The sequence below is a fragment of the Streptomyces sp. NPDC040432 genome, assembly GCF_055595445.1.
The window spans coordinates 169702-567412 of sequence record NZ_JBVIVP010000004.1 but is presented as its reverse complement, the minus strand read 5'-3'; the positions used below and the strand labels follow the sequence as shown (position 1 = coordinate 567412).

The 397711-nt window shown below is 72.4% G+C and carries 365 protein-coding genes, 1 tRNA gene, 3 pseudogenes and 3 riboswitches (1 of these 372 cut by a window edge); of the genes and pseudogenes, 142 read left to right on the top strand and 227 right to left on the bottom strand.

Annotated elements, in window-relative coordinates:
* Positions 1 to 596: 596 nt before the first annotated feature.
* Positions 597 to 1238, bottom strand: coding sequence for a DNA-3-methyladenine glycosylase (locus ACZ58N_RS12870; RefSeq protein WP_471158273.1), 642 nt, complete (start codon positions 1236 to 1238; stop codon positions 597 to 599).
* 119 nt (positions 1239 to 1357) lie between these two features.
* Here ACZ58N_RS12870 and ACZ58N_RS12865 point away from each other — a divergent pair, with 119 nt between their 5' ends.
* From ACZ58N_RS12865 to ACZ58N_RS12855, 3 genes are all read left to right on the top strand, one after another.
* On the top strand, positions 1358 to 2140 hold the full coding sequence (locus ACZ58N_RS12865; protein WP_389702954.1) for a sporulation protein: 783 nt from the start codon (positions 1358 to 1360) through the stop codon (positions 2138 to 2140).
* A 54-nt stretch (positions 2141 to 2194) separates the two neighbouring features.
* Positions 2195 to 2728: a YbhB/YbcL family Raf kinase inhibitor-like protein gene (locus tag ACZ58N_RS12860; RefSeq protein WP_471158270.1), complete on the top strand. Its 534-nt coding sequence runs from the start codon at positions 2195 to 2197 to the stop codon at positions 2726 to 2728.
* 149 nt (positions 2729 to 2877) lie between these two features.
* A complete protein-coding gene (locus tag ACZ58N_RS12855; RefSeq protein ID WP_471158268.1) occupies positions 2878 to 3381 on the top strand; it encodes an HNH endonuclease in 504 nt (167 codons plus the stop codon).
* A 60-nt stretch (positions 3382 to 3441) separates the two neighbouring features.
* Here the strand turns inward: ACZ58N_RS12855 and ACZ58N_RS12850 are convergent, their stop codons facing one another.
* The 4 genes from ACZ58N_RS12850 to ACZ58N_RS12835 all read right to left on the bottom strand — a co-directional run bounded on the left by ACZ58N_RS12850 (position 3442) and on the right by ACZ58N_RS12835 (position 6655).
* A complete protein-coding gene (locus ACZ58N_RS12850; protein WP_471158344.1) occupies positions 3442 to 4212 on the bottom strand; it encodes a sulfite exporter TauE/SafE family protein in 771 nt (256 codons plus the stop codon).
* Positions 4213 to 4308: 96 nt separating this feature from the next.
* Positions 4309 to 5283, bottom strand: coding sequence for an SPFH domain-containing protein (locus ACZ58N_RS12845; RefSeq protein ID WP_471158266.1), 975 nt, complete (start codon positions 5281 to 5283; stop codon positions 4309 to 4311).
* 85 nt (positions 5284 to 5368) lie between these two features.
* Positions 5369 to 5797 carry an NfeD family protein gene (locus tag ACZ58N_RS12840; protein WP_471158264.1) on the bottom strand — a complete coding sequence of 143 codons (429 nt, stop codon included), beginning with the start codon at positions 5795 to 5797 and terminating at the stop codon, positions 5369 to 5371.
* Positions 5798 to 5854: 57 nt separating this feature from the next.
* Positions 5855 to 6655, bottom strand: a complete 801-nt coding sequence (locus ACZ58N_RS12835; RefSeq protein ID WP_471158262.1) for an ABC transporter ATP-binding protein — start codon at positions 6653 to 6655, stop codon at positions 5855 to 5857.
* 134 nt (positions 6656 to 6789) lie between these two features.
* Between ACZ58N_RS12835 and ACZ58N_RS12830 the strand changes: the two genes are divergently transcribed.
* On the top strand, positions 6790 to 7572 hold the full coding sequence (locus ACZ58N_RS12830; RefSeq protein WP_471158260.1) for a hypothetical protein: 783 nt from the start codon (positions 6790 to 6792) through the stop codon (positions 7570 to 7572).
* Between the two features lie 88 nt (positions 7573 to 7660).
* On the opposite strand, the gene ACZ58N_RS12825 is transcribed toward ACZ58N_RS12830, so the two are convergent.
* The 3 genes from ACZ58N_RS12825 to ACZ58N_RS12815 form a co-directional block, all read right to left on the bottom strand.
* A complete protein-coding gene (locus ACZ58N_RS12825) occupies positions 7661 to 7906 on the bottom strand; it encodes a chaplin (protein ID WP_471158342.1) in 246 nt (81 codons plus the stop codon).
* Positions 7907 to 8056: 150 nt separating this feature from the next.
* Positions 8057 to 8707 carry a response regulator gene (locus ACZ58N_RS12820; RefSeq protein ID WP_471158258.1) on the bottom strand — a complete coding sequence of 217 codons (651 nt, stop codon included), beginning with the start codon at positions 8705 to 8707 and terminating at the stop codon, positions 8057 to 8059.
* Entirely contained in the window at positions 8700 to 9878 is a 1179-nt protein-coding gene (locus tag ACZ58N_RS12815) for a GAF domain-containing sensor histidine kinase (RefSeq protein ID WP_471158256.1), read from the bottom strand. The genes ACZ58N_RS12820 and ACZ58N_RS12815 overlap by 8 nt, the downstream gene beginning before the upstream one ends.
* Positions 9879 to 10385: 507 nt before the next feature.
* On the opposite strand from ACZ58N_RS12815, the gene ACZ58N_RS12810 reads away from it, so the two are divergent.
* Positions 10386 to 11033, top strand: a complete 648-nt coding sequence (locus ACZ58N_RS12810; RefSeq protein WP_471158254.1) for a transglycosylase SLT domain-containing protein — start codon at positions 10386 to 10388, stop codon at positions 11031 to 11033.
* A 116-nt stretch (positions 11034 to 11149) separates the two neighbouring features.
* Here the strand turns inward: ACZ58N_RS12810 and ACZ58N_RS12805 are convergent, their stop codons facing one another.
* The gene (locus ACZ58N_RS12805; protein ID WP_471158252.1) at positions 11150 to 13660 is read right to left on the bottom strand and encodes an ABC transporter ATP-binding protein/permease; all 2511 of its coding nucleotides are present in this window, start codon (positions 13658 to 13660) and stop codon (positions 11150 to 11152) included.
* Between the two features lie 316 nt (positions 13661 to 13976).
* Between ACZ58N_RS12805 and serB the strand changes: the two genes are divergently transcribed.
* The 5 genes from serB to ACZ58N_RS12780 all read left to right on the top strand — a co-directional run bounded on the left by serB (position 13977) and on the right by ACZ58N_RS12780 (position 19326).
* A complete protein-coding gene (gene serB, locus ACZ58N_RS12800) occupies positions 13977 to 15176 on the top strand; it encodes a phosphoserine phosphatase SerB (RefSeq protein WP_471158250.1) in 1200 nt (399 codons plus the stop codon).
* A 302-nt stretch (positions 15177 to 15478) separates the two neighbouring features.
* Positions 15479 to 16291, top strand: coding sequence for an SDR family NAD(P)-dependent oxidoreductase (locus ACZ58N_RS12795; RefSeq protein ID WP_471158248.1), 813 nt, complete (start codon positions 15479 to 15481; stop codon positions 16289 to 16291).
* Positions 16288 to 17586 carry an aminotransferase class I/II-fold pyridoxal phosphate-dependent enzyme gene (locus ACZ58N_RS12790; protein ID WP_471158246.1) on the top strand — a complete coding sequence of 433 codons (1299 nt, stop codon included), beginning with the start codon at positions 16288 to 16290 and terminating at the stop codon, positions 17584 to 17586. The genes ACZ58N_RS12795 and ACZ58N_RS12790 overlap by 4 nt, the downstream gene beginning before the upstream one ends.
* Positions 17583 to 18530 (top strand): diiron oxygenase, encoded by a 948-nt coding sequence (locus ACZ58N_RS12785; RefSeq protein ID WP_471158244.1) that lies wholly within the window; start codon positions 17583 to 17585, stop codon positions 18528 to 18530. The genes ACZ58N_RS12790 and ACZ58N_RS12785 overlap by 4 nt, the downstream gene beginning before the upstream one ends.
* Positions 18523 to 19326 carry a tryptophan 2,3-dioxygenase family protein gene (locus ACZ58N_RS12780; protein ID WP_471158242.1) on the top strand — a complete coding sequence of 268 codons (804 nt, stop codon included), beginning with the start codon at positions 18523 to 18525 and terminating at the stop codon, positions 19324 to 19326. The genes ACZ58N_RS12785 and ACZ58N_RS12780 overlap by 8 nt, the downstream gene beginning before the upstream one ends.
* 117 nt (positions 19327 to 19443) lie before the next feature.
* On the opposite strand, the gene ACZ58N_RS12775 is transcribed toward ACZ58N_RS12780, so the two are convergent.
* From ACZ58N_RS12775 to ACZ58N_RS12760, 4 genes are all read right to left on the bottom strand, one after another.
* Positions 19444 to 19965 (bottom strand): SixA phosphatase family protein, encoded by a 522-nt coding sequence (locus ACZ58N_RS12775; RefSeq protein WP_471158240.1) that lies wholly within the window; start codon positions 19963 to 19965, stop codon positions 19444 to 19446.
* Positions 19966 to 20053: 88 nt separating this feature from the next.
* Positions 20054 to 20284 carry a hypothetical protein gene (locus ACZ58N_RS12770; protein WP_471158238.1) on the bottom strand — a complete coding sequence of 77 codons (231 nt, stop codon included), beginning with the start codon at positions 20282 to 20284 and terminating at the stop codon, positions 20054 to 20056.
* 157 nt (positions 20285 to 20441) lie between these two features.
* Entirely contained in the window at positions 20442 to 20561 is a 120-nt protein-coding gene (locus ACZ58N_RS12765) for an SGM_5486 family transporter-associated protein (RefSeq protein ID WP_281208317.1), read from the bottom strand.
* Positions 20562 to 20566: 5 nt separating this feature from the next.
* Positions 20567 to 21850 (bottom strand): CynX/NimT family MFS transporter, encoded by a 1284-nt coding sequence (locus tag ACZ58N_RS12760; RefSeq protein WP_471158236.1) that lies wholly within the window; start codon positions 21848 to 21850, stop codon positions 20567 to 20569.
* 102 nt (positions 21851 to 21952) lie between these two features.
* Here ACZ58N_RS12760 and ACZ58N_RS12755 point away from each other — a divergent pair, with 102 nt between their 5' ends.
* Complete coding sequence (locus tag ACZ58N_RS12755) at positions 21953 to 22621, top strand: FadR/GntR family transcriptional regulator (protein WP_471158234.1); 669 nt, start codon at positions 21953 to 21955, stop codon at positions 22619 to 22621.
* A gap of 72 nt (positions 22622 to 22693) precedes the next feature.
* On the opposite strand, the gene ACZ58N_RS12750 is transcribed toward ACZ58N_RS12755, so the two are convergent.
* From ACZ58N_RS12750 to fabG, 3 genes are all read right to left on the bottom strand, one after another.
* Complete coding sequence (locus ACZ58N_RS12750) at positions 22694 to 23143, bottom strand: hypothetical protein (RefSeq protein ID WP_471158232.1); 450 nt, start codon at positions 23141 to 23143, stop codon at positions 22694 to 22696.
* 439 nt (positions 23144 to 23582) lie between these two features.
* Positions 23583 to 24353: an enoyl-ACP reductase FabI gene (gene fabI, locus ACZ58N_RS12745; RefSeq protein ID WP_471158230.1), complete on the bottom strand. Its 771-nt coding sequence runs from the start codon at positions 24351 to 24353 to the stop codon at positions 23583 to 23585.
* 4 nt (positions 24354 to 24357) lie between these two features.
* The gene (gene fabG / locus ACZ58N_RS12740; RefSeq protein ID WP_281208322.1) at positions 24358 to 25077 is read right to left on the bottom strand and encodes a 3-oxoacyl-[acyl-carrier-protein] reductase; all 720 of its coding nucleotides are present in this window, start codon (positions 25075 to 25077) and stop codon (positions 24358 to 24360) included.
* Between the two features lie 185 nt (positions 25078 to 25262).
* Here fabG and ACZ58N_RS12735 point away from each other — a divergent pair, with 185 nt between their 5' ends.
* From ACZ58N_RS12735 to tyrS, 3 genes are read left to right on the top strand one after another with little or no spacing between them, the layout of a single operon-like run.
* A complete protein-coding gene (locus tag ACZ58N_RS12735; RefSeq protein WP_471158228.1) occupies positions 25263 to 26786 on the top strand; it encodes a TldD/PmbA family protein in 1524 nt (507 codons plus the stop codon).
* Positions 26786 to 28177, top strand: coding sequence for a metallopeptidase TldD-related protein (locus ACZ58N_RS12730; protein WP_471158226.1), 1392 nt, complete (start codon positions 26786 to 26788; stop codon positions 28175 to 28177). The genes ACZ58N_RS12735 and ACZ58N_RS12730 overlap by 1 nt, the downstream gene beginning before the upstream one ends.
* A gap of 51 nt (positions 28178 to 28228) precedes the next feature.
* Positions 28229 to 29494 (top strand): tyrosine--tRNA ligase, encoded by a 1266-nt coding sequence (gene tyrS / locus ACZ58N_RS12725; protein WP_471158224.1) that lies wholly within the window; start codon positions 28229 to 28231, stop codon positions 29492 to 29494.
* 86 nt (positions 29495 to 29580) lie between these two features.
* Here tyrS and ACZ58N_RS12720 read toward each other — a convergent pair whose 3' ends face one another.
* A complete protein-coding gene (locus ACZ58N_RS12720; protein WP_471158222.1) occupies positions 29581 to 29856 on the bottom strand; it encodes a GlsB/YeaQ/YmgE family stress response membrane protein in 276 nt (91 codons plus the stop codon).
* A gap of 178 nt (positions 29857 to 30034) precedes the next feature.
* Here ACZ58N_RS12720 and ACZ58N_RS12715 point away from each other — a divergent pair, with 178 nt between their 5' ends.
* Together ACZ58N_RS12715 and ACZ58N_RS12710 are read left to right on the top strand one after the other, a co-directional pair.
* Entirely contained in the window at positions 30035 to 30367 is a 333-nt protein-coding gene (locus tag ACZ58N_RS12715) for a DUF3099 domain-containing protein (protein WP_471158220.1), read from the top strand.
* 157 nt (positions 30368 to 30524) lie between these two features.
* Positions 30525 to 30773 (top strand): hypothetical protein, encoded by a 249-nt coding sequence (locus ACZ58N_RS12710; RefSeq protein WP_471158218.1) that lies wholly within the window; start codon positions 30525 to 30527, stop codon positions 30771 to 30773.
* A gap of 63 nt (positions 30774 to 30836) precedes the next feature.
* Here the strand turns inward: ACZ58N_RS12710 and moaA are convergent, their stop codons facing one another.
* The 3 genes from moaA to ACZ58N_RS12695 all read right to left on the bottom strand — a co-directional run bounded on the left by moaA (position 30837) and on the right by ACZ58N_RS12695 (position 33991).
* The gene (moaA, locus tag ACZ58N_RS12705; protein WP_471158216.1) at positions 30837 to 31826 is read right to left on the bottom strand and encodes a GTP 3',8-cyclase MoaA; all 990 of its coding nucleotides are present in this window, start codon (positions 31824 to 31826) and stop codon (positions 30837 to 30839) included.
* Positions 31827 to 32003: 177 nt separating this feature from the next.
* Complete coding sequence (locus tag ACZ58N_RS12700; protein WP_389702999.1) at positions 32004 to 33629, bottom strand: solute symporter family protein; 1626 nt, start codon at positions 33627 to 33629, stop codon at positions 32004 to 32006.
* On the bottom strand, positions 33626 to 33991 hold the full coding sequence (locus ACZ58N_RS12695; protein WP_471158214.1) for a DUF485 domain-containing protein: 366 nt from the start codon (positions 33989 to 33991) through the stop codon (positions 33626 to 33628). Before ACZ58N_RS12695 ends, ACZ58N_RS12700 begins: the two co-directional genes overlap by 4 nt.
* A gap of 258 nt (positions 33992 to 34249) precedes the next feature.
* On the opposite strand from ACZ58N_RS12695, the gene ACZ58N_RS12690 reads away from it, so the two are divergent.
* Positions 34250 to 35803: a S8 family peptidase gene (locus ACZ58N_RS12690; protein WP_471158212.1), complete on the top strand. Its 1554-nt coding sequence runs from the start codon at positions 34250 to 34252 to the stop codon at positions 35801 to 35803.
* Positions 35804 to 35867: 64 nt separating this feature from the next.
* Here ACZ58N_RS12690 and ACZ58N_RS12685 read toward each other — a convergent pair whose 3' ends face one another.
* The 7 genes from ACZ58N_RS12685 to ACZ58N_RS12655 form a co-directional block, all read right to left on the bottom strand.
* Positions 35868 to 36911 (bottom strand): zinc-dependent alcohol dehydrogenase family protein, encoded by a 1044-nt coding sequence (locus ACZ58N_RS12685; protein WP_471158210.1) that lies wholly within the window; start codon positions 36909 to 36911, stop codon positions 35868 to 35870.
* A gap of 40 nt (positions 36912 to 36951) precedes the next feature.
* Entirely contained in the window at positions 36952 to 37653 is a 702-nt protein-coding gene (locus tag ACZ58N_RS12680; RefSeq protein WP_471158208.1) for a lysoplasmalogenase, read from the bottom strand.
* Complete coding sequence (locus ACZ58N_RS12675; protein ID WP_471158206.1) at positions 37650 to 38606, bottom strand: sterol desaturase family protein; 957 nt, start codon at positions 38604 to 38606, stop codon at positions 37650 to 37652. Before ACZ58N_RS12675 ends, ACZ58N_RS12680 begins: the two co-directional genes overlap by 4 nt.
* A gap of 160 nt (positions 38607 to 38766) precedes the next feature.
* Positions 38767 to 39987, bottom strand: a complete 1221-nt coding sequence (locus ACZ58N_RS12670) for an amidohydrolase family protein (protein WP_471158204.1) — start codon at positions 39985 to 39987, stop codon at positions 38767 to 38769.
* Positions 39984 to 41312, bottom strand: a complete 1329-nt coding sequence (locus ACZ58N_RS12665) for an amidohydrolase family protein (protein ID WP_471158202.1) — start codon at positions 41310 to 41312, stop codon at positions 39984 to 39986. Before ACZ58N_RS12665 ends, ACZ58N_RS12670 begins: the two co-directional genes overlap by 4 nt.
* Before the next feature lie 10 nt (positions 41313 to 41322).
* Positions 41323 to 42207, bottom strand: a complete 885-nt coding sequence (locus tag ACZ58N_RS12660; protein WP_471158200.1) for an SDR family NAD(P)-dependent oxidoreductase — start codon at positions 42205 to 42207, stop codon at positions 41323 to 41325.
* 1 nt (position 42208) lies between these two features.
* On the bottom strand, positions 42209 to 43006 hold the full coding sequence (locus ACZ58N_RS12655) for an acetoacetate decarboxylase family protein (RefSeq protein WP_471158198.1): 798 nt from the start codon (positions 43004 to 43006) through the stop codon (positions 42209 to 42211).
* A 114-nt stretch (positions 43007 to 43120) separates the two neighbouring features.
* On the opposite strand from ACZ58N_RS12655, the gene ACZ58N_RS12650 reads away from it, so the two are divergent.
* The 6 genes from ACZ58N_RS12650 to ACZ58N_RS12625 all read left to right on the top strand — a co-directional run bounded on the left by ACZ58N_RS12650 (position 43121) and on the right by ACZ58N_RS12625 (position 49724).
* Positions 43121 to 43741, top strand: a complete 621-nt coding sequence (locus ACZ58N_RS12650) for a TetR/AcrR family transcriptional regulator (protein ID WP_471158196.1) — start codon at positions 43121 to 43123, stop codon at positions 43739 to 43741.
* Positions 43742 to 44035: 294 nt separating this feature from the next.
* The gene (locus ACZ58N_RS12645; RefSeq protein ID WP_471158194.1) at positions 44036 to 46648 is read left to right on the top strand and encodes an MXAN_6230/SCO0854 family RING domain-containing protein; all 2613 of its coding nucleotides are present in this window, start codon (positions 44036 to 44038) and stop codon (positions 46646 to 46648) included.
* A gap of 48 nt (positions 46649 to 46696) precedes the next feature.
* The gene (locus ACZ58N_RS12640; RefSeq protein ID WP_471158192.1) at positions 46697 to 47665 is read left to right on the top strand and encodes a DEDDh family exonuclease; all 969 of its coding nucleotides are present in this window, start codon (positions 46697 to 46699) and stop codon (positions 47663 to 47665) included.
* A gap of 119 nt (positions 47666 to 47784) precedes the next feature.
* The gene (locus ACZ58N_RS12635; protein ID WP_281210320.1) at positions 47785 to 48045 is read left to right on the top strand and encodes a hypothetical protein; all 261 of its coding nucleotides are present in this window, start codon (positions 47785 to 47787) and stop codon (positions 48043 to 48045) included.
* 115 nt (positions 48046 to 48160) lie between these two features.
* Entirely contained in the window at positions 48161 to 48958 is a 798-nt protein-coding gene (locus ACZ58N_RS12630; protein WP_471158189.1) for an SURF1 family cytochrome oxidase biogenesis protein, read from the top strand.
* Positions 48959 to 48968: 10 nt separating this feature from the next.
* Positions 48969 to 49724: an SDR family oxidoreductase gene (locus ACZ58N_RS12625; RefSeq protein ID WP_471158187.1), complete on the top strand. Its 756-nt coding sequence runs from the start codon at positions 48969 to 48971 to the stop codon at positions 49722 to 49724.
* A gap of 84 nt (positions 49725 to 49808) precedes the next feature.
* Here ACZ58N_RS12625 and amaP read toward each other — a convergent pair whose 3' ends face one another.
* From amaP to ACZ58N_RS12585, 8 genes are all read right to left on the bottom strand, one after another.
* Complete coding sequence (gene amaP / locus ACZ58N_RS12620; protein ID WP_471158185.1) at positions 49809 to 50366, bottom strand: alkaline shock response membrane anchor protein AmaP; 558 nt, start codon at positions 50364 to 50366, stop codon at positions 49809 to 49811.
* A 5-nt stretch (positions 50367 to 50371) separates the two neighbouring features.
* On the bottom strand, positions 50372 to 50971 hold the full coding sequence (locus ACZ58N_RS12615) for a DUF6286 domain-containing protein (protein ID WP_471158184.1): 600 nt from the start codon (positions 50969 to 50971) through the stop codon (positions 50372 to 50374).
* Positions 50968 to 51312, bottom strand: a complete 345-nt coding sequence (locus ACZ58N_RS12610; RefSeq protein WP_471158182.1) for an Asp23/Gls24 family envelope stress response protein — start codon at positions 51310 to 51312, stop codon at positions 50968 to 50970. Before ACZ58N_RS12610 ends, ACZ58N_RS12615 begins: the two co-directional genes overlap by 4 nt.
* Positions 51313 to 51418: 106 nt before the next feature.
* Positions 51419 to 51622, bottom strand: coding sequence for a hypothetical protein (locus tag ACZ58N_RS12605; RefSeq protein WP_471158180.1), 204 nt, complete (start codon positions 51620 to 51622; stop codon positions 51419 to 51421).
* An 18-nt stretch (positions 51623 to 51640) separates the two neighbouring features.
* Positions 51641 to 52072: an Asp23/Gls24 family envelope stress response protein gene (locus tag ACZ58N_RS12600; RefSeq protein WP_471158178.1), complete on the bottom strand. Its 432-nt coding sequence runs from the start codon at positions 52070 to 52072 to the stop codon at positions 51641 to 51643.
* 234 nt (positions 52073 to 52306) lie between these two features.
* Entirely contained in the window at positions 52307 to 53086 is a 780-nt protein-coding gene (locus ACZ58N_RS12595; protein ID WP_471158176.1) for an enoyl-CoA hydratase/isomerase family protein, read from the bottom strand.
* A gap of 184 nt (positions 53087 to 53270) precedes the next feature.
* Positions 53271 to 53492, bottom strand: a complete 222-nt coding sequence (locus ACZ58N_RS12590) for a helix-turn-helix domain-containing protein (RefSeq protein ID WP_007263382.1) — start codon at positions 53490 to 53492, stop codon at positions 53271 to 53273.
* 352 nt (positions 53493 to 53844) lie between these two features.
* Complete coding sequence (locus ACZ58N_RS12585; RefSeq protein ID WP_471158174.1) at positions 53845 to 55443, bottom strand: ABC-F family ATP-binding cassette domain-containing protein; 1599 nt, start codon at positions 55441 to 55443, stop codon at positions 53845 to 53847.
* Positions 55444 to 55734: 291 nt separating this feature from the next.
* Here ACZ58N_RS12585 and ypfJ point away from each other — a divergent pair, with 291 nt between their 5' ends.
* On the top strand, positions 55735 to 56625 hold the full coding sequence (gene ypfJ / locus ACZ58N_RS12580) for a KPN_02809 family neutral zinc metallopeptidase (protein WP_471158172.1): 891 nt from the start codon (positions 55735 to 55737) through the stop codon (positions 56623 to 56625).
* Positions 56626 to 56701: 76 nt separating this feature from the next.
* Entirely contained in the window at positions 56702 to 57097 is a 396-nt protein-coding gene (locus tag ACZ58N_RS12575) for a VOC family protein (protein WP_471158170.1), read from the top strand.
* A 36-nt stretch (positions 57098 to 57133) separates the two neighbouring features.
* Here the strand turns inward: ACZ58N_RS12575 and ACZ58N_RS12570 are convergent, their stop codons facing one another.
* Together ACZ58N_RS12570 and ACZ58N_RS12565 are read right to left on the bottom strand one after the other, a co-directional pair.
* On the bottom strand, positions 57134 to 58564 hold the full coding sequence (locus tag ACZ58N_RS12570) for a hypothetical protein (protein WP_471158168.1): 1431 nt from the start codon (positions 58562 to 58564) through the stop codon (positions 57134 to 57136).
* Between the two features lie 152 nt (positions 58565 to 58716).
* A complete protein-coding gene (locus ACZ58N_RS12565; RefSeq protein WP_471158166.1) occupies positions 58717 to 59847 on the bottom strand; it encodes an alpha/beta hydrolase family protein in 1131 nt (376 codons plus the stop codon).
* A gap of 376 nt (positions 59848 to 60223) precedes the next feature.
* Between ACZ58N_RS12565 and ACZ58N_RS12560 the strand changes: the two genes are divergently transcribed.
* The 7 genes from ACZ58N_RS12560 to ACZ58N_RS12530 all read left to right on the top strand — a co-directional run bounded on the left by ACZ58N_RS12560 (position 60224) and on the right by ACZ58N_RS12530 (position 68869).
* Entirely contained in the window at positions 60224 to 61495 is a 1272-nt protein-coding gene (locus tag ACZ58N_RS12560; RefSeq protein ID WP_389703038.1) for an inorganic phosphate transporter, read from the top strand.
* Between the two features lie 28 nt (positions 61496 to 61523).
* Positions 61524 to 61745 carry a hypothetical protein gene (locus ACZ58N_RS12555; protein WP_471158164.1) on the top strand — a complete coding sequence of 74 codons (222 nt, stop codon included), beginning with the start codon at positions 61524 to 61526 and terminating at the stop codon, positions 61743 to 61745.
* 127 nt (positions 61746 to 61872) lie between these two features.
* Positions 61873 to 62028: riboswitch (cobalamin riboswitch) on the top strand.
* Between the two features lie 36 nt (positions 62029 to 62064).
* The gene (locus tag ACZ58N_RS12550; protein WP_471158160.1) at positions 62065 to 63024 is read left to right on the top strand and encodes a cobalamin biosynthesis protein; all 960 of its coding nucleotides are present in this window, start codon (positions 62065 to 62067) and stop codon (positions 63022 to 63024) included.
* Positions 63021 to 64583 carry a cobyric acid synthase gene (locus ACZ58N_RS12545; protein ID WP_471158158.1) on the top strand — a complete coding sequence of 521 codons (1563 nt, stop codon included), beginning with the start codon at positions 63021 to 63023 and terminating at the stop codon, positions 64581 to 64583. Before ACZ58N_RS12550 ends, ACZ58N_RS12545 begins: the two co-directional genes overlap by 4 nt.
* A gap of 154 nt (positions 64584 to 64737) precedes the next feature.
* The gene (locus ACZ58N_RS12540; protein WP_471158156.1) at positions 64738 to 66885 is read left to right on the top strand and encodes a putative cobaltochelatase; all 2148 of its coding nucleotides are present in this window, start codon (positions 64738 to 64740) and stop codon (positions 66883 to 66885) included.
* The gene (cobO, locus tag ACZ58N_RS12535) at positions 66885 to 67484 is read left to right on the top strand and encodes a cob(I)yrinic acid a,c-diamide adenosyltransferase (RefSeq protein WP_471158154.1); all 600 of its coding nucleotides are present in this window, start codon (positions 66885 to 66887) and stop codon (positions 67482 to 67484) included. Before ACZ58N_RS12540 ends, cobO begins: the two co-directional genes overlap by 1 nt.
* Positions 67484 to 68869, top strand: a complete 1386-nt coding sequence (locus tag ACZ58N_RS12530; protein WP_471158340.1) for a cobyrinate a,c-diamide synthase — start codon at positions 67484 to 67486, stop codon at positions 68867 to 68869. Before cobO ends, ACZ58N_RS12530 begins: the two co-directional genes overlap by 1 nt.
* 13 nt (positions 68870 to 68882) lie before the next feature.
* Here the strand turns inward: ACZ58N_RS12530 and ACZ58N_RS12525 are convergent, their stop codons facing one another.
* Positions 68883 to 69608, bottom strand: coding sequence for a ZIP family metal transporter (locus ACZ58N_RS12525; protein WP_471158152.1), 726 nt, complete (start codon positions 69606 to 69608; stop codon positions 68883 to 68885).
* Positions 69609 to 69780: 172 nt separating this feature from the next.
* On the opposite strand from ACZ58N_RS12525, the gene cobC reads away from it, so the two are divergent.
* Both cobC and ACZ58N_RS12515 read left to right on the top strand, forming a co-directional pair.
* Positions 69781 to 71190 carry an Rv2231c family pyridoxal phosphate-dependent protein CobC gene (cobC, locus tag ACZ58N_RS12520; RefSeq protein ID WP_471158338.1) on the top strand — a complete coding sequence of 470 codons (1410 nt, stop codon included), beginning with the start codon at positions 69781 to 69783 and terminating at the stop codon, positions 71188 to 71190.
* A gap of 91 nt (positions 71191 to 71281) precedes the next feature.
* Positions 71282 to 72505, top strand: coding sequence for a CapA family protein (locus ACZ58N_RS12515; RefSeq protein ID WP_471158150.1), 1224 nt, complete (start codon positions 71282 to 71284; stop codon positions 72503 to 72505).
* A 105-nt stretch (positions 72506 to 72610) separates the two neighbouring features.
* Here ACZ58N_RS12515 and ACZ58N_RS12510 read toward each other — a convergent pair whose 3' ends face one another.
* Complete coding sequence (locus ACZ58N_RS12510) at positions 72611 to 73555, bottom strand: SCO1860 family LAETG-anchored protein (RefSeq protein ID WP_471158148.1); 945 nt, start codon at positions 73553 to 73555, stop codon at positions 72611 to 72613.
* Positions 73556 to 73879: 324 nt separating this feature from the next.
* Positions 73880 to 74971 (bottom strand): amidohydrolase family protein, encoded by a 1092-nt coding sequence (locus ACZ58N_RS12505; protein ID WP_471158336.1) that lies wholly within the window; start codon positions 74969 to 74971, stop codon positions 73880 to 73882.
* Positions 74972 to 75053: 82 nt separating this feature from the next.
* Between ACZ58N_RS12505 and ACZ58N_RS12500 the strand changes: the two genes are divergently transcribed.
* Positions 75054 to 76124, top strand: a complete 1071-nt coding sequence (locus tag ACZ58N_RS12500; RefSeq protein ID WP_471158146.1) for an aminotransferase class V-fold PLP-dependent enzyme — start codon at positions 75054 to 75056, stop codon at positions 76122 to 76124.
* A 124-nt stretch (positions 76125 to 76248) separates the two neighbouring features.
* Here the strand turns inward: ACZ58N_RS12500 and ACZ58N_RS12495 are convergent, their stop codons facing one another.
* From ACZ58N_RS12495 to ACZ58N_RS12455, 9 genes are all read right to left on the bottom strand, one after another.
* On the bottom strand, positions 76249 to 77307 hold the full coding sequence (locus ACZ58N_RS12495) for an aminotransferase class V-fold PLP-dependent enzyme (protein WP_471158144.1): 1059 nt from the start codon (positions 77305 to 77307) through the stop codon (positions 76249 to 76251).
* 117 nt (positions 77308 to 77424) lie between these two features.
* Entirely contained in the window at positions 77425 to 78129 is a 705-nt protein-coding gene (locus ACZ58N_RS12490; RefSeq protein ID WP_471158142.1) for a DsbA family oxidoreductase, read from the bottom strand.
* Positions 78130 to 78234: 105 nt separating this feature from the next.
* On the bottom strand, positions 78235 to 78726 hold the full coding sequence (locus ACZ58N_RS12485; RefSeq protein WP_471158140.1) for a GNAT family N-acetyltransferase: 492 nt from the start codon (positions 78724 to 78726) through the stop codon (positions 78235 to 78237).
* 90 nt (positions 78727 to 78816) lie between these two features.
* Positions 78817 to 80265: a peptidoglycan D,D-transpeptidase FtsI family protein gene (locus ACZ58N_RS12480; RefSeq protein WP_471158138.1), complete on the bottom strand. Its 1449-nt coding sequence runs from the start codon at positions 80263 to 80265 to the stop codon at positions 78817 to 78819.
* Positions 80266 to 80327: 62 nt separating this feature from the next.
* On the bottom strand, positions 80328 to 80993 hold the full coding sequence (locus tag ACZ58N_RS12475) for a response regulator (RefSeq protein WP_471158136.1): 666 nt from the start codon (positions 80991 to 80993) through the stop codon (positions 80328 to 80330).
* Positions 80990 to 82285, bottom strand: a complete 1296-nt coding sequence (locus tag ACZ58N_RS12470) for a sensor histidine kinase (protein ID WP_471158334.1) — start codon at positions 82283 to 82285, stop codon at positions 80990 to 80992. The genes ACZ58N_RS12475 and ACZ58N_RS12470 overlap by 4 nt, the downstream gene beginning before the upstream one ends.
* Before the next feature lie 112 nt (positions 82286 to 82397).
* Positions 82398 to 82634, bottom strand: a complete 237-nt coding sequence (locus ACZ58N_RS12465) for a hypothetical protein (RefSeq protein WP_471158134.1) — start codon at positions 82632 to 82634, stop codon at positions 82398 to 82400.
* Positions 82634 to 83380, bottom strand: coding sequence for a hypothetical protein (locus tag ACZ58N_RS12460; protein WP_471158132.1), 747 nt, complete (start codon positions 83378 to 83380; stop codon positions 82634 to 82636). The genes ACZ58N_RS12465 and ACZ58N_RS12460 overlap by 1 nt, the downstream gene beginning before the upstream one ends.
* Before the next feature lie 214 nt (positions 83381 to 83594).
* On the bottom strand, positions 83595 to 84482 hold the full coding sequence (locus ACZ58N_RS12455; protein ID WP_471158131.1) for an IclR family transcriptional regulator: 888 nt from the start codon (positions 84480 to 84482) through the stop codon (positions 83595 to 83597).
* Positions 84483 to 84625: 143 nt separating this feature from the next.
* On the opposite strand from ACZ58N_RS12455, the gene ACZ58N_RS12450 reads away from it, so the two are divergent.
* The 4 genes from ACZ58N_RS12450 (at position 84626) to ACZ58N_RS12435 (ending at position 88190) form a co-directional block, all read left to right on the top strand.
* Positions 84626 to 86149 carry an aldehyde dehydrogenase (NADP(+)) gene (locus ACZ58N_RS12450; protein WP_471158129.1) on the top strand — a complete coding sequence of 508 codons (1524 nt, stop codon included), beginning with the start codon at positions 84626 to 84628 and terminating at the stop codon, positions 86147 to 86149.
* 225 nt (positions 86150 to 86374) lie between these two features.
* Complete coding sequence (locus ACZ58N_RS12445) at positions 86375 to 86596, top strand: hypothetical protein (RefSeq protein WP_471158127.1); 222 nt, start codon at positions 86375 to 86377, stop codon at positions 86594 to 86596.
* 62 nt (positions 86597 to 86658) lie between these two features.
* Positions 86659 to 87915, top strand: a complete 1257-nt coding sequence (locus ACZ58N_RS12440) for a TerD family protein (RefSeq protein WP_471158125.1) — start codon at positions 86659 to 86661, stop codon at positions 87913 to 87915.
* A gap of 101 nt (positions 87916 to 88016) precedes the next feature.
* Complete coding sequence (locus ACZ58N_RS12435) at positions 88017 to 88190, top strand: hypothetical protein (RefSeq protein WP_471158123.1); 174 nt, start codon at positions 88017 to 88019, stop codon at positions 88188 to 88190.
* A gap of 40 nt (positions 88191 to 88230) precedes the next feature.
* Here the strand turns inward: ACZ58N_RS12435 and ACZ58N_RS12430 are convergent, their stop codons facing one another.
* Together ACZ58N_RS12430 and ACZ58N_RS12425 are read right to left on the bottom strand one after the other, a co-directional pair.
* Complete coding sequence (locus ACZ58N_RS12430) at positions 88231 to 89670, bottom strand: alkaline phosphatase PhoX (RefSeq protein ID WP_471158121.1); 1440 nt, start codon at positions 89668 to 89670, stop codon at positions 88231 to 88233.
* 223 nt (positions 89671 to 89893) lie between these two features.
* Positions 89894 to 91414, bottom strand: coding sequence for a hypothetical protein (locus ACZ58N_RS12425; RefSeq protein WP_471158119.1), 1521 nt, complete (start codon positions 91412 to 91414; stop codon positions 89894 to 89896).
* Between the two features lie 399 nt (positions 91415 to 91813).
* On the opposite strand from ACZ58N_RS12425, the gene ACZ58N_RS12420 reads away from it, so the two are divergent.
* Positions 91814 to 93655, top strand: coding sequence for an endonuclease/exonuclease/phosphatase family protein (locus ACZ58N_RS12420; RefSeq protein WP_471158117.1), 1842 nt, complete (start codon positions 91814 to 91816; stop codon positions 93653 to 93655).
* A gap of 251 nt (positions 93656 to 93906) precedes the next feature.
* Positions 93907 to 94161, top strand: coding sequence for a hypothetical protein (locus ACZ58N_RS12415; RefSeq protein ID WP_471158115.1), 255 nt, complete (start codon positions 93907 to 93909; stop codon positions 94159 to 94161).
* A gap of 105 nt (positions 94162 to 94266) precedes the next feature.
* On the opposite strand, the gene dapD is transcribed toward ACZ58N_RS12415, so the two are convergent.
* Together dapD and ACZ58N_RS12405 are read right to left on the bottom strand one after the other, a co-directional pair.
* Positions 94267 to 95247, bottom strand: coding sequence for a 2,3,4,5-tetrahydropyridine-2,6-dicarboxylate N-succinyltransferase (gene dapD / locus ACZ58N_RS12410; protein WP_471158113.1), 981 nt, complete (start codon positions 95245 to 95247; stop codon positions 94267 to 94269).
* A 9-nt stretch (positions 95248 to 95256) separates the two neighbouring features.
* Complete coding sequence (locus tag ACZ58N_RS12405; protein WP_471158332.1) at positions 95257 to 96486, bottom strand: MFS transporter; 1230 nt, start codon at positions 96484 to 96486, stop codon at positions 95257 to 95259.
* A gap of 91 nt (positions 96487 to 96577) precedes the next feature.
* On the opposite strand from ACZ58N_RS12405, the gene ACZ58N_RS12400 reads away from it, so the two are divergent.
* The gene (locus ACZ58N_RS12400; protein ID WP_471158111.1) at positions 96578 to 97453 is read left to right on the top strand and encodes a winged helix-turn-helix transcriptional regulator; all 876 of its coding nucleotides are present in this window, start codon (positions 96578 to 96580) and stop codon (positions 97451 to 97453) included.
* A 37-nt stretch (positions 97454 to 97490) separates the two neighbouring features.
* Here the strand turns inward: ACZ58N_RS12400 and ACZ58N_RS12395 are convergent, their stop codons facing one another.
* The 12 genes from ACZ58N_RS12395 to ACZ58N_RS12340 all read right to left on the bottom strand — a co-directional run bounded on the left by ACZ58N_RS12395 (position 97491) and on the right by ACZ58N_RS12340 (position 107495).
* Positions 97491 to 98024 (bottom strand): TetR/AcrR family transcriptional regulator, encoded by a 534-nt coding sequence (locus ACZ58N_RS12395; RefSeq protein ID WP_471158109.1) that lies wholly within the window; start codon positions 98022 to 98024, stop codon positions 97491 to 97493.
* On the bottom strand, positions 98024 to 98347 hold the full coding sequence (locus ACZ58N_RS12390) for a DMT family transporter (RefSeq protein WP_471158107.1): 324 nt from the start codon (positions 98345 to 98347) through the stop codon (positions 98024 to 98026). The genes ACZ58N_RS12395 and ACZ58N_RS12390 overlap by 1 nt, the downstream gene beginning before the upstream one ends.
* 65 nt (positions 98348 to 98412) lie before the next feature.
* A complete protein-coding gene (locus tag ACZ58N_RS12385; RefSeq protein ID WP_471158105.1) occupies positions 98413 to 99828 on the bottom strand; it encodes a DUF3616 domain-containing protein in 1416 nt (471 codons plus the stop codon).
* A gap of 170 nt (positions 99829 to 99998) precedes the next feature.
* The gene (locus ACZ58N_RS12380) at positions 99999 to 100343 is read right to left on the bottom strand and encodes a metal-sulfur cluster assembly factor (protein WP_053681645.1); all 345 of its coding nucleotides are present in this window, start codon (positions 100341 to 100343) and stop codon (positions 99999 to 100001) included.
* A complete protein-coding gene (sufU, locus tag ACZ58N_RS12375; protein ID WP_471158103.1) occupies positions 100340 to 100801 on the bottom strand; it encodes a Fe-S cluster assembly sulfur transfer protein SufU in 462 nt (153 codons plus the stop codon). The genes ACZ58N_RS12380 and sufU overlap by 4 nt, the downstream gene beginning before the upstream one ends.
* A gap of 36 nt (positions 100802 to 100837) precedes the next feature.
* Complete coding sequence (locus tag ACZ58N_RS12370; RefSeq protein WP_471158101.1) at positions 100838 to 102094, bottom strand: cysteine desulfurase; 1257 nt, start codon at positions 102092 to 102094, stop codon at positions 100838 to 100840.
* The gene (gene sufC, locus ACZ58N_RS12365; RefSeq protein WP_471158099.1) at positions 102091 to 102855 is read right to left on the bottom strand and encodes a Fe-S cluster assembly ATPase SufC; all 765 of its coding nucleotides are present in this window, start codon (positions 102853 to 102855) and stop codon (positions 102091 to 102093) included. Before sufC ends, ACZ58N_RS12370 begins: the two co-directional genes overlap by 4 nt.
* Before the next feature lie 7 nt (positions 102856 to 102862).
* Entirely contained in the window at positions 102863 to 103192 is a 330-nt protein-coding gene (locus ACZ58N_RS12360) for a bifunctional 3-phenylpropionate/cinnamic acid dioxygenase ferredoxin subunit (protein ID WP_281206616.1), read from the bottom strand.
* Positions 103192 to 104370, bottom strand: a complete 1179-nt coding sequence (gene sufD / locus ACZ58N_RS12355) for a Fe-S cluster assembly protein SufD (RefSeq protein ID WP_471158097.1) — start codon at positions 104368 to 104370, stop codon at positions 103192 to 103194. Before sufD ends, ACZ58N_RS12360 begins: the two co-directional genes overlap by 1 nt.
* Before the next feature lie 61 nt (positions 104371 to 104431).
* Complete coding sequence (gene sufB / locus ACZ58N_RS12350) at positions 104432 to 105847, bottom strand: Fe-S cluster assembly protein SufB (RefSeq protein WP_471158095.1); 1416 nt, start codon at positions 105845 to 105847, stop codon at positions 104432 to 104434.
* A complete protein-coding gene (locus ACZ58N_RS12345) occupies positions 105844 to 106581 on the bottom strand; it encodes a helix-turn-helix transcriptional regulator (protein WP_471158093.1) in 738 nt (245 codons plus the stop codon). Before ACZ58N_RS12345 ends, sufB begins: the two co-directional genes overlap by 4 nt.
* 119 nt (positions 106582 to 106700) lie before the next feature.
* Positions 106701 to 107495: a formate/nitrite transporter family protein gene (locus ACZ58N_RS12340; protein WP_471158091.1), complete on the bottom strand. Its 795-nt coding sequence runs from the start codon at positions 107493 to 107495 to the stop codon at positions 106701 to 106703.
* Positions 107496 to 107614: 119 nt separating this feature from the next.
* On the opposite strand from ACZ58N_RS12340, the gene ACZ58N_RS12335 reads away from it, so the two are divergent.
* From ACZ58N_RS12335 to ACZ58N_RS12320, 4 genes and pseudogenes are all read left to right on the top strand, one after another.
* Positions 107615 to 108541 (top strand): ABC transporter ATP-binding protein, encoded by a 927-nt coding sequence (locus ACZ58N_RS12335; protein ID WP_471158089.1) that lies wholly within the window; start codon positions 107615 to 107617, stop codon positions 108539 to 108541.
* Positions 108538 to 109305 carry an ABC transporter permease gene (locus ACZ58N_RS12330; protein WP_471158087.1) on the top strand — a complete coding sequence of 256 codons (768 nt, stop codon included), beginning with the start codon at positions 108538 to 108540 and terminating at the stop codon, positions 109303 to 109305. The genes ACZ58N_RS12335 and ACZ58N_RS12330 overlap by 4 nt, the downstream gene beginning before the upstream one ends.
* Positions 109306 to 109390: 85 nt before the next feature.
* Complete coding sequence (locus ACZ58N_RS12325) at positions 109391 to 110527, top strand: hypothetical protein (RefSeq protein ID WP_471158085.1); 1137 nt, start codon at positions 109391 to 109393, stop codon at positions 110525 to 110527.
* A gap of 25 nt (positions 110528 to 110552) precedes the next feature.
* A pseudogene (locus tag ACZ58N_RS12320) lies at positions 110553 to 111520 on the top strand (COX15/CtaA family protein).
* Positions 111521 to 111547: 27 nt separating this feature from the next.
* On the opposite strand, the gene ACZ58N_RS12315 reads toward ACZ58N_RS12320, so the two are convergent.
* The 3 genes from ACZ58N_RS12315 to ACZ58N_RS12305 form a co-directional block, all read right to left on the bottom strand.
* The gene (locus ACZ58N_RS12315; protein WP_471158083.1) at positions 111548 to 112633 is read right to left on the bottom strand and encodes an amidohydrolase family protein; all 1086 of its coding nucleotides are present in this window, start codon (positions 112631 to 112633) and stop codon (positions 111548 to 111550) included.
* Positions 112634 to 112742: 109 nt separating this feature from the next.
* Positions 112743 to 113093, bottom strand: a complete 351-nt coding sequence (locus ACZ58N_RS12310) for a hypothetical protein (RefSeq protein ID WP_471158081.1) — start codon at positions 113091 to 113093, stop codon at positions 112743 to 112745.
* 39 nt (positions 113094 to 113132) lie between these two features.
* Complete coding sequence (locus ACZ58N_RS12305; RefSeq protein ID WP_471158079.1) at positions 113133 to 114074, bottom strand: heme o synthase; 942 nt, start codon at positions 114072 to 114074, stop codon at positions 113133 to 113135.
* A gap of 308 nt (positions 114075 to 114382) precedes the next feature.
* On the opposite strand from ACZ58N_RS12305, the gene tkt reads away from it, so the two are divergent.
* From tkt to pgl, 5 genes are all read left to right on the top strand, one after another.
* Complete coding sequence (gene tkt, locus ACZ58N_RS12300) at positions 114383 to 116473, top strand: transketolase (RefSeq protein WP_471158077.1); 2091 nt, start codon at positions 114383 to 114385, stop codon at positions 116471 to 116473.
* Positions 116474 to 116508: 35 nt separating this feature from the next.
* Positions 116509 to 117627 (top strand): transaldolase, encoded by a 1119-nt coding sequence (gene tal / locus ACZ58N_RS12295; RefSeq protein ID WP_471158075.1) that lies wholly within the window; start codon positions 116509 to 116511, stop codon positions 117625 to 117627.
* A 5-nt stretch (positions 117628 to 117632) separates the two neighbouring features.
* The gene (zwf, locus tag ACZ58N_RS12290) at positions 117633 to 119159 is read left to right on the top strand and encodes a glucose-6-phosphate dehydrogenase (protein WP_281209421.1); all 1527 of its coding nucleotides are present in this window, start codon (positions 117633 to 117635) and stop codon (positions 119157 to 119159) included.
* The gene (gene opcA / locus ACZ58N_RS12285; protein WP_471158073.1) at positions 119156 to 120220 is read left to right on the top strand and encodes a glucose-6-phosphate dehydrogenase assembly protein OpcA; all 1065 of its coding nucleotides are present in this window, start codon (positions 119156 to 119158) and stop codon (positions 120218 to 120220) included. The genes zwf and opcA overlap by 4 nt, the downstream gene beginning before the upstream one ends.
* Before the next feature lie 101 nt (positions 120221 to 120321).
* Complete coding sequence (gene pgl / locus ACZ58N_RS12280) at positions 120322 to 121104, top strand: 6-phosphogluconolactonase (RefSeq protein ID WP_389703106.1); 783 nt, start codon at positions 120322 to 120324, stop codon at positions 121102 to 121104.
* 73 nt (positions 121105 to 121177) lie between these two features.
* On the opposite strand, the gene pgi is transcribed toward pgl, so the two are convergent.
* From pgi to ACZ58N_RS12215, 13 genes are all read right to left on the bottom strand, one after another.
* The gene (gene pgi, locus ACZ58N_RS12275) at positions 121178 to 122833 is read right to left on the bottom strand and encodes a glucose-6-phosphate isomerase (RefSeq protein ID WP_471158330.1); all 1656 of its coding nucleotides are present in this window, start codon (positions 122831 to 122833) and stop codon (positions 121178 to 121180) included.
* Positions 122834 to 123000: 167 nt separating this feature from the next.
* Positions 123001 to 123336, bottom strand: coding sequence for an RNA polymerase-binding protein RbpA (locus ACZ58N_RS12270; RefSeq protein WP_007263454.1), 336 nt, complete (start codon positions 123334 to 123336; stop codon positions 123001 to 123003).
* A 160-nt stretch (positions 123337 to 123496) separates the two neighbouring features.
* Complete coding sequence (gene secG / locus ACZ58N_RS12265) at positions 123497 to 123727, bottom strand: preprotein translocase subunit SecG (protein WP_281209427.1); 231 nt, start codon at positions 123725 to 123727, stop codon at positions 123497 to 123499.
* Positions 123728 to 123862: 135 nt separating this feature from the next.
* Positions 123863 to 124651 carry a triose-phosphate isomerase gene (tpiA, locus tag ACZ58N_RS12260; RefSeq protein WP_471158071.1) on the bottom strand — a complete coding sequence of 263 codons (789 nt, stop codon included), beginning with the start codon at positions 124649 to 124651 and terminating at the stop codon, positions 123863 to 123865.
* Positions 124652 to 124657: 6 nt separating this feature from the next.
* Positions 124658 to 125878, bottom strand: coding sequence for a phosphoglycerate kinase (locus ACZ58N_RS12255; protein ID WP_471158069.1), 1221 nt, complete (start codon positions 125876 to 125878; stop codon positions 124658 to 124660).
* 132 nt (positions 125879 to 126010) lie between these two features.
* On the bottom strand, positions 126011 to 127018 hold the full coding sequence (gene gap, locus ACZ58N_RS12250; protein WP_281209416.1) for a type I glyceraldehyde-3-phosphate dehydrogenase: 1008 nt from the start codon (positions 127016 to 127018) through the stop codon (positions 126011 to 126013).
* 207 nt (positions 127019 to 127225) lie between these two features.
* Positions 127226 to 130186: a M14 family metallopeptidase gene (locus tag ACZ58N_RS12245; protein ID WP_471158066.1), complete on the bottom strand. Its 2961-nt coding sequence runs from the start codon at positions 130184 to 130186 to the stop codon at positions 127226 to 127228.
* Positions 130187 to 130329: 143 nt separating this feature from the next.
* Positions 130330 to 131325 (bottom strand): DNA-binding protein WhiA, encoded by a 996-nt coding sequence (gene whiA, locus ACZ58N_RS12240; RefSeq protein ID WP_388899497.1) that lies wholly within the window; start codon positions 131323 to 131325, stop codon positions 130330 to 130332.
* Positions 131316 to 132380, bottom strand: a complete 1065-nt coding sequence (locus ACZ58N_RS12235) for a gluconeogenesis factor YvcK family protein (protein WP_389703114.1) — start codon at positions 132378 to 132380, stop codon at positions 131316 to 131318. Before ACZ58N_RS12235 ends, whiA begins: the two co-directional genes overlap by 10 nt.
* Positions 132377 to 133333, bottom strand: coding sequence for an RNase adapter RapZ (rapZ, locus tag ACZ58N_RS12230; RefSeq protein WP_389703116.1), 957 nt, complete (start codon positions 133331 to 133333; stop codon positions 132377 to 132379). The genes ACZ58N_RS12235 and rapZ overlap by 4 nt, the downstream gene beginning before the upstream one ends.
* Positions 133330 to 135363 (bottom strand): excinuclease ABC subunit UvrC, encoded by a 2034-nt coding sequence (gene uvrC / locus ACZ58N_RS12225; protein ID WP_471158064.1) that lies wholly within the window; start codon positions 135361 to 135363, stop codon positions 133330 to 133332. Before uvrC ends, rapZ begins: the two co-directional genes overlap by 4 nt.
* Before the next feature lie 253 nt (positions 135364 to 135616).
* Positions 135617 to 136486, bottom strand: coding sequence for a hypothetical protein (locus ACZ58N_RS12220; RefSeq protein ID WP_471158327.1), 870 nt, complete (start codon positions 136484 to 136486; stop codon positions 135617 to 135619).
* A 5-nt stretch (positions 136487 to 136491) separates the two neighbouring features.
* Positions 136492 to 137106 (bottom strand): papain-like cysteine protease family protein, encoded by a 615-nt coding sequence (locus ACZ58N_RS12215; RefSeq protein WP_471158062.1) that lies wholly within the window; start codon positions 137104 to 137106, stop codon positions 136492 to 136494.
* 235 nt (positions 137107 to 137341) lie between these two features.
* On the opposite strand from ACZ58N_RS12215, the gene ACZ58N_RS12210 reads away from it, so the two are divergent.
* Positions 137342 to 138346, top strand: a complete 1005-nt coding sequence (locus ACZ58N_RS12210; RefSeq protein WP_471158060.1) for a hypothetical protein — start codon at positions 137342 to 137344, stop codon at positions 138344 to 138346.
* Between the two features lie 44 nt (positions 138347 to 138390).
* Here the strand turns inward: ACZ58N_RS12210 and ACZ58N_RS12205 are convergent, their stop codons facing one another.
* On the bottom strand, positions 138391 to 138822 hold the full coding sequence (locus ACZ58N_RS12205) for a Rieske (2Fe-2S) protein (protein WP_471158058.1): 432 nt from the start codon (positions 138820 to 138822) through the stop codon (positions 138391 to 138393).
* A gap of 144 nt (positions 138823 to 138966) precedes the next feature.
* Here ACZ58N_RS12205 and ACZ58N_RS12200 point away from each other — a divergent pair, with 144 nt between their 5' ends.
* Positions 138967 to 139851 (top strand): carbohydrate kinase family protein, encoded by an 885-nt coding sequence (locus ACZ58N_RS12200; protein ID WP_471158056.1) that lies wholly within the window; start codon positions 138967 to 138969, stop codon positions 139849 to 139851.
* Positions 139852 to 140007: 156 nt separating this feature from the next.
* Here ACZ58N_RS12200 and uvrA read toward each other — a convergent pair whose 3' ends face one another.
* Positions 140008 to 143073, bottom strand: coding sequence for an excinuclease ABC subunit UvrA (uvrA, locus tag ACZ58N_RS12195; protein WP_471158054.1), 3066 nt, complete (start codon positions 143071 to 143073; stop codon positions 140008 to 140010).
* 186 nt (positions 143074 to 143259) lie between these two features.
* Between uvrA and ACZ58N_RS12190 the strand changes: the two genes are divergently transcribed.
* From ACZ58N_RS12190 to ACZ58N_RS12180, 3 genes are all read left to right on the top strand, one after another.
* Positions 143260 to 143961, top strand: coding sequence for a maleylpyruvate isomerase family mycothiol-dependent enzyme (locus ACZ58N_RS12190; protein ID WP_471158052.1), 702 nt, complete (start codon positions 143260 to 143262; stop codon positions 143959 to 143961).
* A 24-nt stretch (positions 143962 to 143985) separates the two neighbouring features.
* Entirely contained in the window at positions 143986 to 144642 is a 657-nt protein-coding gene (locus ACZ58N_RS12185; RefSeq protein WP_471158050.1) for an MBL fold metallo-hydrolase, read from the top strand.
* A 227-nt stretch (positions 144643 to 144869) separates the two neighbouring features.
* Positions 144870 to 146192: an MFS transporter gene (locus ACZ58N_RS12180; protein ID WP_471158326.1), complete on the top strand. Its 1323-nt coding sequence runs from the start codon at positions 144870 to 144872 to the stop codon at positions 146190 to 146192.
* Positions 146193 to 146210: 18 nt separating this feature from the next.
* On the opposite strand, the gene ACZ58N_RS12175 is transcribed toward ACZ58N_RS12180, so the two are convergent.
* From ACZ58N_RS12175 to uvrB, 4 genes are all read right to left on the bottom strand, one after another.
* Entirely contained in the window at positions 146211 to 147200 is a 990-nt protein-coding gene (locus ACZ58N_RS12175; RefSeq protein WP_471158324.1) for a TerC family protein, read from the bottom strand.
* Positions 147201 to 147447: 247 nt separating this feature from the next.
* Positions 147448 to 149475, bottom strand: a complete 2028-nt coding sequence (locus tag ACZ58N_RS12170; RefSeq protein ID WP_471158048.1) for a TerD family protein — start codon at positions 149473 to 149475, stop codon at positions 147448 to 147450.
* A gap of 41 nt (positions 149476 to 149516) precedes the next feature.
* A complete protein-coding gene (locus ACZ58N_RS12165; RefSeq protein WP_281208937.1) occupies positions 149517 to 150095 on the bottom strand; it encodes a TerD family protein in 579 nt (192 codons plus the stop codon).
* A gap of 88 nt (positions 150096 to 150183) precedes the next feature.
* A complete protein-coding gene (uvrB, locus tag ACZ58N_RS12160; protein WP_471158046.1) occupies positions 150184 to 152328 on the bottom strand; it encodes an excinuclease ABC subunit UvrB in 2145 nt (714 codons plus the stop codon).
* 190 nt (positions 152329 to 152518) lie between these two features.
* On the opposite strand from uvrB, the gene ACZ58N_RS12155 reads away from it, so the two are divergent.
* From ACZ58N_RS12155 to ACZ58N_RS12145, 3 genes are all read left to right on the top strand, one after another.
* Positions 152519 to 153442 (top strand): glycerophosphodiester phosphodiesterase, encoded by a 924-nt coding sequence (locus ACZ58N_RS12155; protein ID WP_471158045.1) that lies wholly within the window; start codon positions 152519 to 152521, stop codon positions 153440 to 153442.
* A gap of 108 nt (positions 153443 to 153550) precedes the next feature.
* Positions 153551 to 154114: a methylated-DNA--[protein]-cysteine S-methyltransferase gene (locus ACZ58N_RS12150; protein WP_471158044.1), complete on the top strand. Its 564-nt coding sequence runs from the start codon at positions 153551 to 153553 to the stop codon at positions 154112 to 154114.
* A 288-nt stretch (positions 154115 to 154402) separates the two neighbouring features.
* Positions 154403 to 155617: an MFS transporter gene (locus ACZ58N_RS12145; RefSeq protein WP_471158322.1), complete on the top strand. Its 1215-nt coding sequence runs from the start codon at positions 154403 to 154405 to the stop codon at positions 155615 to 155617.
* A 46-nt stretch (positions 155618 to 155663) separates the two neighbouring features.
* Here ACZ58N_RS12145 and ACZ58N_RS12140 read toward each other — a convergent pair whose 3' ends face one another.
* Positions 155664 to 156044, bottom strand: a complete 381-nt coding sequence (locus ACZ58N_RS12140) for a cupin domain-containing protein (RefSeq protein ID WP_471158043.1) — start codon at positions 156042 to 156044, stop codon at positions 155664 to 155666.
* Between the two features lie 349 nt (positions 156045 to 156393).
* Here ACZ58N_RS12140 and ACZ58N_RS12135 point away from each other — a divergent pair, with 349 nt between their 5' ends.
* Together ACZ58N_RS12135 and ACZ58N_RS12130 are read left to right on the top strand one after the other, a co-directional pair.
* Positions 156394 to 157326 (top strand): pseudouridine-5'-phosphate glycosidase, encoded by a 933-nt coding sequence (locus ACZ58N_RS12135; RefSeq protein ID WP_471158042.1) that lies wholly within the window; start codon positions 156394 to 156396, stop codon positions 157324 to 157326.
* Positions 157323 to 158228: a carbohydrate kinase family protein gene (locus ACZ58N_RS12130; protein ID WP_471158041.1), complete on the top strand. Its 906-nt coding sequence runs from the start codon at positions 157323 to 157325 to the stop codon at positions 158226 to 158228. Before ACZ58N_RS12135 ends, ACZ58N_RS12130 begins: the two co-directional genes overlap by 4 nt.
* A gap of 99 nt (positions 158229 to 158327) precedes the next feature.
* On the opposite strand, the gene ACZ58N_RS12125 is transcribed toward ACZ58N_RS12130, so the two are convergent.
* On the bottom strand, positions 158328 to 158996 hold the full coding sequence (locus ACZ58N_RS12125; RefSeq protein ID WP_471158040.1) for a nucleoside/nucleotide kinase family protein: 669 nt from the start codon (positions 158994 to 158996) through the stop codon (positions 158328 to 158330).
* Positions 158997 to 159088: 92 nt separating this feature from the next.
* On the opposite strand from ACZ58N_RS12125, the gene ACZ58N_RS12120 reads away from it, so the two are divergent.
* The gene (locus tag ACZ58N_RS12120; protein ID WP_471158039.1) at positions 159089 to 160534 is read left to right on the top strand and encodes a WGR domain-containing protein; all 1446 of its coding nucleotides are present in this window, start codon (positions 159089 to 159091) and stop codon (positions 160532 to 160534) included.
* Positions 160535 to 160673: 139 nt separating this feature from the next.
* Here the strand turns inward: ACZ58N_RS12120 and ACZ58N_RS12115 are convergent, their stop codons facing one another.
* A complete protein-coding gene (locus ACZ58N_RS12115) occupies positions 160674 to 161042 on the bottom strand; it encodes a cupin domain-containing protein (RefSeq protein ID WP_471158038.1) in 369 nt (122 codons plus the stop codon).
* 144 nt (positions 161043 to 161186) lie between these two features.
* On the opposite strand from ACZ58N_RS12115, the gene ACZ58N_RS12110 reads away from it, so the two are divergent.
* Positions 161187 to 161834, top strand: a complete 648-nt coding sequence (locus ACZ58N_RS12110) for a DUF2293 domain-containing protein (protein ID WP_471158037.1) — start codon at positions 161187 to 161189, stop codon at positions 161832 to 161834.
* Between the two features lie 215 nt (positions 161835 to 162049).
* Here ACZ58N_RS12110 and ACZ58N_RS12105 read toward each other — a convergent pair whose 3' ends face one another.
* Entirely contained in the window at positions 162050 to 162766 is a 717-nt protein-coding gene (locus tag ACZ58N_RS12105) for a chaplin (protein ID WP_471158036.1), read from the bottom strand.
* Positions 162767 to 162893: 127 nt separating this feature from the next.
* On the opposite strand from ACZ58N_RS12105, the gene ACZ58N_RS12100 reads away from it, so the two are divergent.
* Positions 162894 to 163442 carry a hypothetical protein gene (locus ACZ58N_RS12100; RefSeq protein ID WP_471158035.1) on the top strand — a complete coding sequence of 183 codons (549 nt, stop codon included), beginning with the start codon at positions 162894 to 162896 and terminating at the stop codon, positions 163440 to 163442.
* On the opposite strand, the gene ACZ58N_RS12095 is transcribed toward ACZ58N_RS12100, so the two are convergent.
* From ACZ58N_RS12095 to ACZ58N_RS12085, 3 genes are all read right to left on the bottom strand, one after another.
* A complete protein-coding gene (locus ACZ58N_RS12095) occupies positions 163423 to 164628 on the bottom strand; it encodes an SWIM zinc finger family protein (RefSeq protein WP_471158034.1) in 1206 nt (401 codons plus the stop codon). The genes ACZ58N_RS12100 and ACZ58N_RS12095 overlap by 20 nt on opposite strands.
* Entirely contained in the window at positions 164625 to 167492 is a 2868-nt protein-coding gene (locus ACZ58N_RS12090; RefSeq protein WP_471158033.1) for a DEAD/DEAH box helicase, read from the bottom strand. Before ACZ58N_RS12090 ends, ACZ58N_RS12095 begins: the two co-directional genes overlap by 4 nt.
* Before the next feature lie 140 nt (positions 167493 to 167632).
* Entirely contained in the window at positions 167633 to 169315 is a 1683-nt protein-coding gene (locus ACZ58N_RS12085; protein WP_471158032.1) for a helix-turn-helix domain-containing protein, read from the bottom strand.
* Positions 169316 to 169444: 129 nt separating this feature from the next.
* Between ACZ58N_RS12085 and ACZ58N_RS12080 the strand changes: the two genes are divergently transcribed.
* Together ACZ58N_RS12080 and ACZ58N_RS12075 are read left to right on the top strand one after the other, a co-directional pair.
* On the top strand, positions 169445 to 170104 hold the full coding sequence (locus ACZ58N_RS12080) for a hypothetical protein (RefSeq protein WP_471158031.1): 660 nt from the start codon (positions 169445 to 169447) through the stop codon (positions 170102 to 170104).
* 149 nt (positions 170105 to 170253) lie between these two features.
* Positions 170254 to 170514, top strand: coding sequence for a DUF6343 family protein (locus ACZ58N_RS12075; protein ID WP_471158030.1), 261 nt, complete (start codon positions 170254 to 170256; stop codon positions 170512 to 170514).
* A 67-nt stretch (positions 170515 to 170581) separates the two neighbouring features.
* Here the strand turns inward: ACZ58N_RS12075 and ACZ58N_RS12070 are convergent, their stop codons facing one another.
* The 4 genes from ACZ58N_RS12070 to rpsA all read right to left on the bottom strand — a co-directional run bounded on the left by ACZ58N_RS12070 (position 170582) and on the right by rpsA (position 174601).
* Positions 170582 to 170920 (bottom strand): tetratricopeptide repeat protein, encoded by a 339-nt coding sequence (locus tag ACZ58N_RS12070; protein ID WP_471158320.1) that lies wholly within the window; start codon positions 170918 to 170920, stop codon positions 170582 to 170584.
* A 228-nt stretch (positions 170921 to 171148) separates the two neighbouring features.
* Positions 171149 to 171760: a dephospho-CoA kinase gene (gene coaE / locus ACZ58N_RS12065; RefSeq protein ID WP_471158029.1), complete on the bottom strand. Its 612-nt coding sequence runs from the start codon at positions 171758 to 171760 to the stop codon at positions 171149 to 171151.
* A gap of 143 nt (positions 171761 to 171903) precedes the next feature.
* Positions 171904 to 172842: a PAC2 family protein gene (locus ACZ58N_RS12060; RefSeq protein ID WP_281206709.1), complete on the bottom strand. Its 939-nt coding sequence runs from the start codon at positions 172840 to 172842 to the stop codon at positions 171904 to 171906.
* Between the two features lie 241 nt (positions 172843 to 173083).
* Positions 173084 to 174601: a 30S ribosomal protein S1 gene (gene rpsA / locus ACZ58N_RS12055; RefSeq protein WP_281206708.1), complete on the bottom strand. Its 1518-nt coding sequence runs from the start codon at positions 174599 to 174601 to the stop codon at positions 173084 to 173086.
* Positions 174602 to 174950: 349 nt separating this feature from the next.
* Between rpsA and ACZ58N_RS12050 the strand changes: the two genes are divergently transcribed.
* Both ACZ58N_RS12050 and hrpB read left to right on the top strand, forming a co-directional pair.
* Entirely contained in the window at positions 174951 to 175820 is an 870-nt protein-coding gene (locus ACZ58N_RS12050) for a class I SAM-dependent methyltransferase (protein ID WP_471158028.1), read from the top strand.
* Positions 175821 to 175824: 4 nt separating this feature from the next.
* On the top strand, positions 175825 to 178344 hold the full coding sequence (gene hrpB / locus ACZ58N_RS12045) for an ATP-dependent helicase HrpB (protein WP_471158027.1): 2520 nt from the start codon (positions 175825 to 175827) through the stop codon (positions 178342 to 178344).
* Here the strand turns inward: hrpB and pgfA are convergent.
* The 4 genes from pgfA to ACZ58N_RS12025 all read right to left on the bottom strand — a co-directional run bounded on the left by pgfA (position 178334) and on the right by ACZ58N_RS12025 (position 181727).
* Positions 178334 to 179326 carry a cell envelope lipid trafficking protein PgfA gene (pgfA, locus tag ACZ58N_RS12040; protein WP_471158026.1) on the bottom strand — a complete coding sequence of 331 codons (993 nt, stop codon included), beginning with the start codon at positions 179324 to 179326 and terminating at the stop codon, positions 178334 to 178336. The genes hrpB and pgfA overlap by 11 nt on opposite strands.
* A gap of 13 nt (positions 179327 to 179339) precedes the next feature.
* Positions 179340 to 179480, bottom strand: coding sequence for an SPW_0924 family protein (locus ACZ58N_RS12035; protein ID WP_471158025.1), 141 nt, complete (start codon positions 179478 to 179480; stop codon positions 179340 to 179342).
* A 156-nt stretch (positions 179481 to 179636) separates the two neighbouring features.
* Complete coding sequence (locus ACZ58N_RS12030; protein WP_471158024.1) at positions 179637 to 180116, bottom strand: DUF6193 family natural product biosynthesis protein; 480 nt, start codon at positions 180114 to 180116, stop codon at positions 179637 to 179639.
* A gap of 291 nt (positions 180117 to 180407) precedes the next feature.
* Entirely contained in the window at positions 180408 to 181727 is a 1320-nt protein-coding gene (locus tag ACZ58N_RS12025; protein WP_471158023.1) for a lytic transglycosylase domain-containing protein, read from the bottom strand.
* A gap of 146 nt (positions 181728 to 181873) precedes the next feature.
* Between ACZ58N_RS12025 and ACZ58N_RS12020 the strand changes: the two genes are divergently transcribed.
* Positions 181874 to 182728: a DUF4184 family protein gene (locus tag ACZ58N_RS12020; protein ID WP_471158022.1), complete on the top strand. Its 855-nt coding sequence runs from the start codon at positions 181874 to 181876 to the stop codon at positions 182726 to 182728.
* Positions 182729 to 182816: 88 nt separating this feature from the next.
* Here the strand turns inward: ACZ58N_RS12020 and polA are convergent, their stop codons facing one another.
* On the bottom strand, positions 182817 to 185540 hold the full coding sequence (polA, locus tag ACZ58N_RS12015) for a DNA polymerase I (RefSeq protein WP_471158021.1): 2724 nt from the start codon (positions 185538 to 185540) through the stop codon (positions 182817 to 182819).
* A gap of 256 nt (positions 185541 to 185796) precedes the next feature.
* Here polA and ACZ58N_RS12010 point away from each other — a divergent pair, with 256 nt between their 5' ends.
* The 8 genes from ACZ58N_RS12010 (at position 185797) to ACZ58N_RS11975 (ending at position 195667) form a co-directional block, all read left to right on the top strand.
* Entirely contained in the window at positions 185797 to 188067 is a 2271-nt protein-coding gene (locus ACZ58N_RS12010) for an FdhF/YdeP family oxidoreductase (RefSeq protein ID WP_471158020.1), read from the top strand.
* A gap of 53 nt (positions 188068 to 188120) precedes the next feature.
* Positions 188121 to 188594: a PaaI family thioesterase gene (locus ACZ58N_RS12005; protein WP_471158019.1), complete on the top strand. Its 474-nt coding sequence runs from the start codon at positions 188121 to 188123 to the stop codon at positions 188592 to 188594.
* 319 nt (positions 188595 to 188913) lie between these two features.
* Complete coding sequence (locus tag ACZ58N_RS12000; RefSeq protein ID WP_471158018.1) at positions 188914 to 189333, top strand: hypothetical protein; 420 nt, start codon at positions 188914 to 188916, stop codon at positions 189331 to 189333.
* Between the two features lie 543 nt (positions 189334 to 189876).
* A complete protein-coding gene (locus ACZ58N_RS11995) occupies positions 189877 to 191112 on the top strand; it encodes a branched-chain amino acid ABC transporter substrate-binding protein (RefSeq protein ID WP_385584516.1) in 1236 nt (411 codons plus the stop codon).
* Positions 191113 to 191226: 114 nt separating this feature from the next.
* Positions 191227 to 192159 (top strand): branched-chain amino acid ABC transporter permease, encoded by a 933-nt coding sequence (locus tag ACZ58N_RS11990; protein WP_362878767.1) that lies wholly within the window; start codon positions 191227 to 191229, stop codon positions 192157 to 192159.
* A 5-nt stretch (positions 192160 to 192164) separates the two neighbouring features.
* Positions 192165 to 193883: a branched-chain amino acid ABC transporter permease gene (locus tag ACZ58N_RS11985; protein ID WP_471158318.1), complete on the top strand. Its 1719-nt coding sequence runs from the start codon at positions 192165 to 192167 to the stop codon at positions 193881 to 193883.
* Positions 193884 to 193886: 3 nt separating this feature from the next.
* Positions 193887 to 194954, top strand: a complete 1068-nt coding sequence (locus ACZ58N_RS11980; RefSeq protein ID WP_471158017.1) for an ABC transporter ATP-binding protein — start codon at positions 193887 to 193889, stop codon at positions 194952 to 194954.
* Positions 194951 to 195667: an ABC transporter ATP-binding protein gene (locus ACZ58N_RS11975; protein WP_281206693.1), complete on the top strand. Its 717-nt coding sequence runs from the start codon at positions 194951 to 194953 to the stop codon at positions 195665 to 195667. The genes ACZ58N_RS11980 and ACZ58N_RS11975 overlap by 4 nt, the downstream gene beginning before the upstream one ends.
* A gap of 78 nt (positions 195668 to 195745) precedes the next feature.
* On the opposite strand, the gene ACZ58N_RS11970 is transcribed toward ACZ58N_RS11975, so the two are convergent.
* Complete coding sequence (locus ACZ58N_RS11970) at positions 195746 to 196405, bottom strand: ANTAR domain-containing response regulator (RefSeq protein ID WP_389703198.1); 660 nt, start codon at positions 196403 to 196405, stop codon at positions 195746 to 195748.
* Positions 196406 to 196497: 92 nt separating this feature from the next.
* On the opposite strand from ACZ58N_RS11970, the gene ACZ58N_RS11965 reads away from it, so the two are divergent.
* From ACZ58N_RS11965 to ACZ58N_RS11955, 3 genes are all read left to right on the top strand, one after another.
* A tRNA-Leu gene (locus ACZ58N_RS11965) sits at positions 196498 to 196580 on the top strand.
* 86 nt (positions 196581 to 196666) lie between these two features.
* Complete coding sequence (locus tag ACZ58N_RS11960) at positions 196667 to 197455, top strand: helix-turn-helix domain-containing protein (RefSeq protein ID WP_471158016.1); 789 nt, start codon at positions 196667 to 196669, stop codon at positions 197453 to 197455.
* Between the two features lie 73 nt (positions 197456 to 197528).
* Positions 197529 to 197780: an EF-hand domain-containing protein gene (locus tag ACZ58N_RS11955; RefSeq protein ID WP_389703200.1), complete on the top strand. Its 252-nt coding sequence runs from the start codon at positions 197529 to 197531 to the stop codon at positions 197778 to 197780.
* Between the two features lie 28 nt (positions 197781 to 197808).
* Here the strand turns inward: ACZ58N_RS11955 and ACZ58N_RS11950 are convergent, their stop codons facing one another.
* The 3 genes from ACZ58N_RS11950 to ACZ58N_RS11940 form a co-directional block, all read right to left on the bottom strand.
* Positions 197809 to 198312, bottom strand: a complete 504-nt coding sequence (locus tag ACZ58N_RS11950) for a GNAT family N-acetyltransferase (protein ID WP_471158015.1) — start codon at positions 198310 to 198312, stop codon at positions 197809 to 197811.
* Positions 198313 to 198429: 117 nt separating this feature from the next.
* On the bottom strand, positions 198430 to 199857 hold the full coding sequence (gene pyk, locus ACZ58N_RS11945; protein WP_471158014.1) for a pyruvate kinase: 1428 nt from the start codon (positions 199855 to 199857) through the stop codon (positions 198430 to 198432).
* Between the two features lie 167 nt (positions 199858 to 200024).
* Complete coding sequence (locus ACZ58N_RS11940; RefSeq protein ID WP_471158013.1) at positions 200025 to 200729, bottom strand: SIMPL domain-containing protein; 705 nt, start codon at positions 200727 to 200729, stop codon at positions 200025 to 200027.
* 130 nt (positions 200730 to 200859) lie between these two features.
* On the opposite strand from ACZ58N_RS11940, the gene ACZ58N_RS11935 reads away from it, so the two are divergent.
* Complete coding sequence (locus ACZ58N_RS11935) at positions 200860 to 202668, top strand: bifunctional metallophosphatase/5'-nucleotidase (RefSeq protein ID WP_471158012.1); 1809 nt, start codon at positions 200860 to 200862, stop codon at positions 202666 to 202668.
* A gap of 23 nt (positions 202669 to 202691) precedes the next feature.
* Here ACZ58N_RS11935 and ACZ58N_RS11930 read toward each other — a convergent pair whose 3' ends face one another.
* From ACZ58N_RS11930 to ACZ58N_RS11900, 7 genes are all read right to left on the bottom strand, one after another.
* Positions 202692 to 204101 carry a lysine N(6)-hydroxylase/L-ornithine N(5)-oxygenase family protein gene (locus tag ACZ58N_RS11930; RefSeq protein ID WP_471158011.1) on the bottom strand — a complete coding sequence of 470 codons (1410 nt, stop codon included), beginning with the start codon at positions 204099 to 204101 and terminating at the stop codon, positions 202692 to 202694.
* Complete coding sequence (locus ACZ58N_RS11925; protein WP_471158010.1) at positions 204098 to 205495, bottom strand: pyridoxal phosphate-dependent decarboxylase family protein; 1398 nt, start codon at positions 205493 to 205495, stop codon at positions 204098 to 204100. The genes ACZ58N_RS11930 and ACZ58N_RS11925 overlap by 4 nt, the downstream gene beginning before the upstream one ends.
* A gap of 703 nt (positions 205496 to 206198) precedes the next feature.
* The gene (gene pepN, locus ACZ58N_RS11920; protein WP_471158009.1) at positions 206199 to 208703 is read right to left on the bottom strand and encodes an aminopeptidase N; all 2505 of its coding nucleotides are present in this window, start codon (positions 208701 to 208703) and stop codon (positions 206199 to 206201) included.
* 112 nt (positions 208704 to 208815) lie between these two features.
* A complete protein-coding gene (locus tag ACZ58N_RS11915; protein ID WP_281206681.1) occupies positions 208816 to 209127 on the bottom strand; it encodes a chorismate mutase in 312 nt (103 codons plus the stop codon).
* 110 nt (positions 209128 to 209237) lie between these two features.
* Positions 209238 to 210497: a sensor histidine kinase gene (locus ACZ58N_RS11910; RefSeq protein ID WP_471158008.1), complete on the bottom strand. Its 1260-nt coding sequence runs from the start codon at positions 210495 to 210497 to the stop codon at positions 209238 to 209240.
* Between the two features lie 88 nt (positions 210498 to 210585).
* Entirely contained in the window at positions 210586 to 211242 is a 657-nt protein-coding gene (locus ACZ58N_RS11905; protein ID WP_471158007.1) for a response regulator, read from the bottom strand.
* Positions 211243 to 211549: 307 nt separating this feature from the next.
* Positions 211550 to 212323, bottom strand: a complete 774-nt coding sequence (locus ACZ58N_RS11900) for a serine protease (RefSeq protein WP_471158006.1) — start codon at positions 212321 to 212323, stop codon at positions 211550 to 211552.
* Positions 212324 to 212406: 83 nt separating this feature from the next.
* Here ACZ58N_RS11900 and ACZ58N_RS11895 point away from each other — a divergent pair, with 83 nt between their 5' ends.
* Together ACZ58N_RS11895 and ACZ58N_RS11890 are read left to right on the top strand one after the other, a co-directional pair.
* Positions 212407 to 213393 (top strand): hypothetical protein, encoded by a 987-nt coding sequence (locus ACZ58N_RS11895; RefSeq protein WP_471158005.1) that lies wholly within the window; start codon positions 212407 to 212409, stop codon positions 213391 to 213393.
* Positions 213394 to 213507: 114 nt separating this feature from the next.
* Complete coding sequence (locus tag ACZ58N_RS11890; protein ID WP_471158004.1) at positions 213508 to 214218, top strand: HAD family acid phosphatase; 711 nt, start codon at positions 213508 to 213510, stop codon at positions 214216 to 214218.
* Positions 214219 to 214245: 27 nt separating this feature from the next.
* Here the strand turns inward: ACZ58N_RS11890 and ACZ58N_RS11885 are convergent, their stop codons facing one another.
* From ACZ58N_RS11885 to hsaA, 6 genes are all read right to left on the bottom strand, one after another.
* Complete coding sequence (locus tag ACZ58N_RS11885; RefSeq protein ID WP_471158003.1) at positions 214246 to 214587, bottom strand: hypothetical protein; 342 nt, start codon at positions 214585 to 214587, stop codon at positions 214246 to 214248.
* 68 nt (positions 214588 to 214655) lie between these two features.
* A complete protein-coding gene (locus ACZ58N_RS11880; protein ID WP_471158002.1) occupies positions 214656 to 216338 on the bottom strand; it encodes an FAD-dependent oxidoreductase in 1683 nt (560 codons plus the stop codon).
* Positions 216335 to 216841 (bottom strand): flavin reductase family protein, encoded by a 507-nt coding sequence (locus ACZ58N_RS11875; RefSeq protein ID WP_471158001.1) that lies wholly within the window; start codon positions 216839 to 216841, stop codon positions 216335 to 216337. Before ACZ58N_RS11875 ends, ACZ58N_RS11880 begins: the two co-directional genes overlap by 4 nt.
* Before the next feature lie 29 nt (positions 216842 to 216870).
* Positions 216871 to 217764 carry a VOC family protein gene (locus tag ACZ58N_RS11870; RefSeq protein WP_471158000.1) on the bottom strand — a complete coding sequence of 298 codons (894 nt, stop codon included), beginning with the start codon at positions 217762 to 217764 and terminating at the stop codon, positions 216871 to 216873.
* A gap of 15 nt (positions 217765 to 217779) precedes the next feature.
* Entirely contained in the window at positions 217780 to 218631 is an 852-nt protein-coding gene (hsaD, locus tag ACZ58N_RS11865; RefSeq protein WP_471157999.1) for a 4,5:9,10-diseco-3-hydroxy-5,9,17-trioxoandrosta-1(10),2-diene-4-oate hydrolase, read from the bottom strand.
* A complete protein-coding gene (hsaA, locus tag ACZ58N_RS11860; protein ID WP_471157998.1) occupies positions 218628 to 219797 on the bottom strand; it encodes a 3-hydroxy-9,10-secoandrosta-1,3,5(10)-triene-9,17-dione monooxygenase oxygenase subunit in 1170 nt (389 codons plus the stop codon). The genes hsaD and hsaA overlap by 4 nt, the downstream gene beginning before the upstream one ends.
* A gap of 254 nt (positions 219798 to 220051) precedes the next feature.
* On the opposite strand from hsaA, the gene ACZ58N_RS11855 reads away from it, so the two are divergent.
* The gene (locus ACZ58N_RS11855; RefSeq protein WP_471157997.1) at positions 220052 to 220924 is read left to right on the top strand and encodes an IclR family transcriptional regulator; all 873 of its coding nucleotides are present in this window, start codon (positions 220052 to 220054) and stop codon (positions 220922 to 220924) included.
* A gap of 69 nt (positions 220925 to 220993) precedes the next feature.
* Here the strand turns inward: ACZ58N_RS11855 and ACZ58N_RS11850 are convergent, their stop codons facing one another.
* The 10 genes from ACZ58N_RS11850 to ACZ58N_RS11805 all read right to left on the bottom strand — a co-directional run bounded on the left by ACZ58N_RS11850 (position 220994) and on the right by ACZ58N_RS11805 (position 230036).
* Positions 220994 to 222064 (bottom strand): 2Fe-2S iron-sulfur cluster-binding protein, encoded by a 1071-nt coding sequence (locus ACZ58N_RS11850; protein WP_471157996.1) that lies wholly within the window; start codon positions 222062 to 222064, stop codon positions 220994 to 220996.
* Positions 222057 to 222287: a hypothetical protein gene (locus tag ACZ58N_RS11845; RefSeq protein ID WP_471157995.1), complete on the bottom strand. Its 231-nt coding sequence runs from the start codon at positions 222285 to 222287 to the stop codon at positions 222057 to 222059. Before ACZ58N_RS11845 ends, ACZ58N_RS11850 begins: the two co-directional genes overlap by 8 nt.
* Positions 222287 to 223432: a Rieske 2Fe-2S domain-containing protein gene (locus tag ACZ58N_RS11840; RefSeq protein ID WP_471157994.1), complete on the bottom strand. Its 1146-nt coding sequence runs from the start codon at positions 223430 to 223432 to the stop codon at positions 222287 to 222289. The genes ACZ58N_RS11845 and ACZ58N_RS11840 overlap by 1 nt, the downstream gene beginning before the upstream one ends.
* 72 nt (positions 223433 to 223504) lie before the next feature.
* Positions 223505 to 224572, bottom strand: coding sequence for a 4-hydroxy-2-oxovalerate aldolase (gene dmpG / locus ACZ58N_RS11835; RefSeq protein WP_471158316.1), 1068 nt, complete (start codon positions 224570 to 224572; stop codon positions 223505 to 223507).
* A 5-nt stretch (positions 224573 to 224577) separates the two neighbouring features.
* The gene (locus ACZ58N_RS11830) at positions 224578 to 225471 is read right to left on the bottom strand and encodes an acetaldehyde dehydrogenase (acetylating) (protein WP_471157993.1); all 894 of its coding nucleotides are present in this window, start codon (positions 225469 to 225471) and stop codon (positions 224578 to 224580) included.
* 20 nt (positions 225472 to 225491) lie between these two features.
* Positions 225492 to 226277 (bottom strand): 2-keto-4-pentenoate hydratase, encoded by a 786-nt coding sequence (locus ACZ58N_RS11825; protein WP_471157992.1) that lies wholly within the window; start codon positions 226275 to 226277, stop codon positions 225492 to 225494.
* Positions 226278 to 226637: 360 nt separating this feature from the next.
* Complete coding sequence (locus tag ACZ58N_RS11820) at positions 226638 to 227306, bottom strand: DUF4360 domain-containing protein (RefSeq protein WP_471158314.1); 669 nt, start codon at positions 227304 to 227306, stop codon at positions 226638 to 226640.
* Positions 227307 to 227355: 49 nt separating this feature from the next.
* Positions 227356 to 228021, bottom strand: coding sequence for a DUF4360 domain-containing protein (locus tag ACZ58N_RS11815; protein WP_471157991.1), 666 nt, complete (start codon positions 228019 to 228021; stop codon positions 227356 to 227358).
* Positions 228022 to 228361: 340 nt separating this feature from the next.
* Positions 228362 to 229270: an SDR family oxidoreductase gene (locus ACZ58N_RS11810; protein WP_471157990.1), complete on the bottom strand. Its 909-nt coding sequence runs from the start codon at positions 229268 to 229270 to the stop codon at positions 228362 to 228364.
* A 1-nt stretch (position 229271) separates the two neighbouring features.
* The gene (locus ACZ58N_RS11805; protein WP_471157989.1) at positions 229272 to 230036 is read right to left on the bottom strand and encodes an SDR family oxidoreductase; all 765 of its coding nucleotides are present in this window, start codon (positions 230034 to 230036) and stop codon (positions 229272 to 229274) included.
* A gap of 56 nt (positions 230037 to 230092) precedes the next feature.
* Here ACZ58N_RS11805 and ACZ58N_RS11800 point away from each other — a divergent pair, with 56 nt between their 5' ends.
* The 5 genes from ACZ58N_RS11800 to ACZ58N_RS11780 are packed head-to-tail and all read left to right on the top strand — an operon-like array spanning position 230093 to position 234526.
* Complete coding sequence (locus tag ACZ58N_RS11800) at positions 230093 to 230842, top strand: enoyl-CoA hydratase family protein (protein ID WP_471157988.1); 750 nt, start codon at positions 230093 to 230095, stop codon at positions 230840 to 230842.
* Entirely contained in the window at positions 230839 to 231690 is an 852-nt protein-coding gene (locus tag ACZ58N_RS11795) for a CoA transferase subunit A (RefSeq protein ID WP_471157987.1), read from the top strand. Before ACZ58N_RS11800 ends, ACZ58N_RS11795 begins: the two co-directional genes overlap by 4 nt.
* Entirely contained in the window at positions 231687 to 232466 is a 780-nt protein-coding gene (locus ACZ58N_RS11790) for a CoA-transferase subunit beta (RefSeq protein ID WP_471157986.1), read from the top strand. The genes ACZ58N_RS11795 and ACZ58N_RS11790 overlap by 4 nt, the downstream gene beginning before the upstream one ends.
* Positions 232467 to 232468: 2 nt before the next feature.
* A complete protein-coding gene (locus ACZ58N_RS11785) occupies positions 232469 to 233554 on the top strand; it encodes an NAD(P)H-dependent flavin oxidoreductase (RefSeq protein ID WP_471157985.1) in 1086 nt (361 codons plus the stop codon).
* A gap of 30 nt (positions 233555 to 233584) precedes the next feature.
* The gene (locus ACZ58N_RS11780; protein ID WP_471157984.1) at positions 233585 to 234526 is read left to right on the top strand and encodes a tyrosine-protein phosphatase; all 942 of its coding nucleotides are present in this window, start codon (positions 233585 to 233587) and stop codon (positions 234524 to 234526) included.
* 95 nt (positions 234527 to 234621) lie between these two features.
* Here the strand turns inward: ACZ58N_RS11780 and ACZ58N_RS11775 are convergent, their stop codons facing one another.
* The 6 genes from ACZ58N_RS11775 to ACZ58N_RS11750 all read right to left on the bottom strand — a co-directional run bounded on the left by ACZ58N_RS11775 (position 234622) and on the right by ACZ58N_RS11750 (position 240643).
* The gene (locus ACZ58N_RS11775) at positions 234622 to 236304 is read right to left on the bottom strand and encodes a DEAD/DEAH box helicase (RefSeq protein WP_471157983.1); all 1683 of its coding nucleotides are present in this window, start codon (positions 236302 to 236304) and stop codon (positions 234622 to 234624) included.
* A 123-nt stretch (positions 236305 to 236427) separates the two neighbouring features.
* Positions 236428 to 236631: a cold-shock protein gene (locus tag ACZ58N_RS11770; protein ID WP_030010141.1), complete on the bottom strand. Its 204-nt coding sequence runs from the start codon at positions 236629 to 236631 to the stop codon at positions 236428 to 236430.
* A gap of 253 nt (positions 236632 to 236884) precedes the next feature.
* Positions 236885 to 238042 carry an acetyl-CoA C-acetyltransferase gene (locus ACZ58N_RS11765; RefSeq protein WP_471157982.1) on the bottom strand — a complete coding sequence of 386 codons (1158 nt, stop codon included), beginning with the start codon at positions 238040 to 238042 and terminating at the stop codon, positions 236885 to 236887.
* 19 nt (positions 238043 to 238061) lie between these two features.
* Positions 238062 to 238700: a TetR/AcrR family transcriptional regulator gene (locus tag ACZ58N_RS11760; protein ID WP_471157981.1), complete on the bottom strand. Its 639-nt coding sequence runs from the start codon at positions 238698 to 238700 to the stop codon at positions 238062 to 238064.
* Positions 238701 to 238715: 15 nt separating this feature from the next.
* Positions 238716 to 239498, bottom strand: a complete 783-nt coding sequence (locus ACZ58N_RS11755) for an SDR family oxidoreductase (RefSeq protein ID WP_471157980.1) — start codon at positions 239496 to 239498, stop codon at positions 238716 to 238718.
* Positions 239495 to 240643: an acyl-CoA dehydrogenase family protein gene (locus tag ACZ58N_RS11750; RefSeq protein ID WP_471157979.1), complete on the bottom strand. Its 1149-nt coding sequence runs from the start codon at positions 240641 to 240643 to the stop codon at positions 239495 to 239497. Before ACZ58N_RS11750 ends, ACZ58N_RS11755 begins: the two co-directional genes overlap by 4 nt.
* A 46-nt stretch (positions 240644 to 240689) precedes the next feature.
* Between ACZ58N_RS11750 and ACZ58N_RS11745 the strand changes: the two genes are divergently transcribed.
* The 3 genes from ACZ58N_RS11745 to ACZ58N_RS11735 are packed head-to-tail and all read left to right on the top strand — an operon-like array spanning position 240690 to position 243681.
* Positions 240690 to 241541, top strand: coding sequence for an enoyl-CoA hydratase (locus ACZ58N_RS11745; protein WP_471157978.1), 852 nt, complete (start codon positions 240690 to 240692; stop codon positions 241539 to 241541).
* Complete coding sequence (locus ACZ58N_RS11740; RefSeq protein WP_471157977.1) at positions 241541 to 242686, top strand: acyl-CoA dehydrogenase family protein; 1146 nt, start codon at positions 241541 to 241543, stop codon at positions 242684 to 242686. The genes ACZ58N_RS11745 and ACZ58N_RS11740 overlap by 1 nt, the downstream gene beginning before the upstream one ends.
* Complete coding sequence (locus tag ACZ58N_RS11735) at positions 242686 to 243681, top strand: acyl-CoA dehydrogenase family protein (protein ID WP_471157975.1); 996 nt, start codon at positions 242686 to 242688, stop codon at positions 243679 to 243681. Before ACZ58N_RS11740 ends, ACZ58N_RS11735 begins: the two co-directional genes overlap by 1 nt.
* Positions 243682 to 243774: 93 nt before the next feature.
* Here ACZ58N_RS11735 and ACZ58N_RS11730 read toward each other — a convergent pair whose 3' ends face one another.
* The 6 genes from ACZ58N_RS11730 to ACZ58N_RS11705 form a co-directional block, all read right to left on the bottom strand.
* A complete protein-coding gene (locus ACZ58N_RS11730; RefSeq protein WP_471157973.1) occupies positions 243775 to 244509 on the bottom strand; it encodes a class I SAM-dependent methyltransferase in 735 nt (244 codons plus the stop codon).
* A 109-nt stretch (positions 244510 to 244618) separates the two neighbouring features.
* The gene (locus ACZ58N_RS11725) at positions 244619 to 244975 is read right to left on the bottom strand and encodes a hypothetical protein (protein WP_471157971.1); all 357 of its coding nucleotides are present in this window, start codon (positions 244973 to 244975) and stop codon (positions 244619 to 244621) included.
* Positions 244976 to 245020: 45 nt separating this feature from the next.
* Positions 245021 to 245350, bottom strand: a complete 330-nt coding sequence (locus ACZ58N_RS11720; protein ID WP_471157970.1) for a hypothetical protein — start codon at positions 245348 to 245350, stop codon at positions 245021 to 245023.
* 167 nt (positions 245351 to 245517) lie between these two features.
* Entirely contained in the window at positions 245518 to 246396 is an 879-nt protein-coding gene (locus ACZ58N_RS11715; RefSeq protein WP_471157969.1) for an alpha/beta hydrolase, read from the bottom strand.
* Entirely contained in the window at positions 246393 to 247121 is a 729-nt protein-coding gene (locus ACZ58N_RS11710; RefSeq protein WP_471157967.1) for a glucose 1-dehydrogenase, read from the bottom strand. Before ACZ58N_RS11710 ends, ACZ58N_RS11715 begins: the two co-directional genes overlap by 4 nt.
* A gap of 3 nt (positions 247122 to 247124) precedes the next feature.
* On the bottom strand, positions 247125 to 248261 hold the full coding sequence (locus ACZ58N_RS11705; protein ID WP_471157966.1) for an LLM class flavin-dependent oxidoreductase: 1137 nt from the start codon (positions 248259 to 248261) through the stop codon (positions 247125 to 247127).
* A 61-nt stretch (positions 248262 to 248322) separates the two neighbouring features.
* Between ACZ58N_RS11705 and ACZ58N_RS11700 the strand changes: the two genes are divergently transcribed.
* Complete coding sequence (locus tag ACZ58N_RS11700; protein WP_471157964.1) at positions 248323 to 248961, top strand: PadR family transcriptional regulator; 639 nt, start codon at positions 248323 to 248325, stop codon at positions 248959 to 248961.
* On the opposite strand, the gene ACZ58N_RS11695 is transcribed toward ACZ58N_RS11700, so the two are convergent.
* Entirely contained in the window at positions 248880 to 249476 is a 597-nt protein-coding gene (locus ACZ58N_RS11695) for a flavin reductase family protein (RefSeq protein WP_471157962.1), read from the bottom strand. The genes ACZ58N_RS11700 and ACZ58N_RS11695 overlap by 82 nt on opposite strands.
* A 148-nt stretch (positions 249477 to 249624) precedes the next feature.
* Between ACZ58N_RS11695 and ACZ58N_RS11690 the strand changes: the two genes are divergently transcribed.
* Genes ACZ58N_RS11690 through ACZ58N_RS11675 form a run of 4 tightly spaced genes read left to right on the top strand, consistent with a single transcriptional unit; the run spans position 249625 to position 253616 of the window.
* The gene (locus ACZ58N_RS11690; protein WP_471158312.1) at positions 249625 to 251208 is read left to right on the top strand and encodes a FadD3 family acyl-CoA ligase; all 1584 of its coding nucleotides are present in this window, start codon (positions 249625 to 249627) and stop codon (positions 251206 to 251208) included.
* Complete coding sequence (locus tag ACZ58N_RS11685) at positions 251205 to 252308, top strand: acyl-CoA dehydrogenase family protein (protein WP_471157961.1); 1104 nt, start codon at positions 251205 to 251207, stop codon at positions 252306 to 252308. The genes ACZ58N_RS11690 and ACZ58N_RS11685 overlap by 4 nt, the downstream gene beginning before the upstream one ends.
* 15 nt (positions 252309 to 252323) lie before the next feature.
* A complete protein-coding gene (locus ACZ58N_RS11680) occupies positions 252324 to 253052 on the top strand; it encodes a vWA domain-containing protein (RefSeq protein ID WP_471157960.1) in 729 nt (242 codons plus the stop codon).
* Between the two features lie 36 nt (positions 253053 to 253088).
* Positions 253089 to 253616, top strand: a complete 528-nt coding sequence (locus ACZ58N_RS11675; protein ID WP_471157958.1) for a pyridoxamine 5'-phosphate oxidase family protein — start codon at positions 253089 to 253091, stop codon at positions 253614 to 253616.
* On the opposite strand, the gene ACZ58N_RS11670 is transcribed toward ACZ58N_RS11675, so the two are convergent.
* On the bottom strand, positions 253609 to 254940 hold the full coding sequence (locus ACZ58N_RS11670; protein WP_471157956.1) for a DUF1906 domain-containing protein: 1332 nt from the start codon (positions 254938 to 254940) through the stop codon (positions 253609 to 253611). The genes ACZ58N_RS11675 and ACZ58N_RS11670 overlap by 8 nt on opposite strands.
* Positions 254941 to 255263: 323 nt before the next feature.
* On the bottom strand, positions 255264 to 256040 hold the full coding sequence (locus ACZ58N_RS11665; protein ID WP_471157955.1) for a hypothetical protein: 777 nt from the start codon (positions 256038 to 256040) through the stop codon (positions 255264 to 255266).
* Between the two features lie 131 nt (positions 256041 to 256171).
* Between ACZ58N_RS11665 and ACZ58N_RS11660 the strand changes: the two genes are divergently transcribed.
* Positions 256172 to 259045, top strand: coding sequence for an ATP-binding protein (locus ACZ58N_RS11660; RefSeq protein ID WP_471157953.1), 2874 nt, complete (start codon positions 256172 to 256174; stop codon positions 259043 to 259045).
* A 100-nt stretch (positions 259046 to 259145) separates the two neighbouring features.
* A complete protein-coding gene (locus ACZ58N_RS11655) occupies positions 259146 to 259577 on the top strand; it encodes a hypothetical protein (protein ID WP_471157951.1) in 432 nt (143 codons plus the stop codon).
* 75 nt (positions 259578 to 259652) lie between these two features.
* Here the strand turns inward: ACZ58N_RS11655 and ACZ58N_RS11650 are convergent, their stop codons facing one another.
* Positions 259653 to 260036, bottom strand: a complete 384-nt coding sequence (locus ACZ58N_RS11650) for an ATP-binding protein (RefSeq protein WP_471157950.1) — start codon at positions 260034 to 260036, stop codon at positions 259653 to 259655.
* Between the two features lie 147 nt (positions 260037 to 260183).
* Between ACZ58N_RS11650 and ACZ58N_RS11645 the strand changes: the two genes are divergently transcribed.
* Together ACZ58N_RS11645 and ACZ58N_RS11640 are read left to right on the top strand one after the other, a co-directional pair.
* Complete coding sequence (locus ACZ58N_RS11645) at positions 260184 to 260726, top strand: GntR family transcriptional regulator (RefSeq protein ID WP_471157948.1); 543 nt, start codon at positions 260184 to 260186, stop codon at positions 260724 to 260726.
* A 3-nt stretch (positions 260727 to 260729) separates the two neighbouring features.
* Entirely contained in the window at positions 260730 to 261503 is a 774-nt protein-coding gene (locus tag ACZ58N_RS11640) for a GntR family transcriptional regulator (RefSeq protein WP_471157946.1), read from the top strand.
* Between the two features lie 133 nt (positions 261504 to 261636).
* Here ACZ58N_RS11640 and ACZ58N_RS11635 read toward each other — a convergent pair whose 3' ends face one another.
* From ACZ58N_RS11635 to ACZ58N_RS11625, 3 genes are all read right to left on the bottom strand, one after another.
* Entirely contained in the window at positions 261637 to 263097 is a 1461-nt protein-coding gene (locus tag ACZ58N_RS11635; RefSeq protein ID WP_471157945.1) for a glutamate synthase subunit beta, read from the bottom strand.
* The gene (gene gltB / locus ACZ58N_RS11630; protein ID WP_471158310.1) at positions 263090 to 267643 is read right to left on the bottom strand and encodes a glutamate synthase large subunit; all 4554 of its coding nucleotides are present in this window, start codon (positions 267641 to 267643) and stop codon (positions 263090 to 263092) included. The genes ACZ58N_RS11635 and gltB overlap by 8 nt, the downstream gene beginning before the upstream one ends.
* A 398-nt stretch (positions 267644 to 268041) precedes the next feature.
* Positions 268042 to 268773, bottom strand: a complete 732-nt coding sequence (locus ACZ58N_RS11625) for a VIT1/CCC1 transporter family protein (RefSeq protein WP_471157943.1) — start codon at positions 268771 to 268773, stop codon at positions 268042 to 268044.
* 268 nt (positions 268774 to 269041) lie between these two features.
* On the opposite strand from ACZ58N_RS11625, the gene ACZ58N_RS11620 reads away from it, so the two are divergent.
* The 7 genes from ACZ58N_RS11620 (at position 269042) to ACZ58N_RS11590 (ending at position 277686) form a co-directional block, all read left to right on the top strand.
* Positions 269042 to 270028, top strand: a complete 987-nt coding sequence (locus ACZ58N_RS11620; protein ID WP_471157942.1) for an ADP-ribosylglycohydrolase family protein — start codon at positions 269042 to 269044, stop codon at positions 270026 to 270028.
* Positions 270029 to 270609: 581 nt separating this feature from the next.
* Positions 270610 to 271821: an ADP-ribosylglycohydrolase family protein gene (locus ACZ58N_RS11615; RefSeq protein ID WP_471158308.1), complete on the top strand. Its 1212-nt coding sequence runs from the start codon at positions 270610 to 270612 to the stop codon at positions 271819 to 271821.
* Positions 271822 to 271828: 7 nt separating this feature from the next.
* Positions 271829 to 272983, top strand: a complete 1155-nt coding sequence (locus tag ACZ58N_RS11610; protein ID WP_471157941.1) for an ADP-ribosylglycohydrolase family protein — start codon at positions 271829 to 271831, stop codon at positions 272981 to 272983.
* Entirely contained in the window at positions 272980 to 274725 is a 1746-nt protein-coding gene (locus ACZ58N_RS11605) for an ADP-ribosylglycohydrolase family protein (RefSeq protein WP_471157939.1), read from the top strand. The genes ACZ58N_RS11610 and ACZ58N_RS11605 overlap by 4 nt, the downstream gene beginning before the upstream one ends.
* Positions 274722 to 275630, top strand: a complete 909-nt coding sequence (rbsK, locus tag ACZ58N_RS11600) for a ribokinase (protein WP_471157937.1) — start codon at positions 274722 to 274724, stop codon at positions 275628 to 275630. The genes ACZ58N_RS11605 and rbsK overlap by 4 nt, the downstream gene beginning before the upstream one ends.
* Complete coding sequence (locus ACZ58N_RS11595) at positions 275627 to 276880, top strand: CaiB/BaiF CoA transferase family protein (protein ID WP_471157935.1); 1254 nt, start codon at positions 275627 to 275629, stop codon at positions 276878 to 276880. The genes rbsK and ACZ58N_RS11595 overlap by 4 nt, the downstream gene beginning before the upstream one ends.
* The gene (locus ACZ58N_RS11590) at positions 276877 to 277686 is read left to right on the top strand and encodes an HpcH/HpaI aldolase/citrate lyase family protein (RefSeq protein WP_471157934.1); all 810 of its coding nucleotides are present in this window, start codon (positions 276877 to 276879) and stop codon (positions 277684 to 277686) included. Before ACZ58N_RS11595 ends, ACZ58N_RS11590 begins: the two co-directional genes overlap by 4 nt.
* A gap of 102 nt (positions 277687 to 277788) precedes the next feature.
* On the opposite strand, the gene lgt is transcribed toward ACZ58N_RS11590, so the two are convergent.
* From lgt to hisI, 11 genes and pseudogenes are all read right to left on the bottom strand, one after another.
* Positions 277789 to 278865, bottom strand: a complete 1077-nt coding sequence (lgt, locus tag ACZ58N_RS11585; RefSeq protein WP_471157933.1) for a prolipoprotein diacylglyceryl transferase — start codon at positions 278863 to 278865, stop codon at positions 277789 to 277791.
* A 260-nt stretch (positions 278866 to 279125) separates the two neighbouring features.
* A pseudogene (locus ACZ58N_RS11580) lies at positions 279126 to 279920 on the bottom strand (DsbA family protein); the annotation flags it as partial.
* Between the two features lie 95 nt (positions 279921 to 280015).
* Positions 280016 to 280831 carry a tryptophan synthase subunit alpha gene (gene trpA, locus ACZ58N_RS11575; protein ID WP_471157931.1) on the bottom strand — a complete coding sequence of 272 codons (816 nt, stop codon included), beginning with the start codon at positions 280829 to 280831 and terminating at the stop codon, positions 280016 to 280018.
* Positions 280828 to 282081 carry a tryptophan synthase subunit beta gene (gene trpB, locus ACZ58N_RS11570; RefSeq protein ID WP_471157929.1) on the bottom strand — a complete coding sequence of 418 codons (1254 nt, stop codon included), beginning with the start codon at positions 282079 to 282081 and terminating at the stop codon, positions 280828 to 280830. Before trpB ends, trpA begins: the two co-directional genes overlap by 4 nt.
* 211 nt (positions 282082 to 282292) lie before the next feature.
* A complete protein-coding gene (gene trpM / locus ACZ58N_RS11565) occupies positions 282293 to 282502 on the bottom strand; it encodes a tryptophan biosynthesis modulator TrpM (RefSeq protein WP_471157927.1) in 210 nt (69 codons plus the stop codon).
* A gap of 8 nt (positions 282503 to 282510) precedes the next feature.
* Positions 282511 to 283320, bottom strand: a complete 810-nt coding sequence (trpC, locus tag ACZ58N_RS11560) for an indole-3-glycerol phosphate synthase TrpC (protein WP_388899855.1) — start codon at positions 283318 to 283320, stop codon at positions 282511 to 282513.
* A 169-nt stretch (positions 283321 to 283489) separates the two neighbouring features.
* Entirely contained in the window at positions 283490 to 284011 is a 522-nt protein-coding gene (locus ACZ58N_RS11555) for a DUF2752 domain-containing protein (RefSeq protein ID WP_471157925.1), read from the bottom strand.
* Positions 284012 to 284098: 87 nt separating this feature from the next.
* Positions 284099 to 284350: an HGxxPAAW family protein gene (locus tag ACZ58N_RS11550; protein ID WP_471157923.1), complete on the bottom strand. Its 252-nt coding sequence runs from the start codon at positions 284348 to 284350 to the stop codon at positions 284099 to 284101.
* 79 nt (positions 284351 to 284429) lie between these two features.
* Entirely contained in the window at positions 284430 to 285068 is a 639-nt protein-coding gene (locus tag ACZ58N_RS11545; RefSeq protein WP_471157921.1) for a TIGR02234 family membrane protein, read from the bottom strand.
* Positions 285069 to 285082: 14 nt separating this feature from the next.
* Positions 285083 to 286573 (bottom strand): anthranilate synthase component I, encoded by a 1491-nt coding sequence (locus ACZ58N_RS11540; protein WP_471157919.1) that lies wholly within the window; start codon positions 286571 to 286573, stop codon positions 285083 to 285085.
* Between the two features lie 15 nt (positions 286574 to 286588).
* Positions 286589 to 286954, bottom strand: coding sequence for a phosphoribosyl-AMP cyclohydrolase (gene hisI, locus ACZ58N_RS11535; protein ID WP_471157917.1), 366 nt, complete (start codon positions 286952 to 286954; stop codon positions 286589 to 286591).
* Positions 286955 to 287038: 84 nt separating this feature from the next.
* Between hisI and ACZ58N_RS11530 the strand changes: the two genes are divergently transcribed.
* A complete protein-coding gene (locus tag ACZ58N_RS11530) occupies positions 287039 to 287671 on the top strand; it encodes a TIGR03085 family metal-binding protein (RefSeq protein WP_471157915.1) in 633 nt (210 codons plus the stop codon).
* Positions 287672 to 288229: 558 nt separating this feature from the next.
* On the opposite strand, the gene ACZ58N_RS11525 is transcribed toward ACZ58N_RS11530, so the two are convergent.
* The 9 genes from ACZ58N_RS11525 to hisD all read right to left on the bottom strand — a co-directional run bounded on the left by ACZ58N_RS11525 (position 288230) and on the right by hisD (position 295254).
* Positions 288230 to 289459 carry an MFS transporter gene (locus tag ACZ58N_RS11525; RefSeq protein WP_471157913.1) on the bottom strand — a complete coding sequence of 410 codons (1230 nt, stop codon included), beginning with the start codon at positions 289457 to 289459 and terminating at the stop codon, positions 288230 to 288232.
* Positions 289460 to 289549: 90 nt separating this feature from the next.
* Positions 289550 to 290305: an imidazole glycerol phosphate synthase subunit HisF gene (gene hisF, locus ACZ58N_RS11520; RefSeq protein WP_389708806.1), complete on the bottom strand. Its 756-nt coding sequence runs from the start codon at positions 290303 to 290305 to the stop codon at positions 289550 to 289552.
* On the bottom strand, positions 290302 to 290682 hold the full coding sequence (locus ACZ58N_RS11515; RefSeq protein WP_471157910.1) for a RidA family protein: 381 nt from the start codon (positions 290680 to 290682) through the stop codon (positions 290302 to 290304). The genes hisF and ACZ58N_RS11515 overlap by 4 nt, the downstream gene beginning before the upstream one ends.
* Entirely contained in the window at positions 290679 to 291419 is a 741-nt protein-coding gene (gene priA / locus ACZ58N_RS11510) for a bifunctional 1-(5-phosphoribosyl)-5-((5-phosphoribosylamino)methylideneamino)imidazole-4-carboxamide isomerase/phosphoribosylanthranilate isomerase PriA (RefSeq protein ID WP_471157908.1), read from the bottom strand. The genes ACZ58N_RS11515 and priA overlap by 4 nt, the downstream gene beginning before the upstream one ends.
* A complete protein-coding gene (gene hisH, locus ACZ58N_RS11505) occupies positions 291419 to 292060 on the bottom strand; it encodes an imidazole glycerol phosphate synthase subunit HisH (protein ID WP_471157906.1) in 642 nt (213 codons plus the stop codon). Before hisH ends, priA begins: the two co-directional genes overlap by 1 nt.
* A 5-nt stretch (positions 292061 to 292065) precedes the next feature.
* The gene (locus tag ACZ58N_RS11500; protein ID WP_471157904.1) at positions 292066 to 292233 is read right to left on the bottom strand and encodes a hypothetical protein; all 168 of its coding nucleotides are present in this window, start codon (positions 292231 to 292233) and stop codon (positions 292066 to 292068) included.
* A 2-nt stretch (positions 292234 to 292235) separates the two neighbouring features.
* Entirely contained in the window at positions 292236 to 292829 is a 594-nt protein-coding gene (gene hisB / locus ACZ58N_RS11495) for an imidazoleglycerol-phosphate dehydratase HisB (RefSeq protein ID WP_031148346.1), read from the bottom strand.
* Positions 292826 to 293935, bottom strand: a complete 1110-nt coding sequence (locus ACZ58N_RS11490) for a histidinol-phosphate transaminase (protein ID WP_471157902.1) — start codon at positions 293933 to 293935, stop codon at positions 292826 to 292828. The genes hisB and ACZ58N_RS11490 overlap by 4 nt, the downstream gene beginning before the upstream one ends.
* Positions 293932 to 295254 carry a histidinol dehydrogenase gene (hisD, locus tag ACZ58N_RS11485; protein WP_471157900.1) on the bottom strand — a complete coding sequence of 441 codons (1323 nt, stop codon included), beginning with the start codon at positions 295252 to 295254 and terminating at the stop codon, positions 293932 to 293934. Before hisD ends, ACZ58N_RS11490 begins: the two co-directional genes overlap by 4 nt.
* A 134-nt stretch (positions 295255 to 295388) precedes the next feature.
* On the opposite strand from hisD, the gene ACZ58N_RS11480 reads away from it, so the two are divergent.
* From ACZ58N_RS11480 to ybaK, 3 genes are read left to right on the top strand one after another with little or no spacing between them, the layout of a single operon-like run.
* Positions 295389 to 296966, top strand: coding sequence for an oxidoreductase (locus tag ACZ58N_RS11480; RefSeq protein WP_471158306.1), 1578 nt, complete (start codon positions 295389 to 295391; stop codon positions 296964 to 296966).
* 34 nt (positions 296967 to 297000) lie between these two features.
* Entirely contained in the window at positions 297001 to 297741 is a 741-nt protein-coding gene (locus ACZ58N_RS11475; RefSeq protein WP_471157898.1) for an LON peptidase substrate-binding domain-containing protein, read from the top strand.
* 16 nt (positions 297742 to 297757) lie between these two features.
* The gene (ybaK, locus tag ACZ58N_RS11470) at positions 297758 to 298255 is read left to right on the top strand and encodes a Cys-tRNA(Pro) deacylase (RefSeq protein ID WP_471157895.1); all 498 of its coding nucleotides are present in this window, start codon (positions 297758 to 297760) and stop codon (positions 298253 to 298255) included.
* 68 nt (positions 298256 to 298323) lie between these two features.
* On the opposite strand, the gene ACZ58N_RS11465 is transcribed toward ybaK, so the two are convergent.
* Genes ACZ58N_RS11465 through ACZ58N_RS11450 form a run of 4 tightly spaced genes read right to left on the bottom strand, consistent with a single transcriptional unit; the run spans position 298324 to position 302233 of the window.
* Complete coding sequence (locus tag ACZ58N_RS11465; RefSeq protein WP_471157893.1) at positions 298324 to 299061, bottom strand: hypothetical protein; 738 nt, start codon at positions 299059 to 299061, stop codon at positions 298324 to 298326.
* 34 nt (positions 299062 to 299095) lie between these two features.
* On the bottom strand, positions 299096 to 299869 hold the full coding sequence (locus tag ACZ58N_RS11460; RefSeq protein WP_471157891.1) for an ABC transporter permease: 774 nt from the start codon (positions 299867 to 299869) through the stop codon (positions 299096 to 299098).
* Positions 299866 to 300903, bottom strand: coding sequence for an ABC transporter ATP-binding protein (locus tag ACZ58N_RS11455; protein WP_471157889.1), 1038 nt, complete (start codon positions 300901 to 300903; stop codon positions 299866 to 299868). The genes ACZ58N_RS11460 and ACZ58N_RS11455 overlap by 4 nt, the downstream gene beginning before the upstream one ends.
* Positions 300904 to 300925: 22 nt before the next feature.
* Positions 300926 to 302233, bottom strand: coding sequence for an NYN domain-containing protein (locus ACZ58N_RS11450; protein WP_471157887.1), 1308 nt, complete (start codon positions 302231 to 302233; stop codon positions 300926 to 300928).
* A gap of 213 nt (positions 302234 to 302446) precedes the next feature.
* Between ACZ58N_RS11450 and ACZ58N_RS11445 the strand changes: the two genes are divergently transcribed.
* The gene (locus ACZ58N_RS11445; protein WP_389708829.1) at positions 302447 to 302614 is read left to right on the top strand and encodes a hypothetical protein; all 168 of its coding nucleotides are present in this window, start codon (positions 302447 to 302449) and stop codon (positions 302612 to 302614) included.
* 69 nt (positions 302615 to 302683) lie between these two features.
* Here ACZ58N_RS11445 and dnaE read toward each other — a convergent pair whose 3' ends face one another.
* Positions 302684 to 306226 carry a DNA polymerase III subunit alpha gene (gene dnaE, locus ACZ58N_RS11440; RefSeq protein ID WP_471157885.1) on the bottom strand — a complete coding sequence of 1181 codons (3543 nt, stop codon included), beginning with the start codon at positions 306224 to 306226 and terminating at the stop codon, positions 302684 to 302686.
* 167 nt (positions 306227 to 306393) lie between these two features.
* Here dnaE and ACZ58N_RS11435 point away from each other — a divergent pair, with 167 nt between their 5' ends.
* The 5 genes from ACZ58N_RS11435 to ACZ58N_RS11415 all read left to right on the top strand — a co-directional run bounded on the left by ACZ58N_RS11435 (position 306394) and on the right by ACZ58N_RS11415 (position 312276).
* Positions 306394 to 307728, top strand: a complete 1335-nt coding sequence (locus tag ACZ58N_RS11435; protein ID WP_471157883.1) for a DUF2252 domain-containing protein — start codon at positions 306394 to 306396, stop codon at positions 307726 to 307728.
* Positions 307729 to 307790: 62 nt separating this feature from the next.
* Positions 307791 to 308480 (top strand): hypothetical protein, encoded by a 690-nt coding sequence (locus tag ACZ58N_RS11430; protein WP_471157881.1) that lies wholly within the window; start codon positions 307791 to 307793, stop codon positions 308478 to 308480.
* 49 nt (positions 308481 to 308529) lie between these two features.
* Entirely contained in the window at positions 308530 to 309324 is a 795-nt protein-coding gene (locus ACZ58N_RS11425; protein ID WP_471157879.1) for a DsbA family protein, read from the top strand.
* Positions 309325 to 309432: 108 nt separating this feature from the next.
* On the top strand, positions 309433 to 311106 hold the full coding sequence (locus tag ACZ58N_RS11420) for an alkaline phosphatase D family protein (RefSeq protein WP_471157877.1): 1674 nt from the start codon (positions 309433 to 309435) through the stop codon (positions 311104 to 311106).
* A 222-nt stretch (positions 311107 to 311328) separates the two neighbouring features.
* Positions 311329 to 312276, top strand: coding sequence for a zinc metalloprotease (locus ACZ58N_RS11415; RefSeq protein WP_471158304.1), 948 nt, complete (start codon positions 311329 to 311331; stop codon positions 312274 to 312276).
* Positions 312277 to 312392: 116 nt separating this feature from the next.
* Here ACZ58N_RS11415 and ACZ58N_RS11410 read toward each other — a convergent pair whose 3' ends face one another.
* On the bottom strand, positions 312393 to 312971 hold the full coding sequence (locus ACZ58N_RS11410; protein ID WP_281205990.1) for a dienelactone hydrolase family protein: 579 nt from the start codon (positions 312969 to 312971) through the stop codon (positions 312393 to 312395).
* 48 nt (positions 312972 to 313019) lie between these two features.
* Between ACZ58N_RS11410 and ACZ58N_RS11405 the strand changes: the two genes are divergently transcribed.
* A complete protein-coding gene (locus ACZ58N_RS11405) occupies positions 313020 to 314057 on the top strand; it encodes a mechanosensitive ion channel family protein (protein ID WP_471158302.1) in 1038 nt (345 codons plus the stop codon).
* A 22-nt stretch (positions 314058 to 314079) separates the two neighbouring features.
* Here the strand turns inward: ACZ58N_RS11405 and ACZ58N_RS11400 are convergent, their stop codons facing one another.
* The 5 genes from ACZ58N_RS11400 to ACZ58N_RS11380 all read right to left on the bottom strand — a co-directional run bounded on the left by ACZ58N_RS11400 (position 314080) and on the right by ACZ58N_RS11380 (position 319041).
* A complete protein-coding gene (locus ACZ58N_RS11400) occupies positions 314080 to 315672 on the bottom strand; it encodes a Na+/H+ antiporter (RefSeq protein ID WP_471157874.1) in 1593 nt (530 codons plus the stop codon).
* Between the two features lie 306 nt (positions 315673 to 315978).
* The gene (locus ACZ58N_RS11395; RefSeq protein ID WP_471157872.1) at positions 315979 to 316455 is read right to left on the bottom strand and encodes a GNAT family N-acetyltransferase; all 477 of its coding nucleotides are present in this window, start codon (positions 316453 to 316455) and stop codon (positions 315979 to 315981) included.
* Positions 316452 to 317393 (bottom strand): RluA family pseudouridine synthase, encoded by a 942-nt coding sequence (locus ACZ58N_RS11390; protein ID WP_281205993.1) that lies wholly within the window; start codon positions 317391 to 317393, stop codon positions 316452 to 316454. Before ACZ58N_RS11390 ends, ACZ58N_RS11395 begins: the two co-directional genes overlap by 4 nt.
* A gap of 52 nt (positions 317394 to 317445) precedes the next feature.
* Complete coding sequence (gene lspA / locus ACZ58N_RS11385; protein WP_389708843.1) at positions 317446 to 318012, bottom strand: signal peptidase II; 567 nt, start codon at positions 318010 to 318012, stop codon at positions 317446 to 317448.
* A gap of 243 nt (positions 318013 to 318255) precedes the next feature.
* Positions 318256 to 319041 carry a TraR/DksA family transcriptional regulator gene (locus ACZ58N_RS11380; protein ID WP_471157870.1) on the bottom strand — a complete coding sequence of 262 codons (786 nt, stop codon included), beginning with the start codon at positions 319039 to 319041 and terminating at the stop codon, positions 318256 to 318258.
* A gap of 541 nt (positions 319042 to 319582) precedes the next feature.
* Between ACZ58N_RS11380 and ileS the strand changes: the two genes are divergently transcribed.
* Complete coding sequence (ileS, locus tag ACZ58N_RS11375) at positions 319583 to 322729, top strand: isoleucine--tRNA ligase (protein ID WP_471157869.1); 3147 nt, start codon at positions 319583 to 319585, stop codon at positions 322727 to 322729.
* Positions 322730 to 323107: 378 nt separating this feature from the next.
* On the opposite strand, the gene ACZ58N_RS11370 is transcribed toward ileS, so the two are convergent.
* The 16 genes from ACZ58N_RS11370 to rsmH form a co-directional block, all read right to left on the bottom strand.
* Positions 323108 to 324331 carry a DivIVA domain-containing protein gene (locus ACZ58N_RS11370; protein WP_471157868.1) on the bottom strand — a complete coding sequence of 408 codons (1224 nt, stop codon included), beginning with the start codon at positions 324329 to 324331 and terminating at the stop codon, positions 323108 to 323110.
* Between the two features lie 76 nt (positions 324332 to 324407).
* Positions 324408 to 324704 carry a YggT family protein gene (locus tag ACZ58N_RS11365; protein ID WP_030155988.1) on the bottom strand — a complete coding sequence of 99 codons (297 nt, stop codon included), beginning with the start codon at positions 324702 to 324704 and terminating at the stop codon, positions 324408 to 324410.
* 60 nt (positions 324705 to 324764) lie between these two features.
* Complete coding sequence (locus ACZ58N_RS11360) at positions 324765 to 325382, bottom strand: cell division protein SepF (protein ID WP_471157866.1); 618 nt, start codon at positions 325380 to 325382, stop codon at positions 324765 to 324767.
* Between the two features lie 170 nt (positions 325383 to 325552).
* On the bottom strand, positions 325553 to 326272 hold the full coding sequence (locus ACZ58N_RS11355; RefSeq protein WP_471157864.1) for a YggS family pyridoxal phosphate-dependent enzyme: 720 nt from the start codon (positions 326270 to 326272) through the stop codon (positions 325553 to 325555).
* A complete protein-coding gene (gene pgeF, locus ACZ58N_RS11350) occupies positions 326259 to 327008 on the bottom strand; it encodes a peptidoglycan editing factor PgeF (protein WP_471157863.1) in 750 nt (249 codons plus the stop codon). Before pgeF ends, ACZ58N_RS11355 begins: the two co-directional genes overlap by 14 nt.
* Positions 327005 to 328207: a cell division protein FtsZ gene (gene ftsZ / locus ACZ58N_RS11345; RefSeq protein ID WP_281206003.1), complete on the bottom strand. Its 1203-nt coding sequence runs from the start codon at positions 328205 to 328207 to the stop codon at positions 327005 to 327007. The genes pgeF and ftsZ overlap by 4 nt, the downstream gene beginning before the upstream one ends.
* A gap of 279 nt (positions 328208 to 328486) precedes the next feature.
* Positions 328487 to 329314, bottom strand: coding sequence for a cell division protein FtsQ/DivIB (locus ACZ58N_RS11340; RefSeq protein WP_471157861.1), 828 nt, complete (start codon positions 329312 to 329314; stop codon positions 328487 to 328489).
* Positions 329315 to 329345: 31 nt separating this feature from the next.
* A complete protein-coding gene (gene murG, locus ACZ58N_RS11335; protein ID WP_281206005.1) occupies positions 329346 to 330440 on the bottom strand; it encodes an undecaprenyldiphospho-muramoylpentapeptide beta-N-acetylglucosaminyltransferase in 1095 nt (364 codons plus the stop codon).
* Between the two features lie 6 nt (positions 330441 to 330446).
* Positions 330447 to 331808, bottom strand: coding sequence for a putative lipid II flippase FtsW (gene ftsW, locus ACZ58N_RS11330; protein WP_471157859.1), 1362 nt, complete (start codon positions 331806 to 331808; stop codon positions 330447 to 330449).
* A 69-nt stretch (positions 331809 to 331877) separates the two neighbouring features.
* Positions 331878 to 333305, bottom strand: a complete 1428-nt coding sequence (murD, locus tag ACZ58N_RS11325) for a UDP-N-acetylmuramoyl-L-alanine--D-glutamate ligase (RefSeq protein ID WP_471157857.1) — start codon at positions 333303 to 333305, stop codon at positions 331878 to 331880.
* Positions 333287 to 334357, bottom strand: a complete 1071-nt coding sequence (gene mraY, locus ACZ58N_RS11320; RefSeq protein ID WP_471157856.1) for a phospho-N-acetylmuramoyl-pentapeptide-transferase — start codon at positions 334355 to 334357, stop codon at positions 333287 to 333289. Before mraY ends, murD begins: the two co-directional genes overlap by 19 nt.
* Positions 334354 to 335778 (bottom strand): UDP-N-acetylmuramoyl-tripeptide--D-alanyl-D-alanine ligase, encoded by a 1425-nt coding sequence (locus ACZ58N_RS11315; protein WP_389708864.1) that lies wholly within the window; start codon positions 335776 to 335778, stop codon positions 334354 to 334356. The genes mraY and ACZ58N_RS11315 overlap by 4 nt, the downstream gene beginning before the upstream one ends.
* Positions 335775 to 337469 carry a UDP-N-acetylmuramoyl-L-alanyl-D-glutamate--2,6-diaminopimelate ligase gene (locus ACZ58N_RS11310; RefSeq protein ID WP_471157854.1) on the bottom strand — a complete coding sequence of 565 codons (1695 nt, stop codon included), beginning with the start codon at positions 337467 to 337469 and terminating at the stop codon, positions 335775 to 335777. Before ACZ58N_RS11310 ends, ACZ58N_RS11315 begins: the two co-directional genes overlap by 4 nt.
* Before the next feature lie 37 nt (positions 337470 to 337506).
* Complete coding sequence (locus ACZ58N_RS11305) at positions 337507 to 339528, bottom strand: peptidoglycan D,D-transpeptidase FtsI family protein (protein ID WP_471157852.1); 2022 nt, start codon at positions 339526 to 339528, stop codon at positions 337507 to 337509.
* A 144-nt stretch (positions 339529 to 339672) separates the two neighbouring features.
* Positions 339673 to 340350, bottom strand: coding sequence for a cell division protein FtsL (gene ftsL, locus ACZ58N_RS11300; RefSeq protein ID WP_471157851.1), 678 nt, complete (start codon positions 340348 to 340350; stop codon positions 339673 to 339675).
* Positions 340347 to 341306: a 16S rRNA (cytosine(1402)-N(4))-methyltransferase RsmH gene (rsmH, locus tag ACZ58N_RS11295; protein WP_281204660.1), complete on the bottom strand. Its 960-nt coding sequence runs from the start codon at positions 341304 to 341306 to the stop codon at positions 340347 to 340349. Before rsmH ends, ftsL begins: the two co-directional genes overlap by 4 nt.
* A gap of 275 nt (positions 341307 to 341581) precedes the next feature.
* On the opposite strand from rsmH, the gene ACZ58N_RS11290 reads away from it, so the two are divergent.
* From ACZ58N_RS11290 to ACZ58N_RS11275, 4 genes are all read left to right on the top strand, one after another.
* Positions 341582 to 342169, top strand: coding sequence for a beta-class carbonic anhydrase (locus ACZ58N_RS11290; protein ID WP_471157849.1), 588 nt, complete (start codon positions 341582 to 341584; stop codon positions 342167 to 342169).
* A 137-nt stretch (positions 342170 to 342306) separates the two neighbouring features.
* Positions 342307 to 343317: an AAA family ATPase gene (locus ACZ58N_RS11285; RefSeq protein WP_471157847.1), complete on the top strand. Its 1011-nt coding sequence runs from the start codon at positions 342307 to 342309 to the stop codon at positions 343315 to 343317.
* Complete coding sequence (locus ACZ58N_RS11280; RefSeq protein WP_471157845.1) at positions 343317 to 344678, top strand: DUF58 domain-containing protein; 1362 nt, start codon at positions 343317 to 343319, stop codon at positions 344676 to 344678. Before ACZ58N_RS11285 ends, ACZ58N_RS11280 begins: the two co-directional genes overlap by 1 nt.
* Positions 344675 to 347089 carry a transglutaminase TgpA family protein gene (locus tag ACZ58N_RS11275; RefSeq protein WP_471157844.1) on the top strand — a complete coding sequence of 805 codons (2415 nt, stop codon included), beginning with the start codon at positions 344675 to 344677 and terminating at the stop codon, positions 347087 to 347089. Before ACZ58N_RS11280 ends, ACZ58N_RS11275 begins: the two co-directional genes overlap by 4 nt.
* A gap of 324 nt (positions 347090 to 347413) precedes the next feature.
* On the opposite strand, the gene ACZ58N_RS11270 is transcribed toward ACZ58N_RS11275, so the two are convergent.
* The 3 genes and pseudogenes from ACZ58N_RS11270 to ACZ58N_RS11260 form a co-directional block, all read right to left on the bottom strand.
* Positions 347414 to 348046, bottom strand: a complete 633-nt coding sequence (locus ACZ58N_RS11270; RefSeq protein ID WP_362879694.1) for a TetR/AcrR family transcriptional regulator — start codon at positions 348044 to 348046, stop codon at positions 347414 to 347416.
* A 29-nt stretch (positions 348047 to 348075) separates the two neighbouring features.
* Complete coding sequence (locus tag ACZ58N_RS11265; RefSeq protein WP_471157843.1) at positions 348076 to 350169, bottom strand: YhgE/Pip family protein; 2094 nt, start codon at positions 350167 to 350169, stop codon at positions 348076 to 348078.
* 480 nt (positions 350170 to 350649) lie between these two features.
* Positions 350650 to 351355, bottom strand: a pseudogene (locus tag ACZ58N_RS11260) (ATP-binding cassette domain-containing protein); the annotation flags it as partial.
* A gap of 202 nt (positions 351356 to 351557) precedes the next feature.
* Between ACZ58N_RS11260 and ACZ58N_RS11255 the strand changes: the two are divergent.
* From ACZ58N_RS11255 to ACZ58N_RS11235, 5 genes are all read left to right on the top strand, one after another.
* Positions 351558 to 352049, top strand: a complete 492-nt coding sequence (locus ACZ58N_RS11255; protein WP_471157841.1) for an SAV_6107 family HEPN domain-containing protein — start codon at positions 351558 to 351560, stop codon at positions 352047 to 352049.
* A 76-nt stretch (positions 352050 to 352125) separates the two neighbouring features.
* Positions 352126 to 352884, top strand: a complete 759-nt coding sequence (locus ACZ58N_RS11250; RefSeq protein ID WP_471157839.1) for a class I SAM-dependent methyltransferase — start codon at positions 352126 to 352128, stop codon at positions 352882 to 352884.
* A gap of 291 nt (positions 352885 to 353175) precedes the next feature.
* Positions 353176 to 353577, top strand: coding sequence for a DUF3040 domain-containing protein (locus ACZ58N_RS11245; RefSeq protein ID WP_389708881.1), 402 nt, complete (start codon positions 353176 to 353178; stop codon positions 353575 to 353577).
* 198 nt (positions 353578 to 353775) lie between these two features.
* Complete coding sequence (locus ACZ58N_RS11240; RefSeq protein WP_471157837.1) at positions 353776 to 354426, top strand: DUF4126 domain-containing protein; 651 nt, start codon at positions 353776 to 353778, stop codon at positions 354424 to 354426.
* Positions 354427 to 354435: 9 nt separating this feature from the next.
* Entirely contained in the window at positions 354436 to 355899 is a 1464-nt protein-coding gene (locus ACZ58N_RS11235) for a phytoene desaturase family protein (RefSeq protein ID WP_471157835.1), read from the top strand.
* A gap of 29 nt (positions 355900 to 355928) precedes the next feature.
* On the opposite strand, the gene ACZ58N_RS11230 is transcribed toward ACZ58N_RS11235, so the two are convergent.
* From ACZ58N_RS11230 to ACZ58N_RS11210, 5 genes are all read right to left on the bottom strand, one after another.
* Positions 355929 to 356837, bottom strand: a complete 909-nt coding sequence (locus ACZ58N_RS11230; RefSeq protein WP_471157833.1) for a hypothetical protein — start codon at positions 356835 to 356837, stop codon at positions 355929 to 355931.
* Between the two features lie 50 nt (positions 356838 to 356887).
* A complete protein-coding gene (metF, locus tag ACZ58N_RS11225; protein ID WP_471157831.1) occupies positions 356888 to 357802 on the bottom strand; it encodes a methylenetetrahydrofolate reductase [NAD(P)H] in 915 nt (304 codons plus the stop codon).
* A gap of 124 nt (positions 357803 to 357926) precedes the next feature.
* A complete protein-coding gene (gene thiE, locus ACZ58N_RS11220; protein WP_471157830.1) occupies positions 357927 to 358562 on the bottom strand; it encodes a thiamine phosphate synthase in 636 nt (211 codons plus the stop codon).
* 68 nt (positions 358563 to 358630) lie between these two features.
* Positions 358631 to 358996, bottom strand: a complete 366-nt coding sequence (locus ACZ58N_RS11215) for an Rv2175c family DNA-binding protein (RefSeq protein WP_281204644.1) — start codon at positions 358994 to 358996, stop codon at positions 358631 to 358633.
* A 141-nt stretch (positions 358997 to 359137) separates the two neighbouring features.
* Positions 359138 to 360358 (bottom strand): NAD(P)/FAD-dependent oxidoreductase, encoded by a 1221-nt coding sequence (locus tag ACZ58N_RS11210; protein WP_471157827.1) that lies wholly within the window; start codon positions 360356 to 360358, stop codon positions 359138 to 359140.
* 102 nt (positions 360359 to 360460) lie between these two features.
* Positions 360461 to 360573: riboswitch (TPP riboswitch) on the top strand.
* Here ACZ58N_RS11210 and thiO point away from each other — a divergent pair.
* The 6 genes from thiO (at position 360571) to ACZ58N_RS11180 (ending at position 366363) form a co-directional block, all read left to right on the top strand.
* Positions 360571 to 361740, top strand: a complete 1170-nt coding sequence (gene thiO / locus ACZ58N_RS11205; protein ID WP_471157825.1) for a glycine oxidase ThiO — start codon at positions 360571 to 360573, stop codon at positions 361738 to 361740. It overlaps the preceding riboswitch by 3 nt.
* Positions 361737 to 361937, top strand: coding sequence for a sulfur carrier protein ThiS (gene thiS / locus ACZ58N_RS11200; RefSeq protein WP_471157824.1), 201 nt, complete (start codon positions 361737 to 361739; stop codon positions 361935 to 361937). The genes thiO and thiS overlap by 4 nt, the downstream gene beginning before the upstream one ends.
* A 5-nt stretch (positions 361938 to 361942) precedes the next feature.
* The gene (locus tag ACZ58N_RS11195; RefSeq protein WP_471157823.1) at positions 361943 to 362743 is read left to right on the top strand and encodes a thiazole synthase; all 801 of its coding nucleotides are present in this window, start codon (positions 361943 to 361945) and stop codon (positions 362741 to 362743) included.
* Positions 362744 to 362892: 149 nt separating this feature from the next.
* Positions 362893 to 364803 (top strand): Stk1 family PASTA domain-containing Ser/Thr kinase, encoded by a 1911-nt coding sequence (gene pknB, locus ACZ58N_RS11190; RefSeq protein WP_471157822.1) that lies wholly within the window; start codon positions 362893 to 362895, stop codon positions 364801 to 364803.
* 20 nt (positions 364804 to 364823) lie between these two features.
* Positions 364824 to 365732 carry a deoxyribonuclease IV gene (locus tag ACZ58N_RS11185; RefSeq protein WP_471158300.1) on the top strand — a complete coding sequence of 303 codons (909 nt, stop codon included), beginning with the start codon at positions 364824 to 364826 and terminating at the stop codon, positions 365730 to 365732.
* Between the two features lie 94 nt (positions 365733 to 365826).
* Positions 365827 to 366363: a DUF4396 domain-containing protein gene (locus tag ACZ58N_RS11180; protein ID WP_471157820.1), complete on the top strand. Its 537-nt coding sequence runs from the start codon at positions 365827 to 365829 to the stop codon at positions 366361 to 366363.
* Between the two features lie 58 nt (positions 366364 to 366421).
* Here ACZ58N_RS11180 and ACZ58N_RS11175 read toward each other — a convergent pair whose 3' ends face one another.
* Positions 366422 to 367054 carry a sulfite oxidase-like oxidoreductase gene (locus ACZ58N_RS11175; protein WP_389708906.1) on the bottom strand — a complete coding sequence of 211 codons (633 nt, stop codon included), beginning with the start codon at positions 367052 to 367054 and terminating at the stop codon, positions 366422 to 366424.
* Positions 367055 to 367228: 174 nt separating this feature from the next.
* Between ACZ58N_RS11175 and bfr the strand changes: the two genes are divergently transcribed.
* Complete coding sequence (bfr, locus tag ACZ58N_RS11170) at positions 367229 to 367708, top strand: bacterioferritin (RefSeq protein ID WP_053676038.1); 480 nt, start codon at positions 367229 to 367231, stop codon at positions 367706 to 367708.
* Positions 367709 to 367739: 31 nt separating this feature from the next.
* Here bfr and ACZ58N_RS11165 read toward each other — a convergent pair whose 3' ends face one another.
* Both ACZ58N_RS11165 and ACZ58N_RS11160 read right to left on the bottom strand, forming a co-directional pair.
* Positions 367740 to 368021, bottom strand: coding sequence for a (2Fe-2S)-binding protein (locus tag ACZ58N_RS11165; protein ID WP_281204636.1), 282 nt, complete (start codon positions 368019 to 368021; stop codon positions 367740 to 367742).
* A gap of 127 nt (positions 368022 to 368148) precedes the next feature.
* Positions 368149 to 369504, bottom strand: coding sequence for a class II 3-deoxy-7-phosphoheptulonate synthase (locus tag ACZ58N_RS11160; protein ID WP_471157818.1), 1356 nt, complete (start codon positions 369502 to 369504; stop codon positions 368149 to 368151).
* Between the two features lie 282 nt (positions 369505 to 369786).
* Here ACZ58N_RS11160 and ACZ58N_RS11155 point away from each other — a divergent pair, with 282 nt between their 5' ends.
* The gene (locus ACZ58N_RS11155; protein ID WP_471157817.1) at positions 369787 to 371667 is read left to right on the top strand and encodes an anthranilate synthase family protein; all 1881 of its coding nucleotides are present in this window, start codon (positions 369787 to 369789) and stop codon (positions 371665 to 371667) included.
* A gap of 12 nt (positions 371668 to 371679) precedes the next feature.
* Here the strand turns inward: ACZ58N_RS11155 and ACZ58N_RS11150 are convergent, their stop codons facing one another.
* The 5 genes from ACZ58N_RS11150 to ACZ58N_RS11130 form a co-directional block, all read right to left on the bottom strand.
* A complete protein-coding gene (locus ACZ58N_RS11150; RefSeq protein ID WP_471157816.1) occupies positions 371680 to 372678 on the bottom strand; it encodes a 2-hydroxyacid dehydrogenase in 999 nt (332 codons plus the stop codon).
* A 113-nt stretch (positions 372679 to 372791) separates the two neighbouring features.
* Positions 372792 to 373820 carry a 6-phosphofructokinase gene (locus tag ACZ58N_RS11145; protein WP_471158298.1) on the bottom strand — a complete coding sequence of 343 codons (1029 nt, stop codon included), beginning with the start codon at positions 373818 to 373820 and terminating at the stop codon, positions 372792 to 372794.
* A 176-nt stretch (positions 373821 to 373996) separates the two neighbouring features.
* Positions 373997 to 374641, bottom strand: a complete 645-nt coding sequence (locus ACZ58N_RS11140; protein WP_471158296.1) for a response regulator — start codon at positions 374639 to 374641, stop codon at positions 373997 to 373999.
* Between the two features lie 32 nt (positions 374642 to 374673).
* Positions 374674 to 375885 (bottom strand): MacS family sensor histidine kinase, encoded by a 1212-nt coding sequence (gene macS, locus ACZ58N_RS11135; RefSeq protein WP_471157814.1) that lies wholly within the window; start codon positions 375883 to 375885, stop codon positions 374674 to 374676.
* Positions 375886 to 375922: 37 nt separating this feature from the next.
* Positions 375923 to 376681 carry a lysophospholipid acyltransferase family protein gene (locus ACZ58N_RS11130; RefSeq protein WP_471158294.1) on the bottom strand — a complete coding sequence of 253 codons (759 nt, stop codon included), beginning with the start codon at positions 376679 to 376681 and terminating at the stop codon, positions 375923 to 375925.
* A gap of 175 nt (positions 376682 to 376856) precedes the next feature.
* Here ACZ58N_RS11130 and ACZ58N_RS11125 point away from each other — a divergent pair, with 175 nt between their 5' ends.
* Positions 376857 to 377636 (top strand): alpha/beta hydrolase, encoded by a 780-nt coding sequence (locus ACZ58N_RS11125; RefSeq protein WP_471157813.1) that lies wholly within the window; start codon positions 376857 to 376859, stop codon positions 377634 to 377636.
* Positions 377629 to 378252, top strand: a complete 624-nt coding sequence (locus ACZ58N_RS11120; RefSeq protein WP_471157811.1) for a hypothetical protein — start codon at positions 377629 to 377631, stop codon at positions 378250 to 378252. Before ACZ58N_RS11125 ends, ACZ58N_RS11120 begins: the two co-directional genes overlap by 8 nt.
* A 315-nt stretch (positions 378253 to 378567) precedes the next feature.
* Here ACZ58N_RS11120 and ACZ58N_RS11115 read toward each other — a convergent pair whose 3' ends face one another.
* From ACZ58N_RS11115 to ACZ58N_RS11090, 6 genes are all read right to left on the bottom strand, one after another.
* On the bottom strand, positions 378568 to 379335 hold the full coding sequence (locus tag ACZ58N_RS11115; protein WP_471157810.1) for an endonuclease/exonuclease/phosphatase family protein: 768 nt from the start codon (positions 379333 to 379335) through the stop codon (positions 378568 to 378570).
* Between the two features lie 69 nt (positions 379336 to 379404).
* On the bottom strand, positions 379405 to 380346 hold the full coding sequence (locus ACZ58N_RS11110; RefSeq protein ID WP_388900587.1) for an ROK family glucokinase: 942 nt from the start codon (positions 380344 to 380346) through the stop codon (positions 379405 to 379407).
* Between the two features lie 61 nt (positions 380347 to 380407).
* A complete protein-coding gene (locus ACZ58N_RS11105) occupies positions 380408 to 380881 on the bottom strand; it encodes a DUF5304 domain-containing protein (protein WP_471157807.1) in 474 nt (157 codons plus the stop codon).
* Positions 380882 to 380948: 67 nt separating this feature from the next.
* Complete coding sequence (locus tag ACZ58N_RS11100; RefSeq protein ID WP_471157806.1) at positions 380949 to 382091, bottom strand: ArsA family ATPase; 1143 nt, start codon at positions 382089 to 382091, stop codon at positions 380949 to 380951.
* 520 nt (positions 382092 to 382611) lie between these two features.
* Positions 382612 to 383052, bottom strand: coding sequence for an SRPBCC family protein (locus ACZ58N_RS11095; RefSeq protein WP_281204624.1), 441 nt, complete (start codon positions 383050 to 383052; stop codon positions 382612 to 382614).
* A 127-nt stretch (positions 383053 to 383179) separates the two neighbouring features.
* Positions 383180 to 383962: a metallophosphoesterase family protein gene (locus ACZ58N_RS11090; RefSeq protein ID WP_471157805.1), complete on the bottom strand. Its 783-nt coding sequence runs from the start codon at positions 383960 to 383962 to the stop codon at positions 383180 to 383182.
* Positions 383963 to 384227: 265 nt separating this feature from the next.
* Between ACZ58N_RS11090 and ACZ58N_RS11085 the strand changes: the two genes are divergently transcribed.
* Positions 384228 to 386024: an AMP-dependent synthetase/ligase gene (locus ACZ58N_RS11085; RefSeq protein ID WP_471157803.1), complete on the top strand. Its 1797-nt coding sequence runs from the start codon at positions 384228 to 384230 to the stop codon at positions 386022 to 386024.
* An 18-nt stretch (positions 386025 to 386042) separates the two neighbouring features.
* Here ACZ58N_RS11085 and ACZ58N_RS11080 read toward each other — a convergent pair whose 3' ends face one another.
* From ACZ58N_RS11080 to ACZ58N_RS11050, 7 genes are all read right to left on the bottom strand, one after another.
* The gene (locus ACZ58N_RS11080; protein ID WP_471157801.1) at positions 386043 to 387659 is read right to left on the bottom strand and encodes a GMC oxidoreductase; all 1617 of its coding nucleotides are present in this window, start codon (positions 387657 to 387659) and stop codon (positions 386043 to 386045) included.
* A gap of 228 nt (positions 387660 to 387887) precedes the next feature.
* On the bottom strand, positions 387888 to 389030 hold the full coding sequence (locus tag ACZ58N_RS11075) for a glycosyltransferase family 4 protein (protein WP_471157799.1): 1143 nt from the start codon (positions 389028 to 389030) through the stop codon (positions 387888 to 387890).
* 6 nt (positions 389031 to 389036) lie between these two features.
* Entirely contained in the window at positions 389037 to 390212 is a 1176-nt protein-coding gene (locus tag ACZ58N_RS11070) for a hypothetical protein (protein ID WP_471157797.1), read from the bottom strand.
* Positions 390213 to 390249: 37 nt separating this feature from the next.
* On the bottom strand, positions 390250 to 391293 hold the full coding sequence (locus ACZ58N_RS11065; RefSeq protein ID WP_471157795.1) for a C40 family peptidase: 1044 nt from the start codon (positions 391291 to 391293) through the stop codon (positions 390250 to 390252).
* Positions 391294 to 391537: 244 nt separating this feature from the next.
* Positions 391538 to 392575 (bottom strand): C40 family peptidase, encoded by a 1038-nt coding sequence (locus ACZ58N_RS11060; protein ID WP_471157794.1) that lies wholly within the window; start codon positions 392573 to 392575, stop codon positions 391538 to 391540.
* Positions 392576 to 392830: 255 nt separating this feature from the next.
* Entirely contained in the window at positions 392831 to 394195 is a 1365-nt protein-coding gene (locus ACZ58N_RS11055) for an NYN domain-containing protein (RefSeq protein WP_471158292.1), read from the bottom strand.
* 39 nt (positions 394196 to 394234) lie between these two features.
* Positions 394235 to 394474 carry a hypothetical protein gene (locus tag ACZ58N_RS11050; protein ID WP_007263676.1) on the bottom strand — a complete coding sequence of 80 codons (240 nt, stop codon included), beginning with the start codon at positions 394472 to 394474 and terminating at the stop codon, positions 394235 to 394237.
* A 124-nt stretch (positions 394475 to 394598) separates the two neighbouring features.
* On the opposite strand from ACZ58N_RS11050, the gene ACZ58N_RS11045 reads away from it, so the two are divergent.
* The gene (locus tag ACZ58N_RS11045) at positions 394599 to 395321 is read left to right on the top strand and encodes a rhomboid family intramembrane serine protease (protein WP_471157792.1); all 723 of its coding nucleotides are present in this window, start codon (positions 394599 to 394601) and stop codon (positions 395319 to 395321) included.
* Entirely contained in the window at positions 395318 to 395599 is a 282-nt protein-coding gene (locus tag ACZ58N_RS11040; protein ID WP_007263678.1) for an Lrp/AsnC family transcriptional regulator, read from the top strand. Before ACZ58N_RS11045 ends, ACZ58N_RS11040 begins: the two co-directional genes overlap by 4 nt.
* A gap of 279 nt (positions 395600 to 395878) precedes the next feature.
* Here the strand turns inward: ACZ58N_RS11040 and ACZ58N_RS11035 are convergent, their stop codons facing one another.
* Positions 395879 to 397282 (bottom strand): aminotransferase class V-fold PLP-dependent enzyme, encoded by a 1404-nt coding sequence (locus tag ACZ58N_RS11035; protein ID WP_471157791.1) that lies wholly within the window; start codon positions 397280 to 397282, stop codon positions 395879 to 395881.
* 217 nt (positions 397283 to 397499) lie between these two features.
* Positions 397500 to 397616: riboswitch (SAM riboswitch) on the bottom strand.
* 82 nt (positions 397617 to 397698) lie between these two features.
* Positions 397699 to 397711 carry the 3' portion of an anthranilate phosphoribosyltransferase gene (trpD, locus tag ACZ58N_RS11030; RefSeq protein WP_471157790.1) on the bottom strand. 1052 nt of this gene lie beyond the right edge of the window, so only the last 13 of its 1065 coding nucleotides appear in the window; its start codon lies beyond the right edge, outside the window; the stop codon is at positions 397699 to 397701.

Genomic DNA, 397711 nt, shown 5'->3' with positions numbered 1-397711 from the left:
CCGACGCGCCACAACGTCCTCGCTGTGTAATTGCCTGCAAGCATCACCCGAAGGCGACCCCACAGGTCTTTTTCAAAGGAACCTCATCCACCGAAGTGGACGGGGTATCAACTTTTGGCGTTGATTTTTGGCACGCTGTTGAGTTCTCAAGGAACGGACGCTTCCTTTGTACTCACCCTCGCGGGTTTTCCTCCGGGCTTTCGTTCTGTTGTCCTGCTCTGTTCTTGCGTTTCCGACTCTATCAGACTCTCTCGGGCCCGATTTCCTCGGTGCTTTCCAGGTCCTGCGCTTTCACGCTTTCCCTTTCCGGCGATTCCAACTCTACCAGATCATTTCCGCGCCCTGCTTCTCGGAAGTCGCAGGTACTCGAATTTGAATTCGGTGACCGTTGGGGGTCTTGGCCTTTCGGCGCTCCGCTACGTTAGCGCTTTCCCCTTGCGACTCATAATCGAGCCGTCCGGCGAGTAATTCGGGCATGCCGAAAAGGACCCCGCCAGGGGTAAGTAGTAGGTAGTGGTTTGGCCGTTCTGGGGGTCTGCTGAGGCAGTACCCCGTTCAAGCGGCTCGGACTACGTTAGGCGTCCGGAAGGGCTGAGTCAAGTTGCCCTGCGGCGTGGTGCGTGGGCCCGATAGGGGCTGACCGTGGGGTCGTTCGTGATCCAGAAGCGGTACGGGTGGGCGGCGCCGGCGCCGCCCACTCCCGTGCGCGGACCGTTGCTCACCAGGTCGGCCGGGGTGGCCGTGCCGGTGAGGAGGGACAGGGCGGATTCGGGGTCGTCGCAGAGATCGGTGCCGTCGAGCGAGCGGTCCACGTCAAGGGCCGTGGCCAGCCTGGCCGGACCCTTGGCCAGTTCACGCGGGTTCCTGGCGGAGAGTCGACGTTTGGCCGCCAGGTCCGCTCCGGCGATGACCTCGCCGGCCCGCAGCAGTACGCCGCTCGCTTGGCCGGGCGGGCCGCAGACCAGGTTGAGGCTGAACCACATGCCGTAGATGAAGTAGACGTACGCGTGTCCGGGCGGACCGAACATCGATGCGTTGCGGGGGGTTCGGCCGCGGTAGGCGTGGGAGCCGGGATCGGACCCGCCCTCGTAGGCCTCCACCTCGGTGATGCGCAGCTCCAGGGTGCCCTCCCCGGTGCGGCGGACCAGGGTGCGGCCCAGCAGGTCGGGGGCCACCGTGAGGACCGGTCGGTCGAAGAAGGACCGGGGCAGGGGCGTACGGTCGGGACGCGCGCTCATCCGGTCGAGCGTAACGGAACGCGTCGTCCTGCAACCGGGGCCTAAGGTTCCGCGTTGGTAAAACGGGTAGGCGCGCGAGTCGCCACATCCTTCGTACAGGCCTTAAGGGGAGTTTGAGCATGGGGTTCAGGAAGCTGTTCGCGAGCCTGGGTGCCGGCGGTGCCTCGGTGGACACGATCATCACCGAGCCGAACGTCGTGCCGGGCGGGATCGTGCAGGGCGAGGTCCGGATCCAGGGCGGGTCCGTGGAGCAGCAGATCGAGGGGCTGTCCGTCGGGCTGCAGGCACGGGTGGAGGTGGAGGGCGGCGACCAGGAGTACAAGCAGGACGTCGTCTTCACGAAGCAGCGCCTCGGGGGTGCCTTCCAGGTGCAGGCCGGCGCGCTGCACGTGGTGCCGTTCGGGTTGGAGATCCCGGCGGAGACGCCGATCACCCACTTCGGGGGTCAGCACCTGCACGGCATGAACATCGGGGTCAGCACGGAGCTGGAGATCGCGCGGGCGGTCGACGCGGGTGACCTGGACCCGATCAACGTGCACCCGGTGCCCGCGCAGCAGGCGATCCTGGACGCGTTCCGTCAGCTCGGCTTCTCGTTCCGCAGCGCGGACATGGAGCGCGGCCACATCCGTGGGACGCGGCAGACGCTGCCGTTCTACCAGGAGATCGAGTTCCTGCCGCCGTCGCAGTACCGCGGGCTGAACCAGGTCGAGCTGACCTTCGTCTCCGACGGGCGCGAGATGGACGTCGTGCTGGAGATGGACAAGAAGCCGGGGCTGTTCAGTGAGGGCAGCGACACCTACCGCTGCTTCCAGGTGGGGCTGCAGTCCTATCAGGACACCGATTGGGCCGCGTACCTGAACCAGTGGATCGCGTCCGTCGGTTCGCAGCGCAACTGGTTCTAGGAGCAACTGGTCCTAGGCTCGGGCCGTACGCGCATCCGATCAGGAGGTTCAGCAGTGGTTCAGCAGCACAGGGCGCCCCTCCCCCACGACTTCCACCCGGAGGTCCCCTCCTTCACCGTGACGAGCGCCGATCTGGCGCACGGCGCGGAGTTGGGCGGGGACCAGGTGTTGTCGGGCGGGAACATCTCGCCCGCGTTGCGGTGGGAGGGCTTCCCCGAGGGGACGAAGAGCTTCGCCGTGACCTGCTTCGACCCGGACGCGCCCACGGGCAGCGGGTTCTGGCACTGGGTGCTGTTCGACCTGCCGGTCTCGGTGACCGAGCTGCCGGCCGGGGCGGGCAGCGGAAAGTTCGAGGGGCTGCCGGCCGGGGCCGTGCACGTGCGCAACGACTACGGCACGAAGGACTTCGGCGGAGCCGCTCCGCCGGCCGGGGAGCGGCACCGGTACGTGTTCACGGTGTACGCGGTGGATCAGGAGAAGCTCGGGCCGGACGGAGACGTGTCCCCCGCCGTGGTCGGTTTCAATCTGCGCTTCCACACCCTCGGTCGTGCTCACCTCATCGGTGAGTACGAGGCGCCCGCGGGCTGATCGTTCGCCGAGCGTTTGCCCGGTCCTGGTCTAAAGAAGGCCAGGACCGGGCATTTTTATTGCGTTGTCCCGCGTGGCGCGCGCGGCCAGAGTGGTTCCGGGCCCCGCAGCCGGTGTGGTCGCGGGCCTGCACACGGGAGGTGGGCGAGATGCGGGACACGCTGGTGCTGAATGCGAGCTTCGAGCCGCTGTCGACGGTGACCTTGAACCGGGCGGTGGTGCTCGTGCTCCAGGACAAGGCCGTGGTCGAACAGTCGCATCCCGAGCTGCGTGTGCGGGCGGCCACCATGGAACTTCCGATGCCGCGGGTGATCAGGCTCTGCCGGTACGTGCGGGTGCCCTTCCGAAGACATGCTCCCTGGTCACGGAGGGGGGTGTTGATCCGGGACCAGCACCGTTGCGCGTACTGCGGTAGGCGTGCGACGACCGTGGACCACGTGCTGCCGCGGGCCCAGGGCGGTGGGGACACCTGGCTGAACACGGTGGCCTCCTGCGCCGAGGACAACCACCGCAAGGCGGCGCGGACGCCGGAGGAGGCGGGGATGCCGCTGCTCCGCAAGCCGTTCGTACCGTCGCCCGCCGACGCGATGTTGCTCGCGCTGGGTGTGGGCGGGCGGGATCCGCTGCCGGAGTGGTTGTCGCGGTCCGCGTAGTCGTCCGCCCCGTGCCCCCTGTTGTCGGGTGCACGGGGCGACGTATTTCTCCTACGTCGTTCAGCGGAGCAGGATCTGGACGATGGCGAGGAGTCCGACCGTCACGATGACCCCGCGCAGGACGGTCGGCGAGAGCCGGCGGCCGACCTTCGCGCCGATCTGTCCGCCGAGGGTCGAGCCGACGGCGATGAGGAGCACCGCCGTCCAGTCGAACTCGGCCACGAAGAGGAAGAAGACGGCGGCGATGCCGTTGACGAGGGCGGCGATGACGTTCTTGACGGCGTTGACGCGTTGCAGGTCGTCGTGGAGCAGCAGACCCATGAGTCCGAGGTAGAGCACGCCCTGCGCGGCCCCGAAGTAGCCTCCGTAGGCGCTGGAGAGCAGCATGCCGGTGAGGAGGGCGGGGCCTCCCTCGCGTTCCTCCGTGGTGGTGCCCGCGGCTTCCCGGCGGCGGCGCAGGGAGGCGGCGAGGCGGGGCTGGAGGACGACGAGGACGAGGGCCAGTCCGATGAGGACGGGCACGATCGTGTCGAAGGACTCGGGGGGCAGGACGAGGAGCAGGACCGCGCCCGCGAGGCCGCCGACGAGGGAGACGGCGCCGAGGCGCAGGACGCGGGCGCGCTGCCCCTTGAGTTCGTTGCGGTAGCCGATGGCGCCGCTGATGGAACCGGGCACCAGGCCGAGGGTGTTGGAGACGTTGGCGGTGACCGGTGGCAGGCCGGTGGCGAGGAGCACCGGGAAGGTGATCAGGGTGCCGGAACCGACGATGGTGTTGATCGTGCCGGCGCCGATTCCGGCGGCGAGGACCGCGAGCGATTCCCAGATGGACATGGACATGGACGGAGCCATCCCCCTTGCGTGAGTGAGTCGCCTCCCCGCCATGAAGGTCGAGGGGCCTCACCGATCATGCACGAGGGGAGGGCGGGCTCAGTCGATGGGGGGCTGCTCGCGCCGGTCGTTCGCGCCCGTTGTGTCGCCGCCCTTGCCGCTGTTCTGCGGGTTGAAGCCGCTCGGGTTCCCGCCGCCCATGGGGCCGAAGTTGCCCATGGCGCCCGAGAGGCCCTTGAGCGCGTCCCCGATCTCGCTGGGCACGATCCAGAGCTTGTTGGCGTCGCCTTCGGCGATCTTCGGGAGCATCTGGAGGTACTGGTAGGCGAGGAGCTTCTGGTCGGCGTCGCCGGCGTGGATGGACTCGAAGACCGTGCGGATGGCCTGGGCCTCGCCCTCGGCGCGCAGGGCGGCGGCCTTGGCGTCACCTTCGGCGCGGAGGATGGAGGACTGCTTCTCGCCCTCGGCCCGCAGGATCTCGGACTGTCGGACACCTTCGGCCTGGAGGATCGCGGCGCGCTTGTCGCGGTCGGCGCGCATCTGCTTCTCCATCGAGTCCTGGATGGAGGTGGGCGGCTCGATGGCCTTGAGCTCGACGCGGTTGACGCGGATGCCCCACTTGCCGGTGGCCTCGTCGAGGACTCCGCGCAGGGCCGCGTTGATCTCCTCGCGGGAGGTGAGCGTCCGCTCCAGGTCCATGCCGCCGATGATGTTGCGGAGCGTGGTGACGGTGAGCTGCTCGATGGCCTGGATGTAGCTGGCCACCTCGTACGTCGCGGCGCGGGCGTCGGTCACCTGGTAGTAGATGACGGTGTCGATGTTGACGACCAGGTTGTCCTGGGTGATCACCGGCTGCGGCGGGAACGGGACGACCTGTTCGCGGAGGTCGATGCGGTTGCGGATCGAGTCGATGAACGGGACGACGATGTTGAGGCCCGCGTTGAGGGTGCGGGTGTAGCGGCCGAAGCGTTCAACGATGGCGGCGCTGGCCTGCGGGATCACCTGGATCGTCTTGACCAGGGCGATGAAGACCAGAACCACCAGGATGATCAGGACGATGATGATCGGTTGCATGCGGTTCCCCGTGCCCTTCCGGCTGTCTGTGCTGCCCCGTTGATCGGAGTCTCGCAGACCCCGGGGCCGCGGGTCGGCTGCTTTCTCACATCACGACGGCGGTCGCTCCGTCGATGTCGACGACGTCGACGGACTGGCCGGGTTCGAAACTGGTGTCCGCGTCGAGGGTGCGGGCGGACCAGACCTCGCCGGCCAGTTTGATCCGGCCCCCGCCGCCGTCGACGCGTTCGAGGACGACGGCGGATCTGCCCCTCAACGCGTCGATGCCGCTGCGGTGTTGGGGGCGTTGGTTGCGGTGCCGGTTGGCGATCGGGCGGACCACGGCGATGAGCGCCACGGACACGATCACGAAGACCAGGACCTGGGCGACCACTCCCCCGCCGAGGGCCGCCGTGACGGCCGCCGCCACCGCGCCGATGGCGAACATGCCGAATTCCGGAAGGGCGGTGAGGACCAGGGGGATGCCCAGTCCGACCGCGCCGATGAGCCACCACACCCATGCGTCGATGTCCACATGGTCATGGTAGGTCGGGTGGGCACGGTCGGGACAGGGCGCGACCGGTACGGACCGCTAGCGCAGGGGCAGGCCCTGGGCGGTCCAGCGGTCGTGGTCGTTGCGCTCGACGACCAGCGGGAGGCCGAAGCAGAGAGAGAGGTTGCGCGAGGTGAGTTCGAGGTCGATGGGACCGGCGGTGACGACCTTGCCCTGGCGGATCATCAGGACGTGGGTGAAGCCGGGGGCGATCTCCTCGACGTGGTGCGTGACCATGACCATGGAGGGGGCCAGCGGGTCCCGGGCGAGGCGGCCGAGGCGGCGTACGAGGTCCTCGCGGCCACCGAGGTCGAGGCCGGCGGCGGGCTCGTCGAGGAGGAGGAGCTCGGGGTCGGTCATCAGGGCGCGGGCGATCAGGGTGCGCTTGCGCTCGCCCTCGGAGAGCGTGCCGAACCTGCGCTCCAGGTAGTCGGTCATGCCGAGGCGGTCGAGGAAGGCGCGGGCGCGCTGCTCGTCGATGTCCTCGTACTCCTCCTGCCAGGTCGCGGTCATGCCGTAGGCGGCGGTGAGCACGGTCTGCAGGACGGTCTGCCGCTTGGGCAGCTTGTCGGCCATGGCGATGCCGGCCACGCCGATGCGGGGGCGCAGCTCGAACACGTCGGTACCCGGCTTGCCGAGGGTGCCGCCGAGGATGGTGGCGGAGCCCTTGGTGGGGAAGAGGTAGCTGGAGGCGAGGTTCAGCAGTGTGGTCTTGCCGGCGCCGTTGGGGCCGAGGATCACCCAGCGCTCCCCCTCCTTCACCGACCAGGAGACCTGGTCCACCAGAGCCCGGCCCTCGCGGACCACGGATACGTCCACCAGCTCCAGAACATCGCTCATGAGCGTGTTGTCACCCCTTGCAGTCACGGTTCTCTGTGCGCCGGCAGGCGCAGCCCCTGGGGGAAAACCTACGCCACTCGGGGAGGGGTCCGGTTCCGGGGCCGGGTGCGGGGCGCGATCCGTAAAGTGGGGGGATGCTTTTCGAACCACGTTCAGGGCGGCTGGCCGCCTGGGGGAACGCGCTGCTGGCCGGTTTGGTGTCGCCCGACGAGGCCGCGTCGTCGATCGTCGGTGAGGACGCCGTGCACCGGGTGACCGGGCTGCCGGGGGAACCGGGTCCGGTGGGGCTCACGCTGGCGCTCGGCCGGTTGCGGGTGCTGGGGGTGAGCGGGCTGCGGGTGGCGCTGCCCGCGCCGGGTCATCCGTTGGGGCTGAGCGGGCCGGCGGAGTTCAACGCGCGGGCGTTGGAGGCCGAGGAGGCGGTGGTCGCGGTGGGCGCGGCGCTGGGTCTGGTGCCGGAGGTGGTGGAGGCCGGTCCGGCCGGCGACCTGCACGTCTCGGTGACCTGGCACTGCCTGCCGGTACGGGAGGCCCCGCCGGCGGACGTGCCGTCGCTCGGTGAGGCGGAGCGGGAGCTGGCGGAGGCGTTGCGGGAGGCGACGGTCGTCCTGACCCGGCTGGACGTGGCGGGGTCGGGGCCGGTCGCGGAGGCGGCGCTGTCGGCGTACCGGGCGCGGGCGGAGGCGGGCCGTGAGGTGCTGGCTCCGGGGTATCCGCCGCGGGCGGTGCGGGTGCTGGCGTTGGCGCAGCGGGTGGACCTGTTGGTGTCGCTGGCGTACGAGAACGGGCCCGGGGGTGCGGTGGCGGCCTCGGAGATGGCGGCGCGGTCCGAGGCGCTGCGGCCGGTGGAGCGGGTGGCGCGGCGTGCCCTGGTGGCGGCGTACAACGCGCCGGTCGAGGAGCGCGAGCGGGGCTGACGTCGTTCCCGGCGTGCCGGGCGGGGGTGGTGGAACGCCGCGGCCCCGCTTCCCGGGGAGAGGTGGGGAAGCGGGGCCGCGGGGTGGGTCAGTGGTTGACGCCGAAGTTGCCGAAGGCGGGGTTGAGCAGGCCGATCACGTTGACGGTGTTGCCGACGACGTTCACGGGAACGTTGACGGGGACCTGGATCAGGTTCCCGGAGGCCACGCCGGGCGAGTGCTGGGCCACGCCCTCCGCGGACGCACCGCCGTGCGCCGAGGAGACACCAGCGGCGGCGGCGACGAGGCCGCCCGCGATCATGGTGACGGCTGCGGCCTTCTTGAAGTTCTTCACGTTCTCGTCCTCCAGTACGTCTGCCGCGACCAGCCGTCGCGACACGCCATGGAGAACGCCCCGCCCGGTGGGCGGGATACGCCATGTGGGGTACATACACCCGACCGTATGAATCTCTGCTGAATCACCGCGCGCGTGCAGATGGTCTGATTACTCCGCCATTCCGTGCCTGACCGCCCACAGTGCGGCCTGCGTCCGGTCGGAGAGGTCCAGTTTCATCAGGATGTTCGAGACGTGGGTCTTGACCGTCTTCTCCGACAGCACCAGCGCGCGGGCGATCTCGCGGTTGGAGCGACCGTCCGCGATCAGCCGGAGGACCTCGCGTTCGCGGTCGGTCAGGGAGCCGGGGCGGCCCGCGGTGGCGGGCTGGTCCTCCTGGGCGAGGAGGGCCTGGGCCACCTCCGGCTGGAGCAGGACGTGGCCCGCGTGCACGGAGCGGATGGCTCCGGCCAGGGCGTCCGGGTCGATGTCCTTGTAGACGTATCCGGCCGCGCCGGCCCGCAGGGCGGGGACGACGGTGCGCTGTTCGGTGAAGCTGGTGACGATCAGGACCCGTGCCGGGTTGCCCAGGGCGCGCAGCCGTCGCAGGGCCTCGATGCCGTCGGTGCCCGGCATCTTGACGTCCATGAGGATGACGTCGGGTCGCAGTTCCTCGGCGCGCTCGATGCCCTCCTCGCCGTCGCCGGCCTCGCCGACCACCTCTATGTCGTCCTGGACCTCCAGGAACGTGCGCAGGCCGCGCCGGACGACCTGGTGGTCGTCGACCAGCAGGACGCGGATGCGGACCGGGGTGTCAGCCACCGGGAACCTCCATCTCGATCGTGGTGCCCTTACCGGGCTCGGAGCGGACCTCCAGCCGTCCGCCGGAGCCGCTCGCGCGGTCCCGCATGGAGACGAGCCCGAGGTGGCGGCCCGCCTTGCGGACCGTGGAGGGGGAGAAGCCGCGGCCCCAGTCGCGTACGCGCAGGACGGCGCCGCCGCCCGGGTTCCTGCTGAGGGTCACCTCGACGCGGTCCGCGCCGGAGTGCCGCAGGGCGTTGTGGAGGGCCTCCTGGGCGACGCGCAGGAGTGCCTCCTCCTGGGTCGCCGGCAGGGCGCGCACGCCTTCACAGGTGAAGGAGACGTGCGCGGCGTGGGCCCGGTCCAGGACGCGGACGTGGTCGCGCAGGGTCGCGACGAGCCCGTCGTCGTCCAGTGCGGCCGGACGGAGCTCGGTCACGGCGGCGCGCAGTTCGTCGGCGGCCTCCGCGGCCAGGGCGGCGACCTGATGGAGCTCGTCCTTGGCACGGACGGGGTCGCGGTCGACGAGGGCGGCGGCGGCCTGGGCGGTGAGGCGCAGGGAGAACAGCTTCTGACTGACGGCGTCGTGCAGCTCGTGGGCGAGGCGGGAGCGCTCCTCGGCGATGGTGAGCTCGCGGCTGCGCTCGTAGAGGCGGGCGTTGGTCAGGGCGATGGCCGCGTGCTGGGCGAGGAGGGAGAGGAGCTCCTCGTCCCCGTCGGTGAAGCCGACGGGCCGGTCGGCGGCGTCGGGGTCGTTGTCGGGGGTGCTCCCGGGGGCGGGGCGTTTGTTGGCGAGGAAGAGGGCGCCGAGGGTCTCCTCGCCGTCCCGGATGGGCATGCCGAGGAAGTCGGACATGTCGGGGTGGGCGGCGGGCCAGCCCCCGAAGCGCGGGTCCGCGCGTACGTCGGCCAGTCGTTCGGGGGCGTCCTGGTGGAGCATCGCGGCGAGGACCCCGTGCTGCCGGGGCAGGGGGCCGATGCGGCGCCACTGTTCCTCGCTGATGCCGTCCACGACGAACTGGGCGAAGCCCCCGTGGTCGTCCGGGACGCCGAGGGCGGCGTACTCGGCGTCCAGGAGTTCGCGGGCCGAGGCGACGATCGTGCGCAGTACGTCGTGGACCTCCATGCGGCGGCTCATGGCGAGCAGCGCGGTGCTGACGGCAGCGAGTCCCGTACAGGGTCCGTAGTGCATGGGATCACCGTACCGGCGGCCCTGACCTGCGGGATCGGGCATCCGGCCTAGGTCGGTGGGCCCGGGGCGTACGGCGGAGGGAGGGGGGTGGCGGGGCCGGGGCGTACCGCAGGGGGAGGGGGTGGCGGGGCGCCGGGTACGTCCTGGGGACGAGGCGGGTGGGCGGTGGGCCCTCCCCGAGGAGGACATCCGTCACATTGCGCATTGCTGTCGCAACCGTGGGTGAGACCGTTACGTGGCCGATGTGAGCCCCGGCATAGGACCCACATCACTTACGAAGCTGCGTAGTGGACAGGTAAAGGTCCTGTCAGGTCGGTTGCGCCTAGCGCGGTGCCCGTCATTCCGGATTCGTCCCGGGGCCCTGATCCACTAAGCGGGATCGTACGTCACACCTTTGCCAGGCGTTTTTGCCACCGCTAAGAATGTCGACGTCGCACAGCGCCGCAGGGTCCCGGATCCGAGCGGCGCCTTCCTGCGACTCCCGCTATTCGAAGAGGTTGCCCCGCCATGTCTGCTTCCAGCACTCCCGGTCACAGTCGTCTGACGAAGGCACACAAGCTGTCCGTTGCCGGTGTCGCCACGCTCGGTGCCGCCGCGCTCGCCTTCTCCCTCGTCCCGGCAGGTGCCGCGGAGACTCAGCAGGCGGTGACGATCAACGCCGCCCCCGTGGCGTGGACCCCGACGGTTCAGCAGCACCTCGGCGCGCAGCAGGCCGTCGCGAACAAGCTGGCGAAGGACACGGCGGCCGCCAAGGCCAAGGCCGCTGCCGCCGCCAAGGCCGAGCGCGACAAGACGGCGGCCGCGAGCCGGTCCGCCGTCCGCACCCCGGTCTTCGCGAACAACCTCGACGGTTGGATCAAGGAAGCGCTCTTCATCATGAAGCGCGAGGGGATTCCGGGCACGTACGCCGGTATCCACAAGAACGTCATGCGCGAGTCCAGCGGCAACCCGCTGGCGATCAACAAGTGGGACATCAACGCCCAGAACGGCATCCCCAGCAAGGGTCTGCTCCAGGTCATCTACCCGACCTTCAAGGCGTACCACGTCAAGGGCACCAAGTTCGACCAGTACGACCCGGTCGCCAACATCGTCGCCGCCTGCAACTACGCAGCCGACCGCTACGGCTCGATGGACAACGTCAACAGCGCCTACTAGGCCGCCGACGTCCCGCACCCCCCATGCGCCTCAGGGCGGCTCCCCGGATCTCCGGGGAGCCGCCCTGAGGCGTTTGCCGTACGTGCGCGGGCCGCGGGGCCGGATGCGCGGGGCCGTTACTTGCCGGCGCGCATGACCTCGGGCTCGTGGCGGCGCAGCAGGCGCTGGACCAGGAAGCCGCAGGCGATGCCGATGAGCAGCAGGACGGTGATGTTCAGGCTCCACTGCCCGATGGTGGCGTCCCAGAGCGGGTCGGTGTTCGTCGGGTTGTCGCGGTCCCACGGCGGCATCAGCCTGCCGAGGTTCAGCGTGGCGCCGGCGGCGGCGATGGCCCAGCGGGACGGCATCAGCCAGGCGAACTGTTCCAGGCCCGGGGAGTCGTAGACCTGGAAGAGGATGCCGGTGAAGACGACCTGGACGATCGCGAACATGACCAGCAGCGGCATCGTCTTCTCGGCGGTCTTGACCAGCGAGGAGATGACGAGGCCGAACATCATCGAGGTGAAGCCGAGGGCGATGACCGACAGGCACAGCTCGACGGCCGGCGGCATCAGCAGGCCCTCGGTGGGCAGGTCGCGCGGGAAGAAGCCGATCGCGCAGATGACCACGCCCTGGACGGCCGTGATGATCCCGAGGACGATCACCTTCGACATGAGGTACGCGGACCGGGACAGGCCGGTCGCGCGCTCACGCTCGTAGATGACGCGTTCCTTGATCAGTTCTCGGACCGAGTTCGCGGCGCCCGAGAAACACATGCCGACCGCGAGGATCAGCATGATCGTGCCCGCGTCGCCGTTGAACTGGGACGGCGGCGTCGGGGGCGCGAGCCCGAAGGTCGCGGGGATGACCGTGGAGACCACGCCCAGCACCGCGGGCAGGATCAGCATGAGGCCGATGAAGCCCTTGTCGGAGGCGATCACCGAGACGTAGCGGCGGATCAGCGTCCAGAGCTGCGAGCCCCAGCCCTGCGGCTTGGGCGGGCGCATCTGCTGCGGCGAGGGGAACGCGACGGACTGCGGGGCGACCGCGTCGATGTCGGCGGCGTACAGCTGGTAGTGCTGCGAGCCCTTCCAGCGCCCGGCCCAGTCGTAGTCGCGGAACTCCTCGAAGGCGGAGAAGACGTCGGCCCAGGTGCTGTAGCCGAAGAAGTTCAGCGCGTCGTCCGGCGGGCCGAAGTAGGCGACCGAACCGCCGGGGGCCATGACCAGCAGCTTGTCGCAGATGGCGAGCTCGGCGACGGAGTGGGTGACGACGAGGACCGTGCGGCCGTCGTCGGCGAGGCCGCGCAGCAGCTGCATGACGTCGCGGTCCATGCCCGGGTCGAGGCCGGAGGTCGGCTCGTCCAGGAAGATCAGCGACGGCTTGGTGAGGAGTTCCAGGGCCACGGACACGCGCTTGCGCTGACCACCGGAGAGCGAGGTGATCTTCTTGTCCTTGTGGACGTCGAGCTTGAGCTCGCGCAGCACCTCGTTGATGCGGGCGACGCGCTCGGACTCGGCGGTGTCGCCGGGGAAGCGGAGCTTGGCCGCGTACTTGAGGGCGGTGCTGACCTTGAGTTCCTTGTGCAGGATGTCGTCCTGCGGGACCAGGCCGATGCGCTGGCGGAGCTCCGCGAACTGCTTGTACAGGTTGCGGTTGTCGTAGAGGACGTCGCCCTGGTCGGCGGGCCGGTAGCCGGTCAGCGCCTTCAGGAGGGTCGACTTGCCGGAGCCGGAGGGGCCGATGACACCGATGAGCGACTTCTCGGGGACGCCGAAGGTGACGTCCTTGAGGATCTGCTTGCCGCCGTCGACGGTCACGGTGAGGTGGCGGGCCGAGAAGGAGACCTCGCCGGTGTCGACGAACTCCTCCAGCCGGTCGCCGACGATGCGGAACGTCGAGTGGCCGACGCCGACGATGTCGTTCGGCCCGAGGAGGGCCGTGCCGGACTTGGCGAGCGGCTGACCGTTGACGTAGGTGCCGTTGTGGCTGCCCAGGTCGCGGATCTCGAACCGGCCGCCGGGCATCGAGTGGAACTCGGCGTGGTGGCGGGAGACCTGGAGGTCGGAGACGACCAGCTCGTTCTCCAGCGCGCGGCCGATGCGCATGACGTGGCCCAGCGAGAGCTGGTGGAACGTCGTCGGGCTGCGGTGGTCGTGGTACCCCGGGTTCGGCGCGGTCTGCGCCGGGCCGCCGCCCTGCTGCTGCGGCACGTGCGGCTGCTGGGCCTGGTGCTGCTGGTGCTGCGGCTGGTGCTGGTGCTGCTGCTCCCAGGGCTGCTGCTGGGCCGGGGCCCGGTAGGCCGGGGCCTGCTGGTGCGCCTGCCCCTGCGCGGCCGGGGCCTGGTAGGCCGGGGCCGCGGCGGTCAGATCGAGCCGCGGGCCGTCGGTCGCGTTGCCCAGGTGGACCGGCGTGCCGGGCACGAGCTCGGTCTGCTGGACCCGCGCTCCGCGCACGTAGGTGCCGTTGGTGCTGCCGTGGTCCTCGATGCCCCAATTCCGGCCGTTCCAGGTGATCGTGGCGTGCCGCCACGACACCCGGGCGTCGTCGATCACCACGTCGCCCTGGGGATCACGCCCCAGCGAGTACGACCGGGACGGATCCAGCGTCCAGGTCCTGCCATTCAATTCCAGTACGAGTTCCGGCACTCCAGCCCCACTTAAGTCCCCCGAGAATCCCCCTGACGTCAGGGAGTCTAGGGATGGCGAACATCCGGGGGAACTATTTCAGGCCTGCGGCCACATGTGGAATCGGGGCCTCGAAGGGGTGTCCCGGGCGCCCGGTCGGCGGGGGCAGAAGTCGCCCGGAGAGTGAAATACGGGGACTTCTCACCCGGGATCCGGGAGGACGCGGCACCGCCCCGCGCCCGCCGGGACGCCCCGGGCGGGCCCGCGCGAGGGGGTCGGTTCAGGGAGTGGGACGGATGTCCGTCCGCCGGAGCCGGGAAGATACGGTGGGCGCACCATGAGCGCTTCGCAGACCTCCGACGTCCCCACCCTCCTCGTCAAGATCTTCGGCAAGGACCGTCCCGGGATCACCGCCGGGCTGTTCGACACCCTCGCCGCCTATTCCGTCGATGTCGTCGACATCGAGCAGGTCGTCACCCGTGGCCGCATCGTCCTGTGCGCCCTCGTCACCAAACCGGCCGGCACCGGCGAGGGCGAGTTGCGGGCCACCGTCCACAGCTGGGCAGAGTCGCTCAAGCTCCAGGCCGAGATCCTCTCCGGGACCGGCGACAACCGTCCGCGCGGCAGCGGACGCTCCCACGTCACCGTCCTCGGGCATCCGCTCACCGCGGAGTCCACGGCCGCCATAGCGGCACGGATCACCGGGACCGGCGGCAACATCGACCGCATCTTCCGGCTCGCGAAGTATCCGGTGACGGCGGTCGAGTTCGCCGTGTCCGGTGTGGAGACGGAGCCGCTGCGCACCGCCCTGGCCACCGCCTCCGCCCAGATCGGCGTCGACGTGGCCGTGGTCTCGGCGGGACTGCACCGCCGGGCTCAGCGACTGGTCGTCATGGACGTCGACTCGACGCTGATCCAGGACGAGGTGATCGAGCTCTTCGCCGCGCACGCGGGCTGTGAGGCCGAGGTCGCCGAGGTGACCGAGCGGGCGATGCGCGGGGAGCTGGACTTCGAGCAGTCCCTGCACGCCCGGGTCGCGCTGCTGGCGGGGCTCGACGCGTCGGTGGTGGACAAGGTCCGCTCCGAGGTCCGGTTGACCCCGGGCGCGCGGACGCTGATCCGGACGCTGAAGACCCTCGGTTATCAGGTGGGCGTGGTCTCGGGCGGATTCACCCAGGTGACGGACGACCTGCGGGAGCGGCTCGGACTGGACTTCGCCTCGGCGAACACTTTGGAGATCCTGGAGGGCAAGCTGACCGGTCGGGTCACGGGCGAGATCGTGGACCGCGCAGGCAAGGCCCGACTGCTGCGCCGGTTCGCCGCCGAGGCGGGTGTTCCGCTGGCCCAGACGGTGGCGATCGGGGACGGCGCGAACGACCTCGACATGCTGAACGCGGCGGGTCTGGGCGTGGCCTTCAATGCCAAGCCGGTGGTGCGCGAGGCCGCGCACACGGCGGTGAACGTGCCCTTCCTGGACGCGGTCCTGTACCTGCTCGGCATCACCCGCGAGGAAGTCGAGGCCGCTGACCTGGCCTGATGGCCAGGGGCATGACATCGGACTTTCCATACCGCCCGGTCGGGTAATCCCGACCGGGCGGTCTTTCATATCCGGCCACCCCGGGCCCGCCCGCGAGGCACCCGAATCGGACATGCGCACCGCCCGCCGAGTGCGGACGCGTCACGACGGATCAACGCAACCCGCTCGGACGCAAGAGTCATTTCGGACAACGGGTGCCCGAAGTCGCCCTATTCTCCCTGCACTTGCGACAAATACTGTGACCGCGCTGTCGTGAACGCGACAGCGACCATCGGTCAGTCCTGATCGTTCAAGGGGAAACAATGGTGACTCGAAGTGTCCTCGTCACCGGGGGTTCTGGCGGCATAGGCCGGGCCTGCGTGGAGAGGTTCGCTCTGGAAGAGGACTGGACGGTCTGGTTCACCTACCGCAATGGCCGGGCCCGGGCCGAGGAGCTGGTGCACGAACTGGCCCTCACCGGCCACGCCAAGGTGGAGGCCTTCCCCTTCGACCAAGGGGACTGGGAGGACCACCAACGGCTCCTGGAGAGGCTTCCCGGCCCGGTCGAAGTCCTGGTGAACAACGCCGCCGTCGGTTCCAGGACCATCGAGCGGTACACCGACGGACCCGGGCACGAGAAGGCCTCGGAGTTCTTCCGGATCAACGCGGTGGGCCCGCTCTGGCTCACCGAGCAGCTGCTTCCCGGCATGCTGGAGAACGGCTACGGCAAGATCATCAACATTTCCAGTGTGGGTGGCGGGATCTTCCAGTTCCCCGGCTTCCACCCCGCCGACGGCATGAGCAAGGCCGCGCTCACCTACCTGACCCGGCACCTCGCCGCCGACCTGGTGCACAGCCCGGTCGACGTGTTCGCGGTCTGCCCCGGCGCGGTCGACACCGCGATGTTCCAGGCCAGCACCCTCGACAAGCTCTCCCCCGAGGAACTCGCGGCCCTGACCGCCCGGCTGCCCAAGAGCCGCCTGATCCGCTCCGAGGAGATCGCGGAACTCGTCTGGTGGCTGGCGGGCGACCACTCCACCTCGCTCCACGGCTCCGTCATCGACGCGTCCATGGGCCTCGGGGTCAACCCGGGGCTGCTCACCGGCGCCGGCGTCGACAGCGGGAGGGCCCGATGATCTCCCGTCAGGCCGCCCGTCTCCTCGCCGACACCCCGGCCATCGCCGAGGCCCACTTCCGGGCGGAGGCCGAGCCGTACGACGCGCTGCTGCGACCCGACGGCTACCTCAACCTGGGCACCGCCGAGAACCGTCTGCTCTGGGACCTGCTCCGCGACCGGCTGGTCGCCCTTCCCCCCATGTCCGAGGCGACCGCCCGCTACGCGCCGCTGCACGGCACCGACGTGCTGCGCGAGCGGATCGCCTCCCTGCTCTCCGCGACCTGCCGGACCCCGCTGGACGCCGAGGACCTCGTGGTCATCAGCGGTGCGACCGGAGCGCTGGACGCCATCGCCTCCGTACTGTGCGACCCGGGCGAGGCCATCGTGGTGCCGTCCCCCTACTACGGAGCCTTCGACACCGACCTCGGCGGTCGCTCCGGGGCCCGGCTCCTGCCCGCGCCGCTGTCCCCCGACGACGGCTTCCGGCTGACCGCCGACGCCGTCGACCGGGCCCTGAAGGAGGCCCGGTCCCGGGGCACGACGGTGCGCGCGGTGGCCCTCTCCTCCCCCTCCAACCCCATCGGCGAGGTCCACCCGCCCGAGGTGCTCGCCGACCTGCTGCGCGTGGTCCGCGAGCACGACGTCGACCTGATCTCCGACGAGATCTACGCCCACGCCGTCTTCGCCGGCCGTGGCTTCACCAGCGCCGCCGACCCGGCCGTCAACCCGCACTGGGCCGACCGCACCCACGTGGTGTGGGGCTTCGCGAAGGACTTCGGGCTGCCCGGTCTGAAAGCGGGCGTCCTGCACACCCGCGATCCGCGCGTCCGGGACGCGGCGCGGGCGATGGCGTACTTCGCCCCCGTCTCCACCGCCACCCAGGACACGCTCGCGGGGCTCCTGTCGGACACCGCGTGGGTGGCGTCCTTCCTCGCGGCAGGCCGCGAGCGGCTGGCGTCCTCGTACGGGCACCTCGTCGCGCTGCTGGACGCGCACGACATTCCGTACGCCCCCGCGGAAGCGGGCTTCTCCGTCTGGCTGGACCTGCGCCGGTGGCTGCCCGGCACCGACTTCGACGCCGAACACCGACTGTGGCGCGGACTGTTCGAGACCGCGAAGGTCAGCATCCTGCCCGGCGGGGCGTTCCGCTCGCCGCAGCCGGGCTGGTTCCGGCTGTGCCACACCGTCGACGCGCCCCTGGTGGCCGAGGCGGTCCGGCGGATCGCCGCCCACCTGGGTACGGCCGGCGCCCCGCCCGCCGACGGCGCCCCCGCGCTCCCCCTCCCCTCCGCACCGAACGGAAGACACCGATGAGCACGGCCCCAGGCCCCCTCGACCGCTGGTACGAGACCGCGGGCGTACGCGGCGGAGTCCGGCGGATCTTCCACGCCGAGGCCGAACAGGGCCGGGTGTTCTTCCCCGACGCCCTGGTGCCGCACCTGTCCCACCCCGAGGTCAAGGCCCTCGCGCCGGAGCTGATCCGTGAGGTCTCCGTACGGCACCTCTACCAGTTCCTGCACTCGACCACCCACCTGGAGACGCGGGTGGTCAACGGGGCCGCCGAACCCGTCGCCAACGGCAACTCCGGCCTGCACTTCCCCACCGCGCTGCGCATGGACGCCTTCAAGGTGTACTGCGACGAGGGCTACCACGCCCTCTACAGCCTGGACCTCGCCGACCAGGTGTCGGCGGTCACCGGCATCGCCGTGCCCGACGTCGACTACGGCGGGTTCGTCACGGCCCTGCAGGACACCGGGCGACGACTGCTGCCCGAAGACCCGGTCCTCGCGGGACAGTTGCAGGCGGTCGTCTTCGAGACGCTGATCACCGCGGTCCTCAACGAGGTGCCGCAGGACCCGACCGTGGTGAGCACGGTGCGCGAGCTGATGCGCGACCACGCCAAGGACGAGGGGCGCCACCACCGCTTCTTCTCCGCCTTCTTCCTCGAACTGTGGGCCCGGCTCGACCGGCGGCGCCGGATCCTCGCCGCCCGGGCCCTGCCCGCGATGATCCGCGCCGCCCTCGACTGGGACCTGGAACCGGTGTACGACTCGCTGCGCCGCGCCGGCCTGGACGAGGACCGCACCGAGGCCGTCCTGACGGACACCTACGGCGGGGACGCGGGCATCGACCGCATCCAGACGATCTCCCGCTCCACGTTGCGCTTGTGTGCCCAGGTCGACGCCTTCGACCTGCCCGGCGTCACCGACGCCTTCGCCCTGTACGGACTGCACGCACCGGAGGACTCCGATGTCTGACACCGTCACCTACTCCGACTACCTGCGGCTCCCCGAGCTGCTGACGCTCCAGGTGCCGCTGGCCGACGGGGTGCGCGACGAACGCCTGTTCATCACCGTGCACCAGGTGCAGGAGCTGTGGTTCGGGCAGCTGCTCGACGACCTCTCCGACGCCCGCGACCGGATCCTGGACGGCGACCCGCGCACCGCCCGCGCCCGGCTCGCCCGCGGCGCGGTGATCACCCGTGCGCTGATCACCGGCATCCATCCGCTGCGCGCGATGCCGCCGAGGGAGTTCCACGCCTTCCGCGGGGCGCTCGGCACCAGCAGCGGCGCGCAGTCCGCGCAGTACGTGGAGATCTCGGCGCTGTCCGGGGCGGACTGGGTGCACGGTGAGTACGGCGCCCGCGTCGCGGCCGGGTTGAGCCCCGCCGAGCGGGAGCGGCTGCGGGTGCGGCTCGAAGAGCCCTCGCTGTGGGAGGCCTTCCTCGGACTGCTGGGCAAGGCCGGCTTCGAGGTGGCGACCGAGGACGGCCGGCGGGCCGCGTACGAGCGGCTCTCGGACCTCCCCCGGGACGGTGACCCCGCGGAGCTCGCCGAACTGGCAGAGCTGGCGGAGGCGCTGGTCGACCACGACGAGGTCTGGACGGAGTGGCGGGCCTGCCACGCCCTGCTCGTGGAGCGGCAGATCGGTGGCCGGCCGGGCACCGGGGGCAGCACGGGCGTGGCCCACCTGCGGGCGGCGGTGCACCGGCGGTTCTACCCGGAGTTGTGGGAGGCGCGGGGCGCGGGGACGGCGGCCCTCCCGGGCCGGTGACGACCGTCGGACGTGCCGGAGCCCGGACCGCCCCCGTGGGCGGCCCGGGCTCCGTGGCGCTCGGCGTTCCGGCTGTGGGTCGCGGCTGGTCGCGCCGCTGCCGCCGGGCGTTCCCGCTCAGTGGTCCTTCGGCGTCCAGAAGTCGAGCAGCGTTCCCACCCCGTGCTCCAGCGACTTCCACGAGCCGGTGAAGGAGACGACGGCGAGGGCGGCGGTCGGGAAGCCGGTACGGGTCATGCGGGCGAGCGCGTCGCCCTCGGCGCGTCCGGAGAGGGCGTCGGCGAGGGCGTGCATGCCGGGGTTGTGGCCGATGACCAGCAGGTCGTGGACCTCGTCGGAGGTCTCGTTCAGCAGGGCGATGAGCTCGCCGAGCGAGGCGTCGTAGAGGCGTTCCTCGTACGCGGTCCTCGGCCGGTGCGGGAGTTCCTGGGCGGCGAGCTTCCACGTCTCCCGGGTGCGGGCGGCGGTGGAGCAGAGGGCCAGGTCGAAATCGATGCCGGTCTCCGCCAGCTTCAGTCCGACGGCCGGCGAGTCCTTCCGGCCGCGTTCCGCCAGCGGGCGTTCGTGGTCGGCCACCTGCGGCCAGTCGGCCTTGGCGTGCCGGAGGAGGGCGATCCTGCGGGGTGTATCGGCGCTCATGACTCCCAGCTTCGCATGAAATGAGCCACGGGGCGCAGGGTGTTGGGAGGCTGCTTCCCGGTGGTGGAGCGCGGCTCGGCGCAAGGGGTCAGCCGACGGCGCGCAGCAGTTGTCGGCCGACCTGGATCAGCCCGGAGGGCTCCGCGGGGGCGGCGTGGGCCTCGCCGGATCCGGCGAGGAGCAGCAGGAGCAGGCCGAAGGCGAGGGCGGGCAGGGCCAGCGCCCACCAGTGCAGCCGGGCGTTCGCGCCGGTGTGGGCCGGGGTGCGGCGGCGGGCGGGGCGCGTGGTGCGGGACGGGGTGTGTACGGGGGCCGACATGGCCGCCTCCGGGGGTGCTGGGCCGGGTCTGGATCGCTGCTTCGAATCTATTGATCCGAAGCGGCGGTTCCCATCCGGGGCGCACCCCAGGCGACCCTGAACCTGACCCCCTAGGGGATGGTGGGGTTGTCCCCACCATCGCGGGATCCGCCGCGGTTCAGGGGGAGGCGATGGTCGCGATGACGGCGATGATCACGGTCACGGCGAGCATGGCGCCGAGCACCAGGCCCAGCTTCTTGCGGCCGTTCTGGGGGTTCGGTTCGAGTACGGGCGACATGCGGTTCAGTTTCGCATGCCGCATTCGTCCTCGATCGTGCGGTCCCGTCCGGCGAGGACACCGAGGGCGATCTGCGGGACGAGGAGGCCCGCCATCAGGGCGAGGGGCAGGTCCCAGCCGCCGCTGTGCTGGTAGAGGGTGCCGATGACGAGCGGGCCGGGGATGGAGATGAGGTAGCCGGTGCTCTGGGCGAAGGCGGAGAGCTTGACGACGCCGGCCGGGGACTTGGCGCGCAGGCCGATCATCGTGATGACGAGCGGGAAGGCGCAGTTGGAGATGCCCAGCAGCAGCGCCCAGGCCCAGGCGCCGGCGGCCGGGGCGAGGTAGAGCCCGAGGTAGCCGGCGAGGCCGAAGAGGCCGAGGGCGACGGCGATGGGGCCCTGGTGGCGCATCCGTCCGGCGAGGCCGGGGATGACGAAGGCGAGCGGGACGCCCATGACCATGGTGACGGCGAGCAGGACCCCGGCGGTCGAGGCGGAGACCCCGGCGTCGCGGAAGATCTGCGGGAGCCAGCCCATGGTGACGTAGGCGCCGGTGGCCTGGAGGCCGAAGTAGCAGGCCAGGGCCCAGGCGGTGCGGCTGCGGACGACGGAGGGGCCGTTGTCCTCGCGCGGCGCGGCGGGCGCGGCGGCCTTCTCGCGGCGGCTCGCGGCGGCGATGGGGAGCCAGGGCAGTACGGCGGCGGCGGCGAGGGCGGCCCAGATCAGCAGGCCGGTGCGCCAGCTGCCGCCGAGGGCGGAGGTCAGCGGGACGGTCGCGGCGGCGGCCAGGGAGGTGCCGGCGGCCAGGGCCATGGAGTACAGGCCGGTCATGGTGCCGACGCGGTCGGGGAACCAGCGCTTGACGATCACCGGGAGCAGGACGTTGGTCAGGGCAATGCCGGCCAGCGACAGGGCGCTGGCGGCGAGGAAGCCCGCGGCGTTGGTCGCGAAGGGGCGGATGAGCAGGCCCGCGGCGACGGCGGCCATGCCGGCGCAGACGACGGCCGCCGGTCCGAAGCGGCGGGAGAGCCGGGGTGCGGTGACGCCGAAGACGGCGAAGCAGAGGGCGGGGACCGAGGTGATGAGTCCGGCGACGGCGCCGCTCATGTGGAGGCCGGTCCGGGTCTCCTCGAAGAGGGCGCCGAGGCTGGTGATGGCGGGCCGCAGGTTCAGGGCGGCCAGCACGATTCCGACGATGAGCACCGGACCCAGCCACTGGGGGGTGGTGTGGGCGGCGGGGAGCGTCCGGTCGACGGGGCCGCCGACGGTCCGCGGGCGGTCGAGGGTCTGGATTTCTTCGTCGGGCATTCAACCATCATAGAATCATGGGATGATTAGTTGTCCAGTCGCGCTCGCGTCGCGCCGGCGCCCACGGCGCTCCGGAGCCCGTGTCGCCCCCGAGAGGAACCCATGCCACTGACCTCGCCCCGGCGGTCCGCGCTCGTCGACCAGGTGATCACCCAGCTGAGGAACCAGATCACCTCCGGCGAGTGGCCGGTCGGGTCCCGCATCCCCACCGAGCCCGAACTGGTGGAGCTGCTGGGCGTCGCCCGCAACACCGTGCGCGAGGCCGTTCGCGCGCTCGCGCACAACGGGCTGCTGGACATCCGTCAGGGTTCGGGAACGTACGTGATCGCCACCAGCGAGCTGGCCGGGGTGATGCACCGGCGCTTCGCCGGCGCCGACCCGCGGCACATCGCGGAGCTGCGTTCGACGCTGGAGTCCTCGGCGGCCCGCCTGGCGGCGGAACGGCGCACCGCGCGGGACCTCGTACAGCTGGACGCGCTGCTGGCCCGGCGGGAGGAGGCGTGGGAGAGCGGGGACGCCGAGCTGTTCGTGGCGGCGGACGTCAGCCTGCACATGGCGGTGGTGACGGCCTCGCACAACGAGGTCCTCATCGAGCTCTACGCGGACCTCGGCGACCTGGTGGCGGACTGGCTGCGCACGGACGTGGGGACCGAGCTGACCCCGTCCGCCCACTTGGACCACGCCCGGCTGATCGAGGCGATCCGACGGGGGGACGGGGACACGGCCGCCTCGGAGGCGGCGGGCTACCCGTTCGTCTGCCTGGGCCGGTAGGGGCGGCCGACATCGGGGGTGACGCCGAGGTCGGGGCCGGCGGCGTCACGGGCCGGGCCCGACGCGCGCGGTTCAGGTCCCCGGCCTGTGGTGGGTGACCCAGGCCGAGCGGACCTCCTTCCAGCAGCGACCGGTGAGCCGGACGCGGCCCGCGGGATCCAGGGGCACGGCCGCGGCGTCCCCGTCCACGTCCCACCAGCGGTCGCATTCCACGTGCAGCCGGATCAGATCGGTCTCGGGGTAGGCGTTGTGGCAGTACGCCGTCACCTGCGAGCCGGTGATCTCGGTGTCGCAGTCGGCCCCGAAGAGGTCCCGGCCGGTGGACGGCGCGGGCTGCGCGGGGGGCTCCGCCGGGTACTCGGCGAGGTCCGCGACCGCCTGGGCCGCCGCCCCGGCGGCGGGGGCGGGGGCGGGATCGCGGTCGCGGTCGGCGGTCTGCGCGACGGCTCCCGGCATCAGGAGTCCGGTCAGCACCACCGAGGTGAGCAGCAGGGATACCGATCGGTTCGGCCTCGCACGCACGCCGTACCTCCGCCCCGACCGCGCCGGGAAGATCCCGACGAGGTCAGTTTGCAGTCATTTGTCCGGGTTTTCGAGTCGGAAAGATCCGGTCAGACGACGAACATCCGATCGAACCGGACCCGGCATCCCGTGCCCCGTACGCGAGACGGCGGTGGGGGGGGGGGGGGGGGGGGGGGGGGGGAAAAAAAAAAAAAAAAAAAAAAAAAAAAAAAAAAACCGGAGAAGAAAAACACCCCACCCACAAAATCCCCCCCCCCCCCCACCCCCCCCCCTCCCCCCCCCCCCCCCCCCCCCCCCCCCCCCCCCCCCCCCCCCCCCCTCCCCCCCCCACCCCCCCCCCCCCCCCCCCCCCCCCCCCCCCCCCCCCCCCCCCCCCCCCCCCCCCCCCCCCCCCCCCCCCCCCACCGCCGTACGGACGCAGGACGCCGCGTTCCGGGGATCAGGCACCCATCGCGTGCAGGCCGCCGTCCACGTGGACGATCTCGCCCGTGGTCTTCGGGAACCAGTCCGACAGCAGGGCGACGACTCCCTTGCCGGTCGGCTCCGGGTCGCTCATGTCCCACTCCAGCATCGAGCGGGAGTTCCAGACCTCGGCCAGCTCGCCGAAGCCCGGGATGGACTTGGCGGCCATGGAGCCGATCGGTCCCGCCGAGACCAGGTTGCAGCGGATGTTCTCCTTGCCCAGGTCGCGGGCGAGGTAACGGCTGGTGGCCTCCAGGGCCGCCTTGGCCGGACCCATCCAGTCGTACTGCGGCCAGGCGAACTGCGCGTCGAAGGTGAGGCCGACGATGGCCGCGCCCTCCGCCGGGAACAGCGGCTTGCAGGCCATGGCGAGGGCCTTCAGCGAGAACGCCGAGACGTGCATGGCCGTGGCGACCGACTCGAACGGCGTGTTCAGGAAGTTCCCGCCGAGGGCGTCCTGCGGGGCGAAACCGATGGAGTGCACGACACCGTCGAGACCGCCGAGCTCGTCGCGGACGAGACCCTCCAGACGGTCCAGGTGCTCCTGGTTGGTGACGTCGAGCTCGATCACCTTGACCGGCTTCGGCAGCTTCTTGGCGATGCGCTCGGTCAGCGACGGGCGCGGCCACGCGGTCAGGATGACCTCGGCGCCCTGCTCCTGGGCCAGCTTGGCGGTGTGGAAGGCGATGGACGATTCCATCAGCACCCCGGTGATGAGGATGCGCTTGCCGTCGAGAATTCCGCTCATGTGATCAGTGACCCATGCCCAATCCGCCGTCAACGGGAATGACGGCTCCTGTGATGTACGCGGCGTCGTCGGACGCCAGGAAGCTCACGGCCGCCGCGATCTCCTCGGGCCGCGCGTACCGGGCCAGCGGCACCTGGGCCACGATGCCCGCACGCTGCTCGTCGGTGAGCACCTTCGTCATGTCGGTGTCCACGAAGCCGGGCGCGACCACGTTGAAGGTGATGTTGCGGGAGCCGAGCTCTCGGGCGAGCGAGCGGGCGAAGCCCACCAGCGCTGCCTTCGAGGCAGCGTAGTTGGCCTGGCCCGCGGATCCCAGCAGCCCGACGACCGAGGAGATCAGGACCACACGGCCCTTCTTCGCGCGGAGCATGCCACGGTTGGCGCGCTTGACGACGCGGAAGGTGCCGGTGAGGTTGGTGTCGACGACGGACGCGAAGTCCTCCTCCGACATCCGCATCAACAGCGTGTCCTTGGTGATACCGGCATTGGCCACGAGCACCTCGACGGCGCCCTGCTTGTCCTCGATCTCCTTGTAGGCCTGCTCCACCTGCTCGGAGTCGGTGATGTCGCAACGCACCGCCAGAACACCCAGCGAAGTGAGTTCCTCCGGCGGCTCGCCCGACCGGTACGTGATCGCGACCTTGTCGCCGGCCTGCGCGAACGCTCGGGCGATGGCGAGGCCGATGCCCCGGTTTCCTCCGGTGACGAGAACCGAGCGGCTCAACGGATCACCCTTTCGCTAGCTGTCTTGATTACCGAAAACCTATAGGCCGCCCGAGGGATCCGGAGAATCCGGCTCCGACAGGGCCTGGAGGCGGGCTCTGTCGAGTCCCTACAGAAAGATGTAGTCACAACAGCCTTGAGCGCGACATGATCGGGGCTATCGGCCCCGACCCCGGGAGGACTTCCGTGGCCCATTCCATCGACGCGGCTTTCACCGCGCTGCCCCTGCGGGCGCTCGCCGACGCGGCGCTCGCACGGGCCCGCGCGCTGGGCGCCGACCACGCCGACTTCCGGCTGGAGCGGATCCGCAGCGCCTCGTGGCGACTGCGCGACGCCAAGCCGTCCGGCGGCTCCGACACCACCGACCTCGGCTACGCGGTGCGGGTCGTCCACGGGGGCAGCTGGGGCTTCGCCTCCGGTGTCGACCTGACCATGGACGGCGCCGCCAAGGTCGCCTCGCAGGCCGTGGCCATGGCCAAGCTGTCCGCCCAGGTGATCAAGGCCGCGGGCTCCGACGAGCGGGTCGAGCTCGCCGCCGAGCCGGTGCACGCCGACCGGACCTGGATCTCCGCGTACGACGTGAACCCGTTCGAGGTGCCGGACGCCGAGAAGGCGGCCCTGCTCGCCGACTGGAGCGCACGCCTGCTGGCCGCCGACGGGGTCGCGCACGTCGACGCCTCACTGCTGGCCGTCCACGAGAACAAGTTCTACGCCGACTCCGCCGGCACCTCCACCACCCAGCAGCGCGTACGGATCCACCCGCAGCTCACGGCCGTCGCCGTGAACGGCGTGACCGGCGAGTTCGACTCCATGCGCACCATCGCCCCGCCCGCCGGTCGCGGCTGGGAGTACCTCACCGGCACCGGCTGGGACTGGAACGCCGAGCTGGAGGAGATCCCCGGCCTGCTCGCCGAGAAGATGCGGGCACCGAGCGTCGAGGCGGGACGCTACGACCTCGTCGTGCACCCGTCCAACCTGTGGCTCACCATCCACGAGTCCATCGGCCACGCCACCGAGCTGGACCGGGCACTGGGCTACGAGGCGGCGTACGCGGGCACGTCCTTCGCCACCTTCGACCAGCTGGGCAAGCTCAAGTACGGCTCCTCGATCATGAACGTGACCGGTGACCGCACGGCCGAGCACGGCCTGGCCACGATCGGCTGGGACGACGAGGGCGTCGAGGCGCAGAGCTGGGACCTGGTCAAGGACGGCACCCTGGCCGGCTACCAGACCGACCGGCGGATCGCGAAGCTGACCGGGCTGGGACGCTCCAACGGCTGCGCCTACGCCGACTCCCCCGGCCACGTGCCCGTCCAGCGGATGGCGAACGTCTCGCTCCAGCCGGATCCGGGCGGGCTGTCCACCGAGGACCTCATCGGTGGGGTGGAGCGCGGGATCTACGTGGTCGGCGACCGCTCCTGGTCGATCGACATGCAGCGCTACAACTTCCAGTTCACCGGACAGCGGTTCTTCCGGATCGAGAACGGCCGGCTGGCCGGGCAGCTGCGCGACGTCGCGTACCAGGCCACGACCACCGAGTTCTGGGGCTCGATGGAGAAGGTCGGCGGACCGCAGACCTACGTCCTGGGCGGCGCCTTCAACTGCGGCAAGGCCCAGCCCGGCCAGGTCGCGGCGGTCTCGCACGGCTGCCCGTCCGCCCTGTTCCGCGACGTGAACATCCTCAACACCACGCAGGAGGCCGGACGCTGATGTCGACCCGAACCAAGCCGCACGAGATCGTCGAGCGGGCCCTGGAGCTGTCCACGGCCGACGGTTGCGTCGTCATCGCCGACGAGGAGTCGAGCGCCAACCTGCGCTGGGCCGGCAACGCGCTCACCACGAACGGCGTCACCCGCGGCCGGACACTGACGGTCATCGCGACCGTCGACGGCAAGGAGGGGACGGCCTCGGGGGTCGTGTCGCGCTCCGCCGTCACCACCGCCGACCTGGAGCCGCTCGTACGGGCCGCCGAGGCGGCCGCGCGCGGGGCCGGTCCGGCCGAGGACGCCCAGCCCCTGGTCACCGGCACGCCCGCCTCCCCGGACTTCACCGACGCCCCGGCGGAGACCTCCTCGGCGGTGTTCGCGGACTTCGCGCCGGCCCTCGGCGAGGCCTTCGCCCGGGCCCGCGCGGGCGGCCGGGAACTGTACGGCTTCGCCAACCACGAGCTGGTCTCCACGTACGTCGGCACCTCCACGGGCCTACGGCTGCGCCACGACCAGCCGAACGGGACCCTGGAGATCAACGCCAAGTCCCCGGACCGGCTGCGCTCGGCCTGGGCGGGCCGCTCCACCCGGGACTTCAAGGACGTCGACCCCACGGTCCTGGACGCGGAGCTCGCGGTGCGCCTGGGCTGGGCGGAGCGGAGGATCGAGCTGCCCGCCGGGCGGTACGAGACCCTGCTGCCGCCGACGGCCGTGGCCGACCTGCTGATCTACCAGATGTGGTCGGCGGCCGCCCGGGACGCGGTGGAGGGCCGGACGGTCTTCTCCAAGCCCGGTGGCGGCACCCGCGTCGGCGAGCGGCTCTCGCCGCTGCCGCTGACCCTGCGCAGCGACCCGAACGCGCCGGGCCTGGAGTCCGCGCCGTTCGTGATCGCGCACAGCTCCGGCGACGACGCGTCCGTCTTCGACAACGGCCTGCCGGTCCCGCCGACGGAGTGGATCCGCGACGGCGAGCTGAGGCGGCTGACGACGACCCGGCACAGCGCCGCCCTGACCGGCCTGGACCTCTCCCCCGGCTTCGGGAACCTGATCCTGGACGGCGGCGGGGAGAGGTCCCTGGAGGAGATGGTGGCCGGCACCTCGCGCGGGCTGCTGCTGACCTGCCTCTGGTACATCCGCGAGGTCGACCCGGCCACGCTGCTGCTCACGGGCCTCACCCGGGACGGCGTCTACCTGGTGGAGGACGGGCAGGTCGTGGGCGAGGTGAACAACTTCCGGTTCAACGAGTCCCCCGTCGACCTGCTGTCGCGGGCGACGGAGGCCGGCCGGACCGAGAAGACCCTCCCGCGCGAGTGGGGCGACTGGTTCACCCGGGCCGCGATGCCCGCGCTGCGCATCCCGGACTTCAACATGAGCTCGGTCAGCAAGGGCGTCTGACCCACCTAGACTGACCATGGCAATTTCAGACATCGAAGGAGTCGAGAGACCGTGACGGACATCGTCGACGAACTGAAGTGGCGTGGGCTCTTCGCCCAGTCCACCGACGAAGAAGCGCTGCGCAAGGCGTTCGCGGACGGTCCGGTCACGTTCTATTGCGGCTACGACCCGACGGCGGCCTCGCTGCACGTGGGTCACCTGGTGCAGGTCCTGACCATGCGCCGGCTCCAGCTGGCGGGCAACCGCCCGCTGGCGCTGGTCGGCGGGGCCACCGGTCAGATCGGCGACCCGCGCCCGACGGCCGAGCGCACGCTGAACGACCCGGCGGTCATCGCCGAGTGGGTGAACCGGCTGCGCTCGCAGATCGAGCCGTTCCTGTCCTTCGAGGGCGAGAACGCGGCGGTCCTGGTGAACAACCTGGACTGGACGGCGGGCATGTCCGCCATCGAGTTCCTGCGGGACATCGGCAAGCACTTCCGCGTCAACAAGATGCTGACGAAGGACTCGGTCGCCAAGCGGCTGGAGTCGGACCAGGGCATCAGCTACACCGAGTTCAGCTACCAGCTGCTCCAGGGCATGGACTTCCTGGAGCTGTACCGGCGCCACGGCTGCGTGCTCCAGCAGGGCGGCTCCGACCAGTGGGGCAACCTGACGGCCGGCCTCGACCTGATCCACCGGGTCGAGCCGGGCGCGCAGGTGCACGCCATGGCGACGCCGCTGATGGTCAAGGCCGACGGCACGAAGTTCGGCAAGACCGAGGGCGGGGCCGTCTGGCTGGACCCGGGGATGACCACCCCGTACGCGTTCTACCAGTTCTGGCTGAACGTGGACGACCGGGACATCTCCACCTACATGCGGATCCTGTCCTTCCAGTCCCGTGAGGAACTGGAGGCGCTGGAGGCGCAGACCGCCGAGCGGCCGCAGGCGCGCGCCGCGCAGCGGGCCCTGGCGGAGGAGCTGACCACGCTGGTGCACGGTGCGGACCAGTGCGCCGCCGTGATCGCGGCGTCGAAGGCCCTGTTCGGTCAGGGCGAGCTGGCGGAGCTGGACGAGGCCACGCTGGCCGCGGCCCTGTCCGAGCTGCCGCACGTGAAGGTGGCCGAGCCGGGCCAGGTCGTGGACCTGCTCGCGGAGACCGGCCTGGTCGCCAGCAAGTCGGCGGCGCGGCGGACCGTGAAGGAGGGCGGCGCCTACGTGAACAACGTGAAGGTCACCGCCGAGGACGCGGTCACCGCCCCGGAGGACCTGCTGCACGGGCGTTGGCTGGTGCTGCGGCGCGGCAAGAAGAACCTGGCCGCCGTCGAGGTCACCGGCTGACGCGGCCGCACGTGACGGAGGGGCCGGTACGGACAGTGCGTCCGTACCGGCCCCTCCGTCGTCCCGCCCCGGATGCGCGGGGCGGTTCAGGCGGTGCGTCTGTTGCCCTTCAACGCCATGTACGCCATGTCGCCGAGGCCGACGATCAGGACCGCTCCGACCAGTTGCAGCAGGTGCCTGATCCAGTCGATGCCCTTGGTGTCGGCGACACCGATCCAGGTGGCGACGGCGTTGCCGAGGACGCTGCCGATGATGCCGAAGATCACGGTCAGCCAGAGGGGCTGGTGCTGCTTGCCGGGCAGGATCGCCCGGGCAATCAGGCCCAGTACCAAACCGACGATGATCGCCCACAACCAATGCATGTCCGCCTCCTCCGGCGCGGTGTGCGCATGTCGGTCCAGTCTCGATCCGCACGGCGAACGGCGCATTTCGGACAGAGCCGTTCGGGGGACACCCCCTCACCACGCCGACGCGCGGGCCGCGTACGGTGGAAGGGTTCCGGACCGGGGTGCGTCCGGCAGGTGGATCGGGTGGTGCAACATGGGGCGGACCAAGCGGAACGAGGCCGAGGTCTTCCGGATCACCGGGGCCCGGATGGGCCTCGCCGAGGACGTGCGGGGGCGACAGCGCCGGTACGTCATCTCGATGACGATCAGGACGCTCTCCGTCATCGCGACGGTGGTCCTGTGGAACGTGGAGCGCCATGTGGCGATCGTGACGCTGGTCGCGGGGGCCCTGTTGCCGTACGTCGCGGTGGTCATCGCCAACGCGGGGCGCGAGTCGACGCCCTCCCTGCCCTCGCACTTCGTACCGGCACCTGTGCGCCCCGCACTGGAGGCCGAGAACCTCAATAAAAGCTCAGATCAATCCTGAAGTTCCGGTGCACCCGACCGGGTCCTGCGTGACATACTGCCTACGCGCTCCGCATCCCCCGTCGGAGCGACGGACCGACGCCGGGCAGCTCCCCCCGTGGCTGCCCGGCGTCGCCCATCCGAAGCCGTCCCGCGTGCGTGTTTGTAGGGTTGAGGCCGTGAACTCCCCTGATGTGAACGCACCCGAGCCCGCCCCCACCTGCTCCGCCAAGGGCTGCCGCGACGCGGCCGTCTGGGTCCTCGCGTGGAACAACCCGACCTTGCACACCCCGCAGCGGCGCAAGACCTGGCTGGCGTGCGAGGAACACCGGGAGCACCTCTCGCAGTTCCTCGGGGTCCGGGGCTTCCTCAAGGACGTCGTGAAGCTCGACGAGTGGGTGCAGCCGGAGGGCTCGGAACGCGCCTGAGCCCCGGCGGGGCCGGGGCTCGTGGCGGCGGGCGAGGAGGGCCGGACGCCGGTCCGGCCCCGATCAGCCGCCGATCGCGGACATCGGGCGGTCGGGCTGGAGGAACGAGGGGTCGTCGAGGCCGGAGCCGGCCTTCTTGCCCCACATCGCCACCTTCCACAGGCGGGCGATCTCCTCGTCCGGGGCGCCGGAGCGGAGCGCCGCCCGCAGGTCGGACTCCTCGGTGGCGAACAGGCACGTACGGACCTGGCCGTCGGCGGTGAGCCGGGTGCGGTCGCAGGCGCCGCAGAACGGACGGGTGACGGAGGCGATGACGCCGACCGTGGCCGGGCCGCCGTCGACCACCCAACGCTCGGCGGGGGCGGAACCGCGCTCCTCGGCACCCTCCTCGGTGAGGGTGAAGCGGGTGCGCAGGGACTGGAGGATGTCCCCGGCGGTGATCATGCCGTCACGCTTCCAGCCGTGCTGGGCGTCGAGGGGCATCTGCTCGATGAAGCGGAGCTCGTACTCGTTCTCCACGGCCCAGGCGAGCAGCTCGGGGGCCTCGTCGGCGTTGAGTCCGGGCATCAGGACCGCGTTGACCTTGACGGGGGTCAGACCGGCGTCACGGGCGGCCGCCATGCCGTCGATGACGTCCTTGTGGCGGTCCCGGCGGGTCAGGGTCTTGAAGACGTCGGGGCGCAGCGTGTCCAGCGAAACGTTCACCCGGTCCAGACCGGCCGCCTTGAGGGCCTGGGCGGTGCGCTTGAGGCCGATGCCGTTGGTGGTGAGCGACATCCTGGGGCGGGGCTCCAGGGCGGCGCACTGCTCGACGATCCCGACCAGGCCGGGACGGAGCAGCGGTTCGCCGCCGGTGAAGCGGACCTCGGTGATGCCGAGCTGCGTGACGGCGATGCGAATCAGCCGGACGATCTCCTCGTCGCTCAGCAGGTCCGACTTGCCGAGCCACTGCAGGCCCTCCTCGGGCATGCAGTAGGTGCAGCGCAGGTTGCACCGGTCGGTGAGTGAGACGCGCAGGTCAGTGGCCACGCGGCCGTACGTGTCGAGAAGCACTGTGGGCCCCCTCTCCTGTCCGGTTCTGCGGAGGTCGACACCGTCGCGGGTACGCGGTGGCGCTGTGTTCGAGCCTACGCGACGGGTATGGCCCGTAGGGGTGCCCGATTGAACGAGACGAGACGTGGCCGAGTCGTACGGAAGTACGACTCGGCCACGCTGTGTGTTCGGTGGATCTCAGTGAGCCCCTGTTCCGGTGAGGGAGCGCACCTCCAGCTCGGCGAACTTGCGGGGATCGGCCTCTTCCTTGGTGAGGACGGTTCCCAGCCATCCGAGGAGGAAGCCGAGGGGGATGGAGATGATGCCGGGGTTCTCCAGCGGGAACCAGTAGAAGTCGGCGTCCTTGAACATCGAGGTGGGCTTGCCGGACACCACCGGGGAGAAGAGGACGAGGCCGACCGCCGAGATCAGGCCGCCGTAGATCGACCAGAGGGCGCCCTGGGTGGTGAAGCGCTTCCAGAAGAGGCTGTAGAGGATCGTCGGCAGGTTGGCGGAGGCGGCGACCGCGAAGGCGAGGGCGACGAGGCCGGCCACGTTCATGTCACGGGCCAGGGCTCCGAGGCCGATCGCGACGGCGCCGATGACCACGGTCGACCAGCGGGCCGCGCGGACCTCCTCCTTCTCGGTCGCCTTGCCCTTGCGGATGACGTTCACGTACAGGTCGTGCGCGAAGGACGACGAGGACGCGAGGGTGAGGCCGGCGACCACCGCGAGGATGGTCGCGAAGGCGACCGCGGAGATCACCGCGAGGAGGATCGCGCCGCCGGTGGATCCCGCGCCGCCGCCGATCTCCTGGGCGAGCAGCGGGGCCGCGGTGTTGCCCGCCTTGTTCGAGGCCAGGATGTCGGCGCGGTTGAGCAGGGCCGCGGCGCCGAAGCCGAGGGCGATGGTCATCAGGTAGAACGCGCCGATGATGCCGATGGCCCAGTTCACGGACTTGCGGGCGGCCTTGGCGGTGGGGACCGTGTAGAAGCGGATCAGGATGTGCGGCAGGCCCGCGGTGCCGAGGACCAGGGCGAGGCCCAGCGAGATGAAGTCCAGCTTGGTGATGGAGTCCTTGCCGTACTTGAGGCCGGGCTCCAGGAACTTGGTGCCCTGGCCGCTGTTCTCGGCGGCCTGGCCCAGCAGGCTGGAGATGTTGAAGTTGAACTCCAGCAGCACCAGGAAGGTGATGAGCAGGGCGCCCGCGATCAGCAGCACCGCCTTGATCATCTGGACCCAGGTGGTGCCCTTCATCCCGCCGATGGTCACGTACAGGATCATCAGGAGGCCGACCAGCGCGACGACGGCCACCTTGCCGCCGTCACTGGTGATACCGAGGAGCAGAGAGACCAGTACGCCGGCGCCGGCCATCTGGGCGAGCAGGTAGAAGATCGAGACCACGATGGTGGAGGTGCCGGCCGCGGTCCGTACGGGCCGCTGGCGCATCCGGTACGCGAGGACGTCGCCCATCGTGTAGCGGCCGGAGTTGCGCAGCGGTTCGGCGACGAGCAGCAGGGCCACCAGCCAGGCGACGAGGAAGCCGATGGAGTAGAGGAAGCCGTCGTAGCCGAAGAGGGCGATGGCTCCGGCGATGCCGAGGAAGGACGCGGCGGACATGTAGTCGCCGGAGATGGCCAGGCCGTTCTGGAAGCCGGTGAACTGTCGGCCGCCCGCGTAGAAGTCGGCGGCGTCCTTGGTCTGGCGCCCGGCCCAGATCGTGATGATCAGGGTGGCGACGACGAACAGGCCGAACAGGGTGATGATCAGCGGACGGTGCTCGGTCGCGCCGGCCGCGAGGGTCAGCTGTGGGATCGCGCTCATTCTCCGGCCTCCATCCGGGCCTTGATGGCCTGGGCCTTGGGGTCGAGCTTGGCGGCGGCGTGCCGCGAGTACAGCCAGGCGATCAGGAACGTCGTGGCGAACTGGGCGAGGCCGAGGACGAGGGCGACGTTGATGTTCCCGAAGAGCTTGGTCCCCATGAAGCCGCCCGCGTAGCTGGACAGCAGCACGTAGAGCAGGTACCAGGCGATGAAGGCAACGGTGAGCGGGAACGCGAAGGAGCGGTACGAGCTGCGCAGCTCGGCGAACTCGGGGCTCTGCTGGACGCGGGTGAAGTCCTCGGCCGTGGGAGTCGGCGGGGTCGGTCCCGCGCTGCCGTGGGGCGGCGCTGCTTCGGTGGTCACGGGGGGCTCTCCTTGTGACGCGGGTGCGGTGGGGACGACGGACAAAACAACCTCCGTGTGGGGGGACGGTGGTGCCGATCCCCCCTGTCAACGGCACGGCCGGCGCGTCGGGACGGTTCAACACCTTTGATTTCTTTGGAAACTGATTCCTCGAACTGATGGCGGAGAGGGGAACACCGGCACTAGGTTCGCGTGTCATGAACCCGTCCTGCGCAAACCGCGTGCGGACGGCTTTTTCACGGATGATGTGGAGAACCCATGGCGCATCTGGGGTCGCGTACCGCCCGGAAGAGCAACCGTCTCGCCGTACCGGTCGGACTGGCGCTCACCGCCTCACTCGCCTTCCTGCCCACGGTCGCGGCCTCCGCCGCCCCGCTCGGCAACACGGCGGCCACGGCCACGACGGCGAAGCCCGCCGCCGACGGCCCGAAGCTCTCCTACGTGGCGAACCTGACCGCGTACGGGACGGCCAAGCAGGCGAAGAAGGCCATCGAGCGGGCCGGCGGAACGGTGGTGACGGCCTATGAGCAGATCGGGGTCGTCGTCGCACACTCCCAGAACCCCGACTTCGCCAAGCAGCTGCGGTCCCAGCGCAGCCTCTTCGTGTCGGTGGGTGCCACTCGGACGGCCCCCCTCTCCGCGGTGCAGACCACCGAGGAGGGCGCGACGCAGAAGCTGAGCGCGGCCGACGCCGCCAAGGCGGCGGCGCAGGCGGCGCCGGGGCAGGAGCCGCTGGAGCCCAACCAGTGGGACCTGCGGACGATCAAGGCCGACCAGGCTCACAAGATCAACGATGGCAGCCCGAACGTCACCGTGGGCGTCATCGACACGGGTGTGGACGACACCCACCCCGATCTCGCCCCGAACTTCTCCAAGAGCCAGTCCGCCAACTGTGTCGGCGGCGTCGCGGACACCTCCGAGGGCGCCTGGCGTCCGTACCCGGACGGCAGCGACCACGGCACGCACGTGGCGGGCACCATCGCGGCCCCGCGCAACGGCGTGGGCGTCAGTGGTGTCGCGCCGGGCGTGAAGGTCGCCGGCATCAAGGTGAGCGAGCCCGCGACCAGCCTCTTCTACACCGAGGCGGTCGTCTGCGGCTTCATGTTCGCCGCCGAGAAGGGGATAGAGGTGACCAACAACAGCTACTACGTCGACCCGTGGAACTACACCTGCAAGAACGACGATGACCAGAAGGCGCTGGTGGAGGCCCTCGCCCGGGCGACGAAGTACGCGGAGCGCAAGGGCGTGCTCAGCGTGGCCTCGGCCGGCAACTCCGACCACGACCTGGCCGGCGACTCGATCGTCGACGACACCAGCCCGAACGACACCACCCCGGTACCGCGGACCATCGACCCGAAGGTCTGCCTGGACCTGCCCACCCAGCTGCCGGGCGTGGTCACCGTCTCGGCCACGGGTGACCAGGGGCTGCGCTCCTACTACTCCAGCTACGGCCTCGGCGTCGTGGACGTCGCCGCTCCCGGCGGCGACAAGTGGCAGGTGCCGGCCACCCCGGACGCCAACGGCCGGGTCCTGTCGACCGTCCCGGGCGGCGGCTACGGCTACAAGCAGGGCACCTCGATGGCCGCCCCGCACGTCGCGGGCGTCGCGGCGCTGCTCAAGAGCGCCCACCCGTGGGCCTCGCCCTCGCAGCTCCAGGCGATGCTGAAGGGCCAGGCGACGAAGGTCGCGTGCCCGACGAAGATCTACGACGGCACCGGCAACCTGATCGACGCCACCACCTGCAAGGCCAAGTGGGGCCAGACCGGCTACTACGGCGCCGGCGTGGTCGACGCGCTCAAGGCCGTCAAGTAACGGCGCGGCGGGCCGGTCCCGGGGTGTCCCGGGGCCGGCCCGCCGTCCTGTCGGGGCCCGGGCGTCAGGGCGTGATCAGGACCTTCAGCGCGCTGCGGTCGTCCATCGCGCGGTAGCCGTCCGGGACCTCGTCCAGGGACACGGCACGGTCGAAGACGGGCGCCGGGTCGATCGCGCCGCTCAGCACGTCCACCAGCAGCTCCGGGATGTACGCGCGCACCGGTGCGACGCCGCCGCGCAGGCTGATGTTGCGGTCGAACATCACGCCGAGGTCCAGGCCGGTACCACTGCCGTGCGGGACGCCGACGTAGCCGATGGCCCCGCCGTCGCGGGTGATGTTGACGGCCGTGCGCATGGACTGTTCGGTGCCGACGGCCTCGATCACGGAGTGCGCGCCCTGGCCGCCGGTGAGCTCTCGGACGGCCGCCACGGCCTCGTCGCCGCGCGCGGCGACCACGTCGGTGGCGCCGAAGAGCTTGGCGATGTCCGTACGGACCGTGTGCCGACCCAGGGCGATGATCCGCTCGGCGCCGAGCCGCTTGGCGGCCAGGACGCCGCACAGGCCGACCGCGCCGTCGCCGACGACGGCGACCGTGGAGCCCGCGCGGACGCCCGCGCCCAGGGCGGCGTGGTGGCCGGTGCCCATGACGTCGGAGAGCGCGAGCAGGCCCGTCAGCAGGTGGTCGTCGGAGACGGCCTCGGCGGGCAGCTTCACCAGGGTGCCGTCGGCGTGCGGGACCCGGACGGCCTCGCCCTGGCCGCCGTCGTGACCGACCGCGCCCCAGAAACCGCCGTGGACGCACGAGGTGTACAGGCCCTCGGAGCAGTAGTCGCAGGTGCCGTCCGACCACATGAAGGGGGCCACGACGAGGTCCCCGGCGCGCAGCCCGGAGACGGCGGAACCCGTCTCCTCGACGACGCCGAGGAACTCGTGCCCGATGCGCTGACCGGGCTGCCGCGCGGCTTCGCCTCGGTAGGCCCACAGGTCGCTGCCGCAGATGCAGGCGCGCAGGACGCGGACGACGGCGTCCTCGGGACGCCGGATCGCGGCGTCGGGCACCTCCTCCACGCGGATGTCGTGCGGGGCGTGGATGACGGTGGCGCGCATGGTGGTGCAGTCCTCCGGGGTGCGGTCCTGTATGACCGTCCTACCGTACGCCCGTCCCCGGATCGGGGCGGCCCGGGGACCGGCCGAGGGCCCCGCGGGCCAGCAGGTACTGGGCCGCCAGGTAGGTCGCCATGATCCAGAAGTCGGGCCGGGGCAGCTGGGGCCACTCCGCGACGCCGGTGGCGATGAGGGTGTCGGAGAGCAGGAACAGCGCTCCGCCCGCCCCCGCGACCCGGCCGAGGGCGCTCGCCCGGTAGGCCATGGCGGTGAGCAGCAGGCTGTAGCCGGCGACGGGGATCCGCAGGTCGGCCGGGAGGTCGCCCCACAGCAGGGCGACGGTCCCGATGAGGGCGGCGGCGTACGCGGCGCCGAGGAGGGGGCCGGTGCGACCCCTCCCGAACAGGACGAGGTAGCAGACGTGCCCTGCGGCGAAGGAGCCCATGCCGAGCAGGAAGGCGATCTCGGCGTCGAAGAGCAGCGCGAGGTCCCCGCCCCAGCCGAACAGCAGGGCGGCGACCAGCAGTCGGGGGGCGCGGCGGGTGATCACGTGGGCCACGAGCAGCGGCATCAGCAGCGGCTTGAACAGGACGTGGCCGAGGTGCCAGTCGGCGAGGAGGGACACGAGGTCGGCGGCGGTCGCGACGGCGAAGGCGGCCAGCAGGATCCGTCCGGCGCGACCGGCTCCCGTCACGGGTCCCGGCCGGGTGGCCCAGGAGGGAGTACGGGCCTCGGTGGCGCTCACGCGGCGCGCTCCGGCTCCGGAGCGGCGGTGGCCCGCGGGGCGGTGGGTGTCGCGGGGGCGGCGGGGGCCTCGGACGCGGCGGGTGCCTGCGCCGCGGCGGCCCCGCCGGCGGCCGGTTCCGGGCGGGCGGGCTGCCAGCCGGGGCCGGCGAAGACGCGTCCGGCGCGTTCGCGCCAGGTGTCGGCGGCCCGGACGTCGCGGGCGATGGCGGCGTACTCGTGGGTGGCCACCCGCAGCGGGTTGTGGGTGCCGATGTTCTTGGTGAGGCCGTAGACGGGGCGCTCCGTCTCCCCCACCCAGGAGCCGAACATCCGGTCCCAGATGATCAGGATGCCGCCGAAGTTGCGGTCCAGGTAGCCGCCCTGGGAGGCGTGGTGGACGCGGTGGTGGGACGGGGTGTTGAAGACGTACTCGTAGGCGCGGGGCAGCTTCCCGATGCGCTCGGTGTGCACCCAGAACTGGTAGAGGAGGTTGAGTCCGTAGCAGAACGGGATCGCCGCCGGGTGCACGCCGAGGGCGACCATCGGGAGGTAGAACCACCAGGTGGTGGCGCTGGTCCAGGGCTGGCGCAGGGCGGTGGTGAGGTTGAACCGGCGGCTGCTGTGGTGGACGACGTGGCAGGCCCACAGGATGCGGATGACGTGGTGGAGCCGGTGCTGCCAGTAGTAGAGGAAGTCCTGGACGAACAGCATCAGCAGCGCCGTCCACCACAGGAACGGCACCCTCAGCGGGGTGAGTTCGTAGACCGCCGTGAAGACCGCGACGACCGGGATCTTCCACAGCAGGTCGAAGCCGATGCTGCCCAGCCCCATCGTGACGCTGGTGACGGAATCCTTGGTGTCGTACCCGTTCGCGTCGTCGTCGGGATGCAGGCGATAGCTCACCACCTCGATGACGGTGAGCAGCACGAAGGCAGGTATGGACCACAGCACGACATCGGGCAGGTTCGGCATGCCCGCACCATAGAGGCGCCTTCGGGGGCGCCGCCAGGGGTTGTTACCGATTGGTATCCGACAGTGTTACCGCAGGTACCCGAAGTGCCCTCCGACACCCCGACCGGTCCCCGCCGGGGCGGCTCCTCCGCTGCCGCGGAGCCGCCCCGGCGGGGCCAGCTCACCAGACGCGGACCGAGGCGCCGCGGGCGAAGGCGGGGCTGGTGGCGCCTGCGGGGATCTCGCCGAGGGGCTCGGCGATCTCCCGGACCAGGGGGCCGTGCTTGGCCGCCAGGGCGTCCAGGAGGGGGAGGTCGAAGCCGTAGACGCGGGCGGCGTTGCCGCCCACCATGGCGGCGACCTCCTCCCGGGGCAGGCCCGCGTAGGCGATGCGCAGGCCCTCGCGGGAGAACGGCGTGGTGCCCTCGTCGTGGGGGAAGTCGCTGCCCCACATGATCTTGTCGAGGCCGATCCGGTCCCGCAGCGGGACCTCGTGGGGGCGCATGAAGCTCGCCCCGACGAAGCAGTTGTCGCGCCAGACCTCGCTCGGGCCCCGGCCCATGGAATCGGCCAGTCCGGCGCCGAACTTGGCCTCGGCGGTGGACGAGGCCGCGACCAGGCGGCCGTGGTAGTAGTCCAACATCTCCAGCACGCCCGGGATCCAGCCGGAGCCCTGTTCGGTCAGGACCAGTTTCAGCCCCGGGTGGCGCCGGAAGGCACCGCCGAAGATCAGGTGCCACAGGGCGCGGTGCGAGAACCAGGTGGTCTCGACCATGAACACGGCGCGGGCCGCCGGTTCGTCGCCCAGCGGCGGTGAGGCCGATCCGCCGTGGTGGTTGACCGGGACGTCCAGTTCGGCGCAGACGGCCCAGAGCGGGTCGTACGCCGAGGAGTACAGCTCGGGGACGGGCGACCCGGGCGGGACGCCCGGCAGGAGGATGCCGCCGGTCAGGCCGGCCGTCCGGGTGCGGCGGATCTCCGCGACCGCCGCGTCCACGTCGTTGAGGAGTATCTGGACGACGCCTGCCCGCCGGCCCGGCGCGTCGGCGCAGAAGTCGGCCAGCCAGCGGTTGTGGGCCTGGAGGCCCGCCCAGCGCAGCTCGTACTCGTCGCGGGTGGGTGGTTGGGCCATCAGGGAGGCCTTGGGGAAGAACGGCGGGATCGTGTTCGGGAACAGGACCTCGGCGACGATCCCGTCCGCTTCGAGTTCCGCCAGGCGGCGGGCCGAGTTCCAGTTCAGGTCGGCGGTGTCGGCGAGGAGGTCCTCGTACGGGTTGACGTACGTGGCCGCCCAGGCGTCGAAGGCCTCGTGGTGGCGTTTGGCCAGGTACGGCCGGTAGTCCAACAGGTCGGCACCCGCGTGGCAGTCGGCCGATATGACGGTGTAGCGGTCGTCCGTCACGGCGAGACCCCCAACACCGGGAAGTCGTGCCCGGTCAGCCAGTGCCGACCGGTCTCGCGGGAGCGGGCCCAGGAGGCCGCGACCGCCGCCTGGTCGGGGGACTGGCCGAGCTCGGCCGGGGTGGGGCCGATGCGGCGGGCGATCGGGGCGAGCGCCCCGGTGTCGAAGCCGAACACCTCGGCCGCCGCCGACCCGAGCATGCGGCGGGTCTCGTCGACCGGGATGTCGTGGAAGGTGTTGCGCAGCCAGTTGCGCGTGTCGGGCCAGGTCCCCTCGGGGTGCGGGAAGTCGGAGCCCCAGAGGATGTTGTCCACGCCGATCTCGTACCGCTGGGCCAGTTCGCGGCGCTTGGTGTTGGTCGCGCAGACGAACACCTGACGGTCCAGGTACTCGCTCGGCGGCCGTTTCAACTCCTCGAAGGGGGACAGCTTCTTGCCGCCGTGCGCCCCGAGGTAGAGGCGGTCCATGAACCAGAGCTGGTTGGGCAGCCACCAGCAGCCCGACTCGGCGACGCCGAACCTCAGCCCGGGGTGCCGTTCGAAGACCCCGGACCAGAGCAGGAACCACAGGGGGCGGGCCGGCCACCAGGTGACCTCGGAGACGAAGATCCCCAGGTGGTCGCCGTACTCGTGGCGGGGCGAGGAACCGGAGTGGGTGACGATCGGCATCCGCGTCTCGGCGGCCGCCGCCCACACGGGGTCGTAGCGGCGGTCGTGGTACGGCGCCTTGTCCACCCACATGGCGGGGATCATCAGCGCGCCCAGTCCGGACTCCTTGGCCCGGTGGATCTCGGCGACGACCCGTTCCGGCTCGGCCGTGATGGGGAGCAGGGCGACGCCGCAGTGGCGTTCGGGGTGCTGCGAGACGAACTCGGCCAGCCAGCGGTTGTGCGCCTGCGCGCCGGCCATGCCCAGCTCGGGGTCCTGGTCGCCGGACAGGCCCAGGCCCACCCCGAAGGGGGCGGCGGTCTGGCTGTCGACGGCGTCCGCGTCGGGGAAGACGACCTCGCCGGCCACGCCGTCGCCGTCGAGTTCCTTCAGTCGCTGTCCGGTGTCCCAGCCGCCGCGCAGACCCTCCTCGTGGTCGTGGAACCACTTCTCGGCGAACGCCTCGTTGCGGACGCCGAGCCGGGTGGCCTCCTCGCGGCGGGCGTCGCGCTGACCGAGGAACTCGTCGAACGCGCGGTGGAAGCGGGAGTCGAGGTAAGGGCGGTACCGCTCGGTGGGCAGGCCCGCGTGGCAGTCGGAGGAGATGATCAGGTACGGGTCCTCGAACCCGTCCCCGGACCGCGCTGCGGCCGGGTCGTTCGCATGCGTGTCGGACACGGCGGGCCCCTCAGTCGAGGATGAAGCTTTCCAGGTAGGCGGGGTTGGCGCGGTCGAGCATCGACTGCGACCGGGCGCGGATCTGACGGTCGCTGTGCTCACCGGCCGGGAGCATCCAGAAGCGGTCGGCGCGGATGCCGTCGACGACGTGCTCGGCGACCTCCTCGACCGGGGTGAAGCGCACCTCGTGCCCGGCCTCCTTCATCGCCGCCTCGTACTGGTCGAGGGTGCGGTACGGGGACTTGCGGGGCCGCTCCTTCGCGTAGCGGTCGGGCCGGTTGCGGTGCGACTCCCACAGGCCGGTACGCAGCATGTGCGGTCCGGGAAAGAGGACGGAGGCGCCGACGGCCGCTCCCTCCGCCTTGAGGTGGGCGTACAGGGACTCGGTCATCGTGACCACGGCCGCCTTGGTGACGGCGTAGACGGAAGCGGTGGGGAGCGGGGCGATGCCGCCGTCGCCGGACGAGGTGTTGACGACGTGCCCGGGGAGACCACCCGCGATCATCCGGGGGACGAAGGCCTGGATGCCGTGGAAGACGCCCCAGACGTTGACGGAGAAGGCCCACTTCCAGTCGTTCGGCTCGTGCTCCCACATCCGGCCTTCCGCACCGGAGCCGACGCCCGCGTTGTTGCACAGGACGTGGACGGCGCCGAAGGCCTCGTAGGCGGCGTCGGCGAGGGCGATCACGGAGTCGCGGTCGCTGACGTCGACGAGCCGGGCGAACACCTCGGCCCCGTCGGCGGTGAGTTCCTCGGCTGCCTTGCGCAGGGCTCCCTCCTCGACGTCGGCGAGCACCACCTTCAACCCCTCGGCGGCGAAGCGGCGGGCCATGGCGAGGCCGATGCCGCCGGCCGCCCCGGTGACGACGGCCACCTGTCCGGGTTCGAGCCGCATGTCACACCGTCCCTTCGGGGGGTCCGTCGAGGATCTGCAGGGGGTCGTCGTAGCGTTGGTGGATGTACGGGAGGAGGGCCTGGGCACTGACCCGCTCGACGACCCGCCCCCTCTGGTCGGTGGTCTTCTCACCGATGGTGATCTCCACGAGGCGGCGGACGACGAGGTCGGCCACCGGGTCGAACATGGACTCGCGCAGGACGACGTCCCCGGTGATGTGCTCCAGCTTGCGGACCTTCTCGTTGCGCGTGCAGTGGACGAGGACCGGGTCGGAGTCGAAGCCCGAACCGTCGACAGCGGGAAGGAACTTGAAGTAGAAGTCGGTCTTCTGCGTGGGCTCGGGCAGCGGCAGCGCCCGGTCCACGGCCCCGCGGACCTCCACGAAGGCGATCCCGTGCCGGGCGAGGACGGCCCGCACGACCAGTCCGTCGCGTTCGACGGTGACCTCGCCCAGCTTCTTGGGTTCGCCGAACACCTCACGGCCGCCGATCAGGGCGCGCTCATGGGTCATCGGCATGACCAACGGGTACCAGCCCTCGACCCCGCCGTGTTCGGCGGCGACGGCGACCGAGCCGGCTCCGAGGGGGTAGCCCGGCAGGTCGACCTTGCTGATGTTGGCCCGTACGAGGGGCCGCGCGGCGGGCTTGAGCGGTGGGGGCAGGACCGCCGCGACCACGTCGGGGTCGCTCTCCCAGACGGCGACCACCCCGGTGGACCAGATGTCGGGGAGCTTGGAACTCTTCTCGCGCGACGCCGCGATCTCGGCCTCGGTTCGCGCTCCGTACCGTACGCGTGCCATGTTTCGCACCACCCTTCGGTCGGTTCTGTAACACAGTTACACTGCCGCTCGTGAAGGGTAAAGACCCCTGCACGAACCAGAACTGACGCTCCAACAGATAAGGCCGGTCCGCCGATGACGAGGAACGCGCTGACCCGCGAGGAGGTCCTGTCCGCCGCCGCGTCCCTGGTCATGCGGGACGGCCCGACGGCCCTCACCATGCGCGGGCTCGCCGCCGCCCTGGGCACGGCGGTGACCTCCATCTACTGGCACGTGGGCAACCGGGAGTCACTCCTCGACGCGCTCGTGGAGCGGACCGTGCGCGAGGTGGGCGCGATCACGCCGACCGGGACCACGCCCGCCGCCCGCATCCTGTCGGTGGCCGGGATCCTGCGCCGCGAACTGCGCACCCGTCCGCACCTGGTCGCGATGGTCCACGAACGCGGCCTGACCGACCGGATGTTCCTGCCCGCCCAGCAGGCCCTCGTCCACGAGGTGCACGCCGCCGGACTGCGCGGCGCGCGGGCCGCCGACGCCGTGCGCGTGATCCAGTTCCAGATCGTCGGGTTCCTGCTCGTCGAACGCAACCGTGAGCGCTCCCCCGCCCAGTCACCGGCCGAGGGCGAGTTGTGGGACCCGGCCGCCGCGCCCGACGACCCGGCGCTCGCCCGCGCCCTGGCCCGCCCGGCCGACCCGGAGCGACTGTTCCTGCTGTCGGTGCGGGCGCTGACCGAGGCCCTGCTGAAACCGACCTGAGCCCCCACGGGCGGCCGCGTCCCCGGGTGGCGGTCGGACGGACGGTCACCGACGGGCCGCCGGCCCGAGGCCGCACGACGGGCCGGGGTCACGGCGGGGCCCAGGACACCTCCGGGCCCCGGGTCGTCGCCGGGTCGGGCGGACAATCCGTTTGCCGCCGCGCGCGGGCCCGTGATGGGATCGGCTGTGCGGGGGCGGCTCCGCGGCGTGCATCCTTCTCCTTCCTTTACCGAAAAGATCCCGCGCGCCCACTCTCCGCCCCCGCTTTGTCGTTCGCGGAGGGGAATCAGAGCTGTGTCTGCCATCGAGTCCGTCCTGTTGCGCCGGCTCGGGACCGTCCACGTGGACCGGCCGCCCGCGGCCGGCCGGCCCGGTCGTGAGGGAGTGCGCGCCCTGGAGGGCGAGCTCCTTGAGCGCGGCCACGTGCTGAACCCGGACCTGCACGCGGCGCTGTCCGCGCTCGCGCCCACCGACCTCGCCGAGGAACGCCTGCGGCTGCTCGCGCTGGTGGACGAACTGATGGGCGCCGACCGGGTGCACGAGCCGCTCTTCCGCCGCTTCCCCCTCTCCGTCCCGCGCGACACCGAGCGCCGGTACACCCGTCGTGTCCTCGCCCTGCTGGCCCAGGAGCCGGAACAGCCGTGCGTGCTGTGCGGCGAGGCCGGCACGGTCCACGCCGTCGCCCCGTGCGCCCACCTCGTCTGCCGTGCCTGCTGGGACGGTGCGGACCTCACCGGCTGCCCGGTCTGCCACCGGCGCCTCGACCCCGCCGATCCCTTCCTGCTCCCCGAGCGCACCCACCCCGCCGCAGGCCGGTCCCGCAAGGCCGACGAGCCGCCCGTGGGCCCGCTGCGCCTGCTCCGGTCCTGCGCCGACCCGGCCGCCGAGGCGACTTCCGTCGTGGCGACGCTGATCGCCCGCCGGACCCCGCTCGCGCCCCAGGACCTCGGGGACCTGGCCGTCCTGCTGCCCGCCACCCCGGCCGACCCGCACTGGCTCCCCGAGGACATCCCCGTACGGGAGACCAAGGCGTTCGTGCTGGGCAGGCTGCTGCCCCGCACCGAGGACCGGGCGCCGCTGCTGCGCCGGCTCACCACCGCCACCGACGTCCTGCGGCTGCTGGCCGTGCTCTCCTGCGGCGAAGCCGGCCTGCGCCCCCTCCCCCGTTTCGCGAACGTCGACCGGCGGCTGCGCCGCGAACTCCTGGGCGTGCTCGACGCGTTGCCCACCTCGTACCTGGTCGAGGACGTGCTGCGGCACCCGGCCGGCTGGAAGCGGGCCGGCGAGAGCCTGCATCCCTTCGAGAAGCCCGCCCGGCACCCACGGGCCGCGCTCGCCTTCGCCGTGCTGCGCTCCACCACCGTGTCCCCCCACACCCCCTTCGGCGCCGCCCTGCTGGGGACGGCCGCCGCACACCCGGACGCGGTCCGGGTCGACGGTGACCGCATCCGCCCCGCCACCTGGGCGGGTCGGCTGGAGCAGGCCCTCGCCGAGGGCGGCGCGGCGACCGCGACGACGCTCGCCGGGCAGCGCCCCGGTGAACTGCTGCGCCGCCTCGACCACCTGCTGCGCCTCCACCCCGGCGGGGAACCGCTGCCCGAGCTGGAGGAGGCCCTCGACCACGGGCTGCCCGCCGTCGGCGCCGGCCCCCTGCTGTCGGCGCTCGGCGCCCTGCGGGTGCGCGCCGACGACCGCACCGGTACCCGGCGGGTGTTCTTCCCGGCCGGGCGGGTGGCCTCCGCCCTGTCGGTGGTCGAGGAACGCCCGCCGCTGCCCGGCCCGCTCGTCGCGGCGGTCGTGTCCCGGCTGGAGGGTGAGGTGCTGCGCAGGTTCGCCGCGGCCGACGCCGACCCGTACGACCTGGCCGTCCTCGACTCGGCCCTGTCGGACCTGATGGTGCCCTTCGCCGAGCGGACGGCGGCCCGGGCCCTGGTCGCGGTGCCGCGGGGCAGTACGCAGGTCCTGCCGGAGGGCGAGGTGCTGCGGCTGTTCCTGCACTGGACGGAGCCCACGGGCGAACGCACCGACCTGGACCTGTCCGTGGCCTTCTTCGACGCCGACTGGAAGTACACCGGCCTGTGCGACTACACGAGGCTCCGGCACGGGGACGGGGCGGCCGTGCACTCGGGCGACCTGACCTCGGCGCCCGCCCCGGACGGCGCCACCGAGTACGTCGACCTGGACCTGGCCGCCCTCGCCGGGCGGGGTGACGTCTTCGCCGTGCCGATGGTGTTCAGCTTCAACAACGTGCCCTTCGACGCGCTGCCGGACGCCTTCGCCGGGTTCATGACCCTCCCGGCGGATCGCCCGCGCGATTCCTCCTACGATCCGCGCACCGTACGTCAGCGCTTCGACCTGACCGGCGACTCGCGGGTCTGCATGCCGATGGTGGTGGACCTGACCGCCCGCCGCGCACTGTGGACGGACGTCCACCTGCCGGCGTCCGGCGTCTTCCAGAGCGTCTCCTCCCACGGGGACCGGCTCGGCGAGGTGGCCCGCGACGTCAGCGAGCACTTCGCCTCCGGCTCCCGTACGACCCTGTGGGACCTGGCGGTGTGGCGGGCCGCGGCCCGGACCCGCGAGGTGGCCGTCGTACGTCGGGCACCGCTGCCCGGCCTCATCGACGAGGTGTGGCTGTACCGGGCGCGCCCCGCCGAGGAACCGGCCGCTTTCGCCGCGCGGATCTCCGTCCTGGAGGCCCCGGAGGCCCGCATGCCCCGTTCGGACTCCGACGGGCTCGCCGCCGAAATGGCCGCGGGCCGAAGGGTGTTCCTGGCGACGGTCCACGGGGGCGTGGCTCCGGTCGGCGCCTCCGGCACCTCGTACCGGTTGTTCCCGGGGGCGGCCGAAGTGCCGGGTTCCTTCGACCTGGTGGCCGCCGGCGACCTCGTGGCGGAGTTGGGCTGAAGGGCATCGGGCCACGGCTGTCGGTCGGGCCCGATATCCTCTGTGACCATGCTCGCCGACCGTACGACCGCAGAGACGACCTGGCCGACCGCGTACCCACAGGGGTACGCGGTCGTCGACGTGGAGACCACCGGGCTCGCTCGCGACGACCGGATAGTGTCCGCGGCCGTCTACCGGCTCGACGCGCAGGGCAACGTGGAGGACCACTGGTACTCCCTGGTCAACCCGCGCCGGGATCCTGGACCGGTGTGGATCCACGGCCTGACGAGCGCCATGCTCCAGGACGCGCCGCTCTTCGAGGACATCGCCGAGGAGTTCGCCGGCCGGCTCGACGGCAGGGTGCTCGTCGCGCACAACGCCATCTTCGACTGGCAGATGATCGCCCGGGAGTACGCGCGGGCCGCGGCGACCGCGCCGGTCCGTCAGCGGCTGTGCACCATCGCGCTGTCGAAGGAGCTGAACCTGCCGCTGCCCAACCACAAGCTGGAGTCCTTGGCCGCGCACTTCGGAGTGGTGCAGCAGCGCGCCCACCACGCGCTGGACGACGCCCGCGTGCTCGCCGAGGCCTTCCGCCCCTCCCTGCACGCGGCCGCGCGGGACGGCGTACGACTGCCGCTGCTGGAGTGCCGTCCGCTGACGGAGTGGTCGGACTCCCCCGCCGCCCCCCGGGTCGGCCACCAGGCCTCGTACGGCGGGGGCAGTTGGCGCGCCTCGCGCAAGCGGCCACCGTGCCCGCACCCGAACCCGGGGCGGTTCGAGGACGGCAAGCCGCTGAAGCAGGGCATGCGCATCGCCTTCTCCGGCGACACCTCGGTGGACCGGGAGCTGCTGGAGGACCGGGCGGTGGAGGCGGGTCTGCACATCGCGACGAGCGTGTCGCGGCTCACCAGCATGCTCGTGACGAACGACCCCGACTCGGCGACCTCGAAGACGGTCAAGGCCCGGTCGTTCGGCACTCCCGTCGTGGACGAGGCCGCCTTCACCCAGCTCCTGCGGGACGTCGCCCCCGCCGACTGAGAGCACGGCCGGGTCCCCGCGCCGGCCGTCCGGGGGCTGCTACGCCAGCCGGGTAGAAGTTCCCCGACGACACGAGTACGTCCGCCCGCCCGGACGGTCCGAGCCTCCACGATGCCGCCATGGCACGTTGCGAAGTATGCGGAAATGACTACGACCTGGCGTTCTACGTGGAGACCCAGGACGGCGCGCGGCACGTCTTCGACTCGTTCTCCTGCGCGATCCACCGGATGGCACCCATCTGCGAGCACTGCCGGGTGCAGATCATCGGCCAGGGCGTCGAGGCGGACGGGCACTGGTACTGCGGAGCGCACTGCGCCCGCGCCGAGGGCAAGGCGGGGATCATCGACAGGGTGGGCAGCGCCGCCGGCGCCATGGGGTGACCGCCGGCGCCGCCCGGCGGCGAGCACGTCCGTCCCGCCCGTCCCCGTCCTCCTCACGACCCCGGAAGGCCACCCGGCCGCCGGGGTCGTCGCCGCTGGGGGTACCGTCGTGGACGTGTACCGCTTTGTACTGACCCGGCAGTGGGTGTGCCTCACCCTCGTCGCCCTCGCCCTCATCCCCGCGATGATCAAGCTGGGCTTCTGGCAGTTCCACCGCCATGAGCACCGGGTCGCCCAGAACGAGCTGATCGCGCGGAACCTGTACGGGAAGCCCGTGCCGATGACCGGGCTCACCTCTCCGGGCCACACCGTGCCGCGGTCCGACTTCTGGCGTGCCGTCACCGCCACCGGTACCTACGACCCCGCCCACGAGGTGGTGGTGCGGATGCGGACCTCGAACGACGACAAGGTCGGCTTCCACGTCGTGACCCCGCTGGTGCTGGCCGACGGCCGGGCCGTGCTGGTCAACCGGGGCTGGGTGGCGGGCGGCGGCGACGCCCGGGCCTACCCGCCCGTGCCGGCCGCGCCCTCGGGGGAGGTGACGGTCACCGGCAGGCTGAAGGCCGACGAGACGAGCGGCGGCAGCGGCATCAAGGACCGCAAGGGGCTGCCCGACCGCCAGGTGATGCTGATCAACAGTGAGCAGCAGGCCGCGTCCCTGGGCCGGCCCGTCCTCGGCGGCTACCTGGAGCTCACCGCCCCGGCGCCCGCGGACGGGAGCCCGGAGCCGGTGGGCGAGCCCGACCACGACTCGATCGGCGCGCACATGGCGTACGCCGTCCAGTGGTGGCTGTTCGCGGCGGCCGTGCCGGTCGGCTGGATGGTCCTGGTCCGTCGGGAGCGGCGGGACCGGGAGCAGGCGCGGGCCGCCGCCGCGACGCGGGCCGTGTCCCCGGAGCCCGCTTCGGCGTAGCGTGGTCCGCATGGATCTTGGACTGAAGGACCGTGTCTACATCGTCACCGGAGCCACCCGCGGCCTCGGCTTCGCCTCCGCGAGAGAACTGACCGCCGACGGGGCGAAGGTCGTGGTGACCGGCCGCGACGCGAAGCGGGTGGCCGACGCCGCCGCCGCGCTCGGCCCCGACGCGGTGGGTGTCGGGGCGGACAACGCCGACCCGGCGGTGGCCGCGAAGCTGGTGGCCACCGCGAAGGAACGCTTCGGCCGGTTGGACGGCGTCCTCATCAGCGTGGGCGGCCCGGCCCCGGGCCTCTCGGCGGACAACACGGACGAGCAGTGGGCGGCGGCCTTCGAGTCGGTGTTCCTGGGCGCGGTGCGGCTGGCCCGGGCCGCGGCGGCCGAGCTGGGCGAGGGCGGGGTCATCGGCTTCGTGCTGTCGGGCTCGGTGCACGAGCCGATCCCCGGCCTGACCATCTCCAACGGCCTGCGGCCGGGCCTGGCCGGCTTCGCCAAGTCCCTGTCGGTGGACCTGGGTCCGCGCGGGATCCGGGTCGTCGGTCTGCTGCCGGCTCGGATCGACACGGACCGGGTGCGCGAGCTCGACGCCCTGTCGGGCGACGCGGAGGCCGCTCGGGCGGCCAACGAGTCCCGCATCCCGCTGGGGCGGTACGGCACCCCGGAGGAGTTCGGCCGCACCGCCGCGTTCCTGCTGTCCCCCGCCGCGTCCTACCTGACCGGCGTGATGGTCCCGGTCGACGGCGGCTCCCGGCACGGTTTCTGACCCGACCCCGACCCAACCCGCACCGCCCGGACGCCGACCGGGGCGGCCGGCCCGCCCCGGGGCGCGGCCGGCCCCGCCGGCCGGTCAGGTCACGCGTTGCGCGTGGTGCGAGGACACCCGCAGGCGGGCCTCCGCGGGGAGTTCGGGCAGCCCGGCCGACACCCGGGCGTGGGTGAGGACCGGCCCCCGCAGCGCGGCCAGCGCGTCGGCCGGCACGGCGTACGGCTCCAGTTCCAGCGCGATCCGCAGGCCCGGGGCGTCCCGCCGGCCGCGCAGGGCGACCCGGCAGCGCGCGACCCCGTCCAAGGCCTCCGCCTCGGCGGCCACCGCGGATTCCAGCGCGCGCCCCCGCAGCAGGGCGAAGCCGCCGTCCCCGGTGTCCACTTCCAGCGCCGCGAGGCGGGGGCGCCGCAGTTGCGCCAGCAGCCACCACAGGGCCAGCAGCACGCACAGCCCCAGGACGGCGACCACCGCCCACCACCGCCAGTCGTCGGCGTGCCAGTACCGGTGCCTGCCGCGCTCCGTGAGCAACGGGGCGTACCGGCCGCCGAGCGGTCTCGACGCCGTGAGCAGCATGACCCCGGCCGCCAGCAGCACGAGTCCGATCGACGCCAGCAGCGTCCGGTTCACCTTCCCGAGCACCGCGCTCACCTCCTGACCCGGACCCGATGCCGCGGCGGTCGCGCGAGTCCCAGTTCCTCGATGCCGACGGCGAGCACCTCGTCCAGGTCGGCCCGTACGTCGTCCAGCTCGCGGAAGTGCGAGGTGGCTCGGACCCCGACGCGGGAGCGGCTCACCTTCACCCGGACCGATCGGACGCCGGCGACTTCCATGGCCCGGTCCCGGAGGACCATCGCGGCCGCCTTCCGGCCGAGCCCGGCCCGCAGCCCGCTCCCGGCCCGCGCGTCGGCATCGGCGCCGGGGTCGGCGCCCGGGTCGGCGTCGGCGCGCCGCGGGTCGGGGTCGGTACGCATCATCAGCAGTCCGCGCAGCCCGGGCGCCACCGCGAGGAGGAGCAACAGGGCCCCGAGCGCCGCCATGACCGCCCCGCCGACCAGTACCTCCGTGTCGGCCGGGGTGTGCAGTTCCAACCATCGGGCGAGTTCCGGGCGCCAGCGCATGCCTGGGCGGTGGGCGCGCACCGAGACGAGGTCGTAGAGGAACAGCCCGGCCACACCGATGACGGCCAGTGCGGTGAGCGCGGCCGGGATCCGCCGGGTGGACCGGATGCGTCCGGAAGCGCTCACAGCAACCCCCGGTCCCGGCCCGTGGCGGCCGGTCGGGCGTGGGTGGAGTGCAGACGTTCGATGTCGACGTCCACCTCGGGGACCGTCATCCCGGCGCACTCCTCGATCCGCCGGGCGACCTGGCGGCGTACGGCCGCGCACTGGGCGGCGAGGTCGGAGGGGTAGCCGAGTTCCAGACTGACCCGGACCCGTGCGATGTCGTGGTGCACGGTGACCGTCGCGTGCGGGACCGCGCCGGGTGCGGCCGGTTCGTCGGCGAGAGCCTCACGCGCGGCCTGGGCCGCGATCTTGGCGACGACCCGGTCGGCGATGCGGGTGGCGCCGCGCTCCGCGGCCGGCACCCGGGGCGGTACCGCCCTCGCGGAGCGGGACGCGCCGGCCCGCGGCGAGGTCGCTGGGGGTGGCGTGGGCTGCGGTGTGACCGGCTGCGGCGTGTTCACCGGCCGCTCACAGGGGCCGGTCGTCGCGGCCGCGGGGCCGGGAGCGCGGGCGGAACAGCTCGCCCGCGTCCAGGTCCCCGTCGAGGAACCGGCCGACGACGAAACCGACGGCGCCGAGCGCCGCCACCAGGAGGAAGGCTCCGAAGCCGCCGAAGTACCCGGCGAACCCCAGTGCCATGCCGGCCAGCAGGCCGGCGACCGCCATGCTCATGTGTCTGGCTCCTCTCGGTTACTGGAGCCGGGATTCCGGTTCTTCGTCTTCCTCATCGGGCAGTTTGACGTCGCTGACCGCGATGTTGACCTCGACGACCTCCAGGCCGGTCATCCGCTCGACCGCCGAGACGACGTTCTCGCGGACCGCCCGGGCCACGTCGCGGATGGATACGCCGTAGTCGACGACGATCTCCAGGTCGAGGGCCGTCTGCACCTCTCCGACCTCGGCCTTGACGCCTCGGCTGACCGAGGCTCGCGTCCCGCCGGGGACCCGGTCGCGCACGGCGCCGAGGGTGCGGGAGATGCCACCGCCGTTGCCCATGGCGTGGACGCCGATCACCTCACGGGCGGCCAGTCCGGCGATCTTCTCGACCACCCCGTCGGCGATGGTGGTGCGGCCTCGGTCGGCCGGGGCCTTGAAGGTGCCCCCTGATGCGGATTCGGTCATCGCAGGTCCTTGGCTGGGGAGACGTCTCGGGAACCGGCGGCCCCCGAGGGGCGACGAGCACCTACCGTGCCGCCCGCTCCCGTCCACGGTAAGCGCGTGCCGCCGTCCGCGCGCCGGAAACCACGCCGGTCGCTCCGAACCGGCCCGGCCCGCCGGCTGCCCTCGGGCATGCCGACGGGCCGGCCGGGACGAGCCGGACGGCGGTCACGGCGGTGGGACCCGCGAGCCGGCGGGTCAGTCCGACAGACCCGCCAGGTCGCGCAGGCGACGGCCCTGCGCGGCGCGCTCGGCGGTGCGCTGGGCGTCGTACGACCTGGACGTGGCGTCGCGGAGCAGCGCCTTGGTCTCGATGACCGCGTCGCGCGGCGGCGCGATCAGTGCGGTGGTGAGGTCCTGGACGGCGGCGTCGAGCTCGTCGGCGGGGACGACCAGGTTGGCCAGGCCGACGCGCTCGGCCTCCTCGGCGTGCACGAAGCGACCCGTGGCGCAGATCTCCAGCGCCCGGGCATAGCCGACCAGCGCGGTCAGCGGTTGGGTGCCCCCGAGGTCGGGGACGAGGCCCAGGCTGGTCTCGCGCATGGCGAACTGCACGTCGTCCGCTACCACCCGCAGGTCGCACGCGAGCGCGAGCTGGAAGCCGGCGCCGATCGCATGCCCCTGCACGGCGGCGACGGAGACGATGTCATTGCGTCGCCACCAGGTGAAAGCCTCCTGGTACTCGGCGATGGTGGAGTCGAGCAGATCATCCGCACCACGTGCCAGATCGAGGAAGGACGGCTCACCCTCGAAACCCTCGGGAGCGAACGCCTGCCGGTCGAGCCCGGCGGAGAAGGACTTGCCCTCGCCGCGCAGGACCACGACCCGGACGGTGCCCGGCAGTGACTGTCCGGCTTCCGCCAACGCCCGCCAGAGCGCGGGGGACTGGGCGTTTCGCTTGGCCGGATTGGTCAGGGTCACCGTGGCGACCGAGTCGTCGATGGTGAGCCGTACGCCGTCCTTGTCGAGCAGAGCCATCTGGTGCCTCCGGTGTGCAGTCGGCCGCATGCTCGGCCTAAGTGACTGCACAGTAACCACCCGATCGACCACAGGGCCGACCGGGGGGTCACCGAAGGAACCGTGCGTGGAACAGAATCTTCAACCCATCAAGCATGGAGCCGTCGAGCTTCTCCGGCACCACCCCGGGCCTCCCGGCACGGGGTCAGGCCGCAGCCGCCTTCTTGCCGCGTGTCGCGCCACCGCGACCTCGCAGCGTGACTCCGGACTCGCTGAGCATCCGGTGGACGAATCCGTAGGACCGGCCGGTCTCTTCGGCCAGCGCCCGGATACTCGCACCGGAGTCGTACTTCTTCTTCAGGTCTGCCGCGAGCTTGTCGCGCGCGGCGCCGGTTACCCGGCTGCCCTTCTTCAGAGTCTCGGCCACCCGTGCCTCCTCATGGGAAGTGCGCTCTGGACTTCTCATGATCACCCCTCTCCGGCTTCCTGGCCACCCATTCGGCAAGGTCGGTACGCCGGCATTTCCCGAGGGGTGGACACCCGAGCAGAACGGAATCTCCTCTTCCGGCGCATGACCTGCGTCACACTCCCCCGCCCGCCGGAGGAATCACCAGGTCAGGGGCCGAGGAAGGGAAACGGAAGACCCCGGCCGCGCATCCTCGGGGATGCGGCCGGGGTCTTCGTACAGCGGGCAACGGTACGAGACCGTCTCACTCAGATGATGGATCACGCCTGAGCCGAATGATCCATAAGGAACTGGATCAACCCTTCGGCACCGGTCAGGCGAGGGCCACCAGGTCCCGGTAGTCCGGGCCCCAGAGGTCCTCGACGCCGTCCGGGAGCAGGATGATGCGCTCCGGCTCCAGGGCCTCCACCGCGCCCTCGTCGTGGGTGACGAGGATGACGGCGCCCTTGTAGGTCCGCAGCGCGCCCAGGATCTCCTCGCGGCTGGCCGGGTCGAGGTTGTTCGTGGGCTCGTCGAGGAGCAGGACGTTCGCCGAGGAGACGACCAGGGTCGCCAGGGCCAGTCGGGTCTTCTCGCCACCGGAGAGCACGCCCGCCGGCTTGTCCACGTCGTCGCCGGAGAACAGGAACGAGCCGAGCGTCTTGCGCACCGCGACCAGGTCCAGGTCGGGCGCGGAGGAGCGCATGTTCTCCAGCACGGTGCGCTCGGGGTCGAGCGTCTCGTGCTCCTGCGCGTAGTAGCCGAGCTTGAGGCCGTGACCGGGGACGACGGTGCCGGTGTCCGGCTTCTCCGTGCCCGAGAGCAGGCGCAGCAGCGTGGTCTTGCCGGCGCCGTTGAGGCCGAGGATGACCACGCGCGAGCCCTTGTCGATGGCCAGGTCGACGTCGGTGAAGATCTCCAACGACCCGTAGGACTTCGACAGGCCCTCGGCCGTCAGCGGGGTCTTGCCGCAGGGCGCCGGGTCCGGGAAGCGCAGCTTGGCGACCTTGTCCGAGACGCGGACGGCGTCCAGGCCGGCCAGCAGCCGGTCGGCGCGCTTGGCCATGTTCTGCGCGGCGACCGTCTTGGTCGCCTTGGCGCGCATCTTGTCGGCCTGCGAGTTCAGGGCCGCGGCCTTCTTCTCGGCGTTCTGGCGCTCGCGCTTGCGGCGCTTCTCGTCGGCCTCGCGCTGCTGCTGGTAGAGCTTCCAGCCCATGTTGTAGACGTCGATCTGGGCGCGGTTGGCGTCCAGGTAGAAGACCTTGTTGACGACGGTCTCGACGAGGTCGACGTCGTGGGAGATGACGATGAAGCCGCCGCGGTAGTTCTTCAGGTAGTCGCGCAGCCAGACGATCGAGTCGGCGTCGAGGTGGTTCGTGGGCTCGTCGAGGAGCAGGGTGTCGGCGTCCGAGAAGAGGATCCGGGCGAGCTCGACGCGGCGGCGCTGACCACCGGAGAGGGTGTGCAGCGGCTGGCCGAGGACCCGGTCGGGCAGGCCGAGGGCGGCCGAGATGGTGGCCGCCTCCGCCTCGGCCGCGTAGCCGCCCTTGGTCAGGAACTCGGTCTCCTGGCGCTCGTACTGCTTCATCGCCTTGTCGCGGGTGCCCCCGGAGCCGGTGGCGATGCGCTCCTCGTTGGCGCGCATCTTCTTGATCAGCACGTCGAGTCCGCGGGCGGAGAGGATCCGGTCGCGGGCCAGCACGTCGAGGTCGCCGGTGCGCGGGTCCTGCGGCAGGTAGCCGACCTCACCGGAGCGGGCGATGGCGCCGGCGGCGGGCTGGCCCTCGCCCGCGAGGCACTTGGTGAGGGTGGTCTTGCCCGCTCCGTTGCGGCCGACGAGGCCGATGCGGTCGCCCTTGGCGACGCGGAAGGAAGCGGACTCGATGAGGATGCGGGCGCCGGCACGCAGCTCGATGCCGGTTGCGGTGATCACGGAAATACTCCAGGGCGGTGGGGACGGCGGAAGGGGGGCAGGACGCGCGATGCTTCGACGCCGCTAATCCGCAAGGAGATTTGCCATGCGGACCATTCTACCGGGGGTGCGCAACTACTTTTCGGGGCGCCCGGCCCCGCGGGCCCGCTCCCCCGCCGCGCCGTGCCGTCCCCCGTTCGGCCCACGGGCCGGGCGGGCGCGCCGGGGCGCGTACCAGGATGAACGGGTTGATACTCGCCGCAGGGGCGGATGCGTGGCCCCTTGGCTGCACGAACACAGAGGCGGTGCGGGATGCAGTTCGACGACAACGCCCATCTGGACACGTCCGAGGTGAACGACGTGCGCGGCAGCCGCATCCCCGGCGGGAGGGCCACCATCGGCGGCGGAATCGTCGGCATCATCGCCCTGATCATGGGGTTGCTCTTCGGCGTGGGGCCGGAGCAGCTCGGGTTGTCCTCGGGCAACGAGGAACCGGCGCCGTCCTCCTCGTCCGTCAACCAGGTGCAGCAGAGCTGCCGGACCGGGCAGGACGCCAACACCCGCGAGGACTGCCGGCTGGTGGCCGTGGTGAACAGCACACAGGACTTCTGGCGGCAGGAGTTCCAGCGGCGCGGCGGCCAGTACAGCCCGGCGCAGACGGTGTTCTTCACCGGCCGGGTGGGTACCGCCTGCGGGGCGGCCACCTCGGCGGTCGGACCCTTCTACTGCCCCGCCGACCGCAAGGTCTACCTCGACCTGGGCTTCTTCGACGACCTGCGGACGAAGTTCGGGGCGAGCGGCGGCCCCTTCGCCCAGGCGTACGTGGTCGCCCACGAGTACGGGCACCACATCCAGAACCTGACGGGCACCCTCCAGCGGGCCCAGGACGGGCGGCAGGGCGCGAACAGCAACGCCGTCAAGGTCGAGCTCCAGGCGGACTGCTACGCGGGGGTCTGGGCGCACAACGCGACGAGGACCCCTGACGAATCCACGGGACGGCCGCTGATCACCAGCCTGACCGACCAGGACATCCAGGACGGGCTGGACGCGGCGGCGGCGGTCGGCGACGACCGGATCCAGGAGAAGTTCCAGGGCCGCGTGACCCCCGAGTCCTGGACCCACGGCTCGGCCGAGCAGCGCCGGCAGTGGTTCTACCAGGGCTACCGGACGGGCGACATGGCCCAGTGCAACACCTTCCGCTGACCGCCGACGACGCCTGCCATGCTGTGGTGCGGGTCACATCGACGCACCAGCACGTCCACGAGAGGAAGTGATCGTCATGGCAGGCGTTCCGTCCATCGTCCCGACCCTGCTCTACCGCGACGCGAAGGCGGCGATCCAGCAGCTGACGGAGGCGTTCGGCTTCACCCAGGTCTCGGTCTACGAGGGCGACGGCGGCACCGTGGTGCACGCCGAGCTGTCGTACGGGAACGGCGCGGTGATGCTCGGCAGCAAGGGCACCGGCGGCGCCTTCGACAAGGCCATGGAGGGCGCCGGCCCGGCCGGGGTCTACGTCGTCGTGGACGACGTGGACGCGCACCACCGCCGGGCGGTCGAGCACGGGGTGGAGATCCTCATGGAGCCGACCGACCAGGACTACGGATCGCGGGACTACATGGCGCGCGACGGCGAGGGCAACGTCTGGAGCTTCGGCACGTACGCGCCGCAGGTCTGACCCGCGGCGCGCACCCGTCCGTCCGGGTCCGCCCGGCTACGCCCCGCCGGTGTGGACCTGGAAGGCCGCCCGCCGCACGGCCTTGGCCAGGGCCGGGTCGGGATGGGCGGCGGCCAGTGCCACCAGGACCTGCACGGTGCGGGGGTGTCCCACCGCGCGGACCTCGTCGAGCAGCCGGGGAACGGTCGTGCGGACGGCCGAGTCGAGGTGGCGCGCCAGCAGGTCGGCCTCGCCGTGGTCGGCGATGGCGGCGGCCGTGTCCACCCAGAGCCAGGTCGACTCCTCGGCGGTGAGGACCTCCTGGGCCTCATCGGGGTCGATCCCGTCGTGTTCGGCGAGCCACAGCAGGGCGTAGGGGCGCAGGGCGGGTTCGCGCACGGCCGCGCGGACCTCGCGCTCGGCGGGGGCGCCGACCACGCGCAGCGCCTCGAAGGCCAGGCCGCGCAGGAGGGCGTCCTCGCCGCGGGCGGCGTGCAGCAGCTCGCTGACGGCGTGCCCGACGGGCCGGGCGGCGAGCCAGGCCTGGTACTCGGCGCGGGCCGGTCCCGGGGTCAGCCGGGCGCAGCCGTGCAGCATGGCGGCGGCGGACTGCTCGATGTTTCCGGCCGGGCTCTGCGCGGCGACGCAGATCTGCTCCAGCTTGACCCAGACGGCCCAGCTGCCGAGCGGGGTGAGGGTGGCCCGCGCGGGGCCGAGGGTGACGGCGTCGACGGCGGCCAGGCCGCCGAGGGCCCAGCGCAGCAGTCGGGCGAGGGGAAGGGGCCGCGATTCGGCGGGCGCGGCCTCGCCGGCCGGGTCCCGGGATCCGGCCGGCTCGCCCGCGTACGGGACCTCGCAGCGCTCGTCGCGCAGTTCGGTCACGCGCTGGCCCAGGAGGTCCAGCAGGTCGGGGACGGTGACGGGACCGGCCGACAGCTGGAGGAGGGAGAGCAGCTGGGGCATCGCCTCGACGACCTCGGCGACGGCCCCGGGGGCGATGTCGGCGGGAGCCGGATGGACGAGGGACCAGGCGTCGAAGAGGGCCACCCAGCCGCGCAGGACGGCGGTGTCGTCGCGGTCCCAGGCGCGCAGGCGCCAGCCGGGCCGGGCGTGGCCGCCGTGCACCTCGACGAGGCCGGAGAGCCGGGCGCGGTCCCAACCGACCCGGATCTGGCCGTGCGTCAGGCCCAGTTCCGCGGCGGCCCGTTCCACGTCGGACGCGGGCAGCGCGCCCGCCGTCGCGGGGCGTCCGCCGTCGCCCGCCCCGAGGTTCAGCTCGGCCCAGCGGGCCAGCCGTACCGCGTCGGCGAGGGAGGCGCGGGCCCGGTTCGCCAGGTCTGCCGTGGCGGGGGTGCCCGCCGGAGGCCGGGGGGCCGGCCGGGTTCGCCGGTCGGTCACCGCCTTGCGCGCCGTGGCGACGGAGCGCGGGGAGACGAGTCGGAGTCTGGAGTCGCGAGCCAACTGCTCATCAGGCTTTCGGGACGTCACGGATGCAGTCTCGCCCGTCACTGGCCGAAAGCCCAAACGGAACCAGCCGTTTCCACAGGTCAACGGTTGGACGAACCGTCACAATCCGCCCGCTGCGCCCCGTCCGGCACAAGCCCTTCACCCCGGCGCCGCGCGGAGCGCCCGCCGACGCGTCACATGAGGGGGGTGAGGAAACGGCGCAGCGACTCCTCGTACGCGGCCGGGTCGACGTTCCACATCGCCCCGTGCGGGGCGCCCCGCACGGTGTGCAGGGTGACCAGGTCGGGCCGGGCGGCGGCCAGCCGTCGGGAGGGCTCCCAGGGGGCCAGGGTGTCGTCGGGCCCGTGCAGGATCAGGACCGGGACGCGCAGCGCCGCCGGGTCCGCGCCCGGGGGCCGGCGGTCGGCGCGCAGCCCGGCCCTGCCCTCGGCGGCCCGTACCGCGAGCGGGATCAGGGGTGCCGGGGTGCGCCGGGCGGCGGCGAGGGCGCGCAGGGTGGTCTGCCAGTCCATGACGGGCGAGTCCAGGACCAGTCCGGAGATCCGGTCGGCCAGCGCGGAGCGTTCGGCGGCGTGCAGGGCCATGGTGGCGCCGGTGGACCAGCCGTGCAGGACCACCCGCCGGGCTCCGTAGCGCAGGGCGTAGCGGATGGCGGCGTCCAGGTCCCGCCACTCCGACTCGCCGAGGTGGCCGAGGCCGTCCGGGGAGGCGGGGGCGCCGAGGTCGCCGCGGTAGGCGAGGTCGAGGACGGGGAGGCGGTTGCGGTGCAGGAAGGGCATGACCACCATCGGGTGCTCACGACCGGCGCCGAGCCCGTGGACGGTGATGACCCAGGTGTCCCGGGCGCCGGGCACGAACCAGGCGGGCAGTGCCCCGAGCTCGCCGGGGACGTCCACGTCGGCGTGGTCGAGGCCGAGCGCGGTGCGCGGGTTGCCCAGGTGGACCTGGGGGGTGAGCGTGACCCGGGCCCGCGGTTCGAGGCTGCCGTGGGTGACGGCGAGGAGGCTGCGCACCACGGCGTCCGGATCGTGCGGGACGTCGGGCAGGACGGGGCCGACCACGGCGTGCACGCCGGGCGCGGACAGGCCCCAGGTGCCGGGCAGCAGGGAGGCGAGCGAACGGGTGAGCGTCACCCGGCCCCCGGCGGCGGAGTGGACGCTCAGCCGGGGTCCACCGGGCAACGGGCGCCCGGGTTCGGGCCGCAGGGCGGCGTCGGCGGCGTACCGGCCGGCCGCGACCGCGGCTGCTCCGGCACCGATCAGGGTCGTTGTGACGGCCGCTGCCGTCGCTGTGGCGGTACGCACGGCTCCAGTGTCGGGGCGGCCCGGCGGTCGGGCCACCGGAGCCGATCGCCCGCCGCCGCCGTCCGGCGGAACCGGAACCCCGCCGGGAGTCCGCCCGGGGTGAGGGTCCCGGCGGAGCGGGCCGGGGCCCCCGCGCGTGATCTGGGTCTCTTCCGTACCGTCGTGGCCGGGTTGCCCCGGGCCGGAAGTCCTCCCGGAAGGGGCGTGTTCGCCCCGCTCTGACGTGCACGAATCGCTATATTCGCGGTGGAACCGGGATATAGGTCCCGATCACACGGCACTCCGAGGCACCACTCCGCCCGCCCCAGTTCACCTTCCGTTCATCCAGGTTGCCTACGGTCGCCGAGCCAATGACGTCAAACAGAAGCCTGGGTAAATGGAGCACATAACGCTTCTCCTCGGGATCGTGATCATCACCGCTCTCGTGTTCGACTTCACGAACGGTTTCCACGACACGGCCAACGCGATGGCCACCACCATCTCGACCGGCGCTCTCAAGCCCAAGACCGCGGTCGCCATGTCCGCCGTGCTGAACCTCGTCGGCGCTTTCATGTCCGTGGAGGTCGCCAAGACGATCTCCAAGGGCCTGGTCAACGAGGAAGGCATTCAGCCGGAGGTGATCTTCGCCGCCCTGGTCGGCGCGATCCTCTGGAACCTCGTCACCTGGCTGGTCGGACTGCCCTCCAGCTCCTCCCACGCCCTCATGGGTGGCCTGATCGGTGCCGCGGTCGCTTCCGCGGGTCTCGACGCGGTCAACGGCAGCGTCGTCGTGACGAAGGTGCTGATCCCCGCGATCGCCGCCCCGCTCGTCGCCGGTGTGGCCGCCATGCTGGCCGCGAAGTTGACGTACAAGCTGGGCAACCAGGTCGGCGAGAAGACCTCCGCCAAGGGGTACCGCGCCGGTCAGATCGCCTCGGCCGGTCTCGTCTCCCTCGCGCACGGCACCAACGACGCGCAGAAGACGATGGGCATCATCACCCTGGCGCTGATCGCCGGAAACGCCCTGCCCGCCGGCGCCAACCCGCCGGTCTGGGTCATCGTCTCCGCCGGTCTGGCCATCGCGATGGGCACCTACCTGGGCGGCTGGCGCATCATCCGCACCATGGGCAAGGGCCTGACCGACCTCCAGCCGCAGCAGGGCTTCGCCGCCCAGACCTCGGCCGCGAGCGTCATCCTGGCCTCCTCCACCCTCGGCTTCTCCCTCTCCACCACCCACGCGTGCTCCGGCGCCGTCATGGGTGCCGGTCTGGGACGCAAGGGCGGTGTGGTCCGCTGGTCCACGGCCACCCGCATGTTCATCGCCTGGGGCCTGACCCTGCCGGCCGCCGCGCTCGTCGCCTCCATCGCCGAGCTCGTCATGCGCACCGGTGACATCGGCATCGCCGCGGTCACGGTCTTCCTGGTCGGTTCCTGCTTCGCCATCTGGCTGATCTCCCGCCGTCAGGTCGTCGACCACAACAACGTCAACGAGCTGGAGACCCCCGGCGCGACGGACGAGCCCGGTGTCGTCACCACGGCCATGGCCGCCGTCACCGTCCCGCCGACCACCGCCGCGGCCGGTACCACCGCCGCCGTGACCGACGAGGACCTCAAGGCCACCATCCCGGCCTCGACCGCGACCCCCGCGGCTCCGGCCGCAGCGGTCTGACCCCGAGAACGACAGAGGATTCAGCGGTATGAAGATCGACTGGGCATCACTCGGCTCCGTCTTCGGAGTCAGCCTCACCGCCACGGTCGCCCTCGTGGCCCTCTTCACCCTGGGCCTGGTGGGCCTGTCCAAGCACGAGGCCGCCACCGAGCGCGGCGGCGCCGCGGTCATGGCCCGCGGCGGCGCGTACGTCTGCTTCGCGCTCTGCACGGCGGCCGTGTCGTACGGGATCTACCTGATCGTCAGCTGAGACGGTGCGCCGAAGCTCCCTCCGGGTATCCCGGGGGGAGCTTTCGCATGCCCCGGCGGACCGCCCGCCCTGCGCCCCGTCCTGCGCCCCTCCGCGCACCCGCCGCAGGTCAACGGCAAGTTGACGGGCGTTCTCGGTGCGTGGTGGACTGCGCGAGCCAATACGGCGGCATGGAAGAGGAAGTCCGGTGCGAATCCGGCGCGGTCCCGCCACTGTCACCGGGGCGGCGCACACGGTGCGCGCCCCGGGAGCCAGGAACTCTCGCCGCCGGACACGTCGAACCAGGGCGCGGACCCTGAGTGAGGACATTGCTGCCACCATGCGTGCCGATCGCGTCTTCGCGTACGGCGCCGCGGCGGGCCTGATCGGCGACCGGATCCTCGGGGATCCGCGCCGCGGGCACCCCGTGGCCGCCTTCGGGAGAGCCGCCGCCGCCGTCGAACGCGCCCTGTGGCGCGACGACCGCGCCCGCGGTGTCCTCCACACCCTGGTGTGCGCCGGGGGCGCGACCGCCGTCGGCGTCCTGGCCGCCCGCGCCGTGCGCTCCCGCCCCGCCGCCCGCGTGGCCCTGACCGCCGCCGCCACCTGGGCGGTCGTCGGGGGCACCTCGCTGGGGCGGGAGGCGCGCGCCATCGGCGGGGCGCTCGCCGTCGGTGACACCGAGGTCGCCCGTGAACGCCTGCCCCACCTGTGCGGGCGCGACCCCCAGTCCCTGGACGGGCAGCAGATGGCCCGGGCCGTCGTGGAGTCCGTCGCCGAGAACACCTCCGACGCGGTCGTCGGGGCGCTGGTGTGGGGGGCCGCCGCCGGGGTGCCCGGCCTGCTGGCCTTCCGCGCCGTGAACACCCTGGACGCCATGGTGGGCCACAAGTCGCCCCGTCACCTGCGCTACGGCTGGGCCTCCGCCCGCCTCGACGACCTGGCCGGCTGGCCCGGGGCCCGCCTGACGGCGCTGGCCGCCGTCGTGGCCGGTCCCGACCGTCGGGGAGCCGTACGGGCCTGGCGCGCCGACGCCGCCGCCCACCCCAGCCCCAACGCCGGACCGGTGGAGGCCTCCTTCGCGGGGGCGCTCGGGGTCCGGCTCGGCGGCACCCTGTCCTACGGCGGCCGGACCGAGCACCGTGCCGTGCTGAACGGGGAGACCGGGCGGCCCGTGGAGGTCGCCGACATTGAGCGGGCCGTACGCCTGTCGCGGCAGGTCACCTGGCTGGCGCTGGGCGCCTGCGTCACGGCCCGGCTGCTGGTCTCCCGCACCACGTCGAAGGGACGGCGCGCATGAGCGGCACCGGGCGCGGCGGCGGCATGCTGGTCGCCGGCACCACGTCGGACGCGGGCAAGAGCGTGGTCACGGCGGGCATCTGCCGGTGGCTGGCCCGCCAGGGGGTGAAGGTGGCCCCCTTCAAGGCGCAGAACATGTCGCTGAACTCGTTCGTGACCCGGGAGGGCGCCGAGATCGGGCGGGCCCAGGCCATGCAGGCCCAGGCGGCCCGGGTGGAACCGACCGCGCTGATGAACCCGGTCCTGCTCAAGCCGGGCAGCGACCGCAGCAGTCAGGTCGTGCTGCTCGGCAAGCCGGTGGGCGAGATGAGCGCGCGCGGCTTCTTCGGCACGGCGGGCCCCGACCGGCTCCCCGGGTCGGCCGCGCCCGGTGGGCACCGCGAGCAGCTCCTCGGCGTCGTCACCGACTGCCTGGAGCAGCTGCGGGGCACGTATGACGCCGTGATCTGCGAGGGGGCGGGCAGTCCGGCCGAGATCAACCTGCGCCGGACCGACATCGTGAACATGGGCATCGCGCGGGCCGCGCGGTTCCCCGTCGTCGTGGTCGGGGACATCGACCGGGGCGGCGTCTTCGCGTCCTTCTTCGGGACGACCGCCCTGCTGTCCCCCGAGGACCAGTCGCTGATCGCCGGATACCTGGTCAACAAGTTCCGGGGCGACGTCTCCCTCCTGGAGCCCGGCCTGGAGATGCTGCGCGGTCTCACCGGGCGGGCGACGTACGGGGTGCTGCCGTTCCAGCACGGGCTGGGCATCGACGAGGAGGACGGGCTGCGGGTGTCCCTGCGCGGGGCCGTCCGGGAGTCCGTGGTGGCTCCGCCGGTCGGCGAGGACGTGCTGCGGGTCGCGGTGTGCGCGGTGCCTCTCATGTCGAACTTCACCGACGTCGACGCCCTCGCCGCCGAGCCGGGCGTGGTCGTGCGGTTCGTGGACCGGGCCGAGGAGCTGGCGGACGCCGACCTGGTCGTCGTACCGGGCACGCGCGGCACCGTGAAGGCGCTGGCCTGGCTGCGGGAGCGGGGGCTCGCCGACGCGCTTTCGCGGCGGGCCGCCGAGGGCCGTCCGGTGCTCGGCGTCTGCGGCGGCTTCCAACTCCTCGGTGAGCACATCGAGGACGAGGTCGAGTCGAAGGCCGGCGCGGTGGACGGCCTCGGGTTGCTGCCCGTGCGCGTCCGCTTCGCCCGGGAGAAGACCCTGGCGCGGCCGGTCGGCTCGGCGCTGGGCGAGCCCGTCGAGGGCTACGAGATCCATCACGGGGTGGCCGAGGTGCTGGGCGGGGAGCCGTTCCTCGACGGCTGTCGCGTCGGTGCCGTATGGGGCACCCACTGGCACGGCTCGCTGGAGTCGGACGGCTTCCGGCGGGCCTTCCTGCGGGAGGTGGCCGCGGCCGCGGGCCGCCGGTTCGTGCCCGCCCCGGACACCTCGTTCGGGCTGCTGCGCGAGGAACAGCTCGATCTGCTGGGCGACCTGATCGAGGAACACGCCGACACCGCCGGACTGCTGCGGCTCGTCGAGTCGGGCGTCCCGGACGGGCTGCCGTTCCTGCCGCCGGGTGCGCCGTGACGGCGCCGCGCGTCCCGGGGCGCGGCCCCTCGGACGCGGGGCACCCGGCGGTGGAGCGGCCCCGGACGCACCGCGAACACCAGAACCCCATGGCCGACGGCCGTCGCGGCTCGATGAGCGACCGGCCCGGTTCCCTCGAAGGAGTGATCAGCGGATGAGCAGCACCCACTTCCCGTTCACGGCGGTGGTCGGGCAGGACGACCTGAGGCTGGCGCTCCTGCTGAACGCCGTCAGCCCGGCGGTCGGCGGCGTGCTCGTGCGCGGCGAGAAGGGGACCGCCAAGTCCACCGCCGTGCGCGCGCTCTCGGCGCTGCTGCCGCAGGTGGACGTCGTACCCGGCTGCCGGTTCTCGTGCGCGCCCACCGCGCCCGACCCGGCCTGCCCCGACGGCCCCCACGAACCCGGCCCCGGCAGCGCCCGCCCCGCGCGGATGGTGGAGCTCCCGGTCGGTGCCTCGGAGGACCGTCTCGTCGGCGCACTGGACATCGAACGGGCCCTCGCCGAGGGCGTGAAGGCCTTCGAGCCGGGCCTGCTCGCGGACGCCCACCGCGGCATCCTGTACGTGGACGAGGTCAACCTCCTGCACGACCACCTCGTGGACGTGCTGCTGGACGCCGCCGCGATGGGCGCCTCGTACGTGGAGCGCGAGGGCGTCTCCGTGCGCCACGACGCCCGCTTCCTGCTCGTCGGCACCATGAACCCCGAGGAGGGCGAGCTCCGGCCGCAGCTCCTGGACCGGTTCGGGTTGACCGTGGAGGTCGCCGCGTCCCGCGAGCCCGCCCTGCGGGTCGAGGTGGTGCGCCGCCGGCTCGCGTACGAGGACGATCCCGCGGGCTTCGCCGGCCGCTGGGCCGGGGACGAGCACGAGGTCCGGGCCCGGGTGGTGGCGGCGCGGGCCCTGCTCCCGAAGGTGGTGCTGGACGACACGGCGCTGTTGCGGATCGCCGCCACCTGCGCCGGTTTCGAGGTCGACGGCATGCGCGCCGACATCGTGATGGCCCGCACGGCGACCGCGCTGGCGGCCTGGGCGGGCCGGACGGACGTCCGCAAGGAGGACGTCCGGCAGGCGGCCCTGTTGGCGCTCCCGCACCGGCGCCGCCGCAACCCGTTCGACGCGCCGGGGCTGGACGAGGACAAGCTCGACGAGATCCTCGACCGCTTCCCCGACGACGAGCCCGACCAGGAGCCCGAGCCCGACCCGGAGCCCGAGGGCCCGGACGACGACGGCCCCGACGGCGGTCCCGACGGCGGCGGCACTCCCCCGCCCGACGAGGGTCGGGGGCAGCCGGCCCCGCCCGTGCCCGAGGGCTCCGGGGACGAGCGGTCGCCCGAGCCCGAGCCGTCCGAGCCGTCGGAACCGCGACCCGAGCCGCAGCCCGCGCAGGGCGACGCCGGCGCCGACGGGCCCGAGCAGGCGGCCGTAAGGGCCTCCGAGCCGTTCCGCACCCGGATGCTCAGCGTGCCCGGCCTCGGTGAGGGCGGCGCCGCCGGTCGGCGCTCGCGCGCCCGTACCGCGCACGGCCGGACCACCGGCGCCCGGCGGCCCCGCGGTCAGCTGACGAAGCTGCACCTGGCGGCGACCGTGCAGGCCGCGGCCCCGCACCAGCGGGCGCGCGGGCGCAGCGGCACCGGGCTGGTGGTCCGCAAGGACGACCTGCGGCAGGCGACCCGGGAGGGCCGCGAGGGCAACCTCGTGCTGTTCGTGGTCGACGCCTCCGGCTCGATGGCCGCCCGGCAGCGGATGAGCGCGGTCAAGGGCGCCGTGCTGTCGCTGCTGCTCGACGCCTACCAGCGCCGGGACAAGGTCGGTCTGGTCACCTTCCGGGGTGCCGCCGCAGAGCTGGCGCTGCCCCCGACCTCGTCCGTGGACGCCGCCGCGACCCGGCTGGAACGCCTGCCGACCGGGGGTCGCACCCCGCTGGCCGCCGGGCTGCTGAAGGCCCGTGAGGTCCTGCGGATCGAGCGGCTGCGCGATCCCTCGCGCCGGCCGCTGCTGGTCGTCGTCACCGACGGCCGGGCCACCTCGGCCGGGGGCGTCGGCGGTTCGGCCCAGGGCACGCCCCGCGAGCTGTCCGAGCGCGCCGCCCTGCTGCTGCGGGCGGAGGGGGTCACCTCGGTGGTCGTGGACTGCGAGGCCGGTCCGGTCCGGCTGGGGCTGGCCGGGGTGCTGGCCGCGGACCTCGGTGGTCCGTCCGTCACCCTCGACGGGCTGCGGGCCGACGCGCTGGCCGGGCTCGTCAAGAACGTACGTACCTCGGTGGCGTCCGGCGCCGGGCACAACAGCAACAGGAGGGTCGCGTAATGCCCCAGGGACAGCCGTCCGTCGTTCCGGACGACGGGCTCACCACGCGTCAGCGCCGCAACCGGCCGCTCGTCTTCGTGCACACCGGCCCGGGCAAGGGCAAGTCGACGGCCGCGTTCGGGCTGGCGCTGCGCGCCTGGAACCAGGGGTGGCCGATCGGGGTGTTCCAGTTCGTCAAGTCGGCGAAGTGGAAGGTCGGCGAGGAGAACGCGCTCAAGGCGCTCGGGGAGACCGGCAAGGGCGGCAGCGTCGTCTGGCACAAGATGGGCGAGGGCTGGTCCTGGGTCCAGCGCGACGCCCAGCTGGACAACGAGCAGGCGGCCAAGGAGGGCTGGGAGCAGGTCAAGCGCGACCTGGCCGCCGAGACCCACAAGCTGTACGTGCTGGACGAGTTCGCGTACCCGATGCACTGGGGTTGGATCGACGTCGACGAGGTCATCGAGGTGCTGCGGAACCGGCCGGGTACCCAGCACGTGGTCATCACGGGCCGCAACGCCCCGGAGCAGCTGATCGGGTTCGCGGACCTGGTCACGGAGATGACCAAGGTCAAGCACCCGATGGACACCGGCCAGAAGGGCCAGAGGGGCATCGAGTGGTGATGTCCGTGAACGTGCCCCGGCTGGTCATCGCCGCGCCGTCGTCCGGCAGCGGCAAGACCACCGTGGCGACGGGCCTGATGGCCGCCTTCGCGGAACGCGGCCTGGCCGTGTCCCCGCACAAGGCCGGGCCCGACTACATAGACCCGGGGTACCACGCGCTCGCCACCGGCCGCCCGGGCCGCAACCTCGACGCCTTCATGTGCGGGCCGGAGCTGGTCGCGCCGCTGTTCGCGCACGGTTCCGCCGGCTGCGACCTGGCCGTGGTCGAGGGCGTGATGGGGCTGTACGACGGAGCCGCGGGGCGGGGCGAGCTGGCCTCGACGGCGCAGGTCGCGAAGTTGCTGCGGGCGCCGGTGGTCCTGGTCGTGGACGCCTCCTCGCAGTCGCGTTCGGTGGCGGCGCTGGTCCACGGCTTCGCCTCCTTCGACCCGATGGTCCGCCTCGGCGGGGTGATCCTCAACAAGGTGGGTTCCGACCGGCACGAGGTCATGCTGCGGGAGGCGTTGGAGGAGGCCGGGATGCCGGTCCTCGGCGTGCTGCGGCGGGCGCCCCAGGTGGCGACGCCGTCCCGGCACCTGGGGCTGGTCCCGGTCGCCGAGCGGCGTACGGACGCCCTGGCCGCCGTGGCGGCGTTGGCGGAGCAGGTCCGGGCGGGCTGCGACCTGGAGGCGCTGATGGCGCTGGCCCGGACGGCGCCTGCCATGGAGTGCGAGCCCTGGTCGCCCGGGACGGCCCTGGCCGAGGAGGGCGGCGACACGGCCGTCGGCCCGTTCGACGGGCGGCCCGTCGTGGCCGTCGCCGGCGGGGCGGCGTTCACGTTCTCGTACGCCGAGCACGCGGAGTTGCTCACCGCGGCGGGCGCGCGCGTCGTCACCTTCGATCCGCTGCGGGACGAGGCGCTGCCCGACGGTACGGCCGGTCTGGTGATCGGCGGCGGGTTCCCCGAGGTGTACGCGCCGGAGCTGTCGGCCAACGAACCGCTCCGCGAGGCGGTCGCCGCGTTCGCCGGGGCGGGCGGGCCGGTGGCCGCCGAGTGCGCGGGCCTGCTGTACCTGGCCCGGACCCTGGACGGGAAGCCGATGTGCGGGGTCCTCGACGCGGACGCCCGGATGTCGGAGCGGCTGACGCTGGGCTACCGCGAGGCGGTCGCCGTGTCGGACAGCGCCCTGGCCGCGGCCGGTACCCGGCTGCGGGGGCACGAGTTCCACCGGACGGTGATCGAGCCGGGCGCCGGGTCCGCGCCGGCGTGGGGGTTCACCCATCCGGAGCGCCGCGTCGAGGGCTTCGTCCGGGACGGGGTGCACGCCAGCTACCTGCACACCCACTGGGCGGCCCGGCCGTCCGTCGCCCGTCGTTTCGCGGAAGCCGCGGCGCGACACCGGTGACCGGCAGGTGAGCTCACTCCGCGAGGCCCACGACGAGCCAGATGCCCGCCACCCCGCCCACCGTGCACATCAGTGTCGACAGGGCGGGGTGGTCGTGGTGCGCCTCGGGCAGGATCTCGGCCGCGGCGAGGTACAGCAGGACCCCGCCGAAGAATCCGAGGTACGCGCCCAGAGGTTCCTCCGGAAGGGTGAACAGCAGAGTGGACGCGGCGCCCACGACGGGTGCGGCGGCATCCGCGAAGAGCATCAGCACGGCCTTGCGGCGGGCGTTCCCGTACAGCCGGGTGAGCGTGTACGTGTTGAACCCGTCGGCGAAGTCGTGGGTGATGACGGCCAGCGCGACGGCGACGCCCATGCCCCCGCCGACCTGGAAAGCGGCGCCCAGTGCCACCCCGTCGGCGAGGCTGTGGCCGACCATCGCGGCGGCAGCCGTGAGCCCGACCTGGGGTACCCGGGCCCCGTCCTCGGCGCCGTGCGCGGCCTGGCGTACGGCCAGCAGGCGTTCCACGACGTGCCCGACGAGGAAGCCCGCCACGAACAGCAGGAGCGCGAGGGGGACGCCGAAGACCTCGCTGCCCGCCGCGTGCATCGCCTCGGGGAGCAGGTCGAGGCCGACGACGCCGAGCATCAGCCCTCCGGCCAGGCCCAGCACGAGGTGGCGGCGGTCGGTGACGCGTTGCGCCGTCCAGCCACCCGCCAGCGTCATCAGGAACGCGCCCAACGCCACGATCACCGCCATGTGCCCCTGAATACCGATTGCGGGGCGCCGGCGCACTTCCGTGTGCGGTGGGGCGGACTACGCGGTGTTGACGCGGGAACGCGGTACCGGCGGGGACGAACGACGTACGGACGGATGGCCGACGGGTGACCGCGACCGTGACGAGGGAGGGAGGACCCCGGTGGGCGACTACGTGACGCGGCTGGTGGTCGGGGTCGGCGCACGCGCGGGGGTCTCGGTGGCGGAGGTCTGCGCGCTGATCGAGGAGACCCTGCGGGGCGCCGGGCTCACCGTGGAGGCGGTGGCGGCGCTGGCGACCGTGGAGGCCAAGACGGCGGAGCCGGGCATCGTGGGCGCGGCGGAACGTTTCGGCGTGCCGTTGGTGGGCCATCCCGCGGAGGAACTCGCGCGGATCGAGGTACCGCACCCGTCGGGGGCGGCGCTCCGGGCGACGGGGGCCGGCTCCGTCGCGGAGGCCGCGGCGCTGGCGGGCGGCGGGGAACTCCTGGTGCCCAAGCGCCGGTCGATGGCGGCGACCTGCGCCGTGGCCACGGTCCGGCCGCACGACCTGCGCCACCACGGGGACGCGGAGGTCCTGGACGCGGGCGGGGCGCTGGTCGACCTGGCGGTCAACGTACGGGCGGACACGCCACCGGCGTGGCTCAAGGAACGGCTCGCGGCCTGCCTCGGGGACCTCGCCGCCTACCCGGACGGTCGGGCCGCCCGCGCGGCCGTCGCCCGGCGGCACGGGGTGCCGACCGAGCGGGTGCTGCTGACGGCGGGGGCCGCGGAGGCCTTCGTACTGATCGCGCGCGCCCTGGACGCGGTGCGGCCCGTGGTGGTGCACCCGCAGTTCACCGAGCCGGAGGCGGCCCTGCGGGACGCCGGACACCAGGTGGAACGGGTCCTGCTGCGGGCCTCGGACGGCTTCCGGCTGGATCCGGCGGCGGTGCCCGAGGACGCGGACCTGGTGGTGGTCGGGAACCCCACCAACCCGACGTCCGTCCTGCATCCGGCGGCGACCCTGGCCGCGCTGGCCGGGCCGGGCCGGATCCTCGTCGTCGACGAGGCGTTCATGGACGCCGTCCCGGGCGAGCGGGAGGCCCTCGCGGGGCGGCTCGACGTGCCGGGCCTGGTGGTGCTGCGCAGCCTGACCAAGACGTGGGGGCTGGCGGGGCTGCGGGTCGGCTACGTCCTGGCGGAGCCGGAGGTGATCGCGAAGCTGGCGGCGGCGCAGCCGCTGTGGCCCGTGTCGACCCCGGCGCTGGTCGCGGCCGAGGCCTGTCTGGAGCCGTCCGCGCTGGCGGAGGCGGAGGCGGCCGCGGGGCGGATCGCCGTGGACCGGGCGCACCTGCTGGCCGGGCTCGCGGAGTTCGACGAGGTCACGGTCGTGGGAGAGGCCGAGGGACCGTTCGTCCTGATCCGGGTCGAAGGGGCGATGGAGGTACGGACCCGGCTGCGGGCGCTCGGCTTCGCCGTCCGGCGCGGGGACACCTTCCCGGGGCTCGACGGGTCCTGGCTGCGGCTGGCCGTCCGCGACCGGGCGACGACGGGCCGCCTCCTCCAGGCCCTGGACCACGCGCTGGCCCTGGCCGGGCGGTGACCGGGTCCCTGCGGCAGAGCCCGTGGGGCGTGCCTACGATGGCGGCCACGGCCGGTGTGCCGACAGCGTGCGACGACAGGGGGCGGCGGCCGTGAAGGCTTCCATACGAATAGGCGTGGTTCTGGCGGGGCTGGTCGTGGCGGGCGGCGCGGCCGTGTACGCGGTCCCGGGCCTGCTCGACAACGGCGCCACGGACCAGCGTCTCCAGGGCCGGCCAGGGGGGACCGAACCCGGCCCGGCGGCGAGCGGCGGCACCCCCGGAAAGCCGTTCACGCTGGTGGCGACGGGTGACATCATCCCGTACCCGTCGATCATCCAACGGTCGGCGGACGACGCGGGCAGGGCGGGCGAGTACGACTTCCGGAAGATACTCGCCGGGGTCAAACCGGTGGTGTCCGCCGCCGACCTGGCGGTGTGCCACCACGAGATACCGTACGGGCGGCCCGGCGGCCCCTACACCGGCTACCCGACCTTCAAGGCCCCCCACCAGTTGGCCGACGCGCTCAAGGACGCCGGGTACGACAGCTGCTCGACCGCCTCGAACCACACCCTGGACGACGGCTGGGACGGTCTCGTCCGCACCCTCGACCACCTCGACCGGGTCGGGATCCCCCACGTCGGTTCCGCCCGCAGCGCCGAGGAGGCCAAGGCCCCCGCCCTGCTCTCGGCGGGCGGCGCGAAGGTCGCCCAGCTGTCGTACACGTACGGCACCAACGGGATCCCGCTCCCCGCGGGCAAGCCCTGGGCGGTCAACCTCATCGACCAGCGGAGGATCATCGACGACGCCCGGGCGGCCCGGGCCGCCGGCGCGCACGTGGTGGTGCTCAGCATCCACTGGGGCACCGAGTGGCAGACCGCGCCCGACCAGCAGCAACGCGATCTGGCGCAGGCGTTGACCGCCTCGCGCTCGGCCGACGGCCTCGCCGACATCGATCTGATCATCGGCACGCACAACCACGTGCCCCAGCCCTACGAGAAGATCAACGGCACCTGGGTGGTCTTCGGCATGGGCGACCAGGTCGCCAGCTTCGTACCGGCCGACAAGTTGCGCGGCAACCAGTCCTCGATCCCCCGCTTCACCTTCTCCCCCTCGGCGGCGCATCCGGGCCGCTGGGAGGTGGTGAAGGCCGAGTACCTCACGCAGTACTCGGACATGGGGCCCCCGTTCCGGGTGGTCTGCGCCTCCTGCTCGGCCTCCGACTCCGCCCTCCCCGCGGCGAAGCGCACCGAGTACGGGCGCATCGACCGTCAGGTCACCGAGGCCGTGACCTCGCGCGGGGCCACCGCCCAGGGCCTGGAGCACGCCACCCGCTGACCGGTCGACGTCCGCCCGTCCGCCGCCGGAGCCCCGGGGGCGCCGCCGCCCGACGGAGCTCCGTCGCACCGGTTCGTCCGGTGCGCGGAGCCCCGCCCCGCCGGGTCACGAACCCTGCGGTGCCTTGCCGCGCCGGGTGACGACGAGCGCGCACCCGCCGATGCCGAGCAGGAGCAGCGCGCCGCCCGCCACGTACGGGGTCACGGAACCGGCGCCCGTCTCGGCGAGGTTGGCCTGGGCGGCGGGCTTGCCGCCCGTCGCCGTCTGCGGCTTGACGTCGGCGACGGCCGCGGGCTTCGCGTCCGGCTTCGCCGCCGGCTCGGCGTTCGGGGCCGGGCCCGCCGGGGCGGTGCAGTGCGCCTCGGCGAGCACGATCTCGCCGTCGACCTCCGCGACGTTCAACTTGGCCGGGTTCACGGCCACCTTGAGCCGCAGCGCGGTCGCGGCGGCCGTGGTGGAGGTGGTCTCCGTCGCGGACAGTTCGAGGGTGACCGCGCCGACTCCGGGCACGTCCACCACGGTGGGTCCGGCGGCGGACAGGGTGGTCTTCTTGCCCAGGGCGGTCACCGAGCCGAGGACGTTGGAGGTGGCCACGGGCTTCTTGCCGGCTTCGCAGACGGCCTTGGAGGTGACCTTCTCCACCTCGATGAGGGAGAGGGCGGGCAGCCCCGGGACGTGCACGCGGGCCTTGGCGAGGTTGGCCTCGGCCTCGGCCCGGTTCTTGTCCGCGGTCGCCTTGGACGTGGCGACGTCCGCCTTGAGGATGTTGATCGGCTGTCCCTGCTCGACCCCGTCGAGGGTGACGGTGAGGGCCGTCTGCTGGGCCGTCCGGGGCGCGCTGACCTCGTTGAGCGAGGTCTTCAGCGGTACGTTCACGGTCTTGTTGAGCAGGCTCACGTCCAGTCCGGCCCGCAGGACGACGGCGCCGGAACTGCCCTCGCCGCCCTCGCCGGTGCCGCCCGTGGCGAGGGCGGGCGGCGCCGCGAGGAGGGCGACCGCCCCCGCGGCGAGCAGGGCGACCGCGGGCATGCGGAAGGTGTTGCTGTTCAAGGTGGTGGAACCCCCGGGGAGATGGGAGCCGTCGCGCCGCCAATGGGGGACATTGCGCGCGCCGACGGCCTCGACCCTGGGAATTTTTACGCACTCCGGGTGAACGGGCGAAAACCTGGAGGGAGTTCACCCCAACGGGTGGTTTCCATGCACATATTCGATTCATTGCGCCCCGACCGGCACACGAGTGCTCCCCCGCCCCGACCACAGGGCCCGCCACGCCTCCGACAAGGCGTTTCAAACGACGGACGGGCCGCGACGACACGGCCCGTCAACCCGGTGCGCGCGAGCGGCCGGGAACATGGCGGCCCCGGCCGTCGCGCTTCAGGCGCGGACCGTGCCGTTCACGATCACCCGGTCCGGCTGCGCCAGAGCCCGTACGTCGGCCCGCGGATCGGTGCCGTAGACGACGAGGTCCGCCGGCGCGCCCTCGACCAGACCGGGCCTGCCGAGCCACTCGCGCGCCGCCCACGCCGTCGCCGAGAGGGCGTCCAGGGCCGGGATGCCGGCCCTGACGAGCTCCATCACCTCGGCGGCGACCAGCCCGTGCGGCAGGGAACCTCCCGCGTCGGTGCCGACGTACACCGGGACGCCCGCGTCCCAGGCCGCGCGGACGGTGTCGTACCGCCGCTCGTGCAGTCGCCTCATGTGCGCCGACCAGCGGGGGAACTTGGCCTCGCCGCCCGCGGCCATCTTCGGGAACGTGGCGATGTTGACGAGGGTCGGCACGATGGCGACACCGTGTTCCGCGAACAGCGGGATGGTGTCCTCGGTGAGCCCGGTGGCGTGTTCCACGCAGTCGATGCCCGCCTCGACGAGGTCCCTCAGGGAGTCCTCGGCGAAGCAGTGCGCGGTGACCCTGGCGCCCAACCGGTGTGCCTCGGCGATGGCCGCCTCGACCTCGGCGCGCGGCCAGCAGGCCGTCAGGTCTCCCACCTCGCGGTCGATCCAGTCACCCACCAGCTTGACCCAGCCGTCACCGCGCAGGGCCTCACGGCCGACGTACTCGACGAGGTCGGCCGGTTCGATCTCGTGGGCGTAGTTGCGGATGTAGCGGCGGGTGCGGGCGATGTGCCGACCGGCCCGAATGACCTTCGGCAGGTCGTCGCGGTCGTCGATCCAGCGGGTGTCGGAGGGGGAACCGGCGTCCCGGATGAGGAGGGTGCCGGCGTCCCGGTCGGTGAGGGCCTGCCGTTCGGCGGTCGGCGCGTCGACGGCGCCGTGGCCGTCCAGGCCGACGTGGCAGTGCGCGTCGACCAGGCCCGGCAGCGCCCAGCCGGTGACCGTGGTGACCTCGCGGGCGGTGCGCGGCCGCTCGTAGGAGATCCGGCCGCCGACGATCCAGAGTTCGTCGCGCACCTCGTGGGGCCCGACGAGCACACGTCCCTTCACATGCATGACTGCGCCGTCATGCATGGCCATTGCATCGGTCATGTCGGCACTGTACGTGCGCGCTGGGTACGCTCGACCGGAAACCCCGGACGAAGAGAGCACAGCCGTGACCCACCCCCTCCTGGACCTTCCGCCGCTCACCGCCGAGCACTTCGCGTCGATCGAGCGGGGGGTCGCGCGGCTCCTCGACACCCGCCAGGACGTGGTGATCACCCAGGGCGAGGCGCTGCTGCCGCTGGAGGGGTGCATCCGCTCGGGGGCGCGGCCCGGGTCCACGGCGTTGAACGTCGTCACCGGCCCCTACGGGACCACCTTCGGCAACTGGCTGCGCGACTGCGGGGCGAGCGTGGTGGATCTCGCCGTGCCGTTCGACACCGCCGTGACGGGCGCCCAGGTGGCCGACGCGCTCGCCGCGCACCCGGAGATCGACTTCGTGTCGCTCGTGCACGCGGAGGCGGCCACCGGCAACACGAACCCGGTCGCGGAGATCGGTGAGGCCGTACGGGCCCACGGGGCGCTGTTCATGCTGGACGCGGTGGCCTCGGTGGGCGCCGAGCCGCTGCTGCCGGACGCGTGGGGCGTCGACCTGTGCGTGATCGGCGCGCAGAAGGCGATGGGCGGTCCGGCGGGCGTCTCGGCGGTGTCGGTCTCGGAGCGCGCGTGGGCGCGGTTCGCCGAGAATCCGGCGGCCCCGCGCCGCTCGTACCTCTCCCTCCTGGACTGGAAGGAGCGCTGGATCGACGGAGGTCGCAGGACGCTGCTGCACGCGCCCGCGCAGTTGGAGATGCTGGCCCTGGAGGCCTGCCTGGAGCGGATCGGGGTGGAGGGCCCGGACGGGGTACTGGCCCGGCACGCGGGCGCGGCCCGGGCGACCCGGGCGGGCGCCGCCGCGTTGGGCCTGTCCCCCTGGGTGCGCGATCCGGCGCAGGCCGCTCCGGTGGCGACGACGCTGCGGGTCGCGGACGCCTCCTCGCTGGTGGCGAAGGCCTTGGCGGCGGACCCGGCGGCCCCGCTCGCCGCGGGCGGCGGGGCGCTGGCCTCGGAGATGATCCGGGTCAACCACTACGGCCCGGCGGCCTCCCCGGAGGCGGTCGAGGCGTCGCTGCGCGCCCTGGCCACGGCCCTGTCCGCCGACCCGGCGCCGGCCCTCTCGGCGGCGGCCTCGGCCTGGCGGTAGGGCCCGTCGTCGAACGCCGAACCGCCGTCCTCGCCCGGAGGGCGGCCCCGCGGCGGAGGTTCGACGTCGGCCCCGGGGCGGGAACGGCCCCCGCCACCGGTCGGCAGGGGGGACCGCGGTCGGGTCAGCCCGCCAGTACGTCGAGCAGGCGGTCGACGTCCGCCTCGGTGTTGTAGAGGTGGAAGGAGGCCCGCAGCGCGCCCGCGCGGGCGGCGGTGGACACGCCGGCGGCGAGCAGTTCCGGCTGCCGGGAGGCCAGGCCGGGGACGGAGACGATCGGCGCCGTGCCCGGCACGGGCTCGTGGCCGAGACGGGCCAGGCCGGCCCGGTAGCGGGCGGCGAGGGCGGTGTCGTGCGCGTGGACGGCCTCGATGCCGACGCGCTCCAGCAGGGCCAGTGCGGGCTCGGCGGCGTGGTAGGCCAGGAAGGCCGGTGACTCGTCGAATCGGCGTGCGTCGTGGGCGAGTTCCGGCATGGGGCCGTAGGTGGCGTCCCACATGGACTCCGCCGCCACCCACCCCGCGTGGAGCGGCGTCAGGTCCTGTTGGGCCTCCTCGGACACCGTCAGGTACGAGGCCCCGCGCGTGCCGAGCAACCATTTGTAGCCGGCGGTCACGGTGTACTCGTAGGGCGCGGCGTCGAAGGGCAGCCAGCCCGCCGCCTGGGTCGCGTCGACAAGCATGCGCGCTCCGTGGGCGCGCGTCGCCGCGCGGACGGCGGCGAGGTCGGCCGTCCGCCCGTCGGCGGACTGCACGGCGCTCAGGGCCGCCAGCGTCGTGTCGGGGCCGACGGCTCCGGCCATCTCCTCCAGGGGCGCGTAGCGGACCTTGAGGTCCCCGCGCAGGGCGAAGGGGTTGATGACGGAGGCGAACTCGTTCTCGGGACAGAGGACTTCGGCGCCGGGCGCGAGGGAGGCGGCGACCAGTCCCACGTGGGTGGCGACGGCGGAGCCGACGGCCACCCGGGCCGGGTCGACCCCGACGAGCCGGGCGAACGCGGCCCGTACCCGGTTCACCCGGTCGAAGTCGCCGAAGCCGGCGGGGTCCGCGGCCCCGGCCGCGTCGGCCAGGGCCCGTACCTCGGCCACGGCCGCCCGCGGGAGGATCCCGCAGGTGGCGGTGTTCAGGTAGGTGGTGGAGTGCGCGAACTCGGCGCGGGACACGTCGGAGAGCGAAAGACCCATGGCGTCAACTCTGCGCCAGGATCAACCCAAAGTCCATTGCCGAGTTTTACGCGCCGACCCAAAGGTTGACTTATGCACGACGGATCGAGTCGCTCCGGTCCCGAGCCGGTCCCGGCGCTACGCCTGCGGGACGGCGCAGGAGCCGTCGGGCTCGCACGCGTCGACGGCGGCGGGTTCGGCCACCTCGCGTCCGGCCCAGGCCTGCTCCAACGCCCGGGTGAACACCTCGGCGGGCTGCCCGCCGGAGATGCCGTAGCGGCGGTCCAGGACGAAGAACGGAACGGCGTTGGCGCCGAGTTCGGACGCCTCCCGCTCGTCGGCCCGCACCTCGGCGGCGTAGGCGGAGTCGTCGGCGAGGACCGCGCGGGCCTCCGCCTCGTCCAGTCCGGCCTCCACGGCGAGGGCCACCAGGACCTCGGGGTCGAAGACGGAACGCTCCTCGCCGAAGTTGGCGAGGTAGGCCAGGTCGAGCAGTTCCTCCTGGCGGCCGCGGGCGGCGGCCAGGTGCAGGAGGCGGTGGATGTCGAAGGTGTTGCCGTGGTCGCGGCCCTCGGTCCGGTACGTCAGCCCCTCGGCGCGGGCCGCGGAGGCCACGTGCTCCTCCATGCCGCGGGCCTCTTCCAGGGTGCGGCCGTACTTGCGGGCGAGCATGTCCACGACGGGTGCGGTGACGCCCTTGGCGCCGCCCGGGTCGAGCTCGAAGGAACGGAAGACGACCTCCACCTCGTCGCGGTGCGCGAAGTCGGCCAGGCCCTTGGTGAAGCGGGCCTTTCCGATGTAGCACCAGGGGCAGGCGATGTCGCTCCAGATCTCGACGCGCATGTTCCTTCTTCTCTCCGGTTCCCGGGGTTGACGGTTCGAGCCGAACGGTTCGAACGGGACGGTTCGAACCAAACGGTTCGAGCTTCAACCATTCGCCCCCGCGTCTCATTCCCCGGACACGGGAGGCACGCGCAACCGGAGGGTGAGGTGCGAGCCGGTGCGGCCGGACGGCGGCTCCGACTCCCAGCCATGGGCCGCGTAGAAGGCCTGGGCACGGAGGTTGTGCCCGTAGACCTCCAGCCGGACCTGTTCGATCCCGGCCCTGCGCCAGGCGTCGAGGCAGGCCTCGTGGAGGGCGGCGCCGGTACCCCGACGCCAGTGGTCGGGGTCGACGTGGAGCTGGGTGAGGGTGGTCTCGCCGTCGGCGTTGCGGAAGGCGGCGACCCCGGTGACCTGGCCGTCGCGCTCGGCGCACAGGACCTCGCCCTCCGGCGCGGTCCTGGCCACGGCGCGGGACCAGGCCTCGCGCGCCCGCGCGAGCGCGAGGTCGCCCGCGTAGGTCTCCTCCGGTACCCGGCCCGCGTAGTAGGTGGCCCGGGCCCGCGCGTGCAGGGCGGCTATGGCGTTGACGTCGGCGGCGCGCGCGTTCCTGATCACGGAGGGGAAAACGCGCCGGGAACCTGGTCGGTTCCCGGCGCGCGGGCCGTGCGGGAGGGGGTGGACCTGCCCGGGGCCACTGTGCCCGGGCTACTTCTTCACCCAGGCCGCCATCATCTTCTGGGCGATCGGCGCGGCCAGCCTGCCGCCGCCGATCTCGGTGCGGTCGGTGTCCGAGTTCTCGATCATCACGGCCACCGCGATCTGCTTGTCCCCGGCCTTGGCATACGAGGTGAACCAGGCGAGCGGCGGGATGCTGTTGTTCACACCGCGCTGGGCGGTACCGGTCTTGCCGCCCACCTCGGCGCCCGCCACCTGCGCGGGCTTGCCGCCGCCCTCGGTGGCGACCGTGCGCATCGCGTCCGCGAGCATCGACGCCGTCTTCGGACTCATGACCTCTTCGGACTTCGGGTCCTTGAAGCTCTCCAGGACGTTGCCGTCCGCATCGGTCACCTCGGAGACCACGTGCGGGGCGACCAGCTTGCCGCCGTTCTGGATCGCGGCCGTCACCATGGCCATCTGGAGCGGGGTGGCCTGCACGTCGAACTGGCCGATGCCGGTCTGCGCGACCTGGTCGACGGACATCTTCTTCGACGGGTACTTGCTGGACGGGTTGGTCCGGATCGGGGTGTCGATCTGCTCGTTGAAGCCGAGCTTCTCGGCCATCGCGCGCATCTTGTCCTGGCCCAGCTTGAAGGCCAGCTCCGCGAAGACGTTGTTGCAGGACAGCTTGAGCGCGGTGCGGGCCGAGACGTTGTTGCAGGCCGCGTCGCCCGCCTCGCTGGGCAGGTTCGTGCGGGTGCCGGGGATCGTGTACGGGGCCGGGACTCCGGTCTGCTGGTCGATGTTGGTGATCAGCCCGTTCTCGATCGCCGCGGCGAGGGTGACCAACTTGAACGTGGAGCCGGGGGCCTGCGGCTTGCGCAGGGCGACGTTCTCCATGGCCTTGCCCTTGTCGGCCGAGAGTTCGTCCCAGGCGGCCTTGTCGTTGGCGCCCGAGATGCGACCGGGGTCGTAGGACGGGTTGTTCACGACGGCGAGGATCGCGCCGGTCGCCGGATCGATCGCCACGGCGGCGCCCTGCTTGCCGTCGAGGGCGTCGTACGCGGCCTTCTGGACGCCCTTGTCGATCGTGGTCAGGACGTTGCCCGGGTCGGCCCGCTTGTTGGTGAGCATGTCCATCACGGTCTTCAACCGGGTGTCGTTGCCGTTCAGGATGTTCTTGTAGACACCCTCCAACATGGTCGTCCCGTAGGCCTGCGAGCTGTAGCCGGTGATCGGCGCGTAGAGGGGGCCGTCGACGTAGGTCCGCTTGTACGCGAAGTCCTTGCCGCCGGTCTTCTCCGAGCCGGTGATCGCCTCCCCGCCCACGATGATGTTGCCCAGCGGGTTCTCGTACTGCCCGATGAGGTTGCGCCGGTTGTGTTTGTCGTCTGCGAGGGCCTGGCCTTGGTACGCCTGCACCCAGGTGACCCGCACCAAAAGGGCCAGCACCAGAAGCAGACAGAAGACCGACGCACGCCTGATCGTCTTGTTCATCCCCCAGAAGGACGCACCAATGGCCCCGGGCGTTCCGCTCTGCCCCGATTGTGGCGGGGTTCTCAGTCTTTCTTCATGATGAAGCCCCCCTCGTAGGCCGCGATGACCGCCTGCGTCCGGTCGCGGGAGCCGGTCTTGGCGAGGACGGACGCCACGTGCGTCTTGACGGTCTGCGGTCCCACCCCGAGCCGCTCGCTCAGCTCGTGGTTGGACAGGCCCGTGGCCATCAACCGCAGGACGTCCGCCTCCCGCTCCGTCAGCCGGGCCGCCCAGGCCGGGGCGGCGGGCGGGGTCGCCGCCGCGTACGCCGCGGCCAGGGTGCGGACGGCTGACGGGAAGAGCAGCGAGTCCCCACGGGCGACGAGACGGACCGCGCCGATCAACTCGTCCGGTTCGGCCCGCTTGAGGAGGAACCCGGCGGCGCCCGCGCGCAGCGCGTCGTACACGTAGGCGTCGTTCTCGAAGGTGGTGACCACCACGATCCTCGGCGGCGTTTCCATGGTCCGCAGGATCTGCTCGGTCGCCCGGATGCCGTCCGTCCCGGGCATCCGGACGTCCATCAGCACCACGTCGGGAGCCAGGGAGCGAACCACCGACACCGCCTCGGCGCCGGAGGCGGCCTCGCCGACGACCCGCATGTCCGGTTCGGCCTCCAGGATGACCCGGAGGGCGGTACGGACCATGCGTTCGTCGTCCGCGAGGACGATGCGCAGCGGCGGCCGGTTCATCGCGCGCCCCCGCCGAGCGGCAGGACCGCGCGCAGCCGCCACAGCCCGTCGTCCGGTCCGGTCTCGATGAGGCCGCCGAGGAGCACGGCCCGCTCGGCGGAGCCCCGCAGTCCGCGGCCACCGCCCGTGCGCGACTGCGGTATCCCTCCCGCGTGCGGGGCGGGGAGGACGGCCGGCGGGTTGGTCATGGTGATCTCCAGTTCACGGTGTGCGTCGCGGACGCGGACGGCGATCGACAGGACGACGGGGCCCGCGCCGTGGCGCAGGGCGTTGCTGAGCCCCTCCTGGACGATCCGGTAGGCCTCGCGGGAGGTGATGGCGGGCAGGTGCGACCAGTCACCGGTCGGTCCGGGGTCCTCGTGGGCGGTGACGTCGGTGCCGCCGGCCCGGGTGCGGGCCAGCAGCCCGGTGAGGTCGGAGGCCAGGGTCGGGGCGGGTACGGCCTCGGCGCGGGCCGGGTCGCCGTCCCGCAGGAGACCGAGGACGGCGTCCAGCTCGCCGACCGTGCGCCGGGTGGTGTCCTCGATCGCGGCGAGCGCCTCCCGGACGAACTCCGGGTCGCGGTCGAGGACGCGGCGGGCAGCGCTCGCCTGGAGGGTGACGGCACTCAGCGCGTGCCCGACGGCGTCGTGCAGTTCCCGGGCCAGCCGGTTGCGCACCGCCAGGTCGGCGGCCCGTTCCTCGGCGGCGGCCAGCCGGTCCGCAGCGGTCGGTCCGAGCAGCAGGGGGGCGCACCGGGCCAGCAGCGCGCCGGCCCCGACGGCGCACAGGGCGAGCCCGACCAGGATTCCCGCCCCGATCAGGGGGGCCGCGTACACGGCGTCCCCGGTACGGAACCAGCCCCCTGCGACCGGGGACTCCCGCAGCCGCTCCGAGAAGGGCAGCACCATCAGCAGCACCGCCATCGGCGGCAGCGCCAGGCTGAGCCCGCTGACCAGCGCGCCGACCCCCAGGTGCAGGGTCCACCAGGCCGAGGCCCGCCACCGCGCGGCCCAGGACCGGGCGGGCCCCTCGGCCAGCCGCTCCCCCGGTACCCCGCACATGGCGCGTACGGCGGCCACCGACAGCGGCCGGACCGGCCCGAACAGGGCCGTGGCGGCGGCCATCGGAAGGGCCACGGCGTAGCTGAGGAGGGCCCTCGGCAGCGAATTGAGCACCTGGCCCCCACCGAGGAACATGCCGGTTCCGACATCGGCGAGGAGGAAGTAGGGCATCAGCATGGCGCCGCCGAGGATCAGGTGCACCCACCGCAGCCGAACCCGCACCCCCGCCACCCCCCGAAGCCGTGACAGGCCCGCCGCCCCCGTCCCCACGCTCCCGCCCACCGAACTCACGGCTCCGTCCCCCGCACCCGCCCCGGCCCCGGCCCCGACCCCGGCCCCGGCCCCCATCATCACCTCCCGCTCAGGCCTCGCGCTCGGATCCGAGGTACCGGATCAGGACGGCGGCCGCGAGCAATCCGGTGAGCGTCTGGCCGGCGTACGTCAGCGTGATCACGCCGGTGGGCGGTTCGGTCGGACCGAAGTCCAACCCGAGCTGCATCGTCAGCATCCACAGCCCCCAGGCCGCGGCCGCGGACCCACCGACCCAGGTCAGGGCAAGCGGCCAACGCGCCCGACGCTTCGCGCCCCTCGCCAGCATCACCGCTCCCACCCCGGCGGCGAGCGCGCACGCCCCGTGGGCCACCGAAACCACACCCGTCTCCGCGGAGTGCTCCGCGACGCGCGCGGCGGGCAGCCAGGCCGTCCCCCGAAGCCCCAGTACAGGTGTACCGCGCCGACCGCGGCGCCCAGGACCGCGACGGTTCCCGCCACCACCCCCGTGGGTGACGGGAACCGACGCCGCGGCGCACCCGGGCCGCGCCCGCCCCAACGCTCCCGCGCATAGGGGAGGAACAGACCGGGCAGGGCGAGGCCTTGGATCGTGAAGCCCCCGTGGACGACGGTGAACACCCACGGATCGAGGAAGGGCTCCCGCGCCGCCCGCACGGCCTCCCCGGCTCCGAGCCCCACGGCTCGGATCAGCATCTGCCCCGGGAAACCGATGAGGATCGGGGTCAGCAGACCGGTGGCGACGAACACCGGGACGGTCAGCAGCCATCCCGGTACACGCATGCCCCAGGGTCGGGTGAGCACCAGCACGAGCACGATGAGGCAGGCGTCCATGGCCAGGGTCGCCGTGTTCGCCGCGACCACGACAGGACCGTGCTCGCGCAACACGCTGCCCTCGGGTATCCCGATGTGACTCCCCGCCACCCAGGCCGCCTTGAGGGCGAGGTAGGGCACCGTCGAAGCCAGGGCGACGGCCCGCAGGATCCGCCGGCCCGTGCCCGGAGCGGGGACCGGCGGCCGTTTCGCGTACGTGGGGCGGAGCACTCGTGTGGTCATGCGCCAACGGTCCCTTGCCCGCGGCCCCGCCACCTCCCCCACGAAGGTGAACCGTCTCCCCCACGTGGGGGAGGTATCCCCATCCCGGCCCGTCACCCGGGGTCCCGCCGGCGCCGAGTCCCCTCACCGCGCCCGCCCCCGGGTCCCGCCACCCTGTCACCCCGTCACCGCGCCGCCCCGAGTCCGCCCCCGCCCGGGGAGTTCCCGTCCCCCGTCACATGCGCCGGGTCACCACGGACAGCCGGTCCCTGGCCTCGAACAGCGCGGCCTTGATCACCTGTTCGTGCCCCGGCGTCAGCCTGGCCACCGGCACCGAGCAGCTCACCGCGTCCCGGGCCGGAGTGCGGTACGGCACGGCCACCCCGAAGCAGCGCAGTCCGAGCGTGTTCTCCTCGCGGTCCACGGCGTACCCCTGCTCCCGCACCAGCGCCAGCTCCTCCACCAGCTGCTCCCGGTCGGTGATGGTGTGCTGCGTGACGGCCTCCAGCCGCCGCGGCAGCAGCCTGCGCACCTCCTCGTCGGTGTGCGTGGCCAGCAGCGCCTTGCCGAGCGCCGTCGAGTGGACCGGCAGTCGGCGTCCGACCCGGGTGAAGGGCCGCAGGTAGTGCTGCGACTGGCGGGTGGCGAGGTAGACGACGCTCGTCCCGTCCATCCGGGCCAGGTGGATGGTCTCGGTCGTGTCGTCGGAGAGCCGGTCCAGGGTCGGCCGGGCCGCCGCGACGACCTCGTCCCCGTCGATGTACGAGCTGCCGACCAGCAGGGCGCGGACGCCGATCCCGTACCGGGTGCCGGTGGCGTCCGTCTCCACCCACCCCAGGCTCACCAGGGTGCGCAGCAGCATGTAGAGACTGGACTTGGGCAGGGAGAGGTCGTTCTGGATGTCGGCGAGGCTGTGCAGGCCCGGTCGTGCCGCGAAGTGTTCCAGCAGCAGCACGGTTCGGACCGCCGACTTCACCGGCGCCGCCGGGCCGCCCGCGAGGCCACCCGAGCCTTCCCCGCCGTCCGTGCCGCCCACCCCGACCGCACGTTCCACGCCTTCCACGCCTTCCCCGCCCGTCTCGTCCTCCGCGGCGGCAGGGCCCTCCGGCTCGGCTGTCGTCATACGCCTCGTTCCCCTCTGGTCCTGGTCGGCTCTGATCGCCTCTTGTCACGCGGTGGACGCGGAAATAGGCTCCGCAGCAGAAGTGATCATTCATCCACCGGAACGGCGTTCAGAATACTGAACGATCCAGGAGGTAGCGGGCGATGGCAGCGACACCAGTCTGGAGTGTGGACCCCCGCACCGGGAAGCAGCGCGAACGGGTTGCGGCGGAAGCCACACCGCGCGAGGTGGACGACGCCGTACGCGCCGCGCACGCCGGTCGCGGCGCACTGGCCGACGCCACCGCACGCGCCGCCTTCCTGCGCGGCGCCGCCGACCTCCTCGACGGCGCCGTCGACCTCGTCGTCGCGACGGCCGACGCCGAGACCGCGCTGGGCCCCGCCCGGCTCACCGGCGAACTGGCCCGCACCACCGGACAGCTGCGGGCCTTCGCCGACGCCGTCGACGAGGGGGCCCACCTCGACGTGCGCGTCGACCGGGCCGACCCCTCACTCACCCCGCCCCGCCCCGAACTGCGCCGCTACAAGGTGCCGCTGGGCGTGGTCGCCGTCTTCGCCGCCTCGAACTTCCCGCTGGCCTTCTCCGTGCCCGGCGGCGACACCGCGAGCGCCCTGGCCGCGGGCTGCCCCGTCGTCGTCAAGGCGCACCCCGACCACCCCGCCACCTCCGAACTGTGCGTCTCACTGCTGCGCCGGGCCGCCGTGTCGGCCGGGCTGCCCGCCGAAGTGGTCGGCCTGATCCACGGGTTCGACGCCGGCCCGGAGCTGATCCGCCACCCGCTGGTCGCCGCCGCGGGTTTCACGGGCTCCGTACGGGGTGGGCGGGCCCTGTTCGACGCGGCCGCGGCCCGCCCCGTACCGATCCCCTTCCACGGCGAACTGGGCTCCCTCAACCCCGTCGTCGTCACGCCGGCGGCCGCCGCCGAGCGCGCCGAGGAGATCGGCACCGGGCTGGCGGGGGCGGTCACCCTGGGCGTGGGCCAGTTCTGCGTCAAGCCCGGACTGGTCCTGGTGCCCGAGGGCGCGGACGGCGACCGGCTGACCGCGGCGCTCGCCAAGGCCCTCGGGGACGGCGAACCGGGCGTGCTCCTCGACCACCGCATGCGGGAGAACTTCCTCGCGGGCGTCCGCGAGCGCGCGACCCTGCCCGGGGTGGCCGCCCCGGTCGCCGCGGGCCCGCACGGCGAGCACGGCGTCGTACCGGGCTTCCTGGCGGTCACCGCCCGCGAGCTCCTGGACGGTGCCGGGCACGAGCTGCTGTTGGAGGAGTGCTTCGGCCCGGTCACCGTCGTGGTCCGGTACGGCGGGCAGCACGAGGCTGCCGACGTGCTGGGTCGCCTGGGCGGGAACCTGAGCGCGACCCTCCAGTTGTCCCGCGCCGAGGGCGAGGGGGCGCCGGGTCCGGCAGCCGAGCTGATCGGGCAGGTCACGCGGCTCGCGGGCCGGATCGTGGTGAACGGCTGGCCCACCGGGGTCGCCGTGGCCCCGGCCCAGCACCACGGCGGCCCCTATCCGGCCGCCACCTCCCACTCCACCTCGGTCGGCGGCACCGCCATCGAGCGCTGGCTGCGCCCGGTGGTCTACCAGTCGGTGCCGGACGCCCTGCTCCCCCCGGAACTGCGCGAGGCGAACCCCCTCGGCGTCCCGCGCCGCGTGACCGGCGCCTGACCCGGGGCGCAGGGCGCGGGCCGGACACCGGCGCGGGCGCACCGGCGCCGGGCCCGCCCCGCGACTGCTCGGCACACGACCGCGCAGGCAGGCAGGCAGGGCAGGCAGGCAGGCAGGCAGGCAGCACGAGCATCTGCCGCGCGGCCCGACCCCCCGGCCCCGACCCCGGGCCGGGCGCCGGTAATTGCGTTGCCCGCCCGGCCGCGCCCCGGCAGGCTGCCACCCATGCCGAAGCCACACGGATTCACGTACGAGACGCACCGGGACGGGACCGTGGTCATCACGCACCGGGGCCGTGACGCGGGCACCCTGCGCGGTGGCCGGGCCGCCAAGTTCCTGGCCGAGGTGGAGTCCGGTGACGCGCAGCTCGTCATGGCCCGCTGGACCGGCGCCTACAAGTTCGGCAACGAACGCATGGCGAAGAACCACCCGCGCAACCGCCACTGAAATTGGCGGCGAGGGTAAGGGAACGGCAAAGCCCCTCCGGTCGTTCACCCGGCATGACCGCTATGACCCCTGGTTCCAACCTGCCGCTCAATACCGCCCGTGTGACGGTGGACGTGGCTGCCCCGGTGCGGCTCGACGTGTCGGGGCTCCTCCTCACGGCGGACGGCAAGGTGCGTTCCGACGCCGACTTCATCTTCTACAACCAGCCGTCCGGCCCCGGTATCACCTACCGGTCCGGAGGCGGGTCGGCGCCCGACTCGATCACCGTGGACACCGCCGCGCTGCCGCCGGGCATCGAGCGCATCGTGGTCACGGCCAGCCCCGATGCCGCCGGGCAGACCTTCCAGGGCGTCGAGCCCACCGCCACCGTGCGGGACGCGGTCGGCGGCTCGGTGATCGCCACCTTCACCCCGCCGCAGCTCGGTTCCGAGACGGCGCTCGTGGTCGTCGAGGTGTACCAGCGGGGCGGCGCGTGGAAGGTCCGCGCGGTCGGCCAGGGGTACGCCAACGGCCTCGCCGGGATCGCGACCGACTTCGGGGTCTCCGTGGAGGACGAGCCGGCTCCGGTGGCCGCGGTCGCCCCGGTGACGCCGGCCGCGCCCCCGGCTCCGCCCGCCCCGCCCACCCAGCACCCGGTCTCCCCGTGGGTCGGCGGCCCCACGACCCCCACGGCCCCGACCACGCCGTCGGCCCCGCCCGTGCCCGCCTCGGCCCCGCCGGTGGCCGCCTCGCCCGGCGCCGGGAAGATCAACCTCGACAAGGGGCGGGTCAACCTCCAGAAGAACCAGACGGTGTCCCTCGTCAAGGGCGGCCGCCCGCTGTTGTCGCAGGTCAAGATGGGCCTGGGGTGGGAGCCCGCGTTCCGGGGCCGGGACATCGACCTCGACGCGTCCGTCATCGCGTACGGCCCGCAGCGCAACCACCTCGACAGTTGCTACTTCGGCAAGCTGTCGATCCTGAACGGCTCCATCAAGCACTCCGGCGACAACCTGACCGGAGAGGGTGCCGGGGACGACGAGGTGATCGTCGTGGACCTCGGCCGGCTGCCCGCCGACGCGACCGGCCTCGTCTTCACCGTGAACTCCTTCTCCGGGCAGAAGTTCTCCGAAGTCGCCAAGGCCTACTGCCGACTGATCGACGCGGCGAGCGGCGAGGAGCTGGTGCGCTTCGACCTCACCGGCGCCGAACCGCAGACCGGCGTCATGATGGCGAAGCTGATCAAGCAGTTCTCCGGCGAATGGGAGATGACGGCCCTCGGGGACTTTGTGAAGTCCCGCACAGTGCGCGGCATGGTGAAGCCCGGTTCACAGGCACTCTGAGCAGGTGGGCGGGCACATGGCGCTACAGGCGGCCGTACCGGGTGATCGACCACACCCGAAATACGGAAGTCTGCGCCGGTGCCCGCCCGTAGCCTTGACCCATGCAGAAGACACTCCGGCCCGCGGGTCCCGCGCGCCCGTCCGCCGCCGAGGCGAACGAGGCAATCCGGCACCTCGTGGAAACGCGGGTGGACGGCGAGTGGCCCTCGGACGCCTACGAGTTCCTGTTGGAGGAGTGGGCCACGGCCCACGCCGGGGCGACCTCGGCCCAGTAGCCGGGCCACGCCGCACCCACCCCTCGCGCGCCGCGCGGGCTCAGTGCCCGCGCCGCCACGGCCCGGTGACGGCCAACATGATGCCCGGGTCCTGGAGGTTGGCGTACAGGGTGCGGCCGTCCGGGGAGAAGCACACCCCGGTGAACTCCGAGTACTCGGGTTCCTCGGCCGATCCGATGTTCAGCTCGTTGCGCGCCAACGGATAGGTGCGGCCCGATTCCGTGGCGCCGAACAGGTGCTGGAGACCGCTGCCGTCCTCCGCCATGACCAGCCCGCCGTACGGCGACACGGTGATGTTGTCGGGGCCGTCGTATCCGCCGCCGGTCGACGGGTCGGCGTTCACCCCGATGAGGACGGTCAGTCGGATCGTCCGCCGCTTGGGGTCGTAGAACCACACCTGGCCGTCGTGCGCGGCGCCCGGGCTCTCCTCCCGTGCGTACGAGGAGACGAAGTAGGCCCCGCCGTCGGCCCACCACATGCCTTCCAGCTTGCGTCCCCGGGTGATGGCGCCGTCGGCGAACTGCTTGCGCACCGGTACCGTCCGGGCGTCGCGGTCGGCGATCGGCGCCCAGTCGACCCCGTACACCGTGCCGATCCGGGTCGCCCGCGAGAGGTCGTCGACGAAGCGGCCCGAGCTGTCGAAGCACTTGGCGGCGGCGAGGACTCCGGCGTCGTCGGCGAGCGTGCGCAGTTTGCCGCGCCCGTGCCGGAATCCGTGCGGCGGGGTCCAGCGGTAGAGCAGTCCGTTGGGGCCGGAGGCGTCCTCGGTGAGGTAGGCGTGGCCCTGGCGCGGGTCGATGACCACGGCCTCGTGGTCGTACCGACCGAAGGCCTTGATCGGGCGCGGGTCGCGGTTGGCCCGCCGGTCGCACGGGTCGACCTCGAAGACGTAGCCGTGGTCCTTGGTCATGCCGTTCCTGCCGGCCAGGTCGGAGTTCTCCTCGCAGGTCAGCCAGGTGTCCCAGGGGGTCGAGCCGCCCGCGCAGTTGGTGGAGGTGCCGGCGATGCCCACCCATTCGGCGACCTCTCCGCCGCGCCGGACCTCGACGACCGTGCAGCCGCCCGCGGCGGCCGGGTCGTAGACGAGCCCCTCGGCGAGCGGGACGGGGTGCATCCAGCCCGTGCGCGGGCCCTTCATCTCGTGGTTGTTCACCAGGAGGGTGACCCCCCGGTGCCCCGCGAAGGCGGCCGTGCCGTCGTGGTGGGAGGGAGTGCTCTCTCCGGTTTCGAGGGTGGTGACGCCGCAGTGGGTGATCACCCGGTAGGTGAACCCGGCCGGTAGCGCGAGGATTCCGGCGGGGTCCGGGAGGAGCGGGCCGTACCCGGGGCCGGTCGGGCGGCCCTGCTCGTCGTGCCGCGTTCCGTCACCGGCCGCCAGGGCCCCGGGGGCGGTGGCGAGCGCGCCGACCGTTCCGGTCAGGGCGACGCCCGCCCCGGCGAGGGCGGTGCGGGTGGTGAAGTCTCTACGACTGAGGGGCATCGGGTCTCCAGGGGTGGGGAGGTGGTGCGCCTGACGTACGGTCGTCGGCGCACACGCTCCCGCCCGTACGTGAACGGCCGCTGAACTACCCAGAAATGCGGAGCGTCCCCTTGAGAGGGCCCGGAATGGCGCACTCCGACCAGGGGAACGGCCTGTTGTGGATCCCCGACGCGTCGCCGGACGCGTCCCCCGGTCGAAGTGGCCCGTAGGCGGGCCCGGCGGGTCAGTGCCGGTGGGAGCGGGCCTTGAACGCGGCCTTGCGGGCCTCCTTGGCCGCCTTCTTGTCCGGGTGCAGTCGGCCCATGGCCTCCAGGACGTACGCCGTCGCCGGGTGCTCGGTCCGCCAGACCTGGTCGAAGAAGCCCGTGTGGTGTTCCGTCAACGACTGCATCAGCAGCGGCAGTTCCTCCGTCTCGCCGTCGGCGGCGAGCTGTGCCGCGATCGTGTCGACGGTCAGCCAGAACACCATGGTCCCGTCCGGCGCCGGTACGTCGGCCGCGCCGCGTTCGGCCAGCCAGACCCGGGCGAGCCCACCGAGTTCCGCGTCGTCCAGCACGGCCCGGACGGCCTCCTCGGCCTCCGGTCCGGCGGGGGCGAGCGCCTGCTGGCAGCGCAGCCGGCGCAGCGGGCCGCCCTCGTCCACCCCGCGGGCCGCCGCGAGGAGTTCGGCGACCGCCGCGGGCAGGTCGCGACCGGCCAGCCAGTGCTCCATCTCGGCCTGGGCGGCGCTCTCCGGGTAGAAGGAGACCGTGTCGAGGAGGGTGTCCGCGCCCTTGTCGGTGAGTTCCCCGATCGCCGGGGCCTCGACCCCGGCCTCCAGCATGCGGGCGCGCACGCCGTACAGGCCGAGCGGGGTCAGTCGGACCATGCCGTACCGGGAGACGTCCTCGTCATCGTCGTCCCACCCACCGGATTCCGCCGCCGTGCCGGGGGCGTCGGTGTCCCCGGTCGCGGGGAACTCCTCGGCTTCCACCATCAGGGCCTCGTCGACGGGCCGGAACTCGACCAGTCCGATCGGCTCCAACTGACGGAACTGGTCGTCGAGGCGCATCATCGCGTCCGACACCTGCTCCAGGACGGCGTCGCTGGGGTCACCCATGTCGTCGGGGACGATCATCGACGCGGCGAGCACGGGAAGCGGAACCGGCGCCTCGCCCGCGCCGCCCTCGGCGACGCTGAGCAGGTAGAGGTTGGCGAGGACGCCGTCGAGGAAGTCGGCCTCGCGCTGCGGGTTCCAGTCCAGCCGGTCGAAGTCGATCTCGCCGCCCGCGTCCATGGCGTCCACGAGGTCGTCCAGGTCGGGCACGGCGGCGTCCGCGAGGACGGTGTCCAGGGCCGCCAACCACAGGTCGAGCACGTCGCCGGGGGCCCCGCCGGCCAGCAGGGCGAGGTCCTCTCCCGGGGCGGCGGTGCCGTACTCGGGCTCCGCGTCCTCCGCGCCGTCGCCGGTGTCCTCCTCGGGTTCGGTCACGTCGACCAGCCCGGTGTCCACGGCCACCCGCCAGGCCTGACTCGCGTGGACCGGCCCGTCCTCGTCGGCGGGGTCGAGGCCGAGCACGGCGGCGGCCTCGGGCAGTTGCTCGGCGACGAGCTCACCGCCGACGTCGACGCGGGTGTCGGGCCCGGCCCAGCGGGCGAGCCGGACGGCACGGGCGAACAGCGGGGCGACGAGGGCGTCGCGGGCCAGCTCCGCATCGGAGTGCAGCCGTACCGGCGGCAGCGTGGGGTGCGGCTCTGCGGACATGGGGTGGTTCTCCTCGGACACGACGGGACGTGGGGCGTTGAAGCGGTGGTGCGTTGAAGCGGAATGGGTGGGGCCGGGGGCGGCGGGGTGTTGCGGCGACGGGACGGGGACGGGTGGCGACGGAGCGGCGGCCCGACGGGACGAACCGCCCGGACGCGCCCCCGCAGGGGCCCGTTCCGGAGCCGGTGCCGGGCCGTCAGGCCTCGTACGGCGACCCAGCGTAGACGCAATTCGGGCAGCTCCGGGGGGCCATCGCCTTTGGTTCATCCCACAGTCGACCGCTGTATCCCCTGGAGGCCTTGACAACGTCGATGGTCACCCAGGAAATTGACGCGCGTAGATGTATCGGGACCCTCAGGGTTCACCCTCCACCTCCTCCACACACCGGAGTTCCCGCCCATGCGCTCCTCGCATCCCCGTTCCGCCGCCGTCGCGGCCCTCGTCGCCACCGCGCTGGCCACCGGCCTGCTCGTCGGTACCGCCGACGCGGCCGAAGGCGCCGTGTCCGCCGATCCGATACGCATTCACGACATCCAGGGCACGACCCGGATATCCCCGCTCAACGGCAAGGCCGTCGCCGACGTCGAGGGCATCGTCACGGGCGTGCGCACGTACGGTTCGCGGGGCTTCTGGATCCAGGATCCGGACGCCGACGACGACGCCGCGACCAGCGAGGGCGTCTTCGTCTTCACCAGTTCGGTCCCGACCGTCGCGGTCGGCGACGCGGTCAAGGTCTCGGGCACGGTCGGCGAGTACGTCCCCGGTGGCGTCAACTCCGGCAACCAGTCGGCCACCCAGATCTCGAAGCCGACGGTCACCGTGGTCTCCTCGGGCAACGCCCTGCCCCAGGCCACCGCCATCAACGAGTACACGGTCCCCGCCGAGTACGCGCCGGCCGGCGACGCCGCCGCCGGCGGCAGCATCAACGGCCTGGCCCTGGACCCCTCGCGCTACGCGCTCGACTTCTACGAGTCGCTGGAGGGCATGAACGTCAAGATCGGCACCTCCCGCGTCGTCGGCGCCACCGACCCGTACTCCGAGCTCTGGGTCACGGTGAAGGGATGGGAGAACGCCGCCAAGCGCGGCGGGACGATCTACGGCTCGTACGAGTCCCAGAACACCGGCCGCCTCCAGATCCAGCAGCTCGCGCCCGTCGCGCAGCAGCCCTTCCCGGTCGCCAACGTCGGCGACAAGCTGACCGGCACCACCGAGGGCCCCCTGGACTTCAACCAGTTCGGCGGCTACACGCTGGTGGCGCGCACCCTGGGCACCGTCAAGGCGGGCACCCTCGCCCCCGAGAAGACCAAGGCGCAGGCGGCGAACGAGCTCGCGGTGGCCACGTACAACGTCGAGAACCTCGACCCGACCGACCCGCAGGAGAAGTTCGACGCGCTGGCCAAGGCCGTCGTGGAGAACCTCGCCTCCCCGGACATCCTGGCCCTGGAGGAGATCCAGGACGACAACGGCGCGAAGAACGACGGCGTGGTCACGGCCGAGCAGACGCTGACGAAGTTCACGGCGGCCATCGCGGCGGCCGGCGGCCCGGCCTACCAGTGGCGGACCGTCAACCCGGAGAACAACAAGGACGGCGGCGAGCCCGGCGGCAACATCCGTCAGGTGTTCCTCTTCAACCCGGCGCGGGTCTCCTTCACCGAGCGCGCCCAGGGCGACGCGGTGACGGCCACCGGCGTGACCACGGTGAACGGCAAGGCCGCGCTGACCCGCTCCCCCGGCCGCGTCGACCCGGCGAACCCCGCGTGGGCCGACAGCCGCAAGCCGCTCGCGGGCGAGTTCTCCTTCAAGGGCAAGCCGGTCATCGTGATCGCGAACCACTTCGGTTCGAAGGGCGGCGACGAGGGCCTGACCTCGCACCACCAGCCCCCGGTGCGCTCCTCGGAGGCCAAGCGCCTGCTCCAGGCCCAGGCGGTGAACGGTTTCGTCAAGGACGTCCTGGCGGCGCAGAAGAACGCCAACGTGCTCGTCCTCGGTGACATCAACGACTTCGAGTTCTCGGCGACGACGGACGCCCTCGCGGACGGTGGCGCGCTGTACCCGGCGATCAAGTCGCTGCCGAAGGCGGAACGGTACTCCTACGTGTACCAGGGCAACGCGCAGGTGCTGGACCAGATCCTGACCAGCCCGGCGATCAAGAACTTCACGTACGACAGCGTGCACATCAACGCGGAGTTCGCGGCGCAGAACAGCGACCACGACCCGCAGGTGCTGCGCTTCCGTCCGTAGTTCCCACGGACCGCAGGGGGCCCGGGCGCCGTCCCGCCCGGGCCCCCTGCCCGCGTTCCGGGGTGGGAACGGCGGCGGCGGGCGGGTGCGTCACGGTGGGCGTCCCGGGACAACCAGGGACTTTCGGCACTGGCGTGAGCCTCGCCACATCCTTCCCGAATGGGCCGGTTGTGGTGGTTGAGTATGCGCACGCCCGATCTTCCACCCGTATTCGTACCGGCTCGTCCCGCTCGCACCCCGCGGAGGACCGCGTGTTCCCCTCCATCTCACCCGCCCAGGAAATCGGCCTCGCGATCCTGTTCGTGGCCGCGCTCGTGTGGATCATCGGCCTCGGCCACATGCTGTGGGACAGCCGCTTCCACCACCCCGAGCCGGCCGCCCACGAGGGGCTGTCGGTCATCCCGGCCCAGCGCGGTCCGCAGTCGCACCCGATGGAATCGGTGGAGCTGACCGAGGCGGAGCAGGAGGCCTTCGCCGGCCTGGTCCGCACGATCCCGCTGCGCTGACGCCCTCCCCGCGACCCGGCCGGGCCCTGCCCCGGGCGCACCGGACGAGCGAACGGAGCCCCCACCCGGTCGGGTGGGGGCTCCGCGCGTACCGGCCCGCGAGGGTCAGTTGTGGCTGTGCAGGACCTCGTTGAGGCCGCCCCAGGCCGCCTTGTACGGGCGGGCCTCGACGGCACCGGTCACCGAGTTGCGGCGGAAGAGGATGTTGTTGGCGCCGGACAGTTCCAGGGCCTTGACGATCTGGCCGTCCGGCAGGGTGACGCGGGTGCCCGCGGTCACGTAGAGGCCCGCCTCGACGACGCACTCGTCGCCCAGCGCGATGCCGACGCCGGCCTCGGCGCCGATCAGGGTGCGCTCGCCGATGGAGATGATCTGCTTGCCGCCGCCCGAGAGGGTGCCCATCGTGGACGCGCCGCCGCCGATGTCGGAGCCGTCGCCGACGACGACGCCCGCGGAGATGCGGCCCTCGACCATGGAGGTGCCGAGGGTGCCGGCGTTGAAGTTGACGAAGCCCTCGTGCATGACGGTGGTGCCCTCGGCGAGGTGCGCGCCGAGGCGGACGCGGTCCGCGTCGGCGATCCGCACGCCCTTGGGGGCGACGTAGTCGGTCATGCGCGGGAACTTGTCGATCGAGGTGACCTGGAGGTGCAGGCCCTCGGCGCGGGCGTTCAGGCGGACGGTCTCGACCTGGTCGACGGCGACCGGGCCCAGCGAGGTCCAGGCGACGTTGGTCAGCAGGCCGAAGACGCCGTCCAGGTTCTGGCCGTGCGGCTTGACCAGGCGGTGGCTCAGCAGGTGCAGGCGCAGGTACGCGTCGTGGGCGTCGAGCGGCTTGTCCTCCAGGGAGGCGATCACCGTGCGGACGGCTACGACCTCGACACCGCGGACCGCGTCCGAGCGGATGGCCTTGGCCGCGGCGGCGCCGAGCAGCTCCACGGCGCGCTCGGCGGTGAGGCGCTCGGTTCCGGCCGGGCCGGGCTCGGAGACCAGCTCGGGGGCGGGGAACCAGGTGTCGAGGACGGTGCCGTCGGCGGTGAGGGTGGCAAGTCCGGCGGCGACGGCGCCGGTGGTACGCGTAGCAGTCATGCCCGAAACCTAACCGGCGACGGCCCGCGGTCGCGAACCGGTCTCATGTGACGGTCGCGCGGCGCGTCGGGCCTGCCACAGCCAGAGCCCGATGACGACCGCGCCGGCGCCGCCCGCCAGCGCGGCGCACAGGGGCCACAGCAGCCCGGGAGCGGCCTCGTGGACGGCTCCGCCGGCGGAGGGCCCGATGACGACGCCGCAGACCGAGACCCCCGCGTACAGGCTCTGGAACCGACCGGCGGCGTGCTCGGGGGCCTGGTCGGCGACGTAGGCGGTGGCGGTGGTCTTGTAGAGGATCTCGCCGAGGCTCAGCAGCACCATCATCGCGATGGCGGTCGCCGCCCCGGCGCCCGCGATCAGTACCGCGTACCCGGCTCCGACGAGGACGAGTCCGGTGCCGATGACCGCGAGCGGCGGCCGGTCGCGCAGGGCGACGGCGGCGGGCAGTTCCAGCAGCAGGACGACGGCTCCGTTGAGGGCGATGACGAGACCGTAGGCGCGCACGTCGAGGCCGTGGTCGGCGAGGAAGACGGGGAAGGTGAAGTACTGCTGCCGGTAGACGACGTCCACCACCATGATCGCCACGAGCAGCACCGGCACGGTGGGGCGGGCCCGCAGTTCCGCGAGGACGCCGCGGCCCAGACCCCCGTCCGGGGCCGCGGCGCCCTTGCGGACGGCGCCCCGGGCGGGTACGGCCCGGGCGGTCCAGAGGGCGAGGAACAGGGTGCCGAGGCCGTCGCCGACGAAGAGCCACTCGTACGAGAGGCCGCTCGCGACCAGGGCGCCCAGCGGCGGGCCGAGGGTGAAACCACCGTTGGCCGCGCAGCGTACGACGGCGAACGCCTGGCGGCGGTTCCCCTCGGGGACGGTGACGGCCACCAGGGCCGCGTTGGCCGCGCGGACCACCCCGGCGGCGTACTGCGCCGCCGGCAGGGCCGCGTACAGCAGCGGGGTGCCGAGCAGCGGGAAGGCCATCAGGGTCAGGCCGCCGAGGGTGGAGGCGACGAGCAGGACGCGGCGGTGGCCGAAGCGGTCCCCGTACCAGCCGCCGGTGAAGTTGCCGGCGACCAGCCCGATGCCCCCGATCCCCGTGACGACGCCCGCCTCGGCGGCGCCGAGGCCGCGGGGGCCGGTCAGGTAGAGGAAGACGAAGACGAATGTGAAGCTGACGACGGCATTGACGAACACCCCCGCGGCCAGCAGCCACACGACCCTCGGTACGTCCTTGAACCCCTGCAGCACACCGTGCCCCCCGAATCCTGAGTAAGTTCCCTTTAGGAACGGACTATGTCAGCATGACAGCCTGGGGTCAACGGACGAAGGAGTACCCATGGCCCAGCGCACGCACCTCGGCGACGCGGACTGTTCCATCGCCCAGGCGCTCGACGTCGTGGGCGACTGGTGGACGCTGCTGATCGTGCGCGACACCGCGCGCGGCCTGCACCGCTTCGACGAGCTTCAGCGCGAACTCGGCATGTCCCGCAAGGTCCTCACCGAGCGGCTGAAGATGCTGGTCGAGGCGGGGGTGCTGACGCGCGAGCCGTACCAGGAGCGCCCGGTGCGGCACGAGTACCGGCTGACCCCGCGCGGACGGGGCCTGCTGCCCGTCCTGGTGGCCCTCCAGGACTGGGGTGACACCTGGGTCCTGGGAGAGGGAGAGATGACGGCGACGACGGAGGAATCCTCCAAGGAGGCGGTACGGGTCCACGCGCTGCGCGGCACCCGACTGCCCGAGCTGCTGCTGCCGGACCGGTTCGGCGAGCTCCGCGACCCGGTCGCGGACACGCCCTTCACCGTCCTGTACTGCTTCCCGGGCGCGTACGCCCGTCCGGAGTCCTACCCGCCCGACTGGGCGGGGATCCCCGGCGCGCGGGGCTGCACGCTGGAGTCGTGCACGTTCCGCGACCAGCTCGCGGAGTTCACCGCGGCCGGCGCCACCGTGCACGGGGTCTCGACCCAGCGCCCCGACGAGCAGCGGGAGTTCGCGGAGCAGGAGAAGCTGCGCTTCCCGCTCCTGTCGGACGCGGGACTCGACCTGGTGACGGCACTGCGGCTGCCGACCTTCCGCGCGGCGGGGGTGACCCGGATCAAGCGGCTGACGCTGCTGGTGGACCGGGACCGGACGGTGCGCGAGGTGTTCCACCCGGTGCGGGACATCGAGGCGAGCGTGGCGGCGGCCCTGGAGGCGGTCCGCGGCGCGTCCTGAGCCCCGGCGCCGGGCCCGCGTCCGGGGTGGGCCCGGCTCAGCGCCCGCCCAGCACCCGGGACAGCACCTCGCGGGCGTACGCCTCGTCGTACGGGGTGTCCGTCAGCATCACCTGCAGGCAGATCCCGTCGACCACGGCCACCAGGGCCCGCGCGGTCACCGGATCGGTGTGCCGCGCGAGGCCGGCGGCGAAGTCCCCGCACCACTGCGCCGCGATCGGCCTCAGCGCCGGCCGGCGCAGGGCGGCCAGGTAGAGCTCGTACTCCAGCTCCGCCCGGCCCCGGTCGGTGGCCAGCAGCTCGCCCAGCAACCGGGCGAGGGCGCCCGCGAGGTCACCGTCCCGTACGTCGGGCACGAGCGCGAACCCGGTGTTCGCCTGCCGCAGGGCGGCGACCAACAGGTCGTCCAGCGTCTTGAAGTGATAGGTCGTCGAGCCCAACGGCACGTCCGCCTCCGCCGCCGCGCTGCGGTGGCTCAGCCCGGCGATGCCCTTGGCCGCCACCACCCGGATCGCGGCGTCGATGATCCGCTGCCGGCGGTCCGGGTCGTAGCGGCGCGTTCCGGCGGGCATCAGTGCGCCGCCCCGCCCAGGTTGAGCAGGACCACCCCGGCGATGATCAGGGCGATCCCGGCGATCTTCGCGACGGTGGCCGCCTCCCCCATGAACACCATGCCGATCGCGGCGATGGCGGCCGTGCCGACGCCGGCCCAGATCGCGTACGCGGTCCCCACCGACATCGACTTCAGCGTCTGGGCCAGCAGCGTGAACGCGACGAGGTAACCCAGCACCGTACCCAGGGAGGGCCACAGCCGGGTGAATCCGTCGCTGTACTTCATGGCGGTGGTGCCGGCGACCTCGGCGGCGATCGCCGCGGCAAGCAGTACGTAGGGCATGCGTACAAGAGTACATATCGATGCGTACACGCGTACACACGAAGGGACGGCCGCCGGGGTAGAGATCAGCGCAGGGTGAACCAGGCGGACCGGGCCTTCTTCCACTCCGGGTGCTCCAGGTCCTTGGCCTCGGTCCCGTCGCCGTACAGGTCGGCGGAGCCGCTGTCGGTGATCAGCTGGACCCGGGCCCCGCGCGCCCGCAGGTCGGGGACGTTCACCACGGCCTCCCAGCCGCCCGGGTCCCCGGTCGGCAGGTCGGCGCGCTTCTTCGGGGCGTGTCCGGCCACCCCGTCCCACTGGTAGAGGGCGTACGGGTCGGAGTTGTCGTCGGCCGCCCAGGAGCCGGCCAGGATCAGGTACTGGTTCGCGGCGTTCTTGCGGATGTCGCGCACCGCGAGCCCGCCGAGGTCCATCTCGATCGGCCGGCCGAACACGGCCCGGGCCCCGTCCGCCACGACCTCGTCGATGTTGGTCACGGGCACGACCAGCGCCTTGCCCCCCGGTACGGCCGGGGCGAGCGGGGCCCGGAAGCCCAGGTAGGCGGTGGTCGTCGAGCCGGGGGCGAACTCCAGGCCCTCCACGTTGAAGCCGTCGATCTGCTTCGGCACCTCGCCGGCCGCCGTACCGGCGGCGAAGCCGTAGCGGTTCCCGTTCGCCGCGTCCCAGGCCACCAGGTCCTCGCGCAGGCCCTTGTAGGCGGACCGGAAGGTGACCTCGGTCGCCGCGCCCGATCCGGTGATCCGCGTGGTGAAGACGGTGTTCCGTTCGGCCTTGTACTTGCCGTCCTTGTTGTTGCCGAGCGAGCCCGTCCAGTAGACGGTGTCGCCGACCCGTGCGGCGCCCTCGATGTCGGCTTCCTTCTTCCACCCCAGGGCGGGGCCGAGGTCCCAGGTCTTCACGGGACCGCCCGAGCGGAACCGGTCGTACAACCGGAGCACGTTGGACTCGTCGTCGGCGACCAGGACGTGCCCGCCGCCCACGTCGACCGCGGCCGAGGCGTCCGAGGAGCCGGTGAGGTAGCGGGTGCCGGCCGCGTCCGCGGTCCGCGCCGAAGCGGCGTAGGAGAGGATCGCCGTGGCGGTCCTCCCGCCGCGGCCGGTGACCTCCAGGGTCAGATCGGTGCGGCCCTGGGCGCGGGCGGTCACCGTGAGCCTGCGGTCGCCGTTCCCCGTGCGCACCTGCCGGACGTCCCCGGCGCGCGCGACGGCCGGGTTGCTGGAGGAGACGACCCTCAGCCGCAGGAAACCGGCCGGTACGCCCTGCTGCTCCACGTCCACCGTGACGGTCGGGTCGCCGACGGCTCCCACCGCCCCGCTCAGGTGCGTCGCGGACAGGGCGATCGTCGGGGCGGTGTGGTCGCGCCCGGGGCCGCCCGCGGCGTGGGCGGACGCGGGCGCGGTGAGCCCGGCAAGGAGCACGGCCGCGGCTCCGGCGGCTCCGGCGGTGCCCCAGCGGCGTCCCGGTGCAAGGCGAAGGGTCACAGGTGTTCCTCTCGTGTGCTGCGTCACTGCGTGACGGCCGTCGAGAAGGTTCGGCCACGGCGGCGAACTCCCGGTGCACGGTGCCCGTCCAGCCGGCGAACAGCCCGCCCGGAGAACAGCGAGGGCCCCCGGCACGACCGTGCCGGGGGCCCTCCTGGGGTGTCCGTCGCTCAGACGTTGAAGCCGAGCGCGCGCAGCTGCTCACGGCCGTCGTCCGTGATCTTGTCCGGGCCCCACGGCGGCATCCAGACCCAGTTGATGCGGAGCTCGTTGACGATGCCCTCCGTCGCCGACTTCGCCTGGTCCTCGATGACGTCGGTCAGCGGGCAGGCCGCGGAGGTCAGCGTCATGTCGAGGGTCGCGATGTTCGCGTCGTCGACGTGGATGCCGTAGATCAGGCCCAGGTTGACGACGTCGATGCCCAGCTCGGGGTCGACCACGTCGTAGAGGGCCTCGCGGACCTCTTCCTCGCTGGCCGGCTTGATCGACGCCTCGGGCGTCGCGTTCTCGGTCATGCCGTCTTCCTCTCCGCGTCGCCCAGTGCCTGGGCGGTCGCGTCCTTCCACGCCATCCAGCTCAGCAGAGCACATTTCACGCGCGCCGGATACTTGGAGACGCCGACGAACGCGACCGCGTCCTCCAGCACCTCCTCCATGGCCTCGTCGGGCTCGATCTGGCCCTTGGACTGCATCAGCTCCAGGAAAACGGCCTGGATCCTCTGCGCGTCCGCCAGCTCCTTGCCGACGAGCAGCTCGTTCAGTACGGAGGCGCTCGCCTGGCTGATGGAGCAGCCCTGGCCCTCGTAGGAGACGTCGGTGAGCGTCTGCCCGTCGTACTTCACGCGCAGCGTGATCTCGTCCCCGCACGTCGGATTGACGTGGTGCACCTCGGCGTCGCCGTCGCGCAGGCCACGCCCGTGCGGGTGCTTGTAGTGGTCCAGGATCAGTTCCTGGTACATCGAATCCAGCTTCACAGCGTCCTCGTCAGCCTCTTGTCGTCCGACTCGTCGTCATCCGAAGAAGTTCCGTACGTGCTCCAGCCCGTCGATCAGCGCGTCGACCTCGGCAGGAGAGGAGTACAGGTAGAAAGACGCCCGCGTCGTCGCGGGAATTCCGTACCGCAGGCAGACCGGACGCGCGCAGTGGTGACCCACGCGGACGGCGATGCCCTGCTCGTCGAGCACCTGGCCGACGTCGTGCGGGTGGATGTCCCCCAGCGTGAACGAGATCGCGGCGCCGCGGTCCTCGGCCGTGGTGGGGCCGATGATCCGCAGGTCGGGCACCTCAAGGAGGCGCTTGACCGCGTACTCGGTGATCGCGTGCTCGTGCGCGGCGATCTTGTCCATGCCGATCGAGGTGAGGTAGTCCACGGCCGCGCCGAGGCCGACGGCCTGCGCGATCGGGGGGGTACCCGCCTCGAACTTGTGGGGGGCCGGGGCGTACGTCGACGAGTGCATCGACACGGTCTCGATCATCTCGCCGCCGCCGAGGAACGGGGGCAGGTCCTCCAGCAGCTCCTGGCGGCCCCACAGCACGCCGATGCCGGTCGGGCCGCACATCTTGTGGCCGGTGAAGGCCACGAAGTCGGCGCCGAGGGCCTGGACGTCCAGCGGCATGTGCGGAGCGGCCTGCGAGGCGTCGATCAGCACCAGCGCGCCGACCTCCTGCGCGCGGCGGACGATGGCCTCGACCGGGTTGACGGTGCCCATGATGTTGGAGACCAGCGTGAAGGAGACGATCTTCGTCTTCTCCGTGATGACCTCTTCGATGTTGGACAGGTCGAGCCGGCCGTCGTCGGTGAGGCCGAACCACTTCAGCTTCGCGCCGGTGCGCTGCGAGAGCAGCTGCCACGGGACGATGTTGGAGTGGTGCTCCATCTCCGTGATGGCGATCTCGGTGTCGTGATCGACCCGGTAGGGCTCGTCGGCCCAGCCGAGCATGTTCGCGACGAGGTTGAGCGACTCCGAGGCGTTCTTGGTGAAGATCACCTCGTTGCGGCTCGGTGCGTTGATGAAGGCGGCGACCTTGTCGCGAGCGCCCTCGTACAGCGCCGTGGCCTCCTCGGCGAGCACGTGCACGCCGCGGTGGACGTTGGCGTTGTGCCGCTCGTAGTACTCGTTCAGCGCGTCGAGCACCTGGCGCGGCTTCTGCGAGGTCGCCGCGTTGTCCAGATAAACGATCTTCTTCCCGTCGTGGACCACACGATCCAGCAGGGGGAAGTCCTTGCGGATCGCCTCGATGTCGAGGAGGCCAGGCAGCTGTGTCACGCGGTCGCGCCACCCTTCACGTACTTGTCGTAGCCCTCGGCTTCCAGCTGGTCCGCGAGCTCGGCGCCGCCGGACTCGGCGATCCGACCGTTCGCGAACACGTGGACGAAGTCGGGCTTGATGTAGCGCAGGATCCGCGTGTAGTGCGTGATCAGCAGGGTGCCGACCTCGCCCGTCTCGCGGACCCGGTTGACGCCCTCCGAGACGATGCGCAGCGCGTCGACGTCCAGGCCGGAGTCGGTCTCGTCGAGGATCGCGATCTTCGGCTTGAGGAGCTCCAGCTGGAGGATCTCGTGGCGCTTCTTCTCACCGCCGGAGAAGCCCTCGTTGACATTGCGCTCGGCGAAGGCCGGGTCCATGTGGAGCTGCTCCATCGCGGACTTGACCTCCTTCACCCAGGTGCGCAGCTTGGGGGCCTCGCCGCGCATGGCGGTGGCGGAGGTGCGCAGGAAGTTGGAGACCGAGACGCCGGGGACCTCGACCGGGTACTGCATGGCGAGGAAGACGCCGGCGCGGGCGCGCTCGTCGACGGACATCTCCAGGACGTCTTCGCCGTCGAGGGTCACGGTGCCACCGGTGATGGTGTACTTCGGGTGACCGGCCAGCGAGTACGCCAGCGTGGACTTGCCGGAGCCGTTGGGGCCCATGATGGCGTGCGTCTCGCCCTGCTTGACCGTGAGGTCGACACCCTTGAGGATCTCGCGGGCGCCGTTCTCGGCCTCGACGGAGACGTGCAGGTCGTGGATTTCAAGCGTTGCCATGGATACCTCAGGACTCCTGGGTGAGGGAGGCGCGTACGTCGACAAGGACGTTGCCCCCTTCGATCTTTACGGGGTAAACGGGTACGGGGCGCGTCGCGGGCAGACCGGACGGCTTTCCGGTGCGCAGGTCGAAGGCCGACCCGTGCAACCAGCACTCGATCATGCAGTCCTCGACCTCGCCCTCCGAGAGCGAGACGTTCGCGTGCGAGCAGATGTCGTTGATCGCGAACACCTCGCCCTCGGTGGAGACGATGGACACCGGCGTGCCGTCGACTTCCACCCGCTTGGGGGTGTCCGCCTCCAGCTCGCTCAGCGCACAGGCCTTGACGTAATTCATCAGACGGAACCCTGGAGCTCGGCCTCGATCTTGGCGAGGAGGCGCTCCTCGATGTCGTCGACACCGATCTGCTGGACGAGCTCGGCGAAGAAGCCGCGCACGACCAGGCGACGGGCCTCGTCGGCCGGGATGCCCCGGGCCTGGAGGTAGAACAGCTGCTCGTCGTCGAAGCGGCCGGTCGCGGAGGCGTGGCCGGCGCCGACGATCTCGCCGGTCTCGATCTCCAGGTTCGGCACCGAGTCGACGCGCGCGCCGTCCGTGAGGACGAGGTTGCGGTTCATCTCGTAGGTGTCGGTGCCCTCGGCGGTCTTCTCGATGAGGACGTCACCGATCCAGACCGCGTGCGCGTCCTGGCCCTGGAGCGCGCCCTTGTAGACGACGTTCGACTTGCAGTGCGGGGCCTTGTGGTCGACCAGGAGGCGGTGCTCCTGGTGCTGACCGGCGTCCGTGAAGTACAGGCCGAACAGCTCGGCCTCGCCGCCGGGGCCCGCGTAGGTGACGCGGGGGTGCAGGCGTACGAGGTCGCCGCCGAAGGTGACCACGATCGACTTGAAGGTGGCGTCGCGGCCGACCAGCGCGTTGTGCTGGGAGACGTGGACGGCGGTGTCGTCCCAGTCCTGGACCGACACGACGGTGAGCTTCGCGCCGTCGCCGACGAGGAAGTCGACGTTGGCGGCGCGCACGCCGTCACCGGTGTGGTCGATGACGATGACGGCCTCGGCGAAGGCCTGGACGTCGAAGACGGTGTGGCCGAAGGTCGTACCGCCCTCGCCGTGCAGGGAGACGCGCACGGGCTCGGTCAGCACGGCCTCCTTGGGCACGGTGACGACCGTGGCCTTGGCGAAGGACGAGAACGCCTGGGCGGCGATCCGGTCCACGGGGGTGCCGGCCTTGCCGATGCGGGCGTCGCCGCGCTCGACGGACTCGATCGTCACGCCCTCGGGTGCGTCGATCTGGGCCTTCATGGTGCCGTTGGCGACCGCGGTGCCGTCGTGCAGACCCTTGAGGCGGGCGAGCGGGGTGAACCGCCACTCCTCCTCGCGGCCGTGCGGAACCGGGAAGTCCGCCACGTCGAAGGACGGGGGCGCACTCATCCGGGTGGCGACGGTGGACTCGGCGGCCACCGCGATCGCGCCGGCGGTGGTGGAACCCGCCGGAATGTTCTGAGCCTCAGCCATGGCTGTCTTCGTGCTCTCTTCCTACGTCAAAGAATGTCTGCGGACGGTCGGGCGGTCGGGACTAGCCGACCGACCCCTCCATCTGCAGCTCGATCAGCCGGTTCAGCTCCAGCGCGTACTCCATCGGCAGCTCGCGCGCGATGGGCTCGACGAAGCCGCGCACGATCATGGCCATGGCCTCGAACTCGGTCAGACCGCGGCTCATCAGGTAGAAGAGCTGGTCGTCGGAGACCTTCGAGACCGTCGCCTCGTGGCCCATGGAGACGTCGTCCTCGCGGACGTCCACGTAGGGGTACGTGTCCGAGCGGGAGATGGTGTCGACCAGGAGCGCGTCGCAGAGCACGTTCGACTTGGAGCCGTGGGCGCCCTCACCGATCTCCACGAGGCCACGGTAGGAGGTACGGCCGCCGCCTCGCGCCACCGACTTGGAGACGATGTTGGAGGAGGTGTGCGGCGCCATGTGGACCATCTTGGAGCCGGCGTCCTGGTGCTGGCCCTCGCCCGCGAAGGCGATGGACAGGGTCTCGCCCTTGGCGTGCTCGCCCATCAGGTAGACGGCCGGGTACTTCATGGTGACCTTGGAACCGATGTTGCCGTCGATCCACTCCATGGTCGCGCCCTCGTACGCCACGGCGCGCTTGGTGACCAGGTTGTAGACGTTGTTCGACCAGTTCTGGATCGTCGTGTAGCGGCAGCGGCCGCCCTTCTTCACGATGATCTCGACCACGGCGCTGTGCAGCGAGTCCGAGGAGTAGATCGGGGCGGTGCAGCCCTCGACGTAGTGGACGTAGGCGTCCTCGTCGACGATGATCAGCGTCCGCTCGAACTGGCCCATGTTCTCCGTGTTGATACGGAAGTAGGCCTGGAGCGGAATGTCGACCTTCACGCCCTTGGGGACGTAGATGAAGGAGCCGCCGGACCACACCGCGGTGTTCAGCGACGCGAACTTGTTGTCGCCGACCGGGATGACCGTGCCGAAGTACTCCTGGAAGAGCTCCGGGTGCTCCTTGAGCGCGGTGTCCGTGTCGAGGAAGATGACGCCCTGCTCCTCCAGGTCCTCGCGGATCTGGTGGTAGACGACCTCGGACTCGTACTGGGCCGCGACACCGGCGACGAGGCGCTGCTTCTCCGCCTCGGGGATGCCGAGCTTGTCGTACGTGTTCTTGATGTCCTCGGGCAGGTCCTCCCACGAAGCGGCCTGCTTCTCGGTGGAACGCACGAAGTACTTGATGTTGTCGAAGTCGATGCCCGAGAGGTCGGAACCCCAGTTGGGCATGGGCTTCTTGCCGAAGAGCTTGAGGCCCTTGAGGCGGAGGTTCAGCATCCACTCCGGCTCGGACTTCTTCGCCGAAATGTCTCGGACGACGTCCTCGGACAGGCCCCGCTTGGCAGCGGCGCCCGCCGCGTCGGAGTCGGCCCAGCCGTATTCGTAGGTGCCGAGGCCATCGAGCTCAGGGTGAGCAGTCTCCGTGGTCATGCGGGGTTCCTCCCGGCCGTACTTGCAGATACTGATGTGTCGGTCTGTGTGGCGCTTCGCGGAATGAACGTGGTGCACACCCCGTCGCCGTGGGCGATCGTGGCGAGGCGCTGCACATGCGTCCCGAGCAGGCGGGAGAAGACCTCGGTCTCCGCCTCGCAGAGCTGCGGGAACTGTCCGGCGACGTGTGCGACCGGGCAGTGGTGCTGACAGAGCTGTTCACCGCTGTGCGGACCGGGAGCGCTCTTCGCCGTAGCAGCGTACCCGTCCGCGGTCAACGCCTTGGCAAGGGCCTCGGCGCGGTCCGCGGGGGCGGCGGCCTCGACGGCTTCCCGGTAGGGCTCCGCCTGCGCCTCCATCCGCGCCCTGGCGAAGGCGGCGACGGCCGCCTCCCCCTGCTCCCCGCCGCCGGCGGCCCGCGCGATCCAGCGCAGGGCGTCCGCGGCGAGCGTGTCGTAGGACTGGTCGAAGGCGTCGCGGCCGCAGTCGGTGAGCGCGAAGACCTTGGCGGGCCGACCCCGGGTGCGCGCGCCGTACACACGCTGCTCACGGGGTTCGACCACGTCGTCGGCGACGAGCGTGTCGAGGTGGCGGCGCACGGCGGCCTGAGTGAGGCCCAGACGCTGCGCGAGGTCGGCGACGGTGGACGGACCGTGGTCCAGGATGGACCGCGCGACCCGGTTGCGGGTTGACCGCTCCCCGGTCACGAGTTCCCCCTGGGGGGTCTCGATCATCCGTTCGCCGTATTTCACAACGCCATTGTTGCGTAATTAACCGAGCGACGACAAGCCGTGATGGACGCCACTCCTGGTGGCCTCCATCACTAAGGGTTACCTAATTAATCTACGGAGAGTTAATCGGACTCCATGATTCCGCGCTCTCGGTGAGCACCGCCGGTGAACCAATAGACGGCTCCCACCAGCAACCCCCCGCCCACGATGTTCCCGGGAACGGTGAACATCAAGTTCCGGAAAAGATCACCGAAACCGACTGAGCTATCCAGGATCGCCAAGCTGAAAAGAGCCATGTTCGCGACGCAGTGTTCGAATCCGACGGCCACGAAAACGGCCACGGGCAGCCACAGCACGAAGATTTTCGCCGCGTCCCCACGGGCCCGGGTGAACATCCAGATCGCCAGGCAGACGAGCATGTTGCACAGCACCGCACGCCAGAACAGCTGACCGCCGCCCAGCTCCGTCTTCGCCAGGACCATCTCGGTCAGCATCGCCCGCGCGGACGGCGAGGAGGTCACCCCCGAGGCGTGCACCATCGCCCCGAACACGAACGCGCCGACCAGGTTCCCCGACAGCGACAGCCCCCAGGACGCGAACAGGTCCCGGGGCCCGGTCCGCCCGGACAGCGCGCCGACCAGCATGACCATCACGTTGCTGGTGAAGAGCTGCGCGCCCGCGAACATGACGATGGTCAGCGCCACCGGGAAGACCGCGCCCTCCAGCAGCTTCACCGCCGCCGAGCCCTTGGCCACGAACGGCGAGATCGCCACGAGCAGCAGCACCTCGCCGATGCCGATGTACGCGCCCGCAAGCATCGCCGAAACGAAGTAGCGCGGCGGATGTCCCAGGTCGTGGGCCTTGTGCGCGGCCTGCCCGGAGGTGGCTTCGACGTTCTGAGCGATGCTGTTCACCACTCAACGCTAGGGCGGCGGCCCGTGCCCGAACGCCCGAAAAGGTCACCGACCGGCGGGCCCCTGACCCCGCCACCCCCAGGACCAAGGACCCCTCCCCGCGCTCCGTAGACTCGTCCCCCATGAGCAACGACCCCGCCGTGGAGATCCGCGGACTGGTGAAGCGGTACGGCCCCAAAACAGCGGTGGACGGCCTGGACCTCACCGTCCCCGGCGCATCGGTCACCGCGGTCCTCGGGCCCAACGGCGCGGGCAAGACGACGACGGTGGAGACCTGCGAGGGCTATGTCCGGCCCGACGCGGGCACCGTCCGCGTCCTCGGCCTCGACCCCGTCACCCGGGCCGAGGCCCTGCGTCCGCGGATCGGCGTCATGCTGCAGTCCGGCGGGGTCTACTCCGGCGCCCGCGCCGTCGAGATGCTCCGTCACATGTCCAAGCTGTACGCGCACCCCCTCGACGTGGACGTCCTGGTGGAACGCCTCGGCCTCGGCGGCTGCGGCCGAACCCCCTACCGGCGCCTCTCCGGCGGCCAGCAGCAGCGCCTCGCCCTCGCCATGGCCGTCGTGGGCCGCCCCGAGCTGGTCTTCCTCGACGAGCCCACCGCCGGCCTCGACCCCCAGGCCCGCCGCGCGACCTGGGACCTCGTACGGGAACTGCGGGCCGACGGCGTCACCGTCGTCCTCACCACCCACCACATGGACGAGGCCGAGCAGCTGGCCGACGAGGTCGCCATCGTCGACGCCGGCCGGGTCATCGCCCACGGCAGTCCCGAACAGCTGTGCCGCGGCGGCGCCGAGAACACCCTGCGCTTCACCGGCCGTCCCTCCCTCGACCTCGCCTCGCTGCTCAAGGCCCTGCCCGACGGCACACAGGCCGCCGAGCTGACGGCCGGCTCCTACCGGGTCACCGGCGACGTGGACCCCCAGCTGCTGGCCACCGTCGCCTCCTGGTGCGCCCAGCACGGGGTGATGCCGAGCAGCCTCTCGGTGGAGCGGCACACCCTCGAAGACGTCTTCCTCGAACTCACGGGCAAGGAGCTGCGCGCATGAGCGCCGGTACGTTCACCCCCCGACCGGGGGCCGCGCCCGTGTCCCGGATGATCCTTGCGCAGACCGCGCTGGAGACCCGGATGCTGCTGCGCAACGGCGAACAGCTGCTGCTCACCGTGATCATCCCGGCGCTGCTGCTGACCCTCTTCTCCTCCGTGGACATCATCGAGACGGGCGCCGAGAAGTCCGTCGACTTCCTGGCTCCCGGCATCCTCGCGCTCGCCGTGATGTCCACCGCCTTCACCGGCCAGGCCATCGCCACCGGCTTCGACCGCCGCTACGGGATCCTCAAGCGGCTCGGCGCCTCCCCGCTCCCCCGCTGGGCCCTGATGGCCGCCAAGACCCTGTCGGTACTGGTCACCGAGGTGCTCCAGATCGCACTGCTGACCGTGATCGCCTTCGCGCTCGGTTGGTCCCCGCACGGCAACCCGCTCGCGGTGGCCGCCCTGGTGCTGCTGGGCACGGCCGCGTTCTCCGGCCTCGGACTGCTGATGGCCGGCACCCTCAAGGCCGAGGCGACCCTGGCCGCCGCGAACCTGGTGTTCCTGCTGCTGCTCGTCGGCGGCGGGGTGATCGTCCCGCTGGACAAGTTCCCCGGAGCGGTCCAGTCCGTCCTCGGGCTGCTGCCGATCTCCGCGCTCTCCGACGGGCTGCGCGAGGTGCTCCAGCAGGGGGCCGCGCTGCCCTGGACCGATGTCGCGGTCCTGGCCGGCTGGGCCGTCCTCGGCCTGGGCGCGGCGGCCCGCACCTTCCGCTGGGAGTGAATCCCTTCCCCCGGACGTTGGCCTGGCGGGAGGATGAGCGCCTCCACACATCAGCGACGCACGACCAGGATGCCGGGGGCGGGGCATGGCGCAGCGGGAAGCCGTTCTGCGGCTGGACGAACAGTGGGCGAGGATCCGGTCGGGCGCTGCCCTGGCTGACCCCGTCGAGAGCGAGCGGCTGCTCGGCGAACTCATCGGCGCGCTGCGCGAGCCCGCCCGGACGGACGCCGAGTGCGCCGCCCGGCTCGGGCTCCGCCTCGGCGACCTCGCGGCGCGGCGCTTCGCGGCCGGGGACCGGGCCGGGGCGCTGGCCGCCATCGAGGAGGGGCTGCACCACGGGCAGCAGGCCGCCGGTCACGCGCCGGAGTACGCCCGGTGGTACGCCCGGGGCCTGATCAACCAGGGCGTCTGGCTGGCCTGGCCGCTGAGCGACGCGGACCGCCTGCCGCGCCATCCCCTGGGCACGGCCTCCGAGAACGGCCCCAACGCGATGGAACGGGCCGCGGGCGAACGCGCCCGCGATCTGACCCGGAGCGCCGTCGAGGTGTGGGCCGGCCTCGACCAGCACGACCCGGTCAACCGGCGCGGGCTCGCCCAGGCCAAGGTCTTCCTCGGCGACCGGCTCGCGGAGCTGGGTTTCGCCGCGGACGCCGTCGCCTGGGCGGTGGACGCCGAGGCGGGCTTCCGGGCCCTGCTGCTCGCCGCACCCGGTACGGAGGAGGCGCAGGAGGCCGAGGAGGCCCTGGACCACATCGGGCGGCAACTGGAGCTGCGGCTGCGCTTCCTCGCCTTCGATTCCCTCGCCCGGCTGCGCGCGGACGGACTCCTGCCCGAACGGCTGCTGCCGCAGGCCGTGGTGGCCGCCCGGATCCAGGGCGTGTCCGGGGCCGAGATCGCCGCCCGGCTCGGGCTGGAGGCCGAACAGGTCTCCACGATGCTGGAGGTCACGCCCTGGCGGGCCGTGTGGCGCGTCGACGTGCGCGGCGCCGACGGCCTGTGGAACGTACAGGGACATCCCTGGCATGCCGGGGCAGATGTGCGCAATCGTACGGCCGAGGACGTAGCGGGTGAACTCGTCCGTACCTTCAGGGAGTCGCCGGACTACCCCGGCGACAGCGGCCTTTGGTGCGTGCGCGTCTGGTGGCACGCCGAGGGCGACCCGGCCGGCGCCCGGTTCCGCCTGGTCATCGGCCCGGACGCGGCGGCACCCACCCCCTCGTGAAACTTTGCACAAGGCGCGGCCTACGATGGGGGCGTGTTCAATCCCTTCGCCTACCTCGCCGCCCGCTGGACCCCCTCACCCCGGATCGTCCAGCGAGCCGCACTCGCCGCCCTCGTCATGACCGTCGTCATCGTCATCACCGGCGGGGCGGTGCGGCTGACCGGATCCGGTCTCGGCTGCGACACCTGGCCCAAGTGCACCGACGACAGCCTGATCACCACTCAGGCCCAGGGCATCCACGGCGCCATCGAGTTCGGCAACCGGATGCTGACCTACGTGGTCAGCGCCGCCGTCGGCTGGTGCATCCTGGCCGCCCGGTGCGCCAAGCCGTGGCGCCGGTCGCTGACCAAGCTCGGCTGGGCGCAGTTCTGGGTCGTGTGCGGCAACGCCGTGCTCGGCGGCATCACCGTCCACACCAAGCTCAACCCGTGGAGCGTGGCCGGGCACTTCCTGCTCGCCACCGCGCTGATCACGGTGACGACGCTCACCTGGCAGCGTGCCCGCGAGGGTGACGGCGCTCCCAAGCCGCGGGTTCCCGCTCCGGTGCGCAAGCTGTCCTGGGCGCTGGTCGCCACCACGTTCGTGCTGATCGCGGCGGGCACCGTGGTCACCGGCTCCGGTCCCCACGCCGGCGACAGCAGCGAAGTGCCGCGCATGCCGTTCGACTGGGCGACCACCGCCCACGTCCACGCCATCGCCGCCTGGCTGGTCTGCGCGCTCGCCGTCGCGATGTGGCTGGTGCTGCGCGTCGTGGACGCCCCCACGGACACCCGGGCCCGGGCCCGCGACCTGCTGGTCGTCCTGCTCGCCCAGGGCGCCATCGGCTACGTGCAGTTCTTCACGGAGCTGCCCGAGGTGCTCGTCGCCGCGCACATGTTCGGCTCCTGCCTCGTGTGGATCGCGGTGCTGCGCGTGGCGCTCTCCCTGCGCGAGCGCCCCGCCGTCCACGCGGAGGTCCCCGCCCAGGGCGAGCAGCGGCTCTCGACCGTCTGACGGTTCCCGGCGCGGCGGGCGGGACGGTCAGCCCCGCTCGTCCAACCGGTAGACCCGCCGGGCGTTGCCGGCCGCGAGCATCCCCGCGACCCGGTCCGCGTCCCGCCGGGACCAGGAGCCGTCGGCGGCCCAGCCGCCCAGGACCCGGTCCAGCGCCTCGCGGAACACCAGGGCGCCGACCGCGTGGAGTTCGGGCAGCGCTCGACCCCCGCTGGAGAACAGCAGCTTCCCGAACGGCGCGAGTTCCAGCAGCTCCGCCAGGACGGCGGCCGCCCGGGCTCCCGTGCGCGCCGGGTCCGGGCCGAGGTCGGCGTACACGTGCGGGTGGGCCGCCGCGAGCCGGGCCGCCTGCCGGTGGTGCGGGTAGGTACCGAGCAGCACCAGCCGCGTACCGATGCCGGCCGTGGCCCGTACGAACCCGGTCAGCGGCTCCGGACCGGCCCCGCCGGTGTGCAGTTGGACCGGCAGCCCCGACGCCACCGCGCTCCACAGCAGGTGCCGCAGCAGGACGGGGTCCCGGACCGCACCGCCCCTGCCCCGGGCGTCGAGCCACCGCCCGGCCGCCCCGCGCACCTCGCCGGGCCCCGGCGGATCGCCCTCCCCGGCGGCGGCGACCGCCGCGGCCCCGCAGCCGAACGCGACGGCGCCCGCGGCGGCGTGGTGGACGGCCCCCGAAAGGTTGGCCATGAAGGCGGCCACGGTGCCCGAGGTGTCGGCGGCCTGCTCGGCCAGTAACTCCAGCCGGACCACCTCGTAGGTCTGCGCGTCCCCCGCGAGGGCCAGCTCCTTGGGGCCCGTGAGGTCACCCGGCGCGCCCGTGTCCACGAGGTACGCACCGACGCCGGCGCCGCGCAGAAGTCTGCGCCCCGCCTCGACGACGCCCAGCTCCCGGCGCCGCGCCAGGTATCGGGCGGGCGGGCAGTGCGGTTCGAGCCCCAGCAGCGGCGGACACCAGCGGCGGACCGCGAAGCCCGTCTGGGTGTCGAAGAGGGTGGTGCCCGCGGCGGGCGGGCCGGCCGACGGGACCAGTTGGGCCTCGAAGGTGCCGAGGCCCAACTCCGTGCGGAGCACTCCGTGGCAGTACTGGTCCACCAAGGGCGGCGTTTCGATCATCCGGGCATCCCGTTGCGGACGTGAGGAAGCGGCTTCCACACGTCCTAACGGGTGAGCGAGGCATGAGGTGTTGCCCGGGACGCATTTTCGCGGCGCGCCGCCGAGCCGGTCAGGCCTTCGGGTTGGCGGGACCGCCGAGCTGGATGCCGGCCATGCGGGACCATTCGTACGGGCCCGTCCGCACGCGGGCGGCCAGCTCCCCGTCGAACTCGTCCAGGAAGGTCAGGCCGGACTTCTCCGCCGCCAGCCGGGCCACCTCGTACGTCGGGGCGACGAGGTCGCCCCAGCCGCCGTCGGTGCCCACGAGGACGATCCGGGTGCCGGCCTGGCCGATGTGCGCGAGCTGGCCCTCGGCGCCGCCGTGCTCCTTGGCGAACGCGCCGATCTGTCGGGCCAGCTTCGCCGCCGTACGGTCCTGCTTCTTGTCTGCGGTGTCTGCGGTGTCCGCGGTCTCTGCCATGCACCGCATGCTACCGGCGGGTAATGAGCGGAGGAAGTATCAGCGGAGGAAGGGATCCACGGCCACCGCGACGAACAGGAGCGAGACGTAGGTGATCGACCAGTGGAACAGCCGCATCTCCTTGAGCTTCGCGCCCGTCAGACCGGACTTGGCCCGGGCGTGCAGCGCGTGCGCCTCCCACAGCCACCAGCCGCCGGCCAGCAGCGCGACCGTCGTGTAGAACCAGCCCGTGTAGCCCAGCGGGGTCAGCAGGAGCGACACGCCCACCATGACCCAGCTGTAGAGGACGATCTGGCGGGCGACGACCCGGTTGCCGGCCACGACCGGCAGCATCGGCACGCCGACCCGCGCGTAGTCGTCCTTCACCTTCATGGACAGCGGCCAGTAGTGCGGCGGCGTCCAGAAGAAGATGACCAGGAAGAGGATGATCGCGGCCCAGGAGACCTCGTTCTTCACCGCCGACCAGCCGATGAGCACCGGCATGCAGCCGGCGATCCCGCCCCAGACGATGTTCTGCGAGGTCCGCCGCTTCAGCAGCATCGTGTAGACCACGACGTAGAAGAGGAGGGCGCCGAGCGCGAGGGCGGCCGACAACCAGTTGATCAGGAGCCCGAAGAACAGGGTGGAGATCACCCCGAGGGAGATGCCGAAGACCAGGCACTCCTGTGGGCTCACCATGCCGGTCACCAGCGGCCGCTGCGACGTGCGGTCCATCAGCGCGTCGATGTCACGGTCGATGTACATGTTCAGCGCGTTCGCGCCTCCCGCGGACAGGTAACCGCCGAAGCAGGTCGCGAGGACCAGCCACAGCGACGGCACACCCTGTTCCGCGAGGAACATGACGGGAACCGTCGTGATGAGCAGCAACTCGATGATCCGCGGCTTCGTCAGCGCCACGAATGCCATGACCCGGGCCCCGAACGGCCGGTGACCGGAGCTCGTCCCGAGCACCCCCGCTGGACGGGATTCGACGGCCGTCACGCACACCCCTGAGAGAGAATCCAGCAAGCTCCGACTCGGCCCCTTCTTGAGATGAAGGTCCGGTAAAGGCTTGCGCGTACCACGCCACTCTAGACGTTGCTCTTGCGTCGCCCCGCGCGGGGGTCTCCTCGTGTTGAGCCGATCGGACCGGGCCGGGAGGGATCGCAGGTGAACGGCGGGCGCCGCCCGGGCGACGCACTACCGGCACTCGAATAGCCGCACGCCCTGGCGGGGGTAGGCTCGGAATCGCGCCGGTGGCACCGTTCGTCACCGGGAAAACAACATGTGGAGAGGAGCCCTGACCAACGGTGAGCACCAAGCCGACCACCACAGAGCTCGCGTGGACCGAACTCGACCAGCGGGCCGTCGACACCGCCCGCATCCTGGCCGCCGACGCGGTCCAGAAGGTCGGGAACGGCCACCCCGGTACCGCGATGAGCCTGGCTCCCGCCGCGTACACCCTGTTCCAGAAGGTCATGCGGCACGATCCTGCGGACCCCCAGTGGGTCGGCCGTGACCGCTTCGTGCTCTCCGCGGGGCACTCGTCCCTGACCCTCTACACCCAGCTCTACCTCGGTGGCTTCGGCCTGGAGCTGGACGACCTCAAGGCGTTCCGCACCTGGGGTTCCAAGACGCCCGGTCACCCGGAGTACGGCCACACGGCCGCCGTCGAGACCACCACCGGTCCGCTGGGCCAGGGCATCGCGAACGCGGTGGGCATGGCCATGGCCGCCCGCTACGAGCGCGGCCTGTTCGACCCGGAGGCCCCGGCGGGCACCTCTCCGTTCGACCACATGGTCTACGCGATCGCGGGCGACGGCTGCCTCCAGGAGGGCATCTCGCACGAGGCGTCCGCCCTGGCCGGCCACCAGAAGCTCGGCAACCTGGTCCTGCTGTGGGACGACAACCACATCTCCATCGAGGGCGACACCGAGACGGCCGTCTCCGAGGACACCCTCAAGAGGTACGAGGCGTACGGCTGGCACGTCCAGCGCGTCGCCGCGCAGGAGAACGGCGACCTCGACCCGAAGGCCCTGTACGCCGCCTTCGAGGCCGCCAAGGCCGAGACGGGCCGCCCCTCCTTCATCGCGGCCCGCTCGATCATCGCCTGGCCGGCCCCGCACGCTCAGGGCACCGAGGCCTCCCACGGCTCGGCGCTCGGCGACGACGAGGTCGCCGCGACCAAGCGCGTGCTCGGCTTCGACCCGGAGCAGACCTTCGAAGTCTCCGACGAGGTCATCGCGCACACCCGCGCCCTCGGTGACCGTGGCCGCGAGGCCCGCGCCGCCTGGGAGAAGGACTTCTCCGCCTGGCGCACCGCCAACCCGGAGCGCGCCGCGTCCTTCGACCGCATCGAGGCCAACGAGCTGCCCGCGGGCTGGGAGGACGAGCTCCCCGTCTTCGAGCCGGGCAAGGGCGTCGCCACCCGCGCCGCCTCCGGCAAGGTCCTCCAGGCGCTCGGCGCGGTCATCCCGGAGCTGTGGGGCGGCTCGGCCGACCTGGCCGGCTCCAACAACACCACCATCGACAAGAACTCCTCGTTCCTGCCGGTGGGCAACCCGCTGCCGGAGGCCGACCCGTTCGGCCGCACCATCCACTTCGGCATCCGCGAGCACGCCATGGCCGCGGCCATGAACGGCATCGCCCTGCACGGCCACACCCGCATCTACGGCGGCACCTTCCTGGTGTTCTCCGACTACATGCGCAACGCCGTCCGCCTGTCCGCGCTGATGCACCTGCCGGTGACGTACGTGTGGACGCACGACTCCATCGGCCTGGGCGAGGACGGTCCGACCCACCAGCCGGTCGAGCACGTCGCCGCGCTGCGCGCCATCCCGGGCCTGAACGTGGTCCGCCCGGCCGACGCGAACGAGACCGCCATCGCCTGGCGCGAGATCCTCAAGCGTCACACCAAGGTGTTCGGCAAGGGCGCCCCGCACGGCCTCGCACTCACCCGACAGGGTGTACCGACGTACCCGGCGAACGAGGACGCGGCCAAGGGCGGCTACGTCCTGTTCGAGGCCGAGGGCGGCCCCGCGCGGGTCGTGCTGATCGGCACCGGCTCCGAGGTCCAGCTCGCCGTCGCCGCGCGCGAGGCGCTGCAGGCCGAGGGCGTCCCGACCCGCGTGGTCTCGATGCCGTCCGTCGAGTGGTTCGAGGAGCAGGACCAGGACTACAAGGACGGCGTCCTGCCCCCGTCCGTCAAGGCGCGAGTCGCAGTCGAGGCCGGCATCGGCCTGACCTGGCACCGTTACGTCGGCGACGCGGGCCGGATCGTGTCGCTGGAGCACTTCGGTGCGTCGGCCGACGGTGCCGTGCTGTACCGCGAGTTCGGTCTCACCGCCGAGGCCGTGACCGCAGCCGCCAAGGACTCCCTCAACGCCGCTGACGCGCGCTGAAACCGGTACGAGAACCAGTAGGAGATGCAATTCCCATGACAGACGCACTCAAGCGCCTCTCCGACGAGGGCGTGGCGATCTGGCTGGACGACCTGTCCCGCAAGCGCATCACGTCCGGCAACCTCGCCGAGCTGATCGACCAGCAGCACGTGGTCGGTGTCACCACCAACCCGTCGATCTTCCAGAAGGCCATCAGCAGCGGTGACGGCTACGAGCAGCAGCTCGCGGACCTGGCCGCCCGCAAGGTCACCGTCGACGAGGCCATCCGCATGATCACGACGGCGGACGTCCGTGACGCCGCCGACATCCTGCGGCCGGTCTACGACCGGACCGAGGGCCAGGACGGCCGCGTGTCGATCGAGGTCGACCCGCGCCTGGCGCACAACACCACGGCGACCATCGCCGAGGCCAAGCAGCTGGCCTGGCTCGTGGACCGTCCGAACACCCTGATCAAGATCCCGGCGACCGAGGCCGGCCTGCCGGCGATCACCGAGGTCATCGGCAAGGGCATCAGCGTCAACGTCACGCTGATCTTCTCGCTGGAGCGCTACCGCGCCGTGATGGACGCGTACCTGGCGGGCCTGGAGAAGGCCAAGGCCGCGGGCCTGGACCTCTCCAAGATCCACTCGGTCGCCTCGTTCTTCGTGTCCCGCGTGGACAGCGAGATCGACAAGCGTCTGGACGGCGTCGGCACCGACGAGGCCAAGGCCCTGAAGGGCAAGGCGGCCCTCGCCAACGCCCGTCTGGCCTACGAGGCCTTCGAGGAGGTGTTCGGCGGCGAGCGCTGGGCGGCCCTGGACAAGGCGCAGGCCAACAAGCAGCGTCCGCTGTGGGCCTCGACCGGCGTCAAGGACCCGGCCTACAAGGACACCCTGTACGTGGTGGACCTCGTCGCGCCCGGCACCGTGAACACCATGCCCGAGGGCACCCTGGAGGCCACCGCCGACCACGGCGAGGTCTCCGGTGACACCATCCGCGGCACCTACGAGCAGTCCCGCGCCGAGCTCGACGCGGTCGCGAAGCTCGGCATCTCGTACGACGATGTGGTGCAGCTGCTTGAGGACGAAGGCGTCGAGAAGTTCGAGGCGTCGTGGAACGACCTGCTGAAGTCGACCGAGGCGGAGCTCAAGCGCCTCGCCCCCACGGAGGACTGAGTCTTTTGTCGGTAAACGGAGCGAACCCGCTTCGTGACGCACAGGACCGGCGGCTCCCGCGCATCGCGGGGCCGTCCGGCCTGGTCATTTTCGGCGTTACGGGTGACCTGTCGCGCAAGAAGCTCATGCCGGCCGTCTACGACCTCGCGAACCGCGGCCTGCTGCCGCCGGGCTTCTCGCTGATCGGGTTCGCCCGCCGCGAGTGGCAGGACGAGGACTTCGCCCAGGAGGTGCACGACGCGGTCAAGGAGCACTCGCGCACCCCCTTCCGCGAGGAGGTCTGGCAGCAGCTCGTGCAGGGCTGCCGGTTCGTCCAGGGCGACTTCGACGACGACGCGGCCTTCGAGACCCTCAAGGCGACCATCGAGGAACTGGACAAGGCCCAGGGGACGGGCGGCAACTTCGCCTTCTACCTCTCGGTGCCCCCGAAGTTCTTCCCGAAGGTGGTCCAGCAGCTCAAGGACCACGGTCTGGCGCAGAAGGAGGGATCCTGGCGGCGTGCCGTCATCGAGAAGCCCTTCGGCCACGACCTGAAGAGCGCGGAAGAGCTCAACAAGGTCGTCCACGAGGTCTTCCCCCGTGACGAGGTCTTCCGGATCGACCACTACCTCGGCAAGGAGACCGTCCAGAACATCCTGGCGCTCCGCTTCGCCAACACGATGTTCGAGCCGATCTGGAACCGGTCGTACGTCGACCACGTGCAGATCACGATGGCCGAGGACATCGGCATCGGCGGCCGGGCCGGTTACTACGACGGCATCGGCGCGGCCCGCGACGTCATCCAGAACCACCTGCTGCAGCTGCTGGCGCTCACCGCGATGGAGGAGCCCGGCTCCTTCCACCCGAAGGCGCTGGTGGCGGAGAAGCTCAAGGTGCTGACCGCCGTGGAGCTGCCGGAGGACCTGGGCAAGCACACCGTGCGCGGCCAGTACTCGGGAGCCTGGCAGGGCGGCGAGAAGGTCGTCGGGTACCTCGAAGAGGACGGCATCGACCCCAAGTCGAAGACCGACACCTACGCGGCCATCCGCCTGGAGATCAACAACCGCCGCTGGGCGGGCGTCCCGTTCTACCTGCGGACGGGCAAGCGCCTGGGCCGTCGGGTGACCGAGATCGCCGTCGTCTTCAAGCGGGCCCCCTACCTGCCGTTCGAGTCGGGCGCGACCGAGGAGCTGGGGCAGAACGCCCTGGTCATCCGGGTCCAGCCGGACGAGGGCGTGACCGTCCGCTTCGGCTCCAAGGTGCCCGGCACCTCGATGGAGGTCCGGGACGTCACGATGGACTTCGCCTACGGCGAGTCCTTCACCGAGTCCAGCCCCGAGGCGTACGAGCGGCTGATCCTCGATGTCCTGCTGGGTGACGCGAACCTCTTCCCGCGCCACCAGGAGGTCGAGCTTTCCTGGAACATCCTCGACCCGATCGAGGAGTACTGGGACAAGCACGGCAAGCCCGCCCAGTACCCGGCGGGTACCTGGGGGCCGGTCGAGGCGGACGAGATGCTCGCACGAGACGGACGGAGCTGGCGCCGGCCATGAAGATCGACCTCACGGAGACCACCTCCAGCAGGATCAACGCCGCGTTGGTGCAGGCACGCCGGGACATCGGCACGCCGGCCATCGGCATGGTCCTCACGCTGGTGATCGTGACCGACGAGGAGAACGCGTACGACGCTCTCAAGTCGGCGAACGACGCTTCCCACGAACACCCCTCGCGGATCATCGTCGTCGTCAAGCGGGTCAGCCGCTCGCCGCGCAGCCGCCGCGAAGCCCGTCTCGACGCGGAGATCCGCGTCGGTGCGGACTCCGGCACCGGCGAAACGGTTGTGCTCCGCCTGCACGGTGAACTGGTCGACCACGCCCAGTCGGTGGTTCTCCCGCTCCTGCTGCCCGACGCCCCCGTGGTGGTCTGGTGGCCGGAGGGCGCTCCGGCGGACCTGGCGGGCGATCCGCTGGGAGCGCTGGGGCAGCGCCGGATCACGGACACGTACTCGTGCGAGGACCCCATCGTGGCCCTCGGCGGCCGGGCGGCCGCGTACGCCCCCGGCGACACGGACCTGTCCTGGACCCGGATCACGCCGTGGCGCTCGATGCTGGCCGCCGCACTGGACCAGCACCCCGACGTGGCGGTCGTCTCGGCGACCGTCGAGGGCGAGGACGACAACCCGAGCTGCGAGCTGCTGGCCATGTGGATGGCGGACCGCCTCGGAGTACCCGTCAACCGCACCCTGTCGGGCGGCCCGGGACTGACCGCCGTACGCATGGAGACCAAGGACGGCGTGATCGTCCTGGACCGTGCGGACGGCGCCCTGGCCACGCTGTGCATGCCGGGGCAGCCCGACCGCGCGGTGGCGCTCAAGCGCCGCGACACGGCCGAGCTGCTGGCGGAGGAACTGCGCCGGCTCGACCCGGACAACACCTATGAGGCCTCGCTGAAGTTCGGCGTGGCCCGGCTGGAGGCCTCCGCCGCGGCGGCGACCACCGCCAAGGCCCCGGAGAAGCCGGCCGGCACGAAGGCGTCCGGCCGGGCGGAAGCCCCGGCCGACGCCCCGGCCCCGAAGCCGGCCGCCAAGCCGGCCAAGAAGGCCGGCGCCAAGTAGCCGCTGTACGGGGCCCTTTCCCTCCGGGGGAAGGGCCCCGCGCAGTACCACCCCGCACCACCCGCACCCCGGAACTACCAGTAAGGCGGCAGCACATGGGTATGACGACTCCCCAGGTCGTCGTCCACCGGGACAAGGAGCTGATGGCCCAGGCCGCGGCGGCCCGGCTCATCACGAAGATCGTGGACGCGCAGGCGGCCCGGGGCAGCGCCTCGGTGGTCCTGACCGGCGGGCGCAACGGCAACGGCCTGCTCGCGGCCCTCGCGGCGGCCCCCGCCCGGGACGCGATCGACTGGGCCCGCGTGGACCTGTGGTGGGGCGACGAGCGCTACCTCCCCGCGGACGACCCCGAGCGCAACCACACCCAGGCCCGCGAGGCCCTCCTGGACTCCGTCCCGGTGGACCCGGCCCGGGTGTACGCGATGCCCGCCTCCGACGGCCCGTACGGCGCCGACGTGGACGCGGCGGCGGCGGCCTACGCCGCCCTGCTGGCGAAGGCCGCGGGTCCCGAGGACCACGGCCCGGTCCCCCGCTTCGACGTGCTGATGCTCGGTGTCGGCCCCGACACCCACGTGGCGTCCCTGTTCCCCGAGCACCCCGCGACCCGCGAGACGGAGCGTACGGTCGTCGGCGTCCACGGCGCCCCGAAGCCGCCGCCCACCCGGATCTCCCTCACCTTCCCGGCGATCCGGGCCGCCCGGGAGGTCTGGCTGCTGGCGGCCGGCGAGGACAAGGCCGGGGCGGTCACCATCGCCCTCGGCGGGGCGGGCGGCGTCCAGGCCCCGGCGGCGGCGGCCGTGGGCCGCAGCCGCACCCTGTGGCTGCTGGACCGCGCGGCCGCGGCCGGGCTGCCGGCCGGCATGTATCCGCCGGCGTCCGCCTGACCGCTCCCCCGTACGTACGACGGGCCCGTCCCCGCGACCCTTCGGTCGTGGGGACGGGCCCGTCGTACGTGGATCAGGCGCGGCCGCGCAGCTCCCGGTAGGTCGTCACCAGGGTCCGGGTCGACGCGTCCATGGACTCGGTGCCCGTGCCCTCCGTCAGCGCCGGCTCCACTCGCTTGGCGAGCACCTTGCCGAGTTCGACGCCCCACTGGTCGAAGGAGTCGATGTTCCACACCGCGCCCTGGACGAACACCTTGTGCTCGTAGAGCGCGATCAACTGGCCCAGGACCGACGGGGTCAGCTCGGTGGCGAGGATCGTCGTCGTCGGGTGGTTGCCCCGGAACGTCTTGTGCGGGACGAGCTCCTCGGCGACGCCCTCCGCCCGGACCTCCTCGGCCGTCTTCCCGAAGGCCAGGGCCTGGGTCTGCGCGAAGAAGTTCGCCATCAGCAGGTCGTGCTGGGCGACCAGCCCGGGCTGCAGGTCGTCCACCGGCCGGGCGAAGCCGATGAAGTCCGCGGGGATCAGCTTCGTCCCCTGGTGGATCAGCTGGTAGTAGGCGTGCTGCCCGTTGGTGCCGGGCGTGCCCCACACCACCGGGCCGGTCTGCCAGTCCACCCGGTTGCCGTCCCGGTCGACGGACTTGCCGTTGGACTCCATGTCCAGCTGCTGCAAGTAGGCCGTGAACCGCGACAGGTAATGGCTGTAGGGCAGCACGGCGTGCGACTGCGCGTCGAGGAAGCCGCCGTACCAGATGCCCAACAGGCCCATCAGGAAGGGGGCGTTGCGCTCCGGCGGTGCCGTGCGGAAGTGCTCGTCCATGGCGTGGAAGCCACCCAGCATCTCCTCGAAGGCGTCCGGGCCGACGGCGATCATCAGCGACAGGCCGATGGCGGAGTCGAAGGAGTAGCGTCCGCCGACCCAGTCCCAGAACCCGAACATGTTGGCCGTGTCGATGCCGAACTCCGAGACCTTCTCCTCGTTGGTCGACAGCGCCACGAAGTGCCGGGCCACGGCGCCCTCGCCGGACCCGAGCCCGGTCAGCAGCCAGTTCCGCGCCGAGGTGGCGTTGGTGATGGTCTCGATGGTCGTGAAGGTCTTCGAGGCGATGATGAACAGCGTCTCGGCCGGATCCAGGTCCCGTACGGCCTCGTGCAGGTCGGCGCCGTCCACGTTGGACACGAAGCGCACGGTCAGCGAGCGGTCGGTGAAGGCGCGCAGCGCCTCGTACGCCATCGCCGGACCGAGGTCGGAACCGCCGATGCCGATGTTGACGACGTTCTTGATCGGCTTGCCGGTGTGGCCCTTCCACTCCCCCGACCGGATGCGGTCGGAGAAGGCCCGCATCCTGCCGAGGACTTCGTGCACGCCGGGTACGACGTTCTCGCCGTCCACCTCGACCACGGCGTCCGCCGGCGCGCGCAGCGCGGTGTGCAGGACCGCACGGTCCTCGGTCGTGTTGATCTTCTCGCCGCGGAACATGGCGTCCCGCAGTTCGCTCACGCCGGTCGCGGACGCCAGTTCGCGCAGCAGCGCGAGCGTCTCGTCCGTCACGAGGTGCTTCGAATAGTCGATGTACAGGTCCCCGACCCGCAGGGTGTAGTTGGTGCCCCGGTCCGGGTCGGTCTCGAACAGCTCCCGCAGATGCGTCTGCCCCAGCTCGTCGCGGTGCTTGCCGAGTGCGTTCCACTCGGGCGTCCGGTTGAGCCTCGTACGGCTGTCTGCGTTCATCTCGGACATCAACCCACTTCTTCCTGTCCTGTTGTGCCCCGCCGCCTCCAAACCTAAGGGATCCGAAGGGGGACAACGCGCACAAAGGGGCCCGGCCCGCGGGATTCGTACTCCCACGGACCGGGCCCCCGGTCACTCTTGAGTGCTGCTCAGGTTCGCGCCGAGTGTCAGATCTCGCCGCGGAGCTTCGCGAGCGCCTCGGCGAGGATGGCCTCGCCGTCGGCGTCGGTGCGCCGTTCCCTCACGTACGCGAGGTGCGTCTTGTAGGGCTCGGTGCGCGGCGGGGCGGGCGGGTTGTCCCGGTCCTGTCCGGCCGGGAATCCGCAGCGCGGGCAGTCCCAGGTGTCGGGGACCTGTGCGTCGCTGGCGAAGCTGGGCTGCGTCTCGTGCCCGTTCGAGCACCAGAAGGAGATGCGCAGACGGGGCGCGGACTCACCGCGCTCGGCCTCGCCCATCGGCCCGGCTCCGACCCGACTTCCACGAATCGCGTTGCCACTTGCCACGGTCGTAACTCCCTGCGTGATGGTGCCGCCAAGCGTGAGGGTATACCCGCTGTGGGCGCCCCGGATCAGCTGAAGCCCAACCCGCCCACAACAACCGGAACGCCGGACCTCAGGATAGGGCCGCCACGGTGACCCGCACCGCCGCAATGACCAAAACCGGTCAGCTGCTCGTCTTCATGAAGAGGCCGAGCGCGACGATGCACGCGAACCACAGGAGGCCGACCACGACGGTGATGCGGTCCAGGTTGCGCTCCGCCACGGAGGAACCACCGACCGACGACTGCATGCCGCCGCCGAACATGTCGGAGAGGCCGCCGCCCTTGCCCTTGTGCATCAGCACGAGCAGCATCAGCAGGGCGCTGAAGACGACCAGGGCGATCGAGAACCCCATAATCACGGCTGATTCCTACTTTCTGGGCATTCTGGCTTTCGGTTTCACCGGACCTGCGACGGGTGCGGGGGCCGGCGGCTGCCGGTGCAGCCCCTGGCCCCCGCAAGGGTACGACGGATCCGCCCTACCGCATACTCACTGGTCGCGGAAGCGAGCGATCTTGACGAACTCGTCCACGTCCAGTGCCGCGCCGCCGATCAGGGCGCCGTCGACATCGGGCTGGGCCATGATCGCGGCGATGTTGCCGGACTTCACGGAGCCGCCGTACTGGATGCGGACCTTGTCGGCCAGCTCCTGCGAGTACAGCTCCGCGAGGCGGCCGCGGATCGCCCCGCACACCTCCTGCGCGTCCTCGGGGGTGGCGACCTCGCCGGTCCCGATCGCCCAGACGGGCTCGTAGGCGATCACGATGGACTCGGCCTGCTCGGCCGGCAGGTCCTTGAGACCGCCGTCGACCTGCTTCAGCGTGTACGGGACCTGCTCGCCGGCCTTGCGGACGTCGAGGCCCTCGCCGACGCACAGGATCGGCGTGATCCCGTGCTTGTAGGCGGCCTTGACCTTGGCGTTGCAGATCTCGTCGCTCTCGCCGTGGTACTGGCGGCGCTCGCTGTGGCCGACGGCCACGAAGGAGCACTTCAGCTTCGCCAGCATCGGGCCGGAGATCTCACCGGTGTAGGCGCCGGAGTCGTGCTGCGAGATGTCCTGCGCGCCGTACTTGATCTTCAGCTTGTCGCCGTCGACCAGGGTCTGGACCGAGCGCAGGTCGACGAAGGGCGGCAGGACCGCGATCTCGACGGCGTCGTAGTCCTTGTCGGCCAGGGCGAAGGCGAGCTTCTGGACGTGGGCGATGGCCTCAAGGTGGTTGAGGTTCATCTTCCAGTTGCCCGCCATCAGCGGGGTGCGGCCGTTTTCAACTGCGGTCATGTGGATTCAGCCCTCCAGGGCAGCGAGGCCGGGGAGCGTCTTGCCTTCGAGGTATTCGAGGCTGGCGCCGCCACCGGTGGAAATGTGACCGAAGGCGTTCTCGTCGAAGCCCAGGATGCGGACCGCCGCGGCGCTGTCGCCACCGCCGACGACGGTGAAGGCGTCGCTGTCGACGAGGGCCTGCGCGATGGCGGTGGTGCCGCCCGCGTAGTCGGGGTGCTCGAACACGCCGACCGGACCGTTCCAGAAGACGGTCCTGGCGTCGGCGATCTTCGAGGCGTAGAGCTCGCGCGTCTTCGGGCCGATGTCCAGGCCCTCCTGGTCGGCGGGGATCGCGTCGGCCGCGACCGTGCTGAAGTCCGCCGGGGCCTTGGTCTTCAGGTCCGGGAAGTCGGCCGAGACCAGGACGTCGACCGGGAGGACCAGCTCGACGCCGGTCTGCTCGGCACGCTTCATGTACTCCGTGACGACCGGGATCTGGTCCTCCTGGAGCAGGGAGATGCCGACCTCGTGGCCCTGGGCCTTGAGGAAGGTGTAGGCCATGCCGCCGCCGATGAGGATGCGGTCGGCCTTGCCGAGGAGTTCGTCGATGACGGCGAGCTTGTCGGAGACCTTGGCGCCGCCGAGGACCACGACGTACGGGCGCTCCACGTCGGCGGTCAGCTTCTTCAGGACGCCGACCTCGGTGGCGATGAGGTAGCCGGCCGCGTGCGGCAGGCGCGCGGGCAGGTCGAAGACCGAGGCGTGCTTGCGGTGGACGGCGCCGAAGCCGTCACCGACGTAGACGTCGGCGAGTTCGGCGAGCTGGTCCGCGAAGGCGCCGCGCTCGGCGTCGTCCTTGGAGGTCTCACCGGCGTTGAAGCGCAGGTTCTCGATGACGGCGACCTGGCCGTCGGTGAGCGCCGCGACGGTCTCCTTGGCGGACGCCCCGACGGTGTCGGTGGCGAACGCGACCTCCGTACCGAGCAGCTCGCCCAGGCGGGCGGCGGCCGGGGCGAGGGAGAACTCCGGCTCCACGCCGGTGCCCTTCGGGCGGCCCAGGTGCGAGGCGACGACCACGCGGGCGCCGGCCTCGGCGAGCTTCGCGACGGTCGGCCGGACGGCGCGGATGCGGCCGTCGTCGGTGATCGTGGTGGTGCCCTTGGCGAACGGGACGTTGAGGTCCGCGCGGACGAAGACCCGCTTGCCCTTGACGCCCTCGGCGAGCAGTTCGTCGATCGTCTTCATGTGTTTCTACTCCTTTGATGCCTTCACCCGAAGGGCGAGGAAGGGAGAACGAGGCAAGCAACAGGGCCCGTGCGGCGCTCCATCGCGCCACCCGGACCCTGTGCTCACATCGTGGTGCCTTGCCCTGCGTACTTAGAGCTGACCGCCGACGAAGACGGTGAGGTCGACGAGACGGTTGGAGTAGCCCCACTCGTTGTCGTACCAGCCGACGACCTTAACCTGCGTTCCGTCCTGCACCATCGTCAGGGAGGAGTCGAAGGTGCAGGAGGCCGGCCAGTTGACGATGTCCGAGGACACGATGGCGTCCTCGGTGTAGTCGAGGATCCCCTTCAGCTGGCCCTCCGAGGCCTTCTGGAAGGCGGCGTTGATCTCTTCCACGGTGGTTTCGCGGGAGAGCTCCAGTACGAGGTCGGTGACCGAGCCCGTGGGGACCGGGACGCGCATCGCGATGCCGTCCAGCTTGCCCTTGAGCTGCGGGAGGACCAGCGCGGTGGCCTTGGCGGCACCGGTGGACGTCGGGATGATGTTCTCGGCGGCGGCGCGGGCGCGGCGCAGGTCCGAGTGCGGGAAGTCCAGGATGCGCTGGTCGTTCGTGTACGCGTGGACCGTCGTCATCATGCCCTTGACGATGCCGAAGTTCTCGTCGAGGACCTTGGCCATCGGCGCCACGCAGTTGGTGGTGCAGGAGGCGTTGGAGATGACGTGGTGGGAAGCCGCGTCGTACTTGTCGTGGTTGACGCCCATCACGATCGTGATGTCCTCGTCCTTGGCCGGAGCCGAGATGAGGACCTTCTTCGCGCCGGCCGCGATGTGCTTGGCGGCGTCGGCCTTCTTCGTGAAGATGCCGGTCGACTCGATGACGATGTCGGCGCCCAGCTCGCCCCAGGGGAGGTTCGCGGGGTCACGCTCGGCGAACGTCTTGAAGGTCTTGCCGTCGACCGTGATGGTGTCGTCGGTGTGGGAGACCTCGGCCTTGAGGCGGCCCAGGATGGTGTCGTACTTGAGCAGGTGCACCAGGGTCGCGTTGTCAGTCAGGTCGTTGACACCGACGATCTCGATGTCCGCTCCCTGCTCCAGGAGCGCCCGGAAGTAGTTGCGGCCAATTCGGCCAAAACCGTTGATGCCTACGCGGATCGTCACGAACCGATCTCCTCGTTGGTGCGCCGGCCTGTCCGCCGGCGAGCTGTATGGGATGTCCCCGACCGCTTACGACCCTACCTCTCTGTGAGCTTCGGAGTGACATCGATCGAGGCCTGACACGCCCCGGGGGCCGTACCACCGGTGCCGGCACGGGTCCCCCGGGACTTTGTGCCCGTCACTCAGGGTGAGCGACGGAAGGGGCGCTGATCAGCGGTTCAGCGCTCGGAGCGCCTTACCGACGAGTACGGCGCGGTCCGCTGCGGCGGGCACGTGCTCCAGGCCGAAGCCGAGGAGCACCGTGTCACGCGTAGTGACCGACGCGTAGGACTTGAACAGTTCACCGGTCCTGGACCAATCGCCCGGAACATCGGGACTTCCGGCAGGGGCGCCCGGCGTGGTCCAGGCTCCGAGGGAGGTCTCGAAACCCTCGACCTCCCGGTCCGCCCCGGCGACGTTGATCCGGGCCTCGTCCGCGAACACGCCCCGGCCGCCCGATCCGGGGTCGGTGATGGAGGACAGGGAGACCTCGACGGACCTGCCCGCGTAGGCGCTCAGGTCGAAGGAGACCTGCTTCCAGCCGCCGGAGGAGCCGGTGAAGCTGTTCCAGGTGCCGCTGGTGCCCTGCGGCGCGCAACCGCCGGCGTCGAGGGTGAGGTAGCGGCGCAGGAAGGGGTGGCCGTTGAGCAGGAACCCGGCCTCGCACTCGGCCGGGACGGTGGTCGAGGTCAGCCCGCCCGTGTCCGGGAGCGTGGTCCAGTCGTCGCCGCCGGCCGTACGGGCCTCCAGGGCGGCGTGGTCGTAGCCCTCCTCGGTGTTCCAGTTGAGGGCCAGCTTGAGTTGCGGCTTGTCGGCGGCGGTGACCCCGCTCAGGTCGATGGTGCGGGTGAGCCGCTTCCAGTCGTCGTCGGCGTGGCCGGCCGAGGCCATCCCGGTACCCGCGTAGGGGGCGTACGGGTTCGACACCCCGGCGTACTGGCCCGTCTGCGCGCTCTTGAACTGCGGGAACTGCGCGGGCGGGAGGGTGTCGGAGGTCACGGTGTAGGCGCCCGGGGCGTTGAGCGGGTTGCCCGCCGCGTCGCCGAGTCCCGCCTTGGAGCCGTTCAGGGCGCCCGCGCCGGTGAAACCGGTGGGCGCGCCGACGCTCGCCCGCCCGTACGCACCGAGCCAGTACTGGCTGAAGTCGTTGGTCACGGCCCGGCCGACCTGGGCGTTGCCGCCCGCCAGTTCACCGGCCTCGATGAGCTTGCCGCCCTCGTTGAGGAAGTCCCGGATGGCCAGTTGGGTGTCGCCGCCGGGGGTTTTGGCCCCGGTGTGGTGGACGACGGTCCTGAAGTGCGACAGCACCCCGAGGTGGTGCGGGACGCCCTGGGTGGCCACGTCCCAGACGGCCGCGGACTTCCCGTTGGCGCGCAACGCGTCCACGTAGGCCGCGGCGTGCTGCGCCTTCGCGCCCTCCTCCGCGACGACGAGGACGTCGGCGCGGGGCCGTTCGGCGACGGTGTACGTGAAGTGCTCGCCGGAGACCTGCTTGCCGGAGCGGTCGCGGCCGGTGAACCAGACCTCGACCTTGTCACCGGGGCGGGCCCCGTCGACCTTCGCCCGGTACTCGTCGAACCAGTTGTTGTCCTCGCCGCCGTAGACGTCGCCGCCCTTCCAGGGCTTGAGGTCCTCGTCGTGCGTGCGACCGCCGTTGATCCGGTAGTTGAGTTCCTTGTCGCGCAGGGCCTTGCGGGCGGTGACGGAGACCGTCTGGTCCTCGCCCCGCGCGGCGTAGGAGGTGGTGAAGGGGTCCACCGTGAAGTCCGCGGCGCTCAGGCCGACGGCGGAGGCGGGCCGGTCCGGGTGCGCGGCGCTCTCGCCGACGGTCAGCGCGAAGGGGATGTTCTTGGCGAATTCGCCCTGGATGAGCTTCTCGTCGTCCGGGAAGTTGAAGCCGGAGGCGCAGTCCTCGGGCTTCCACGCGTCGTTCGGGTCGATCTCGGAGGCCGTCTGGCAGGTCGTCATCTCCGGCGTGAACATCATGATGCCGTTGACGTTCGCGGCGTGGCCGTCGGCCTCACCGTTGGTGGTGTAGAGCTCGGAGGAGAGCTGCGGGAGGTAGCCGGGGACCGCCGGGTTCTCCGGGGTGCCCGCGAGCGTCCGGTAGGCGACGTCGTCCGGGGTGGGGGTGGCGACCTGCCAGCCGACGCCGTAGAGGATCAGTTCCGAGGCGGAGTGGTAGTTGATGGCGTACTCGAAGCCGATGCGCTTCTGGAAGGCGTCGAGGGCGCGCGTCTCGGGCTCGGAGCCGCCCCGGGGGCCCCGGTAGGTCTCGCTCGACGCGTTCGGTGAGGAACCCTCGTTGTCGTAGCCCCATTTGTAGGAGAAATTGCGGTTGAGGTCGACGCCGTCGCCGCCGGTGATCTTCCCGTCGCCGTTGTTGTCGCGCATGTTCTTGCGCCACAGCCGGGCGCTGTCGGCGGTGAAGGTGTGGTCGTATCCGTCGGGGTTGGCGGAGAGCAGGAACCACAGCTCGGTGGAGTCCACCAGCTTGGTGACCCGCGGGTCCTTGCCGTAGTTGTCGAGCGTGTGGTGCATCAGCCGCCGGGTCATCTCGGGGGTGATCCACTCGCGGGCGTGCTGGTTGGACATGTAGAGCACGGACGGCTTGTCGCCGTCCTTGCCCTTCTTGGCGTTCTTGGTGACCTTGAGGGCGAGGATGTCCTTGCCCTGGACGGTCCTGCCGATGGAGACGACCTTGGTGAGGGCCTGGTGTTCCTGGGCGGTGCGCAGGATCTCCTCCTGCAGTCCGCCCTTGCCGCTGTAGGGGCGGAACACCCCGTCGCCGGCGGCCTTGGCGCGGGCCAGGCCCTGGGTGGACGTCCTGCGTTCGGCGAGCTTGATCCCCTGGGCGGCGAGCTGCTTCGCCTGGCCGCCGGTGAGGAAGAGTTCGACCTTGGCGGTCCCGTTCTCCGGGGCACGTTCGGCGAGTTCGTGGGCGTCCTGGCCGGCCGCGAGGACGATCGGGACCTGCTCGCGGGTGATGTCGGCGTCGTAGACCCGTACCTCGTCGGCGCCGGATCCGGTGCCGGGCGCGGGCTGGGCCTGGGCCGCCGCGGGTAGGGCGGCCATGGTGGTTCCGAAGACGAGTGCGGTTGCGGCGAGGATCGTTCTCGCGCGGTGCCTCATGTGCCCCCCTGGGCGTCGTCTGCCACGAAAGCGTGCGGACGCCAGGCTCACGAGCGGCCCGTGCTCATGTCAATGGGGCGTACCGCGAAGGGGCCCGCACGGGTGAGCGTGCGGGCCCCTTGTGGCGTACGGGCGGGGGCTGGTCAGACCGACATGTTGTCGGCCAGTTCCTCGCTGAGGTCGAGGTTGGACTCCGTGCCCGGAATGCCGAGGTCCTGGGCGCGCTTGTCGGCCATCGCCAGCAGGCGGCGGATCCGGCCGGCGACCGCGTCCTTGGTCAGCGGCGGGTCGGCCAGGGCGCCCAGCTCCTCCAGGGAGGCCTGCTTGTGCTCCATGCGCAGCCGGCCGGCCGCCGCGAGGTGCTCGGGGACCTCGTCGGCGAGGATCTCCAGGGCTCGCTGCACGCGGGCTCCGGCGGCCACCGCGGCCCGCGCGGAGCGGCGCAGGTTGGCGTCGTCGAAGTTGGCGAGGCGGTTGGCGGTGGCGCGGACCTCGCGCCGCATCCGCCGCTCCTCCCAGGCCAGTACCGACTCGTGGGCGCCGAGGCGGGTGAGGAGCGCGCCGATCGCGTCGCCGTCGCGGACCACGACCCGGTCCACTCCGCGCACCTCGCGGGCCTTGGCCGCGATGGACAGTCGGCGGGCGGCGCCGACCAGGGCGAGGGCGGCCTCCGGCCCGGGGCAGGTGACCTCCAGGGAGGAGGAGCGGCCCGGCTCGGTGAGGGAGCCGTGGGAGAGGAAGGCACCGCGCCAGGCCGCCTCCGCGTCACAGGTGGCCCCGGAGACCACCTGCGGGGGCAGGCCCCGGATGGGACGGCCGCGGCCGTCCACGAGCCCCGTCTGGCGTGCCAGCTGGTCGCCTCCGGCCACGACGCGGACGACGAAGCGGCTGCCCCGGCGCAGACCGCCCGGGGCCATCACGACCAGGTCCGAGGAATGGCCGAAGATCTCCAGGATGTCCTTGCGCAGCCGGCGTGCGGCGATCCCGGTGTCCAGTTCCGCCTCGATGACGATGCGGCCGCTCACCAGGTGCAGGCCGCCCGCGAACCGAAGGATCGCCGAGACCTCCGCCTTCCTGCAGCAGGTCCGGGTGACGGGCAGGCGAGAGATCTCATCCTTCACCGCGGGCGTCATCGCCATGGGCCGATCCTTCCATGCATCCGAAAAATACGGTCGTACGCGGCGGCCAGCAGCTCCGGGTCGTGTTTCGGAGAGCCGTCCTGTCGGGCCACCGGCGCCAGCTCGACCGCGGCACCGAACCGTTTTGCGGCATCGGCGAGGGACTCGCGATCGGGCACGGCGGCCTCGTCGGCCAGCACCACGTCCAGGGCGAGTTTAGGGGCGTGTCGGGCCAAAACCTCCAAATGACGCTGCGGAGAGAAGCCTTCTGTTTCGCCGGGCTGCGGCGCGAGGTTCAGCGAGAGCACCCGTCGGGCCTTCGTCTGCACCAGCGCGTCGAGCAGTTCGGGAACCAACAGGTGCGGGATGACGGACGAGAACCAGGACCCCGGGCCGAGCACCACCCAGTCGGCGTCGAGCACCGCGGCGACGGCCTCCGGCACGGCCGGCGGGTCACCCGGCACGACCTGGACGGAGAGCACCTCGCCCGGGGTGAGGGCCACCGTGGCCTGCCCCCGGACGGTGTCGACGTCCTCCGGGCGGGCCGGATCGTGCCCCTTGACGAGCGCCTGGAGTTCCAGCGGCACGGCCGACATCGGCAGGACGCGGCCCTGGGCGCCCAGCAGTTTCCCGACCAGGTCGAGGGCCTGCACGGGGTCCCCGAGCTGTTCCCACAGGGCGACGATCAACAGGTTGCCGACCGCGTGTTCGTGGAGGTCGCCCCGTGACTGGAAGCGGTGCTGGATGACGCGGGCCCAGGTCTGGCCCCATTCGTCGTCCCCGCACAGCGCGGCCAGGGCCTTGCGCAGGTCGCCGGGCGGCAGGACGCCGAGCTCCTCCCGGAGCCGGCCGCTGGATCCGCCGTCGTCGGCGACGGTGACCACCGCGGTGAGCTCGCCGGTGATCCGGCGCAGCGCGGCGAGGGAGGCCGACAGCCCCATGCCGCCGCCCAGGGCGACGACCTTGGGGGCGACCACCTTGGGTGCCGCGCCGCGGCGGCCGGCGCGGCCCGTGCCCTCCTCCCCCGCGGGGGTGGAGCGGCGCAGGCGGCGCAGCCGCAGGGTCCGTCCGGTCACTCGCGCCCCATGTCCCGGTGGACTACGACGGTCTCGACTCCCTCGGAGGCGAGGCGGGCGGCGAGCTTCTCGGACATGGCCACGCTGCGGTGCTTGCCGCCCGTGCAGCCGACCGCGATGGTCACGTACCGCTTGCCCTCGCGGCGGTAGCCGGTGGCGATGAGCTGGAGCAGCTCCGTGTAGCGGTCGAGGAACTCCTTGGCGCCGGGCTGGCTGAACACGTACCCCGACACCTCCTCGTTGAGCCCGGTGAAGGGGCGCAGCTCCGGAACCCAGTGCGGGTTGGGGATGAAGCGGCAGTCGACGACGAGGTCGGCGTCGACGGGGAGGCCGTACTTGTAGCCGAAGGACATGACCGTGGCCCGCAGCTCGGGCTCCTCGTCGCCCGCGAACTGGGCGTCCATCTTCGCGCGCAGTTCGTGCACGTTCAGGCTGGAGGTGTCGATGACCAGGTCGGCGTCGCCGCGCAGCTCGCGCAGCAGGTCGCGCTCGGCGGCGATGCCGTCGGTGATGCGGCCGTCGCCCTGGAGGGGGTGCGGGCGGCGCACCGACTCGAAGCGGCGGACCAGGGCGTCGTCGGAGGACTCCAGGAAGACGATGCGCCGGTTGACGCCCTTGCTGTCGAGGTCGGAGAGGGACTCGCGCAGCGCGTCGAAGAACTGGCGGCCGCGGACGTCGACGACGACGGCGATCCGCGCCACGTTGCCCTGGGACCGGGCGCCGAGCTCCACCATGGTGGGGATCAGCGCGGGCGGCAGGTTGTCGACGACGAACCAGCCCAGGTCCTCCAGGCACTTGGCGGCCGTACTGCGGCCGGCTCCGGACATGCCGGAGATGATCACCAGTTCGGGGATGGCCGCCTCGGCGTTGTCGCCGGGCTCCACGGTCGTGCCCGTACTCACCTGTGCTCCGTCTCGGTCGTGCTCGGTCTGATCGGACTCGTGCTCGGTCATTGCTCGGTCCCCCGTTCGGACGATGCTCCCGCTGGTGCGGGGGTCTCGTCCTCCATGATCTCTCCTGTCGCCGTGTTGACGGCAGGACCGGCGGGTACCGCCCCTGCGAGGGCCGCGGCCACGGTCTCGGCCGTCTTGCGGCCTATGCCCGGGACCTCGCAGATCTGGTCGATTGTCGCCTGTCTCAGCTTCTTCACCGAACCGAAGTGTTTGATCAAGGCGTGCTTGCGGCTCTCCCCGAGGCCGGGGACCTCGTCGAGGGGGCCGGACTTCAGTCGCTTGGCCCGCTTGTTGCGCTGGTACTGGATGGCGAACCGGTGGGCTTCGTCACGGACCCGCTGGAGCAGGTAGAGGCCCTCGCTGGTGCGGGGCAGGACGACCGGGTCGTCCTCGCCGGGCAGCCACACCTCCTCCAGCCGCTTGGCCAGCCCGCACACGGCCACGTCGTCGACGCCGAGCTCCTCCAGGGCACGCTTGGCGGCGGCGACCTGCGGCTGTCCGCCGTCGACCACGACGAGCTGCGGCGGGTAGGCGAAGCGGCGGGGCCTGCCGTCGTCGTCGGTCGTGACCTCGCCGCCCCGCGCGTCCTCGGTGTCCGCGAGGTCCTCGGGGGACCACTCCCCCGTCTTCAGCTTCTCCTGGAGGTAGCGGCGGAAGCGGCGGGAGACCACCTCGTGCATGGAGCGGACGTCGTCCTGGCCCTCGAAGGTCTTCATCTGGAAGCGGCGGTACTCGCTCTTGCGTGCGAGCCCGTCCTCGAAGACCACCATGGAGGCCACGACGTCGTCGCCCTGGAGGTGGGAGATGTCGAAGCACTCGATGCGCAGCGGGGCGCCGTCCAGGTCCAGGGCCTCGGCGATCTCCTCCAGGGCCCGGGAGCGGGTGGTCAGGTCGCTGGCACGTTTCGTCTTGTGCAGGGCGAGGGACTGCTGGGCGTTGCGGTGGACGGTCTCCATGAGGGCCTTCTTGTCCCCGCGCTGCGGGATGCGCAGGCTGACCTGCGAGCCGCGGCGCTCGGCCAGCCACTCGTTCAGCGCGGGCGTGTCCTCCGGCAACGCCGGGACCAGCACCTCCTTGGGGACGGCCTCGCCCTTCTCCTCCCCGTAGAGCTGCTGGAGGGCGTGCTCGACGAGACCGGCGGTGTCCACCGCCTCGACCTTGTCGGTGACCCAGCCGCGCTGCCCGCGGACGCGGCCGCCGCGGACGTGGAAGATCTGGACGGCGGCTTCGAGCTCGTCCTCGGCGACGGCGATCAGGTCGGCGTCGGTGGCGTCGGCGAGGACCACGGCGTTCTTCTCCATGGCCCGGCGCAGCGCCCCCATGTCGTCGCGCAGCCGGGCGGCCTTCTCGTACTCCATCTCCTCGGCGGCCTCGTGCATCTGTGCTTCGAGGCGGGAGAGGTGGGTCCCGGTGCGGCCGGCCATGAAATCGCAGAAGTCCTCGGCGAGGTCGCGGTGTTCCTCGGGGGTGACCCGGCCGACGCAGGGCGCCGAGCACTTGCCGATGTAGCCGAGCAGGCAGGGACGGCCGATCTGCGCGGACCGCTTGAACACCCCGGCGGAGCAGGTGCGGACGGGGAAGACCCGCAGCATCAGGTCGACTGTCTCGCGGATGGCCCAGGCGTGCCCGTACGGGCCGAAGTAGCGCACGCCCTTCTTCTTGGGGCCGCGCATGACCTGGACGCGGGGGTACTGCTCGTTCATGGTGACGGCGAGGGAGGGATAGCTCTTGTCGTCCCGGTACTTGACGTTGAACCGGGGGTCGAACTCCTTGATCCAGGAGTATTCGAGCTGGAGCGCCTCGACCTCGGTGGAGACCACGGTCCACTCGACGGAGGCCGCCGTCGTGACCATGGTGGCCGTGCGCGGGTGCAGGTTCGCGACGTCCTGGAAGTAGCTGGCGAGGCGTTGGCGCAGGCTCTTGGCCTTCCCGACGTAGATCACCCGGCGGTGCTCGTCGCGGAACCTGTAGACCCCCGGGGAGTCGGGGACCTGCCCGGGTTTGGGGCGGTAGCTGGAAGGGTCGGCCATGCCGCCCACCCTACTGGCGCGCGCCGACAACGGGCCGTACGCCGTCCGTACGAAGCCGGTGCGCGGGCGGGTGGACGCGGGCCGCCCCGGGCCGGCCGGATGTGGTGGCCGCACCGCATGCGGGAGGGGCGGCGGGCCGTCGGCCGTGGGGCCCGGCCGCTCGCGGCGACCGGGCCCCACGGGATGGGGGGAGGCAGGACCTGCGGGGTGGGGGGTCAGGTCCTGTGGGGAGGAGTGCGCCGCGGGGTGGGCGTCAGGCCCGCCGGGCGGTCCGACGGCGGCCCAGGAACAGCGCTCCCAGGGCGGCGAGGAGCAGACCGGCACCGGCCCATCGGGGGAGCGCGGTCACCGACGTGCCGGGGGCGGGTGCGGTGGCGGTGGTGGTGACGGCCGCGACCGGGGCGGCGGCGGACGCGGCGGCGGGTTCCTCGAAGCCGCCGGCCTCCCCGTTCCGGGCGTAGGCGGAACCGGGCAGCTTGTCCCCGTACGCCCGGGTCACCCGGGCCCGGTAGGCGTCCAGGCTGGTGCCGGCCTCGCCGACGGCCCGTACGGCGTCCTCGTCCAGCGGCAGCACCCTGCTGTCCCGGGCGACGTACCAGGCGTCGGTCTGGGGTTCGCGGAAGACGGTGCCGCCGGGGAGTTTCGCGGCGCCGAGGCCGGCGTAGCGGAACTCGTCGTCGCCGGTGGCGATGTTCACCACCTGCCAGCCGCGCTCCGTGCGCGCGGTCCACAGGGCGGCCTGTTGGCCGTCCGAGGACACCGCCCTGGTCGCGAGGAACTCCAGGCGGGCCACGCCCGCACCGGCCCGGCCCGCGACGAAGTCCGGGGAGAGGTGGTGGACGGGGACGGTCTCGCCCTCGATCCGGGGCTGCGCCCCGGCGAGCGACACCTTGCCCTCGCGGGAGAAGAACCGGGAGAGGGTGGCGAGGACCGCGGGATCGGCGGCCGCCTCCCGGGCCTGGGCCCGGACCTCGGCCGTCGCGGCCGGGGGCTGGGGTACGGGAGCGGCGGCGGCCTGTCCGCCGAGGGCGAGCAGGGCGGTCGTCGCGGCGAGGAGCGGACCGGCGGTGCGGAGTACGGGCCGGGGCCGCGGCCAGCGCCGGGTGCGGGGCACGGGGGTCATGGCGGTCACGCCCCGATCCGGTAGAGGGAGTGGGTCCAGGAGAAGGTGCCGTTGTTGACGTACCAGGCGTGGGAGGCCCAGTTGTAGCGGTTGCTGGAGGGCCAGGGGTCGCCCCAGTGGACCCAGCTGTTGGCGGTGTCGTAGCCGTAGATCACGTGCATGTGGCCGCCTCCGTTGGACCACTGGATACGGGTCTCGATCGGCCGGTCGGCGTTGATCTCGGTCTGCACGGTCGAGTACTGGAGCCAGCCCGTCACGTAGCTGCCGGAGTTGACGCCGGCCCAGCGCAGGCCGGTCTGGACGTTGCCGAGGGTGGCCTGGTTGTTGGGGCATTCCGTGCCCTGTTGGCGGTTGAAGGCGGCGTTGCAGAACTGGTTCTGGCTGAGGTTGCGGCCGAACCAGGTCGCGATGGTGTTGCCGCCCGCGGCCCAGCACCAGTTGGTCTTCTGCTGCGGCTGCATGGTGATGTTCAGGCGCTTGGAGGCGAGGGCCGCGCTCACGGTGTCCGTGCCGGTCCCGGCCGCGGCGGCGGTGCCGGAGCCGATGGGCAGCAGGACGAGGAGCAGGGCGGAGACGAGGACGGCGAGGGGTAACCGTCTTTGGCTGAAGCTGTTGCGCATCGCGTTCCTCCCGAGGTGGGGACCCGAGGTGGGAAGTGGGGGGAGCGCGTCCGGACGCTGTTGAGGAGCATCAGGGTGTTGTCGCGATCAGGTCAACACGCTTCAATACGCGGTGACGTCGCGGTGTGAACGGTGGGGCTGTGGTGTGAACGGTTGCTGTCGTTCCACCTGGTCTCCCCCGCGCCGCCCGCCGACCCCCACGTCGGCGGATGTGAACGTTCACAGAGGAGCCGCCATGCGCCCGTCCGGCGACACGGCACGCCCGCCCGGCACGGCACGCCCGCCCGGCACGGCACGTACGACGGGCGCGGCCGGCACGACCGGGGTCGACTCGCTGGGCCAGTTGCTCCGGGGCGGCCCCTTCCACCTCGCCCTGCGCGCCGCCCTGGCCGCGCGCGGGCTGCCCCTGCACCGGGTGCAGCACCGACTCGCCGCCCGCGGCATCAAGGTGGGCGTCACCAGCCTCAGTTACTGGCAGCAGGGCGCCCGGAGGCCGCGCCACCCGGAATCACTGCGGGCCGTGTCCGCGCTGGAGCAGATCCTGGAGCTCCCGGAGGGCGCGCTGCTGCGTCTGCTGGCCGTCCCGGAGGGGGACCCGGGGGCAGGCCGCCCGGCGACCCGCTCGTACCGGTCCCTGGTGAGCGTGGGCGCGGCGGTGGAACAACTGCTCGACGGCATGGAACTGCCCGCCGACGGCGGCCTGCACTCGGTCGGCCACCACGAGCGGGTCCGCATCGGGGCGGACGGCGAACTGCGCCGCCGCGCCTCGCAGCAGATCGTCCGCGCCCACCGCGACGGCGTGGACCGCTACCTGGCCGTCCACCACGGCGATCCGGGCTGCGACGCCGCCCGGATGGAGGTCCGGGCGCACGAGAACTGCCGGACGGGGCGGATCCGCCGCCACCCGGAGGCGGGCGTCGTGGTCGCCGAGCTGTTGTTCGACGCCCGGCTGCGGCGCGGGGACACGTACGTCTTCGGCTACGGCATCGAGGACGGCACGGGGGCGCGGAGCACGGAGTACGTGCGCGGGTTCAGCTACGCGGGCGGCCAGTACATGCTCCAGGTCCACTTCGACGAGGCCGCCCTGCCGGTACGCTGCCGGCGCTTCGCCCGGACCGGCCCGCTGGCCCCCCGCACGGGCCTCGCCGACCTGACGCCCAGTGGCCGCCACCGCTCCGTGCACCTGGTGGAGCAGGGGGTGCGGCGCGGGATCCTCGGGATCACCTGGGACTGGGAGTAGCCGAGCCGCCCGGGCAGGGACGCCCCCGTGACGTGGCCGGAGAGCTAGCCGGCGATGATCTTGCCGTTCTCCGCCTTGACCGGAACGGCGGGCAGCGGTTCGGTGGCCGGGCCACGCAGCACCTTGCCCGTGGCGAGGTCGAAGCGGCTGCCGTGACAGGGGCAGTTCCCCTCTCCTTCGACGATCTTGTCGAGGACGCAGCCGGCGTGCGTGCACTGGGCGCTGAACGCCTTGTACTGGCCCTCCGCCGGGCAGCTGACGACGACCTTCCGCTCCCGGAACAGCTTCGCGCCGCCGACCGGGACCGCGGACACCGCACCCAGCTCGACCGGCTCCTGCGGGACGGCCGGGCTGCCGTAGCCGCTGTTGCTCTCCGTGGAGCACGCCGACAGGGCCGCTCCGGCGCCGACGGCGCCCGCGAGCGCGGCGGCGCCCTTGAGGACGGTACGGCGGGCGGCGGACTGCGACGCGGACATGCGCTTCTCCTGGCACGAGGGGACCGGACCCGCGGCGGCGGGACCGGGGGGTGACCGGCGGGTGGGGGCCGCGGGGCTCACGACGAGGCGGGCCGGGCGGGCCCTCCCGACGATACCGGGGCCGGATGGGATACCTTCCCCCGCGTGATCGTCGTCGGTGGAGAAGCCCTGATCGACCTCGTGCCCCTCGCGCAGCCGCCGGGCGCCCTGCTGCCACGGCCGGGCGGTGGCCCGTACAACACGGCGCTGGCCCTGGGCCGGCTCGGGGCCGTGACCGCCTTCTGCTCCCGGGTGTCGTCGGACGGTTTCGGCGAGGACCTGCTCGCCGGGCTGCGGGCCGCCGGGGTGGACCTCTCGCTGGTGCAACGCGGGCCGGAGCCCACCACCCTGGCCGTTCCCTCGCTGGCCCCGGACGGCTCGGCCGCGTACCGCTTCTACGTCGAGGGCACGGCCGACCGGTTCTTCACCCTGCCCCCCGCACTGCCGTCGGACGCACGGGCCCTCGCGCTCGGCACCTGTTCGCTCGTCCTGGAGCCCGGCGCGAGCGCCTACGAGGCCCTGTTGCGACGGGAGTCGCGGCGCGGGCTGCTCACCCTGATGGATCCCAACATCCGCCCGGCGCTGATCACGGACCCGGCCGGGTACCGCGAGCGCTTCCTCGCCCGACTGCCGTACGTGTCCGTCCTGAAGCTCTCCGAGGAGGACGCGGCCTGGCTCGGCGGCCGGCCCGCCGACTGGCTGGCCGCGGGACCTGCGGCCGTGGTGCTCACCCGGGGCGCGGCGGGGTTGACCGTGTGGACGGCCGGGGGCGCCGAGCACAGTGCCTCGGCCCGCCCGGTCACGGTCGCGGACACCATCGGCGCGGGCGACACCGTGAACGCGGCGCTGCTGCACCGGCTCGTCGGGACGGACCCGGCGGACGCCGACTGGCCCGACCTGCTGGCCCACGCCGCTCACGCTGCGGCCCTGACCTGCACCCGGGCCGGTGCCGAGCCGCCCTACGCGACGGAGCTGGGTACCGGCCGTTAGGGCCTGCGAGGCGACGGGCGGGCCGATCGGGGTCGGGCGGGTCGGGCCCGGGTATCGGCCCTCCGGCACCACCACGCGACACGAACACCGCACGACATGGCGCGGGGCCCCGGTCGTGACGACCGGGGCCCCGCCCTGAACCGTGCCGCGCGCCCGTCAGGCCTTGCGGGCGCGCGTCGCCTTCTTCGCGGGCGCGGCCTTCTTCTCGGCGGTCGCGACCTTGTTGGCGGCCGTCCTGCTCGTCGCGGCCTTGGCCGTCGCCGTCTTGGCCGCCGCCTTGGTCGCCGCGGCCTTCTTGGTCGCCGGGGCCGCCTTCTTCGCGGCCGTCTTCCTCGCCGGGCGGGCCGGGGCGGCGGCCGGGGCCCCGGCGTCGGAGACCCGGTCCGCGCCCAGGATGTCCCGCAGGAACTTGCCGGTGTGGCTCGCGCCCACCGAAGCGACCTGCTCGGGGGTGCCCTCCGCGACGACGAGTCCGCCGCCGTAGCCGCCTTCGGGGCCCATGTCCACGACCCAGTCCGCGGTCTTGATGACGTCCAGGTTGTGCTCGATGACGATCACCGAGTTGCCCTTGTCGACCAGGCCGGACAGCACCTTGATCAGCTTCGAGATGTCCTCGAAGTGCAGACCGGTGGTCGGCTCGTCGAGGACGTACACCGTCCGGCCCGTCGAGCGCTTCTGCAGTTCGGACGCCAGCTTGACGCGCTGCGCCTCACCGCCCGAGAGCGTCGGCGCGGACTGGCCGAGCCGGACGTAGCCGAGGCCGACCTCGTTGAGCGTCTTCAGGTGGCGTGCGATGGTCGGCACCGCCTCGAAGAAGCCGAGGGCCTCCTCGATGGGCATGTTCAGGACCTCGGCGATGGACTTGCCCTTGTAGTGGACCTCCAGCGTCTCCCGGTTGTACCGGTCGCCGTGGCACACCTCGCACGGGACGTAGACGTCCGGCAGGAAGTTCATCTCGATCTTGATCGTGCCGTCGCCGGAGCAGTTCTCGCACCGACCGCCCTTGACGTTGAAGGAGAAGCGGCCCGGCAGGTAGCCGCGGACCTTCGCCTCCATCGTCTCCGCGAAGAGCTTGCGCACGTGGTCGAAGACGCCGGTGTACGTGGCCGGGTTGGACCGCGGGGTCCGGCCGATCGGCGACTGGTCGACGTGGACGACCTTGTCGACCAGGTCGTCGCCCTCGACCCGGGTGTGGCGCCCCGGCACGGACCGGGCACCGTTCAGCTCGCGGGCCAGGTGCGTGTACAGGATGTCGTTGACCAGGGTCGACTTGCCGGAGCCGGAGACACCGGTGACCGCGGTGAGCACGCCCAGCGGGAAGGACACGTCGATGTCCCGCAGGTTGTTCTCCTTCGCCCCGTGCACGGTCAGCCGGCGGCTCGGATCCACGGGGCGCCGGATGTCGGGCAGCGGGATGGAGCGCTTGCCCGACAGGTACTGCCCGGTCATCGACTCGGGGTTCTTCAGCAGGTCCTTCAGGGAACCGCTGTGCACCACCTTGCCGCCGTGCTCACCGGCGCCCGGGCCGATGTCCACGACCCAGTCGGCCACCTTGATGGTGTCCTCGTCGTGCTCGACGACGATCAGGGTGTTGCCCATGTCCCGCAGCCGCACCAGCGTCTCGATCAACCGGTGGTTGTCCCGCTGGTGCAGACCGATGGACGGCTCGTCCAGGACGTACAGCACGCCGACCAGACCGGAGCCGATCTGCGTGGCCAGGCGGATGCGCTGGGCCTCGCCACCCGACAGGGTGCCGGCGGCGCGGTTCAGCGAGAGGTAGTCCAGGCCGACGTCCACGAGGAAGCGCAGCCGCTCGTTGACCTCCTTGAGGACCCGTTCGGCGATCTTCTTGTCACGGGCGTCGAGCCGCATCTGCCCCAGGAAGTCCGCGCACTCGCTGATCGACATCGCGGCGACCTCGGCGATGGACTTCTCCATCACCGTCACGGCGAGGACGATCGGCTTGAGGCGGGTGCCCTCACAGGTCGGGCAGGGCACCTCGCGCATGTAGCCCTCGAAGCGCTCGCGACTGGCATCGCTCTCGGACTCCGCGTGCCGACGCTTCACGAAGGGCACCGCGCCCTCGAAGGCGGTCGTGTACGCGCGCTCCCGCCCGTACCGGTTGCGGTAGCGCACCTCGATCTGCGTCTTGTGCCCGTAGAGCAGGGCCTTCTTCGCGCGCAGCGGCAGCCCGGCCCAGGCGATGTCCGTCCGGAAGCCGAGCTCTCCGGCGAGCGCGCCGATCAGCCGCTGGAAGTAGTCCTTCGTGTGCCCGAGGGACCACGGGGAGACCGCTCCCTCGTCGAGCGACTTGTCCTCGTCCGGAACGATCAGCTCCGGGTCGACTTCCATGCGGGTGCCGATGCCGGTGCACTCGGGGCAGGCGCCGAAGGGGGAGTTGAAGGAGAAGGAGCGCGGCTCCAACTCCTCGAAGGAGAGGTCGTCGTAAGGGCAGTAGAGGTGCTCGGAGTACATCCGTTCACGCTCGGGGTCGTCCTCGGCGAGGTCGACGAAGTCCAGGATCACCATGCCGCCGGAGAGGCCGAGGGCGGTCTCGACGGAGTCCGTGAGCCGGCGCTTCGCACTGTCCTTGACGGTGAGGCGGTCGATGACCACCTCGATGGTGTGCTTCTCCTGCTTCTTCAGCGTGGGCGGCTCGGAGAGCTGGATGGTCTCCCCGTCCACCCGCGCCCGGCTGTAGCCCTTGGTCTGGAGATCGGCGAAGAGATCGACGAACTCGCCCTTGCGCTCGCGGACCAGCGGGGACAACACCTGGAAGCGGCTGCCCTCGGGGAGCGCGAGCACCTTGTCGACGATCGCCTGCGGCGACTGCCGCGAGATCGGCCGACGGCACTCGGGGCAGTGGGGCTTGCCGATGCGGGCGAACAGCAGGCGGAGGTAGTCGTAGACCTCGGTGATCGTGCCGACCGTGGAGCGGGGGTTGCGCGAGGTCGACTTCTGGTCGATCGAGACGGCCGGGGAGAGGCCCTCGATGAAGTCGACATCGGGCTTGTCCATCTGCCCGAGGAACTGACGGGCGTACGAGGACAGCGACTCGACGTAGCGGCGCTGCCCCTCGGCGAAGATCGTGTCGAAGGCGAGGGAGGACTTCCCCGAACCGGAGAGTCCGGTGAAGACGATGAGCGAGTCACGGGGGAGGTCGAGCGAGACGTTCTTGAGGTTGTGCTCGCGAGCGCCACGAACGATGAGACGGTCGGTCACGCCGGTCCGCACCTTTCTTGAGAGAGCGGGGGCACGGCCCCCGTCCCAGGGTATGGGGGACGCCGCTGCGATGGACTTGGTCCTTGGACTTCCGAGCGTATAGCACGCACATTCGATTTACGGCACCCGGAAGACCGCTTCACCCGATCGTGTGGCGCGGGATCCGGGCCCACTAGGCTCGGTTCCATGACTGATCATGTGCACGACCTGCGATCTGTACGTGAGGCCACGGACCGACTGCTGACCGCGGTCGCGAAACTGGACAACGCCGCTCTCGCCGAGGAGTCACACCTCCCCGGCTGGACCCGTGGCCACATCCTGGCCCACCTCGCGCGCAACGCGGACGCCCTCGTCAACGTGCTCGAAGGGCGCCCGATGTACGAGAGCGCCTCCGCGCGCGACGCGGACATCGCACGCGACTCCGGCCGGCCCCTGGAAGAACACCTGACGGACCTCCGTGATTCCTGGTCCGCCTTCCTCGCCACCTCGGAGCCCGACCAGGACTGGTCCCGCACGGTCGAGCTGCGCAACGGCGTCACCGACGTCGCCGCCAACGTGCCCTTCCGCCGCCTCGTGGAGGTCGAGCTCCACCACGTCGACCTGAACATCGGCTACGAGCTCGGTGACCTCCCCGCGGAGTTCACCGACCGCGAGATCGCCTTCCTCGCCGACCGCTGGTCGGGCCGCCCGGACGTCCCGCCGGTCACCCTGCGGCTCGGGACGGGGGACGACTCCCCCACCCGGCACACCGGTGGCACCGAGGGCACGCCCGTCGTCATCGGCGGCACGGGCGACGCGCTGCTCGGCTGGCTCGCGGGCCGCGGGGACCGCGGCGCGCGCCTGACCGTGCTCGAAGGCGGCCGGCTGCCCGAGCTCCCGCCCCTGTAGGCCCACACCCTTAGGATCGAGAACATGACGTACAGCGGAGCGGTCAAGGTCGGCGGTCCGGCCGACGTGCACGAACTCGCGGACCTGATGATTTCCAAGGTCGCGGTGGGCCCCATGAACAACAACGCCTACCTGCTGCGCTGCCGGGCCACCGGCGAGCAGCTGCTGATCGACGCGGCCGCCGAGGCGGACACGCTGCTCGGCCTGATCGGTGACGACGGCATCGCGTCCGTCGTCACCACGCACCAGCACGGCGACCACTGGGGCGCCCTCGCGGCGGTGGTCGACACCACCGGCGCCCGCACCCACGCGGGCGCGCTCGACGCCGAGGGCATCCCCGTCGGCACCGACGTGCTGGTGCAGGACGGGGACACGATCAAGGTCGGTCGGGTCGAGCTGACCGCGCGCCACCTGGTCGGTCACACCCCCGGCTCGATCGCGCTGGTCTACGACGACCCGCACGGCCACCCGCACGTGTTCACCGGCGACTGCCTCTTCCCGGGTGGCGTCGGAAACACCCACGGCGACCCGCAGGCCTTCACCCAGCTCCTCGACGACGTCCAGCACAAGCTCTTCGAGCGACTGCCGGACGAGGCGTGGGTCTACCCGGGCCACGGCAACGACACCACCATCGGCGCCGAGCGTCCCCACCTGGCCGATTGGCGCGAGCGCGGCTGGTGAACCCGGGCAGCGGGCGCCCGACCACACCGGCCGGGCGCCGGCTTCCGGTACCGGCAGACGTCAACGCCGTGCGGCGATGCACTCCTTCCGGTCGATGATTCCCGAACGCATGTCCTGCGGGTGCGGGCCGGGGTAATTGCTGCACCATGCGACAGCACCCCTCCCCGCTCCCCTCCCGTACCGGTGCCGACACCGGTACGGGCACCGGTACCGGTGCCCCTCCCCCGATGCTCCGGCTCGCCTCGGCCGCCCTGGCCGGCACCGCCATCGAGTTCTACGACTTCTTCGTCTACGGAACGGCCGCCGCCCTCGTCCTCGGCCCGCTCTTCTTCCCCTCGTTCTCCCCGCTCGCCGGAACCCTCGCGGCCTTCGCCACCTTCGGCGTCGGCTTCCTGGCCCGCCCCCTCGGATCGGCCTTCTTCGGGCACATCGGCGACCGCTACGGGCGGCGCCCGGTCCTGCTCGGCTCGTTGCTGCTCACGGGCCTCGCCACGGTGGCCGTCGGCTGCGTGCCCTCGTACGCCTCGATCGGCATCGCCGCACCCCTGCTGCTGGTCCTGCTGCGGTTCGTCCAGGGTTTCGGGCTCGGCGGCGAGTGGGGCGGGGCGGTCCTGCTGACCGCCGAGCACGCCCCGGAGGGGCGGCGCGGGCTGTGGTCGAGCTTCCCGCAGATCGGCCCGGCCGTGGGCTTCCTCGCGGCCAACGGGCTGATGCTGGCACTGTCCGGTTCGCTCACCGACGCGCAGTTCGCCGCCTGGGGCTGGCGGGTGCCCTTCTGGGCCGCCGGACTGCTCGCCCTGGCCGGGCTGTGGCTGCGTCGCTCGGTGGAGGAGACCCCTCAGTTCCTCGCGCTCGCCGAGACCGGCCGGCGGGCCGAGGCGCCGCTGACCGAGGTCCTGCGCGGCCACTGGCGGCTGATCCTGCTGACCGGCGGGGCGCTGGCGGTCGCGTACGCCGTCTTCTACTCGGTCACCACCTGGGCGTTGGCCTACGCGACGACGGCCCTGCGCGTGGACCGCACCGCGATGCTGGCGTGCGTGATGGTCGCGGTCCTCGTGATGGGCGCGGCCACCCCGCTGATGGCGGTGCTCGGCGACCGCTGGGGGCGCCGGCCGCTGTGTCTGGCGGGGTGCGTCGCCTGCCTGCTGTGGATGGCGCCCTTCGTGGGCCTGCTGCGGACGGCGGATCCGGTGCTGATGACGTTGGGCTGCACGGTCGCGCTGCTGGGGATGGTGGCGATGTTCGCCGTGGTCGGCGCGTACCTGCCGGAGCTGTACGCGCCCCGGATCCGCTGCACGGGGGCCGCCGTCGGCTACAACCTGGGCGGGGTGCTGGGCGGGGCACTGACACCGGTCGCGGCGACCGCGCTGGCGGACGGTTCGGGCCCGCCGTGGGGCGTCGCGGCGTACCTGACCGCCATCGCGCTGGTCAGCCTGGGTTGCTTCGCGCTGTTGCCGGAGACGAACCCGGCCCTGACGGCCCCGCGCGACGGTCTCGGCGGGCCGGCACGCACGGAAGCGGGGGCGGCCGAAGCGGCCGCCCCCGCGTAGCCCCGTGGGGGCAGGGACCTAGGCGTCGACGCTCTTGGTCTCCGGGTCGGCGGCGGCCTCGGCCGCCGCCTGCTTCTTCGAGGCGATCAGGCTGGTGATCGTGGTGATCACCAGGACACCGCAGATGACGCCCAGCGAGACCGGGATGGAGATCTGCGGGACGTGCACCCCGGACTCGTGCAGGGCGTGCAGCACCAGCTTGACGCCGATGAAGCCCAGGATGATGGACAGGCCGTAGCTGAGGTGGACCAGCTTCTTGAGCAGGCCGCCGATGAGGAAGTACAGCTGCCGCAGACCCATCAGGGCGAAGGCGTTGGCGGTGAAGACGATGTACGGGTCCTGAGTGAGGCCGAAGATCGCGGGGATCGAGTCCAGCGCGAACAGCACGTCGGTGGTGCCGATGGCGAGCATCACGACCATCAGCGGGGTCAGGACGCGCTTGCCGTTGCTCTGGATGAAGAGCTTCGTGCCGTGGTAGCGGTCGGCGACGCCGAACTTCTTCTCGACCGACTTGAGGAGGCGGTTCTCCTCGAACTCCTCGTCGTCCTCGTCCTTGCGGGCTTCCTGGATCAGCTTCCACGCGGTGTAGATGAGGAACGCGCCGAAGATGTAGAAGACCCAGGAGAAGCTGGCGATGATCGCGGCACCGGCCGCGATGAAGATCGCGCGCAGCACCAGGGCGATCAGCACACCGATGAGCAGCACCCGCTGCTGGAGGTGCGAGGGGACCGCGAACTTCGCCATGATCAGGACGAAGACGAAGAGGTTGTCGACGCTCAGCGACTTCTCGGTGATGAAGCCTGCGAAGAACTCCTGCGAGGCCTGGCCGTTGCCGAAGAACCACAGGCCGAGGCCGAAGAGCACGGCGAGGACGATCCAGACGATCGTCCAGATGCCCGCTTCCTTGATCGAAACGTCGTGCGGTTTGCGGCCGATGAAGAAATCGGCGCCGATGAGCAGGGACAGACCAAGAATGGTCATGGCCCAAAGGGCCCAGGAAACTTCCACTGTGAACACGCCTCCGGCGGATGGCTCAGCACTTCGTCAGCGTCATCGCTGCCGGAGGTCTCTTCCACCCGGACGACCTGGAGGCCGCGGGCCGACGCCCCGGGACCGCTGCGCTGGTGATCCGCAGTGGTCCGTATTGACGGGTACGCCGTAGCAGGAAAGCAGGAATACTCCCCTCCGCACGCACCAGAGTACCCGCCCGCCCCGGAAAAGGTAAAGGGAACACCAAGGACTGGTCAGCGGTTGGTCATCCGCCGTTCCGTCGCGCCCGCGCCAACCCCTCCAGCGCCTGTTCCAGGACCCGGCTTCCCGGAGGCGGGAAATCGGGGGCGAAGGTCCAGGCGTGTTGGACCCACGGGTCGGCCAGGTGGCTGTCCGGCACGGGGGACAGCCGCATCAGCGATCGCCACAGCGGATCCAGCAGCGGCCCGTACGCCGAGGCCTCGTCACGGTCCGCCACCATCAGGAGGTGCACTCCGACGGCGGGGCCCTCGTCGGCCAGGTAACGCAGCTGGGTGACGGCCCGGTCGTCGAATCCGTGGGGGAAGTCGTGGACGACGAGCAGCTGCTCGGCCCGGTCGACGTCCGCGGGCAGCTCCTCCGGCGCTCCGGCGCGCAGGGCCATCTGTACGAGGTCCACCCGTCGGGTCAGCCGCGCCAGCGTCCCGGTGACCCCGGCCGCTCCGGCCGCCGGCGGCGAGGCCAGGACCCCGGCGTTCACCAGCGGGGCCAGCGAGGCCGCGCCCGCCCCGGCGGCGTCGATCACGTGGACGGACAGCCGGCCGGTGGGTTGGACCGCGAGCAGCCGCACCATGTGGGCGACGGCCATGTCCATGGCCGCGCGCCGCAGCCGGTCGGTGTCCATCGCCATGGCGGCCTCGGAGCCGGTGCGTCCGTTGTCGATCCACAGGCCGCGCTCCAGCGGGAACCGCATCAGCATGGGGATCCGCAGGTCGGGCCGCTCGGGCAGGCTCAGGTCGCCGAGGCGCAGGGCGAGGGGCCCTTCCTCGGGGGCGAGCCGACCGTGCCAGACGGGGTTGTCCCAGCGGGCGTAGGCGGCCGGCAGCGCGGGTTCGACCACTTCCACCTCGGCGGCGAGCTGGACGAGGTCACGGTCGAGAACGGCGCGGGCCCGGGCGACCAACTCTTCGTGGCGGGCCCGCGCGGTGTCCCGCGCGGCGTTGCCGGAGCCGCCGAGGCGGTGGCGGGGGTCGGACAGGGCGTCGTCGAGCTCCCGGTCCAGCCGCGAGTCGGCGAACTCCACGGCGCCGCGGTAGGCGGCGACGGCACGGGCCAGGTCCTCGAACATGCCCCAGACCTGGTTGTAGAGCCGCTCCTCCATGGACCAGCCGGCGGCGTCCCCGGCGACGGGGCGCGGCGGCTGTCCGGGCTCCGCGGGGGGCGCCGGGCGGGGACCGGGTTCGGGCGGCTCCGTGCTGGTGCGGCGGCGGCGCGGGTGGGCGTAGTCGATGGTGGGCGGCCCTCCGGCCGTGTCGCCGGGGCCGGTCGTCGCCGGTCCGTTCGTCGCGGGGCCGGGCGTGCCCGCGTACGGGGGCGGCGGGACGGGCAGGGTGTCCGGCGTACCGGCGGTGGGCGTGACGGGTGCCGGGACGGCGTCCTGCGGACCGGTGTCCTGGAGGGAGGTGTCCCGGGAACGGGAGTCGGCGGGTGCGCCGAGGTCCCGGACCTGGGTGGGCATGGTGGCGAGGGTGCGGTCGGCGCCGTCGAGCGGTGCGGTGGCCCCCAGGACGGCGGCGGCCAGCGCGTTGGCCTCGGCCTCGGGCAGTCCGCCGTCGGCGAGCAGGGCCGCCAGGCCCGTGGCGTACCCCTGGCCGACGGCCCGGACCTTCCAGGCGTCCTGGCGCCGGTACAGCTCCAGGGCGACCACGGCCGTCTCGGCGTCGAGCCCGGTCAGGGTGAAGCAGGCCAGCTCGGCCCCGCTCTCGGCGGCGACCGCCACGTAGGGGGCCGGGACCGCGCCGAAGCGGATCGCGCCGCCCGGCGGGAGGGCGAGGACGACCGCGACCCGGTGGACGTCGGCCTCGACCGCGTCCAGGTCGACGGTGAAGGCGTGCCGGTCCGCGGCCGCCCCGAGCACCCCGAGTCCGGGGCGGGCCGGGGCGGCCGGGTGCGCCAGCGCCGCCGGGCCGGGGATCCGGCCCTGCTCGTCCGCGAGCGAGGCGAGGGCCAGGACGGGTGCTCCCGCCGAGACCCTGACCTCCACCCGACTCACGGACACGGGGTGGTTCTGCCCCCGGACCAGTTCGGCCGTCATCGTGCAGCCCCTCCCCCGTGCCTTCTTCGTGCTGTCGGTGCTTACAGGTGCGGCAGGATCGCCGGCATGAGGTCCTGGAAGGTCCGGCCGTTGGCCGGGTTGCCGAGGGCCGTCATCTGCCAGCCGGTGCCCGCCCGGGACACCTTCGCCATGATCTGCGCGGTGTACTGGCCGCCGCCGTCGAGGGTGTAACGGGCCAGTTCCTGGCCGTTGGTCTCGTCGACGATGCGGCAGAACGCGTTCTGCACTTCCTGGAAGGTCTGGCCGGTGAACGAGTTCACCGTGAAGACGATCTGGTCGATGTGCACCGGCACGCGCTGGAGGTCGACGAGGATCGCCTCGTCGTCCCCGCCCTGACCGACGCCGCCGACGAGGTTGTCGCCGGTGTGCCGGACCGAGCCGTCGTCGCTCTGAAGGTGCCGGAAGAACACCACGTCGACGGGCTGCTTGTCGGCGAAGAGCACCGCCGACGCGTCCAGGTCGATCTCCCGGGTCCGCGAACCGAACAGTCCGCGGCGCTTGGCCGCCTGCCAGCCGAGGCCCATGCGGACCGCCGTCAGCGTCCCGCCGTCCGCCTTCTGCAGACTGATGGCCTGACCCTTGGTCATGTTGACCGTCACGCGCTGTCCCCTCTCCGTAGCCCGCCCCGATAACGGGTGCGCAGCGTGTACCTGCGGCTGAGACCCAACCCTACTGACCGCCTCCGGGTCAGGCGAGACCCGCTTCCTTCATCTGACGAAGCTCCTTCTTCAGCTCCCCGACCTCGTCCCTCAGCCGGGCGGCGACCTCGAACTGGAGCTCCGCCGCCGCGCCCCGCATCCGGTCGGTCATCTGCTCGATGAGCGCGGCCAGTTCGGCGGCCGGACGGTCGGTGGGCGCCTCGGTGCCCTTCGCGCCCTTGCCGGCCTTCGCTCCCTTTCCGGTGAGCGCCTTGCCGCCCAGCGCGGGTACGGGAGCCTTGGCCCCCTTGCCCTCCTTGGCCTGCCGGTATCCGGTTCCGAGCAGTTGCTCGGTGTCCAGTTCCTCACGGGCGATGGTGGCGACGATGTCGTTGATCTTCTTGCGCAGCGGCTGCGGGTCGATGCCGTTGGCGGTGTTGTAGGCGATCTGCTTCTCGCGGCGCCGATTCGTCTCGTCGATGGCCTTCTCCATCGCCGGGGTCATCTTGTCCGCGTACATGTGGACCTGACCGGAGACGTTGCGGGCCGCGCGGCCGATCGTCTGGATGAGGGAGGTCCCGGAGCGCAGGAACCCCTCCTTGTCGGCGTCGAGGATCGCCACGAGCGACACCTCGGGCAGGTCGAGGCCCTCGCGCAGCAGGTTGATGCCGACGAGGACGTCGTACTCGCCGGCGCGCAGCTCGCGCAGCAGCTCGATGCGGCGCAGGGTGTCGACGTCGCTGTGCAGGTAGCGGACCTGGATGCCCAGTTCCAGGAAGTAGTCCGTGAGGTCCTCGGACATCTTCTTGGTGAGGGTGGTGACCAGCACCCTCTCGTCCTTCTCGACGCGCGCGCGGATCTCGTGCACCAGGTCGTCGATCTGGCCCTCGGTGGGCTTGACCACGACCTCGGGGTCGATGAGGCCGGTGGGGCGGATGATCTGCTCGACGAAGCCGTCGCCGCGCGAGAGCTCGTACTTGCCCGGGGTGGCCGACAGGTAGACGGTCTGGCCGATCCGCTCCTGGAACTCCTCCCACTTCAGCGGCCGGTTGTCGAGCGCGGACGGCAGTCGGAATCCGTGGTCGACCAGGGTCCGCTTGCGCGAGGCGTCACCCTCGTACATGGCGCCGATCTGCGGCACCGTGACGTGGGACTCGTCGATGACGAGGAGGAAGTCCTCGGGGAAGTAGTCGATGAGGGTGTTGGGGGCGGAGCCGCGCTCGCGGTCGTCCATGTGCAGCGAGTAGTTCTCGATGCCGGAACAGGACCCGATCTGGCGCATCATCTCCAGGTCGTAGGTGGTGCGCATGCGCAGCCGCTGGGCCTCCAGCATCTTGCCCTGCTTCTCCAGCTCCGCGAGGCGCTCGGTCAGCTCCGCCTCGATGCCGCGGACCGCCTTCTCCATGCGCTCGGGGCCGGCGACGTAGTGGCTGGCGGGGAAGACGTACAGCTCGCGGTCCTCGCTGATGACCTCGCCGGTCAGCGGGTGCAGGGTGGAGAGGGCCTCGATCTCGTCGCCGAACATCTCGATGCGGACGGCCAGTTCCTCGTAGACCGGGAAGATCTCAATGGTGTCGCCGCGCACCCGGAAGGTGCCGCGGGTGAAGGCGACGTCGTTGCGCGTGTACTGGATGTCGACGAAGCGGCGCAGCAGCTGGTCCCGGTCGATCTCCTCGCCGATCTTGAGGGAGACCATCCGGTCGACGTACTCCTGCGGGGTGCCGAGACCGTAGATGCAGGACACGGAGGCGACGACGATCACGTCGCGCCGGGTCAGCAGCGAGTTGGTCGCGGAGTGGCGCAGCCGCTCCACCTCCTCGTTGATCGAGGAGTCCTTCTCGATGTAGGTGTCCGACTGCGGTACGTAGGCCTCGGGCTGGTAGTAGTCGTAGTACGAGACGAAGTACTCGACGGCGTTGTTCGGCAGGAGCTCGCGGAACTCGTTCGCCAGCTGGGCGGCGAGGGTCTTGTTCGGCGCCATCACCAGGGTCGGGCGCTGAAGCTTCTCGATCATCCACGCCGTGGTCGCCGACTTGCCGGTGCCGGTGGCGCCCAGCAGTACGACGTCCTTCTCACCTGCGCGGATGCGCTTCTCCAGCTCGGCGATGGCCGCCGGCTGGTCGCCGCTGGGCTGGTACGGGCTGACGACCTCGAAAGGCGCCACCGTGCGTTCGATCTTCGATACGGGCCGCATGGGTCAACCGTACGGCCCCCCACCGACAGCGGTACGGGTCTGGTCCGTTCGGCGCGGTGCGGTGGCGCCGCGGCGATCTTCCACCCCATGATCGCCGTGCGTTCGGCCCTCCGCGGTACACCGCCGCAACGTCCGGCGTCCCGCGCCCGTTTGACGCACGAAACGGCTCACGACCCGAGGAGTACCGCAGATGTACGTCGTCCGACCGGCCGCCGCGGCCGCCGCCGCATTCCTGGGGCTCACCCTGACCGTGCTGTGCGGGACGGCCGCGACCGCCGCCCCCGGCCCGGGACCCGCCGCCCCCTCGGCCGGGCCGGGCCCGACGGGGCTGGGAGGACCCGTCCTGTACGCGCACCGGGGGGCCTCGGCCTACGCCCCGGAGAACACCCTCGAAGCGGTCGACGTGGCGAGGGAGCTGGGCTTCGACTGGGTGGAGAACGACGTCCAGCGCACGAGCGACGGCGAGCTCGTGGTGATCCACGACGACACCCTGGCGCGCACGACGGACGTGGAGGAGGTGTTCCCCGACCGCAGGCCCTGGCGGGTCCGGGACTTCACGGCGGCCGAGATCGCCCGGCTGGACGCGGGGAGCTGGTTCGGGGACGGCGGCCACGCGGGGGCCCGGGTACCGACGCTGCGCGCGTACCTGGACCGGCTGCGCATGAACCGGCAGCGGCTCCTGCTGGAGATCAAGAAGCCCGAGCTCTACCCGGGGATCGAGCAGGACACCCTGGAGGTGCTGGAGGAGGCCGGCTGGCTGGAGGAGCGGCCCGTCGCGGAGCGCCTGGTCGTGCAGAGCTTCAGCGCCGACTCGGTCCGCATCGTGCACGACCTGCGCCCGGACCTCGTCACGGCGTTCCTGGGCACCCCGGACGTGGCTGATCTGCCCCGGTACGCGGAGTTCGCCGACCGGATCAATCCCTGGCACGCCACGATCTCCGCCGACTGGGTCGAGGCGGTGCACCGGCTGCGGGGGGCCCACGGCCGGGTCATGGAGGTGGCCACCTGGATCGTCGACGACGCCGCCACGGCCCGGAAGGTCCGGGACATGGGCGTCGACGGCATCATCACGAACGCCCCCGACGTGGTGCGCGAGGCCGTCGGCGGGTTCTGAGGCCCGCCCGACCGGCACCCGCGGACCGGTCGGCCCCGAGCCGGCACACCGCGGCCCGGTCCCGCGGACACCGACCGCGCTGTCGGTGCGGGGCCGTACGGTGGACGCGTGGACAGCACCGAGCGGCCCCGCGGGCCGCACCTCGAATGGACCGTCGTCGCCAGTGACATCGGTCCCCTGCTCCTGGCCGCGACCCCCGAGGGGCTGGTCCGGATCGAGTTCCATGCCGGACCCGACCGGGCCGACCGGATGATCGGCGCGCTGATCTCGCGGCTCGGCGCCGACGCCGTCCGGCCGCGACCGGGCGCGGAGGTGCTGCTGGCGGAGCCGATACGGCAGCTGGAGGCCTACTTCGCCGGTTCGCTGCGGCGCTTCGACCTGCCGCTGGACTGGCGGCTCAGCTCCGGCTTCAACCGCCAGGTGCTGCTGGAACTGGACCGGTCCGTGCCCTACGGGTCGGTCGTCGGGTACGGGGAGCTGGCCGGCCGCGTCGGGCAGCCGGGGGCGGCGCAGGCCGTGGGCAACGCCATGGGTTCGAACCCGCTGCCCCTGGTGGTGGCCTGCCACCGGGTCGTGGAGAACGACGGCGGCATCGGGGGCTTCGGGGGCGGCGTGGAGACCAAGCGGATCCTCCTCGCGCTGGAGGGAGTACTTCCGCAGCCCCTGTTCTGACCTGCGCGTCACCGTCCCGGCGGGCCTGCCTCCCGGCCGGGGCGGGGGCCGGTATCCGGTTCCCCCGCGCGGAGGCGGGTGGGACACTTCCGCCGTGACGACTCCTGCCGCATCAGGCCTCACCGCCCGCACCCTGCCCCCGTGCCCGCGACGGGGGTGTCCGGCGTGACCGCCTCCCCCGGGGCCGCCCCCGGCGCCGCGGCCGGTTCCCGCGCCCCGGCGGGGAAGGGCGGTCCGGTCGACCCGGCCGCGCTGCCGCGGATCCGGCGCAGGATCTCGGGCGTCCTGATGGCCGCCCAGGCCATCGGCGGGCTGGGCGTGCCGATCAGCATCGCCCTGGCTCCCGTACTGGCCACCGAGATCAGCGGCACCGAGGCACTGTCCGGTTTCGCCTCGACGGCGGCGGTGATCGGCACCGCGCTCGTCTCGTTGCCGCTGGCCGCCCTGATGACGGCCAGGGGGCGGCGGCCCGGGCTCGTCGTCGGGTACGCCGTCGGAGCGCTCGGCGCGGGCCTCGTGGTGCTGGCCGCCACGGTCAGGAGCTTCCCGCTGCTCATGATCGGCATGGCCGCCTTCGGGGCGGCGTCCTCCGCGAACCTCCAGGCCCGGTTCGCCGCCGCCGACCTCGCCGAGCCCGATCACCGGGCCCGCGCGATCTCCGTGGTCGTCTGGGCCTCCACCGTCGGCGCGGTCCTCGGACCCAACCTGTCGGCCCCGGCCAGTGACAGTTTCGCCGGCACCTCCATACCCCAGACGGCCGGTCCGTTCGTCTGGGCCGCCGCCGTCTTCGTCCTCACCGGCACGCTGCTCGGCGTGTTCCTGCGGCCCGATCCCCTGCTGACGGCCCGGGCCCTGGCCCCGGTCGCGGAACAGGGCCGCGAGGGACGCTCACTGCGCGCCGGGTTCGCCGCCGTCAGGGCGTCGCCGCGGGCCCGCCTCGCCCTGGTGACCGTCGCGGTGTCGCACACCACCATGGTTTCGATCATGGTGATGACCCCGGTCGACCTGGGGCATCACGGCGCCGACCTCCGGCTCGTCGGCCTCGTCATCAGCGGGCACATCGCCGGGATGTTCGCCTTCTCCCCCGTCATGGGATGGCTCGCCGACCGCCTCGGCCGGCTCTCCGTGATCGGCCTGGCGGCCGGGCTGCTGTCCTTCGCCGCGCTCCTCGCCGGCACCGCCGACGGCAGCCACGCCCAGAGCGCCCTCGGCCTCTTCCTGCTCGGACTGGGCTGGTCCGCCGGCATGGTCGCCGGGTCGGCGCTGCTGACCGACTCGGTGCCGCAGCCCGTGCGGGCCGCCGTCCAGGGCCTGAGCGACCTGACGATGAACACCGCCGCCGGTGTCGGTGGCGCCGCGGCCGGCCTGGTCATGTCCCAGGCCGGCTACGGCTGGCTCAACGCGATCGGTGCCGCGCTGCTGTTGCCGATGGCCGCTCTGGCCCTGTTCACGGCGCGGCGCCACCCCGGGCCGACGAAGGACCGGGCGGCCGCCGACTCGTAGGACGCCCTCGTGGCCGGGTCCCGGGGGGAAGCGGTTCCCGTGGGGCTCAGCAGTTGATGTGGTAGGCCTTGCGCAGCGTCTCGTGGACGGTCCAGGTGGTCCTGTCGCCCTCCCGCAGGACGCAGGCCGAGCCGGGGCCCACCTCCAGGGTCGCACCGCCCTCGACCTCGATGGTGGCGCGGCCGCTGACGACCACGAACAGTTCGTCGGCCTCGGTGTCGGTGACCACACCGGGGGTGATCTGCCAGATGCCCCTGATCTGCGAGCCGTCCGCGGACTCCCACAGCACCTTGCCGGTCACCACGGGGGTGCCGGAGAGGATCTGGGCGGGGTCGAGGTCCTCCCTCTCCAGCTCGGCGTCGGGGAGGTCCGCGACGGAGAGGGCGAAGGAGGGCGGGGCGGCGGTGCCGTGGTCATGGGTGCTCATGGCGCGTCAGCCTAGGGCCGGGGCGCCGGGCACGGGGTGTTCAGAGCGTCCAGCGTGGGCCGCCCGGACGCGTCATTGCGTCGAGCGGGTACGGACGCCGTCCGCCGGGCCCCGCGCAGGGGCACGGGCAAGCGCCGGGTTTCGGCCAGGGCGGCGCGGGCGGTGGCCCGAGGTTCGGGGCCGGTGTCCGTGACGTCGTGGCACGTGTTCCGCCCCGGGGCGGTCCCGGCGATGGCCGCGTTCGTCGTGGAGGCCGCCCGTGACCGCGGGGGCACGCTACTCGGACAGGTTCGCGCCGGAGCGGGGACAGCGCGTTTGGGGGCGCGAATCACGTGCCATGGATGGGGACATGCCACACCACAGAGCAGCCGAGGTCCCGGTCCTGTCCGAAGAGGTGCGCGAGGCACTCGACGCGGGGCGGCCCGTCGTCGCCCTGGAATCGACGATCATCGCGCACGGCCTGCCCCGTCCCCGCAACCTGGAGGTGGGGCTGGAACTGGAAGCCCTGGTCCGGTCGGAGGGCGCGGTCCCGGCGACGGTCGCCGTCCTCGACGGGGTCGCGCACGCGGGGCTCGACAAGGCCCGCCTGGAACGGATCGCCTCGGGCGGGGACGTGCGCAAGCTCGGCCACCGGGATCTGGCTCCGGCCCTGGCGACGGGCGCCACCGGGGCGACGACCGTTTCGGCGACGGCCCTGCTCGCCGCGCGGGCCGGGCTGCGGGTGTTCGCCACGGGCGGGCTGGGCGGGGTGCACCGCGAGTGGGCGAGGTCGTTGGACGAGTCCGCGGACCTGTCGTTGCTCGCCCGGACCCGGATCACGGTGGTGTGCGCCGGGGTGAAGTCGATCCTGGACGTACCGGCGACGCTCCAGCGGCTGGAGACGCTGGGGGTGGGCGTGCTCGGCTACGGCACGACCCGCTTCCCGGGCTTCTACCTGGCCGACTCCGGCGAACCGGTGGACTGGACCGTGCACCGGCCGGAGGAGGTGGCCGCGGTGATGGCCGCCCAGGACGCCGTCGGAGGGCCGGATTCCGCCCTGCTGGTCGCCAACCCCGTGCCGCTCGGGGAGCAGTTGGATCCGGAACTCCACGACCGGGTGCTGGCCGAGGCCCTGGCCGAGTGCCGGGAACGGGGCATCACGGGACAGGCGGTGACGCCGTTCCTGCTGGGGTTCCTGGTGCGGGCGACGGGTGGCGCCTCGCTGGAGGCGAACCTGGCGGCGGTACGGGGCAACGTACGGCTCGGGGCCCGCATCGCCCGGGCCTGGGCGGCACGATCGTGACCGGCGCACCGGGGGCGCTGCTGGTGGTCGGCGACGTGGTCACGGACGTCGTGGCGGTGCACGCGGAACCCCTGGCTCCGGCGACCGACACCGCCGCCCGGATCCGCACCCTGCCGGGCGGCGCGGGCGCCAACGCCGCGTGCTGGGCGGCCCGTACGGGGACGGCGGAGGTGCGCCTCCTCGCACGGGTGGGTTCCGACTCGGCGCGCTGGCACGAACGGGCCCTGGTCGACGCGGGCGTGCGGCCCCGACTGGTGATAGACGGGTCGGAACCGACGGGGACGGTCGTGGCCCTGGTCGGCAAGGACGCCGAGCGCACCTTCCTGACCGACAGCGGGGCCTCGCTGCGCCTGTGCCCCGCCGACTGGGCGCCGGCCCTGCTGGACGACGCCGCGCACCTGCACCTGTCGGGGTACCTGTTCTTCGCCGACTCCAGCCGCGAACTGGCCCTGGTCGCCCTGCGGGCGGCCCGTACGCGGGGGGTGCCGGTGAGCGTGGACCCCGCTTCGGCGGGGTTCCTCGCCGTGCTGGGCCGGGAGCGGTTCCTGACCGCCGTGGCCGGGGTCGGCGTGCTCCTGCCCAACGAGGACGAGGCCCGGCTGCTGGCCGGCCTGCCGGAGCCGGCCGGGCCGGCCCGCGCGGCCGTCGAGCTGAGCCGGCGGGCGGGGCTGGTGGTGGTGACGCTCGGCGCGGGCGGGGCGCTGGTCGCCGAGGGCGGCCGGATCACCGCCGAGGTCGGGGCGGAGACCGTCGAGGCGGTGGACTCCACGGGGGCCGGGGACGCCTTCACCGGCGGGTTCCTCGCCGCCCGCCTGGACGGCGCGGACCCGGTGGAGGCGGCGCGCGCGGGATGCCGCACGGCGGCCCTGGCGGTCGGACGGCTGGGCGGCCGACCCTCGTAGGACGATCCGGCCGGGCACCGACCGGGCCGACTCCCCCGGCCACCACCCGCCGATCGCCGCCCCCTTGCGACGGCCGGCCCCGCCCGACTCACCGCCGGCTCAGTCCGGCAACCCGCTCCAGGCCGGGTGGCGCGGATCGTCCGCCTTGACCAGGACGTCGGCGGCCGTGGCCGGGCCGGTCTCCCGGGCGTAGCGGGCGAAGGCCGGTAGCGTCCAGCGTTCGGACTCCTCGGTGCGGCGGGCCAGGGCACCGGGCGACAGCCCGATGTGCACGCTGAGGTCGAAGGGGAACCAGTGCCCCAGCAACAGCGGTCCGTGCACGATCACCACGCTGCCCGGGGCGAGTTCCACGTAGGGGCTGCGGGTGGCCCGGTCGGTCACCGGGTCCCACAGGTCGGGCAGCACCCTCCCGCTGCCGCCCGGGTCGGTCGGGCCGAAGACCTCGCGCCACAGGGCGCCGGTGTCGTACCAGCCACCGAGGTAGGAGTCGACGTCGTGGCGCCCGTACTCGAAGCGGAGCGAGGCCGGCCGCAGGAAGCCCCCGGCGCCCACGACCAGGACCGAACGGCCTTGCGCACCCAGCGCGTCGGCGAGGTGACCGGCGAGGACGTCGGTCGCGGCGGCGGGCGCGCCGTCGATGCCCACGCGCTGCCAGGTCGCCCGCCCCGGCCCGCCGGGAGGGTCGTCGGCGGGGACCCCGCCGGAGCTGTCGAGGTGGGCGGCGAGCCGTCCGGCCAGCCGCTGCCAAGTGATCGCTTGGAGCTGCACTCGCCCATTGTCAGTGGCGGGGCCTAGTTTTTCCCACGTGGGGATCACCGGTGGACAGGAGCCGGCGGCCCGGTTCGGAGGAGGGGTCTGTCATGGCTCGGGAGACGACGTACCTGGAACTGTCCCAGGACGACGGCGCGGCGCACAAGTTCTACGAGGTGACGGTGGAGGGCACCACCGTCCAGGTGCGGTACGGACGCATCGGCGCCGACGGCCAGGTGCAGTCCTCCTCCTTCCCGACGGTGGACAAGGCGCGGGCGGCGGCGGCCAAGAAGGTCGGCGAGAAGGTCCGCAAGGGGTACGCGCCGGCGGTGCGCGGCGCGCGCGCCGCTCGCTCGGTGACCCGCCGCCAGGTGGCGTCGGCGCCGTCGACGGCGCGCGCCGTGGCCCCGGTGCTGTGGCGGTTCCGTACCGGCTCCTCGGCGTTCGGGATCCACGTGGACGAGGACCGCTGCTGGGTCGGCAACCAGGCCGGTGACGTCTACACGGTGAGCCACGGCGGTGAGGTGCTGGCCCGGTACTCCCTGCCGGACGGGGTGAAGTGCCTGGTCGCGGACGACTTCTGGATATACGCGGGCTGCGACGACGGCACGGTGTACGACCTTTCGTCGAAGGTCCCGTTCGGGGCCTACGGCATCGCGGCGGACGTGGACATCTACTGGCTCGACATCCACGAGGGCGTGCTGAACGTCTCGGACGCGAACGGCGGCCTGACCGTCATCGACCACGAGGACGAGCACCAGTGGTCGCGGAAGTCCTCCGGGGGCGGCGCGTGGATGGTCCGGGCGGACGAGCGGGCGGTCTACCACGGCCACGGCAACGGTGTGACGGCCTACGCGGCGGACGGTACGGGCGAGTTGTGGCACACGAAGACCCCGGGCGGGGTCCTGTTCGGGTGGCAGGAGGAGCACTCCGTGTACGCGGGGACGGTGCGCAACACCGTGCAGCGGCTGTCGAAGGCGACGGGCGCGGTCGAGGCCTCGTACCCGTGCGACGCGGCCGTGTACTCCTGTGCGACCTCGCCCGACGGCCGGCACGTGTTCGCGGGTGACTCGTCGTCGTCGGTGTACTGCTTCGACGCCGACGGGCAGCGGCTGTGGAAGCTGGGCACCGGTGGTGGTTCGGCGCTGTCGATGCAGTACCTGGACGGGCGGCTGTACCTGGTGACCACCGACGGTTCGCTGGTGTGCGTGGACGCGAGCGAGACGGCCATCGCGGCCGCCCAGCAGGGCTCGGTCCCGACCGCGGTGGACGTGAAGTCGGCGGCGGCTCTCCCGGTCTTCACCCCGGCGGCCTCGGCCGCCGCGGTGGCGACGGTCTCGCGGGCCTCGGTGCCGGTCGGCGGTGTCGTGGTGGAGTGCGTCCAGCAGGGGGCCCGGATGCGGGTGCAGGTCGTCTCCGAGGGCTTCGACTCCGCGTGGCACGTGCAGTTCCCGCGTGGGATCCGTGAGGTGGGGGCCCGGTACGTGGTGGACGGACTGCACCCGGCCGCCGGGGGCTTCTACCGGGTGCGCGGGGAGATCCGCCGACTGGTCTGAGCGGGCGGGGGATCGACGGGGTCGGACCGCAGGCTGCGGGTCGGGCGGTCGGGCGGGTGCGTTCGGTGTCCGTGGTGGACGGGGGTCTCCACGGGCACCGGCCGGACCCGCCCGGCGGCGTGCCTCGGCGCGGCCTCGTTCAGGGGCGGTGCTCCGGACAGCCGCAGGGGGCGGCGCCGAGCGGGGCCGGCACGGCCGTCGCGAAGGGGGCGTCGGGCGGGAGGGCGCAGGTCACGTGGAGGACGATCGGCACGCTGCCGAAGTTGCGGCCGAGGTGGACGTGGTCGAGGCCCTCCGGTTCGACGAAGGTGTCGCCGACGGTGTGCACCTCGACGGTGCTGTCATCGAGGATCCGCGTCAGGGTTCCGGCCCTGACCACCGCCATCAGCGGCACCTGGTGGTAGTGCCAGCCCGTGCAGCCACCGGGCTCTATGACGACTTCCCGTCGCATCAGGTCCGAGGGCACCGTCGCCCTCGGGCGCCTCGCCATCGCCTGTCGTCCGCCCATGCGCCCTCCTCCACGGGCCCCCCGTGGCCCACCCGATCCGACTCACGGTAGGAGGACATCATGACGTCCGGAAAGAGTTGATGAAAGGCTAACAGCCTATCTGTACAAGGTGATATACGCACCGGTCAGCGGTATCACCCTTGTATGAGTCCCGTCGTTTTCGAGTCACAGAAGCAGATCCACTGCGCGGACTGTCGGCAGGGCCCGCTGCGGCACCTCGTCCGCGAGGCGGGCGTGCCCCGGTGCCTGGATTGCGCCGACCTCGGGCACCTGGTCTACCTGCCGCGCGGCGATACGGCGCTCACCCGGCGGGCCCGGGAGGCCAGTTCGCTGTCGGCCGTGGTCGTACGCCGCCACAGGCGCCGCCGACGCTACGAACGGCAGGGGCTGCTCGTCGAGGAGGCCGCGCTGGCGCGCGCCGAGCGGGCCTGCCTCGCGGACGCGGACGCGCGGGCCCGCCGACGCGAACGTGACCGGCTGCGGCGCACCGCCGAGGACGTGCGGTTCACCGCCGCCTTCGCCGCCGAGATCCTGCGGCTGTTCCCCGGGTGTCCTCCGGACCGCGCGCGGGCCATCGCCGCGCACGCCTCACTGCGCGGCAGCGGAAGGGTGGGGCGCACCGCGGCCGGCCGGGCCCTCGACGAACTGGCGGTGTCCGTGGCGGTCCGGGCCGCCGTGCGGCACACCGACACCGAGTACGACGCCCTGTTGATGGCGGGGGTCCCCCGCTTCGCCGCCCGGGCCCGGCTGGCGGAACGGATCGACGCGATCCTGAACGGCTGGCGGACGTAGCCGCGCGTCCGGCGACCGGTACAGGGACGGCGGTCGGCGCGGCGGTCGGCGGTCGGCGGTCGGGCACGGTCCGCCCCGGGCCGGGGCGGACCGTGAGCGGGGGGGGGCGTGCGGTCCTGCGGCCCGGGGCCGCCGCCGAGACCTGTGGAGAGCTTCGGGACGGCGTCGAACTCCGGTCGCCCCTGCGGGCGACGACGGGAGTTTGACGACAGGCCCTAGTTCAGACGGAAGCGGCGGTACAGCAGCACGCCGCCGAGGAGGAGCCCGCCGCCGGCCGGCAGCAGGTAGCCGAGGCCCTCGGAGCCGGTGTGGGCGAGCGCCGAGGTGTGGCGCGGCGGGGCGGACGGCGTCACCGGCCTCGGTGCGACGGGCGGGGTGACGGGCGTGACCGGCGTGACGGGTGTGACCGGCTGCGGCGGCTTGCCCTGGGTGGGGGTCTCCCCGTTGATCGAGGTGTTCCCGTGGGAGCTGTTGCCGATCCCGACGACGTTCACCGAGTTGCCGCTGAGGTTGACCGGGAGCTGGACGGGAAGCTGGATGCCGTTGCCCGACAGGAGCCCCGGTGAACCCTTCGCGTCTCCCCGGGCCACCGCTCCGCCGCCGTTGGCCGCCGCGGACCCGGCACCGGAAGCCCCCCGGTCGGACGGCCCGGAGGCACTCGGACCACGATCTCCTCCCCCGGGTGAGGAATTCGTACAGCGGTTACCGGCGGCGGAGTTGAGGACGCCGACCACGCTCACCGTGTTCCCGCAGACGTTGACCGGGGTGTGCACGGGCAGTTGCACCAGGTTCCCCGACAACAGGCCCGGCGAGCGCTCCGCGCTCCCGCCCGCTTCCGCATCGGCGTGGGCCAGACCGCCCACCCCCGCGACCGCCAGTCCACCGCTCGCGACCATCGCCGCGATCAAGCCGTTCCGACGACTGTGACGCATCAGTTTTCCTGCCTTCCGGAGGGATTGGGGGCATTGCCCCCACACCGGTAAACAACGCCGTAAACCCATTCGGGTTATAGAGGCGATAGGCATTTCACTCCATCGTGTACTGGGTAGTGCCTACTTCATGACGGAACGACCGCTGCTCCTGCTCGACGTGGACGGCCCCCTCAATCCCTTCCGCTCCCCCTTCGCCTCGCTGCGCGGCTACACCAGCCACCGGATGCGACCGGACGTCTGGCTCTCCTACCGGGACCCCGAGTCGCGGGCGGCCCGGCGCGGGGCGCGGGTCCGGCTCCACCCGTCCCACGGTGCCCGGCTGTTGGGGTTGCCGTTCGAAATCGTCTGGGCGACCGCGTGGACGCACCAGGCCAACACGATGATCTCCCCGCACATCGGTCTTCCCACCGACCTGCGGGTCGTCGAGTGGCCGGAGTTGTTCGCCCGCGACCCCGAGGGGCTCTCCTGGAAGACGCGGGCGCTCACCGAGTGGGCGGCGGGCCGCCCCTTCGCCTGGGTCGACGACATGATCACGCCGCGGGACCGGGCCTGGGTCGCCGCCCATCACCCGGCTCCGGCGCTGCTGTTGAAGGTCCTGCCCCGACACGGTCTACGGCCTCGGGACTTCACCGCCCTGACCCGCTGGGCGGGCGGAATCAGCGGGGCAGAGCGCTGACGGGGTCCGGGGAGGGTGCGCCGGCCGGCCACCAGTCCTCGTCGCCCGCACGGGACTCGTAGGCGTACCAGAGCCCCTCACGGCTGAGACGGAGCTGACGGGTGCGGTCGGTGAGGCGGTTGCGCTCGGGGCGGAAGGCGCCCAGCCCGGCGGCGAGGAGCGCGGGGCGGGCCCGGTCGAAGGGTCCGGCCGGGGGGTCCCAGGGCTCGTCGAGGACGGTGAGCGCGGCCCGCCCGCCCTGCCGCCAGGCCGCGGCGGCCCGGGCGAGTTCGGTGGTGGAGCGGCCGGTGGCGCGCGCGAGGTCGCGATAGAGCCCGCGGGCCGGGCCGGTGAGCCCCGCGGTGTGGTGGGCCGACGCCAGTCGGACGGCGTCCTGCCACAGCGTGAGGTGTCCCGTGGGGTCGTCCCCGGTGGTGAGCAGGGCGAGGGCGCGGGCGGCGGCGTCGGTGGCGAGTTGGTCGAGGGCCAGCGGGTCCGGGGCGCCCGGCTCGGCCGGGTAGGCGGGCGGCAGGCCGGCGGCCGGGGGCGGCGCGAGCGGGGCGGGCAGCGGGGGCAGGACGGCGCGGGCCACCGCCGCCCGGGCCGGCACGCCGGGGAAGTCCGGTGCGGCGTCGGGCTGTTCGCGGGCGGCGTGGGCGGCGTTGCGGCGGGCGAGCTCGTCGAGGAGTTCGCGCTCGCCCCGGCCCCGGAGCAGCAGCAGGACGAACGGGTCCTGGTCGAGGAGCCGCGCCGCCCGGTAGCAGAGGGCGGCGGCGTGCTTGCAGGGCGGCCGCGCCGTGTCGGGGCAGGAGCAGCGCGGTACGAGCTCGCCGGCCCCGGGCAGGATCGTCTCCGCGAGGGACTGCGGGACCTCCCGTTCCAGCAGGGTCGCGAGGGCCGACGGGTCCGCCGCCACCGCTTCCAGGAGCTCCGCCCATTCGCCGTCCGTGAAGGCGGCCAGGGCCAGTTCGGTGCGGTACGGGCGGGCCCTGCTGCCGCGCACGTAGGCCACGATCCGGCCGGGGGTGACCGTGACGGCGTCGACGTGTCCCTCGGTGGCGTACGTACGGCCGCGCGCGAGTCGGGCCGCGTCGTGGGCGCGGGCCTCCAGGGCGGCGACCCAGGCCCGTCCCCACCAGGTGGCGGCCTCCAGCCCGGCCGGCACGGTCTCGAAGGTGCGGCGCCGGTCGTCCCGCGCGGTGATCATGCGGGCCTCCGCAGCGAGACGAGATCGGCCAGTTCGCGGTCGGTCAGTTCGGTGAGGGCCGATTCCCCGGAGCCGAGGACGGCGTCGGCGAGGGCGCGTTTGGCTTCGAGGAGTTCGGCGATGCGGTCCTCGACGGTGCCCTCGGCGATGATCCGGTGGACCTGGACGGGTTGGGTCTGGCCGATGCGGTAGGCACGGTCGGTGGCCTGTTCCTCGACGGCCGGGTTCCACCAGCGGTCGAAGTGCACGACGTGCCCGGCGCGGGTCAGGTTGAGTCCGGTGCCGGCCGCCTTCAGGGACAGCAGGAAGACGGGCACCTCCCCGGACTGGAAGCGGTCGACGAGCTCCTCGCGGCGCGGCACGGGCGTCCCCCCGTGCAGGAACTGGTGGGAGATGCCCCGGGCCGCGAGGTGCCGCTCGATGATCCGGCCCATCGTCACGTACTGGGTGAACACCAGTACCGAGCCGCCCTCCGCGAGGATGGTGTCCAACAGCTCGTCGAGCAGCGCGAGTTTGCCCGACCGGTGCGGGATCCGGGGCGGCTCCTCCTTCAGGTACTGGGCGGGGTGGTTGCAGATCTGCTTGAGCGAGGCCAACAACTTCATGATCATGCCGCGGCGTTCGATGCCCTCGCTCGCCTCGATCACGGCCATCGCCTCCTCCACCGCCGCCTGGTAGAGGGACGCCTGCTCACGGGTGAGGGACACCGGATGGTCGGTCTCGGTCTTCGGCGGCAGTTCGGGGGCGATGCCGGGGTCGGACTTCTTGCGGCGCAGCAGGAACGGCCGTACCAGCGCGGCCAACCGGGCCACCGCGGCCTCGTTCCCGCCGTCCTCCTCCTGCTGGTGCTCGACCGGGCGGGCGTGCCGGGCGCGGAAGGCGGTGAGCGGGCCGAGCAGCCCCGGGGTGGTCCAGTCGAGCAGGGCCCACAGCTCGGACAGGTTGTTCTCCACCGGGGTACCGGTGAGCGCGACGCGGGCCGGCGCCGGAATCGTCCGCAACGCCTTCGCCGTCGCCGAATGGGGGTTCTTCACGTGCTGCGCCTCGTCGGCGACGACCATGCCCCAGCTCTGCCCGGCGAGCCGGGCCGCTCCGGCGCGCATCGTCGCGTAGGTGGTGAGGACGAAGCCGCCGTCGAGGCCGTCGAGGGTGCGGCTGCCGCCGTGGAAGCGGCGGACGGGCGTGCCCGGTGCGAACCTTTCGATCTCGCGCTGCCAGTTGCCGAGCAGTGAGGCCGGGCAGACCACGAGGGTGGGCTCGGGACGGTCCCGGTGCAGGTGCAGCGCGATGAGCGTGACCGTCTTGCCCAGACCCATGTCGTCGGCGAGGCAACCGCCGAGACCGAGCGAGGTCATCAGGTCGAGCCAGGCCAGGCCCCGCAGCTGGTAGTCCCGCAGCGTCGCCTTGAGGGCGGCGGGCGGCGCGACCGCGGGCAGGTCACCGGTCAGCCGGTCCCGCAGCGCGGCCAGCGCACCCACCGTAACGACGGGCACCGGCTCACCGTCGACCTCGGCCGTCCCGCTCAGGACGGTGGCCAGCGCGTCCACCGGGTCCAGCAGCCCCAGCTCCCGCTTGCGGGCCTTGCGCACCAGCGCCGGATCGACCCGCACCCACTGGTCCCGCAGCCGCACCACGGGCCGGTGCGCCTGGGCGAGGGCGTCCATCTCCCCCGGGGTGAGCCGGTCGCCGCCCAGCGCCAGCTCCCAGGAGAAGGCGAACAGCCCCGCCGCGTCGAAGAAGGCCGTGCCGTCGGTGGCGGAGCCCGGCGCCGCGGACCGTACGACGGCGGTCGCGGCCAGCGTACGAGCCAGTTCGCGCGGCCAGTGGACCAGCACTCCGGCCGCCGCGAGGCGGGGCGCGACGGCGCCCAGCAGGTCCTCCAGCTCGGGATCCGAGAGCGCGAGCGCGTCCGGTACCGGCTGGTCGAGCAGGCGCAGCAGCGGCGGCCAGATCCGGGCGGCGCGGCGCAGCGCGAGCACGGCGTCGATCCGGGCGCGCGGCCCGAACGCGGCGGTGGCCGCACCGGCCCACAGCAGGCCCGCGTCGGTCACGAGCGTCGGATCGGCGAGGCTGTGGACCTGGACGACGGCCGCACCCGCACGCCGCACGTCCTGCGGCTCCGCCTCGTCGAACAGGCGGAACGACGACAGGTCGAGGCGCAGCGAGATGCCCACCCCCGTGTCGGCGCCCGCCGCGACCTGCGCGGCCCATTCCTGTATCCCCGGCACCCGTTGCGGTTCCTGCGCGGCGAACGGTCGCCCTGCGGCGAAGGGTGCCGCCGGGGTCCGGGGCAGCGTGTCGGCGACGGCGTCGAGGAAGGCCCGCACCAGGGCTTCCGGTTCGGGCAGGGTCAGCGGACGACGCCCGGCGAGCGGGGTGGCGTACCCCTCGTGGGGCAGGGCGGCGGCGACGGCCCGCAGGTGCCCGACGTCCTGCGCGTCGAGCGGGCCGGCCCGCCACGCGTCGACGCCCTCGGGGGTGACGCCCGGCAGCAGCCGCCCCCGCGCCACCAGCGACAGCGCCTGAACCGCGGCGGTGCCCCAGGCCCGGGCGGCGGGCGACGCGGCGGCGCTGCGCGGCGCGTGGACGAGGACGGCGAGGGCCTCGGTGACGGACAGGGAGACGGCAGGAACGGTATGGGTACGGACCCCGTCGCCGTGCGGCCGGACCACCTGGATCGGGGACGGGCTCCCGGCCTCGGGCAGCGGGTCCCCGGCCGGGCTCCAGAAGGCGACCCGCCCCTCGCGGGGCACGGCGGCCGGGAGGAACACGGGGGCGCAGCGGAGCAGGGCCACCACCGACGGCGGCTCCGGCCGCCCGTGCGGCTGTGACTGCGACTGCGACTGCGACTGCGTTAGCGGCATCACGGCGCCGTGGTCCCCCTTCCCGTCCTGCTCGCCCGGCTCCGCCCGGTCATGGCGGATCCACTGCCGCCGAGTCTAGGCGCGCCCACCGACAACACCGCTGACCTGCGGCGACGCCCCCTCCACGGGGGACTTCCCGGCTACTTCGTCCAGCGGCCCTGCTCACCGGCGAAGCCGTACTCGGGCCGGCCGTTGGTGGCGCTCGTCCGCCAGGGCCGTCCGTTGTCGTCGAGGCGGAGGGAGCCGGATCCGGTGGGGCCGCTCCAGCGGAGTTCGAGGTACCAGTCGCAGTCGCAGCCCGTGGCGGCGGCCACCACCCGCAGCACGACGGGCTGCGCCGCCGACACCTGCATCGGGAACGCCGGCGCCGGGAGCCGGTCCCCTCCGTCGTTGCCCGCCACGGGGCGCGCCAGCGGCCGGGGCGCGTCCAGGTTGACGGCGAAACCGGCCGGGGTGAGGGCCCCGCCGCAGCCCTGGGACATCTGGTAGACGTTCCAGGCGGGCGGGGTGCGCCGCGCCGTGACCCGTACCTGGAGGTCCTGGAGGACCACTGCCCCCTCACCCGCCCCGTGCAGGGTGACCTCGACGGTCTGGCTCCCGGCGTGCACGGCCCGCTGGGCCTGCGCCCAGGCGGCCGCGTCGGGCTCCAGGGGCGGCGGGGGCACCTCCGTCGGCGCCCGCTCCGAGAGGTAGGCGTGCTCGCAGCCCGCCGCCCACACGTGGGACCGTACGGCCGCCTTGAGCGGCGCCACGGCCGGTGCGGGCGCCGTCGACGGTGACGGTGACGGTGCGGGTGGTGAGGCGGCGGGCGGGGCCGGGACGGTCGCCGGGGCCGTCGGGGAGCCGGTGGACGGGGCGGACACCGAAACGGAGGGCACCGGTGATGCCCCGGCCGCCGGCGGGCGGGAGGGCGTCGGTGAGACGCCGGAGGTGCTGCCCGCCGGTCCGGCGTGTGCCGAAGGCCCCTCCGGCCCGGCGGCGGCCAGCACTCCGGCCACGATCACGGCGGCCGTGGCGCCCGCGGCGGCCACCACCATCCGCCGCCGATGCCGACCCCACCGCCCGCCCACGGCACCGGGGGCGGGCACGGAAACCTGCGAGGGGGCGGAGCCGCTCCCCGAACCGGGTTCGGGCACCGGGGCGGGAACGGGTGCGGGCCCGGGCGCTGGCGCGGCATCCGGAGCGGCGTCACGAACAACGGCTGGAAAGACGTCCGGAACGGCGTCGGGAACGTCCCCCGGAACGGCCTCCCGGGCCGTCTCCGGGACCGCCGGCGCCGCCGCCGGGTCCGGCTCCGGACCGGCCCCCTCCGCGGACTCGGCCTCCTGCTCGGGGTCCGCCACCGGCTCGGGTTCCGCCACCGGCTCGGGTTCCACCCCCGGCTCCGTGGCCCGCACGCTGTCCGGCAGCTCCCCGGACGCCGCCTCGGGCGCGGGGTCGTCCGAGACCTCCTCGGGACGCGCCTGCGGACCCCGGCCGGTCGCCGCCGCCACCGGCGCGGCCTCCGCGGCCTCCCCGGTCGCCGCCACCGGCGCCGCCGGTACCGATGACCGCCGGCGGGCGTCCGCCAGGAGCCAGGCCCGGTGGAGTTCCACCGCCTCGGCGCCCGTCGCCCCGCAGGCCCGCGCGAAGCGGTCCACGGCCGCGAACTCCGCGGGCACCGCCTCCCCGTTGCAGTACCGGTGCAGGGTCGACGTACTGGTGTGCAGCCTCCGGGCCAGCAGCCCGTAGCTCACTCCCGCACGTTCCTTCAGTTCGCGCATCAGCCGCGCGAACGCCTCCGCCTCGGCCGATCCCTTGACCGGCCGTTCAGCCTCGCCCACAGCACTCCCCCCGTCCCGTGACTCCGTTCCACCCGGGGGTGTTCCCCCAGGTGACGGCATGTACGGCCGTTCCAGTGTCCCGGATCCGGCGGGTTCCCTGGCCTGACACCCCGCAACGGGGGAAGGCTGTTGCCGCAGTCGACCTTCAACCGCACTTCGTACGGGGAGAACACCGTGTTCCGACGCTCCACCTCCGCCATGGCCACCGCGGTCCTCGCGGGCGCCGCCGCCCTGCTCCTGACCACCTCGACGACCGCGACGGCCGCCGTGACCGCGCCCGGCTTCCTCAACGGGACCGACCTCCCGCCGCACTCCTCCTCCCCCTGGTTCGCGGGGAAGGTCACCAAGGGGCTGCCGGAGAACGCGCCGTTCTGCCTGGAGGGGGCCCTGCCGGCGACCGGCAGCTGGCACCGCACCTTCGGCACCGAGCTCGACACCGGCGCCACGCAGATCTCCGTGCGGACCGCCTCGAACGCCGCCGCCGCCAAGCTCGTGACCGCCCTGGAGCGCAAGGTCGCGGCGTGCGCCGCCGACTGGCTGCGCGCGACCCCGGGCGGGACGGCCTCCTGGCAGGACTACGGGAAGATCGCCGTGGAGGAGGGCGCGCACGTCTACGGGGTCCACGCCTCCATCCCGGAGTCCGAGCCGGGCGTGCACCTCTTCGGCATCGGGCGGGACGGAGCGACGGTGACCGTCGTGAACTGGGGCCGGATGGGGCACCTGACGGACGCCCCCGTCCCCGCCTTCAAGAAGACGACCACGACGGCCGTCAAGAAGCTCAACCCGTAGGCGCGAAGTCCCGAGGTTCCGTGGTCCCGGCAGGTCCCGGGGACGCCGCCCCGCCCCCGGGTGGGACCATGGAACGGAGGGATCGGCCGGGTTCGCTCGCGGCGGGGAGGCGATCCGAGGCCGAGTCGACGCGGGACGAGGCGATGGGCATGCGCTCCGGAAACGAACCGGTGACCGCCCGCAGTCCACTGCGGCTGCGGTTCTGGCTGAGCCTGTGGGGGCTGCTCTGGGCCGCGGCCGGGACGGTCGCCTTCTCACTGGCCGCCCGGCCCGGCTGGGCTGCCGCCTGCGGGATCGTGGCGCTGCTGGCGGCCGTAGACCTGGTCGTCGTCACCCGGCACATCCGGCAGGGCGCGCACTACCAGCCGGGCCGTGACGTGCCCCCGTACGAACCCCCGCGACTCCGCTAGGCGGTCCCACCCCCGGGGCGGCGCCGGGCCCCCGGGGCGTCGCCCGGGCCGCCGGTCGTCGCCGGACCTACGGGTTGTCGTCGAACCGTGCCGCCGCCAGGTACTCGGGCTGCGGGTCGAGGGCGGCCGCCAGCCGGAAGTGCCGGCGGGCCTGCTCGCGCCGCCCGGAACGTTCGTGGGTGCGGGCGAGCGCGAAGTGGGCGAAGGCGTTGTCCGGCTCCCGCTCCAGCACCAGCTCGAATTCCAGCTCGGCCGGCCGCAGCTGCGCCGCCGCGAAGAACGCGCGGGCGCGCAGCAGCCGGGCGGCGGTGTTCTCGGGGTGGGCGGCTATGACGGAGTCGAGGAGCTTGACCGCTCCGCGGGGGTCACGGGCGGCCAGCAACTGCTCGGCGGCCCGGAAGTCGATGACGTGCGTCTCGGGGCTCGCGGAACCGGAAGACCTCGGACCACCTGACGGCCGGGACGGGGGCTGCGGGGGCGTGGTATCGGACACGGTGTCTTCCTTCCCTCTACGGGCGCGTTCAACGCGCGCGTCCGCCCGCGCTATTCCACCCCGGCGCCCTCGCGCACCGGCGCCGGCCCGTACCGGTGCGGTTCCGCGCCGGGGCGAACGCCGTGCGCTGCCCCGTCGCCCTCAGGCCCCGGCGTCCCCGCCGGCCCGCTTCGTGAGTCGGTCCCACACCGCCCGCACCTGGGGTTCCAGCGCTTCCAGCGGGCCGTCGTTGTCGATGACGAGGGTGGCCACCGCGAGCCGCTGTTCCCGCGTGGCCTGGACCGCCATGCGGGCCCGCGCGTCCTCCTCGGTCATCCCGCGCCGCGCCGTCAGCCGGGCCAGCTGCGTTTCGGGGGACGCGTCCACGACCACGACGAGGTCGTAGAGGGCGGCGAGGCCGTTCTCCGTGAGCAGCGGTACGTCGTGGACGACGATCGCGTCGGGCCCGGCCGCGCCCTCCAGCTCGGCGGAGCGGGCCCCGACCAGCGGGTGCACGATCGCGTTCAGGGTGCGCAGTTTCTCCGGGTCACCGAACACGATGGCCCCCAGGGCGGGCCGGTCGAGCTCTCCGGCCGCGGTGAGCACGGACTCCCCGAAGGCCTCCACCACGGCCGCGAGGCCCGGGGTGCCGGGCTCCACTACCTCCCGGGCGATCCGGTCGGCGTCGACGACCACCGCCCCGTACCCCGCCAGCAACCGCGAGACCTCGCTCTTGCCGGCACCGATTCCGCCTGTCAGGCCCACTTTCAACATGGTCAGCACCCTAGACCCTGTCGTCGAACTCCCGTCCGTCCCGGGGCGCTCCGGCCGACGACGGGAGTTCGACGACAGCCCCCGGACCCGACGCCGGAAGCCCATGACGGGCCACCCGGGCCCGGTCATGGGCTTCCGCCGCTCTACAGCTCTCCCTCGCGCTCCGCCAGGAACCGCTCGAACTCGCGGCCGATCTCGTCCGCCGAGGGGATCTCGGCCGGTTCGGCGATCATGTTGCCGCGGGTTTCGGCCCCCGCGGCGGCGTCGTACTGGTGCTCCAGGCCCTGGACGAGGGTGACGAGTTCCTCGTCGCCCTCGCGGATCTGGCGGTCGATCTCGGTCTGCGTGCGGTGCGCCTCGGTCCGCAGGGCGTGTGCGACGGCGGGCAGGACGAGCCCGGTCGCGGCGGTGATCGCCTCCAGCGCGGTCAGGGCCGCGTCGGGGTACGGGGAGCGGGCGACGTAGTGCGGTACGTGCGCGGCGACGCCGAGGACGTCGTGCCCGGACTGGGCCAGGCGGAACTCGACGAGCGATTCCGCGCTGCCGGGCACCTGTGCCTCGTCGAACGGGCTGCGGTGGCCGGGCATCAGGTCGGTCCGGTTGCCGTGCGGGGTGATGCCGACGGGCCGGGTGTGCGGGACGCCCATCGGGATGCCGTGGAAGTTGACGGAGAGCCTGACCCCGAGCCGCTCGATGATCTGTCGGACGGCGACCGCGAAACGCTCCCACTCCACGTCCGGCTCCGGGCCGGAGAACAGCAGGAAGGGTGCGCCGGTGGCGTCCTGGACGAGGCGGACCTCCAGGCGGGGTTCCTCGAACTCGGTCCAGTGGTCGCGTTGGAAGGTGAGCAGCGGCCGGCGGGCCCGGTAGTCCACGAGGCGGTCCGCGTCGAAACGGGCGACCACCTGGTGGGGCAGGGTCTCCAGGAGGCGCTCGACGATCTGCTCGCCGGCCTCTCCCGCGTCGATGTACCCCTCGAAGTGGTAGAGCATGACCAGTCCGGCCGAGTCCTGGGCCAGTGCCAGGTCGGCCACCGCCAGGCCCTTGGCGTCCCATTCGTACAAACCCTGTGGATCAAGCACTGTCACCATTCCTCCCTCGCGGCGTTCTCTGCCAAGAACGTTCAAGGCGCCGTCGGCATTCCCCAGTTGACGCCGTTCGCAGGATTGCGACACCGCGGGACGGCAGTCGACGGGTGCGGGCCGGCCCCCGCGCGCGGGTCGGGTCCCGGGCAGGGAACGCGGAAAGGCCCGCCCCCCGAAGGGGACGGGCCTCGCCGTTGGGCTCAGCTCAACTCACACCGGAGTGTGATGCGCGCTGCGATCAGCTCTGGCCGCCGGCCAGCTTCTCGCGGAGCGCGGCCAGGGCCTCGTCGGACGCCAGGGCGCCCGAGGTCTCGTCCGACTCCGAGGAGTAGGAACCACCGGAGAGGCTGGCGCCGCCACCGGTGTTGCCACCGGCGGCCGGGGCGGCAGCGCCCTCGGCAGCAGCGGCCTCGTCGGCCTCGCGGCTCTTGATGACCTGCGCCTGGTGCTGCTCGAAGCGGACCTGCGCCTCGGCGTACTGGCGCTCCCACGTCTCGCGCTGGGTGTCGAAGCCCTCAAGCCAGTCGTTGGTCTCGGGGTCGAAGCCCTCGGGGTAGATGTAGTTGCCCTGGTCGTCGTAGGACGCGGCCATGCCGTACAGGGTCGGGTCGAACTCGACCGACGCCGGGTCGGCACCGAAGGACTCGTTGGCCTGCTTCAGCGACAGCGAGATCCGGCGACGCTCAAGGTCGATGTCGATGACCTTGACGAAGATCTCGTCGTTGACCTGGACGACCTGCTCCGGGATCTCCACGTGGCGCTCGGCCAGCTCGGAGATGTGGACCAGACCCTCGATGCCCTCGTCCACGCGGACGAACGCACCGAACGGAACCAGCTTGGTGACCTTACCCGGGACGACCTGGCCGATCTGGTGGGTCCGGGCGAACTGCTGCCACGGGTCCTCCTGCGTCGCCTTCAGCGACAGGGAGACACGCTCGCGGTCCATGTCGACGTCGAGGACCTCGACGGTGACTTCCTGGCCGACCTCGACAACCTCGGACGGGTGGTCGATGTGCTTCCAGGACAGCTCGGAGACGTGCACGAGACCGTCGACGCCGCCCAGGTCCACGAAGGCACCGAAGTTGACGATCGAGGAGACGACGCCGGAGCGGACCTGACCCTTCTGCAGGGTGGTGAGGAACGTCTGGCGAACCTCGGACTGGGTCTGCTCAAGCCAGGCACGGCGGGACAGGACCACGTTGTTGCGGTTCTTGTCCAGCTCGATGATCTTCGCCTCAAGCTCCTTGCCCACGTAGGGCTGGAGGTCGCGGACGCGACGCATCTCGACGAGCGAGGCCGGCAGGAAGCCGCGGAGGCCGATGTCGAGGATGAGACCACCCTTGACGACCTCGATGACGGTACCGGTGACGATGCCGTCTTCTTCCTTGATCTTCTCGATCGTGCCCCAGGCGCGCTCGTACTGAGCGCGCTTCTTGGACAGGATCAGACGGCCTTCCTTGTCCTCCTTCTGGAGAACCAGGGCCTCGATCTCGTCGCCGACCTTGACGACCTCGTTCGGGTCGACGTCGTGCTTGATCGAGAGCTCGCGGCTCGGGATCACGCCCTCCGTCTTGTAACCGATGTCGAGGAGAACCTCGTCCCGGTCCACCTTGACGATGACGCCGTCGACGATGTCGCCGTCGTTGAAGTACTTGATCGTCTCGTCGATCGCCGCGAGGAACGCGTCCGCGTCGCCGATGTCGTTGACCGCTACCTGCGGAGGGGTGGTGGCGGTGGTCTCGGTGCTGCTCGTCATGTGGGAAAGGGCTCCGGTTACGGACAGAAAGTCGTAGGTACTGCTACGCCGGGAGCCCTTATCGGCATCTGCCGAAGCCGGACAGCCAAAGAAGCCCGGATCCGCACCAGCGGGAGGGCCTCGAAAACCGAGGGGACATCAACAGAGGCAAGCGCAGCCTGCTAGGTCTGAGGAGCACAGGCTCGCAGCGCAACTTGTAGCATACGGGGGCAGCAGGACAGGGTCAATGCGCGAAGGCGCACACCCCGGGCAGATCACCGCACAACCGGCACAATTCGTGGGCACAGCAGCCCCGATGGGCAATCCGATGGATTTCCCGAGCCATCCGCAGACTACGACGACGGGCCCCATGAACCAAGAGTCCTACGACAAGCACACCTCCCAGGACGGCTACGGGGCGGACGGCGGCGTCGAGGACGACGCGCAGGCCACCCGCCGTGACGCCGGGGACGCGGAGAGCAGTCGCGCGAACCGCGGCTGGTGGGACCGCAACGCCGACGAGTACCAGAGCGAGCACGGCGCGTTCCTCGGCGACGACCGCTTCGTCTGGGGACCCGAGGGTCTCGACGAGGCGGAGGCGGCCCTCCTCGGTCCGGCGGCCTCCCTCAAGGACAAGGACGTCCTGGAGATCGGCGCCGGCGCCGCCCAGTGCTCCCGCTGGTTGGCCGCCCGGGGCGCCCGCCCGGTGGCGCTGGACCTCTCGCACCGCCAGCTCCAGCACGCCCTGCGCATCGGCGGCTCCGATCTGCCGGCGGTCCGGCTCGTCGAGGCGGACGCCGGGCGGCTCCCCTTCCGGGACGGCTCGTTCGACCTGGCCTGTTCCGCCTACGGCGCGGTCCCCTTCGTCGCCGACCCGGTGAACGTGATGCGCGAGGTCCGCCGGGTCCTGCGCCCGGGTGGCCGCTGGGTCTTCTCCGTCACCCACCCGATCCGCTGGGCCTTCCCCGACGAGCCGGGCCCCGAGGGGCTGTCCGTCGCGGCCTCCTATTTCGACCGGACCCCTTACGTGGAGCAGGACGAGGACGGCGACGCCGTCTACGTCGAGCACCACCGCACGATCGGGGACCGGGTCCGGGACGTGGTCGCGGGCGGGTTCCGCCTGGTGGACCTCGTCGAACCGGAATGGCCCGAATGGAACGCCCAGGAGTGGGGCGGCTGGTCCCCGCTGCGCGGCAACCTGATCCCGGGGACCGCGATCTTCGTGTGCGAGAGGGACTGACCCCTTGATCCGCCAGGCCGACCTCGACGCCCTTCCCGTACGGGAGGCCGTGCCCGCCCTCGTCTCCGCGCTGGACGCCCGCGGCACGGCCGTGCTGTGCGCCCCGCCCGGCACCGGCAAGACCACGCTGGTGCCGCTGGTGCTGGCGGGGCTGGTCGGTGGCGGACCGCGACGCCGGGTCGTGGTGGCCGAGCCGCGCCGGATCGCCGCCCGGGCGGCGGCGCGGCGGATGGCCTGGCTGCTGGGCGAGCGGCCGGGCGGTTCGGTGGGCTTCACCGTGCGCGGCGAGCGGGTCGTGGGCGCGGGGACCGTGGTGGAGGTGGTGACCACGGGCGTGCTGCTCCAGCGCCTCCAGCGGGACCAGGAACTGGTCGGCACGGACGTGGTGGTCCTGGACGAGTGCCACGAACGGCACCTGGACGCCGACACCGTCGCCGCGTTCCTCCTGGACGTGCGCGCGACCCTGCGCCCGGAGCTGCGGCTGGTCGCGGCTTCGGCGACGACGGACGCGGCGGGCTGGGCCCGGCTGCTGGGCGACGCCCCGGTGGTGGAGGCCGCCGGGGTGGCCCACCCGGTGGAGACGGTGTGGGCGCCGCCGGCGCGGCCGGTGCGTCCGCCGCACGGGATGCGGGTGGATCCGGCGCAGCTGACGCACGTCGCGTCGGTGGTGCGGCGGGCGTTGGCGGAACGTTCCGGCGACGTGTTGTGCTTCCTGCCGGGTGTGGGCGAGATCGCCCGGGTCGCGGGGCAGTTGGGCGGGGTCGACGCGGAGGTGCTCCAGGTCCACGGTCGGGCCCCGGCGGCCGTGCAGGACGCGGCGCTCACCGCGGCCGACCACCGTCGGGTGATCCTTTCGACGGCGGTCGCGGAGTCGAGCCTGACCGTGCCCGGCGTACGGGTGGTCGTGGACTCCGGGCTGGCGCGCGAACCCCGGGTGGACCACGCGCGGGGCCTGGGCGCGCTGACGACCGTACGGGCGTCCCGCGCCTCGGGCCGCCAGCGGGCGGGCCGGGCCGGCCGGGAGGCGCCGGGCGTGGTGTACCGGTGCTGGGAGCAGGCCGAGGACTCCCGGCTACCGGCCTTCCCCTCCCCCGAGATCCGGATCGCGGACCTGGCACAGTTCGCGCTCCAGGCCGCCTGCTGGGGCGATCCGGAGGCGGCCGGGTTGGCGCTGTTGGATCCGCCGCCGGCCGGGGCGATGGCCGCGGCGCGGGAGGTGCTGCTCGCCGTCGGCGCGGTGGACGGCTCCGGCAGGCCGGTCGCGCGCGGACTGCGGATGGCCCGGATGGGGCTGCACCCGCGGCTGGCGCGCGCCCTGCTGGACGGTTCGGCCGCGGTCGGCGTCCGTCGGGCGGCCGAGGTGGTGGCGCTGATCGGCGAGGAGCCCCCTCGGGAGTACGGGGACGACCTGGCCGCCGCCTGGCGGGCGGCCCGGCGGGGCGGTGACGGCTACGCGGCGCGCTGGCGCGCGGAGTGCCGCCGCCTGGAGCGCGCGGTGGGAACCCCGGACGCCACCGGGCAGGACGCCCCGGGCGGTGCGGCCCTCTCCGACGACGGGGCCGCCGGGCTGGTGGCCGCTCTGGCTTTCCCCGAGCGGGTCGCCGCGGCCAAGGGGGGCGGGGCCTTCCTGATGGCTTCCGGGACGGGCGCCGAGGTGGGCGACGGGTCGCCGTTGCGCGGCGCGCCCTGGCTGGCGGTCGCGGTCGCGGACCGGGCGGCGCACGCCGTGTCCGCCCGGGTGCGGCTCGCCGCCGTCATCGACGAGGGGACGGCCCGCGCCGCCTGCGGGCACCTGCGGGGCGGTGGTGACGAGGTGCGCTGGGAGGACGGCGACGTGGTCGCCCGCTCCGTCGAACGGCTCGGCGCGATCGAGCTCACGGTCCGCCCGCTGCGCGCCCCCGGCCCGGCCCTCGTACGGGCCGCCCTGCTGGACGGCCTGGCCGCGGAGGGGCTGGGGCTGCTGCGCTGGTCCGAGGACGCGCGGTCGCTCCGGGCCCGGCTCGGTTTCCTGCACCGCACGCTGGGTGGCGGCTGGCCCGACGTGGCCGACGACGCCGCGCTGCTGGAGCGGGCCGACGACTGGCTGGAGCCGGAGCTGTCCCGGGCGCGCCGACGTGCCGACCTGGGGCGCATCGATGCCGGGCAGGCCCTGAACCGGCTGCTGCCGTGGGCCGGTGGGGAGGCGGGCCGGCTGGACGAGTTGGCTCCCGAGCGGCTGTCGGTGCCGAGCGGTTCCCGGATCCGGGTCGACTACTCGGGCGAGCAGCCGGTGCTGGCGGTGAAGCTCCAGGAACTGTTCGGGCTGGCCGAGACGCCCCGGGTGGCGGGGGTTCCCGTACTCGTCCACCTGCTGTCACCGGCCGGGCGGCCCGCCGCGGTGACCGCCGACCTCGCCTCGTTCTGGCGGGGTGGCTACCGGGCGGTGCGCGCCGAGCTGCGGGGCCGGTATCCGAAGCACCCGTGGCCGGAGGACCCGGCGACCGCCGAGCCCACCCGCCACACCAACGCCCGGCTCAGGCGCTGACCGCTGCCCCCGGGTGCGGGTCGGGCTCCCGGCCGCGGCGGCCGCGGGCCTCCAGCCAGAGGGCGAGGGCGAGGAGGCCGAGGGCGCCGACGGCGAGCCCGCCGGGGGCGTAGGTGTGCAGCGCGAGGACCTTCGTACGGTTCGACTTGACGAGTTCGAGGGTGTGCTCGGCGTAGTCGGGGCGCATCTTGACGTGTCCGGCGAAGGCGGTCAGCTTGCCGTCGGGCCCGGCCGCCGCGATTCCGCCGCGCATCTCCTGCTGGATGACCTGTTCGGCGTTGACGGGTGCCCCGGTGACCGGGTCGACCCAGAACATCGCCTTGACCGTGTACCAGAGGCTGGTTCCGGTGGTCTGCTCGATGGTGGCCGGGTCGATGCCCTCGATGGGCATCTTCTTCGGCATGGGGACCTTGGTCCACGGGACGGTCTGCTCGAAGTAGTAGACCTCCATGCCCCGGTAGGTGCGCGGTCCGACGTAGTGGATGGGCGAGGACGTGCGGGTCTGCGCGTCGAAGTAGAGGTGGTCGCGGGGCTCGGTGAAGAAGGGCCATTTGAACTCGATGCCCTCGCGCTTGACCGGGTCGCCGTCGACCATCTCGCCGGTGGCGTGCACCGGGTCCTGGGTGTGGGCGTCGAAGATGTAGCGCTCGGGTATCTGCGAGACCATCTTCCCGTCCGGGCCGATGATGTGGGACAGCGTGTCCCAGACGACGACGTCCTTGCCGGCGTCGGCTTCGATCTCCTCGGAGGCCTCGACGTTGCCCTTGAGGGTCTGGACGATGGTGACCTTGTCCACCTTCTTGGGCTTCATGCCGTCGTTGTAGTCGATGAGGGTGGCGTCCTTCGCCTCCAGCACCATCTCCTGGTACTGGTTCGGCGGGATCTTGGCGAGCCGCGGGTACGCGTACCAGCGCAACAGCGGTGCGAGGGCCGCGCAGAACACGGCGAGGGCAAGCAGGACGAGGCTCGCTCTGCGTCGCATGGCCGGGCCTCCTCTACTTTCCGGGCGCGGGGGGCGCGGTGGTGAGCAGCGGCTTGGGCGAGGTCTTGCCCTCCGGCGCCCCTGCCGCCGTGATGGCGAGGACGAGGGCGAGCGCGGCGGCCAGCCCGATGGCGGCGGCGACGAGAGCGCGCATGCCGGGGCCTCCGAAATCTGATAGGGCGTCAGAGATGGGGCACCGTAGCAACGCGGGGGCGAGATGAGAACCGTCTCGTGCGGTGATCGCGGGAAGCGCGGGAAGCGGGGCGGGCGGCCGCGGTCCGCGCCGGAGCGGGGGCCGCGGCCCGCCGCCTCAGCCGCTGACGTCCTCGGCGCGGGTGACCGCGGGGCCGAGCCCGGGCGGCAGGTGCGCGGCGACGAGGGCGACGGCCTCCTCGGCGGTGTCGGCCCAGCCGAGCACGCCGTTGCTGCGGGCCAGGCGGACCCGGAACCGCCCGTCGGGCAGCGGGTCCACGGCCGGAACCTGCACGACGTACGGGAACTCGGTGCAGCTGCTGAGGTTCAGGCTGTGGTGGCTGGTGAAGGGGTGGAGCTGCCGCAGCAGGGGCTCCGCGTACGCGGCCTCCAGCAGGGGGACGATCGGCGGGTACGGGCGGTCGGGCCGGTGCTCCAACTGGTGGTCCCGCATGGCTCGCCAGCTCAGCAGCAGCCGCTGCCAGCTCACCTCGACGAATTCCGCCGGTCCGAGCAGGCGGGCGGCGGCCCGATCGGGGAGGACGGGCCGGGGCAGGAGGGGTCTTTCGGCCGCGGGGACGTCAACGTTGTCGTTCATCGCGCCAGTCTGGCGGCGGGCACCGGCCCTGACCAGGGGTGGTGAGCAGGCGAGTATCGGCCGGCGCGGCCGGGCGTCCGGGCCGGGCGCGCCGGCCGCGATGCCGTCGGGGACGACCGCCTTCCCGGCCGGGCGCCGCGGACCGCGCGCACCCGGGCGGGGCGGACGCCACGGCCGGTTGCCGAGCCTCGACCAACTGCTTTCGCCCGTGGCGGCGTTGGCGGCGCGGATGGTGCCGCGGGTCGACCTCGACCCGCGGCCCGGGCACCCGCGCCGTTCCCACGGCCGCGCCTACGGAGTGCCGCTCGGACTCGCCGCGGGTGCCGGGGCCGACTTCCCCGGGGCCGTGGGGCTCGGCGCGGGGGTGGTGGGCCGGGCCGTGGCGGTCGGGCTCGGCGCGGGGGTCGGGCTGCCCGTCGGGGTGGGCGTGGGAGTCGGGGTGGGCGTGGGGGTGGGTGTCGGGGTCGGGGTGGGCGTGGGCGTGGGGGTAGGTGTCGGGGTCGGGGTGGGCGTCGGGGTGGGCTTGGGATCAGGCGTCGGAGTCGGCTTCGGAGTCGGCTTCGGCGTGGGCGTCGGCTTCGGGTCCGGTGTGGGGCTCGGCTTCGGCGTCGGCGTCGGCGTCGGCGTGGGTACCGGACCAGGGGTCGGCTTCGTACCCGGCCGGCCCGCGGGAGTTCCCGGCCCCGTACCAGTACCCGGACCGGTGCCGGTTCCGGCGCCCGCACCGGGGCCCGTGCCGTCCGGGACCTCATGGGCGCCGGCGAGGTAGTACGCGAACCAGGACCGCACCGTCCGCAGGTACTCGGTGGACTGGTTGTAGGAGAGCACGGCCCGGTCCAGGTCGGCCGGGGTCCGCAGGTCCCGGGTGCCCGCGCACAGGTAGCGGCCTGCGGCGAGCGCCGCGTCGTGGATGTTGTTCGGGTTGCGCCGCCCGTCGCCGTCGGCGTCCTGGCCCCAGGACGCCCAGGTGGAGGGGATGAACTGCATCGGACCGACGGCCCGGTCGTAGCGGGAGTCGCCGTCGTAGGCCCCGCCGTCGGTGTCGGAGATGTTCGCGAAGCCGTTGCCGTTGAGGACGGGGCCGAGGATCGGGCGCAGCGTGGTCCCGGCGGCGTCGACCCGGCCGCCGCCCGCCTGCCCGGACTCGACCTTGCCGATGGCGGCGAGGAGTTGCCAGCGCAGTCCGCACCCGGGGTCGGTCTCGCCGACCTTCTGCTCGGCCCGCCGGTACGCGGCGAACACGCTCGCCGGTATCCCCTTCGCGCCCTCCAGGGCGGTCACCGGTTCGGTGCGCGGGGTGTCGGCCGCGGCGGGCACCGGCGTCGGGGTGGGCTCCAGGGCCGGTGCCGGGGTCGCCCCGTCGACCGGGAGGACGACCGAGGGCGGTGCGGGGCTCGGCAGGGGCGGCAGTTCGGTGAAGTAGGTGGAGTCGCCGCCGGATCCCGCGACGGTGGGGGCGGGCTGTGCGCTGCCCTCGCCCGCGGCGGCCATCCGCCCGGCGCTCCCGTCGTTCGGGCCCTGCGAGCCGGTCACCGCGGCCACGACGAGCGCCGAGATCACCGCGGCGAAACCACCCCTGCGCAGCCTGCGTCCGATTATTCGAGCCGCCATGAGCCGGACCCCTCCCCTAGACGTCCGCGTGACCCTACGTCAACTCCCTTCACGGGGCACGAACCGCGGCTCGGATTTCACGACATCCCCACGTCCTGCGCAGGTCACGCATACTGTCCCGACGTTCCGCACCGAGGAGAAGCACCGTGCCGTTCACTCTCAGCCATGCGGCTGCCGTACTTCCGGCCGTTCGCCGGTCCGGACGGGCCCGCGGGCCCCTGGTGGCTTCGGCACTGGTTCTGGGGTCCTTCGCACCGGACACGTTCTACTTCATGGACGCGGTCGTCGAGGGCGTGATGCCGTACGGCACGTTCACGCATTCCCTGCTGGGCATCGTCACCGTGGACGCCGTGCTGACCGCCGTCCTCGTCGCGTGCTGGCTGCTGCTGCGCGAGCCGCTGATCGCTCTGCTGCCCCGCCGTCGGCAGGGCCGCGTCCACGCCTTCGTGCGCGGTGAGCACTGGCGGGACCGACGGCAGTCCTCGCTCGTCCTGTGGTTCTACCTCTCGGCGGTGGTCGGTTCCCTCACGCACGTCGTGTGGGACAGCTTCACCCACCTGGACCGCTGGGGCACGAACGCGCTGCCGGAGCTGGGCGAACCGCTCGCGTTCGGACTGCCGCTCTACTCCTACGTGCAGTACGGCTCGTCGGCGCTCGCCGCATGCGTCCTGTTCTGGTTCGTGACGACCGGCCTGCGGCGGCTGCCTGACGGGCCCGCTCCGGCGTCGGTGCCGGTGCTCGGCCGTGCGGAGTTGCTGGGCACCCTCGCGCTGTTCACCGTGTCGGTGACGGTGGGGGTCACGATGCGGGTGATCCGCTGGTACACGTTCTTCGACCGGATCGAGAGCCCGCTCGACATCATCCCGACCGTCTGTTTCGGCGCGGGCGGCGGCCTCGCCGTGGCCCTGCTGCTGTACGGGGCCCTGTTCCGCCTGCGTCACCGCCCCGACGGCGACCGCCGCCCGGACCACGAGGCGCGCACGCCTGCCGGCGCCCGCTGAGGCGAACGTCCGGCGGATCCTTCCGGCCCGGACGTGCCGACGCCCGCCCCCGGCGTGGGGGCGGGCGTCGGCACGGGTGGTACGCGGCTCAGTGCGCGGCGGACTCCCAGTCACCGCCGACGCCGACGGACACGTCGAGCGGGGCTCGGAGTTCCACGGCGGCGGCCATCTCGCGGCGCAGCAGTTCCTCGACCCGCTCGCCCTCGCCGGGGGCGATCTCCAGGACGATTTCGTCGTGGACCTGGAGCAGCATCCGCGACGTGAGGCCCGCGTCGGTGATGGCCTTGTCGACGCGGAGCATGGCCACCTTGACGATGTCGGCGGCGGTGCCCTGGATCGGGGCGTTCAGCGCCATCCGCTCGGCGGCCTCGCGGCGCTGGCGGTTGTCGCTGTTGAGGTCGGGCAGGTAGCGGCGGCGCCCGAAGACGGTCGCCGTGTACCCGGTGGCGCGGGCCTCGTCGACCACGCGCTGGAGGTATTCGCGGACCCCGCCGAACCGCTCGAAGAAGGTGTCCATCAGCCCGCGCGCCTCGGCGGGCTCGATGTTCAGCTGCTGGGCGAGGCCGAACGCGGACAGCCCGTACGCCAGCCCGTACGACATGGCCTTGATCTTGCGGCGCATCTCGGCGTCGACCTGGGAGCGCTCCACGCCGAACACCTGGGAGGCGACGGTGGTGTGGAGGTCCTCGCCGGTGGCGAACGCCTCGATGAGGCCCTCGTCCTCGGAGAGGTGGGCCATGACCCGAAGCTCGATCTGGCTGTAGTCGGCCGTCATCAGCGACTCGTAGCCCTCGCCGACGACGAAGCCGCGGCGGATGGCCCGGCCCTCGTCGGTGCGCACCGGCACGTTCTGCAGGTTCGGGTCGGTGGAGGACAGTCGTCCGGTCGCGGCGACGGTCTGGCTGAAGCTGGTGTGGACCCGGCCGTCGGCGGCGATCGACTTGACCAGGCCCTCGACGGTGACGCGGAGCTTGGCCTGCTCCCGGTGCCGGAGCATGATCACCGGGAGTTCGTGGTCGGTCTGGCCGGCCAGCCAGGCCAGCGCGTCCGCGTCCGTGGTCCAGCCGGTCTTGGTCTTCTTCGTCTTCGGCAGGTCCAGCTCGCCGAAGAACACCTCCTGGAGCTGCTTCGGCGAGCCGAGGTTGAACTCGTGGCCGACCGCCGCGTGCGCCTCCTTCACCGCCTGCTGCACGGCTCCGGCGAACTGCTGCTCCATGCCTTCGAGGTGGTCCCGGTCGGCGGCGATGCCGGCCCGTTCCAGCCGGGCCAGCAGCTCGGAGGTGGGGAGCTCCATGTCGTGGAGCAGTTCCGTCGCCCCGACCTCGTCGAGTTTCGCCGTGAGGGCGTCACCGAGGTCGAGGACGGCGCGGGCCTGTCCCATCAGGGCGTCCGCCTCGGCCGTCTCGTCGGCGCCGAAGGCCAGCTGCCCGTCGGCGGCGGCGGGTGCGAGCTCGCGGTGCAGGTACTCGTTGGACAGCACGTCCAACGCGAAGGAACGCCGGCCCGGCTTGACGAGGTAGGCGGCGAGGGCGGTGTCCATGGTGACGCCGGCCAGCGTCCAGCCGTGCTCGGGGAAGACCCGCATGAGGCCCTTCGCGTTGTGCACGACCTTGGGCTTCTTCGCGTCGGCCGCCCAGGCCGCGAAGGCCTTCTCGTCGGCCTCGTCCAGTTCGGACGGTTCGAACCAGGCGGCCGCGCCGCCGGCCGAGGCCAGGCCGATCTCGCTGATGTTGCCCTGGCCCAGGGCCCAGCTGTCGACGGTGGACACGCCCAGCGGGCCCGCTCCGTGGCTCTCCAGCCACGGAGCCAGCTCGCCGGTGCCCAGCACCGAACCGTCCAGTTCCACGGCTGCCGCCACCGGGGCCGGCGCCTCGGCCTCGGCCGCGCCCGGGTCCACCGCGAGCAGCCGCTCGCGCAGCGAGGCGTTGCGGATCTCCAGTACGTCGAGCACGCCGGTCACCGCGGACCGGTCGTAGGGGGCCCGCGCCAGGTCGGCGGGGGTCTTCGCCAGCTCGACGTCCTTGACCATCTCGGTCAGGACCCGGTTGAGCTTGACGGCCTCCAGGTGGTCCCGGAAGTTCTGCCCGGCCTTGCCCTTGACCTCCTCGGCCCGCTCCACGAGCTCCGCGAACGACCCGAACTGGGTGATCCACTTGGCGGCGGTCTTCTCGCCGACGCCCGGGATGCCCGGCAGGTTGTCGGACGGGTCGCCGCGCAGCGCCGCGAAGTCCGGGTACTGCTGCGGGGTGAGCCCGTACTTCTCCTCGACCTTCTCCGGCGTGAACCGGGTCAGCTCGGAGACGCCCTTGGTCGGGTAGAGCACCGTCGTGTGCTCGGAGACCAGCTGGAAGGAGTCGCGGTCACCGGTGACGATCAGGACGTCGAAGCCGAGGGCCTCGGCCTGCGTGGTCAGCGTCGCGATCACGTCGTCGGCCTCGAAGCCGTCGACCGCGAACCGGGGCACCTTCATCGCGTCGAGGAGCTCGCCGATCAGCTCGACCTGCCCCTTGAACTCGTCGGGGGTCTTGGACCGGTTCGCCTTGTACTCGGGGAACTCCGTCGAGCGCCACGTCTTGCGCGATACGTCGAACGCCACCGCGAAGTGTGTGGGCGCCTCGTCGCGCAGCGTGTTCGCCAGCATCGACGCGAAGCCGTAGATGGCATTGGTCGGCTGGCCCGTCGCGGTCGTGAAGTTCTCCGCGGGCAGCGCGAAGAACGCCCGGTACGCCAGGGAGTGCCCGTCCATGAGCATCAGGCGGGGGCGGTCCGCTGCGGTCGTCTGGTCGGTCTTCTTCGATGCTGAATCTGCCACGCCCCCGATCCTAGGCGCCCCCGCCGACAATTCCGGCGCGGACGATCGCGCTCCGGCCGCCCCGGCCGGCCGGGGCCCGCGCCGGGCCGGGACCGTACCGCCCCACCCGGCGCGTCCGCCCCAGGTGTCCGCCCCGGCGCACCTCCACCCCGGGCCGGCGGCCCCGACCGCCCTCCCCTGTCGGCCGGGCACGTGAAAGGATCGAAGAACGCGGTCGCACGTACCGCACTCGTACACACGCTCGAAGGAGAGCGCCATGGCGACCAAGCCGCCCTCAGGTGACCCCGTACAGGACGCGCCGCAGGTCACGCCGCCGCAGCACGCCGCCGCGGGCCTGCCGGCGATCGGCCACACGCTGAAGGTCGCCCAGGCGCAGATGGGCCTCGCCCGCACCGCCCGCACCCTCCTCAAGGTCAACCAGAAGGACGGCTTCGACTGCCCCGGCTGCGCCTGGCCCGAGGGCGACAAGCGGCACGCGGCCGAGTTCTGCGAGAACGGCGCCAAGGCCGTCGCCGAGGAGGCGACCCTGCGCAGGGTCACCCCCGCCTTCTTCGCCGCGCACCCCCTGTCGGACCTGGCCGAACGCTCCGGATACTGGCTCGGCCAGCAGGGCCGGATCACGGAGCCGATGTACCTGCCCGAGGGCGGGGACCGGTACGAGGCGATCGGCTGGGACCGGGCCTTCGAGATCATCGCGGAGGAACTGAACGCCCTCGACTCCCCCGACGAGGCCCTCTTCTACACCTCGGGCCGCACCAGCAACGAGGCCGCGTTCCTCTTCCAGCTCTTCGCCCGCGAGTACGGAACCAACAACCTGCCCGACTGTTCCAACATGTGCCACGAGTCCTCGGGCTCCGCGCTGAACGAGACCATCGGCATCGGCAAGGGCAGCGTCTCCCTCGAAGACCTCCACCAGGCCGACCTGATCATCGTCGCCGGACAGAACCCGGGCACCAACCACCCGCGCATGCTCTCCGCCCTGGAGAAGGCCAAGGCCGCGGGCGCGAAGATCATCTCGGTGAACCCGCTGCCCGAAGCCGGCATGGAACGCTTCAAGAACCCGCAGACCCCGCTCGGCATGCTCAAGGGCACCGCCCTCAACGACCTGTTCCTCCAGATCCGCATCGGCGGCGACCAGGCCCTCTTCCGGCTCCTCAACAAGCTCGTCATCGAGGCCGGCGACGCCACCGACGAGGCCTTCATCCGCGAACACACCCACGGATACGAGGAGTTCGCCGCCGCGGCGAAGGAGACCGACTGGGCCGGGACCCTCACCGCGACCGGCCTCACCCGCCCCGAGATCGAACGCGCCCTCGCGATGGTCCTCGCCTCCCGGCGCACCATCGTCTGCTGGGCCATGGGCCTGACCCAGCACAAGCACTCCGTCGCCACCATCCGCGAAGTCGTCAACCTGCTCCTGCTGCGCGGCGACATCGGCCGCCCCGGCTCGGGCGTCTGCCCCGTGCGCGGCCACTCCAACGTCCAGGGCGACCGCACCATGGGGATCTTCGAACGCCCCGCACCGGCCTTCCTCGACGCCCTCGACCGCGAGTTCGGCATCACCTCGCCCCGAAGCCACGGCTACGACGTCGTCCGCTCCGTAGAAGCCCTCCGCGACGGCCGGGCCAAGGTCCTCTTCGCCATGGGCGGCAACTTCGTCGGCGCCACCCCCGACACCGACGTCACCGAGGCCGCGATCCGCCGCGCCTCCCTGACCGTCCACGTGTCCACGAAGCTCAACCGCTCCCACGCCGTCACCGGCCGCCGGGCGCTGATCCTGCCGACCCTCGGCCGGACCGACAAGGACGTCCAGGCCTCCGGCAAGCAGTTCGTGACCGTCGAGGATTCCATGGGCATGGTCCACGCCTCCCGCGGCAACCTCGCCCCCGCCTCGCCCCGGCTGCTCTCCGAGCCCGCCATCGTGGCCCGCCTGGCGCGCGCCGTGCTCGGCCGGAACTCCGCCACCCCGTGGGAGGAGTTCGAAGCGGACTACGCCGGCATCCGCGACCGGATCGCCCGCGTGATCCCCGGCTTCGAGGACTTCAACACCCGCATCGCCCACCCCGGCGGATTCCGGCTCCCCCACGCCCCCCGCGACGAACGCCGCTTCCCCACCAGGACCGGCAAGGCCAACTTCACCGCCGCCCCCGTCGAGTACCCCCACCTGCCCGCCGGCCGCCTCCTGCTCCAGACCCTGCGCAGTCACGACCAGTACAACACCACCATCTACGGCCTCGACGACCGCTACCGGGGCATCACCGGCGGTCGCCGCGTGGTCATGGTCAACCCCGAGGACGCCGCCGAGCTCGGCCTCGCCGACGGCTCCTACACCGACCTCGTCGGCGAGTGGAAGGACGGCGTCGAACGCCGCGCCCCCGGCTTCCGCGTCGTGCACTACCCCACCGCCCGCGGCTGCGCCGCCGCCTACTACCCCGAGACCAACGTGCTGGTCCCCCTCGACTCCACCGCGGACACCAGCAACACCCCCGCGAGCAAGTCCGTCGTCGTGCGCTTCGAACCGGCCTGATAGAACGGCCCAGGACACAATGGTTAACGATCGTTGACGAACGGAGCCGGCCCATGGGCGAGCAGCACAGCGTGAAGTTCCCGCAGGAAGTCCTCGACGAGTACGCGGCCCTGGGCATAGACCTGCCCGCGCTGTTCTCCGCGGGGGACCTCGGTCGCCGGATGGAGATCCGCATCCTGGAGGCCTCCGCCGAGCGGGTCGTCGCCACCATGCCGGTCAAGGGCAACACCCAGCCCTACGGACTGCTGCACGGCGGAGCCTCCGCGGTCCTCGCCGAGACCCTCGGCTCGGTCGGCGCGATGATGCACGGCGGCATCACCAAGGTCGCCGTGGGCGTGGACCTGAACTGCACCCACCACCGGGGCGCCCGCTCCGGCATCGTCACCGGCGTCGCCACCCCCGTCCACCGGGGGCGCTCCACCGCCACCTACGAGGTCGTCATCTCCGACGAGCAGGACCGCCGGGTGTGCACCGCCCGCCTGACCTGCCTGCTGCGCGACGCCGACCCGGCCGCCGCCGGGGCCTGACCCCGCGCGGGAGCCGTGCGGCCACCGGCCTCGCGGGCGCCGGCGCCCGCCCCGGGACCCTTCACGGGCCCGGAACCGCCCACCGAGCGGTTCCGGGCCCGTTCCCGTACCCGGGCGGGCGCCGACGCCCGCACGTCGCCCGACGGCACCCGCTCGACGCGCCCGGCAGCCCACGCGCCGGGCTCCACGCCGGCCTCCGCGCCGGCCCGCACGACGGATCCGGACCCGCGGAACCCGCCAACCGCCCGGAATCCGCCACTCCGCGCGCCGGAGGGCCAGCGCTGTTGTGTCACCGATGGTGACCGCCTACGGTCCCCCCATGGGGACCCCGCCACCCGCCGCGGTCCGGTACGGCTCCGCTGCCCTCCTCGCGGCGCTCGCCCTCGCCGGATGCGCCGGCTCCACCTCGTCGAGCGCACCACCGCCCCGCACGGCCACCACCCCGGGCACGGCCGCTCCCGCCCCGTCCACGCCCGCGCAGATCTGCACGAGCCTGGTGTCGTACTGGGCGAAGGAGACCTTGAGGGGCAGCAAGTGGTCCGGTCTGGACTGGGAACAGAAGGGCCTGTCCAACGAGCAGTACGACATCCACGAGGAAGCGGTCGCCGCGGGCCGCTCCGAAGAGCGAACGGCCGGACAGGGCAAGGCACTTGAGCTGATCGACCGGCTCGTGGCGCAGCGCTGCGCCGAACGGGACGGGGCCACCGGCAGTTCGGACGAGCGCCGACCCCCGAAGTGACGGGGGTCACCGGAATCCGCGCGCGCTGTCCGTCTTCCGGGCAGGTGTTCCCCTACGACCGAACCGCAGGTCGCAGCCCTCCCGCGATGCGGACCAAGATCGATCCGATCGAAGTGGATCAAGGAGGGTCGTCACGCTGTGTATTACCCACGCCATACGGAATCCCCCTTTTCCCCCCGGACAAAGCGACCCCCCGGATTCTTTCGGACACTCACCGCCACAATCGACCGAATTTGATCAGAGACAGGAGCATGAGGGCCTCAAGCCCCTTAGGGCAGCAGGTATTTCTCAGCATGTGGTCATTCTCCGGCGTTGCTTAACGCCCGATCTGTCCACACTCCCACCACGCATTCTTGCCCTTGGCATAACAAGAGCGTCACATCCTCCTTTCCCGGCTCCCCGTGCTCGCCACCTCGGGCCTAGAGTCACGGCCAGTCACCGCGCCGCCGGGCGCGAATCAGCACGGCCGTGTACCTCCCAGTGCGGCCCGGCGACCTAACGGCACCTCGACAAGAGGGCGCCGCGCCAGGGAAAGGAAGAATCGTGCGACACCGTTCTTTGCTCGTCCTCACCACCGTGATCACCACGGGAGCACTGACCCTCACCGCTTGCGGATCGCGCGACGGAGGCTCCACCGACAACAACGCCGACGGCAAGAAGACCGTCGTCGTCATCGGCGTGGACGCCCCCCTCACCGGCTCCCTCTCGGCGCTCGGCCAGGGCATCAAGAACTCGGTCGACCTCGCGGCCAAGACGGCCAACAAGAACAACGAGGTCCCGGGCATCGAGTTCAAGGTCGAGGCCCTCGACGACCAGGCCGTCCCCGCCTCCGGCCAGGCGAACGCCACCAAGCTCGTCGGCAACAAGGACGTCCTCGGCGTCGTCGGCCCGCTGAACTCGGGCGTCGCCCAGCAGATGCAGGGCGTGTTCGCCTCCGCCAACCTGGCGCAGGTCTCCCCCGCCAACACCAACCCCGCGCTCAGCCAGGGCGACAACTGGGGCAAGGGCGAGTTCAAGCGCCCCTTCAAGACCTACTTCCGCACCGCCGCCACCGACGTGGTCCAGGGCAAGTTCGCCGCCCAGTACCTCTTCAAGGACGCCGGCAAGAAGAAGGTCTTCGTCGTCGACGACAAGCAGACCTACGGCGCGGGCCTCGCCGCGATCTTCTCCGACGAGTTCAAGAAGCTCGGCGGCGAGGTCGTCGGCACCGACCACGTGACCGTGAAGGAGACCGACTTCTCCTCCACCGCCGACAAGGTCAAGTCCTCCGGCGCCGACTCCGTCTACTTCGGCGGCCAGTACCCCGAGGGCGGCCTGCTCGCCGACCAGATCAAGAAGACCGGCGCGCAGATCCCGCTCATGGGCGGCGACGGCATCCAGGACCCCGCCTTCATCACCGCCTCCGGTGAGGCCAACGAGGGTGACCTCTCCACCTCCATCGGCTACCCGGTCGAGAAGCTCCCGACCGCCAAGACCTTCATCGCCGACTACCAGGCAGCCGGCTACAAGGACCCGTACGCGGCCTACGGCGGCTACTCCTACGACGCCGGCTGGTCCGTCGTCCAGGCCGTCAAGGCCGTCGTCGCCGCCAACGGTGGCAAGCTCCCCACCGACGCCCGCGCCAAGGTCGTCGAGGCTCTCGGCAAGGTCTCCTTCGAGGGCGTGACCGGCAAGGTCGCCTTCGACGAGAACGGCGACACCACCAACAAGCAGCTCACGGTCTACAAGGTCGAGGGCGGCAAGTGGATCGACGTCAAGAGCGACACGTTCAACCAGTAATCCCCCCGGCACCACGCACCACCCGCACCACCTGAACCACCCCACCACCGCGCGAGGGCGCAAACAGCGCCCTCGCGCGGAGTCTTATCCGACACGCTCATCGGAGGCCCTGCGGTGCACGAACTGCCGCAACAGCTGGCCAACGGCCTGGCCCTCGGTGCCCTGTATGGCCTCATCGCCATCGGGTACACCATGGTCTACGGCATCGTCCAGCTCATCAACTTCGCCCACGGCGAGATCTTCATGATCGGCGGCTTCGGCGCCCTCACCGCCTACGCCATCCTCCCGACCGGCACCTCCCTGCTGATCGCGATACCCGTCATGATCATCGGAGGCTCCCTCGTCTCCGTCCTCGTCGCCATGGGAGCCGAACGCTTCGCATACCGTCCCCTGCGCAGCGCACCCCGGCTCGCACCCCTCATCACCGCAATCGGCCTCTCGATCGCGCTGCAACAGCTCGTGTGGCAGTTCTACCCGGACGCCAAGAAGGCAGTCAGCTTCCCCGAGTTCAAGGGCGAGGCCTTCAAGCTCACCGACAGCCTCTCCATCCAGCGCGCCGACGCGTTCGTCCTCATCCTCGCCCCGCTCTGCATGCTCGCCCTCGGCGTCTTCGTCTCGAAGAGCCGCAGCGGCCGCGCCATGCAGGCCACCGCGCAGGACCCGGACACCGCGAAGCTGATGGGCATCAACACCGACCGCATCATCGTCATGGCCTTCGCCATCGGTGCCGCGTTCGCCGCCGTCGCCGCCGTCGCCTACGGCCTCGACAAGGGCCAGATCAACTTCGAAATGGGCTTCATCCTCGGCCTCAAGGCGTTCACCGCGGCCGTCCTCGGCGGCATCGGCAACATCTACGGAGCCATGGTCGGCGGCGTCGTCCTCGGCCTCGCCGAGGCCCTCTCGATCGCCTACATCGAAGAGATCCCCGGCATGCAGCAGCTCGGCGGTGGAGCCTGGTCCAACGTCTGGGCGTTCGTACTCCTCATCGTCGTCCTCCTCGTGCGGCCCCAAGGCCTGCTCGGCGAGCGCGTCGCGGATCGGGCGTGAGAACCATGACCACCAACACCACCCAGAACGACACGGTCAAGCAGGCCACCAGCCCCACCGCACTGCTCTACGCGGTCATCGGCGGAAGCCTCCTCACCGTCGTCAGCGCCTTCCTCGCCTGGACCTGGACCGCCGAGTTCCCCGGTGACCTCACCTACTACGGCAGCCCGGCACCCATCCAGTTCCTGAGCCTCGTCGGCGCCCTCCTCACCGCCGCCCACGCGCTCTCCGGACTCGGCGTCAAGGGCCTGCGCTGGCTCACGCCCACCGGCACCCGCAAGCCCGTGTGGATCCTCTCGCTCGGCACCCTTGCCGGCACCTGGTTCACCGTCCTGGCCATCGCCTGGGTCCTCGGCGGCTTCGCCCACCTGGAGCCCGGCGCCTACGTCGCCCTCGTCGGCTCGCTGATCCCGGCCCTCGCCGCGTTCAAGCTCCCCGACGACAGCCACAAGGCCGCCCCCGCCAAGAAGCTCGCCTCCTGGGTCGAGATCGTCATCATCGCGGTCTCCTTCGCCGTCGGCCTCTTCGTCGTCACCTTCGGCATCGACACCGACGACAAGGAGCCCCAGCTCTTCGTCACCTACCTGATCATCGTCGGCTTCGCGGCCACCGCCCTGCTCAAGTCGGGCCTCTTCGACCGACTCGGCACCCTCACCGCGAACAACCGCCAGGTCACCCTGATCGCCACCGCCGCCGCGGCGATCACCTTCCCCTTCATCCAGCAGAGCGGCGACACCTACACGCTCATCGCGGTCAACATCCTGATCTTCGCGACCGTCGCCCTCGGCCTCAACGTCGTCGTCGGCCTCGCGGGTCTCCTCGACCTCGGATACGTCGCCTTCCTCGGCGTCGGCGCCTACGCCGCCGCCCTGGTCTCCGGCAGCACCGCCTCCGCCTTCGGCATCCACCTGCCCTTCTGGGCAGCGGTCATCGTCGGCGCCCTCGCCTCGCTCATCTTCGGCGTGGTCATCGGAGCACCCACCCTGCGCCTGCGCGGCGACTACCTCGCCATCGTCACCCTCGGCTTCGGAGAAATCTTCCGCATCGCCATGGGCAACCTCGACGGCACCTCCGGCCCCGACATCACCAACGGCCCCAACGGCATCCCCAACATCCCCCACCTCGAACTCTTCGGGTGGAACTTCGGGGAGTCCCACACGGTCGGCGGCATCGTCCTCGGCGCCTACGCCAACTACTACTTCCTGATGCTGCTCGTGATGGCCCTGGTCATCGTGGTCTTCGCCCGCGCCGGCAACAGCCGCATCGGCCGCGCCTGGGTCGCCATCCGCGAGGACGAGACCGCCGCCGAAGCCATGGGCATCAACGGCTTCAAGGTCAAGCTCATCGCCTTCGCCCTGGGCGCCACCCTCGCCGGCCTCGCCGGCACCGTCCAGGCACACGTCAACAGCACGGTCGTCCCCGAGAACTACGTCTTCGCCGGGCCCGTCCCGCCGAACTCCGCGTTCCTCCTCGCCGCCGTCATCCTCGGCGGAATGGGCACCATCCGCGGCCCCATCCTCGGCGCCGCACTGCTCTTCCTGATCCCCGCGAAGCTGGCCTTCCTCCAGGACTACCAGCTCCTCGCGTTCGGCATCGCCCTCATCCTGCTCATGCGCTTCCGCCCCGAAGGCCTCATCGCCAACAAGCGCGCGCAGCTTGAGTACCACGACGACACCGCTGGCCAGGCCCCCACGGACCTCGCCACCGCCAAGGCGGGTGCATAAGCCATGACGACCAGCGCGACCACCGACACCACCACCAAGACCACCGTCCTCGAAGCCAGCGGCGTCACCATGCGCTTCGGCGGCCTCACCGCGGTCAAGGGCGTGGACCTCAAGGTCAACGCGGGCGAGATCGTCGGCCTCATCGGCCCCAACGGCGCCGGCAAGACCACCTTCTTCAACTGCCTCACCGGGCTGTACGTCCCCACCGAGGGCACCGTCAGCTACAAGGGCACCGTCCTGCCGCCCACACCCCACAAGGTCACCGCCGCAGGCGTCGCCCGCACCTTCCAGAACATCCGGCTCTTCCACAACATGACCGTGCTGGAGAACGTCCTCGTCGGACGCCACACCCGCACCAAGGAAGGCCTCTGGTCCGCCCTCCTGCGCGGACCCGGCTTCAAGAAGGCCGAAGCCGCCAGCGAAGTGCGGGCCATGGAACTCCTGGAGTTCATCGGCCTCCAGCACAAGGCCCAGCACCTCGCGAAGAACCTGCCGTACGGCGAGCAGCGCAAGCTCGAAATCGCCCGCGCCCTCGCCAGCGACCCGGGCCTCATCCTGCTCGACGAGCCCACCGCCGGCATGAACCCGCAGGAAACCCGCGCGGCCGAGGAACTCATCTTCGCCATCCGCGACATGGGCATCGCCGTCCTCGTCATCGAGCACGACATGCGCTTCATCTTCAACCTGTGCGACCGCGTCGCCTGCCTCGTCCAGGGCGAGAAGCTCATCGAGGGCACCGCCTCCGAGGTCCAGGGCGACGAACGCGTCATCGCCGCCTACCTCGGCACCCCCTTCGAAGGCGCCCCCGGCGCCGAGGAGGCCGCCGAGGTCCAGGCCGCCGAGGCCCACGCCGGAGCGACCAAGGCCGACGCCGTCGAAACCCCGGCCGTCGAAACCCCGGCGGAGGTCGAAGCCCCCGCGGCGACGACCCCAACCGAGGCCGAGGCCCCCGCGGCCGAAGAGGCTTCCGACGAGGCCCCCGCGGCCGAACCGGACCCCGAAACCGGCCCGGACACGAACAGCACCACCGGCACCACCGGCACCACCAGCACGGAAGGAGAGACCAAGTGACCGCACTCCTCAAGGTCCAGGACCTCAAAGTCGCCTACGGCAAGATCGAAGCCGTCAAGGGAATCTCCTTCGAAGTCAACCAGGGCGAGATCGTCTGCCTCGTCGGCACCAACGGCGCCGGCAAGACCACCACCCTGCGCACCCTCTCCGGGCTCCTCAAGCCCACCAGCGGCAGCATCGTCTTCGACGGCCAGCCCCTGGCGAACGTCCCCGCCCACAAGATCGTCGCCATGAAGCTGGCCCACTCCCCCGAGGGACGCCACATCTTCCCCCGGCTGACGATCACCGAGAACCTCCAGCTCGGCGCGTTCCTGCGCACCGACAAGGAGGGCATCGAGAAGGACATCCAGCGCGCCTACGAGCTCTTCCCCATCCTGGGAGAGCGCCGCAAGCAGGCCGCCGGCACCCTCTCGGGCGGTGAGCAGCAGATGCTCGCCATGGGCCGCGCGCTCATGTGCCAGCCCAAGCTGCTCATGCTGGACGAGCCCTCCATGGGCCTGTCCCCGCTCATGATGCAGAAGATCATGGCGACCATCGCCGAGCTCAAGGCCACCGGGACCACCATCCTGCTGGTCGAGCAGAACGCCCAGGCGGCCCTTTCGCTGGCCGACAAGGCGCACGTGATGGAGATCGGCAAGATCGTGCTCTCGGGCACCGGCCAGGAACTCCTGCACAACGAGGACGTCCGCAAGGCCTACCTCGGCGAGGACTGACCGCACCCCGCACCAACGCCGTGAGGCCCGTCTCCCCTCGGGGGGAGACGGGCCTCACGGCGTTCCGCGGACCACGGCCTACTTGGCCGCGTTCTGCTGCTGCTTCTTCTCCTCGGCGTCCTCGATGACCGCCTCGGCGACCTGCTGCATGGACATGCGGCGGTCCATGGAGGTCTTCTGGATCCACCGGAAGGCCGCGGGCTCGGTGAGCCCGTACTGGGTCTGCAGGATGCTCTTGGCCCGGTCGACCAGCTTGCGGGTCTCCAGACGCAGGGAGAGGTCCGCGACCTCCTTCTCCAGCGCCTTCAGCTCGGCGAAGCGGGAGACGGCCATCTCGATGGCCGGCACGACGTCGCTCTTGCTGAACGGCTTGACGAGGTACGCCATGGCGCCGGCGTCCCGGGCCCGCTCGACGAGGTCGCGCTGCGAGAACGCGGTCAGCATCAGCACGGGGGCGATGGACTCCTCCGCGATCTTCTCGGCGGCGGAGATCCCGTCCAGGACGGGCATCTTCACGTCCAGGATGACGAGGTCCGGGCGGTGCTCGCGGGCCAGCTCGACGGCCTTCTGGCCGTCCCCGGCCTCACCGACGACGGAGTAGCCCTCCTCCTCCAGCATTTCCTTCAGGTCGAGACGGATGAGCGCCTCGTCCTCGGCGATGACGACGCGCGTCGTCAGCGGCGGAACGTGCGACTGGTCGGCGTCGGGCGTGGGCGTCGACTCGTGCTCGGCGGTCACGGGGGCTCCTCTTTGCGGGGCGGTGCTGCTTGGATGAGCCTACCTAGCAGCGGCGCCGCCCGGTCACCCGGTACACTCCGACATGCAGCCCGGCCGGGTTGGTGGAATGGCATACACGGATGTCTCAAACACATCTGCCCGTGAGGGCTTGCGGGTTCGAGTCCCGCACCCGGCACCTGTCCGAAAAGCGGACGTTCACCTTCGCGTGAACGTCCGCTTTTTGCGACTCAGGGCGATTCCATCTCACGCACAGTGGCGACCATGGAATTCCATCGGGCGGAAACCCGGAATGCGGCCATAGCCCTGCTGCGCAACGGCACGCCCAACGCCCAGGTGGCACGTCGGCTCGGCGTGCCGGTCGGCACGGTCGGCTATTGGAAACACATGGACCTCGCCGAGCACGGCGCGTGCCCCGGTCGACATCAGTCCCAGTGCCCCCACTGCCTGGACAGTCCGCTCGACGCGGAAGCGTATGCGTACGCATTGGGTCTCTATCTCGGCGACGGCCACATATCCCACTACTCGCGGCACCGCGTGCCCAACCTGATGATCACGTGCGACGACGCATGGCCGGGCATCATGGACCTGGCCGAGCGGGCCCTGCGCCGTGTGTTCCCCACGAACAAGGTCTGCCGCGTCCGTAGGACGGGGTGCCACAACATCAAGGTCTACTCGCAACACCTTGAGTGCCTGTTCCCGCAGCACGGGCCGGGAAAGAAGCACGAGCGGCCGATCGTGCTCGAACCCTGGCAGCGGGAAATCGTCGACGCCCATCCATGGGAGTTCGTCCGCGGACTGATCCACTCCGACGGCTGCCGGATCACGAACTGGACCAACCGCACCGTCGGCGGGGTCACCAAGCGGTACGAGTACCCGCGGTACCTCTTCACCAACAAGTCGGACGACATCCGGAAACTCTGCACCGACACCCTCACCGGGCTCGGCGTCCGGTGGACGGTCCTGGCCCGGGCCGGCGAGCCGTTCAACGTGTCCGTCGCGCGCAAGGAGTCCGTCGCGCTCATGGACGCGCATGTCAGGCCCAAGCACTGACCCCCGCTCCCGGCGCGCGGGGCCGCGCGTAGGGTGCGTGGGGGATGCGGGACCGTGAGAAGGGGACTCCGTGATGAGCGAGAAGGCTCGCAAGTTGTTCGAGGCGTTGGATCTGAACCACGACGGGGAGCTGACCCGGGCGGAGGTGATCAGCGCTTTGCGGGCGCAGGGGCCGACGCTGGCGGCTCGGGGCGATCTGCCGTTCTGGGGTGTGGGTGACGCGGACGCGTCGTCGGCGTTGTTCGACGAGGCGGATCAGAACGGGGACGCGGTGTTGTCGTTCGAGGAGTTCGCGCGGGTGGTGGACCGGCGGTTCGGTTGGTAGGCGGGCGGCAGTCGGCGGGCGGGCGGGCTCAGTCCTCGGTTTCGGTGTGGTGGATGCGTAGGCCTCGGCGCCGGTAGTTGAGGAGGGCGGTGGGGTGGTCGTCGGAGTTGGTGTGGAGCCGGACCCGGTGGACCGTTTCGGCGTCGAGCGGGGTGGTGGCCCATGCCTGTGCGAGGGCCAGGGTCAGGGCGTGGCCGCCGAGTCCTCGGCCGATGTGTTCGGGGAGCAGGCCGAAGGTGCGGATCTCCACGTCGCCGCCGGGGTGGGGTTCGAGTGCGGTGATGCCGACGGGCTCGTCGGCGAGGGTGATCAGCCAGTACTCGCGGTGGGGGTGGGTGCGGGCGAGTTCGTCCCACTGTTGGTCGGTGCGGGTGGAGCTGCGCCAGCGGTGGGCGGCTCCGACGCGGGCCTGGATGGTGCGCGCGAGGGCGGTGAGGCCTGCTTCGCGGCGGAGTTCCAGGGTGGGTACGGGTCGCCCCGGTCGTAGTTCGCCGGGGTCGGTCATCTCCAGGTGCGTGATGGTGCGGGGCATCGCGCCACCGTACCCGCGCCGTGCGGCGGGCGGGGGGCGGGGTCCCTCCGTCTTGCCGGGTGGGCCGCTGGGTCGGTGGTGCGGGTTGGCCGGCAAGTGGTGGAGGGACGGGGTGGGTCAGCGTACGGCGTCGCCGATGTGGTGGATGCGGACGAGGTTGGTCTTGCCGCTGACGCCGGGGGGTGAGCCGGCGGTGATGACGACGATGTCTCCGGGTACGCAGCGTCCGATGCGCAGGAGTTCTTCCTCGACCTGGGCGACCATGGCGTCGGTGGAGTCGACGTGGGGGCCGAGGAAGGTTTCGACGCCCCAGGTGAGGTTGAGTTGGGAGCGGGTGGCCTGGTCGGGGGTGAAGGCGAGGAGGGGGATGGGTGAGCGGTAGCGGGAGAGTCGGCGGACGGTGTCGCCGCTCTGGGTGAAGGCGACGAGGAACTTGGCGCCGAGGAAGTCGCCCATTTCGGCTGCGGCTCGGGCGACGGCTCCGCCTTGGGTGCGGGGCTTGTTGCGTTCGGTGAGGGGTGGGAGGCCCTTGGCGAGGATGTCCTCCTCGGCGGCTTCGACGATGCGGGCCATGGTGCGGACGGTTTCGATGGGGTGTTTGCCGACGCTGGTCTCGCCGGAGAGCATGACGGCGTCGGTGCCGTCGATGACGGCGTTGGCGACGTCGGAGGCCTCGGCGCGGGTGGGTCGGGAGTTGTCGATCATCGAGTCGAGCATTTGGGTGGCGACGATGACGGGTTTGGCGTTGCGCTTGGCGAGTTTGACGGCGCGCTTCTGGACGATGGGGACTTGTTCGAGGGGCATTTCGACGCCTAGGTCGCCGCGGGCGACCATGATGCCGTCGAAGGCGGCGACGATGTCGTCGATGTTGTCGACGGCTTGGGGCTTTTCGACCTTGGCGATGACGGGGAGGCGGCGGTCCTCCTCGTCCATGATGCGGCGGACGTCGTGGATGTCGTGGCCGCTGCGGACGAAGGAGAGGGCGATGACGTCGGCGCCGATGCGCAGGGCCCAGCGGAGGTCTTCGATGTCCTTGTCGCTGAGGGCGGGGACGGAGACGGCGACTCCGGGGAGGTTGAGTCCCTTGTGGTCGGAGACCATGCCGCCTTCGATGACGCGGGTGTGGACGCGAGGTCCGTCGACCGCGGTGACTTCGAGGGTGACGCGGCCGTCGTCGACGAGGATGCGTTCGCCGGTGGTGACGTCGGTGGCGAGTCCCTTGTAGGTGGTGCCGCAGGTGTGGCGGTCGCCGGGGTGTTCCTCGACGGTGATGGTGAACTCGTCCCCGCGTTCAAGGAGTACGGGGCCTTCGCGGAAGCGGCCGAGTCGGATCTTCGGGCCTTGAAGGTCGGCGAGGATTCCGACGCTGCGGCCGGTTTCGTCGGAGGCCTTGCGTACGTGGTGGTAGCGCTCCTCGTGTTCGGCGTAGGTGCCGTGGCTGAGGTTGAAGCGGGCGATGTCCATTCCGGCTTCGACCAGGGCTTTGATCTGGTCGTACGAGTCGGTGGCGGGGCCCAGGGTACAGACGATTTTGGCTCGGCGCATGGGTCGAGCGTATGCCCCTACCAGGGAGTAGGAAATTGGTTGCGGGTGTCTGCTCAACAACCTTTGGGCGAAAGCTTGTTGACAACTGTTGAATGTGCATGGGGGTGCTCATCGGAGCACCCCCGTGGCGCGTTTTGTACGGTTTCGCTCGCGGTTTGCTCGGACCGTCAGAGTTGCGGCGGGGTCATCGTGAAGCGGGCGTTCACCTGTGCGTGGACGGTTTGGCGCTGGGGTTCGAGGTCGAGGGGCGGGGCGGTGTCGTCCTCGATGGCGCCGCCGAAGGCCATGCTGCGCATCGCGCTGCCGCCGGGGCGGGTGAAGGGGGTCTCGTTCTCGGCCTCGATGTCGGCGAGTTCGACGAGGGCGGCGAGGTCGGCGCCGAGGGCGTGGGCGTATTCGCGGGCGCGTTGGACGGCTTCGAGGACGGCTTGGCGGCGGGCTTCGCCGTGGGCGGGCGAGGTGGGGCGCAGGGCCCACCAGGGGCCGTCGACGCGGGTGAGTTCGAGGTCGGCGAGGCGGGTGGTGAGTTCGCCGAGGGTGGTGAAGTCGTTGAGTTCGGCGGTGATGTGGACGCGGCCGTGGTAGGCGCGGACGCGTTCGGCGCGGCCGTGGCGGGTGAGTTCGGGGGTGATGGAGAAGGAGCCGGTTTCGAGCTTTTCGACGGGTTCGCCGTAGCTCTTGAGGAGTTCGAGAACGGTGTTGTTGCGGCGGGTGAGGTCGTCGAGTGCGGTGCGGCGGTCGGTGCCGCGGGCGCTGACGGTGACGGTGATGCGGGCGATCTCGGGGTCGACTTCGAGGCGGGATTCACCGCGGACGGCGACGCGGGGCACTTCGGGGGTTCCGTAGGGCTGGTGTGCGGTGTCGTTGGTCATGTTTTCCACTGTCGCACCGTGGTCCGTGGGGGGTGTGGTCATCGGATCGAAACCTGGTGGGGGTGTTGCCGCTTGTTACTCGTGGGTCAGAATCTACGCGCGTTGTTCAGGGCCTCACGAGGGAGATGGCATGACGTTCGACCGTAGGAAGTTCATGGGGGCTTCGGCCGCGACGGGTGCGGCCGTGGCGTTGGCGGGGGCCACGAGCACCCCGGCCGCCGCCGCGCAGGAGCACGGGGGCGTGCGGGGGAAGGGGCCGCGGACGTACGCGTTCACGGTGATGGGGACGACGGACCTGCACGGGAACGTCTTCAACTGGGACTACTTCACGGACAAGGAGTTCGACGACAAGGCGCACAACGATGTGGGTCTGGCGAAGATCTCGACGTTGGTGAGTCGGGTGCGGGCGGAGAAGGGGCGGCGGAACACGCTGCTGATCGACGCCGGTGACACGATCCAGGGGACGCAGCTCTCGTACTACTACGCGAAGGTCGATCCGATCACGGCGCGGCGCGGGCCGGTGCATCCGATGGCGCAGGCGATGAACGCGATCGGGTACGACGCGGCGGCGTTGGGCAACCACGAGTTCAACTACGGGATTCCGGTGCTGCGGAAGTTCGAGGAGCAGTGCGACTTCCCCCTGTTGGGGGCGAACGCGCTGGACGCGAGGACGCTCCGGCCGGCGTTCGCGCCGTACAGCATGCACCGTTTGCGGACGCCGTTCGGGCGGGACGTGAAGGTGGCGGTGCTGGGGCTGACGAACCCGGGGATCGCGATCTGGGACAAGGCGCACGTGCAGGGGAAGATGACGTTCCCGGGTCTGGAGGAGCAGGCGGCGAAGTACGTGCCGCGGCTCCGCTCGATGGGTGCCGATGTGGTGATCGTGTCGGCGCACTCGGGGTCGAGCGGTACGTCGAGCTACGGCGACCAGTTGCCGCACGTGGAGAACGCGGCGGGTCTGGTGGCGGAGCAGGTGCCGGGGATCGACGCGATCCTGGTGGGGCACGCGCACACGGAGATCCCGGAGTACCGGGTGAAGAACCGGGCGACGGGCAAGGACGTGGTGCTGTCGGAGCCGCTGAAGTGGGGTCAGCGGTTGACGCTGTTCGACTTCGAGCTGGTGTGGGAGCGGGGCTGCTGGTCGGTGTCGAAGGTCGCGGCGAAGGTGTTGAACTCCAATGCCGTGGAGGAGGACCCGAAGATCACGCGGTTGTTGTCGGACGAGCACCGCAAGGTGGTGGCGTACGTCAACCAGGTGATCGGTACGTCGACGCAGGCGATGTCGACGGCCGAGGGGCCGGTGAAGGACGTGCCGGTGATCGATCTGATCAACCACGTGCAGGCGGAGACGGTGCGGGCGGCGCTGTCGGGTACCGAGTGGGCGTCGTTGCCGGTGGTGTCGCAGGCGTCGTGCTTCTCGCGGACGGCGTCGATACCGGCCGGGCAGGTGACGATCCGGGACGCGGCGGGGCTGTACCCGTTCGAGAACACGCTGGAGGCGCGGCTGCTGACGGGTGCGCAGTTGAAGGACTACCTGGAGTACTCGGCGCGGTACTACGTGCGGACGGCGCCGGGTGCGCCGGTGGATCCGGCGGCGTTGACGAACGCGGAGGGGATTCCGGACTACAACTACGACGCGGTGTACGGGTTGGCGTACGAGATCGACGTGGCGCAGCCGGTGGGGTCGCGGATCGTGGGGTTGTCGTTCGCGGGGAAGCCGGTGGATCCGGCGGGGCGGTTCGTCCTGGCGGTGAACAACTACCGGGCCTCGGGCGGGGGCAACTTCCCGCACGTTCCGCAGGCCAGGCAGTTGTGGGCGGATTCGGACGAGATCCGTAACACGATCGTCCAGTGGGTGAAGGCGAAGGGGACGGTGGATCCGGCGGCGTTCGCCTCGGTGGATTGGCGGCTGACGCGGGCCGGGGTGCCGGTCTTCTAGCGGGGCCGCCGTTCGGGGGACGGTTACGGGTGTTCGACGAGCGGGAGCAGCTCGCCTGCGGGATGGGGGCGGGTGTGCTCCCGCTGTTCGAGGCCGAAGGTGGTGAAGGCGGTGCGGCGGGGCTGGGGGTAGGGCTCCTTGTCGGTGAGGGTGTTGAGGATGGCGGCGCTGCGCCAGGCGGCGAGGCCGAGGTCGGGGGCTCCGACGCCGTGGGTGTGGCGTTCGCCGTTCTGGACGAAGACGGTGCCGGTGACGGAGGGGTCGAGGACCATGCGGTGGCGGTCGTCGATGCGGGGGCGGCCGGAGGAGTCCTTGCGGATGTAGGGGTCGAGGCCGGCGAGGATGCGGGTGAGGGGGCGTTCGCGGTAGCCGGTGGCGAGGACGACGGCGTCGGTGGTGAGGCGGGAGCGGGTGCCCTGCTGGGTGTGTTCGAGGTGGAGTTCGATCTTGGTGGTGCCGACGCGGCCGGCGGTGCGGACGTTGACGCCGGGGGTGAGGACGGCGTCGGGCCAGCCGCCTTCGAGGGTGCGGCGGTAGAGCTCGTCGTGGATGGCGGCGATGGTGGCGGCGTCGATGCCCTTGTGGAGTTGCCATTGGGCGGGGACGAGTTGGTCGCGGACGGGTTCGGGGAGGGCGTGGAAGTAGCGGGTGTAGTCGGGGGTGAAGTGTTCGAGGCCGAGCTTGGAGTACTCCATCGGGGCGAAGGACGGGGTGCGGGCGAGCCAGCTGAGGCCTTCGCGGCCGGTGGGGCGGCTGCGGAGCAGGTCGAGGAAGACCTCGGCTCCGGACTGGCCCGCTCCGATGACGGTGACGTGGGCGGCGCCGAGGATGCGTTGCCGGTTGTCGAGGTATTCGGCGGAGTGGATGACGGGGACGGTGGGGGCTTCGGCGAGGGGGCGCAGGGGGTCGGGGACGTGGGGGGCGGTGCCGATGCCGAGGGCGAGGTTGCGGGTGTGGGAGCGGCCGAGGGCTTCGGCTTCGCCGTCGGGGTCGATCCGGGTGTAGTCGACCTCGAAGAGGTCGTGTTCCGGGTTCCAGCGGACGGCGTCGACCTGGTGGCCGAAGTGGAGGCCGGGGAGGCGGCCGGCGACCCAGCGGCAGTAGGCGTCGTACTCGGCGCGTTGGATGTGGAACTGCTCGGCGAAGTAGAAGGGGAAGAGACGTTCCTTTTGCTTGAGGTAGTTGAGGAACGTCCAGGGGCTGGTGGGGTCGGCGAGGGTGACGAGGTCGGCGAGGAAGGGGACCTGGAGGGTGGCTCCGTCGATGAGGAGGCCGGGGTGCCAGCGGAAGTCCCGGCGTTGGTCGTAGAAGGCGGTGGCGAGGGGGCCGATGCCTTGTTGGGGGAGGCCGTGGGCGAGGGCGGCCAGTGAGAGGTTGAACGGGCCGATTCCGATTCCGACGAGGTCGTGGGGGGCGTCGAGTGGGGCGGTCATCGGTGGGTCCTGCCTTCCAGGAGGGTGACGAGGGTTTCCAGGTCCTGTGCCGTGGTGTGGGGGTTGAGGAGGGTGGCTTTGAGCCACAGTCGGCCGTCGGCGGTGGCGCGGCCGAGGACGGCGGTGCCGTCGTGGAGGAGGGTTCGGCGCAGGGTCGCGAGGTGGTCGTCGTCCGTGGGGGTGGGCCGGAAGAGGACGGTGGTGAGGGTGGGGGGTGCGTGGAGTTCGAAGCGGGGGTGTGCGTCGAGGAGTCCGGCGAGGTGGTGGGCTGCGGTGGTGGTGCGGTCGATGAGGTCGGCGAGGCCGTCGCGGCCGAGTGAGCGCAGGGTGACGGCGATCTTGAAGGCGTCGGGGCGGCGGGTGGTGCGCAGGGAGCGGCCGAGGAGGTCGGGGAGGCCGGCTTCGGTGTCGTCGGTGGCGTTGAGGTAGTCGGCCTGGTGGGCGAGGGGGGTCAGCTGTGCGCGGTCGGGGACGACGAGGAGTCCGGCGGCGACGGGCTGCCAGCCGAGTTTGTGGAGGTCGACGGTGAGGGATCGGGCGCGGGTGAGGCCGTCGACGAGGTGGCGGTGGCGGGGGCTGAGGGCGTAGGGGCCTCCGTAGGCGGCGTCGATGTGGAGGTCGGCGCCGTGGTGGTCGCAGAGGTCGGCGAGGGCGTGGAGGGGGTCGACGAGGCCGGCGTCGGTGGTGCCGGCGGTGGCGGTGACGAGGACCGGGCCGGTGGTGCGGGCGAGGGCTTGGGCGAGGTCGGCGGGGTCGAGGGTGCCGGTGGGGGTGGGGAGGACGGTGGTGGGGCGCAGGCCGAGGAGCCAGGCGGCGCGGGGTACGGAGTGGTGGGCGCTGGCTCCGTGGAGGACGGTGAGGTGGGGGCCGTGGCGTTCGCGGGCGAGGAGGAGGGCCAGTTGGTTGGCTTCGGTGCCGCCGGTGGTGAGGAGGGCGTCGGGGTGGGGGGTTGCGTAGAACTCGGCGGCGAGGGTGCGGGTGAGTTCGGCTTCGATGGTGGAGGCGGCGGGGGCCTGGTCCCAGGAGTCGAGGGAGGGGTTGAGGGCGCTCGCGGCGAAGTCGGCGGCGGTGGCGACGGCGAGCGGCGGGCAGTGCAGGTGGGCGGCGCACAGGGGGTGGGCGGGGTCGGCGGCGCCGGCGGCGAGGGTGTGGACGAGGGTGCGGAGGGCTTCGTGGTCGCCGGTTCCGTGGGTGGGGAGTACGTCGCCGAGTGCGGTGCGGACGCGTGCGGTGACGGTGTCGGGGCCGCCGGCGGGGAGGGGGCCGCCGCGTTCGCGGGTTCCGGTGCGCAGGGCGGTGAGGACGGTGTCGATGAGGGGCCGGAGGGCGTCGGCGCCGCCGGGGCCGCCGGCGAGGGGTGGCGGTGGTGGCGGGGTGCGGGGCGGCTCGGTCATCGGGGGTCCTTCACGCGGCTGGGCGGGGACAGCGTGGTCCCCGCCCGATACAACGATCAGACCCGAATGGGGTAACCGCCGGGGTTTGTCCGGTGCGGTGCTGTCGGCCGGGCGTTCGGGTCCGGGGCGGCGGGGGCCCGCGGGGCTGACGCCGCGGGCGGGCCGGGGACCGGGCCGGGGGTCGTGGGCGGAGCCGGGGGCTGGGGGCCGGGACGGGGTGGCGGGCCTGGGACCGGGGGCCGGGCCGGAAGCCGGGGGCCGGGGGCCGGGCCGGGGCCAGGGCGAGACGACGCGCCGGGGCAAGGACCGGGGCCGGGCAACGGGCTGAGCCGGGCAACGCGCCCGGGCAAGGGCCCGGCCGGGGCAAGGGCCTGGCCACCCGCCGGGGCAAGGACCGGGACCGGGCAACGGGCCGGGCCCGGGCAACGCGCCGCGCCGGGCCGGGCGAGAGGGCGGACGGCGGGCAGGTGCCCGGGGTGGGCCGGGACGGGGTGGCGGGCCTGGGCCGGGGGCCGGGTCGGGGGCGGGTCAGGCGCCGAGGACGGGCCGGGGGCGTGGGCGGAGCCGTGCATCGGGGGTACCGGTCGGTTGCCGGTGGTCCGGGCAACAGCCGTACGGGTAACGGAAGTTGGGGAGACGGCGGGTGTGCGTCGGGCGCCGGGGGCCGGACGCCGTCCCGGGGGGCGGCGTCCGGTGGGGTGGGTCAGGCGGGGGTGCGGACGCGCAGGGCTCGCGCGAGGTCGTCGAGTTGGTCGACGACCTTGCGGCGCAGCAGCGGGATGAGGTCGGGGTCGTCGAGGCAGGTGTGTCCGGCCCGGAGGTTGGCCTCGTCGACGGCGTACGCGGGGAACGCCCAGCGGCCCGCGGCTTCGGCGATGGCGGGGCCGCGGCGGGCCCCGAGGGCGACGGCCTCGGGGTAGTAGCGCGGGACGTACTCCTTCACGAGGTCAGCCTGTTCGGGTTGCCAGAAGCCCTGGGCGGTGGCGGTGAAGAGGTAGTTGGAGAGGGTGTCGTCGTGGAAGAGGCGCTGCCAGGCGGCGGCCTTGGCCTCGGGGGTGGGGAGGGCGGCGCGGCAGCGGGCGGCGCCTTCGCTGCCGGTGGCGCTGGGGTCGGCGGCGAGGGCGGCGTCGATGGTGTCCTCGTCGGCGGCCCCGAGGACGCTGAGGCGGGCGAGGATGCGCCAGCGCAGTTCGGGGTCGAGTTCGGGGCCGCCGGGGACGGTGCCGTCCGCGAGCCAACCGGCGAGGGTGTCGGGCTGGGTGGCGCTGTCGATGAGGACGCGTACGGCGGCGAGCCGCAGGCCGGGTTCGGTGCCGTCCTCGGTGCGGCGGAGCAGGTTGCGGGTGAGGGAGGTGATGAGGGTGAGGGCGGCGCCGCGTTCGGTGGGGGCGAGGTAGCGGTCGGCGATCTGGGTGCGGGCGAAGCCGAGGACGCCTTGGACGACGGCGAGGTCGCTCTCGTCGGGGAGGTGGGCGTCGGCGGTGGTCAGGTAGGCGCCGGGTTCGAGTTCGCCGTCGCGGACCATGTCGCGCAGGGAGCCCCAGACGACGGCGCGGGTGAGGGGGTCGGGGATGCGGGAGACGCCGCGCAGGGCGGTTTCCAGGGAGGGTTCGTCGAGGCGGATCTTGGTGTAGCCGAGGTCGCCGTCGTTGAGGACGAGGAGGTCGGGGCGGGGTCCGCTGCCGGAGAGGACCTCGTCGGAGGGGACGTCGATGCCGAGGAGTTCGCCGCGTTCCAGGAGGCCGTCGGGGGTTTCGTGGTAGGTGCCGGCGGTGATGTGGTGGGGGCGGCTGCCCTTGTGGTCGACGGTGAGGGTCCATCCGCCGGGGCTTTCCTCGATGCGGGGGGTGAGGGTGTCGACGCCGGTGGTGCGGAGCCAGATCCGGGCCCAGGCGTGGACGTCGCGGTCGGTGTGGGTGGCGAGGGAGTCCACGAAGTCGGCGAGGGAGGCGTTGGCGAACCTGTGGCGGGCGAAGTGGGTGTTGATGCCGGCCAGGAAGTCCTTCTCGCCGAGCCAGGCGACGAGTTGGCGCAGGGCGGAGGCGCCCTTGGCGTAGGAGATGCCGTCGAAGTTGAGGAGGGCGGAGGCGGTGTCGGGGACGTCCTCGGGGGCGGGGGCGACGGGGTGGGTGGAGGGGCGTTGGTCGGCGTCGTAGCCCCAGGGCTTGCGGACCATGCCGAATTCGGTCCAGGTGCCGGTGAAGCGGGTGGCTTCGGTGAGGGTCTGGTAGCCCATGTACTCGGCGAAGGACTCGTTGAGCCAGATGTCGTCGAACCAGGCGAGGGTGACGAGGTCGCCGAACCACATGTGGGCCATCTCGTGGGCGATGACCATGGCGCGGCTCTGGCGTTCGGTGTCGGTGACGGCGGAGCGGAAGACGAACTCGTCGCGGAAGGTGACGAGGCCCGGGTTCTCCATGGCCCCGGCGTTGAATTCGGGGACGAAGGCCTGGTCGTAGGAGTCGAAGGGGTAGGGCTCGGCGAACTTCTCGTGGTAGCGGTCGAAGCAGTCGGTGGTGACGGAGAGGATCTCTTCGGCGTCGGCGTCGAGGTGGGGTGCGAGGGACTTGCGGCAGTGGATGCCGAAGGGCAGTCCGGCGTGCTCGGTGGTGATGCTGTGCCAGGGGCCGCCGGCGACGGCGGCGAGGTAGGTGGAGATGACGGGGGTGGGGGCGGACCGCCAGATGCCGGCGCCGTCGGTGTCGCGGTCGCCGGTGCGGGTGGTGATGCCGTTGGCGAGGACGGTCCAGTGGGCGGGGGCGGTGACGGTGAACGCGAAGACGGCCTTGAGGTCGGGCTGGTCGAAGGCCGGGAAGACGCGCTGGACGTCGTCCATGAACATCTGGGAGTAGACGTACGTTTCGCCGTCCGCGGGGTCGGTGAACCGGTGCAGGCCCTCGCCGGTGCGGGAGTACCGCATGCGGGCGTCGACGCGCAGCTCGTGGTCGCCTTCGGTGAGGCCGGCGAGCGGGAGGCGGTTGTCGGTGAGGGCGGCGGTGTCGAGGGGCCGGCCGTCGAGCGTGGCGGAGCGCAGTTCGTCCGGTTTCAGTTCCACGAAGGTGTCTCCGGCGGCGCGGGCGGCGAAGCGGATCACGGTGGTGGAATCGAAGGTGTCGTCACCGGTGGTGAGGTCGAGGGTGACGGCGTAGTGGTGGACGTCGAGGAGCTGGGCTCGGAGCTGCGCTTCGTTGCGCGTCAATGCGGACATGGGGCCATGCTGCCCGACGGGGACGCCCGGACCCAGGGGGTTCGGGCGGGTGGCCGCGGCGTCGCTCCGCGGCGGTGGCGGCGGGCGCCGTCCACGGCGCCCGCCCCGGGGATCAGTCCTCGCCCGCGGCGATCGTCTCGTGGTGGCGGATGACCTCGGCGATGATGAAGTTGAGGAGCTTCTCGGCGAAGGCCGGGTCGAGCTTGGCGTTCTCGGCGAGCTGCCGCAGCCGGGCGATCTGGCTGGCCTCCCGGCCCGGGTCGGCGGGGGGCAGCTGGTGTCGTGCCTTGAGGTGGCCGACCTGCTGGGTGCATTTGAAGCGTTCGGCGAGCATGTGCACGACGGCCGCGTCGATGTTGTCGATGCTGTCGCGCAGGCGGGACAGTTCCGCGGCGACGTTCTCGTCGATATCGCTGTTGTTCATGGTTCCCGAGAATACGTGGCCTGCGCGACGGTGCTGGCGGGGAGCCGGCCCCTGAGACGGGACGGGGCGGGGGTGGGAGCCGGGGGTGGGGCCGGCGTCGGGCCGCGGGGTCACAGGGGCAGGACGGCCGTGACGAGCCAGCCGCCCTCGGGGGCGGGCCCGGCGGTGAGGGAGCCGCCGAGTGCCTCGGCGCGTTCGGCCATTCCGACGAGGCCGTAGCCGCCGCCCCGGGCCTTGTCGGAGAGTCGGGCGGGGTGGCCGCCGTCGTCGGCGATGCGTACTTCGAGGCCGGCGGGGACGGTGCGCAGGCGGACGCGTACGGCGGTGGCGGTGGCGGCGTGCTTGCCGATGTTGGTGAGGGCTTCGAGGACGATCCGGTGGGCGGTGGCGGCGACGTCGCCGGGCAGGCGGGTGGCCAGGCCGTCCTCGATGTACAGGGCGACGGGCGGGCCGGTGACGGTGAAGCGTTCGGCGAGCGAGCGGATGTCGGCGAGGCCGGCGACGGGGGCCGTCCCCGGTCCGCCCGCGCGTCCGGCAGGCCCTCCCCCGGTGCGGTCGTCGGCCGCGACCCGAGGGTTGCCGTCGTCCTCGCCGCCGGCCCTGCCGCCGTCCGTTCCTCCGTCCCTGCCGCTGTCGGGGTCGTTGTCGCGGAGGACCTTGACGAGGCGGCGCATGGAGCCCAGGGCTTCGTCGCCGGCCGTTTCGATGCGACCGAAGATCTCGGCGGCGCGTTCGGCGGAGACCTTGGTGAAGCGGGCCGCGCGGGCCTCCACGACGATGCCGGTGACGTGGTGGGCGACGAGGTCGTGGAGTTCGCGGGCCAGTTCCAGGCGTTCGGCGGTGCGGACGGCGCGCAGTTCGCGGACGCGTTGGACGGACTGGAGGCGCAGGAGGAGGGAGTACGCGCCGACGACGACGGCGAGGACGGAGAAGAGCAGGGTGAACCGTCCGGGGTCGGTGTCCCGGACGGGTACGGCCGTGCAGCCGAGGCCGAGGAGGGGGCCGAGGACCGCGGCGGTACGGGCGGGTGCGCGGAGCAGTACCTGGGAGAGGAGGACGAGCAGGGCGATGGCCTCGCCGCCGCCCCAGACGATGAGGGGGTGGTTGCCGAAGATGAGGAGGAGGGTGACCGTCCAGGTGGTGGCGGCGGCGAACCAGGCGCGGGTCAGGAGGGGGATCCGGGGCCAGGGTGCGGCGCTGAGACAGACGAGGATCCCGGAGATCCAGACGGCGGTGTGCGGGAGGCTGGGCCGGCGGGCGAGGATGATGCCTTCCGCGGTGACCAGGCCGATCAGGGCCAGGGTGAGGATCCAGCGGAGCCAGTCGGCGACGTGCGGGTGGCGTCGCGCCCAGCTCGCGAGCGGGCTCACCGCCGCCCCCGGGCCGAACCGAGGACGAGGGCGAGGACGCGGGCGGGGACCGGGGCGGGGCGGTCGACGGGCGCGGTGGGCGGCGGGGTCACGCCGCGCCGACGGCCAGGCCGCTCTCCCAGGCCCAGGCGGCGATCTCGACGCGGTTGCGGGCGTCGAGCTTGGCCTGGACGTTGGCCAGGTGGGTTTTGACGGTGGACAGCGATACGTACAGTTCGCCGGCGATCTCGGCGTTGGTCAGCCCTCGTGCGAGGCAGCGCACGACGTCCCGTTCGCGTTCGGTGAGGGGCTCGGCGGGGCGGCGGGCGGCCTGGGCGGCCGTGGTGCGCGGGGCCATCTCGCGCAGCAGTCGTACGGTGATGGCGGGTGAGACGAGGGCGTCCCCCGCGGCTGCCGCCCGTACCGCTTCAACCAGCATGGCCGGGCTGGCGTCCTTGAGGAGGAAGCCGGACGCGCCGCCGTGGAGGGCGGCGTGGACGTACTCGTCGAGGTCGAAGGTGGTGACGATGACGATGCGCGGCTTGTCCTGGCCGGAGAGTCGGCGGGTGACTTCGAGTCCGTCGAGTCGTGGCATGCGGATGTCGAGGAGGAGAACGTCCGGCCGGTGCTCGGCGACGGCGGCGAGGGCCGCTTCGCCGTCGACGACGTCGGCGACGACCTCGATGTCGGGCATGCTCTCCAGGATCATGCGGAAGCCGGTCCTGACCATGTCCTGGTCGTCCGCGATGACCACGCTGATCGTCATGCGCTGCCTGCCCCACTGTTGCCCGCTGCCGCCGATGGACTCCTCCCATCGGACCGGTGCGGGCGTCGGACCGCAACCGCACGGGGGGCCGTCGGATGGGTGTCGCGGGGTGGGGGCAGCGGTTTTCCGGCCTCGCGGTACGTCCTTCGAGCGTACGTACGTCCGGGGTGGTGCGCTTCGCCCTTCCGGCCGGTTCGCGGCCGGCCGGAAGGACGAAGGGGTGCCGCGCGGTGGGTCGGGGATGCCGCGCGGTGGCTGGGCGGCGCCGCTCGGTGGGTCGGCGGCGCCGCTCGGTGGGCTGCCGGGGCTAGAGGGTCGCAGCCGCGCTCTTGATCGCTCCCGCGAAGGTGGACACCTCGGTGTAGACGCCGGGGTAGTTCGGGCGTGCGCAGCCCTGGCCCCAGCTGACGATGCCGACCTGGATCCAGGCGTTGGCGTTGTCGCGGCGGAACATGGGGCCGCCGGAGTCGCCCTGACAGGTGTCGACGCCGCCCTGGGGGAGGCCGGCGCAGATCTCCTCGGAGGGTACGAGGTCGTTGCCGTAGGAGCTCTTGCAGGAGGCGTCGGAGACGAAGGGGACGGTGGCCTTCATGAGGTAGCGCTGCTGGCCGCCGCCCTCGCGGGTGGCGCCCCAGCCGGCGACGGTGAAGGTGCCGTTGTCGTAGGCCTTGGTCTCGGCGATCTTCAGGGTGGGCAGGTTGATGGGCTTGGCGAGCTTGATGAGGGCCCAGTCCTTGCCCGTGCCGTTGTAGCCGGGGGCCTGGAGGACCTTGGTGGACTTGACCTTGATCGCGCTGCCGCTGTTGAGGTCGACGACGCCGGCGGTGGCGGTGATGGAGGTGTTGTTGCCGGAGCCGTTCACGCAGTGGGCGGCGGTGAGGACGATCTGCTGGGTGTAGAGGGCTCCGCCGCAGCCCATGGAGAGGCGGACCATGAAGGGGAATTCGCCCTGTGCGGCGCGGGTGCCGCCGACGACGGGGGCCGGGGCGGCGCCCGCTCCGGTCGTCTGGAGGCTGACGGCGGCGAGGGCGACGGCGCCGACGGCGAGGGACTGCTTGAGGACTCTGCCGAGGTTGGCCATGGTCAACACACTGCCTTTCGTGGGGGGTTGGGCCGTGCGCGTCATCGGGTGAATGACGAGTCCATGACACAACCGAACGTCCGATGCAATCAAGAACGCGTTTTCGGACAACTTCCGGCCGGGGAGACGATGTGACGCAGAACCGCAGGCGCGACAGCCCGGTGGAGCACGGATTTCCGCACGTGGAGACCGTTCACGCCTCCCTCACGGCCCTGTTCCGGCGCCTGACACCCGAGGGCGTGCGCGCCTACGCCACGAGCTTCGCGGCGGCCGACGCCGCCTTCGACGCGGGCGACGACCTGCACCTCGGCGCCCATCGGGTGGCGTCCGCGATGGTGCGCGCCCTCGGAATGCCGGACGCGCGCGTGGTGGTCGAGTTCCGGCCGATGCGGGACGCGGCGACGGTGGATCCGACCACGGGGCCGGAGTACTTCATCGAGGTGAACGACCGGTTCCGCACGCACCGGCGGGACCTGGCCGCCGCACTGGCCCACGAGGTCACCCACGTCCTGCTGCACCGCCTGGACCTGCGCCTGCCGACGACCGCGGAGAACGAGATCCTCACCGACACGGCCGCCACCCTCCTCGGGGTCGGCTGGCTGCTCCTCGACGCCTACCGCGAGGACGCCCTGACCCACCAGAAGCTCGGCTACCTCACCCCGGAGGAGTTCGGGTACGTCCTGGCCAAGCGGGCCCTCCTCCTGGACGAGGACCCCTCCCCCTGGTTCACCGGCCCGCAGGCGTACGAGGCCTACGCGCGCGGTCGCGCCCTGGCGGCCCGGGACCTGCGCCGGGCCCCCCTCGCCGCCGCGGGCCTGCCGGAACGGCTGCGCTACGCGCGGGCCCGCCGAGCCGGGGCGCGCCCGACGGTCGACGGCGCGACGGGCGGCGGGGCGACGGGCGGCGGGGCGACGGGCGGCGGGGCCGCGTACCGGTTCGAGTCGCACCCCGACGGGCAGCGGGTGAGCTTCCCGTGCCCGGTGTGCGCCGGGCGGCTGCGGGTCGCGGTGCGGGGGCCGCACCGGGTGCGGTGCGGGCTGTGCCGCACGGTGCTGGAGTGCGACACGTGACGGGGGTTCATCGGGTGGCCGCGAAAAGTTTCCTACCGACCGGTAGACAGGGGTGACGGCACTACCTCAGCCTGGTCGCGTACATGCCAACACGTGACCGAGGAGCGCCCCCACATGCGCATCACCCGCCGCACCCTCCCCACCCGCACCGGCCATCCCCGCCGTAGCGCCTCCGCCGCCGCCGGCGTGGCCGTCGCGGGAGCCGTCCTGGCCCTGCTGCCCGCCACCACGGCCGGGGCCGCCCCCGTCGAGCGGGCCGTGACCGCGCCGGCCGCGGCGAGCGCCGTCACCGCCTCCGCGCCCGGGGGCAACGCGGCGATCCTCGGCATCGACTACGCCACCTGGCAGCGCGACGTGGCCGCCGTCATCGACGCCGCCCGTCCCGCGATCGAGCAGCGCATCGCCGCCTCCCCGGCCGGGGAGAAGCCGGCGCTCGTGCTCGACATCGACAACTCGTCGCTGGAGACGGACTTCCACTGGTTCTGGACGTTCCCGACGCCCGCGATCTCCAAGGTCCGCGAGCTGACCCGGTACGCCGACGAACGCGGCGTCGCGATCTTCTTCGTCACCGCCCGGCCGGGGATCATCGCGTCCCTGACCGAGCACAACCTCAAGGCCGTCGGCTACCCCGTCTCGGGCCTCTACGTCCGGGACCTGCCCGACCTGTTCAAAGAGGTGAGCGCCTACAAGACGGCCAAGCGCGCCGAGATCGAGGCCCGTGGCTACACGATCATCGCGAACATCGGCAACAAGCAGAGCGACCTGGTGGGCGGCCACGCGGAGCGCACGGTGAAGCTGCCGGACTACGACGGCAAGCTGTCCTGATCCGACGCCGCACCGGGGCGGCGGCCGTCAGAGGCCGCCGCCCCCTCCGCAGCCACCCCCGCCCCCTCCGCAGCCACCGCCGCCTCCGCAGCCGCCGTGCCCGCCACCGCCGGCGTCCCCGCCCGGGCTGCCGAGTCCGACGCCGTCACTGCCGCCGCCGGAGCCGGACGACTCCCACGCCTCAAGCAGAACGAAGCCCAGGAAGAGGGAGAACGCCGCGGCCATGACGGCGAGCCCCACCATCCACCCCGTCCCCATCGTCTCCTGGGCTCCCTGCAGTTCCGGATCCACCGCGACCCGGATCAGGGCCCCCCACGTGCCGAGGCACACCACCCCGCCGGCCAGGGCCCACACGCCGGCCCGGCTCACTCCCCCGCCACCTTTGTCTCCATACGGGGCGTTGTGCCCGTGCCCCGGCGGCGGAACACGGGCGTCCGTCAGGATTCGGCGGCCAACTCCTCCGCGATGGCGTTGACCGCCGCCCAACCGAAGGCCATCGCGGGGCCGATCGTCGCGCCGGGGCCCGGGTAGGTCTCCCCCATGACCGCCGCCGAGCAGTTGCCGGCCGCGTACAGGCCGCCGATCGGGGACGCGTCCTCGCGCAGCACCCGGCCGTCGCCGTCCGTGACCAGGCCGCCCTTGGTGCCGATGTCGCCCGGGTGGACGGGGACCGCGTAGAAGGGGCCCTTGTCGATCGGCGCGAGGTTCGGGTTGGGCAGCGTCGGGTCGCCGTAGTAGCGGTCGTGGGCGGAGGCGCCGCGCCCGAAGTCCTCGTCCACGCCGCGCTCGGCGAAACCGTTGAAACGGCGGACCGCGGCGGGCAGGCCCGGCGCGGAGATCCGTCGTGCCAGTTCCTCCACCGTCGCGGCCTTCTTCACGAAGCCGCTCTCCAACCACCGCGCCGGGAAGGGCTGTCCGGGGAACAGCCCGGCGAAGAGGTAGCGGGCCTTGGAGCGGGCGTCGAGGACCAGCCAGGACGGTACGGTGCTCGCCCCGGGCCGGTCGGCGGCGTACATCCGGTCGACGAACGCGTGGTAGGGCAGGGCCTCGTTGGCGTACCGCTCCCCGGCCCCGTCGACGATCACCATGCCGGGGATGCCGCGGTCGGCGACCAGGAAGAACGGCTTCTCCCCCGGCGGGCACACCGACGGCGCCCCCCACACCCGGTCCAGCAGGTCGGTGGCCGCGCCGAGTTCCTCACCGAGCCGCAGGACGTCGCCCGTCTGCCCCTCGGAGGCGTGCGTCCAGTCGGTGGAGGTGGGTGCGGGCAGGTGCTTCTCCCGCAGTTCCGTGTCGTGGGAGAAGCCGCCCGCGGCGAGCACGACCCCGCCCCGGGCCCGTACGGTCACCGCGCGGCCCGCGCGGACGACCCGTACGCCTTCCACCCGGCCGGTGGCGTCCGTGACCAGGCCGGTCAGGGGCGCCGACAGCCACAGGTCGCCGCCGAGCCGGTCCAGGGAGAGCCTCATCCGGGCGATCAGCGCCTCCCCCAGGGAGAGCAGTCTGCGTCCGGTGACCAGCGCCTTCAACGCCCGCACGACCACCTTCACTGAGGTCAGCCGGCCCGCCCTGGTGCGGGCCACCATGTTCAGGAAGCGGAAGTCGTACGAGGTCATGGTCAGCCCGTACGTCGGCAGTCCCGCGCGGCGCATCGTGCGGCCGAGCCCGCCCAGCCGACGGAAGTCCACGATGCGCGGTTCGACGGAACGCCCCTGGGCCATGCCGCCCGGCTCCTCGGGGAAGTAGTCGGGGTAGCCGGGCGTGTACATGAAGCGGACCTCGGTGCGGTCGTGGAACTCCCTGACCATGCGCGGCCCGTGGGCGAGGTAGGCCTCCTTGCGGGAGTCGGGGACCCGGTCGCCGACGGTCGCGTCGAGGTAGGCGCGCGCCTTGTCGTGGGTGTCGGCGATGGCGGCCCGGTCGAGGTGGAAGTTGCCGGGCACCCAGATCGCGCCGCCGGACAGGGCGGTGGAGCCCCCGTACGCCCCGGTCTTCTCCACGACCAGGACGGTCAGTCCGCGCAGGCGGGCGGTGATCGCGGCGGCCAGGCCCGCCGCGCCGGAGCCGGCCACCACCACGTCGTAGTCGTAGGTGTCGCCGTGCGCGTGCTCGTCGGTCATCCGAAGGCTCCGGTGGCGTAGTCGCTGCGGAAGTACAGCAGGGGCGATCCGCCGTCGCGGGCGGTGAGTTCGAGGACCCGGGCGGTGATCAGGTGGTGGTCGCCCGCCTCGTGGACGGTCTCCAGGGCGCAGTCGACGGTGGCGAGGGCACCGGCGATGCGCACGGTCCCGTGTGCGGAGGTTTCCCACTCCACCCCGGTGAACTTGTCCCCGCCGCGGCGGCCGAGGGCCTCGCAGACGGCCCGCTGCCCCGCGTCGAGGATGCTGACGCCGAACCGGCCGGCGGCCCGTACGGCGGGCCAGCTGGACGAGCCCTTGCCCACGCAGAGGAGCACGAGCGGCGGGTCCAGGGAGAGGGAGGCGAAGGACTGGCAGGCCAGCCCGACGGGACGGCCGTCGGGGTCGGTGGCGGCGAGGACGGTGATGCCGGAGGCGAAGGCGCCCAGTACCTCGCGGAACACGGCGGGGTCGACGGGCGCGGCTTCGCACGGAGTGCGGTCCACGGGCGCGGGGTCGACGGGGGCGGGTGCGGTCAGCCGTTCCACTGGTGGCCCCAGAAGCTGTCGGCGGTGATCTCCTTCGCGGTCCAGGTCGCGGGGTCGACGACGAGGCCGTCCCAGCCGTATTCGACCTGGAAGCCTCCGGGGGCCTGCGCGTAGAAGGACACCATGTGGTCGTTGGAGTGGCGGCCGAGGGTGGACGCGATGGGGATGCCCGCCGCGTTCATCCGGTCGAGGCAGTAGCCGACGTCGTCGAGGCGTTCGAGTTCGACCATGAAGTGGACGATGCCGGGCGGCAGGGCTCCGGGGTAGAGGCCGAGGCTGTGGTGGCGGCGGTTGGGGCTGAGGAAGTGCATCCGGTGGGGGGCCCGGTCGGGGTCCGCGGTGGGGACGGCGGCGGGCGGCAGCCCCATCGAGTCGCGCAGTTGGAAGCCGAGGACGTTCTCGTAGAAGTCGAGGCTCGCCGCGGTTTCCGGGGCGGGCAGGACGACGTGGCCGAGGCCCAGGTCGCCCGTGACGAAGCGGTTGCCGTAGGGCGCGGCGAGCGGGCCGTGGTCCTGGGCCTGGCCCCAGTAGATCTCCAGGGGGTTGCCGCTGGGGTCCTCGCAGTGGATCAGGCCCTGGACGCGGCGGTCGGCGAGGGTGGCGTCGTCGCCCTGCTCGACGGCGTGGCCGGCTGCCTCCAGTTCGGCGGCGGCGTCCCGCAGGGCGCGGGCGTTCGCCACCTCGAAGCCCGCGGCGAGGAGGCGGTCCGTCGTCCCGGCGACGAACTGGAAGCGGTGGACCCGGTCGTCGATGCGGACGCACAACCGGGTGTCCGTGCTGCCTCGGCCCTCGGCCATGCCGAGGACGTCGAGGGCGTAGGTGCGCCAGGCGGCGAGGTCGGCGGTCTCGATGCGGAGGTAGCCGAGTGCGCGGATGTCCATGGGGTTCCCTGGTGGCTAGTGGAGGAAGAAGTCGGTGGCGAGGCGGTTGAACTCGGCGGCGGCCTCGGTCTGGGCCCAGTGCCCGCAGTGCGGGAAGACGTGCAGGCGGGCGTCGGGGATGGTCTTGAAGGCGAGGAAGGCGCCGTCGACGGGGTTGACCCGGTCCTCGCGGCCCCAGGTGAGGAGGACCGGTCGGGTGATGCGGTGGGCCTCGCGCCACAGGAGGGTGTCCTCGGGCCATTTCGTGAAGGCGGCGGCCATCCGGGCGTTGCCGAGGCGGGCCTCGGGGTCGGTGGCCTGCGCCCAGCGCTCCTCGACGAGGGCGTCGGTGACGACGGCCGGGTCGTGGACGAGGGTGGTGAGGAAGGCGCGCATCGCGGCCCGGGTGGGTTCGGGGGCGAGGCTGAACTCGAAGAGCCGTTTGAGGCCTTCGGTGGGGTCGGCGGAGAACAGGTTCAGGGAGATGCCGCCGGGGCCCATGAGGAGTAGTTTCGCGACCCGTTCGGGGTGGTCGAGGGCGATCCGGACGGCGGTGCCGCCGCCGAGCGAGTTGCCGATGAAGTGGGCTTCCCCGATGCCGAGTTCGTTCATGAGGGCGATGACGGCGCGGGCGCTGAAGGTGAAGTAGTCGCAGTCGGGTTCGGGCTTGTCGGAGCGGCCGTAGCAGGGCAGGTCGACGAGCAGCGTGCGGAACCGGGTGGCGAAGTGGGGCAGGTTGGCGCCGAAGTTGGACCAGCCGGAGGCGCCGGGGCCGCCGCCGTGCAGCATGATCACGACGGGTGCGTCGTGGGGTCCCGCCTCGTGCAGGTGGAGGGTGAGGTCGCCGGCCTGCACGGTTCGGGAGGTGTTCTCGTACGTGGGGCTCACAGCATCGTGTCCTGGATGTCGAGGCCGAGGGCGCCCTGGCCGAAGAGGACCAGTGCCCGTTCGGGGTCGTTGGCGGCGTGGCCGCGTCCGGTGTGGACGTCGCGCCAGGCCCGTTGGACGGGGTTGGTGCCGGTGCGCATGGCGCCGCCGCCCGCGTTCTCCATCAGGAGGTCGACGGCGGCGACGCAGCGTTCGGTGGCGAGGACCTGGTCGCGGCGGACCCGGGTGCGCAGGGCGAGGGGCAGGGGCTCGCCGCGTTCGGCGAGGGCGTGGAGGTCGCCGATGTTGCGCCGGAGTTGGAGCCAGGAGGCGTCGATGTCACTGGCGGCGCGGGCGACGCGGACCTGGGCGAAGGGGTCCTCGGCGACCTGTTGGCCGTAGGAGGTCCGGAAGCGTTCGCGGGTCGCGGCCACGTACCCGTCGTAGGCGCCCTCGGCGATGCCGACGATCGGGGTGGAGATGGTGGTGGTGAAGATCGAGGCGTACGGGAGCCGGTAGAGGGGCTCGGGGTTGACGGCGTGGCCGGGGACGTCCAGGGCGGTGACGGGGCCGAAGCTGAGGGCGCGGTGTTCGGGGACGAAGACCTCCTCGACGACGATGTCGTTGGAGCCGGAGCCGCGCAGGCCCACGGTGTCCCAGACCTCGTCGATCCGGTACCGGGTCCGGGGTACGAGGAAGGTGCGCATGTCCACGGGCCGGCCTTCGGCGTCGGTGACGAGCGCGCCGAGGAGGGCCCAGTCGGCGTGGTCGCAGCCGGAGGAGAAGTGCCACCGGCCGCTGAGGGTGAAGCCGCCCGCGACGGGGGCGACCTTGCCGGTGGGGGCGTAGGAGGAGCAGATGCGGGTGTCGCGGTCCGTGCCCCAGACCTCTTCCTGGGCGCGGGGGTCGTAGAGCGCGACGTGCCAGGGGTGGACGCCGACGACGGAGGCGACCCAACCGGTGGAGCCGCAGGCCTTGGCGATCTCCTTGACGGCCTCGTAGAAGATCCCGGGGTGTGCGGCGCGCCCGCCGTACGCCCGGGGCTGGAGCAGGCGGAAGAATCCGGTGTCCGTCAGTTCCTTGATGCTCGCCTCGGGGACCCTGCGCTGGGCCTCGGCTTCGGCGGCGCGTTCGCGCAGCGCCGGGGCGAGGGCGCGGACCGCGTCGAGGACGTCTTCGTCGCTCATGGTGTCCCTTTCTCGGGGTCGTCGGCTTCGGGGTGCGGTGAACGTACGCCCGTGGGTCGGGGGCGCGGAACGGGGTGTTCCCGCTGAGTGGGAAGGCGCCGTGGGGCGTCCCCCCGGTGGTCGCCGCGGGCATCGCGCGACCAGCTTCATGCCGATCCGAAGTATTACTGAATGAAATACATGGTTCCGGGTCCTTCCCCGCGCCGGGGGCCGCGTGGCAGGGTCGCCCCAACGCCTCACGCAGGGGGTTCCTCGTGCTCGATCAGGTCATGCAGAGCGGGCTCGCGCCGCTGTCACTGCTGGAGAAGGCCGCCAAGGTCCTGGGCGCCTTCGAGGGTCCGCAGCCACGGCTCTCGCTGACCGAGGTGGTGCGCCGCAGCGGGATCCCCCGCTCGTCCGCCCACCGGATCCTGGACCAGCTGGTGCAGTTGCGCTGGCTGGACCGGGAGGGCCGGGACTACCGGATGGGCATGCGGATGCTGGAGCTCGGCGCGCTCGCCGCCCACCACAACCGGCTGCGCCGGGCGGCCCTGCCGCTGCTGCACGCACTGCACGAGCAGACCGGTCGGCTGGTGCACCTGTGGGTGCTGGACGGGGCGGAAGTGGTCTGCCTGGAACGGATCGGCGGGTCGGAGGCGGGCGCCGTGCCCTCCCGGGTCGGCGGCCGGATGCCGGCCTGCTCGACGGCCGCCGGCAAGGCGCTGCTCGCCTTCGGCGATCGGGACGCCGTCGAGGAGGTCCTGGCCCGCGGCCTGCGCCCGCGCACGGCCCGGACCCTGGTCCGCCCGGCCGCGTTGCGGGCGGAGCTGGCGGACGTCCGTGAGCGCGGCGTCGCCCACGACCGGGAGGAAACCGTCCCCGGGGTCCACTGCGTGGCCGCGCCGCTGCGGGGTGCGGGACGGGCGGTCGCCGCCGTGTCCCTGTCCTCCTGCCGGGGGGAACGCGAGCTCACCCGGCTGGCGCCCGCGGTCCTGGCCTGCGCGCGGTCCGTGTGGCGCGAGCTGTACGGGCCGGGTCGGGCGGGCCGCGCCGCGGCCGCCGTACCGCCCGTGGCCGCCGAGCCGGCGGTGTCGGCGCGGGAAATGGACAACATGATGGGCTGGTTGCGGTTCAGCGAGTGGATGTAGCGGGTACTGATACCTCATCGCACACGCACCGGACCCGACCCCTCGCCAGGGGGCCGGGCCCGTTGCGTTTCAGCCGTAGGTCACCCGGACCCGGTCGGTGAGCGGAAAGGCCTGGCAGGCGAGGACGTATCCGTCGGCCAGGTCCTCGCCGTCGAGGACCTCGTTGCGGACCATCGTCACCTCGCCCTCGACGACCCGGCAGCAGCAGGCCGCGCAGGCTCCCTCACGGCAGGAGTACGGGGCTTCGACACCCGCGGCGAGCAGGGCGTCGAGCAGCGTGGCCCGGCGCGGCCAGGGCACTGTACGGGTCTCCCCGTCGAGCCGGGCCACGGCAACGGCGTCGACACCGCCGCCGGCGTCCGGCGGCGCGTCCGAGGCCGCTGTCGCGGGGGCGAACGTGTCGGCGCCGAGCGAGAAGTACCGTTCGCGGCGGATGCGGGTGCCGGTCGCCCCGGCCGAGCGCAGGGCCGTCTCGGCGGCGTCCATGAGCGGCCCGGGCCCGCACAGCCAGGCGTCGCGGCCCGTGTACGGGGCGACGAGCCCCCCGAGGCGCGCGGCGGTCGGCAGCCCGTGCAGGCTCTCCAGCCAGTGCACGACGGTGAGCCGGTCGGGGTGCCGGGCGGCCCATCCCTCCAGCTCGTCCCGGAAGATGACCGACGCGGGGTCCCGGTTGGCGTAGAGCAGGGTGATCCGGCCCCGGCCGACGGCGAGGGCGGACTTGGCCAGGGACAGCACCGGGGTGATCCCGCTGCCGCCCGCGACGAGCAGCAGGTCCCGGTCGAGGCCGTCGGGGCCGGGGGTGAAGGTGCCCGCCGGCGGCAGGACCTCCAGTTCGTCCCCCTCCGCGACGGTGTCGCAGACCCAGCCGGAGCCGAGCCCTCCGGGGACCCGCTTGACGGTGATCCGCATGGGCTCGCCGGTGTGCGGGGAGCTGGCCAGGGAGTAGCAGCGGGCGCCGCCGCCGGGGATCCGCAGCGTGAGGAACTGCCCGGGTCGGTAAGGGAGTTCCGCGTCGAGTACGAGGGAGACGGCGTCCGGGGTCTCTTGGATCCGCTTCCGGACCCGTACCCGCAGCGGGCCGGCGGGGGCCGCCGGTACGGGTGCGGCGGGGGCGGCCCGTTCGGTGGTGGTCTCAGGCATCGGCGGGCACCTCCAGCCGGCCCTCCCGGACGGCCGCCTCGATGTCGGCGCGCAGGGCCGGGCAGGAGCGGACGCGGGCGCTGGGTTCGCCGACCGCGACCCGGGCCGCGATGCGGGGGCACACCGAGGCCGCCCGGTCCGTCCACTGGACCTGGAGGTGGGCCGCGCTGAACTTCTCGCACAGCACCTCGGTGCCGCACTCCGCGCAGGCGACGGGGGTCATCACGCACCGCCCGGGGACGCGGCGCGGTGGGCGAGGTTCGCCTCGACCTCCGCCTTCCAGGCGGCGGTGGCGCGGGTGGTGTCGATCTCGAACTCGAAGCGCCGAACCATTTCGTCCTTGACGTCGGCGGCGTCGACGTAGAACTGCTCGTACCAGCGCCGCAGTTGGTAGACGGGTCCGTCCTCCTCGGTGAGGAGCGGGTTGTCGATGCGGGTCTTGTTCCGCCAGATCTCCACGTCCTGCTCGAAGCCGACGGCCAGCCCCTCGGCGGTGAGGCGGGCGGCCTCGGCGGCTTGCGCGTCGTCCATGCCGGGGAGCTTCTTGACGCTCGCCCCGTACATCAGGACGAAGCTGTTCGCGTCGACCGGGTAATGGCAGTTGATGAGTACGGATTCCATCTCCACGCCGCCGCCGACATCGCTCCACAGCCGGTCGATCATGTAGGAGGGGCCGTGGTAGGAGGCGTCGGAGCGCAGGCCGCCGCCGGTGGAGAGGGTGCCGAGGTCGATGTCGCCGCGCGGGGTGGACTCCATGTACTGGGTGGCGACGTGCCCGTCGAAGACGTTCTTGAAGTAGTGGGGGAAGGCGTAGTGCACGTAGTAGAAGTGCGCCATGTCCACGACGTTGTCGACGATCTCCCGACAGTTGGCGTTCTCGACGCGCAGGGAGTTCCAGCTCCAGTCGCTCCAGTCGGCGCTGCCGTGGCCCTCGATCTCGGGGATGGTGACGCCCTCGGGCGGCGGGTTGCCCTCCGGGTCGTGCCACACGTAGAGCTGACCGTTGCGCCGCAGGGTGGTCCAGGCGCGGGTCCGGGCGCGCGGCGGGACCCGGCGGGCGTAGGGGACGTCGGCGCAGCGGCCGTTGCCGGACCAACGCCAGTCGTGGAAGGGGCAGGCGACGGTGTCGCCCTTGACGCTGCCGTGGGCGAGGTTGCCGCCCATGTGGGGGCAGTAGGCGTTCAGGACGCTCAGCTCTCCGCTGTCGGCGCCCCGGAAGACGACGAGGCGGGTCCCGAAGGCCTCCACCTCGTGCGGGGCGCCGTCCTCGAAGGGGGCGGCGAGGCCGAGGCAGTGCCAGCCGCGGGCGAACCGGGTGGGCACGGCCGCCGCCTCGATGACGCGGGGTCCTTCGTCGGTTGAGGCCATGGGGAGGCCCTCCACTTCCTCGTGGGTGTGCTGCGGGGGGGGTGCGGCGGCGCGGGGCCGGGGCGGTCCGGGTCAGGCGCGGGAGTCCCCGGCCTCGGCGGCGAGTTCCAGGGCGATGTCGATGAGCTGGTCCTCCTGGCCACCGACGAGGCGGCGTTCGCCCGCGCGCAGCAGGATCCGCGCACCGGGGACGCCGTAGCGTTCGGCCTGCCGGTAGGCGTGGACGAGGAAGCTGGAGTAGACCCCGGCGTGGCCCATGAGGAGCGACATCCGGTCGAGGCGGCACTCCTCGTCCATGACGGGTCGCACCACGTCCTCGGCCGCGTCGATGATGGCGAGGACGTCGATGCCGGTGCGGATGCCCATCTTCTGGCAGACGGCGGCGAACGCCTCGACGGGCGTGTTGCCGGCGCCGGCGCCGAGGCGGCGGGTGGAGCCGTCGATCTGCAGGGCGCCGGCCCGGACGGCGGCGACGGAGTTGCCGACGCCGAGGCCGAGGTTCTCGTGGCCGTGGAAGCCGACCTGGGCGTCGGTGCCGAGCTCGGCGACCAGGGCCTGGACCCGGTCGGTGACCTGGTCCATGACGAGGGCTCCGGCGGAGTCGACGACGTACACGCACTGGCAGCCGGCGTCGGCCATGATCCGGGCCTGGCGGGCGAGGTTCTCGGGGCTGGTGGAGTGGGCCATCATCAGGAAGCCCACGGTCTCCAGGCCCATCGCCCGCGCCAGCCCGAAGTGTTGGACGGAGATGTCGGCCTCGGTGCAGTGGGTGGCGATCCGGCAGATGCTCCCACCGCTCGCGTGGGCGGCGCGGATGTCGTCCTTGACACCGAGTCCGGGCAGCATCAGGAAGGCGATCCTGGCGTTCCGGGCGGTTTCGGCGGCCGCCTTGATGAGTTCCTGCTCGGGGGTCCGCGAGAAGCCGTAGTTGAAGGACGACCCGCCCAGTCCGTCGCCGTGCGCGACCTCGATGGCGGGGACCCCCGCCGCGTCGAGGGCGGCGACGATCGACGTCACGTCCTCGACGGTGAACCGGTGCCGCTTGGCGTGCGAGCCGTCCCGCAGGGAGGAGTCGGTGACGCGGATGTCGAGGGTGTCGGAGTAGGCGCTCACGGCGCTCACGGCGCTCCCGGCGTTCACGGCGTTCACTGGTGCAGCTCCTTGGCGAACTCCTCGCCGACCTTGGTGGCGGCGGCGGTCATGATGTCGAGGTTCCCGGCGTACGGCGGCAGGTAGTCGCCCGCTCCCTCGACCTCCAGGAACACCGCGACGCGGGCGTTGCCGCCGGTCGCCGCGGACGGCTCGTCGAACTGCGGCTCGGTGCGCAGCCGGTATCCGGGGACGTACGAGGCCACCTCGCGGACGACCCGGTGGACGGAGGCGGCCACGGCCTCCCGGTCGGCGTCGGGCGGGATCGCGCAGAAGACGGTGTCGCGCATCATCACCGGGGGTTCGGCGGGGTTGAGGATGATGATCGCCTTGCCGCGGGCCGCGCCGCCGATGTCCTCGATGCCGCGGGCGGTGGTGCGGGTGAACTCGTCGATGTTGGCGCGGGTGCCGGGGCCGGCGGAGACGGAGGCCACCGAGGCGACGATCTCCGCGTAGGCCACGGGCACCGCGCGGGAGACGGCGTACACGATCGGGATGGTGGCCTGACCACCGCAGGTGATCATGTTGACGTTGGCCCGGTCGAGGTGGGCGGTGAGGTTCGCGGGCGGGACCACGGCGGGGCCGATCGCGGCGGGGGTGAGGTCGACCGCCTTGATGCCGAGCTCGGCGTAGCGCGGGGCGTTGACCCGGTGGACGGAGGCGGAGGTGGCCTCGAAGACGAGGTCGGGGAGTTCGTCGCGGGCCAGCAGCCGGTCGACGCCCTCGTGGGAGGTTTCGAGGCCGGCGCGACGGGCGCGGGCGAGGCCTTCGCTGTCGGGGTCGACGCCGATCATCCAGCGGGGTTCGATGTGCGGGGAGCGGAGCAGTTTGTGGAGCAGGTCGGTGCCGATGTTGCCGGAGCCGACGACGGCTGCGGTGGCTTTCTTCATGCGGTACTCCCGTACGGGCCTCAGACGAAGGAGAGGGACACCGGGCCGAGCCCGGTGAAGTCGGCGGTGTAGGTCCGTCCGGCGTGGACGTCGACGGCGCGGGTGCACGACCCGGGCAGGATCAGGTGGCCCTCGCGCAGCGGGACGCCGAAGCGGGCGACGGTGCGGGCCAGCCAGGCGACGGCGGTGGTGGGGTCGCCCAGGACGGCGTCGGAGCGGCCCTCGGCGAGGAGTTCGCCGTCGCACGCGACCCGGGCCCCGATCGCCTTCAGGTCGAGTTCGCGGGGGTCGCGGCCCTCGCCGATGACGTAGCCGGCGGAGGAGGCGTTGTCGGCGATCGTGTCGGAGATGGTGATGCGCCAGTCGGCGATCCTGCTGTCGATCAACTCCAGCGCGGGGACGACGCGTTCGGTGGCGGCCAGTACGTCGGCCACGGTGCAGCCCTCGCCCGGCAGGTCGGCGCCGAGGACGAAGCCGACCTCGGCCTCGATGCGGGGCGAGCAGTACGCGGCGGCCCGGACGGGCTCGTCCCGGCGCAGCTCCATGGTGTCGAGCAGGTGGCCGTAGTCGGGTTCGTCGACGCCCATCATGGCCTGCATGACGGGCGAGGAGAGGCCGACCTTGTGGCCGGTGACGCGGACGTCGCCGGCGTCGGTGCGCCGGCGGATGTTGATCAGCTGGATCTCGTAGGCGTCCTGTGTGTCGATGCCCTCGAACAGCTCGGTGAGCGGCCGTACGGGGGTCCGGTGCCGTTCGGCGCCGCGCAGCAGCTCGGCGGCCTCGCGCCGGCGCCGGTCGTCGATCATGGGGTCCTCCCGGCTGCGTGGTGTGTGGTGCGGCAGACGGTAGGCGGGCGGTGGGCGCGGGCGGGAGGGCGTGTTCCCGGTGAGCGGGAAAGGCCGTGGGCCGGGACGTTTCCGTCCCGGCCCACGGGGGTGGCGCGGGCGCCGGCGTCGCCGCGGCGAAGGGGGAGCCGCGGCGAGGGGGCGCCCCCGCTGCTCGGGCGGCCCGGGTGCGCCGTGGGCTCCCCCGGCGGCGCGTCGCGGGTCCCCGACCCGTCGGGGTCGTCCCCGGCGCAGGGTGGGCGTCCCGCCCGTCGGCGTGGGCGGGACGCCCCGGGTGGGGCGGGGCCGGTCGCACGTCGGCCCCGCCCCCGGCTCACGGCGCTACGTCCGCGGCGCGGGGCACGCCTGCCAGGCGAGGTGGTACAGGGTGTTGACGCTGGCGTCGGTGGAGTCCATCGCCATGAAACTGGTCGCCTGCGGGTTGGAGGTGCCCGCATTCACGCGCAGTTCCGTATTGATGTTGAAATTGCGCTTTTCCCCGCAGGGTGCCCATACCAGGTCGGCGAATTCCGTCCTGTCGGTCGCCTGCCAGTTGTCGTTGAGGGGCCCGTTGAACTGATGCGTCCGTTGGGAGGTCTGGGGCATTCCCTGGAAGTAGTAGTTCGCCCTTTCCTGGCCCGACGCCCCCGGTTGAAGGAATGCGAATCCGCGGTAGTCGGCCTGGACGATCGCGTAGGTGAAGCCGTTGGGCACGTGGACGCGGAGGTTGAGCTGACAGTTCTTGCGGAAGGACGTCGGCGGGGCGCCGGGGCCGACCTGGGCGAGGTACTCGCTGTACGTGACGGTGAAGGCGGTGTTGTCCGGGGCCACGGCGACCTCGGCGGTGCCTTCGCGGCAGCCCGAGCCGTTCACGGTGGCGAGCTCGATCACGATCTTGTCGGGCGGTGCGGTGATCGGGCCCGATCCGGCGGCTCCGGCCGGCGTGGCGGTGGCGATCAGGGCGGCGGTGGCGCCGCCGATGAGCAGGGTGCGGGACAGCGAGGGGGACATCGTCATCACTCCTGACGGGGTCGGGGGTTGCCGTGCTCGCTCACGCCGGTCACCTCGCGGGGCATTCCTTCCACTCGAAGTGGTAGACCGTGCTGACGCTGCCGTCCGTGGAGTCCATGCTCATGAAGCTCGGGGCCTGCGGGTTCGACGTCCCGGCGTAGACCCGCAGTTCGGTGTTGACGTTGAGGTTGCGTTCCTCACCGCACGGCGCCCAGACGAGGTCGGCGTACTCCGTGCGGTCGCTCGCCTGCCAGTTGTCGCTGACGGGGCCGTTGAACTGGTGGGTGCTGCGGGCGGTCTGCGCCTGGCCCTGGAAGTAGTAGTTCGCGCGTTGCTGGCCGAAGGCGCCGCGCTGGAGGTGCGCGAAGCCGCGGTAGTCGGCCCGGGCGATGGCGTACGTGAAGCCCTGGGGGACGTGGATCCGCAGGGCGAGCTGACAGTTCTTGCGGAACTCGGTGCCGCCCGCGCCCGCCCCGGCCTGGGCGAGGTAGTTGCTGTACGTGACGGTGAACGCGGTGTTGTCGGAGGCCGCGGCGACCTCGGCGGTGCCCTGCGGACAACCCGATCCGTTCACCCCGACCACATCGACGGTGATTCTTCCGGGCGGCGGTGTGTCCGGGGAGTCGGCCTGGACCGGCGCGGCCACGACCGACAGGGCCACCATGGCCGCGCCGGCCGCACCGGCCACGCCGGTGCTCAATCTGCGGAGTCGCATTTTCTTTTCTCCATCCGGTCGGAACCACTACTGCTGAATTGGGCGTGGACATGCCACCACAGCCGTGGTGGGACTGGGAAGGACCCGATGTGGCCAATGACCGCCGGCCGCATTTCCTGGCCGGATTCCGCGCGGGCCGCGATGCCCGCGCCACCCCGCCCAGCAGCCCCGCCGCCCCGCCCCGGCACCGGCGGGCGGATCGGCGGCGCCGGCGAAGATGTCCAGAAGCACGCAGCACGGCGGGGCGCGACCCTTACCGGACCGCGCCCCGCCACCGTTACCTACGCCCCGCCGCCCTCCTCCCCGTTCCCCACGCGCCCCTCCCGCCCCCCTGCCGACGCTACTGAGCCCCGTACACCGGGTGCGGCGGTTCCGCGGCGGCCAGTAGTTTCGCCGCCGCCTCGCCGGCCTCGGCCGGGGTCCGGCGGGCCCCGCTGTCCGCGGTGGGTCCGGGGCGCCAGCCCTCCATGACGGTGATCCGGCCGCCCTCGGTCTCGAAGACCCGGCCCGTGACCCCGGCCGAGGCGTCGGAGCCGAGCCACACCACCAGCGGGGACACGTTCTCCGGGGCCATCGCGTCGAAGGCCCCGGCGGCCGGGGCGGCCATCGTCTCCGCGAAGGTCCGCTCGGTCATCCGGGTCCGGGCCGCGGGGGCGATGGCGTTGACCTGGACCCCGTACCGGCCCATTTCGGCGGCGGCGACCAGGGTCATCCCGAGGATGCCCGCCTTGGCGGCGCTGTAGTTGCCCTGGCCGACGGAGCCGAGCAGCCCGGCGCCGGAGGAGGTGTTGACCACCCGCGCGGCCACCGGCCGACCGGCCTTCGCCTCCGCCCGCCACCAGGCGGCGGCCTCCCTCAACGGCAGGAAGTGGCCCTTGAGGTGGACCCGTACGACCGCGTCCCAGTCGTCCTCGCCGAGGTTGACCAGCATCCGGTCCCGCAGGAACCCGGCGTTGTTGACGAGGGTGTCCAGCCGACCGAAGGCGGACACCGCGCACTCCACCAGGGAGGCCGCGCCGGCGCCGGTCGCGATGTCCCCGCCGTGCGCCACCGCCTCCCCGCCCCGCTCCAGGATCTCGGCCACGACCCGGGCCGCGGGCCCGTCCGCCTCCGGCCGCCCGTCGAGTCCGACGCCCAGGTCGTTGACGACGACCCGGGCCCCTTCCGCCGCGAAGGCCAGGGCGTGGGCCCGGCCCAGCCCCCGTCCCGCGCCCGTCACGACGACCACACGTCCGTCCGCCATGCCCATTTCAGCTCTCCTTGTTGACAGTTGCCGCATCGAGGAACGCCGGACGTTCGCCGCCGCCGTGCACCAGCAGGCTCGCCCCGCTCACGTAGGCCGCCCGGTCCGAGGCGAGGAACACCGCCGCCTCCCCCACGTCCGAGGGCTCGGCCAGCCGGCCGAGGGGCACGGTCGCGCCGACCGCGGCGACGCCCGCCTCATCGCCGTAGTGCAGGTGCGACAGCTCGGTCCGCACCATGCCCAGGACCAGCGAGTTGACCCGTACGTCGGGCGCCCATTCCACGGCCATCGACCGGGCCAGGTTGTCCAGGCCCGCCTTCGCGGCCCCGTAGGCCGCCGTACCCGGTGAGGGCCGGGTGCCGCTGACGCTGCCGATCATCACGACCGAGCCGCGCGCCGCGCGCAGCCACGGGTGCGCCGCGAGCGAGGCCGTCAGCGGGGCCACCAGGTTGAGGTCGACGACGCGCGCGTGCCGCTCGACCTCCCCCTCGCCCAGCAGCCGGTACGGGGTGCCGCCCGCGTTGTTGACCAGGCAGTCGAGCCGCCCGTACCGCTCCGCGACCCCGGCGAAGAACTCCCGTACGGCGTCCGGATCGCGCAGGTCGAGGGCGGTGAAATCGGCCTGCCGGCCATCCGCCCCGACCGGTTCGACGGGCGGGCGCCGCGCGCAGACGACGACCCGCGCGCCCGCCGCGAGGAACGAGCGGGCGATCCCGGCGCCGACGCCCCGGGTTCCGCCCGTGACGACGACGACCCTCCCATTGAGCTCCATCGGCTGCTACCTTCCTCACCTAACAAATGTTTGGTGGAAAGGTAGCTGATCCGCTCATGGGTGTCTCCACCTCCAGCCCGGACAAGGGCATCGCACTCGTCACAGTCGACTTCCCACCCGTCAACGCACTGCCCGTGCAGGGCTGGTACGACCTCGCCGACGCCCTGCGCGCGGCCGGACGCGACCCCGCGGTCCGGTGCGTCGTCCTGGCCTCCGGTGGGCGCGGCTTCAACGCCGGCGTCGACATCAAGGAGATGCAGCGCGACACCGGGCACGCCTCCCTCATCGGGGCCAACCGCGGCTGCGCCGAGGCGTTCGCCGCCGTCTACGAGTGCGAGGTCCCCGTCGTCGCGGCCGTGCACGGCTTCTGCCTCGGCGGCGGCATCGGCCTGGTGGGGAACGCCGACGCGATCGTCGCCTCGGACGACGCCACCTTCGGGCTGCCCGAACTGGACCGGGGCGCCCTCGGCGCCGCCACCCACCTGGCCCGGCTCGTCCCCCAGCACCTGATGCGCACCCTCTACTACACCTCGCGCACCGCGACCGCCGCCGAACTGCACGCGCACGGATCGGTCTGGAAGGTGGTGCCGCGCGAGGAGGTGCGGGACGCGGCCCTGGAACTGGCCGCCGAGATCGCCCGGAAGGACGGCTACCTGATCCGCCTCGCCAAGGCCGCCATCAACGGCATCGACCCGGTGGACGTGCGCCGCAGCTACCGCTTCGAGCAGGGCTTCACCTTCGAGGCCAACCTCAGCGGTGTCGCCGACCGGGTCCGCGACACCTTCGGGAAGGAAGGGACGGCGTGAGCGACAAGACCATGACCCCCGAGGAGGTGGTCGGCCGGCTCAGCAGCGGCATGACCATCGGCATCGGCGGCTGGGGCTCCCGGCGCAAGCCGATGGCCCTGGTGCGGGCACTGCTCCGGTCCACGATCACCGATCTCACCGTGGTGTCCTACGGCGGCCCCGACGTGGGCCTGCTGGCCGCCGCCGGGCGGATCCGCCGGCTGGTCGCCCCCTTCGTCACCCTCGACTCCATCCCGCTGGAGCCGCACTTCCGGGCCGCCCGCGAGAGCGGCTCCCTCACCCTCACCGAACTCGACGAGGCCATGTTCATGTGGGGCCTGCACGCCGCCGCGAACCGGCTGCCCTTCCTGCCCGTCCGCGCCGGCCTCGGCTCCGACGTGATGCGGGTCAACCCCGAACTGCGCACCGTCACCTCCCCCTACGCCGACGGCGAGGAGTTCGTCGCCGTCCCCGCCCTGCGCCTGGACGCCGCCCTGGTGCACCTCAACCGCGCGGACCGTCTGGGCAACGCCCAGTACCTGGGCCCCGACCCGTACTTCGACGACCTGTTCTGCGAGGCCGCGGACACCGCCTACGTCTCCTGCGAACAGCTCGTGGAGAGCGCCGAGCTGTCCAAGGCGGGCCCACCGCAGTCCCTCCTCGTCAGCCGGCACGCGGTCACCGGGGTCGTGGAGGCCCCGAACGGCGCCCACTTCACCTCCTGCGCCCCCGACTACGACCGCGACGAGGCCTTCCAGAAGTTCTACGCGTCCACCCCCTGGCCCGAGTTCTCCGCCCGCTTCCTGTCCGGGGCCGGCGAGCACGACTACCAGTCCGCCGTCCGGACCTGGCACGAGGAGCAGAGTTGAGCACCCAGCCCGGAGCCCCGACCGACACCTCCCCCGACACCTCCACCCGCGCCCCCGTCACCCGGGCCGAGTACTGCGTGATCGCCTGCGCCGAGGCCTGGCGCGACAACGGCGAGGTCCTCGCGAGCCCGATGGGCCTGATCCCCTCCATCGGGGCCCGGCTCGCGAAGCGGACGTTCTCCCCCGACCTGCTGCTCACCGACGGCGAGGCGATGCTGATCGGCCTCGACGGCACCCCCGAGGGCTGGCTCCCCTACCGCCGCCACTTGACGATGGTCACGGGCGGCAAGCGGCACGTGATGATGGGAGCGAGCCAGATCGACCGGTTCGGCAACCAGAACATCTCCTGCATCGGGGACTGGGAGCGGCCCGCCCGCCAGCTCCTGGGGGTGCGCGGAGCACCCGTCAACACCCTCAACAACCCGGTGAGCTACTGGATCCCCCGGCATTCGACCCGGGTCTTCGTCGAACGCGTCGACATGGTCAGCGGGGTCGGCCACGACCGGGCCGAGGCGGCCGGGGTGACCCGCTTCCACCGGCTGCCCCGGGTCGTCAGCGACCTCGGGGTGTTCGACTTCGCCGGACCGGGCCGCTCGATGCGCCTGGTGTCCGTGCACCCGGGGGTGGGTGTCGACCAGGTTCGCGCGGCCACCGGCTTCGAGTTGGTGGTGACCGGGGAGGTCCCGTACACCCGGGAACCGTCGCCCGAAGAACTGCGGCTGATCCGCGAGGTGATCGACCCCCAGGGGCTGCGCGACCGCGAAGTGCGGGGCTGACCGTGGAGACGGCGTTCACGAAACTGGTCGGGGTCCGCCACCCGATCGTGCAGACCGGCATGGGTTGGGTGGCCGGACCGCGCCTGGTGTCGGCGGCGGCGAACGCGGGCGCCCTCGGCATCCTCGCCTCGGCGACGATGACGGTGGACCAACTGCGTTCGGCGGTGCGCGAGGTCCGCTCCCGCACCGACGCGCCCTTCGGGGTCAATCTGCGGGCCGACGCCGGGGACGCCCCGGAGCGGGTGGAACTGATCGTCGCCGAGGGGGTGAAGGTCGCTTCCTTCGCCCTCGCCCCGTCCCGGGAGCTGATCGCCCGCCTGAAGGACGCGGGCGTGGTCGTGATCCCCTCGATCGGTGCCCGCCGGCACGCCGAGAAGGTCGCCGCCTGGGGCGCGGACGCGGTGATCGTGCAGGGCGGGGAGGGCGGAGGGCACACCGGGGACGTCGCCACGACGGTGCTGCTGCCGCAGGTGGTCGACGCGGTGGACATCCCCGTGGTCGCCGCCGGCGGCTTCCACGACGGCCGCGGCCTGGTCGCGGCGCTCGCCTACGGGGCGGCCGGGATCGCCATGGGCACCCGTTTCCTGCTGACCTCGGACTCGACCGTCCCGGACGCCGTGAAGGCCGAGTACCTGAAGGCCACGGTGAAGGACGTCACCGTCACCACGGCCGTCGACGGGATGCCGCACCGGATGCTGCGCACCGAACTGGTCGACGCCCTGGAGCGGTCGGGGCGCGCCCGGGCGCTGGCGCGGGCCGTGCGGCACGCGGCCGGTTTCCGGAAACTGTCGGGGCTGTCGTGGTCCGCGATGGTCCGCGACGGTCTGGCGATGAAACACGGCAAGGACCTGTCCTGGAGCCAGGTCCTGCTCGCCGCGAACACCCCCATGCTCCTCAAGGCGTCCATGGTCGAGGGTCGTACGGACCTCGGCGTCATGGCATCCGGCCAGGTCGCGGGGGTGATCGAGGATCTGCCGTCCTGCGCGGACCTCGTCGACCGCGTCATGGCCGAGGCACACGGCGTGCTGGACCGTCTGTACGGACACGACGGTCCGCACGTGCTCGGCACCCTGCCACCACCAGGGTGATCCCCCTTCTCCGTCCATGGAGTCGCCCCCATGAGCCGTGCCCGAATCCGTCTGGTGATCGCGGCGGCCGCCGCCGTGCTCGCCGCCGGAACCCTGCCCGCCTCCGCGTCCGCGCAGCCGGCGCCGGGAGCCGGGGTCACTGCCCGGCACCACCAGCCGCACCGGCAACAGTCGGCTGAAAAGATTCGCCAGATTCCGCTCCAGGGCGCCGTCAACGTCCGGGACATCGGCGGCTACCGCACCTACACCGGTGGTCGGGTCCGCCAGGGGCTCGTCTACCGATCCGACGCCCTCAGCAAGCTCACCGCGACGGACATCACCACCGTCGGCGGTCTCGGCCTCACGAAGGCCATCGACTTCCGCATCCCGATGGAGGTCCAGTACGACGGTGCCGACAAGCTGCCGCCCGGCCTGTCCGCCACCGCCCGCCCGATCAGCGACCTGGGCCTGTACGGAACCCTCGTCGGCGCGATCGGCAGCGGCGACCCCGTCAAGCAGGAACAGATGCTGGGCGGTGGCCGCGCCGAGGCCTACATGCGGGACATCTACCGCACCTTCGTGACGAGCCCCGAGAACCGGGCGCAGTTCGCGGCCACGCTGCGGGAGATCGCCAACGGCGGCCAGGGCCCGCTGCTGTACCACTGCACGTCCGGCAAGGACCGTACGGGTTGGATGAGTTACGTCCTGCTGCGCGCCCTGGCCGTGCCCGAGGCGACCGCCGAGGGCGACTACCTGGCGTCCAACACCTTCCGCGGTGCCTACGACGCCCAGGTCCGGGCGGGCCTCAAGCAGTCCGGCCGGATGCAGAACCCCGACCTGCTGATCCCGCTCCAGGAGGTTCGGCAGGACTACCTGGACGCCTCGACCGCCCAGCTGGAGGCCGACTACGGCAGCTTCTACGGCTACCTGACGCAGGGCCTGGGCCTGGACCTGCGGACGCTGGCGAAGCTCCAGTCCAAGATGGTCCGGTAACCGCACCGGGCCCCCGGGGCCCGCACGACGGCACAGGGCCGGGCGGCGCGTGATGCGCCGCCCGGCCCTGTGGTGCGTCGTACGTCGCCCGGAGGTCAGACCGCCCGGCGGCGGCCCTGTCCGGCGGAGCCGACCCGGCTGCGCGCGGACGCGGCGGCCGCGCCGCCGGAGGCGCCGCCCCCGGTGCGCCGGCCCTGCCCGGTGGAACCGCCGGTTCCGCCGCCCTGACCGCCCTGGCCGCGACGGGCCTGGCCCGTGCCGGCCGCGGCAGCCTGCCCGGTCCCGCCCGAACCGGCGCGACGGCCACGGCCGCCGGCCGCCGGGGCGCCGCCCGCGGCGCCACCGGTGCGCGGGGCACCGGACCGACGGCGCGAACCGCCGCCGTTGCCGTTGCCCGAGCCGGTGCGCTGCTTCGGCGGGGTCGCCTGCGGCACCTCCAGCACCACGGGGATGCCCGAGGGCGCCTTGGCGCCGGTGAGGCGGGCCAGTTCCTCGTCGGAGGACTTGATCTGCGCGGTGCGCGGCGAGATGCCGGCGTCCGACATCAGGCGGGTCATGTCGCGCTTCTGGTCGGGGAGCACCAGGGTGACGACGCTGCCGGACTCACCGGCGCGGGCGGTGCGGCCGCCGCGGTGCAGGTAGTCCTTGTGGTCGGTGGGCGGGTCCACGTTGACGACCAGGTCGAGGTCGTCGATGTGGATGCCGCGCGCGGCCACGTTGGTGGCGACCAGGGCGGTGACCTCGCCCGTCTTGAACCAGTCGAGGGTGCGGTTGCGCTGCGGCTGCGAGCGGCCGCCGTGCAGACCGGAGGCTCGTACGCCGTCGGCGAGGAGCTTCTTGACCATGCGGTCGACCCCGCGCTTGGTGTCGACGAACATGATCACCCGACCGTCGCGAGCGGCTATGCGCGTCGCCACGGCCTTCTTGTCGGTCTCGTCCATGACGTACAGGACGTGGTGCTCCATGGTGGTGACCGCGCCGGCCGACGGGTCGACCGAGTGGCCGACCGGGTCGTGCAGGAACATCTTGACGAGCTTGTCGATGTTCTTGTCGAGCGTCGCCGAGAACAGCATGGTCTGGCCCTCGGGCTCGACCTGCTTGAGGAGCGAGGTGACCTGCGGCATGAAGCCCATGTCGGTCATCTGGTCGGCCTCGTCGAGGACCGTGATGGAGACCTGGGAGAGGTCGGCGTCACCGCGGTCGATGAGGTCCTTCAGCCGGCCGGGGGTGGCGACGAGGACCTCGGCGCCGCGGCGCAGGGCGCCGGACTGCCGGTTGATCGACATGCCGCCGACGACGGTCGCGATGCGCAGGTTGACGGCCGTGGCGTAAGGGGCCAGGGCGTCGGTCACCTGCTGCGCGAGCTCGCGGGTCGGTACGAGGACCATCGCGAGCGGTGCCTTCGGCTGCGCGCGGCGGCCCGCGGTGCGGGCGAGCAGGGCCAGGCCGAAGGCCAGCGTCTTGCCGGAGCCGGTGCGGCCGCGGCCGAGCAGGTCACGGCCGGCGAGGGAGTTCGGCAGCGTGGCGGCCTGGATCGGGAAGGGTTCGGTCACGCCCTGGGCGGCGAGGGTCTTCAGCAGCGCCTCGGGCATGTCCATGTCTTCGAACGCGGCGACCGGCGGCAGGGCCGGGGTCAGCGGTTCGGGCATGGTGAATTCTTGCGGCCGGGCCACGGGGGCGGACTTCTGCCGTCCCGCGCCAGCCTTCGGACGCCCCTGGGCCGTACCTCGACCCCGGGTGGGGCGGCGGCTGGGTCGTGCGGAGCTGGAGCTGGTCATGCGGAAAATGCCCTCCTGATACCGGCAGGTAAAACGCTGAGACGCGGTCGTGCAAACGCGGTCGAGACAGCAGACAAGCCGGGGCCCGCACCTCACGGCGCGGACCCCGGCATGCTGAAGAAATTAGGCGGGGATGATGTTCTCCGCCTGGGGGCCCTTCTGGCCCTGGGTGACGTCGAAGGACACGCGCTGGCCCTCCTGGAGCTCACGGAAGCCCTGGGTGGCGATGTTCGAGTAGTGGGCGAACACGTCCGGACCGCCACCGTCCTGCTCGATGAAGCCGAAGCCCTTTTCCGAGTTGAACCACTTCACGGTGCCAAGTGCCATTTTGAATCTCCTGAATAGGCGGCAAGGGCCCCATCCGGAGACTCCGGTAAAAACAATTAAAGCGCCTGTCGGAGCATTCCCGTCAGGCGCACATAAAGTTCATGGGTACCACAACTGCAACGAGCTCTAAGCTAGCACACGTCCGCCGGGGAGCGCTGCCCCGGGCGGGTGACCTGCCCCGGAAGGCTTCCGGAGCAGGTCGGGACGGGTGGTGGGAGGGGCCCGGGGGGCGGGTCGGGCGCGGCCCGGGGAGCTACAGCCGCTCGATGATCGTCACGTTGGCCTGTCCCCCGCCCTCGCACATGGTCTGGAGGCCCCAGCGGCCTCCGGAGCGTTCCAGTTCGTGCAGGAGGGTGGTCATCAGCTTGACCCCGGTGGCGCCCAGCGGGTGGCCGAGGGCGATGGCGCCGCCGTTGACGTTCACCCGGGAGGGGTCGGCCCCCGTCTCCTTGAGCCAGGCCAGGACCACGGGGGCGAAGGCCTCGTTGATCTCGACCAGGTCGATGTCGGCGAGTGACATGCCGGTCTTCTTGAGGGCGTGCGCGGTGGCCGGGATCGGCGCCGACAGCATCCGGATCGGGTCCTCGCCGCGTACGGACAGGTGGTGGATGCGGGCGCGGGGCCGCAGTCCGTGTTCGCGGACGGCCCGCTCGGAGGCGATCAGCATCGCCGCCGCTCCGTCGGAGACCTGGGAGGAGACGGCGGCGGTGATGGTGCCGCCCTCGACGACGGTCCTGAGACCGGCCATCTTCTCCAGGGTGGTGTCGCGGCGCGGGCCCTCGTCGACGCGCACGTCCCCGTACGGCACGGTCTCCCGCTCGAAGCGGCCCTCGTCGATGGCCCGCAGGGCGCGCCGGTGGGAGCGCAGGGCGAACTCCTCCATGTCCCGGCGCGTGATGCCCCACTTCTCGGCGATGAGCTGGGCCCCGTGGAACTGGTTGACGGGGGCGTCGCCGTAGCGGGCGCGCCAGCCGGCCGAGCCGGCGTAGGGGCCCTCGGTGAGGCCCAGCGGCTCCGCCGCCTGTCGGGAGGCGAAGGCGATCGGGATCATCGACATGTTCTGGGTGCCGCCCGCGACCACCAGGTCCTGGGTGCCGGACAGGACGCCCTGGGCCGCGAAGTGCACGGCCTGCTGCGAGGAGCCGCACTGGCGGTCGACGGTGACGCCGGGGACCTCCTCCGGCAGGCCCGCCGCCAGCCAGGCCGTCCGGGCGATGTCCCCGGCCTGGGGTCCGACGGTGTCGAGGCAGCCGAACACCACGTCCTCGACGGCTGCCGGGTCGATCCCGGAGCGTTCGACCAGCGCCTTGAGCACGTGCGCGCCGAGATCGGCGGGGTGGACGGCGGACAGGCCGCCGCCGCGCCGCCCCACCGGGGTGCGGACCGCTTCGACTATGTAGGCCTCGGGCATCGGGTCTCCTCTGTTCGGGTCAGGTACGCAGGGCGATCCCGTCGAGCACCATGGACAGGTACTGGCGGGCGATCTCCTCGGGGCTGTGCTGTCCGCCGGGCCGGTACCAGGACGCCGCGACCCAGACCGTGTCGCGGACGAAGCGGTAGGTGAGGCGGATGTCGAGGTCGGTGCGGAAGACCTTGGCCTCGACCCCCCGCTCCAGCGTCCCGAGCCAGGCCTTCTCGAACTTCTGCTGCGAGTCGGAGAGGTAGTGGAAGCGGGGCTGGGCGGAGAGGGTGCGGGCTTCCTTCTGGTAGATGGCGACGGCGGCGCGGTGCCGGTCGATCTCCCGGAAGGACTCGGTGACGAGGGCTTCGATGGTCTCCCTGGGGCCGAGTCCGGCGGCCAGGACGGTGTCGTAGCCCTGCCAGAGTTCGTTCAGGAAGGCGGACAGGATCTCGTCGAGCATCGATTCCTTGGAATCGAAGTGGTAGTAGAGGCTGCCGGCGAGCATGCCGGCGGCGTCGGCGATCTTCCGGACGGTGGTGGCGTTGTAGCCCTGCGCGGCGAAGACCTCGGCGGCGGTGTCGAGGAGTTCGCGGCGCCGCTCGGGTGACGCGGTCACCTGCGGCTTCTTCTTGGCGGTCTGCTGGTTCGTCGGCTTGTTCGTTGGCACGGGCCCATTCTCGGTCTACGCGTGCTGGCTGCTGACCGACACGGTCTCGCCCGTCATGTACGACGAGTAGCCGCTCGCCAGGAACACGATGACGTTGGCGATCTCCCAGGGCTCGGCGTACCGGCCGAAGGCCTCGCGGGCGGTGAGTTCCGTGAGCAGTTCCTCGCTGGTGACCTTCACCAGGTGCGGGTGCATGGCCAGGCTGGGGGCGACCGCGTTGACGCGGACGCCGAAGTCCGCGGCCTCCAGGGCGGCGCAGCGGGTCAGGGCCATCACGCCGGCCTTGGCGGCGGCGTAGTGGGCCTGGCCCCGCTGGGCGCGCCAGCCGACGACGGAGGCGTTGTTGACGACGGCGCCGCCGCGACCGGAGGCCTTGAAGGAGCGCAGGGCGGCGCGGGTGCAGCGGAAGGTGCCGTTCAGAGTGACGTCGAGGACGCGGTCCCACTGTTCGTCGGTCATGTCGACGAGGTCGGCGGTGCCGCCGAGGCCGGCGTTGTTGACGACGACGTCGAGGCTGCCGTGGGTCTGCTCGGCGAGGGCGAACAGGGCGCGGACCTGTTCCTCGTCGGTGACGTCGCAGGGCAGGGAGGTGACGCGGGCGGCGCCGAACTCGGCGGCGAGGGCGTCCTCGGTCTCCTTGAGGCGGCGGGCGTGGGCGTCGCTGATGAGGACGCGGGCGCCCTCCTCCAGGAAGCGGCGGGCGGTGGCGCCGCCGATGCCGGCGCCGGCGGCGGCCGTGATGACGGCGGTGCGGTCCGCGAGGAGTCCGTGGGGGGCGACCTGCTGGGGAGCGTTCACGCCCGTACCTCCTTGGGAAGGCCGAGGATCCGCTCGGCGATGAGGTTGCGCTGGATCTCGTCGGAGCCGGCGTAGATGGTGTCGGCGCGGGAGAAGAGGAAGAGGCGCTGCTGGTCGTCGAGGTCGTACGGGTCCCCGTGGGCGCCGTTCGCGACGAGGGAGGCGGCGCCGAGCACGTCCATGGCGAGTTCGCCGAGGTCCCGGTGCCAGCGGGCCCAGTACAGCTTGGCGGTGGAGGGGGCGGTGCCGGGGCGGCGGGCGGTGGCGCGCATGGTCTCCAGGCCGATCCAGGCCCGGACGAGGCGGTCGCGGATCCGCGGGTCGGTGAGGGCGCCGTTGCGGCGGGCGAGGTCGGCGAGGGCTTCGAGTTCGCGGCGGAACCCGACCTGCTGGCCGAGGGTGGAGACGCCGCGTTCGTAGCCGAGGGTGGCCATGGCGACGGCCCAGCCGTCGCCGGGGGCGCCGACGACGTGGGAGGCGTCGGTGCGGGCGCCGTCGAAGAAGACCTCGTTGAACTCGGAGGTGCCGGTGAGTTGGGTGATGGGCCGGACCTCGACCCCGGGCTGGTCCATGGGGACCAGGAGGTAGGACAGGCCCCGGTGGCGGTGGGAGCCCGGTTCGGTGCGGGCGAGGACGAAGCACCACCGGGCCTCGTGGGCGAGGGAGGTCCACGTCTTCTGTCCGTCCACGACCCAGGCGCCGTCCCGGAGGGCGGCTCGGGTACGGACGCCCGCGAGGTCGGAGCCGGCGCCGGGTTCGCTGTAGCCCTGGCACCACAGTTCCCGCACGGCGCGGATGGCGGGCAGGAAGCGGCGTTGCTGTTCGGGGGTGCCGTGGGCGATGAGGGTGGGGCCGAGGAGCTGTTCGCCGATGTGGTTGACGCGGGCGGGGGCGTCGGCGAGGGCGTACTCCTCGTGGAAGGCGAGCTGTTCCTCCGTGCTCGCGCCGCGGCCGCCGTGGGCCTCGGGCCAGCCGAGGCAGGTCCAGTCGTGGGCCGCCATGTGCCGTTCCCAGGCGAGGCGTTCGGCGAAGGCCTCGTGTTCGCGGCCGGGTCCGCCGCGCCCCTTGAGGGCCGCGAACTCCCCGGTGAGGTGGGTGCGGAGCCAACTCCGCACCTCGGTGCGGAACTCCTCGACGCTGCTCATGGCCGTACGTTAACCTACCAAACACTTGTTAGGGAAGGATGTCGGTATGCCCGCTGACGACTCCGCCGCGCCGGTGCTCCACGAGCGCCGCGGCCCGGTCGCGTACGTGACCATGAACCGCCCCCGCTACCGCAACGCCCAGAACAGCGCGATGACCTACGCCCTGGACGAGGCCTTCTACCGGGCCGCCGACGACCCCGAGGTCAAGGTGATCGTCCTGGCCGGCGCCGGCGAGCACTTCTCCGCGGGCCACGACATCGGCACGCCCGGGCGCGACGCCCACCTGCCCTTCGAGCGGCGGGCCGGACTGTGGTGGGACCACAGCACCCGGACCGGCGCCGAAGCCCGCTTCGCCCGGGAGTCCGAGGTCTACCTGGGGATGTGCCGGCGCTGGCGGGAGCTGCCCAAGCCGATGATCGCCTCGGTCCAGGGGGCGTGCGTGGCGGGCGGGCTGATGCTGGCCTGGGTGTGCGACCTGATCGTCGCCGGTGAGGACGCCTTCTTCGCGGACCCCGTGGTGCGGATGGGCATCCCGGGCGTCGAGTACTTCGCGCACCCGTGGGCGATGCCGCCCCGCGTCGCGAAGGAGTTCCTGTACACCGGCGACCGGATGTCGGCCCGGCGCGCGTACGAGATCGGCATGGTCAACCGGGTCGTCGAACGGGACGCCCTGGCCGCCGAGACCGACCGGCTGGCGCTGCGGATCGCGGAAATGCCGGGCTTCGGACTGGCCCTGACCAAGCGGGCCGTCAACCAGGCCGAGGACCTCCAGGGCCTGCACGCCGGCATGGACTCGGTGTTCGGGCTGCACCACCTGGCGCACTCCCACAACGCCGAGACGGCGGCGGACTCGCTCGGCGGCATGAACGTCGCCGCCATGAAGGAGGCGAACGGCTGATGGACCTCGATCACCCGGCGGACGTGGAGGACTTCCGGGCCGAGGCCCGCACCTGGCTCCGGGCGCACGTCCCCGCCCAACCCCTGCCCTCCCTGGAGACGGAGGAGGGCTTCGCCGCACACCGCGCGTGGGAGGCCCGGCTGCACTCCGGCCGCTGGTCGGCGGTGTCCTGGCCCGAGGAGTACGGGGGCCGGGGCGCGGACATCGAACGGTGGCTGATCTTCGAGGAGGAGTACTGGGCGGCCGGGGCGCCCGGCCGGGTCGCGCAGAACGGCATCAGCCTGCTCGCCCCCACCCTCTTCGACCACGCGAGCGCCGAGCAGCGGGCCCGGGTACTGCCCCCCATGGCGAGCGGCGAGGTGATCTGGGCACAGGCCTGGTCGGAGCCGGAGTCCGGTTCGGACCTGGCGTCGTTGCGTTCGCGCGCCGTGCGCACCGAGGGCGGCTGGCTGCTGTCCGGGCAGAAGACGTGGTCCTCGCGGGCCGCCTTCGCGGACCGGGCCTTCGGCATCTTCCGCACGGACCCGGACGCGCCGAAACCGCACCAGGGGCTGACGTACCTGATGTTCGACCTGCGGGCGCCCGGCGTGACGGTGCGGCCCATCGGGCGGCTCGACGGGAAGCCGGCCTTCGCGGAACTCTTCCTCGACGGGGTCTTCGTACCGGACGAGGACGTCATCGGGGAGCCCGGGCAGGGCTGGCGGATCGCCATGTCGACCACCGGCAACGAACGCGGCCTGACCCTGCGCTCCCCCGGACGCTTCCTCGCGGCGGCCGGCCGGCTGGTGGACCTCTGGGAGCGGGCGGGCGATCCCGCGGACACCGCGCTGCGCGACCGGGTCGCGGACGCGGTGGTCGGGGCGCGCGCGTACGAGCTGTTCACCTGGGCGGGCGCGACCCGTTTCGCGGCGGGCTCCGCGATCGGTGCCGAGTCCAGTCTGAACAAGGTGTTCTGGTCCCGGTACGACATCGCCCTGCACGAGACCGCCCTGGACCTGCTCGGTCCGGACGCGGAGCTGGCGGACGGCCCGTGGGCCGAGCCGTGGGTGTTCTCGCTGGCCGGGCCGATCTACGCGGGCACCAACGAGATCCAGCGCGACATCATCGCCGAGCGGCTGCTCGGCCTCCCGAAGGGCCGCCGCTGATGCGCTTCCAGCCGACCGACGAACAGTCGGACTTCGCCCGCACCCTGCGCTCCCTGCTCGGCACGGCCGCCGTCCCGGCGACGGTCCGGGCCTGGGCGGACGGCGACCACGGGCCGGGGCGGGCACTGTGGTCCCGGCTCGCGGACACGGGCCTGTTCGCGCTGGCCGTGCCGGAGGCGTACGAGGAACTGGGGGGCCTGGGGCCGCTGCCGGTGGAACTGGCCCTGGGCTTCGTCGAGCTGGGGCGGGCGGGGGTGGCGGGGCCGGTCGTGGAGACCGCGGCCGCCTCGGTGCTGCTCGCCCGGCTGGGCGACGACGCGCAGGCGAAGCGCTTCCTGCCGGCGATGATCTCGGGCGCGTCCCTGGCCACGCTGACCCTGCCCGGCGGCTCCCCGTACGCCCTGGACGCCGACGCCGCCGCGTACCGGTTCACCGTGTCCGCCGCGGGCGAGCTGCGGCTTTCGGAGGGCCCCGGCGAACCGTCGGCCTCCCTGGACCCGGCCCGCCGGCTGTCGGTGCCGGTGGGCGGCGAACTGCTCGCGGCCGGACCGGCCGTCACCGCGGCGGCCGGGGAGGCGCTGCGCTGGGCGCGGCTGCTGACGGCGGCGCAGTGCCTGGGCCTCGGCGAGGCACTGTTGGCGGACACGGTGGAGTACGCGAAGCAGCGCCATCAGTTCGGAACGCCGATCGGCGGCTTCCAGGCGGTGAAGCACCGGCTGGCCGACACCCTGCTGGCGTTGGAGTTCGCCCGACCGCTGGTCTGGGCGGCGGCGCTGTCCCTGGAGCCGGGCGAGGTCGCGGCGGCGAAGCTCACCGCCGGGGAGGCGGCGTACGGGGCGGCGTTGACTGCGCTCCAGGTCCACGGTGCGATCGGCTACACCCAGGAGTTGGACCTGTCGCTGTGGCTGCGCAAGGCGCGCCCGCTGCGCGACGCCTGGGGCACGCCCGCCGCCTGCCGCACGGAGGTGGTCAGGGGCCTCGGCCGGGGGGCGTAGCCCGGGGCACCCGGCGGGCGGGCACGGGCATGGTGTCCGCCCCGGGGTGAGGGGGCGCGGGCCGGTGGGTGGACGGGTGGGTGGGCGCGGTGGTCAGCCGAGGCGGGCCACGTGGAGGGAGACGACGTACGGCTCCTCGATCGTTCCGGCCGGGAAGAGGCGCTGGAGCCGGGTGCGTTCGGCGTCCATGAAGGCGCGGGTGGCCTCCTCGCCGAGCAGGAGGAAACCGGAGTGGCTGGAGAGGTTCGCGAGGTGCGCTTCGAGGGGGATGCGGCGCGACCAGCCGACGGTCCGGGAGACGAAGTCGACGCCGATGCCCCGGGGGAGGGTGCGGAAGTGGGTGGCGCCGTCGGCGGCGAAGAACGCGCGGATGCGGGCGCCCTGTTCGGCGACCCAGGGCACGGACTCGTCGGAGTCGTTCCACCAGATCGCGAGCGAGCCGCCGGGGCGCAGGACGCGTCGGGCCTCGGGCACGGCCCGGGCGGGGTCGGTCCAGTGCCAGGCCTGGGCGTAGGTGACGAGGTCGAAGGCACCCGTCGCCAGGGGCAGCCGGTCGCCGTCCCCGCGGACGACGGGGACCGCGGGGAGCGCCCGCCGGAACTCGGCGGCCATGCCGTCCCCGGGCTCCACGGCCAGCACCCGGGCTCCGCGCGCGTGCATCGGCCCGGTGCCGATGCCGGTGCCCGCCCCGACGTCGGCCACCCGGGCGCCGGCGAGCGGCCGGCCGGACACTTCCTCGACGGCGTCGTACAGGCCTTCGGGGTAGCCGGGGCGGTGCGCCGCGTAGAGGGCGGCGACTCTGTCGAACGAGCGGGCGCGTGTGGTCATCCCCCATTGTTCGCCCGCCGGACCCCCGCCCACCAGCCCTTTCGGGCAACCGGGCGGGGGTCCGGCGCCGGCGGTCCGGCGCCGGGGGTCCGGACGCGGTCGGGTCGGCTCAGTGGAACTCGCTCACGACCTCGATGCGGCCGACGATGTGCGCGTTGAACTCGGGGAGCTCCTCGGCGGGGACCCACAGCTCCAGGATCGTCTCGCCGCCCGCCTGCCTGACCGGGTAGCGCTCCAGGAAGGCGGAGTCCACCTCGAAGCGGGTCACGTAACCGGCGCCGGAGTGCCGGACGTTCCAGTCCCGGGCGATGCGGGTCGCGTAGTCCTCGTTCAGCACCGGGTAGAAGATCGGCTGCTCGGGCAGTCGGGGCGGCCAGGCGCGATGGTCGAGGGCGCGGACCAGGTCGAGCTCGACGGGGCCGGTGGGACGCCAGAGGGTGGTGGTGGGTGCCGTGGACGGGAACATGGGGCCAGAAGCTACGCGGACGGGGATGCGGGCCGCGAGCGGTTTTCAGCGGCGGGACGGCCTGCGGGAGAGGTGCAGCAGGGTCACGGTCTGGAGCAACAGCAACGCCACGAGACCGGCCCGCGCGGCCAAGGGTTCGGCCGGGCCGCCGTACTGCTCCCAAACGGTGGCCCCGAGCCGGGCGACCCCCACCGCGGTGAGGGCGACGAGGAAGCGGGCGGTGAACTCCGCCCGCGTTCCGTGCGGTACGGCGGAGCCGAGGACGAACACGGCGAGCAAAACGGGGATCCAGGGCGCCCCGACCTCGGACAACAGCAGGGCGGCCCCCGCCTCCACGGCGAGGAGCAGGCAGGCGCGCAGGAGAAATCCAGGCATGGACACATCATGCCGGACCCCTCCCGACGCCGGCCGGGTGGAGCCCGCCCCCGTAACATCCACCACAAGGGCGGGGCCGTAGCACAGCGGTAGTTGCACCCCCCTGCCGGGGTCTGTCATCGAACTCCCGTCTGCCCCGCCCCCACCGCCCGCCCGGCCCCGCCAGGTCACGGCGTCGTCGCCAGCCAGGCGGCCATTCCGGACCGGGCCGCCGCGCCGGCCGGCAGCGGCAGTCCCAGGAAGCCGTGGAAGACGCCCGGGTGGAGCCGGACCTCGCAGTCCACGCCCGCCTCCCCCAGCCGGCGGCCGTACGCAAGCCCCTCGTCCCGCAGCGGGTCGCAGTCCGCGAGGACGATCAGCGTGCGCGGCAGTCCGGCCAGGTCGGGGGCGCACAGCGGGGACACGTGCGGGTGCGCCGGGTCGCCGCCGTACTGGTCCCAGTACCAGGCCATGTGGGCGGCGGTGTGGAAGTGGTCGCGCCCGTACGTGGTCACGGACCCGGAGCCCATCGAGGCGTCCAGCGGCGGGTACGCCAGCAGTTGTCCGGCGACGAGTTCCGGCGCCCGCAGCGCGGTGACGGCGGCCAGGTTGCCGCCGCTGGAGTCGCCCCCGACGACCACCCGCGCCGGGTCGCAGCCCAGCGCGGTCGCTTCGGCCCGGGCCCACAGCAACACGGTCAGCGCGTCGTCGGCCGCCGCCGGCCAGGGGTGTTCGGGGGCCAACCGGTAGTCGGCCGAGACGATCACCGCGCCGGAGGCCAGGGCCAGTTCGCGGCAGAGCCGGTCGTGGGTGTCCAGCCCGCACATCACCCAGCCGCCGCCGTGGAACCAGACGGACAGCGGCCTCCCCTCGGCGCCCGGCGCGGGGTCGTAGATCCGTACGGGGACGCCCGCGGCGACGGTGTCGCGCACGGAGGCCACCTCCGGGCCGGGCGGGCCGGGCACGGCCGCCGCGCGCAGGGCATCCACGTCACCGGGGCCGGGGAAGCCGGCCGTCATCGCGTCGCACAGCAGCCGGGCCGCCGGCGACAGGGAGTCCGCGCTCATCCGGCGGTCAGCCCCCCGTCGACCGCGAACTCGGCGCCCGTCACGTACGAGGAGGCGTCCGAGCACAGGAACAGCACCAGCTCGCCGACCTCCCCCGGGCGGCCCATCCGCCCGAGCGGCACGTGCGACCAGTCCCGGCCGGAGACGGCCCCGGCCACCATCGGGGTGTCGACGGCTCCCGGGTGCACGGAGTTGACCCGGATGCGGTCCCCGGCCAGGTCCAGGGCCGCCGAGCGGGTCAGCCCGCGCAGGGCGAACTTGGTGGAGCCGTAGGCGGCGTGGCCCCGGATCCCGACGAGTCCGGCCGTGGAGGAGATGTTGACGATCGAGCCGCCGCCGGCGGCCCGCAACAGGGGTGCCACGGCCCGGATGCCGAGGAAGGGCCCCAGCAGATTGACCCGCAGCAGCGTCTCGAAGCCCTCGACGCTCTGCTGCTCGACGTGCGCGGTGCGCCACAGGGCGGCGTTGTTGACGAGCGCCGAGACCGTGCCGAAGGCCGATACCGCGGCCTCGGTCACACCGGCCCAGCTCTCGGCGTCGGCCACGTCGTGGTGGACGAAGACCGCCCGGTCGCCGAGTTCCGCGGCGACCGCCCGACCCTCCTCCTCCCGGATGTCGGTGACGACGACCCGCGCCCCCGCCTCCACGCACTGCCGGGCCTCCGCGGCGCCCTGTCCGCGCCCGGCGCCGGTGATGACGACGACCTTCCCGTCCAGCGAGATCACGGCTCAGCCCTCCAGTTCCAGGGCGCGGAAGTGCGGGATGACCTTCTCGCCCCACTGGCGGATGGTCTCCATGCAGGCCTCCTGCGGCACGGTGCCCATCTGGATCAGGCACATGACCTCGTCGACGCCGATCTCGCGGAGCTGCTCCACGTAGGCGATGGCCGTCTCGGCGCTGCCGTAGGCGTGTTCCGCGTTGTAGGTGCCGGTGTCGACCGGGCGGGCCGGGATGTTCGCCTCGTGGAGACGGGCGACGAGCTCCTCGCGGCCCTGGGCGAGGGCGGCGACATGGGAGGCGGCGTCCTCGTCCTCCGCGTATCCGGTGGGCGCGGGGGCGTTGCCGTACCAGTGGGCGATGGACTCGGCGAAGAACCGTTGCCCGCGGGTGCCCAGCCGCAGGGCGCGTTCGGCGTCGTCGAGGACGATCGTCGGGCACAGCGCGGAGAGGTGGTCGTTGACCTCGCTCGACACCAGGCGCTCGCCGGTGCGGGCGGCGATGGCCTCGTCGTAGACCTTCCGCATGGCGCGCACGTCATCGGCGCCGGCGAAGCCCATCACCAGGGCGCCGATGCCCAGTTCGGCGGCGAGCTTGAGGGTGTCGTGCTTGGAGCAGGCCATGAACAGCGGCGGGTGCGGGTCCTGCACGGGCCGGGGCAGGATGGCCCCGGGGCCGATGTCGATGGAGCCGTGCCACTCGAACTCCGGCTCGCGCCAGGCCGCGGAGAAGATCCGCAGCGCCTCCTCCATCTGCGGGTAGGTGTCCTCGGGGCGCACCCCGTACATGGACATCTCCTGGCGGGTGGCCCCGCGGCCCGCGCCGATGTCGACGCGGCCCCCGGAGAGCACGTCGAGCATGGCGGCCCGCTCGGCCACGCGGACGGGGTGCTGGTAGCCGAAGGGCATGGTGACCACCCCGTGGCCGATGCGGATCTTCCGCGTCCGGGCGGCGACCCAGGTCAGGAAGATCTCCGAGGCGCTCATGTGGGCGTACTGGGTCAGCGAGTGGTGTTCGACCGCCCAGATCCGGTCGAAGCCCATCTCCTCGGCGAAGACGGCCTGTTCGACGCAATTGTGGATGACCCGGCGTTCGCGTTCGGGGGTGGGGTCGACGAGCTGCGCCTCGAAGATCATCGAGAACTTCACGGTGAGGTTCCTCCGTCCGGGACCTGCGCATGTATTTCTAATAGGAATACTTCTAGCAGTCATGCCCTTCGGGGGGAAGAGCACTGCGGGGAGCGGTCGTAGACTGCGCTGCGTGGCAGACGAGACGAACAGGCGCACGCTCCCCGCGACCAGCTGGGCGGTGCTCGGGCTGCTCTCCTTCGGCGAGGAGCTGTCGGGCTACGACCTGAAGAAGTGGTCGGACTGGTCCCTGCGCTTCTTCTACTGGAGCCCGTCCTTCAGCCAGATCTACAGCGAGCTCAAGCGACTGGAGAAGGCCGGCTACGCCACCTCGCGGTTGATCGCCCAGGACACCGGCACCCGCGACAAGCGCGTCTACCGGATCACCGACGAGGGCATGACGGCCGTTCGGGAGTGGGCGCGCGAGGCGCCCGTGGACCCGCCGGTGCTCAAGCACGGACCGATGCTGCGGATGTGGCTGGGCCACCTGCTGGAGCCGGAGCGGATGCGCGAAGTGCTGCTCGGGCACCAGGAGTTCGCCGAGAAGATGCGCCGTCGGGCGGTGGCCGACACCGAGGGCGCGAAGGACGAGGCGGCATGGGCGTACCCCGCGCTCACCCTCAAGTGGGCCGAGCGCTACTACGCCTCCGAACGGGACCTCGCCGCGGCCATGCTGGAGGACATCGACGCCCTCGCCCCGGAGTCCGGCAAGCGCCCGTAGGAGCGCCGGAAGTAGAGCAGCGGCGCACCGTCGCGGTGGGCCGTGAGCGTGGTGACGCGGCCGAGCGCGATGAGGTGGTCGCCGCCGTCGAGCACGTCCTCCAGGGCGCATTCCACGGTCGCGAGGACCCCGTCGAGCAGGGGCGCGCCCACCGTGCCCGGCCGCCAGGGGACATCGGCGAACTTATCGCCGCCGGTGACGGCGAAGCGGCGGCACAACGCCTCCTGGTCCGCCGCCAGGATGTTGACGGCGAAGGCTCCCGCGGCGCGGATCCGCGGCCAGGTGGCCGAGGTGCGGGCCGGGCAGAAGCAGACCAGCGGCGGGTCGAGCGAGACGGACGAGAAGGATTGCACGGCCATCCCGACGGGGCGGCCGTCGCTCCCGCACGCCGTGATGACGGCGACACCCGTGCAGAAGCTGGACAGGACCGCCTTCATGTCCGCGCTCCCGGGGCCGGAGGGCGCGCGGGTCGGGCGGGGGTCGGGCGGGGTGGACGAAGTGGTGGGGGTCGACATGAGGGGCCTCCCGAGAAGGTTGTTCCTACTAGGTATATGCCTAACCGAAACAGCTGTGATTGGATACCGCCCACGCTCGCTCGTCAAGTAGGGAGGGTTCGTGACCAGCCCCCGCCAGACCCCGCAAGTGCCCCCGCCGACACCGCGGATGACCCCCGGGCCGCCCCCGCCGCCCGCCACGCTCGCCCTGCTCCCCCAGTACGCCGCCGCCGCGTACGGGGAGCGCGAGGCACTGGCCGACGGGGAGGTCCGCTGGAGCTTCGACCGGTTGGCCGCCGAGATCGCCGCCGCGGCCCGCGCGGCCGTCGCGCACGGCATCCGGCCCGGCGACCGGGTCGCCGTACAGGCCCCCAACAGCCGCCACTGGATCACCGCCGCCCTCGGCGCGGTCGGCGTCGGCGCCGTACTCGTCCCGGTCAACACCCGCTACAAGCCCGCCGAGGCCGCCGACATCATCCGCCGCAGCGGCGCCCGCGTCCTGTTCACCGAACGCGGCTTCCTCGGCACCGACTACGCCCGCGACCTGCACGCCTCCGGCGAGGACCTCGGGGCGCTCGCCTCCACCGTGATCCTGCGCGGCGGCAGCGGCCCGGAGTCGTACGGGGCGTACCTCGCCGCCGGGGAGTCCGTGCCCGATTCCGAACGCGCGGCCCGGGCCGCCCGCGTGCGCCCCGAGGACCTCGGCGACCTCCTCTACACCTCCGGCACCACCGGACGGCCGAAGGGCGTGATGACCACCCACGGCCAGAGCGTGCGGCTGTACGCCTCCTGGTCGGACCTGGTCACCCTGCGCACCGGCGACCGGTACCTGCTGGTCAACCCGTTCTTCCACACCTTCGGCTACAAGGCCGGGATCCTCGCCTGCCTGCTGCGCGGGGCCACCATGCTCCCCGAGGAACGCTACGACGCCGACCGCGTCCTGACCCGCATGGCCGCCGAACGGGTCACCTGCCTGATGGGCCCGCCGACCGTCTTCCACGGCCTGATCCACCACCCCGACCGGGCCGCCCACGACCTCTCGGCGCTGCGCCTGGCCGGCACCGGGGCCGCCTCGGTTCCCGCCTCCCTCGTCGAGGAGATCCGCGGCGAGCTCGGCGCCCCGGAGGTGTTCACCGCCTACGGACTGACCGAGTCCGGCGGCGTCGTCTCCGTCTGCCCCACCGACGCCGACGCCCGGACCGTCGCGCACACCGTCGGCCCGCCCCTGCCCGACACCGAGGTCCGCATCACCGGCCCGCTCGGGGCCGTGCTGCCCGCCGGGGAGCCGGGTGAGGTGCAGGTCCGCGGCTACCACGTCACCCCGGGCTACCTGGACGACCCGGCGGCCACCGCCGAGGCCATCCTGCCCGGCGGCTGGCTGCGCACCGGGGACGTCGGCGTCCTGGACTCCCGGGGCTACCTCTCCATCACCGACCGGTTGAAGGACATGTACGTCGTCGGCGGCTTCAACGCCTACCCCGCCGAAGTGGAGAACGTCCTGCTCACCCACCCCGCCATCGCCGACGCCGCCGTCGTCGGCGCCCCCGACGAGCGCCTCGGCGAGGTCGGGGTCGCCTTCGTGGTCACCACCGCCCCGGTCACCACCGAGGAACTCACCGCCTGGACCCGCGAGCGGCTGGCCAACTTCAAGGTGCCCCGGCGCTTCACCCTGCTGCCGGAACTCCCGCGCAACGCGGGCGGCAAGCTGCTGAAGGCCGGACTGCGCCGCACCGCGCGAGAGGAGTCCGCGTGAGCTCCCCCGACCCGACGCCCCTCGACCCGACCCCGGAGCAGGAGCAACTGCGTGACGCCGTACGGGCGGTCCTCGCCCGGCATCCCGGCCACGCCGCCTGGTCGCCGCTGACGGGGCAGGTCGGCGCTGCCGCGCTGGCGGTGCCCCCGGAGTACGGCGGCCTGGGCTGCGGACCGGCCGAGACCGGGGTGGTGATGGCGGAGCTGGGCCGCACGCTGAGCCCCGTGCCGTACCTGGGCTCGGCGGTGCTCACCGTGGAGGCCCTGCTCGCGGCCGGGGACCGGCGGGCCTGCGAGGAACACCTGCCGCGGCTCGCGGAGGGCTCCGCGGTGGGCGCGCTGGCCTGGGCGGAGGAACCCGAGGAGGGCGGCGGACGCGGCAGTTGGGAAGCCGCAGACCTGCGTACCCGGGCCGAGTCGGCCGGGGGTGCCGACCCGCTGCTCACGGGCGTCAAGCGGTACGTCATGGCGGGCCCGGCCGAGCCCTCCCTGATCCTGGCGTTCGCCCGCGACGGGGACACCGGCCGGCTCGGCCTGTACGAACTCACCGCCCCGCCGGCCGGGTTCACCGTACGGTCCACGATGGACCCGAGCCGGCCGCTCGCGGAGCTGACCCTGGACCGCACCCCGGCCCGGCTGCTGTCCGCGGACGGCGGGGCGGTCCTGGAGCGGGTCCGTGACGCGGCGTGCACCGCGCTGGCCGCCGAACAGTCGGGGGCCGCCGCGCGGGCCCTGGAGGTGACGGTCGCCCACGCGAAGGACCGCCTGCAGTTCGGCCGCCCCATCGGCTCCTTCCAGGCGGTCAAACACCGCCTCGCCGACATGCACACCGCCGTCGAGACCTCCCGGGCCCTCGCCGTGGCGGCGGCCGTCGCCGGCGCCCCGCCGGAGCTCGCGGCGGCCGCCCGGTCCGCGTGCACACAGGCGTTCGCGTACGTCGCGGGCGAGATGATCCAACTGCACGGCGGCATCGGCATCACCTGGGAACACGAGGCCCACCTCTTCTTCAAGCGGGCCCACGGCTGCGGCCAGTTGTTCGGGACGCCGGCCGTGCACCGGGAACGGCTTGCCGCGATGCTCGGATTCGCTCCCCCGGCCTGACGTACCCTCGGGGCCATGACGGGCAGCGCGATCGACCTCCGCAAGGTGCGGGAAACCGCTCCGTCCCTGGTGAACCTGTACAAGAGCGCCGGGGTCTCGCTGCGCAAGCACGGCCTGGAGGGCGGGCGCGCCGCGGTGTACCTGGTCCTCGACCACTCCGGGTCGATGCGCCCGTACTACCGCGACGGCAGCGTCCAGGCCCTCGCCGACCGGGTCCTGGGCCTGTCCGCACACCTGGACGACGACGGGCGGATCCCGGTGGTGTTCTTCTCCACCGAGGTCGACGCCGTCGAGGAGATCACCCTCGGCGGGCACGAGGGCCGCATCGACGCGATCGTCTCCGGCCTCGGCCACATGGGGAGGACGTCCTACGACGCGGCGATGGAAGCCGTCATCGACCACTACCTGGACTCGGGGGCGGGCGAACCGGCCCTGGTCGTCTTCCAGACGGACGGCGGCCCGCTCAGCAGGCTCGCGGCGGAGAGGTACCTGTGCAAGGCGGCCCGTCTTCCGCTGTTCTGGCAGTTCGTCGGCTTCGGCAACACCCGCAGCAACCAGTTCGACTTCCTGCGCAGGCTGGACGAACTGCCCGTCCCCGCGAAACGGGTGGTGGACAACGCCGGCTACTTCCACGCCGGCGCCGACCCGCGGGCGATGGCGGACTCGGAACTCTACGACCGGCTCCTCGGCGAGTTCCCGCAATGGCTCGTCGCGGCCCGCGCGGCGGGGATCGTGCGCGCCTGACCGCCCGTCGTCGACCCCTCGCGCTTTGATGGAGGGATGACGACGAACAACTGGTCCGCGTTCGAGACGGCGGAACCCGAATTCGCGGCGGCCGTCCGGGCCCGTTTCGCCCAGTTCCCGCACCACGTCCTCGCCACCCTCCGCAAGGACGGCTCCCCCCGGGTGGCGGGCCTCAACGTGGAGTTCCGCGGCGGCGAACTGTGGCTCGGCATGATGGCGGGGTCCATGAAGGCCATGGACCTCCGGCGCGATCCGCGGTTCGCCCTGCACACCAACCCCGGTGAGGGCGAAACGATGCCCGACGGGGACGTACGGATCTCCGGTCGGGCCGTCGAGATCGTCGACCCGCCGGAGCTGCACCGCTACGCGGAGGAGACGGAGAGCCCGCACCCCTTCCACCTCTTCCACGCCGACCTGACCGAGGTCGTCCACATCGGCGTGGACGGCGACGACCTGGTGGTGCGTGCGTGGACCCCGGCGGGCGGCGTGCGCACCCTGCGCCGGGGCAACGACGACGAGCCTCCCCGCGAGGACCCACCGGGCGAGCGGCCGTCCGTCAGCTGAGCGACGGGAGGGCGACGACGGGTCCCAGCGCGGCCGGGTCGACGTCCAGCCAGTTCCGGTCGATGTTGAGCGTCACCCCGCCGTACGTCGCGTCGTGGTCGCCCCGGAACTGGTGGGCCCGGCGCGGCCCCACCCACTGCGGGGTGCGCCCGGTCAGCCCCATGTCCTTGTCGGAGACCGACGCCGCGCCGTTCCACTGGGCGCCCCACAGCACGTCGGGCATGGCCTGGGGGGCCTGGTGGTAGTGGGCGCTGAGCGCCTTCACGCCGGAGCTCGCGGCCACGTACGCCCCCGAGCGGAAACCCCGCTCGTGCAGCCGGACCGTCCACGCCGTGAGGTAGGCCACCGAGGGGGCGTCCCAGGTCGCGCGGTCGGAGTAGTTCTCCAGGTCGTTGTAGAGCACCGTGCCCTCGGGCAGTCCGAGCGAACGCGCCGCGTCCACCGCCCCGTCGGCGGCGGCCCTGCCCTGCTCGTTCGCCCGGGACGGGTCGGTCGACAGCCCGGTGCTCTTGCTGTGCCAGGGCTGCGGGCCCACCCAGATCGGCATCAGGTGCCAGCCCGCGGCGGCCTGCCGGCGGACCCAGGCCGCCGTCAGCTGCGGCTGGGCGCAGGCCCGGGCCCGGCCGCCGATGTACACGCCGACCGCCCGGAAGGGTGAGCCGGCCCGCCAGCTGTCCATCGAACGCTGGGTCGGGGCGGTGCAGGCGTCGAACCCCTCGCCGGTGAAGGCCTCCTGGGCGGAGCGGGGCGCCCGAACGGCGGCCCGGACGGCGGCCCGGACGGCGCCCGCGACGGGGGCGGCCGGCCGCGATCGGGTGGCGGCGCCCTCGGCCCCGGCCGGGGCCCGGCCGGCCGCGACGGCCCGCGCCAGGAGGCCCCGTACGGTGTCGGGCTCGGCCCCGTAGGAGAGGGTGGCCATCACCCCGGAGCGGCGCAGGGCGTACCGCACCTCGTTGCTGTCGCCCCGGGCCGGGGGCAGGGCCCGGCCCCCGTCGACCGCGAGGGTGGGGATGTCGGCGCGCGGCGGGGTTCCGGCGATCGGCTCCAGGTGGAGGGTGTCGGCGCGGGTGGCGGCGGCCCTGCCGGTGCATTCGCTCTGGGTGCCGGCGTGTCCGAGGTACAGGGTGGGCACGTCCAGGCGCAGGCACGTCTCGGGGTGCCGGTCGAGGTCGATGACCCGCCAGTCGGCGGGGAGGTCCAGGCGCAGCCCCTGGTAGTCGACGGTCCGCTCGTCCGCGGCGGCGCCGACGGCGGGTGACAGGGACGCGACGGGCAGCAGGAGGGCGGCGCCCAACAGGCGGCGCAGCAGCGTTCGGGAGGGCATGGGGCCCAGAGTTACCAGAGTGCGCGGCCGCCCTGCCGGGGCCGTGGGCGGCGCGGATGGTCCGTCCGGCCCCAGGGTCCCCGCACCGGAACGACTTTCGGTTGCGGCGTTCCTGACGCCGTGGCGGGTGGGACCGCCTCCCCGTCACCCGCACGAGCGAACCGACCCTCCGGGCCGCGTCGGGGCCCCGATCGGGCCCCTGCCGCAGCCCGGGACCGCGGCGGGGACGGGGCCGGGGCCGGACCGAGACCGCGACCGAGACCGCGACCGCGACCGGACGGCGTGCACCCCCGTGGCGCGCCGTCCGGTCGCCGGCGTTCCGGTCAGCAGGATTTCGCGTCCGACGGTGGTACGAACACCGCGTCGAGGGCCCGGTCCACGTCGAGGTCCACCGAGGTCCAGTCCAGCGAGACGGATCCGCCGCTGGTGAAGCTCAGTTCGTCCGGGAGGTCGTCCATGGTGATCTCCTCGCCGACGTGGACGACGGACAGGGTGCCCGAGCACTTCTTGACGGCGGGCGGTGCGCTCCCGCCGTGGGCGAAACCCTCCTGCGGGCCCACGCCGACCGTGACGGTGTTGATGGGCTCGTACGCGAACGCGTACCGGTCGGGCTCGGCGGTGGGCCGCGCGCCGAGACCTCCCGTCAGGGACGGCAGGGGTGGCAGGGGTGGCAGGGTCAACCGGCTCGGCGTCGGCGTGGGCCCGCCCGGGATCTTCGTCGTCTCGACCCAGAAGTGACTCACCTTCACGGGCACCGGCTCGCAGGAACGGTTGTCGTCCGCCGGGAAGATCATGACGCCGTCGTCCAGGATGAACAGGGCGGGGTCCAGGGGCCGGTCGTTGTGCTTCAGGTTCTTGAGGTAGTCGAGGCGTTGCGCGTCGTCCATGCCGGCCGTGGGCACGCACGCGAAGGTGGGCGACGGGCTCGGGGCGGGCGACGAAGGGGCCGGCGGCGTGGGCGTCGCGGGGTCGTACGTGGTGGAGCGGGACGGCTCCGCCCCGACCCGGGAATCGCCCCCGCAGCCCGTCACCGCCAGGAGCGGTACGGCCAGGAGCGAAGCAGTCAGGAACGGCACGGCGGAAACGGGTAATCGGCGCATGCGGCCTCCTCGTCGGGCGCGGCCGGGAACTCTTCCGATGCTGCCGGCCGATCCGCGGCGGCGGCATCCGTAGGACCGCCTACGTATCCCCGGACCCGATTGCGGGTACCGCTGTCCCCGGGGAGGGCGCGATGCTGCACGGAACGACGCCACTGGTGGGCCGGGGGGCCGAACTGGACCGGCTGGACGAGGTGATCGCGGGCGCGGGCGCGCCGCCGGGCATCGTCGACCTCACCGGGGCGGCGGGCATCGGCAAGAGCCGGCTGCTGACCGAGGTGTGCCGGCGGGCCGCCCGGCGCGGGCTGACCGTACTGCGCGGGCGGGCCACGGAGTACGAGCGGCACATCCCCTTCCGGGTGTTCACCGACGCGTTCGCCGATCTGGATCCGGAGCTGCTGCACGGCCTGGCCGGCGAGGGCCCGGCGGCCCCGGTCCTCGCCGCGACGGGGGCCGGTCCGGACGGCGGGGAGGGGGCCGCCGCCGACCGGTTCGCCGCGCACCGCGCGACGTCCCGACTGCTGACCGGGCTGGGCGGGCGCGGCGGGGCCGGGCTCCTCATCGCCCTGGACGACCTGCACTGGGCCGATCCGGCCTCCCTGGAGCTCCTCGACCACCTGGTGCGCCATCCCGTGCCCGCCCCCGTCGTCGTCATCGGGGCGCGGCGCGACCGGCAGACCTCGCCCTCGCTGGACGCCGCGCTGACCCGGGGCATCGACACGGGCGCCGTGCTGCGGCTGGGCCTCGGGCCGCTCCCGGAACGGGACTGCGTGGCGCGCCTCGCCCCGACCCTGCCTCCCGCGCGCGCCGCCCGGCTGTACGCGGCGAGCGGCGGCAATCCGTTGTACTTCCTCGCCCTGCTCCAGGGCCAGGCCACCGGACCGGCCGTGCCCACGGGCGGCCTGACCGCGCTGCTGCTGGACGAGCTGACCCCGCTCACCGCCACCCAGCGCCGTACCGCCGAGGCGGTGGCCGTGCTCGGCGACCAGGCGACCACGCCGATGCTGGTGCTCACCGGCGCGGCGCCGGGCCCCGGCGTGCCCGCCGGCACCGCCGCCCACACCACCCTCGACGCCGACCTCGACGTCCTGATCGGCCGGGACCTGTTGCGCCCGGGCCCGGGCGGGAGCTGGTCGCTGCGGCATCCGGTGCTGCGGTCCGTGGTGTACGAGAACACCGAGCACCGGCGCCGCACCGGCATGCACCGCCGGGCGGCGGCCGTGCTGACCGGGGCGAACGCGTCCGCGTCCGTGCGCGCCCACCACGTGGAGCGGGCGCTTACGGGCTGGGACCCCGGGGCGGCGGCGACCCTGCTGGAGGCGGCCGACGAGGCGCGGACCACCGCCCCCGCGAGCTGCGCCCACTGGCTCGGGGTGGTGTTGGGGATGCTGCCGGACACCCCCGAACACGGCGCACGGCGCCGGGAACTGCTGCTGCGGCGGGCGCGCGCGTTGAGCGTGTGCGGTGAGCTGCGGGAGAGCCGGAGCGTGTTGTACGAGCTGATCGCGCGGGTCGACGCCGCCGAGGACGGCGGGCTGCGGTCCGCCGCCGTGACCCTGTGTGCCTCGATGGAGCGCCACCTCGGGGACTACGGGGCGGCGGTGGCGCTGCTGCGCCGTGAGCTGTCGCGTCGACCGGCGCCCGCCCCTGCCGACGCGCTGGCCCTGGGACTGGAGTTGGGCTCGTCCGCTCCGCACGCGCTGGCCTACTCCGAGGTGCGGGGCGACGTACTGCGCACCTACGGGCTGGCGCTGCGGCTGGGCAACGAGCCGGCGGCGGCGGGGGCGCTGACGACGGCCGCCCTCGGGGAGACGTACGGCGGGGATCCGGCGACGGCCCGGCGGTTGGCCGACCGGGCCGCGGCCCGCGTCGACGCGCTGACCGGGTACGAGCTGCCAGAACTGTCGGAGTCGTTGGCCCGGCTGGCGTGGACGGAGTTCTACCTGGACCGCTACCCGGAGGCGGAGCGGCACGCCGACCGGGGGCTCGCCCTCGCCCGTCGCGTCGGCCCCCTCCACCTGCTGCCGCACCTCCTGCTGTGCAAGGCGGTCGTGCGCATGAATTCCTGCCGGCTGGTGTCGGCGTTGGAACTGTGCGACGAGGCGGAGGGCATCGCCCGCGGCATCGGCAGTGACGAACTCCTCGCGCTGGTCGTCGGCAACAAGGCCCAGGTGATGTTGGCGGCCCTGCCGCCGGGCGACGGCGCCGCCCTGGCGACGGCCGAGGAAGGGGTCGCGCTGGCCGGCTCGCGCAGCAGTTGGTGGACCTCGCTGGCCTGGTGCGTCCTGAGCTACGCCTCGCTGTACGCCGGGGACCACCGGCGGGCCCGGTCCGCGATGCTGCGGGCCGGTCGGGGTCCGGAACTCACCGGGCTCCAACCGACGATGCGGCCCCTGTTCCTGGAGGCGCTGGTGCACTCGGCGGTCGCGGCGGGCGAGCCGGCGCAGGCGCAGGAGTGGGCCGACCGGGCGGCGGCGGACGCCGAGCGGCTGGGGCTGGCCGCCCAGCGGGCCTCGGCGCTGCGCAGCGCGGGCGCCGTACTGGCGGCCCGGGGCGAGCCCGGCCCGGCGGCGGAGCACTACGTCCGGGCGGCCGTGGAGTCGGCGCGGGTGGGCGCGACCCTCTGGGAGGCGCAGGCCCTGCTGACGGCCGCCGGCCTGACGGGCCTGGCCGGTGACCCGGAGGGGGCGGCGGCCCTGTGGCGGCGGGCGCGGGGGCTGGCGGAGGCGGGCGGGGCCCGCCTGCTGACGGGCCTCGCGGACCTGTTCCCCCCGCCGGAGCAGGCACCCCCGGCCCCGGCTGCCGCGCCGCTCCCCCTGCTCACGCCCCGCGAGCGGCAGATCGCCGCCCTGGTGACGGAGGGGCTGACGACCCCGGCCATCGCGGCGCGGCTCTACCTGAGCCCGCGTACGGTCGACACCCACCTGGCGCACATCTACCGCAAGACGGGCGTCACGACGCGCTCCGCGCTGGCTGCCCTGGCCGCCCGGTCGGCGCCGGCTCCGTGAACCCCGGTCGGGCCCCCGTCCGTCCGGCTCCGGGGGTGTTGTCGGTGGAGCCGGTTAGCGTGGTTCGCGTCGAACACGTTCGCGAACTCATGGGGGAAACATGAAGCACACGCACGCGTCCGGGGCCCGTGGGGTGGTCACGCTCGCTGCCGCCGGCGCCGCTCTGGCGATGACGCTCGGGGCCGGCCAGTCCCATGCGGGCGAGGAACTCATCGGGTATCCGGGGCCGGACGGCCTGATCTGGGTCCAGGAGCAGGTCGGTGACGGCGGCTTCGTCTCGGGCGGGCTGGCGCCGTGGCTCGACGGGTTCACCACCTTCGCCTGCGAGGGCGGCGGCAGCATCGAGGTCACGTTCCGTCTCGACGATCACCCCGACCGGAATCCGGCGCCCTTCACCCTGGACTGCCCGTCCGGCAGCCCGGCCCGTGTCACCGTCCCCCTCGGCACCGGCCTCAAGGGCGGCTTCGGCGCCGAGGTGAAGGCCTCGTCCCCGTCCATACGCTGGGGCGCCACGGTGGTCCAGCCGGAGTAGCCGTCCTGGAAGGTGCCCGCCCCCTCGATGCGCGGAGGCGGCGGGCAATGGGAACGCCGATATCTCGGCCCGGACTCAAGGCGACTTGAACCGAGCCCAGGCCGTTTTACCGACCGGGTCATCGCGGATCTCGAATTCGTCCGCGAGGGCGGTCACCAGCCAGAGCCCCCGACCCCGCTCGGCGTCAGGTTCCGGGTGTTGCACAGTCGGGCGACCCGGCCCGCTGTCGCGCACTTCGAGCCACAGGATCCCCGCCCCTTGGCCAATGCGGACGGAGAACTCACGCCCCCACGGAACTCCATGCAGCACGGCGTTCGAAGCGAGCTCCGAAACGCAGAGCCGCATGTCGTCCCGCCGCTCGTGCGCACCCCACTCGGCGAGCGTGTCACCGACGAACTGCCTGGCAGCACGCACCGAGGTGCGCGCGCGAGGGAAACGCTGCTGCCGGGACAAGGACACAGGCCCCACCGCCTTCACTCTGTGCTTCCAGAACCACACCGAACGTATCGCTGTTCGCGAAAAGCAGCAAGGTTTGCGAGGGTGGGTTCACTCCATCCCGTCGCATACCGTGGGGGGTTGGAGCACCCACCACATCCAGGAGGCATCGTGAGCGGCAATGAGTGGACCAGCACATCGATGCCGTACCTGACCCCGCGAGCCGCCGACACCACCGACGCGTGGGCCGACGAGGCCAGGGCGGTGGGCCGCACCGGGAGTCAGCGCATCGTCCACGCGGGCAAGGTTCCGGCGCCCGCAGACGTAGCGCCCCTCCTGCACCTGCCCGAGGGAGACCCCGTGGTGGTGCGCCGCCGGATCATCGAACTCGACGGCGAGCCAAACGAGTTGACGGACACGTACTACCCGGCGGACATTGCCTCGGGCACCCCTCTGGCTGCGAAGGAAAAAATCCGTGGCGGCGCCGTGACCCTCCTCGCCACACTCGGACACGTGGGCGTACGGGTCGTGGAGAATGTGACGGCAAGGATGCCGCGCGCCGAGGAGCGTGAGCAGCTCCGCCTCGGCTCAGGCGAACCAGTGCTCCAACTCGCGCGCGTTACCTATGACACGGCGGACCGACCCATCCAAGCGGACGTGATGGTCATGCCGGCCACCCGTCAACAGCTGCGGTACGAGATCAGGATCGGTTGACCTGTGCCCCACTCCGAAGCCGAAGCACTCGATCCACGGCCCCTCCACGCCCGCATCGCTGCCGATCTCCGAGACGAGATCATGAGCGGCAGTATCGCGCCAGGAGCCAGACTGCCGTCGACCGCACAATTGAAGGCCCGGTTCGACGCCTCCAACGCCACGATTCAAAAGGCCGTTCAGCTACTGAAGGACGAAGGACTCGCGATCGGTCGCGCGGGCGCCGCCGTGACGGTACGGGAGAACCGCCAGCGAACGCTCCGGCCCTCGAAATCCCTCACTCGGGCGGTGGGCGGAGAAGCGTACCCGTGGCTGGCCGAGCTCTCCGAGCAGCCTTCGGCCGCGCGCAGCACCCTGCTCGCGGTCGAAGAGGTACGCATCACTGGTGACGTCGCCGCCGCACTCGGATCCCCCGAGGGGAGTCCGGCCGTGTGTCGCCGCCAGCTGATCCGCATCGATGGCGAACCTGCGGAGCTGGTGAATTCGTACTATCCGCCGGACATCGCCCACGGCACTCCGCTGGCCGAACCGCGCAGGATCCGAGGAGGCACGCCGACGCTCCTCGCGGAACTGGGGTTCCCACCCCGTCACAGCGTCGACCGGATCTCCGCCAGGGTCGCTACGCAGGAGCAGTACACCGCCCTCCGACTACCCGGTGATCTTCCGGTCCTCCGCACCCTTCGCACGGTGTACGGAGACGACCGGCGACCCATCGAGGTCACGGTGATGGTCAAGGCCGGGCACCTCTACGAGCTGCAATACGAGTTCGATCCCGAATAACCGCCCCCCGGACGCCACGGCGCCCGTCATCCCTGGTCGGGGACATGACGGGCGCCGTGTCGGGGTTCCGCACTTCGTTGTGCGGGCCGTATGAGGGGTCCCGCCCCGGAGGGCGGGGGTACCGCGGGAGGCGTTACACCATCAGGGAGCGGTCGGTCGGCTTGACCGGGTACGGGAGGGCGCTGCTGCCGGTCAGGAAGCGGTCGACGCCGCGGGCGGCCGAGCGGCCCTCCGCGATGGCCCACACGATGAGCGACTGACCACGACCCGCGTCACCGGCGACGAAGACGCCGTCGACGTTGGTCTTGTAGGAGGCGTCGCGCTCGATGTTGCCGCGCGCGTCCAGGGCCAGGCCGAACTGCTGGACCAGACCGTTCTCCTGGTCGGTGCCGGTGAAGCCCATCGCCAGGGTGACCAGCTGCGCGGGGAGGACGCGCTCGGTGCCGGGCTTCTGGACGAGCTTGCCGTCGACGAACTCGACCTCGACCAGGTGCAGGGCCTTGACGTGGCCGTTCTCGTCGCCCTCGAAGTGGGTGGTGGAGACGGAGTAGACCCGCTCGCCGCCCTCCTCGTGCGCCGAGGTGACCTTGTACAGCATGGGGAACGTCGGCCAGGGCTGGTTGGCGTTCCGGTCCTCGCCGGGCTTCGGCATGATCTCCAGCTGGGTGACCGAGGCCGCGCCCTGGCGGTGGGCGGTGCCCACGCAGTCCGCGCCGGTGTCACCGCCACCGATCACGACGACGTCCTTGCCCTCGGCCGTGATCGGCGGGGCCATGAAGTCGCCCTCCTGGACCTTGTTGGCCAGGGGCAGGTACTCCATCGCGAAGTGGATGCCGCTCAGCTCGCGCCCCGGGACCGGCAGGTCGCGGGAGACGGTGGCGCCCGCCGCGATGACGACCGCGTCGAAGCGCTTGCGCAGGTCGGTGGCCGTGATGTCCCGGCCGACCTCGATGCCCGTACGGAACTTGGTGCCTTCCGCGCGCATCTGCTCGATGCGGCGGTTGATGTGCACCTTCTCCATCTTGAACTCGGGGATGCCGTAGCGCAGCAGGCCGCCGATGCGGTCGGCGCGCTCGTACACGACCACGGTGTGGCCGGCCCGGGTCAGCTGCTGGGCGGCGGCCAGGCCGGCCGGACCCGAGCCGATGACGGCGGCGGTCTTGCCGGACAGCCGCTCCGGGGGCTGCGGGGTGACGTGGCCGCTGTCCCAGGCCTTGTCGACGATCGAGACCTCGACGTTCTTGATCGTGACGGCCGGCTGGTTGATGCCGAGCACGCACGCCGACTCGCACGGAGCGGGGCACAGGCGGCCCGTGAACTCCGGGAAGTTGTTCGTCGCGTGCAGGCGCTCCGACGCGGCGGTCCAGTCCTCGCGGTACGCGAAGTCGTTCCACTCGGGGATCAGGTTCCCGAGCGGGCAACCGTTGTGGCAGAACGGGATGCCGCAGTCCATGCAGCGACCGGCCTGCTTGCTGATGATCGGGAGCAGCGAGCCCGGGACGTAGACCTCGTTCCAGTCCTTGAGGCGGTCAGCCACGGGACGGGAACAGGCGGTCTCGCGCGCGGTGGTGAGGAAGCCCTTCGGGTCAGCCATGGGTCGCCGCCTCCATCATCTTCTCCGTGGTCTCGGATTCCGAGAGTCCGGCCAGCTCAGCGGCGTCCTTGGCGGCGAGCACTGCCTTGTACGTGGTGGGGATGATCTTGCTGAACCGGTCCACCGAGGTGGACCAGTCGGCGAGGAGCTTCGCGGCCACGGTCGAGCCGGTCTCCTCCTCGTGGCGGCGCACCACGTCGTGCAGCCACTGCTTGTCGGTGTCGGAGAGTTCGGTCTCGACCGCGCCCGTGTTGCCGACGTTGACGTTGTTCGGGTCGAGGTCGATGACGTAGGCGGTGCCGCCCGACATGCCGGCCGCGAAGTTGCGGCCGGTCTCGCCGAGGACGACGGCCTGGCCGCCGGTCATGTACTCGCAGCCGTGGTCGCCCACGCCCTCCGAGACGACCAGGGCGCCGGAGTTGCGGACGCAGAAGCGTTCGCCGGTGCGGCCGCGGAGGAACATCTCGCCGCCGGTGGCTCCGTAGCCGATGGTGTTGCCGGCGATGGTGGAGTACTCGGCGAGGTGGTCGGCGCCGCGGTCCGGGCGGACGACGACGCGGCCACCGGAGAGGCCCTTGCCGACGTAGTCGTTGGCGTCGCCCTCCAGGCGGAGGGTGATGCCCTTCGGCAGGAAGGCGCCGAAGGACTGGCCGGCGCTGCCGGTGAAGGTCAGGTCGATGGTGTTGTCGGGCAGGCCCGCACCGCCGAACCTCTTGGTGACCTCGTGGCCGAGCATCGTGCCGACGGTCCGGTTGATGTTGCGGATCGCGACCTGGGCGCGGACCGGTTGGGCGTCCACGGCCGTCGCGGCGTTCAGCGCGTCGGCGGCGAGCTTGATCAGCTCGTTGTCGAGGGCCTTCTCCAGACCGTGGTCCTGCTCGATGAGGGCGTGGCGGACCGCGCCCTCGGGCAGCTCGGGCACGTGGAAGAGGGGCTCCAGGTCGAGGCCCTGCGCCTTCCAGTGCGTGACGGCCTTGCTGGTGTCGAGGAGTTCGGCGTGGCCGACGGCCTCCTCGATGGTGCGGAAGCCCAGCTCGGCGAGGATCTCGCGCACCTCCTCCGCGATGAACTCGAAGAAGTTGACGACGAACTCGGGCTTGCCGGAGAAGCGGTCGCGCAGGACCGGGTTCTGGGTGGCGATGCCGACGGGGCAGGTGTCCAGGTGGCAGACGCGCATCATGACGCAGCCGGAGACGACGAGCGGCGCGGTCGCGAAACCGAACTCCTCGGCGCCGAGCAGCGCGGCGATGACGACGTCCCGGCCGGTCTTGAGCTGGCCGTCCGTCTGGACCACGATGCGGTCGCGCAGCCCGTTGAGCAGCAGCGTCTGCTGGGTCTCGGCGAGGCCGAGTTCCCAGGGTCCGCCCGCGTGCTTCAGGGAAGTGAGCGGGGAGGCACCCGTACCGCCGTCGTGGCCGGAGATCAGGACCACGTCCGCGTGTGCCTTGGAGACGCCCGCGGCGACCGTGCCGACGCCGACCTCGGAAACCAGCTTCACGTGGATGCGGGCGACCGGGTTGGCGTTCTTGAGGTCGTGGATCAGCTGGGCGAGGTCCTCGATGGAGTAGATGTCGTGGTGCGGCGGCGGGGAGATCAGGCCGACGCCCGGGGTGGAGTGGCGGGTCCTGGCGACCCACGGGTACACCTTGTGACCGGGCAGCTGGCCGCCCTCGCCGGGCTTGGCGCCCTGCGCCATCTTGATCTGGATGTCGTCCGCGTTGACCAGGTACTCGGAGGTCACACCGAAGCGGCCGGAGGCGACCTGCTTGATGGAGGAGCGCCGCGCCGGGTCGTACAGGCGGTCCGGGTCCTCGCCGCCCTCACCGGTGTTGGACTTGCCGCCCAACTGGTTCATGGCGATGGCGAGGGTCTCGTGCGCCTCCTTGGAGATGGAGCCGTACGACATGGCGCCGGTGGAGAAACGCTTGACGATCTCGGAGACCGGCTCGACCTCTTCGATGGAGATCGACGGGCGGCCACCGCCTTCGGCGTCCTTGAAGCCGAACAGGCCGCGGAGCGTCATGAGGCGCTCGGACTGCTCGTTCACGCGGTCCGTGTACTGCCGGAAGATGTCGTACCGGCGGTTGCGGGTGGCGTGCTGGAGGCGGAAGACCGTCTCCGGGTCGAACAGGTGCGGCTCGCCCTCGCGGCGCCACTGGTACTCGCCGCCGATCTCCAGCGCGCGGTGCGTGGCCGCGATGCCGGAGGCGGGGTAGGCCTTGGCGTGGCGGGCGGCCACCTCCTTGGCGATGACGTCCAGGCCGGCGCCGCCGATCTTGGTGGCGGTGCCGTTGAAGTAGGCGCCGACGAACTCCTCGTTCAGGCCGACGGCCTCGAAGACCTGGGCGCCGCGGTAGGAGGCGACGGTGGAGATGCCCATCTTGGACATGACCTTCAGGACGCCCTTGCCGAGCGCGTAGATCAGGTTCTTGATGGCCTGCTCCGGCTCCAGGCCGGTCAGGAAGGTACCGGCGCGCAGGAGGTCCTCGACGGACTCCATGGCGAGGTACGGGTTGACCGCGGCGGCGCCGTAGCCGATGAGCAGGGCGACGTGGTGGACCTCGCGGACGTCACCGGCCTCGACCAGCAGGCCCACCTGGGTGCGCTGCTTGGTCGCGATGAGGTGGTGGTGCACGGCGGAGGTGAGCAGCAGCGACGGGATCGGCGCGTGCTCGGCGTCCGAGTGGCGGTCCGAGAGGACGATCAGGCGGGCGCCGGCCTCGATGGCCGCGTCGGCCTCGGAGCGGATCTCGGCGATCCGGGCGGCCAGCGCGTCGCCGCCGCCGGAGACCCGGTAGAGGCCGGACAGCGTGGCGGCCTTCATGCCGGGCATGTCGCCGTCGGCGTTGACGTGGATGAGCTTGGCCAGCTCGTCGTTGTCGATGACGGGGAACGGCAGGGTGACGCTGCGACAGGACGCGGCGTTCGGCTCCAGCAGGTTGCCGGCCGGGCCCAGCGAGGACAGCAGCGAGGTGACGAGCTCCTCGCGGATGGCGTCCAGCGGCGGGTTGGTGACCTGCGCGAACAGCTGGGTGAAGTAGTCGAAGAGCAGCCGGGGGCGCTCGGACAGGGCCGCGATCGGCGAGTCGGTGCCCATGGAGCCGAGCGGCTCGCCGGCGGTGCGGGCCATCGGCGCGAGGATGACGCGGAGCTCTTCCTCGGTGTAGCCGAAGGTCTGCTGGCGGCGGGTGACCGAGGCGTGGGTGTGGACGATGTGCTCGCGCTCGGGCAGGTCCGTCAGCTCGATCTCGCCGGTCTCCAGCCATTCGGCGTACGGAGCGGCGGCGGCGAGCTCGTCCTTGATCTCGTCGTCCTCGATGATCCGCTTCTGGGCGGTGTCGACGAGGAACATCTTGCCGGGCTGCAGGCGGCCCTTGCGGACGACCTTGGCCGGGTCGATGTCGAGGACGCCGACCTCGGAGCCGAGGACGACGAGGCCCTCGTCGGTGACCCAGTAGCGGCCGGGGCGCAGACCGTTGCGGTCGAGGACCGCGCCGACCTGGGTGCCGTCGGTGAAGGTGACGCAGGCCGGGCCGTCCCAGGGCTCCATCATCGTGGAGTGGTACTGGTAGAACGCGCGGCGGGCCGGGGCCATGGAGGTGTGGTTCTCCCACGCCTCCGGGATCATCATCAGCACGCTGTGGGGCAGCGACCGGCCGCCGAGGTGGAGCAGCTCCAGGACCTCGTCGAAGGAGGCCGAGTCGGAGGCGTCCGGGGTGCAGATCGGGAAGATGCGGTCCAGGGCGCCGTCGCCGAAGGCGTCGGAGGCCAGCTGGGACTCGCGGGCCTTCATCCAGTTCCGGTTGCCCTTGACCGTGTTGATCTCGCCGTTGTGCGCGACGAAGCGGTACGGGTGGGCGAGCGGCCAGGACGGGAAGGTGTTCGTCGAGAACCGGGAGTGGACCAGGGCGAGCGCCGAGGCGAAGCGGCGGTCGGAGAGGTCCGGGAAGAAGGGCTCCAGCTGGCCGGTGGTCAGCATGCCCTTGTAGACGATGGTGCGGGCGGAGAGCGACGGGAAGTACACGCCGGCCTCGCGCTCGGCGCGCTTGCGCAGCACGAACGCCTTGCGGTCCAGCTCGATGCCGCTCGCCCCGTTGGAGACGAACAGCTGCGAGAACGCCGGCATGGTGGTGCGGGCGCCGTTGCCGAGCAGGTCGGGGGTGACCGGGACCTCGCGCCAGCCGAGGACCGTGAGGTTCTCCTGGACGGCGATGGCCTCGATCTGCTCCACGGCGGCGGCCTGTGCGGTGCCGTCGGCGGGGAGGAAGGCGATGCCGACGGCGTACGCGCCGGCCTCGGGAAGGTCGAAACCGGCCACCTCGCGCAGGAACGCGTCGGGGACCTGGGAGAGGATTCCGGCGCCGTCGCCCGAGTCCGGCTCGGAGCCGGTCGCGCCACGGTGCTCAAGGTTCCGCAGTACGGTCAGCGCCTGCTCGACGAGGGTGTGGGTCGCCTCGCCGGTGAGGTTCGCCACGAATCCGACGCCGCAGGCGTCCTTCTCGTTGCGCGGGTCGTACATGCCCTGCTGGGCGGGGCGACCGTCCATGGGCGACCAGGCGTTGGTGCTGGGGCCGGTCGCGGAGTGCGTGGATGCGGAACGCATCGGCTCTCCCGTCGTCGTCGTGGCATATGTGCATAGCCGAGGGACGACGTTGGCCCTCTGCGAAATTTCGTGCAGGTTACATGATGACGGCAATCCCGAGAAGCGGATATTGCGTTCCAGCATGCGGACACCGCACGGAGCAGGAAGAAGAGGGACCTTCGCGGAGGCCGCAGCCATTTCCGCAGGGCTTCTGCGGCCACGACCCGGGGCGGAGGTCCCGACGCGAGGCGGGCATCATTGCCCGCGCGCCAAGGTGGGATGCCCGGCGGACACGGAATCGAAACCACCGGGTAATGAACTAATTATGTTGCGCACTGCATAGTGTCTCACTCCCGCGACGGTTAGCCTACGGCGCTGCCGATCCACGTGCCCAGGATGTACGTCACACCCGCGGCCGCGCCACCCAGGACGAGCTGACGCATACCGCTGTACCACCAGGACCGGGCCGTGACCCGGGAGACGATCGCGCCGCACGCGAAGAGCCCGACCAGCGCCAGCAGCACCGCGGGCCACAGACTGGTCGCCCCGAGCAGGTAGGGCAGCACGGGGAGCAGGGCACCGAGCGCGAAGGAGCCGAACGAGGAGATCGCGGCGACGGCCGGCGAGGGCAGGTCGTCGGGGTCTATGCCGAGCTCCTCGCGGGCGTGGATCTCCAGCGCCTGCTCCGGGTCCCGGGACAGCTGCATGGCGACCTCGCGGGCCAGCGGGGGCTCGACCCCGCGTGAGACGTAGAGCTCGGCCAGCTCCTCCATCTCGTCCACGGGGTGCTTGCGCAGCTGCTGGCGCTCGACGTCGAGCTCCGCCAGGACCAGTTCGCGCTGCGAGGCGACCGAGGTGTACTCACCGGCGGCCATCGAGAAGGCGCCGGCCGCGAGACCGGCCAGCCCGGTGATCACGACGGTCTGCGGGGCGAACGCGCCGCCGGCCACACCGGTCATCAGGGCGAGGTTGGAGACCAGTCCGTCCATCGCGCCGAACACGGCCGGCCGCAACCATCCGCCGTTGACGTCCCGGTGCGTGTGGTTGTCGCGGTGCGCGGTGTGCAGCGGTGCTTCGGTGTCGATGATGGACATGCGTGATTCCTCCCCATATGTGCGAGCGGGTACGCGAAAGCCACGCGAGCCCGGCCCACGCGGGGCCACTCCCCCTGAACACCTCGAACCTACGCACGAATTTCACCGCCCGCCAGCAAGGAAGGCCGTACTTACCTGGGGTTTCGTCCCTCGGCGACCGGGTGACGGGGACGTTCGGGGGGTGTTTCGCGGCGACCGACAAACCACATGCCGTGGCACAAATCCCCCAAGGGCTCATCATGAGTCCCATCAAGTGGAGAGGCGCGCCATGGAGCTGATTGCATGCAATCCGCAGGTCCTCCTCGAACGGGCCAGGGGCGCTCTTCTGGGCCTCGCCGTGGGTGACGCGCTGGGCGCCCCCGCCGAGAACATGAAGCCGTCGCAGATCCGGGCCAAGTGGGGCAGGATCGAAGGCTTCGTCTCGCCCGATCCGGCGGGCACCGACGACACCGAGTACGCCATCTTCTCGGGCCTGCTGCTCGCCCGGCACGGCTCCGCCCTCACCGTCGCGCACGTCGAACGGGCCTGGCACCACTGGATCGCCGACCTCGACGAGGGGCCCTTCCGCGGCGCCGGATTCTCCGAACGGGGCACCCTGGAGAACCTCCGTCGGGGCCTGGCCGCGCCCATCTCGGCACAGCACCGCCACGCCTGGTCGGACGGGCTGGCCATGCGGGCCGCCCCCTTCGGGGTGTTCGCGGCGGGCCGCCCCGCCGAAGCCGCCCGGCTCGTCGCGATCGACGGCACGGTCAGTCACGACGGCGAGGGCATCTACGGCGGCCAGGCCGTCGCGGCGGGCGTCGCCGCCGCGATGGCGGGCGGCTCCCCCGCCTCCGTCGTCTCGGCTGCCCTGTCCGTGATCCCGTCCGACTCCTGGACCGCCCGCTCCCTGCGCCGCGCCGTCACCGCCGCCCCGCGCGGCGAACGGGCGGTCCGCTCGGCCGTCGTGATCGGCGGATACCCGTGGACGGACCTGGCGCCGGAGGCGGTGGGCCTGGCGTTCGGCGCGTTCGCAGCGTGTCGGGGCGAGTTCACGGACTCCGTCCTGACCGCCGTCAACATGGGCCGGGACGCCGACACCACGGCCGCGGTGGCCGGCGCCCTGTCCGGCGCCATGGCCGGCGTCGCGGCGATCCCCGCCGACTGGGCGGCGGTCATCGGCCCAGTGCGCGGCAGCTGCCTCCCCTCGATGCGGGGCTACCACGTCCTGGACATCGCGGACCTCCTCACCCCCGAATCCGAGACCCCCCGATGACCCCGCCCCCGTACACCCCGGACACCCCCGCCGCACCGAACGCCCCCGGCACGACGGGCGACCCGGAGGCCCCCGGCACACCGCCCGTACCGAACCACGCCCCGGACGCGCCGACAACTCCGGCAGCTCCGGCGACTCCGACCGGAATGGTCACCCCGGCCGGACCGGACGCGCCCGGCACGACGGCGACCGCGGGCGCGACGGTCACCTCCGAGCCCCCGGCCGTACCCATCACCTCGGGCGCGACGGCCGACTTCGGTGACCCTGCCGCGGTCGCCGGCACACAGGACACGGGCGGGACGGCGACCGCGGCCGGACGGGACGCCCACGCCCCCGCCCACGCCTCCGGCCCGACCACGCCCCGCACGCCCGACGCGCCGCAGGGCCGGGCTGACCCGGCCGGCTCCGGGATCCCGGCCTTCACCCTCGTCGCCGCACCGGGTGCGAACGGCGCCGCCGGCGCGCTCCTCGCCGCCGCGGCCGAGGCGCGGGCCCGGCAGGTACGGGCCGGCGACCCCGCGGCGTTCGCGGCGCGGGCGGAGCCGCGAACCGGACCCGGCGGGGTCGGCCCGCGGCTGCCGATCGCCGAGCGGGCGACCCCCGCGGCGGCGCCCCCGCAGGCCCCCGACCGGGAGCGGCGCCCCGACACCCCGGCCTCCTCCGCCCCGCCGCGGGCGGCCCGGCGGATCGAGGGGCTGCTCCTCGGGCTCGCCGCCGGCGACGCCGCCGGATGGCCCGCCGCCCGGCACCGGGCCAGCCGAATGCCCGAGTGGACCCGCCGCCTCACCCGCGAGCTCGACACCTTCGCGGAGCAGAACGCCACCACCACCCTCCCCGTCCCCATCGCCCTGAACCAGCCCCCCGAGCCCCTGCGTCTGGGGCCCTCCGACGACGCCGAATGGGCGGCGTTCGCCGCCGAGTCCGTGCTCACCGCCGCAGGGGTGCTGCTCAGCGACCTCTCCCGGTCCCGCCGCATGCGCGCCGCCATCGACCTGGCCTGGAACGCCCTGGCCTCCGAGGTCGCCGCCGCGGCGGAACGCGCGCCCGAGGTCGAGTCCGCCGTCCTGCCGCTGCGCGCCCGGATCTCCGTACGCGCCGGCCTCGGCAACCTCGCCGCCGGCCTGCGCCCGCCCGCCACCGGGCACGACAACCCGCACTACTTCGACGACGCCGCCTGCGTCCGGGCCTGCGTCCTCGCGGTCGTCCATCCCGGTGACCCGTGCGCCGCCGCCGACCTCGCCGAGTTCGACGCCCGCTACACGCAGGACGGCGACGGCGTCCACGGGGCCCGCGCCATGGCCGCCGCCCTGGCCACCGCACTCGGCGGCTCGGACACCGACGACGCCGTCGAGGCCGCCCTCGCACAGCTGCCGGAGTCCACCGAGATCGGCCGCAACGCGCGGCACGCCGTCGCCCTCGCCCGTGCCGACGCGGACGGCGGCGCCTTCGCGCTCGTGCCGCTCCTGGAACACCAGATCGTCGACCACGTCTACAGCTACGGGATCGCCGCCGCCGAAACCGTCCCCGTCGCCCTCGCCCTGGCCGTCGCAGCCCGCGGCAGGGTCTCCGAGGCGGTGCCCGCAGCCGCCTGCCTCTCGCGCGTCGCGGACTCCGCGCCCGCCCTCGCCGGAGCCCTCACCGGCGCCCTCGGCGGCGGCGACTCGCTGCCCTCCTCCTGGCGCGAGGCCTGCCGCGTGCTGTCCGGCTGCGCCCTGCCCCGGCTCGCCGGGACGGATCTCGTCGAACTCGCCGCGCTGCTCACCCGTACGGAACTCACCTCACCCAAGGGATGATTCGGACATGACGCACACCCCCCTCACCCTCGACGACCGGGTGACCGGCAGCCTGGTCGGGGCCGCCGTGGGAGACGCGCTCGGCGGCCCCGTGGAGGGCTGGTCCCCCGAGCGGATCGTCGAACGGCACGGCGGCCACGTGCACGGCATCGTCGGCCCCTGGTACGAGGACTGGCGCACCGCCCGCCCCATCGCGCCTTACCACAAGGGCGACGGGCACGTCACGGACGACACCCTGATGACCCACGCGCTGGTACGGGTCTACGCGACGGTCCGCGACCACCTCGACGCCCACGCCGTCGCCGAGCACCTCGTCCCCGACCTGATGGGCACTCCCCGCTGGATCCCCGAGCTCGAAGCGGAGGCCCTCCCCCTCCAGCGGGTGTTCCTCGCCGAGAAGTGGATCGTGACCCGGCTGCACTACGCGCACGCGGACCCCCGCGAGGCCGGCGTCGGCAACATCGTCAACTGCGGTGCGGCGATGTACATGGCGCCGGTAGGCCTGGTCAACGCGGGCAATCCGACCGCCGCGTACGCCGAGGCGCTGGACGTGACCGGCGCCCACCAGTCCTCCTACGGGCGCGAGGCCGCCGGCGTCTTCGCGGCGGCCGTCGCGGCGGCCTGCGCACCCGGCGCGACGGCGGACTCCGTCGTCGCGGCGGCCCTGGCACTGGCCAAGGACGGTACCCGGTCGGCGATCGAGGCCGTGTGCGAAGTCGCCTGCCGGTACCGCGACTTCGAGTCCGCGCTGGCCCCGCTGCGCGCGGCGGTGGCCCCGTACGACTCGGTCGGCCCGGACTACCGCAACCCCTCCCTCGGCGCCCGCCGCCCGTCGCGCCTGCACTCCATCGAGGAACTGCCGATCGCCCTCGGCATGCTGCTCGTCGGCGACGGCTCCTACGAGACGTCGGTGCTCGGCGCCGTCAACTACGGCCGGGACTGCGACTCCATCGCGACGATGGCCGGGGCGGTCGCCGGCGCGCTGGGCGGGGAGGCCGCGGTACCGGCCGGCTGGGCCAAGCAGGTCGCCGAGGCCAGCCGTCTCGACCTGCACGGACCGGCCGCCGAACTGGCCGCCGTGGCCCGGGAGGTGTTCGCCCGGGACCGGGACCGGCGCCGGGCGCACGAGAGCGCCTTCGCGGCGATGGCGTCCCCCCGGTGACGGCCGCCGATCCCCCCGGCGCCCTCGTACGCCTCACCTGGGCGCAGCCCGAGGACCTGCTCGGCCACGAGCTGCGGCAGGCGGACGAGGACGGCCGGGACGCGGGACCCGTACTGCGGAAGTGGCTCGCGGCCGGTGGTCGCCCGGCCCCCACCCGCGCCGGCGCCTCCACCGAACCGGCCCCGCCGCGGCTGCGCGCCCTCGCGATCCGCCTCCTGGACGAACTCGACGCCCTCCCTGCCCCCTCGGCCGCCGACGAACCGAGCACCTGGACCGGGATCCGGGCCACCTGGCCCACGGCCCCGACCCCACCCGCGGAGCCGGAGCCGGAGCCGGCCCCATCCGAGGCCGCGCTCCGACCCCCGCCCGGAACGACCCTCCCGCCCCCACCCGGAGTCACCCTCCCGCCCCCGTCCGAGGCCGGACTCCGGACCCCACCCGAGGCCGGGTCCCGGACCCCGCCCGGGACCGCCCTGCCGACACCACCCGGAGTCGCGTTCCGGCAGCCCCCGCCCGGGACCGCCCTGCCGGATACGGAGCCGAGTCCGGATCCGGATCGGGTCCCGCCCCCGCACGGGGTCGTCACCCCGCCCCTCTCCCCCGACCGCGCCGCCGGCGCCCTGGTGGCGGACCGGGACCACGGGCCGGCCCGCGGTCCGTACGACCCGCCCCCGGAGGCGGACGCCGCGCTGCGGGAGCGGTTGGAGGCGGCCTGGGTCGGGCGCGCGGCGGGCTGCGTCCTCGGGAAGCCCGTGGAGAAGCTTCCGCTCGACGCCATCCGGGCCCTGGCCCGGGCCACCGGGAACTGGCCGCTGTCCGACTGGTTCACGGCCCGCGGAGTCCCGGCGGAGCTCCTCGCCGCGCACCCGTGGAACCGGCGGTCCGCCGATACCTCCCTCGCCGAGAACATCGACGGCGCCCCCGAGGACGACGACCTCAACCACCCCCTCCTCGGTCTGCTCCTCCTCCAACGACACGGCAAGGGCTTCAGCACCGCCGACCTCGGCCGGCTCTGGCTGGACGAACTGCCCGCGGGCCGGACCTTCACCGCCGAGCGGATCGCCTACCGCAACCTCCTACAGGGCCTCGAACCGCCGCTGACGGCCCGCCGGCACAATCCGTTCCGCGAGTGGATCGGCGCCCTCATCCGGGCCGACGTCCACGGCTGGACGAACCCCGGAGATCCGGTCGCCGCCGCCGCCCAGGCCCATCGCGACGCCGCGCTCACCCACACCGCGAGCGGGATCCACGCCGCCCTGTTCGTCGCCGCCGCCCTCGCGGAGGCCGCCGGCGGCCGGACCGACGTGCACGGCGCGCTGCGGGCCGGACTGGCCGTCGTACCGCCCCGGTCACGGCTGGCGGAAGCCGTGCGCCTCGGGATCCGTACCGCCTCCGATGAGGCCGACTTCGACCGGGTCGTGGACCGGCTGCACGACTGTTACGGCCACTACCACTGGGTACACGCCCTCCCGAACACCGCGCTGCTCGCGGCCGCGCTCACCCACGCGGACGGCGACTTCACGCACTCCGTCTGCCGGGCGGTGTCCGGTGGTTGGGACACCGACTCCAACGGGGCCACCGCCGGCTCCCTCGCCGGGCTGCTGGCCGGATCGCCCGACCGGATCCCGGACCGGTGGACGGCACCGTTGAAGAACCGCCTCTCCACCGGCGTCGCCGGCTTCGACGGCATCGGGTTCGACGCCCTCGCCCACCTCACCGCCCAGGAGGCAGCCCGCTCATGACGGCCATCGCCGTGCTCGGCAGTACGAACATGGACCTCGTCGCCTACGTGCCCAAGGCCCCCCGTCTCGGGGAAACCGTCACCGGCCGCGAGTTCCGCACCGTCCCCGGCGGGAAGGGCGCCAACCAGGCGGTCGCCGCCGCCCGGCTCGGCGGGGAGGTGGTGATGATCGGCTCGGTCGGGGCCGACGAGTTCGGGGTGCGGCTGCGCGCCGCGCTCCACGCCAGCGGGGTCGACACGACCGCCCTGCGCACCGTCGAGGGCGCCAGCGGCACGGCCCACATCACGGTCGACGACGAGGGCGCGAACAGCATCATCGTCATCCCGGCGGCCAACGCCCTGGTCACCGCCCTGGAGGCGGGCGACGACGCCCGCATCGCGTCGGCCGACTCGCTCCTCCTGCAACTCGAACTGCCCTTGGAGGTCGTCCTCGCGGGCGCCCTGGCCGCGCGCGCCCACGGGGTCCGTACGGTCCTCACCCCGGCCCCCGCCCAGCCGCTGCCCGCCGGGCTGCTGGCCGCCACCGACCTGCTCGTCCCGAACGAGCACGAGGCGGCCGCGCTCACCGGGCTCACCGATCCGCACCGGGCCGCCGAGGCGCTGCTCCAGGACGTCCCGGAGGTGGTGATCACCCTGGGCGCGGCGGGGGTGCTGCACGCGGCGCGGGGGCGGGAGCCGCTGACGGTGCCCGCGCCCCGCGTCCGGGCCGTGGACACCACCGCCGCCGGGGACACCTTCGTGGGTGCCCTCTGCGTGGCCCTCGGCGAGGGCCGCCCGATGCCGCAGGCCCTCGCGTGGGCGGCGTGCGCCGCCGCGCTGTCGGTGCAGCGGCCCGGTGCCCAGGACTCCATGCCGGACCGGGCCGATGTCGTGGCGTTCGCCGCCGGCCGGGGCGTTCCGCGATGAGCGCGCCCATCACGGACCCACGCCCGGGCCCCGGTCCGATCACGGACCCCCGACCCGCCCACGGCCCCGGCCCGCTCGCCGGGCTGCGCGTCCTCGACCTGGCCACCCTGTTCGCGGGGCCGCTGGCCGCCACCCTGCTCGGCGACTTCGGCGCCGAGGTGATCAAGGTGGAGCACCCGGGTCGTCCCGATCCGTCGCGCGACCACGGCCCCGCCAAGGACGGCATCGGCCTGTGGTGGAAGCTGTTGGGCCGGAACAAGCGGACGATGACCCTCGACCTGTCGACGCCGGGCGGGCGGGACACCCTGCTGCGGCTCGCGGCCACCGCCGACGTCGTCGTCGAGAACTTCCGTCCCGGCACCCTGGAGAAGTGGGGGCTGGGCTGGACCGAGCTGTCGGCGGCCAACCCGCGCCTGGTCCTGGCCCGGGTCACGGCCTTCGGCCAGCACGGCCCGTACGCCCACCGCCCCGGCTTCGGGACCCTCGCCGAGGCCATGAGCGGGTTCGCCGCGATCACCGGGGAGCCGGGCGGCCCGCCGACGCTGCCGCCCTTCGGGCTCGCGGACTCGATCGCCGCGCTGACGGCCGCGTACGCGGTGATGACGGCGCTGGCGGGCCGGGACCGCACCGGGCGGGGGCAGGTCGTCGACCTCGCCATCATCGAACCGATCCTCACCGTGCTCGGCCCGCACCCCCTCTGGTACGACCAGCTGGGCTACGTGCAGCCGCGCACCGGGAACCGGTCCGTGAACAACGCCCCCCGCAACACCTATCGCAGTGCGGACGGCCGCTGGCTGGCGGTGTCCGCGTCGGCCCGGTCCGTCGCCGAGCGGGTCGTCCGGCTGGTCGGGCGGCCCGAGCTGGCCGACGAGCCCTGGTTCGCGACCGGCGCGGGCCGGGCCGAGCACGCCGACGTCCTGGACGCGGCCGTCGGCGGCTGGATCGCCCTGCGCAAGGCCGACGAGGCGGTGGCCGCCTTCGAGAGCGCCGAGGCGGCCGTCGCCCAGGTGTACGACGTACGGGACGTGATGGCCGATCCGCAGTTCGCGGCCCTCGACACGGTCACCGGGGTCGAGGACCCGGAACTCGGCCCGATCCGCATGCAGAACGTCCTCTTCCGACTGTCCGGGACCCCCGGCGGGATCCGCTGGGCGGGCCGCCCGCACGGCGCGGACACCGACGAGGTCCTCACCGAGCTCGGCCTGACCCGGGACGAGATCGCCGCGCTGCGCACCGAGGGGGCACTGTGATCCTGACCTGGCTCTACGCACCCGGGGACCGTCCGGAGGTGGTGGCCAAGGCCCTGCGGTGCGGGGCCGACGCCGTCATCGTGGACCTGGAGGACTCCGTGTCGGTCTCCCGCAAGGAGTACGCCCGGGCCGCCACCGCCGAGCTCCTCACCGAACGGCCGCCGGTCCCCGTCCACGTCCGGGTCAACGCCCTGGGCTCGCCCTGGGCGGGCGCCGACCTGACGGCGCTGGCCCGGCTGCACGGACTCGCCGGGCTGCGGCTGCCGAAGGTCGACGCTCCGGAGCAGATCACCCGGGTCGCCGACCGCACCGGCGGGGTCGCCCTGTACGCGCTGCTGGAGTCGGCCCTCGGTGTGGAGCGGGCGTACGAGATCGCCCGCGCCCACCCGTGCCTGCACGGGCTGACCCTCGGCGAGGCGGACCTGCGGGCCGATCTGGGGGTGAGCGCGGAGACGGGGCTGGACTGGCCCCGTTCCCGGGTGGTGGTCGCCGCCCGGGCGGCGGGCCTGGCGCCGCCGGCGCAGTCGGTGTTCCCCGACGTCCGGGACCTGGACGCGCTGGCAGCCTCCTGCGTGCGCGGCCGCTCGCTGGGGTTCCTGGGCCGGGCCGCGATCCATCCGCGCCAGCTCCCCGTCATCGAACGGTGCTTCCTGCCGGGGCCCGAGGAGGTCACGGCCGCCGAGGAGATCGTGTCGGCGGCGCGGGCGATGTCGGGGGCCCTTGCCCTGCCCGACGGCCGGTTCGTGGACCCGGCGGTGGTGGCGGCCGCCCACCGGACGCTGACCCTGTCCCGGCGGTCCGCGTAGCCGCACGGCCCGGGGAGGACCGGCCCGACAGGCCGGAAGGGGGCGCCGCGATCGTCGCGGCGCCCCCTTCCGGAGCGGACCCTGTCCTTCGTCGAGCGTCCGTCAGCTCTTCCCGGCCTCCGCGGCCTCGTCCTCGCCGGCCTTGGTCAGGTCCGTCCTGACGGCCCCGGCGGACCCGGGAGCCTCGGCGCCCGGCTTGTCGCCCGGCCGTGCGGGCTTCGCGGGCTCGGCAGGCTTGGCGGGCTCGGCCGGCCGTGCGGGCTTCGCGGGCTCGGCCGGCTTGCGCGGTGCGTCCTCGACCGCCTTGGCGCCGGTCGCGGCGTCCTTCGCCCCGCCCTCGGCGGGACCGTCCCCCACGGCGACGGGAGCCTGCGGTTCGACGACCTCCTCGCGGCCCGGTCGCAGCTTCGCCGACAGCACGAAGTAGGTGACGGCCAGGATGAAGACCACGATCGCGGTCCACACGTTCAGTCGCAGGCCCAGGATGTGGTGGGCCTCGTCGACGCGCATGTACTCGATCCAGGCGCGGCCCGCGCAGTACGAGGCGACGTACAGGGCGAAGGCCCGCCCGTGCCCGAGCTTGAAGCGGCGGTCGGCCCAGATGACCAGCACGGCGACGCCGACGCACCACAGCGACTCGTACAGGAAGGTCGGGTGGTAGGTGCCCGCCTCGCGGTTCGCACCCTCGGTGATCTTCACCGCCCACGGCAGGTCGGTGGCCCGGCCGTACAGCTCCTGGTTGAACCAGTTGCCCCAGCGCCCGCAGGCCTGGGCCAGGGCGATGCCGGGGGCCAGCGCGTCGGCCCAGGCCGGCAGCGGGATGCCGCGCAGCCGGCAGCCGATCCAGGCGCCGACCGCGCCGAGCGCGATCGCGCCCCAGATGCCGAGGCCGCCCTCCCAGATCTTGAAGGCGTCGACCCAGTTGCGGCCTTCGCCGAAGTACAGCTGGTAGTCGGTGATCACGTGGTAGAGGCGACCGCCGACAAGGCCGAACGGCACCGCCCACACGGCGATGTCCGCGACCGTGCCCGGCTTTCCGCCGCGCGCGATCCAGCGCTTGTTGCCGAGCCAGACGGCGATGAAGACGCCGATGATGATGCAGAACGCGTAGCCGCGGAGCGGGATCGGTCCGAGATGGATCACGCCGGTCGACGGACTGGGGATATAGGCAAGGGTCATGGCAGACCTGACGCTACCTTGCCGGGCGGTACCGACCGCAACCCACCCGGCAAGCTGACATCAAACCCACACACGGCCCGGCCCGGTCGAAACGGCGGCCGGGTCCGCGCTCAGTCCCGCGCGGTCCCCTCGGGCACTGCTTTCGAGCCGGTCGTCGAGGAGGTCCTGCCCGTTCCCGATGGGGACGCGGTGGCCGACGGCGAGGTCTTGCCGGACCCGGAACCGGAGCCGGCCTTCGGGGCGCCGGACGCCCCGCTCGGGGCCTTCGCCGCGGCCTCGACCTTCGCCTTGAGCTTCTGCGGGGTCAGCGGGTCGGCCTGGTCCGCGAAGATGTCCTTCCCGTCGAGCAGGACCGTGGGGGTGCCCCGGAAGTTCCCGGCCCGGAAGGCGTCCTGCGACTTGCCGACCCAGCTGTTGTGCGTGCCGTCCTCGACGCAGGCGCGGAAGGCGGGGGTGTCCAGGCCGTCGACCTTGCCGGCCAGCTCCAACAGCTTGGCGTTCTTGCCGTAGGCGTCGTCGACCTCCTCCGGCTGGTTCTCGAACAGGACGTCGTGGTAGGCGGCGAACTTGCCGGCGTCCTGCGCGCAGGCGGCGGCGTTCGCCGACTTCAGCGAGCCGCTGCCGCCCATGTTCCCGTCGATGAGGGTGACGATGTGGTACTCGGTCTTGAGCAGCCCCTTGGCTTCCAGCTCGTGGATGGTGTCCTTGTAGTTGGTCTCGAAGGACTTGCAGGCGGGGCAGCGGAAGTCCTCCCAGACGGTCAGCTGGGAGGGGGCGCCGCTCTGGCCCGTCTGGATGGCGAGCGCGTCCTTCCCCGTCGCCCCGGACGGCGCGACCACCGGCCCGGCCTTGGCGGACTTGTCGCCGGACCCGGCATTGGCCGCGATCAGGCCGACGACGGCCGCCAGGCCGAGTACGCCGACCACCGCCGCCGATACGACGAGGGTCCGCCGGCGCTTGTCCCGGGTCTTCTGCCGCTCGCGCTCCACTTGGAGTCGCTCCCGGGCCGATCGTTTCGTCGCATCGCGGTTCGCACCGTCGTTCTTCTCGCTCACGTTCGGCCAAACGAAGCAGGGAGGCACTCTCGTGCCTCCCCGCTCCCACTTCCACCCGATCGGGCTACATAACCCCCCGCGGGAGCCGCCCGGCGTCAGGACCTGCGTACGCCTTCCGCAAGTTCGCCCGCCAGCGCGCGCACGGCCGTCAGGCCGGACGGCAGGTCCGGGGCGTCCAGCAGCAGCTTCACGAAGGCCGAGCCGACGATGACGCCGTCGGCGAAGCCCGCGACCTGCTTGGCCTGCACGGCGTTGGAGACGCCCAGGCCGACGCAGACGGGGAGGTCGGTCGTGGCGCGGGTGCGGCGCACCAGTTCCTGGGCCTCGTTGCCGACGGACTCGCGGGTGCCGGTGACGCCCATCAGAGAGGCGGCGTAGACGAAGCCGGAACCGGCGGCCGTGATGGTGGCCAGTCGGGCGTCCTGGCTGCTGGGGGCCACGACGAAGACGGTCGCGAGACCGTGCTTCTCCGCGTGCTCGCGCCACAGCGCGGACTCCTGGACCGGCAGGTCGGGCAGGATGCAGCCGGCGCCGCCGGCCGCCGCGAGTTCGGCGGTGAACCGCTCGACGCCGTAGCGGTCGATTGGGTTCCAGTAGGTCATGACCAGGATCGGGACCCCGGTGGCCTCGAACGCCTCGCGCACCGTCCGCATGACGTCGGCGATCTTCACGCCGCCGCGCAGGGCGATGTCGTCGGCGGTCTGGATGATCGCGCCGTCCAGGACCGGGTCGCTGTGCGGCAGCCCGATCTCCACGACGTCGGCGCCGCCCGCGATGACGGCCTTGACGGCCTCGATGGCCCCGTCGACGGTCGGGAAGCCGGCCGGCAGATAGGCGACGAGGGCCGCCCGGTCCTCGGACTTGGCCTTCGCGAGGGTGCTGCTCAGCAGTTCGATGTTGCCGTTGCTCACTTCGACTCCCCCTCGGCGCCTTCGCCGTCGTACAGCCCGAAGTAGCGGGCCGCCGTGTCCATGTCCTTGTCGCCGCGGCCGGACAGGTTGACCACGATCAGGCCGTCCTTGCCCAGCTCCTTGCCCAGGTCGAGGGCGCCCGCGAGGGCGTGCGCCGACTCGATGGCCGGGATGATGCCCTCGGTGCGGGAGAGCAGGCGCAGGGCCTGCATGGCGGCGTCGTCGGTGACGGCGCGGTACTCGCCCCGGCCGCTGTCCTTGAGGTAGGAGTGCTCGGGGCCGATGCCCGGGTAGTCCAGGCCGGCGGAGATCGAGTAGGGCTCGGTGATCTGGCCCTCCTCGTCCTGCAGGACGTAGGAGCGGGAGCCGTGCAGGATGCCGGGCTCGCCCGCGGTGAGGGTCGCGGCGTGCTCGCCGGTCTCGACGCCGTGTCCGGCGGGCTCGAAGCCCACGAGTCGGACGTCGGCGTCCGGGATGAAGGCGTGGAAGAGGCCGATGGCGTTGGAGCCCCCGCCGACGCAGGCGGCGACGGCGTCGGGAAGCCGGCCGGCGCGCTCCAGGATCTGCCGGCGGGCCTCCACGCCGATGACGCGGTGGAAGTCGCGGACCATGGCCGGGAAGGGGTGCGGGCCGGCGACGGTGCCGAACAGGTAGTGGGTCTCGTCGACGTTGGCGACCCAGTCGCGGAACGCCTCGTTGATGGCGTCCTTGAGGGTCCGGGAGCCGGACTTCACGGCGATGACCTCGGCGCCGAGCATCCGCATCCGGGCCACGTTGAGGGCCTGGCGCCGGGTGTCGATCTCGCCCATGTAGATGGTGCAGTCGAGGCCGAAGAGGGCGCAGGCGGTGGCGGTGGCCACGCCGTGCTGGCCGGCGCCGGTCTCGGCGATGACCCGGGTCTTGCCCATGCGCTTGGTGAGCAGGGCCTGGCCCAGCACGTTGTTGATCTTGTGCGAGCCGGTGTGGTTCAGGTCCTCGCGCTTGAGGAAGATCCGCGCGTTGCCCGCGTGCTCGGCGAACCGGGGCACCTCGGTGAGGGAGCTGGGGCGGCCGGTGTAGTTGACCATGAGCTCGTCGAGCTCGGCGGCGAAGGCGGGGTCGCCCTTGGCCTTCTCGTACTCGACGGCGACCTCGTCCACGGCGGCGACGAGCGCCTCCGGGATGAACTTGCCGCCGAAGTCGCCGAAGTACCCCTCGGCGTTCGGGGTGTGACCCTCGGGGTCCGGGATGAAGAACGAGCTGGTGGGCATGGCCACTACTCCTACGTGGTGCGGAAGCGGTACCTACGGGTGACAGGAGTGCTCCGTATCGCGCCGTCGGTCCGCCGCCCGAGGACCCCACCGGGGGTCGCGGGCGTACGGACGGAGCGGTCCGCGCCGGCGGCCGTGGGCCGGGGGCGCGGGACCGTACGAGGCCACCGGCCGGTGCCCGCGAGGGGCAACGGGCCGGGAGGGGCCGTCGTCAGCGCACGGCTCCGCCGCGCCATCGCATGCCGTTGACCTGACCGGGCTCGGAGCCGATCACGTAGCGCACCCGCCGCCCGTGCACGCGCCGGGCCGGGGCGCGGCAGCCGCGGGGGCGGCAACCGCGCGCCAGTGGCGCGTGCGCCGTCGGCACACCGGCCGGGCCGTGGCCTGGCCGGGTGCGGACGGGGGAACGGAAGGGCGGCATGGGAAGGGTCAGCTCCGGCCGTGGCGCAGGGCGGGGTGGGCGCCGGCGGCGACGAGGTCGGCCACGGCCGCCTTCGGGTCGCGGCCGGTGACCAGGGACTCGCCGACGAGCACGGCGTCCGCGCCCTCGTTGGCGTAGGCGATCAGGTCGTGCGGTCCGCGGATGCCGGACTCGGCGATCTTCACGATGTGGGCGGGGATCTCCGGGGCGACGCGCTCGAAGGTGGAGCGGTCGACCTTGAGGTCCTTCAGGTTGCGGGCGTTGACGCCGATGATCTTGGCGCCTGCGGCCACCGCGCGTTCGACTTCCTCCTCGTCGTGGACCTCGACGAGCGGGGTGAGACCGATGGACTCGGCCCGCTCGATGAGGGAGACGAGGGCTTCCTGCTCCAGGGCCGCCACGATCAGCAGCGCGAGGTCGGCGCCGTACGCGCGGGCCTCCCACAGCTGGTAGGCCGTGACGATGAAGTCCTTGCGCAGGATCGGGATGTCCACGCGGGCGCGGACGGCCTCCAGGTCGGCCAGCGAGCCGCCGAAACGACGCTGCTCGGTGAGGACGGAGATGACCGACGCACCGCCCGCCTCGTAGTCGGCGGCGAGCCCGGCCGGATCGGCGATCGCGGCCAGCGCGCCCTTGGACGGGCTGGACCGCTTGACCTCGCAGATCACCTTGACGCTGTCGCCGCGCAGGGCGGCGACACCGTCCTTGGCCCGGGGCGCCTTGGCGGCACGCTCCTTGAGCTCGTCGAGGCTGACGCGGGCCTGCCGTTCGGCAAGGTCTTCGCGGACCCCTTCGATGATCTCGTCGAGCACACTCACGCGAGCGGCCCCCTTCCGGGTTGATGACGGTCGGCCGCCTTGCGGACACGTACCACTGCAAGGTCAGCACTCAAATGGTATCCGCAGGTCGCCGCCGCCTCCGCACGGAGTTCGACGTTTCCCAATGGCTGGACACGGAATAAGGCCTTCCTCAAGGCCCCTCGCGGCTTCAGGGAGCCAGTGCGGAACCGAACGGGAAATTCCGGACAATCGCGAAACCTGCCGCCAGGACGGCGACCCCCCACCAGGCGGCCCGCCCCAGGGCGAGCCGGGGCGTCGGCCCGCCGCGGAAGGCCCGGACGAGCCACAGCGCCGCGAACGCGGCGAAGACGAGGTAGCCGACCACCGCCAGGGCATTGGCCCCGAGGGCCGTCACCAGATCGCCGTGCGCGAAGGCGTGCGCGCTGCGGAGCCCGCCGCAGCCCGGGCACAGCACCCCGGTCAGCCGGAACAGCGGGCAGACCGGGTAGTGACCCGGCTCGTTCGGATCGACGGCCCCCACGTACGCGAACGCCGCCGCGACGCCGGCCACGGTCAGCACCGGGGCGACCAGCCGCCGGGCCCGGGAGGCCCGGACCGGGCCGGCGGGGGGCGCCGGGAGCGACCAGGACGGGCCGGCGCCGGGGATCCGCGGGGACACGGGCGCGGGCGGGCCGGGCGGAGGGGCGGAGGGGGTGCGAGAGGCGTCCACCCGGCGATTCTCGCCGGTCACGACAAAAGGCGCAGCCCGACGGGCCGCGCCTTTCGAACCGTGTCCCTGCCGGACCACGGGTTCCGCTCAGACCTTGGCGGGAACCCGGTTGGCGGCGATGACCTCGGCGAGGTCACGGTGGGTGGCCTTCGGCGCGCCCATGCCCGCCGCCCGCATCCCCATGCCCACGACACCGCCGAGCACGACGACGACGAGGCCCGCCCAGAACCCGAGCGGGTTCGCCAGCACCATGAAGGCGCCGGAGACGCAGAAACCGATGAAGGCGATGATGACACCGGTCCAGGCGGCCGGGGTGTGTCCGTGGCTCGTGCCCGCCATGAGTTGCTCCTCGTTGCTCTGTCTCACGTGCTGTGCCGCACGCTCGGTGACATTGTCCCGCACCGGGCGGGATGGTTCTTCAGCGGGTCGGGTCCTCGCCGCGGTCCAGAGCCTTCCACAAGTCCTCCGGCCGGTCCGGGTCCACCGCCGCGGGTTTGCGCGTCCGGGGGCTGCCGTCACGCTCGTAGCGGCCCCCCATGGCGGGCCAGGTCCGACCGAAGCGCAGGGCCAGCAGCCCGGCCAGCAGGATCAGGACCGCTCCGCCGGCCGCCACGTACGGCCAGACCGTATGGCTCAGTTCCGCCACTCGGGCGGCGGTGTCCGCCGTTGCGGTGGCCGCCCGGTCGTCCAGGGTGCGGCGGTCGTCGGCCGCGGCCAGGGCGGCCAGGGCCGCGCCCAGACCGCTCAGCGCGAGCAGCCCGGACACCAACAGCCGACTGCGACCGCGTACGGCGAACACCGCCACCAGGGCGGCCAGGCCGACGATGGCCAGCGCCGCCGGTAGACCCGTGACGGCCTGCCCGTCGGCGGTCAGCGGGAGCCGGTCGCCGCCGACGGCGGCACTGCCCCGGGCCCAGACCCGGCCGGAGGCCAGCAGGACGACGGTGGCGCCGAGCGCGCCGAGCAGCAGGGCGACGGCCACGCTGCGGCGGCCGGCCTTGCTCTCGGGGGCCTCGGCTTCGTTGCGGGGGTGGGGTACGGCACTCACGTACCCCACTATCCCCTACGGCCTCAGCCCCGGTGGAGGCGGTTCGCCGCTCCGACCGCCCGGAGCACGGCGGCAGCCTTGTTGCGGCACTCCTCGTCCTCCGACTCGGGCACCGAATCCGCGACGACACCCGCGCCCGCCTGCACGTACGCCGTCCCGTCGCGCAGCAGCGCAGTGCGGATGGCGATGGCCGTGTCGGAGTCACCGGCGAAGTCCAGGTAGCCGACGCAGCCGCCGTACAGGCCGCGACGGGTGGGCTCCAGCTCCTCGATGATCTGCATGGCGCGCGGCTTGGGCGCCCCGGAGAGGGTGCCCGCCGGGAAGCAGGCGGTGAGCACGTCGAAGGCGGTGCGGCCCTCGGCGACGCGTCCGGTGACCGTCGAGACGATGTGCATGACGTGCGAGTACCGCTCGATGCTCATGAAGTCGACGACCTCGACGGAACCCGGCGCGCAGACCCGGCCCAGGTCGTTGCGGCCCAGGTCGACGAGCATCAGGTGCTCGGCGCGCTCCTTCGGGTCGGCCAGCAGCTCCTCCGCGAGGTCGTTGTCCTCCTGCGGGGTCGCGCCGCGGTGGCGGGTGCCGGCGATCGGGTGGACCATCGCCCGCCCGTCCTCGACCTTCACCAGCGCCTCGGGGCTGGAGCCGACCACGTCGAAGCCGTTCTCGAAACGGAACAGGTACATGTACGGGGACGGGTTCGTGGCCCGCAGCACCCGGTACACGTCCAGCGCGGAGGCCTCGCAGGGCGTCTCGAACCGCTGCGAGGGCACCACCTGGAAGGCCTCGCCGGCCCGGATCCGCTCCTTGATGTCCTCGACGGCGGCCCGGTACTGCTCGCCGCCCCACAGCGCGGAGAACTCCGGCAGCTCGGAGACCGGCAGCGGGGTGGGCAGGTAGGGCGCGGGCCGTGCCAGGTCGGCCTGCATCGCGTCCAGGCGGGCCACCGCGTCCGCGTACGCCTCGTCCACGCCCGTGTCGAGGTCGTTGTGGTTGATCGCGTTGGCGATCAGCTGCACGGTGCCGTCCCAGTGGTCCAGGACCGCCAGGTCGGAGGTGAGCAGCATGGTCAGCTCGGGCAGCTCCAGGTCGTCGCCGCCGTGCTCCCCGATGCGCTCCAGCCGGCGCACGATGTCGTAGCCCAGGTAGCCGACCATGCCGCCCGTGAAGGGCGGCATGCCGGCCGCGAGGTCGCGGGGGGTGTGCAGGGCCTCGACGGTGGCGCGCAGCGCGTCGAGGGGGTCCCCGTCGGTGGGGACGCCCACGGGCGGGGTGCCGATCCAGTGCGCCTGCCCGTCGCGGACGGTGAGGGTGGAGTCGCTGCGCACGCCGATGAAGGAGTACCGGGACCAGGACCGGCCGTTCTCCGCGGACTCCAGCAGGAAGGTACCGGCGCGCTCGGCCGCCAGCTTCCGGTAGAGCCCGACCGGGGTGTCCCCGTCCGCGAGCAGCTTGCGGCTGACGGGGATGACGCGGCGGTCCACCGCGAGCTTGCGGAACGTCTCAAGATCCATGGCGTGGGACCCTACCTATTCGGCGTCGGAGAGCAGGACGTCGGCGTCGAAGCACGTGCGGGCGCCGGTGTGGCAGGCGGCGCCGACCTGGTCGACCTTCACGAGGACGGTGTCGGCGTCGCAGTCCAGGGCGACGGACTTCACGTGCTGGAAGTGGCCGGAAGTTTCCCCCTTGACCCAGTACTCGCCGCGGCTGCGGGACCAGTAGGTACAGCGCCCGGTGGTCAGGGTGCGGTGCAGGGCCTCGTCGTCCATCCAGCCGAGCATGAGCACCTCTCCGGTGTCGTACTGCTGGGCGATGGCCGGTACCAGACCGTCCGGTGAGCGCTTGAGGCGGGCGGCGACGGCGGGATCGAGGGAGGACGTACTCATGGGGGCCATTGTGCCGGGTCGGGGCTGCGGTTACGGATCACTGTCCAGCTGATGAGCGGGCGAGGGGCTGCTTCCAGCCGTAGGCTTGCCGCCATGTCTACCCATGCGAAGCGTGAACGACTGCTGCTGGCCGACCTGTTGGAAGCCGCGGGACCGGAGGCGCCGACGCTGTGCGACGGCTGGCGGGCGCGGGAGCTGGCCGCGCACGTGGTCGTCCGGGAGCGGCGGCCGGACGCGGCGGGGGGTCTGCTGCTGAACGTGCTCAAGGCACGGCTGGACAAGGCGATGGAGGAATACACGGCCAAGCCGTACGAGGAACTCCTCCGGCTGATCCGGACCGGGCCGCCGAGGATGTCGGTGTACGCGCTGAAGCAGATCGACGAGGCGGCGAACGCGGTGGAGTTCTACGTCCACGCGGAGGACGTCCGGCGCGCGCAGCCGGACTGGTCGCCGCGGGAACTGGATCCGGTGTTCTCCGACGTCCTGTGGTCGCGGCTGGAGCGGCTGGCCCGGCTCACGGGGCGCAAGTCGCCCGTCGGCCTCGTCCTGCGGCGCCCGAACGGTCAGACCTCGGTCGCGCACAAGGGCACGCCGGTGGTGACGGTCACCGGGGAGCCCGGGGAACTGACCCTGTTCTGCTTCGGCCGGCAGGCCGCCGCCGCGGTGGAACTGGACGGCCCGAAGGAGGCGGTGGCCCGCCTGACGGAGGCGAGCCTGGGCCTCTGACCTGGCGGGCGGGTCGGGGGGCGCCCGGTCGGGACGGTGCCCGGTCGGGGGCTGCGGGTGGGTCGGGGCCGGTGCGCGGTCGGGAGCGGTGCCCGGCCTGGGGCGGTGCCCGGTCGGGGGCTGCGGGTGGGTCGGGGCCGGTGCCGGGGTGGGGTGTCGTCCGGGACGGGCATGATTTATGGCGCCCTGGCAGGGGCTGCGATGGCCGAGCGGTGCCTTGCGCCAACAAATCACGTTTTAGTCCCGGCCAACACCCCACCCCGTCCCCGACCCCGACCAAATCCAGCCCCGCCGGCGTTTGAGGCGGACCTTCAGCCCCGCCGGCGTTTGAGGCGGGCCTTTCAGCCTCGCCGGCGTTTGAGGCGCGGGGTCCGGGGCGGAGCCCCGGGGGCCTGCAGCGGGAGAGCGCCGCACTACCCGGCCCCGCCGCACAATCCAGCCCCGCCGGCGATTGAGGCGCGGGGTTCGGGGCGGAGCCCCGGGGGCCTGCGCCGGGGCAGCGCCGCAGCACCCGGCCCCGCCCCACCGCACCCGGCCCGGCGAGAGGGCCCGGCGGGGTCAGGTCAGGGAGAGTTCCGCTCGGCGGACCGCGGGGGCCCAGGTGCCGACGGCCGCACCGGCCATGCTCAGCGCGCCACCGGCGAGGAACACCGGGGTGACCCCCCACAGCCCGGCCGCCAGCCCGAACACGGGATAGGCCAGCGGGGCCAGCCCCACCGCCGTGAAGGCCATGACGGAGCTGACCCGTCCCAGGTAGGAGGGGTCGGTGGCGGTCTGGATCAGGGCGACGGCCAGGCCTCCGCAGATCCCGCAGACGAGCCCGGTGACCAGCGCCAGCGCCACCGCCGAGGTGAGGGTCGGGGCCAGGGCGAGGGCGCCGATGCCGGCCGAGCCGGCGATCAGGGTGGCGTTCTGCCACGCCCCGGCGCGGGGGAAGCGCGGGATCAGGGTGAGCAGCAGGGCGCTCGCGGCGGCGCCCGCTCCGAGTGAGCCGACGACCCAGCCGACCCCGCCCGCGCCCCAGCCGCGTTCCCCGGCGAGCAGGATCAGCCCGAGGGTGAGCGGGGCGGAGGTGCCGAGCTGGCTCAGCGCGCCGGAGAGGACGAGCGGGCCTATCAGGCCGTGCCGTCGGATGTACGCGAGCCCGGACCGCAGCTCCCGCCCGGCGCTCCTGGCGCTCCCCGGCGTGCGGGGCACCGTACTCCCGGGGAGCGGGGCGATGCGTACGGTCAGCAGGAGCGCCAGCGAGACGGCGAACAGTGCGGCGGCCACCGCGAAGGCGGTCGCGGGGCCGCCCAGGCCCATGGCGAGGCCGGCGGCCGGCGGGCCGGCGGTGTGGCCGACGCGTTCGGCGAGGCTCCGCAGGCCTTGGACGCGGACGAGGTGTCCGGGCTCGGCGATCCGCGGCGGCAGCGCGCCGACGGCGGGCATGAACAGGGCGTCGACCAGGCCGAAGACGAGGGCGACGACGACCAGGAGCCACAGGTCGGGCGAGGTCAGGGCGACGATCGCCGCGAGGGCGAGGATGACCGCGCAGCGCACGGCGTCGGAGGAGAGGACGACGAGACGCGGGCCGAAGCGGTCGGCGACGACACCGCCGCCCAGCATGAGCAGGGCGCGGGGTACCGCTCCGGCGGCCATGACGAGGCCGACCTCGCCGGGTCCGGCGTTCTGCGCGGCGGCCCAGCCGAGGGCGAGGAAGTAGATCCCGTCCCCGATGAGGGAGGCGGCGTACGCCCCGAGCCATCGCAGGACGTTCCCGTCACGCAACACGGCTGCCGCGCCCACCGCACCCCCTCCTCGACTGGTCTGGACCAGACTAGGCGGGGTGGGGGTGGCGCGGCAGGTGTTTTTCGCGGGGTGCCGGGCGGGTGTCCGTCAGCGGACGGGGTGGCCCGCCTCGCGCAGCGACGTCTTGACCTCGGAGATCCGAAGGTCGCCGAAGTGGAACACCGAGGCGGCGAGCACCGCGTCGGCTCCGGCGGCGATGGCCGGCGGGAAGTGCGCGAGGTTGCCGGCGCCTCCGGAGGCGATCACCGGGACGGTGACGTGCTTGCGGACGGCGGCGATCATCTCGGTGTCGTAGCCGTCCTTGGTGCCGTCGGCGTCCATCGAGTTGAGCAGGATCTCCCCGGCGCCGAGTTCGGCGGCGCGGTGGGCCCATTCGACGGCGTCGATGCCGGTGCCCTTGCGGCCGCCGTGGGTGGTGACCTCGAAGGAGCCGGTGGCGGTGCGGCGGGCGTCGACCGAGAGGACCAGGACCTGACGGCCGAAGCGTTCGGCGATCTCCTGGATGAGCTCGGGGCGGGCGATGGCGGCGGTGTTGACGCCGACCTTGTCCGCTCCGGCCCGCAGCAGCTTGTCCACGTCGTCGGCGGTGCGCACGCCGCCGCCGACGGTCAGCGGGATGAAGACCTGCTCGGCGGTGCGGCGCACCACGTCGTAGGTCGTCTCGCGGTTGCCGGACGAGGCGGTGATGTCGAGGAAGGTCAACTCGTCGGCGCCTTCGGCGTCGTACAGCTTGGCCATCTCGACGGGGTCGCCCGCGTCGCGCAGGTTCTGGAAGTTGACGCCCTTGACGACGCGGCCGTTGTCCACGTCGAGGCAGGGGATCACGCGTACGGCGAGGCTCATGCGGAGGGCTCCCGGTACGCCTCTACCTCCACCTCGACGACCATCGACGGGTCGACGAAGCCGGAGACGATGAGCATCGTCGCGGCGGGGCGGACGGCGTCGAAGAGCGTCTTGTGGGCGCGGCCCACCTCGTCCACGTCACGGGCGTGGGTGAGGTACATGCGGGTCCGCACCACGTCCTCGGGGCCGAGTCCGGCCTGGGCGAGTGCCTTGAAGGCGACGCCGAAGGCGGCGACGGCCTGGTCGTACGGGCCGCCCGCGTCGGCCGCGGTGCAGCCGGAGACGAGCACCAGCCCGTTGGGCAGCTGCACGGCGCGGGAGTACGCGATGACGTCCTCGTACGGGCCGCCGGAGGAGATACGACGTACGGAACTCATGCGGAGCCTGCCTTCGTGACGTTCAGGGCTTCTTCGAGGGTGAAGGCCTTGGCGTACAGGGCCTTGCCGACGATCGCGCCCTCGACGCCGAGCGGCACGAGCTCGGACAGCGCGCGCAGGTCGTCGAGGGAGGAGATGCCGCCGGAGGCCACGACGGGCCGGTCGGTGGCGGCGCAGACGTTCTTCAGCAGCTCCAGGTTGGGGCCGGTGAGGGTGCCGTCCTTGCCGATGTCGGTGACGACGTAACGGGCGCAGCCCTCGGCGTCCAGGCGGGCGAGGGTCTCGTAGAGGTCGCCGCCCTCGCTGGTCCAGCCACGGCCCTTGAGGGTGGTGCCGCGGACGTCGAGGCCGACGGCGATCCGGTCGCCGTGCTCGGCGATGGCCTTGGCGGCCCACTCGGGGGTCTCCAGGGCGGCGGTGCCGAGGTTGACGCGGGTGCAGCCGGTGGCGAGGGCCGCGGCGAGCGAGGCGTCGTCGCGGATGCCGCCGGACAGCTCGACCTTGATGTCCATGGCGCCGGTGATCCCGGCGACCAGGGCGCGGTTGTCGCCGGTGCCGAACGCGGCGTCCAGGTCGACGAGGTGGAGCCATTCGGCGCCGGAGCGCTGCCAGGCGAGGGCGGCCTCCAGCGGGGAGCCGTAGGAGGTCTCGCTGCCGGAGACGCCGTGGACGAGGCGGACGGCCTGGCCGTCGCGGACGTCGACCGCGGGGAGGAGTTCGAGGGTGGGTGCGGTCATCACAGGGTCTCGATCCAGTTGGTGAGGAGCTGGGCACCGGTGTCGCCGGACTTCTCCGGGTGGAACTGGGTGGCCCACAGGGCGCCGTTCTCCACGGCGGCGACGAAGCGTTCGCCGTGGGTGGCCCAGGTGACCTTGGGGGCGCGGATCAGCGGGTTGGTGACTTCCAGGCTCCAGTCGTGCGCCGCGTAGGAGTGCACGAAGTAGAAGCGGGCGTCGTCGTCGAGGCCCGCGAAGGCCTGGCTGTCGGCGGGGGCGTCGACGGTGTTCCAGCCCATGTGGGGGACGACGGGGGCCTTGAGCGGGCCGACGGTGCCGGGCCACTCGTCGAGGCCCTCGGTCTCCACGCCGTGCTCGATGCCGCGTTCGAAGAGGATCTGCATGCCGACGCAGATGCCCATGACGGGGCGACCGCCGGAGAGCCGGCGGCCGATGATCCAGTCGCCGCGGGCGTCCTTGAGTCCCTGCATGCAGGCGGAGAAGGCGCCGACGCCGGGCACGAGGAGGCCGTCGGCGTCCATGGCCTTGTCGTAGTCGCGGGTGATCTCGACGTCCGCGCCGACGCGCGCGAGGGCGCGTTCGGCGGAGCGGACGTTGCCGAAGCCGTAGTCGAAGACGACGACCTTCTTGGTGGGGGTCACCGGGCTCACTCCCAAATTCCCTGGATCCGCAGGACTCCGGCGGCCAGGCACATCACGGAGCCGATGGTGAGCAGGACGATGAGCGACAGCGGCATCTTCTGCTTCTGGAAGGAGTAGACGCCGCCGGCCAGGAAGAGGCCGACGACGATCAGGATGGTGTTGAGGCCGTTCACTGCTAGAGGGCGCCCTTCGTGGAGGGCAGGATGCCGGCGGCGCGCGGGTCGAACTCGGCGGCGTAGCGCAGGGCCCGGGCGAGGGCCTTGAACTGGCACTCCACGATGTGGTGGGCGTTGCGGCCGTACGGGACGTGGATGTGCAGGGCGATCTGGGCCTGCGCGACGAAGGACTCGAAGATGTGCCGGGTCATCGTCGTGTCGTACGTGCCGATCATCGGCGCCATGTTCTCGGGCTCGGTGTGCACGAGGTACGGGCGGCCGGACAGGTCGACGGTCACCTGGGCGAGGGACTCGTCCAGCGGGACCGTGCAGTTGCCGAAGCGGTAGATGCCGACCTTGTCGCCGAGGGCCTGCTTGAAGGCGGCGCCCAGCGCGAGGGCGCTGTCCTCGATGGTGTGGTGGCTGTCGATGTGCAGGTCGCCCTCGGTCTTGACGGTGAGGTCGAAGAGGCCGTGGCGGCCGAGCTGGTCGAGCATGTGGTCGTAGAAGCCCACGCCGGTCGACACGTCGACCTTGCCGGTGCCGTCGAGGTTTATCTCGACGAGGACCGAGGTCTCCTTCGTGGTCCGTTCGACCCGTCCGATGCGGCTCATGCCTGCTGCTCCTTCTTCAGTGCGCGAACCGCTTCCAGGAACGCGTCGTTCTCTGCCGGGGTGCCGGCGGTGACCCGCAGCCATCCGGGTACGCCGTTGTCCCGGACCAGGACACCCCGGTCGAGGATCTTCCGCCAGCCGGTGTGGGAATCGTCGAACCGCCCGAACTGGACGAAGTTCGCGTCGGAGTCGGTGACCTCGTACCCGAGGGCCCGCAGCTCGGTGACGAGGCGGTCCCGTTCGGACTTGAGCTGCTCGACGTAGCCGAGCAGGGTGTCGGTGTGCTCCAGGGCGGCCAGCGCGGTCGCCTGGGTGACGGCCGACAGGTGGTACGGCAGGCGCACCAGCTGGACGGCGTCGACCACGGCGGGGTGCGCGGCCAGGTAGCCCAGGCGCAGGCCCGCGGCGCCGAAGGCCTTGGACATGGTCCGGGAGACCACCAGGTTCGGGCGGCCCTCGATGAGGGGCAGCAGCGAGTCCCGGTGGCTGAACTCCACGTACGCCTCGTCGAGGACGACGAGGGACGGCTTGGCGGCCTGGGCGGCCTCGTAGAGCGCGAGGACGGTCTCGGCCGCGACGGCGGTGCCCGTGGGGTTGTTGGGGGAGGTGATGAAGACGACGTCGGGAGCGTTCTCGGCGATCGCCGATTCCGCCGCCGCGACGTCGATGGTGAAGTCCTCGTGGCGCGGTCCGGAGATCCACTGCGTGCCGGTGCCGCGGGCGATCAGCGCGTGCATCGAGTACGAGGGCTCGAAGCCGATCGCGGTGCGGCCGGGCCCGCCGAAGGTCTGCAGCAGCTGCTGGAGGACCTCGTTGGAGCCGTTGGCGGCCCAGACGTTCTCCCGTGCCACGGGGTGCTTGCCGGTACGGGTGAGGTAGGCGGCGAGCTCGGTGCGCAGCTCGACCGCGTCCCGGTCGGGGTAGCGGTTGAGGGTGCGGGCGGCGTCGGCCACGCGCTCGGCGATCCGGGCGACGAGCTCGGCGGGGAGCTCGTACGGGTTCTCGTTGGTGTTCAGCTGGACGGGCACGTCGAGCTGCGGGGCGCCGTACGGGGACTTGCCGCGGAGTTCGTCCCGGATGGGGAGGTCGTCGATGCCGAAGCTCACGGGGTGGGCACCTTCCAGCCGAAGCGCGCCTTCAGGGCGGCGCCGTGCGCGGGCAGGTCCTCGGCCTCGGCCAGCGTCACCACGTGGTGGGTGACCTCGGCGAGGGCGTCCCGCGTGTAGTCGACGATGTGGATGCCGCGCAGGAACGACTGCACGGACAGGCCGGAGGAGTGGCAGGCGCAGCCGCCGGTGGGCAGCACGTGGTTGGAGCCGGCGCAGTAGTCGCCCAGCGAGACGGGGGACCACGGGCCGACGAAGATCGCGCCGGCGTTGCGCACGCGGCCGGCCAGGGCCGCCGCGTCGGCGGTCTGGATCTCCAGGTGCTCGGCGCCGTACGCGTCGACGACCTTGAGGCCGTCCTCCAGGCTGTCGACGAGGACGATCGCGGACTGTCGGCCCGCGAGGGCCGGCTTGATCCGGTCCTCGATGTGCTTGGTGGCCGCGACCTGCGGTTCCAGTTCCTTCTCGACGGCGTCCGCGAGTTCGACGGAGTCCGTGACGAGGACGGCGGCGGCCAGCGGGTCGTGCTCGGCCTGGCTGATCAGGTCGGCGGCGACGTGCACCGGGTCCGCCGTGGAGTCCGCGAGGACGGCGATCTCGGTGGGGCCGGCCTCGGTGTCGATGCCGATCTTCCCGGTGAAGTAGCGCTTGGCGGCGGCGACCCAGATGTTGCCGGGGCCGGTCACCATGTTCGCGGGAGCGCACTCGTCGGTCCCGTACGCGAACATCGCCACGGCCTGCGCCCCGCCGGCCGCGTACACCTCGTCCACGCCGAGCAGCGCGCACGCGGCGAGGATGGTGGGGTGCGGCAGCCCGTCGAACTCCCGCTGCGGCGGGGAGGCCAGCGCGATCGACTCGACGCCCGCCTCCTGCGCCGGGACGACGTTCATCACGACGGAGGACGGATACACGGAGCGACCGCCCGGGGCGTACAGCCCCACGCGCTCGACCGGAACCCACTTCTCGGTCACGGTGCCGCCGGGGACCACCTGGGTGGTGTGCTCGGTGCGGCGCTGGTTGCGGTGGACGATCCGGGCCCGCCGGATCGACTCCTCCAGGGCGGCGCGGACGGCCGGATCCAGCTGCTCCAGGGCGGCCCGGACGGCCTCCACGGGTACCCGGACCTGCGCGAGCTCGACCCCGTCGAACTTCCGCGCGTAGTCGATCAGCGCCGCCGTGCCACGATGATGGACGTCCTCGCAGATGGGCCGCACCTTTTCCAGGGCGGCCGCTACGTCGAACTCGGCACGGGGCAGCAGATCGCGCAGGGCGCCACCCTCGGGGAGGGTGTCACCGCGCAGGTCGATACGAGAGATCACGCCCCAATTCTCTCAGACCGTCTCCCGCGACCGTTCGCCCGTATCACTGGGTGATACGCGCCCCGGATGTCACAGGCACCGCCTAGCCTGGGCGTACGCGCACGTGACAGCGGGGGGCTGCCATGACCGAAGTGATGACGCAAGCGCCGCCGGGGGACCTGACCGACGCCGAGCGGCGGATGTGGGAGACCTTCCGCGCGGGCACGATCTGTGACTTCCGGGCCGCCGGGGAGGGGCCGACGGCGCCGCACGACGGGGCGCCGTGGGGTCCCGAGCGGTCGGTGCGGGCCGAGGTGGTGGCGCTGCTGCTGTTGGCCGGTCCCGAGCCGGTACCGGGCCGGGTGGGCTGCCTGAAGCTGCGCGGGGCGCGGATCACCGGGCGGCTGGATCTTTCGGGTGGCACGGTCGCCCCGTACGTCGAGATCCGCTCGTGCCGGTTCGCGGCGGACGTGCGGCTGTCCGAGGCACGCTGCGGGACGCTGCGGCTGCACAATTGCGCGTTGCCCCGGCTGGAGGCGGCCAGGCTGCACGCCGAGGGCGATCTGCATTTGGTGGATTGCCGGGTGGCGGGCGGGATCCGGTTGAAGGGCGCGCAGATAGGGACGGACCTGCTGATGAGTCGGGTGGTGGCGCGGGCCCCCGACCGGGGGCCGGCGATCTCGGCCGACGGGATCTCGATCGCGCAGGACTTCCACGCCGACATGCTCCGGGCGCACGGCGAGGTCAGCCTGCGCGGGGCGAAGGTCGGCGGCTCGATGAGCCTGCGCGGCGCGCGGCTGAGCGCCCGCGCCGGGCAGCGGGCCCTGAACGCGCCCACCCTCACCGTCGAGCGGACGCTGTACTTGACCTCCATCGCCCTCGCCGACCCGAGCGGCAACCGGGCCTACGGCGACGACTGGAGCCGCACCCCGACGAACGGCGGCCCCGGGCGGGCCTTCGAGTGCCGGGGCGCCCTGCGGCTGGACGACGGACGCTTCGGTGACTCCGTCGACTTCTACGGTGCCCGCTTCGAGCTCGCCGCCGATCAGGAGGTCTCGCTGCGGCGGATCCAGACACCGGAGTTCCGTTTCGTCGGGGAGGCGCCGGAGCGGGGTCGGGTCGTGGTGTCCGGCGCGAAGGTCGACAAGCTGGTCGACCGGCACACGAGCTGGCCGGGCCCGGGCCGGCTGTCCATGGAGGGCTTCGTCTACGCGAAGGTCGCACCCCGGGGCGACTTCACCCTCGCCCGGCGTCTGGCCTGGGTGGAGGCGGCGACCCCGGAGTACTCCCCCGAGCCGTACGAGCGGCTCGCGACGGTGCTGCGGGACGGCGGGGAGGACGCGGAGGCCCGCGAGGTGCTGCTGGCCAAGCAGCGCCGGCGGCGGGCCACCCTGTCGCCGGCGGCCCGGGCCTGGGGCCTGCTCCAGGACTGGACGGTGGTCTACGGCTACCGGCCGGGCCGGGCCGCGCTGTGGATGGCGCTGCTGTGGGCGGCGGGGACCCTGATGTTCCTCGGACACCGTCCGGAACCGGTCAAGGCGGACGAGCACCCGCACTGGAACGCCGCCCTGTACGCGCTGGACCTCCTGCTCCCGGTGATCAATCTCGGCCAGGAGGGCCACTGGAAGATGGCGGGCGGCTGGCAGTGGGCTTCGGCCGCCCTGGTCCTGCTGGGCTGGATCCTGGCCACGACGGTGGCGGCGGGCGCGTCACGGCTGCTGAGGCGGGGGTGACGGCTCCGGCCGTCCGGCCACTACCCTGTGCCTCGTGACCACCGTTCGCCTGCCCCTCTTCCCGCTGAACTCGGTTCTGTTCCCGGGCCTCGTGCTGCCGCTGAACATCTTCGAGGAGCGCTATCGCGCCATGATGCGCGAACTGCTGAAGTCGGGCGAGGACGAGCCGCGCCGCTTCGCGGTCGTCGCGATCCGCGACGGCCGGGAGGTGGCCGCGACCGCTCCCGGCCTCCCCGACCAGACGGCCGTGCCCGAGCGGGGCCCGGCGGCGGGCTTCGGCGCGGACCCGATCCAGGCCTTCCACCGGGTCGGCTGCGTCGCCGACGCGGCGACGATCCGGGAGCGCGAGGACGGCAGTTTCGAGGTCCTGGCCACCGGTACGACCCGGGTCCGGCTGCTGTCCGTCGACGCGTCGGGGCCCTTCCTCGTCGCGGAGCTGGAGGAGCTGCCGGAGGACGCGGGTGACGGTGCGGGCGCCCTGTCGGAGGGCGTGCTGCGGGCCTTCCGGAGCTACCAGAAGCGACTGGCCGGGGCCCGGGAGCGCTCGCTCGCCTCACCGCCCGACCTCCCGGACGAGCCGTCGGTGGTGTCGTACCTGGTGGCGGCCGCCGCCGTGCTGGACATCCCCGCGAAGCAGCGCCTGCTCCAGGCCCCGGACACCGCGACCCGGCTGGCGGAGGAGCTGAAGCTGCTCCGCTCGGAGACCGCCGTGATCCGCCACCTGCCGTCCCTCCCGGCGGTGGAACTCACCCGCACCCCGACGAGCCCGAACTGATCGAGAGCGCGCACTGATGGCCAAGAAGAAGCCGGCCGGTCCGGCGGGCACCCCGGCGATCGTCGCCCTCACGGCGGCGGGCGTGGAGTTCACGACCCACGCCTACGAGCACGATCCGGCCCACCCCTCGTACGGCGAGGAGGCCGCCGAGGCCCTGGGCGTCCCCGCGGAACGGGTCTTCAAGACCCTCGTCGCGGACGTGGACGGGGTCCTCACCGTGGCGGTGGTGCCCGTCTCGGGTTCCCTGGACCTGAAGGCGCTGGCCTCGGCGGCGGGCGGCAAGCGTGCCGCGATGGCGGATCCGGCCCTGGCGGAACGCACCACGGGCTACGTCCGGGGCGGGATCTCCCCGCTGGGGCAGCGCAAGCGACTGCGCACGGTCGTGGACACCTCAGCGACCGCGCACCCGACGGTGTGCGTCTCGGCGGGCCGCCGGGGCCTGGAGGTCGAGCTGTCCCCGGCCGACCTGACGGCGCTCACGGGCGCGGTGGTGGCCGCGATCGCCCGCTCCTAGGTCGTCTCCCGGGGCGCTGGACACCGCACATCGCGCTCGGCGCCGTCGCGCGACGGCGCCGGCCGGCGTCAGTCGCGCGGGGCGTCCTTCTTCAGGTCGACGTGGACGTGCGGCGGCGGGTACGTCTCCCACTCCCCCGCCGGGAGGGGCTCCCGCGGGGACCACAGGGCGGTCAGGCCCAGGTGCAGGGCGACGGCCGTCATGGGCCACACGAGCAGCACCCCGTGGGCCAGCAGTTGGAGCGGCGCGTCGAACGGCACGCCCTTGCCCGCCGCGGCGGCCGCCGCGGGGAGGTCCGCGCTCGGTCCGAGGAGCAGTCCCAGCCGCCATCCCACCAGCGAGGCGAAGCAGGCGCCGAGGGTCAGCCCGATCACGAGGGGCACTCCCCCGCGCCGGCGCCACAGGAAGACGGCGACCGCGCTCAGCACGCCGAAGCCGAGGGCCAGCAGGAAGAAGGTGCCGTCGGCACCGATCCGCGCCTCGCTCTCGGTGTCGCGCAGGAAGACGGCCTCGCCGTTGGAGACGTACTGCGCGCGGGGCGCGAGCCACGCCCACAGCAGGCCGAGGAGCACGCCGGCCACGCCGATCACCAGGGTGACGGCGGCGCCGTCCCGGACGTCCGCGGCGGTGATGCCCCCGCCGGGCTCGTCCGGGCCCGGCTCCTGCGGGTGGGTCTGCTCGGGGTTCGGCTGTTCGGGGTGCTGCTGCCCGGTGTGCTGCCGCCCGGTCCGGTCCGCGGGCTCCGCCGGGGGCGGGGACTGCGGCGGGTCGTGCGGGGACGGCGGCGGGGTCACGGCTTCGGTCACCCCCACATCGTGCCAGGTACGACCGGCACCGGCTTCAGCGGACCGCCGCCCGGCGGTACGCCCACGTCGCGACGGCCAGCGACAGCACGCCGACGGCGGCGCACACCCCGAGGTCGACGAGGACGGCCGCCCAGTCGGGGTGCGGGGCGAAGGTTTCCGCGAAGGCCTCGACGCCGTACGTCGAGGGCAGCAGGTCCCGCGCCCACACGATCAGGTCCGGCATCCGCTCGGGCGGCAGCACCCCGAGCAGCAGCGCGGCCGACATGCCCAGCTGCCCGGCCAGCGTGGCGAGCTCCTGGCGCGGCGCGAGCAGCCCGAGCGCCGCCCCGAGCCCGGCGAGCGCGGCCCCGGCCAGCGGGACCACCGCCGCCAGGATCCACAGGCCGCCCATCGGCAGCCCGAACAGCAGGCTCCCGAAGACGGCGGTGACCAGGGTGCCGGGCAGGGTGAAGGACGCGTACGCGGCGGCGGCGCCGAGCACCACCGAGGCGGGCGGCACGGGCAGGGTGGCGTAGTGGTCGAGGCCGCCACCGGCCCGCAGTTGCCCGAAGTACTGGGCGAGCAGGTTCAGCGCGACGAAGGCGACGACGAGCACCGAGGATCCGGCGACGACGGCCCGCGCCTCGGAGCCGCCGTCCACCACGCCGCGCATCAGGATCATGATGCCGACGGACTGGAAGGTGGCGACGAACAGCAGCGGGATCCGGGCGACGCGGGCCCGGGACAGTTGGGCCCGGTAGACGGCGGCGAGCGCCGGGAAGAACCGGGCGCGGGGTGCGAGCGTCCCGGGAACGACAGCGGTGGTCACGACTTGACCAGACCCTTCATCCGTCCACCCAGCGCGAGGTAGACGTCCTCCAGGCTCGGCGTGGCCAACGTGAAATCGTCGAGGGCGGCGAAGGCGGGGCCACCCGTCACCGCCGCCACCGCGGCGCGGGCCTCGTCCTGCGGCAGCCGCAGGACCCAGCGGCGGCCCGATTCGGCGGCGGCGGGGGCGAGCGCGGCGACCGCGGGCACTTCCAGGGGCGGGGCGGTTCGCCAGACCAGTTCGAGACGGACCTCGTCGGACACCATGGCCTTGAGTCCGGTCGGGGTGTCGCAGGCGATGACCTTGCCGTGGTCGATGACGGCGACCCGGTCGAGGACCGTCTCGGCCTCGATGACGTTGTGGGTGACGAGCAGGACCGTCGCACCGTGCCGGGCGCGGCGGCGGTCCACGGCCGCCCACACCGCCCGCCGGGCCACCGGGTCCATGCCGGTGGTGGGTTCGTCGAGGACCAGCAGCGTCCGCTCCCCCACCAGTGCGGTGGCGAAGCAGGCGAGGCGCCGCTGGCCGCCGGAGAGCTTCTTCAGGGGCCGGCCGGCGATCCCGGTCAGCCCGAGTTCCTCCAGTACCTCGTCCCGGGCGGCCCGCGCGTCGCGCAGGGCGAGCCCGCGCAGCCGGCCCGTGGTCTCGACGGCGAGGGCGACGGTGAGTTCGTCGAGGGCGGTGGACTCCTGCCCCAGGTAGGCGAGCAGTCGGGCCGCGCGTTCGGGGTGGCGCACGACGTCGTGGCCGAGCAGGGTCACGGAGCCGCTGTCGGGTCGCAGCAGGCCGGTGAGCTGACGGACCAGGGTGGACTTGCCGGCGCCGTTGGGGCCGAGCAGGCCGAACACCTCGCCGCGGCGGACGGTCAGGGAGATCCCGTCGGTGGCCCGGGTCTCGGGCAGTGCGGGGGCCCCTCGCCGGCCGCGGACCGCGGGGTAGGTCTTGACCAGGTCACGCACCGCGCAGACCACGTCGGAGGCCGCGTCCGCGGCTGCTGCCGCGGTGTGCCCTGCCTGTGCTGTGCCCGTACTCACGAGGGAGCAGCCTACGCGGCTTTCACCCCTGGTCGGCCGCCGGGGTGCTCGGGCCCGCGGGCAGCGGGGCGGTCGCGGCGCCCTGGGGACCGCTCACGTGCTCGGCCGCGGCCCGGACGTCGATCTCCCGCCAGAAGCCGGCCCGGATGGCGTACCGGTCGTGTTCGTCGATCTGGTCGTCCTTGTGCGCGAGCAGCCCGAAGCGGGCGGCGTAGCGCAGCAGCTCCCCGTCGATGCGGTGCGGGACGCGCGGGTACATGGTGGCGAGCTTCTGCAGGTGGACGGTCTCGGGGAGGCGTTCCATCCAGCGGCGGGCGAAGACCTGGCCCACCTCGAAGGGGTCGCCGCCGACGGTGGTGATGTCCTCCTCCCGGTCGGCCCAGCGCTGTTCGGCGCTGGTCAGCTGGGCGAGGGTGGGCAGGGAGGCGGTCTCGGCGGGCTCCCCGAGCGGGCCGGCCCGGTCGATCCATCCTTTGTCGGAGGACCAGCGCAGGGCGCTCCCGGCGGGCGCCGGCGCGTTCTGCGCGAGGTGTCCGGCGGGGCCCTGGGCCTGGCCGGGGGCGCGCAGCGAGGCGAGGTCCTTGGGGGTGGGGACGGTCTTGGCGCCCTCATTGGCGGGGGCCGGTACGGGGGTCCCGTTGGGGGTGGCGGCGGGGGCGGGCGGGGAGCCGTTGCGGGCGGCTTCGGCGAGGGCGGCCTCGGGCAGCGGCGCGGAGAGGATCGCGGCGATCTCGGGGCGCGGGGCCGGTGCGGGGGCGCACAGTCCGGTGAGGTCGCGGGCGCGGACGGCGCGGGTGATCCAGGCGCGGTCGAGGACGCGGCGTTCGTCGGCCTCCGCGACGAGGTCCTCGGACTGGTTGTAGTCGCCGTCGGCGGCCTGGACGGCCCACAGGTGGACGGCGACCCCGTGTTCCTTGGCGGACATCAGCCCGGGCAGCAGGTCGCCGTCGCCGGTCACGAGCACCACGTCGGAGCAGGCCCGGTTGCGGGCCAGTTCGGTGAGTTCGGCGTGCATGGCGGCGTCGACGCCTTTTTGCGCCCAGCGGCCGTCGCTGCGGGTCAGGGCCCCCAGCCGGACGGTGACGCGGGGCATGACGCGCAGCCGGCGGTGTTCGGGTTGGGGCACCCGATCGGGTGCGCCGTCGAACCAGTAGATGCGCAGCAGGGGTTGTTCGGTGTCGGCCTCGGCCCGCTCGCGCAGACCCTGGATGAGGGCGGTGTGGTCCACGGTGATGCGGGAGCGGGAGGGTTCCCCCGCGAGGAGGCTCGCGGCGGCGCCGAGCAGGTAGCCGGCGTCCACCAGGACGACGCAGCGGTCCACGCGTTCCACCCTCTTCCCTGGGGGTCCTCGATTGGGATTCCCCGAGTCTGCCCGACCGCGCGGGCGTTGAAGGCCGGAACTCGATCATCGGCGTGGCGGATCTCCCGGGGTGGTGGGGAAGGGGCGGCCGGCACGCACGGTAATGATCCAAAATGCGCGGGTTGTGGTGCTGTGTGAGTGTGAAGGCGGCCCTGGCCCCTACACCCCCCACGGAGGCATTCCATGGCCAAGAACAAGAACCAGAAGCAGCCCGCGAAGTCCCAGGAGCGCACCTCGGCGCAGGATCCGGGCAAGAGTTCGAGCCAGTCGCAGGGCGAGTCCCTCTCGCCGTCGCCGAGTCCGATGGACATGGCGCACAAGCGCAAGGAAAAGAAGTTCGGCCACAACTGACGGCCTCCGCGCGTACACGGAGGGGCGCACCCGGCTCGCGGGTGCGCCCCTCCGTACGTGTGCGGCGCCCTAACCGGCCAGGCAGGACGGCCCGAGGAGCACCTTGAGGTCGCCGAAGAGCGCCGGGTCGGGCTGGACGCGGTGCTTGTCGAGCCGGAGCACGGTGGTGCTGCGCGGCCCCTGGAGCTTGATCCGCACCTCGGTGTTGCCCCGGTGGTGGCGCAGGATCTCGCCGAGGCGGGTGACCATCGGCGGGGTGACCTTGACGGTGGGGATGGTGAGGACGACGGGGGCGTTGGTGCCGGCCGAGGTGAGGTCGGGGACCATCATCTCCATGGCGACCAGCCGGGGGACGTCCTCGCGCTTGTCCAGGCGGCCCTTGACGAAGACGACCGTGTCCTCGACCAGCTGGGTGGAGACGAGCTGATAGGTCGCGGGGAAGAACATGCATTCGATGGAGCCGGCGAGGTCCTCGACGGTGGCGATGGCCCAGGCGTTGCCCTGCTTGGTCATCTTGCGCTGGAGGCCGGAGATGATGCCGCCGATGGTGACGACCGCGCCGTCCGAGTGCTCACCGCCGGTCAGCTGGGAGATGCCGGCGTCCGTCTTGTCGGAGAGGACGTGCTCCAGGCCGAACAGCGGGTGGTCGGAGACGTAGAGGCCGAGCATCTCGCGCTCCTGGGCGAGCAGGTAGGACTTCTCCCATTCGATGTCGGAGAACTCCACGTCCAGCCCGAAGCCGGGCTCGTCGGCGCCGCCCTCGTCACCCATTGCGCCGAAGAGGTCGAACTGTCCCTCGGCCTCCTTGCGCTTGACGGCCACCACGTTGTCGATCATCGGTTCGTGGTGGGCGACGAGTCCCTTGCGGGTGTGGCCCATCTCGTCGTACGCGCCGGCCTTGATCAGCGATTCGACGGTCCGCTTGTTGCAGACGACGGCCTCGACCTTGTCCAGGAAGTCGGGGAAGGAGGAGAACTTCCCCTTGGCCTTCCTCGTCTTGATGATCGACTCGACGACGTTCTGGCCGACGTTGCGCACGGCGGTGAGGCCGAAGAGGATCACGTCGTCGCCCTGGGCGGCGAAGTTCGGCTCGGACTCGTTGACGTTCGGCGGGAGCACCTTGATGCCCATGCGGCGGCACTCGTTCAGGTAGATCGCGGACTTGTCCTTGTCGTCCTTGACCGAGGTGAGCAGGCCGGCCATGTACTCGGCCGGGAAATTCGCCTTGAGGTAGGCGGTCCAGTAGGACACCAGGCCGTAGGCGGCCGAGTGGGCCTTGTTGAAGGCGTAGCCGGCGAAGGGGACCAGGACGTCCCACAGGGCCTGGATGGCCTTGTCGTTGTAGCCGTTCTTCCGGGCGCCCTCCTGGAAGATCGTGAAGTTCTTCGCCAGTTCCTCGGGCTTCTTCTTGCCCATCACGCGGCGCAGGATGTCGGCCTCGCCGAGCGAGTACCCGGCGATGATCTGGGCGGCCTTCTGGACCTGCTCCTGGTAGACGATCAGGCCGTAGGTGACCGCGAGCACCTCTTCGAGGGGCTTCTCCAGGTCCGGGTGGATCGGGGTGATCTCCTGCTGCTTGTTCTTGCGCAGGGCGTAGTTCGTGTGCGAGTTCATGCCCATCGGGCCCGGCCGGTACAGGGCCGAGACGGCGGAGATGTCCTCGAAGTTGTCGGGCTTCATCAGGCGCAGCAGGGAGCGCATGGGGCCGCCGTCGAACTGGAAGACGCCGAGGGTGTCACCGCGGCCGAGCAGTTCGAAGGTCTTGGGGTCGTCGAGCGGCAGGCCCAGGAGATCGATGTCGATCCCCTTGTTGGCCTTCACCATCTTGACGGCGTCGTCCATGATCGTGAGGTTGCGCAGGCCGAGGAAGTCCATCTTCAGCAGGCCGAGCGATTCGCAGCTCGGGTAGTCCCACTGGGTGATGGTGACGCCGTCGGAGTGCCGCACCCAGACGGGCACGTGGTCGGTGATCGTCTCGCTGGACATGATCACGCCGGCGGCGTGCACGCCCATCTGGCGGACCAGGCCCTCGACGCCGCGGGCGGTGTCGATGACCTTCTTCACGTCGGGCTCGTTCTCGTACATCCCGCGGATCTCGCCGGCCTCGCCGTAGCGGGGGTGCGTCGGGTCGAGGATGCCGGAGAGCGGGATGCCCTTGCCGAGGACGTCGGCGGGCATGGCCTTGGTGAGCCGGTCGCCCATGGCGTACGGGTAGCCGAGGACGCGGGCGGAGTCCTTGATCGCGTTCTTGGCCTTGATGGTGCCGTAGGTACCGATCATGGCGACCTTGTCGGCGCCGTACTTGTCGGTCACGTACCGGATCACCTCGACGCGCCTGCGCTCGTCGAAGTCGATGTCGACATCGGGCATGGAGACGCGCTCGGGGTTGAGGAAGCGCTCGAAGATCAGGCCGTGGGTGAGGGGGTCGAGGTCGGTGATGCCCATGGCGTACGCGACGATCGAGCCGGCCGCGGAGCCGCGGCCGGGGCCGACCGCGATGCCCTGGTTCTTGGCCCACATGATGAAGTCGGCGACGACGAGGAAGTAGCCGGGGAAGCCCATCGAGATGATCGTGTCCATCTCGTACTCGGCCTGCTGCATCCGGTCCTCCGGAATGCCTCCGGGGTAGCGGCGGTGCATGCCGCGCATGGTTTCCTCGCGGAACCAGGTGACCTCGGTGAAGCCGTCCGGGATGTCGAACTTCGGCATCAGGTTCCGGAACTTGAACATGCCCTCGGTGTCGATCTGGTCCGCGACCAGCCGCGTGTTGGCGCAGCCCTCCTGCCAGGCGTCCGAGGAGTCGATGGCGTACATCTCGTCGGTGGACTTGAGGTAGTAGCCGGTGCCGTCGAACCGGAAGCGGTCCGGGTCGGAGAGGTTCTTGCCGGTCTGGATGCAGAGCAGGGCGTCGTGGGCGACCGACTCGCTCGCGTAGGTGTAGTGGGAGTCGTTCGTCACCAGCGGCGGGATGCCCAGCTTCTTGCCGATCTCCAGGAGCCCGTCACGGACCCGGCGCTCGATCTCGATGCCGTGGTCCATCAGCTCCAGGAAGTAGCGCCCCTCACCGAAGATGTCCTTGTAGTCGGAGGCGGCCTGCACCGCCTCGTCGAACTGGCCGAGCCGCAGCCTCGTCTGCACCTCGCCGGAGGGGCAGCCGGTCGAGGCGATCAGGCCCTCGGACCACTTGGAGATCGTCTCCTTGTCCATGCGCGGCCACTTCGTGAGCCAGCCCTCGGCGTACGCGTCGGAGGAAAGCCGGAAGATGTTGTGCAGGCCGGTGGCGTTCGATGCCCAGATCGTCTTGTGGGTGTAACCACCGGAACCGGAGACGTCGTCCCGCTTCTGGTGCGGCTGGCCCCACTGGACGCGCCGCTTGTTGCGGCGGGACTCGGGGGCGACGTACGCCTCGATGCCGATGATCGGCGTGATCCCGGCCTTCTGGGCGGTGTGGAAGAAGTCGTACGCCCCGTGCAGGTTGCCGTGGTCCGACATCGCGATGTGCGTCATGCCCATCTCGTTGCACGCGTTGAACATGTCCTTCAGCCGCGCGGCACCGTCCAGCAGCGAGTACTGGGTGTGGACGTGCAGGTGCGTGAACGGCGGCTTGGTCACAGTGGGAGTCCTCCGGCCGGGAGTGAGGGGGGCAGCCCCGAAGTCTACGTCGGGCGGGTGACAGATCGCGGGCACCGACGGGTACGGTCATCCGTTGCAGAGCCAAGGACGGTGTCCGGAAATCGACCGGCACCGTGATCCACCAGCACCACCAGGAGGCATCCGCCATGGCGGTTCCCGAGACGACCGACGAACAGCGCGCCGAACAGATACTCGATGTATTCGACACCGCGTTCGGTGAGCTGCTCGTCGCCGACCCCGCCGCTTTCCAGGTCAAGTTCCGGAAGATGGCCGCCTCCGCCTTCGCCTTCTACCGTGGCACGGCCTGCCTGTTCTACGCCGACCTGGAGCGGGACCGGCACGGTGGCCCCTTCCTCGACGAGCGGACGGGCCGGGTGTGGATCCACGGCGACCTGCACGCCGAGAACTTCGGCACGTACATGGACTCCGAAGGTCGCCTGATCTTCAACGTGAACGACTTCGACGAGGCGTACGTCGGCCCCTTCACCTGGGACCTCAAGCGGTTCGCCGCCTCCGTCGCCCTGATCGGCTACACCAAGGCCCTCAGCGACGAACAGATCAGCGAACTGGTGCGGACCTACGCCGCCTCCTACCGGGAGCGGATCCACCGGCTGGCCGTCCGGGGCGAGGCCCCCTACGAGGACGAGGTCCCCTCCTTCACCCTGGACAGCGCCGAGGGCCCGCTGCTGGCGGCGCTGCGCGCGGCCCGCTCGCGCACCCGGTTCTCCCTGCTGGACTCGATGACGGAGATCCGCGACCACGAGCGCCGCTTCACGGCGGGCGGCGGGGCGATCGAGCTGGACGCGGCGACCAGGTACAAGGTGCTGGCCGCTTTCGACGGATACCTGGAGACCCTCCCGGAGGAGTCCCTGGTCCGGCCGGATTCGTACCGGGTCAAGGACGTGGTCGGCCGCCGGGGCGTCGGCATCGGCTCGGCGGGCCTGCCCTCGTACAACATCCTGCTGGAGGGGCACAGCGACGCCCTGGAGAACGACGTCGTGATCTACCTCAAGCAGGCGCAGACCCCCGCCGTGTCCCGGCACATCACCGACCGGGCGGTGCGGGAGTACTTCCTGCACGAGGGACACCGCACGGTGATCTCCCAGCGGGCCCTCCAGGCCCACGCGGACCCGTGGCTCGGCTGGACCGAGCTGGACGGCGCCGGGCAGCTGGTGGCGGAGGTCTCCCCGTACGCGGTGGACCTGGACTGGTCCGACCTGGACGACCCGGAGGAGATCGCGGCGGTCGTCGCCGACCTCGGTCGGGCGACGGCCACCATGCACGCGGCGGCCGACGAGGCGGAGAGCGGCCAGTCCCTGGTCCCGTTCTCCACCGAGCGCGCCATCGACGCGGCCATCTCGGCCGACGAGGAGGGCTTCACCCGGCTGCTGGTCGAGTTCGCCCACGCCTACGGGGCCCGGGCGCGCGCCGACCACCAGATCTTCGTCGACCTGTTCCGCAACGGCCGGATCACGTCGTAGGTCCCCACGGGGTCCCGGCCCCAGGGCCCGGGTTCACAGGGAGTCATGGCACACTCGCGACGATGGACGTATCAGGGACGGGATTCCGAGGGCTGAGGGCCGCGCTGTTCAGCGCGCTCGTCGTGCTGCTCTCGGCGGGGTCCCACGTGCTGATGTCCCGGGTGCCGCTGCCGCCCGCCCTGGTGGCCGGGGCCTTCGTCGGTGTGTTCTTCATCGCCTTCGCGCTGGCGGGCCGCGAGCGGGGCTTCGGTCCGATCGCGGCCCTGCTGGTGCCGTTGGAGCTGGCGGCCGACACCGTCTTCACCGCCGGACAGCACCTCTGCTACGGCCCGGCGGGCGGTCCGGTCTCCGGCCCGCTGCGCGCGATGGGCCTGGACGAGCTGTGCGGCGGGACCCCGGTGGGCGGACCGCTCGCCGAGGTCTCCGGACCCGCCTCCGACCCGGCGGCGCTGCTGGCCGCCCCCGGGCCGTGGACGCCCTGGCTGCTGCTGGGCGCGCACGTCACGGTCGGCCTGCTCGCCGCGGCCTGGCTGCGGGGCGGCGAGCGGTCGCTGGCCCGCCTGCTGCGCGCCGTCGCCGCCTTCGCGTTCCGGCCGCTGCTGCTCGCGGTGGCCGCGGTGTCGGTGGCCACCGGGGCGGCCCGGCGGGCGCTGCGCCCGGCGGTCGCCCGCGCGGGCAGCCGTACGCGGTTCCCCGCGCATTCCGTGGGACGGCGGGGACCTCCCGTACGCGCGGCGCTCACGAGCGCCTGACGCACGTACGGCGGTTCCCCATCCACACGCACATCCCACGGAGATCATCATGAGTTCACGCAACAGCCAGGCGAACAAGGCGGCGGCCCGCGAGAAGCTGCGGATCGAGCGCGAGAAGCAGGCCAAGAAGGACCGCGCGCGCCGGCAGCTGATCGTCGCCGGAGCGGTCGTCGGTGTCCTCGCGCTGGCCGGCGGCGTCGGTTACGCGGTCGTGCAGGCCAACCAGCCCGGTTACTGGGACAAGGCGGCCGACGCCGCCCTGGTGAAGCCGAAGAACACCACCGGCGAGGACGGCACCACGGTCGTCATCGGCAAGGCCGAGGCGAAGAAGACCCTGGAGCTGTACGAGGACTCGCGCTGCCCGGCGTGCGCCTCGTTCGAGCAGGCGGTCGGCGAGCAGGTCAAGAAGGACGTCGACGCGGGCAAGTACAAGCTGCAGTACTTCGGCGCCACCTTCATCGACAACGCGGTCAAGGGCGAGGGCTCGAAGAACGCGCTGAGCGCCCTCGGCGCCGCGCTGAACGTCAGCCCGCAGGCCTTCCTCGACTACAAGGGCGCGCTCTACTCGAAGGAGCTGCACCCGGAGGAGACCGTCGACAGCTTCGCCGAGGACGACTACCTGCTCAAGGTCGCGGACACGGTCCCCGCGCTCAAGGGCAACGCCGAGTTCAAGAAGGCCGTCGAGGACGGTACGTACGACCGGTGGGCGCTGGAGATGTCGAAGGTCTTCAACAACTCCGACGTCAAGGGCACCCCGACGCTGAAGATGGACGGCAAGAAGATCGAGACCCCGCAGACCGCCGAGGCGTTCACGGCGGCCCTCGACAAGGCCATCGCCGGCTGATCCACCGTCACACCACCGCACACGGGCGGGCGAACTCCTGGAGTTCGCCCGCCCGTTGCCGTTCCATGTCTGTTCCCAGGCATGTACCGATCAGTAATATCCTTGTCCGTGACCAGTCATCTCATCCCTTCCGCCGGCTCCGCCGAGCGCCCGGCCCACCCGCGCCGCCGCACGGTCGTCCTGGCCGCCGCGGCCACCGCCGCACTCGCGCCGCTCACCGCCCTGGGTGCCCCGGCCGCCCACGCCGCGGGGGCCGCACCCGCCTTCGCCCACGGCGTCGCCTCCGGCGACCCGCTGCCCGACGGGGTCCTGCTGTGGACCCGGGTCACCCCGACCCCGGAGGCCGTACCCGGCTCCGGGCTCGGCCCGGCCACAGCCGTGGGCTGGGAGGTGGCCGAGGACAAGGCCTTCTCCCGAGTGGTGGCCACCGGCACCGTCACCGCGAGCGCCGCCTCCGACCACACGGTCAAGGTCGACGTGCGCGGACTGCGCCCCCACACGCCGTACTGGTACCGGTTCACCGCCGGCGCCGGGGTCTCCCCCGTCGGCCGCACCCTGACCGCGCCGGCCGTCGACACCACGACGGCGGGGGTGCGCTTCGGCGTGGTCTCCTGCGCCAACTGGGAGGCCGGCTACTTCGCGGCGTACCGGCACCTCGCCGCCCGCGCCGACCTGGACGCGATCCTGCACCTGGGCGACTACATCTACGAGTACGCGAACGGAGGCTACCCGGAGGCGAAGTACACCGTCCGCCCGCACGAGCCGCGGCACGAGATCGTGACCCTGGCCGACTACCGCACCCGGCACGGCACGTACAAGACGGACTCCGACCTCCAGGCGCTGCACGCGGCGCACGCGATCGTCGCGATCTGGGACGACCACGAGTTCGCCAACGACGCGTGGTCGGGGGGCGCCGAGAACCACACCCCGGGCGCCGAGGGCGACTGGGCGGCCCGCGCGGCGGCCGCCAAGCAGGCGTACTTCGAGTGGATGCCCGTGCGCACGTCCGTCGCCGGCACCGTCTACCGGCGCCTGCGCTTCGGCACCCTCGCCGACCTGCACCTCCTCGACCTGCGCTCGTTCCGCTCGCAGCAGGTCAAGGTGGGCTCCGGATCGGTGGACGACCCGGAGCGCACCCTCACCGGACGGGCGCAGTTGGACTGGCTGAAGCAGGGACTGGCGGGCTCGAACGCGACCTGGAAGCTGGTCGGGACCTCGGTGATGATCTCGCCGGTGGCGTTCGGCGCGCTGCCCGCGCACCTGCTGCAACCGCTCACGAAGCTGCTCGGCCTGCCCGAGGGCGGCATCGCGGCCAACGTCGACCAGTGGGACGGCTACACGGACGACCGAAAGGAACTCCTGAACCACTTGAAGGACCGGAACATCAAGAACACCGTGTTCCTGACCGGCGACATCCACATGGCGTGGGCGAACGAGGTCCCGGTGCACAAGGCGACCTACCCCGGCTCGGGCAGCGCGGCGACCGAGTTCGTGGTGACCTCGGTGACCTCCGACAACGTGGACGACATCCTCCACGTGCCGGCGGACACGGCGTCGCTCGTCGCCGAATCGGCCATCAAGGCCGCGAACTGGCACGTGAAGTGGCTGGACATGGACTCCCACGGCTACGGGGTCCTGGACGTCACGGCCGAGCGTTCGCAGATGGACTACTACATGGTCTCGGACAAGCGCCGACCGGACGCGACCTCCGCCTGGGCCCGCTCGTACCGCACGCGGAACGGCACGCAGAAGGTGGAGCGGGTGTACGGTCCCAGTCACTGACGAACCGTCAATCCTGTTGCAAAAAGGGGCGTTTGGTTAACACCGAGCGCCCCTTCGGCATCAGGAACGACAAATCTTTGCACGTCTGGATCTTGACCTGAATATGTCATGCACACATAAGCTTCGCGCCAGTCGGAGAGATCCTCCGGCCAACACCCCCCACCGCGAGGAGCTCACGTGCGCGCTTCTGCCCGCATATCCCCCCTTCTCCGCCGCCGCCTGATGACCACGGCGGTCCTGGCCGGAACCCTGGCCTTCACCCCGCTCGCCGCACCCACCACGCTCGCCGCCGCCAGGACCCCCGCCGAGGCGTGCGCCGAGGACGGTACGACCGGGGCGCCCGCCGACGCCCGCGTCGCCCGCCCCAAGGACGAGCACGCGGCCGACCCCAACGAGGTCACGGACGCCCAGGTCAAGGCGATGGACGCCGACCTGAAGAAGAGACTCGGCCAACTCGGCCCGCAGCAGCTCGACGGCCTGCGCGCCGGCGCGGCAGCCGCGACGACCATCCCGGTCTACTTCCACGTCATCCACAACGGCACGGCCGGGAAGCTGACCTCGACCGACATCAACAAGCAGATGGCGGTCCTCAACGCCGCGTACGGCGGCCAGGGCACCGGCAACGTCAACTCCGGCTTCCAGTTCACCCTGGCCGGCACGGACTACACCAACAACGCCGGCTGGTACAACGTCTCCGACGGCACCACCGCCGAGAAGAACATGAAGAACGCCCTGCGCAAGGGCGGCAAGAACGCGCTCAACGTCTACACCGCCAACCTCGGCGGCGGCCTCCTCGGCTGGGCGACCTTCCCGAGCTCCTACGCCTCCCAGCCCAAGATGGACGGCGTGGTCCTGCTCAACAGCTCGCTGCCCGGCGGCTCCTCGGCCAACTACAACGAGGGCGACACCGGCACCCACGAGGTCGGCCACTGGCTCGGGCTCTACCACACCTTCCAGGGAGGCTGCTCGGGCAGCGGCGACTCCGTCTCCGACACCCCGGCCGAGAAGACCGCGGCCTACGAGTGCCCGACGGGCCGTGACACCTGCACCGCGAGCGGCGCGGACCCGATCCACAACTTCATGGACTACACGTACGACTCCTGCATGTACCAGTTCACCGCGGGCCAGGTGTCCCGGATGAAGAGCATGTGGACGGCCTACCGGGCCTGATCAGGACCCGGTCGCACGACCGCGGGCACGGTCCGGCGCACGTCACCGGACCGTGCCCGTCCGCGTGTCCCGGCAGGGACTTCGGGCAGGTACTCGGGGCCGGGGCCCCGAGCCGCCTACAGGGTGTCGAGGAAGCCGAGCGACACCTTCCAGGCCTCCTCCGCCGCCTCGGCGTCGTAGTCGTCGAGGTCCGGGTCCGTGAACAGGTGCCCGGCGCCGGGGTAGGTGTGCACCTCCACGTCCGCGCCGGCCCGCCGCATCCGCAGGTACCACGCGGTCAGCCAGTCGTGCGGCTCGAACGGGTCCGGGTCGGCGATGTGCAACTGAACCGGCAGCTCGTCCGCCGAGGCGTCCTCCGCCAGGTCCGCCGTCCCGTGCAGGAGCAGCAGCCCCCGCGCCTTGTCGTCGGCCAGCGCCAGGTGCTGGGCGACGGAACCGCCGAAGGAGAAGCCCGCGTAGACCAGGCCCTGGTCCGAGTGCGGGGCCGCGGCCAGCACCGCCCGCTTGAGCAGCTCGTCCCGGCCGATCTCCTCCTGATGGGCGATGCCTTCCTCGACCGTCGCGAACGTGCGGCCCTCGAACAGGTCGGGCACCTCGACCCGGTGTCCGGCCGCCCGCAGCCGGTCGGCCGCCGCGTGCACCGCGGGCCTCAGCCCGTACGTCGAATGGAAGAGCATGATGTTCATGTCTCCCATCGTGCCAGTTTCCCGGCGGGTTCCCCGGATACGTTCTCCGGCATGGATATGGAGAACGTCCTGCGTCCCCTCCTCGTCGTCGGAATCGCCCTGGCGCTCGCCCTGCTCGCCGGGTGGCTGCTCGACCTGCTGCTGCGCAAGGCGGACGCCCGGCATCCGGAAACCCCGCTGTGGGGACTGCTGCGCCGCTGCGGCCTGCCGTTCCGGCTGGTCCTGGGCACGGCCCTGCTGCGCGGTAGCTACCGGGAGGCCGGCGTCCTGCCCGACCACACCGTCGGCGTGGGCCGCGCGCTGACGCTGGTGATGATCGCCTCGACGGCCTGGCTGCTCGTGGGCATCGCGACGGCGATCGTCGACGCCTCGTACGCGCGCTACGCCTCGGGCGCCCCGGACGACGCCCGGGTCCGCCGGGTCCGCACCCAGGTCACGCTGATCCAACGGGTGGTCACGGCGGTGGTCGTGGTGGTCGCCTTCGCCGCCATGCTGCTGACCTTCCCCCCGATGCGCACCCTCGGCGCCTCGATGCTGGCCTCGGCCGGTGTGCTCGGCATCGTCGCGGGCATCGCCGCCCAGGCGGCGCTCGGCAACCTCTTCGCCGGACTCCAGATCGCCTTCGGCGACACCGTCCGCATCGGGGACACCGTGGTCGTGGACAAGGAGTGGGGCAAGGTCGAGGAGATCACCCTGACCTTCCTCGTGGTCCGCACCTGGGACGAGCGCCGGATCACGATGCCGGTCTCCTACTTCACCAGCAAGCCGTACGAGAACTGGTCGCGCGGCGGCGCGGAGATGACCGGCACCGTCTTCTGGCACCTGGACCACTCGGCGCCCGTCGCCCTGATGCGCGAACGGCTCGCGGTCATCCTCAAGGACGTGCCGGAATGGGACGGCCGCTCCTGCGGCCTGGTCGTCACCGACACCACGCCGCACACCATCCAGGTCCGCGCGACGGCCACCGCGAAGGACGCCGACGACATCTGGACGGTGCGCTGCGCGGTGCGGGAGCGGATGATCGGCTGGCTGACCGAACACCACCCGTACGCCCTCCCCCGCGTCACGACCGCGGAGGCCGCCCCCCGCCGGTAGCGGGCCCCGGTCCCGGCCGGCCCTACGGGCTGCGCAGGCTGCGCACGTCGAGGTGGCGCAGGACCCGGTCCACGATCTCCGGATCGGAGCCGGGTTCGCTGCGCGCGGCCAGGACCTCGTGGCGGGCGGCGGACATCATCTCCCGCTGGATCCGCTGGACGTGCCGAATGCGTTCCACCCGCTGGGCGTAGGCCTCGCGGCGTTCCTCGTCGACCATGTCGGGGCTGATCCTGGCCCCGACGTCGTAGGCCCGCCGGTACAGCGTCTCCATCAGGTCGTCGGGCAGGTCCTCGACCTCCTCGATCTCCTTCAGGCGCCGCTTGGCGGCCTTCGCGGCGCGGATCGCCAGTTGCCGTTCCGTCTCCCGCTCGGCGTCCACGTCCGCCTCCACGCCCAGCCGGCGCACCAGCCACGGCAGGGTCAGGCCCTGACAGACCAGGGTCACCATGATCACCGCGAAGGCGATGAACACGATCTCGTCGCGTCCCGGGAAGGGTTCGCCGGCCTCGGTGCGCAGCGGGATGGCGAGGGCCAGGGCCACGGAGGCCACCCCCCGCATCCCGGCCCACCACATGACCACGCTCTCCCGCCGGCTGACCGGGATCTCCTCGTCGTAGTCGCGCCGCCGGTGCAGTTTCCGCGCCAGCCAACCGGCCGGCAGCAGCCAGAGCAGTCGTACGCCGACGACGACCGCGATCACCACGCTCGCCCAGCCGGCCATCTCCCAGGCACGGCCCTTGGCGACCCCGAAGACGTTGTGCAGTTCCAGGCCGATCAACCCGAACGCCACCCCGGTGACCAGCGTGTCCACGACTTCCCAGAACGTGTGCCCGGCGAGGCGCCCCAGCACGTCGTCGGCGTCCGAGGCGTATTCGGCGAGGAACAGCGCCGTCGTCAGCACGGCCAGGACGCCCGAGCCCCGCATCTCCTCCGCCACGACGTACGAGACGAAGGGCACCAGCAGTGTCAGGCCGATCTGGAGCGTGGCGTCGTCGAGCCGACCCATGAGCCGCTGGGTGGCCCAGCCGAGCGCCAGCCCCACGGCGACGGCGACCACTGCGGACAGCACGAACTCCCCGAGGGCCTCGGGCCAGGAGAAACTGCCGCTCACCGCCGCGGCGACGGCCACGTGGTAGAGCACGATGGCGGTGACGTCGTTGAACAGCCCTTCGCCCTCCAGGATGGACACCATCCGGCGCGGCAGCCCGAGCGACCCGGCGACGGCGGTGGCGGCGACCGGGTCGGGCGGGGCGACCAGCGCCCCGAGCGCTACCGCGGCGGCGATCGGCAGGCCGGGGATGACGGCGTTCGCCACGGCGGCGACGGCGGCGGTGGTCACGAACACCAGGGCCACGGCCAGCAGCAGGATCGGCCGGACGTTCGCGGCGAACTGCCGCCAGGAAGTCCGCTGCACCGACGCGTACAGCAGCGGCGGCAGCACCAGGGGCAGGATGTAGTCGGGCGGGATGTCCACGTTCGGCACGGCCGGCACCAGGGCGAGCACGATGCCGCCCAGGGTCATCAGGACCGGCGCGGGCAGCCCGAGCCGATCCCCGAGCGGAACGGTGACGACGGCTCCGAGCAACAGTACGAACAACAGGGCGAGCTGATCCACTCCCCCACCCTGCCGGCCCACCCCGCCGACCGGAGCAGCCACAACCCGTGTCGCCCCCGGGCGTACACGCGGCCTACGACCGCACATCCGGCCTGCGGGCGTACATCTCGCCCCCGCAGGCGCGCATCCCGCCCCCGGAGTACATCCCGGCCCCTCCCACCCCTCCAGCCCCGCCGGCGTTTGAGGCGCGGGGGTCCGGGGGCGGCGCCCCCGGCAACGGCGCCGCACGCCCCGAAGGGACACGGCGCGAGGCCCTCAGAGGGGGCCAGGGACCAGGGGATCAGGGGATCAGCATCCCTCCCCGACTCACCGCCCGGCCAGGGCCCTCCGCATGGAGCGGTGCGGAATGTCCGCGTCGAGGAACTCCGGCCCGTAGGCCACGTACCCGAGCCGCTCGTAGAAGCCGAGCGCATGCGTCTGCGCGCCGAGATCGACGGCGGCCAGCCCGATCCGCACGGCCTCCGCCTCGATCGCGCGAACCAGGGCCACCCCGACGCCGAGCCCGCGCGCGGACTTGGTGACGGCCAGCCGTCCGAGGGAGCCGACTTCCGGGGAGCCGGTCTTGCCCAGGGCCTCGGGCCCGTACAGCAGCCGGCCGGTACCGAGCGGCTCGCCGTCCGCCCCGGTGGCCAGCACGTGCAGGGCGATCGCGTCGTACGCGTCGTACTCGATGGACTCGGGCACGGACTGCTCGACGACGAACACCTCGGTCCGCACGGCGTAGCAGGCCGCCAGGTCGGCTTCCGAGGACGCGACGCGGACGGTGACGGCGGGGACCGTCACTGGCTCTCGGCCCGGATCACGTCGAGGGCGTGCCGGAGGTCGGCCGGGTAGCCGCTCTCGAATTCCACCCACTGGCCGTCGGAGGGGTGCTCGAAGCCGAGGCGGACCGCGTGCAGCCACTGCCGGGTCAGCCCCAGCCGCTTGGCGACGGTCGGGTCGGCGCCGTAGGTCAGGTCGCCGACGCAGGGGTGGCGGTGCGCGGACATGTGCACGCGGATCTGGTGCGTGCGCCCGGTCTCCAGCTTGATGTCCAGCAGCGACGCCGCGCGGAAGGCCTCGATGAGGTCGTAGTGGGTGACGGAGGGCTTGCCCTCCTGCGTCACGGCCCACTTGTAGTCGGCGTTCGGGTGGCGGCCGATGGGGGCGTCGATCGTGCCGCTCATCGGGTCCGGGTGGCCCTGCACCAGCGCGTGGTAGCGCTTGTCCACGACGCGCTCGCGGAACTGGTTCTTGAGCGAGGTGTAGGCGCGCTCGGACTTGGCGACGGCCATCAGGCCGGAGGTGCCCACGTCGAGGCGGTGCACGATGCCCTGGCGCTCGGCGGCGCCGGAGGTGGAGATCCGGTAGCCGGCGGCGGCGAGGCCGCCGATGACGGTGGTGCCCGTCCAGCCGGGGCTCGGGTGGGCGGCGACGCCCACCGGCTTCATGATGACCACGATGTCGTCGTCGTCGTGGACGATCTCCATGCCGGGAACGGGCTCGGCGACGAGCTCGACCGGACGCGGGGGTGCGGGCATCTCGACTTCGAGCCAGGCACCGCCGTGCACCCGCTCGGACTTCCCGACGACACTGCCGTCGACCGACACCTTCCCCTCGGACGCCAGTTCGGCCGCCTTCGTCCGGGAAAATCCGAACATACGGGCGATGGCGGCGTCCACGCGCTCGCCTTCGAGGCCATCGGGAACGGGCAGGGTGCGGATCTCGGGAATCGTACTCACCTGTCGAGTATGCCGGACTCGACGGACGGCGATTCCCGCGAGCGCCCCGTGATCAGTCCTTGTGGACGGTGCCGTCCGGGTCCAGGCCCTTGAACGAGAGCAGGACGATCAGGATGCCGCCGCACACGATCGCCGAGTCGGCGAGGTTGAAGACGGCGAAGTGCGTGGGGGCGATGAAGTCGACGACCGCGCCGCGGAACACGCCCGGCGAGCGGAAGATGCGGTCGGTGAGGTTGCCGAGCGCGCCGCCCAGCAGCAGACCCAGCGCGATCGCCCACGGCAGGCTGTAGAGCTTGCGCGCCAGCCGCACGATCACGACGATCACACCTGCCGCGATGCAGGTGAAGATGATCGTGAAGGCCTCGCCGAAGCCGAAGGCCGCTCCGGGGTTGCGGACCGCCTCGAACCTCAGCAGGTCGCCGATGATCTCGATCGGCGGCTGGTGCTCCAGCTTCGCCACGACCACCATCTTGCTGCCGAGGTCGAGAAGGTAGGCCAGCAGCGCCACGACGAGCAGCGCGACGATCCGCCGGTGCCCCTTGGGCGCGTCCGGCTCCGCCTGCGGCTCGGCGCCGTCCCCGATCTCCGGCGTACCGATGATGCGCTCCGCCTCTGCCACGTGAGTCCCTCGAACTAGCGCGAACCAGGTGACCGGCGCACGGCGCCGGATGCCTGGACCCTGACTGGTACACGAGAGTACGTCAGGGTGTGCGCGGGTGCCCCGGCCCGGGCCTCCTCGCGCGCCGGCGGGCCGTCCGCGACCCGGCCCGACACGACCCGCCCCGTGAACGCGGGACGCCGCCCCGGGCCGGCCCCGTCCGGACCGGACCGCATTGCCCCGGTCCGCACCGGCCCGGAGCGGCTAGTGGCGCCGCTCCTGCTTCTGCTTGCAGTCCACGCACAGCGTGGCCCGCGGGAAGGCCTGCATCCGCGCCTTGCCGATCGGCTGCCCGCAGTTCTCGCAGAGCCCGTAGGTGCCCGCCTCCAGGCGTTCCAGGGCCCGCTCGGTCTGCTCCAGCATCGAGCTGGCGTTCGCCGCGAGGGCGAGCTCGGACTCCCGGGTGATGTTCTTGGTGCCGGTGTCGGCCTGGTCGTCGCCCGCGCCGTCGCCCGAGTCCCGCATCAGGCCGGTGATCGCCACCTCGGAGGCCTCCAGCTCGGCCCGCAGCCGCAGCACCTCGGACAGCAGTTCCGTGCGGGCCTCCTCGACCTCCTCGGTGGTCCAGGGGTCCTCACCGGGGCGCACGGCGAGCTCCCCGGGCGCCAGGGGCGCGGCGGCGTGCGCCTTGGGGAGCCCGCTGGTGGCGGCAGTGGCCGTCTTCCTGGCCGTACCCGCAGTCTTCTTGGCAACCACTTTCCGAGCTCCCGTCTTCTGCGCGGCCGGGGCCGCCCCCTCGGCCGCGGCCGCCTTGGCCGTGGCCTTGCTCGTGGTGCGCTTCGCCGCCGGGGACCCGGCGGACCGGGCCTTCGCCGCCTTGGCGGTCTTGGCGGGCTCGGCGGGTTCCGCCGTCGCCGACTTCTTCGCCGCCGACTTCTTCGCCGGGGCCTTCTTCGCGGTCGCCTTCTTGGCCGGAGCGGCCCGCTCGGTGGCAGGCGTGGAGCCTGGCACAGCAGCCACCTCCTGCGTCGCCGTCTTCTTCGCCACCATGGCCGCGGCCCCTTTTCACATACTGTGATCTTGTTTGTGAATCGTGCCGGAACGATAAATCGGCTCCGACCCCACGGCAACGGGGCACGCGTCCGTCGAGGTCAACCTGCATCCGTTGTGCCCAGCGTGACGCCCGGTAATCCGCCCCGCCCACCCCGGTGGATCGCGCACCCGCCCGTCGGCCCATTCGGGTCACACCGGCACCGGCACCGCGCCCCGCCGCCGACCGGCGTAAAGCGGTCGGCCGTGCGCCGCCCCGGCCCGTACACTGGGCCCAGCGAGAGGCATGGATGGGGACGAGTAGCGTCGGACGCAGCCAGGAGCGACCCGGGGACGGTGAGAGCCCGGGGGCGAGCGCGATGCGAAGGATCACCCCGGAGCCGCCGGAAGAAAGCCCCCAGGGCCCGTAGAACCGGCTTCGCACCCCAATGAGGGGGCCACCGGCACGTCCGGGGGCCAAGGAGGGTGGTACCGCGGGAGCGTCAGTGCTCTCGTCCCTCCGGACGGAAGTGACACCCCGCCGGAGGAAGAGTTCAGCCTCATGACCACACCGCCGCAGTACCGCCCGGTACCCGCCCAGGTCGACCTGCCTGCCCTTGAGCACGCGGTCCTCGACTTCTGGCGCGAGAGCAAGACCTTCGCCAAGACCCTGGAGCAGTCCGAGGGCCGCCCCGAATGGGTCTTCTACGAGGGCCCGCCCACCGCGAACGGCATGCCCGGCGCGCACCACATCGAGGCCCGCGTCTTCAAGGACGTCTTCCCCCGGTTCCGCACCATGCGCGGCTACCACGTCGCCCGCAAGGCCGGCTGGGACTGCCACGGCCTGCCCGTCGAGCTCGCCGTCGAGAAGGAACTCGGCTTCAACGGCAAGCAGGACATCGAGGCGTACGGCATCGCCGAGTTCAACGACAAGTGCCGCGAGTCCGTGACCCGCCACACCGACGCGTTCGCCGAGCTCACGACCCGGATGGGCTACTGGGTCGACCTGGACGACGCCTACCGGACCATGGACCCCGAGTACGTCGAGTCCGTGTGGTGGTCGCTGAAGGAGATCTTCAACAAGGGTCTCCTCACCCAGGACCACCGGGTCGCCCCCTGGTGCCCGCGCTGCGGCACCGGCCTGTCCGACCACGAGCTGGCCCAGGGCTACGAGACCGTCGTCGACCCCTCGGTCTACGTCCGCTTCCCGCTGACCTCCGGCCCGCTCGCCGGCGAGGCCGCGCTGCTGGTGTGGACGACGACCCCCTGGACGCTGGTGTCCAACACGGCGGTCGCGGCCCACCCCGAGGTCACGTACGTCGTCGCGACGGACGGCGAGCAGAAGCTCGTCGTCGCCGAGCCGCTGCTGGAGAAGTCCCTCGGCGAGGGCTGGGAGGCCACCGGGCAGTCCTTCACGGGCAAGGAGATGGAGCGCTGGACGTACGAGCGTCCGTTCTCCCTCGTCGAGTTCCCCGAGCCCGCCCACTACGTCGTGAACGCCGAGTACGTCACGACGGAGGACGGCACCGGTCTGGTCCACCAGTCCCCCGCCTTCGGCGCCGACGACCTCGCGGTCTGCCGCGCGTACGGCCTGCCGGTCGTGAACCCGGTCCGTCCCGACGGCACCTTCGAGGAGGACGTCCCGCTCGTCGGCGGCGTCTTCTTCAAGAAGGCCGACGAGAAGCTGACCGCCGACCTCGACGCGCGCGGCCTGCTCTTCAAGCACATCGCCTACGAGCACAGCTACCCGCACTGCTGGCGCTGCCACACCGCCCTGCTCTACTACGCGCAGCCGTCCTGGTACGTCCGCACCACCGCCGTCAAGGACGCGATGCTGCGGGAGAACGAGAAGACCAACTGGTTCCCGGACTCCGTCAAGCAGGGCCGCTTCGGCGACTGGTTGAACAACAACATCGACTGGGCGCTGTCCCGCAACCGCTACTGGGGCACCCCGCTGCCGATCTGGCGCTGCGAGGAGGACCACCTCACCTGCGTCGGCTCGCGCGCCGAGCTGAGCGAGCTGTCCGGCACGGACCAGTCGCAGCTGGACCCGCACCGCCCGTACATCGACGCCGTCACCTTCCCCTGCACCGCCGAGGGCTGCTCGCTCGAAGCGGTCCGCGTGCCGGAGGTCATCGACGCCTGGTACGACTCGGGTTCGATGCCGTTCGCGCAGTGGGGCTACCCGTACAAGAACAAGGAGATCTTCGAGAAGCGCTACCCGGCGCAGTTCATCTCGGAGGCCATCGACCAGACCCGCGGCTGGTTCTACACGATGATGGCGGTCGGCACCCTCGTCTTCGACAAGTCCTCCTACGAGAACGTGGTCTGCCTCGGCCACATCCTCGCCGAGGACGGCCGCAAGATGTCCAAGCACCTGGGCAACATCCTCCAGCCGATCCCGCTGATGGACCAGCACGGCGCCGACGCCGTCCGCTGGTTCATGGCCGCGGGCGGCTCGCCGTGGGCGGCGCGGCGCGTGGGCCACGGCACGATCCAGGAGGTCGTCCGCAAGACGCTCCTCACGTACTGGAACACGGTCGCCTTCCAGGCCCTGTACGCCCGCACCTCCAACTGGGCGCCCTCCGCCTCGGATCCGGCCCCGGCCGACCGCACCGTCCTGGACCGCTGGCTCCTGTCGGAGCTGCACACCCTGACCTCCGAGGTCACGGACGCGCTGGAGGCGTACGACACCCAGCGCGCCGGCAAGCTGCTGTCCGCGTTCGTCGACGACCTGTCGAACTGGTACGTCCGCCGCTCGCGCCGCCGCTTCTGGCAGGGCGACGCGGCCGCGCTGCGCACCCTGCACGACGTGGTGGAGACGGTCACCCGGCTGATGGCCCCGCTGACCCCGTTCATCACCGAGCGGGTCTGGCAGGACATGATCGTTCCGGTCACCCCGGAGGCCCCGGAGTCGGTGCACCTGTCGAGTTGGCCGGTCGCGGACACCGCGGCGATCGACCGCGGCCTGTCCCAGCAGATGCTGCTGGTGCGCCGCCTCGTGGAGCTGGGCCGGGCGACGCGTGCGGAGTCGGGCGTCAAGACCCGTCAGCCGCTCTCGCGCGCGCTGGTCGGGGCCGTGGGCTTCGACGCCCTGTCCCCGGAGCTCCGGGCCCAGATCACGGAGGAGCTGAACGTCTCCTCGCTGGCCTCCCTCTCGGAGGTCGGCGGGTCCCTGGTGGACACGACGGCGAAGGCCAACTTCCGCGCCCTGGGCAAGCGGTTCGGCAAGGGCGTGCAGGACGTCGCGAAGGCCGTCGCCGCGGCCGACGCGGCGGCGCTGTCGCTGGCGCTGCGGGGCGGCTCCGCGGAGATCGAGGTGAACGGCGAGACCGTGGCCCTCACCCCGGAGGAGGTCATCATCACCGAGACCCCGCGCGAGGGCTGGTCGGTGGCCTCGGACTCCGGCGCCACGGTGGCGCTGGACCTGGAGATCACCCCGGAACTGCGGCTCGCGGGCCTGGCCCGTGACGCGATCCGGCTGATCCAGGAGGCCCGCAAGAACTCCGGGCTGGACGTCGCGGACCGGATCGCCCTGCGGTGGTCCTCCCCCGACCCGGAGGTCGTCACGGCCCTGACGGACCACGCGACGCTCATCGCCGACGAGGTCCTGGCCACCGACTTCGCCCGCGACGAGGCCGACGCCGGCTACGGCGACCCGTTCACGGACGAGTCCCTGTCCCTGACGTTCCGCCTCCGCAAGGCCTGACCCCACCCGCTCCGAAACGGCCCGCACCCCGCTCAGGGGTGCGGGCCGTCGCCGTTCCCCCACCCCGACCAACACCACCGCCCCACACCGCGGACGTCCGGAACATGCAGCCCCACCGACCTCCGGAACATGCAGCCCCGCCGGCGTTTGAGGCGCGGGGGTCCGGGGGCGGCGCCCCCGGGAACGGCGCCGCACGCGCACCGGGTCCGGGCGGAGCCCGGGGAACGGAGGAAGGGCGGGGCGGGGAGACGCCCGCGCAGCGGCACACCCCCCACCCCCGGGTACGGGAACGGGCCGGGCCCGGCACCCCCGCAGGGGAACCGGGCCCGGCCCGTGGAACCACCGACCCCGCCGAAGCGAAGGCGGCGCCGACAACGCCTAGTTGTCGTCCTCGTCGATCAGAAAGCCCCGCATGGGAGACGGCGCCTGCATCGGCTGCGGAGCCGCAGGACGAACCGGAGCCATCGGCTGGGTCATCGCCGGGGACATCTGCTGCTGGCCACCGTAGGACGGTCCACCGGCCATCGGCGAGGGGCCGCCCATCGGGGACGGTCCACCCATGGACGGGTTCCCCATCGAGTGCCCCATCGCCCCGGCCGGAGCCATGGACGGGGACTGCGACGGCGGCAGCGCCGGACCGGCGGGACCGCGCGGCGGAGCCAGGGAGTCGTCGGCCTGGGTCTCCAGCTGGCGCAGCTGCGACTCCAGGTACGACTTCAGACGCGTGCGGTACTCACGCTCGAAGCCCCGCAGGTCCTCGACCTTGCGCTCCAGCGTGGCGCGGGCGGACTCCAGGGAGCCCATCGCGACGCGGTGCTTCTCCTGCGCGTCCCGCTCCAGCGCGTCGGCCTTGGCGCGGGCGTCCCGCTCCAGGCCCTCGGCGCGCGAACGGGCCTCGCCGACGATCTTGTTGGCCTCGGAGCGGGCCTCCGCGATCGCCTGGTCGGCGGTCTGCTGCGCGAGCGACAGGACGCGGGCGGCGCTGTCGCCACCGGGGCCCTGCTGCGGGAGCTGCGGCTGCTGCTGGTGCATCTGCTGACCCATGGGCTGCATCTGCTGCCCCATCGGCTGCATCTGCTGGCCCATCGGCTGGCCGAGCTGGTTCTGGCCGCCCATGGACTGCTGCTGCATCTGCTGGTGCATGGGCTGCTGCATCTGCTGCTGCTGCGGTGCCATGGGGTGCTGACCACCCATGGACTGCTGCTGCATGGGGCCGCCCATCTGGCCCGGACCCTGCGGTCCTTGGCCGCCGGGGCCCGGAGGCAGCTGGGGCTGGCCGCCCGGAAGCTGCGGCGGGCCCATCTGCGGCTGCTGCTGCTGCGGCGGGCCGGATATGGCCGCGGGCACGGGGGCACCGGGGCCGCGCTGGTCCTGGGGCTCCGGCTTGCGCATCCCCTGCTGCTGCTGGTTCTGCTGGTTCTGCGCGGCGGCGCGCGTGGCGGCGGCCAGCTTGGCGCGCAGGTCCTCGTTCTCGCGCAGCAGGCGCGTCAGCTCGGACTCGACCTCGTCGAGGAAGGCATCGACCTCGTCCTCGTCATAGCCTTCTCGCAGGCGGACGGTCGTGAACTGCTTGTTCCGCACGTCCTCGGGAGTCAGCGGCATGTCTTCTTCACCTCTACGTAGTCGTCGGCAGTCGGCAAGACCTGGAGCATCCCCGCGCGTGTGGGGAGCACATCGTTCACACGCTTCTCGCAGCGGTGCTCACGAAACTGATGAGGATGTAAACGATGATCATCAGAACGAAGAAGGACAGGTCGAGTGCCACGCCCCCGAGACGCAACGGCGGGATGAAACGCCGAAGAAGCTTGAGCGGTGGATCGGTGACAGTGTAGGTGGCCTCCAGGACGACCACCATCGCCTTGCCGGGTGTCCATGAACGTGCGAACTGGAACACGTAGTCCATGACCAGTCGGAAGATCAGCACGATGAGGAAGCACATCAGCGCGATGTAGACCACTTGCAGTGCGACGCCCATCCCGCGCTTCCCTCTCCCCTGCTTCCGCTCTGTTCCCGGTCCCGTATCTGACGGATCGGTCTAGCTTTGGTTGAAGAACCCGCCCTCCGCAATGCGGGCCTTGTCCTCCGCCGTGACATCGACGTTAGCAGGCGACAGCAGGAACACCTTCTGTGTCACGCGTTCAATGCTGCCGTGCAGACCGAACACGAGGCCGGCGGCGAAGTCGACCAGACGCTTCGCGTCGGTGTCGTCCATCTCCGTGAGGTTCATGATCACCGGAGTGCCCTCACGGAAGTGTTCCCCGATGGTACGGGCCTCGTTGTAGGTCCGGGGGTGCAGCGTCGTGATGCGGTACGGCTCCCGCTCGGAGACGACCTTGGGCATGATCACGGGGGCGTTCTTCTCCAGGTTGGTGCGGTCAGGTGTGATGGATGCCACGGGGGCAATTCGTGCCGGACGTCCGCTTTCCACCGGCATCGGGAGGGGTTCCCGCTGCGCCGGAGGTTGCACGGCTCGTACCGGTTCGTCCCTTACGGGCGGTTGGTGCACGGGCTGCTGCCGGTGGTCCCGGTCTCTCGCACGCTCCGGCTCCGGCTCGGGCTCGAACTCGTCATCGGGGTCGTACCCAGGGTTGTCGTACCGGTCGTCCTCCACGAGGCCGAGGTAGACCGCCATCTTGCGCATCGCGCCGGCCATTCTCCGAGTCCTCCGCTCTGTGGTGGATCGCCCTGTCGCAGGTGTCGCTGTGTCAGTCAGCAAGGTCGCTGTGTCACCAAAGTCACCAACTGCCCGCGATCCACTTGGTCTGTCCGCTCATCTGCGGAAATGACCATATTTTCTGCTGTGGTCCGACTTTCTTCGCGACGTTACCCGAGCCGGGGTCTCGCGCCGAGCACCGCAGTGCCGACGCGTACATGTGTCGCACCCGCCCTCACCGCCTGTTCCAGGTCCGCACTCATTCCGGCCGACACCATCGTGGCAGTCGGATGGTCCGCGCGCAGGCCGGATGACAATTCCACCAGCCGCTCGAAGGCCGCCTGTTCGCGTCCCGCGTACTCGCCGGACAGGGGGGCCACGGTCATGAGACCGTCGACCCGCAGTCCGGGTGCGCGCGCCACGAGGTCGGCCAACTCCGGCAGGAGGTCGGGGGCCGCCCCGCCCCGGATGCCCCGTTCGCCCGACTCGGCGTCGAGGGCGATCTGTACGAGGACGCCGAGTTCGCGACCGGCGCCCTCGGCCGCCGCCGACAGCGCCGTGACGAGCTTCGGTCGGTCGACCGACTGCACCACGTGCGCGTATCCCGCCACGGAACGGGCCTTGTTCGTCTGCAACTGGCCGACGAAGTGCCAGTCGAGCGCCAGATCCGCGCAGGCCACGGCCTTCGGGGCGGCGTCCTGGTCGCGGTTTTCCGCAACATGACGGACGCCCAGGTCCGCCAGCAGTCGTACGTCGCTCGCGGGGTAGGTCTTGGTGACCACGATGAGGGTCACCTCCTCCCGCGCGCGGCCCGCGGCGGCGCAGGCGGACGCGATGCGCTCCTCCACCCGCGCGAGATTCTCCGCGAGTTCCGACTTACGGTCTGTCATCAATCCGTTCCAACCACACATATCCGGCGAGCCGCCCGGTCACCCGGTCACGGCGGTACGAGAAGTGGTCCCGCGACTCCAGTGTGCAGACCGGGGAACGGTGGACGGAAGCCACCCCCGCTTCCTCCAGTTGCGCGTGCACTCCTGCGACCACGTCCACGGCCGGCGTCCCCCAGCTGGTCTCGGCCCACGCGGCCGGCACCACCTCGGCGACGGCCTCCCGCATCTCGGCCGGTACTTCGTAGCAACGTCCGCAGACCGCCGGTCCCGTACGGGCGACGATGCGCCCGGGGTCGGCGCCGAGGGCCACCATCGCCTCGACCGCGGCGGGGACCACCCCCGCGACCAGCCCCGGCCGCCCGGCGTGGGCGGCGCCCGCGATCCCCGCGACGGGGTCGGCGAGCAGGACGGGCGTGCAGTCGGCGGTGAGCACGGCCAGGGCCAGGCCCCGACGGCTCGTCACCACCGCGTCGACGGCGGGGACCGGATCGCCGGCGCCCCACGGTCCGTCGACCACGGCCACGTCCCGCCCGTGCACCTGGTTCATCCAGACCACCAGGTCCGGATCGATGCCGAGTTCGCGCGCCGTGCCGTCCCGGTTCGCACGAACGGCGGCCGGGTCGTCTCCGACCGCGCCGCCGAGATTGAGCTCCTCGTACGGAACGGCGCTCACTCCGCCCCACCGGTCGGTGAAGGCGAAGTGGGCGCCGTTCTCGCTGTGCTGCCCCAAGGTCACTTCAAGAAGTCCGGGACGTCCAGTTCCTCGGCCGGGCTGTCCTGGTACGGACGGGCCGTCGGGACCTGCGGCGCGGGCGGCGCCGCCTCGACCGGGACCTCCACCGGAGCCGGGGGCTCCTCACGCGGGGTGACCGTACCGAGCCCGCCGAAGGCCGGACGCACCGGCTCGGGGGCGCGGACCGGGGCGGGGGCCGGCTCCTCGCGCTTGGTGGACGCGGCACCGATGACGTTGTCCCGGCGGGCCGGGGGCTGTCCACCGTCGAAGCCGGCGGCGATCACGGTGACGCGCACCTCGTCGCCGAGCGCGTCGTCGATGACGGCACCGAAGATGATGTTCGCCTCGGGGTGGGCGGCCTCACTGACCAGCTGCGCGGCCTCGTTGATCTCGAAGAGACCGAGGTCCGAGCCGCCGGAGATGGAGAGCAGCACGCCGCGGGCGCCGTCGATGGACGCCTCCAGCAGCGGCGAGGAGATCGCCATCTCGGCGGCGGCCACCGCGCGGTCGTCGCCGCGGGCCGAGCCGATGCCCATGAGGGCCGAGCCCGCCTCGGACATCACGGACTTGACGTCCGCGAAGTCGAGGTTGATCAGACCCGGGGTGGTGATGAGGTCCGTGATGCCCTGGACGCCCGACAGGAGGACCTGGTCGGCCGACTTGAAGGCGTCGAGGACGCTGACCTGGCGGTCCGAGATGGACAGCAGGCGGTCGTTGGGGATGACGATGAGGGTGTCGACCTCTTCGCGGAGCTCGGCGATGCCGTCCTCCGCCTGGTTCGCGCGGCGCCGGCCCTCGAAGGTGAACGGTCGGGTGACCACACCGATCGTCAGGGCGCCCAGCGAGCGCGCGATGTTGGCGACGACGGGTGCGCCACCGGTTCCGGTGCCGCCGCCCTCACCGGCGGTGACGAAGACCATGTCGGCCCCCTTGAGGACCTCCTCGATCTCCTCGCGGTGGTCCTCTGCCGCCTTGCGACCGACGGCCGGGTTGGCTCCGGCGCCGAGGCCCCGGGTGAGTTCGCGGCCGACGTCGAGCTTGACGTCGGCGTCGCTCATCAACAGCGCCTGGGCGTCCGTGTTGATGGCGATGAACTCGACGCCCTTGAGACCGACCTCGATCATTCGGTTGATGGCATTGACACCACCGCCGCCGACACCGATGACCTTGATGACTGCGAGGTAGTTCTGCGGTGCTGCCACGTCGAAGGCCTCTCGCCTCGAGTTACGTGTCGCCGCCTCGCGGGCCTGCGTTGCGACGACTGATGCCGAAATTGGGACGGTTCGTACGCGCCGACCCGAACCCTCACCCTGAAGTTTAGGGTTAGGGGTGTGTCTGTTCCTTGGACTCTTCCGAACAGGACACTAAGTCGACAAGTAGCGCGTGTTCAACGAACACGCCGAACCTCCCGTTTTTCTTTTCACCCTATGTGATCACCCGTATCGGTGGCCAACCAGGGTGCGTCGCTGTTCGACTTGACGTCAACTCCCGGACACCGCTGGGGCGGTGGGAACGCTGACGTCGAAGTGAGCAGCCTTGGGAGCGGCTTTGAGCAAGGCGGTCAACGCCCGGCCCTTCGCCTCACCCAGTTCGCCACTCCCCCAGACGACCGTTCGCCCCTTCGTGAGCTCCAGTACGACCGAATCGTACGACCGCACCTTGACCTGCACCGTCTGCGCCGCGACGGCCTTGGGGAGGTCGCCCGCGATGCCCACGGCCTCGGTCAGGAGCCGCTGCTCGTCGAAGCGGCGGGCGCTCGGGGACCGCGCCGCGTCCAATTCGAGGACCGGAACACCCGCCGGTGGTTTCGCGACCGTGTCGAATCGCACACCCGATGCGTCCACTTCGACGAACTCCGCGTCCTTCTTGATGAGCAGGACGGGTTTGCGTTCCGTCACTTTCAGCCCGATTCCGTGCGGCCAGGAGCGCTCCACATCGACCGAATCGATGCGGGGCAGCCTGGTCCGCAACCGCTGCGCGATCTCGTCCGTGTCGATGCCCACCATGGGTGCGCCGACGGGCACGGCCGCGGCGGTGAGGACCTGCTCGGGGGTGAGCACCTCGGTACCGGCGGCCGTGACCTTCTCGACGCGGAGCCAGGAGGAGCCGTAGAGCACCCAGGTGCCGCCCGCGGAGAGGAGCACCGCGGCGGCGAGGGAGACCAGGACGGGGACCCGGCGCGAACGACCGCCACCGGGGCCCCGCGGGCCGGTCCTCTTCGACGACTTGGGGGGCTTGGGGGGCTTGGGCGAACCGGGGCCCCTGCCCTTGCGGGCGGCCCCACGCTGTGCGGTCGTCGCTCCGGCCACTCCTGTGCCTCCTGGTCTGTGCGTTCCCCGCTCAGCGGGCTCTGCGTGCGGCGATCGCCTCGTGGACCAGACCGACGAGCAGGTCGTCGGCGTCCCGGCGGCCGAACTCGGCGGCGGCGCGGGACATCTCGTAGAGGCGGTGCGGGTCGGACAGCACCGGCAGCACCTGGCCGAGCACCCACTCGGGCGTCAGCTCCGCGTCGTCCACCAGGAGACCGCCACCGGCCTTGACCACCGGCTGGGCGTTGAGCCGCTGTTCGCCGTTGCCGATGGGCAGCGGTACGTAGGCGGCCGGCAGTCCGACGGCGGAGAGTTCGGCGACGGTCATCGCGCCCGCGCGGCACAGCATCATGTCGGCGGCGGCGTACGCGAGGTCCATCCGGTCCACGTACGGTACCGGCACATACGGCGGCATCCCGGGCATGTTGTCGACACGCGGCAGTTCGTTCTTCGGTCCGACCGCGTGGAGGATCTGGATCCCGGAGCGCTGGAGGGTCGGCGCGATCTGCTGGATGGTCTCGTTGAGGCGGCGGGCGCCCTGCGAGCCGCCGGAGACCAGCAGGGTCGGCAGGTTGGGGTCCAGGCCGAAGGCGGCGCGCGCCTCGGGGCGGACGGCGGACCTGTCCAGGGTCGAGATCGACCGGCGCAGCGGGATGCCGACGTAGCGGGCGCCGCGCAGCTTGCTGTCCGGGGTGGACACGGCGACGGCGTGGGCGTACCGGGAGCCGATCTTGTTGGCCAGTCCGGGCCGGGCGTTGGCCTCGTGGACGATGATCGGCACCCCGAGCCGCTTGGCGGCGAGGTAGCCGGGCAGCGCGACGTAGCCGCCGAAGCCGACGACGCAGTCGGCCTTGGTGCGCACGAGGATCTCCTCGGCGGCCTTGATGGTTCCGCGCAGCCGTCCGGGGACGGTGATCAGCTCGGGCGTGGGCTTGCGGGGCAGCGGTACGGCGGGGATGAGACCCAGCTCGTAGCCGCGCTCCGGGACCAGGCGGGTTTCGAGTCCGCGTTCCGTCCCGAGGGCGGTGATGCCCACGGTCGGGTCCTGCCTGCGCAGGGCGTCCGCGAGGGCGAGCGCCGGCTCGATGTGGCCGGCGGTCCCCCCACCGGCGAGTACGACATGCACCGAAATTCACCGCTCTCCGGACGGACGCTTCTTGACGCGCCGTCTCATCGACTTCCATATCGGCCCGCGCCGCTTCCAGCCGGACCTCGGCTGCCGCATCGCGAGCGCCGCACGCGCCGCCGGTTCCTCCCGCGCGAACGCGATCAGGAGTCCGACCGCGAACATGGTCGGCAGCAGGGCCGACCCTCCGTAGGAGAACAGCGGGAGCGGGACCCCGGCGATCGGCAGCAGACCGAGCACCGCACCGATGTTGATCACGGCCTGCGCCGTGATCCACGTGGTCACGCCTCCCGCGGCATACCGTACGAAGGAGTCCTCCGTGCGTCCGGCCACGCGGATACCCGCATAGCCTAGGGCCGCGAAGAGGGCGAGCACCGACAGCGTCCCCGCCAGCCCCAGTTCCTCGCCGGTGATGGCGAAGATGAAGTCCGTGTGGGCTTCGGGCAGTTGCCCCCATTTTTCCACACTGGCGCCCAGGCCGGATCCGAACCATCCGCCGGACGCGAGGGCGTAGATGCCGTGCACGGCCTGCCAGCAAAGGTCGTTCTTGCCCGGTTCTGTCGCGCCGAGGCAGGCGAGCCGGTCCATGCGGTGCGGACTGGTCTTGATGAGCAGTGCGACGATCACACCCGCGAAGGCGAGCACGCCGACGAACATGCGGGTGGGTGCTCCGGCGAGCCAGAGCAGGCCGAAGAGGATGGCCCCGAGGATCATCGCGGTGCCCATGTCGCCGCCGAGCATGATCAGTCCGAGCAGCAGGAAGGCGACCGGGACCAGGGGCACCAGCAGGTGCTTCCACTGGCTCAGCAGTTCCTTGTCGCCCTTGCGGGCCAGCAGGTCGGCGCCCCAGAGGATCAGCGCGAGCTTGCCGAACTCACTGGGCTGGAGCATGAACGGACCGCCGAGGGAGATCCAGTTCTGGTTGCCGTTGATCGCCACCCCTATCCCGGGGACCTGGACCAGGACCATCAGGAACAGGGTTCCGGCGAGGACGGGGTAGGACAGCGCCCGGTGGAGCCGCACGGGCATCCGGGAGGCGGCGAACATCAGGACGGCGCCGATGAGGGCCGCCAGGAACTGCTTCTTGAAGAAGTAGGCGTCGCCCAGGCCCAGCTGGAGCGCCTTGATCATCGAAGCCGAGTAGACCATCACCAGGCCGAGCACGGTGATGAGCAGCGAGCTGCCGAGGATCAGGTAATAGGCGGTGAGCGGGCGGTCCCAGGCCTTGCGCAACTGCTCTTGCGTACGCCGGACGCGGGCGAGCGGCCCGCGTCCGGCGGGCCGCTTGGCGCCGGACGCCGGGCGGGCCCGGCCCCTCGCCCTGACGGTGGTCGGCCGTCTCCCCGGCAGCATCTGCTTGGCCGGCATCTGTGATCTTCCCCTCCACTCGTGCGAGGCGAGCAGCCGGGTCGGGGAGGGAACCTGCCCTGGATCGACCTAGGCGCTCTCGGCGGCCAGTTCGCGCACCGCGTCGGCGAACGCGTCCCCACGCTTGTTGTAGTTCGCGAACATGTCCATGGAGGCGCAGGCCGGCGCCAGCAGGACCGTGTCGCCGGGTCGGGCGAGCCGGGCGGCTTCCCTGACCGCCGCGAGCATCGCCCCAGTGTCGGTCCGGTCGAGGTCGGTGACCGGGACCTCGGGGGCGTGTCGCGCCAGAGCGTCGGCGATGAGCGCCCGGTCGGCGCCGATGAGCACCACCGCGCGCAGCCGCTTCGCGGACTTCTGGACGAGCTCGTCGAAGGTGGCGCCCTTGGCGAGGCCGCCGGCGATCCACACGACGGGTTCGAAGGCGGCCAGGGAGGCCTCCGCCGCGTGGGTGTTGGTGGCCTTGGAGTCGTCGACGTACGTCACCTCGGCGACCTCGGCGACGTGGGAGACGCGGTGGGCGTCGGGCCGGAAGTCGCGCAGTCCGTCGCGCACCGCACGCGGCTCGACGCCGAAGGCGCGGGCCAGGGCCGCGGCGGCGAGCGCGTTGGCGATGTTGTGCGGGGCCGGCGGGTTGACGTCCTCGACCTGTGCGAGTTCCTGGGCGTTCTTCTGCCGGTTCTCGACGAAGGCGCGGTCGACGAGGATGCCGTCGACGACGCCGAGCATGGAGGGGCCGGGGGCGCCGAGGGTGAAGCCGATGGCCCGGCAGCCCTCTTCGACGTCGGCCTCGACGACGAGGTCCTCGGTGGCCTTGTCGGCGACGTTGTAGACGCAGGCGACGGTGTTGCCCTCGTAGACGCGGCCCTTGTCGGCTGCGTACGCCTCCATGGAGCCGTGCCAGTCGAGGTGGTCGGGGGCCAGGTTGAGGACGGCCGCGGAGTGGGCGCGCACGGAGGGCGCCCAGTGCAGTTGGTAGCTGGAGAGCTCGACGGCGAGGACGTCGTAGGTCTCGTCGCCGGTCACCACGTCGATGATCGGGGTGCCGATGTTGCCGACGGCCGCGGTCCGCAGACCGGCGGCGCGCAGGATCGACGCCAGCATCTGGGTGGTGGTGGTCTTGCCGTTGGTGCCGGTGATGGCGAGCCAGGGCGCGGCGTTCTCGCCGCGCAACTGCCAGGCGATCTCCACGTCCCCGACGACGTCGACCCCGGCCTCGGCGGCGGCCGCGAAGAGCGGGCTGTCGGGCTTCCAGCCGGGCGAGGTGACGACGAGGTCGGTGCCGGCGGGCAGGCGCTCCGCGTCGCCGAGGCGCACGGAGATCCCCGCGGCCTCCAGCTCCGCCGCACGGGCGCGGTGGCCCTCGCTGTCGCCGCCGTCGACGACGGTCACCGATGCGCCGAGGCCGGCCAGGGCGCGGGCGGCACTGATGCCGCTCACGCCGAGGCCGGCGACGGTGATGTTCTTGCCGTGCCAGGAGGTCACTTGTCGGCTGCCCATCCCGCGTAGAAGAGACCGAGACCCACGATGACGCACATGCCCTGGATGATCCAGAAGCGGACCACGACAAGGACTTCGGACCAGCCCTTGAGTTCGAAGTGGTGCTGGAGTGGCGCCATCCGGAAGACCCGCTTGCCGGTCATCTTGAAGGAGCCGACCTGGATGACGACCGACATCGTGATGAGCACGAAGAGGCCGCCGAGGAGCGCCATCAGGAACTCGGTGCGGGAGCAGATGGCGAGGCCCGCGAGAGCGCCGCCGAGCGCGAGGGAACCGGTGTCGCCCATGAAGATCTTGGCGGGCGAGGTGTTCCACCACAGGAAGCCGAAGCAGGCGCCCATCAGGGCGGACGCCACGACGGCCAGGTCGAGCGGGTCACGGACCTCGAAACAGGCGTTCGGGTTGGTCAGGGTCTGCGCGTTGGCGCAGGACTCCTGGAACTGCCAGACACCGATGAAGGTGTAGGCGCCGAAGACCATCACGGCGGCGCCGGTGGCGAGGCCGTCCAGACCGTCGGTGAGGTTCACGCCGTTGGACATGGCCAGGATCATGAACAGCGCCCAGACCACGAACAGCACCGGCCCGATCGACCAGCCGAAGTCCGTGACGAACGACAGCTTCATGGAGGCCGGGGCGAGTCCGCGGGAGTCCTTGAACTGGAGCGCGAGCACCGCGAAGGCGATGCCGACGATCAGCTGTCCGGACATCTTCGCCTTGGCCCGGAGGCCCAGCGAGCGCCGCTTGACGATCTTGATGTAGTCGTCCAGGTAACCGACCAGGCCCATTCCCGCCATCAGGAACAGGACGAGCAGGCCCGAGAAGGACGGCTCGCTTCCGGTGATCACCTTGGTCAGGGCGTACGCGATGAGCGTCGCCAGGATGAAGGAGATGCCGCCCATGGTGGGCGTGCCCTTCTTCCCGGCGTGCCCGCGCGGGCCGTCGTCGCGGATGAACTGGCCGTAGCCCTTGCGGGCCAGCAGCTTGATCAGCAGCGGGGTTCCCACGAGGGTGAGGAAAAGGCCGATGACTCCGGCGAAAAGGATCTGCCTCATCGGCCGGCGACCTCGCCCTCGCGCTCCAGCAACGCCAGCGCGACCCGCTCCAGGCCGACCGACCTGGAAGCCTTCACCAGCACGACGTCCCCCGGGCGCAATTCACTGCGCAACAGGTCGACCGCCGCCTGCGCGTCGGACACGAGCACCGACTCCTCACCCCACGAACCCTCGTTATATGCGCCCAGTTGCAGCCAGGACGCTTCCCTGCCCCCGACTGCTACGAGCTTGCTCACGTTGAGCCGGACGGCAAGCCGTCCTACCGCGTCGTGCTCGGCCAACGCCGCGTCACCGAGCTCGGCCATGGGGCCGAGCACTGCCCACGTACGTCCCCCGTTGGCCCGGGCGCCGCCGCCCATCGCGGCGAGTGCGCGCAGGGCGGCCCGCATGGATTCGGGGTTCGCGTTGTAGGCGTCGTTGACGATCGTCACTCCGTCCGCACGCTCGGTGACCTCCATCCGCCACCGGGACAACGTGCCCGCTCCGGAGAGCGCGGTGGCGATCTCCTCGACGGACATGCCCAGTACATGGGCGACGGCGGCCGCGGCGAGCGCGTTCGACACGTGGTGCTCACCGTACAGCCGCAAGGTCACATCGCTGCACCCGGTCGGGGTGTGGAGTGTGAACGAGGGCTGTCCCCCCGGCGTCATCCGGACCTCGGTGGCCCGTACGTCGGCGTCCTCGGCCTCCCCGAAGAGGACCGTACGGGCCTTCGTGCGGCTCTGCATGGCACGGACGAGGAGGTCGTCGGCGTTCAGGACGGCAACTCCGCCGTCCTGCGCGGCCGGCAGGGCCTCGACCAGCTCTCCCTTGGCCTGGGCGATGGCCTCGCGGCCACCGAACTCCCCGATGTGGGCGGTGCCGACGTTCAGGACGAGGCCGATGCGCGGCGGGGTCAGACCGGTGAGGTACGCGATGTGGCCGATGCCCCGCGCGCCCATCTCCAGGACCAGGTGGCGGGTTTCCGCGGTGGCCTTCAGCGCCGTGAGCGGAAGGCCGATCTCGTTGTTGAGGGAGCCCGGTGTCCACACCGTGGGCGCGTGGTGCTGGAGCACCTGGGCGATGAGGTCCTTGGTGGAGGTCTTGCCGGCGGAGCCGGTCAGGGCCACCACGTCGGTGCCGAGACGGCCGACGACGGCGCGGGCGAGGGCTCCGAGGGCCTTCTCCACGTCGTCGACGACGATCGCCGGGACACCGACGGGCCGGGCCGCGAGGACGGCCGCGGCGCCGGCCGCGACCGCGCGCTCGGCGTAGTCGTGGCCGTCGACTTGCTCGCCCTCGAAGGCGGCGAAGAGGCTGCCGGGCTCGACCTGTCGGGAGTCGATGACGACGGGGCCGCCGATCCGCACCGAGGGGTCCGGTATGTCGTGGGGCCGCCCGCCGGTGATGTCGGCGATCTCGGCGAGGGATAGGGCGATCACTGGTCCACCTCGGCCTGTCGGACGCTGAGCTGCTGGTTCTCGATGGCCGCGCGGAGCACGGCGCGGTCGTCGAATGGGCGTACGACGCCCGCGGTGTCCTGGCCCTGCTCGTGCCCCTTGCCGGCGACGAGGACGGTGTCGCCGGGTTCGGCGCGGGCGACGGCCGCGGCGATGGCCGCCGCCCGGTCGGCGTCGACGAGGACGGTGCCCCGCTCCTCGGGCGGCACGGACACCGCGCCGCCGAGCATGGCGGCGAGGATCGCGAGGGGGTCCTCGGAGCGCGGGTTGTCGGAGGTCAGGACGGCCACGTCGGCGTACCGGGCGGCCGCGGCGCCCATGGGGGCGCGCTTGGTGGTGTCGCGGTCGCCGCCGCAGCCGAGCACGATGTGCAGCCGGCCGGTGGTGACTTCGCGCAGGGCCCGCAGGACGGACTCGACGGCGTCGGTCTTGTGGGCGTAGTCGACGACGGCCAGGTACTCCTGGCCCGCGTCGACCCGCTCCAGCCGACCCGGGACCCCGGGGACCGCGGCGACGCCGTCGGCGGCGGTCTGCGGGTCGAGGCCGGCAGCGGCGAGGGTGACGATCGCGGCGACGGTGTTGGCGACGTTGAAGGGGCCCGGCAGCGGCGCGGTGGCCCGTACCCGCTGACCGGCGGGGCCGACCAGGGTCAGGGTGGAGTCCATGTGGCCGCTGACCACGTCCTCGGCGCGCCAATCGGCGGCGGGGTCGCCCGTCGCGGAGAAGGTGACGACCGGGATCGGCGCCTCCTTGGCGAGGCGGCGGCCGTACTCGTCGTCGACGTTGACCACTCCGAGGCGGGCCCGGCGCTCGGTGAAGAGCTGGGCCTTGGCCTGGAAGTAGTCCTCCATGTCGGTGTGGAACTCCATGTGTTCCGGGCTCAGGTTGTTGAAGACGGCGACGTCGAAGACGCAGCCGTCGACCCGGCCGAGCACCAGCGCGTGGCTGGACACCTCCATCGCCACGGCCTCGACGCCCCGTTCGCGCATGACGGCGAACAGGGCCTGGAGGTCGGTGGCCTCGGGGGTGGTGCGTTCGGACTTGATGCGTTCGTCGCCGACGCGCATCTCGACGGTGCCGATGAGCCCGGTCGTACGTCCCGCCGCGCGCAGCCCGCCTTCGACGAGGTACGCGGTGGTGGTCTTGCCGGAGGTACCGGTGATGCCGAGTTGGAGCAGGCCTTCGCCGGGACGTCCGTAGATCGCGGCGGCGAGCTCGCCCATCCGACCGCGCGGATCCTCCACGGTCAGGACCGGCAGGCCGGTCGCGGCGGCGCGTTCGGCTCCCGCGGGGTCGGTGAGGACGGCCGCGGCGCCGAGGGCGGCGGCCTGGGCGGCGAAGTCCGCGCCGTGCAGACGGGCACCCGCCAGGGCCGCGTACAGGTCGCCGGGGCGCACCGCACGGGAGTCGTGGGTGATGCCGGTGATCCGAGCGGCGCCTGGCTCAGGCAGTCCCAGCAGCGTGGCCAGCTCGCCCAGGGGGGTCGGGCTGGTGGACACGGGCCGGGGCGCTCCCGGCGGCGCTGCCGGGGCGTCTTTCTGGGCGTTTCTGGGCTGATCAGCGTGGGGCACGGCGGTGAGCGTACCGGGCGCTGCGGCCCGGCCGCGAAGCGAGGCCCCGGCCGGGGCGTCCTCGGGCGACTGGTTCCCGGCATTCGGGGTGATCGTTGTCACTGATGGTGCCTCACGCATTTCTGGCTGGGCCGGCGGATCACTGTCCGGGCTGCGGGCTGGGCTGCGTCGTGTTCGGGGCGGCGGGCGGCGGGCCTCCCTCGAAGGTCACCGGGAGTCCGGCGGGAGCGGTGCCGGAGGGGGCCACCTGGAGGGTCTTGAGGGCGAACTCCATGACCGTCTTGTAGATCGGGCCGCAGATCTGACCGCCGAAGTAGCTGCCCTTCGTGGGGTTCTGGATGGCGCAGTAGACGGTGATCCGCGGGTTGTCGGCGGGGGCGAACCCGGCGAAGGAGGCGGTGTAGCCCTTGTAGCGGCCGGTGGCCGGATCCACCCGGTTGGAGGTGCCGGTCTTGCCGCCGACCCGGTAGCCGGGGATCCGCGCCTTGGTGCCGGTGCCCTCCTGGTCGTCGACCACGGATTCGAGCATCTCGGAGAGCGTCTTGGCGGTCTCCTTGCTGACCACCTGGCTGCGTTCGGGCGCCGGGGCCGGGGTGAAGCGGCCGTCGGGGCCCCTGGTGCCGCGGACCAGGGTCGGGGTGATCCGGACGCCGTCGTTGGCGATGGTCGAGTAGACGGAGGCCGCCTGCATCGCGTTCACGGACAGGCCCTGGCCGAAGGGGATCGTGTACTGCTGGGAGGTGGACCAGGCTCCGGGCTCGGCGAGGATGCCGCGCGATTCGCCGGGGTAACCCAGGCCGGTGGGCGCTCCGATGCCGAACTTGGTCAGGTAGGAGTGCAGCACCTTGTTGGCCTCGGGCTGGGTGGCGCCGAGTTGGCCGGTGGCGAGGATGGTGCCGATGTTCGAGGACTTGGCGAGGACCCCGTTGAGGGTCAGGTACCAGGTGGGGTGGTCGATGTCGTCCTTGAACAGCCGGTCGCCGCGGTGCAGTCGGTTGGGGACCTCGACGTGCGTCGCGGGGGTGGCCTTCTTCTCCTCCAGGACCGCCGCCATCGAGATGACCTTGGCCGTGGAGCCGGGCTCGTACACGTCCTGGAGGGCGGCGTTGCCCATGGCGGCGGAGCTGGCCCGGGTCAGGTCGTTGGGGTCGAAGCCGGGCGAGTTGGCCATGGCCAGCACCTCGCCGGTGCGGGTGTCCTGGACGATGACGTAGCCGCGGTCGGCGGCGGACTTCTCGACCTGTTCGGTGATGGCGCTCTGCGCGGCCCACTGGATGTCGCGGTCGATGGTCAGCTCGATGTCGTCGCCGGGTACGGCGGGCTTCTCGCTGGATCCCGCGGTGGGGACGCGCCGGCCGCCGGACTGGGCGTAGGTGAGCTCGCCGTCCTTGCCGGCCAGCTTCTTGTCGAGGGAGGACTCCAGTCCGCCGCCGCCCTTGCCCTCGGCGTTGACGTAACCCAGTATCCCGGCGGCGAGGGCACCGTTCGGGTACACGCGCTTGCTGCTGTTCTCGTTGAACACGCCGGCGATGACGTTGGCGCCGGGGCCGTTGCTCTTCTTGTCCGCGGCGGCCTTGTCGGCGAAGAGCCGCTTGAGGTCCTTGATCTGGTTCCAGACCTGGGGGGTCTGCCGGCGGGCCAGGACGACGTAGCGGGTGTTCTTGGTCTTCAGGCGCGCGGTGAGTTCCTTGGCGTCCTTGCCGAGGATGGGCGCGAGGAGCGCGGCGGCCTGCTCGGGGGCGTCCGGGGCCTTGCTCTCCTGCGCGGTGAACATCTTCGGGTCCGCGGTGATGTCGTAGGCGTCCACGCTCGTCGCCAGGGCCACGCCCTTGCGGTCGGTGATCTCGCCGCGCTCGGCGGCCAGCGTGTGGCTCGCGAACCGGTTCTCGCTGGCCTTCGCGGAGTACGAGGAGGCGTCGACGGCCTGTACCTGGAGGAGCCGGACGACGAAGGCGAGCATCACCAGGGTCAGTCCCACGCCGACCAGCCGGAGCCGGGGCCGGGGGCTGCCCAGCCGGATGAGGTGCGGGGCGCGTGCCGCGGCCGCGGGGCGTCGGGTGGTGGGGCGCGAGGCCGGACGGGCGTTCGCGCGGGCCCGGTCGCCGGGCCGCGGCCGGGCCGGGCCGGGCACCCGCCGCCGGGGCGGCTCCTTGGGGCTCACGCGCCCACCTCCGCGGTACGGGTGCCGCCACCGTGCCCGGGGGTCCGGGCGGGACCGTGGGCGCGGGGGAAGGGCGGGGCCGGGCGGGGCCCCGCGGGGGCTCGCCCGGGTACGGCGGAACCGCCTGTCAGCGGGGTCACGACGTCACCTGCCTGGGTTCGGGGTGGGCTGCTGCTGCGGGGGCTGGGGCGTGCCGCCGGGCCCGGAGGAGGGGCCCTGCGCGGCGGGGTCCTGCGCGGCCGGGTCGGGGGCCGTCGGGTTCGGGGAGCCGGGGGCGCCCGAGGGCGCCGGGGTCCGGCCCGCGGGCGCGGGGGCTCCGGAGGGCGCGGCGGAGGGGGTCGCGCCCTGGCCCTGGGAGGGCTGGGCGGTGGGCGGCGGGGAGGGCGGCGGCGGGGCCTCGGCCGTCGAGACGGCGCCCGCGACCTTGCCGTCGGCGCCGATGAAGACCGGGCTGCCGCCGGGCACCAGGCCCAGCTCGTGGGCCCGGCGTTGGAGGGCGTCGGGGGCCGAGTAGCCGTCGACGTCGCGCTGGAGGGCCTGCTCCTCGTCGGTCAGCGCGGTGGTCTCCTTCTTCAGCTTGCTGAGCTGGAAGGAGCCCTCGTTGAGCGCGGAGTTCAGCAGCAGCAGGCTGATCAGCCCGCCGCCGAGGAGGGCCACGACCAGCAGGACGAAGGGCATCCGGGCGGCCTGCCCCGGTGCGGCGCCGCCGGGCCGCGCGGCCGGGCCGCTGCCGAGCGCCCGGCCGATGCGGGCCGCCTGCCCCCGGGTCAGCGTGGCCACCTTGCCGGCCCTGCCGCCCCCGGAGCGGCCCGCCGGGGTCACAGCCGCGCCTCGCGGATGCGCTCGACGCCGCGGCACCGGGCCGGGGCGGCCCGCCGGTTCTCGGCGATCTCCTCCTCGGTCGGCAGCTCGGCGCCGCGCGTCAACAACTTCAGCTTCGGCTGGTACTTCTCCGGCACCACCGGGAGGCCGGGCGGGGCGGTGGAGGCCGCGCCCGCCGCGAAGACCTGCTTGACGAGCCGGTCCTCCAGGGAGTGGTACGAGAGCACCGCGATCCGACCGCCGACCGCGATCCGGTCCACGGCCGCCGGGATCGCCCGCTCCAGTCCGGAGAGCTCGCCGTTGACCTCGATGCGCAGGGCCTGGAAGGTCCGCTTGGCGGGGTTGCCGCCGGTGCGCTTGGCCGCCTGCGGGAGCGAGTCGCGGATCAGCTCGACGAGTCGGGCGCTGTTGGTGAAGGGCTCCTTGTCCCGCTCGCGGACGACCGCCGACACGATCCGCTTGGCCTGCTTCTCCTCGCCGTACTGGCGCAGGATCCGCACGAGCTCGCCCGGGGCGTAGGTGTTCAGGACCTCGGCGGCGCTGATGCCCGTGCTCTGGTCCATGCGCATGTCGAGCGGGGCGTCCTGCGCGTACGCGAAGCCGCGGTCGGCCTCGTCGAGCTGCATGGAGGAAACGCCCAGGTCGAAGAGGATGCCCTGGACGGTGGGGATCCGCAGGCCGTCCAGCACCTCGGCCAGGTCGGCGTAGATCGCGTGGACGAGGGTGACCCGGTCGCCGAACGGCGCGAGGCGCTCGCCGGAGAGCCGCAGGGCCTCCTTGTCGCGGTCGAGGCCGATCAGGTGGGCCTCGGGGAACCGGGTCAGCAGGGCCTCGCTGTGGCCGCCGAGGCCGAGGGTGCAGTCGACGACGACGGCCCCCGGCCTCTCCAGCGCCGGGGCCAACAGGTCCAGGCACCGCTGGAGCATCACCGGGACATGTCGGGACTCGCTAGTCAAAGCGCCCTCTCAGATAACGGCGCGGCAGGCGTACGCCGCGCCGCGCACGCGGAGTTTTACCAGGGGGCCGGGCGGCCGGTGAGGGCCGGGCTCCGGCCGGTTCGCGTCACTTTAGTGCAACGGTCGCCACGGTCAACGAACCGCCCCGCGCCCGGTGCGCCCCTCTCCCGGTGAATCCGCAAAAGCCGCGAATCACCCGTACGGCGGCCTCCGCCCCACCCCTGTGGGTTAGCTCACAACAAGCCCCGTTGACCTTCTTCGTCCACCTTCGCTCCATGCCGCGCCGAGCCGGGACCACTAACGTCTTGGCCATGACGACTTCCGCATCCCCGCCGGCCGACTCCGCGCCCCGCTCCTCCGAGGCCGGTTCCGTCACCGATCGTCTGGTGGAGGCGAACCGGAAGTACGCGTCGGCGTTCACCGATCCGGGCATGGACGCCCGTCCCGTCCTCCAGGTGGCCGTCGTGGCCTGCATGGACGCCCGTCTCGACCTGCACGCCGCCCTGGGCCTGGAGCTCGGTGACTGCCACACCGTCCGGAACGCGGGCGGGGTGGTCACGGACGACACCATCCGCTCCCTCACCATCAGCCAGCGGGCGCTCGGCACCCGCTCGGTGATACTCATCCACCACACGGGCTGCGGTCTCGAAAGCCTGACCGAGGACTTCCGGCACGAGCTGGAGGACGAGGTCGGCCAGCGGCCCGCCTGGGCCGTGGAGGCCTTCCGGGACGTCGAACAAGACGTCCGCCAGTCCATGCAGCGGGTCCGCACGAACCCCTTCCTGCTCTTCCGCGACGATGTGCGAGGCTTCGTGTTCGACGTGCACACCGGGCTGCTCCGGGAGATCGATCCCGCCTCTTGAGTGACACAAGGCCGTAACGGCGTCAAGAATGCGGTGTGACGCCCCCCGGAAAACTGCGGGGCCGGTGTCCGCGTTCAGGGGTGGGCCGGTACACGCGCCAGCGGCGTCGGCCCTGGAAAAGGGCCGAGGAGAACCAGGTGACCACGTACGACGACCGAGCCAGCCTCGCGGATCTGACCAGCACGGCAGAGCGGGTCCGCCACTCGGTCGAGGGCGTGATCGAGGGCAAGCCCGAGGTCGTGCGCCTCGCGCTGACGGTGCTGCTCGCCGAGGGACACCTGCTGATCGAGGACGTTCCCGGCGTCGGCAAGACCATGCTGGCCAAGACGCTCGCCAAGTCCATCGACTGTTCGGTGCAGCGGATCCAGTTCACCCCGGACCTGCTGCCCTCCGACATCACCGGCGTCAGCATCTACGACCAGCAGCGCCGCGAGTTCGAGTTCAAGCCGGGCGCGATCTTCGCGCAGATCGTCATCGGTGACGAGATCAACCGCGCCTCCCCCAAGACCCAGTCCGCGCTGCTGGAGTCGATGGAGGAACGCCAGGTCACCATCGACGGCACCACGTACGCCCTGCCCAGCCCCTTCATGGTGGTCGCCACGCAGAACCCGGTGGAGATGGAGGGCACCTACCCGCTCCCCGAGGCGCAGCGCGACCGCTTCATGGCCCGCGTCTCCGTCGGCTACCCCAGCCCCGAGGCCGAGCTCCAGATGCTCGACGTGCACGGCGGGGTCTCCCCGCTCGACGACCTGACGGCCGTCGCGCACGCCCACGACATCGTCAAGCTGATCGAGGCCGTCCGCGAGGTGTACGTCGCCGCCCCGGTCCGCCGCTACGTGGTCGACCTGGTCTCCGCGACCCGCAGCCACCCGGACCTGCGCCTGGGCGCGTCGCCCCGCGCCACCCTGCACCTGCTGCGCGCCGTGAAGGCCTCCGCCGCCCTGGCCGGCCGGGACTACGTCCTGCCCGACGACGTGCAGGCGCTGGCCGCGCCCGTCCTCGCACACCGGCTGCTGCCCACGGCGCAGGCCCAGCTGAACCGGCGCACCGCCGAGCAGGTCGTCCACGACATCCTCCAGCGCACCCCCGTCCCCGCCGCGCACGCCCGCGGGGAGATGCCGCCCGGCGCCGGAATCCGGGGCTTCTGATGGGCGCCGGTGCCCCGCGCGGCGCCGGCGGGCTGCCGCGGGAGGCGGGTGGACTACGGGCCTCGCTGGCCGGCCTGACCACCCGGGGCCGGTCGTTCCTGGCCGCCGGGACCGCCGCGGCGGCGTGCGCGTACGTCCTGGGGCAGAGCCAGCTGCTGCGCGTCGGACTGCTGCTGGTCGTCCTGCCGCTGATCTGCGTGCTCGCCCTGCACCGCACCCGTCACCGGGTCTCCGGCAGCCGTCGGCTGACCCCCTCGCGGGTGCCCGCCGGGGGCGAGGCCCGGGTCCAACTGCGGATGGAGAACGTCTCCCGCGTCCCGACCGGGCTGCTCATGCTCCAGGACCGGGTGCCGTACGTCCTGGGCCCCCGGCCCCGGTTCGTCCTGGACCGGGTCGAGGCGGGCGGCCGGCGCGAGGTCTCCTACCGGGTGCGCTCCGACCTGCGAGGCCGCTACCCCCTGGGCCCGCTCCAACTGCGCCTGACCGACCCCTTCGGGCTGGTCGAGCTGACCCGCTCCTTCAGTGCCTACGACACCCTCACCGTCATCCCCCGCACCGAACCCCTCCCCCCGGTCCGCATGACCGGCGAGGCGAACGGCTACGGCGACGGCTCCCGCCGCTCGCTGGCCCTGTCCGGGGACGACGACGTGATCCCGCGCACCTACCGGCGCGGCGACGACCTGCGCCGGGTCCACTGGCGCTCCACCGCCCGCTACGGCGAGCTGATGGTGCGCCGCGAGGAACAGCCGCAGCGCAGCAAGGCCACCGTCCTCCTGGACACCCGACACCTCGCGTACGAGGGCGCCGGCCCGGACTCCGCCTTCGAGTGGGCCGTCTCCGCGGCCGCCTCGACCCTGCTGCACGTGCTCGAACAGGGCTTCTCGGTACGGCTGCTGACCGACACCGGTGATTCCGCGGGCGGCGAGGGCGGCGGCTTCTCCTCGGGCGGGCAGGAGTCCGCCGAGGCGGCCGGGCTGATGATGGACACCCTGGCGGTGGTCGGGCACTCCGACGGGTCCGGGCTCGCCGCCGCCCACGACGCGCTGCGCGGCGGCGCGGGGTTCGCCGCGCAGGGCGGCGCGGGCGGGGACGGCCTGCTCATCGCGTTCTTCGGCGACCTGGACGAGGCCCAGGCGGAAACGGCGGCGCGGATGCGGCAACGCAGCGGAGGCGCCGTGGCGTTCGTACTGGACTCCGCGACCTGGGCGGGCGAGCCCTCACGGGTGGAGGAGCGGCTGCGCAGGCTGCGGGACGCGGGGTGGACGGCGCTGTCCGTTCCGCCCGGCGCCCCGTTCGGGGAACTGTGGCGGCAGGCCGGGAACGTTCCGCTCGGCACGACGACCTCCGGAGGCCGGGGATGAGCGGGCGGGCGCGCGTGACGCTCTTCGGAATGCTGGCGACGCTGCTGACCTCCTGGTCACTGGCCCCGCTGGTGGAATCGTCCGGGTGGCTGCTCCAGGCGGCCGCGCTGCTGGGCGTGCAGGCGGCCGTCGGTGCCGGGGCCCGGCGGGTGCCGCTGGCCCGGTCACTGACCGTGGCGGCCCAGCTGCTGGTGTCCCTGCTGCTGCTGGCGTTCCTGTTCGCGGGGAAGGCGGAGTCCACCGGGTCCGGGCCGCTGGCCTTCCTGGTCACCGACTTCGGCGCCCTGTTCCAGCAGGGCACCCGGGACGTCGCCGAGTTCGCGATACCGGCCCCCACGACCGACGGCATCCGGCTGCTGTTGCTGTCCGGCGTCCTGCTGATCGGCCTGTTGGTCGACGTGCTCGCGGTGACGGTGCGCACCGCCGCCGCGGCCGGACTGCCGCTGCTGGCGCTGTACTCGGTGGCCGCGGGGCTGTCCGCCGGTCAGGGCGGCGCCTGGTTCGCGTTCGTGCTGGCGGGCGGCGGCTACCTGATGCTGCTGCTCTCCGAGGGCCGCGACCGGCTCGCCCAGTGGGGCCGCGTCTTCGGCGCGGCCCCCGGCGGGCGGGTCTCGGCCGCTTCCGGCTACGGGGGCGGGTCGAGCAGCAAGGCGGTCGCCCCCGTGCGCACCGGCCGTCGCATCGGCGTGGCCGCGCTGGGACTGGCGCTGGTCGCGCCCGCCCTGCTGCCCTCACTGGGCAGCGGCGTACTGGGTCCGCCCGGCGGGGACGACGGATCGGGCGGCGGCACCGGCGGGACGATCTCGGCGGTGAACCCGCTGGTGTCGCTCCAGAGCAGCCTGAACGCGCAGGACAACCGGGTCGTCCTGCGGTACCGCACCGACAGCCCCCAACTGGGCGAGCAGTACCTGCGGATCCTGGCGCTGGACGAGTTCAACGGGGTCAAGTGGGAGGCCTCCGGGCGCCCGCTGACGGACGTCCCCGAACGGTTGCCGACCCCCACGGGGCTGAGCGAGCGGATCCGCGAGGGCGCCGTGGAGGTGCGCACGACCGTCTCGGCGGCGGACACCTACGCCCAGCGCTACCTGCCGATGCCCTACCCGGCGACCCAGGTGGACATCGGCGGCAAGTGGCGCTTCGAACCGGCCGGGCGGACCCTGGTCGGTGACCAGCTGGGCAAGGACCGCTTCCAGAACGTGCAGGGCGCCCAGTACACCGTGCGGAGCCTGTTCCTGCGGCCCACGGCGGCGCAGTTGCAGTCCGCGCCCGGCCCGAACCCCTTCGTGCAGGCCGAATACACCAAACTGCCGGACAACCTGCCGCCGGTGGTGGCGGAGACGGCCCGGCGGGTCACCGCCGGGGCGAAGGACGACTACACGCGGGCCGTCAGGCTCCAGGACTTCTTCGCGGTGAACGGCGGCTTCCGCTACGACACGAAGGTGTCCTCGGGCACGGGTTCGCAGGCCATCGCGCGGTTCCTGAACGACAAGGAGGGCTTCTGCGTCCACTTCGCGTTCTCGATGGCCGCGATGTCGCGCAGCCTGGGGATCCCCGCGCGGGTCGCGGTCGGCTTCACCCCGGGCGAGAAGCAGGCCGACGGCAGCGTCAACGTGTCGATGCGGGACGCGCACGCCTGGCCGGAGCTGTACTTCGAGGGCGTCGGCTGGACGCGCTTCGAGCCGACCCCCCGTGCGGGCATCTCGATTCCGGACTACAGCCGCGCGGACGCGCCGACCGTCCAGCCGTCGGCACCGGCCGCCCTGCCGTCGCAGGCCGTTCCCCAGCCCTCGGCGGCGCCGTCGAAGGCCGACGAGTGCCCGCCGGAGCTGAAGAAGCTGGGCGAGTGCGGTGGTCCGGCGCTGAACCAGAACACCGCTTCGGGTTCCGGTGGTCCGACGGTCGGGGTGGTCCTCGGTTGGGCGGGCGCGGCCCTGGCCGTCCTGGCGCTGCCGCTGCTGCCGGTCCTGTGGCGCAGCCGGGTACGGGCGCGCAGGCTGGGTTCGCGGGAGGTGCTGGACGCCTGGCGGGAGCTGGGTGACGCCGCCTGGGACGTGAACGTCCCGCCGGACGAGGCGTTGTCGCCGCGTCGGGCCGCGGCCCGCGTCGTGACGCTGGGCAAGTTGGAGGCGGACCCGGCGGCTGCCGTGCACCGGGTGGCGGACGCCGTCGAACGGACGCTGTACGCGCCGCCCGGCGCCGACCCGTCCCACCCCGACCTGGCCGACGACGTGCTGCTGGCACGGGCCGGGCTGCTGGCGGGCGTCGGACGGGCCGGACGGCTGCGGGCGCTGCTGCTGCCGCGGTCGGCGGCCCGGGTGGCCTGGGCGGTGGCGGCCCGCCGGACCGCGCTCGTGGAGCGGGTGACGGCCGTGTTCGGTCGCATCCGGATCCCGCTGCGCGGCCGGGGCTGAGGGCGGGCCGACCGCCGGTCGGGCAGCGCCCGGAGGTGCGTACGCACGGAAAACGCCGGTGTGTCCGGGCTCGTTCCCCCCGAGCCCCGACGCACCGGCGTTTCCCTTTCCAGGGTCCCCCGATCCCTGCCGGCCAGGGGTCCGGCCCGCTCCGCGGCCCCGTGTCCGCGGTGCGGGCCGAAGCCCTGTCCGTCACCCCAGTCTGCTGTGCTCGCAGGTGGGAGCCATCCGTACGGGTACTCATCCCGGCACCTGGGTACGGGTACTCAGTTCTACGTCGCGCGGGCCCCGGTGGGCACCGCCGACCGGGGGTTCCGGGTCGGGTCAGCGGCTGCCGCTGACCCGACCCCGCAGGAGCAGCGAGAGCGCCGAGTGGACGTCGTCCAGGGAGCGTTCGCTCTGGAAGGCCTGCCAGTCCAGCGCGGCCACCAGCACCATTCCGACCATCGCCGCCGCCGTCAGCGGGACGTCGATCTCGGCGCTGAGTTCGCCCCGTTCGACGCCCTCGCGCAGTACCGTCTCGACGACCGCGACGGCTTCCTGGCGGACCACCATCAGGGTGGACTGCCAGGCCCGGTTGGTCCGCCACAGTTCGGCGACGTAGAGCTGGGTGAAGGCGGGGTAGCGGTCGATGAAGACCAGGCCCGCGCGGATCATCCCGTCCAGCGCCTCGACGCGGCTGCCGCCGCGCGCCTCGGTCTCCTCGGCCGCGGCCCGCAGCGAGGCCGTGAGCAGCCCCACCCCGTGCCGCAGGAGTTCCTCGAAGAGGTCGGTCTTGCTCGCGAAGTTGTAGTAGACGGTGCCCTTGGCCACCCCCGCCCGCTCCGCGATCTCGTCGACCGTGGTCGCGGAGAACCCCTGTTCGGCGATGAGGGTGACGGCGGCCTCGTAGAGCTTCTGCCGGGTGGCCCGGCGGCGGGCGCCGCCCGTGCCCGTACCGGTGCTGCTGCTTTCCATGGCGCTGATTCTCACAGGTCAACAGCCCCTTACAGGCTCAGTTCCGGGTGCAGCCGGTCCATCGTCCACACCTGCTTGCCGCGGGCGGCGAGCGCGGTGAGGGCCAGGGCCCCGACGGTGAAGGCCACCAGGACCGCGCCGCCCTGCCACACCGGGGTGAGGTCGCCGCCGGTGATCAGGCGGCGCAGGCTCTCGACGACGTACGACATCGGCAGGTACGGGTGGATCGCGTTGAAGAAGCCCGGACTGGTCTGAACGGGGTACGTACCGCCCGCCGAGGTCAGCTGGAGCATCAGGACGGCCAGCACCAGGATGCGTCCGGCGGCGCCGAACTTGGCGTTCAGCCACTGGACGATCGCCGCGAAACAGCCGGTGACCAGCAGCAGGAACGCGATGGTCAGGGCCGGACGGGCCATCTCCAGGCCGAGGCCCGGGGCCCAGTGGAGCACGGACATCAGCAGGCCCACCTGGGCGGCGCCGATCCCCACCACGGGCAGCCAGCCCGCGAGGGCGATCCGCCAGGGCGAGGCGCCGGTGGACAGGGCCCGCTTGTTCATCGGGGCGATGAGCATGTAGGCGACCATCGCGCCGACCCAGAGGGACAGCGGGATGAAGTACGGGGCGAATCCGGTGCCGTAGTTGGGTGCCTTGTGGAGGGACTGGTTGGCGAGCCGGATGGGGTCGGACATGACCTGGGTGCGGGCGTCGCGCGCCTGCTGGTCGTAGTCCGGGATCCGGCCGGCGCCGTCGTGCAGGCCGCCGGCGAGCTCGCCGGAGCCGTCGACCAGCTTGTACATGCCGCCGTCGAGGGTGCGTGCGCCGTCGCCGAGCTTTCCGACGCCCTCGTTGATGGCACCGGACCCCTTCGCGGCGCTGCCGAGGCCGGTGTGCAGCTGGCCCATGCCCGAGGAGACCTTCTGGGCACCGCTGTTGAGGGCGTTGACCTTGGTGACGGCCTGGTCCAGGTCGGAGGCGAGGGAGGGCGCCTTGTCGACGAGCTCGCGCGCCTTGTTCTCCAGGTCGGTCAGCTGACCGCGGAGCTTGCCGAGGTCGGTGCCGGCGGTCTGGGCGACCTTGTTGGCGTCCGCGGCGGCCGCCGCGCCCTCGGAGACGTCGTCCTTGATCTTCTTCAGGTCGGGGCAGGAGGCCAGGTGCGGCTCGGCCCCGGGCGTGACGCAGTGGTCGGTGTAGTACTTGTCCGCGCCGGTCTGGGCCCGCTTGGTGACGGTGGCGGCGACGGGTGCCGCCTTCATGAAGGTGTCGAGGTGCTCCCTGACCACCTTGGCGGAGTCGGCGACGAGCGCCGCGTTGGCCGCCAGGGACTTCGGGTCGCTGACGAAGGGCTTGGCCTTGGCGGCCGCGCCGTTGACCTTGTCGGCGAGGATCTGGGTGCCGGCGGCGAGGTCCTTCGCACCGGTCTCCAGTTGACCGGCGGAGGTGTTGAGCTTCTTCAGCCCGCCGTTCAGCTCACCGGTCTTCTCCTTGGCCGTGTCGAGGCCGTCGGCGAGGTCCTTGGCGCCCTTCTGGGCCTTGCCCGCGCCGTCCTTCAGCTTGTCGGCGCCGTCGGCGGCCTCGGCCGTCTTGTCGTGCAGGTCGGAGAAGTTGACGAAGATCTTGTCGAGGAAACCGCGGGAGGCGTTGGTGGACGCCGCGGAGCGGACCTCGGAGAAGACGGTCTTGGAGATCGAGCCGACGATGTAGTTGTTCGCGTCGTTCGTGCGGACCTGGAGGGCGCCGGTGGCCGGGTCGTCGCCCGAGCTGGAGGCGATCTTCGCGCTGAAGTCGGCGGGCATCGTCAGGGACAGGTAGTACTTCCCGTCCTCCAGGCCCTTGGCCGCCTCGGCGGGGCCGACCTCTCGCCAGTCGAAGGTCTTGCTGTCGTGCAGCTTCTTGGTGATCTCGTCACCGGCCTCGATCCGCTTGCCGTCCACGGTGGCGCCCTTGTCGACGTTGACGAGGGCGACGGGAACCTTGTCGAGACGGCTGTACGGGTCCCAGAAGGACCACAGGTACAGGGCTCCGTACAGCAGCGGCAGCAGGAGCAGCGCGACGAGTGCGGCGCGGGGCAGCTTCCCCCGCCCGAACCGCTTCAGCTCAAGCGCGGCCAGCTTCGGCGATCGCATCGTCCGCCGCTCCCTTCGGGTCGTGGTGGGTGGTGGTGTCGGTCCCGGCGGTGGTGGTCCCGGCGGTCGTGGCGGTCTCCGTCCCCGCGGCGGTGTCCGCGGGCGCGTCCGGTGCGGCCCCGGGGGCGGAGGGTTCGGCGGGCGGTTCGGCCGGGGGCCGGGCCTTCTTCGACGCCCCGCCCTTGGTCGCGCCGGCCTTGGTCGCGCCGGCCTTGGTCGGGGTCGGGGTCCCGTCGTCGCTGCGGGTGCCCGCCGGGGCGTCGTCCGTGTCGTTGCCCGGGGCCGTCGTCCCGGCGGCGGCCGCGGCCGGTGCGGGCGCGGTTCCGTCGGTGAGGCCCCAGGTGATCTTCGGACCGGCGCCCCGGGAGGCGGCGGGAGCGGGGTTCGGGGCCCCGGTCCCGGCCGACTTCGCGGGCGCCCCGGGCTTCGTGGAACCGGCCGGCCCGGCGGAACCGGACCGCTTCGCCGTGGTCGTCGCGGGCTCCGGCGCGGCCGGGGCCGTGCGGAGCACCGTGACGCCCTCCGGGGCCTCGCTGCACACGGCGAGGACGGTGGTCCCGCGGGCGGCGATGGACCGCAGCAGGGCCCAGACCTCGCCGCGCTCGGCGTCCGAGAGCTTGAGGTCCAGGTCGTCGAGGGCGAGCAGGCGCGGACCGCCCAGCAGGGCGATGGCCACGGACAGTCGTACGGCCTCCAGCCGCTCCAGGTCGCGCACCGAGGTGCGGGGTCCCTTGGGCAGGGTTTCCAGGTCGAGTCCGACCGCGGTCAGGGCCTCCTCGATCCTGGCCGCGGTCCCGGCCCGCCGCTCGCCGCGCGGGCGCAGCAGGGCGCGTACGGGACCGGTGTAGTGCCGCTGGAGGAGGGCGCCCTCGCGCAGCTGCTCGGCGACGGTGAGCGCCTGATCGAGGTCGTTGACCCCGGGGACCGGACCGAGGGCGCAGATCCGGCGGACCGCGGCCATCTTCTTCGGCAGCCGGTGGCGGCCGATCTCGGCGTGCCCCTCGGTCGCCTTCATCCGTCCGGTGAGGGCGAGGAGCAGGCAGGTCCGGCCGCTGCCGGACGGTCCTTCGAGTGCGATGAGCGAGCCGGGCGCCGCGTCGATCCCCACGCCCCGGAAGGCCCAGCCGCGCGGGCCCTTGAGTCCGAAGTCCTCGGCCTTGACGGCCGCGCCGTGCGGGCTGTCCACGCCGTCCCCCTTCATTTGAACTGACCGGTCAGTTCAAAAACTATCAGGTTCAGGACCAAGGGCCGTGCACGAGGGGGGCTTTGGGGGCATAAGAGCAGGTCAGGACGATTGTCAGTGGGGGCCGTCACGATGGAGGAGCACGTGCTCACCGCACGCGCGCCCGCACCACCGCCGAGCACCACGCAACGACAGGAGGTTCGTCATGGCCACACCGTCCCCGTCCCCTGTCCACCCCGTCCCGCGCAGGTCGGCCGCACCACCGGCCGCCCTGGACCTGCTCGCCAAGGCCCGCAGCGGCCTGGCCGAGGCGGCCCTGCTGCCCCGGTCCAACGAGCGGTACGCCACGGCACACCTCGCGGCGCTGCGTACCGCCGCGGCGGTGCTCGCCGCGCGCGGGCGCCCGGAGCCGGTCAACCCGCGGCGCAGGCCCCGGATCCGCAGTGCGTGGGAGGTGCTCCCGGAGATAGCGCCGGAGCTGACGGAGTGGAGCGCCCTGTTCGCCTCCGGTGCGGCACGCCGGGCCCGGGCCGAGGCGGGGATACCGGACGCGGCGACCGGCCGTCAGGCGGACGACCTGGTGCGGGAGGTGGGCATGTTCCTGCGACTGGTGGAGCGGATGCTCGCGCTGCAGCCCGTGGCGCAGGCCCTGCCGCTGCCGAGGACACCGGGACCGGAGCGTCCGGAGGCGGGATGACCTGCCCGGCTGCCCGAGGCCATAGGGTGGGGACCGCACTGCTCCCCCACCCCATCGCGCCGAGGAGTCATCAGCCGTGTCGGACAATTCCCGCCCCCGCGCCTCCCTCCGCACCGCCGTGGTGTGGGAGGTCCTCAGGGAGGCCCTCGACCGCCGGGTGAAGGCGACCGGGCGGGACGTGCTGGACGTACTGGACACCGGTGGCGGCACCGGCAAGTTCGCCGTGCCGGTGGCCCACCTGGGTCACCGGGTGACCGTGGTGGACCCCAGCCCGAACGCGCTGTTCGGGCTGGAGCGCCGGGTCTCCGAGGCCGGTGTCGCCGATCTGGTGCGCGGGGTCCAGGGAGACGCGCAGGGCCTGCTCGACGTGGTCGAGCGCGACGCCTACGACGTCGTGCTCTGCCACGGGGTGCTGGAGTACGTGGACGACCCGGCCGAGGGCGTGGCCAACGCGGTCGCGGCCCTGCGCCCCGGTGGCGTCCTCAGCGTGCTCGGCTCCGGCGTCGGCGGGGCCGTGCTCGCCCGGGCACTGGCGGGGCACTTCACCGAGGCCCGCACCGCGCTCACCGACCCGGCGGGGCGCTGGGGCTCCGGCGACCCGGTGCCGCGCCGCTTCACCGCCGAGCAGCTCGGCGAGCTGGTCGGCGGTGCCGGCCTCGCCGTCGGCGCGGTCCACGGCGTACGGATCTTCGCCGACCTGGTCCCCGGCGTCCTGGTGGACACCGAACCCGGCGCGGTGGAGGCACTGCTGCGTCTGGAGGAGGCCGCGGCCGAGCTCCCCGCCTTCCACGCCGTCGCCACGCAACTGCACGTTCTGGGCGAGAAGCCCGCCTGATCTGCGGCCATGCGCGGACGGCCTCGGCCGCACACCCTCCCATCCGGCGCTCCTCCCCGTATGATCGGAAGCACCGGTCGGCATGGCGGACTGTTCATTGGGGAATAAGCGCCTCAGTGACCGCACTGGCGGCGGTACGGTTTGACACACAGATTTGACACCGTGCTTTACCGGCACGGTGGATTCGCAGAATGTGGCGTAGAGGGCGGGTGTCACGGGGGCGATTCCCCGCCTATCCTGAAGGGGACCCCTGGTCGCTACCCCCGCGACCGACGGATGAGGAGGACTCCCGTGCCGCTCTCGGAGCACGAGCAGCGAATGCTCGAGCAGATGGAGCGAGCGCTGTACGCCGAAGACCCCAAGTTCGCGACAGCGCTTGAGGGTAGTGGACTGCGCACGTACACCCGGCGACGGGTTTACCAGGCAGTCGCAGGCATTGTGGTGGGTATCGCGCTCCTCATGACCGGTGTGATCGTGCCGAACGTGCTCTGGATCAGCGTGGTGGGTTTCCTCGTCATGCTGGGATGTACGGTCCTCGTGGTCACCGGTTGGCGCAAGGCACCCAAGCCCGGCGAGCAGCCCGTCTCCGGAAGTGCAGAAGGCTCGGCCCACGGCCGCAGCCGACAGCGTCGGTCGATGATGACCCGGATCGAGGAACGGTGGCAGCGCCGCCGTGACGAACAGGGGCAGTAGCCCCACGAAGACTCATGACGGAGGGGACGGCTGCCCGAGGCGGCCGTCCCCTCCGCCGTCTCCCGGCCCGGCCCGTGCGCGGCCCCGTTCGGTTTCGGATGAGGCCCGTCCGGTTTCGGATGAGGCCCGTCCGGTTTCGGATGAGGCCCGTCGCGCCCTGCGCCTGCCGGAGCGGTTCGCCTGCGTCATGATGACCGGGTGAGTGTGCTCCCCCTGGTCTTCACCAGCGGCTGGGCCAGCGGGATCAACGCGTACGCCGTGATCCTCCTGCTCGGCATCTTCGGCGCGACCGGACTGAGCGACGACGTCCCCGCCGCGCTCCAACGGCCCGACGTCCTGATCGCGGCGGGCGTCCTGTTCCTCTGCGAGGCCGTCGCGGACAAGATCCCCTACGTGGACTCGCTCTGGGACTCGGTCCACACCGTGATCCGGCCGCTGTCCGGGGCAGTGGTCGGCGCCCTGCTCGCGGGGCAGAGCGGCTCCCTGTCGGACCTCGCCGCCGGCGCGGTCGGCGGCTCGACCGCGTTGGCCAGCCATTTCGTCAAGGCCGGCACCCGGATGGCCATCAACACCTCACCCGAGCCCGTCAGCAACATCGTGATGAGCACGGCCGAGGACCTCGGCGTCGGCGCGATCGTCACCTTCGCCATGTTCAACCCCCGGGCCGCCGCGATCATCGCGGCCGTCCTGCTGGTCGCCGGCCTGGCGATGGTGCTCTACCTGTGGACGCGGATCCGGCGCTTCCTGCGCCGGCGCGCCCAGCGCCGCGAGGAGAAACGGCTGGGCGCCGAAGTCCGCGCGGCCGCCGCCGGGGCACCACCCGACCGGCCCCCCGGCCTCCCTCGATAGGCTCAGCCCATGGCACGAATTGCGGTGATCGGCGCCGGGATGGGCGCGATGGCGACGGCGGCCCGGCTGGCCGTGGCGGGGCACCGGGTGACGGTCCACGAACGCGGACCCGACCACGGGGGCTCCGTCGGACGCCACAGGCACGACGGATTCGCCTTCGACACCGGCCCCGGGGTGCTGCACCTGCCCGCCGTCTACCGCGATCTGTTCATCAAGACCGGCAAGCGGCCCCTGGAGGACCACGTCGACCTGGTCCAGCTGGACCCGGCCGTCCGGCACGTCCTGGGCGAAGGGCCCGGCGCCACCGCCGTCACCCTCCCCGGCAACTCGCGCGGCGGGGTCGCCGCCGCGTTGGACGAGGCCTTCGGCCCGGGCGCGGGCGAGCGCTGGAACGCCGTGCTGGGCCGCGCCCGCGACGCCTGGGACGCCACCCGCCGCCCCCTGCTGGAGGAGCCGCTGCGCTCCGACCGGCGGTCCCTGGGCCACGACCCGTACCCGGCGCTGCGCGGGAGCGGGCTGCTGCGGCGGCGCCCGCCGACCCTGGCCGAGGTGGCCGGGCGCGAGCTGGGCGGCCCGCTCGCCGAGCTGCTGACCGCCCGGGTCGAGACGTACGGCATCGATCCCCGGACCGCCCCCGCCTCCGCCGCCGTCCTGCCGTACATGGAGCAGACCTTCGGCAGCTGGTACGTCCGGGGCGGTCTGCGCGCCCTGGCGACCGCCGTCCACGAGCGCTGCCTGGAGCGGAAGGTGGAGTTCGTCTTCGGCTCCGGCGTACGGGACGTCCTGACGCGGGACGGCCGGGCCGCCGGGCTGCTGCTCGACGACGGCACCGAGGAGGCAGCCGACCTGGTCGTCTGCGGCATCGACCCGCGGCAGCTACCGGCCGGCTCCCCCGCCCGGGCGGGGGACGCGCTTGCCGACGCGGTTCCGGCCCGGGGAGCCGGGGTGCCCAGCCGGGTCACCCTGCTGCTCGCCCTGCGCGGGGCCCGTCCGGCGGACGCCGTGCACCGCACGCTGGTCCACCGCGACCCGGCGCACGGGTCGGGTGCGGGGACGGTCACCGTCCTGCGCCCCGACGACCCGACGACCCGGCCCGACGCGGACCACGAGGCCGTCACCGTGAGCGCCGTGTGCGACGCGCAGGCGCCGCAGGGCGTCCCCGGGGTGCAGGAGCTGCTGGCGGCGGCCGAACGGGCCGTGCCGGGGCTGCGGGAGCGGCTGCTGTGGCACGAGGTGCGCACCCCGGCCGATGTGGAGGCGGCGACCGGCGCCCTCGGCGGGGCCGTTCCGCCGCCGGCCCTCGCGGGGGCGGGCGGCCGGCTGCTCTACCCGGCGAACACGACGGCCCTGCCCGGGTTCTACCTCGCGGGCGGCTGGGCCCACCCGGGCGGCGGGCTCGCGCACGCCGGGATGACCGGGGCCCTGGTGGCCGGCCTGATCGTGGAGGGGGACCGGTTCCGGGGGTCGCAGTGACCCCCGGAGCCTGTCCCTCCGGGCGGCCGTCAGTAGCGGTACTGCTCGTACTCGCCGGTGCCGTTGCCCTGGTTGCCCTGGTTGTCCTGCCGGCCCTGGTACGGGTAGCCCTGCTGGGGTTGCTGCTGGTCCTGGCCGCCGTCCTGGCCCGGATACGGGGGCTGCGCGTCGTTGGCGCGCTGTTGCGGGACCCAGACCCCGCCGGGCGGCGTGTCCGTCGAGTACTGCTGCTGCGCCGGGTCGTACGGGGCGTAGCCCGGGTAGTCGTAGCCGGGCGGGGCGACCGCGCCGCCGGTGCCGATGTACGGGTCCGAGTAGGCGGCGTAGACCTGCTGTTCGCCGGTCGCGCCCGGGTAGCCGTAGCCCGGTCCGCCCTGCTGCTGGTCGTAGTACGCCGCGTACTGGTGGGCGTCCTGCTCGGGCCGGCCGTAGGGCGCGGCCCCGTCGCCCTGGCGGGGGGCGAAGCTCTGTATGCCGTACGAGCCGGTGTCCTCGGGAACCGGCTCCGGGGTGAAGACCTGCGTGGAGTCCACGTCGCGGTCCTCCCGGCCGTCACGGTCCTCGCGGGCGGAGTCCGGGCCCTGGGATCCGTACTCCAGCGCCGTCACCTCCAGCCCGGCGTCCGGGCGCGGTCCGCTTCCGGAGCGGCGGCGGCGACCCTGTTCCTGCGGTGCGGGTTCCCCGCCCCGGCGCAGCGCCCAGCCGGCCACGAAGCCCTTGCGGAAGGACAGCGTCACCAGGGTCTGGCCCAGGGCGAAGGCGACGGCACCCGCACCGATCACGTACACCGAGGGCAGCAGCACCCCCGCCACGACGCCGAGGAACCCGGTGAAGGCGAGCAGGCGCCAGCGGAGCCGGGCCTTGTACTGCATCAGGACCTCGGCAAGCAACCACAACGCGACGACACCGAACGCGATGTAGAGGACCGTCATTCCCATGCGTGGCCCCTCTCGGTACGGCCGCCCGCACGGGAACGGGGAATGGCCGGTCAGGCCCGCTGGTGCAGGCCCAGGTTCTCGTAGATTTCGAGGGACGCCGTGGAATTGTTCAACGTGATGAAGTGCAGTCCGGGGACACCCTCGGACAGCAGCCGCGCGCAGAACTCCGTGGCGAACTCGATGCCAATGGAGCGTACAGCGGCGGGATCGTCCTTGACCGCGAGCATGCGTTCTTTCACAGTCCCGGGGAAGAGCGCGTTGCTGAGTTGCGGCAGCCGTTCGAGCTGCTTCACGGCCACAACGGGCATGACCTCGGGGATGATCGGGGTCTCGCAGCCCGCCTTCGCGACGCTGTCGCGCAGGCGCAGATAATTCTCCGGATCGAAGAACATCTGGGTGATCGCGTAGTCGGCACCCGCGCGGCACTTGTCCACGAAGTGACGGATGTCCGTGTCCCAGTCGGACGAGCGGGGGTGCATCTCGGGGAAGGCGGCGACGCCGACGCAGTAGTCGCCCGACTCCTTGACCAGCCGGACCAGGTCGGCCGCGTAGTGCACGCCCTCGGGGTGCGGGACCCACTCGCCCATCGGGTCGCCCGGCGGGTCCCCGCGCACGACGAGCATGTTGCGGATCCCGGCGTCCGCGAACTGCCCGATGACGTGGCGCAGCTCGGCGACCGAGTGGTCGACGGCGGTGAGGTGCGCGACGGGGGTCAGGGTGGTGTCGGCGGCGATCTGCTGGGTGGCGCGGACGGTGCCGCCGCGGGTGGAGCCACCGGCCCCGTAGGTCACCGAGACGAAGCTCGGGGAGACCGCCTCGATCCGGCGCAGCGCGTTCCAGAGGTTGCGCTCGCCCTTCTCCGTCTTGGGGGCCCAGAACTCGAATGAGTACGAGCACCCGGACGCGATGAGGTCCCGGACCGTGTGTGCACGGTCCGACCAGGTGGAAGCGGTACCAAGGGCCATACGGGCAGGTTAGACGCGGCTCGACGGACACCGAAGCCGTGTCCATCCATTGGACACATTTTTGGACACCTCGCGGACGGCGGCCCGGCCGGTGGCGGTCCCGGCCGAACGGCGCCGTCACGCCCTAGGCGCGGGCGCGTACGCGTCGGGCGAGGTCGGCGGCGGCGGCGCCGGGGTCGGAGGCCTCGGTGACGGCCCGTACGACGACGACGCGGGTGGCGCCCGCGTCGAGGACCTCGTCCAGGTTGCCGGCGTCGATGCCGCCGATGGCGAACCAGGGGCGGTCCTGGCGCAGGGAGGCGGCGTGGCGGACGAGGTCGAGGCCGGGGGCGTGGCGGCCCGGCTTGGTGGGGGTGGGCCAGCAGGGTCCGGTGCAGAAGTAGTCGACGCCGGGCTCGGCCGCCGCGGCGTCGACCTCGGACGCGGAGTGGCAGGACCGGCCGATGAGGACGCCGTCGCCGAGGATGGCGCGGGCGGCCGGGACGGGGATGTCGCCCTGGCCGAGGTGCAGGACGTCGGAGCCGATGGCGTGCGCGACGTCGGCGCGGTCGTTGACCGCGAGGAGCTTGCCGTGGCGGCGGGCGGCCTCGGCGAAGACCTGGAGGTGGTCCAGTTCCTCGCCGGCCTCCATGCCCTTGTCGCGGAGCTGGACGATGTCCACGCCCCCGGCCAGGACGGCGTCCAGGAACTCGGGGAGGTCACCCTGCCGCTTGCGGGCGTCCGTGCACAGGTAGAGCCGGGCGTCGGACAGCTGCTGCATGGGTGTACCCCCCGTGGTGGTGGCGTGCGGGCCGGTGGGACCGGCCCGCACACCTGTGGATCAGCTCATCAGAGGGCGAGCGCCTGAGCGCGGCGCTTCACCTCCGTGCCGCGATTCTCGCTCAGCGCCTGCACGGGGCTGCCGGGCAGGGTCGGATCCTCGGTGAAGAGCCATTCCAGGATCTCCTCCTCGGAGAAGCGGTCGTCGCGCAGCACCGTCAGCAGGCCCACGAGGCCCTTGACGACCTTGTCGCCGTCGATGAACTGGGCCGGAACCTGCAGGGTGCGGTTCTCGCCCCGGCGTACGGCGATGAGCTGCCCCTCCTTGACCATCTGGCGGACCCGGGTCACCTCGACGTCGAGCATCTCCGCGATGTCGGGGAGGTGCAGCCAGGAGGGGACAAGGGCATCGATCTTTGCGTCAATCTCGGTCACGGACACAAGCCTGCCATCTCGGGCGGGCCGCCGGTACCTGGCCCGTCCGTCCGGGGTCCGGGCCGCCTCCCGCCCGGGCGGAGCGGGGCGGACTCCCCCGCTCCGCTCCGCCGGTTCCGTGTCGTCGGACCTTCGGCCGGCTCAGGCGGTGGCCGACTTCAGCGGGGTGGCGGGGTCCGCCACCCGGGCCGGGTCGACGGGAACGCCCGACTCGATGAGCTTGCGGCCCTGTGCGAGGTCCCTCGGCCGACCGACGGCCAGGACGGCGACCAGGAGGCCGTCCCGGAGCCAGCACACCGACCAGCCGGCGTCGCCGGGGTCGCCGCGCCACAGCAGGGTGTCGGCGTCGGCGTGGTGTCCGGCGTACTGGACGAAGCGGCCGAACTGCTCCGACCAGAAGTACGGGACGGGGTCGTAGGCCCGTACGGGCTCCCCCGCCAGGATGTTCGCCGCGACGGCGCGCGGGCCCTGGAGGGCGTTGTCCCAGTGGTGGACCAGCAGCCGGGCCCCGTAGCGGGCCGACGGGAAGGAGGAGCAGTCGCCGACGGCGTACACCCCGGGGAGGGTGGTGCGCAGGTGGGCGTCGGCGGTGACGGAGCCGTCGGGGCCGCGGTCGATCCCGGTGCCGGCCAGCCAGTCCGTCGCGGGGCGCGCCCCGATGCCGACGACGACGGCGCCCGCCTCCAGTTCGCGGCCGTCCGTCAGCCGGACGCGGCCCTCCTCGACGCCGGCGACCTTCGCGCCGGTGATCAGCTCGGCACCCGCCTCGGCGTACCAGTGGGCCATCGGGGCGGTGACCTCGGCCGGGAGGGCGCCCGCCAGGACCCGGTCGGCCGCCTCGACGACGGTCACCGCGCTGCCCGCCGCGCGGGCGGCGGTGGCGAACTCGGCGCCGATCCAGCCGGCCCCCACGACGACGGTGGCGGGGGCGGTCGCCAGGACGGGCCGCAGCCGGGCGGCGTCGTCGAGGGTGCGCAGCAGGTGCACGCCGGGGACGCCGTCGGAGCCGGGCAGGGTCAGCGGGCGCGCGCCGGTCGCCAGGACGAGGACCCCGTACGGGACGGGTCCGGCCTCGGTGTCCAGTTCGCGTTCGGCGTGCCGCAGGCCGGTGACCTCGGTGCCGAGCCGCAGCTCGATGTCGAGGCCCTCGAAGTCGACGTCGAAGGCGGAGTCCTCGGCCTTGCCGAGCAGCACCGCCTTGGACAGCGGGGGCCGGTCGTAGGGCTGGTGGGGTTCGGCGCCCAGCAGGGTCACGGGGCCGGTGAATCCCTGTTCCCGCAGGGCCACCGCGGTCTGCACACCGGCCATTCCGGCGCCGACGATCACGACACCGGGGTTCGTCTGTTGCGTCTGCTCGCTCACGCGACCCAGCCTAGTTCTCTGACGTTCCGTCAGGAATAGCGGGGGCGGGAGCCCGGGGGAGGCAGCCTTACCCGGCATCGGCCACGGGGTTAGTCTGGCCACCGTACCCATCGCGGGAGTCCGGGCGCACCGGGCTGAGAGGGAGGCTGGCCGGCCTCCGACCGTACGAACCTGATCCGGGTCATGCCGGCGAAGGGAGGGGCTGGACGCCCATGCACTCATCTCGGAAGGGATCCGACGTCCTCGTCATCGGGGGCGGGATCATCGGCCTGGTCACCGCCTGGCGGGCGGCCCTGCGCGGCCTGCGCGTCGTACTGGCCGATCCGGACCCCGGCGGCGGAGCCGCCCGGGTCGCGGCGGGCATGCTGGCCGCCGTCACGGAACTGCACTACGGCGAGGAGACCCTGCTCGGGCTCAACGTGGCCTCCGCCGCCCGCTACCCGGACTTCGCCGCCGAGCTGTCCGAGGCCACCGGCGGCACGGACATCGGCTACCGGGCCTGCGGCACCCTGGCCGTCGCCCTCGACGCGGACGACCGGCTCCACCTGCGCGAACTGCACGCGCTCCAGCGCCGCTGCGGGCTGGAGTCCGAGTGGCTGACCGGCCGCGAGTGCCGCCGCCTGGAGCCGATGCTGGCGCCGGGCGTACGCGGCGGACTGCGGGTCGACGGGGACCACCAGGTCGATCCGCGCCGCCTCGCGGCAGCCCTGCTGACCGCCTGCGAGCGGTCCGGGGTGACCCTGCTCCGCGCCCGCGCGGCCCGGCTCGTCACCACCGGGGACCGGGCCGCGGGCGCCGTCCTCGAAGACGGTACGGAGCTGTTCGCCGACCAGGTGGTCCTGGCGGCGGGCTCGTTCAGCGGCCGGCTGGCCGGCGTGCCGCCCGAGGTGGGCGTTCCGGTACGGCCGGTGAAGGGACAGGTGCTGCGGCTGTCGGTACCGGCCGCGTACGGCCCGTTCCTGTCCCGGACCGTACGGGCGGTCGTCCGCGGCAGCCACGTCTACCTGGTGCCGCGCGAGAACGGCGAGCTGGTCGTCGGCGCCACCAGCGAGGAACTCGGCTGGGACACCACGGTCACCGCGGGCGGCGTCTACGAGCTGCTGCGCGACGCCCACGAGTTGGTGCCCGGCATCACCGAACTCCCCCTGGTCGAAACCGTGGCGGGGCTGCGTCCGGGCTCGCCGGACAACGCGCCGCTGCTCGGGCCCACCGAGCTGCCGGGCCTCCACCTGGCCACCGGCCACTACCGCAACGGGGTCCTGCTGACCCCCCTCACCGGGGACGTGATGGCGGAGCTGCTGGCCACCGGAGTCGTACCGGAGATCGCCCGCCCCTTCACCCCCCGCCGCTTCTCCTCCACGCGTCAGGAGTCCTACGCATGACCATCTCCGTCAACGGCGAGCCGCGCGAGATCGCGGTCGGCACCACCCTCGACGCGGTGGTGGCCACTTTGACCCGGGCGCCCAAGGGCGTCGCCGCCGCCCTCAACGAGACCGTCGTCCCGCGCGGGCAGTGGCCGCACACCCCCGTGGACGACGGCGACCGGGTCGAGGTCCTCACCGCGGTCCAGGGAGGCTGACGGCGATGGCGGACGACCTCTTCGCACTGGGCGACCGGACCTTCTCCTCCCGCCTGATCATGGGCACGGGCGGGGCCCCGAGCCTGGACGTCCTGGAACGCGCGCTGACCGCGTCGGGGACGGAACTGACGACGGTGGCGATGCGCCGCCTGGACCCAACGGTGCAGGGCTCGGTCCTGTCGGTCCTGACGAAGCTCGGCATCGCCGTCCTGCCGAACACGGCGGGCTGCTTCACCGCCGGGGAGGCGGTGCTCACGGCCCGGCTGGCCCGGGAGGCCCTGGGCACGGACTGGATCAAGCTGGAGGTCGTCGCGGACGAGCGCACCCTCCTGCCGGACGGCGTCGAGCTGCTGGACGCGGCCGAGGTCCTGGTGGACGAGGGCTTCACCGTCCTGCCGTACACCAACGACGACCCGGTGCTCGCACGGAAGCTGGAGGACGTGGGCTGCGCGGCGATCATGCCGCTCGGGTCCCCCATCGGCTCCGGCATGGGGATCCGCAACCCGCACAACTTCGAGCTGATCGTCGAGCGGGCCGGCGTCCCGGTCATCCTCGACGCGGGCGCCGGGACGGCCTCGGACGCCGCGCTGGCCATGGAGCTGGGCTGCGCGGGCGTGATGCTGGCCTCCGCCGTGACCCGGGCCCAGGAGCCGGTGCTGATGGCCGCGGCCATGCGGGACGCCGTCTCCGCGGGCCGTCTCGCCCACCGGGCGGGGCGCATTCCGCAACGACGCTTCGCCGAGGCCTCCTCCCCCGTCGAGGGCCGCGCCGCCCTCGACCCGGAACGCCCCGCCTTCACCACCTGACCCACGGGTACGGGCCCCGGCCGAACGGGGCCCGTGGGGGTCGGCGGGCGCCGCGGAAGGGGGCGCCGGGAAGGGGACGTGCGTCACAGCTGCGCTGCAACCGCCCCCACCCGGGCCGGCGGCGCGGCGGGCGCTCGTAGAATCGCCGGGTGGATACGACCCTGGATGACCCCCTCGTCGGGCGCGTGCTCGACGGCCGCTACCGCATCGATGCCCGCATCGCGGCCGGCGGCATGGCCACGGTCTACCGGGCCGTGGACACCCGTCTCGACCGCGTCCTCGCGCTGAAGGTGATGCACCCGGCGCTCGCCGCCGACGGCGCCTTCGTCGACCGTTTCATCCGCGAGGCGAAGTCCGTGGCCCGCCTCGCGCACTCCAACGTCGTCGCCGTCTTCGACCAGGGGACCGACGGCCCGTACACGTACCTGGCCATGGAGTACGTCTCCGGCTGCACCCTGCGCGACGTGCTCCGCGAGCGCGGGGCGCTCCAGCCGCGGGCCGCCCTCGACATCCTCGAACCGGTCCTCGCCGCCCTCGGAGCCGCCCACCGGGCCGGTTTCGTGCACCGGGACATGAAGCCCGAGAACGTCCTCATCGGCGACGACGGCCGCGTGAAGGTGGCCGACTTCGGGCTGGTCCGCTCCGTGGGCTCCGTCACGAACACCACCGGCTCGGTCCTCGGCACCGTCTCCTACCTGGCGCCCGAGCAGATCGAGAACGGGATCACCGACACCCGCGTGGACGTGTACGCCTGCGGCGTCGTGCTCTACGAGATGCTCACCGGCAGCAAGCCGCACAACGGCGGCAGCCCCGCCCAGGTCCTCTACCAGCACCTCAACGAGGACGTTCCGCCCCCGTCGGCCGCCGTCCCCGGACTCCCGGCGGGTCTCGACGCCCTCGTCGCGCAGGCCACCGCCCGCAACCCCGAGCTGCGTCCCTCCGACGCCGCCGCGCTCCTCGGCCTGGCCCGCGGCGTCCGCGACGGCCTCGGCGAGGCCGAGCTGGACGCCGTACCGCCGCAGGCACGGGCCCAGGCGCGCAGCGCGGCGGAGGACCGGACGGGCGTGATCCCGCGCTCGGTGGACGTTCAGCAACCGGTGCTCCACACCTCGCGGCTGGAGTCGGCGCCGGCGCCGACCGCCGCACCGCCGACCCGGCGGCTTCCGCGCGCACCCCGCCGCGGACCGCTCCTGATCGTCGCCGGGGTGCTGCTCGCCCTCGGTCTCGGCACGGGCGTCTGGTACATCAACTCCGGCCAGTTCACGAAGGTCCCGAACCTGCTCGGCAAGTCGGAGGAGCAGGCGAAGTCCCAGCTGTCGGCCGCCGGTCTCGGCGTGAAGCGGGTCGACCGCAAGTTCAGCGACGCCTTCGACCGCGGGACGGTCATGAACACCGACCCCGAGGGCGGCAAGCGGATCCGCGGGAACGGCGCGGTGGTGCTCACCATCTCGCGCGGCCCCGAGGTCGTCAGCGTGCCCGACCTCAAGGGTCGGCCGCTGGAGGAGGCGAAGGCCGAGCTGACGAAGGTGGGCCTGGCGCCCGGGATCGTGACGCAGGCCTTCAGCCAGGACGTCGCCCAGGGCTCGGTGATCAGTACCGATCCGGCCGGCGGCCAGCGTCGGGCGCCCGACACGGCCGTCGCGCTGATCGTCAGCAAGGGCCGTCCCGTCCAGGTGCCGAACGTCACCGGCCGCACCGCCGACGAGGCACGGCAGGCGTTGGAGGGACTGGGCCTCACCGTGAAGACGGCCGCCGAGCAGGTCAACTCGGCTTCGCCGCCCGGCACGGTGGCCAACCAGTCGGTCCTCGCCGGAGCTCAGGCCGCCGCCGGCGACACCGTCACCCTCACCCTGTCCAAGGGACCCCGCCAGGTCCAGGTACCGGACGTGACCGGCCAGGACGTGGACGCGGCCCGCAGGACGCTGGAGGGACTCGGTTTCAAGGTCAAGGTGGACCGGCCGTTCCTCTCCTTCAGCAACACGGTGGAGTCCCAGTCGGTGCTCGGTGGCCTGAACGCCCCCGAGGGCAGCACGATCACGGTGAGGACGAGGGGCCTGTGAACCCATCGGTCCCGGCCGCGGTGACCCCCTCGGCGCCGGCCGCTCCCCCGCCCTCCCGTGACGCGGCGGCCGCGCGCAACCCGGTCGGCGGGCACGTGCCCGTCGCCGGCGGGCTCGCCTCGGTCGGCCTGACGTACGCCGCCGGGATGGGCGCCGAGGCCGTCCAGGTCTTCGTCGCCAATCCCCGCGGCTGGGCCACGCCGACGGGCAACCCGAAGCAGGACGCGCTCTTCCGCGCACGGTGCGCCGAGCTGTCCGTACCCGCGTACGTGCACGCCCCGTACCTGATCAACTTCGGCTCGCACACCGCGGCGACCGTGGAGAAGTCCGTGGAGTCGCTGCGGCACTCGCTGCGTCGGGCCCGGGAGATCGGCGCGCTCGGAGTCGTCGTCCACACCGGCTCGGCGACCGGCGGCCGACCGCGTGAAGCGGCGTACGCACAGGTCAGGGAGCACATGTTGCCGCTGCTGGACGAGCTGACCCACGACGACGATCCCGACCTGCTGCTGGAGTCCACGGCCGGGCAGGGCTCCTCGCTGTGCTCGCGGACCTGGGACTTCGGGCCGTACTTCGAGGCGCTGGACCACCACCCGAAGCTCGGGATCTGCCTGGACACCTGCCACATCTTCGCGGCCGGTCACGATCTGGCGGAGCCCGGCGGCACCAAGGCGACGCTGGACCTCCTGGTGGACACCGTCGGGCCGGGCCGGCTGAAACTGATCCATGCCAACGACTCCAAGGAGGGGGTCGGCGCCCACAAGGACCGGCACGCGAACATCGGGGCGGGCCACATCGGCCGGGAGGCCTTCGGCGAGCTGTTCTCGCACCCCGGGACGGCCGGCGTGCCGCTGATCATCGAGACGCCCGGCGGCACGGAGGGGCACGCGGCGGACGTGGCCCTGCTGAAGGAGTTGCGCGCGCTCCACTGATCCACGGGTTCCTTGAGGAATACCCCTAGGGGGTATACGGTTCTGTCACGGGGACGGAACCGCATACCGGCGTTTCCCATGCGAGGGGCTTGCCATGGAACACGCGCACGCGCACCAGGAGCACGGCAACGAGCACGACGGGACCCACGGCCCCGAGCACGGGCACGACCGCGGGCATCCGCCCGCCGGCGGCAAGGTCACCTGGTCGGCCGCGGCCCGCGCCACCCTGCACTGCCTCACCGGGTGCGCCATCGGCGAGGTCCTCGGCATGGTCATCGGAACCGCGCTGGGCTGGGGAAACGTCCCGACGATGGTCCTCGCGATCGCCCTCGCGTTCGTCTTCGGGTACGCGCTGACCCTGCGCGGGATCCTCGCGGCAGGGGTGGGCCTCCGCTCGGCCGTCCGGGTGGCCCTGGCCGCGGACACCCTCTCGATCGCCGTGATGGAGCTGATCGACAACGGGGTGATCGCACTGTGGCCGGGCGCGATGGACGCGCACTTGGCGGACCCGCTGTTCTGGATCGTCCTGGCCATCGCGCTGGCCGCGGCCTTCGTGATCACCGTGCCGGTGAACAAGTGGATGATCGGCCGGGGCAAGGGCCACGCGGTGGTCCACCGCTACCACCACTGACCGGAATCCGCCGTTGGGCGAGGGGCCCGGCTGCGACGGCAGGTCCTGACGACAGGTCCTAGAGCTCGGGGCCGTCGCCCGGCTCCTCCTGGTAGGAGTAGCGCTGCTCGCGCCAGGGGTCGCCGATGTTGTGGTAGCCGCGCTCCTCCCAGAAGCCGCGGCGGTCGGCGGTCATGTACTCGATGCCGCGGACCCACTTGGGGCCCTTCCACGCGTACAGGTGCGGAACCACGAGGCGCAGCGGGAAGCCGTGCTCGGCGGTCAGCAGTTCGCCGCCCATGTGGGTGGCGAAGACGGTCCGTTCGGCGGCGAAGTCGGCGAGTCTCATGTTGGAACTGAAGCCGTACTCGGCCCAGACCATCACGTGGGTGACCTGCGGTGCCGGGGGCGCCAGTTCGAGGAGGGTGCGCGCGAGCACGCCGCCCCATTCCGCGCCCAGCATGCTGAACTTGGTGACGCAGTGCAGGTCCGCGACGACCGAGTCGAAGGGCAGCGCCGCGAACTCCTCGTGGTTCCAGCAGCGCTTCTCGCCGTCGGCGGTCGCGCCGAAGACGCGGAATTCCCAACGGTCGGGCTTGAACTTCGGTACAGGACCGTAGTGGGTGACGGGCCAGCCCCGCTGCAACCGCTGTCCCGGTGGGAGCTCAAGCTGCTCTGCTCCCGGTGATTCCCGGTTTTCCGGCTGACCCATGACTCCATGGTGACAGACTGGGCAGGGTGGTGATGACCAGGTCCGCGCCTATTCGGGCAAGTCCCGGTAACTCCCACTAAGGAGGCACTTACTGGACGACCTCCGGCGGCGGTGCAAGGATGCGCGCACCTGCCCAGTCACTCGGCTGACATTGTTTTGGAAGGAGCCTCTGCGATGCAGGGCGACCCCGAGGTCCTCGAATTTCTCAACGAGCAGCTGACCGGCGAACTCACCGCCATCAACCAGTACTGGCTGCACTACCGCATCCAGGACAACAAGGGTTGGACGAAGCTCGCCAACTACACCCGTGCCGAGTCCATCGATGAGATGAAGCACGCGGACAAGATCACCGAGCGCATCCTGATGCTCGACGGTCTGCCGAACTACCAGCGCCTCTTCCACGTGCGGGTCGGCCAGACCCTCACGGAGATGTTCCAGGCCGACCGACAGGTCGAGGTCGAGGCGATCGACCGCCTCAAGCGCGGCATCGAGGTCATGCGCGGCAAGGGGGACATCACCTCGGCGCGGCTCTTCGAGGAGATCCTGGAGGACGAGGAGCACCACATCGACTACCTCGACACCCAGCTGGAACTGATCGAGAGCATCGGCGAGCCGCTGTACATCGCGCAGCTGATCGAGCAGCCGGAGAGCTAGTCCGGCCTTCCCGTTCGGGCCTCGGCCGGGGCTAGGCCGCTTCGGCGAGCGCGGGCTCGTCGGCCGAGAGGACGGCGGCCGTCCTGCCCTGGTCCAGCAGCTCCCGGCGCGGGCACGCCCCGCGGCCCAGGAGGCCCTGGATGGTGCGCACGCACGAACCGCAGTCGGTGCCGGCCTTCGTGGCAGAGGCGATCTGTCGGGGGGTACAGGCCCCGGCAGCCGCGTGGTCCTTGACCTGCTTGTCGGTGATCCCGAAGCAAGAGCAGACGTACACGCGGTTCACCTCCCTGGCGAGGAACGGTTCGGCGGCCATCCCCTATTCGGTGAGGCTTACCTAACCGTACCCAAAGTTAGGCAACCCTAAAAGCCCCCGATATGACGATGGGGCGCGGATCACATCGATCCGCGCCCCATCGTCGTACGAAGGTACTGAGTGATCCCTACTGGTCGCGGTACATCTCGGCGACCAGGAACGCCAGGTCCAGGGACTGGCTGCGGTTGAGCCGCGGGTCGCAGGCCGTCTCGTAGCGCTGGTGCAGGTCGTCGACGAAGATCTCGTCGCCGCCGCCCACGCACTCGGTGACGTCGTCACCGGTGAGCTCGACGTGGATGCCGCCCGGGTGGGTGCCCAGCGCCTTGTGGACCTCGAAGAAGCCCTTGACCTCGTCGAGCACGTCGTCGAAACGACGCGTCTTGTGGCCGGAGGCCGCCTCGAAGGTGTTGCCGTGCATCGGGTCGGTGACCCAGGCGACGGTCGTGCCGGAGGCGGTGACCTTCTCGACCAGCTCGGGGAGCTTGTCGCGGACCTTGTCGGCGCCCATGCGGACGACGAAGGTCAGCCGGCCCGGCTCGCGCTCGGGGTCGAGGCGGTCGACGTACGTCAGTGCCTCGTCGACGGTGGTCGTCGGGCCGAGCTTGATGCCGATCGGGTTCGCGATCTGCGAGCAGAACTCGATGTGCGCGTGGTCCAGCTGGCGGGTGCGCTCACCGATCCAGACCATGTGGCCGGAGGTGTCGTACAGCTTGCCGGTGCGCGAGTCCGTGCGGGTCAGCGCGCCCTCGTAGTCGAGGAGCAGCGCTTCGTGCGAGGCGTAGAACTCGACGGCCTTGAACTCGGCCGGGTCGGTGCCACAGGCCTTCATGAAGTTGAGCGCGTTGTCGATCTCCCGAGCGAGCTGCTCGTAGCGCTGCCCGGACGGGGAGGACTTCACGAAGTCCTGGTTCCAGGCGTGCACCTGGCGCAGGTCGGCGTAGCCACCGGTGGTGAAGGCGCGCACCAGGTTGAGCGTGGAGGCGGAGGCGTTGTACATCCGCTTCAGACGCTCGGGGTCCGGGATGCGGGCCTCTTCGGTGAAGGCGAAGCCGTTGACGGAGTCACCGCGGTAGGTCGGCAGGGTGACGCCGTCGCGGGTCTCGGTGTCCTTGGAGCGCGGCTTGGAGTACTGGCCGGCGATGCGGCCGACCTTGACGACCGGCACGGAGGCCGCGTACGTCAGGACGGCACTCATCTGGAGCAGCGTCTTCAGCTTGGCTCGGATGTGGTCGGCGGACACGCCGTCGAAGGCCTCTGCGCAGTCGCCGCCCTGGAGCAGGAACGCCTCGCCCTTGGCGACGGCTCCCAGACGGGCACGCAGCTGGTCGCACTCACCCGCGAAGACGAGCGGGGGATACGACTCAAGGTCCGCGACGACAGCGCGCAGAGCCTCGGCATCGGGGTACGAAGGCTGCTGCGCCGCGGGAAGGTCTCGCCAGGTCGCCTTGGCGGCGGGGGCTTGGGTTTCAGCGTTCACGGTCACCCCGTACACATTACGTCGTCATACGTCCCGTCCAGCCCGCCGCCCAGTACGTGAGACGGCGGTCTCCCCGAATGATCCCGCCGTGCGTTAGGGTCGGCGGCATGTACGCGCACACGCAGCAGAACTGGTGGTGGCCCGCTTCCGGCGGCCCACTCCTCGCGCGTACCCACTGACACGTACGAGTGACGCGAAGGCCGCCCCGAGGGGCGGCCTTCCGCATGTGGTGGACGGATACCACGCAGGAGCCCGGGGCCGCCCCTCCTTCCGGAAGGACGCCCCACCATGACCACGGGATTCAGCCGCCTGCTCCACGACTCCGCCCCGCCGTTCGCGCTGCTGCGCCGGCGGACCCCGGGCCGCGACCACGACACCGTCGAGGTGCTCGTGGGTCCGGTCCACGAGGTCGAGCGGCTCGCCGACCTGCCCGTCGGGCCGCTGCCCACCCTCGCCCTCGTGCCGTTCCGACAGATCCGCGAGCGGGGCTTCGACGTGCGCGACGACGGCACCCCGCTGAGCGTGCTGGCCGCCGAGGAGGCCTGGGAGGTGCCGCTCGCCGAGGCGCTGGCCGCGCTGCCCTCCCACGAGGTGCGGGTCGGGGGCGGCGGCTTCGACGTCGACGACGAGGAGTACGCGGCCACCGTCGGGCGGGTCATCCGCGACGAGATCGGCCGCGGCGAGGGCGCCAACTTCGTGATCCGGCGCACCTACGGCGGCCGGATCGACGGCTTCGGCCGGGCCGACGCGCTGGCCCTGTTCCGGCGGCTGCTGGAGGGCGAGCGGGGCGCGTACTGGACGTACGTCGTCCATACCGGGGACCGGACCCTGGTCGGGGCGAGTCCGGAGGTCCACGTACGGATGTCGGGCGGCACCGTCGTGATGAACCCGATCAGCGGCACGTACCGGTATCCGGCGGACGGGCCGACGCCCGACTCGTTGCTCGCCTTTCTCGGCGACCGCAAGGAGACCGAGGAACTCTCGATGGTCGTCGACGAGGAACTGAAGATGATGTGCACCGTCGGCGACATGGGCGGTGTCGTCGTGGGCCCCCGGCTGAAGGAGATGTCGCACCTCGCGCACACCGAGTACGAGCTCCGCGGCCGATCCTCGCTGGACGTCCGCGAGGTGCTGCGGGAGACGATGTTCGCGGCCACGGTGACGGGCTCGCCCGTGCAGAACGCCTGCCGGGTCATCGAGCGGTACGAGCGGGGTGGCCGCGGCTACTACGCGGGGGCGCTGGCGCTGCTCGGCACGGACGCGGCCGGGGCCCAGACCCTGGACTCCCCGATCCTGATCCGCACCGCCGACATCGCCGCGGACGGCACCCTGCGGGTGGCGGTCGGCGCCACCCTGGTCCGGCACTCCGACCCGGCCGGCGAGGTCGCCGAGACCCACGCCAAGGCCGCCGGGGTACTGGCCGCCCTCGGCGTGCGGAAGGCCGCGCCCCGGCCGGCCTTCGACGGCGCCCGGCTGTCCGACGACCCGCGGGTGCGGGACGCCCTCGCGGCCAGACGCCGGGACCTGGCCCCGTTCTGGCTGCGGATGCAGGAGCGCCCGGCCGAGGTCACGGGGCACGCCCTGGTCGTGGACGGCGAGGACACCTTCACGGCGATGCTGGCGCACCTGCTGCGGGTGACCGGCCTGGAGGTGACCGTACGCCGCTACGACGACCCGGGGCTGCGGGCGGCGGCGACCGCCTGGGAGGGCCCGGTCGTCCTGGGCCCGGGACCCGGCAACCCGGCGGACGCGGACGACCCGAGGATGCGGTTGCTGCGCGCCCTGACGGCGGAGCTGCTGGCCACGCACCGGGGCGGGATCCTGGGCGTCTGCCTGGGGCACGAGCTGCTGGCGGCCGAGCTGGGTCTGCCGCTGGTCCGCAAGACGGAACCGGCGCAGGGCGCGCAGACCCGCATCGACCTGTTCGGGGCCGAGGAGGTCGTCGGCTTCTACAACACGTACACCGCGCGCTGCGGCGACGACCTGGCCGCGCGCCTGGTCCGGGAGGGGGTGGAGGTGTCCCGCGACCCGTCGACGGGCGAGGTCCACGCCCTGCGCTCGGTGGCGGCGGGGGTGGCGGGCGTCCAGTTCCACCCCGAGTCGGTCCTGACGCTGCGCGGCGTGGAGCTGGTGCGCGACCTCCTGAGCGGGGTGCGGGCGACGGTGTGAGGGTCCCCGGGGTCAGGCGGGGCCGGGCACCAGGGTGTTCTCGGAGCGGCGGCCGGCGAGGTAGTCGGCCACGTTCCGGACGGTGGTCTCGATGATCTGGCCCACGGCGTCGCTCGTGTAGTAGGCCTGGTGGGAGGTGACGACCACGTGCGGGAAGGTGACCAGCCGGGCCAGGGTGTCGTCCTCGACGGTCTCCAGGGACTTGTCGAGGAAGAAGACCCCGGCCTCGGCCTCGTACACGTCCAGGCCGACCCCGCTGAACCGGCCCGCCCGCAACTCCGTGACCAGGGCTTCCGTGTCGATCAGTCCGCCGCGGCTGGAGTTCACCAGGATCGCGTCGTCGCGCATCGCCTTCAGGGCGGCGGCGTCGACGATGTGGTGGGTGGACTCCAGCAGCGGTACGTGCAGGCTGATCAGGTCCGAGGAGGCGAACAGTTCCTCCTTGTCCACGTACGTCATGCCCAGGGCCGTGCAGGCCGGGTTCTCCGCGACGTCCCAGCCCAGCAGGTTCATCCCGAAGCCGTGCGCGATGCGGGTGAAGGCCTCGCCGATCTTGCCGGTGCCGAGGACGCCGACGGTGCGGCCCCGCATGTCGCGACCCATCAGCCCGTTCAGCCGGAAGTCGAAGTCGCGGGTGCGGATCGAGGCGCGGACGATCCGCCGGTTCACGGCCATCGCCAGGGTCCAGGCGAACTCGGCCACGGAGTGGGGCGAGTAGTACGAGACCCGGCCGACGGTCATGCCGAGCCGGCCGGCCACGTCCAGGTCGATGTTGTTGAAGCCGGTGGAACGCTGGGCGATCATCCTGGTCCCGCCGGCCGCGAGGATGTGCAGGACGCGGGCGTTCAGGTCGGCGTTGACGCTGGAGGAGACGATCTCGTACCCGGCGGCGATGGGCGCGGTGTCCTCGGTCAGGAAGACTTCGAGGCAGCGGGCCTCGTGTTCCCCCGAGAAGGCGCGCTCCAGGAGCGGCTTCTCGTCGGCGGTCACTCCGAAGGCGAGGATCTCCACGCGTGCTCCCGTGCGGTATGTCGGACCATGGGCCGTTCGTCACGATACGACCCACGGTCCGGCCGCGCCCGGCACGCCACGGCGGCCCGGGCCACCGGGGAATCCCGGAGCGGTCAGCCGAAGAAGACGCCGACTTCCTCGTAGAGGGACGGGTCCACCGTCTTGAGCTTCGAGGTGGCCTCGATGATCGGCACCCGGACGATGTCGGTCCCCTTGAGGGCGACCATCTTGCCGAAGTCCCCGTCGCGCACGGCGTCCACGGCGTGCAGCCCGAATCGGGTGGCCAGCCAGCGGTCGAAGGCGCTCGGGGTGCCGCCGCGCTGGATGTGCCCGAGGACCGTCGTACGGGCCTCCTTGCCGGTCCGCGCCTCGATCTCCTTGGCCAGCCACTCCCCCACGCCCGAGAGGCGGACGTGCCCGAAGGAGTCGGTCGTGGCGTCCTTGAGGACCAGTTCGCCGTCGGTCGGCATGGCGCCCTCGGCGACGACCACGATCGGGGCGTAGCTCGCCTTGAACCGGGAGGTGACCCAGGCGCAGACCTTGTCGATGTCGAAGCGCTGCTCGGGGATGAGGATGACGTTGGCGCCGCCCGCGAGGCCCGAGTGCAGGGCGATCCAGCCGGCGTGCCGGCCCATCACCTCGACGACCAGGACCCGCATGTGGGACTCGGCCGTCGTGTGCAGCCGGTCGATGGCTTCGGTGGCGATGCCGACGGCCGTGTCGAAGCCGAAGGTGTAGTCGGTGGCCGACAGGTCGTTGTCGATGGTCTTGGGGACACCGACGCAGGGGATGCCGTACTCCTCGTACAGCTGGGCGGCCACGCCCAGCGTGTCCTCGCCGCCGATCGCGATGAGGGCGTCGACCTCGAACTTGGCGAGGTTCTCCTTGATGGAGCGCACGCCGTTCTCCGTCTTGAACGGGTTGGTGCGCGAGGACCCGAGGATCGTGCCGCCCCGGGGAAGGATGCCCCGGACCGCGGGAATGTCGAGCGGCACGGTGTTGCCCTCGACGGCCCCGCGCCAGCCGTCCTTGAACCCGACGAACCCGTAGTCGTACTCCTGCACGCCCTTGCGGACGACGGCCCTGATCACCGCGTTGAGTCCGGGGCAGTCGCCGCCGCCCGTGAGCACTCCGACCTTCATGGAATCTCCCTTCGCCATGACGGTCACGCTAGTGGTGACGCAGGTCACAACAAGGGGCCGGGCGCGGGCAATTCAGGTGGAATCACGGGGCGTCGCGTACACCGGTTCACTCGTACGAGGACGTAAGTACGACCTTCGACAGCCGGTTCGCCCGGTGCCGCGGGTCAGCGGGCCGCTCAGGCGTCGTCGAGCCCGCGCTCTATGGCGTACCGGACGAGCTCCACCCGGTTGTGGAGTTGGAGCTTGCCCAGGGTGTTCTGGACGTGGTTCTGCACCGTGCGGTGCGAGATGACCAGGCGTTCGGCGATCTGCTTGTACGAGAGGCCCTTGGCCACCAGCCGCAGGACCTCGGTCTCCCGGTCGGTCAGCTGCGGCGCCTTGGGGTCGTCGGCGGCGGCCGGCGCGGGGTCGGTCGCCAACCGCCGGTACTCGCCGAGCACGAGGCCAGCCAGGCCGGGGGTGAACACCGGGTCGCCGGTGGCCGTGCGGCGGACCGCGTCGATCAGCTCCTGGGCGCCGGCGGACTTCAGCAGGTAGCCGGTCGCACCGGACTTCACCGCCTCCAGCACGTCCGCGTGCTCCCCGCTGGCCGACAGGACGAGGACGCGCAGGGCCGGATCGGCTCCGACGAGCTCCTTGCAGACCTGCACCCCGGGCATGCCCGGCAGGTTGAGGTCGAGGACCAGGACCTGCGGGACGACGGCACGGGCACGGCGGACCGCCTCGGGCCCGTCCCCGGCCGTGGCCACGACGTCGAACCCGGCGGCGGACAGGTCGCGGGCGACCGCGTCCCGCCACATCGGGTGGTCGTCGACGACCATCACCTTGATGTCCTGGAGTTCGTTCGGCGCGTTCACTGGGTTCTCCCCCTCGGTACTTTCAATTCCACTTCGGTGCCCTGTCCGGGGACGGACACCAGCTCGGCGCTGCCGCCGAGGTCACGCAGTCGGCCCCGGATGGACAGGGCCACGCCCATCCTGCCCTCGCCCTCCGCCTGGTCCAGCCGACCGGACGGGATGCCGGGACCGTCGTCCCGGACGGTGACGATCACCTCGTCACCCCAGTCCTCCAACAGGATCCAGGCCCGGGCGTCCTCCCCGGCGTGCTTGCGCACGTTGTCGAGGGCGGCGGAGACGGCCGCGGCCAGTTCCCGGGCCGCGGGCACCCGCAGCATCACCGGTGTGCCCGGCTCGGCGAAGCTCACCTTCGACCCGGCGTGCGGGGCGAGGAGCGAGCGCAGGTCCAGTTCGTCGGACCCGGTTTCCGGCTCGTCCACCTCGTACGTGTCGACGAGCGCGCCGAGGGACTCGTCGCGGGAGACCCGTGAGGGGTGCACGAGCCCACTGGATACCAGGGTGCGCAGGGCGACCTCCTGCTCTCCGGCCATCCGTCCCAGCTCGGCGGCCTCGCCGCCCAGTTCGGTGCCGCGCCGCTGGACCATGGCGAGGACCTGGAGGACCCCGTCGTGGATGTCACGGGCCAGGCGCTCGCGCTCGCGGGTGGCCGCCTCGATCTCCAGGGCGCGGGCGAGGGTCGCCTCACTGGCCCGGGCGACCTCGACGACGTACCCGATCGCGATGGACGCGACCCAGACCAGCAGGACGTTGTGGAGGGTGTCCCGGGTGGGTTCACCGGCGTGGATCACGAGGTTGGCCGCGGCCACGAAGGAGGAGGCGAAGGCGGCCCAGCGCCAGCCGCCCTTGATGGCGAAGGCGAGGACCGAACCCGCGGTCCAGATGCTCGGCAGGGTCGAGCCGCCGTCGGCTATCCGTTGGTGGGAGTCGGCGAGCGGGGTGAGCAGGATGCCGGTGAGCGCGACCGTGAGGTCGGCGCCGAGGAAGCGCTTGGTGCAACTGGCCGCGTTCGCCACCTTGGGGTGGGTGGCCAGGGTCCACACGGCGAGGACGCAGAGGTAGCCGATCGCGACCCCGGGCCGGTCGAACTCCTTGTGGGAGAAGGCGAACAGCAGTACCGCGTAGACCATGGTGAGCAGCCGGTAGGCCGTCAGGGCCCGCCACAGCGGCTGCTCGACCGACATGCGTACGACGCGCTCGCGCTTCGCCATCTCCCCACCCCCTGCGGGCGGTACATCCGCCGCCCGCCTACTCCGCGACCCGGTCCTGCGGTTCACCCTTGCCGGCCTTGTCGGCCCTGTCGGCCTTGTCCGCCTTGGTGGCCTTCTCGGCCTTCTCGGCGTCGGCGATCTGCCGCTTGGCGGCCGTCGCGTAGATGTCGACGTACTCCTGGCCGGACAGCTTCATGATCTCGTACATGACCTCGTCGGTCACCGAGCGCAGGATGAAGCGGTCCCCGTCCATGCCGTGGTAGCGGCTGAAGTCGAGCGGCTTGCCGATCCGGATGCCCGGGCGCATCAGCTTCGGGACCACCTTGCCGGGCGGCTGGATCTTCTCCGTGTCGATCATCGCGACGGGGATCACGGGGGCGCCGGTGGCGAGTGCCACCCGGGCCAGACCGCCGGGCTTGCCCCGGTAGAGGCGGCCGTCGGGTGAACGCGTCCCCTCGGGGTAAATACCGAACAGTTCCCCGCGCTCGATGACGTCGATGCCGCTCTTGATCGCGGCCTCGCCCGCACCGCGCGCGCCGGAGCGGTCCACCGGAAGCTGGCCGACGCCCTTGAAGAAGGCGGCCGTCAGCTTGCCCTTGACCCCGGGGGAGGTGAAGTACTCCGCCTTCGCGATGAAGGTCACCTTCCGGTCGAGCACGGCCGGCAGGAAGAAGGAGTCGGAGAAGGACAGGTGGTTGCTCGCGAGGATCGCCGGCCCCTCCGCGGGAATGTTTTCGAGGCCCTCCACCCACGGCCTGAAGGCGAGCTTCAGGGACCCGCCGATGGAGAACTTCATTGCGCCGTAGATCAACTCGAAAGCCTTCCTGTGTCTGTCGAACAGACCTTAACCCCTGCCTCCGCCCGGAGCGGCCCTACGACCCTGGTCGGTGCCACCCCGGTCGCGTACGGTGAAGTCACACAGCGCAACGCTCCCCGTACCCCCGCGCATCCTGATCGACAAGGAGACTCTGGTGCCCGTCCTCCCTGGAGCAGAGCCGTTCCGCCACGAGGGCGGAGAGGTCGGCGTGCTTCTCTGCCACGGCTTCACCGGCTCGCCTCAGTCGCTCCGCCCCTGGGCCGAGTACCTCGCCGAGCGCGGACTGACCGTGTCACTGCCGCTGCTGCCCGGGCACGGGACGCGCTGGCAGGACATGCAGCTCACGGGCTGGCAGGACTGGTACGCGGAGGTCGACCGCGCGCTGCGGGAGCTGCTGGACTCCTGCGAGCAGGTGTTCGTGTTCGGACTGTCGATGGGTGGCGCGCTGACCCTGCGACTGGCGGCCAAGCACGGGGACGAGATCAGCGGCATCGTGCTCGTCAACCCCGCCAACAAGGTGCACGACCCGCTCGCCGTCGCCCTTCCGGTGGCCAAGCACTTCATCCGGTCGACGCCGGGGATCGCCAGCGACATCGCCAAGCCGGGCTCCGTCGAGGTCGGCTACGACCGGGTCCCGACGCGGGCCGCGCACTCCCTGCGCCAGTTCTTCCGGCTGGTCGACGCCGAGCTGCCGCAGGTCACCCAGCCGGTGCTGCTGTTGCACAGCCCGCAGGACCACGTCGTACCGCCGGTCGACTCGGCACGCATCCTGGCCCGGGTGTCGTCCACGGACGTCACCGAGACCCTGCTGGAACAGAGCTACCACGTCGCGACGTTGGACCATGACGCGGAGCGGATCTTCGCGGACAGCTATGCGTTCGTCGGTCGGCTCGCGAAGAGCGTCGGCAAGGAGGGGGCGGCCAGCGGTGGCTGAGCACGAGGAGTCGTCCGGGGGCGTTCCCCCGCTGGACGAGGAGGCGGCGTGGGCCGCGATCGTCGCCGGATACGGACAGGAGCCCCCGGACCCGCCCGGGGCCCGGCCGTTCCGGCCGATCGAGAACCTGATGCTGCCCGAGGAGGACGTGAAGCCGGCCGCGCCGGCTCCCGGGCCGGACGCGGACCGGAGCATGGACAAGGACAGCGGCAAGCCCGGTGAGAAGGACAGCGGCAAGGGAGCCGACCCGGATCCCCTGCCGCCGCTGGGCAGTTCGGTGGTCTTCGCCCCGGGCGTGGGCGGACCGGGAACGGGTCCCCGTGACCACACACCGGCCGAGCCCAAGGACGACGACCTGGCGTCGGAGGAGGGCCACTTCGTTCCCCCGGAGCCGGAACTCCCGCCCGCGGACACGACGGCGAAGTTCGCGTGGCTGGCGGTGGTCGGCGGCCCGGTGCTGCTGCTCCTGGCAGTGCTGTTCCAGTGGAACATGACGTGGTGGCTGACCACCCTGGGCATCGGCGGCTTCCTGGGCGGTTTCGCCACCCTGGTGGCCCGCATGGCCCACGGCGACGAGGACGACGACGACGATCCGGGCCGCGGCGCGGTGGTCTGACCGCGCGTCCCCTCGCGTCCCCCGCGCCCGAGTGCGTGGGGGACGCGGGGCCCTCATCCGGCTCGGCGGCCGACATCCGGCCCCATCCGGCCCGGCCGACACCCGGCTCCATCCAGCCCCGCCGACACCCGGCCCCATCCAGCCCCGCCGACACCCGGCCCCATCCAGCCCCGCCGGCGTTTGAGGCGCGGGGGTCCGGGGGCGGAGCCCCCGGAGGGGGGCCGGGGCACAGCCCCGGGAAACGGCGAAGGGGCGGGGCGGGGAGCGGCCCGCGCAGCGCCCGGCACGCCCAGGCCCGCGCAGCGCCCCGCACACCTAGGCCGGCGCAGCCGCCAACCGCAGCACGGCCAGCACCGGCAGGTGATCGGTGGCCGCCCCCAGATCGGCCGCCGTCACGCCCGGCACCCCGAGGGGAACCCCGCAGGCCAGCACCTCCACCTCCCGGGAGGCGAACACGGCGTCGATGCGCCGATCGGCACCCGGCGCCGCCGGAAACGTGTGCTCACCGCCCCGGGGGGCGACCGCCCAGCAGTCCTGGAGCGCCCCCGCGAGCCGGCCGAAGGCGGCCCCGTCCGGGGTCTCGTTGATGTCTCCGCCGGCGATCACGTACGGGACGTCCATCGATCCCGCGCGGTCCAGCAGCGCCTGCGCCTGCCGCATCCGCTCGTCCCGAGCCAGTGACAGGTGTGCGCTGATCACCCCGAGGCGGACCGTTCCGAAGCGGACCACGGCCGTGGCGAAGCCCCGCCGGTGCCGGCCGGGGGTGAGCGGGAGCAGGACGTCCTCGGTGCGTTCGACGTGGGCCCGCAGCGAGCACAGCAGCAGCGGCCCGGCCGCCGTCGCCCCGCCGCCGAGGACCACGAGGTCGCACTTCGCGGCCAGCCTGGCCGCGTGCTTGCGCCAACGGAAGAAGCGCGGGGCCTCCTGGACGAGGACCAGGTCCGGCTCGCAGGCCCGGATCACCCGGGCGAGGGCGTCCTCGTCGTCGCGCAACGAGCGGATGTTGTAGTCGAGTACCCGGATGACGACGGAACCGTCGGGCTCCGTACGGGACTTGGGCGGCAGGTGCGGCGTCGGGTCCATGTCCGCAACATACGCAGCCGCCCGCCGCTCCCCCAAGGGGCACGACGGGCGGTCACGACGAAGGGCGGGTCAGCCCTGGCGGGCCAGGTCGGCCGCGCCGACGAGTCCGGCCTTGCCGCCGAGCTGAGCGGCCAGCACCTGCGCGTGGGGTCGCCACGCGCCGCCGATCAGCCAGCGCTTGAAGGACTTGCGGATCGGGTCCAGGACGAGGTCGCCCTCGTCGGAGACGCCGCCTCCGACGATGAAGGCCGACGGGTCGAAGAGCGAGGCGAGGTCGGCCAGTCCGGCGCCGGCCCAGCGGGCCAGCTCGCGGAAGGAGTCGATGGCCACGAGGTCGCCCTGGCGGGCCGCCTGGCTGATGTGCTTGCCCTCGATGCCTTCGGGGGTGCCGTCGCCGAGGGCGAGCAGGATCGCCGCGTTCTCGGGGGTGGCGTTGGCGCGCTGCCTGGCGTAGCGGACGAGGGCGCGGCCGGAGGCGTACTGCTCCCAGCAGCCCTGGCTGCCGCAGCCGCACAGCAGGCCGTCGGGGACGACGCGGATGTGGCCGAACTCGGCCGCGACGCCGAAGCGTCCGCGCCGCAGCTTGTTGCCGATGATGATGCCGCCGCCCAGGCCCGTGCCGAGCGTGATGCAGATGACGTCCTCGTGGCCCTGGCCGGCGCCGAAGCGGTATTCGCCCCAGGCGGCGCAGTTCGCGTCGTTCTCGACGACCACCGGCAGGCCGATGCGCTGCTCGACCTTGTCCTTGAGCGGCTCGTGCCGCCAGTGGATGTTCGGGGCGAAGAGCACGGTCGCGCGCTTGTCGTCCACGTATCCGGCGGCGCCGATGCCGACGGCTTCGATGGTGTGGTTGCTGCTGACTTCGGCGACGGCGGCGCAGATGGCCTCCGTCACCCCGTCCGCGGTCGGTGGGGTGGGCACCTTGTACGTCTCAAGGATGGTGCCCTCTTCGTCGACCACGCCGGCCGCGATCTTGGTGCCGCCGATGTCGACGCCGATGGTGAGTCCCATTAGTCCCTCGGTTTCCGGTCAAGCCCCGCCACGGCCCACCGTACCCGAGGCAGCCGGAGGATCAGTCGAGATCGATCCGCTCGGCCGGGCCCGCTCCGGGGTCCTCGTCGGGTCCGTGACCGGGTCCGCCGTCCGCGCGGGGGTTCGGTGCGGTGGGCGGTTCGTCGCGCGTCCACCGGCGCTCGTGGCCCTCGACGGCGGAGCGGTAGGCGGCGAGGAGTTCCGCTCCGGCGGCCGCGAGGTGGTCGAAGACCTCGGGATTGCGCTCGACGACGGGCTTGGCCGCGGTCTTGGCCTGGTTGACGAACTGGCGTACGGCGTCCTGTGCGACGGCGCCGACGATCGGGTTGTTCAGGGAGGAGACCTTCTCGGCCACGGCGTCGAAGAGCTTGAACAGTTCCTCGGCGGCGGTTCCGTTGCCCGCTCCCGCGCCGTCCCGTCCGGCGCGGCGGCGCTGCCGTTCGGCGGCGAGGTCCTCCTCGCAGGCCTTCGCCCAGGCGTCGTCATCGGTGGGGCGGTCGGCGGTCTCGCTCATCGCGGACTCTCCTTGCGGGGCGTACGGTGCAGCCACATTCGACCTTACCCGAACGGCGGTACGGCGCTCAGTGCGCCCGGGGCCACAGCTGCGGGTCCGGGGTGAAACGGATGCGCAGGACGCCGTCGGTGAGGCCGGCGCCGGAAACGGTGCAGCGGCGCAGCGCCGAGGGCAGCGGAACGATCCTGCGGTGGGGGCCCACCGCGAGGAGCAGCTCGTCCCCGCGCCGGATCAGGTCGAGCTCGCTCTTGCGGGCGCGGGGCAGTGGCACCACCCAGACCAGTACCCCGTCCTCGGGCCGCCGGTCCTCGACGCTCCAGCGGGGGCGTCCGGGGGCGTCCGGCGGAACGAGGGGGCCCGCGGTGGCGAGGGCCGCCAGTTGCTCGGGACCGCGCGGCTCCCGGCCCGGGTGGGGCAGGTCGACCAGGGGGAGGCGTCGGCTCCACGCCTCGCGGAACTCGTCCTGCCGGGCGGCGATGCCCGCGATCCAGGGGTCGGCGGAGTTCCGGGGTGCGAGCCGGTTGACCACCAGGTCGGTGACGGGCAGCTGGTGCAGGGCGAGGCCGAGGAGGCCGGCGCGCAGGGCGTCGTCCGCGGCGGCCCCGGGTTCGGCGACGAGACGTACGGCCGTCCCCGCGTCCTCGATGACGGCCTGGACGGCGGCGAGCTCCTCGTCCCAGCGGGCGGCGGCCTCGTACAGCCATTGGGCGGGCATCGGGACGCCGGCGAGCTGGGCCAGTACGGGGCGCAGGGCGCGGGCGGCCTGCCGTTCGGCGGGCAGCAGTCGGGCCAGGTAGCGGCGCAGCTGCGCGGGCAGGGCGAGGGTGGTCACGGTCTGGTGCAACGGGGGCATGTCGACGACGACGAGGTCGGTCGCGGGTGTGGCGGCGGCCCGGCGCAGGGCGCGGAGCAGGGCGAACTGTTCGGCGCCGGGCAGTTCGGTGAGTTCCTCGGCGCCGAGCGGGCGTCCGCCGAGCATTCCGATGAGGGAGGCTCCGCGTTCCTGGAGGGCGGCGAGCTCGGCGCGGAACTCCTCGCCGGAGTCGATGCCGGCGAACCGCAGGCCGGGGACGCTCCCGGGGTCCGCCGCCGGGTCCCCGGAGAGCAGCAGCACCCGCTGTCCGGCGCGGACGGCGGCGAGCGCGGTGGCGGCGGCGACGGTGGTCCGCCCCGCCCCTCCGGGGCCGGTGATCAGCAGGGTGCGGGGCATGGTTCTCCTCGTGCGCGGGGCGGTGCGGGCCACCCGGGGGCGCCCCGGGAACGGGTCGGGCGCGGCCGGGGAACGGACCGGCGATCGGGCACCGGCCCGTGCCCCTGCCCCTCTCCCGGAGCGAAAGCGGAATCTGCGCGGCCCGGAGCGCGACGCGTGCAACGGGACCGGGCACGGCCGGAGAGGGTCCCCCCTCGGGCGAGTACCGGCGGTGGGTCGGTACCCCGGCCGGCCCGTCCGGTGGCGGGGACCCGGCGCGGACGCGGCGCGGGCCCGGGGCGGCAGCCGCGCCCGGCTCGGAGCGGGCGGGCGACCTCGCGGGCGGTCCGGGCGACGCCCCGTGCGGGTGGCCCGTCGGGGCGGCCGGCTCAGGACCGGGTCACCATCGGGCCCGGGGTCGGGACGGCCCGGCGTCACAGGTCTGCCCCGCCGGTCGGGGCAGACCCGCCGGTCGGGCCGGGCCCGGGTTCAGGACAAGCCCGCCGGTCGGGCCGGGCCCGGGGCCGACCCGGCGTCGGGGTCAGGCGGATTCGACGCGCTTCTTCAGGCCCGCCAGCGCGCGGTCGATGATGACCTTCTCCGCCTTGCGCTTGATCATGCCCAGCATCGGGATCTTGACGTCCACGGTCAGCTGGTAGGTGACCTCGGTACGCCGGCCGCCGTCCAGCGGGGCCAGCCGGTAGGAGCCGTCGAGCTGGCGCAGCATCTGGGACTTGTCCAGGGTCCAGCTGACCTCGTCCGAGCCCTTCCAGGAGTAGGCGAGGGTGTGGTCGTCCTTGATCGCGCCCGCGTCGAGCAGCAGGCGCACCTTCTCGGCCCGGCCCTCGGCGTCGGTGGCGAGCACCTCGGCCTCCTTCACCTCGCCGGTCCACTCCGGGTAGCGGGCGAAGTCGGCGATCACGGCCATGACGTCGGCCGGCGAGGCTTCGATCGTGATGCTTGAGCTGGTGTGTTCCGCCATCGCGGTCGCTCCTCCGGGGACTGTTCGACAAGTGTGCGGGAGGCCTCCGGCCGCCGCGTGAAGGCTACCGCGCGTGTGGGTGCGGCCACTCCAGCGCCTCCGTCCGCCGCGTGGGCGGCGGCCCGGTTCACCACTCCAGGGCCCACGGTCGCCCGGTCGAGGCGAAGTGGCCCACGTTCACGCATTCCGTGCCGCCGATCCGCATGCGCCGGGCCAGCGGCTGGTGGACGTGCCCGAAGAGCGCGTACCGCGGCTTGGTGCGGCGGATCGCGGCCAGGAGGGCCTCGCTGCCGCGTTCGAAGCGGCGCGCCACGGTGTCGTAGCAGAGCTCGGGGACCTCGGGCGGGATGTGCGAGCAGAGCACGTCGACCTCGCCCAGCGCCTCCACCTTGGCGGCGTACTCCTCCTCGCTCACCTCGTAGGGCGTGCGCATGGGTGAGGGCAGGCCGCCGCCGACGAAGCCGAAGACGCGGCCGCCGATCTCCACGCGCTGTCCGTCGAGGACGGTCGTGCTGTGGCCCGCGTACTCGGGCCACAGCGACGGGACGTCGACGTTGCCGTAGGTGGCGTACGTCGGGGCGGGGAAGGCCGCGAACATCTGTGCGTACTGACGTCGGACGGCTTCCTCGATCAGGCGGTCCCGGTCCAGCCCGGCCCACAGTCGGCGGCCGAAATCGCGCGCCTCCTCGAACTTGCGGGCCGTGCGCAGTTCCACGATGCGGTCGGCGTTCTCGACGCCGAAGAGGTCGGGGAAGATGCCGCGCGAGTGGTCGGCGTAGTCGAGGAAGAGCACCAGGTCACCGAGGCAGATCAGCGCGTCGGCGTCGCCCTTGGCGCGGGCCAGCGCCTCGACGTTGCCGTGGACGTCGCTGACGACGTGGATCTTCGTACGACTCCTGCTGCCACCCATGCCCGCCACCCTAGGGGCGACCGGGCCGGACGGGTAGAGCGACCCCTGAGACCTGCCGGACCTGCGGTTACTTCCGAGTCGCAAACGGGGTCGACTACTGTCGGCATCGCCGATACCGGGCGTCCGGCGTCCCGGCAATGTCTGACGATGTACAGAATGTGACGCACGGAACATCTGGCCGGTTCCCTCTATCCGGAACCCACTACCGGTGGGTAACGTCCGGTCGGTCCACACGGTGGCGATGGCGCCCAGAGGAGCAGCAGTCTTGCGCGAGTTCAGCCTTCCGGCTCTGTACGAGGTCCCGTCGGACGGGAACCTGACGGATCTCATCCGCCGCAACGCCGCTCAGCATCCAGACACCGCCGTCATGAGCCGCAAGGTCGACGGCCGGTGGCAGGACGTGACCGCGACGGAGTTCCTCGCCGAGGTGCGGGCCGCCGCCAAGGGTCTGATGGCGGCCGGGATCCGGCCGGGCGATCGGGTGGCCCTGATCTCCCGCACCCGCTACGAGTGGGTGCTGTTCGACTTCGCGATCTGGAGCGCGGGCGCGGTCACCGTCCCCGTGTACGAGACCAGCTCCCCCGAGCAGATCCAGTGGATCCTCGGCGACTCCGGCGCCGCCGCGGCGATCGTCGAGAGCCCGGGCCACAGCGGGGCCGTGGCCGCGCTGCGCGACCGGCTGCCGGAGCTCCGCGAGGTCTGGGAGATCGAGCAGGGCGCCCTGGAGGCGCTGAAGGCCGCGGGCGCCGCGATCACCGACGCGGAGGTCGACGAGCGCAGCGGTCTGGCGAACGCCGACGACCCGGCGACCATCGTCTACACCTCGGGCACCACCGGCCGCCCCAAGGGCTGCGTGCTCTCCCACCGGAACTTCTTCGCCGAGTGCGGCAACGCGGTCGAGCGACTGAGCCCGCTGTTCAAGACCGGCGAGTGCTCGGTGCTGCTGTTCCTGCCGGCCGCGCACGTCTTCGGGCGGCTGGTGGAGGTGGCGGCCGTGCTGGCGCCGATCCGGCTGGGCTGCGTACCGGACATCAAGAACCTGACCGACGAGCTGCAGTCCTTCCGGCCGACGCTGATCCTCGGCGTGCCGCGCGTCTTCGAGAAGGTCTACAACTCCGCTCGCGCCAAGGCACAGGCCGACGGCAAGGGCAAGATCTTCGACGCGGCGGCCGAGACGGCGATCGCGTACAGCCGCGCGCTGGACACCCCGCGCGGGCCGTCCTTCGGGCTGAAGCTCAAGCACAAGCTCTTCTCCAAGCTCGTCTACAGCAAGCTGCACGCGGTGCTCGGCGGACGCGGCGAGTACGCGATCTCCGGTGGCGCCCCGCTGGGCGAGCGGCTCGGGCACTTCTTCCGCGGCATCGGCTTCACGGTGCTGGAGGGCTACGGCCTGACCGAATCCTGCGCGGCCACCACCTTCAACCCGTGGGACAAGCAGAAGATCGGCACGGTCGGTCAGCCGCTCCCCGGCTCCGTCGTGCGCATCGCGGACGACGGCGAGGTGCTGCTGCACGGCGAGCACATCTTCACCGGGTACTGGAAGAACGAGGCGGCGACCGCCGACGCGCTCACCGACGGCTGGTTCCACACCGGTGACGTCGGCACCCTCGACGAGGACGGCTACCTCGCGATCACCGGACGCAAGAAGGAACTCATCGTCACGGCGGGCGGCAAGAACGTGGCGCCCGCGGTGATCGAGGACCGGATCCGCGCCCACGCGCTGGTCGCGGAGTGCATGGTGGTCGGCGACGCGCGGCCGTTCGTGGCGGCGCTGGTCACCATCGACGAGGAGTTCCTCGGCCGCTGGGCGGCGGAGAACGGCAAGCCGGCGGGCGTGACGGCCGCGGAGCTGCGTGAGGACGCGGACCTGATCGCCGCCGTCCAGCAGGCCGTGGACGACGGCAACGCGGCGGTTTCCAAGGCGGAATCGGTGCGGAAATTCCGCATTCTTCCCTCCCAGTTCACGGAGGAGTCGGGCCACATCACGCCGTCGCTGAAGCTGAAGCGGAACGTGGTGGCGAAGGACTTCGCGGACGAGATCGAGAACCTGTACCGGGCCTGACGGGTCCGGGGTTAGGGGCTAGCGCGGGTCCTCGGCGAGGATCCGCGCCATGTTCCGTTCCGCGAGGGCCGTGATCGTCACGAACGGGTTCACCCCGAGCGAGCCGGGGACGAGGGACCCGTCGACCACGTAGAGGCCCTGGTAGCCCTTGGCGCGGCCGTACGTGTCCGTGGCGCGGCCGAGCACGCAGCCGCCGAGCGGGTGGTAGGTGAAGTCGCCGGCGAAGGCCCGGTTGCCGCCGAAGAGGTCGTGCCGGTACACGGTGAAGTTCCTGCGGTTGATGCGGTCGAAGAGGTTCTTGGCGGCGTTCAGGGACGGGTCGCTCTGCTCCCGGCGCCACTGGAGCCGTGCGGAGTCGGCGGCGGCGTCGTAGGTGAAGTGCCCGCGTTCCGGGTTCTTCGTGATGGCCAGGTACATCGAGATCCAGTGCTCGAAGCCCATGGGCAGCGGGGCGATCTCCGCGAAGACCGGGTTGGCGGCGTTGTCCCAGTCGTCGATGCCGAGGGCGGGCATGGTCGCCTGGTTGGCCCCGACGGTGTCCCAGATGTGGTTGGCGCGGGCCGTCATGACGTTGCCGTTGGGGCCCCAGCCGAGCCCGACCTGGTCGTTCAGCGCGGGCAGGGTGCCGGTTTCGCGGGCGCGCAGCAGGATCTCGGTCGTGCCGAGGCTGCCGGCGCCGAGGAAGAGTTGGCGACAGCCCAGTTCGCGCACCTGCGTGACGCGACCGCTGAGGTCGCTGGTCCGGACGGTGAGTACGTAGCCGCCCGCCGGGTCGGGGCGGACGCCGACCACGCGCTGCATGGTCTCGATGGTGACGTTGCCGGTGCCGATGGCGGCGGCGAGGTAGGTCTTGTCGACGCTCTTCTTGCCGTGGTTGTTGCCGTAGATGACCTCGCCCGCGAGCGCGGAGCGGGGGGCGGTGCCGGCGGCCTCGCGCTTCATGTGGTCGAAGTCGTAGACGTTGGGCACGAACACGGTCCTCAGGCCGGTGTTGTGGGCGTGCTTGCGCGAGGTCCGGGCGAAGCGGTACCACTCGGTGGACTCGAACCAGGCCGGGTCGATGTCGTTGACGCCGAGCATGGCGCGGGCGCGCGGGTAGTAGGTGCCGTACATCTCGTCGGCGTCGACCTGGGGCAGCACCTCGGAGAAGTACGAGCGGCGCGGGGTGGGTGCCATGCCGCCGTTGACGAGGGAGCCGCCGCCGACGCCCCGACCCACGTAGACGGACATGTCGCCGTAGTTCACCCGGTCCAGTACTCCCGGGTAGGGGCTGATGTCGCGGTTGACCACGTCGAGCCAGAGGAACTGCGCGAGCGGGGCCTCCGTGCGGGTGCGGAACCACATGGAGCGGTGGTCGGGCGCCGAGGTGGCGGGGAAGACCTTCCCGTCGGGACCGGGGGTGTCCCACAGCCGCCCCATTTCGAGGACGACGGTGCGTACGCCCGCCTGCCCCAGCCGCAGGGCGGCGACGGCGGATCCGTAGCCGGAGCCGACGACGATGGCGGGGGCGTACCGGGCGGGTGGCGGCTCGGCGCCCGCGGCGGCGGCCGGACCTATGCGGGTGAAGCCGAGCGCCGCGGCGGCCTGGAGGGCGCCGAGCCCCAGGACATGACGGCGCGTCAGGTTTGGTGTCATGGCCGCATCATGAGCGGATTCCGCCCAACCGGCCATAACCCGCACTGACACGCTTCTGAGTGACAGTCGGACATGGCTCGACCGTATGCGGGCCCCGCCCCGGGCCCGCCCGGTTCGCCGGACTCGGCCCGCGCGGGGACCCCCGGCGGCGATAATCCCCCTCCGCGGTCCCCTCTCCCCGGCGGGGGCCGGGGTCCCGCCCACAGCGGCGAGGGGCCCGGGTCCCGCCTACAGCAGCTCGCGCAGCCGCTCCGCGAGGAGGTCCCAGCGCCACTTCTCCTCGACCCAGGCGCGGCCCCGCTCGCCCATGCTGCGGCGCAGTTCCGGATCCTGGAGCAGGGCCGTGATCCGGTCGGCCGCCTCCTCGGGGGAGCCGCCGCGGACGACCCAGCCCGTCTCCCCGTCCAGTACGGCGTCGGGCGCGCCGCCGGAGTCACCCGCCACCACCGGCAGGCCCGTCGCCGAGGCCTCCAGGTAGACGATGCCGAGCCCCTCCACGTCCAGGCCGCCCCGCCGGGTCCGGCACGGCATCGCGAACACGTCTCCCGCGCCGTAGTGCGCCGGGAGTTCGGCCCACGGCACGGCCCCGGTGAAGACCACGGAACGGGCGACCCCGGTGGACTCGGCGAGCCTGCGCAGGTCCGCCTCGTAGGGGCCGCCGCCCACGACGAGCAGCACCGCGTCCGGCACCGCTGCCAGGATCCGCGGCATCGCCTCGATCAGGGTGTCCTGCCCCTTGCGCGGGACCAGCCGGGAGACGCACACCACCACCGGGCGGTCCGTCAGTCCCAGCCGGGCCCGCACGGCGGCGCCGCCGGAACCGGGGTGGAAGGTCTTCTCGTCCACCCCCGGCGGGAGTTGCACCATCCGCGCCGCCGCCCGGTCGGTCACCGCCGAGGCGATCCGCGAGCGCGTGTACTCCCCCAGGTACGTCAGGGTGTCCGTGCCCTCGCCGATGCGGCGCAGCAGTTGCCGTGCCGCGGGCAGTTGGGCCCAGCCGGCCTCGTGGCCGTGCGTGGTGGCGACCAGCCGGCGCGCGCCCGCCCGCCGGAGCGCCGGGCCCATCAGCCCCAGCGGGGCGGCCGCCCCGAACCACACGGACTCGCAACCGTGTTCGCGCAGCAGGCCGACCGCCCGCCGGGTCACCCGGGGGGTCGGCAGGAGCATCGTCGTACTGTCGCGCACCACCTGGAACGGCTGTTCCGAGTCGAATGCGGCGGTCGCCGCGCGGCCTTCCTCACCGTGCTTCCAGGTGGAGGCGTAGACGACGATCCGTTCGGGATCCAGGCGCAGCGCCATGTTGTGCAGGAAGGCCTGGATGCCGCCCGGGCGCGGCGGGAAGTCGTTGGTCACGATCAGCGTCTTGTGCATCACCGGTCAAAGTACCGGACGCGCCCGGGCCGGGTCCGCCGCGCCCGGTCCGCCGCCGACGGGCGCGTTCCGGCCGAGTTCCGTGCGCAGCGCCGCCTGCCAGGCGGTGGTCAGGCCGGCGGCGTCTCCCCCGACGGTCTCCGCCAGCGCGGTCGGGAGCGGTTCGCGGCCGGCGCGTTCGTACAGCGCGATCAGCGCGGCCTCGCCCCACTTGTCCGCGACGAGTCGGCAGGCCAGCCAGGCGCCCTCGTACGCCCTGGCCTGCGCCTGCGGGTCACCGCCGAAGGAGAAGGCCTCGTCCGGGGGGAGTTCGGCGGGGACCTCCCCGCTCCGCACGGCCCGGGCGAGGGCGGGCGCGGCCTCGGCCGGGGCCACCCGGGTGCCGCGGTACGCCACCCAGTCGGCGAAGCCCTCGGACAGCCACAGCGGGGTCATGGCGGTGGTCGCGGCGCGGGTGGCCACATGGGTGGTCTCGTGGGTCAGCAGGATCCGCCGCCCCCGTTCGGACAGTTGCGCGTATCCCTCCGGGTTGACGACGATCCGGTCGGCGGGGGCGGGGCCGCTCCCGGTGCTGCCCGTGGTGACGGCTCCCAGGCCCCGGTAGACGTCGGCCGGTCGGCCCAGCAGGGCGGCCATCGCGTCCAGGGAGCCGGGCACCAGCACCACCACCCGTCCGGCCCACTTCCCGGGCCGGGCCGAGGTCACCGCGGGCACGGCCCGGTCGGCCTCCGCGGCGATGTCCGAGAGGGTCCGCGGGCTCTGCCCGACGCCGAGGACCAGCGCGTGCGCGCCCCGCGCCACCAGCGGTTCGCCCTGGTCCCACAGCTGCGGCAACGCCCCGGGCGCGGGCCGGTCGCCGTCGACCCGCCAGCCGGCCGGGCCCCGGGTGAGCCGCACCTCGCGGTCCGCCCCGGCGGGGGCGTCGTCGTGGCCGGCGAAGCCGTACCGCAGCCGGGCGAGCGCGGTGGCCCGGTCGCCGTCCCGCCGGATCGAGGTGACCTCGTACGACCAGCCCTCCAGCGGGATCCCGGCGAGCCGGGCGGGCGGGGCCGCGGACCAGTCGGCGACGGCCCGCCGGACGTCCCGCCCGTCGACGCCGGCCGGGGCGGGCGCCGTGCATCCGGCCGCCGCGAGCAGACACGGCAGCAGGAGGCGGACGACGACGCGGAACAGGGGGGTCACCGGTCGATCGTACGCAGCGCGCCGGCCGGTACGGGGGCTACGGCCGGGTGACCGAGGACACCGGCATCATCCCGACCGGGTCGTAGCGCACCCGGGCCCCGGGGTACGGGGCGTGGACGACCTGCCCGTTGCCGACGTACATCCCCACGTGGCTGGCGTCCGAGCGGTACGTCACCAGGTCCCCGGGCCGGGCCTGCGAGAGCGGGACCTGCCGGCCCGCGCCGCGCTGGGCCTGGGAGGTGCGCGGCAGGGAGACGCCCGCCTGCCGGTACGACCACACCATCAGCCCGGAGCAGTCGAAGCCGGAGGGGCCGGTGGAGCCCCACACGTACGGCTTGCCCACCGCGGCGCGGGCGGCCATCACCGCGGTCATGGCCCGACCCGACGCCTGCCCGGAACCAACCGGCTCGGGCAGCGCGCCGGGGCGGCCGCCGGAGCGCGAGGACCGCTCGAAGTCGGCGCGTTCCGCGGTGGGCATCTCGTTGAGCAGCCGGCGGGCGGCGGCGAGCTTGGCCGTGACGGAGCGCTTGTGGCGGGCCACGTCGGCGCGCAGGGAGTCGAGCTCGGCCAGCTTGTGGGAGGCCTCCTGGCGCTGCTGGCCGAGGCGGCGCTGCTCCTCGCGGAGTTCGCCCAGTTGGCGGGCCTGCCGGCCGCTGAGCCGGTTGAGGACGGCGGCCTTGTCCAGGTAGTCGTCCGGGTCGTCGGAGAGCATCAGCTCGACGGTGGGGTCGAGGCCGCCGGAGCGGTACTGGGCTCCCGCGAAGGTGCCGAGGACCCCGCGCATGGTGTTGATCCGGTCCTGGGCGCGGGCCACCGCGTCCTGGGACCGACCGATGTCGGCGCGGAGCCGGTCGGCCTTCTCACCGGCCTCGTTGAACCGCTCGGTGGCCTGCTCGGCCTCCTCGAAGAGCCGGTCGACCTGGGCCCGGGTACCCGAGGGGGGCTCCTGCGGCAGGCCGGGGGCCGCACCGGCGGGTGCGCCCGTCATGGCTACGGCGGCGGTGGCCGCCGCGGCGGTGAAAACGGTGACCTTGGTGTTCCGGTCGAGGCTGGTGAGCCCGGGCCGGCGATGGGACGCCACGTGGAACCGCTCCCTTCCGCTGCGCGGGGCCCGGGTCCGCCCTCCGTGGACGGCCGTGTGCCGGGTTCCGCGCTGGCAGACAGTAGCCGCGCGAACACGCCCCGACCAACGACCGCCGGCCGGCCCACATGACGGCGCCCCGCCTCAGACGCAGGTCATGGGCGGGGCGTGCGGTCGTGGCAGGGTGCGGGAATTCGCCCGGATGGGCGGTGCGCGGGCGCGTCCCCGGTGGGGGCGGGGCGGGTCAGAGGCGGACGCCGAACTGGAACGGCATGTTGTCGATCGACTCGTACTTGACGCCGCCGCGCGGGTTGGAGGCGTGCAGGGTCGTGTTGTTGCCCGCGTACAGGCCGACGTGGTGCAGGTCGCCGTAGAAGAAGACGAGGTCACCGGGCTGGAGCTGGCTCCGGCTGATGCGCGTGCCCTCGTTCGCCTGGGTGTAGGTGGTGCGGGTGACGGAGACCCCGGCCTGCTTGTAGGCCCACTGCACCAGCCCGGAGCAGTCGAACGCGCTGGGCCCCTCGGCGCCGGATATGTAGGCGCTGCCCAGCTTGGTCTTGGCGGCGGCCAGCGCGGCGGCGGCCCGGCCGGAGGCGTTGGCCGGCGGTGCGGCGGGGGCGCCTTCGCCCTCGCCGCGGGCGGCCTCGCCGGCCTTCGCCTCCTCGTCCTTCAGCTGCCTGCGCTCCTGTGCCGTAAGCGTGTTGAGGAGGGCCTGGGCCTCGGCGAGCTTGTCCTGGGAGGCCTTCTTCTTCTCGCCGAGCTCCTTGCGGGTGGCGTCGAGGTCGGCGAGCTTGCCCGAGGCCTCCTGGCGCTGCTGCGCGAGGGTGCGCTGCTTGTCCTGGATCCTGCCGATGGCGTCGACCTGCTTGCCGCTCAACTGCTGGAGGGTGGCGGCCTTGTCGAGGTAGCTCTCGGGGTCGGTGGAGAGGAAGAGCTCCACGGACTGGTCGAAGCCGCCGCCGCGGTACTGGGCGGTGGCCATCGAACCGAGCGTGTTGCGCAGGGTGTTGAGCTCGTCCTGGCCGCGGGCGACCCGGTCCTGGAGCTGGGCGATCTCCTTCTCCAGCTTCTCCTGGCGCTCCTTGGCCCCGTTGAACTTCTCGGTGGCCTGCTCGGCCTCCTCGTAGAGGGTGTCGACCTTGGTCTTGACCTCGTCCTTGTTCGGTTTGTCCGGGGCGGCCACGGCCGAGTGCGAGGAGAGGGCGACCGCCGCGGCGGCGGTGGCCGTGAGCACGGTCACGCGCGCGCGGGCCGGGTGCTTGGGTCGACGGTGGGACGCCACGGAGACGAGCTCCTTCTTCCTCGGACCGCCGAGGGGGAACGCACGCCCGGCGGCAACCCCGTCGCCACTCGAATGAGTGAACTACCGCACGAAGGTTTGAGCAGACCCTAGTGACCCGCGCTTGATCACTTCAAATACCCGTACGGCAAAATCCCTCGCCCTGCCCGCTTCTTTACCAACGGCGCACGCTGCGTGCCGGCGGACTGACGGTGGGTCCTCCCCCGACACCGCCAATCCCGGCATCACGCCCAGCAGTTACGAAACGCGCGAAAGCCTCTTCAGGAGCAGAGCGGACGTCACGGGTCGGGCTCCCGCCTTCGCGACCCCGTCGGCCACCTCCCGGTCGGTGGAGACCACGACCACCGGACGGCCCGGCGGCTCGGCCCGCACCAGCTGACGGATCAGCTCGTCCGCCGTCACACCGGCCTTCGAGAACAGCACCCGCACCCCGCGCGGCGGGGCGAGCAGCACCGGCGCCGCCAGCTCCGCCCCGTCGAAGACGCAGGTCATCTCGGCGCCGGTCTGCGCGGCCAGCATCGACAGCCCGCCCAGCAGGCGCAGCCGCTGCTTCTCCAGCGGCATCGTCGGATAGCCGGTCTTCGTCACGTTGTAGCCGTCGACCACCAGATGTGCCTGGGGCAGCGCCAACAACTGGTCCAGCAACGCCGGATCGGTCTCCGACAGGGCCCGCGCGGCGATGTCCTTCGGCGTCATCCGGCCCGGCTCCACCGCGTCCACGGTGTCCGCGGGACGGGTGTTGACCGGCGGCAGCGCCAGCTCGCGCCGCAGCCCGGCCGCCGCGTCCAGGACGGTGTCCAACAGCAACCGCAGCCGCATGTCCTCGATGCTGCGCCCCTCCCGGGTGGCCCGGCGCGAGATCTCCAGCGCCGACTCCACCTCCGCGAGGCGGGACTTGAGCCGCCGGGACTCGCTCTCGGCGGCGGCCACCTGCGCGGCGGCCTCCCCCCGGATCCCGTCGATCTCGGCGCCCACCTTGCGCAGGGCGGCCTCGCCCCGCTTGACGTCGCTCAGGGCGCTGCGCAGCTTGCGCTGAAGCGATTCGGCTTCCTTGCGGGCCGCTTCGAGATCGGCGCGCACCTGCTCACCGCCCGAGCGCTGCAGCTCCCGCACCTGGGCCAGTTCCTCGCGCAGCCGCTCCAGTTCGCGGCGCGTCTCGTCGCCCACCCGCTCGGCGTCGGCGCGCTGCGCCTCCTCGCCCGCGGAGGCCACCAGCTTGACCCAGCCGGCCGGGCGCAGCACGTAGGCGGCCGCCGCGACGTCGAGCGGGTCGGCCGCGGCGGGCGGCGCGCCCGTCTCCAGGGCGCCGGTCAGCTCCGGCTGCGCCTCGCGCAGCTTCTCCGCGACCCGGCCGCGGAAGACGGCGTCCGTCTCCACGGCCGCGGCCATGGCGTTGCCCGCGAACTTGGCGCGCCGGGTCGGGGTGAACCGCGCGTACTGGCGCAGCTGCGCCGGGAGGTCGGCGACCGTCAGGCCACCGAAGGCGTCCGAGACGAGCGCGACGACCCGGCGCCGCACGCCTTCGGGCAGCGGGCGGTCGAGCACCTCGGCGGCGTCGCCGGCCTCGTCGGCCGGCTCAGCGCCGCTTGCTGGCTCCACAATCCGTCACCCCTACCGTGATCTACTGTGGGCCCGGCTCCGTCAGGAGTCGGTGCCCGGCCTGTCCACGAGCTCGATCTGGTCCACAGCGTTGCACCAGCGGCAGCGGACCGACTCGATGGTCTCACTGACCACCTCGCGTTCCTCGACCTTGGGCTCCCCGGCGAGGTCCAGGTGGACGTATTCCACGACCTTCGACGATCGGGTGACGTCGAACCTCGTGAGGTTGCCGCACAGCGTGCAGCGCCACCGGGTGGTGTCGGTCGGCAAGGGAACCGTCATCAGGCCGCTCTCTCCTTCTTGACTCATTCAATTAAAGCCTTCCGCGGCGGTCCGCGGACCGCGCACGTAACCCTACGGCCTGGCACCACCCCCGAGGGGGTCCACCTGCGTCATGCTCTGTCGCATGATCGTAAGGTGGCGGACCGTCCGCGAGGCCGCCCGGGGCCCGGTGATCACGTACGCGCTGATCGCCGGTTGCTGCGTGGCGTTCGTCCTCGGCCCGGCGTCGGGCCTCAACCCCTCCTACGGGACGGGTGACCGGCTGACCGAAACGGGCACCGCGTACTTCCGGCACTGGGGCGTGGTCCCCGACGAGCTGTTCTCGGGAGCCGGTCGACCGCTGCTCACCCCGCTGACGGCGCTGTTCATCCACGGCAGCTGGCTGCACCTGCTCGGGAACATGCTCTTCCTGTACGTCTTCGGGGCGATGACGGAGGAACGAATGGGCCGGGCGCCCTTCCTCGTCTTCTACGTCTGCACGGGATACCTCGCGCTGGCCGCGTACGCGGCCGCCAACGCCGCCTCGGACCAGACCCTGGTCGGCGCGTCCGGCGCGATCTCGGCGGTGCTCGGCGCGTTCCTCTGCCTGTTCCCGCGGGCCCGGGTGACGAGCCTGTTCCCGTTCCTGCTGTTCCTACCGCTGCGCTTCCCCGCGTGGATCGTGCTGCTCTTCTGGTTCGGCCTGCAATGGCTGGCGGCGCAGCGGGCGGAGAGCGGCCCCGGGGTCGCCTATCTGGCCCACGTCGTGGGCTTCTCCCTGGGCTTCCTGTACGCGTGGGCCCGTTATCGGCGTACGACTAGAGTGAGGCGACCAGTGACTGCCGGCGAGGGAGACAGCCAACCGTGATCACCGCGATCGTGCTCATCAAGACCAGCGTGGACCGCATCCCCGAGATCGCCGAGTCCATCGCCCAGCTGGACAGCGTCAGTGAGGTCTACTCCGTCACCGGGACGTACGACCTGATCGCGCTGGTCCGCGTCGCCCGCCACGAGAACCTCGCGGACATCATCCCGGGCCGCATCAGCAAGATCCCCGGCGTCGAGGCGACGGACACGCACGTCGCGTTCCGCACGTACTCCCAGCACGACCTGGAAGCCGCGTTCGCGATCGGCCTCGACGCGTAGCCCTCCCGACGCGCGGCGTTCAGAGCCCGGGCAACGCCTCGCCCACCCGGGCGGGGCACGAGCGCCGGGGCGCACATGCTGCCGGTCGGGCAGGTGTCCGTGTTCGCCGCGTACAACGGGCCGGGGACGCTGCGCCAGTCGCGCTTCTCCCCGCCGTCGGGAGCCGGCCCCGACCGGTCGTACAGGACCTGGGCGCGGGGGTTCCAACCGGGCAGCGACCTGCCGACGGCCGCACGGATCACGGGTATCGGGTCCCGGTACGTCATGCCCCGAACGATGTCAGACGGCCGGGACGCAGCGGCCCTCTTCGGTGCGGTACTGCCACTTCGCACCGTCCGCGACGAGTTCCTTCACCGCGTGGACGAAGCGCTCGACGTGCTCGTCGGGGGTGCCCGCGCCGAAGCTGACGCGGATGGCGTTCAGCGAGCGCTCCCCCGGCGCGGCCTCCGGCGCCCCGCACTCGCCCGGCTCCTGCGGCTCGCTGCCGAGCAGGGTGCGGACGAGCGGGTGGGCGCAGAAGAGGCCGTCGCGGACGCCGATGCCGTACTCGGCGGACAGGGCGGCGGCGAAGTGGGAGCTGTTCCAGCCGTCGACCACGAAGGAGATGACTCCGACGCGCGGGGCGTCGTCCCCGAACAGGGACAGGACGCGGACCGCCGGGACCTCGGCGAGGCCCTCGCGAACCTTGGCGATGAGGTGGTTCTCGCGGGCGACCAGGTTCTCGAACCCGGCCTCCTTGAGGGCCTTGCAGGCGGAGGCGATCGAGTAGACGCCGATGACGTTCGGGGAGCCGGCCTCGTGGCGGGCGGCGGTGGTGTGCCACTCGACGTCGACGCCGCCGTCCTCGCGGCGGGCCACCTTGCGGGAGGCTCCACCGCCGGCCAGGTACGGGTCGGCCTCCTGGAGCCAGTCGGCGCGGCCGGCGAGGACCCCGGAGCCGAAGGGGGCGTAGAGCTTGTGGCCGGAGAAGGCGACCCAGTCCACGTCGAGGTCCCGGACGGAGACGGGGTGGTGCGGGGCCAACTGGGCGGCGTCCAGCACGATCCGCGCGCCGTGGGCGTGCGCCGCGGCGGCGAGTTCCTTGACCGGCCACAGCTCGCCGGTGACGTTGGAGGCGCCGGTGACGCAGACCAGCGCCGGGCCGTACGGCTCGCGGTCGGCGAGCGCCCGCTCCAGGCCGGCGACGGCCTCGCCGGGGGTGCGGGGGGCGTTGAGGTAGGTGACGCGGGCGTTCGTCCAGGGCAGCAGGGAGGCGTGGTGCTCGGTCTCGAAGACGAACACCTGGCAGTCGGCCGGCAGGGCCGCGGCGAGCAGGTTGAGGGAGTCGGTGGTGGACCGCGTGAAGACCACCTGGTCGGCGGGCCGGCAGTCGAGGAACTCGGCGACGGCGACGCGGCTCTGCTCGAAGAGGTCGGTGGACAGCTGGGAGAGGTAGCCGGCCCCGCGGTGGACGCTGCCGTAGTAGGGGGCGTACGCGGCGACGTCGTCCCAGACCCGCTGGAGAGCGGGGGCGCTGGCCGCGTAGTCCAGGGCGGCGTAGGTGACCTCGCCACCGGTCACGAGCGGGACGGTGACGTCGCGGCCGAGCACGGCCAGCGGCTCGCCGCAGGCGGGGGCGTCGGCGCACACGACGGTGTCGGTGGAGATGGCGGCGGTGACGGCGGCGTTCAGGGATGCGGACATGGCGGTATCTCCCGGCAGGCAGGGCGGAATGGCTTCGGAGTACCCGTACGCGGATGCGGCGCTGCGGCCGTCGGGGTACGGGAAAGCCCTCGGAAGTGACACGGGGTGCACGGAAGCGGCCCCGGTCCGAGGGGTGAAGTGGGGGCGGAGTCGCCCTATCGCATTCGCTTGCTCACGGAAAACGCTCCTCGAAGGACCAGGACCCCTGGTGTCGAGGGATCCGCGCTTGCCGTAGACCTCGCTGCCTACGGCCTGGTCATCACCCGGGGCACCCCGCCACGGAAGGAGGGTTGCCGGACAGCAAGCCGGGGCCTAAACGCTGTCACTCGTGACCTGGTCAGAATCCTGCCACACGATCTCCCGTGCGCAAGACCCCGGTCCACGATGCGGACCGGGGTCTTGGCCGAAACCGTGCCTCAGGCGTTGCTC

What these genes read in the sequence shown, in the direction of transcription:
- ACZ58N_RS12870 (WP_471158273.1), bottom strand. Translation starts at nt 1,238, where the DNA reads ATGAGCGCGCGTCCCGACCGTACGCCCCTGCCCCGGTCCTTCTTCGAC.
- ACZ58N_RS12865 (WP_389702954.1), top strand. Translation starts at nt 1,358, where the DNA reads ATGGGGTTCAGGAAGCTGTTCGCGAGCCTGGGTGCCGGCGGTGCCTCG.
- ACZ58N_RS12855 (WP_471158268.1), top strand. Translation starts at nt 2,878, where the DNA reads ATGCGGGACACGCTGGTGCTGAATGCGAGCTTCGAGCCGCTGTCGACG.
- ACZ58N_RS12850 (WP_471158344.1), bottom strand. Translation starts at nt 4,212, where the DNA reads ATGTCCATCTGGGAATCGCTCGCGGTCCTCGCCGCCGGAATCGGCGCC.
- ACZ58N_RS12845 (WP_471158266.1), bottom strand. Translation starts at nt 5,283, where the DNA reads ATGCAACCGATCATCATCGTCCTGATCATCCTGGTGGTTCTGGTCTTC.
- ACZ58N_RS12835 (WP_471158262.1), bottom strand. Translation starts at nt 6,655, where the DNA reads ATGAGCGATGTTCTGGAGCTGGTGGACGTATCCGTGGTCCGCGAGGGC.
- ACZ58N_RS12830 (WP_471158260.1), top strand. Translation starts at nt 6,790, where the DNA reads ATGCTTTTCGAACCACGTTCAGGGCGGCTGGCCGCCTGGGGGAACGCG.
- ACZ58N_RS12815 (WP_471158256.1), bottom strand. Translation starts at nt 9,878, where the DNA reads ATGCACTACGGACCCTGTACGGGACTCGCTGCCGTCAGCACCGCGCTG.
- ACZ58N_RS12810 (WP_471158254.1), top strand. Translation starts at nt 10,386, where the DNA reads ATGTCTGCTTCCAGCACTCCCGGTCACAGTCGTCTGACGAAGGCACAC.
- serB (WP_471158250.1), top strand. Translation starts at nt 13,977, where the DNA reads ATGAGCGCTTCGCAGACCTCCGACGTCCCCACCCTCCTCGTCAAGATC.
- ACZ58N_RS12795 (WP_471158248.1), top strand. Translation starts at nt 15,479, where the DNA reads ATGGTGACTCGAAGTGTCCTCGTCACCGGGGGTTCTGGCGGCATAGGC.
- ACZ58N_RS12790 (WP_471158246.1), top strand. Translation starts at nt 16,288, where the DNA reads ATGATCTCCCGTCAGGCCGCCCGTCTCCTCGCCGACACCCCGGCCATC.
- ACZ58N_RS12785 (WP_471158244.1), top strand. Translation starts at nt 17,583, where the DNA reads ATGAGCACGGCCCCAGGCCCCCTCGACCGCTGGTACGAGACCGCGGGC.
- ACZ58N_RS12780 (WP_471158242.1), top strand. Translation starts at nt 18,523, where the DNA reads ATGTCTGACACCGTCACCTACTCCGACTACCTGCGGCTCCCCGAGCTG.
- ACZ58N_RS12775 (WP_471158240.1), bottom strand. Translation starts at nt 19,965, where the DNA reads ATGAGCGCCGATACACCCCGCAGGATCGCCCTCCTCCGGCACGCCAAG.
- ACZ58N_RS12770 (WP_471158238.1), bottom strand. Translation starts at nt 20,284, where the DNA reads ATGTCGGCCCCCGTACACACCCCGTCCCGCACCACGCGCCCCGCCCGC.
- ACZ58N_RS12765 (WP_281208317.1), bottom strand. Translation starts at nt 20,561, where the DNA reads ATGTCGCCCGTACTCGAACCGAACCCCCAGAACGGCCGCAAGAAGCTG.
- ACZ58N_RS12760 (WP_471158236.1), bottom strand. Translation starts at nt 21,850, where the DNA reads ATGCCCGACGAAGAAATCCAGACCCTCGACCGCCCGCGGACCGTCGGC.
- ACZ58N_RS12755 (WP_471158234.1), top strand. Translation starts at nt 21,953, where the DNA reads ATGCCACTGACCTCGCCCCGGCGGTCCGCGCTCGTCGACCAGGTGATC.
- fabI (WP_471158230.1), bottom strand. Translation starts at nt 24,353, where the DNA reads ATGAGCGGAATTCTCGACGGCAAGCGCATCCTCATCACCGGGGTGCTG.
- ACZ58N_RS12730 (WP_471158226.1), top strand. Translation starts at nt 26,786, where the DNA reads ATGTCGACCCGAACCAAGCCGCACGAGATCGTCGAGCGGGCCCTGGAG.
- ACZ58N_RS12720 (WP_471158222.1), bottom strand. Translation starts at nt 29,856, where the DNA reads ATGCATTGGTTGTGGGCGATCATCGTCGGTTTGGTACTGGGCCTGATT.
- ACZ58N_RS12715 (WP_471158220.1), top strand. Translation starts at nt 30,035, where the DNA reads ATGGGGCGGACCAAGCGGAACGAGGCCGAGGTCTTCCGGATCACCGGG.
- ACZ58N_RS12700 (WP_389702999.1), bottom strand. Translation starts at nt 33,629, where the DNA reads ATGAGCGCGATCCCACAGCTGACCCTCGCGGCCGGCGCGACCGAGCAC.
- ACZ58N_RS12690 (WP_471158212.1), top strand. Translation starts at nt 34,250, where the DNA reads ATGGCGCATCTGGGGTCGCGTACCGCCCGGAAGAGCAACCGTCTCGCC.
- ACZ58N_RS12685 (WP_471158210.1), bottom strand. Translation starts at nt 36,911, where the DNA reads ATGCGCGCCACCGTCATCCACGCCCCGCACGACATCCGCGTGGAGGAG.
- ACZ58N_RS12675 (WP_471158206.1), bottom strand. Translation starts at nt 38,606, where the DNA reads ATGCCGAACCTGCCCGATGTCGTGCTGTGGTCCATACCTGCCTTCGTG.
- ACZ58N_RS12660 (WP_471158200.1), bottom strand. Translation starts at nt 42,207, where the DNA reads ATGCGGCTCGAACCCGGACAGGTGGCCGTCGTCACCGGGGCGGCCGGC.
- ACZ58N_RS12655 (WP_471158198.1), bottom strand. Translation starts at nt 43,006, where the DNA reads ATGGCACGCGTACGGTACGGAGCGCGAACCGAGGCCGAGATCGCGGCG.
- ACZ58N_RS12650 (WP_471158196.1), top strand. Translation starts at nt 43,121, where the DNA reads ATGACGAGGAACGCGCTGACCCGCGAGGAGGTCCTGTCCGCCGCCGCG.
- ACZ58N_RS12640 (WP_471158192.1), top strand. Translation starts at nt 46,697, where the DNA reads ATGCTCGCCGACCGTACGACCGCAGAGACGACCTGGCCGACCGCGTAC.
- ACZ58N_RS12635 (WP_281210320.1), top strand. Translation starts at nt 47,785, where the DNA reads ATGGCACGTTGCGAAGTATGCGGAAATGACTACGACCTGGCGTTCTAC.
- ACZ58N_RS12625 (WP_471158187.1), top strand. Translation starts at nt 48,969, where the DNA reads ATGGATCTTGGACTGAAGGACCGTGTCTACATCGTCACCGGAGCCACC.
- ACZ58N_RS12605 (WP_471158180.1), bottom strand. Translation starts at nt 51,622, where the DNA reads ATGAGCATGGCGGTCGCCGGCCTGCTGGCCGGCATGGCACTGGGGTTC.
- ACZ58N_RS12600 (WP_471158178.1), bottom strand. Translation starts at nt 52,072, where the DNA reads ATGACCGAATCCGCATCAGGGGGCACCTTCAAGGCCCCGGCCGACCGA.
- ACZ58N_RS12595 (WP_471158176.1), bottom strand. Translation starts at nt 53,086, where the DNA reads ATGGCTCTGCTCGACAAGGACGGCGTACGGCTCACCATCGACGACTCG.
- ypfJ (WP_471158172.1), top strand. Translation starts at nt 55,735, where the DNA reads ATGCAGTTCGACGACAACGCCCATCTGGACACGTCCGAGGTGAACGAC.
- ACZ58N_RS12575 (WP_471158170.1), top strand. Translation starts at nt 56,702, where the DNA reads ATGGCAGGCGTTCCGTCCATCGTCCCGACCCTGCTCTACCGCGACGCG.
- ACZ58N_RS12560 (WP_389703038.1), top strand. Translation starts at nt 60,224, where the DNA reads ATGGAGCACATAACGCTTCTCCTCGGGATCGTGATCATCACCGCTCTC.
- ACZ58N_RS12555 (WP_471158164.1), top strand. Translation starts at nt 61,524, where the DNA reads ATGAAGATCGACTGGGCATCACTCGGCTCCGTCTTCGGAGTCAGCCTC.
- ACZ58N_RS12550 (WP_471158160.1), top strand. Translation starts at nt 62,065, where the DNA reads ATGCGTGCCGATCGCGTCTTCGCGTACGGCGCCGCGGCGGGCCTGATC.
- ACZ58N_RS12545 (WP_471158158.1), top strand. Translation starts at nt 63,021, where the DNA reads ATGAGCGGCACCGGGCGCGGCGGCGGCATGCTGGTCGCCGGCACCACG.
- ACZ58N_RS12540 (WP_471158156.1), top strand. Translation starts at nt 64,738, where the DNA reads ATGAGCAGCACCCACTTCCCGTTCACGGCGGTGGTCGGGCAGGACGAC.
- cobO (WP_471158154.1), top strand. Translation starts at nt 66,885, where the DNA reads ATGCCCCAGGGACAGCCGTCCGTCGTTCCGGACGACGGGCTCACCACG.
- ACZ58N_RS12530 (WP_471158340.1), top strand. Translation starts at nt 67,484, where the DNA reads ATGTCCGTGAACGTGCCCCGGCTGGTCATCGCCGCGCCGTCGTCCGGC.
- ACZ58N_RS12525 (WP_471158152.1), bottom strand. Translation starts at nt 69,608, where the DNA reads ATGGCGGTGATCGTGGCGTTGGGCGCGTTCCTGATGACGCTGGCGGGT.
- ACZ58N_RS12505 (WP_471158336.1), bottom strand. Translation starts at nt 74,971, where the DNA reads ATGCATGACGGCGCAGTCATGCATGTGAAGGGACGTGTGCTCGTCGGG.
- ACZ58N_RS12495 (WP_471158144.1), bottom strand. Translation starts at nt 77,307, where the DNA reads ATGGGTCTTTCGCTCTCCGACGTGTCCCGCGCCGAGTTCGCGCACTCC.
- ACZ58N_RS12490 (WP_471158142.1), bottom strand. Translation starts at nt 78,129, where the DNA reads ATGCGCGTCGAGATCTGGAGCGACATCGCCTGCCCCTGGTGCTACATC.
- ACZ58N_RS12480 (WP_471158138.1), bottom strand. Translation starts at nt 80,265, where the DNA reads ATGAACAAGACGATCAGGCGTGCGTCGGTCTTCTGTCTGCTTCTGGTG.
- ACZ58N_RS12475 (WP_471158136.1), bottom strand. Translation starts at nt 80,993, where the DNA reads ATGAACCGGCCGCCGCTGCGCATCGTCCTCGCGGACGACGAACGCATG.
- ACZ58N_RS12465 (WP_471158134.1), bottom strand. Translation starts at nt 82,634, where the DNA reads ATGCTGGCGAGGGGCGCGAAGCGTCGGGCGCGTTGGCCGCTTGCCCTG.
- ACZ58N_RS12460 (WP_471158132.1), bottom strand. Translation starts at nt 83,380, where the DNA reads ATGACCACACGAGTGCTCCGCCCCACGTACGCGAAACGGCCGCCGGTC.
- ACZ58N_RS12455 (WP_471158131.1), bottom strand. Translation starts at nt 84,482, where the DNA reads ATGACGACAGCCGAGCCGGAGGGCCCTGCCGCCGCGGAGGACGAGACG.
- ACZ58N_RS12450 (WP_471158129.1), top strand. Translation starts at nt 84,626, where the DNA reads ATGGCAGCGACACCAGTCTGGAGTGTGGACCCCCGCACCGGGAAGCAG.
- ACZ58N_RS12445 (WP_471158127.1), top strand. Translation starts at nt 86,375, where the DNA reads ATGCCGAAGCCACACGGATTCACGTACGAGACGCACCGGGACGGGACC.
- ACZ58N_RS12440 (WP_471158125.1), top strand. Translation starts at nt 86,659, where the DNA reads ATGACCCCTGGTTCCAACCTGCCGCTCAATACCGCCCGTGTGACGGTG.
- ACZ58N_RS12435 (WP_471158123.1), top strand. Translation starts at nt 88,017, where the DNA reads ATGCAGAAGACACTCCGGCCCGCGGGTCCCGCGCGCCCGTCCGCCGCC.
- ACZ58N_RS12430 (WP_471158121.1), bottom strand. Translation starts at nt 89,670, where the DNA reads ATGCCCCTCAGTCGTAGAGACTTCACCACCCGCACCGCCCTCGCCGGG.
- ACZ58N_RS12425 (WP_471158119.1), bottom strand. Translation starts at nt 91,414, where the DNA reads ATGTCCGCAGAGCCGCACCCCACGCTGCCGCCGGTACGGCTGCACTCC.
- ACZ58N_RS12420 (WP_471158117.1), top strand. Translation starts at nt 91,814, where the DNA reads ATGCGCTCCTCGCATCCCCGTTCCGCCGCCGTCGCGGCCCTCGTCGCC.
- dapD (WP_471158113.1), bottom strand. Translation starts at nt 95,247, where the DNA reads ATGACTGCTACGCGTACCACCGGCGCCGTCGCCGCCGGACTTGCCACC.
- ACZ58N_RS12400 (WP_471158111.1), top strand. Translation starts at nt 96,578, where the DNA reads ATGGCCCAGCGCACGCACCTCGGCGACGCGGACTGTTCCATCGCCCAG.
- ACZ58N_RS12395 (WP_471158109.1), bottom strand. Translation starts at nt 98,024, where the DNA reads ATGCCCGCCGGAACGCGCCGCTACGACCCGGACCGCCGGCAGCGGATC.
- ACZ58N_RS12390 (WP_471158107.1), bottom strand. Translation starts at nt 98,347, where the DNA reads ATGCCCTACGTACTGCTTGCCGCGGCGATCGCCGCCGAGGTCGCCGGC.
- ACZ58N_RS12380 (WP_053681645.1), bottom strand. Translation starts at nt 100,343, where the DNA reads ATGACCGAGAACGCGACGCCCGAGGCGTCGATCAAGCCGGCCAGCGAG.
- sufC (WP_471158099.1), bottom strand. Translation starts at nt 102,855, where the DNA reads ATGGCAACGCTTGAAATCCACGACCTGCACGTCTCCGTCGAGGCCGAG.
- ACZ58N_RS12360 (WP_281206616.1), bottom strand. Translation starts at nt 103,192, where the DNA reads ATGAATTACGTCAAGGCCTGTGCGCTGAGCGAGCTGGAGGCGGACACC.
- sufD (WP_471158097.1), bottom strand. Translation starts at nt 104,370, where the DNA reads ATGGCTGAGGCTCAGAACATTCCGGCGGGTTCCACCACCGCCGGCGCG.
- sufB (WP_471158095.1), bottom strand. Translation starts at nt 105,847, where the DNA reads ATGACCACGGAGACTGCTCACCCTGAGCTCGATGGCCTCGGCACCTAC.
- ACZ58N_RS12345 (WP_471158093.1), bottom strand. Translation starts at nt 106,581, where the DNA reads ATGATCGAGACCCCCCAGGGGGAACTCGTGACCGGGGAGCGGTCAACC.
- ACZ58N_RS12335 (WP_471158089.1), top strand. Translation starts at nt 107,615, where the DNA reads ATGAGCAACGACCCCGCCGTGGAGATCCGCGGACTGGTGAAGCGGTAC.
- ACZ58N_RS12330 (WP_471158087.1), top strand. Translation starts at nt 108,538, where the DNA reads ATGAGCGCCGGTACGTTCACCCCCCGACCGGGGGCCGCGCCCGTGTCC.
- ACZ58N_RS12325 (WP_471158085.1), top strand. Translation starts at nt 109,391, where the DNA reads ATGGCGCAGCGGGAAGCCGTTCTGCGGCTGGACGAACAGTGGGCGAGG.
- ACZ58N_RS12315 (WP_471158083.1), bottom strand. Translation starts at nt 112,633, where the DNA reads ATGATCGAAACGCCGCCCTTGGTGGACCAGTACTGCCACGGAGTGCTC.
- ACZ58N_RS12310 (WP_471158081.1), bottom strand. Translation starts at nt 113,093, where the DNA reads ATGGCAGAGACCGCGGACACCGCAGACACCGCAGACAAGAAGCAGGAC.
- tal (WP_471158075.1), top strand. Translation starts at nt 116,509, where the DNA reads ATGACAGACGCACTCAAGCGCCTCTCCGACGAGGGCGTGGCGATCTGG.
- opcA (WP_471158073.1), top strand. Translation starts at nt 119,156, where the DNA reads ATGAAGATCGACCTCACGGAGACCACCTCCAGCAGGATCAACGCCGCG.
- pgl (WP_389703106.1), top strand. Translation starts at nt 120,322, where the DNA reads ATGACGACTCCCCAGGTCGTCGTCCACCGGGACAAGGAGCTGATGGCC.
- pgi (WP_471158330.1), bottom strand. Translation starts at nt 122,833, where the DNA reads ATGAACGCAGACAGCCGTACGAGGCTCAACCGGACGCCCGAGTGGAAC.
- secG (WP_281209427.1), bottom strand. Translation starts at nt 123,727, where the DNA reads ATGGGGTTCTCGATCGCCCTGGTCGTCTTCAGCGCCCTGCTGATGCTG.
- tpiA (WP_471158071.1), bottom strand. Translation starts at nt 124,651, where the DNA reads ATGACCGCAGTTGAAAACGGCCGCACCCCGCTGATGGCGGGCAACTGG.
- ACZ58N_RS12255 (WP_471158069.1), bottom strand. Translation starts at nt 125,878, where the DNA reads ATGAAGACGATCGACGAACTGCTCGCCGAGGGCGTCAAGGGCAAGCGG.
- ACZ58N_RS12245 (WP_471158066.1), bottom strand. Translation starts at nt 130,186, where the DNA reads ATGAGGCACCGCGCGAGAACGATCCTCGCCGCAACCGCACTCGTCTTC.
- whiA (WP_388899497.1), bottom strand. Translation starts at nt 131,325, where the DNA reads ATGGCGATGACGCCCGCGGTGAAGGATGAGATCTCTCGCCTGCCCGTC.
- rapZ (WP_389703116.1), bottom strand. Translation starts at nt 133,333, where the DNA reads ATGACCGAGCACGAGTCCGATCAGACCGAGCACGACCGAGACGGAGCA.
- uvrC (WP_471158064.1), bottom strand. Translation starts at nt 135,363, where the DNA reads ATGGCCGACCCTTCCAGCTACCGCCCCAAACCCGGGCAGGTCCCCGAC.
- ACZ58N_RS12220 (WP_471158327.1), bottom strand. Translation starts at nt 136,486, where the DNA reads ATGACCCCCGTGCCCCGCACCCGGCGCTGGCCGCGGCCCCGGCCCGTA.
- ACZ58N_RS12215 (WP_471158062.1), bottom strand. Translation starts at nt 137,106, where the DNA reads ATGCGCAACAGCTTCAGCCAAAGACGGTTACCCCTCGCCGTCCTCGTC.
- ACZ58N_RS12210 (WP_471158060.1), top strand. Translation starts at nt 137,342, where the DNA reads ATGCGCCCGTCCGGCGACACGGCACGCCCGCCCGGCACGGCACGCCCG.
- ACZ58N_RS12205 (WP_471158058.1), bottom strand. Translation starts at nt 138,822, where the DNA reads ATGTCCGCGTCGCAGTCCGCCGCCCGCCGTACCGTCCTCAAGGGCGCC.
- ACZ58N_RS12190 (WP_471158052.1), top strand. Translation starts at nt 143,260, where the DNA reads ATGACTGATCATGTGCACGACCTGCGATCTGTACGTGAGGCCACGGAC.
- ACZ58N_RS12185 (WP_471158050.1), top strand. Translation starts at nt 143,986, where the DNA reads ATGACGTACAGCGGAGCGGTCAAGGTCGGCGGTCCGGCCGACGTGCAC.
- ACZ58N_RS12180 (WP_471158326.1), top strand. Translation starts at nt 144,870, where the DNA reads ATGCTCCGGCTCGCCTCGGCCGCCCTGGCCGGCACCGCCATCGAGTTC.
- ACZ58N_RS12170 (WP_471158048.1), bottom strand. Translation starts at nt 149,475, where the DNA reads ATGACGGCCGAACTGGTCCGGGGGCAGAACCACCCCGTGTCCGTGAGT.
- uvrB (WP_471158046.1), bottom strand. Translation starts at nt 152,328, where the DNA reads ATGCGGCCCGTATCGAAGATCGAACGCACGGTGGCGCCTTTCGAGGTC.
- ACZ58N_RS12155 (WP_471158045.1), top strand. Translation starts at nt 152,519, where the DNA reads ATGTACGTCGTCCGACCGGCCGCCGCGGCCGCCGCCGCATTCCTGGGG.
- ACZ58N_RS12145 (WP_471158322.1), top strand. Translation starts at nt 154,403, where the DNA reads ATGGCCGCCCAGGCCATCGGCGGGCTGGGCGTGCCGATCAGCATCGCC.
- ACZ58N_RS12140 (WP_471158043.1), bottom strand. Translation starts at nt 156,044, where the DNA reads ATGAGCACCCATGACCACGGCACCGCCGCCCCGCCCTCCTTCGCCCTC.
- ACZ58N_RS12135 (WP_471158042.1), top strand. Translation starts at nt 156,394, where the DNA reads ATGCCACACCACAGAGCAGCCGAGGTCCCGGTCCTGTCCGAAGAGGTG.
- ACZ58N_RS12120 (WP_471158039.1), top strand. Translation starts at nt 159,089, where the DNA reads ATGGCTCGGGAGACGACGTACCTGGAACTGTCCCAGGACGACGGCGCG.
- ACZ58N_RS12115 (WP_471158038.1), bottom strand. Translation starts at nt 161,042, where the DNA reads ATGGGCGGACGACAGGCGATGGCGAGGCGCCCGAGGGCGACGGTGCCC.
- ACZ58N_RS12110 (WP_471158037.1), top strand. Translation starts at nt 161,187, where the DNA reads ATGAGTCCCGTCGTTTTCGAGTCACAGAAGCAGATCCACTGCGCGGAC.
- ACZ58N_RS12105 (WP_471158036.1), bottom strand. Translation starts at nt 162,766, where the DNA reads ATGCGTCACAGTCGTCGGAACGGCTTGATCGCGGCGATGGTCGCGAGC.
- ACZ58N_RS12100 (WP_471158035.1), top strand. Translation starts at nt 162,894, where the DNA reads ATGACGGAACGACCGCTGCTCCTGCTCGACGTGGACGGCCCCCTCAAT.
- ACZ58N_RS12095 (WP_471158034.1), bottom strand. Translation starts at nt 164,628, where the DNA reads ATGATCACCGCGCGGGACGACCGGCGCCGCACCTTCGAGACCGTGCCG.
- ACZ58N_RS12090 (WP_471158033.1), bottom strand. Translation starts at nt 167,492, where the DNA reads ATGCCGCTAACGCAGTCGCAGTCGCAGTCGCAGTCACAGCCGCACGGG.
- ACZ58N_RS12075 (WP_471158030.1), top strand. Translation starts at nt 170,254, where the DNA reads ATGCGCTCCGGAAACGAACCGGTGACCGCCCGCAGTCCACTGCGGCTG.
- coaE (WP_471158029.1), bottom strand. Translation starts at nt 171,760, where the DNA reads ATGTTGAAAGTGGGCCTGACAGGCGGAATCGGTGCCGGCAAGAGCGAG.
- rpsA (WP_281206708.1), bottom strand. Translation starts at nt 174,601, where the DNA reads ATGACGAGCAGCACCGAGACCACCGCCACCACCCCTCCGCAGGTAGCG.
- ACZ58N_RS12050 (WP_471158028.1), top strand. Translation starts at nt 174,951, where the DNA reads ATGAACCAAGAGTCCTACGACAAGCACACCTCCCAGGACGGCTACGGG.
- pgfA (WP_471158026.1), bottom strand. Translation starts at nt 179,326, where the DNA reads ATGCGACGCAGAGCGAGCCTCGTCCTGCTTGCCCTCGCCGTGTTCTGC.
- ACZ58N_RS12035 (WP_471158025.1), bottom strand. Translation starts at nt 179,480, where the DNA reads ATGCGCGCTCTCGTCGCCGCCGCCATCGGGCTGGCCGCCGCGCTCGCC.
- ACZ58N_RS12030 (WP_471158024.1), bottom strand. Translation starts at nt 180,116, where the DNA reads ATGAACGACAACGTTGACGTCCCCGCGGCCGAAAGACCCCTCCTGCCC.
- ACZ58N_RS12025 (WP_471158023.1), bottom strand. Translation starts at nt 181,727, where the DNA reads ATGGCGGCTCGAATAATCGGACGCAGGCTGCGCAGGGGTGGTTTCGCC.
- ACZ58N_RS12010 (WP_471158020.1), top strand. Translation starts at nt 185,797, where the DNA reads ATGGCGACCAAGCCGCCCTCAGGTGACCCCGTACAGGACGCGCCGCAG.
- ACZ58N_RS12005 (WP_471158019.1), top strand. Translation starts at nt 188,121, where the DNA reads ATGGGCGAGCAGCACAGCGTGAAGTTCCCGCAGGAAGTCCTCGACGAG.
- ACZ58N_RS12000 (WP_471158018.1), top strand. Translation starts at nt 188,914, where the DNA reads ATGGGGACCCCGCCACCCGCCGCGGTCCGGTACGGCTCCGCTGCCCTC.
- ACZ58N_RS11985 (WP_471158318.1), top strand. Translation starts at nt 192,165, where the DNA reads ATGACCACCAACACCACCCAGAACGACACGGTCAAGCAGGCCACCAGC.
- ACZ58N_RS11980 (WP_471158017.1), top strand. Translation starts at nt 193,887, where the DNA reads ATGACGACCAGCGCGACCACCGACACCACCACCAAGACCACCGTCCTC.
- ACZ58N_RS11960 (WP_471158016.1), top strand. Translation starts at nt 196,667, where the DNA reads ATGGAATTCCATCGGGCGGAAACCCGGAATGCGGCCATAGCCCTGCTG.
- ACZ58N_RS11955 (WP_389703200.1), top strand. Translation starts at nt 197,529, where the DNA reads ATGAGCGAGAAGGCTCGCAAGTTGTTCGAGGCGTTGGATCTGAACCAC.
- ACZ58N_RS11950 (WP_471158015.1), bottom strand. Translation starts at nt 198,312, where the DNA reads ATGCCCCGCACCATCACGCACCTGGAGATGACCGACCCCGGCGAACTA.
- pyk (WP_471158014.1), bottom strand. Translation starts at nt 199,857, where the DNA reads ATGCGCCGAGCCAAAATCGTCTGTACCCTGGGCCCCGCCACCGACTCG.
- ACZ58N_RS11940 (WP_471158013.1), bottom strand. Translation starts at nt 200,729, where the DNA reads ATGACCAACGACACCGCACACCAGCCCTACGGAACCCCCGAAGTGCCC.
- ACZ58N_RS11935 (WP_471158012.1), top strand. Translation starts at nt 200,860, where the DNA reads ATGACGTTCGACCGTAGGAAGTTCATGGGGGCTTCGGCCGCGACGGGT.
- ACZ58N_RS11930 (WP_471158011.1), bottom strand. Translation starts at nt 204,101, where the DNA reads ATGACCGCCCCACTCGACGCCCCCCACGACCTCGTCGGAATCGGAATC.
- ACZ58N_RS11925 (WP_471158010.1), bottom strand. Translation starts at nt 205,495, where the DNA reads ATGACCGAGCCGCCCCGCACCCCGCCACCACCGCCACCCCTCGCCGGC.
- pepN (WP_471158009.1), bottom strand. Translation starts at nt 208,703, where the DNA reads ATGTCCGCATTGACGCGCAACGAAGCGCAGCTCCGAGCCCAGCTCCTC.
- ACZ58N_RS11915 (WP_281206681.1), bottom strand. Translation starts at nt 209,127, where the DNA reads ATGAACAACAGCGATATCGACGAGAACGTCGCCGCGGAACTGTCCCGC.
- ACZ58N_RS11905 (WP_471158007.1), bottom strand. Translation starts at nt 211,242, where the DNA reads ATGACGATCAGCGTGGTCATCGCGGACGACCAGGACATGGTCAGGACC.
- ACZ58N_RS11900 (WP_471158006.1), bottom strand. Translation starts at nt 212,323, where the DNA reads ATGGCCAACCTCGGCAGAGTCCTCAAGCAGTCCCTCGCCGTCGGCGCC.
- ACZ58N_RS11895 (WP_471158005.1), top strand. Translation starts at nt 212,407, where the DNA reads ATGCAATCAAGAACGCGTTTTCGGACAACTTCCGGCCGGGGAGACGAT.
- ACZ58N_RS11890 (WP_471158004.1), top strand. Translation starts at nt 213,508, where the DNA reads ATGCGCATCACCCGCCGCACCCTCCCCACCCGCACCGGCCATCCCCGC.
- ACZ58N_RS11880 (WP_471158002.1), bottom strand. Translation starts at nt 216,338, where the DNA reads ATGACCGACGAGCACGCGCACGGCGACACCTACGACTACGACGTGGTG.
- ACZ58N_RS11870 (WP_471158000.1), bottom strand. Translation starts at nt 217,764, where the DNA reads ATGGACATCCGCGCACTCGGCTACCTCCGCATCGAGACCGCCGACCTC.
- hsaA (WP_471157998.1), bottom strand. Translation starts at nt 219,797, where the DNA reads ATGAGCGACGAAGACGTCCTCGACGCGGTCCGCGCCCTCGCCCCGGCG.
- ACZ58N_RS11850 (WP_471157996.1), bottom strand. Translation starts at nt 222,064, where the DNA reads ATGCCTGAGACCACCACCGAACGGGCCGCCCCCGCCGCACCCGTACCG.
- ACZ58N_RS11845 (WP_471157995.1), bottom strand. Translation starts at nt 222,287, where the DNA reads ATGACCCCCGTCGCCTGCGCGGAGTGCGGCACCGAGGTGCTGTGCGAG.
- ACZ58N_RS11840 (WP_471157994.1), bottom strand. Translation starts at nt 223,432, where the DNA reads ATGGCCTCAACCGACGAAGGACCCCGCGTCATCGAGGCGGCGGCCGTG.
- ACZ58N_RS11830 (WP_471157993.1), bottom strand. Translation starts at nt 225,471, where the DNA reads ATGAAGAAAGCCACCGCAGCCGTCGTCGGCTCCGGCAACATCGGCACC.
- ACZ58N_RS11825 (WP_471157992.1), bottom strand. Translation starts at nt 226,277, where the DNA reads ATGATCGACGACCGGCGCCGGCGCGAGGCCGCCGAGCTGCTGCGCGGC.
- ACZ58N_RS11820 (WP_471158314.1), bottom strand. Translation starts at nt 227,306, where the DNA reads ATGTCCCCCTCGCTGTCCCGCACCCTGCTCATCGGCGGCGCCACCGCC.
- ACZ58N_RS11815 (WP_471157991.1), bottom strand. Translation starts at nt 228,021, where the DNA reads ATGCGACTCCGCAGATTGAGCACCGGCGTGGCCGGTGCGGCCGGCGCG.
- ACZ58N_RS11810 (WP_471157990.1), bottom strand. Translation starts at nt 229,270, where the DNA reads ATGGGCATGGCGGACGGACGTGTGGTCGTCGTGACGGGCGCGGGACGG.
- ACZ58N_RS11805 (WP_471157989.1), bottom strand. Translation starts at nt 230,036, where the DNA reads ATGGAGCTCAATGGGAGGGTCGTCGTCGTCACGGGCGGAACCCGGGGC.
- ACZ58N_RS11800 (WP_471157988.1), top strand. Translation starts at nt 230,093, where the DNA reads ATGGGTGTCTCCACCTCCAGCCCGGACAAGGGCATCGCACTCGTCACA.
- ACZ58N_RS11780 (WP_471157984.1), top strand. Translation starts at nt 233,585, where the DNA reads ATGAGCCGTGCCCGAATCCGTCTGGTGATCGCGGCGGCCGCCGCCGTG.
- ACZ58N_RS11775 (WP_471157983.1), bottom strand. Translation starts at nt 236,304, where the DNA reads ATGACCAGCTCCAGCTCCGCACGACCCAGCCGCCGCCCCACCCGGGGT.
- ACZ58N_RS11770 (WP_030010141.1), bottom strand. Translation starts at nt 236,631, where the DNA reads ATGGCACTTGGCACCGTGAAGTGGTTCAACTCGGAAAAGGGCTTCGGC.
- ACZ58N_RS11765 (WP_471157982.1), bottom strand. Translation starts at nt 238,042, where the DNA reads ATGCCCGAGGCCTACATAGTCGAAGCGGTCCGCACCCCGGTGGGGCGG.
- ACZ58N_RS11750 (WP_471157979.1), bottom strand. Translation starts at nt 240,643, where the DNA reads ATGAGCAGCGTCGAGGAGTTCCGCACCGAGGTGCGGAGTTGGCTCCGC.
- ACZ58N_RS11745 (WP_471157978.1), top strand. Translation starts at nt 240,690, where the DNA reads ATGCCCGCTGACGACTCCGCCGCGCCGGTGCTCCACGAGCGCCGCGGC.
- ACZ58N_RS11740 (WP_471157977.1), top strand. Translation starts at nt 241,541, where the DNA reads ATGGACCTCGATCACCCGGCGGACGTGGAGGACTTCCGGGCCGAGGCC.
- ACZ58N_RS11735 (WP_471157975.1), top strand. Translation starts at nt 242,686, where the DNA reads ATGCGCTTCCAGCCGACCGACGAACAGTCGGACTTCGCCCGCACCCTG.
- ACZ58N_RS11730 (WP_471157973.1), bottom strand. Translation starts at nt 244,509, where the DNA reads ATGACCACACGCGCCCGCTCGTTCGACAGAGTCGCCGCCCTCTACGCG.
- ACZ58N_RS11725 (WP_471157971.1), bottom strand. Translation starts at nt 244,975, where the DNA reads ATGTTCCCGTCCACGGCACCCACCACCACCCTCTGGCGTCCCACCGGC.
- ACZ58N_RS11720 (WP_471157970.1), bottom strand. Translation starts at nt 245,350, where the DNA reads ATGCCTGGATTTCTCCTGCGCGCCTGCCTGCTCCTCGCCGTGGAGGCG.
- ACZ58N_RS11715 (WP_471157969.1), bottom strand. Translation starts at nt 246,396, where the DNA reads ATGAGCGCGGACTCCCTGTCGCCGGCGGCCCGGCTGCTGTGCGACGCG.
- ACZ58N_RS11700 (WP_471157964.1), top strand. Translation starts at nt 248,323, where the DNA reads ATGCCCTTCGGGGGGAAGAGCACTGCGGGGAGCGGTCGTAGACTGCGC.
- ACZ58N_RS11695 (WP_471157962.1), bottom strand. Translation starts at nt 249,476, where the DNA reads ATGTCGACCCCCACCACTTCGTCCACCCCGCCCGACCCCCGCCCGACC.
- ACZ58N_RS11690 (WP_471158312.1), top strand. Translation starts at nt 249,625, where the DNA reads ATGACCCCCGGGCCGCCCCCGCCGCCCGCCACGCTCGCCCTGCTCCCC.
- ACZ58N_RS11680 (WP_471157960.1), top strand. Translation starts at nt 252,324, where the DNA reads ATGACGGGCAGCGCGATCGACCTCCGCAAGGTGCGGGAAACCGCTCCG.
- ACZ58N_RS11675 (WP_471157958.1), top strand. Translation starts at nt 253,089, where the DNA reads ATGACGACGAACAACTGGTCCGCGTTCGAGACGGCGGAACCCGAATTC.
- ACZ58N_RS11670 (WP_471157956.1), bottom strand. Translation starts at nt 254,940, where the DNA reads ATGCCCTCCCGAACGCTGCTGCGCCGCCTGTTGGGCGCCGCCCTCCTG.
- ACZ58N_RS11665 (WP_471157955.1), bottom strand. Translation starts at nt 256,040, where the DNA reads ATGCGCCGATTACCCGTTTCCGCCGTGCCGTTCCTGACTGCTTCGCTC.
- ACZ58N_RS11660 (WP_471157953.1), top strand. Translation starts at nt 256,172, where the DNA reads ATGCTGCACGGAACGACGCCACTGGTGGGCCGGGGGGCCGAACTGGAC.
- ACZ58N_RS11655 (WP_471157951.1), top strand. Translation starts at nt 259,146, where the DNA reads ATGAAGCACACGCACGCGTCCGGGGCCCGTGGGGTGGTCACGCTCGCT.
- ACZ58N_RS11635 (WP_471157945.1), bottom strand. Translation starts at nt 263,097, where the DNA reads ATGGCTGACCCGAAGGGCTTCCTCACCACCGCGCGCGAGACCGCCTGT.
- gltB (WP_471158310.1), bottom strand. Translation starts at nt 267,643, where the DNA reads ATGGACGGTCGCCCCGCCCAGCAGGGCATGTACGACCCGCGCAACGAG.
- ACZ58N_RS11625 (WP_471157943.1), bottom strand. Translation starts at nt 268,773, where the DNA reads ATGTCCATCATCGACACCGAAGCACCGCTGCACACCGCGCACCGCGAC.
- ACZ58N_RS11620 (WP_471157942.1), top strand. Translation starts at nt 269,042, where the DNA reads ATGGAGCTGATTGCATGCAATCCGCAGGTCCTCCTCGAACGGGCCAGG.
- ACZ58N_RS11610 (WP_471157941.1), top strand. Translation starts at nt 271,829, where the DNA reads ATGACGCACACCCCCCTCACCCTCGACGACCGGGTGACCGGCAGCCTG.
- rbsK (WP_471157937.1), top strand. Translation starts at nt 274,722, where the DNA reads ATGACGGCCATCGCCGTGCTCGGCAGTACGAACATGGACCTCGTCGCC.
- ACZ58N_RS11595 (WP_471157935.1), top strand. Translation starts at nt 275,627, where the DNA reads ATGAGCGCGCCCATCACGGACCCACGCCCGGGCCCCGGTCCGATCACG.
- lgt (WP_471157933.1), bottom strand. Translation starts at nt 278,865, where the DNA reads ATGACCCTTGCCTATATCCCCAGTCCGTCGACCGGCGTGATCCATCTC.
- trpB (WP_471157929.1), bottom strand. Translation starts at nt 282,081, where the DNA reads ATGCCCACCAGCTCGTTCTTCATCCCGGACCCCGAGGGTCACACCCCG.
- trpM (WP_471157927.1), bottom strand. Translation starts at nt 282,502, where the DNA reads ATGCCGCCCTTCCGTTCCCCCGTCCGCACCCGGCCAGGCCACGGCCCG.
- ACZ58N_RS11550 (WP_471157923.1), bottom strand. Translation starts at nt 284,350, where the DNA reads ATGGCGGGCACGAGCCACGGACACACCCCGGCCGCCTGGACCGGTGTC.
- ACZ58N_RS11540 (WP_471157919.1), bottom strand. Translation starts at nt 286,573, where the DNA reads ATGGATCTTGAGACGTTCCGCAAGCTCGCGGTGGACCGCCGCGTCATC.
- hisI (WP_471157917.1), bottom strand. Translation starts at nt 286,954, where the DNA reads ATGGCCCCCATGAGTACGTCCTCCCTCGATCCCGCCGTCGCCGCCCGC.
- ACZ58N_RS11530 (WP_471157915.1), top strand. Translation starts at nt 287,039, where the DNA reads ATGTCTACCCATGCGAAGCGTGAACGACTGCTGCTGGCCGACCTGTTG.
- hisF (WP_389708806.1), bottom strand. Translation starts at nt 290,305, where the DNA reads ATGAGCCTCGCCGTACGCGTGATCCCCTGCCTCGACGTGGACAACGGC.
- ACZ58N_RS11515 (WP_471157910.1), bottom strand. Translation starts at nt 290,682, where the DNA reads ATGAGTTCCGTACGTCGTATCTCCTCCGGCGGCCCGTACGAGGACGTC.
- priA (WP_471157908.1), bottom strand. Translation starts at nt 291,419, where the DNA reads ATGACCGCACCCACCCTCGAACTCCTCCCCGCGGTCGACGTCCGCGAC.
- hisB (WP_031148346.1), bottom strand. Translation starts at nt 292,829, where the DNA reads ATGAGCCGCATCGGACGGGTCGAACGGACCACGAAGGAGACCTCGGTC.
- ACZ58N_RS11480 (WP_471158306.1), top strand. Translation starts at nt 295,389, where the DNA reads ATGACGCAAGCGCCGCCGGGGGACCTGACCGACGCCGAGCGGCGGATG.
- ybaK (WP_471157895.1), top strand. Translation starts at nt 297,758, where the DNA reads ATGGCCAAGAAGAAGCCGGCCGGTCCGGCGGGCACCCCGGCGATCGTC.
- ACZ58N_RS11445 (WP_389708829.1), top strand. Translation starts at nt 302,447, where the DNA reads ATGGCCAAGAACAAGAACCAGAAGCAGCCCGCGAAGTCCCAGGAGCGC.
- ACZ58N_RS11435 (WP_471157883.1), top strand. Translation starts at nt 306,394, where the DNA reads ATGGCGGTTCCCGAGACGACCGACGAACAGCGCGCCGAACAGATACTC.
- ACZ58N_RS11430 (WP_471157881.1), top strand. Translation starts at nt 307,791, where the DNA reads ATGGACGTATCAGGGACGGGATTCCGAGGGCTGAGGGCCGCGCTGTTC.
- ACZ58N_RS11425 (WP_471157879.1), top strand. Translation starts at nt 308,530, where the DNA reads ATGAGTTCACGCAACAGCCAGGCGAACAAGGCGGCGGCCCGCGAGAAG.
- ACZ58N_RS11415 (WP_471158304.1), top strand. Translation starts at nt 311,329, where the DNA reads ATGACCACGGCGGTCCTGGCCGGAACCCTGGCCTTCACCCCGCTCGCC.
- ACZ58N_RS11410 (WP_281205990.1), bottom strand. Translation starts at nt 312,971, where the DNA reads ATGGGAGACATGAACATCATGCTCTTCCATTCGACGTACGGGCTGAGG.
- ACZ58N_RS11405 (WP_471158302.1), top strand. Translation starts at nt 313,020, where the DNA reads ATGGAGAACGTCCTGCGTCCCCTCCTCGTCGTCGGAATCGCCCTGGCG.
- ACZ58N_RS11380 (WP_471157870.1), bottom strand. Translation starts at nt 319,041, where the DNA reads ATGGTGGCGAAGAAGACGGCGACGCAGGAGGTGGCTGCTGTGCCAGGC.
- ileS (WP_471157869.1), top strand. Translation starts at nt 319,583, where the DNA reads ATGACCACACCGCCGCAGTACCGCCCGGTACCCGCCCAGGTCGACCTG.
- ACZ58N_RS11370 (WP_471157868.1), bottom strand. Translation starts at nt 324,331, where the DNA reads ATGCCGCTGACTCCCGAGGACGTGCGGAACAAGCAGTTCACGACCGTC.
- ACZ58N_RS11365 (WP_030155988.1), bottom strand. Translation starts at nt 324,704, where the DNA reads ATGGGCGTCGCACTGCAAGTGGTCTACATCGCGCTGATGTGCTTCCTC.
- ACZ58N_RS11360 (WP_471157866.1), bottom strand. Translation starts at nt 325,382, where the DNA reads ATGGCCGGCGCGATGCGCAAGATGGCGGTCTACCTCGGCCTCGTGGAG.
- ACZ58N_RS11355 (WP_471157864.1), bottom strand. Translation starts at nt 326,272, where the DNA reads ATGACAGACCGTAAGTCGGAACTCGCGGAGAATCTCGCGCGGGTGGAG.
- ftsW (WP_471157859.1), bottom strand. Translation starts at nt 331,808, where the DNA reads ATGCCGGCCAAGCAGATGCTGCCGGGGAGACGGCCGACCACCGTCAGG.
- murD (WP_471157857.1), bottom strand. Translation starts at nt 333,305, where the DNA reads ATGGGCAGCCGACAAGTGACCTCCTGGCACGGCAAGAACATCACCGTC.
- mraY (WP_471157856.1), bottom strand. Translation starts at nt 334,357, where the DNA reads ATGAGGCAGATCCTTTTCGCCGGAGTCATCGGCCTTTTCCTCACCCTC.
- ACZ58N_RS11290 (WP_471157849.1), top strand. Translation starts at nt 341,582, where the DNA reads ATGCCGCGCCGAGCCGGGACCACTAACGTCTTGGCCATGACGACTTCC.
- ACZ58N_RS11280 (WP_471157845.1), top strand. Translation starts at nt 343,317, where the DNA reads ATGGGCGCCGGTGCCCCGCGCGGCGCCGGCGGGCTGCCGCGGGAGGCG.
- ACZ58N_RS11275 (WP_471157844.1), top strand. Translation starts at nt 344,675, where the DNA reads ATGAGCGGGCGGGCGCGCGTGACGCTCTTCGGAATGCTGGCGACGCTG.
- ACZ58N_RS11270 (WP_362879694.1), bottom strand. Translation starts at nt 348,046, where the DNA reads ATGGAAAGCAGCAGCACCGGTACGGGCACGGGCGGCGCCCGCCGCCGG.
- ACZ58N_RS11265 (WP_471157843.1), bottom strand. Translation starts at nt 350,169, where the DNA reads ATGCGATCGCCGAAGCTGGCCGCGCTTGAGCTGAAGCGGTTCGGGCGG.
- ACZ58N_RS11255 (WP_471157841.1), top strand. Translation starts at nt 351,558, where the DNA reads ATGGCCACACCGTCCCCGTCCCCTGTCCACCCCGTCCCGCGCAGGTCG.
- ACZ58N_RS11235 (WP_471157835.1), top strand. Translation starts at nt 354,436, where the DNA reads ATGGCACGAATTGCGGTGATCGGCGCCGGGATGGGCGCGATGGCGACG.
- ACZ58N_RS11230 (WP_471157833.1), bottom strand. Translation starts at nt 356,837, where the DNA reads ATGGGAATGACGGTCCTCTACATCGCGTTCGGTGTCGTCGCGTTGTGG.
- metF (WP_471157831.1), bottom strand. Translation starts at nt 357,802, where the DNA reads ATGGCCCTTGGTACCGCTTCCACCTGGTCGGACCGTGCACACACGGTC.
- thiE (WP_471157830.1), bottom strand. Translation starts at nt 358,562, where the DNA reads ATGCAGCAGCTGTCCGACGCCCGGCTCTACCTGTGCACGGACGCCCGC.
- thiO (WP_471157825.1), top strand. Translation starts at nt 360,571, where the DNA reads ATGCACTCATCTCGGAAGGGATCCGACGTCCTCGTCATCGGGGGCGGG.
- thiS (WP_471157824.1), top strand. Translation starts at nt 361,737, where the DNA reads ATGACCATCTCCGTCAACGGCGAGCCGCGCGAGATCGCGGTCGGCACC.
- ACZ58N_RS11195 (WP_471157823.1), top strand. Translation starts at nt 361,943, where the DNA reads ATGGCGGACGACCTCTTCGCACTGGGCGACCGGACCTTCTCCTCCCGC.
- ACZ58N_RS11180 (WP_471157820.1), top strand. Translation starts at nt 365,827, where the DNA reads ATGGAACACGCGCACGCGCACCAGGAGCACGGCAACGAGCACGACGGG.
- ACZ58N_RS11175 (WP_389708906.1), bottom strand. Translation starts at nt 367,054, where the DNA reads ATGGGTCAGCCGGAAAACCGGGAATCACCGGGAGCAGAGCAGCTTGAG.
- bfr (WP_053676038.1), top strand. Translation starts at nt 367,229, where the DNA reads ATGCAGGGCGACCCCGAGGTCCTCGAATTTCTCAACGAGCAGCTGACC.
- ACZ58N_RS11165 (WP_281204636.1), bottom strand. Translation starts at nt 368,021, where the DNA reads ATGGCCGCCGAACCGTTCCTCGCCAGGGAGGTGAACCGCGTGTACGTC.
- ACZ58N_RS11155 (WP_471157817.1), top strand. Translation starts at nt 369,787, where the DNA reads ATGACCACGGGATTCAGCCGCCTGCTCCACGACTCCGCCCCGCCGTTC.
- ACZ58N_RS11145 (WP_471158298.1), bottom strand. Translation starts at nt 373,820, where the DNA reads ATGAAGGTCGGAGTGCTCACGGGCGGCGGCGACTGCCCCGGACTCAAC.
- ACZ58N_RS11140 (WP_471158296.1), bottom strand. Translation starts at nt 374,641, where the DNA reads ATGGTCGTCGACGACCACCCGATGTGGCGGGACGCGGTCGCCCGCGAC.
- macS (WP_471157814.1), bottom strand. Translation starts at nt 375,885, where the DNA reads ATGGCGAAGCGCGAGCGCGTCGTACGCATGTCGGTCGAGCAGCCGCTG.
- ACZ58N_RS11130 (WP_471158294.1), bottom strand. Translation starts at nt 376,681, where the DNA reads ATGAAGTTCTCCATCGGCGGGTCCCTGAAGCTCGCCTTCAGGCCGTGG.
- ACZ58N_RS11115 (WP_471157810.1), bottom strand. Translation starts at nt 379,335, where the DNA reads ATGGACCCGACGCCGCACCTGCCGCCCAAGTCCCGTACGGAGCCCGAC.
- ACZ58N_RS11110 (WP_388900587.1), bottom strand. Translation starts at nt 380,346, where the DNA reads ATGGGACTCACCATCGGCGTCGACATCGGCGGCACCAAGATCGCGGCC.
- ACZ58N_RS11105 (WP_471157807.1), bottom strand. Translation starts at nt 380,881, where the DNA reads ATGAGCGAGACCGCCGACCGCCCCACCGATGACGACGCCTGGGCGAAG.
- ACZ58N_RS11100 (WP_471157806.1), bottom strand. Translation starts at nt 382,091, where the DNA reads ATGCCCCGCACCCTGCTGATCACCGGCCCCGGAGGGGCGGGGCGGACC.
- ACZ58N_RS11095 (WP_281204624.1), bottom strand. Translation starts at nt 383,052, where the DNA reads ATGGCGGAACACACCAGCTCAAGCATCACGATCGAAGCCTCGCCGGCC.
- ACZ58N_RS11090 (WP_471157805.1), bottom strand. Translation starts at nt 383,962, where the DNA reads ATGGGTGGCAGCAGGAGTCGTACGAAGATCCACGTCGTCAGCGACGTC.
- ACZ58N_RS11080 (WP_471157801.1), bottom strand. Translation starts at nt 387,659, where the DNA reads ATGACACCAAACCTGACGCGCCGTCATGTCCTGGGGCTCGGCGCCCTC.
- ACZ58N_RS11075 (WP_471157799.1), bottom strand. Translation starts at nt 389,030, where the DNA reads ATGCACAAGACGCTGATCGTGACCAACGACTTCCCGCCGCGCCCGGGC.
- ACZ58N_RS11050 (WP_007263676.1), bottom strand. Translation starts at nt 394,474, where the DNA reads ATGACGGTTCCCTTGCCGACCGACACCACCCGGTGGCGCTGCACGCTG.
- ACZ58N_RS11045 (WP_471157792.1), top strand. Translation starts at nt 394,599, where the DNA reads ATGATCGTAAGGTGGCGGACCGTCCGCGAGGCCGCCCGGGGCCCGGTG.
- ACZ58N_RS11035 (WP_471157791.1), bottom strand. Translation starts at nt 397,282, where the DNA reads ATGTCCGCATCCCTGAACGCCGCCGTCACCGCCGCCATCTCCACCGAC.